The following is a 461,373-nucleotide window of genomic DNA, read 5'->3' as shown; positions in this document are numbered from 1 at the left end:
ATTGTTAATTATACACCTTTATTTGATTTTGTTAGTTATATATTTTTACCGTTTACAAAATTACTAGGATTAGGAGACGAAGCTTATACAGTAGCCAAGGCTTGCTCTATAACAATAGTAGAGATGTTTTCTTCTTCAAGCATTATCATGGATTCAAGTCAATTAGCTAAAAGTGTAATAGCTATAGTATGCGTTTCTGAGATACTTTATTTTGCTGCACCTATTCCTTGTATGCTTGCTACCGACATTCCAATAAGGATAAGAGATATTATAGTTATATGGATAGAGAGAATAATATTTTCTTTGATATTGGCAGTGCCTTTTGCATATTTATTTTTAATATAGCCTAGAGCGTAGTGGAAAATAATAAGAAAAATTTTATGTATATACTGAAAATTTTTAAGTTTGTCAACTGATGCACTTTATATAAATTTTATCTACTTTTTTGTCGCACACGCTCTGCGGACTTCGTCAAAGTAGCAAAAAACGCAATTGCTAGAATTTTATATTAAAAACATGCCTATTAAATATAGGATATAGCCTAAAAATGCAGTCTTTTTGCTTCTTTGTGGCATACCTAAAGGTACTCCTTTCGGTCGCAAAAGAAGTGGGGGTGTGGGGGCTAGTCCCCACAAATAATAAAACTAAGAAAATTATTTTGACAAAATATAGTTATATACTTAATAAACTTTTATATGCTTTGCTAAAGTATAAATAATAATTAGTAATTATAATATTTATTTTAGGTAATGATGAGTAATTAGCTGCATATATAGTTAACTTTAATATTTATGTCGCAGTTAAAACATTTATTATAAAAATATTAAGGAGTAATAAAATGAATACTTTACAAAATGAAATACTTAAAGCAATCACAGATATGAAAGCTAAATCTCCATTAGTGCATAACATTACAAATTATGTTGTTATGCAAATTACAGCTAATGCATTGCTTGCCGTTGGAGCTTCTCCTGTGATGACATTTGAGAAAGAAGAGTTTGAGGATATGCTTTCTATTGCTTCATCTCTTGTTGTTAATATTGGAACTTTAACAAAAACTTCTATTGAGGCTATGCATAAGGCTTGCGAGATAGCTAATAAAAAAAATGTTCCTTTTGTACTTGACCCAGTAGGAGCAGGTGCTACAAAATTGAGAACTAAAACTGCTATTGATATAATAAAAAACTATAATCCTAAAGTTGTGAGAGGAAATGCTTCTGAAATAATGGTGCTTGCCGGTGAGAGTATAAAAACTAAAGGAGTAGACAGCAGTGCTAATGTTAATATGGCATTAGAGTCAGGAAAATATTTAGCTAAAGAATATAATACGGTTGTAAGCATAAGCGGAGAGACTGATATTATAACAGATGGAAACAAAGTTTTATATGTAAGCGGAGGGTCTCCTTTAATGCCTGTTAATACCGGTATGGGTTGTACATCTACTGCTATAACTGGTGCTATGATTGCTGTTGCTGAGCCTTTAATTGCTGCTGCTTCTGCTATGTGTATAATGGCTTCAGCTGGTGAAAAAGCTTCAAAAAAAGCTGATGCTCCTGCTAGTTTTGCAGTTGCTTTTGTTGATGAGCTTTATAAACTTGATATTGATGATGCTTCTAAAAGAGTGAGTTTATAATTTTTTTCTTTTGTTACAAATAATATTCAATTATATCAAAATAAAAAATAGTTTGAAAATGATATTAATATAGTATATTATATTAGTATCATTTTTATTTTTTGGGGGGGATATGATAAAAAAAATAGCAGTTATATTTTTTGTTTTGATATTAATAGTATCTTGCAAAAAAATAAATTTATTAAGTTCTGCTTATATACCTCCTCCAACAGCATTTCCTAATATAAGTGAAGTTCCAGATTATCCAATCCCAACTCCAATTCCAACCCCTCCAGATAAAGTAGAAGAAAAACCAATAAAAGTTACTCCAGAAATAGTTCCTGATAATACAGTATTTGGAGGATATTCTAAAAGATTTAAATATAAAAATGAATGGTATGTATTAGCTACTAATCAATATGAATATGATGCTGATACTAAAAAACTTACTCCTACAGGAAAAGGTGCATTATTAAAAATAGGTAATGATGGCAGTACAATAAGCAAAATATATACTTCGCCAAAAGATACAGTACTAGATTCAAAACAATATTGGCTTTTTTTAATCTCAGACCAATTAATAATAGAGGCTAATAAAGTTAAAATTATCTCTCTTGCATATACTACTACAGATTTTGATTATACAGAAGATAAAAATTTTATAAAAGGAAATATAGATTTTAGCCTTAAGGATATATTTGTTGTTGTTAAGAATTTTATTGAACATAAAAGATACATGGAATCTGATGATTTGATAAATTGGCGTGATACTGTAACTGAAACTACAAAAACTTATAAAATGCCTAATACGAATCATATAGAACCTAATTTTTTAGGAAGATATGGATTGAATGTAATAGAATATTTTATGTTTTATTATAAAGGAAAAATATTTTTATATAAAGGATTTAAAAATATTTTAGATGAGTATCCTGATGGATATAAAGACCCAAGTGACCCTTCTTTTGAATTTTATGCTGATGAATATTATACTATTGATTATGGTAAAGATATGAGTGATGCTAAAAATTGGACTACAAATTATTTTCCTGATTATAATGGTACAAAACTTCTTTATGTTAATCATTTTGCTTTTGATGAGAATAAGCTTTATTTATGTGAAGCTAATTTTGGAAATAGTGTTTATGAATATGATGGAAATTTATGGCAACAAAAGGGAAAATATGTGTATACAGATAAATATTTTTCATCAGAAGACGGAGTAAATTGGAAAGAAGATACTAAGCCAACTTCTGATTATTTAAAAATTTTAACAAGTGATGTTATTCTCGCTTCTTATAAATCACAAAATGTTATGGGAGGATATAATTCCCCAGATGCTACACCTTTAGAGCCTTCATATACAGAATTAAATGGAAGATATTACAGAACTTTTAACGCTACATATCCTATTCCGCCTATCAAAGAAATTAAAGAAGCTGCAGATAGATTAGAAACTAATTTTACAATTACAGAAGAGCATATTAAAAAATCTGGTGCTTATCAATTGCAGGTTTCTTCTGTAAATCCTGATAAAGCAGAGGAATCTGATTGGGTTAGTGTTATACCAAATAATGAAATAAACTCTGTTATAGGCTGGCAGAGCGGAGGGGCTGATTTATTTACTTTCAATAATAAAATAGTTCGTTTGGTGGATTATGATAGAGTCTTTCAAATAGATAATCAGTATGAAACATCATTAAATCTTTCAAAGCAATATTATGATATGCTTAAAACAGCAGAAAATATTGAGATTTATAAACAATATAATTATTATTATTTATATTATAAAGCAATAGCTGATATGTTAAAGATGATAAAAGATAAAGGAAATAATTATTTTTATCCTGACGAGGCTGTTACACATTATACTTTTGAGCTTTAAGTTATGGATTTTTTAATGAAGAGATTATTGTTTATATTTACATTAGCTTTTTTTAATTCGTTTAATTTATTTTCGCAGTTTTTTCCTCCTGCAATACCTAGTGTTGATTATGGAACTTTTATTAATGAATATATAAACTCAACAGGAATCTACAAAGATATACCTGAGTCAGCATTAGATATATTAATAAACAGCAAGCAGATGAATAAGCTTTTTGATGACGGTATAAAAACATTTACATTTGGAGAGCTTATTACTATAGCTCAAAATCCAGAGAAAATTCTTGATACTACTACAAATGAATCTGTAATATTATTAGTAGGAACAACTTTAGGTTTTTTGGAACTTGCAAATATGCAGCAAGGAAGTGCAACCTTAGTTATTAATGCTTTAAAAAAGAAAACAGCTTTTAATGCAGCCTCTGGTAATAATACAGGTCTTCTTATACCAATGCATACACCTATAGGAAGTTTTGGAATTAATTTATATAGTGATGTGCCTTTATATTCTGCTGAAAAAATAAAAAAATCTACACAAAATGATTATGAATCATTATCAAAATCTTTAGACCTTCTTCCTATTCCTCATATTAATGCTTATTTGCAAGTGAATCTCGGACCTTTACCTTTGGCTCTTACTGTTAGGGGAGGAATGTCTTTAGGTTTTAAGGATATTTATGGCATAGTTGTAAATGATGTTGAAATAGAATCTTTAGGCTACAATATAGGAGCTTCTTTAAAGGCTTATCTTTTTAGAACTAAATATTTATTTGGTGATTTAAGAGTGGATTTTAATTATGATGAAGGCAATTTAAAAATGTCTGCCAACAATAGAAATGTATATGTTCCTCTTTATCTTGGTTATAATGGCGGAACTGATACGGGTGTTGTATTTAATGGAAATGCATTTTTAGAATCTAAATGGAAAACTTTTGCTTTAAGTCCTAAGATAGTATTTGGTTTTAAGATGAGAGATAAAGTTCCTGTTATACAGTATTTAGATGCTTATTTTTCTGTTGGGGCTGATATTGTATTTGGAAGTTTAGAATCAAAAGTGGGTGTTAATGGCATAGGAAGTTACGCTAATATTGTAGGCCATGATATCACTGTTAATGATTTATATGTGCCGAATTCAGAAGATAAAATGTCTTATAAGCTTTATGATATGAGAATAGGTTTTCATTTTGATATATTTTATCAATCTTTTTCTATAGAGTATGGTATATTTACAAAGCAGCTTGCTATTTCATTTATACCAATTAATATAAGGTTTTAAAGTTTAAGGAGTTAATATGAGTTATAAAATATTTTTGTTCGTTTTAATTCCTTTTATTTTAATTGCTTGTTTTATACCAGAGAGAAGAATATATTTTTCTTGGGATAAACCTAAAAATATTGAAAGTGAATGCAATTATGATTTTGTCTTAAGCACAAACATGAGTATTATTCAAACTGAAAGAGGATACTTACTTAATACAGATAAAGAAATATATTATAAAGTTGGAGCAAAAAAGGCATATAATATTGAAGATTATACATATGTAATGAATGAAATGATTAGCTTTATGAGCAATAATAGAAATGCTATTTTAATAGTAGAGGGGCATGCTGATGAGATAAGCAAGGAAAAATTAGATTTAAATATGATGCTTTCTCTTCAAAGGGCAAGTGTTATAAGAGATGTTATAGTTTCTTTTGGTATTTCTCATCAAAGAGTAAAAATTTATCCATATAGTTATTTTGCTCCTAAATACACTACTAATACTTTTCAAAATAGAAGAGTTGATTTTGTGGCATTGAAATGTGAAAACCAATTAAGTAATTATAATTATTATTATAGCAATTATTATACTAATTATTATCTTAATTATACTAATTATTAAAATTCTATTTATTAGAATTTTTATTTTAATAGGTGATATTTTATGTACAAAAATAAAAAGATTTATTTATGTTCATTTGGAAGTTTAGATTTATATCCTTCTGCTTTACGCTTAAAAAAACAGGCAGAAAGTTTTAATATATTTGATGAAATTTTAATATATAATGAATATAATTTACCATATGATGAAAAGTTTGAAAAAGAGCTTAGAAAAAAATTAATTCCAAGTCGTGGATTTGGATATTGGTGTTGGAAGCCTTTTATTGTACTGAAGACTTTAGAATCTATGAATGATAATGATATTTTACTTTATACAGATGTTGGCTGTCATTTAAATAAAGAAGCTATTAATAAATTTTATGAATATTTGGATATTGTTATAGAAAATGGGGCATTATGTTTTGAATTAGGACATATTGAGAAATTATGGACAAAGTCAGATTTGTTTAATTATTTTAATGTGCTTGATGATAAAAATATTACTGATAGTTTTCAAAGGGCAGCAACATCATTTTTGTTATTAAAAAATGATTTTAATTTAAATATTGTAAATAAATGGCTTCAAGTTTTTTATGATGATTTTTCTTTAGCTGATGATACTCCATCAAAAATATCAAATGCTGATATGTTTATAGAAAATAGACATGATCAAAGTATTTTCTCTATACTTTCAAAAATATATGATTTTTATATTCTTTCTTATAAAGAATTTGAAACTGGGAATAAAAAATTTCCTCTTAATTCTTTAAGAGATAAAAAAGATATATATAATTTTGTTGCTTTAGAAGCATGTGATAACTTTTTTGATAAATTAGTTTGGTATATTCCAAATAGAGAAAATAGATATATTATGAGAGATAATTTAAGAAAATATGCAATTAATTTATCACATAAATATTTAGGACTATCAAAAGATAATGATGATAGTATTACTTTAATAAATGTAAAAATAATAGATAATTTTTTGAAGTATTTAATTAATAAAAAAATAGAAAATTATATAAAAGTCAATAGAGAAAATATAGAAGAAATAAATAATTATGTTTATAAATACAAAAAGTAGGAGCACAAAACAGTACTCCTACTTTTATTTATATATTTTATTTATTTTTCAAAAACCAAACCGTCTCCTGATTTTTTTACCTTTATAGTATCTCCTTCTAAATATTTTCCTGCTAACATTTCTTTAGCTAGTGGGTTTTCTATATAATTCTGTATTGCTCTTTTTAATGGTCTTGCTCCAAACTGAGGGTCATAACCAATATCAGCAATATAGTCTATAGCTTCATCGCTTACATCTAAAGTTATTCTTCTATCTTTAAGTCTGTTAGCAACTCTTGCTATTTGATTTCTTACTATCTCAGCAATGTATTTTTTGTCAAGTCTAGTAAATGTTATTATCTCATCTATTCTGTTTAAGAACTCTGGTCTAAATGACATTTTTAGTAACTCTTGAATTTTTTCTTTGATATCATTAGTATCATTAGCTTCAAGAATAAGGTCAGAACCCAAATTACTTGTCATTATGATAATAGCATTTTTGAAATCTACTATTCTTCCTTGTCCGTCAGTAAGTCTTCCGTCATCTAATACCTGAAGTAAAACATTAAATACATCAGGGTGAGCTTTTTCTATCTCATCAAATAGTATAACAGAATAAGGTCTTCTTCTAACGGCTTCTGTTAATTGTCCTCCCTCATCATAACCTACATATCCTGGAGGAGCTCCTATAAGTCTAGTAACAGAAAACTTCTCCATATATTCACTCATATCAATTCTTGTTAAAGCTTTTTCATCGCTAAACAAGAAATCAGCAAGTGTTTTAGCAAGCTCTGTTTTACCAACCCCAGTAGGTCCTATAAATAAGAAACTTCCAAGAGGTTTGTTTTCATCAGAAAGTCCTGCTCTGTTTCTTCTTATGGCATCAGCAACTGAAGTGATTGCTTCATCTTGTCCTACAACTCTCTTATGTAATACTTCTTCAAGCTGTAAGTATTTTTGTTTTTCGCTTGTAAGCATTTTACTTACAGGTATTCCAGTCCATACAGATATTACTCTAGCTATATCATCTTCAGAAATCTCTTCTCTTAAAAGACCTTTCTTGTCAGAGTTTTTAGCTTCTTCCATAGCTTTAGTTGCTTCTTCTAATTTTTTCTGAAGTTCTGGTATTTTACCATATTTTATTTCAGCAGCCTTTGCTAAATTACCTTCTCTTGTATATTGAGTCTCTTTTATATTTAAAGCTTCAAGTTCTTCTTTTAATTTTCTAGTCTCTTCAATTCTTCCTTTTTCATTATCCCATTGAAGTTTCATAGCATTACGTTCTTCAGAAAGTTCAGATAATTCTTTTTCAAGTTTTTCTAATCTTTCTTTAGATGCTGCATCATTTTCTTTTGAAAGAGCTTGTTTTTCTATATTAAGCTGTAAAATCTTTCTTTCAATTTTATCAAGTTCAGTAGGCTGACTGTCTATTTCTATTTTTAATTGGCTTGCAGCTTCATCTACCAAGTCAATAGCTTTATCAGGTAAGAATCTATTAGTTATATACCTGTTAGATAAAACAGCAGCAGCAACTAATGCATCGTCTTTTATTCTTACACCATGATGAACTTCGTATTTATCTTTCAAACCTCTAAGTATTGAAATAGTATCTTCAACGCTAGGCTCTTTACAATAAACTTGTTGGAATCTTCTCTCAAGTGCTTTATCTTTTTCAATATATTTTCTATATTCATCTAAAGTAGTAGCACCTATTGCTCTTAATTCGCCTCTTGCTAATGCAGGTTTTAATAGGTTAGAAGCGTCCATTGCTCCCTCTGTAGCACCAGCTCCTACAAGTGTGTGAAGCTCATCTATAAATAATATAATGCTTCCTTCAGATTTTTCTATCTCTGTGATAACAGCTTTTAGTCTCTCTTCAAACTCTCCTCTGAATTTTGCACCAGCTACTAATGCACCTAAATCTAAAGCTAATAGCCTTTTATCTTTAAGTCCCTCAGGTACATCTTGAGAAACTATTCTTCTTGCAAGTCCTTCAACAATAGCAGTCTTACCAACACCAGGCTCACCTATAAGCACAGGGTTATTTTTAGTTCTTCTTGACAACACCTGCATAACACGTCTTATCTCTTCATCACGTCCTATAACAGGGTCAATTTTTTCTGCTTCTGCTAATGCTGTTAAATCACGGCAGTATTTATCAAGTGCCTGCATTTTAGCTTCTGGGTCTTGGCTATTTACACTTTGACCTTTTCTTAAATCTTTTAATGCACTTAAAACTTCTTTTTTACTTATTCCGCTTTTTCTAAGCATGTCGCCTGCTTTGTTGTCAGCTTCAACGAGTGCTAAGAATATATGCTCTGTTGATACATATTGGTCTTTTAAAGCACTAGCTTCTTTTTCTGCTTTTGCTAAAACTTTACCAGCATTAGTAGATAGATGTAACTGCACATTTTCTCCTGTTACCTTTACATTTTCATCAACTAATCTTTGAGTTTTATCTATTAACGTATTTATAGGAACGCCTATTCTTTCTACTAAAGGCTGAATAAGTCCGTCCTCTTGTTTTAATAATGCAAGAAGTAAATGCTCGCTTTTTATTTCATTATGGTCTTCACCATTAGCTATATTAGCAGCTTCATTTACTGCCTCTTGGGCTTTTATTGTATATTTATTATAATCCATATTCTAATTTAATTGACGGCTCTTAAACCGCCTAACTCCTTTATAAATTAATTATTTAAGTTTTAATTAAATAATTTTGTTTCAGCATTTAATTGCTGTATGCTTATATATATGCAAGAAACGTGCCAGACAAATATGTAAAAATGTGTTGTTTTTATACGTTGTAACTATATTTTTATATTTGTTTTTATGTTTCAATTAATATAATTGTATAAAATTTATATAGAAAAACAAGCATGTTGTATAAAAATAATACTATAAATTTATATTCTGTATCAATATAGCATATTAATTCTTATTTTTTAATTCAATTCAAATGTGTAATGTGTAAAAGCTTTCTCTGGTTTGAAATAATTATTGCTTTTATCTTTAATTATTTTAATCATATCTGCCATAGCTTTATAGTATAAGAAGTAATAACAATTCTTTTTATACTCTGATACAGGAGAGTTTATAAGTAAATTATAATATTGCTTAGATAAATTCAATGCTTCTTCATATTGAGTGTTTAATTTGAACTCTCTGTCATAATCTACCAAACGTACTAATTTGCCATTAAAATTAAATAAGTCTCCTCCGCCGCTTTCCCATTCTGTAGATGAGCTTATTTGGTTTTTAGGAACTATAGTAACCCAATCGGTTTCTTTGGCAGTATCAGGGTGAACAGATGATACTTGAATTTGATAAATACCTGAATTTTTAACATGTTCTTCTGTAACTGTGAAATTAGTTTCAAACCTTTCAGCAGCCTCCATAATTTCTTTTACAGGAGGAATTGGATAGGTTGTATTGAAAGTTCTGTAATATTTGCCGTTAAGTTCTGTATATTTAGGTTCAAAAGGAGTACCATCATCAGAGGCTGTATATGTAAGCAGAGGATTTACTTTAAAGTATATAATATCTGCAGCAGACTTAAAAGGATTCGGACTTTTTTCTCTTTCCCAATTAATTCCGTCTTTAGTAGACCATATTCCATCTAATACATCAGCGGCATATACTTCTGATGACATAATATACCAATATCCGTCAGAAGCATTGTATTGATATTTATATGTACTTCCTCCTGATATATAGATTTTCGTTCCATCATAACGATAATAATCAATTACGCCTCTTCTTCCCCAAGGGGCTTCATTTGTTTTCCAATTTTTAGGGTCAGATGTATCTTTTCCAACCTCTATAGTATAATAATATTTTGAATCTAAATAAAAATCTTCACTAGAAGGAGGAATAAATCCATTTGTGTAATAGTCATATACCGTAGGATGAGTAAATAATAAAAATTTACCTTTAAAATATAATAATTTAACCTCCCAATGGGCTGAACCAATTCTTCCTTGGAAATTAGGATTATCAAAATTTAATTTAGGCAAAATATATTCTCTTTTATAAGTATCAGGAGAGTCAATCCAATTTATCAAGTCTGAAGTATTCTTTCCTTTCAAATTAAATAAAACATCTGATATATATCTAAAATTATCTCTGTAGAATTTTATATTTTTATATTCATATTTTTTATCTGGATATTTGTATACAACTTCATATGTTCCGCCTGTTGGAATTTTTACCTTATCTTGTTCTATTAAAACTTTTCTTGAATTAAGATTAGTCCAATATTCTGTTTTTTCCAAATCATCATTTAATGAAAGACTATGTATTTTTGTTATAGTTTTTCCGTTATTATCTATTTTTAATATTGCACCTTTATATGTTGGAGTTAATATTTTAGTATTAGGGTCATATTTATATTCATTAGTTGCTAATACATGCCATTCATTATTAAATTTAAATCTTCTTCCATATCCTCCAAATACTATTCCGTCTTTCACAATTTCTGGAGTAACAATGATATTTTTTTCTTCTGTTTTTTCTGGAGGTATAGGAAGTACTGGAGTTGGTGTTGGATATTGAGGGATTTTTTCATTATTTTTAAATTCGGTAGGGGGAGGTATAATAGAAGGAGTTAATAGATTTACTTTTTTACAAGATATTAACAGATTTAGAATAATTAAAAGAAAAAGTATTTTATTTTTCATGATATATGCAATTTTATATTATTAATTTTATTTTTCAAGTTATTTATTTTATAAATATAAAAAATATGTTTTATGATTATGTAGTTATTATATAATTGACTTTGAATGAGTATATTATATAATTTGACAAAAAAGGGGTGTGTAAATATGTTTTCTAATTTAAATAATACTTTTACATTAAATAATAATTATAAAATTCCTTGCATAGGATTTGGTACTTGGCAGACACCAGATGGAGAAACAGCTGTAAACTCTGTAAAAGAGGCTATAAAGTTAGGCTATAAGCATATTGATACAGCAGCTATCTATGGAAATGAAAAAAGTGTAGGTAAGGCTATAAAAGAAAGCGGCATAGACAGAAAAGAATTATTTATTACAAGCAAAGTTTGGAACAAAGATAGAGGATACAATACAACATTAAAAGCATTTGAAAAAACTCTTAATGATTTGGAGCTTGATTATCTTGACCTTTATTTAATACATTGGCCTGCATCAGAAAATCAATTTAAAGATTGGGATAATATTAATTTGGAAACTTGGAAAGCTATGACAGAGCTTTATGAAAAAGGCAAAATAAAATCAATAGGTGTTTCTAATTTTATGCCTCATCATTTGAAATCTTTAATGCAAACAGAAATTAAACCTATGGTAAATCAAATAGAGTTTCATGTTGGTTTTATGCAAGAAGAGACTGTTAAATATTGCAGAGATAATAATATACTTGTTGAGGCTTGGAGTCCGCTTGGCACTGGTAAGATGCTTGATAATGATTTATTAAAAGAAATTGCTGGTAAATATAAAAAGTCCGTAGCACAGCTTTGCATAAAATGGTGCTTACAAAACAACACTCTCCCTCTTCCAAAATCAATTACAGCATCAAGAATAAAAGAAAATAGTGAAGTTTTTGATTTTAATATTAGCGATGAAGATATGAAGACTATAAACAATATAGGATATTTTGCAGGTTCAGGTTTAAATCCAGATAAAATAGATTTTTAATTTTATATTAATAATTAACAATTCAAACATATTTATAAGCTATGCTTGAATTGTTAATTTTTTTTATTTTTTTATTTATTATAATGATTTAATAAAATCTATAGTGAAATTATTGCACCAAATAGCAGTTTCTGGATTAAAGTCTTCATTATGCAAATCAGTGTTTGATAATATTCTTATTCCTATAAAAGGTATATTGAAAGCCTTTGCTACTTGTGCAGCAGCTACAGTTTCCATCTCTTCAGCAGAAGTGTTGTATTTATTATGAATCATATTTATTCTTTCTAATTCTCTATTCCATTGGTCGGCACTTCCTATAGTTCCTTCAACTACTTTGCCGTTTGTGTAATTTATAGTTTTTGCTATATTAACTAAATCACTATCACTATGAAATGCCATATTTGTTATAAAATTATTATTCTCATCTCTAAGCCTTTGAACATCATCTAAAAATATCCAATTATTCTGAATGCTATTTTCTGATTTTTCTGTTCTAAAAGCTCCTATATTAATTATATTAGTACCTAAAACAATGTCGCCAGAATGCAAATTAATGTCATGACCGCCAGATGTGCCTTGATTAATAATAACAGTAGGTTTATATTTTTCTATACCTATAGTTGTGGCAGCAGAAGCATTAACAAGTCCGATTTCTGTTCTAGATACTATTACTTTATTTAATCCATTTTTTCCTTCCAAAGTGCCGACAAAAAAACTCCAACTACCATATCTTTCTTCTTTTACATCTTTTAAGCTTGCTATCATAGTATCAACTTCTATGTCCATAGCCCCTTGAACTAATACTATGTTTTTATAATTTTCACTGCTGTTTGAATTATTATTACAAGATAATAATAACATCAAACTAAAAAACATAATGAATATTTTTTTCATTTGCGTATCCTTTGTGTATCCTTAATTTTTTTAAGTTAGCATTATAAGTATATTTGTTATAAAGTCAATGATTGGGCTTTTTGATAGTTATTTTATCCAAGGACGCTTATTGTCAAGCCAGCCTTTTTCTTTCCAATAGTTATAATCATTTTCTGTGATTTTCTTTTTTTGATGCAATTTTCTCATCAAGTAAAAAAGCATCTTTGTTTTTATAGAAGGCTTTATATTGCCATAATCTTTTTTTATTTTATTAGCCAAAGAATATATTTGTTTTTTTATTTTTTCTTTTATATTTTCATTTACATCATTCCAAGTTACTTCTCTCACAGCAAAACCAATTCTATATGTTTTAGCAACACCCCAAAAAAATGTGCTGTCAGCTATATCTTTGGTTGTTTCTTTCATTCCGCCTCCTGCTGCAGTAGAAATACATACAACTTGTTTTCTAAACATACTCTCTTCTGGTCTATGTATCATCCATCTATAACCGTAATGGTCTAATAATGTTTTCATGGCAGCTGTTACATGATACACATACACTGGGCTTGCAAATATTATTATATCAGCATTATCTATAGCCGAAGTGATAGGCTGTAATGATTCATAATGAGGACATAATTTCTCTGACTTTTTAAAACAGCTGTTACACCCAACACAAAAAGAGCTAAAATCTCTTGGAAGAAAAAACTCTGTAACATCGCCTTCTAATTTATCATAAAGCATTTTGGCAATATTATAAGTAGAGCCCTTATGGCTTTGACCATGTATTACTGTTATTTTCATTTTTGCATATCTCTTAATATTATTAGTTTGAATTATACTATATAGTTATGATACTGTAAAGTATTTATTATGTTGCAAAATATGATTATTAGTGTGATTTTTTAATAAAAAGGCTTACCAATATTAATTCATTGATAAGCCTTGAATGTTTAAAATCTATTAAATTAAAAAATTATTTTGTTGGGTTAGCAAATAGATGTTTTATATCTGTTTTTTCCCAAGTGAACTCTGGAAGCTCTCTTCCGAAGTGTCCATAAGCAGTAGTTTTTTCATATATTGGTCTTCTTAAATCTAATGTTTTAATTATACCTGCTGGAGTTAAGTCAATTTGTTTAGAAATAATAGCAGCTAATACCTCATCATGAACTTTGCAAGTACCAAAAGTATTAACATATACAGATAAAGGTTCAGGAACACCAATAGCATAAGCAAACTGAACTAAAGCTCTGTCAGCAATACCAGAAGCAACAATATTTTTAGCAACATAACGAGCCATATAACAAGCACTTCTATCTACTTTTGTAGGGTCTTTACCAGAGAAAGCACCGCCTCCATGAGCACCATGTCCGCCGTAACTGTCTACAATGATTTTTCTTCCTGTTAATCCGCAGTCTCCCATAGGTCCGCCAACTACAAATGAACCTGTTGGGTTAATATAATATTTTGTGTTTTCATCAAGCATATTTTTAGGACATATTTCATTTATTACATGTTTTTTTATGTCTTCTTCTATTTGTTTATGCTCAACTCCTGCAGCATGCTGAGTAGATATAACAACAGCATCTATTCTAGCAGCTTTACCGTCTTTATATTCTATTGTAACCTGACTCTTTCCATCTGGTCTTAAATAGTCAACAATTTTGTCTTTTCTAACCTTTGTTAAACGTTCTGCTAATCTATGAGCTAAATGTATGCTTAAAGGCATAAAAGTTTCAGTTTCATTTATAGCATAACCAAACATTATACCTTGGTCGCCAGCTCCTTCAGAAACATTTGAGCTTTCAGAATTAAATAATCCTTTACCAGCACTAACACCCATATCTATATCAGGAGACTGTTCTGCAATAGCCTCCATTACTGCACAAGTATCAGCGTCAAAACCCATATCGCTGCTTGTGTATCCTATTCGCCTTACGGTATCTCTAGCGATTTTTTGATAATCCAATCTAGCTTTTGTAGTGATTTCTCCAGCAATGATGAGCATTCCTGTTTTTGCTAAAGTTTCACATGCAACTCTAGAATTAGGATCTTGTTTTAAACATTCGTCTAAGACTGCATCGCTTACAGCATCGCAAATCTTATCAGGATGGCCTTCTGTTACCGACTCAGAAGAGAAGTGATAATTTTTTATCTCAGCCATAGTTTTACCTCTTTTTAAAATAATCGTTTTATTTTATATTATGTTTATATAATGTCAATAGATTTTTTAGATAATTCTAACTATAATCATTAAGTATTTACAAAAACGCTTAATAGTATATAATTTTTTATACATTTTTATTGAGTTATTATTTATGAAAAAAAAGTTATATTTTATGTATTTATTTCATTTATTGCTTCTTTAATATTATATTTTAATCTTGATAAACCGCAGACTTATGCAAATTATACAAGTATTATGAATACTAATTATATGGCTGTGAGAGATGAAGCACCGCCTGAATATTTTATTTATAATTACAAACAAAAAAAAGATAATCTTTCAAAAGTGTTTGATGAGAAAGATTTATCTGCTATCTTAAAATATAAAGCACTTATTATTTCTTATTTGGGTGAAGAAGAGATTATATTAAACGGTGTAGAAGATAATAATATTTTTAATGTTAATATTTCTAAAAAAAATAACGGCATTATAATAAGTGAAAAAACTTCAAAGAATTTAAATGTAGGAATTGGAGATAATGTTATATTAAAATTAATTACTAAAGATGGTCATTATAATGCTGAGGAATATGAGGTTTTAAGTATATCAGATACATTAAAATATAATTATGCTTTAGTTGATATAGATAATTTAAATAATTTTGTGAAGCTTGATAGTTGTGCTAGTGAAATATATGTAAAAGATAATAGTTTAGATGATAATATAGTTAAACAAATTTTTGGTGACGATTTTGTATATTATTCTTTAAATGAAAAAACAAATAACAATAATAATTTATATTTTATTTTAGCTTATTTCTTTATTTTATTTTTTAGTTTTATATTTGTAAATAATAATAATTTGTTTTACAGTGTGATATTTTCTATTATTGGATTTATACTTTCTTTAGCTGCTTATTTTATAATAATGAAATATATATTAAAAAATAATTTTTATTTTGATAAAATATATTTAATAGTGTTATTAGTAAATATTATTTCTGTGTTGTCTGCAAAATTAAAAATATATTCAATAAAAAAGATGTTTTTAGAGAGTTTGAAGTTTTCTAATTTATTAATTTTATTTGGTTTTATTGTAGTGTATGTTTTTGCTTTTGTAGTTTCTTATGATTTTTTATTAGAAATACCTAAAAAAACATTTACATATAATAATATATATAGTATTGCTAAAAAAAATACTTCTGATAATACTTTTTTATTGAATGGTTCTATTGGAGATATAAATATTATTAATAATGATGTTACAAGGGTTATATCATTTCCTGTTGGTGTTGTTATTAGAACTGGAAGTATTCAGTCTAGAGTATATGCTTATGATAATTTAAATATTAATTATAATCTTATATCTGGAGAGATGTTTGAAGGAGAAAACAAAGAAATTGTTATAGGCAAACATTTAGCAAGATATTTAAATCTTAAAGTAGGAGATAGTGTTTCACTTATAGCAAAAAACTCACGAGGTATTTTGGATACTATGTATTTTAAGATTGTTGGAATATATGATATAGAAAATTATAATATATATGCTAATTTAAAAACAATGTATGACTTTTTGCATCTTAGAGGCGGCGATAAATCTCCATACAATGAAAGAATAATAATACAATCAAAAGATAATATATATCCTTATTTAAATAAAAAGTTAAAAGATAATAATTTAGATGAACTTTATATAGAAGGATATGATGATAATAATAATATAAAAATATTTAGCTTTATATTTATGGCTTTATTTCTTATATCTGTTTCTTTATTTAATTCTTTTTTACTATCTGTTTTTTGTAAAGCAAGTAATATTAATAAAAATGAGTCTATTAAAAAATATGCTATATCATTTATCATTGCTATTATTTTATCATTAATATTAATTTTATTGCTTTATGATATAGTATTTAATTTTATAATATTTTTAGTAATAATTTTTATTTTGTCTTTTGCTTTAACTCTAATTTCTTTGTTAGGCAGTGATATATGATAAAGAATATATTTAATAAAAAGAGAAAAGTTATAATATTTTTATTATTTATAATATTACTTTTTTGTTTGTATATGTTTTATTTTTCAAGGTCTTTGAGGGTAAGATATATTGAATTAGAGTTTGATGATTTACCTTATAGCTTTGAAGGTACAAAAGTGGCATTTGCGGCAGATATGCATGCTGGGCTTTATATACCAATTTCTCATGTAAAAAAAATGTCTGATATTATAAGAGAAAATAATCCTGATTTAATATTATTTGCTGGAGATTATATTTACAGTGCTCCGAGGTGGTTTCATTATTATAATTCTAATAATGTTCAAAAGCTCGATGAAGGAATAAAAGATTTAAATGCTAAGTTTGGAAAATATTCTGTTATGGGCAATCATGATAATTGGGAGAGTACTACTGATGTATCTAATTGTTTAATAAAAAATGGTTTTAAAACTATAGATAATAATATAGTATTTATCACAAATGAAGCAGGAGATTATATTTCTATAGGAGGAGTAGGAGATTTTTTAACAGATAAAGTTGAGTTTGATAGTGCAACTAAAGGAGTTGAAACTAATAATTTCCATATTATGTTATCTCATGAACCTCTTTTCCCATTAAAAATTGCTAGAGAAGGTGGATACAATAAGTTAATAGATTTTTTTCTTGCTGGGCATACTCATGGATTTCAAATAAGTTTTATGCCTATAAAATTGATAGAGTTTATAAACAAAAATAGAGAATATCCTTTAATGAGTATATATGGTAAAATGAAAGCATATAATACAAAAATATATGTTACATCTGGGGTTGGGGTAGTGTTGCTTCCTTTTAGATTTTTTGCTTATCCTGAAGTAGTTATTATTACATTGAAAAGAAAAAGATAATTTTTTTTTATTCTTTGTTGCTATGGCAATAGACTTTTATAAAAAAACATTGCATAATTTGAAAAAATTAAAAGGATATTGCGATGCCAAATTTTATTAATAATATAGATTATAAAAAAGTATTATCATTAAAAGATACTGTAGAGATTAACTCTGCATTAACTTTGGTTGATAGAGATAATTTAGCAATAAAAATACTTTCTGTAGATAAAGATAGAAGCATACCAACTCATAGCAGCACAGGTGATGTGTTGGTTATCACTATAGACGGTAAGTTTGAGATGACTATAGAAAATGATGCTTATGTATTGTCTGAGGGAGAATCTATTTTAATACCTGCTAATGCTAAACATTCATTAAAGGCAATAGAATCTTTTAAGGTAGTTGTTATACAGGTGAAGCCATAATGGTATTTTTTAATAAATAATCTTTTATATAAAGCATGAGGTTTTTTATAATCCTTATGCTTTTTTATTATATAGTAATTAAATTGTTTGCAATTTGCTATTAATAAAGTAATAATTTATAATTATGTTAATAGTTTTAGAATTTGAAAAGGTTTAATGTATGAATAAAATAAACAGAATATATATAGGCTATCCTCCATTTGAAAGCGATAGGGGAGTGGCATTGCTTTCACAAAACAGACAATTTCAATGGTTCAAAAGCCCAACATATATTTATCCTGTTGTGCCTGCCACTGCTGCAACTATGATAAAAAATGCAGGCTATAAAGTAGATTTTATTGATGCTATTGCAAGAAATATGACTACTAAAGAATGGTATGAGTATTTGGATTCTAATACACCTGATTTATTATTTTTTGAAGTAAAGACACCTGTTATATATAAAGCTTGGAAAATAGTTGATGATTTAAAAGCAAAATACAAAAATATGATTGTTGTTATTGCAGGAGACCATGTTACTGCTATGCCTGATGAGACTATGAATAACTGTAAGGTTGATTATTTGCTTACAGGCGGCGATTATGACTTTTTGCTTTTAAACTTGATTGAATATTTAAACGGAAAAACACAATTAGAAAAAGGCATATACTATAGAGAAAATGAAACTATAAAAAATACAGGTTTCTTTGAATTAAGACATGATTTAAAAAGTCTACCGTTTATAGACAGAGATTTAACAGAGTGGAAAAGGTATGCTTATGACAATGGAAACTTCAAACGCATTCCTGGTACTTATATAATGGCTGGGCGTGACTGCTGGCATCATAGATGTACTTTTTGTTCTTGGACTGGTATATATACAAACTTCCGTGCGAGAACCGCTGAGAATGTAGTTGATGAAGTGGATTTTCTTTACAATAAATACAATATAAGAGAGATAATGGACGACACTGGTTGTTTTCCTGTAAAGAAATGGCTTAATGATTTTTGTAATCTTATGATAGACAAAAAGCTAAATAAAAAAGTTAATATAGACTGTAATATGCGTTTCGGTGCTTGTAATGAAGATGAATACAGACTTATGAAAAAGGCAGGGTTTAGATTCTTGTTGTTTGGTTTAGAATCAGCAAGTCAAAATACATTAGACAGACTCATAAAAGGCAATAAAGTTGAAGAGATACTTCCTTCCTGTAAAGCAGCATCTGATGCAGGGTTATCTCCTCATATCACAGTAATGCTTGGATATCCTTGGGAAACTGAAGAAGATATTGAGAAAACTTATGAGCTTACTAAAAAACTTCTTCTAAAAGGTTATGCTAAAACTATGCAGGCGACAATTATAATTCCATATCCTGGTACAGAATTATTTAATCAATGTAAAAGAGAAAATTGGCTTACCACAGAAAATTGGGAAGATTATGATATGCGTACTGCTATAATGAAAACAGATGTCGGCGAAGAGAAAATAAAATCTTGGATACAAAAGCTTTATAATTTAAGTTTTACCCCTCAGTTTTTAATGCATAAAGTATTGTCTATTAGAGATTTAGACGATATAAAATATTACTTAAGAGCATTTAAAAAGGTCTCAAAAGGCCACTTAAAAGATTTTGAATAAATATATTTAATTATGCTAAATGATATATTTGAACAATTAACAAAATTGCAAAATAGCAAAAAAGCTAAAGAGATGTCTGCATACATGAAAAACAAATTTGAGTTTTTGGGTGTGGATTCTAAAAGCAGAAAAAATATAGAAAACAACATTTTTAAAGAATACAAAAAAACAGAATATATTGATTTTAATTTTACAGATAAATGTTTTAAGAGTAAATATAGAGAGTTTCAATATTGTGCTATTGATTATTTGAGTTTAAAGAAAAAATATTTAAATAAAAGCCATATTGAAAAATTAAAAGAATATATATTAACAAAATCATGGTGGGACAGTGTTGATGGCTTTCATAGAATAATTGGAGACATTGCTTTGAGAGATGAGAGTGTCGATTCAATATTATTAGAATGGTCTTTAGATGATAATTTTTGGCTTAGAAGAATTGCTATATGTCATCAGCTTCTAAGAAAAAATAATACAAACACTAATTTACTTGAAGAGATAATAATTAATAATTTAAATCAAAATGAGTTTTTTATAAATAAAGCTATAGGCTGGGTACTTAGAGATTACAGCAAAACTAATTCCAAATGGGTTATAGATTTTATTAATAAGCATAAAGATAATATGTCTAATTTGAGTATAAAAGAAGCGAGTAAATATTTATAAAAAAATTGCTCGAGACTGGACTTGAACCAGCACGGTGTTACCCGACAGCACCTCAAGCTGTTGTGTCTACCTATTCCACCACCCGAGCGAATAAAATTAATATCTATTATATAATAACATAACTTTTTGTCAAATTTTATTTTTTATTATAAGTTATTTTTAAATGTTGCTAATAATAAAAAATGTATTAATATAAAATAAAGGATTTATATTATGACTGTGAAAGATAAAATAGATAGTTGGTTTATTCAGGCTAGATTATATTTTGGCTTAACTAAATATGCTTCCGCTCTTAGATTATATGATAAAATTATAGAGTATTTTTATACCTACAGCGGAGATTTGGATAATAATTATAAAGAGATATATTTTGCAAGAGCTTACTACAAAAAGGCATTAACTCTATATTATTTAAATCAATACGAAAAGTCTATAGAGTTTTATGATAAGGCTATAAGTGTAAATCCTTTATATGAAAAGGCTTTTATTAATAAGGGTATAATACTTGCTAAGTTAAATGCTTATGATGATGCTTTGTCTTCTTTTAATATGGCTATAGAAATAAATGATAAATCTGAAATATCTTATTTTAATATAGGTATAATATATTCAAAATTGGAACGTTATCAAGATGCTTTAGATTATTTTAATATAGCAGGTAAGTTAGGGTATGAATATGCTTATTTAAATGTTGCTATTATGTTGGAGAAGCTTGGAGAGATAGATAACGCTCTTAAAATGTATGATAAGGCAATAGAGAGCAATCAATATTTAGAGATAGTTTATTTAAATAAAGGAAATTGTTTAAATAGAATAAATAAATATAAAGAGGCTATAGAATATTTTGATAAGGCTATAGATATTTTAAAATCAAAAGAGATAAAAAACACTAATAAATCAGATATAGATGACAGCGATATGATTGAGTATAATTATATTGATGATAATTCTATTTGTGAGAGAGTTTATTTTTCTAAGGCCAATTCTTTAATATCTTTAAAAGAATATGATAAAGCTTTGGATATTTTAATAAGTGTAGATAAATATAAGTCTGTTAATATTTTTAATATTATATCAAAGTTTATATATTTTATAGATATAGATAAACTAATAAATATTATATTAAGTCAAGAGAGCTTTTGGATAAAGGAAAAAGAAGAATATTTTTATTTTGTTACGAGAGATATTGCTGATAAAAATAAATTAAAGAGATTATGGATACTTCAGTATATACTTTTATATTTAATATCAGTAAAAGATTATGATAATATAGAAGAGATATCTCATTATACTAGTATAGAAGTATTTGATGAGATGGCTTTTGACAAAAGATATGATAAAACTGAAGAGGCTAATTTAAAAAATTATAATAGCTATCTTAAGAAAAATAAGTTTAGAATGACAAGTGTAAAAAATGCTAATGATCCTAAAGAGGGTAAAGTTTTAATGCAGCTTCTTAGAGATAATAGCTTAAATGTAAAGCATTCTAAAGTGAGTAATTTTATTGCATTACAAACTTCTTTTAGCAGATGTAAAGATTCTCTCACTATGTATAGATTATATGGTAAAAATGATAATAAAGAAGGAACAGGCTGTTGTTTAGTGTTTAATAAATCTTTTTTTGATACTTCTTTTAATAATATAAACTCTAGTATACTTTTTTCTTTTTCTTATAATAAAGAGAATAATTCTTATATAGAGTCTTATGAAGAGAATACTTTGCCATTATACTATGTGCTTTATTATAATTATAGAAAAAATGAAATAATATTTAACCCTTCAGAATCTGATTACAATTCACTTATAATAGATTTAAATAAAAATTATCATACTCTTTGGAATGAGGGGAATGATTTTTATGATAAGTTAAAAAATAAAATAGGTTATATTTTTAATAATATATTTGATATTATAAAGTCTTTTAATAGTGAAGAGTTAGAATATTCTTGTCAGCTTCTTATGAATATACAATATTTAATAAAAGATTCATCATTTGTAGAAGAGCAGGAGATGCGTATTATACAGCTTTTAGAATATGGAAGCAATCCTTTGCATATAGATGATAATATGAAACGTTCTTACAAAAATTATTTATATTTATTTGATAATAAGGCATTAAAAGAGGTAATACTTGCTCCAAAGGTTAAAGATGCTGATTTTTTGGTTGAGAAATATAATGATAGATTAGCCAAAGCCACTAATATATATAATTCAGAGACTATAAAAAATAAATATAGAATTAATGTATATGTATCTAGTGCTCCTATATCTTGATAGTTTTATGATATATATTATAAAATATTCTATGTAATTGTTGTTTTTATAGTTTATTTTTGTTAAATAAATAATTTTGTATATATTTTATTATTGCTTTTTAAATAAATGTTTACATACTATTTAAATATAGATTTTATATTAAGTAAGAAGTATGTAAATATAAGAGGATAACTCCTATGAAAAGCTTAGTTTTATTTTTATCTGTATTTTTTATTCTTATTTCATCATGTCAGCAGCAGCGTCCTAATATACTTGACCCTAATAATGTTTTAGACGGTGCTTTTGAAACAAATTATGTTACGAATGTTATAACTAATAATATTGTTATTACTTTAAATTATATTAATAGTCAAATATCTACTTTATCTTTTGAAGTTCCAAATAGTCCAATTAATGTTAAAGAAGTATTTACTGATTTTATGTATAAGTCAATTCCTAATCCTATTCCTTCAGGACCATTATCTATGTCAGTAAAATCAAAATGGAGAAAAAGACCAACTGCTCCAATATCTACTAATGATGTTTATACTGCATTTAAAGCAAAATTTGATATGTTTTTAGCTAATATAGGTTGTGAGTTAAATAAAGAGCCTGAATTGTATTTATTAGATATGGATAAGAAAAATAGAGTAGATGATATAACATTAGGCATTTGGTTTGCTGTAGATTTTGAATTAAAAGGAAAAGATGGATTTGATTTTGAAACAGAAGCATTAGGTCAATTAATGACTAATAATAAAATAACTATAATGTTTATAGGCGGATGTCAGACTGGTCAAGTTTGGAAAGATTAAAAAGTTATATTATCTTGACAAATAGTGTATTATTAATATAATTATAATATCTTAGATAAGGACTTTTTATGAAGCGAATATTTTTTGTATTATCTATTATTTCATTGATATTTTTTGTTTCCTGTGAAAAAGATAAAAAGAATATAGAAAAACAAGTTGATAAACTGCTTGAGAATGTTGATGAAAAAATAGATGAGGGCTTAAATACTGCTAATGATGCTATAGATAATGGTTTGGATAAGGCAGAAGATACTATAGAAGATGTTAAAAAGAATGCTGAAGATACTTTAAGCAAATCATTGGAAGAGGCATCGAAGTCTATAGAAGAAGCAAAAAGAAAATTTAAAAAAGTAAATTTATGAATAAAAAAATAGCTATAGTTGTCTGGAGTAAAACAGGTAATACTAGGCTTATGGCAAATGCTCTTAAAGAGGGTATAGAACTTCAAAAATGTCAAGCGGATATGTTTAAGGCTTATAATTTTGACAGAAATAAAGCTGAAGAATATTCGATAATCGCTTTAGGCTGTCCTGCCATGGGAGCTGAAACTTTGGAGGATAGTGAGTTTTTACCGATGTATAATGATATAAAGTCTGTTCTCAAGAATAAAAGAGTATTTTTCTTTGGTTCTTATAGTTGGGGTGATGGAAAATGGATGCGAGATTGGGTTGAGGACGCCAAAAATAATGATATTAATTTGTTTAGAGAACCTATTATAGCTAAAGAAAAACCTACAGATGATATATTATTAAAAATGAAGGAAGTAGGGGCTGATTTGTCAAGAGATTAAAAATTATTGGAGGAAATCTTTATGGATAAAAAAATTATTATTACTATTAGCAGAGAGTTTGGAAGCGGAGGAAGATTTATAGGAGAAGATGTTGCTAAAAAATTGGGTATTGCCTTTTATGATAAGGCTATTATAGAAATGGCTTCTGATAAAACTGGATTTTCTCCAGATTATATAAAAGAAAATGAGCAGAAATTAACTTCTCCATCTCTTTTTAATTTTGCTATATCTGGTTCTTATGCTGGTAATATGGTTTTTGGTAATGGTGAGTCTTTACAGGATACTATGTTTTTTGCTCAAAGCAATGTTATAAAAGAAATTGCTAGTAAACATTCTTGCGTTATAGTTGGAAGATGTGCTGATTATGTTTTAGAGAAATTTGATAATTGTATTAATATTTTTATACATTCAGATATGCAAAGTAAAATAAATAGAGCTGTTAATGAATATAAATTGGATAGTAATAGTGTAGAGAAGATTCTTAAAGATAGAGACAAATTAAGAGCTAAACATTATAATTATTACACTGGAAGAGTATGGGGCGATGCTAGAAATTATCATGCTTGTTTTAATAGCGATTATATAGGCTTAGAGAAAGTAGAAGACATTATAGTAGATATGGCTAAAAGTCTATAAGGATTTTACCTGCTAATGAAAATAATAGCTGATTTGCATACACATACAATAGTTAGCCAGCATGCTTTTAGTACTGTAGATGAGATTATAAATGCTGCTAAAGATAAAGGTTTTTTAGCTGTTGCTATTACTGATCATGGTCCTAAATCTAGCGATGGTGCAAAGCCTGTGCATTTTAGGTCTATGCATAATATACCTGAATATGTTAATGGTATTAGAGTACTTAGAGGTGCTGAGGCTAATATTATAGATTATGATGGAAATATTGATTTAAGAAAAAATGTTCTTGAATGTTTAGATTTTGTTATAGCTTCTTATCATGAGGATTCTATTACTCCTTCAAATATAGAGTCTCATACTAATGGATATATTGGTTTAATAAAGAATAGTTATGTTGATTGTCTTGGGCATGTAGGAAATCCTAAGTTTGCATTTGACATGGAAAAGATAATTAAACTTTGTAAAGACTATAATAAACTTATAGAGATTAATTCTGCTTCTTTTAAAGTGAGAAAGGGTAGCGATACAAATTGCAAAGAAGTGGCATTACTATGTAAGAAGTATAATTTAAATATTGTAGTTACATCAGATTCTCATTCAAAATATAATGTAGGCAATCATGAAGCTGCTTTGAATATGCTTGAAGATATTAACTTTCCAGAAGATTTAATTTTAAATGCCGATTTTGATAGGCTTATGAATTATTTAAATAGTAGAAATAGAAATTAAATATTATTTTGTAATGTTATTGATTTTTTACAGCAAGCTGACCGCATCCTGCTAAAATTTCTTGACCTTGTTTAAATCTCTCAACAACTTCTATACCATTATCTTTTAATATGGATTTGAATCTTAATATAATATCTTTATTTGGTCTTTGAAGCTCTGGTGCATGTTCTACCGGGTTCATCGGTATAATATTAACTTTGAAAGGAAACTCTTTTTTTAAGTTTACTAATCTATAAGCATCATTAACAGAATCATTAACATCTTTTATTAATACCCATTCAAAAGTAATCATTCTTTTTCCATTTTTACTGTATCTTTTAAGTATGTTGATAAGGTTTTCTATTGGATATCTTTTATTTATAGGCATTATTTTGTCGCGTACTTCATTTTTAAGTGAGTGTAAAGAAACAGCCAATCTGCAATCTAAATCTCTCTCTATTAATTGTTTTATTCCCGCAACTTCTCCAGATGTGGATATTGTTATATGCCTTATACCTAAATTAAATCCTTTATATGAATTAATAGTATCTATTGCTTTGAATAAATTTTTTGTATTAGCTAAAGGCTCACCCATACCCATAAACACTATAGAATTAACTTTTTTAGTAACTGCACGCATTAATATAAACTCAGCAAGTATTTCATCAGCAGTAAGGTTTCTAGATAGCCCCATACTTCCAGTAGCACAAAAAGCACAACCATATCCGCAGCCAACTTGTGATGATAAACAAAAAGTTACTCTGTCATTTTTACCAAGTATTACAGATTCTATTTTTTTCTTATCATATAATGATATTAATAGTTTTCTTGTACCGTATTCATCTTCTGTTATGGATTCTATTTTAGAATTATGTATAAAATAATTTTCGTCTAATAAAACTCTCAAATCTTTTGGAATATTACTCATTTCATCAAAGGATATAGCATATTTTTTATATATCCAATTTAATATTTGAGATGCATGAAACTTAGGAAAATTATTTTCAATACAGAATTTAGATAAATCCTCTTCTGATACATTCATTATAGATATTTTTTTTGGCATATAACTTAATTTTTTATTATATATTTTTTTATAGCTTATAACCTATAAGCTTATTAATCAAACTCCTCAGCAGCTTGTTTTAGGTTTACTAGGTTTTGAGCTGCTTGAAGAAGAAGATGATGATGTGCTATTTTTTCCTTTATAATCATTAACATAAAAGCCAGAACCTTTAAATATTACACCAGCATTTAAAGAAATTATTCTTTTAGCAGTTCCCTTACATATAGGACATTTAGCTTTAGGTTCAGCAGTCATAGACTGGAACTCTTCAAACTCATGTCCGCATTTTTTACATTTATATTCATAAGTAGGCATAATTTTTTATCTCCAATTAATTTAATAAAATAATTAAACTATTTTAACAAAGAAATATATATCAAAATAAAAATCTGTCAAGTAATTTAATTTAGTTTAGAATAACTATAAGCAATATTCGCAGCTACACGGCAATTATTATAAACTAATTCTTTATTAGCTTTAAGGCTCTTGTTTTCTGTTACACTATGAAGCTTAGCCAATATAAAAGGAGTTACTTTCTTACCAGATATATTTTTATCTTTTGCTTCTTTTACAGTATCTTCTATTACTTTGTCTATATAGCTTTTATCCATTTCATATTCTTCTGGTATAGGGTTACATACAACAACCCCTCCGTTTAATCCTAAAGACCATTTTGTGTGAAGAATATTTGCTATATCTTCTATAGTATCTATTTTATAATCCACATCAAAACCGCTGTCTCTTGTATAAAAATTAGGGAATTTAGAAGTCTTATAACCAAGTACAGGAACCCCAAAAGTTTCAAGATATTCTAAAGTAAGCCCTAAATCTAATATTGATTTAGCACCAGCACATACTACAGCAACATTTGTTTTAGCAAGTTCCTGCAAATCTGCAGATATATCAAAAGTATCTTGTGCATATCTATGAACTCCTCCAATTCCTCCTGTGGCAAATACTTTTATTCCAGCAAGAGAAGAAGCTATCATAGTTGTAGTTACGGTTGTAGCACCATCTTTTTTTAAAGCAAGTATTGCAGGTAAATCTCTCCTGCTTGCTTTTGTAATATCTTTGGTACTTCCCATATATTCAAGTTCGTCTTTGTTTAGACCTATTTTTATTTTGCCTTTTATTATGGCAATAGTAGCAGGTACGGCATTATTTTCTCTGATTATCTTTTCGCAATTTAATGCACTTTCTATGTTTTCAGGATAAGGCATACCATGTGATATTATTGTACTTTCTAATGCAACTACTGCTTTTTTTTCATCTAATGCAGTTTTTACTTCTTCACTAATATCTAAAAAATTATTTAATCTATTCATTTTTTAATCCTATCTATTTCCAGAAATATTTAAGAAATATCCAAGTTGCAATCCTATATCTAATGAACTTATAGATTCTTTTGCTACTCTAACATTACTCAAATAATCACTATTATTAAACTTTAGAGCAAAATCGTAATTAACATATACTCCTATAAGAAGATAATTTAATATATGGAAATCTAAAGAAACTTTCACATATGGTATTAAAGCATTGTCAAAAATGTCAGTTATGTCGCCTCTGTCAAGATAGTATTTTCCGCTATATCCTAATGGGTTAGAATAATTATCTTCTATACGATAGGAACCGCTAATAGGTATTTTTACACCGCCTCCGGCTGATAAAGACATGAAAAAGAAATGGAATTTAAACATTCCTCCAACCATAAAACTATCAAATTGATAATTTTCAGTTGCTCTGCTTCCATTTATATCATATTTCAAAGCATAACCATCATGATAATATCCAAGGTCTGCAAGTATTGATATTGCTGTATTGTCAGTTATATTATTTTTTATTCCAACCAAAAAAGAATATCCCATATCAAAATCTCTAAAACTTGATGGTAATATTGAAGATGAATCAGCAACAGCACCACTCATAGCAAATTGACCTACAAAACCTAAACTTACATCAACAGCAGTAAGATTATAATAGGATATTGAACCAATTAATAATACAAATAAAAATACTTTTTTCATTCTTTATCTCCCATAAATAGTGTAATATAACTATTTAAAAAGTCAAGCAAATAGTAAAATGATAAATAAAATTATGTAAATGAAATTATAATAAAATATAAACTCTCTTTTTTTTATTATAGATAAAATTATATTGTATATTGCATTAAATAATATTATAGCAATGAATAACTTTGTATTATCTTTTATTATTAAAAATAAAGAAAATATAATAATAAATATATTTGATATTATATAGCAAACATATTCGTATTTATCTAGCTTTTTATCTGCTCTAAACAGGAAAATTGTTTTTATAAATATAATTAAAAATAATACATATAAATAAAAAAATAATTTATGAGATAATAATATATTGTTTTTTAAGTTTAGTATTATTAATGATAGAGAGCTTATTGATATGAATATACTTATAGTTCTTGATAGTGTTATTGATAATTTAGTGTTTTGCATTTTATTATATAGAAGATAAGCTAAATATATTATAGAAGAGTTTAAGATAATAAATATAGTATATAATATTTTTAAGTTAAGCATATTGTTTTGTACTAAAAATATAGTAAGGCGTTTTATATCTAATTGATTATTTAATTTAAGTAAAGCAAATATTGATGCCAAGATAACAAATAATACAAAATATAATAAAAATGCCCATATAACAATTTCAGCTATCATAGTATAGAAGTCGTATAAATGAGATAATTGTTTTATATCATATTTAATATATGAAAGAGCCAATGCAAAAATAATAAGCATATTAGCAGAGAATATATGAATTAATAATTTTATATATTCTTTTGATATATTTGTTTTTATTAATAGTTCATATGGCAAGCTATATAAATAAATTGATATTATAAATATTATTGCTGCTGTTATAATTATAGATTTTAAGCATATTTTGTTGATTGAAAATAAAATATTAAGTATAAAAAAACTAATAGGTATTAAAGAAGAAAATAATATTTTTAATAGGAATACAAATTCTGTATTAAAAAATATTTCCAAATTAGATAAATTATTTGTAAGTTTATAAATATCTATTGTAACAAATGGTACTATATAAATAATAGAAATTATTAGAATAAAACTAATAGCTATTATAATGTCTTTTATATTATTTTTTGATATATTTATTTTTTGCATTAATAATTCCTAATTAATTAGTGATTATAAATCTTTTATTATACGATGTCAATAAATTATATACTTAATAATTATGTAAAAATATGCTTGATTTTTCATTTTTGTATAATTATACTTTAAATATTATGCAATTTGTTTTGGAGGTGACAATATGAAAGTTGCCGTTATTGGTGATTTGCATGGTAAGCCTTGCTGGAAACATTTATTAAAAGATAATAATTTTGATAAGATAGTTTTTTTGGGTGATTATAGCGATGATAGCTGGGTTACTTTTACAGATAAAGAAATTGCTGATAATTTAAAAGATGTGATAGAGTTTAAAAGAGATAATAATTCCAAAGTTGAGCTTCTTATAGGAAATCATGATTTTCAATATATAGTAGGATATCCTACAGCAAGCAGATATAGAAAAAGCTATGCTTGTGAACTTAATAAAATTTTTAATGATAATAAAGATATATTTAATGTGGTTTATGTATTAAAAGATTATGTATTTACTCATGCTGGAATTACAAATGGCTGGATTAATTATATAAAGAAAAAATATGATATTAAAGATTTTACTGATATAGCCAAAAACATTAATATGGTTTATTCAAAGTGCAAAGAAGATTGTAATATTGCCTCATATAGAAGGGGAGGAATGAGTATGTTTGCTGGTATACTATGGGCAGATATTCATGATTTAAAAGAAGATGGCTGTTTTGATTATAATCAGGTTGTAGGGCATAATAGAGTAAAAGTAAATACTATTATAGAAAAAAATAATCATAAGATTTATATGTGCGACCATTTTGATAGTGATGATAATCATTTAATTGTATTAGATGTTTAATATAAAAATATATAATTTTTTTATTAATTTCTCATAAAAACATTAATTCTATATTTGTTATAGTATTTTTTTAATAATGTAAAATTAATTATATCCGAATAGTTATGTAGTAATATTTTAATATGGGTTTAAATATGCGATATATAGCTATTTTAATGGCTTTTACATTAAGTTTAAATATTAATGCTGCCCAAAGCGTTTATAATATATTTGCAGATACTAATAATATATATTCTAGCAGTCTTAATAATACAACTAATAGCTTTAGTTTAAATAATTCTGGAAGTTTATCTTATAGCAGAAAAGATATATCAAGCTTATTTTCAAAAGATATAATGAATAAAGTTAATTATTCCGGAGTAACTTATAGCAGAGATATAAAGTATATGCAAGGAGCAAATGCCGGTGTTGGAGTTTTGTTTCCAAATATAAAATCTTTTGTAAAGATAGAAAATAAAGGTTATTCATTTTTTGATAATTTTTTAGTAAATAGTTTTACAATAGAGTTTTATCTAAATCCTTATAAGATAAGAATGAACTCAAAGGTTTTATCAAAGACATCTATATATCAAGATGGTGATACTAGCAAATATGCAGGTATTAGAGCTAATATAATAGACGGACGTTTAGTTTGGCAGTTTAATAATTTGTTTATGTATAATGGTAAATATACTAATGTTACTTTGTCTGAGGGTGAATATTTAAAAGAAAATGAGTGGAGACATCATAGCATTAGTTTTGATTCTAAAACCGGAAAATTGGTAAAATATATAGATGGGCTTGAAGACCAAGTTATTTATTTAACTAGTACAGGAGATAGAATGGGCTCTCCATATGTATTAGATATAAGTAATATTAGTATTGCTCCTATATATTTAGGACAGGGTTTTATAGGCGGCATGGACGGATTTTATTTTAGTCCAGATTATAAAAGAGATTTTAACTTGGAAAAATATTTGCCAAGCGGTGAAGTATTAAGCAAAGTAATGCAATTTAATAGCGATAATATTTTTATAGATGAGATAAATTATATAGCAAAAACTACTAATGCTACAGGCGTATATGTTTATTATAGAACTTCTAATGAATATTTTTCTGAAGAAGACAGCAATATAGAATGGACACTTTTAGATTCAACTAATAATATTATAATGAGTCCTAAAACTAAATATATTCAAGTTAAGGCATTATTAGAAAGTGATTCATCTATGGAATATACTCCTTCATTAAATAAAGTTGAGATAGTTTATCATGAAGGAAGAACTCCTCAGGCACCTACTAATTTAAAGGCTATTGTTGCTAATAATTCTATAGTTTTAAATTGGGAAGGAAGTCATGAAAATGTAACTGGATATAAAATATATTACGGTACTAAATCTGGAATATATAATGATTATAATCCTATTATAGTTAATGGCAATCAAACTGAGTATGTTATTAATAATTTAGAATATGGAAAGCTTTACTACTTTAGAGTAACAACTATAGGTGGTGAAGGAGGAGATATAGAAAGTGAATTTTCTAGTGAAGTTTATGCTAGACCTTTTCACTAATATATAATTTAAGGAGAAATACTGTGTCTATCAATACTAAAGCTACAAAGTTGAGTAATCTTGCCGAAGAATTATTGAAGAAAGGAATTAATACTGAAGCAGTTGAGGCATTGAAAAGAAGTATTAGATTAAGTAATGGCGAAGATATGAAGTCTTATTTAAAGATAGCTATTACTTTGTTTAATAATGGTGATTATGAACATGCTAAAGTTTTCTTAAATACTTTCTTAGAATATTGGATGGCAGCTGAGGCTTATTTTATATTAGGCTCTATTTCCAAAAAAGAATGCAAGTTACAAGAGGCTTTTGAACATTATAAAAAGGGTGTTGCTTTATATAATGGAAATGACCTTGTTCCTTATTATGAGTTTTTATCTTTATGTAGTGTTTTAAAAGAAGAAGATAAGGGAATAGATACAGCTAAATATATATTAAAGATAGACAATAGAGATAGAATAGCTTTGGTATTTTTGGCTAATTATTTCTTTGCTAATAATAAATACAAAGAAGCTATGAAATTTTATGAGGTTTTAGTTGATAATAATTTAGCAGATTATAATGATTATCATTATTATGGAGTTTGTTTGCATGAGCTAAAAGATTATAAGAGGGCAGAAAACATGTATTTACAGGCTTTAGAAATGTATCCTGCTGACAGCCCTGAAACTATAGCTTTGAAAAATTTAAGAAATAGAAAATTAGAAGATAATTACCCTAATATAGAAAAGAGCAAAAAAGAATATTTAGAGAATATAAAACATTCTCCAAAATCAAGCGATTATTTCCATTTAGGAAACATTGAATTTATTAATGGTAATTATGATAAAGCTTCAGAGTTTTACTCTAAAGCTAAAGAAATTTATTTAGACAAAGTATGTGTTTGATTTATATATATAAAAGCCCTATAGATTGATTGTAAAAAAAATCTATAGGGCTTGTTTATTTATTTTTTCTTTTACTATTTATTTTCCAGTGCAAAATCCAGAATATTTCTCCACAAACTTAACAGGATTATAAGATAATTTAGCCTTTCTAAGTCCCAAATCTCCAACATCTTGCTCTCTGTTTACAAACTTATATCCATCTCTTTTATTGTTTTCTAAAAATAGTCTGTTTATAGCCTGATAACTTCCTTTATAATCTCTATCTCCTCTTTCAGAATGCACAACTATAGTATCTCTCATAGTAAAATCTGCTATAGTGTATGCTACGATTTTTTTATTTATATATATAGCTCCTCCAGTGATTCCGTCAATTTTTTTCCAATTATTTATAAGACTATTTATCATCATAATATCTGCCTCAGCACGAACTTCATGTGTTAATAATTTATTTTTATCAAAAGCTTCGCATTCTGTTTTTATTTCTTCGTTATTGTTTTGCATTTCATTTATTTCCCACTTCTTTTCAAACTCAAATATATCCTTAATCATCTCTTCATTTTCTATATCTATGTTTTTATATTCAAAATCATTTTTTATAAATTGATTATATAAGTTTTTTTTGTTATGAAATTTTTTTCCGCTTAAATTAATTAATTCATCAACATCATATAAATATTCCCATTCATCTCTCACTTCTTTTACGCTTATTTTAGTATATTTATCCCAAAATAAAGCTAACTCTTTAGGTATTCTAATTATAGATTCTTTTGATATTTCACAAGGACTCATATCATTACAAAAATTAGTATTAAACCAATCTCCAACAGGAGCCCAATATATTGTATAAGGCGAGCGTTGTCTAATCCATACTAGTTTTTCTGTAAAAGCCCATTCTAGCATATATATATCTTTAAGACCAAAAAGGTTCATAAAAGTATAATCAGCAGATTGTTCTGGCGTGATAGAAAAATATTTATTATATAATTTTTGTTTATCTAAACTTATAGGTTCAAATTCAAGCATAACTGTATTTCCTTTATAAATAATACAAGAGTAAATAAGAATTATTGTATACTAAAAAATCTTTTACTAATTTACAGAATAGCATAAAAGAATAATTATTTTTTTCTTTTTAAGTCTATTTGTCTTTGTATTTCTTTTAAGTTTCTTACCTTTATTGTATTAGTATGTACATCAATTTTACCGGATTTAATCAAGTTGTTTAATACTTTCTGTACATCATTAACATTGATACCGCACCAATTAGCTATATCAGCTATAGTAGCATTTAATTCTTGAGGGTCATAATAATGGTCTCTTGGTATATTTTGAAGTTCAGCTAATAATAATAGACAATCATAAACTCTTAAATCAGTTTCAGGCAATTGAAGTATTAATAATCTTCTCTTTGCATCAAATATTCTTTTGGCAAGCATTTTAGATAATTTTAATGCCATAGCTGTATTATTTCCCAATATTGTTTGGAAGTTTTCTTTTGTTAGTTCAAGCAGTGTAGTAGGTTCATTTGCTATAGCAGAAGCACTTCTTGTTGTACCTTCAAGTATAGCCATCTCTCCAAAGAAATCTCCTGGATAAACTATATCTAATAATTTTTCTACATCTTTTATTACTTTGGTTATTTTTACAGAGCCGCTTTGAACCATGTAAAATTTATTACCTGTTTCATATTCCAAAAATATTATATCATCAGCTTCATATTTTTTTGTATGTGAATATATATTATCCATTTTTTATCCTTAATTAAGTTTTTGTATACTGTCATTAGCCTCTTGTGATAAACTATCCATTGGAGGTATAGACATAACTTTTTGATAATATGCTTTTGCCTTATTTTTATCCCCAATACTAGCAAAGCTTTTACCTAAATATAATATTGCCTCTTTTACATTTTTTGATTTTGGATATGTTTTTATTGCTGATAATAAAACCTTAGAAGCATTATCATATTTATTAATATAATAATAAGCTTTCCCCATATAAAATATAGAGTTTTCAGCCACATCTTTATCTTCATTTTTTATAAGAGCATTAAATGATTTTATAGCGTTCACATAATCGCCTCTCTCATAAAACTCTAAAGCTCTATCATAATCTTTATTGTTAATAGAACTATTTTCTATAGATGTGCTTGGCTTAGTTATTATAGTTGGTTCTTCTGTTGTGCTGTCTTCTAATGGAGCTATATTACTATCATCTGTTATATTTAATAAGCCTTTACATTCTTTTATTCTTTGCTCTACAGTATGATAAAATACAGAATCCTCATCAGCAGATTGTATATATCTTTTATAGGCATATAGTGCATTTTTATATTTTTTAGCTTTGAAATAAAACTCACCAATATTATATAATCCCTCTAATGGTGAAGGACCTTCTTCATCTATTGTGTTTTCTACTAATATTCCTACTTTTCTGTTTATTCTTCTTAATTGATTTGAAAATACTTTAAGCATTTTTATGATTATTGGCTTATTTTTTGAAACTAAACTTTCAAATTCGCTATATGTTAAAATAATAATAACGCAATCCGTTAAACATTGAACAGTATCTTCTTGAGGATAAGTACCTAGTATACTTTTTACGCCAAAAAACTCACCTACATTTATTAATTCTCTAGTTTCATGCCCTGTCTCTTCTGATAAAAATATACTCTGGGCTTGACCCTGTTTTAGAATATAAACTCTATCAGAATTATCTCCAGCAAAATATACTATAGACCCTGCTTTATATACTCTTGTTTGCATTATTGTTTCCTTAAAATATTTTGGATATTTCTTATTACTAAAGTTAATTTTATCACTAATAAACCTTTTTTCAAGTTATTTTTTAGTATTTTTGGTTATATATAAAATAGCTATATTTTATAAGTTTTTTATTTTATATATAGTAATATTTTTGACAAACTTAAAATCTTTAGTTTATATCAGTTTTGTTGTAAAACTCAGATATACTGCCGTTTTTTATATGTTCGTCCATCAATATATTTACTATCTCATCGGCACGGTTGTTTTCTTTGTTTGATGAGTGTCCTTTCACTTTTATAAACTCAATACTATGTTTTTTTGATAGTTCTATTAATTTTAGCCAATAGTCTTTATTTTCAACAGGCTTTTTATCACTTTTAATCCAATTATTTTTTTGCCAAGAATAAATCCAGCTATTCATTCCATTAACTAAATAAGCACTATCACTATATAATTTTATATTATGAGAATGTTTAAGTCTTTCAAGAGCCTTAATTGCAGCCTGCATCTCCATTTTATTGTTTGTTGTATGCTCTTCGCTTTCGCCTATTTCTAGCCTTAAATTATGTTTCTCACTAAGTAATATAGCTCCCCAAGCTCCTATACCTGGGTTTCCTCTGCAGCCGCCGTCTGTGTAGATTATGATATTGTCTTTTTGCATAAATTTAAGATTCTAATAATGAAACTATCTTTTCTTTTATAGCTTTTACTAATTCTTCTTTAGTTTTATATTTTTCTTTTGATACTGTAAATCCTGAAGCTTTAGGGTGTCCGCCGCCTCCAAATGATTCTGCTATCTCTCTTATGTCTTTTTTACATCTGCTTCTTATACTTACTCTGAAATTATAATCGCTTTCATGTACTATAAAACCTATTAATACATCTTGCATTTGTATAAGAGTGTCAGATGCACTTACGCTAATATCTTTTAAATTATGTCCGTTAATCTCTTCTTTTAAGCATAAATAACCAATCTTTTTATCTTCATCTATTACCATCTCATTATACATATAAACTAAGGCTTCTACATCTGTTTTTGAATATCTCTTTCTTACAACATTACCTAAACTTTCTATATTAACTTTTTTAGTACATCATCTTTGAAGCAAAAAGCAATGTTCTCTCTGTAGTGTTGCTAAAAACAAACCCGCCTGTATCTGTTGAAAGACCGCAATAGAGTAGGGTAGCTATAGTAGAATCCATGTTTTTAAGATATGATGAAAATATGTCAAATATTATCTCGCAAGTAGCAGCAGCTTTAATATCATCATAAAACATGGTAACGCCATTAATATTTCTTACTTTATGATGGTCTATAAATATTACTTCATTATATTCGCTAGTGATATCGGCAATCCAACCAATTCTTTCTATATCTCCAGAATCAAGTATTATAAGCACATCTTTTTTAGGCAAATTATTTTCATTAACTTCAAAAATAACTTTATCTATATTGAGTACATTTTTTAATTCTTTAGGCATCTTATCTGTATTAACAACATAAGATTTCTTTTTAAATACTTTTTTTATAAGCAGTGATAAGGCAAGTCCTGAACATATACAATCCCCATCAGGATTTCTATGACCTGTAATTGTTATGTTTTTAGCATTTGATATTCTTTTTAATATATCTTTTTTTGTAGTTGTTATTTTTTTTCTATCTGTCTTGGATTTGATAGGCATTTTTACTCCGATATTTTTTTATTCTTCTTCTTGACTATCTTCTTTTATGTCTAAGCTTCTTATTTCGCTTAATACTTTATTGGTTTCCATTAATGTTTTATCATAATAGAAAGTAAGATTAGGAACATATCTTATAGTAAGCTGTTTTCTTAAATAAGAGAATATAACTCCCTTAGCACTATTAAGCCCGTTTAATACCTCATTTTGTTTACTAGGGTCTAAACATACAAAATATACTTTAGCCTCTTTCAAGTCTTTTGCTGTATCAATACGAGTTATAGTAACCAAGTTGTTTTTTATACGAGGGTCTTCTATCTCTCTTAAAAGAATAGTTGATAGTATTTGTTTTATATTTTCATTAACTCTAAGTATTCTGTGTGATGACATATATTTTACTGCACTATTGAATTATTTACTTTATTTGTCAAACTATCAAGTTCATTTTCCAAAAATACTTTATCTATATCCACTAATATAATCATCTGTTCATTAGCTTTTACTAGACCATTGATGTATCTGCTGTCTATTCCAGAGTGTATATCTATTTCAGATTGTATATTTTCATTATTGATAGTAAGTACATCAGAAACGGAATCAACTACGAGTCCATATTTTTTATTTCCTATAGCAACTACAACTATTACGCAATTTTCTGGGTCCATTGGTTTATCAAAATGAAATCTAGATCTTAAATCTATTACTAATATGATAGTACCTCTTAAATTTATAATTCCTTTAAAATATTCAGGAGAGTTAGGTATTGGAGTAGGAGCCATAAAACTTAAAATCTCTTGAACTTTAAGAATATCCATACCATATAATTCATTATTTATTTTAAATACAAGTATTTGATTTGATGTAGCGCTGCTCATATTAACTCCTTAAAAATGTACGTCAAAATTATAATATATAACTGTTATAAGTCAAGTACATTTATTTTATTTGGCGGTTTATGTAAATAATAAAAAAGATATTGATATATTCATTTTTAAATGTATAATAAAAATATGGAAGTTAACATATTTTTAGAAAATTTAAAAACAAAAATATATGGAAGAAACTTAAAAATATTTGAATCTTTAGAAAGTACAAATACTAAAATGATAGAAGATTTAAATAATGGTATTAAGTTAGAAGAGGGCAGTGTATACATTGCTTTAAAACAAACAGCTGGAAAAGGTACGCATGGAAATAAATGGGTATCTAATAATGATTTAGGTTTATGGTTTAGTGTATTAGTATATACTCCGTTTAAAAAAGAGGCATTAAGTTTTCTTCCTGGCATTGCTTTAAGTAAATGCTTAAGAGAAAAATATAATGTAAATGCTCATGTAAAATGGCCTAATGATGTTTTGGTAAAAAATAGAAAAATATCAGGAACACTTATTCAGGTTACTCCTATAGAAAATAGAAATGCCTGCATAATTGGAACGGGTGTTAATTTATACCATACAAAAGAGGATTTTCCGTCAGATATAGAGCATAAGGCAACTTCTTTTTATATGGAAACTAATTTAAAAGTAGAATTATCTGAGTTTTATAAAGAACTTATTACATGCTTTGAGGAAGTATATACAAGCGAAAAAAAATTATCAGAATATTTTAGAGAATACAGCAATATGATAGGCAGAGTTATAAAGGCAAAAAAAGATGATGAGGAAATTACTGCCTTAGTTAAAGATATTACTGAAGAAGGATACTTAATAGTTGAAGTTAATAAAAAAGAAGAAACTTGGATATCAAGAGCTTCTTTGGATATAGATACTAATTATTAAAAAAATGGAAGTGTAAATTATGAGAAAACCTATACCGTATAAAAAACCAGAAGAAAAAAAGAAAATAAATAAAAAGAATATTGTACTCTTTATATTGTTTGAGATAATAATAATAATACTTGCTATTGTAACTACTGCTATTATATCATTGCTATTTGCTATTACTCCATATATAAGTGCTGCTATTAGTGCTTTAATACTTATTTTATTTACTATTTTTATATCTAAAGAGTTTTTATTAAAAATTAAGTAGATAATATGTAAAAAAATGTCCTTGACAAATCAAACATATATATTAATATTATAATGAGAGGTATTTAAAAGTGGTTGAAGCAAAAATACTTAATTTGGCTATAACAGATAAATATTTCGTTGTAATGTTAAAGCCAGAAAATACTGAAAAAGTTATTCCTATATCTATAGCTACCTTAGAAGCTCAATCTATTATGACTAGTCTTATAGGCTATAAAAAAGAAAGACCTCTAACTCATGACCTTATTAATAAAATATTTAATACTTGTAATATCAAATTAGTTAATGTAATTATAGACAATATACATATGGATACTTATTTTGCTAAACTTGTTATTGAATATGATAAGAACAATGTTTTTATAGATTCCAGACCTTCTGATGCTATAGCATTAGCTTTAGAGTTTAAATGTCCTATTTATGTAGAAGAGCATGTTATAGAAAAAGCTGGCATTATACTTGAAAATGGCGAAGAGGCTTCTGCTGTTCCTTTTGTGTATCAGAGATTTGATAATGAGGAAGAGGTTTCTGAGTCAGAAGAAAATAATGCTGTAAATAATAATAATAATAATGTCAAAACTAAAGAAGAGATACAGAGATTGTTGGATCAGGCTATAAAAGAAGAAAGATATGAAGATGCTGCTAAATATAGAGATGAATTAGACAAACTTAATTAATTAAATTATTTATTAGCTAATAGGGTTTATAAAAAATGAAAAAATATGTAATAATATTATTGTTTATTGTTTCTCTAATAGTATATTCTAAGCCTTCAGATAAGATAAAATTTGATGAAACCGAATTAACACCATTAGAAAAAGAGTTCTTTACAAAAATAGATAATGGCGATACAAATGATATAGAGTTATATTATGACGGTTTTATTATAGCTTCTGGAATCACAGATGAAGATGAGTTTAAGTTTTATAGAGAGAAATTAGATGATATTAGAAAGATGGCAAAAGATGAGCTTTCTCAGTACGTAGATGAGGGGGCTTATGATTTTGGAAATAGACTTTTGCTATGGATATATGATAAAGGAATATTAAAAAAATATTTTGAAACTTCTACTTTATTTCAGGATATGATTTCTAAAGGAGAATATAATTGTTTAAGTTCTTCTATACTTTATTATCTTCTTTATAGCGAGTTTGGTTATGAGGTTAAAGGAGTATTAACTTCTAGTCATGCTTTTTGTACCGTTTATACAGAGAAAGGTCCTATTGATGTAGAAACTACTGTAGCAAAAGGCTTTAATCCTGGTACTAAAGAAATAAGAAATACAGGAACTTCTACTATAGTTACTTTTGTGCCTAAACAAAATTATAATAATAGAAATGATGCTGATATTCTCACTTTAATAGCAACATTATATCCTAATTCTATTTCATTAAGAAAAATTGAAAATGATTTGGATAAGCAATTAACTATGGCTAAAAAGGCTTATTATTTATCTCCATATACTGAGATGTATAATGAAAACTTAGTTAATGCTTATAATAGAGCAGCATTAGATGCTTTAAAAACTAAAGATTATGAAAAGTCATACACATATCTTAAAGAAGCATATGAGTTTAACCCTAACAATACTATGACTAAAAAAAATACAGAGCATTATTATAACACTATAGGTGCTGGTTATTTAAATAAAAAAGATTTCCCTTCTGCTATAAATATATATAAACAAGGCATAGAAGACTTGGGAGAAAATACTACTGTTTTAAAAAGAAATCTTAAAGTATCATATTATAATTATGCTGTTACTGAGTATAATAGCAAAAGATATAATAATGCTAATACTATATTAGAAGAAGCTTTAAAAATATTTCCTAAGGACGCTGATTTTACAAGACTTCTTAGGTCTATACCTAAATAATTATTATGAGATTAATTATTATTTTATTTGTTTTTTTTAATTATACATTTTCTCTACGCACAAGAAAATTATAATCTAAATAAAACTTTTAGAATAATAAGAAAGTTTGATAATTTGCTCTCATCAGACAATAAAGAATATGTTTTTTATATAGATGCTTCTTATTTGTTTTCGCCTGAGGGTAAATCAATATACAGCAATAATATTTACATGGCTAAAAAAGCTTTAGAAAATAATTCTAATGATATAGTTTATAGCGGGGTGATAAAATCTAGTACTCCGCCAGAAAATTATGTATATTTACTTCTTCATAAAAGACTCTATGATTATATATCAAAAAACAAATCTAGCTATATAGATGAATTAATGCAAACTGATTTGCAAACATTTTATGATAATATAAGAGAGTATATTATAAAAGAAGAAATATATACCGGCAATTTTAAGTATATAAGATTTTTAACAAAAACAAAATACAAATACTATACAGGTAAAGATTAAATATTAAATAATTTTTTTACTTCTAGAGTATTATATTTTGCAGTGCCTCCCTTTAACTGCACCATTTGTTCAGAAACAGTTGAGGCAAAATCAAGTACCTTTCTTATATCTAAATTATTTAAAATAGCGTAGCTTAAAGCAGCAGCAAACGAATCGCCAGCTCCAACAGTATCAACTACTTTTACTTTATTTGATGCTCTAAATATATATTCACCCTCATAAAGTACAGAAGCTCCCTCGGCACCAAGTGTTAAAAATATATATTCAATATTGAAATCTTTGTTTATTGCTTTTAAAAGCTTTTCATTATCATTTTCTAATGACGGATAGAATATGTTTTTTATAGTATAAAGTTCATCATCATTTATTTTTAATATATTAATAAACTCTAATGCTTCTTTTATCTTTTCTTTTGTATAATAAGTTTTTCTAAAAGTTACATCGCATATTTTGTATTTAGAATTAATATTATTATATATTTTCTTTATAGTATTATATGAACATTCATTTCTTTGAGATAGAATATTGAAATAAAATAAATCATATTTTTCTTTTAATGCATTTTCTATCTTTTCATTATATTCTATATTATCCCAAGCAGCATTTTCATGAATGATGTAATCAGGAACTTTTTTTTCATTAAGAAATACAGTTGCTTTTCCTGTATTATAATTATTGTTTATTTGTATTAGAGAAGAATCAATATTTTCTTTTTTTATAAAATCCATAGCATTATTAGCTAATTCATCATTACCTAATGATGTTATAAACTTTAATTTGTCATCATTATTCAAAAGTCTAGATAACTGAATTGAATAATTAAAAGGTGCTCCTCCTATAACAGATACATCGTTATACACATCATATAAAAGTTCTCCAAATGTAAGTACATTAAACATTTTATATCTCTCCTTAAAAAAATTATTTATTAGTGTCTCTATTAGGAGCTTTAAGGTTGAGGCGTATTATCTCTTCATTCGATATTGTACTTCCGGCTTCTGGGCTATAATCATAAATATATCCTTCCCCCTGAACAACTATTTTAGCATTATTATTAGAAACTATATAAGATATATTATTTAAAGCATCTCTTAATGAAAGACCATATATATTAGGCATAATATTATTAGTATAAATAATGTTATCTTTTGGTATTAAAGATAAAAATTCATTAGTGTTTATAGTGTGTATTTCTCCGTCAACAAGTCCTAAATACGGAATAATCTGATTAGCAACCTGAGCAAAAAGCGGAGCAGCCACTCTTCCAGCAGCTAAGCCTCCAGAACCTTTAGGGTCATCTAATAAAACTAATATAGAAACCTTAGGGTCTTCCAAAGGAAATCCGCCTATAAATATAGATTGATAATATTTTTCAGCTCTATCTGCAGAACCAGCTCTATATACTTCAGTGATAGCAGTACCTGTTTTACCAACAACATCTATATTAAGCAAATTAGCCCTGCTTCCTGTAGAACCAGATTCAACACCTTTTCTAAGCAAAAGTCTTGCTATTTGTGAATACTGCTCATCTATTATTCTTTCTTTTTTTAGGTTGTTTGTTAATATTAATTTGTTTTTGCCGTCATAAATAGAATCTACAACATGCATTTGAACTTTATATCCGCCGTTTAAAAGAGGCAAATACGAAGAAGCTATCTGCATAGGTGTTACACTCAAATCATAACCTATTGCTAAATAACCGCGAGAAAATCTGTGCCAATCTTTTAAATCATGATATATTCCAGTCCATTCATTTTTATATTTACCCATTACATCTGTAGCATCGCCGAACCCAAATCTTTTTAAATATTCATATAGGAATTTTTTATCAACTCTCTCAGCAACAGTAACAACAGCATAATTGCAGCTATATTTCAATATATCATTAAAAGCTATTTTTCCATGTGGATAATCACAGTGTATGCGTGTTTGTTTACTATAATCATAATAACCATTACAATAAAAAAGTTCATCGCTATTAACAACTCCCTCTTCTAAAGCAGCAAGTTCTACAAATATTTTCATTGTAGAGCCTGGATAAATAGTGCTCATTATACTTCTATCTAATCTTTCATTATTCACATATATAAAAGGGTTGTTAGGGTCAAAAGAGGGGTATGAATAATTTGCTATAATAGAACCAGTATTTACATCAGATACTATAAAAGTAACAGATTGAGGGGACTTTTCTGCTACAGTTTTTAATACTTCATTTCTTACTATAGTTTGTATATCTCTGTCAAGAGTTAATACTAAATCCTTTGATTGTCCATTTACAGATGATAATACATTTTGATAAGTAGCTTCTAATCCTGCATAACCTTCTGTCTCAGATTTGTTCATATATCCTATAACATGGGCAAATATATCACCATATGGATAAAATCTTTTATAGCTTTCATCTCCATAAATACTTTTTATATTATACTTGTTTTTTACTTCTTTTATTTTATTGTAAACATCTAAGCTTATATTTTGTGCTAATCTTATGGTTCTTCTTTTGTTTTTTAATAGTTCAGCAAATCTTTCTTTTGTAATTCCTAGTAATCTTAATATCTCATCATATCCTTCATTTACATTAACGCCTTCTTTACCATCTAGTTCTGCTACAGAGTGAGTATCTATATATATAGTGTAAGCTGGTATATTGATTGTAAGAGGACGCATTTTAGAGTCATAAATAGTTCCTCTTGGTCTATATAGGTCATCTAGTACTTGAGTTGATTTTCTTTCTTTGATAGTTAGTACATAGAGCTTTTGAGTAAGCATAAGTACGATAACTAAGAAGAATATGGCAAAAATATATATTTTTTTCATTATATTAACAAAAATTAGAAAAATGAGGCGGCGAACGGATTCGAACCGATGAATAAGAGTTTTGCAGACTCCTGCCTTACCACTTGGCTACACCGCCATATATTTTGATTGTTATAGTATATAATAAATAAATTAAAAAGTCAATAGATATATAAAAATCTTTTAATATTATATTTACATAATGTTGTTATCATATTAAATACTTATGCTTTTACTATATTTTTATATTGATAATTTTACAGTAAATGTTATAATTATTTGAATATATTTCTATAAGGATAAAATTCTATGGCTGTAAAAAAGAATAATAATGATAATACCGAAGAGAGGAAATATTCCACACTAACAAAAGATATTCTAAAAAGAGTTGATCATATTTCTATAGAAAATGAATTAAAAGAATCATATTTGAATTATGCTATGAGTGTTATAGTGTCAAGGGCTTTGCCAGATGTAAGAGATGGACTTAAGCCTGTGCATAGAAGAATACTTTATGCGATGTATGATGCTAATTTAACACATGATAAGCCATACAAAAAGTCGGCTGCTACGGTTGGTGAAGTGTTGGCACGCTATCACCCGCACGGAGATGCTGCTGTTTACGGCACTATGGTGAGAATGGCACAAGACTTTTCTATGCGTTATTTACTTGTAGACGGACAGGGTAACTTTGGTTCTGTGGACGATGACCCTCCTGCTGCTATGCGTTATACTGAAGCGAGAATGACTAAATTCGCAGAAGAAATGCTTAATGACATAGAAAAAGAAACTGTTAAATTTGTACCAAACTTCGATGATTCAAGAACAGAGCCTTCTGTGCTTCCTGCAACAGTGCCTCAGCTTTTAGTTAATGGAAGTATGGGTATTGCTATTGGTATGGCTACTAATATGCCTCCTCATAACTTAAAAGAGGTTGTTAATGCTATTGTTTATTATATAGACCATCAAGATGCTGAAATTAAAGATTTAATGCGTTATATACAAGGTCCTGATTTCCCTACTGCTGGAATTATATATGGTAAAGAGGGCATTAAAGAGGCTTATACTACTGGTAAGGGAAGAATAAAATTAAGAGCTAGGCTTGAAATAGAAGAGACAAAAAAAGACAGAGAGGCTATTGTTGTAAAAGAGCTTCCTTATGGTGTTGTAAAGACTAATTTGCATGAAAAGATTGCTGAGTTAGTTAAACAAGGTAAAATTGAGGGTGTTGCTGATATTAGAGATGAGTCAAGCAATAGGTCTGGTATTAGGCTTATAATAGAGCTTAAAAAGGGTGTTGCTACTCAGATTGTTTTAAATCAATTATGGAAACATACTGATTTAGAAATTACTTTTGGTATAATTAATCTTGCTTTGGTTAATGGCGAGCCTAAAGTATTAAACTTAAAAGAGCTTATAAAATATTTTGTTGATCATAGAGTTGAAGTAATAACAAAAAGAACAGAATATGATTTAAATCAAGCTAAAGCAAAAGCACATATATTAGAGGGCTTATTAATAGCTCAGGCTAATATTGAAGAGGTTATAAGAATAATTAGGCAGAGCGAAAACACAGAAGCTGCAAGAAACACTTTAATGAGTAAGTTTAAGCTATCAGAAAAACAAGCTCAAGCTATACTCGATATGCCTCTTAAACGTTTGACTGCTTTAGAAAAACTCAAAATAGAACAAGAATTACAGCAATTAAGAGAGTTTATTGCTTATTGTGAAGACTTACTTGCTCACCCAGAAAAAATACTTGCTGTTATTAAAGATGAACTTAAAAATATAGCAGAAAAATACGGCGATGACAGAAGAAGTGAGATAATAGGTAAAACTAATGATACTGAAATTGATGAAGAAGATTTGATTCATGATGAAGATGTGGCAGTATCTATCACTACTCAGGGCTTTATTAAGAGAGTACCTGCTTCAAGCTATCGTACGCAAGGAAGGGGCGGAGTAGGTGTACAAGGCGGAAAATCTCAAGGCGAACATTATATAGAACACTTATTCGTTGCTTCTACTAAAGATTATTTGTTTATATTTACCGACAGAGGTAAGGCTTTCTGGATGAAGGTGCATGAGATTCCTGCTCTAACAAAAACTTCACAAGGTAAGAGTATAAAGTTTATACTTAATTTGGCACCAGATGAAAAAATTACAAGCTACTTTACTGTATCTGACTTTAACCCTAAACAATCTATTATAATGGTTACTAAGATGGGTACTATTAAAAAGATGGAGCTTAAACATCTTGAGAATGCTAAGAAGAGGGGTATACTTGCTTTAACATTAGAGAATAATGATGAGCTTATAGGTGTATCTGCTGTTGAAAGCGGTGATGACTTTATTATGACTACTGCTTCTGGTCTTGCTTTGAGAATAAATGAACAGAAAGTAAGAAATATGGGAAGAGCCGCTGCTGGTGTTAAGGGTATTACTTTAGATGATAATGATATTTGTGTATCTGGAAACGGAATACATAAAGGCGAATCATTAATAGTTATCACTGAGAATGGTATAGGTAAGAGACTTTCTTCTAAGCAGTTTAATGCTAAAGGAAGAGGCGGAAAAGGTCAGATTTATATTAAGCCTGATAATAAAACAGGAAATGTGGTTAGCGTAAAAACTGTAGGCGATAAAGATGAGATAATGGTTGTTACTACAGATGACATGACTATAAAGATAAAAGCTGATTCTATACCAGAGTTAGGAAGAAACGCTAAGGGTGTAAAAATAGTTAATATTTCTGATGGTGCTAAAGTAAGCGATTTAGCTGTAGTACCTGCAGATACTGAAAAAATAAAAATAAACAAACAAAAAATTATATTATTAAGCCTGTATTTTTTAATACGGGCTTTTTTATATTTTACGATTACTCTAAAAAGTAAAAATAAGTAAAAAATATAAAAATATAGTAAAAAAAGATGAAATTTGTGAAAAAAATAGTAAAAAAAACTTAATTTTTTTAAAAAAATAGTAAAAAAAACTTTACAAAGTATATTCTTTTGTGTTATAATATATACATAAACAACAATGAAGGGGAGAAAAATCCAATGAAAAAATTTTTATTAATAATATCTATTATATCAATGGCAGCAATTTCTTGTGCTGATAGTAATGGAGCAGGCGGAGCTACAGAAAGTTTAGTTACTAAAAATATACCTAGTTTAAACAAATCTGTAAAAGATGGAACACCTAATACTCAAAGTAGTGTTTCTCTTTCAGTATCAGCTCAAGTAACTGCTCAAGCATCTGGAGATGTTACATTAGGAGAAAATACTAATCCTGAAAGTGGAACTTATAGTGTTTTAGAGAGACTTTATTCTACAACTTGGTATCAATCAGAAAGTGATTATGATGATGGTAAATTAGAAACAGAAGAAACTTTTATATTCTTTGACCCTAGTTCAAAAATGGTTCAAAGAGAATATGAAAATGGTGTATTAGACGGAAGAGATGAATATTCTACATTAACTTGGATTGCTGATATTACTGTTAACGATGGAAGTATAGCAAATTTATCAGGTGAAAAAAGTAGAAATGCTTGTATAGTTCAAAATAAAGAAATGAATGATAATGATAGAGATACTGAATTTGAAGCTTATTATTTAGCAGATGAAGATACTCTATATATTGTTGATGGTGACACTAGAGATGAAGTATCAAGAGAGTTACAACAATTAATAAAAGATATTGCAAACAACTCTCCTAGAGCTTATGGCGATAAATATGTGTTATCTGTAAAAGCAAAATGATTTACTTTTATAAATAGTTTTAGAGGCTTAGGGAATTACTCCTTAAGCCTTTTTTATTGCATACTTAAAACTATATTATTATTTGCTTTAATAAATATTTATGTTGTTTTAATTTTACTGATTATGAATATATATTAAATAATAATATATGTTTGTAGATATATTCCATAAAAATGCAGCCTTTTTGCTTCTTTGCGGCAGCAAAAGAAGTAGGGTGCTGCACGGTGTGTACTTCATTAAGGGCAAAGCCCTGCAAATGTTAATTTAAACAAATATTTTTTTATATTAATATATGTATTTGTTTTATTCTACTTTTTCCCGCATTCGCTTTGCGGAATTCGTTAAAGTTTTTGCCATTTAGGCACGCTTCGCGAAAGTGCAAATATTTAAGTTTTTCTATTACGTTTAGCCAAAGTGTAAATTAAGAAAATAATATTATTTTATATATAATATAAATTATTAAACTAAAAACAACATAAATATTTATTAATATACTCTTTAGATAAGTATATATAAAACTATACTACAAAATAATTAATAATCTAGTTTTATAAGATAATCTATTTTATCTACAAGTTTAGAGAACGGACGCTCTACATTTATCATTGAGTTTTCTAAGGCATTACCGTTTTCATCTTCTATATATATCTCATAAAATAATTCTTTATGGTCTTCTTTGTTTTCAAATGTAAGTCTTATAAAAATAAAATCATTGATATTTATTCTGTCTAATTTAGGCTCATATTCAAGCTTTTTTATCTCTTTGCTTAATAACTCTTTACCTAAATGCTCTACTACAACATTGTATATAGATTCTAATTCTTTTCTTATATAATGTACGTTATTATCAAACATAAATACCCCTAATTTTATCTTACTTTATGTCTTTTTATTTTAGCATCTTCCATACTTCTATTTTCCCATTCTATAGAAATATTAGCAACAGATGCATTTAATAATTCTTTTCTTGCTGCATTTTTTTGAGCTGTATCTAATGATGCTAATCTGTTTATATCAGCTTTCTCTTCTGATAAAACCTTTATAACAGCGACACCATTGTTTAATTTTATAACCTCGCTTTTATCTCCTACATTCAAAGAAAATACAGTGCTGTTAAATATAGGGCTAGATGAATCTGGTATAACATTTTTATCAGTAGAATTTATAAAACCTTGAGAATAATAAAATGGTGCTGAAGATTTGTAGTATTTAATATTATTATTGTTATTTAAAGCTGCAAAATTATTGTTATTTGCAACAGCATTTTTCAATATTTCTACTTGTTTAGATTTTTCTGCTTCAACTAATACTTTAAGATTATCATTTAAATAACTGTCTCTTAAAACTCCAGAATTAACATCGGTGTATTTTTCTGGAAGTCTTATATCATTAACTAATACAACATAGTAAACCCCATTAACATTGATAGGAGAGAGTAGGGTATTAGTAGTAATTTGTGTGTTTGTAAATACTCTGTCAGCTATGTTTTTATCTATTTCCATTCTTGTAACATATCCTAAATGATAGTCATTTGTATAAATACTTTTTTCTGCTACAGTTTTGTCAAATAAAGTGATATCATTTTTTAATGTTTTATATACATTTTCAGCATCTTTAGCATTAGCAAGAAGTATCCAAGATATGTCAGCCTGTACAAAATTAGTTTTATTATCATTAAAATATTTGTCTATATCTGTTTCAAGTATATCAGCATTTTTTACTATCTCAGAAGCATCAATATAAAGCATTTCAATATCTCTTTTTGTGAGATTTTTTATATATTGTCTTTCTAGTTCTAAAGAATTAATTTTAACACTATTAAATAACTCTAAAGCTATAGTTTGAGCCATAACAGTTTCTTTTAAATCTTTTTCTATTCTAATTTTTTCTGATTGAGGAGTATTTTTAATAAAAGCATCATAAGCCATTTGGTTATAATTACCATTGCTGTCTATAAATTGGCTTTGCATATATTGAAGTATTATTTTATCGCTTACAGTTATATTTTTTGCTGCTAAATCATCTAAAAGTATAGTAGTAACAGCTCTTCTAAAAGCTAAATCTTCTATATTGGCATATATATCAGCATTCATTGGTATTCCAAATTGCTGATAATAGTTTTCTATCTCTCTAAAAGCTTTACCATAAGGACTTGTAGAAGTATAGTATATAGGAGTACCGTTTACAGAACCTATAGTAGGAGTTTTCTGACTTCCTCTAGTATCTATTACCAAAAAATATACTATAAGTAAAATGGATACAGCAGATACTCCAAGCCATTGCAAAGTTTTAACTACAGGACTTCTTTTTTTTGATTACTATTTTTTTATTAGATGACATTTATTTATCCTCAAAGATTTTTTATTAATTAACTTTAATATGTTAATTATATAAAAAAGATTCCAAAAAATCAAGTAATTTTCTATTTGTATATTTTATTTTGAATGCGGATGAGCTCTATTGTATACTTCAAAAAGCCTATCATTTGTAACATGAGTATATCTTTGAGTTGTTGATATGCTTTCATGACCTAATAATTCTTGAACACCTCTAATTTCGGCATCATTATTTAAAAGATGTGTGGCAAATGTATGTCTTAAAGTGTGCGGAGAAAAATCTACACTTATATTAGCCATTCTCATAAGTCTTTTCATTGAGTTTCTAACGCTTCTATCGCTTATAGGTTTTCCAAATCTGTTTACAAACAAATAATTATTGTTAGAGCCATATTCTCTTTGTATAATTGCTCTTTTTTGCATATACAAATCCCAATTATCATATATTATAGGTATTAATGGTATCTCTCTTACCTTTGAACCTTTACCAAGTATTCTTAAAGTAGTAGAGCCTTTATGCATCATGTTAAGCTTAATAGATATTAATTCTGAAGCTCTTAAACCTATAGCATACATAAATATAGCCATCATTTTATCTCTTATAATAGTAAAATCATTTTCATCATCTATTTCTAGTATTTTATCTATATCATTGAGCGATAAAAACTTAGCTATATGCTCTTCTCTTTTAGGGCTTTTCATGTTTATTATTCTAGTTTTATCTGAGTAACCGTTTCTTATTAAATATTTATAGAACTTCTTTATAGAAGAGAGATGTCTTGAAGTTGTTGCATTTTTTAATTTTTTATTTTTTAATGATGCAAAATAATCTCTTATAGTGTAGTGAGTAGCATCGTTAAAGTCTATATTATTATCTTCTAAGAATTTTATATATTCTTTTAAATCTTTAGTATAACTATTGATTGTATGAGCGGCATAATTTAAAGTTTGTAAATAATCAGCAAACTCTTCTAATAGATTTTCTAACTCATTAGCCTCTATTCTTTTTAATTGATTTTCCATAAACAAACCCTTTCAATAATATAGTAGTTTAATAATTATCGAAAGTTTTATTTATAAATTTATGAAGTATGTTAACTACAGTGAATTTTATTTAATCATATTCTCTTTTTATATTAAATCTATTTCTAAAACTAGAATATACTGCAGGTATTATTATAAGAGTAAATACTGTAGAAAATAAAAGTCCTCCGCAAACAGCAGTAGCCAGTGGTTTATACATCTCTGTGCCGTTTCCTACTTTTAACATCATAGGAAGCATACCCAAAATAGTAGTTAAAGAAGTCATAAGCACAGGTTTTAATCTTCTCTTACAAGCTCTCAAAGCTGATTCATTCCAAGAAATATTTTCTTCTAGTACAACTTTATTCATATAATCTATTAAAACTATTCCATTGTTTACAACTATACCAACAAGCATTATAATACCTATTGCACTATATACGTTTAAAGTTTCACCGCCAATATAAAGAAATATTAATGCTCCAAACAAAGCAAAAGGCACAGATAATGATATTACAAAAGGCGTTATATATGATTCAAATTGACCTGCTATTATCGCATAAACAAATACTATAGCCATTATTAATGACACTAATAATTGCTGAAAAGATTCCTGCATATCCTCATAATCGCCTGAAAAATTTATTAAAAATCCGCTTGGTATATATATATTATTTAATTCTTTTTTTATATCTGCTATTATCTCGTTTACAGCCCTTCCATATGAACTTGCTGTTATTTCTATTATTCTATTATCATTTTTTCTATTTATTTCTGTAGGACCTGTTGATTTAGATATTTTTACCACAGAAGATATTGGTATAATGTTTGTTCCTGTTGGTATCATTAATTTGTATACACCGTCTATATTTTCTCTTGTACTGTCTTCAAGTCTTACTACTATATCAGAATCTATATATAAAGAGTTTTCTAATGTCATAGTACTTGCAACAGTTCCGCTAAAAGAAGTACGAATTATGCTTCCTATAGTATCTAAGCTAATTCCTATTTTTGATATTAAATCTCTATTTATAGTAAATAATATTTCATGATTAGAGTCATCTTCTTTTATAAGCACATTTCTTATTCCTTCTACTTTAGAAACTGCATTAATAACATTGCTTGCCACATCATAACCAATATCTAAATTATCTCCGACTAATTCTATTATAATAGAGCTATAATCTTTAGGTTTTCCCATTGCCACATTTTCTGAGTTTAATTCTATTCTTCCTGGGTATCCATTTACTTTATTTCTTATCTCTTCTATATAATAGTTAATATCTTTATCTCTTCCTTTTTCTCTGTCTATTAATTTTACTCTCACCTCTCCATGATGTTCATTCCTTCCTGTTCTTACTCTTGTTTCATAATAATCTATATTCTCTCCAACGCTGTTTTCTATATCATCTTCCATTCTGTCAATAAACAAATCTGTAAATTGCACTCTTGTACCAACAGGCATTCTTAGTCTTGATATTATAGTGCCGGCATCAGACACAGGGTATCCTTCTTTGGGTATTTTTATAAGCATTAATATTAGCAAAGAAAATAATACTGAAAATATTAATTAAAAATGATTTTCTTTTGTTTTTCATCACTAATGATAATAGTGTTAAATAAAACTTTTCTGTTTTGCTGTGAATATTATTTTGAAAAAATGACTCTAATTTTGTAAACTTAAAATTATTGTTTTTAATTCTCGAAGCAAGCAAAGGCACTATTGTAATGGCAACAAAAAGAGAAGTTAATAGAGATATTGATACTGTTAAACATAAATCACTAAACATTTGCTCCACTTGACCTTTTACAAATAGAAACGGCAAAAAAACGGATACGCTTGTTAGAGTTGATGCTGTTATTGCTATAGAAACTTCACTAGCACCATTTACAGAGGCTTTTATATTATCTATTATATTATTAGAATCTTTATTATGTATAAAAATATTTTCAAGCACTACTATAGAGTTATCAAGCATCATTCCAACACCAAGAACTAACCCTGAAAGAGATATAATATTTATTGATATATCCAAAAAATACATTAATATAAATGTTGTTATTACGGATATGGGTATTGATATTGATATTATGATTACGCTTTTTATATCCCATAAATATATCATAAGAATTATTATTGCAAATAAAGCTCCTTGCCATATTGTACTTATTACATTTTTTATTGAGTTATTGATTGTATCAGAGCTATTGAATAATACTTTATAATATACTCCATAAGGCAAATCCATTGTTTCTAATCTTTTATTTACATCTCTTGATATTTGTATGATATTAGCACCAGATTCTTTTGTTATAGCTACACTTACTGCTTTTTGACCATTAATCCTTACTATCTCTGCTTCATCATCATAATATTCATACACATTTGCTATATCTCTTATTTTTACAGGAAATATATTATTTTTTAAAGCTACTACTACATTTTCTATATCATTTATATTTTTAAACTCTCCTTTGGTTCTTATTCCATATTTATAAACGCCTTCATATGTTTGACCTCCAACTATATTTTGATTTTCTATAGAAAGAGTTTTTACTATATCATTAATATTTATAAAATAGGCATTTAATCTATTTAGGTTTATATCCACATAAATAGTTTTTTTAAGTCCGCCTCTTATCTCTGTTTGTGCTACTCCTTCAATTTGCTCTAATGATGTGAGTATTCTGCTGTCTATTAAATCATATAATGCACTTAAATTATCAATACCAAAAAATGCTATCTCCATTATAGGACTAGCATCGCTTGAAAACTTTGAAATATTTGGATTATCAACATCATCAGGAAGCTCACTTCTTATCATATCTATTGCTTCTCTGATGTCATCTGCTGCAGTTTGTAAATCAGTTCCCCAATTAAACTCTATTTCTACATTTGATTCTGATTCTTTTGATTTTGATTTTATGTTTTTTACATTATTTACTGAAGATATTGCACTTTCTATTATTCTTGTAACGTTTTTTTCAACTTCTTCCGGAGCAGAGTTTTCGTATACTGTTTTTACGCTTATAATAGGAATCTCCATATTCGGTAAATAATCTACTTTTAATTTAGATATACTTACAAATCCTATTATAAATATAGAAACTAAAGTAACAGATACTGTAGTAGGTTTATTTATTATAAATAATATAAACTTTTTCATTTTTTTATATATAAAAATTATAATAATTATATTTATATATAAAAAAATATTCAAGTAAAATAATTAATTATTATTTTAACACATATTATGTAAAAAATAGTAATATTATATATTATAAAGAACAATAAAAAGATATATGTTTTTATTGTAAAAAATGTAAATAAAATGTAAAAAAAATACTTGATTAAAATTGTTTGTTAATATATTATCACTTTCCAAAATAAAGTATAAAAACTATGTAGTTAGAAATTGATGAGAGGTTTATTAAAAATAATGAAAATTATAGGCAATTATATATACACAATTATTAAAGGCTTTATAATAGGAGCTTCAATGCTTGTACCGGGTTTCAGCGGAGGCACTATGGCTATGATACTTGGAATATACGATAAATTAATAGCTTCTTTAAGCGGTATACTAACTTTCTCAAAAAATAGAAAGCTATATTTCAAAAAATAAACTAAACTTTTTGTTTTTAATATTTTTTTGTGTAGGCTCTGTTTTAGGAATGGTGATAATTTCAAAACCTTTATCAAACTTAATAGAAAAATATTATACGGTATCTTCTTTCTTTTTTATGGGTGCAGCACTTGGAGGATTTAATACTGTATACAATAAAACCAAATCCTATAAATTTGATTTTTTAAGTATTGTATATATTTTATTGGGAGCTGCTATAGTGTATTTAATATCAATGATACCAGAAGGCTTTTTTAGCGGAAACGGCAATAGAAGTGAAACATTTATGTATTCTATACTTGTAGTTGCTGGATTAATTGTGGCAATTGCAATGATACTTCCTGGTATAAGCGTGTCATATATGTTTTTGCTTTTGGGAATATATAAAGAGACTATTGACGCCGTTCATAATTTATATTTTCCATATTTAATTCCATTAGCTATAGGTTGTATTTTAGGAGTTGTGCTTACTACAAAACTGCTTGAATATTGGATGGAGCATTATGTAAAATCATCTTATTTAATAATATCAGGTTTTGTATTAGGTTCTATTATACAGGTTTTCCCTGGTATGCCAAAAGGCATTGAGTGGGCTTTATGTGCTGTAATGTTTTTGGCAGCATACTTTTTAATAAGGCTTCTACAGAGATTTGACCCGGATAATAGATAAAATATTTTTGTAACTATTCTTTTTTATTGTTTTTATTTTTGTCGTATATATATTTTATAGCTAAAACTAAAACAACAATTATAAGAATTTTAATTATAATATTTAGTATTCCATGTACTCCAAAGAAATGATCGAAGAATACTGGGCCTCCTGGCATAGGACCAGGTCCGTCAAAACGACCAATATGATGATATGGTACTCCTCTGCAAGAGAGTAAAAATAATGATATTATAGATATATATATTGCTTTTAACATAAACAATCCTAATGAGTTTTATTATGTAATATTAGACGAATTATTTATAAGGAAAGTTCCCTATATTTTTTACGATAATATTAAAAAAATAATAACTTGTATTGTTTAGCATGGTGTTTAGCAGATTAAAAAATAAATATATAAAAAAAATAAAATTAATAGCCTATGAGTTTAATTATATTAGTAAAAATTATGATAATATATTTTTAAAAATAATTAATTATATTTTACTAGCTATTTACTCTTTTTATCAATTTATTTTAGAGTTTGTTATTATTTTTGTTTTTATAGCATTAATATCATATTTTAGTGTATCTAGTTATTCAAAGAAATATATATATGATTCTATAGAAGAGATTCCATATAATGATGTTGCTTTGGTATTAGGAACAAGTAAATATTTGTCTGACGGAAGAATAAATATGTATTTTAAGTTTAGAATGGATGCAGCTTATGAACTTTATACTAATGGCAAAGTAAAATATATACTAGTAAGCGGTGATAATAGGCATAGGTCTTACAATGAACCTAGACAGATGCGTTTAGATTTAATAAAGCTTGGGGTTGATAAAAGACATATATTTTTAGATTTTGCCGGCTTTAGAACAAGGGATTCTATATTAAGAGCAAATAGGGTTTTTGATTTAACTAATTTTACTATAGTCTCTCAGCCGTTTCACAATGAGAGGGCAGTATTTATTGCTAGAGAAAAAAAGATTAATGCTATAGCCTATAGTGCTGATAATGTAAGAAAACTATATAGAATAAGACAATTTCCAAGAGAAGTTGGTGCAAGATTACTTATGTTTGCCGATATTCTTTTTAATAGACCTCCAAAGTTTTATGGCGACCACATAAAAATAGAAGAGAGAGAAATTATAAAAACTAAAAGCAATAAATTAAATAAAAAATTATATCAGGAAAAAAAATGACTTCGCAATTATTAACTCAATTACTTCAAGCATTGGGACTCTTGTCTATATTATTATTAATAGGTACTTTTTTAAGGGCAAAGGTAAAACTTTTTCAAGAATTATATTTGCCTGCCTCTGTAATAGGAGGATTTATAGGACTCATAATATCACCAGAGATTTTAGGAAGATTTACTAATTATTCTATATCAGTTGAATATATTAAGTTTTATTCTCTTTTACCAGGTATTTTATCTGTGCCGATATTTGCGGCCATTCCTTTGGGTATGTTTTTAAATGAAAACAAAACTATAAAATCACTTTATCCTGCTAAAGTTTTAATGTTATTTGCTATATTTCAATGTGCAAGTATGGCTCAATCTGCTATAGGCTATGCTACAAATATACTATTTACAAAAATATCTCCAAATATGCCAATGTATAGAACATTCGGTTATGAACTTTCTGCAGGGTTTGCAGGAGGTCATGGGCTTGCAGCTTCAACTGGTAAATTGCTTGAAGGCTTTGGACTTCCTATAATAATACAAGAAACTGCTCAGGGTGTTGCTTTAACTACTGCTACTATTGGGCTTATTGGCGGTATACTTTTTGGTATAGTTTTTATTAATATTGCTATAAGAAAAAATAAAACTAATATAGTAAAAAAAATATCAAGTGAAGACCCTACAAAGGTGGGTTATAATAATGATATATCTAAGCAGGCTAGTTTGGGAAGAGAGACTTTTTTCAGCAGCTCAATAGAGACTATAACTTTTCACCTTGCTATTATATTTAGTGTATGTGCTGTTGCTTATATTGTATTAGGATTTATAAAAAAAGTAGGTATACAGGGGCTTAATGTTTTGCCTGTTTGGACTTATGCTATGATAATAATGTTTGCATTAAACTTCGCTATAAAAAAACTAAAATTATCTTGGTGTGTAGATTCTAAAGTAAAGGCTAAAATAATGGGTACTTTAAGCGACTTTGCTATAGTATCTGCTATAACAAGCTTGCCTATAAAGGCTGTTATGACTTATATGGCTCCAATAATAGTTATGTGCGTGCTTGGATTTGTATTTACATATTTAATAGTGTTTTATTTTACTAAAATATTATTTAAAGATGATTATACTTTTGAGAGAGCTATAATTTCTTGGGGCACTTTAACAGGGGTACTCATCACTGGTATGACGCTTCTTAAAATATGCGACCCTGATTATAAAAGTCCTGCTTTAAGTGAGTTTTCTTTAGGCTTTTCATTGATGTCTGTTACTGGGCTTTTGGTTGTTCCTATTTTAAATACTGTTTTAGCTATTGGTTCTACTATGGATAATTTAATTACAGCAATAATTACTTCTGCTTTATATTTGTTATTTGGTTTTATAGTATTTTTTGCTTCCAAAAAAAGAGCTAATAATTAAAAAAATATAATTAATTTAAATTATTGCTCAATTTTGATTGTTATTAATTGATTTTATGATATAATTAATATCAAAATTTCAAAATAGTTTTGTTTATGCTTTGTTGATTATGAAAAAGATACTTAATAATTTAGAAGAATTAAAAAATATATTGAATGCTAGAGAAGGAAAAAAGATAGTATTTACTAACGGCTGTTTTGATATTATTCATAGGGGACATGTAGAGTATTTACAAAAAGCAAAAGAGCTTGGAGATATACTTATACTTGGCTTAAATAGTGATGATTCTGTGAGAAGGTTAAAAGGTGCTAGCAGACCAATAAATAATGAAACTGATAGGGCTATAGTATTATCTGCTTTAGAATGTATTGATTATGTTGTTATTTTTGATGAAGACACCCCTTTAGAATTAATTAAATTTATAAAACCTGATATTTTGGTAAAGGGCGGAGATTATAAAATAGAAGAGGTTGTTGGCAGAGAATATGCTAAACAGACCGTATTAATAGATTTCGTAAATGGGTATTCTACCACAAATATTATAAAGAAAATTAATATTAATTAATTACAATTTTTTATGTAATTTTAACTAAAAATTATTTGTTTTGTTTTATAAAGATAAAAAATTTTATGGATATGTATAAATGTTTACAAAAAAGAAAGAGAAGATACATTTTATAGGAATAGGCGGAATAGGAATGAGTGCTATAGCATTGGTTCTTAATTCTATAGATGAATTTACTATTACAGGAAGCGATTTAGCTAAAACTCCAAAAACTCAGTCGCTTGAAGATTGCGGCATAAAAGTTTATTATGGTCATAAAGAAAGCAATGTAGAAGATGATGTTACAGCAGTTGTTAGTTCTTCTGCAATAAGCCCAACTAATGAAGAGATAATATCAGCTAAAAAGAAAAATATTATTGTAATACCAAGAGGGGAAATGCTTGCTGAAATTATGCGTTTAAAACAAGGCATAGCAATATCAGGCTCTCATGGTAAAACTACTACCACTTCTTTAATAAGTCAAATAATGATAGAAGCTGAATTAAACCCTATATGTATAATAGGCGGAAATCATTTTAATCTTAAGAGCAATGCTTATTGTAATTTGAATAGTGAATATATGGTTTGCGAGGCAGATGAGAGTGACGGAAGCTTTTTAAGACTTTCACCTGTATTTAGCGTAGTTACAAATATAGATAATGACCATTTAGATTATTACGGCAATGTTGAAAAATTAAGACTTGCTTTTTTGGATTTTATTAATAAAGTTCCTTTTTATGGCTGTTCTTTTCTTTGTTTTGAAAATGATGTTGTAAAAGATTTGGCTAAAAGTGTAAGTAAAAAATATTATTCTTATGGATTTTCTAATGAATATGATTTTTATGTTGATAAAAGCTCTATAAAAACAGAAGAGTTTAAAACATATTTTAAAGCTTATTATAAAGATAAGTTTTTAGGCGAGTTTGAACTTCCTTTAATAGGGGAGCATAATGTACTTAATTCTTTAGCATCAATCGCTGTAGCATATCATTTAGATATAGATACTGATACTATAAAAAAAGCACTTAAAACTTTTGAAGGTGTAGGCAGAAGATTAAATAAATTATATGATAAAGAGATAACATTATTTGATGATTATGGACATCACCCTACAGAAATAAAAGCTACATTGTCTTCGCTTAGAAATGCTTATAAAGACAGACGTATTATAGCTATATTTCAGCCTCATAGATACAGCAGAACTCAGCTGCTTTTAAATGATTTTGAAAATGCTTTTTTAGATGCTGATAATTTGATAATTACCGATATATATGCGGCAGGAGAAAGTCCTATTGCTGGAATTAGCGGTGAGACTATATGCAAAATAGTAAAAAATAATAATATAAAATATATAAAAAATATAGAAGATATATTACCAGAATTAGAAAAAATAAAAAAAGACGGAGATATAATAATTACTTTGGGGGCTGGTAATATAGTAAAGGTTAGTAACGATTATGCAAAAAAATTATCAGGCTCTTGAAGATTTTTTACAAGAAAATAAGGTTACATACAATAAAAACCGTCCGTTTAAAGAATGTACTAGTTTTAGTGTTGGTGGAATAGTAGATTTATATGTTACTGTAAAGAATATAGATGAACTTTTATCTTTACTTGTGTTTTTAAATAAAAATAATATAAAATATTTTGTGATAAAAGATAAAAATAAATTCCTTGTATCTGATGAGGGATATGAGGGCGTTATTATATCTATGGAAGGAAGTTTTGAAGATTTTGAGTTTTTAGATGATTGCGTATTAAAGGCTAATAGTTCTGCTATTTTAGAGAGACTTTCGCATGAGGCACGTATTAGAAATTTATCTGGTTTGGAGTTTGTTGCTTTAGTTAATAGCAGAATAGAGTCTGCTATTTATGGAGAGCTTGAATCTTTTGGCATGTCATTTATGGATATTGTAGAGACTTTAACTGTGCTTTATCAAGATTTAATGATTATAAAAGATATATCTAAAAATGAATATTTATCTTCCAGCAGAGAAATTAAGGATAATATGATTATTTTATCTGCTACTTTAAGATTAGAGAAAGATTCTCCTGAAAGTATAGATAATAGAATAGATTGGTTTAGATATATAAGAGGTTCTGTTGCCCCAATGGAAGCTAATATTGGTCCTGTGTTTGAAGATTTTGATAATATAAAAGCTTATGAGATGGTTGAGAGAGTTGGCGGGCTTGATATGAAGGCAGGCACTATGAGATGGCACAAAAGATTTCCTAATTATATAGTTAATGAATGTCATTATATAGATAATTGCTCTACTGATATGTCTAAAGCTTCTGATGTGTTATCTTTAATAGATGATACAAAAAAGAAAATAGAACAGCATTATGCTTTAAATCCTAAAATTAATATTAAGCTTTTAAGTTAGTAAAATAAATATTTCTTTTTTAATAAATCATAGTAAAAAATAGGAGATTGAAACTTATGAAAGGTATAACTACTATAATACTTCTTATTTTATCAAATACATTTATGACTATAGCTTGGTATGGGCATTTAAAATTTAGCGAGATGAAAGGTTTTGCTAAATTATCTCTTCCTTTTGTTATATTAATTAGCTGGGGCATTGCTTTATTTGAATACTGCTTTCAAGTGCCTGCTAACAGAATTGGTTTTAATGGAAATGGGGGACCTTTTTCGCTTATGCAATTAAAAGTTATGCAGGAAGTTATTACTTTAACAATATTCACAATATTTACAGTTGTATTTTTCAAAACAGAAACTTTGAGAATTAATCATTTCATTGGTTTTTTATGTTTAATATTAGCTGTATTTTTTATATTTAAAAAATAATATATTTTTTATTAATGACTATTTATTATTAATAGATTTGCATAATTGTTTCTTTTTGTTATAATCTATAATAATATATGAGAAATGAAAAATTATTAATATTTTTTAAGATTATTGCTATAGTATTTTCTTTGCTATTTCTTATATTAAATATTGCTTCTATAATCTATTATGAAACAAAAATAGTATTTGCTATTTTACTTGTTTTGTTTTTAATTTTTTTAATTTCTTTTTCTATAGTATATTTTTATTTAAATAGTTCTATAAGCAATTATAAAGAAATAATGGAAACTCAAAATAATGGAGTTACATATAGGCTTTCAAAAATTACTAGCAGTATATTATATGATTATCAGAATGCTATAAGAAAATTAAAAGAAAAAAACATGTATATATTAGGAAGATATGATGTATTGGACAACATAAGAAAGAAGTATAAAAAAGATATGAAAAAAGCTAAGAAGATACAGAGTTTTATGCTTCCTAAAAAAATGCCTAATAATGAGCATTTATCTTCTTATTCATTTTATAATCCTGTTGAGATAATAGGGGGAGATTTTTTTGACTATGTTTATTTAAATGATGATACTAGTCAAATACTTTTTATTATATCAGATGTGAGCGGTCATGGTATAGATGCTGCTATAATAACGGCTGTAATAAAGACGGCGTTTAGGGATTTATCTAAAAGTTTTACAAGTGTTAGAGATTTGCTTCATGATATAAATGATACCTTAATTAATATGATGCCTAATGGTTATTATTCTACTATGATAGTTGCCAAAATAGATTTAAAAAATAGAGTTTTAAGTTATTCGAATGCATCTCATACTCCTTTGCTTGCCATACATAATAATGCTATTAAAGAATATAGAAACGGAGGCACAATAATAGGCTTATTTCCTACAGCGTATTTCCATGAAGAGGATATTGAGATTAATAATGGAGATGTATTTTTGTTTTTTACAGACGGTATTATTGAGGCTTCAAAGTCAAAAAATAAATATGATGTATACGGCATAGATAGATTAAAGGATATGTTTATAAGTAATAGTGCTTATAGTTCTGAGACTATTGTAGAAACTATTAAGAAGGATTTTTATGAGTATTTAGATTATAGGAGTCCTGATGATGATTGTTCTATGGTTGTTTTTAAGATAAATTATTGAGTTTATATTTTTTAATTAGTTATTTTATTATTAATTATTGCAATAAAAAAGCCCTATTAAACATAGGGCTAAAATAATGCTCCGAGAACAGGGCTCGAACCTGCGACCCGGTGATTAACAGTCACCTGCTCTACCGACTGAGCTATCTCGGAATATTTTTTTATCTTTAATTGTTTCAGTATAATAGCATGTTTAATAAAAAATGTCAATACCTAAAATGCGTTTTTTATTATACTATTATTGATATTATTTGAAATTTATTATATTTGGATTTAATTTTTAGCTTTTTTTACCGTAAATATTTATAGTGTATGATAATATTGTTTTTAAATCGGTTTTTAACTTGATATTTAACATAATTGGGTATAAAATAAGATTTAGAAAATTAGGGGTATAATTTTATGTCATTTGTTCACTTACATGTGCATACTCAGTATTCTATACTTGATGGAGCTGCTCGTATTAAATCATTATATTCTAAAGTTGATAAAACTAAAAGGCTTATACCGGGTTTAATAGATAGGGCAAAAGAATTGGATATGCCTGCTATAGCTATGACAGACCATGGTAATATGTTTGGAGCTATGGAGTTTTTTTCTGAGGCTAAAGATAAAGGAATTATACCTATCATAGGCTGCGAAGTATATGTTGCTCCAAAGACTAGATTTGACAAAAAATTAGATAACTCTGAAGAAAAAAGTGCTATGCATTTGGTTCTTCTTGCTAAAGATAAAGAGGGATATAATAATTTATGTAAGTTAGTAACTTTTGGATATACTGAAGGTTTTTATTATAGACCAAGAGTTGACCATGAATTAATAGAAAAATATAATAAGGGTTTAATTTGTTTATCTGCTTGTATGGGCGGAGAGATTCCTATTGCTATAAGAAAAAAAGATTATAAACAGGCTTCAAAATTAGCTGAGTATTATAAATCTATATTTGGAGAAGATTTTTATATAGAACTTCAAGACCACGGTTTAGCAGAAGAGAAAACATTAAATAGTGCATTATACAAATTAGCAAATCATCATAATATAGAATTAGTAGTTACAAATGATGTGCATTATGTATCTAAAGAAGATGCTAAGGCTCATGAGATACTTTTAGCAATACAAACTAAAGCTACTTTAGATTCTCCAAGAAGATATAAGTTTCCAAGCAATGAGTTTCATTTAAAAACTGAAGAAGAGATGAAAAAATCTTTTGCAAAGCTTCCTAAGGCTTTTGAAAATACGGTAAAAATAGCAGAGCAATGCAAAGATTTAAATATAATGACAAAAACTTATTATATGCCTAATTATGAGCTTCCTAATGGAGAGACAGAAACTACAGCATTAAGAAAAATGTGTATAGAGGGGCTTAATAAGCATTATAATAACGATATTCCAAAAGAGGCTATGGAAAGGCTTGACATGGAATTGGGTGTTATAGCTAAGATGGGTTTTGAAGGATATTTTTTGGTAGTTCAAGACTTTATTAACTATGCAAGAAATCATGATGTTGCTGTTGGTCCTGGTAGGGGAAGTGCTGCGGGTTCAATAGTTGCATTTGCTAGCGGAATTACAAAGGTTAACCCTCTAGATTATAATTTGCTTTTTGAGAGATTTTTGAATCCTGAAAGAAAGAGCATGCCCGATATAGACGTTGACTTCCAAGATGATAAGAGAGAAGTTGTAATAGATTATGTAACAAACAAATATGGTAAAGACAATGTTTCTCAGATTGCCACTTTTGGAGCTTTGGGCGGACGTTCTGTTATAAGAGATGTATGCCGTGTTATGGGTATAGATTTAGCTACTGCTGATAGACTTGCTAAGAGCATACCTGATGATATTAAAAGAGTTGTAGATATATATGACCACCCTGATTGTGCTGAGTTTAGAAAAGAGATTGATAATAGCAGAGAGCTTAAAAATATGTATGAGATATCTATGAGGCTTGACGGATTAGTAAGAAATGTTGGGCTTCATGCTGCTGGTGTAATTATATCATCTCACCCTATAGCTGATTTAGCTCCGGTTTATCAGGATTCTAAAACAGGTACAAGAGCTTGTCAATATGAGATGACTTATGTTGAAAGTGCCGGTCTTATAAAGATGGACTTCTTGGGTATTAAAAACTTAAGACTTATAAAAGATGCCATAAAAGATATAAAAGAAAGATACGGCAAAGAAATAGATATAGATAAAATACCTTTAGATGATGAAGCTGTTTACAAAATATTTAGACATGCTGATACAGGAGGAGTTTTCCAGTTTGAAAGTCCTGGTATGCGTCAGATGTTATTAAATATTCAGCCTACAGCTTTTGATGACTTAGTTTCAAGTGTAGCATTATTCCGTCCTGGTCCTTTAAAATCTGGAATGGATAAAGATTATGCCGACAGAAAAAACAAAAGAAAAGAGATAGTATATAAACACCCTGATTTAGAGCCTATACTTAAAGAAAGTCAGGGAGTATTAATATATCAAGAACAGATTATGGCTATAAGTAGGGCTATAGGAGGTTTCACTGCCGCCGAAGCAGATGACTTAAGAAAGGCTATGGGTAAAAAAATCGTAGAGAAAATGAACTCTATGAGAGAGAAGTTTATTAGCGGCGGACTTGAAAGAGGATATGATGAAGAATTATTAAACTATCTTTTTGATACAATGAAAGGTTTTGCTGAATATGGTTTTAATAAATCTCACTCTGTTTGTTATGCTTTAATAGCTTATCAAGAGGCGTATATAAAAGCTCATTATCCTATGGAATATTATGTAGCTTTGCTTAATACTGTAATAGCTGATACTGATAAGATAGCATTATACTTAAACGAAATTAAACAAAAAAATATAGAAGTTGTTACTGCGAGCGTTTTTGAAAGTGATGCTTTATTCTCTCAAAAGAATGGAAAGATAGTATATGCTTTACATGCTGTTAAGGGTGTAGGGCTTCAGGCTGCTTTGGCTATACAGGAAGAGAGAGAAAATAATGGACAGTTTAAGAATTTAGAAGATTTTGTAAAAAGAGTTGATGTTCATTTGGTTAATAGAAAGGTTTATGAAACGCTTATAAAATGCGGTGCTTTCTCAGATTTTGGTCATACAGAAAGTGCATTAATTTCTTCACTTGATGCAATACTTGCTCATGCATCTAACTATCAAAAAGAAACATTATCTGGTCAGACTATGCTTTTTGATTCTATGTCTGAAGATGATACAGGAAGTGCTTCTTTGGTGATAGAAAAACAAGTTGAATATGCTAATAATATTTTAATGGAAAATGAAAAAGAGGTTTTAGGATTTTCTTTGAGATATCATCCTTTTGCAAGATATATTACAAAGATTGATTATAAGTATTTTAACAATTTGCTTGAATTAGAAGAACTTGAAGATAAATATGAGTTTTCTATACCTGCTATTTTAATGAATATATCAGAAGGCACTACAAAGAAAAATAGTCCTATGCTTATATTAAAAGTTATAGATTTATTTACAGAGAGTACTTTCTATATTACAACAAAAACAGATAAATATAGAGATTTGCTTAATGAAAATATGGGCATACTAATAAGAGGTAAAAGAGATAAAAATAAGTTTTCTGGTAAAATATATAACAACATAATAGATATAAAAGATTTAGACAGTGTACTTAATGATAAAAAGAATGTGTTGAAAGAAGTAAAAAGAGAAATAAAAAGAGATAATGCAGAAACTTTAGTAACAGAAAATAAAATACCTAAACCGTCTAATGAAAATACTGTTAATAATAAAGAAACTCATGCGGTGAAAACTAATAACAATATTATAAAAAACACTAATACAGGTAAAAAACAATTAGCACTTTATGTTAATAAAAATATATTTGATGATATGGATTTATTATGCTTGCAAAACGCTATATCATCAAACCCTGGTGATTATACTATTTTCTTGAAACTCAAATCAGAAAGCGGCACTGAAGTATTTAAGATAGGTGAAAATTATAAAGTTGATCCTAGTCAGAGATTTTTAAGCGAAGCTAAGAGTGCTTTAAGGTCTCTGATAGAAATAGAATATGCATGACGCTTTTTACATGTAATTTTATTCAGTTTTTATAATTGACGAAAGAATATTTTTATTATATAATTGAATATCTTTAATAATTGTATAATTAATTATTAATTTCGGGGTATATTTTATGCTTGATTATGTTTTGAAGAGACTGTTTATATCAGTTTTAACTTTGTTTGTTATAGTAACTATCACTTTTTTCTTAATGCATACGGTACCGGGGGGACCATTTGTTGGAGAGAAGCCGCTTAGTAAAGTTGCTTTGGAGAATTTAAATAAAAAATATGGTTTAGATAAGCCCCTTGTTGTTCAATATGCAAACTATCTAAAAAATGCAATTAAAGGAGATTTAGGTACTTCTCTCACTAAAATAGGTCAATCTGTATCTGGTACTATAGTGAGAGCTTTTCCTGTGTCTTTTAGGCTTGGAATATTTAGTATGTTTATATCAACTACTATAGGCGTTTTGTTTGGAATTATTGCTGCTCTTAGACAGGGTAAAGCGATAGATAGGGCAGTTATGGTGGCAGCTACTTTGGGGATAGCGGTTCCTAGTTTTGTTGTTGCTACTGTTTCTATAATTATTTTTTCTGTAAAATTAAAAATACTTCCTGCTTATGGTTTTGATTCTTTTAAGCAATATTTAATGCCTGGTTTTGCTTTATCATTTAGTTCACTTAGTTTTATGGCTAGGCTTATGAGAAGTTCTATGCTTGATGTTATTCACCAAGATTATATAAAAACAGCTAGGGCAAAGGGTATATCAAGAAGTATTATTATATTTAAGCATGCTTTAAGAAATGCTATTATACCAATTGTTACATACATAGGACCTCTTGCTGCTGCTATACTTACTGGTTCTTTTGTTGTGGAGAAGATTTTTAATATACCTGGTCTTGGAAGATACTTTGTTGAAAGCATTACTCAAAGAGATTATCCTACAATATTAGGAGTTACTATATTTTATGGTGCTTTCTTAATAGCGATGAATTTCTTAGTTGATTTATCTTATGGTATTATAGACCCTAGAATAAAGATTCAAGATTAATATTAAGGAATAACAAAATGGAAAATAGTTTAGATAAATCGTTATTTGTAAAGGCAAGCGAAGAAGAAAAAGCTGCTGCAGAGGTAAAAAGAGAGAGTGTAACTTATTGGCAGGATGCATATAGAAGATTCAAAAAAAATAAAGTAGCTTTAGTTTCTATTATAATAATAGGTATTATTACTCTTCTTTCTATATTTATACCTATAGTATCAGAATATGAATATGCACAGATAAACAGAGGCGTAGAAAATAGTTTGCCTACATTAGAACACCCATTTGGTACAGATACTTTGGGAAGGGACTTACTTGTACGCTGTATGATAGGGGCTAGAATATCTCTTTTAATAGGTATTGTTTCTGCTACTTTGGTTGTAATAATAGGTATAGTTTATGGTTCTATATCTGGATATTTTGGCGGTATGCTTGATAATATTATGATGCGTATAGTAGATATTATCAGTGCTGTGCCTACGCTTTTAATTGTTGTATTATTATCTGTAGTGCTTAAAGCTCCTATGGATAAATTATTCTTACAAAGCGAATCTTTAAGAGGTATTGGTCTTTTGGGACCTGGACTTTTTAGTATATTTATAGTTATATCTTTGCTTTATTGGACTAATATGGCTAGAATGACTAGGGGACAAATTTTAGCATTAAAAAATCAGGAGTTTGTAACTGCTGCTAGGGCTTTGGGTACTCCGCATAGCAGAATAATTTTTAAGCATTTAATACCTAATGCTATGGGTGCTATAATAGTATCAGCTATGGTTCAAATACCTAATGCTATATTTGTTGAGGCTTTTTTAAGTTTCTTAGGTTTGGGTGTAAGTGCTCCTATGGTTTCGCTTGGCTCTTTAACTTCAAATGCTGTTAGCGGGGTTTATTCTTATCCTTATCAGCTGCTTTTTCCTGCTGCTTTAATAAGTATAATAATACTTTGTTTTAATTTGGTGGGTGATGGACTTAGAGATGCTTTAGACCCTAGAATGAAAAACAGATAAAGAGCTATTAAATAAAGGTGGTATTTAATGGAAAGTTTATTAGAAGTTAAAAATTTAAGCGTATCTTTTTTTACACCGCTTGGGGAAGTTAAGGCTGTTAATAATATTTCTTATAAATTAGATAAATCTAAAGTGTTGGGAATAGTAGGGGAGTCTGGAAGCGGCAAAAGTGTTTCTGCTTATTCTATTATGGGGCTTATTGAAGAGCCGGGTAAGATTATTAATGGAGAGATACTTTTTGAAGGTACTGATTTGATTAAACTTTCAGAGCATGAAAAAAAGAAAAATAAGGGGTGATTCTATATCGATGATTTTCCAAGACCCCATGACTTGTTTAAATCCTGTATACACTATAGGCAATCAGCTTATGGAAGCTTTAACTACTCATAAAAAAATAAGCACAACAGATGCGATAGAGAGAATAGTAGAGCTTTTAACATTGGTTGGTATTAATGAACCAAGAAGAAGAATAAAACAATATCCGCATGAGCTTTCAGGCGGTATGCGTCAGCGTATAATGATAGCTATGGCTCTTGCAGGAGACCCTAAAATACTTATTGCCGATGAGCCTACAACTGCACTTGATGTTACCATACAGGCACAGATACTTGAGCTTATCAAAGATATACAGAAAAAAATACAAATGGCTGTTATTCTTATTACACATGACTTTGGAATTGTTGCTGATATGGCTGATGATATTATAGTAATGTATGGAGGCGGTATAGTAGAGAGAGGTACTGTATTTGATATATTTGAAAGACCTAAACACCCTTATACTTTGGGACTTCTTAAATCTTTACCTCGTATTGATATAAAGCAAGACAGACTTATACCTATAGAAGGAACTCCTATAGATTTGCTTAATATGAAGGCAGGCTGTCCTTTTAGCACAAGATGCGAAGAATGTATGAAGGTTTGTATAGATAATAAACCTCCTAGAACTGAGTTTGAAAAAGGGCATTTTTCTGCTTGCTGGCTTCATCAAATGCCTAATTAATTATAGAAAATAAAAGGAAAAATTATGGCACCTTTAATAGAAATACAAGACTTAAAACAACATTTTAAAATAAAGGGCGGTTTGTTTGGAAGAAATATACAAACAGTAAAGGCCGTTGATGGAGTATCTTTTACAATAAATAAGGGTGAAACTTTTGGACTTGTAGGAGAATCCGGAAGCGGAAAAACTACACTTGGAAGAACTTTGCTTCATTTATATAAACCTACAAGCGGTAAAATATTTTTTGATGGAGAAGAAGTTAATGAAAATAATTACAGACAGTATGCTAAAAGAATGCAAATTATTTTCCAAGACCCTTATGCTTCACTTAATCCTCGTATGACTGTTGAAGATATAATAGGGGAAGCTCTTGATGTACATAAACTTTATTCTACAAAAAATAGAAAGAAGAGAGAAAGTAATAAATCTTCTTAAACTTGTTGGGCTTAATGCTGAGCAGGCACAAAGATATCCGCATGAGTTTTCCGGCGGGCAAAGACAGCGTATAGGTATAGCTCGTGCTTTGGCTGTTGACCCTGAGTTTATAGTTTGCGATGAACCTGTATCTGCTTTAGATGTTTCTATTCAGGCTCAGATTATAAATATGCTTTATGATATGCAGCAGGATATGAAGCTTACTTATTTGTTTATTGCTCATGATTTAGCAGTGGTGCGTCAAATATCTAAAAGAATAGCTGTTATGTATTTGGGTAATATTGTTGAGCTTACAGACAGTGAATCATTATATACAAAATCGCTTCACCCTTATACTCAGTCTTTAATTTCTGCTATACCAATATCAGAACCTTCTATAGCAAAAACTAAACAGCGTATAATACTTTCTGGGGAGATACCTTCTCCAATCAATCCTCCTTCAGGCTGTAAGTTTAGAACTAGATGTCCTAAGGCTCAGGCTATTTGTGCTGAGAAAGCTCCAGAGTTTAGAGAAGTAGAAAGCGGGCATTACTGTGCTTGCCATTTAGTATGAAAATAAATACTTTTATGAAAAAAAATAGTAAATTTATAATTTTAATTTTATTATCTATTATTATAAATATATTTTTATCTTCTTATATTATGCCAAGAAGGGCATTTAATATAGACCAGCTTCAGCATTTCTATGATATGAATAAATGGTATAAAAGCAATAAAGTTCCAACTACAAGTGCAAGATTTATTGCAAGCAAGGTTATAGATGAAGAATATACAACTCCAAGAGTGCCAGGAGGGGCTTATTATATATTTTATACATTATTTTATAAGCTATCTGGTGAAAAATTATTAGGTGCTAAAATCATTAATCTCATATTTAATTTAATAATAATATCAATATTTCTATTTTGGTTTTATAAAAAATTTGGACTTATTAGTGTAGCTTTTATTAGTCCTTTAATTTTATGTAATGGATATTTTATACTTTCTATAGTTAATTTTTGGAATCCTAGTTTATCATTAATATTTAGTTTTATATTTTTTATATTTTTGTTTGAATATATAGATAAAAATGAAGAAGATGATAAAAGAAAAATTATAGTAAGAATTTCTGCTGTATTTCTTTTTCCAATACTTGCTGTAATAGCTCAAGGTCATTTTTTTTACTTTTTTTTCTGCTATACCAACATTAATAATATATTTGATTATTAGGTATAAAAGAACTTTGAAATATTTTAAATTTTTTAGTTTAGGTGTATTTATATCTTTTCTATTATATTTGCCATATTTGATTTCAGAGCTTCAAAATAATTTTAATAATTTAAATATGATTTTTACATTAAAGGAAAGTCTTGGCAAATTCACATTTCCTCAAATACATTTTATATTTTTATTTCCCACAAATGAAATGTCATTTTTGTACGGAACTAAGATAGATGCTATTATTAATTTTTGGAAATTATATCCTTTTAAAATTCTAGGAATATCATTCTTATTTATTAGTGTTATTTTCTCGTTTGCTTGCTTTTGCAGGGCTTTATATTTTTATTTTAATAAAAAATATGTTGCTCAATCTAATAATGAAAAAAATATTTTGGAAATGTTTACTATATTTTTATTATTTATTCCAATTACTATAATAATTAATTTGCTTGCTGGAGGAAAAATAGCTGTTGTACATTATTTATATTCTATTTTTGCATTATCTTATATACCAATAATACTATTTTTTATTCAGTTTTCAATGAAAAATAATAATAAATTTTTATATATAATATATTCTATGTTAATAATTAATATATTTGTAATATCTATTCAATTAATTACTTATATAAATAATTATGAAAAGCCTATGGATATGGAATCTGTTAAACTTATTACAAAATCAATAAGTGAACTTGAATATAGTGATGGAGTAAAAATTGTAAGACCTTTTGACCCTGTAACTGATGGATTTTATAATGATTTTGCAAAGATATTATTTCCAGAGTTTGTTTTTAATGAGAATTCAAGCTCTTCAAATATTTTAACTATAATAAATAAACAATATTTTTGGAATCTAAATTCTCAATATGCAAGTAATTATATAAATAACATAAAAGAAACATCTAGATTAATTACAAATAATAGTTTATTATATTTATATAAATCAAATTAAAATAGTTAATTATATGGTGATTGTATGAAAAAAATATTAATTTTATCTATTGCAGTATCATTTGCATCTATGATATTTATACATTTTTATGCTTTCAATAAAACAGCAATTTATATAGATCCAATTTATCATTTATATGATATGAAACAGTATTATGAAACTAAAACTATACCTGTTGTAGGTAATAGGCTCATGAATAGCTCTGATGTTAGGGATAATACTACATATGCAAGAATACCAGGCGGATTTTATTATATCATTTATTTATTATGTTATAGTTTGGCTGGGGAGTCTATTGTTGGTGCTAGAATTATTTATATTATGCTTTGTTTTATAATACTTGCTTTGTTTTTATTTTGGGTGTACAAGAGATTTTCACTTTATATATGTGCGGTTTTGTCTGCATTAATTCTTACAAATGGTTATGTTATATTTTCTTCTAATGATTTTTGGAATCCTAATATACCATTGATGCTTTCTTTTATATTACTGATAGTTTTTTCGGAATATGTTTCAAATAGTGATGAAAAGTTAGCTTTTATATCTGCAATGTTTATTTTTCCATTAGAAGCATTAATGGCTCAGGGTCATATAGCTGTATTTTTTTCTATTGTTCCTACTACCATTATTTATCTTATCATTAGGTACAAAAGAACATTGAAATATATTAAAGCTCATTTAATTGGGGTATTTATTGCTTTTTTAACATATTTGCCTTATTTGATTTCTGAAATTAAAAATGGATTTTTTAATACAAATCTTATGCTTAATATGCAAAGCTCTTCAAATTTTAAGGGGCTGCCTCAAGTTTATTCAGTATTAATTTTTCCTACTAACGAACTTTCTGTTTTGTATGGAACTAATTCAACACCTGTAAACTATTTTTGGTTTAATGAAAACACTTTTTTTATAGGTATGATATTTTTAGCTATTACTGCCATTATTTCTTTAGCGGGATTTATATTTTCTATAATATTTTTGATTAAATCAAGAAAAAATAAATTATATAATTGTAAATCTATTATTGAAAAAGAGGTTTTTATTTTTTATCTTCTATTTATACCAGCTACTTGTTTTACATTTTTTATATTTAAATCAGCTCCTGGTACATTTAGATATTTATATGGTATATTTGCTTTTTCTTTTATAACTATAATAATACTATTTAATGAGCTTTTAAAAGATAAAAATAAATTATTATTAATTTCTATATTATTGCTTACATTAAATACCATCAATATGGGTTTTTTGCATATGCCTCGTTATTATAATTTATTTGAAGCTCCATATACAGAGAAAAAATTTAAAAATATATTAACAGCAATATCTAAAGATGCTGAAGGAAAGCCATTTAAGATAATACCTTATGATGATAATTATTTTAGTAATATGAGATTAGCTTATTTTCCTAATTTGGATTGGAATAAAGATGATAATTCAAAATTAACTTATTTTATATATTATGAAGTAGAAAATATAAGATTAAAAACTACAGGCAAATCAAAGCCTTATGATGATATATTAAATAATTTGCCGAATGATGCTAAACTCATTGCTGGTGATGATAAATTAAAAGTTTACAGATATATAGAAAAATAATTTTATAATATTAATGTTTCTATAAATTGCTTTGCTACTCTTGGGCTTCTTCCAGCACTTCTTATGGCGTAGCTTTCGGCTTGTTTTATAAGCTCTTCTTTGTTTATTTGTATATTGTTATCTTTAGCGTAAGATAATACTATATCTATAAATAAATCCCTATCCGGTCTTTGGAAGGTTATAACTATACCAAATCTGTTTGTTAAACTCATTATCTGCTGAATAGTGTCTTCCACATGTATATCATCGCCTGTTCTGTCATTAAAGTTTTCTTTTATTAAATGTCTATAATTGGAAGTAACATAAACTACTATATTCTGTGGAAAAGAGTTTACTCCTCCTTCAAGTACAGCTTTTAAATATGAGAAGCTGTCATCATTATAAGAAAAAGTTAAATCATCTATAAATATTATAAATTTAAGAGGGCTTAAACTTAATTTTTGTATTATATCTGGTATAAGTGATAATTGGCTTTTTTTAACTTCAATAAGCCTTAAACCTTCATCTCTAAACATATTGGCTACTGCTTTTATAGTGCTGCTTTTACCAGTACCAGCATCTCCATAAAGAAGTATGTTATTAGCTTTTTTGCCTTCTAATAAAATTTTAGTATTTTGTATTACTTTCTCTCTTTCTCTATCATAACCATATAATTGTTTTATATTTTGATTGTCTTGATGTTTTGCTTTGGTGATATTGTTTTTTTCATCAAGCGTGAACATATTACTGTTATAAAATATGCCGTATCCTTTTTTGTTTATTTCTTTTATATGAGTAGAGTAGATACTATAGAAATCTATTTTTTTTGTTTCTAACTCTGCTAAATTATTATAAATATCAGAAAAATTAATTTCAGATAAATAACTAAAAAAATCTAATTCTTCTTTTAGAGCATTTTCTATATTTTTATTTATATTTTGTTTTAATAATAGTTTTTTTATATATATGTTGTTATCTCTAAATATATACTCTAATAAAAAATCTCCTATATTATCATTATAATTGTAAAGCTCATTTAAAAAATTATAATATAAATATGTTGTTTCTGCTTCATCATTAGAATTATATTTTAATAACTTTATTAATTTTTTTATTGTCTTTGTCTTTAGTATTTCTCTAAATATTATTAATTTTGAAAAACCAATTATTATTTTTTCTTTCATAATTTTTCTCACATTTGTTTTATAGTTTCTATTAATTTTAAAGTTTCTTTTCTAGTTTCATTGTCTATTTTTATAATATTTTCTACAGTAAGCGGTATGTGATCAACATTTATTTTTACCATTTTTTCTACTATATCAAATATTTCAGTAAATGATATTTTTTTCTCTAAAAATGAATACACACATACTTCATTAGCAGCATTTAATATACAAGGATATAGTCCGCCTTTCTTACCGCATTCATATGCAAGTTTAAGCATAATAAACTTATCAAAATCCATCTTATAAAAATTAATCTCGCTATGTTCATAAAGCTTTAATTTTTCAAATGGTGTTGTTCTTACTTCTGGGTAGGTGAGGGCATGCTGTATAGGAAGACGCATATCATTCTTTCCAATTTGAGCATATATCTCTCCGTCTACAAACTCAACCATAGAATGTATTAAACTTTGAGGGTGTATTATAGTTTCTATTTTGTCATAATCCAAATTAAATAAATGATGAGCTTCTATTACTTCAAAACCTTTGTTCATCATAGTGGCACTGTCTATTGTAATTTTTCCGCCCATATTCCAAGTTGGGTGTTTTAATGCCATTTCTACTGTAACATTTTTTAACTCTTCTTTTGGAGTTCTAAAGAAAGGTCCTCCTGATGCTGTTATTATTACTTTTGATATTGGTACATTTTTAAAATGATTTAATATTTGAAAAATTGCAGAATGTTCGCTGTCTATTGGTACTAATTTAGCATTATGTTTTTTTAATAAATCATTAATTATATCTCCGCCTACAACTAATGTTTCTTTATTTGCTAATGCTACAACTTTAGATTTTTTTATTGCTTCTATTGTTGGAAGAAAACCAGAATATCCTACTAAAGCATTTACTAGTATATCAAAATCAATATCTTTTACAAAATCAGCTATGCTTCCTTCATGAATATTAACATCTATATTAAAATTTTTAAAATTATCTAATGCTTCTTTAGAAGATATATGCACATATTTTGGCTTGAATTTAATGCATTCTTCTTTTAAAACATCAATTTTAGTATTTGTAGTAATTCCTACTATTTCAAAGTCATTATAAAAATGTTCTATTACAGAGCAAGTGTTTACTCCTATAGAACCGGTGGCACCAAGTATGAGAACTCTTTTTTTCATTGAAAATTAATCCTTAAATATATTATAAAGAATGATATATCTTAAGATTAATAATTTCAAGTATGATGAGATGATTAGTTTATAATCATCTCATTATTATTTTTATTATATTATTTCTCCGTCTATTGATATAGTGTATTCTTTTATGATGATGTTTTTATTAGCTTTTTTAAGAGCTGCTTCTACTATCATTTCAACACCTCCGCAGCAAGGCACTTCCATACGAACTATTGTAATAGATTTTATATTTTTTGTTTTAAATATATTAGCAAGCTTTTCTATATATGAATCTATGTCGCTGTCAAGTTTAGGACAAAGCATCATAAGCACTTTTCCTTTTAAGAATTTTGAATGGAAATTCGCATAAGTAAAAGGAACACAATCTGCACTAATAAGTAAATCTATATTATCAAGATATGGAGCATTTGGGTTTATAAGTTTTAATTGTATAGGCCAGTTTCTTAATTCAGAATGCATTTCTATATTGTTATTAGATGCAGACATTTTATTTCTCATATCTCTTTGCATACTTCCAGGACAACCGCAAGGTTTATCTTCCAATTCAGGAACTTCTATATTATTTTCTTTCATATACTCTATAGCTTCTTTTAATAGTTTTTCTTCTCCATGTTCTTTTAAATGTTTAAGATGAGCTTTTATTACATTAATACCGCCTTTTATAATATTTACCATTACTTTTTTTTCATTATATTCTTCTGCTTCTCTTTCTTCTATAGTCATTACATTTTCTGGACATTTTTTTATACAAGCTCCAAGTCCGTCGCAAAACAAATCACTTATAAGTCTTGCTTTTCCGTCTATTATCTGCAAAGCTCCCTCAGGACAATCAGGTATGCATTCTCCGCAGCCTGTGCATTTATCTTCATCTATTTTTATTATTCTTCTTTTCATTTTGCTAAACTCCTATGTGTAAAAGATAAAAGTTATTTATGTTTATATAATATAATTTTTTATAAAAAACTCAGTTGCTATAGCAACTAACTAATATTGATTTTTTAATAAAAAATACTATATTACTTATTGAATATATTGATGTTTTAGGGTTTGTCTTATGGAAAAATATATAGATATAATATTAAAATCAAGTTTATTCAGCAATATAGATAGAGATAATGTTCTTAATATGATTAATAGCTTTCAAAATAAATCATATAAAAAAGGAAATACCATTATAGATATAGGAGACTACATAGATAATATTTATTTAATATTAGATGGTATGGTAGAGGTTTCCAAAGAATATGATGATGCGAGAAAAAATATAGTTAATATATTAAATGCGGGAGATATTTTTGCTGAATCTTTTGCTTTATCTACAAATAAAATTTCTACTATACAGGCATTATCTTTTACAGATACTAAAATATTAAAAATAAATACTAATAATATTTTTAATAATGCAATTTTTTTAGAAAAATTTAATTAGGGTTCTATCTGATAAAAATATATTCCTTTCTATAAAAAATGATATTCTAAGTCAAAAAAGTTTAAGAAGTAAAATAATGCTTTATTTGAAATATATGTCTAATATACAAAAATCTAATAATATAGTAATACCGTATAATAGAGATAAATTAGCAGAGTTTATATCTTCAGATAGAAGTGCATTATCAAGAGAATTAAATAGATTATCAAAGGAAAAAATAATAAAATTGGAAGGAAATAAAATAACAATTTTAAAACATTAAAAAAATTATTTATTCATAAAATCCAAATGCTTTTTTCTTTTTTCTCACTTCATCTGCTATTTTTTTTATAGTTATTTTAGATAATGATTTTTCAAAGTCTTCTCTTACGTTATTAAACTCTTCCCCAAGTACATCAAACATAGCACATCCCACTGGACATACATGGTTAGGGTGATGAAAGTTAAACAAACCTCTCTCTTCTTCTGTGAATACTGCTTTATATATTGAGAGTAATGTTATATCTTTTTCATCTTTTATAAGTTTGCTTCCCTTTTTAGTAGTTTCAACTATTTCAGCATCTTGAAGTTTTAATAGAATTCTTCTTATTATGGCAGGGTTAGTTTTTACGCTTTTAGCAATTAAATTTGATGTTGTTCCTTCATTTTCAAAAAAGGCTATGCATAAAACTATATGTGTGGCAACTGATAATTTTGTGTTAATTTTCATGATATTATAATAAATTGAATAGGCATAATAGTCAATAGCTTTTTATTTTAATGTTGTAACTCTTTTGGTAACAATATTTTTACTTAATAGGTATTGATATAATATTGAAAATACTATATAAGTTTTTCAGAATCAATAAATAAAAAAAGGAGATAAAAATGAATAAAGTTTTTTTAATTTTATCATTAGTAGTATTTGCAGTTTCTTGTTCAAATAATTCTGGAGATGGAACAACTAAAGCTAGCAACAGCACTTCAGGAGCTCAATACAAAAAAGAAGCTATGGGAATAACAATAGAAGGATTAGCAGCACCTGAAAGTGTTAAGTTTAGAAATGGTAAATTATATATAGCAAATTTAGGTGACCCTAATGCTCCTAAAGATGGATTTATTATTGTTGCTAATGAAGATGGTTCTAACCCTACAAAACTTTTTGAAGGTGAGTTAGACAGCCCTAAAGGTTTTTCTTTCTTAACTGATGATATTATTATTATTCCTGACCAAGTTAATGACAGTTCTATGACAGGTAATTTAGTATTAGCTAATGTTAAAGAAAATAAAATAATCACTAAACTTCCTATAGAAGGTTCTAAATTCTTAAATGATACAGTAGTTATAGACCCTACAACAGTAGCTTTAACTGACACAGGTGCTTCTACAGTTCATTTTGTAAAAGTAGATAATAACTCAGCTTTATCTATTGCTTCATCAGTAACAGGAGTAGTTGGTGCTAATGGTATATTATTAGACAATGGAGTATTATATATAGCAGGAAGTACATTTGGCGGCGATGCTAATGGCGGAGATATTTATACTTTAAATATAGACGGTACAGGATTAACTAAATGGACAGCTTCAAGATTAGGTGCTGGTGCTTTAGATGGTATAGCTATTGCTAATGGCAAATTATATGTTTCTGATTGGGGTGTTGATATGGCTAATAACAATGCTTGTATATATGTATTTGATTTAAATACTAAAGAACAATTAGAAAAAATTGAAGGTTCTTTATCTGGTGTAGCTGATATTGATTTAGTTGATAATGTTATATATATACCTGAACTTTCTACAAGTTTAATTAAAAAAGTACAGCTATAAGTTATAGTACACATAAATATAAAGGTGCATCTTTTATAGGTGCATCTTTTTTTGTATATAATATAAAATTTAAAACAGTTTTCTTAATTTATCCTCAAATATAAAATCAATTTATTTTAATTGTCATCAATAAAAATTATGTTTTTGGTTTGACTAATTAATAAAAATATATTATAATTAATAATAATTACTAATAAGGATATATTATGAATACTGTTGAAAAGAAAAAAAATGTTATATTATTAAATATGGGCGGACCAAGAAATATTCAAGAAATAAATACTTTTTTAGTGAATATGTTTAATGATTATCATATTCTAAATATAAAAAATAGTTTTATAAGAAATATGGTAGCAAAAAAAATAGTAAATAAAATAAAGCCTGATGTTATAAGTCACTATGAAGCTATAGGCGGAAAATCTCCTATAAATGAATATACAGAAAAATTGGTAAATAAACTTAATAAATTAGACAGTTCAGCAGATTATAAATATATTATGAATTATACTCCTCCTTATGCTTATGATGTGCTGAAAGAATTAAAAAATAAAAATGTAGAAGAAATTACATTATTTAGTATGTATCCTCAATATTCAGAAGTTACAGTAAAATCATCATTAGAAAGTGTTTATAAGGCTATAAAAAAATTAAAATATAATCCTAAAATTAATATAATAGACAGATACTATTATGATTATAATTATAATAATTCTATAGTACAATTAATAAAAGAGTCAATAGTAAATAAAAATCCCGAAGAATATGTATTAATATTTTCAGCACACTCAATACCAAAAATGTATGCTGATAAAGGTGACCCATATGAATATGAATGTAATTATAATATAGAAATATTAAAAGAAAAACTACATGAAGAAGGACTTAATTTCAAAGACATTGTTCTTTCTTATCAATCAAAAATAGGAAAAATTGAATGGCTTTCTCCTGCCACAATAGACATAATAAAAAAATATAAAGGAGAAAAATTAATAATATATCCATTAGCATTTACAATAGACAATTCTGAAACAATTTATGAAATAGATATGGAATACAGAAAAGAAGCTATAAATAAATATGATATAAAAGATTTTATACTAGTACCTTGTTTAAATGATAATTTAAATTTTGCTAAAGCTATCATTGAGTTATCAAGAAATGCTGAAATATACAATTCAAATATATCAGATATTAAAGAAATAGTTTAATAAATAAAATTAAATTATTTTTTTAGATTCAAATTTTTTATTTATATTTTTGAATATTGATTAACTAAATTTATATATAGATAAATGAGTTTTAATATATTTAAAAAGTTTATGGTAAATAATTTTCTTGACAATATATTAAATAATAATATTATCTTTCTATAAACATTTTATAAGAGGTTTTTTATAATGAAAAAAATTAATATAGGTTTTATAGGTGCAGGTTCTATAGCTGAAATTATGGCTAAAACTATTGCAAAAATTAAAGATGTAGAATCTTATGCTGTGAGTGCAAGAGATATAAAAAGAAGTAAGGCATTTGCTAAAAAACATGGATTTAAAAAGTTTTATGGTTCTTATGAAGAGATGGTTAAAGATGAAAATGTAGATTTGGTTTATATAGCAACACCTCATTCTCATCATTATGAGCATATAAAATTGTGTCTTAATAATAATAAAAATGTTTTATGTGAAAAGGCTTTTACAGTTAATACAAAACAAGCGAGAGATGTTATTTTACTTGCCAAAAAGAAAAAACTTTTACTTGCTGAAGCTATTTGGACTAGATATATGCCAAGCAGAGATATAATTAATGAAACTATAAAAAGCGGCATTATAGGTAAAGTAAGTTCTCTAACAGCAAATTTAGGATATGTTATAAATAAAAAAGAAAGATTGATAGAACCAGAATTAGCAGGAGGAGCTTTGCTTGATGTTGGAGTTTATACTATCAATTTTGCTCTTATGGTATTTGGAAATAAAATAAAAAAAATAGATTCTACTTGCGTGAAAACTAAAAAAGGAGTAGATGAACAAAACTCTATTACGCTTACTTTTGATGACGGCAAAATGGCAGTATTAAACAGCACTATGTCAGCATTAACAAATAGGGAAGGTGTTATTAACGGAGATAAAGGGTACATTGTTGTAAAAAATATTAATAATCCAGAAAGCATAACAGTTTATTCATTAGATAGAAAAGTTGTAAAAACTATTAAAGTTCCAAAACAAATAAGCGGTTATGAATATGAGGTTATTTCTTGTGCAGATGCTATTAGAAATAAAAAGTTAGAATGTAAAGAGATGCCTCATGAAGATATTATAAGAGTTATGAATATAATGGATACTTTAAGAAGAAGCTGGAAGATAAAATATCCTTTTGAAAAGTAATATATTTGTTTAAAATTAAATTAATAAATATTTATAGTGTTTTAATTTAATAATTCATATTACTAATTAAAAAATTATAATACCTGCATACATTTTAAAGATATATGCAGGTTATAAAAGTCTTTACTTTATAAAATAAGATTTTACTGTTCCGTATATTGATGAAGTAAATCTCTTATTAATTTCTAAAGGATTTACGCATTCTTCATAATCATAGTTTGAATTTTCATCTAACTTGTGGAAAGTAATATCTATAAATGTTACTTTTTCACTCGCATCCATTCCAAACCACATATATTCAAAATTTATACGGCATGCGATTTCTAATATTGAATCTTTTAATTCATAACAATTATAGCTTCCGCCGTCTTCAATATCTCTGCTTCTTTCAAATGACATTTTATTTGCCATTGACATAATCTCGCCTGCTGTTATTTCTTTATCTTCAAATGAAATGATTTTGTTATTTTTTATATGCTCTTCTTTCACTTCTTCAAATAATAAGTTAAGCTGATTAATAGGCTGTAATATTTCGTAGTCGCTTAATTGATTTCTCCATTTTGATAATTTATCTTCGTCTAATTCTATGGGGTGAACTAAAGTAATATTTTTTTTGTTTTTTAGACTATCTTCAAATATATATTCTTCTTCATCAAAAGTATTAAAACTTCCATCTTCCATATATCTAAAACTTTCTATTAAATTATTATTTTCATCATAAACTCCCCATATAAGCTTTAAAGCAAATATATTCATTATAGGGTTGTCAACAAAAAGCTCATTAAAAGTTTTATAAGACCATTTTCTTCCATTTAATAATACTTTATTTAATCTTCTCATTTGATTAGAGCTTATCATTTTTATATTTTTCTTTATCAAAGTTAATTCTTTTTTAGAAGCATCTGCTATTGCCTTATCGTCTTTGCTGTTTGGTGTGGGTAGTGATTTTAAAACTTTGTCATTTGAATCTGTTACTTCGATAGTGAAATCATTTTTTATTTGAAGTTTAAATACTCTGTCAGCTTCTCCTCCATAATGAAGTTCTCTCATTCCTTTTTTATCAAAGTCCAAATCTGGTATTATTTTATCTATTAGCTCATCTTCTGAAATCTCTAATGCTTTGGCAGTCTTTTTTAATGCATCTTTTGCAGCATTTTTTACCTGATTATTTTTTACTTTTACAGACATTGTATCAACTAATACTAATGCAAATTTGCTTGCATTTAATGCTATAGCATATACTGCATGTGCTGCTAATGCTCCTCTTGAATTTAATGCCCATTCTTCAATTTGAGTTTTTAATTTTAAGAGTTTATCTTCAGGCTGGAAAATACAATATGGAATAAGTATATTTTTTAATTTTGTATCTGCTTTGTTGTTAAGCCAATTTGTATATATATTATCAAGTGCATTTCTAAATGAATCAATATCAAAAAACTCTGCTATCTTGTTGCAGTCTTTTAATATAGAAGGCTCTTTTAAAGCAATATATTCCATAAACACATACTGAACTATTTTTAAAGGTGCCTTAGTTTGTTTATCTTTTAATAAAATATTAGAAAGTATATTTTCATCTATATCTTTTATTAGAGTTTCATGTCCTTCATTATAGTATTTATTTAAATATTCGTTTATTTCGTCAACGCTTGTAAATTGAAAATCATCATCAAACTTCTGTAAATCCCAATATTTAATTATTTCTTTATAAACTGTTCTTGATGCTTCTTTTCCTTCATTTGCTAATTTTTCTACTTCGCTTCTTACAATGCTTTCATTATTACTGATTACTGATACACAATGTTTTTTTATTTCTTTTGATTTTGCTGTGTCTAGAACTTTGAAAACAAAATCGAATTTATTATCTATCAAATTTTTTAACTTATCACTAAAAATATAATCGATAAATGATATAGTGCCTTGAATATTTGCTGTTATAGAAGTGATAAATGATTTATCTTCAATAATAGTTTTTGTTTCTTCTAAATTGTTTTTTATAAGAGTGATAATATCATCTTTTGAGTCTAATAATGATAAATAAATATCTTTTAACTGCACTTTTTTATCATTAACTAATTTTTCTTTAATTGATAAAATATCTCTGTTATAGAATATTTTCTGAGTAGAAACATAAATAGAAATTTTACCATATATTCCATAATGCTTTAATAATTTAGTAGTAATTTCTGATGCTTCATCATTTACTTCGTCAAGCGACATTATAGCTGACAAATAATGACTATGATTGCTATAAGGATTTTCTTTTACATATTTAATGCTTTTAGAAATTATTTCATCAAAACTTTTAATAACTACATTTGTTTCTAATAAATATACGCATATTTCTTTTAACTTTGCTACAATAGAATTAATATCAATATTATATTTATTATCACCGCTTGCAAGCATAATTGATGAAAGCATAGCATAATCAAGATATAATTGTTCAAATTTTGATTTTTCTATTATCTCATAAAGTTTATAAAAAGTTTCTTTATCTTCATCATATAATTTTTTTACTTCCAATGTATGCTTAGAAATAAAAAGAGTGTTGTCATTAAGTATTTTGCTTAATAAAATACATTCTTTAGGGAAAGAGCATATTTTTAAATATTCAGGTATAAGTTCTCTCGTATAGTAATAATATAGTTTATCCTCTGAATAGCTTTTAAATAATCTTTTATATAATTGTCCTGTTCTTCCTACCATTTCACGTGATATATTTACAAGAAAATAAATCATATTATTATCTTTATTTAAAATATTGATTAATCTTTTATACACTTCTTCATCTTTATCAGCTATAGTAAAAAGCAGTGCAGTAGTTTCTTCATCATTAATTTTTAGAGAGTCTATATAATTTAATAATTGTTTAATAAGGCTTTTATCATCATCTCTATTTATGAGGTATACAAAAATAGTCAATAATAAATGAGGTGCTTTTTTTAATAATATTTCATTATCATTTTTTACTTTTTCTAAATATTGATTAAAGTCTTTAGGAGTATAATATTCTAATCCTAAAAACCCCCCCAAATTATTTACTTGTATTTGTATGTACTTATTTGCTTCATTATGGATTAAACCAGACTTAGCATATTTTGTACCATATTCTCTTTCATATGTAATATTATAACTTTCTATTAATACTTTTTCTAAATCTTCACCAACGCATAATCTTAAAATTTTATTGGTAGTATCGCCTTTATATATATATTTAATTACAGTTGCAGCGTATCTTGATAAAGCTTTTTTATCTTCTTCTTTAGTATTTTCATCAAAATAAAATTTGAAAATTTCTTGGTCATCAGTGAGGTAATACCTTATTGAAGTATGGCAGCTGTTTGTTCTTCCATAAAAATAATCAAGGAATGCGTCCTTATTGTTTTCATATTGGAATATTTTTTCAAACTTATTTCTTATTTGTTCTTCATTATTATTTTCCATATTCCACCTCGTTGACAGTATTTTTATACAGTATAATTGATTTTATTTGTTCTGTCAAATTTTTATTACTGCTATTATTGTTCTTTTTCCCGCAGCTCGCGGTGCGGACTTCATCAAAAAAACCAAAAAGTGCAAGTACTATAGCGTTGTATGTTTTGGAATATCTATAAACCATATAATAATGCCTGTATTTTAATCTGAAAAATGCAGCCTTTTTGCTTCTTTGTGGCAACAAAAGAAGTGGGGGTTCGGGGGCTAGTCCCCGATAATAATAAAAAAATAAAAACTAAATTTTGATGAACTTAAAAATTTTAAATGTATATTGTAACAATAATTTTCTATCAACTTTTTCCCGCCTTCTCTGTGCGGACTTCATCAAAGTTTTTGCCCTTCGTGCACGTTTCACGAAAGTGCAAATAATAAAATATTATTAAACTATTTAATATGTTTTACTGCAAGTTTAATAGCTTTTATTGCTCAAAGAAATTGTTCATATCTTTAAAAATTTCTTTTATGCTTGCTCTCAATATGCTTGCATTTGGAAGTGAGTTTATAAACTGCATGCCGTAATTTTTTGTATATAGTCTTTTATCCAAAACAAACACTATCCCTCTGTCTTCTTTGCTTCTTATAAGTCGTCCAAAACCTTGTTTAAACTTAATAACAGCAAAAGGCAGAGCATAATCCAAAAAAGCATTTCCTCCGTTTTCCTCAATATATTTATACCTTCCTTCGCTTATGGGGTCTGTAGGAACAGCAAATGGTAGTTTTGGTATAATTACAGCCTCAAGATTTTTACCTGCAACATCAACACCCTCCCAAAAAGAATCTACTCCAAATAAAACATTATTTTCTGAAGCCTTAAACATATCAAGTAAAGTATGTCTATGTATTGAAGCAGTCTGTGCAAGGGCATTAATATTTTTTTCTTTTAGCTTTTCAACTGTTGTTTCATAAACTTTCATTAAAGAAGAGAATGCCGTAAAAAGTATAAATGCACGCCCGCCTGTAATATCGCATACATTAAGAAGTACTTTTGATGTATAATCATTAAAACTATCGCTTGCTGGGTCTGGGGAATCGGTTGATATATAAAGCCTTGCATTGTCTCTATAATTAAAAGGAGACTCTAAATATATTTCTATCTTTTTGTTTTTTTCTATATAGTCAAAGCCAAGTCTATTAGAAAAGAAGTTAAAACTCTTTGAAACTGTGAGAGTGGCAGAATACATAGCAACAGTATCAAACCTCAAATATAAATAATCATTTAAGTTTTTAGCTACTGTAACAGGGGTAAGATGCCAATTAAGTATTAGATTTCCTTTTTTAGTTATTCTTGCTTCAACCCATCTTATATATTCATCTTTTTTATAATCTATTGCAGCATTGAGTGAGATTAATTGTCTTTTAAGTCTTTCAAGATAGGCATTACTCATCTGTGCAATCTCTTCATAATCAAATCCCTTATCTATTGCTATATCAAAGAATTTTTTATAAAGTTTATCGCATGCATTAACCAATGAAGTAATAACTAAAACCATTTCTCTTAAAGGTTTAATTCCTTCTTCTTTCCATTTATTATTAATTATTATTTCCGGACATATTCTAAATTTAAATCCTAATCCTTCTTTTGTTTGTATGTTTTTGTGGCAGTAGTTTAAAAACTGTTTTGAAGATTCATCTACTACATTTCTTACTCTTGAAGTTGTTTCATGTACACTATTAATTAACTCTAATAATTCTCTATAGTCATCTACTTCTATAGAAGATTTATTTTGATTAACCATATTATTAATAGTTTCTATTATGCCGAGCCTTTTATTTTTCTTTATTCTTGATATATAAAAAAGTGCTTTTAATATACCATTTTTGCTTCCCTCATCTCCAAAATAACTTGAAGCAGAGTTCTCAAAATTATGAGCCTCATCAATTATCACTTTTGTATACTTTGGAAGTAAGCTATATCTGCCTGAAGTTTCTGCATGCAAAGATAAATCTGCACATAGTATATGATGATTAACTATTAATAATTGTGCTGCATTAAGCTGTTTACGCATTTTATAAAAATAACAATCTTCTAAATATTCGCATTTTCTATGAGTGCAAGTGTCGGTATCGCATGCAACCATTTCCCATAATTCAGATTTTGGTTTGTAACCCAAATCTGTAATAGAGCCATCTTTTGTAATGTTGAGCCAATTATCAATATCTTCAAAAAACTCAATCTGGTCTTCAAAGTCTAATTTATCAGTATCATTCAAAGCGTCTTTTACTTTTTTGATGCATACATAATTGTTACGCCCCTTTACTAAAGCATATTTTACATTTGGAGCTATAGCATCTATTATAGACGGTAAATCCTTATTTATGATTTGTTCTTGTAGGTTTATTGTATTTGTTGAAACTACTATTCTTGTTTTATTTTCTTTAAGCCATAATAAAGCAGGTATTAAATATGCAAATGATTTACCTATTCCAGTGCCTGCTTCTGATATTAAATGTTTATTTGTATTAAAAGCTTCTATTGTAGCTTCTACAAGTTCTGTTTGCTCTTGTCTATATTCATATTTTTTTAATATTTTGCTTAAAAGACCATTTTCTGTAAACATAAATAAGGCATCAGGTGCATCTATGTTTTTTACATTCTCTTTTCTAATTGGTCTTACAACTTCATAAAAATCATCAACATCATTATTAACTATATAAAAACCAACCCCAGCATTATTGCCCAATTCGCTTGCTATAGCTAAATCTGCTCTTGAAGGAGTAAGCTGACCTGATGGGTGATTATGTATTACAGCGTCAAACTCTAATGAAAGCGATATTATAGCAGGTACAGAGTCTTTGTTTCCCCTTGCCATTACTTCTATATAATCTAATATGCCGAAAGAATTAAAATTGATTCCAAAATATACTTCATTACCGTAGGAATCAACTATAGATTTCCTCATAAAATTTATTGCTTCTAAAGAAAAGACATTATTTATTTCAACATCATACTCACTCATTATTGAATGATAGTATATTATATTAAAATCTTTGTCAAATTGTATTTTTAATTTCTATAAGATTATAAAAAATATTTTATAAAGCTATATATAAAATTATTTATAAATTATAATAGTAATATTTTGTATAATTAATTATTTTTAGATATAAAAATATAGTTCTTTTGGTTATTTTATACCAATAAAAGAACTGTGGTGCGGGGCAAAGCCCCGTTATAAAATTTAAAAAATACTATTAATATAGATTAATTTAATTATGAAATAAATCTATTGTAAAATAGCTTTTGTTGATATATTATTTTTGCAAATTTTATTTTTAAGGAAAATACTTATGATTTTTGATGCTCATTCTGATGTTTTATCTGATGTTGCTGTAAAGACTTTGAAAGGCGAGAATAATATATTAAAAAAGTATCATTATGATAATTTAGTAAAAGGTAAAGTTGGAGGAAGTATATTTGTTGTATGGGTTGAGAGAAAAAATTACGAGAGAGCTTTTGAGAGGGCTAATGAGATACTTGAATGTTTTAAAAAAGAGCTTAATTATTGTAATGACATTATAGAAGTTGTAAAAAGTTATGATGAGATGATTGAGGCACAAAACAAAAATAAGTTTTATGCTTTTTTGGGTTTTGAGGGTTTAATGCCTATTGAAGATAATATAGATATTCTTGATAGTTATTATAATGATTATGGTATTAGGCATGCTAGTTTAACTTGGAATGAAGAGAATAAGCTTGCTACAGGGGCTAGGGGAGATAGCAGCAGAGGATTAACTGAACTTGGAAAAAAGGTAATAAAAAAAATGAATGATAAGGGAATGATAGTTGATGTTTCTCATTTGAATGATAAGTCTTTTTTTGATGTTGTTAATATTACAGACTCTCCTATAATAGCATCACATTCAAACAGCAGAAAGTTATGCGGCAGCTTAAGAAACCTTACAGATGAGCAGTTGAAAGTGATAAGAGATTTAAATGGAGTAGTAGGGTTTAATTGTTATAAAGATTTTGTAGATGAAAATAAAGATAAACAAACAATAGATAGGGCAGTTGATCATATAAAATATATTGCAGATACTATAGGAGTTAATCATATAGGGCTTGGCTTTGATTATAATGAATATTTTGAAGATGAGGGCATTACAGGAGTGAAGGGGCTTGAAGATGCTTCAAAGTCTTATACTATATTAGAAAAACTAAAAGAAGCTGGTTTTAACAGTGATGAGATAGAAAATATAGAATATAAAAACTTTCACAGAATAATAAAAACTGTAATAAAATAAAAAAATATTAAAGTTATTATTGCAACAGACGATATTATATTTAGGTTGATTGGACTACCCCCCAATAACTATATTTGTAATAAGCCGCTTTGTTCATCCCACAAAAGCGGTTTATTTTTTATATGCTATAAATTTTTTGTTAAAAATTAGTTTTATTAATTTTTTATTTGCATGGCTTTGCCCCGCACCCCAGTTCTTTTATTGGTATAAAAGAACCAAAAGAACTGCATTTTTACGAGGTATAGCCAAAACATATGGTATTATTTTTTAGATATAAAACTTAAATATTTACTCTTTAGCAAAATATATACGAATAACTGAAATAATTTGCACTTTTTGGTTCTTTTTGCGGCGGGAAAAAGAACAAGAAAAAATTGATATATTTCAAGAATATAATTCTTTTTATATTTCTATTTACCTATACAGAAATTCTCAAATATCTCGTTTATTATCTCTTCTGCTTCAATCTTTCCGCTTACATTGCCTAATATGTTGTTTAATATATTTATCTCTTCTGCTACTTCATCTAATAAATGATTATTATTTGACTTTTCTATGCATATGTTCAACTGCTCTATTGCTCTCTCTAAATATCCTCTCTCTCTATTGTTTACATAGCTTTCTTTATTAAAAATTGTTATATCAGAATCTTTTATATGATTTTTTAATGCCTCTATTAATTTCTCTTTTCCTTGTTTTGTTTTTGTGCTTATTTCAATTGCATTGTCTATTTTTTCGTTAAACTTTTTTTCTAAATCTATTTTGTTTAACACATAAATTATATTTTTATTTTTTAATTGTTGTAAAAACTCTATTAAATTAATATCATCATCATTAGCATTGTCATTATAATCAAAAACAGCAATTACAATATCAGCCTCATTAGCACATTTTTTAGCTCTCTCAATTCCTTCAAGTTCTATATCGTTATCAGCTTCTTTGTGAAATCCCGCAGTATCCATAAAATAAAATGGTATATTATCTATATAAATGTTTTCACTCAAAAAATCCCTAGTAGTACCAGCTATATTTGAAACTATTGCTCTTTCTTTATCTAATATCATATTAAATATGCTACTTTTTCCCGCATTAACTCGTCCTACTATTGATACTTTTATTCCGTTAATTAGATTTTCTACTCTCTTAGAATTATTTAAAATATTTTCTATATCTTTTTTTATTGTATAAAAGTTTTCTATTAGTTTGTCATAAGAAAAAGTTTCTGTATCATCTTCTGGAAAATCTAATTCTCCATAAATAAGCATAAGAGTATTTTTTACATTCTCTCTAAGTTTATCTATCTCTCTTGTAAGTCTTCCTCTAATTTTATAAATGCTTGCTTCAGCCATTAATCTGTTATTAGAATCTATTAAATCATGTATAGCTTCAGCCTCACTTATGCCAATTCTTCCATTGATATAAGCCCTATATGTAAACTCACCTCTATTTGCTTGCCTTGCTCCGTTTCTTATTATAAGGTTTATTAATGATTCTATAACAACTATGCTTCCATGACACATAAACTCTACAGTGTCTTCTGATGTAAATGTGTTTGGAGATAATGTTGTAAGTACTACAAGCTCATCTATAGGAGTATTGTTTTCATCTTTAATTAAAGCATAATAACTTTTTCTATGTTCAAATTTTGTAATGTTTTTATTTTCATTGTTGGCATAATAGCATATTTTTGAAGCAATTTTTATAGAATCTTTTCCAGACATTCTTATTAAAGCCAATGCACTTTTTGAATAGGGGGTTGCTAATGCTACTATAGTATCATCTAAATTATAATTAGACATAAATTAATTTCCCAATATATTAATGTTTTACTCTTTTTTTCTTTAATTTTTTATTTAGTTTTTTCTTTTCTTTTTCTTCTTTCTTTAAAGCTGTATGTAAGTTTCCGTTTGATAAAATATAGTTTTTACAGAAATTATAATCTTTTTCCATTAACTCTATATCTGCAGAAGCTTTTGCGAATTTTATTAAGTCGCCTTCAGTAAACATTTTTATTATGGCGTCGCTTTCTATAAAATTGATTTCTTTAAATAATTTAGATATTTCACTGGTTGTCATGTCTTCAATATTAAATCTAAATCTTTTTGTTAAATATCTTTTAAATATAAATGTTAATTCAAAATAATATTCAGCAAATTTATTTTCGTTATAGTAAATGTTGTAATCTATATTTTTTAGAGCATTAAGAGCTTCAGTATCTTCTTTTACTGTTAGTCTTTCATTAAACTTCTTCTCAATATATTTTGCTAAAAACAATACAGAGAATATTATTAAAACTATAATTATTAAAAGTGCTATTATAATAATCCATACATATAAAGGCATAGGAATACTAATGGCTTTTTTCATTGGAGGAAGAACATCTCCGTCAGAAAATGGATTAACCAATACATTAATGTCCTCACCATAAAGCTCTCTATATTCATTATTGTAATTATATGATATTTTAAAAGGAGATATTACAAACTGTCCAACATCATAAAAGCCTATATTGTATTTTATTATTCTTTCTTTAAAATTGCCTTTATTTTTATTTATATTCTCTACGCTTATTATTCTCGATTGTGAAACTCTATCATCAAAAGAAATATCCTGATAATTATAATCTATATCTTTTTTTGAAATTATATGCACTTCATAAGTAATGCTATCGCCTATAAATATATTTACAGATGATACACTAGTTTTTGTATAAACAATAGTATCATTGTCTACCGTTTTTGAACATGATAAGATTAATGTCGATATAAGCAATAACAATATTTTCTTCATTTAATTAAACTAATCCTATATAATCTGCTGTCATTATTAATCATTTCTATTTCAAATAAATAATACGGCTTGTCAAAATACTCTATAAACTTCTCTCCCCATTCTATCATAGTAATGCCGTCTTCTTTTATCTTATCTTTAAATCCAATATCATCAAGTTCTGCCACAGAAGAAAGTCTATAAAGATCAACATGGCGAAGTATAGTTTCTTTGTTATTTAATATAATATTATACTCATTTATTAAAGTAAAAGATGGGCTGCTTACTATGTCATCACTTTGAAGCAGTCTTGAAAGAAGTCTTACAAAAGTAGTTTTTCCAAAGCCCAAATCTCCATTCATTATAATTAAATCACCGTCTTTTAGCAATTCATATATATATTGAGCTACTTCTTCTATATTATCTATGGTAATATTATTATATTCTTTTAATATTTCTTTCATAATTTTTTTATTTGTTTGTATTTTTTAAAGAATATATATTATAGATTGTTATTTGTCAAATATAAATTAATTGATTATTATGTAAATATTATTTTTTAGTTGAAAGATTTTTTATTGATTTTATAATATTTAAGAGGTGTATTGATGGATAGAGATAGTATTAAAAATAAATATGATTCTATAATAGAAAATATAAATTCACTTAAAGATAAATATAATATAAATTATAATATAGATGTTGTAGCCGTTAGTAAATATTCTTCAATAGAAACTATAAAAGAGTTTTTGTCTTTGAATATCAATTTACCATTAGGAGAATCTAAGGCACAGAGTTTAAGGGATAGGGCAGAGGAGCTTAACAAAAATTATAATAATATAATTTGGCACTTTATAGGAAGAATACAATCAAACAAAGTAAAATATATAGTAAAATATGCTGATTTAATACAAAGTGTTGACAGTATTGAAATTGCTGAATATATAAACAAAGAAGCTATAAAAAACAACAAAGTTCAAGATATATTGCTGCAATTTAATATAAGCAATGAAGAGCAAAAAGGCGGATTTAATTTATCTGATTATAATATGGTATATGATAAAATAAAAAACTTACCAAATGTTAATATAAAAGGACTTATGGGAATATCATTAAAAGTTGATAATGATTTTGAGATAGAAAAAGAGTTTGAATCTTTAAATGAAGTTTTTATAAAGTTGAAAGATGAAAACATTTCAATACTTTCAATGGGCATGACCAACGATTATCATTTAGCTATAAAGCATGGTGCTAATATGATTAGAATAGGAAGCGGTTTTTTAGGATACTCTTAATTTTTTATTGGAATCTTCTGTCTCTATTTATTGTGATTAAATAATTCCAAACATAATAAAATATAGTATCTTCTGTATTGAAATGAGTTACTGCTTCATCTTGTTTTAATTTGTACATAGAGTTTGAAAATGCTTCATCTTGCTCAAGTTCTTTTATTTTTAATGACAAATTATCTGTGTGAGTTTTTACTTTTGACATTAATTCTATAGGCAATGCCCTTTCATAGTTTCTGCTTGTTAGAGTTTCTAATGCATATTCAATTCTATCTGGAGTTAATCTTGAAGCTATTTCTTTTTCATCTTCATTTTCTTTATTTATAGTATTACTAGCCCAAGTATCAAACTCATCAATCCACATTTTGTATTCATTAGAATATTTTGATGAAGTTAATAGATAATCATCTCTTACTTCTTTAGGCAATATATTTAAAAAGTTTTTATATCTTTGCTCCATAGCATATATAGAACCGCCCTCATTTTTACAAGAGATAGCGAATATTGATATTAAAGTTATTATACAAAAAATTATTTTTTTCATTTAGAAATCCATTTATTTTAATTGCTTTATTATAATATAGTTAAACAAAAAATTCAAATGTTTAATAAAATATACTGAAATAAATATGTTTTGTCAATGTATACTAAAAAATTTAAGTTTGTCAAAAATTATATTTTTAAGTTTAAAATATTTGCAGGGCCTTGCCCCGCACCCCAGTTCTTTTGTTGGCACAAAGAACCAAAAAGACTGCTTTTTAAACTAAAATTTAGGTTTTATGCTATAATTTGATATATATTCTAACATATAGGATAAAATATTTGTACTTTTTGCGGCGAGAAAAAGTTGATGGTATAATTGTAAAAATTATTTTATTTTAATAAAAGCAAATACGCAACAAATAAAAAATTAAAAAAATCTTTTTGATAAATTTTTAAATTACATCAATAGAAATCTCTAGTCTCTGTTTCAAAATATTCTTCTAAGTTGTATGGAGAATATATTCCTTTATCTGTAACAACGGCACTTATTAGTTTTGGAGGAGTAACATCAAAAGAAGGGTATATTCCTTTAACTCCTTTTAATGTATTAGGTATTCCTCTGTATGATAAAACAAGTTCTGGATCTCTCTCTTCTATCACTATATCAGAGCCTTTGTTTTTGTCTTTGTCTGGTATTCCTGTAACATAATAAGGAATTTCAAATTTGTCTGCCAATATTGCAGCTTGAAGAGTTCCTATTTTGTTTGCAATATATCCGTCTCTTGTGATGGTGTCAGCAGCCGAAGTAAATATATTTATAGCACCTTTTTGCATAACATACGCTGCCATATTATCTGTAATAACTGTTACATCTATACCGCTTTCATAAAAACAAGAAGAAGTAAGCCTTGCCCCTTGAAAGTATGGACGAGTCTCTAAACAATATGCTTTAAAAGTTTTATTTTCTTTTTTAGCAGCCCTGCACATCATTGCTACTATAGTCTCTCCAAAACATTGAGTTAATATAGAAGAATTGTTTTCTACAAGTTTTATTAAGTATGTTCCAACTTCTTCCATAATAGAATATCTTCTGTTTAGAGATTCTATTGCATTATTAAAAATAGCTTCTACTGGGCTTTTACCTTCTTTTAATGCTTTTTTAGCAGCTTCTAATGCAGATTCTGTTATAATTTTATATCTGTTTGCAGTTGTAGGTCTAGAGTTTGCAAGTACATTAGAAGCTTCTGTTAAAAACTCGATTTGTTCTTTTTCGGTTTTCTTTTCAACTTCACTTGCAGCCAAAGCCATACCCATAGCACAAGCCGTATAAGGACCAGCACTTTGAGTAACCATGTTGTATATAGCCTCAGCAACTTCTCTGTAATTATAACATTCAACAAAACTAATTTCTGTAGGGTATATTCTTCTATCTAATATTCTTACTTTTTTGTTTTCATACCAAGCAACATTTTCGTATCTCAACAAAAAAGGTAAATCATAATCTTTTCTTTCCATTTGTTGTAGTCCATAATAGTTTTTATATATATATTTTATCGTAAAATATAAAAATTATCTATATTGTTTTTATTAATTATTAAAAATATTCCAAGGGTTATAATCTGGCAAATTAGCTTCAATAAATATTTCTTCGTTTTTTGTAGGGTGAGGGAATTTAATGCTTTTGGAAAACAAAGCTAAAGGCACATCATCTCTGTCATATTTTATGTATGAACCATATTTTCTGTCGCCATATATAGCATGCCCAAGATTTGAAAGCTGTACCCTTATTTGATGAAATCTTCCTGTCTCAAGTTCTATTTTTAAAAGACTTAAATTTTTAATATTATCCTCTTTTAATACTTTATAATGAAGAATAGCTTTTTTAGCATTCTTAGTATTTTCAAAAACAACCATAGCAATGTTTCCAAGTTTGTTTGTTTTTTTTATGAGATAATTTTCTAGAGTATTTTCTTTTTCTAATAATATCCCTTTTACTACGCAGTAATAAGTCTTTTGAAAGTTTCTGTTTCTTATAGCTTCGCTTAATCTTGATGCTGCTTTAGATGTTTTAGCAAATACCATAACACCAGATACAGGTCTATCGAGTCTATGCACTAAACCCAAAAAAACATTACCTTGTTTATTGTATTTCAATTTGATGTAGTCTTTTATATTTTCAAAGAAAGATGTATCGCCTGTATTATCTGCTTGAGTTGGAATGTTAGGCGGTTTTACAGCTACTATAATATGATTGTCTTCGTATAGTGGATTTATAAAGTTTGTAATTTGTTCTAAGTTGTTCATATGGATTTTTATGTAAGGAAATGTGCCGAGTCAGGGAATCGAACCCTAGACACAAGGATTTTCAGTCCTTTGCTCTACCTACTGAGCTAACTCGGCAAGTGAAAATTAGTATAACATACGATAAAAAAAAGTCAACACATTTTTTTAAATTTTATTTTGTTTATTAAATATATTAACTTTATTACAAAAAAATAAAACAACTGTTTTTTAAGTAAATACACTTTGACAAATATAATTATTGCTTATATAATGCATATTATTTTAAAAATGGGATAGCTATGACTAAAAGAAAAGATAGAATAATAACTTTTATTTTTGTACTTGTGATTATTGTTTTAATAAATGCTATAGTTAATCAATTTACGCCTTTTATAGATTTAACTAAAGATAAAGTTTATTCTTTAAGCAGCGGAAGTAAATCTTTAGTTAAGAGTTTAAAAGAGCCTTTAAGCGTGAAGTTTTTTTTAACACCCAATTTACCGCCTCCTTTTTCAACATACGAAAAATATATAAAAGATTTATTTGCAGAATATAAATCAGCAGCAGGAAAAAATATAAGCTTTGAAATAATAGACGCCTCTACAAATACAACAATGGCTAATCAATACGGAATTACTTCTACTCAAATAAATGTATTAGAAAAAGACCAAACAAGCAGTAAAATAGCATATATGGGCTTAGCTTTTATATATGGTGATTCTATAGAGTCTATACCTTTTGTAAGGTCTACCGAAGGTTTAGAATATAATATTGATACAATTATAAGAAAGTTAATTGATAAAAATGATAAATTAAGCAGATTAGAAAATAATTTAAATGTTTATTATATATCTTCTCCGGAAGTTTATGAGCTTTTACCTATAGGAGCAATAGAGTTAATACCAGACAGTATAATGCAGGCTGTAACAGAAGCTAATAAAAACTTAATGAATAAAGTAGTATTTACTCATGTTGATATGTCTAGTAAGAATCAGGAAAATGAAGATATAATAAAAAAACTTAATATTAAAAAATTAGAATGGCAGGATATAAAAGATAATGACGGTGCTATTATAGTTCCAAAAGGAAGCGGATATTTTTCTTTAGTTTTAGAAAATGGTGATGATGTATTAGAGCTTTCTACTTCTTCAATATTATACGGAGATTTTGCAGGCATCACAGATGAGATTTCTAAAGGCATAGACAGCATGCTTGGATTAAAGGCTAATATTGGTTATATAGAAGGACATAATGAACCTAATACTATAGATATACCAGTTCAATATGGTGGAAATCCTAATGATGCTTATATTAGTGCTAGCAGATATGCATCAGAGATTGAAGCTAATTATAATTTTCAGCCTCTAAATTTAGATACACAAGACATTCCTTCTACAATGGACGCTTTAGTAGTTTTAGGAAGTTTAACTCCTTTTAGTGATGCTGAATTATATAAGTTAGACCAATTTATAATGAGCGGTAAGCCTGTATTATTTATGCTTAATGGAGCTCATATAGATGAAAATGACCCTAATGCACAAATGTACGGACCTCGTTTAACTCCTGTTACTAATAGATTAAATGAAATACTTCCAAGTTATGGACTTTCTATAGCTACAAATATGATATTTGATGATAATGCTTATAGAGCACAATTACAAGAGGGTATGCCTGAGCAGAAATTATATTATATACCTCTTATAATGCCTGAAAATATTAATTCAAAAGCTGATATAACAAAGAGTATTAATTTAATGCTTGCTCCTTTATCTAGTGAAATATTAATTAGCAGTAATGATGCTAAAATTACACCATTATTTTATTCTAGCGATAAGAGTTGGGTAGAAACTAATGAATTAACTTCGTCTATGAATGGCATGCCAAAAGACAGTAATTTACTTTCTAAAAGACTTATAGCAGCAATTTCTCAAGGAAGTATGACTAGTGCTTTTGATGGTAAAGATATTCCTATTAACTCTACAAATATAAATATAGCAAATGTTAATAGATTAAACTCCACAACAAGCGGAAGGGTTATAGTTGTTGGTTCGCCTGATATGGCTAGAAATAGCGGTTTTGATGCTAATAAAATTTTCTTAATGAATATGATTGATTATATGGTGGGGGACACTGCTCTTATGGATATAAGAAGAAAAGGTGCTATATTTAACCCGCCTTATCAAGTACCAGAAAGCATAAAGATGGCTGTGAGATTTATTAATATAGTAATTGTTCCTTTGATTGTTATATTATTTGGTGTAATGTTGTGGCGTAGAGATAAAAACAGAAGAAAGAAAATATTTGAGAAATTTAATAATGGCGAAGAAAACTAATACAGTATTTGTTTGTGAAAATTGCGGAGAGAGCACTATAAATTGGATGGGTAAATGCCCTTCATGCGGCTCTTGGAATAGCTTAAAGCCTTTTACAGAACCTGAAGAAAGCAAGATAAAAACAGTAAAAAATGCACTCTCTACAGACAAAGCACAATTAACTTCAATAAAAAAAATTAAAACTTCTGATAGTATAAGAACATCAACTAATATAGATGAACTTAATAGGGTGTTGGGCGGCGGTATTGTATCTGGCAGTGTGATACTTATAGGTGGAGAACCAGGAATTGGTAAGTCAACACTCCTTTTACAAGTAGCTTCAAATATTGACTAAAAAAGAGAAAGTTTATTATTTCACAGGAGAGGAATCTCTTGAGCAGATAAAATTAAGAGCAGATAGGCTTTCATTAGAAGATTCTGATTTTTTAATATCATCAGAGTCAAATTGCGACAATATAATAAATACTCTTTTAGATGAACCTCCAGCACTTGCTATAATAGACTCTATTCAAACAATATATAGCCCTTCTACAAATAGCATTGCAGGCTCTCCTGCACAAATAAAAAACTGTGCTTGGGCATTAATGCAAACAGCAAAACTAAAAAACATAACAATATTTTTGGTAGGTCATATTACAAAAGAAGGCACTATAGCAGGACCTAAAATATTAGAGCATATTGTAGACTGTGTATTATATTTTGAAGGTGATGATAAGGGTATATATAGAATATTAAGAGCTGTAAAAAATCGTTATGGGGCAGTTGATGAAGTTGGAATATTTGAGATGGTAGAAAATGGGCTTATGGAAGTAAAAGACCCTTCAAGAGTTTTTACTCGTTCTCTCAATGAAGCTGTATTTGCTGGAAGTGTGATAACTCCTGTAATAGAAGGAAGCAGGGTTTTTTGTGTAGAGCAAGAGGCTTTGGTTGGAAGCAGTGCTTTTGGTTATCCTAGAAGGCTTACTATAGGTTATGACCAATACAGGCTTCTTATTATTATTGCTATATTAGAAAAAAGATGTCATATAAATCTTTCTAATCAAGATGTTTATATTAATATTGCAAATGGTCTTAATGTTAAAGAGACTGCTAGTGATATTTCTATTGCTATGGCTATAGTATCGAGTATGTATGGAATATCTATTCAGAGAACTACTGCTTATATTGGAGAATTGGGGCTTTCTGGTGAGGTGAGACCTGTTAGGTTTATTGAAAGGCGTATAAAAGAGATGAAAAAATTCTCTCTTAAAGAAGTTTATATTTCAAAAAGAGCTGTAAAAGAATTAAGCAAATCAATAGAAGGCGTTAAGATTATAGGTATAGACCATATTTCTGAAGCTATAAAAATGCTTGGCGTGTCATAAATAGTTCAATATATTTTTTTAGTATTTGTGAAAAAGCTATACAATAATATTTTAAAAAAATACTGTAGTTTATAATTTAATATATATTTAAAATATTCTAAATATAATTGTTTGCAAAATAATCATTTATGCATTAGAATATTACAAATTAATTTTTATTAAGAGGTGTTTTATTATGGCATCATTTATGGATAGTTTAAGAGAAAAGGTTAAGGCTAATCCTAAAAGCATAGTTTTAGCAGAGGGGTATGATGAAAGACATGTTAAGGCTGCTGTCATACTAAAAAAAGAAGGTTTAGCAAAAGATGTTATCTTAATAGGAGACAAAGCTAAAGTAGAGGCTTTAGCAAGAGAAAATTCACTTGTATTAGGAGATAGTTTTGCTAGAGTATTCGACCCTAAAACAGAATCTAAAACAGAAAACTATATAGAATTATTATTTAAAGCTAGAGAGAAAAAAGGAATGACTAGAGACCAAGCTAAAGAGCTTATAGTTTATAATTCTGTATATACTGGTGCTGCTATTTTAGCTGACGGCGGAGCTGATGGTATGGTTGGAGGGGCAGTATATGCTACAGGTGAGATGCTTAGAGCTGCTTTATTTTTAATTGGATTAAAACCAGGAATTAAAACTTTATCTTCTACATTCTTTGTAGAGAGTCCTGATAAGGCTTTATTTGATGATGGTATGGCTTGTTTTGCTGATTGTGCTGTTATACCTGATCCTACTTCTGAACAGCTTGCTGATATTGCTGAGTCTACTGCTGATTCTTTTAGAAAAATGACTGGTAAAGACCCTAGAGTTGCATTCTTATCTTTCTCTACTAAAGGTTCTGCAAGTCATGAATCTGTTGATAAAGTGATAGAAGCTAAAAAAATATTAGATTCAAGAAATGTTAATTTTGTTTATGACGGTGAGCTTCAATTTGATGCTGCTATAGTTCCAAAAGTAGGAGAACAAAAAGCACCTAACTCTAAAGTTAAAGGTAATGCTAATGTACTTATATTCCCTAATTTGAATGCTGGTAATATTGGTTATAAAATTGCTCAGAGAGTTGGTAAATGTACTGCTATTGGTCCTATGCTTCAAGGTATTGCTAAACCTGCTAATGACCTTTCAAGAGGCTGTTCTGCTCAAGATATTGCTGACTTAGTAGTTTTAACTTCTTTGCAATAATTTAATTATTTAATTTAATAACAAGAAAGCCCCTTAAAATATTTTAAGAGGCTTTTTTATTTCTTTTTCTATTATATTATTATTTTAATCTACGCTATATTCTGCTTCACTGTCTCCGCTTATAACAAATCTATACGGATTAGTTGGCATTATTTTTACTAAATAGTTATATAAAAGTGTTGAGCTTTGTAATACGGATGTGTTGGTATTATAATAAAAATACTTTGGATATTCTAAAACATAATCATAATAAAGACTGTCTTTAGAGCTTACAATTTCGCCTATTTTGTTATTAACTTTCCAGAGGAAATATACTGATTTATCTGTAAAATAATTTGTAGTTTTTTGATTTAATATATAAGAGAAATAATTTGCAGATTTTAAATAATCATAATTCTTATAATAATTCATAGCTGACTTATAATGTTCAAATACATCTTTTACTGGTTCTATATCATTAGTCATATATCTAGAATAGCTCCAGCCAATTATAGGACCATAGTATGTATCATATCTCACTAAAGACCAATCCTCATTTTCTCTCTCTTTGTTATTATATACATTTGTTTTATTTAATACAGTAACAAAGTCATAGTTTTGCATTACATATAATTCTGTCTCTTTTCCTATACTAATAGCAGGTATTCTGTCTCTTATAATAATGCCATTTCCTCTTATATAATAATCTTCATTTAATACAGGTTTAATTGCCTCTATTCTATCTTTAATAGTTTTCATTGTTTTATCATATTCTGTTTTTTCATTTCCAGTTAATTCAAAAGGAAGCACATCTGGAAAATATGATTTATTATTTAATATGTTCTCTTGAAGTATGCTTGTTCTATATCTATCTGAAAATCTTTTTAGATAATTTACATTGCTTAAATATTTTTCTTTATCTTCTGCAGATGATATTGTTTGAAATCTATGACGCATTCCAAAGTAGTAGGCAAAATCTTTGAGCGGAAATACGCTTTCACTATCTGCAACTATTCTGTCGAATATAGCCCCGTTAAATGTATAAACATTATCTTTAATTTTTATTCCTAATTGATTATAAATATTTAATAATTCTTTACTTCTATTTGTAGTTGCAGTATTAACATTAGTATTAGCAGAGTTTTCTTCTCCCTCTACAATTCCTTCAGATATTAGTTTATTGTAAAAAGCGTCCATATAAAGCGGGTCATTTTCTACCATATAAATTAAAGCTTGACCAAGTAAATATGAAGCCTCACTTTGATAATAACTTGAAGGATATGTAAACAAAAATCTAGCTAAAGTTTCAAAACCATCTTTATAGTTTGATGATAATATTTGGTCTCTTCCTTTTAAGAAGGTTGTTAATTCATTGTATGGTGTTTGTGCATTCAGTTCTTCTTTTTTTGGAAGGGATTTTAAAAATTCGCTCAAAGCACCATTATCTTCTGTATTTTCTATTGTTTTTAATTTTTGAAATTCACTTATAGAATCTTTAACTTTACAAGATGTTAAAGAAGAAATTATTAATGCAATAATTAAAATATTTTTTATAGTGTTCATCTTATACCTTTTGAGTTTTTAGTTTCTTTATAAAACTTTCTAAAATTGATTTAGAAAAATCATTGTTCTTATTTTTAAGCATGCTATCAACTAATTTTTCGCACTCTTCTATAGATACAGACCTTATTATATTTTTTACTTCCGCTATAGAAGTTACAGACATAGATAATTCTCTAATACCAAGACCAAGCAGAATAGGAGTATACTTTGGAACACCTCCCATCTCTCCGCATAAAGTTACAAGTTTATTATTATCATTTGCTGTTTTTATAATCTGCTTTAATATTCTTAAAACAGATATATCAATAGGGTTGTAAAGATAAGTTAATTTTTCATTTGTTCTATCGCATGCCAATACATATTGTATTAAGTCATTAGAACCTATGGAAATAAAGTCAGTTTCTTCTATTAGTAAGTCTATAATAATTGCTGCGGAAGGTGTTTCTATTAAGGCTCCTATTTTTATATTATCATTATATGCTATATTTTCTTTTTTTAATTCTTCTTTTGTTTCATTAATGAATTTTTTAGCCTCTAAAAACTCTTCTAAAGTGCTTATCATAGGTATCATTATTTCTATGTTTCCATATACAGAAGCTCTCAATAATGCCCTTATTTGATTTTTAAATATTCTCTTATTTGATAAACAAAATCTTATAGCACGCCAGCCTAAAAATGGATTATCTTCTTTTATATTAATAACTCCAAGAGAAGGAGCCATTTTATCTCCGCCAATATCTAATGTTCTTATTATCACTTTACCATTTGCAGATGAAGCTATTTTTTTGTATACATTAAATTGTCTCTCTTCTGTTGGTAAAGCACAAGTGTTGCCGTCATCAGAGTAGATATATAAAAACTCTGTTCTATAAAGACCTATAGAATCTATACCATATTTTATAACGCTTTCCATTTCTTCTGGTATATCTATATTGGCATTTATTTTTATTTCTACATTATCTTTTGTTAGAGCTTTTTCTTTGGCATCTTTAATAGATTGCTCTTTATATTTTTTTAGATTTTCAGATAATAAAGTATAATTATGAGTATCTTTCTCATTTGGATTTAATATTACAATATCACTTCTGCAATCTATTATAATTTTTCTATCGTTTTTAGCTCTGTTAGTAATATTTTCTACATTAAAAATAGTAGGTATTCCAAAAGATTTTGCAAGTATAGCAGCATGAGAAGTATATCCTCCTCCTTCAACTATAAATCCTCCAACACCTATGCTGTTAAACTTTAATACATCGCTTGGTGTTAGTGTTTTAGATATTACTATACAATCTTTTGGTATAGAAAAAGTGCTTTCTTTACTTGGATTAAGTAAATTTCTTATTACTCGTCCCTTTATGTCTATTATATCGCTAGCTCTCTCTGAAAGCATTTGATTATTAAAAGCAGATATTCTATCAAAATATTCTGTTATCACACTATCATATACATATTCAACATTTAATAATTTTTCTTTTACTTCATCTTTTACCTGTTTTATTATTACAGGGTCTTGTATAAGCAAAATATGCATAGATAATATATTTTTTAACTTATTATCTACATTATTTATTAAATATTCTATTTGATTTTTTGATTGTTCTATTGCTTTATCTAATCTTATATATTCTTCTTCAACATCTTCTTTTTCTATATTATACATTGGGGTTATTAATGAATTAAGATATAGGAATGAATCTCCTATAGATACATAATCGCCAATACCGTTTCCTTTTAGTATAGTTCTTTTATCAGGCATAATCTCCCCAATATTATGTTAATTTAATTTTGTAATTATAATATATATGCAAATATTTTCAATAGTAACCAAAAAATAATTATCAAATATTATTTAGCATTTCTATTACTATTTTTTTTGAGTTTTCTGCTGCTTTTGCTACGAATTTTGGAAAATCTACTACAGCATCACTATCAGCTTTATCAGACAATGAACGTATTACAACAAAAGGAACCTTAAACATCAAAGCAGCATGTGCAACTGAAGCTCCTTCCATTTCTATAGCACCAGCTTTGAATTTATTATGTATTTGTTTTACTTTATTATTATCTCCTACAAATTGGTCGCCTGTAGCAATAGTATCAATATAAACTTTATTGTCTGTTATAACTTTTTGAGCTGAAGCTTTTGCTAGTTCTATTAAAGATTTATCAGCAGGGTAGTAGTTTTTATCATAGCCTTTAACTAATACAGTAAGTTCATCTCCATCTAATGCACTTGTATCAAAATCATGTTCTATTAAATCTTTTGAAATAACTATATCAGATATATCATAATCAGGGTTTCCAGATCCAGCAACACCTGTAAATATTATTTTTTCTGCATTGAATTTTTCTATAGCAATAGTTGTGGCAATAGCAGCATTAACTTTACCTATACCAGATTTTAAAAGCACTATATTTTTACCACATAAAGTTCCTATATAATAAGTAATATTAGCTATTTCAATTTCTTCTATATTTTCAATCATGTTTTTAAAATTATCAATCTCACAGTCCATAGCACCGATTATTGCGATTCTTTTTATTTCAGACATAATATAATTTTTCTCCTTAAAAAGTATAATAATTGAAAACTATTATATATTAAAACTATATTTTTATAAACTTCTTAATTTAACTTTTTTATAATATTGTAATGGATTAATAAAATGTTAAAATATATTTAATAAATTTTTATTATAAAGAGAAAAATATAATGGATATATATAAACAAACAGATGTGTTAATTGTTGGTGCTGGAATAGCGGGACTTATTGCTGCAGAAAGAGCTGTTAATATTTTTAAAAATTTATGTATTGTAACTACTGGAAAAATTTGCACAGGTGCTTCATATTTTCCATTGAAGGCCACTTTAGGAATACAGGCTACAAAAGATAAAAATGATTATGATAAATATTATGAAGATATAATTAATATGGGAAAGGGAGTTGAAAATCCTGAGTTAATAAAAACTTATATATACAATATTAAAAAAGATATTTATTTATTAAAAAGAATAGGATTTAAACCTTGGCTTAGAAAAGATTCAAGAGCTGCATGTTTTGCAAAATATTCAAGAGATGTTTTTTTGATTAATAATTGGAATGATGCAAGAAAAAGAGCAAAAAAGGTATTTAGAAAAAATAAAAGATTAAAAATATTTGAAGAAAGCACTTTATTAAAAATAATGAAAGATGGTGATAAAGTTGTAGGAGCGGTGTTTCAAAATAAAGACAAATTCTTTTTTATAAAATCAAAGGTGATAATATTAGCTACGGGAGGAGTTGCTGGAAATTATAAAAATAGTTTATATCCAAAAAATATTAATGGAGTAGGTAATGTTGTTGCGTTAGATGCTGGGGCAGTTGCTCAAAATATGGAGTTTATACAATTTATACCGGCATATTTAAAGCCAAAATATAATGTATTGTTTGGAGAGCATACATTAAAATATTGTATAGGTATGTATGATTTAAAAAATCAATTACTTTTAGATGGTATACAAAACGAAGAAACTAAAAGATTATGGATAGAGAGGAGTACTTATGCTCCTTTTAGTAATGATTTTGAAAGCAGAGAAATAGATTTAAAAATATCTTCTGAAGGCGTTAAATTAAAATATTCAGAAGATTTATACAAAGATAAAGAGGAGTTTTACACTGTATATTTAAATTGGCTTAAAAAAGAAATAGGAATAGATTTATTGAAAGATGAAACTGTTATTACTCATTTTGCTCATAGCTGTAACGGCGGAATAAAAATAGACAGCAATGCATTTACAGGTGTTAAAGGGCTTTATGCTATAGGTGAGTTATCGTCTGCTATAGAGGGAGCTAATAGGCTTGGAGGTAATTCTGTTGGAGGGGCTTTAGTATTTGGAAATAATGCTGTTAAAAATGCTTTTGAATATATTAAAAATACAAACTTTGATGATTCTAATAATATAAAATTAAATAATATAGAAAAAGAATTTAATGATTGGGTTAATGAGATTTCAAAAGATGATAAAGAGAATAATTTTACAAGAAATGAAGTTTTAATAAAAATAAGAAATTTAGTAAGCGAGAATCTATCTGTTGTAAGAAGCAAAGAAAAAATAGAATTGCTTCTTAATGAACTTAATAATATAAGAAGTAATTATAGTATAAAAGAAAATATAAAAAATGGTTCTATAGAAATTTATTTGATTATTGAAAGCATAAAAATAATGGCTTTAAGTATGCTTGAGAGAGAAGAAAGCAGGGGTGCTCACTATAGAGAAGATTTTAAATACTCAGATGATAAAGTATATAAACTTCAGGTAAAACGAGAAAACAATAAAATTATAATAAATAAAATATATAATTAATTCATATTGTTTATCATTTCAGAGACAATTTTAGCAGAATTATCAGAAGCCTGTATAACAAACTTTGGATAATCCACTTCTGCATCACTGTCAGCTTTATCAGATAATGAGCGTATAACAACAAAAGGTATTTTATACATTAAAGCAGTATGAGCGACAGAAGCTCCTTCCATTTCTATAGCACCAGCTTTGAATTTATCATGTATTTGTTTAACTTTTTCATTATTGCCTACAAATTGGTCTCCAGTAGCTATTGTATCAACATATACTTTACTATTTGTTATCACTTTTTCTGCTGAAGATTTTGCAAGCTCTATTAATGCTTCATCAGCCGGATAATAATTATCGTTATATCCTTCAACTAATACAGTAATATCGTCTCCGTCTATATCGCTTGTATCAAAATCATGTTCAATTAAGTTTTTTGAAATTACTATATCAGCTATGTTGTAATTAGGATTTCCAGAACCTGCAACACCTGTAAATATTATTTTTTCAATATTAAATTTTTCTATAGCTATAGTTGTAGCAACAGCAGCATTAACTTTACCAACACCAGATTTTAATAATACCACATCTTTTCCATGTAATTTACCTTTATAGTATGTTATGCCTGCAATTTTTATTTCTTCTGTATTTTCAAGCATGCTTTTAAGATTAGCGATTTCTGAGTCCATAGCACCTATTATTGCAATTCTTTTAGGTTCTATATTTTCTGTTTTTTTACAATTTAGCATTGTTAAAGAGAGTATTATTATAGATGTTATAATTAATATATGTTTTGTTATTTTTTTAAACATTTTGAAATCCTTATATATAATAATTAAGCGGAGCTATAAGCCGTATTCTGTCATTTAAGGTAAACATTTATCTAGATACTGCATTGCTGTAGTACTCAAGCGAGCTACCTGAAACCTTTATGAAAAGGGCAATCGGTTTCTGTTTGCTCTTGCCTCTCATGGGGTTTACACTGCCATTCATGTCGCCACAAATGCGGTGTGCTCTTACCACGCCTTTTCACCCTTACCTAAAAATAGGCGGTATATTTTCTGCTGCACTTTCCATAGGCTTTCGCCTTCAAGCCGTTAGCTTGCATGAAGCCCTTTAGAGGTACGGACTTTCCTCAGTATTAGTTAATTAAATACCGCGTTTACCCACTCCGCATAGTTTGTTACTTTATTATAAAACTTACAAAATGTCAAATCTATATTTTAATTAAAAAAATAATACCGTATGGTAAAAAAATAATAGGAATGTAAATTTAGTTATAGTTTTATGATTAATCTTTATAATCTTTTGAAAGAGAATTTATAATTATTAAATATATGCTTATTACATACTGAAAATTTTTAAGTTTGTCAACTGATGCACTTTATATAAATTTTATCTACTTTTTTGTCGCACACGCTCTGCGGACTTCGTCAAAGTTGCAAAAGTGCAAGGATAGAATTAGTACTAAATCATACTAAAATTGTCTTACATGTAAAATAATTTATTAAATTAAAGTCCAAATGTAGCCTTTTTGCTTCTTTGTGGCACCAAAAGAAGTGGGGTATGGGGCAAAGCCCCCAGATATAAAAATATAAAAATTATTTTATTATAAACTTAAAAATCTTCAGTATGTACTTTTTATTTATTTAATTATATCTATTAATATTTTCAATGTAGTTAGTAAGGAAATAGTTACAAATATTGGTTTTATAACTTTTATTCCTTTCTTTATAGCAAACTTAGCACCGAAGTAAGTTGATGTCATTATAAAAGGTATAACGAATACACCAGCCATATAGTTAACCTTTCCTTCTATTGCAAATATTATTAATGAACATAAATTGCTTGTAAGGTTCAAAGCCTTAGCATTACCAGAGGCAAGAAGAAAATCCATTTTATAATAAAGCACAAAAAACATTATTAAAAAACTTCCTGTGCCGGGACCAAATACTGCATCATAAAAACCCAAAAGAAAGGCAAAGAACATTCCTATTATATAGTTTTTAGCTTTGAGGTTGTTTTCATCGAATAAGTTTTCTGTACCAAAAGTTTTTGAAAATAGAGTATAAAGGCCTACTAATAAGATAAGTATCATTATTAAAGGCTGTAACACTTTTGCATCTATAAGTACAATAACCTGAACACCTACAATAGAGCCTAATATTGTCATAGGTATTAAAAACTTTATTAGTTTTGTTGTTAGTTTTCCATTTTTGAAGAATGTAAAAGCAGAAACTACAGCACCTGATGTAGAAGTGAGTTTATTTGTAGCTAGGGCAGTGTGCGGAGGAATACCGGCTATTAAATATGCAGGCAAGCTTATAAGTCCGCCTCCACCAGCAGCGGCGTCAACAAACCCCGCTATAGAGCAGCCTATAATTACTATAATTAAATTTTCTATACTAAGCATGATAATGATACCAATAATTTTTTAATTTATTTAAGCAAAGATATTATATCTATGATGTTTTTTTGTCAAATGTTTTGTATTTGCTTTATATTTTATTTGTTTTTTATTATTTTTTATTTAAAAAATATTTAATGGTATTTACAAAAACAAAAAAAGAGTTATCATATTACAGTTTACATAATAAAATTTAAGCTTTAGTATGATTATAAGAGAAGTGCATATAACAGATGCTAAAAATGTTGTTGATTTTATAAAAGAAGTATCAGATGAGAGCGATTTTTTAATATGTGCATCTGATGAGAGAGAGCTTAGTGTAGAGAAAGAAAGCGAGTTTATACAGACAATAGAGAAATCTGTATTAGAGAAGATGTTTTTGTGTGAGATTGATGAAAAAATAGTTGGTATATGCAGTATTAGAGGTATTAATAAAAAGAGAGTAAAACATAGGGTAAGCTTAGGTATAAGTGTTTTAAAAGAATATTGGGGCAGAGGTATAGCTTCTAAACTGCTTGAATACACAATAAATTATTGCAAGGCTAATGATTTAAAAAAGATAGAGTTAGACGTAAGAGCTGATAACAATAGAGCAATAAGTTTATACAAAAAATTTGGCTTTGAAATAGAAGGAGAGATAAGAAATTTTTTTTATTTGAATGGAGTTTATTATAACTGCTATTTGTTTGGTCTTTTACTATAAATGATAATTTTTATATAGTTTTGTCTAAAAATAGTTAACATAATACTTGACTTTTTATTGTAATATGATAACTTATATATTAACGGTATAATTCTGATTATATTTAATAAAAAAATTGGAGTATGATAAAAAAATGAAAAAGTTTCTTGCTGTTATTGTTATATTGTGTTTATTTGCTCCGATTACTCTTTTTGCTCAAACACAAATACCTATACCTACAATAGGATTAAATGTTACACAAGCTCAAACACCTCAGCAAGTTAGCTTAGGTCTTCAAGTATTGTTTTTGCTTACTATACTTTCACTTTCTCCGTCTATTATAATAATGACTACTAGTTTTGTGAGAGTTTCTATAGTTTTAAGTTTTGTTCAAAGAGCATTGTCATTACAAGAAACACCTCCAAGAGCATTAATAATGGGGCTTTCTTTGTTTTTAACATTTTTTATAATGATGCCAACATTAACTCAAATAAATAATGAAGCACTTCAGCCTTATTTAAACGGTACTATAGGTGTTAATGATTTATACAGCAGAGGAATACAGCCTATAAGGATGTTTATGTTCAACTCTTTGAGAGGCGAAAACGGTATGAAGAGTTTGGATTTGTTCTTAAGTATTAGTGATACCAATGTTAGATTAAGAGATATTCAGTCTGTAGAAGATTTGGCAAAGATTCCAACTATAGTTGTAGTGCCTGCGTTTATTATCAATGAGCTTACTATAGCATTCAAGATGGGTATATATTTATTTGTACCTTTTATAGTTATAGATTTGGTTGTAGCTTCAATATTAATGGCTATGGGTATGATAATGCTTCCTCCAATTATGATATCATTGCCTTTAAAAATAATATTGTTTGTAGCTGTTGATGGTTGGAAGCTCTTGATATTACAGCTTGTACAAAGTTTTAATTAGGAAATATTAATAAGAGGGTAAATTATGAATGATACTTCTATTATTGTTTTAGTTCAGCAAACTTTATGGACTTTTATGCTTCTTTCAGCTCCTGTTTTGGGAGTTTCTATAATAGTTGGTCTTATTATATCTATAATACAGGCTACTACAAGTATTCAAGAGCAAACTTTAACTTTTGTACCAAAAATGATAGCTATGCTTGCGGTTATATATTTTTTAGCTTCTTGGATGATAAATTATATAAGCGGTTTTACAGTTAGACTTTTTAATATATTGCCTACTATAGCAAGATAATAATAAATACGGAATAGTTAGAAGATGGATAATTTTGTTAATTTCTTTCAGATTTACCTTCTCATAATGGTAAGATTTTTGGCTATACTCATAGTAGCCCCTATGTTCTCTTCTAATGTTATTCCTAATACTATAAAAGCAGGATTAGCATTTGTAGCAACAGCAACAATTTTCCCTCTAGTAGCAAATATATCAGTACAAGCGGCTCCTACTTTTTTAGAGTATTTTTTAAGTTTGTTAAATGAAGCATTGATAGGTTTGCTAATAGGCTTTTTAATGTCTATGATATTTTTAGCTTTTCAGGTTACAACTAACTTCTTTGAAATACAAATGGGTTTCGGTATATCTGAGGCAGTTGACCCTATAAGCCAAATTACTGTTCCTGTATTAGGTCAGCTTCAGGCTTTAGTTGTAATACTTATATTTATAGCTATAGATGGTCAGAATTGGGTAATAAGAACTTTGTATAATAGTTTTAAAGCTATGCCTGTATTAAGCGATGCTTCAAAGGCTGTGTTTTTAGGTTCTTTTCAAGGTGTAATAGATAGAATGATTTATTATATGAGTTCTATGTTTTCTATTGCTTTATCGCTTGCTTTGCCTATAATGCTTACTTTGTTTTTACTTTCATTAAGTTTAGGTTTATTAGCAAAAGCTGCTCCTCAAATGAATATATTAATGCTTGGTTTTCCTATGCAAATAGCTGTTGGAATTGTTGCATATTATATACTTATTCCTGCATTAATTGCTAATTTTATGAAGATATTGCAAAACACAATTGCTGATATTAATAACTTGTTTGTTTTTTTGTCAGGAGGCACAGTATGATAATGCTTGCTTCTTTGGTTAAATATTTACAAGTAAAAGATTTATTTATTTCTATAAGAGCTAAACTTTATAGAAAATATTTGCGTTTAACAGGCAGAGGTTTTGCATTAACTTTGTTTGCATCCGCTGAAGATGAAGGCAGAACAGAACTTCCTACAGAAAGAAAAAAGAGAAGAGCAAGAGAAGAAGAGGGACGTGTTGTAAACTCTGTAGAAATTAATCAAACTTTAGTATTGGGTGTTACTACTGTTTTAATAGCTTTGCTTATAGGTTATCTTACAAATACATTATCACAATTTTTTGTTGATATTTTAAATAGAATTTCAAATGCTGATGCAACAATGACTATGGACGGACTTCCTGATATATTTATAGAAATAGTTTTATTAATAGCAAAAACAGCTGGTATAGTTTTGCTTACAGCTTTGATTATAGGTGTTGGAGTAAATTTAGCACAAACACAATTCTTATTTACTACAAAAAAATTAAAACCTAATTTCAAAAGAATAGCACCAACTTGGTCAAATTTTAAAGAGAGAGTTTTTATATCTTCTCAAAACTTAATGAACTTAGCTAAAATACTTTTTAAAATGATTGTTATTGGCATATTAACATTTACAACAATAAACGGCAGACGCAATGATTTGTTTAATATGGTTCATATGGAATTAGCACAGGCTATGAATGTGTTTTTCTTTATAGTTTTAGAGATGATAGGAAAGGTAATGATATTTATGATAATAGTTGCTGTTGTGGACTATTATTTTCAAAGAAAGCAATATATTAATAGCTTAAAGATGACAAAGCATGAGATGAAAGAAGAGTTCAAAGAAATGGAAGGAGACCCTTTAGTGAAGAATCAGCTTCAAGAAATGGCTAGAAAGATTGTAAGCAGAACAATGCTTAAATCAGTACCAGAGGCAGATGTAATAATCACAAACCCAACACACTTTGCGGTTGCTTTAAAATATCAAAGCGGTGATTATGCTCCTATAGTAACTGCAAAAGGGGTTGACAATATTGCTTTAAAAATAAAAGAGATAGCAAAAGAACATGAAGTAGAAATAGTAGAAAATAAACCTTTAGCCCGTGAGCTTTATTATAATGTTGATATAGGGCAGTATATACCAGAGAAGTTGTTTCATGTTGTGTCAAGAATACTTGGCGAGGTATATAGAATACGTAATGAAAAAATGGCAAGGGCTATATAGGAGGAAATAAAAAGTGGCAACTATTAATAATGCTAAATCACTTTTAGATTCGATAAAATTACCTACAAATCTTAGTAGACACAGCGACATAATGTTTGCTATAGGTGCGGTTATGGTAATAATGATGCTTATTATACCGCTTCCTTCTATGATTTTGGATTTTCTTCTTATCATAAATATAGTTATATCTTTGCTTATACTTCTTATGGTTTTAAGCATAAAGAGTGCTAGTGAGTTTAGTGTATTTCCTTCTGTACTTTTGGTTATGACGGCATTTAGACTTGCATTAAACGTTTCTACAACAAGAGCAATACTTACACAGGGTGCTAATTTTAATGGTAAGGTTATCACTTCATTTGCTGAGTTTGTAGTTGGAAATAATATAGTTGTTGGTGTTGTAATATTTATCATACTTATAATAGTTCAGTTTGTAGTAATTACTAAAGGTGCTACAAGAGTATCAGAAGTAGCTGCAAGATTTGCATTAGATAGTATGCCTTCAAAGATGATGGCTGTTGAAAGCGAACTTCAGGCTGGAGCTATTACAGATAAAGAAGCAGAAGAGAAGAGAAAAAAGATAAGAGGCGAGAGTGATTTTTATGGTACTATGGACGGTGCTTCAAAGTTTGTTCAGGGCGACGTTATAGCAGGTATCATAATTACAATAATAAACATTGTTGGCGGACTCATAATTGGTATAACTATGAGAGGCGAGGCATTTGCTCAGGCTGCTGATGCTTATACTCGTTTTACTGTTGGTGATGGTTTGGTAAGCCAGATACCTTCTTTCTTTATGAGTTTTGCTACTGGTTTGCTTGTTACTAGAAGCAGCAGTGAAGATAATCTCTCTACTCAAATTGCAGTACAAGTTTTTGCTAAGCCAAAGAATTTGTTTATTGGAGCTGGTTTTGCATTCTTCTTAATGTTCTTACCTGGTTTTCCAAAGATAGCATTATTTGTTATAGCATTGGCATTATTTTTAGCAGGTTATGCTCTAAGAAAAGAACAGCAAGAGCTTGGACTTAATGAAGACGGCACTAAGGCAGAAGCTCAGGAACAGCCTCAAAATGGTCCTTTAGATGTTACACCTTTCTTAAAAGTAGAGAAGATAGAATTATCAATTGCTACATCATTAGTGCCTTTGGCATTAGAATCTGAAGGCGGAGATTTAATACATAGAATAACCCAGATTCGTAGAGAGCTTGCTTTGGAGGTTGGACTTGTAGTTCCTCCTGTTCGTATAGTAGACAACCAGGCTATAGAGCCAGATGAATATACTATAAGCATAAATAATACAGAAATGGCTAGAGGTTTTGTTCGTCCAAACATGCTTCTTGCTTTAAATGCTAATTCTAAAGAAGGTCCTACTCCTGATTGTGAGAGTGTTAAAGACCCTGCTTTTGGTCTTCCTGCTTATTGGATTAGAGTTGCTGAAAAAGATACTGCTGAGAGAAAGAACTTTATGTTGTTTGAGCCTACTGCAGTTATTGCTACACATTTCAGCGAAACAATTAAAAGAAACGCTAATCTTCTTATCGGACGTGAAGAAGTACAGAATATGCTTGACCTCATTAAAGATGATAATAAGGCTCTTGTATCAGAGGTGCTTGCTGCTAAACCTCATAATGAAAGTCCTCTTGGATATATACAAAAAGTATTGCAGAACTTGCTTCAAGAGGAGATACCTATCAGAAACAGTGTTGCTATATTAGAAGGTATTGCTGATGCTATAACAATTATGGGAAGCGAGCAGGCTACTGAATTGGTAAGAAGCAGATTAGCTCCTCAAATATCGCAGATTATAGCTGATGACCAGAGAAATATAAGAGTTATTACATTGAGTCAGCAGCTTCAAAATAATATAGCTCAAAATTTAGCAGACAGCGGAAATATACAAGGCTCTCAAATGATAGCTATGAGTTTTGAAAGTATGCAGGCTCTTATAAGAAATATAAAAGATGCAGTAAAATTAGTTCAAGAGTCTGGAGTTGATGAAATAGTATTTTTAGTTTCACCTATAATAAGAAGACCTTTGTATCAATTTATTGCTAAAAATATTGGTAAGTATAAAGTGGTGGCAACAACTGAAATCGCACAGGGTTATAATGTGATGGGTGTTGCTAGTATAAAATAAAAAATAAACAAGTTTTTAATAAAATATTATTGGAGTAATGATTATGAAAACTATCAAAATCTTTGGTAAAAACAGAGAAGAAATTGAAAAACAGGCTAGGGATAAATATGGTGAAAATTATTTTATTATTAGCATAAGAGAATTAAGCAGAAAAAATATATTTGGTATTATAAAAAAAGAATTTGAAGTATCTATCGGCGTTTTAGAGCAGTATTAATTTTAGGGAGTTATTAAGATGGTTGATATAAGAACAATCAGAGGAAAAGATAAGACTGATGCTTTTGCTAAGGCTAGAGTTGAGTACGGAAGCAATTTTTATATATTGTCTAGTAAAGATATTCAAGTTGGCGGTTTTTTGGGACTTGGAAAAAAGACTGAACATGAAATTAGAATAATGCTAAATAATTCTATATATGATAAAAAAAATGCTGATAAAGAAGTAAATAATAATGTGGAAGAAGAAGAGAGCTATAATAGTAAATTAAATAGCGATAGAATAGAAATGAATAAGCATAAGACAGAAGTGTTAGATGCTAGTGAAATGGCTGAGAGACTTATTAATCTTAATAATGCTTTGAAAAAATCTGCTCGTGAAAGAAGCGAAAATTTAATGGCTAAAAAGAGTGCTGCTGCTGTAAATATTACTGAATTTGAAAATGCTGAACTTGTTAATAATAATAAATCTTTTAAGCCTATGCAATTTGAAGAGAAAAAAGTAAATAATAATTTAAATGATTTTAATGGTAATTATAATTTTGGTATGATGGGCGGTGCTTTATTAAGTGATTCGGATACTTCATACGCTAGAAACACTTCTCATAAAGAAGATGATTATTCAGTATATAATTCTCAGCAATATCAAACAAAAAATAATGCAAACATTGATAGTATAGAAGCAAATGTTAAAAGAATTGTTCAAGATCAACTAAAAGATATAGTTAAAGAATATTTTGAAAACAATATACCAAATATAGATAGAAATAATTTTAACTCCAAAAATTATAGCAGAAGAGAAAAAAGTAGTAACAATTTTTATAAAAACAATGATTATGATAGTATATTCCAAAATGAAGAGAGAAGTTTAAAAAACACTATAGAAGAAATAAAAAACTATAGAAGAGAGGATAGTCATTTAAACTCTTCTCTAAAAAATAATTTTAATAATAATTTTTATCAAGATGATTTTGAAGAAGAAGATGATGATGTATCATATTCTGATAAAAATATTATTACGAAAGATACTTCTGTTACAGATAGTATGGAAGATAGCTTTAATTTTTTAAGACACAGAGAGTTTCCAGAAGAGGTATTAATTGAATTAAGAGAATATTTACTTACTTCAAGTAATGCAAGATTTTTTCAGTCTAAAGATGTTATAAAAGAAGAGATAGAGAGATATTTTTCAAGCAGATTGCTTCTTGCTAATGGAATAGATATAGGTTCTAAAAAGAAAATAGTAGTATTCGTTGGACCTACTGGTGTTGGTAAAACTACTACAATACCTAAAATAGCAGCTCAGTATATGAGATCAGGTAAGAAAGTATCATTTGTAACAATAGATAATTACAGAATAGCAGCAGTTGATCAGCTTCAAAGATATGCTAGTATAATGAAAGTTCCTTTTACTAGTGCTAGTACTCCAGAGGCTTTGAGAGCAGAGATACGCAAATTAGATAGTTCATCTTTACTTTTTATAGATACTATGGGACGTTCGCCTAAGAGTGTTGAAGAGATAGTGTCTATGTCTAAATATTTTAATACTGTTGGAAGATTTGATATGGACGTTCAGCTTGTAATGAGTTCTACTGCTAAGTATAAAGATGCTCTAAAGATTATGAATGCATTTAAGCCTGCAAACTATAAAGGTATTATTTTAACTAAGGTAGATGAAACTGATTATTTAGCTTCATCTTTATGTGCTATATCTAAGAGTAAAGTTCCTATCACTTATGTAACTTATGGTCAGGGAGTTCCTAAAGATATTGCTCCTGCTAAAAGATACGCTCATAAGATGATAGAAGGTTTATTTGGATACGATAAATAAAAAATTAATTTATATATAGGAATTATAAAATATTATGAAAGATCAAGCAGATGAATTAAGAAAGATGATGGAAGTAAAAGATAAACGTCCTCAGCGTATAATTAGTATAACTAGCGGTAAGGGCGGTGTAGGAAAAACTAATATTGCTATTAATTTAGCTATAGCATTACAGCAATTAGGAAAGAATGTGCTTCTAATAGATGCGGATCTTGGACTTGGCAATGTTAATGTTATATTAGGTACTATACCTGAATATAATTTATATCATGTTATAAAGGGTACTAAGAAAATACATGAGGTAGTACTTGAAACTGAGTATGGTATTAGATATATTGCAGGAGCTTCTGGTTTTTCATCTTTGGCAAACTTATCAAGCAGAGGTTTAACTAAATTAATAAACAGCATGGATTCTTTAAATGATGCTGATATTATTATAATTGATACTGGTGCTGGAATATCTGATAATGTTTTATATTTTTTGCTTTCTTCAGATGAGAATATTGTTGTTACTATACCAGAGCCTACAGCTATACTTGATGCTTATGGTGTAATAAAATCTATAGCTCCAGAAAATCCTAAGGCAGATATAAAGATTTTGGTTAATAGAGTAACTAAGGCATCTGAAGGTAAAGATGTTGGAGATAAGATTATAGAAGTGAGCAAGAGATATTTGGATATGGATATTAAATATTTGGGATATGTTCTTGAAGATAAAACTATTGCTTATTCTGTATCGCAGCAGCTTCCTTTTTATCAATACGATAATAAATGTCATGCTTCTATTTCTATACATAATATAGCTAAAAAAATTATTGATATGGAATATGATGAAGAAAAAGATAGTAGGGGGCTATCTGGTTTTATGGAATCATTGTTTGCTTTTGTTAGCAGAAGAGAGAATAGAATTTATTAAATAATTGAGTTATAGAGGTTTATTTATGAATGAGTTTATGGCTAAGGTAAAAAAATATTTTTCCAGTAATTTTGGTAAATTATCACTTGTTATAATGGGTATATCATTTGTGCTTACTTTTTTATTTTCTACATTGCTTAGAAATAGAATAGATGTGTCTATTATAAGGGCTTTTATATCTACAGTAATTACTGGTATTATATTGTATACTTTGGCTATAGTGTTGAAAAAGTTTTTATCTGATGTTATAGAATCTTCTGGGGTTTTTGATAATAATGTTTCTAATAATGAAGCAGATGTAAATACTGAAGCAGTTAAAGAAAATATAGATGATAATAACATAATAGAAAATAATAATAATTCAGAAAATCCTATTACTGATTCTTTTGAAATGAATAAGGCGGATAATAATTTTACTGAAAATGGTATGTCAGATAATAATATTATGCCTAGTATTGATAATATAAATATTGATAAAAATAAAAAAGTAGATTATCATAATACAGGCGATATAGGAGACATAATATCTTCCGTTACAAATAATTCTAATACAGAAGATGTAAGTGATTATTTTCCTCTAAAGAAAGAGAGTGCTGATGCAGTTAGTTTAGAGAGGGAAGTAAAAGAAGACCCAGAAAAAGTTGCTAAAGCAGTAAGGACTATGCTTGCTAAAGAAGAGAAAAAAGAAAGCAAATAAAATAAAAAATAAAAAAGTAGAGTATCATTATGAAAAAGAATAAGAAAGGCATAATACCAAATATAACAGATGATAATGAGCAGGAGTATTGGATTGAGTATAAAAAAACTCTTTCACCTCATATAAAAGAAGCATTGGTTATAAAGTATTCTAATTTGGTTAAGTATGTTGCTAATCAGATAAACTTCAATATGAAAGCAACTAGGGATATAGAATTTGATGATTTAGTAGGTTATGGTGCTTTAGGTTTAATAGATGCTATAGAAAAGTATGACCCTAATAAAGAAGTTAAGTTTAAAACTTATGCTACAACAAGAATAAAAGGTTCTATTTATGATGAACTTAGAAAAATAGATAAACTTCCAAGGTCTATAAGAAGAGAAATAAAAGATATAGAAATTGCAAGAGAGTTTTTGGAAAGCAAATTAGGACGCAATGTTAACTCTCAAGAGATAGCAGATACTATGGGAATACCTTTAAGTAAAATTAATGAAACTATGAGATATTCTATAGAAGCATCTACTACTTCTTTAAGCGAAGTTTGGTATCATGGTGATGATTCTGATGAGATATCTATAATGGATACTTTAAAAGCTAGCGATAAAAATAATCCTGAATATCTTGCAGAGAGAAAAGATGTGCAAAAAAAGATTGTTGAGGCTTTAGATAAGCTGCCTGAAAAAGAGAGAAGTGTTCTTATATTATATTATTATGAGGATTTAACTTTAAAAGAAATTGGTAAAGTTTTAGATGTATCAGAGAGCAGGGTATCTCAGCTTCATACAAAGGCTGTGCAGCAATTAAGATACAGTCTTTCAGAGATAAAAAAACAATTACTATAGTAGGTGGTTTTTTATGAATGAATTAAAAAGAAAAATTTTAGAGAGTGATTTTTACAAAGATATTTATAATAATCAGAATTCGCGTTCTATAGAATTGGAAGTTGAGAATTTGGAAGATGGTATGCATCAGGCTGCTGCTATATTTCAATGTCCTGTATACGAATTATCTTATAAAATCATTAGAGATAGAAGTACAGGAATTTTTAGAAAGCTTCATTCTAATCCTTATTTAATAAGATATACTCATATAAAATATGATAAATCTAGTATCACTTATGGTCATACTGTTGATTATTCTACTACTTCAAGTATGGAGCATAATGATAGTGTTGTTATAGATAAAGATACAAGCATAGTAGTGAGAGTAAAAAGAGACGGAGTATTTTTAAAAGTTTCTCCTCCTACTGCTGATGGAAGCAGAATTGAAGATGTTAAGGCTTTAGAGAAAAAATTAATAGAAGCTGGTATTAAACATTATGATTCTAATTTAGCTAAAGAGGTTTTGCATGACCAAAAAGGCGAGTATGTAAAAATAGCTGATTGGGACCCCTCAAAATCTGTATATAATGCTAAGATTACATACACTATTACAGAAGATAATATGCAAGCTTATATTACTGTTAGTAAGCCAAACAATGGCGGAAGAGAAATTGACTTGCAAGATGCTAAAGAATTATTAGAAAATAGTGGAATTGTATTTGGTGTAAAAGAAGATAATATAGCAAAACTTTTGGAAGATGGTACTTTTAATGTTCCAATACTTGCTGCTGAAGGTCTTTATCCTAAGATTGGTCAGAATGCTAAAATAGAATATTTAGTTAAAGTTAATAAAGATATTATACCAAAATATATAGATGAAGATGAGTCTATAGATTATAAAGATTTAAGTATAGTTGAAAATGTATCTGAAGGACAAAAGCTAGCACATAAGATTCCTGCCACAGAGGGAGAGCATGGTATTAATGTTTTAGGTACAAAGATAGAGGCTAAAGACGGTAAAGATATAGATTTAAAAGATATACTTGGGGATAATGTAGTTATAGAGGGTGATTATATAGTTGCTGGTATAAGCGGACAGGTTTTATTAAAGGGTAAGTTATTAAGTGTTGAGCCTGTATTTGAAGTTTCTGGAGATGTGGGCCCTGAGACTGGTAATATTAATTTTGTAGGAAGTGTTCTTGTTAAGGGCAGTGTTAGTGATAATTTCTCTATAAAAGCTGAAGGCAATATTGAGGTTAATGGTACTGTTGGTAAATGCGACCTCGAGGCTAAAGGTGACATTATAGTAAAACTTGGTATTCAAGGAAATGAAAATAGTTTTGTTAAGGCTGGTGGAGATGTTATAGCTAAGTTTATACAGTTCTCTAATGTTGAATCTGCTAATAATGTTGTAGTTACTGAAGCTATACTTAATTCTAATATAGATGCTGATAATAGAATAATACTTACAGGTAAGAGAGCTTCTGCTAGCGGCGGAGTATTAAGAGCTTTATATGAGGTTAATGGTAAGGTATTAGGTTCTCCTTCTGGAACAAAAACTACTATAGAAACGGGAGTTAGTCCTGCTAAGAGAAGAAATATTGCTGCTATGGATAAAGAAAAAGAAGAACTTGATGTTGCTATAGAAGAGATAGAAAGAAGTATTAAGTCATTAGAACAGGCTGCTAAAGTGAGAAAATTAGACGATGAAAAAACAGAGCAATTGCAAAGCTTAAAAGAACAGCTTGAGCAGGCTAATAGCAGAAGAGAGGAAGTTGTTTTAGGAAGAGAGGCTTTATCACAGCAAATGGAAATAGAAAAAGTAGAATCTACAATAAGTGCTGGAAAAGAAGCGTTGGCTGGTGTTAAGCTTATTATAGGAAGTGCTGAATTTGATATTAGACAAACTTATAAGGCTGTTACTTTCTATGAGGATAAAGGCTTGATACAAATTGATAAATATAGAGGCGAGCCTAAAAACGATAAGAAGAATGATATTTAATTTGGAGTTTTTATTTTGGCTAATAAATATTTTAATATAAATGATTTTTATAAGACAGCTATAGATTGTGCAATAGATGCTGACCCTAGGGGAAGGGATATTGTAGAAAAAGAGCTTGATATAGTAAAAAAAGATTATGAGGCTATAAAAGATAAAAGAAAAAAAGAATGCTTTGATAAGGATAATTTATTTAATCCGTATGCTGACAGCAGAATATTAAATATTGCAGAAGATAAAGAGATAAAGAAAATATTTTGCGGTATTGATATGCAGACTGCTGAGCTTTTGCTTGCTGATAGATTAAATGAAAAAAAAGCAAAGATTGATTTAGTTGTTACTCATCACCCTAATGGTTATGCTTATGCTAAGTTTTATGAAGTAATAGCTATGCAGACTGATAAAAATCATCTTAATGGTGTTAATGTAAATGTATCTGAGGCTCTCACTAATAAAAGAATGTATGGAGTAGAGCGTTCGGTTTCTCCTTCTAATCATAATAGAGATGTTACAGCTGCTAAGCTTCTTAATCTTAATTATATGTGTATGCATACATTGGCAGATAATCATGTTGAAACTTTTTTAACTAACCTTGTAAAAGAAAAAAATCCTTATAAACTTTCTGATATATTGGATTTACTTAATGATATTGAGGAATATAAAATATCATCAAAAAATAAATAATCCTCCTAAACTTTTTAATGGAAGTGAAAAAAACAGAGCTGGTAAAATTGTTGTAGATATGACTGGAGGAGCTTCTTTTGATATTGGAATGATTTCTGCTTTAGCTAATGCGGGTGTTGGTACTTTGGTTGTGATGCATTTATCTGATAATCATGTAGAAGAGTGTAAAAAATATAATATTAATATTGTTTGTGCTGGGCATATGGCTAGTGATAGTTTGGGGCTTAATCTGCTTTTTAAGGCTATGAAAGAAAAAGCTAAAAAGAGTTTTGAGATACTTCCTGCTTCTGGATATATATTTGTGGAAAGATAATGAAAAGTAAATATAAAAATATTCTATTTGATTTAGATGGTACTATTACGGATTCTGCTAATGGTATTACAAATGCTGTTAAATACGGCATAAAAAAAATGTCTGATATTTATCCTGAGTTAAATATTGTTTTACCTGAAGATGATATTTTAAGAAAGTTTATCGGACCTCCTCTTGATATTAGTTTTAAGAAATATATTTATGATAATCAAGATAAGGCTATGGAGTTTATAAAGTATTACAGAGAAGATTATAATGGAAATGATGGTCTTTTTAATTGCACACTTTATGACGGCATATATGATTTAATAAAGACTTTGTACAATAATGATTTTAATACTTATTTAGCAACTGCAAAGCCTTTAGAATCTGCTGTTAGAATAATAAAGCATTTTGATTTGGATAAATATTTTACTAATATGTATGGAGCTATTTTGGGAGGAGCTATAAAAAATAAACTTGATGTTTTAAAAGAGGCTTCTCTTAAAGAAAACTTTAATAAAAATGAAACTATTATGATTGGCGATAGAATAGATGATATAGAAGCTTCTAAGAATATGGGGTTTGATTCTATTGCTGTGAAATATGGTTTTGGAAATGATGAAGAGTTTAGAAATGCTACATATACAGTAAATAATACTAAAGAGATTTTAGAGATTATTATCAGTAAATAAAATCTCTTCTAATACTTTTAAGCTTTTTAATTCTCTATGTATATGATTGTATATTGATTTTTGTAATATATCTCTTATAGTGCTTATTGAATTATTATAAAACTTTATTATATCATTATTTTTTACTATATCGAGCATAGAAGAATGTTTTATTATTTTCATGAATACTATATCATTATAATCTAGTTCTGTAGCATCTTTTATATTTATTTTACAATTGCTGCATATGAGGCCTCCTTCATTAATAGAATAATAATTTGCATTTTCTCTTTCGCACAATACACAATTATCTAACAAAGGAGAGAGTCCGGCTATATAAAGCAATTTTATTTCAAAGGCTCTCAATAATATATTTATATAATATTTCAAATTATCTTGATTTTGTTTTTCATTTTCTTCTAAAGAATATAGAGTTTTATCCATTAAAATAAAATATCTCTCATCAAAATCTTTTGCAAAATAGAGTAATAATTCTCTTATATAAAATACTGCCAATGATGAATAAATAGATTTTTCTAAGATATTATAATTTTTTATTATATTTGATTCTTTTAATATTGAGAGGCTGTCAGATTTTTTTTCGTATATGTTTATATTTAGCTTTGATATGCTTTCTAAATCAGAGCCGAACGCTTTAGAGTTTTTTTTAGCCTGATAGCAGATAGAAGATATTATATTTTTTTTTGTAAGAAAAGAAGCTATAATAGATGAGTTTTTATAATTATTGTATGATAATATAAAAGCCTCATAATTCTTTATCAAATTAAATTCCTTTTTAAAAATTAAAGGGCAGATCATAAATGACCCGCCCCAACTTATGCCTACTTAAGCATTAAGCTTGATGTATAGCGTTGCTAGGACAAACAGCTTCACAAGCTCCGCAATCAGTACATTTGTCTGGATCTATTTTGTAAATATCTCCTTCGCTAATTGCATCGAAAGCACACTCAGGAAGACATGATCCGCAAGCTACACAATCGTTATTTATAACACGTGGCATAATTTACCTCCATAAAAAATTAAACTGTACGAGCATTATAACATAACTAAAAAATTATAGCAATATTACATATTATACAAATATACAATATATTTAATTCTCTTCTAATTTTTCAACTATGACTTTATCTATTCTAGCTCCGTCCATATCAACTATCTCTAAAGATAAGTTTTTCCATGTTATAGATTCTCCTTCTTTTGGAACATGTTGTAATAATTCTAATATTAGTCCGCTTATAGTATTATAGTTGTTTGATATGTTTTCATCTTCTATTTCAAAATATTCTAAAAAGTCATAAATAGGGCATTGTCCGTCAACAAAATAACCGCCGTTTTTTCTTTTTCTTATATCCATATTTTTACTTGTTTCGCTAATAGAACCAACCAAAGCAGAAAATATATCATGCTGTGTAATCATACCATCTATGTTTCCAAACTCATCAGATATAAAGCCTATTTTTGTGTTATTTTTTTTCATTTCTTCCAATACTAAATAAACTTCCATATTGTTGTGAAAGTATGTTGCCTTTTGTGCATATTTTTCAATTTTTGATTTGCTATTATTTAATTTATCAAATATTTCATTTATTTTTATAACGCCAATTATATTATCTAAAGTTTTGTCTATTAGAGGGTATACAGTATAAGGATTTTTGGATATTGTTTTTTTTATTTCATCATTAGTCATATTTATATCCAAATACACTATATCAGCTCTATGAGTCATGATTGATTCTATTTTTCTATCACCCAAAAAAAATGCTCTTTCTATAATATCCTGTTCTACTTCTTTTACTTCTCCGCCTTGTTTGCCTTCTTCTATCATTGATTTTATTTCTTCTTCTGTAACAGGAGTTTTTTCATCTTTTATGCCTAAAGTTCTAGAAACTATAATAGCACTGTTTGACAATATCCACACAAATGGAGCTCCTACTTTTGATAATATAGTCATTGGGCTTGCCACAGCTTTTGCTATTTTTTCTGACATAACCATTCCCAACCTTTTTGGCACTAATTCACCAAATATCAATGTGAGGTAAGTAACTAATGCTACTATTATCACTTGAGATATTACAGAAGAATATGCTCTGGGTATATTTATTTTTATTAAAAGGTTTGATAAATCTTTTGATATAGTGTCTCCAGAATATATACCTGTTAGTATGCCTATTAATGTTATTCCTATTTGTATGGTTGATAAAAACTTATCTGGTTCATTAGCTAAATCTAAAGCTATTTGTGCTTTTTTATTTCCGTCTTTAATATCTTTGGTTAAAGAGCTTTTTCTTGCTGATATTATAGCTATTTCAGACATAGCAAATATTCCATTTAAAAGTATAAGTATTATTACAATAATTATGTCCATTTATTATATTCCCTTAAAAAAGTAGTAGATTTTACTCATGAAAAAATAAGATTGATTTTTGAAAATGTTATTACTCAGCGGCATATTTGTTAATAATTTCCTATATATTAATATTTTATAATATATAGGAAAAATTACAATAGCTATTTTTATTAGTGTTTTTTTATCGTAAAATATATAATTGCTAAAAATAATTAAACATGTATAATTAGTTCTAAAAACAAATTAGGATTGTTTATGAAAAACTATTTGGAATTATTAAAAAAAGTTTTAGAAGAGGGTGAAGATACTAAAGACAGAACTGGAGTTGGCACTAGAAGAATATTTGCTCCGCAGTTAAGATTTAAATTTGAAGGAAATAAAATACCTATTATAACTACAAAAAGAGTATTTATGAAAGGTGTTATTATAGAATTATTATGGTTTTTGCAAGGCTCAACAAATATAAAATTTTTGCTTGAGAATAATGTTCATATATGGGACGAGTGGGCTGATGATATGGGTGAGCTTGGTCCTGTATACGGAAAGCAGTGGAGAGCTTGGGAGACTAAAGAAGGAAATAAAATAGATCAAATTTCTAATGTTGTTAATACATTAAGAAATAATCCAACAAGCAGAAGAAATATTTTGAATGCATGGAATGTGGGAGAGATTGATAAAATGCATTTGCCTCCTTGTCATATGATGTGTCAATTTTTTGTTAACAATGAAGGTGGTATAATAACACATTTGTATCAACGTTCTGCTGATTTATTTTTAGGTGTTCCTTTTAATATAAGCTCTTATGCTATACTCACAAGACTTTTAGCTATGCATAGCGGACTTAAAGCTTCAGAATTAATAATGACATTTGGAGATGCACATATTTATAATAATCATATGGAGCAAGTTAAACTTCAGCTTTCAAGAGAGCCTTATGAACAGACTACAGAATTATTTATAGAAGAGCGTCCGAATATATTTAGTCATGTTTATGAGGATTTTAGATTAGAAGGCTATAAATATCACCCAACTATAAAAGCGGAGGTAGCTGTTTGATAGTTTCATTAATCGCTGCTGTTGATTCAAAAAACGGCATAGGATTAAATGGTGTAATGCCTTGGGGACACATTAAAGAGGATATGCAGTTTTTTAGAAGCACTACCACAGGATATGCTGTTGTTATGGGGAGAGTTACTTTTGAGTCATTAGGGGGAAAGCCGCTTCCAAATAGAAAAAACATTGTTATATCATCTAATAAAAATGAGCTTTCAGATAAATACGATAACCTTTTTTATGAAAATAGTTTTGAAAATGCTATTTCTAAATTATTATTAGAAAAGCATAATCAAATATTTATTATAGGAGGGGAGTCCATTTATAAAAGAGCAATGGATTATGCAGATAAAATATATCTTACTCATATAAATAAAAATTATAATTGCGACAGATTTTTTCCAGAAGTAGATAGTAAATTATTTTCTTCAAGGATATTGAAGAACTTTGTTTATGATGATATAGATGTTAGTATTGTGGAATATACTAAAGATTTTTAACTTTGTCAACCGTAAGTTGCAGAATTTTTCTCCCGTTATTACTTATTATACTGATAATTCTTTATGTAAAAATGCAGTTCTTTTGCTTCTTTTATACCAATACCATAAGCACTTCCTTCGGTCGTAAAAGAAGTGGGGGTGCTGCACGGTGTGTACTTCGTTAAGGGCAAAGCCACCGCAAATAAAAAAATTAAAAATATTTTTATAAAATATGGTTTTTGGATATTTAACAGAATAAAAAGTGTTATGTAATTTTTACTTTATAATATATAATTTTGTTATCAATAAATAATAATGAGGAATATTATGAAGAAATTATTCTATTTATATGTATTGTTTATTTTGGCTATTTTTATATCTTGCTCTAATAAACAAAATAGCAATTTGCAAGTGTATTATAATGGTAATATTATCACTATGGAAGGAAACACAGAAGAGACTCTATATGCTAAAGCTTTAGAAGTAAGCAACGGAATCATCACAAAAGTAGCATACACTGATGAAGAAGCAAATAATTTAATAAAAAATAAATCGCTAGTAGATTTGAAAGGTAAAACTTTAATGCCTTCTTTTATAGACCCTCATAGCCATATAATAAGTTTTGCACAAGCTCTCACAACTGTAGATTTATCAGGATGTACAAACATAGCAGAAATTGATTCAAGATTAGAAGACTATATAAAAAATAATAAGCTTACAAACGGTGCTTGGGTTATAGGTTTTGGTTATGATAATAATTTACTTCCAGGTAAAAAAAATCCTACAAGAGATGATTTAGATAAAGTTTCTACAAACTTAGCTATATTTATTACGCATGCATCTGGACATGTTGGAAGCATGAACTCTAAAGCATTAGAATATTTTGGTGTAGATGAAAATACTCCAGATATAGAAGGCGGAGTTATAGAAAGATATCCTAATAGCAAAAAGCCTACTGGTTATATGGAAGAGGCTGCTTTTATGAAATATGCTAGAGAGGTTGATTTTAAAGTTACTGATGAAGACATGATGAACTTTGTTAATCAGGCAGAAGATGTTTATTTAAGTTATGGTATTACAACTGCTCAAAACTCTTTAATTGTAAATGGTGATTTGCCTTTAATAGAGAATATGATAACAAATAATAGATTTAAAATAGATATAATAGGTTTTATAGATTTAAAGAATGCTCCTAATATTTTTGATGAACATAAAGATTTAATTGGTAAATACAGTAATAGATTTAAAATATCAGGCTACAAAATATTTTTAGATGGTTCGCCTCAGGCTAAAACTGCTTGGCTAAAAGAGCCTTATATAACAGGAGAGAAAGGCTACAGAGGATATCCTATACATGATTACAACACTGTAAAAGAATATGTAAGAAAATCTTTTGATGATAAAATGCAATTACAGGCTCATTGTAATGGAGATGCAGCTGCTGAACAATATGTTGATGCAATATCAGAGGTTATGACAGAGAGAAACACTACAAATAATTATAGAGCTGTGTTGGTTCATAGCCAGATTGTAAAAGAGAATGAATATAAAAGAATGAGAGAGTTTAATATAATACCTTCTTTATTTGTTGCTCATATATATTATTGGGGAGACACACATATAGCAAATTTAGGAATGGAGAGGGCTTCTCAAATAAGTGCAAGCAAAACTGCATTAGATAACAACTTGCCTTTTACATATCATCAAGACACCCCTGTTATAAAACCTAATATGATAGAGACTATAAGTTGTGCTTTAAATAGAACTACAAAAGATGGAGTATTACTTGGAGAAAATCAGAAGATAGATGCTCTAAATGCTTTCAAGGCTATTACAATAAATGCTGCTTATCAAAATGGAGAAGAGGATATAAAGGGCAGTTTGAAAGAAGGCAAATTAGCAGATTTAGTAATACTTTCTGATGACCCATTAAAAATAGATGCAAAAGACATGAACAGTATAGAAGTTTTAGAGACAATAAAAGAAGGAAAAACTTTATATAAAAAATAATATTTGTATAGATAAAGAGGTAAAAATAATATGGTTAGTATAATATCAGATATGGACGGAGTAATATATAGAGGAAATAATTTAATAGATGGTGCTAAAGATTTTGTTAATATGCTTTTAGAGAAAAATGTATCTTTTTTATTTCTAACAAATAATGCAGAGCAGACACCAATTGATTTAAAAAGAAAATTAGAATCTCTTGGCATAGATGGTTTAGAAGAGAAACATTTTTTTACAGCAGCACAGGCAACAGCAAAGTTTATAAAGACTCAGCAAGAGAATGGAAGTGCTTATGTAATAGGTACGGGCGGATTAGTGAGCGAGCTTTATAACATAGGCTATAGTATAAATGATGTTAATCCAGATTATGTTGTAGTTGGTAAAACTAGTGCTTTTAATTTTGATATGCTTAAAAAAGCTGTTTCACTTATAAATAAAGGTGCTAGGTTTATAGGCTGTAATCCAGACATAACAGACCCTGCTCCAGATGGAGAACTTATACCGGCAGTTGGACCTATACTTGCTGCTATAGAAACTGCCACTGGAAAAAAGCCTTATATAGTAGGTAAGCCTAATCCAATCATGATGTCTATTGCAAAAAATAAAATTAATGCACATAGTGAAAATACTGTTATGATAGGTGACAGAATGGATACTGATATACTTGGTGGGCTTGGTGCTGGAATGAGAACTTGTTTAGTATTATCCGGTGTTACAAAAATGGAGATGCTAAAAGAGTTTCCTTATAAACCAAATTATGTATTTAATTCTGTGGCAGAAATAGATGTTGATAAACTTTGATATATATATTAAAGTTTTATTATGTTATAATTAATTATATTAAAAAAGGAGTTTATATATTATGGCTACACCTCATATATCAGCAAACAAAGGCGACATTGCAGAAACTATTCTTCTTCCTGGAGACCCTTTGAGGGCTAAGTTTATAGCTGAGAATTTTTTGGAGAATGTAAAGCAGTATAATAGTGTAAGAAATATGTTTGGATATACTGGAACATATAAAGGCAAAAGAGTTTCTGTTCAGGGTACTGGTATGGGAATGCCTTCTTGCAGTATTTATTCTTATGAGCTTATACATTTTTATGATTGTAAGAATTTAATACGTATTGGTACTGCTGGAGCTTTAGTTGATAAGCTTCATATTGGTGATTTAGTTATAGGAATGGGAGCTTGTACTGATTCTAATTATGCTTCACAGTATGAACTTCCTGGTACTTATGCTCCTATTGCTAGTTATGATTTACTTAGAAAGGCTGTTAATAAGGCTGATGAGATGAAAATAAATTATCATGTAGGTAATATTGTATCATCTGATGTATTTTATGGAGCTAACAATGCTACACCTAAATGGGCAAAAATGGGAGTATTAGCTGTAGAGATGGAAGCTGCTGCTTTATATATGAATGCAGCATATGCAGGAGTGAATGCTCTTTGTATGGTAACTATATCAGATTCATTAGTTACAGGAGAAGCTACAACAGCAGAGCAGAGAGAGAAAACTTTTACTAATATGATGGAAGTGGCTTTATCGCTTGCTTGAGATATACGAAGATTATTGTTTTTCAAGATTTTTCTTGTTCCTTTTCGTTCAGCAAAAAGTACAAGTAATACATTGTATTTTTGAATATACTTAAGTATTACTTCGTAAAAATGCGGTTCTTTTGCTTCTTTTATACCAATACCGAAGGCACTTCCTACGGTCGTAAAAGAAGTGTGGTCTGGGGCAAAGCCCCAGATATCAAAACTAAAATATAACTTTATTTTGATAAATATGAAATTTTAATATATATTAGATATTTTAAAGGATACTATTTTTTATGTATATAGAAGAGTTAAGAAATAAGCAAAGAGAGTTTTTTAAAAGCGGTGCTACTTTAGAATATTCTTTTAGAATAGAGCAGCTAAAAAAACTAAAGGCTATGATTATAAAAAATGGGGCTAATTTTATTGATGCTCTAAATAAAGATATGGCTAAACTTGAGTTTGAGGCTATTGGTACTGAATTATTTATTATAATTGATGAGATAAATCTTTTTATAAAAAAATTAAAAACTTGGATGAAAGATAAAAAAGTTAAAAGAAATTTCCTCACAATAGATTCTAAAACAATTATAATGAATAAGCCTTATGGAGTATCACTTATAATATCTCCTTGGAATTATCCTTTGCAATTAACTTTTCTTCCTCTTATAGGCTCTATTGCAGGAGGAAATACTTCTATAATACTTCCTTCTCAATTAACTACTAATGTTTATGATGCAATATATTCTTCTGTAAAAGAAACATTTGATGAAGAGTATATTGCCGTTGTAGATAAATCTTTTCCTGCAGAAGAGACTACAAAAATAGAATATAATAAAATATTTTTTACAGGCTCTCCTAGAGTTGGAAAAATTATAATGAATAATGCTTCTAATTTTTTAACTTCTCTTACATTAGAACTTGGGGGAAAATCTCCTGTTATAGTTGATGATAATATAAAAAATATTAACAAAGCTCTAAAGAGAATAATATGGGGGAAGTTTATTAATTCTGGGCAAACTTGCGTGTCGCCTGATTATTTATTAGTAAACAAAAATATTAAAGATAAGTTTTTAGATGTATTCAATACAGAAATAAAATTATTTGAAGATGAGAGGAAATTAAACAGAATTATTAATAAAAGTCATTATGAAAGATTAAAAAGTTATTTAAATGACGGCAAAATATTATACGGCGGTGAATATGATGATGAGTCATTATCTCTTGCAATTACATTATTAGAGCCTAACAGTTTAGAAAATAATGTAATGAAAGATGAGATATTTGGAAGTATTTTTCCTATAGTTTATTACAGCACTAAAGAAGAGGCAAGAGATATTATAGATAAAGTATGTTCTCACCCTTTGGCTATGTATGTTTTTTCTGATGATAATAATTTTATAGACTATTTTTTAAACAATATTTCTTTTGGCGGTGCATCTGTAAATGACACTATAAGCCATATATTAAACAATAATGCTCCTTTTGGAGGAGTGTCAACAAGCGGAATAGGGGAGTATCATGGTTATTATAGTTTTGAATGCTTTACAAATAAAACTACAGTATTAAAAAAGAATTATAATTTCGAGCTTAATACCAAATATCCACCTTACAGCAAAAATATAAAAGCATTAAAGTTTTTGTTTGAGTTATTTAAGAAATAAGATATTTAATTATATTAGTTCAAATCTATATTATATTTTTGAATATATTTGAGTATTAATTTATAAAAATGCAGTTCTTTTGGTTCTTTTATACCAATACCGAGTAGGTGCCTATCGGCAAAAGAACTGGGGGCTCGGGGGCTAGTCCCCGATAACAATAAAAAAATAAAAACTAAATTTTGACAAACTTAAAAATTTTCAATATAGTTGAAACAATAATTTTCTATCAACTTTTTCCCGCCTTCGCGGTGCGGACTTCGTCAAAGTTGCAAAAAGTGCAAATAATAAAATAATACTAATTATATTATTAATATAAATTATTAAATTAAAACAAAAACAATATAAATATTTATTTCAACGAATTTAAAAAGAGTATGGGAAGCGGTACAAGTTTCAAAAATCTTATTTATCAACAAATTAAAAAATATAATATGTCTTAAAAACATTTTAGATTCTAATCAAAAACAAGTATTACAAATATCGAAAATAAAATTAGATAAAAAGTTTGGCATCAACTTTTATAATAAAAAACAGAATATATTTTATCAATTAGCATTCCTGCTAAAAAATATCAAAAACAAATGCAGTAGAAATTTATTTAAATCTTTAACATCACTCTTTGATGTCATAATATTTATTACTGCAGAAGGAGGAGCATTTTTTAAATAATATGGTTATGGGGGGAAGTTTAAAATGATAATTCAAAAAATAGGAATAAAAGAATTATTAAAATATATAATAAAAAAAATATTTAATAAAAAAGATTTATTACACTTTGAAGAAGAGCATGCATCAAATAATATCATCAGAAGAAAACTTTATGAGCATATTCATAATACAAGTTTTGGAAACATAAAATTAATAAAATTAAGATATGAGCTTTTATATACAGAATATTCAAGAATAAAAAAAATTAATCTTCAAAAATTGGCAAAAAATAGAAACATAAAAACTATAGAAATGGCTATTGAGCTTGATAAGAATAATAACACAAGTCATATTAATAACTTGTATGAATTAGCAAAAAAATTATTTCCAGAGGTAGAAAAAAATGCAAACTGAGAACAATAAAACAGAAGTGAAAAATGAATACTTAATAGCAACGTTTGGCGATGCTATGCTTGAGAGAGGTTTTACATCGATACCTAATACATTAATTTATTATAGAAAAAGATTAGGACTTACAGCAAGTGAGTTTGAGTTTATAATTGCTATAATAAGTTTAAGCTGGAAAAATGAAAAAGAAATTAGAGATAGAGAAATAAATCCAATGGGGCAGCATTATTACAGACAAAGGCAAAGCCTTTATGCTAAGGGGTATCTAACTTTTTCAAGCAGAAATGTTTATAGAGGAGATAGATTTGCAGGAACAGGAACTGTGTATAATTTATCAGGATTAAAAAAAGCTATAGAGATGTTTGTTGAAGAAGATAGAGCTATAAGAAATATGGATGCTCCTGTAGAGCATAAATATGATGAGCCTAGCTTATTCGGAGATGATATAAACACAGAACCATTACAGCCTCATAAATTAATCAAAGAGGAAAAAGAAAAACCTGAAGAAGAAAAAACTTCAGAAGAAAAAGAAGAAGACAAAAAGAAAAATGAGTTTTTAGAAAAATATAATGATCTTCATAAAGAATTAGTAGGTTGTAGAATAAGATATGGACTTCATATTACATATACCAAGTTTTTAATTGATATATTTAAAAATCGTGTGCATGATAACTTTGATGAAGCCTTATCAATTGTAAAGTTTAATTTCTTAAAATTACCATTAAATAAAAGATACTCATTAAAACTTCAGGATTTATTAAGAATGGCTTTGTGTACAAAAAAATGAAAGTAATAAAAATAATACCAACAAAGGAAATCAAAAATCGGAAGAAGATAAAAAATATACAATACCAAGCGGAATTGAGAAATTAGAGTTTTTATTAAAAGAAATAGAAAGAGGAGGAAGTATTGATGAAGCGTATTCTAAAATTGCAAATTGCGGATAGCAGCTACTGTTTACAAAACTATAAGAAATATTTAGAAGAATTGAAACAAATAGCAAGAGATGGAAAAGACCCAAATTGCAAAAAATGTGATGAAGATGGATTTAAAAAAGTTTCTCAGTCATCAATATTTTCAGGAAGAAAAGTTTTTTTACCTGAGATGTGTGATTGTGTTAAAAATGAAAAAACTGAAATATCTAATAAATTAGATAAGCTTGAAAAAATTATAGTTAAATATAATGATATATTTAATTCTTTAGATATTAACATGACATTAGATATTTTTGCAAATAGGTTTAACAATCAAAAGCTAGTAGATACAATTAAAAAATATTTAGAATTAGGAAGTATGAGTTCTTTATATCTTGAAGGGGAAAGCGGAACAGGTAAAACAACAATACTTAAAATGTTATGGCAAATATATGCTATTAATAATATCAAGGTATTGTATATAGAAGCATCTAATTTTGAAGATATGCATAAAAACCTATTTAATAAAAATGCTCAGGACAAAGATTTAAAATCAAACATAGATTCAAAAATAGAAAATGTAAAACATGCAGATATTATCATGATTGATGATGTTGACAGTGTAGGCTTTCATTATGCAGCAGAAGGCTATTATAAATTATTTGATAAAATAAGAGCATTAGAAAAAACGGTTATTATTACATCAAATAAAAATTACTGTAGTTTGATGAATAGCTTAAATATAAAAACAAGAAAAGATAACATTGAGGAAATCAAAGGAAGACTGACAAGCAGATTATTAAACTTAAATATTATAGAACTAAAAATGCAGAAGGTGAAAGAATTAATAACAGCTTAAATAGTCAAAATAACATAACGGATATTTTTATAAGATTTTATTAATAAGGTATATGTATGCTAAAATTAATGGTTTTCAGTATTAATACTAAAAAGTATTTTGTATTGGGATGTTTAGAATTAGAGAAATTTTTAAAACATCTTGGAGAACCGTCTTATGCTAATTTAATCACAAAGGAATTAAAAGAGTTGCTAAAAAGTTATGAGCCAAATTATAAAGAATCTAATTGGGATGTAAAGTTTTCTAACTGGTTAAAAAGTTTGGAAGTAGGAGATTATTTATGTATGTATGATGGTTGGATTACAGATTACAAAGTTATGGATGATATAAGAAAACAATATATAGATCAATTAAAAAATAAAATTAATAAAAAGGGAGAATAAAAATGTCATTTTTAGAAAAAATGCTAACACATTACAATCAAACTAAATTAGCTATTTTAGAAGGAATAGAAAATAAAATAATCTCCGAATATCCAGAGTTAAAAGATTCTATGGGTATTAAAAGAAACAGATTAGAAATTAATAGTGATTTATGCTGTTGTTATATAGATATAGAAAATGAAACATTCAAGATATGTATTGATGGGCAAACTCCATATTGCTATGAAGACCTTGAATCTGTGTTAGTAGATATTGGAGAGCAAATAGCTGCTAATGAATAATAGTATGTTAATAACTTGTCAACAATGTTGATAAGTTGTGAATAAAATGTTTATAAAATGAGAAGTGATAATCAAGCATATAAAAGATATAAAAGTAAAAAATGGCGTGTATTTAGAAAACAGTTTTTAGATAAAAATCCTCTATGTAAAAACTTTAATGAATGCCATAGCTTTGCTGAACATGTGGATCATATAAAGCGTGTAGAAAGTGAAGATGATCCATTGTTTTATGATGAAAGTAATTTGCAAGCATTATGCAAAAGATGCCATTCTAGAAAAACAGCAAAAGAAGACGGAGCTTTTGGAAATAAAAAGAAAGATTATTAGCAGGAGATTTTATGAATATAAATAATAGTAATGAAAGAAAATATATACATATAGATAAATTAGAAGATGGGAGACTTGTTATTGATGCTGAAAATATTAATAGTGAAGATACTGTTTATTTATTAACAGAGTTTATATATTTCATATCTAATGCAAATAATAAACCTGCAGATGGTTTTGTAGATATAATTAAAAAGGCAGTACAATATAAAATGAAATTGGAGAAAGAAAAAGGAAATCACAGTGAGGGTAATTAAGATTTATAAAATATATGATAGTAAAGAATAGTTGTAAAGATTGTATATATTGTTTAGAAATAAAATCATCTTATTTCTGTAAGCATAAAAAAGATATTATAGCTATAGCAAATATAAATAATATCTGTAAAAAATATAAATTAAATAAAAAGAGGGAAAAATGAGAGAACTAAACATTATAGAAGATAAAGGACTTTTTGGTATCACTTTTAAGTCTGATGATAAAGAAGAAGCCAATACCGTTATGAGGGCTATACAGAGATTCATATTAACGAGAGAGAATATATCCAATAATAATGAAGATTATACTAGTAAGAAGAAAAGCAAAGCAAAAAGTAAGGCAGAATCTAAAAAAGCTCAGACAACAATAGAAGATATACAAGAAGAAATTGATAAGAGAAAAAAAGAATCATTTGAAGAACAATTACAAAAAGATAACTCAATAATCTCTTTTAGTGAAGATGAAGAAGAAGCACATTATAAAATAGACGAAGATCCATTAAGTTCAGATAGCAATATAAATAGATGGGATTTTGATGAGGATGGGGATAAAGTAGATGGAGAGGGCAATAAATTACTTTTTAGTGAAGAAGGTATATAAAATGATTTCTGCTATATTCAATAATGATTTAAATATTCCAATAATTAGTGATTTTGAAGATGAGGAGTAATTTATGCCAAAAGGGATATTAATTAATAATTGTTTAATAAATATAGACCATATAGCAATCATTCATTTTCAAGAAGAAAAGAAAAAAATAATAATAATTACTATAGATAGTGGATTGCCTACAGCTATAACATTTAAAACAAAAGAAGAATATAACAAATATTATAAACTTCTACGCTCATTATTTAAATTAGTAATAGAGAGAAAAAATGATTGAAGCTGTTATACATCATTATGATACAGATAATGAGTTTAGAAGAATCAATGACATCTTTGGAATATTAAAACATCAATATAAAAATATTGTTATTAAATATAAAAAAAGAAAAAATAAAAGTAAATTATTTGTTACCATCAATAATGAGAAATTAGATTGTAATTACTCTTTAGAGTTTTATATGCAAACAGTTGAAAATATATTAAATGAGGATTCAAAAATGCAATTAAAAGAAAGGATTTATAAAGCATTAAAAGAAACTCTTACTTTTAATCATTTAGAGTTTAATGTAATGATGAATGAAGAAGAAGATAAATTACTATTTATAGAGCTATCTATGCATGGTAGAATTGTCCGCATTAACAAAGGTACTACATACCAAGATATATCAGACAATGATGACAAAGTAAGAAAATGCTTAAAAGACATATATAAAGAGTTTGAGGAAGAAATACAAGAATTATTTGATATGGAATGAGATAAAAACTTCTTGAAAAATCATTAAACTAAGGATATATAAATGATGATTTATGAAATTGGATCTATAAGCTTTGGATTATTTAGTATTGTTTTTATTTTTATAAGCATAACATCAAAAAATGAAATAGCTAAAGCTTTTTATATACTTTGTTTCTTTTTATCAAATATTGTTGCTTTACTTTGTGATATAGTAATAAAATTAAACTAGAAATTATTATGTCATATCATAATAATTTAACATTAATGTTTTTATAGAACATAGTTATAAAAGTTTATATTCTTTTCTATAGGTAAAGGCTTTTGTCTTTAATTTATAGAAAGGTATAAACATGGCTTCTAAAAATAAGAATCAACTAATATCACAAAATAATAATAATATAATAACTGAAGAGCAAGCAGAACTTCTTATTAAGCAAGCTAATTATTTAAATATACTTGACTATATGAAAGAAGAGCAGCTTATTAAGCAGATAGATTATGAAACAGAAAAAGAAAACTTTTTTAAGCAATGCTCAAAGACAAAAAGCAATCATACAAAAAGACAATATAAAAATGGGCTCAATAAGCTAGAAGAATATTGCCGTATAAATAATAAAAATATTTTATTTATTAAAGCCAGAGAAGCTGATGACTTTATAATAGAAGTCAATTCAAGTGAACTTTCTAATTTAAGTATACGTGCCTTAGTTTCTTCTTGTTCTTCTTTCTTCTCATTTTTAGAGAGAAGATATCCATTTATTAAAAATCCTTTTCGTGGTACAAAAGCTCGTCCTCCTGTTAAAAATAAAAAAAGACTTGAAGTTCCAACTAAAAAAGAAATTGAATTAATAATTAAAGATATATCTGACCCTTTGATAAAGATGGCCATCATTTTTATAATGGAATGCGGTGTGCGTGTTGGTGCTTTACCTAAACTTGAAATAAGAAACAATAAATATTATTCCTATTCAAAAGGAAAAGAGATAAGTTGGAAAGTTACTGACAAGGTTATAAAAGAATTAAAAAAGTATAATCTCGCTTTTAATGCTCCTTTCAAAAATAAAAGCTCTGAAGTAATAAGAAATGTTTTTTATAGGAGTTCAAAGCGTTTATATGAACAAGGTAAAATAAAAGCCTCTTACTCTATACATGATATAAGACATTATTTTGCTGTTACTTTATATAAAAAAACCAGAGACATAGAACTTATTAGAAAAGCATTAAACCATAGTAATATAGCTATAACAGGACTATACTTAAGAAGTTTGGAAGTAGAATAATATTTTAAGTGTTGCGATAATTACTGTTATCACAACACTTATAAAATATAATTAATGTTCAATATATTTATTAAAATATTGTATTAATTTTTTATTATCAATATCTATTTTTGGAAATCCATTTTTACTAATATTAGATAAAAATTTATATTCAGTATCATATGATAAATATATAACGCTATTCCCTTTCAATACACCAAATGTATCTATAAAATATTGGTTTATTATTTGTTTTGCATATTTGTTAATGTTTTTTTCATTTAACAAGATTCTAAAAAAACCTGCTAATAAATCGGCTAATTGAATTATTTTATTATTTTTTGAATCTATTGTATTTAATGGAAAATTAATATTATTTTCTAACATACTTTCAATGTTAGATTTTTTTATAACTTTTTTTATATATTTAAATCCATCAAGGTTGTCATGAAAAACATTTATTTTATAGTTTATCTTATAATTATTGTAATTATTGACATAGTTTATATAAACAATTATATGGGTTAATAGTTTTGATAAAAGACCAGCAAAAAATTCTTCTGCTTTTAGTTCATCAATATTAATATTAGTATTAATATTATCAAGATAATTAGATAAATAATTTAAGTTATTAGAATCTAAAATTTTTGATATTTCTTGTTTAGTATTATATAATATTTGTTGATTTGTATATTTACTATTATAATTTTTTGACCAAAATTCATTAAAAATATTGGAATTATAAAATGTAATATTATTATGTATAATATTACTAATAGCTGTTTTAAATTCTTGCAATTCTTTATATTCAATGGGATTAATAATATTTTTTGTTTTAAAAAACACTTCAACTATAAAACAGCTTATGATATATTTTTTTTCCAATAATAACACAAATGGGTACATTTTTTCTTTTAAGATATCATTAAATAATTCTTTATACTTTTTATAATATTTATCTTTATAAAAATACTTTGTAGCTTTTATTTCAACATTATTTTTATCAAATAAATAATAATATTTATTTGATAAATTTTTTATTGATCTATTTTCTATAGATTTTTGTATTAACCAAGCTCCATATGTAAAAAATTTTTGTTCATTATCAATCATATTAGCACCAGTATTCCCACTTTCATCTATATATAAATTGAATACAGTTTCTTTTAACATTAGTAAATCCTTTATAAATAATATATTATTTTTGTAGAAAAATTGTTGACATTTTTTCATCAAATATTATAATTAATTCCAATAAGAAAAGTAAGGAAAACCGAATGGATAAAATGATTACTTTGGTTACTAAGGTTATATAACTTACTACGGTGATTATAACTTTAGTTGTGGTTATAAAGCAGATCAAATAGTCTAATTTATAACTAGCCAAAGTGATTGGGTGGAAACACTCAACCTTCACTTCTTATATGGTTATTATATAGCATATATATTGAGTGTCAAGTATAAACTTTCAAATTATTGATATAATTTTAAGTATAATAATAATTATATGTTTGGTAATTATTATAGTAAAATTAAATAATAGGAATAAATAATGGAAATAATAAAAAAAAATAATAGGGGTGGAGCTAGACCAAATACAGGTGGTGCTCGTGAAGGTGCTGGCAGAAAAAAGAAAGATGATAGGGATAAAAAGACTAGTTATAGAATATCATTTAGATTAAATGAAGAAGAAAATGAAATGCTTAAAGAAATAGCCAAAGAAGAAGGAATGAGTATAGGGCAATATGTGAGGAAATGTGCATTAGAAAATATAAATAGGGTGTTGCGATAATAAAGGTTATCGTAACATAAAAATTATTAAAATTATAGGAATAAATATGAGTGTATCATCTAGAAACAATATTGAAGTAAATGAAAGTCAATGCTAGAATAATACAAAATACTCTAGCAACGAATAAAGATACATTTTTAGCATTATGTGAATTAATTAATAATTCTATACAAGCATCTGCATCTAAAATAGAAATAACTATTGATACTAGTGTGAATGATAAGGATGAATTTATAGAAAACTCCATAAATAAGATCATTATAAAAGACAATGGAGTTGGTGTATCAAAATCAGATTTAAATAAAAAACTTTTGGAAATGGCAAATAATAGCAAAATAACAGGTAGAGGTGTTGGTAGATTTTCTTCATTTCAGCTTGGAAAAATTGTAACTTTTGAAACTGTTGCATATGATATGAAAGAAAATGCTTTTATAAAATCAAGTTTTGTCCTATCTTTAGAAAATATAAAAGATCTTACTTTTGAACACCTTGATATAAATGTACAATATGAAAATATTGGTATTAATTCAGAATCTTATTTCCAAGTAACAATAGAAGATGGTTATTCAAATGATGCAGATTATAAAGACAAAAAACAATATAAAATTAGCGAAAAACTTTCAACAGAAGAAAAAGCTAAAAATAATATTTGGGAAAACATATTTATACATTATTACCTCTATATAATAGATAAAAAAGTATCATTTATTATAAATAATAAAGAATTAGATCCTAATAAATATAAGATATCATCTCAAAAATTTGATAAAGAATTTATTTCATTGGATGGAAATAAATATAATTTTAATTATGAAGCTATTGAATATAAAGATACAAAAAATAATAATAATAAAATTGTATCATTATTAGTTGATAATGATAATATAAAAAGTATAGCAGCATCTTACGAATATCATTTATCAACTCCAAATGTATCTTCTTGGGTAATATACATATATTCAGATATGTTTAATAAAGAAAAAGATGCATTTAGAAATATAGATATTAATAATATAGATGAAAATCTTACTCATTTAAAAGATGAAATAAAAAAACATTTGGATGACTTTTTCTACAAAGAATATAAAGATTATTATGATTTTGAAACTAATTTGAAAAAAGATAATACATATCCTTATAAAAAAAATACTCCATCAGAATCTGAAGAAATGGTTTATATAAGATTTTGTTATTGTATAGAAAAAAAATTTAAACTATTAGAGAAACAAAATAAACTAAAAAATATTATATATCCTTTAGTTAATAAATGTATAGCAGATGGAAATATAGCAATTATATTGGATAAACTAGGAGATTTACCAAAACCCCAAGTTGATGAATTAAAATCTTTATTAGATAAGGCAGATTTAGAATATATAGTACCATTTGCAAATGAAGTAGCTTCAAAACAATTATTTATAGAAAACCTTTCTGAATTAGCATATAATAAAGATTATAATGAATATATAAATGAAAGAGACCACTTACATAAACTAATAGAAAATAATTTATGGATATTTGGTTCTGAATATAATGGTACTAAAATAGTACAATCTGATAAAACTATATCTAAAACATTTGAAAGATTAAGAAAAAGTGTTTTTGGAGATGATGCTGATTTGTCTACAATAAAAGAAAATAAAGATAGAATGGATTTATTTGTATGGACAGAAATAGATAAAGGAAGTGCTCAAAAAAAAGAAATATTAGTAATAGAGCTAAAAAGATTTTCTAAAGAAATAGATAGAAAAGAAATAAATCAAATTTCTGAATATAAATTTGCTATTGAAAAAGAGCAAGCATTATCAAAAATAAATTACTCATATAAATTAATTTTAATAAGCAGTTATATATCGGAATTTGCAGAAAGCAAATTAGCAGATCCTAAAACTGGTTTATTAGAAACTTCAAATAGTTGTGATTTAAATGTTTATATTCTAAGATGGTCAGATATAATAAGTGAAAATAAACAAAAATTGTCTTATTTAGGTTCATATTTAAAAACTAAGGATATGAATGCTCTAGAATATATAAAAAATAATTATCCAGATATAAATATAAAAAAAATAGAATCTAAAATGAATCTAAAAAAGTGATATTTATATAATAATATTAAAAGGAAAATAAAAATGAATTTAAGCCAAATAATATCAATTATAGTATCGATTATAGGAGCTATAGTATCAGTTATAGGGGCTATAGTATCAGTCGTGTCATCATTAAATAAATATAAAATAGATTGCAATTTAGAGTTAATAAAGGAGCAAAATGATAGTAATCCTGATGTAAAATTACAATTAAAAAATTTAAATAAAGAAACAGTAATGAGTGTTTTTGATAAAAAGGGAACTATGTATATAAAAATAACATCAGACAAACCTGATTTCAGTAAGTATAGTGATTATGTTTGCAGGTATTTACAAGTATTAGATAACAAAAAATTATGTGAAATTATATATCAAAATAGAATAAAAGATATAGAAAAACTATTAGGTTCTAGTAATATACTTGACATTAAAGAAATTGACTATGGAAAAATAGTTTCTACCTATGATAAAACTAATATTATAGTTTATAGATATCCACAATTCAAAGAGTATGATACTTTTAATATAAATGAAAGAATAAAAACTATATGCACTGAATCTGTTCTAGTTTATAAAAATATCTTACCTGAATTATATAAAAAATTAGGATTTGATTTATTAATTGCTAATAGTTCATATCCTTTATTAGATGCTTTCTCTTATATGATAAATTATCTTTCAGCTGGAAAAAGATTTTTAGAAAATCAATTATATGAACACAATTTTGCTAATCAACTAAGGACATTTTTAATTACTTTAAGTAAATCAGAACTATTACAAGAAGAAGGAGTAAAATTAGTTAATGAATCGTTAAAAAAAGTTAATAGTTTACAAGAATTAATGGAAGAATATTATGATAATTTTTATAATACAGAAGAAATACCTATTAATATCATTTATTCAGACTATGTAAAATTATTAGAATTGGGCTTTAATACTATTATGCCAAATAAACTATTTTTAGAATTAACATGTAAAAATAAAAAATTATTTAATAGAAAAGAAACTCATAAGTTATATAGTTATATTAATATTGATTAGTAATATTATTTTATTTGATATAACATTTATTTGAAAAAGTCCACTTTATTAAATAAAAATATATTTATGAATAAAGTTCATAAATAATATAAGTAATTTATATTATTAATCGTAACAGGTAAATAAAAAATGAATAATGATTTAATTAGAATTATAAATGACATGATTTCTTCTTTTAGAGATGGGGCTATAGAAGGTGCAGGTGCTTATATTGCTTGTACTTTTTTAGATAAGATAAAATCATTTATTAAAGATAGAGATAATTTTTTTGAATATTTAAATAATAGATTATCAAAAGATTTAAAAGATAAAGAAATTGTAGAACCAGAAAGAAATATATTAATACCAAGTATGGAAGGTATATTATTAAATGAAAAGGAAACACCTTTACATGAAATGTTTTACAATCTTTTAAAATCCTCTATGGATAAAAATACATCAAATTTAGTACATCCAGCATTTACACAAATCCTAAAACAAATGTCTTCTCAAGAAGCAAGAGGATTGTTAGATGTATCAAATAATTATGAAATATATAGAATATACGATGCTTACTGCTTGGATGATTATAGAATAAATCAAATAGATATCATTAATAAAAATAATCGAAAAATTATATATAAAAATAATGCAAATTTAAATTATTCATATATTTTTGATAGATTAAAATCTTTAAATTTAATTTATTTTGAAGATAGCACTATAAATATGCCTAAATTAGATGTTTGTATTAATGAATATAATTATATTGTACATGATAGACTAAAACTTACTTCATTTGGTGAATATTTTATAAAAGTTTGTTATAATGATAAATGTAAAGAATTACTTGAGATAATAGATATTAAAAATTATTTTGAAAGTATACTAAAAAAATAATATTTCAATAAGACAAATTATCGCAACAGATGTTATTTTGAATATAATGCAATTCAAATTAAATTGATAATTTTTTATATTAGTAATATGGATTCTTTATATGTTTTAATGGCTAGGGGGTGGGTAAAATCTCTACAAGCTTTTAAGTTGTGCAACGAGTGGGGAGTCTTTTATATGTGGCGATAATTTTTTTATTAGGGGGTATGAAATTATTTTTCTAACTCTTTAATTTTATTTTCTAATTCTTCAATTTTTTTGTACTTTATTTCTAATTCTACAACTCTTTTTTTTAATTTCTGCATTTCACTTCCTTTCTCTTCGTATTCTTTTTTAGCTTTTGCAACACAAGCCTGCACAAAACCTCCAAATGTGGCATTTGAATAGTTAAATGGATCTGCTTTGCTATTTTTTACCATTTTTACAATCCATCGATATAAATCCTGATTAAAATTAATTGATACACTATTCCTTGAATCCATAAAATCTCCTTAAGATATTATTATAATTATAGTATTTATGACTAATAAAAATTATTTTCACACACAAAATAATATTTTGGGTGTAAAACATTATTTTTTTATATGATAATGAGTTGCTATCTTTTGCAACAGAGTTATTGTCATCATATAAATAATTAAAAGAGGTATTAAAAAATGGTTAATTTAAAAGAACTTTTTATCATACACAAAAAAGCATTTAAGTCATTTGAAGAGAAAAATTATAATGAAGCTTCATTTCAATATAAAGTATTACTAACACTTTTAGAAGAGAATAAGGAATATATAAATGATTATACTGATTTAAAATTAAGCATAGAAAGTAATATAGAGTTATGTAATAAAATAGAAAACTTTTTTTAATTTATTGAAAATAAAAAATGAAAAAAATAACTTTTTGAGGAAAAGAACTTGCTATCTTTCGCAACAGAGTTATTGTCATCACATAAATAATTAAGAAGAGGTAAATAACATGATTAACTTAACATTATTTTTGATTGATTATCAACAAGGTTCAGACTTATTAAAAGAAGGTAAATATAGTTCTGCAATAACTCGCTTTGAATCTTTAATTGAAATGCTTGATTATAACAAAGATACTATATCAGATTATAAAGAATTAAAAGAATGCATTAAGAATAATATAGAAGGATGTAAGCTATTAATGAAAGGATTTTAATAGATATCATAGTGGGGCATTATATGCCCCTTATATAAATAATTTAAAAGAGGTAAGAAAAATGCAAATAACTAATCAAGAAAAAGAGAAACTTCTAAATAGAAAATATAATGAAACAAAAGAAAATATAAAAGTAAAAATATCTAGTATATTAACAGGCATAGAAAATATAAACATAGAAATCACTCCATTTGATATTATAGTAAAGATAAAAGATGAAATTATAATAAGGGCGTCATTAGATATACATAAAAAAATAAGTATAAAATACTCTTATGAGAGAATATATTTAACTGATAATATAGATGATGTTAAGTTTGATTTATATAGAAATATATTTAATGCTTTTGATTTATTAAGAAAAGATAATATCAAAAATAAAGTATCTAAAATATTAGAAGAAGATATTTTTATATTCCATGATTTTATTTTTGATACATTAGCAGCATAATTTAATAATTTAACAAAATAAGGGGCATAAAAGCCCCTTATTTTTTGCCTTAATTTTTAATCGATAAATGAGAAAAAAGTTGTATTTTTGGAGGAAAAGAACTTGCTATCTTTAGGAACAGAGTTATTGTCATCACATAAATAATTAAAGAAGAGGTAATTAAAAATGAATAAACAATTAAAAAAAGAATTAGCAATAATAAAAAGTAATAATGAAGAGGCTACAAAAGAAATAAGGAAATTATTAAATAATAATAATTTATTTGCAGATATAAGAGAATATGATGCGGCAGTATATATTGAATATTATATAAATGGGAAAAGAAAACGTATTGAAATTATAGGAGCTAACATTAAAGACAATAAAACTGTATGCAATTATCCAATTTACTCTACTTATATAAATGATGAAACAAACGAAGATATTATGGAACATTATGCAGCATTGTTAAGATTATCCTCAAAAATATTAGAAAAAAAGACTATTAGAAATAAAATTAATGAAATATTAGATAGGTATATGAATAAAATAAAATATGAAATAGACAATTCGAAAGTATCGTGAATCTTTTTTAATTATTTATTAATTGGTACTTTATATATAATATATAAAGTACCAAGATTATAAGCTAAATACACCTTCAGATTCATAAATACTTTTTGTATCTTCAAAGTGATTTTTAATAACTCTATGAAGAGCCATAATAGAAGCTACAACACCATCAATTCTTTTATATGATCTTCGCCTATCAGGTTTAACAGGCAAATAATTATCTCTTCCGTCTGTTTTAACTTCACAACAGCTTATCATCCAATTAAGAACAGGATTATTACCATGTAGAAGTTTGCGTTCATCTATTGTTTTTTCAAATAAAGAAGTACCTTCAGACAAACCTCCGACTGCAAAAGACTGCCTAACTTGCTGCATTTTGAAGCCTTCATTTTCTAAGTGAGTTATTATTTCAATAGCTTTCCAGGGATCATAAGCTATCTCTATAATTTCAAAATCTTTAGCATCTTGTAATATTGAAGATTCTATAATATCAAAATCTATAATATCACCATTTGTTAAAGTAATTAAACCTTGCGAAGCCCATAATTCATAAGGCACTCTGTCCTCTTTAGAACGTTGCCTTATATTTTCTTTAGGCATAAAAAAGCGAGGCAAAAGTATATATGGATCATTATCAATCGTGTCAAAACATAAAACATAAGCGGCTATATCTCTTGTAGTTGCTAAATCTAATCCAATACAAGCTCTCTTTCCTTTTAATTCATTTATATTTATATTTTGATGTAAATAGGACTTAAGCCATCTGTCAGAAGAAATCCATACTTCACTAGCTTGAGTCCAAACATTTAAGTTTTTTGTAAGTATATCTGTTCTCTGTACAGGTTTATCTAATCCTTCAAATAACCTAGATTTTAAATAACTATCCTTTACAGAAATATTAATATTAGGATTAGCTTGGAAAATAATATTATTAATAAGTTCTTCTTGTTCTTGAGTATTTTGATTATTGTTTAATTTTTCTTTATACTCACTCATGAATATCCAAATATCTTTTATATTATCAGGTTCATATATTATGCAAAAGTATTCATCATTATTTAGAGAACCTTGTAATATTTGTTTAGCGTATTCATATTCAGAAAAACAAACAGAAGTTTTATCAAATCCAGCAGTTGTAATAATAAAAGTGAGAGGCTGTCTTCTAGCTCCCATTCCAGATTCAAGAACATTTAGAAGTTCATTATCTGGGTGAGCATGATATTCATCTACTATAACTAAATGCGGATTTAAACCATCTTCAGTATTACTGTCCTGTCCCAGTGGTTTTGATTTTGAGGCAGTATCTTTTTTCTTTGTAATTGTAGAAGTTTGTTTATATGTAATCGCTTCTTTATTGAGAGCTTTTGCTTTTCTTATTTGTCTTTCGCTTTCACTCCATGCAATTTTAGCTTGATCCTTTTTAGTGGCTATATAATATATTTCAACACCAGCCTCTGCAGGACTATCACAAAAAAAGCAATAATTACCAATACCAGATGCAAAAGTAGTTTTTCCATTTTTTCTGCTTACCTGAACGTATGCTTTTTTGTAACGTCTAAGTTTATTTTCTTTTCTTCTCCATCCAAATATACTTGCTATAATAAATTGTTCCCAAGATTCAAGTATAATATTATGATTTGCCCATTCTCCTTTTGTGTGAACTAAAGATTGAATAAAAGTAATAGGACGTTTAGCTTCATTTTCATCAAAATAAAAAGGATAATCATTGTTTTTTGATTTTTCTATATCATCTAAATGTCTTTTTACTGCTAAAAAAGCAGCCTGACATACAGGCAATTCTTTATTTATAACTTTATTAATATATTCTTCATAGCTATACATTATATTTAACCATTCATTAATTTTTCAAGCGGATCATCTGTATCCACTATTTCAGGAACAGGGACTTTCTTTTTGGAGGCAGGAGTTAAGCCAAACTCAGTAAGCATTTTAGTATATGCAGTTATAGCTTTATGATAAGCTAAATATTCGCCCATAGTTTGTGAGTTTTTTCCTGCTAAATAACCTGCTATAGAACCGCCTTCATCAATCATAGCCTCATAAAGATCCATAGCATCGCCATAGTGTAGGCATAAGAGCTCAAAAGCTGATAAATCAGCTCCATTTAACATGTTTTTTTCAACAAAAATTGGGGCTAATTCATTCCATTTTTTCAGAGAATACCCACAAAAATATTCTGGCGGATTAGGTATTTTTGAGGCTTTTTTTGGCTTATTTTGGGCGTTTTTTGGGGCTTTTTTAGCTTTCTCAGGCATTTATACTCCTTACTTACAATTTGAGTTAAAAATCTATATTAATAATGAGTAATATAATATTTTATAACTATAAGAAAAAATAATTTAGGAGCTTTTTATGTTTAGAAAAGTTGTAATTGGGAACTGTATTTTAATAAAAGGAAATTGCGAAAATGTAATGGAAGAATTAGAAAGTAATTCTATAAATGCAATTGCATCTGACCCTCCTTATTTGTATTTGAAACATAAATTAGATATCCCTTTTAATGAAGATAAAGTATTTGGAGAATGGAAAAGATTATTAAAAGATAACTCAATGATAGCTTTTTTTGGAAGAGGGGATGCATTTTTTAGATGGAACTTAATATTAGAGAAATTAGGATTTAAATTTAAAGAGAGTGCTGTATGGGAAAAAGAAAATGGTTCAAATTATCTTAATAATTTTTTAAGAATACATGAAGATATATCTTTTCGCAGTTTGGGGAATGCTTATTTAAGAAGGGAATATGTTGACTATTTGGAATATTACATAAATAAAAATAAATTAGATAGAATTGTTGATATATGGAAAAGTTTGAGAAGAGCATTAAACAACAAAGATAAAGATGATGTTATTAAATATATAGAAACAGGTATAAGAGAATTTAATTGTGAAACCAAAGAAAAATATGAAATAACTGCACGAAGACATCTACGTTCAAAAAGAGGGGTCAATTTATTTAAAACAGTAAAAGTTGGAAAAATAGAAACTTCAATTATGCGTTGTAATAGAGAGTGGTATAAATATCAGCATCCAACTCAAAAGCCTGTTGCCTTGATGGAGAGAATAGTAAAATTAATTTCAAATGAAAATGATACTATCTTAGATCCATTTATGGGCGGCGGCAGTACAGGTGTAGCTTGTATCAATGTTAATAGAAAGTTTATAGGTATAGAATTAGATGATGAATATTTTGATACTGCAGTAAATCGTATAACTAAGGCATATCAAGATAAAGAAAATGAGCTTAATAATGAGAAAGCAGCATAATTGTACTATAATAAAATTGCTTTTTAATAGCTTATAATTCCTTATATTTGCTTATATTTTTACCATAAAATATGGCTGTGTTTAAAAAAATAAGTAATACTATAACTAAGTGGCTATTCCCTGATTTTAGTCATTTTAATGGAAGTAACTTTTTATCAATACAAAATGATAAAACTTTATCAGCGGTAAATCCAAATACTGCTTTAACTTTTTCTACTGTATTTGCCTGCGTGAGGGTAATAGCAGAAAGTATAGCTACTCTTCCATTATTTGTATATGAGAAAAATGGGAATAATAAAACAAAAGCAATAAATCATCCTCTATATAGTTTACTGCATGATGCTCCTAATGATGAATGCACATCAGTATCATTTATAGAAAGTTTAATTACCCAAATACTTTTGCAAGGCAATGGCTTTGTAGAAGTTGTAAAAGATAATTTTAATAGAGTAACAGAACTTTATTTAATAGATTCAAATAAGATAAAAGTATATAGAGATTCAAGCGGCAATAAAATGTTTGAATATTATGATGATGGCCAAATAATAACTATGTCTTCAGCACAAGTTATGCATATAGCAGGGCTTGGATGGAATGGCATAATAGGTTATAGTCCAATAGGTATGATGCGTAAGCAAATCACTACAGGACTTTATCAAGATAATTTCGCACTCAATTTCTTTTCAAATGGTGTTAAAAAAGTTCCAATAATTACACATCCAAATAAATTAAGCAAAGAAGCAAAAAATAATCTTAAAGAAAGCTTCAGAGAGGCTTGGGACAAGGGTATCGTTGTGCTTGAAGAAGGCATGAAAGTAGAACCTGTAACAATGAACCTCTCAGATGCTCAATTCTTAGAAAGCAGAAGATTTTCAGTAGAAGAAATATGCCGAGTGTTTCGTGTACCTCCGCATTTAATAGGTGATTTAAGCAGAAGTACAAATAATAATATAGAACATCAAAGCATTGAGTTTGTAACGCATACTATAAGACCCTGGTGTGTTCGTATAGAAAAAGCATTAAATAGTTATTTATTAAGCAGTTCAGAGAGAAAAAAATATTATATAGAGTTTAATTTAGATGGACTTTTAAGAGGTGATACTCTTACAAGACAACAAGCTAATCAAATAAAATTTAACAATGGTGTTCTAAGTAGAAATGAATGGCGACAGATGGAAAACCTTAATGAAGTATCAGATGAATACGGAGATAAATATTTTATTAGTCAGCAATCAAGGTTAATAGAAGACATTGAGGGAGCTATTTCTGAAGATGATACTTATGAACCCATTTCTGAAGATGATACTTATGAGCCTATAAATAAAGAAGATTCTAATATAAATGATAAAAATAAAAAAATAGAAAAGGACAATAAAGATGCCAGCAAACAATAGTGAAATTAGAAATATAGACATTAGGTTTGAAAACAACACAGAAGATGAACCTCTTAAATTAAGAGGTTATGCTATAGTCTATAATGCTTTAAGTGAACCTCTTTATGGTGATTTATTTAGAGAGCGTATAAAAAGTGGTGCTTTTACTAAGTCTTTAGCACAAGATGATCAAGTATGCTTGTGGGGGCATGATACAAGATATGTTTTAGGCAGAAAAAGTGCTGGTACATTGATTTTAAGAGAAGATGAAAAAGGCTTATATTTTGAAGTGGAACTTCCAAATACTACTTGGGCAAGAGATTTAAAAGAAAGCGTAAACAGAGGCGATATAAAGCAAATGTCTTTTGGCTTCAAAGTAAAAGAAGATGAATGGATTGATGATGAAGACATAATAAAAGAATATGGAATGCCAATTCGTGAAGTAAAAGAAATTGTTTTGCGTGAAATATCATTAGTTACATTTCCAGCCTACCCTCAAACAAATGTTAGAGATAAAAATGATATATATGTTCCAAAGCCGCCAATAAAAATTACTGATGATGGCTTTGAAGATAGAACTATAACATACAAAAAAAATTAAATCTATTAAAAATCAAAAATAATTAAGGAGCTTTTATGACACCAGAAGATTTAAGAACTAAAATAGCAAACTTGAAATCAGAAAATGCTTCAGACTTAACAAAAGTTGAAGACCTTATGTCTCAAAGAGATTCATATTCTGCTATGAGCTTAGAGGAGAGAGCAAACAAGAAAGAAGATATATCAAAGCTAGATAATGATATAGATACTTTAATGCAAAATATAGAAAATAGAAATAAGGAGATAGAAAGAAATGATAAACTTTTATCACTTCAAACTAAATCTTCTATGAATAAAAGAAATATAGTTGATGATTTAGACTCTTCTACTGCTAACAATGACACAGAATTAAGAGATAAAGTTACTAGATGGTTAAGAACAGGAGATGATAAAGAAGTAAGAGAAGAACTTCAGGCAGGAGTGGCAGAAGCAGGCGGCAATACTATAGCACCTCAATATCTTGTAAAAGATATAATAAAAGGATTGGATTCATCTGTAGAAGTGAGAAAAAGAGCATATATAATTCCTGCTATGAATGGTTATGCAAGCATAGGAATACCTACACTTGAAAATGATTTAAATGATTTAGACTGGACACCAGAAATAGGCGAAGTTACAGAAGATAAAAATATGTCTTTTGGTAAAAGAGAAATGAAAGCTAATCAATTAACTAAATTAGTTAAGGTAAGCAAAAAATTAATTAGAGACAGCAATATAGATGTTCAAAAATTAGTTCAAGAAAGAATAGCATACAAGCTATCTGCTACTTTAGAACATAATTATTTATATGGAAATGGTACAGGAAAACCTCTTGGTATTTTCGCTCAGACTTCAGACAACAGTTCTAGTATTCCAACTGATAGAGATATAGCTGTTGGAACTACAACAGCTGCTATAACCTATGATGGATTAGTAGATGCTGTAAGCGGTTTAAAAAGCGGATATCAACATGGAGCTGTATGGATGCTTAATAAAAAAGCAGTTGCGGCATTAAGAAAACTAAAAGATAAACAAGACCGTCCTATTTGGAATGAAAGTTTACAAGCAGGACAGCCTAGCATGCTTTTAGGAATACCTGTTGTGCAAAATGACTTTATTGAGGATAAATTAGAATCTACAAAATATTTTGGATTCTTAGCTAATTTATCTCATTATTGGATAATGGACAGCTTATCTATGGAACTTCAAGTTTTATATGAATTATATAGTGCAACAAATCAAGTTGGATTCCAAGTAGGATACTATGGAGATGGTGCTCCTGTTCAAAAAGAGGCTTTTGTAAGATTGGTAGCACATGATAAACCATTTGCAAAATCAGTTGCTGAGCCAGCTGGTTAATAAATAATTAGTTTTAGGATATAAAAATGAGTAGCAAACCTGAGGATATTAATGAAAATATAGATATTGATGTCTCTAGTGTTGTGGAAAGCGGAGATGATGACAGAGTTGTTACTTTGTCAGAGTTCAAAAAGTTTCTAAACTTAGAAGGCATTGATTATGATGATGATATATTGCAATTAACTTTAGACAGTGCAATCAGCTATTGTAATAAAGCTAATGAAACTGAATACAAAAGAATTGATTGTCCTCCTGAAGTTCGATATGCAATACTTGGGCTTGCTGCTCATTATTTTGAAACTAAAACAGGAGAAGCAAGTCAAAGTGAAGACGTAGCTTTGAAAGGAGTTCATAGGCTGTTAACTATAGCAAGGGAAAATATAACCTTATGAAAGTAGGGAAATTAATTCATACTATCACTTTTTATACTAGCACATATATAGATAATGGAAACGGAACAGGAAATAATGAATTAGTAGAGCTTAAAAAAGTTAAATGTTCTATTGAAGATATAACATACAAAGATATAGAGCAGGGAAAAAGAAAAGATTTAGAAAGTACATTGAAGGTGCATACACATTATTTCAAAGAGTTTGATACCAAAGGAATGATGGCCAAAATAAATCATGAAGATGACATTTATGAAGTCATTTATAGAGAAAATGTTTCATATAAAAATATAGAGTGTATTTTTACAATAAAGAAATTAGTAAATAATAAAAACGGATAATATGTCAGGCGTAAGCAGAAAAACTTCTATAAGTATACAAGGACTTGATGAGTTTAGAAAAACTTTAGAAGAATTAGGCGGCGATTTCAAAAAAGCAATAAAAGCAGGTGCTAGAAAAGCAGGAAATGAAATAGCAAAAGAAGCTAATGCAGAAGCTAAAAGCAGAGGTTGGACTGAAGATAAATACTATGATGTAAAAGAAAAAAAGTCATCAAAAGGAAGCGATACTTCAGTTGCAATAAAAGTTGGTACTTTAGAAGTTAGCGGCACAGGTGCTCCATCAAAAAATAAAATAATATGGTATAAAAAGAAGGGTGATAGATATTATGTTCGTTTCCCAGAGTATGGTACAGTTACTCAAGCACCGCAGCCTCTTTTAATTCCTACTTTTGAAAAGAAGAGACCTGTTATAGAACAATATATAAAAGAAAGCTTACAAAAAGCAATAGACAAGGCAAATAAAAAGAAATGATTGAAAATGCCATATATACAATACTTAAAGAATTAACAGAAGATAAAGCAGATGGTGTTTATTTAGATTTTGTTAATGATTCAACAATAGATAAAAATAAGACATATATAGTTTATTCTTTAATAAGCAGCACACCGCATTATAATTTTGAATATGGCAGGAATGTTTATCAAATAGCTGTATATTCTAATGATCTTAGTAAAGCATTAAATATTCAAAGAGATATAGGGAAACATTTTAGCAATTTAATAGATATTATTGAAGATACAGAAATATGCGGATGTGATGTTTCAAATGAGACACATAGCTATGTCGAAGGCTTTTATCAAGCTATCAGCATAATAAATATATTATATAAATATTAAAAGGAGACATCATGAGTCAAACATATGTACAAAATAAAAGAACAATAAGAACTGGAAGTGCCAAACTTCTAATAGGAGATAGGTTTGATAAACTTGTAGACATAGGAGCTGCAAGAAGTATTGCCCTTAAAGAAACTATTACCACAGCAGATATAGAAAGTGATAATGCAGGCGTTGTAAATACATTAACTACAGAACATAAAATGGAAGTAACTCTTGATAGTTTAGAAATAAACTTTGAGAAATATGCTATGACAAGAGGCGGCATAGATAATATAGATACTTATGATGGAAAAACAGAAATAACAAAAGCATATATAGTTGGATCAGATACATATAAAAGAGGCGAAGAGATAAAAGTTCCATTTAAGAACGCAGATGGAAGTGATGTTACCATCACAAAAGTAGAAAAGAAAAGCTCTACAGGAAATATTTTGATAGAAGAAACAAGCTATGAGAAAATAGGAACTAATGGAATAAAAATTACAGATAATAATATATCTCCAAGCACAGATACTTTAGTTATTACATATAAAAGAATAATGCCTAAGATGGTTCGTATGACTACAGGCGGAAAAAGCTCTATTGTTAAACCTAAATGCATAATGTTAGTTAATACAAATGCAGAAGGTAAAGAATTAAGAGTATATTTACCTCAGGCTGCTATAACAGGCGGTTTAGAGTTTAGTTTCCCTGCTGACAAATCGCAAGATGTACTAGTTGGAAAATTAAGTTTCTCAGCAAGTACATCAGGAAGTCAGGAAAGCGGCGAACAGTTGGCTTGGTATGAAGATGAACAATCTGTAAGCAATGATGAAAATGAAACAATAATAGAGCCTCTTACTTTAGAAAGCAATAAACAAAATGTAGATATATCAGGCACTGGAAGTGATACAGTTGTATTAACTTCAAATGCTGATGAGATAAAATATGCAGTAGAGCCTTCAGAACAAGGTTTTTGTGATATAAGCTATGAAGAGGAAACTAAAACTTTCACTTTCAAAGGAAAAACTCCAGGACAAGCTACACTAAAAATCACAGCTAAAAAAGCAGGCTCTGAAGACAAAACTTTAGATATAGATATTAATATACAAGAATAAAATAATTAGGGGGATAATAGAATAATGGAAGTAACTATTGTAGATTTAGAAGAGTTTACAAAGAAAAAAGCAGTTTATGCTAAATTAGGTGATTATAAGATTAATGTTAATGATGTACCAGTACAAGTGGCATTAAAAGTTAACGAATATCATAATAACATAAGAACTGGAGAATCAGTAGACATAGGACTTCTAATAGATGAAGTCGTAATACCTGTAATAAAGCGAACTAATGAAGATCTTACAAAGGAAGATATTTTAAATAAGTTTAGTTATGATCAAATAATGAAAGTAATGAATATGATATTTGATTGCTTTTTCTCAGCAGGAACTGAAACCTAAAAAAGAAGATAATAAAAAAAAGGTTAAAAGTAGAATTAATTAAGTTACTTGCCCATTTAGCCAACTGTTTCGGTTGGACAGAAGAGTATATGCTGAGCATGAGTCTTTCAAGACTTATGCTCTATTATACTGCATCATTGCAGCTGCCATATACAATAGAATATGAAACATATAATGATGGTAATATTACTGAAACACAAGAAAGAAATAAGAAAATAAAAAGAGAAAAGCAAGGACTTTGGGAAGTAGAAACCATTACAATTGATAATTAATAGCGGAACTATTGGAGTTAAAGATTAATGAGTAGTTTAAATGTTAGTATATATGCTGATGCATCACAAGCCATTGAAGCATTCGGCAAACTTAAAGACAGAACTACTGATTTAGAAAAAGGTTTTAATAAAATAGGAAAGGCTTTTTCTAATTTTGGTTCTTTAGCTACCAAAAGTTTAACTGTCCCAATAGTTGCTAGTACCACAGCAATGGGACTCGCTTCTAAAAAAGCAATAGAGTTTGATAATGGAATGCGTGAAGTTCTTACTTTGCTTCCAGAGTTAGGCAATGAAAGTTTTGAGAAATTAAAGAATCAAGCTTTATCTTTTTCAAAGGATATAGGTAAAGCACCAGAAGAAACAGTAAAAGCACTCTATCAAGCTTTATCTGCAGGCATACCACGTGAAAATGTATTTGAGTTCTTAAAAACAGCAGGAGAGGCTTCTATTGCTGGAGTTAGTGATTTAAAAACTTCAGTTGATGGATTAACAAGTGTTACTAATGCTTATGGCTCAGAAATATTAAATGCTCAAAAAGCCTCTGATATAATGTTTCAAACAGTAAAATTAGGCAAAACTGATTTTACACAATTATCAAATAGCTTATTTAATGTTATTCCAATAGCTTCTGCTATAGGTGTTCAGTTTGAGGATATAGGAGCAGCCATTGCGGCAATGACTGCTCAGGGTGTTCCTACATCTGTGGCAACGACACAAATTAGACAATCTTTAGTAGAACTTAATAAAGAAGGTTCAGTTGCTTACGAAACATTTAAACAGATATCAGGTGAAAGCTTCAAAGACTTTATAGCAGGAGGAGGCAACCTTCAAGAAGCTCTTCAAATGATGAGCGATCATGCTGAAAAAACAGGAAAAGAAGTTACAAGTATGTTTAGCAGTGTAGAAGCTGGCAACGCTGTTTTAGCTTTATCTGGTAAAAATGCAAGTAAGTTCAAAGACTATTTGGATCAAGTGAGAAATAGCGTTGGAGCTACTTCTGAAGCATTCAAAAAAATAGATGATGGTGCGGCAAGACAATTTGAAAGACTTAAAGCAGAACTCAGTGCTTTAGTTATAGAGTTAGGCAATAATGCTCTTCCATTAATTAACGAAAGCTTTATCCCATTATTTAGAGATACTTTAGTGCCAATAATTGATGATGCGATTAGAACTATATCATCATTAATAAAAGCATTTAATAATCTTCCAGCTCCTTTGCAAGCGACAACAGTTGGAATTATAGGAATTACAGCTGGCTTGGGACCCGCTTTGCAAGGTATAGGAACTTTGAGAAAATCTTTTGTAGAAACTAAAAAAATACTTAATGATTTTAAAGGTGCTATTGGCTCATTAAAAACATCTGTAAGTTCTATCCAAGCATTAAGCACTGTTTGGAAAGGTTTTAATACAGTTGTACTTGCAAGCCCTGTAGGAGTTGTAACTGCTTTAACAGCAGGACTTGGAGCTTTAGCTTTAAAAGCATATAAATTAAATCAAGAATATAAACAATTAATAGAAAGCTCTCAAAAACTCACTAGCAGCACAAAAGAATTAAATGACAATGCTTTTAAAGATTTAGGTTTATTCCAAGAGTATCAAAAATTAGCAAGTTCTAAAGAACTTGATGCAGCGGCAACAGAAAGATTAAATCAAGTTACTGAAAAGCTTACTAGACTTTATCCTAATTTAAAAACAGTAGTTTTAGACGGCATAACATATATAGATTCTGCTACTATGAAGCTTGAAGATTATAGAACAGCAGAAGAAGCCACTAATATACAAACTATAGAATCAACAATTAAAGAATTAGAAAAGCAAAGAAAGATTTATCAAAAAGCCCTCGAAGGATGGAAACAATCTTTATATGCTATAGGTGCTGATGATAATTATATACAAAGAGAACTAGATCTTGGTAATTCATCTGATTATAACGAATTAAAGAAAGTAGAAGATGAATTAGCAAAATTAGAAAAACAAAGAAATGACTTAAATCAGAACATGCAATTAAGGCAGTCCTTGACAAGGGACGGAATAGATTTAGAAACTAAAGAGCAGAAGGCTAATCAAAAATCTATAGATGCCATAAAAAAGAAATCTGATACTGTAAAAGAACATACTAAAACTTATGAAGATTATTTAAAAGAATTAAAAAAAGCTGAAGAAGATGAAACTAGAAGAGTAAAAAATCTTAATGCTTTAGGTGCTGAAATAAGCGATGCTGATGCTTTAGAAGCTAAAAAAAACAAAGTAAGTTCTATACTTACAGAAATGAGTACAGCATTAAACTTGAATGCTAATCAGATAAAATATTTAAGTCAGAATTATGGTTATGCTTTTGATAGTATAAAGACTGATAGATTTGATGAATTAGTAAAAGAGATAGAAAACAGCATAACAGCTTATGAAAGAAATGTTGAAGTAGCAGAAGAGTTTGGAGAAAAAATAAGCGAAGCTGAAAGAGAAGGTGCTAAAAGTGAAATAGTTCGAAGCGGCATAGAAAGTATAACAAACGAAATAAAGCTTACAAATGAACAAGTAGAGATATTAAAGCAGAAGTTTGGAGATTTATGGAAAGTTAATACTTTAGATTTTAGCTCTTATTTTGCTTCAAACTGGAGCAACATGTTTAATGATGTAGCAGATAATATGAGCGATCTATATACTGCTGTACAAGATTTAAAAATACAAGCTATAGAGTTTGAAATAGATAAAACAGAAGAGCGTAAAGAATTAGCATTAAAAGCTATAGAAGAAGAGAAAGCAGCAAGGCTTGAAGCTTTAGGAATAATGGAAAACTCTCAAAAGCAGAGTTTATTAAATGAAATTAAACAGCTTAAAAATAGACAAAATGTAGCCTTAGGACTTTATGAACAGGAAAGAATAAAAGCAGAGCTTGAGGAAAAACAGAAAGAGCTGTCTAAAATACAAATAGAAGAAGAGGCAAAGGCAAAACAGTTAGAAATAGAAAAAAATTACAATAATGAAAAAATGAGGCTTGAATATAATTCAAGATTAGAAAACTGGAAAATGTCTTTAGCACAAGGTACAGCTTCAATGGCACAAGCAGCCATTAATGCCTTAGCATCTGCGATGGCAGTTCCTTTCCCTGCCAATTTAGTAGCTTATGCTACTCTTTTAGGCGTAATAGCAAGCGGCAGTATTAATTTAGCAACACTCAGTCAAGCTAAACCTCAAGAGCCTAAATATTTGGCAAGAGGCGGAGTTGTAGAGAGAAGACAGGGAGGAATTAATGCTGTTATTGGTGAGGGTGCTAATGATGAAGCTGTTATTCCTCTTGAAGATAAAATACTATCTAAAATAGGAAGCAGCATTTTTGAGGCTACTGCTAATAATGATCAAAGCTATAGTGTAAAAGATGCATCTGATGTTTCATATAATCAGCCTATTTACTTAATGCTTGATGGTAAGATAGTAGCAGCTACAATGCTTAATTTAAGCAAACGTGGAGTTAAAGTTGTTAGCCAGAGAGGTATATTATGAGGTTATTACATAATAATATACTTAATCTTTTTCCAGTTAGTATATTAGAAGCTGAAGAAGATGATTTTTTCCCTGTTTCAAATATGTTTAACTATCAGACTTTAGAAGTGGGAAGATTCAAAACAGATGAAAGAGCAAGTTTATTTGTAGATGGGAAAGGGATAATAAACTCTTTTGCTATATTTAATACTAATGTGGAATATTTAACAGTAGAAATAGAAAATATATATGGTAAAATAATTAACTATACTGTTTCTATAAAAAATAATTTTGGAGTTTATAATATATCTCCTGTAGAGTTTACAAGAATAAAAATAACTTTTCATAAAAAACCAGACGGAAATATGCTTGAATGCGGATATCTTATTATAGGGGAAGCTGTAGATTTTCCTCCGCATGATAAACAAAAAAACTATACTGTAAATTATACTCATGAACAATTTTTTTCTACAAGTAATCATTATTTTTGCAGAAGGCTTCCTGTTAAAAAATATGATACTTGGAAAGTATCTTTTCCATACTTAACTAATGCTGATAGAGAAAAAATAATTAATTTTTTTGAAGTTAATAATTTTGTAACCTTTTGTGCTTCAAGTATGGATTGAAGAAACTATTATGCCAAACATAAGGCACAACATATATAATATTGGAAAATATGGACAAGCAGTATATGTAGATAGAACAAAAGTTACTTATCCTAAATATTATATGAAGTCTGGGCTTTATGTATGTACTAATCAAGAAATAGATTTCAAAAAAGGAAAGAGTGATTTATATCAATATTCTACGGAATTGACTTTTAGGGAAATTAAATAATATGTTTGAGTTAATATATGAGCCTTCATGCATTCCTCTTACACTTGAAGAGGCATATAAAAAACAAAATTATTTATTAAAGCATATAAGATTTTTGCATACTGCTTTTGAAGGAATAAAAATAGATTTTTCTAATAATAGCAAAATGCCATTTATTAAGAAAGGCTCTATATGTATGTTTTGTTATTCCCTATATGAAGCTAAAGAAGATATTATATTAAATGATAACACTAATAGTGAAAGCAATAAATATATACTGCTTAAATTAATTAACAATGGACAAAACCTAGAAGCACAAGTAGTTAATAGCTTGGACTGCTATTATAATGAGGAGCTAGGCGGTTTTTATTTGATTAGTAGTGAAGGAATAAGCAAATATATTCCATTGGTTATAACTAAAGCAGGATATTATCAAATAGATTATTTTAATATGTATAATAATGAGGTAAGCTGATGTTTAGAGTAATTAGAGAAGCTGAAGAAAATCCAAGCGATTTACTAAATAGCTATAGGCAGCAGAATATTATTATGCAAAAAATGCGTATGCTTCATACTGCTTTTGATGGTATAAAAATAAACCATTGGGGTGATAGTGATAGAGAGCTGCCTGATATTTTAGCAGGAAGTATCTGTGAGTTTGAGGGCAGACTTTTTGAAACTAATGAAACAATTAAGCTATCAGATTCTTCATCATCAGAAGGTTCAAGATTTATTAAATTAGCAATAGTTAGAGATGCTAATAATAGCAATAATGATTATTTAGAAGTTCAAGTTGTATCTAATAATTTTCCATCTTATGATTACAATAATAGAGGTTTTTATCATTTAGACTCACAAGGCAGATGTTTAGATAAATATTTAAGGCTTAGTATGAAGTATAGCAGTGCTTCAGGCGGATATGTAGAAAAACAATATTGGAATATTAATGACTTTCAAAGAAAGGGACTTATATTAAAAAGAAAAACAGTTAGCTTTGTAGCAGGTACTCATGAGTTTACTTTCCCAAGCGATGTTAATAGCATTACAGTTCATATATGTTCTGGCGGCGGCGGCGGATATTATGGACTTGGACAGCAAGCAGGTACAGCCCCAACAGCAGGCGGAGACTCTCAAATATTAATAAATGATAGAGCTATAACAACCTGTCAAGGAGGGCAAATAGCAGTAAAGACAGGTACTACCACTTTTAGTGGAGGAAGAGGCGGAGTTCCAAGCGGACAAGGAAAATTAATTAATGGAAACAATGGAACTGTTACAAGATATGATCAAATAAATCCAAATACAGGTGCAATATTTAGCAATAATACCACTTTAGCAAAAGGCGGAAATGGTGGTAATGGTTCTACAGTCGGTTATGCTTCAGGCGGCGGAGGAAGCGGAAGTGCTGCTATAGTAGATATTACAAGATCAATGTTAGGAGCTTCACAAAAAGTAAAAATAGTAGTTGGAGCTGGCGGTGCTGCTGGTGTGAACCCTTCAAATAATGCAAATGGAGCAAGAGGACAAGATGGTTCAGCAGTTATAGAGTATATGCAAAAATAGGTTTTATGAATGCTTAAAAGTTTCGCCAATATTATAGAGCTTGATATTTCTAGCCCTGATACTAAATTAATATTTGCACCTTCTGGAGGTGTGTGGATTGCCAGCATTAATGAAATATATTCATCATACAGCAATTCATATTTTAATGAATTATTTAATATTAAAGAAAGTGAGTTATATAATTTATTTAATATCGGTTCTATAAGTGTTGATAATGATAGAGGATATGTAGAAGTATTTTCTTTAGAAGCTCTATATAAACAAAATAAATCTTACTATCAATATAAAAAAGATAATATTAGTTATATAGCTATACATTTTAATAACTTTGAAACTATTTATAGCAAAAAGAATATTATTATAAATATAAAAAAATTATTCTCTACTCGTGAATGGCTTGATAGTAATAATGATTTTATTACTGAATTAAATAATATGTATATAGAGCCTAGAGTTGAGGAAATAGATACTGCAGATATAGAAGGAGATTCACTTGCATTTGACACTATTCAAACAAATGAAATGTCTGTTACTTTAAGAAATGAGGATGGGCTATTTGATGATTTTGCTAATTTATATGGCAATAGATTTTTAGTTAGGCAGATATTTGACAGCAGTGATTTTGAGGATTCAAAGATAATATTCTCAGGTTTTATTCAAAAGCCTGAATATTCTTTTTTAGAAACAGTAACTATTACTGCATCAGATATGAGAGCTTCTTTCTCTACTGAACTTCCTAAAAATGTTTTCAGTGAAAAAGAATATCCTGATTTAAAAAACTTCCCAGAGAATGTAGAAAGCGGTGAAGATAATATTGATACATGCAGAACTTTAGCAGCAGGGCATGGCATTACAGTAAAATTAAAGCCTATAAAATATTATACTCCTGATATATTAAACCCTGATTTAATACCAGAGGTAATTTTTGAAATATGCGACACTTCAAGGCATGCTATAGAAAATATTGTTAATAGGAATGACAAGCTTGATAATAATAAATTAAAACCGCATGTATATTTTATAGAAACACCAGAAAGTGAAAATGAAATATTAGAAAAGAACGGAACAGTTATAAGCGGTGAATTAGAAATCTTTATTCCTGAGTTTAAAGATTATAACGATGGAAAAGGAAGTCAAAGAGTCTGGACTTTAGATAAAGAAAAAGGTCAATTAATTTTTAGAGGACATAAACAAGTACATTCTATAACAGATACTAATGATAATTTATATGAAATATATGCTGAAATAGATATTCCGCCTTATAAATCTTTAACTTTAATGAGGGAGGTTTTAGAAGATTATGAGAACATAGCATACATTAAAGAAAATTATAACATAGAGAATTGGCAGCTTGAAGAAGAACGTTCAAGGGAAATAGCCGTTCTTCTTGATAATGATAACAAAAAGACTACACTTGATTTAATAGGGGAACTATCTTTTTTAGAGCAAGGAAGATTAGAAATCTATGATAATAAAATAGATTTCATTAGTACAAGGTTTCGTGAGAATAAAGCTAAATACAAATTAAAACAATACTGCATGGGCAGGGTTGATAAGACAGTAGAAAGCGATGAGTATTTATCAAGCTGCAGTATTAAATATGATTTATTAAAATCAACATATAAAAATACTGAGTTTGAAGAAGAAGCTAAAAAGAAGCATAGAATAAATGCTCATGAAGAGTTTGAAACTTTATTAAAACTAAAAGAAGATGCTATTAGCTTATCTAACGAAATAATGAAAAGCAGATACTTGCTAAAAGAATATTATACATTTGAATATTATGAAACTTTAGATTTTCTAAAGTTGTTTGATATAGTAGAAATAGAATATGAAAGAGAAAACGGAAGTTATTATATAAAACCATGTCTTTGTGAAATTATCAAATTAAACATATTTGATAATGTAATAAAGCTAAGACAAATATAAAAACAGGAGTTTATATAATGACATCATTGGGCGTTTTAGCCATAAGCGAAATGGATACAGATGATATAGCATATAGAATAGATTGCTATAATTGCATAGAATTAAAAATAGATATAGAAAGAGTAGCTGAGAAACTTAATATTAAAAAGCCATTTTCTGTAAGAGATGCAATTGAAATATCTGATTATATGAATATGGAGGATAATAGGTTATGAAAGATATAAGTTGCAATATTTGTGATAAAAGAGAAAAATGCACTAAATTATGTCCTTCAATGATAGAGCATTTACAAACAATTAGCGGCAAAAAATTATCATACTTAGATATGACGTCTTATAATTCTGATAAAAATATAGATGATGTTGAAGATTTAAGTTTATATACTTATGGTCTATCTAAAGTTCAAGAACGTGATGTGAAACGTATTATAATTGCAATACTTCCTAAAGATCATATAGAAGTATTAAAATTATATTCCAATGGATATACTCAAAAAGAAATCGGCGAAAAATTAAATGTCAGTCAAAGCAGTATTTCACAGAAATTAGAACATATAAAAAAATCTTTAAAAGATAGTATTGTAGCAGTTTTATCATATTTAGTTTGAATTATCCTTATATTTTTCATTAATAGGTATAAATAAAGATATAAGGATAGATTATGTCAAAAACTGATGTAAAAGAACTTACTAAAAAAAGAAACTGCATTAATAGAAAAATATCTCAAATTAAAAGATGAAGAGAAAAAAAATAAAGAAAATATTGAATCTATAAAAGAAGATGTTATTAAGATAGTAAGTGCCCATAACAATAAAATAGAGTATGATGGTCGCAGTATTATAAAAGGAAAAAAGGTAACATATCGATATAGCGAGGCTATAGAAAATATAGAAACAGAACTTAAAGTTCTAAAAGAAAGAGAACAAACACTTCAAATAGCAAATGTATCTAAAACAACAGAATATGTAAAAGTTTATGATCCTGAAGAAGATGATAAGGAGTAATTTTATATGCTTAATGAAAATATTTTAGAAAAAATAGGTATAAATAAGAAATGGCTTGATCCATTAAATAATGCTTTTAATAAATACAATATTACAGACACTAAAGAAGCTGCAATGTTTTTAGCACAAACAACTCATGAAAGTAATAATTATAAAAGACTTGAAGAGAGCTTCAAATATACTCCGCCAAGACTTTATGATGTATTTAGAAAAAGAGTTGGAAGTTTAGAAAATGCTAAACAATTATGTCTTCAAGGAGCTGAAGCTATAGCTAATTTTGTTTATGGCGGACGTTTAGGCAATGCTGAAGATGAAGGCTATAAATATAGAGGCAGAGGAATAATACAGCTTACTGGAAAAAGTAACTATAAGAAATATGGTAAAAAAATAAATGTTGATTTAGTTAATAATCCAGATTTAGCAAAAAAAACAAACAATGCAATAGAGATTGCATTATTATTCTGGCAGGAGAGAGGCTGCAGTTTACTTGCTTGTCAAGGAGATGTGAAGGGTGTTACTAAACTTATTAATGGCGGATATAACGGACTGGAAGACAGAGAAGAAAGGTATAAAAAATATTAAAAATATTAGAAGGTTAATAAATGTCCCCTAAAAAAACAACTCAAACAGCTTCGCAAGAAAATACAATTAGTACTCTTGAAAAAAGATTAATGCATGTGGAACATACTGTTGGTATAAATGAAGATGGCACAAAAAATGGCAACGGTCTTATACATAAAATAGAAGAGGTAAAAGAACAAATTAAAAACCTCAGCGATGATATAAAAAGTTATGATACATATTTAGATAATTTATCAGAAGATATAATTAAAATAGATTTTAGATTAGAAAGACTGGAAACTCAAATTAAAGATTTTTTAGATGAATTAAAAGAAATAAAAAAGAGTTTAGAAGGTAATATCAATATTAACACTTTAAGTAATATTCGTAAAGCTATAGTGGGAATTGCTGCCGTCCTAACAGGATTAGGAACTATAATAGGTTTTATAATTCATTTTGCTAAATAATAAAAAATAATAGGAGCTAACATGATGCCAATAATAACTGCTTTTTTAAGCAAAATAGACAAGAGAATATTTATAGCTATTGGAATAGTTCTTTTCGTAGCTATTTTTATTATATTAATGGCTGTTAAAGATAGTGAAATACGTCAGAAAGAAAAAGAGATTGCTGAGTATCAAGAAAATATTAATGGCTTGGAGCTTAAAACTCAAACGCTTCAAAGTGAAATACAATTTATACAGGAAAATCAAAAGTTGCAAAATAGCTTTAGTAATTCAGATGCTATAATTAAAAATATAGATAAAGAATCACTAACAAGGATAGAACATGAAACATTTAATAGCATATCTAATAACTTTTATAATTATTTTAATAATATTACCTTCCTGTCAAGCACAAGTAAAATATGTAAAAATACCGCTTTCTACTCCACCAGAAATATTCATTATAAAAGAGGCTACAAACAGACAGGATTTAATGAAAAGATATCAAGAGAGTATTATAAAAATAGGAGAGTGGCAAATATGGTACAACGCCCAAGTTGGAACGAATTATTTTTACTATAAAAAATAATGCCAAAATAGGAATTATAGGAGCTTCATTATGCCATTAGAAAAACCTGATATTTATAAAGAAGTGCAAACCCTTCAAGATGGTGAAACTGTATATGCTCAAGATCATAATCAGATAATAGCAAATATAGAACAATTAAAAGGCGGCAAAGCTAATGAAGCTCCTGTATCTAATATTAAAGAATTAAAAGAGATATTAGATAAATTAACAACAAATGGTTCTCTTAATGCTTCTAGTATTTACTTTGATAATACAAAAGCTCAGCTTAAATATATAAAATATAATTTCCCAAAGTTTAAGTTAGATATACCAGAAAAATATGAAATAATATTTACCGATGGTGAAGGCGAGAGAGTATGTCAGGCATTTATAGAAAACCTAAATGACGGCACATATAGATTTAATTCTAATATATCAGATTATTATTGTAATATTGGTTTTGGCGGAAGAATAATATTTGTTTCGGCATTTAATACACCAGAAAAAATGTATTCCATCCTTTCTCAATTTTTTGATGTAAATATAAATAAAGTTTATAATTTAGATAGTGATGAGGTTAGCGTATCTACAATTTCTGAAGAAGATATTTTCTTCAATATTTCAATAAATAATAGAGAATTATGTTTCTTTATTATAATAAAGAATAAATACTTAGCTGCAAATAATTACAATATTTTTTTAAATATAAAAAATAGAGTATTAAATAGATTAGATAGAAATCTATTTTTTAGTAATAATTTACAGCCTCCTTTTTTTAGATTAGAACTAGTAAGAAAAGACAATAAAGTAAAAGTTATAGGATCTTATCAGCATATTAGCGGTATATCTTCATTGATATGCTATAGTCCTATATTAGAAAAATATTTTAATATTATAGGCAGTAATGATGATTTAATAAATACTGATGGAATTACTTCAAGTTCAGGAAAGCCCAAAAAGTTTGGATTTATGAGATATAATGATCAACCTTATATTTACTGTTTAAAAATAGCTAATCAGGATGGTACTAGAATATCTCAAAATGAAATAATAACTTTTGATTTAACTCCTGACAAAAATGCTGAAATAGAAGTTACGGAAAAAGTAATAGAAAATATTCAAGATGCTCTAGAAGCATTAAGTGATAATTATGGCAATGATTTTGATTCACCGCTTGAAGAAAAAATATCTAATTTTAATATTGTTTCATATTTATTCAATCCTACAATAATTGATAATAAAGTTAAAGATTGCAGTCAATTATTACTTGTAAAAAATGCTGATAATTCTTATAGCTTGAAAGGAAATATAGAATTGTATAAAAATGCCAATAGCTCGTCTTCTATGATAATAAAAACTGCAAATACAATAAATACAATAGGCTGCGATATAAAAAATATAATACCTTATACAATGACAGATAATTTATATATTGCTAGTTTAGCACATGAGAATTATATATATCTCATGATACAAAAAATAAATGAAAATCCTGTTATTGAGGAAAGTTTTGATAATATAAAATTAATAGATAGTAATATAGTATTGTTTAATAATAAACTTGTAAATGAAATGTCCTCTACAAAAGTAAGTGATGATTTTGGAATAGTATATGAAGGTGGAAAGTATAAAATAAAAGGGCAATTAACTTTCTCAAATGAAGAAGCTAGTTTTAATTCTATTACAAACAATGGTATTTCAGATTTCTTTGAAAATAATGAAGAATATAGTATTAATACAAATGAAGGCACTTTAAAAGCAATTTATCATAGAAATAATAATATTATGTGCGGACTAGAGTTTCAGGGAAATGCTGGAACTACTTATAATATAGATTGGGTTTTACCTAAACAAATATAAAAGGAGTTTATATGTTAAAATTAATTTTAATTTCTTTAATAGGTATTTTTGTTTTTTATAGTTTTATATCTCTAGGCAAATATTATTATAAGTTCATGAATGCGTATGCTGGAACTTATGAAAATAGATTAAAAGCTTTTATAAAAAATAAGACTTCCATATATTATTTTATTAGATCGGTTTATGGAAGTGTAATGTTTTTTATTGCTATGATATTATAAACTATTTATTTCTAAGGATTCATTTATGTTAAATTGTTTTAAAGATTTAATATCATCTTCAAAAACAGGGCATTTATCATCTATGCGTTTAATAAGTTTATTAGGTTCTGCCGTAATGCTTGTTTGTGTATCTTTTTTAGTTTTTTCTAAAGATGAGAGGCTTATAGAGGCACTTCCTTTTTTTATTGGTGGGTTATTAGGACTTGCTGGTTTTAAAAGTTATCAAGCTAAGTTTGAAGGAGATAAATAATTTATAACACTTTTTAATTTGTAAATGATTCTTTAAAAATAAAAAACTTTTTGATTTATAACATTATTAATATAATAATAATAAAAACTTATATTTAACATATATTAATATATTAGTATGATCTCAACCTTTAGTTTTTACACAGCAACTTCTAATATGGTATTTCTCATTTGCTAGGGCAGCGGAAGTTTTTTAAGAGCTTCTGCTGTCACCTCCATAAAAGCTTATATTCATCGCATACTAATATCTTTGTTCATTATTATTCATTATTCCTTTTTTAATATTTTTTCTTTAGCAAGCTAATAGCAGCAACTTAAAAAGCTTCTGCTATTAGCTCTCCTATAATCTCAATAATTTTTTATAATCTAACAAACTACTCTTATTAATAAAACCTTTTTTATTTAAAAATATTTTTTATGTTTTGCTGCAACTAAGTATTGCAACAAAACATAAAAATAGATATGAGAAAGAAATAGAAATTATTATAAAAATAATAATATAATAAATATTTAACTTGTCAATTATTATTAAAAATAAATAAACCGATAATATATACACAAATTAAAATAGCTCTGTTTTTATTATAAAAAAACGTTGCCAAACTTTTTAATTAAGGCATGTATATGCCTAATAAAAAATGGAGCTATTTTTATGAAAACAATAGAATGTCTAAAACTATATGATAATAATAATTCTAATTTAATTATTCAATATCTTGAATATTCTAAACTATATAAATCAAAAGCAACTATACAGATTTATTCAAGTTGTCTAAAAAGATTTTATGATTTTTTATTTTTTTATTATGACAACCGACAATCTGAAAATACTCAATCATACTATACTACAGTACTGTATAATAAAGTAGATAGAAAATGCATTGAAGACTATATAGCTTATCAAGTTAATAAAAAAGTAAGTGCTGATTTTATTCACTGCATGATAATGGCAGTCAAAAATTATTTTAAATATTTACTTAAGTTAAAAAAAATAAGTACAGAAACTTTTTTTGATATTTTTGATGAGCTTAAAACTCCAAAGATAATTGTAAAAAAACAACTCTTAATAAAAGCCGATAAAACTTTATCTATCACAAAAGCAATAGCCGAAAAATCAAAATCACCAAATCTATTTTTTTTAGATCAAAGAAATATCTTTATGCTTTTGCTTATGTCTAATACAGGCATTCGCAGAAAAGAGCTTGCCTGCATAGACATAACAAACATCAATATGAATAATAATACCATAACTATTTATAAAACGAAAGGGGATAAACCGAGAATTATTTCTTTTTCTGATTCAATAAAATCTAAATTAATTGAATACTTAAAATTAAGAGAAGAAAGATTAAATCGTAAAAATAAAAAGCATAACATGTTATTCATTAAAAAAAATAGTGAGCCTTTGAATATAAATACTATAAGCACAATAATGGATATCATCTCTAAAAAGACAAATATAAAAGTTACCTGTCATTCTCTACGAAGAGGCTTTGCAACTGATATGGCAGAAAGCGGAACAGACATTTATGTAATATCAAAAATGCTTGGGCATCAAAATATTAATACAACAGTATCAAGATATATTTATGTTATGGCTAGCATAATAAAAGAGGCTATGCAAAATCATCCATTTGCCAAAGATAGAGAAAAGCAAAATAGTACGAAACAAGACTGTGCTAATTCAGATAAAAATATAAAAAGTGCTGAAGCTGAATCAATAAAAAATATGCTTGATGAGTGGAAAGATTTATCTCAAAAAATGAATGATATTATAAATCATCTGCCCAGAGAAACAGATTTAAAAAAGGCTTAAAAAAATTGCATATATATATAAGTTAAACCACCATTTTGTTGAGTTACCAGTCAACAAAATGGAGTGTGCCTAGTCAACAAAATGGAGTGTGCCTAGTCAGCAAAATGGAGTGTGCCTAGTCAGCAAAATGGAGTATGATCAGTCAACAAAATGGAGTATGATCAGTCAACAAAATGGAGTATGAGTTTAAAGATTATTTAAAGACTTTTAAATATTAACTTAATGACTTATTAAAGACTAAACTAACTAACTTATGCAGATTTTTTATTTTTTGAATAAAAGCTAAAGCAAAAAAATATTTTAATGCTATTGCGATAATATAATATAATTTTGCTGATAGAATATTTATTACAATGCCTTTATTTGAAGCGTAGAGCCTTATTTTAGGGACTTTTTTACTTCGGTATACATTTACATATATCATTTCAAAAATCGCCGTTTATAGCCGTATTTTAAATTTTTAAAAAAATATATCTTTTTCTTGACTTTAAAATTATTTTGTGTATAGTAGTTAATGCAAACTAAAATAAAAATGCATCAAGAACAAAAGCCTGAGAAACTTTTGAAGCATTAAAGGGTAGAAAATGAAAGACGATAGAGGTATAATACTATCTTCTAAAGAGTTGTATACTCAGAAGAAAATAAAATGTAATAGTTCTTTTAATTTAATAAGCTTGAAATGCGGTACAAGTGTGAAAAACTATCACTCAAATAGTTTCTATCCTGCTTGTATTTTAGTTTGCAATAAAAATAAAGCCTTGTACCGCTTTCTATATATCTTTTTGATTTTAAAATTCGTTAAAATATTTATTAATTTACTTTTGAAATAAATTTTATAAATAAAAAACGCCCTTTAATAAAAGAGCGTTTATATTTAATTATTAAAAAATAAATTAATTTTCAATCCATATATCTGGTTCAAGTTTTATATTTACTTTATTGTAATCAACTATTTCTATTCCTTTGTAGTAGAATTTCAAAATTTCTTTATAGTCTTTTTTTACTTGAGCCATACCAAATGCTCCCCACTGACACATACCAACACCATGTCCGCTTCCTTTACCAGTGATTATTATTCCATTATCAACTTTCTCTATATTAAACTGTAAAGAAGGCACTATTGCAGGAGATAATTTATTTCTGAAATCTCTTGAAGGTATATCTTTTTCATCTATTTTTATATTTAAAGCCTTTCCAGATTTAGGGTCTTTATTTACTTTTATAGAAGAGTTTTCATTAGCTTCTAAAGCAAAATCATTATTTAATTCCTTATAACTTAAAGCATTAGTCCAAGGTTTTATTTGAGCATTACAATAAGGACATTCAATTCCTTCTAAATAAGGTACATTAGCACCAAACACATTTTTAGCACTGTCAGTATATCCTCCGCATAAAGCACTAAAATATGTAGCTATTACTTTATTATTATATACAGCTATTTCAGATTTTGTTCTGTCTACTGCCTGTTCTGTGTTCCAATTAATTTTTTCTCTGCCGTTATATACTTGATATTTTGTAGTGTTGTCAACATCAAACGGTTTTTGCTCATTGTTTTTTAATATATGAAATATAGCATAAGTACGTGCTGCAACAGCTTGTGCTTTTAATGCTTCCATAGGCCAAGAAGGAGACATTTCATGAGGTAAAACCCCTTTAACATAATCTTCAATATCTAGTTCATTAATTACTATCATAGTGTTGTTGTAAGGTATAAACTTTAATGAACCATAATATTCTTTGCCATTTAATGTAAAACCGTCTTTAGTTTCAAAAACTATTCCCTCTTTATAAACTCCGACATCATTAACTTTTAAGCCTAATCTGTTTTCTACAACTTTTACTGTTTCATTTGTTAAGCCTGATATTATTTCACTTTCATATTTATAATTGTATGCTTTGTATGGACCTTTTATATTTATTGTATATGGAGCTTTTACATCAGTTAAATATACTTTAATATTATTAATTTGAGCGAATGCAAAAATAGAATTAATTATAAATAAGACTAATATTAGAAATAAAAATCTATTTAATTTCATAAATATGTTTCTCCTCCAAAGGTTTTATGTAAATTTTTTATCGTAAATTAATATCGGAAGTTAATAAAAGTACTTGATATATTTATTGTATTACAAGATATTCACTTTCATTATGTATTCTGTCTAAAGCAGTAACATAATATATATATTTAATATTTTTATCTGCTTTTTCATCTCTATAAACTATCTTACAATTAGTATTAAAATCTTCTCTTCTTATTTTATCTATAATCTCTAGTTTGCCGTCATTTAGTTTTTTTCTATATATAACATAATAAACTGAAACGCCATTTAAAACATGAGAGTATTTATCAAGCTTATATTCATTAGGGTCTGTAAAACTAATTACATTTACACCAAAAGATTTTTTAAGGCTTGGATTTTCTAATTTTAGCGGAGGAGTATTAATATCTTTCATAGTGTTCATCGTTGGAACTACCGCTTTGAATATATAGTTATTTTTCTTAATATTTTCAATAGCCTTATATCCATAATCTCCAGTGCCTACATCATTTAAATACATATTATGCATAGTAAAAAATGAGGAGCCTTTTATATAACCTTTACCAACATATCTTATATAATCAACTTGCTTAGACATTACCCATACATCTTTCCAAGGTTCATATTTATCTTCTCTTCCCATTTTGTATAAAGCATGCCCTATATATATGTCAGCGATGTTTTCTTTATTTGTAGATTTGCTTGCTTCATCTATCCACCAATTAACCATTTTATCGAAAGGTACTGTTTGATGCGAAGAACTCCAATAAATTTGCGGAATAATAGCATCAATATACATCTTGTTTAATCCGTCTTTTTCTGTGGCATTACTAAGTGTTGTAGTTTGCTCTCCATTTAGCATCCAAAGTAAAACATCAGCATGCAAAGCATCAAAGTTCGGATTATATGATTTACTGTCGCTTCCATTAATATCGCCCTTATATTCGCTTAAAGGCTCTTTATTTCTCCAAACTCCAGCAGGAGATATAGTCCATTTTACATAAGGCTTTCTTGATTTTATTTCTTTATATATGCTGCTTACTAAATTATTAATATTATTTCTTCTCCAAGCATATAATCCATCAACTCCATAATCATCATAAGAAGTATTATTAGGGTCATAACCTAAATTGCTTGCATATTTTGAAGAGCTTACACTATCAGGCCAATCTCTATATGTTTTTCCGTTTAATGAGTTTTGATAAAAATAGTCATCAAAATGAATGCCGTCTATATCATAGTTTTCAACTACTTCTATAATAGAATCCATTACATATTTTGAACTTATAGGCTCACCTGGGTCTAAATATAGTCTATTATCATACCAATGAACAGGCTTAAGTCCGTTTGATACATATGTGTGAATAAAGTTTTTTTTGGAAAATTGCTCTTCATAGCTTTTATTTGTATCGTATTTTAATGATATTCTGTATGGGTTAAACCATGCATGAACTTCTATATTTCTTTTATGAGCTTCATTTATTATAAACTCAAGCATATCTGTTTTAAATGGATAATCATCTCTTTCATCTTCAGGATTAATACCAAAAAAATATCTGGTAGTAGGGTTGATTTTTGATTTAAATATAACTCCGGCATCTGGCTTAACTTGAACAAATACAGCATTAAAATTATTGTTATAAAGTGTATCTAAATATTTTATTATTAAAGCCTTTTGTTTTGATTCGCTTCCTCCCATGATAGGCCAGTCAATATTTGCAACTGTTGAAAACCAAGCTGCTCTAAACTCTCTATACATAGGGTTTTGGCTTCTGTCTTCATCTATACTTTCTAAAAGCATTTTATTAATGATTTTATCATCTTTATATTCTATACTTTGACATGATAAGATAATTGATAATAATATTGTGAGAAATAATATTTGTTTTTTCATAAATCCTACAAAATAAAAATTTATTTATTAGTCTCGGTATTTATATATAAACTATTGAGGTAATTATAATTTGCACTTGAAAAATATTTATTATGATATAAATTTGTATTATAATTCTAGTTTTTTGCATATGCTATTATTTTTATGTTTTTTATGACGATAATGAATAATAATATATGTAACTATTGAGGAAATAAAATAATGAAAAAGATAATTTCTATAATTTTAATGATATCTATCTTATCACCTTTAATGGCTCAAAATAACTATACTTTTCCAGAATATATGGAAAGACTTCAAAGAGATGTACCTAAAAAGGCTATACAATGGTTTGAAGAAAATGGATATTCTGATGCTTATGGTGTGGATAAACGTATATTTGCTTTTTATAGAGGTATAAGCAGATATCATAAATATGCTAGATATAAAGGCACTATAGATGATGCTAATAGAGCTGCAAGTGATTTTAGACAAGCTTTAGAAATACCTAATGATAATGTATTTTATTTTAACAATAGAGCTATGTTATATTTAGGAGGACTTCTTGCTACTATACCGGGAGATAAAGAATTGCCTGCTAGAATATTTAATTATTATATAGCAAATACTAGCCCATTTGACCCTGATTATCCTACTTCAGTATATTGGGCATTGTATTTAAATTATCTTGATAAAGAAACATATAATACTTATTATAATAGATTGGTTTCACTTCAAGAAACTCAAGTTTATCCTGTGGCTATAATATATGATTATGCTACAGCTACTTATAAAAGTATTCCAGAAATGTTAGCTAAAATACCTGCTCCTAAAGATGTAAAACCTAATACTTATCAATGGACACAAAATGGTATGAATATATATACTTTAGTTAGCGATTCTGTGCCTATTATACCAGAAGATAAAGTTTTGCCTACATATGGCGTACAGGTTTCTCCTTCTTTTGAAGAATATCCTCCTGCAAGCAGAGTACCAGACCCAGGCGATAATAGAAGAAGACTTATAGAAGAGAGAGAAGTTTTAGAGAAAATATTCACTGAAAAGTTTTATATTGAAACAAATGAAACTGTAACTAATGATATTATTACAGATGATATATTTACAAATACTGTAGTTACAAATGAAATGATAAATACTAATGATATTGTTACAAATGACTTTATTACTAATGAGATGGTTACTAATGATATGATGACTAATAATACTATAGAAACTTTCTCTAATGTAGAAACTTATACTTTGAATGTGGTTGTAGATAAAGTTAATACCTATGATAATGTTAGAATAAATATTGCTGGAAAAGAATATAATATTTCTAATAATAGTTTTACAATTGATTTGCCTGAAGGTGAATATGATGTACAGATTTATGTAGCTAATAAGATGTATAATAATAAAGTAAAAGTAACTAAGGGTTATTATAATTTGCTCTATATAGAAGTGAAAGAGGGTAAATTAGTTAATAATATGAATAATCAATAGGTATTTAAGCATTGTTTAAATAATTAATAATTGGAGATATGATGCTTAATATAAAAAAACCTAGAGGTACAAATGACTTTTTTTATGATTCTTCCGAGAGGCTAGAGTTTATAGAAAATAAAATAAAAGAGATAGTAAGATTATACGGTTATAAAAGGATAAGAACGCCTTTATTTGAGTATACTGACCTTTTTACTAGAGGTATTGGAGAGGGTACTGATATAGTTGGAAAGGAGATGTTTACTTTCGAAGATAGGGGAGGACGTTCTCTTACTTTAAGACCTGAGGGTACTGCTTCGGTTGCTCGTGCTTATGTTGAGAATTCTTTGCAAAATGAATATGCTATTAATAAGCTCTTTTATTTGGGCACTATGTATAGGGCTGAGAGACCTCAAAAGGGCAGATATAGAGAGTTTAATCAATTTGGCATAGAATGTATCGGAGGAACTTCTCCTGTAATAGATGCTGAAGTTATAGCTTTAAATATCAACATATTAAAAGAGTTTGGCATAGATAATGTTAATTTGCTAATTAATACTGTTGGATGCAGTAATTGTAAACCCAATTATAATAAGGCTCTTAGAGAAGCTATTGGAGAGAGAAAAAACGAGCTTTGCGAAACTTGCCAAAATAGATATGAAAATAATATTTTAAGAATATTAGATTGTAAAAATGAAAAGTGCAAAGAAATATTAAAAGATATACCAAAGTTTTATGATTATGTATGCGATGAATGTAAAGAGCATTTTGATTCTTTATGTAATGAGCTTACTAAAATTAATCAAAACTTCACTATAGACAATATGCTTGTACGCGGGCTTGATTATTATACTAAAACCGCTTTTGAAGTTCAAACTAATGCATTAGGTTCACAGAGTGCCATACTTGGAGGCGGCAGATACGACAATTTGATAGGGCTTTTTAATTCTAATAAAGATGTTCCTGCTGTTGGAAGTGCTATGGGGCTTGAGAGACTTCTTATAGTGCTTGAAAACAATAACAATATTATAAATGACAGATTAGATGTTTTTGTTATAGCTTTTAAAGAGACTCAAAATGAAGTATTGAATATTATGCAGCTTCTTAGGGCTAAAAATATTTCTTGTGATTTTGATTATAATATTAAATCTATTAAAAATCAGTTTAAATCTGCTAATAAAAGAAATGCTAAATATGCCTTAATAGTAGGTGAAGAAGAATTAAAAAATAATAAGTTTAAGCTAAAGAATATGGATACTAGTGAAGAGAGAGATGTTGCTTTATCTGATATAGCTAAATTTATTAATTAATTCATACGGCTGCTTTCAAAGAAGTTTCTAATATTTTCATTTTTAGATTTTTTTGCTAATTCTATTGAAACATTATCCACGGCAGCACCATTTCTTACAAGAAGTTTGCATATATCAAAGTTTCCAACTTCTATTGCAATATTTAATGGACTGTAATTTTTATTTTTATCTCTCAAACTTATATTAGCACCATTATCTATTAAAGCTTTTGCTAATTCTGTATTATTATTTTTTATTGACATATGCAATGGGCTATAATATTTATCTATATGGTTTAAATCAGAGCCTTTGTTTATAAGTTTTAGAGAATTATTATAATCATTATTTTTTACTGCTATATTTAATGCTGTTTCATTATTTTTATTTGTAATATTAACATTTACATTTTTTGCTAAAAGCATGTCTATTACTTTGCTGTAGTCTTTAGATTTGCTTGCATTAATTAATGCTAAATGCAAAGGTGTGTTTCCGTTAGTTTCTTGTAAATTAATATTAGCATTATTTTCTAAAAGTATTTTTACGCTTTCTGTTTTTTTATTTGCATTAATATCTAAAATATAATGCAAGCTTGTTTGAAAATATGAATTAGTATTGTCTATATTAGCACCAAGAGAAATAAGAGTCTTCATAGATTCTATAGCTCCAACACCAGAAGCATAATGAAGCATTGTATTTGTATCTTTAGTGTCTACATCTATACCAAGCACTCTTACTAAATAATTTATATTTTCTACATTATCACCAAAAATAGCAGCTTTCATTATTGATATAACATCTTCACTATTCATAAGTAAGTATATGTTTTTATCCAAATATACTTTTAATATTTTTGAGTTAGAATATCTTGAAGCTACAAATTCACTTCTTGGTTTTTCTATCATCTTAAAGTTAATATTAGCTCCATAATCTATTAATAGTTTTAATGTTTCAAAATTGTTGTATATTGCAGCAATATCCATAGCAGAAAAATATGAAGCATCTATAGTTTCATTGCTTTTTATAATCTTTGTATTTTTATCTAATAATTTATTTAAATCTAAATATGGAGAGTTTTTTAATGTTTTTATAGAATTGGTTTGGTTGTTTTCTGCTGCTATATGTATTAAAGAGTATCCTCTCTCATCTTTTATATTTGGATTAACATTTTGGCTTAGCATATTTTGTATAGTTTTTATGTCGCCTATTTTTACAGCATTAATCATTTTATTTTCATTTTCTGTTAGTGCGTATGATATGTTTATTATTAAGATATATAGTATTATCAGTTTTTTTATCATTATTATTTTCCATTATTATAAATTATTATACTATTATAAATTATAATTTTATTATGTAAACTAAAACTTTTGCATTTTATTTTAGTAAAATACAGTATATTAGAAAATTACATAACTTGAAAAAATATTAATACTTTATATAATATCTCTAATAATTTTTTAGTGGAGAACAAATAGATGCAAAATTATTTATTATATATAATAATAGCCATTGTTGTTATTTTGGCTTTAATAATATTATTGGTATTAAAAAATAAGTCGAAAAAACCTCAAGTATCTTTAACAACTTCAAAATCAAAATTTTCTCTATCCTCATTATTTAATAAATCATCAATTAATGATGAGTTTTTTGCAAGTTTAGAGAATATGCTTATAACAGCAGATGCAGGAGTTGAAACTACAAAAGATATTATTTCAAAATTAAGAGATATTGTAGAAAAAGAAAATATAAAAGATTCATCAGAAGTAAAAAAGCATTTAAGAGAGATTTTAATATCTAAGTTCATAAATAAAAAAATAGAATTAAAAGAAAAGAATATATTATTTATAGTAGGTGTAAATGGAGTAGGTAAAACTACTTCAATTGCAAAACTAGCAAATATATTAAAACAAAATCATAAAATAATTTTAGCAGCATCAGATACATTTAGAGCAGCCGCTATAGAACAGCTTGAAGAATGGGCTAATAGATTATCTGTAACTATAGTTAAAGGTCAGCAAGCAGGAGACCCAGCTAGTGTATTGTTCTCTGCTTTAGATAAGGCAAAAGCAACAAATGCTGATATAGTAATAGTTGATACGGCTGGCAGATTTCACAATCAGGATAATTTAGTTAAGCAATTAGAAAAGATGAAAAAAATAGCTACAGAGAGATTTAGTGAATTTAATTTTGTGCCTATACTTGTATTAGATGCTAATGTTGGGCATAATGGTATAGAGCAGGCTAAAGTATTTACTAATGCCTTAAATATACAAGGAGCTATTGTTTCAAAATTAGATAGTTCTGCTAAGGGCGGAGTTGCTATAAGTGTGGCTCATTATTTATCACTTCCTATATATTATGGAGGATTTGGAGAGAAGGTAGAAGATTTTAGAGAGTTTAATGCTGAAGAGTTTATTGATTCTATTTTACAATAATTGTTTTGGAGATTCGTATGTCTTTAGTAATAAAACCTTCTTATGATATTTATGGTTCTGTATATATACAAATAAGTAAAAGTGATGCTCATAGGGCTTTAATATCTGCTGCTCTTTCTAAAGATATAAGCATATTAAAACCTTGGATGAAAAATGTAGGTAATGATATAGAAGTAACAAAGAATGCTGTTTCTAATTTTGCTGACTTAGTTCCAGAATTAGATTATTTGAGGGTAATTCCTAAAAAAGATAATTCTATTAATGATATAGTAGTGGACGTTAAAGAGTCTGGCACTAGTTTAAGGCTTCTTATTCCTATAATGTCTGCACTTAATATTAATACAACATTTATTGGCTCTAAAAAACTATTTTCTAGACCTATATCGGTATATGAACAGATATGGCAAGCACAGGGTTTATTTTTTGATAAAAAAGAAGATTCTCTTACAATAAAAGGTCAATTAAAAAGCGGAGATTTTACAATAAAAGGTAATATCAGCAGTCAGTTTATAAGCGGTTTATTATTTGCTGCTCCTTTACTTGAGGGTAATTCTAAGATTATAATTGAAGGCGAATTAGAATCATCTCCTTATGTATTTATGACATTAAAAACATTAAAAGAAGCAAAGATAGAAATATCAAAAAACATGGAAAACTCACTTATAGAAATATATGGCTCTCAAGAATATTCTGCACTTAACTATGAAATAGAATCTGATTGGTCGCATGCTGCTTTTTTTGCTGCTGCTGGTGCTTTGGGAGGAGAGGTTACTCTTTACGGATTAAATAAATATTCTATACAGGGTGATAAAGAGATACTAAATATATTAAAGTTTATGGGAGCTTCTATTAATTGCAATGAAGATGGTTCTATTACAGTTAAAAAAATGGGAAGACTTCATGCTATGGATATAGATGTATCAGATATACCAGATTTAGCTCCAATAATTACAGCATTAGCTTCTACTGCTAAAGGAACTACAAAACTATATAATGCAAGCCGTTTAAGATATAAAGAAAGCGATAGAATTAATGACTTAAAAGATAGTTTCACTAAAATAGGAGCAAAAATAGAAGTAACAGATGATGAAATATATATAGAGGGTGTTGAAAAATTAGAAGGCGGAAATACTACTTCCCATAATGACCATCGTATAGCTATGGCATTAAGCGTTGCTTCTACTATATCCAATAATGATATTATTATAGATGATGCTGAGTCTATTAATAAATCTTCTTTTAACTTTTTGGAACAGTTCAAAAGTATAGGTGCTAAAATAGATTAATATATTATTATTTATTAAAATATTTTGATTTATCTCTAAATCTTAAACGAACAACTCTAAATAATGCTTCAGCTATTATATTTTTAGACATTTTGGATTGTCCGCTTCTTCTTTCATAAAATATAATAGGCTCTTCTGCTATCTTTTTACCATTGCTTTCAAAAGAATAATTCATCTCTATCTGGAAAGAATATCCAGCTGATAAAATATTGTCAAAGTTCATAGTTTTTAATACAGATACTCTAAAGCATTTAAATCCGCCAGTAATATCCATTATCTTTGAACCTAATATAAATGAAGCGTATCTATTTCCATAGTATGATAAAAATAATCTTCTTAAAGGCCAATTAACTACACTAATACCATTACAATATCTTGAACCTATAACTAAATCCAAATTCTCTTTTTCCATTCTATTAACAAAATTAACAACAAAATTAGGGTCATGAGAAAAATCTGCATCCATCTCTATAACATAATCAGGATTATACTGAAAAGAATGTTTAAACCCAGCTATATAAGCAGGTCCAAGTCCCTCTTTTTTTTCTCTCTTTAATAAATGAACTCTATTATTATCTAAATATTTCTCAACAATACTTGCTGTGCCGTCTGGACTATTATCATCAACTACTAGTATTTCTATATATTCTGGAAGTGCTAATACGGTATTAAGCATTTTCTCTATATTGTCGCTCTCATTGTAAGTAGGTATTATTATTATAGCTTTCATTTAGATTCCCAATTTTTTAGATTTTGAATTATTATATATTATCTTTCTTATGTTTTCAATATTATTTAGAATAATTATCAAGTTCATTACAAAACTTAACAAAGTCTTCATAAACGGTGATAGACTGCAAATATCTTAAATCTATCATTAAACCAGAATCTATATGCTTAAAAAACTCCACGTCCCATAACTCTGTTTCTACAAATCCTTTTTTATAATCATATTTATAATATTCAAACTTATAATAAAATGTTCTAAAATATTTTACTTTAGCAAAGCATAATTTATATATTCTAAATATTATTCCAATAGTATCATTAGTATTAAAAAACTTATCTGTAAAAATTAATGCTTTATGAGAGTTTTCTTTCTCTTGATACCATTTATCATTTTCTTTTATTAATTCATATTTTTTGATTATGTTTTCCTTATCGGCAGAGTATAGAGAGTTGTAGTTATAATCATATCTTACCATTTTATTGTTATAATCTATATCTTCACATATTATATAAAATGTTTTAGTATCTGTATGTATATTTATTTTTATATTAGAATCTTTATAATTTTCATCTGCTCTAAAAACATCATATTCTGATGGGCAAGCATTAAAATGTGTGTCACATTCTATATGTATTACATTTTTAAATATTATTTCTATATCATGATAGCAAGATAAATCATTACTTCCTACAATATGCAAGTCTGTTTTATAATCATTAATCATAAAATCTAACCACATATTATCTTTAATTGACTCATTAATTTTTTTTAATGTTTTTTTTGCTTCTATAATATTTATGCTATTAATATAGTTATAAAATTCTTTTTCTAAATATGTAATATTATTAAATGCTAATTTATCTTGATGTTTAATTATTTTTATATTTATATTGTTATCAAAAAATAGTTCATATTGAAAATTATCATTAGTTATTATTATTTTATCATCTTCTTCTGTAATATTTGCTTTATTGTTATTTTTTTCTTTAATATGCTTTGCTAATTTATATAATATGTTTTTATCAATTTCTTTTGAATTATTGGATATATTTATTATTTTATTATTATTATCAAGAGATAGTATTTTATACATATATGATAACCCTAATATTTTAATTATATGTTTTATTATATATAAAAATAGTATTAATTGAAATAGGTTGTTTATCTAATTTTCATTAAAATACTTTGTAAATAATATAAAATATATATAAAAACAGGGAACTTTTTTCGATATATATACGTCTAATATTTTGTAATAAAGAGATATATTTGATTAGAGAGGTTTAGTTAGTACATGAAAAAAAGGCTTATATTATTATTTGTATTATTATTTTCATCACTTCTTATTGCTCAGCCTTATGGACCAGGACATGGCAGAGGAATGAGAGGCGGCGGCAGGGGAATGCATAGAGGAACTGATAAATTGGGTCCAGATGCTTTACGTTTTTTACAAATGGCTGGCATAGTATTAACAGAAGAGCAAACAAAGAAAGTTTATGATATAGCTATTAAATTTGTACAAGAAGAAGAAAGCATTAGACTAGAAATAGAAAAGATAGATTATAGTATAAGAGAAGAACTTATTAAAGATAATCCAAACAGAAATATGCTAAAGAATCTTATTAAGTCTAAAAAAGATTATGAAGCAGAGAGAGATTATTTGAAAATGGTTCGAGATTTAGATATAATAAATGTATTAACACCTCAGCAAAGATCTCAGCTTCACAATTGCAAAATGAGGTAATTATTTTTTATGAGTGGTGTAGAGATGGCGTTTGATGAAAATAATTTTTTAGAAGCCTTTAAAAAAGGAGATGAAGAGGCTTTCAAAGAGCTTATGGAGGCTTACAAAAAACCTTTAATTAATCTTGTATATTCTCTTATTTCTAATTATGATGAGGCAGAAGAGATTGTACAAGATGTTTTTGTAAGTTTTTATATAAAGAGGGAGAGCTTTGAAGGAAGGTCTAAGATTTATACTTGGCTTTATAGGGTTTCTTTCAATAGGGCAGTTGACCATATAAGAAAAAAAGAGAGAGAAAAAAGATACAGACTTAAAGAATACAGAAATGCCCAAATGCAGGAAGCTCATGATAATGACAGTATAAATAAAATCATTATAGCAGAGAGTTTATCTAAATTGGAAGATGATTTTAGAATACCTCTTATGATGGCAGAATATGAGAATTATTCTTATACTGAGATATCTGAGAAATTGGACTTGCCTGTTAATACCGTAAGAACAAGGATATTTAGGGCAAGAAAGAAATTATTAGAAATAATAAAAAAAATGGGGGTAACTTTATGAACAACACACATGAGTATTATGAAATGCTTATTAGCAGATATAAAGATAATGATTTAAATGATGAAGAAATAGCAGAAATGGAAAAACATTTGCATGAATGTGCTGAATGTAGAAAGTTTAAAGAAGAAATTTTTGCTATGTCATCTATTTTAACTGGGAAGATGCCCATAGAAGTAAATAACACAAAAAAGAAATTTAAATTCGTACCTTATATTGCTTCTATAGCAGCTATGTTATTGATATTTGTTGGAATAGGTGTAGTTATTAACAATAATAATAATACAGCATCTGCTCCAATAGTAGCTTCAACATCTGTTTCTCAAGAACAAGAAGAGAATGTATATAGCGAAGATGGCTACAGTGATTATGCACTTTTATCTACATACTTTGATTATGCCGAAGAAAATCAAAGCACTGAAGAAGACAGCATAACAGTATTATCTGCTTATATGGCTTATATGGAATAAAATTAATTTTTGGAAGTGTTTACAACTCCAAAAGGTATTCTTAATTTTACTATAGTACCTGCACCTTCAGAGCTATCTATTGTAATTGCACCTTGCATAGTATCAAGAAGATCTTTGACTACAGATAAACCTATTCCTATTCCGCCATATTCTCTTTCAAACCTTGAATCGCTTTGATAGAATGGTATAAAGATTTTCTTTAATTTGCTTTGCTTTATTCCTTTGCCTGTATCTTTTACCGTAATTTCTATTTCATTTGGTATGATGTTTTGCATAGAATGATAATTAAATAAGTCTGGTGATAAATCTATAACTTTAGTTTCAATAGTATCAAGCATTCTAACGTTTATAGATATTGTGCCGGACTTTGTAAATTTAAAGGCATTAGAGACTATACCTTCCATTATCAATCTAAATCTCTCTTTATATCCTATTAGAGTCTTACAATTTTCTTCTATATTTATTTCTGTATTAATATCTTTTGGGTATAAAATTTTATATCCTTCTATTATTGAGTTTAATTCATCTTCAACATTAAATTCAGAAGTATAACTATAGCTTTCATCATCTTTAATGGCAATCTGTATTAAATTATTATTATTATCATATAGTTTTTTTATACTTCTAGATATAACATTAATAGCCTCTTCTTTTTTATCTTCAGCTAATGTTTTTCTTTTTAATAAATTAATATACCCCATTATCTCTGTAAATGGGTGTCTAAGCTCATGAGTGATAGTAGCTTTAAACTCTCTTATAAGCTTATTATAATAATTAACACTTTTTTTCAAAGAGTTTATTTCATTAAATAAAGAAACTAATCTTTTTTGTAATATATCAGTATGTTTTTTTTGCTGTTCATATAGTATTGAAAAATAAAGTCTGTTTAAGCCTATTTCTGTACCAGCATTTTTTATTATTCCTTCTTTGCACCATTTTATAGCCTCAGTAAACTCCACAAAAAAAGAATCAATATTTTCTTCCATAACAGAACCGTCAGTTTTTACTTTTTTAGGTTTTAATCCTGTTATATCGCATGTGGCAATATTTATTCTCTCTGTAATAATACCAGAAGAGCTGTAATATTGATGTCCTAAAACTTTAATATTCTTTATATTGACACTATATCCTGTCTCTTCTTCCAATTCTCTTTGAGCACATTTTCTTATACCCATATTACTGTCTTTCATGTTAAGTTCATCTTCTTCGAGCATACCAGCTGGAAACTCTAAAAATGACATAATATTTTCATCTATTTCGCCAGCACTTTTATTATTTAATACTTTTTCTTTATAGTATACTACTGGTCTGAAATTTTTAATCATAAGCACATGCATTTGATTATCTATATAAGCATATGGAACTATTATAACTGCATCAGAGCCTTTTCTGTTAATGATATCGCAATTATATTCTTTTGAAAAACTTCCGTCATCATATTCATTTATAGCTATAAATCTTTCTAATGTAACAAAACCAGTATCCAATTTTATTTCAGGAGATTTATGAAAAAATTTAGTATCTTTGGACTTTTTTTTTATTTAGCCATAATAGTGTTCTCTTTTTTATGTATTTTTATTGAATTTTTTAATGAGAGTAATAACATTGCCTTTTTTATTATGTTTTACTTCATCAAAATATGATTTTATTATTATAATTCCTCTTCCGCTTTCTCTTGCAAAACCATCATCTTTAATTGTTTTTAATGCTTTGTTTATATTAAAGCCTTCTCCGCTATCTTTTACTGTGATTGTGATAGTTCTATCATTTTCATTTATGTCTAAAGTTAATTCTATATTGGTATTTTGAGCAAGTTCGCTTTTTAGTAATTCGTTTAGTTTTTTATTATATATATTTTTTTGAAGCCACTCTTTTTTTTGTTCATACAATATATTGAGATTGCCATGTTCTATAGCATTGATTATTACTTCATATAATGCTGATGAAAAGAGGTCAGTATCTATTATGTATTTATCTATTCTTAGACATATATTTTCTATGAGTTTGCTTATATTATCTAAATCATTATCTAGTATATACTTTTCCACTTCAAAACAACCCTGTAATAGCTTTATTAGAAAGTATACCATTATAATGATATTATATCAAATTTAATATTTATATTTTTTTATAAAGTATTACTTATTAAATGTAATTTTTATATTGTATAATTGTATTTTAGTGGTATTTTTTGCGTTTTATTAATATAATATTAAGCATAATACTAGTTTAAGGATATAAACAATGTGTAAATTTGATAAGCATTTCTTGATGAGTACGGAAGATGTAAAGGAATATTGTAAAAAAGTCTTAAAATATTTTAATGAAGATGAAGAAATTGAGGCTATTGAAATAGGGGACGGTAATATAAATTATGTGTTTAAGGTTTTTAGTAAAGATAAATCTATTATAATAAAACAGGCTGATGAGTTTTTACGTTCTTCTGGCAGAGCTTTAGATGTTTACAGAAGTAAAATAGAGGCAGAAATATTAAAAATAGAGTATTCTTTGTCGCCTAATCATATACCTAAAGTTTATTCTTATGATGAGAATATGCATGCTTTGGCTATGGAAGATATATCTGATTATAAAAACATGCGTAAAGAGTTATTAGAAGAAAAACAGTTTGATAATTTTTCTGATGAGATTGCTGACTTTTTATCTAATGTTTTGCTTCCTACAACTGATTTGGTAATGGATAGGGCAGAAAAAAAAGATAATGTGAAGCTTTTTATAAATAAAGAATTATGCGATATCACAGAAGATTTAGTTTTAACAGAGCCTTATTATAATTATAAAAATAGAAATATAATATCTAAAGGACAAGAAGATTTTGTAGAGAAGTTTTTGTATAATGATGAAAGCTTAAAGTTTGAAATATGCAAATTGAGAGATAGGTTTATGAATTATTCTCAGGCACTTATACATGGGGATTTGCATACAGGCTCTATATTTATAAATCAAAAAGGCGTAAAGATAATAGATCCAGAGTTTGCTTTTTATGGACCTATAGGATACGATATTGGTAATGTTATAGGAAACTTATTTTTCTCTTTGGCTAATAAAACTTATTTTTCTAATAATAAAGATTTTGTTAAATGGATAAAGAAAACAATAATAGATACATTTGATAAAATAAATATTTCTTTAAGAAAAAAGTATGATGATATAGTTACATTTAGTCTTTATAAAAATGAGAGTTTTAAAGAATATTATTTGAGTTCTATATTATCAGATTCTATAGGATATGCAGGCACAGAAATGATAAGAAGAACTGTAGGAGACTCTAAGGTAGCTGAGATATCATCTTTAGAATTATCTGATAAAAAACTTATTATGGAGAGAGCATTAATAAAAACAGCAATATTATTTATAAAAAATAGAAATACTATAAACGAAGGAAAAAAATTAATAGATATATTTGAGTTTATAAAAGAGTGAGATTTTATAGATAAATAAACTTTTAATACTAAAAAGGCTTAATCTTAAATAAATAAGATTAAGCCATTATTTTAGAAGAACTAAAATATTAGAACCAGTATCTGAATCCTAATTGACCAGCGAATCCGAAGAATGAATCAAAAGCCCAACCGCTTCCGCCATCACCTATATATATACCCAATAATCTAAATCCGCCGCTTCCAACACTAAGAGCATTGATACTAGGAGCTAATTCCACAAATACTTCCCAGTTTTTAGCAAATATAAAAGAGAATCCTATAGGTACTCTTAATGCAGCATTAATATTCCAATACTTGCTTCCAAAGTCAGCACTTAAACCCAAACCAGGTCCTAAATAGAAGTGAATACCAACTGAATCTTGTAACAAAGGAATTTTTAATCCCCACCAATCCATAGTAAATCCGATACCAAAATGCTGATAATTATCAGTAAATAATATTCTTCCTGTTAATCCAAACATTAAAGGAACACCATTAAATTGTCCTGTTAAACCTAAAGAAGCTTGAGCAGGAAAACCACCCATAAATGCAGCACCGATAGCAGCACCATCAGCATATGCAGCTTGTGCTTGGGTAGGAACAGTTGTTATTAATGCTAAAGCAAGAATAACAGATAACACAATTCTTCTTAACATAATACATCTCCATTTATTAGTATAATTTCAATATATATTTTTTGATTAAAAAAGTCAATAGATTTGTAGTTGGTATGATATGAATTGCTTTATGCATATATTGTTTTTATATAAGTTTTTAAGTTTAAAAAAGCTTGGGTGGGTATGCTTTTTCTGTGTGAATATAAAAGATAAACAAAATAAAAAATTCAAATATAATCAAAAAAGTATAAAGGGTGGGGAATGTAAATAGATTTTAATATTTAGTTGTTTTTTTATTTTTTATATAGTAATATTTTTGATAAATTAATAATCTTAGGGGTCTTAAATGAAAAAGCTAGTGTTATATATATTAATTTTTATTTCACTATTTACTAAATCAGCATTTACAGAATTTGAAGCTAGTATATATGTACCTATAGGTATTACTTCCACATTTCCTAATATAGTTGATCCTAAATGGAACTTTGTAAGAAATATTTATATAGATACAACTAAACAAGATATGAGTTTTAATATTGGGGTTACTGGAAATTTTGGGTATAGATTCGATATGAATGAAAATAATGCTATAAGTATATTAACTGAAATAGGATATTCAAGACTTGATTTTGCTTCTACATTTAAAGCTAAGACTGATAACAATAATGAAAACAACAAAATATATGATGCAAGTCAGAATTTAGTTTTTCATACACTCAATATAGGATTAATGCCTAAATATGCTGTTAATCTTACTTCTTTAATTAAAGATTTTAATTCAAACTATGATGGTAAAATGGAGCTTAATATAGGTATAGGTTTTGGAATGAAAATAGCATTGGCTGGTGAATATTATAATACAATGAATAATGATGCTGATGAAAATTATAAAAGTCATTTAGTCGAAAAATATTCATTCAAAGATATAAAAAGAAAATTTGATTATCCGTTTATACCATATATAAAACTTCAAATTGATGATTATTTTTATTTTAATGAAAAGGTAGCATTTTTATTTGGAATAAGCTTAATATATAATTTTGATATATTTTATGATATAGCTAATATGTCTTATGAAGATTATCAAAAAATATATGAAGGATATCCAAGTATTGGAGGCGGTGCTATTGCTTACTATGATAATTATAATATAAAAAAATATGGTTTTTCTAGTTTTGAAATAGCTTTCAATTTAGGTATAAAATTCGGAAATTAATATTGTAGATAATACTATAAAAAAGGTACTTGTTTTTAAATGGCAGGTATCTTTTTTTATAAAGACTATAAATTTAAAAAAGCTTGGGCGGGTGTGATTTTTCTGTGTGAGTATAAAAGATAAACAAAATAAAAAATTCAAATATAATCAACAAAGAATAAAGGGCGGGGAATGTAAATAGATTTTAAATTTTATTTACACTCCCCACCCTCAATATTCAATGCTTAATTTTGAATTTATAGTTTTAATTATATTTATTATTTTTATATAAATTATAGAGCCCACCCTAGTGTTTTTTTAATTTAAAATATAATTAACGCACGCTTAATTTACTATAAAAATAAATACGTTACAAATAAAATAATTTTTATTAAACAAAAAATCTGCTTACCGTGCGTATTTAAAAATCTATATATTATGATAACTATTAATTGAAATTTTATTGTTTTAATATAATATTGTCTAATTAATCTTAATAAAAATCATAAATCATGTTTTTATTTTTAAAAAAGAGGAAAAATATGCAAAACAATATTGATAAAGTTTTAATACTAGATTTCGGCTCTCAGTTTACACAACTTATTACAAGAAGAATAAGAGAATTGAATGTGTATTCAGAAATTCACCCATTTCATGTTTCAATAGATTTTATAAAAGAGTTTAATCCAAAGGCAATAATACTTTCAGGAGGCCCTTCAAGCGTATATGAAGAAGATGCTCCTAAAGTTGATAAGAAGTTATTTGAACTTGGTATACCAATACTAGGAATATGTTATGGTATGCAAATAATAGTTTATTCTATGGGCGGAAAAGTTGAAAGTGCGGATAAAAGAGAATATGGGAAAGCTGAAATTGAAATTACTAATCATGAAAGCATATTTAAATCATTTGGTAAAAACAATATTGTGTGGATGAGTCATGGCGACAGTATTAAATCTATTCCTGAAGGTTTTGAACTTATAGCAAAAACACCTAATACTGAACTTGCTGCTATAGAAAATAAACAAAAAAATATTTATGCTATACAGTTTCACCCTGAAGTAGTTCACACTGAAAACGGAATAAAGATAATAGAAAATTTCTTATTTAATATTTGTAAATGTGAAAGAAATTGGAATATGGGTTCTTTTATAGAATATGAAATAAAAAGAATAAAAGAAACTGTAGGCGATAAAAATGTAATACTTGGGCTTTCTGGCGGGGTGGATTCTTCTGTTGCTGCAGTGCTCATAGAAAAAGCTATAGGAAAGCAGTTAAAATGTATATTTGTTAATAACGGACTATTAAGAAAAGATGAAGATAAAAAGGTTGTTGAAGTATTTAGAGATAATTTCAATATTGATTTAATTTATGTTGATGCTTCAAAGAGATTTTTAGATAAATTAGCAGGAGTTACTGACCCTGAGCAAAAGAGAAAAATAATAGGTCATGAATTTGTAAGCGTATTTAATGATGAAGCTAAAAAGATAGAGAATGTAGGATTTTTAGCACAAGGTACGCTTTATCCTGATGTAATAGAGAGTGTATCTTTAAGAGGAAGTTCTGCAGTTATAAAGAGCCATCATAATGTAGGCGGACTTCCAAAGGACATGAAATTTGAACTTTTAGAGCCGTTTAGAGAATTATTTAAAGATGAAGTAAGAGAGATTGGCTTAGAATTAAAGCTTCCAGAAGATATAGTTTACAGGCAGCCTTTCCCTGGTCCTGGGTTAGCAGTTAGAATACTTGGAGACATCACAGAAGAGAGAGTAAAAATACTTCAAGAGGCTGATGATATAGTTGTAAGCGAGATAAAAAAGGCTGGACTTTACAGAAAATTATGGCAGTCTTTTGCTATACTTCTTCCTGTAAAAAGTGTTGGTGTTATGGGAGACGGTCGTACTTATGAGCAGGTTTGTGCTGTAAGATGTGTTGAGAGTGTTGATGCTATGACAGCTGATTGGGCTAAGATTGATTATAATGTTTTAGGTATAATATCAAACAGAATAATAAATGAAGTTAAAGGTATTAATCGCGTTGTTTATGATATATCTTCAAAACCGCCTGCTACTATAGAATGGGAATAATATAATAGCATGGATGCAAAAGTTAAATCGGTAAAAAATAAAACTATTGATTTTGATATAAATACTAAAGAAGGTAAAGCATATTTAAATAAATGTATTATAGATAATGATGCTTTAAAAGAATACAAAAAAAAAGATATTATAAATAAAACTATAAATGGTGATACCTTTGATGTATTAAAAAAAATAGAAAAAAATATAACTGATTTAATGATAGTTGATCCTCCTTATAATATATCAAAAAACTATCATGGATATAAGTTTAAAGACAGAGATAATTTAAGCTATGATAAATATACTCATCTATGGGTAGAAAGTATTATTCCTATATTAAAAGAAAATGCTACAATATATGTATGCTGCGATTGGAAGTCAAGCCTCGTTATAGGAAATGTGTTAGAAAAATATTTTAAAATACAAAACAGGATTACTTGGCAGAGAGAGAAGGGGAGAGGAGCAAAAAATAATTGGAAAAATGGAATGGAAGACATATGGTTTGCTACTCTTTCAAATAAATACACTTTTAATATAGATAAAGTAAAGATAAGAAGAAAAGTAATAGCTCCATACAAAATAGAAGGAAAACCAAAAGATTGGATAGAGACAGAAGATGGAAATTTTAGAGATACTTGCCCGTCTAATTTTTGGGACGATATATCTATTCCTTATTGGTCAATGCCAGAAAATACAGCACACCCTACACAAAAGCCAGAAAAGTTAATAGCAAAGTTAATATTAGCTAGCTCTAATGAAAATGATTTTGTATTTGACCCATTTTTGGGAAGCGGTACTACTTCTGTTGTAGCTAAGAAATTAGGAAGAAACTACTCAGGCATAGAGCAAAACCCAGCATACTGTGCTTGGGCAGAAAAAAGAATAGAATCTGCTTTGCAAAACAAAGAAATACAGGGCTACACTGATAATATATTCTGGGAGAGAAACACTATGCAGCTTCAAAATAAGCTAAAAAAATAATTGAAAAAATATGACTTTATGTTAAAATTAATTTGGTATTGTTAATATTTTTTTTGATTAAAGGCTCGTTATATGCATGTTGATATAATAAATTACATTAAGGCTGATAATGTCAAAATAATATATAAAAATACTACTTTTCAAGATTTAGTTGCTATATCATCAAAAAATCCTCCAAAACTATTTATCATCACAAATGTAAATAAGAAAATTTTTGGCGTTGTTACATATAATGATTTGTTCGCCGTTTTAGCAAAACAAATGAAAAAAAAGAATATAGGCTGTCTTGCTAATCAAGATATATCAAAACTAGTTACTAAAAATTATATAAAAGTTCCATTTAATACAGATACTAATGATGTGTTTAATATGATGATAGATAAAAAACTAGATTATGCTATTGTTGTTGATGATAAAGATTTTCCTATAGGAATAGTGGATATATATACTTTATATGATATAATCCTTAAATTAAAAATAAGAAATATAAGGCTTAGTGTAGATAATATAGAACTAGAATCATCTATAGAAAAAGATAGATTTATCAAAGAGTTAAAAAAAGAAATAGATATATTAAATGAACAATCAATTATTGACCATATTACTAATTTATACAATATAAGATATTTTTACAAAGTTATAGAAGAGGAAGCTGAGAGGGCTAAGCGTTATAAATATACTATATCTCTTATATTTATGGATTTAGATCATTTTAAAAATGTAAATGATATATATGGTCATGATTGCGGTAATTTGGTTTTGCATGAAATAGGACGTTTATTAACTTCATCATCTGATAACATACTAAGAAGAAGTGATATTTCTTTTAGATACGGAGGCGAAGAGTTTATTATTATTTGTCCTAATACTAATAAAGATGAAGCATTTACTGTTGGAGAGAGAATTAGAAGAACTGTTGAAAATAAAGTTTTTAATTATGAATCTCAAGATATAAAAATTACTATAAGCATAGGCATATCTGAATATAGGCATAATTCAAAAACATCAATATTTCAAAGTGTAAAAGAATCAGACATGGCTATGTATGAGGCTAAACATCAAGGCCGAAATAAAGTAATTATATATGACGAGAGAATGTCTGAAAGAAGGTAGTATATTATAAGGATATATTTATGGAAAGTTTATTTTTACCAAATTATACTATTGGAAGTGATGCATATAATTATATAGATGATATATGTAAAAATTATGGCTCTAATGCTGTTATTATTTCTGGAAAAAAATCTTTAAATGCTTCAAGAGATATTTTATTAAAGAGCTTAAAAAATATAAATGTAACTGCTGAAATTTATTATGGCGGTGTTGCTAGTTATGAGAATGTTGAGATGCTCAAAAATATTAAAGAGATAAAAGAAGCGGATATGGTTTTTGCTGTTGGAGGCGGTCGCTGTGTTGATACAGTAAAAACACTTTGCGATATGATAAATAAGCCTTTATTTACATTTCCTACATTAGCTTCTAATTGTGCAGCTGTTACAAGTTTGTCTGTTATGTATAATAGCGATGATTCTTATAAGAACTTATATACTCAAAAAAGACCTGCTATTCACACTTTTATTAATACTGATATTATATTAAACTCTCCTGAGAGATATTTTATTGCAGGCATGGGAGATGCTTTATCTAAGCAATATGAAACTTTATTTTCTACAAGAAATGAAGTTTTTGATTATAAAAATTTTTTAGGCTATGAAATAATAAAAGAATGTTCTAATGATATAATAAAATATTCTTTAAAAGCTTTTAATGATTTTAAAAACAAAAAGCCTACTGATGATTTTAATAGAGTAGTTTTGCATATAGTGTATACTACAGGACTTACATCTGTTACTATGAGAGATGATTATCATATATCATTGCCTCATGCTGTGTATAATGGACTTACAAGAATAAAGGAGATAGGGGAGAAGTATTTTCATGGAGAGCTTGTCGCTTATGGTATACTTTTGCTTTTAACTATGGATAAAAAATTTGATGAACTTGAAAAAGTTTTTAATTTTAATAAATCTTTATCTCTTCCAACTTCAATAAAGGCAATAGGTATAAAAGATATAAGTTTAGAAAATGAAGAGTTATCAAAAGTTTTAGAAGGGGCATATGTTTCAAAAGATTTGGAGGTTTCTCCTTATCCTATTACTAAAGATATGATAATTAATGCTATGCTAGAGCTTGAAGAGTATAATATAAAAAAAGCATTATAATTTTTGTTTATGTTTAAAAAATAAAAAGCTCTGGAATGATGTTTTTTCCAGAGCTTAATTTTTGTTTAAATTTATTTTTTATTTTAATGTTATAACATAATTCCATTGAGGCTGTGGGTATCTTCCAGTTTTTCCAACAGGCATTCCATTAGAATCTGTTATTTCAGCTTCAGCGTATAATAAATATCTTCCTTTAGGTAAATATTGTCCGCCGCTTAATGGAGATTTTCTTCCTGCAAAATAGAATTGAGTTTGTGCTTGTCCTTCTATAACATATATTTTTGGAAGATAGAATATTAAATCTCTGCTTAAAATATTATAATTATCATCTATTCTTCTAGCATAAAATCTTATTCTAGCAAATTTACCTTGAGGAGGTGTTTTTACAGCCAAAGTTATTAATAATGGCTCACTTCTTGAAGCAACAAATCTGTCATTATAATTTATAATAAAAGAGCTTATATTAACAGCTTGATTATTATTAAATGTTTGATTATTTCCCATATTAGGCTCTACAACTACAGTTCCTGTTGTATCATAAATATATGCTGAACTACCAGAAGAAGGTTTTTTAGTAGGCTCTGGTGCTATATCTGGTATATTGTTATTATTATTAGCTTCATATAAACCATCATCTGTTAATGCTATACCATTATTATTTGTATTTATATTAGTTTCTGTTGTAGTAGGGTCAATAGTTTGATTTGTAGATAAGAAATCTTTTTCTTCTTGAGTAATATCTTCACCAAATATATCATCTATTGTAGTATCTGTTGTTTCTGTTGTATTTGTTTCTGGGAAATCTAGATTTGGCATTCCTTTGCTATTTAATATACTTCTTACAATAAAAAATCCAGCAACTGCTACTATTAATATTAAAAGAATTATTATCACTGGTTTTAATTTAGTTTTGATTTCATTAGGCATAATTATTACTTCCGTTTTTTAAAATTATATGTTAATTAATTCGGATAATAATAAAAATGTTTTATAAAAAAATAATTAAAAGTATATTAATCGCACAATATGTTAATCCCAAAGGAAGCTTTTTAATTCTTTTGATAGGTTAAGACCAGATAGTTTTTTTAATGCTTTTATTTGTATTTGTCTTACTCTCTCTCTTGTGATATTTAATTCTTTTCCTGTATCTTCCAATGTTTTAGGCTCTTTTCCGTAGAGTCCGAATCTTTCTATAATTACAGTTCTTTCTTTTTCGTCTAGGGCTTTTAATGCTTCTGTTAAAGTATCTCTTAAACTTTCCATAAAAGCATCTTGATGAGGTGAAGGGAAGTTTTTATCTTCAATAAAAGAAGTCATATCATTATTATCAGAGTTTTTAAAGAAAGAGTCTACACTAGCAGTTTCTTGTGTGAATACTATTATAGAAGAGAGAGTTTTTCTGTCTATTTTCATTTCTTTAGCTATTTCATCTATTGAAGGCTCTCTTCCAAGCTGCTGAGTGAGGTTTTTAGATATTTGTATACTTTTTTTTATTAATCTTGCTATATGCATTGGGAATCTTATGATATGTCTTTTGCTTGATATTTCTTTAACAATACTTTGCTTTATCCACCACACTCCATAAGTAGAGAATTTAAATCCTTTTCTATATTCAAACCTTTTTACTGCTTCTATTAAACCAATATTTCCTTCATCTATAATATCAATAAAAGGAACACCGCTATTATAATATCTCTTTGCAATACTTATAACTAGCCTTAAATTGGACTTTACTAATTTATGCTGAATAGAATCTATTTCTTTATCAATCTCTTCAATTTCTTTAGAATACTTTTCTTCGTCCTCATCTATTAATTTATTTTTATTCTCTCGGCAAACTTCAAGACGCTGCCATAATTCTAATTCTTCTTCCTTTGTGAGTCTGCGTATTTCACCTATTTGTTTTAGGTATACGCTTACAGGACCTTTGTATTCTTCGTTAATATCTTTTTTCAAGTGTATATTTCCTATCAAAAGAATATAAAAATTTAATATATATAGAATAAAAGATTTTTAAAAATTGTCAAGGTTATAAGTATAAACTTGCTTCTATTCCTATTTTGTTTTCCATGTTTCTGTAGGCATATAATTGTTTTGAACGTGCATATTCGTATTTTACCCCTACAGTTATTCTATATATCTCAAAACCAATGCCTATAGCTATACTTGGAGTCCATTCATTATAAGAGTCTAATATAGTGTAGCTATTATATCCTCTTTTTACAGTATTTATTTCATCTAAATTGGCTGCTAAATATATGCTGCTTATAAAACTAATCTCTCCCCATATAGGAACTCTAAAATCAATACCAGAAAATATACCAAATAAATTAACAAAATTTGATTTTTTAAATCCAGTAATAGCAAAATAACTTCCGCCATAAAATGTAAACCAAGAATATTTGTAATGCAAAGAAAACTGCATTTGCTCAAAACCGCTGTCTCTAAACTCTTCTGTTTCTCTATTATATAGAGTTTCATCTCCAAGTATATCTCCAGAAATATGTGCACATATATGTCTTAAAGGGCTAAATCTAAATCTTAAAGTATCATTGTATATATAGTCAAAAAAAGTTTCTACCTGCATATAAGTACCATACATCAAACTTTGTCCATAATATTGACTAGTACCATTTTTATATTTAGACAAGAAGAAGTGTGTTAAAAATCCAACTCCAATTTTGAATCTATGTATATCCATATATTTAAATGATATAGGTGTTACTTCAGTAGCAAGAGTAGGGTGATAAAAGAAATCAATATTGTCAAAGTTAAAATTAGGGTTTTTGTACATCTCTTTTATATTAAAGATTGTTCCTAATAAAAAACTGCTGTTATAAGCGTTTGGGTCAGCCCAAGAAGAAAAATATCTGTCTGTGTCATAATTTTTAAAAGGATTATAATTCCATTTTAATTTTGTATTTGTTTCGTATGTGTCCATTTTAAATTTTATTGAATTAGTTTCTTGGGCATATATATGTATGCTTAAAATAAATAGTATTATAATAGTGTGTTTCATAAAAATCTCCTCTTTCATTGAACATTGTTCATTTTAGATTATAAAATATTTTTGTCAATAGAATAAAATAAAAAGCTTTAAATTTTTATATTATTATATATAATATATGAGGTTAAAATAAATTATGAAATTGTTATTAAGAGTTTGTATTATATTTTTGGTGTTTGTTGTATCCAAAACCTATTCATTAGAATATAGTTTCTATCCTAAGGAATATATTAAATTTAATAAATCTATCGTTAACATAGAAGATATAGATTATGTAGATTATTCTCAGAGTTTAAAAATATTAGACTTTCCTATGACTAGTAAGGCTGTATGGTTTAATAAAATATTTTTACTAGATGTTGTTTTTGAATTGTATAATATATTAGCATATTCTCCAAATATCAATACCAAAGTTTATTATCTAGCATTTTATAGAACTTTAAAAGAAATAGAAATCTTTGTTTCTAAAAATAGAAAAATCTCTGTGTTTTATCAATATTCAAGCACAATGCAAAATTATTATGACAACATGATTCGAAACCTTTCTATATCATATAATAAATTTAATTTTGACACACATATGTATATTGGTTTTAATTTTTACATTTCCTAAATATTTAATTTTTTTAACAATTAATTATTTTATTTTTCTTTTAAATATTTGTCAATTATAATTATTTATGATATATTATTAGTATTAAAGTTTTTGAATAAAGGTTATAGGTGTCTGATTTAAAAGTATATGAAATAATATCTCTAGATGGTCCTTCGGGTGCTGGTAAAAGTACAGTAGCTAAGTTAGTTGCTAAAAAGTTAGGATATAAATATTTAGATACTGGTGCTATGTATAGGGCTGTAACCTTATTTTTTTAAATAAAAACGTTAATATACAAAATGATAATGAAATCATATCTGCTATCAGCGATTTAAAAATTAGTTTTGACAATAATAACAAAATATACTTAAATGATGTAGATGTTAGTGAAGAGATAAGAAGTATAAAAGTTGTTAATATGGTTTCTAAAGTATCTTCTATCAGTGCAGTTAGAAAAAGTATGGTTTCTTTACAGAGAGCTATTGCTGAAAATGATAATTATGTGGTAGACGGCAGAGATATAGGAAGTGTTGTCTTTCCTCTTGCAAAATATAAGTTTTATATAGATGCTTCTGTTGAGATTAGAGCTAAAAGAAGATATGAAGAAGAAATACAAAAGGGTAAAGATATAACCTTTGAAGAAGTGATTGACAGCATAAAAAAAAGAGATGAGTTTGACTCTAATAGGGAAGATAGTCCCCTAGTAGTACCTAAAGATGCTATTATTATAGATACTACAAATATGACTATAGATGAAGTTGTACAAAAAATCACAGATGTGGTTTTTAATAAAAAATCTAATGAATAATTAGATATTAACCTGATTTTAAGTTCAGGAGGGAGAGGGACGAATATGGAAGATAATAATTTATCAGAACAACAAAATGAATTTCTTAAGGCATTAGAGGAGAGTGACAATAAAACGCACTTTAAACTTGGAAGTGTTGTTAGCGGAAAAATAGTTCAATTCGATGACACTGATGTTTTTATAGATTTTAATTATAAGGTTGAAGGTAAAATAAATAGAAACGAGTTTGATAAAGAGCCTGTTAAAGGTGAAGAGATTGAGGCTGTAATAAAAGGACAAGATAATAATAAAGGTTATGTTATTTTATCTAAGAGAGAGATTGATAAGAGAAAGGCTCAAGATTTAATAGAAGATGCTGTGAAAAATGCTACTCCAATTAATGGTGTTGTTAAAGAGGCTATTAAAGGCGGATTTACTGTTTCTATAATGGGACACAGTGCTTTTTGTCCTTTTTCTCAAATTGATATTTCTAGAGGAATTAAAGAAGCTGATTATATAGGCAAAGAGTTTCAATTTAAGATTATAGACAGAAAAGGAAATAAAGATATTGTTGTTTCTAGAAGAGTTTTACAAGAAGAGACTCAAAATAAAGTAATAGAAGAATATTTATCAAATTTAAAAGAAGGTGATATAGTAGAAGGAAAAGTTAAAAACATAGAGAAATTCGGTGCTTTCATACAATTAACTGAAGGTTTAGACGGTTTCCTTGCTATACCAAATATGTCTTGGGCTAAGATTATTAACCCTAAAAACATTATCACTAAAGGCGAAGAAAGAAAATTCCAAGTTTTATCTGTTGATAAAGAAAAAAGAAAAGTTGATTTAGGTATTAAACAGCTTGAAGGTGACACTTGGTATAAGTTTGTTGAAGAGTATCATGTTGGAGATATAATCAAAGGTGAAGTTACTACTGTTAAAAAGTTTGGTGCTTTTGTAAATGTATATGAAGGCGTTGAAGGTCTTATACATGTTTCTGATTTGAGCTGGAACTCTCATGTTAATAATCCTAATGATTTTGTTAAAGTTGGTGCTTATTTAGAATGTAAAATTCTTGATATGAATGTACCTGAGAGAAAATTAACTTTAGGCTTAAAACAAGTTAAAGATAATCCTTGGGACAGTGCTGAGAGAGATTTCCCTGTTAAGAGTTCTGTAAAATGTAAAGTAAAAAGAATATTCAAAGACTTTGCTGTATTTGAACTTCCTAATGGTCTTGAGGGTATATGTGATATTAGCGATTTTGATTGGATGAACAATACTGTTAATATTAAAGACTATATAAAAGAAAATGAAGAAGTTGAAATGGTTATTATGTCTATAGATAGAGATAAGCAGAGAATTAAGCTTAGCTATAAACATACTAAAGAAAGTCCTTGGAGAGTATTTGACAAGGCTCATCCTCATGGCTCTATAGTTAATGGTACTGTTAAGGCTATTATAGATTCTGGTGTTATAGTATCTTTAGAAAATGATTTAGAAGGATATATGCATATTTCTCAAATAGATTTACCTAAAGGAGAAACTTTAGAAAGTGTACTTAAAGTTGGAGAGAGTTATCCTTTTGTTGTAAGAGAAGTTAATCAGGTAAAAAGAAGAATATCTCTTTCTAGAAGAGAGTATATGGAAGCTGAAAACAAAAAAGAAACTCAAAGCTATATTTCTAAAGAAGAGCCTACTTCTTTAACTTATAATCCTTTCGATAATATTAAAAATTAATTTATATAATTATAATTCTAAAATCATAAGTATTATTATGGTTTTAGAATTATTTTTTTTATTATCATCAAATATAAATTGACAAATAATTGCTTATATCATAATATTAATTATTGTATTTATGTATAAGTTTTTTTTCTTTATTATTTTTATTTTATCAATATGCTCATGTTCCAAAAATGAGATTAACAATAGTGATAAAAATAATATAATACAAAATAAAAAAATAGAAAAAATAATCTCTCTCTCTCCTGGAGTTACTGATATATTAATTGATTTGAATATGGCCAATAAAATAATAGCTGCTGACACTTTTTCTAAAGACATTCTCGAAAAAAATAATATGAATGTTTCTAATGTTTTTGATATGTTAAACCCTGATGCAGAAAAAATTATTTCACTTGACTCTGATATTATATTTATAAACAATCTCACAGCATTTTATACTAAAAACTCTCTTCTTTCATTGTCTAATCCTACAATTATAACAATTACAAACAGTGAAACACTAAAGGGTATAGAAGATGATATATATTTTTTGGGAAAAGTATTAAATGCTGATGATAGGGCTAAAGAAGTTGTTTCTAATATGCGTACAAAAATAAAAGAAATAAAAGATATAGGAGATACTATCACAAACAAAAAAACTGTTTATTTTGAAATATCTGCTCTTCCTAATTTATATAGTTTTGGTTCTAATGTTTATTTAGATGATATTATTAATATTATAGGTGCTAAGAATATTTTTTCTAATAGAAATGAATGGATAAGTATATCTGAAGAAGATGTTGTATATTTAAATCCTGATATAATTTTTACTAGTGTTGATTATGTAAATAACCCAGTAGCAGAAATAACAAATAGGGCTGCTTGGAAAGATATTAATGCTGTAAAAACAAGTAAAGTATTTTTTGTAGAAGGTACATCTCTTCCAACGCATAATATAGTCTCTTCTATAATATTAATGGCTAAATATATTTACCCAGAAGAATATAAGGATATTAAATAAATATTATGATAAAAAAAATAATAATAATCTTTATTTTACTTATATTATCTATTATAACATCAATATGTATAGGAAGTGTTTTTATTTCACCTAAAGAAGTAGTGTCTATTATATTATATAAATTATTTAATTTGGGCTTTGTTGAAAATATAAATAAAATAAATATAGTTTTTAATATAAGACTTCCGCATATTATTTTATCATTATTTGTTGGTGCTTCTTTATCTATGACAGGCATTGTTATGCAGTCTATATTAAAGAACAGTTTAGCTTCTGTATATAATTTGGGTATATCTTCTGGGGCTGGTTTTGGGGTGAGTTTAATTATAATTAGCGGTATATATTTTAACTATTACTTTTTTATAATTTCTTCTGTTCTTTTTGGTTTTATTACTATATTATTTATACTTTTTATTTCAAGAAAAATAGATAAAGATATAAGCAGTAATTCTATAATACTTGCGGGAGTTGTTATATCATTATTTTTTAGCTCTATTATGAGTTTTTTTGCCTATGCTTTTCCTAAATATTCTAATCAGATAATATTTTGGCAGTTGGGTAATTTATTTGTTAGGAATTATTTTGATATTTTTATTATAATATTATTAACTATAATATTTCTTATTGTATTAATAAAAAATGCTAATATTTTAGACATTATTACTTTTGGTGATAAAGAGACTTTTCTTCTTGGAGTTAACCCTAAAAAGGCTAGAATACTATTTGTATTATTATCTTCTTTGATTACTGGTGTTTTAGTTGCTTTTGTGGGGGTGATTGGATTTGTAGATTTAATATCGCCTCATATTGCAAGGCGTCTTTTTGGTGCTAAGCATATTATAGTGATTCCTATGAGTGCTTTAATTGGGGCTTTGATTTTAAATATTGCTGATATATTTTCAAGAATTATTATTTCTGGTGCTAATATTCCAATAGGTATAGTTACGGCTATTATAGGAGCTCCTTTCTTTTTGTATGTTTTTATTAAAAATTAGGGTTTATTTATGAAAAAAATTATAGAAGTGAAAAATCTTTATATTTCTTACAATAATATAAACATATTAAAAGATATTAGTTTTGAAGTTTTTAGCAATGATATTTTATGCATAATAGGAGCAAATGGCTCTGGGAAGAGTAGTTTATTAAATGCTTTATGTAATTTAGTAGATTTTAAAGGTGATATACTTATAAATAATCAAAAAAATTATAATGAGTTATATAAAAAAATAGCTATGATGAGTCAGGTGTATAATATATATTTTGGATACACTGTTTATGATACTGTGATGATGGGGAGATATCTTAATTTCAAAGATAGGCTTTTGTCCTTACCCAGCAAAGAGGATAAAGATTTTGTTTTGCATTGTTTAGAGAAACTAAAAATATTACATTTAAAAGATAAACTTATAACCGAGATTTCTGGAGGGGAGCTTCAGAGGGTATTTTTGGCACGTATTTTTGCAAAAGAGCCTGATATTATAATTTTAGATGAGCCTACTAATCATTTGGATTTGAATATACAATTAGATTTAATAAATGACTTAAAACAATGGGTATTAGAAAATGAAAACAGATGTATTGTTGCTGTGCTTCATGATTTAAATAGTGCTTTATATTTTGCAAATAAAATACTAATATTAAAAGATTCTTCATTATATTATTATGGTTTAGTTAGAGATTTTGATATTAATTTAATTGATAAATTGTATGATGCTGATATATCTAAGTATATGCATGACTTTTTAAATATATGGAACTAGTTAAAAACTAATTTTATATAATATTTTTATTAAAAGATTAAATTCTATATGTCTTATTGTAATAAAATTGTAAAAAACTATTGACTTATACATTAACATAATATATTATTATGTTAATATACTATATTTTTTGTCCACTGGAGATAATTATGTTCCCTATATTGAATTTCGCGTTAATGCTAATTATTCCTATTATAGTTGTCGGTATTTCTAAAATTATCGATAGAAAAAAAAACAATAATAACTCAAATTATGATGATATTTTTGCTGAAGAAAAAGCGGCATTAGAAGGTATTATAGAAGAGAAAATATCAGAAGTTAGGGATAATGCCATAGATTTGGAGATTGCTGTAAAAAAAGCTGGTTTTATAAGCAAGTCTATGGAAGAAGATTTGGCTAAGCTTAATAATAAAATAGAATCATATAAAGATTATAAAGCTGCTGTATCTCAATATCAGGAACAAGTAGATTCACTCGAAGAGGCATATTTAGACATACTTAATAAAGTTGATACTGTATTAAAAGAACGTAACACTATAGAAAAAACATATAAAAGAATATCTGATGTGAAAACAAAAATGATAGAATTAGAAAAAAATGTTTCTTCTATACAAGATAATTTAATAGCTTCTTATAATGCTAAATTAAATGATTTTGAATCTGAATTGTATAAGAGATTTGATGCTCTTACTACTAATTTGCTCGCTCGTGATGCTCATTATACAGATATGGCTGAACAAGAGAAAGATAAGATATCAGCATTAACAGAAGAGTTTAAACTTCATGTTGCAAAGAAAGAAGAATTATTTACAAATCAGCTTACTCAGCTTGCTGAAAGAACTGCACGCAATAACATAGAACAATTAGCAGAGTTATTTGAGAAGGGAAGAGATGAACTTATAAATAAATACTCTTTATTTGCTGAAGAGATTAACAGTAAATCAAAAGATATAGAAGAGCGTTATGCTAGTTTGAGCCAGTCTAAAGAAGGACTTGAAGTTGAACTTATAAACTTAAGAGATACTATACAGGAGAGACTTAACTCTATAACAGAGTCTAGTGTTGAAGAGTTTAAAGGTGAAATGGAAAAAACTAAAGAGTTCTTATACAACACATTAAAAGAAGAATTAGAGAAAATAGGAAATGAAAAAGAAGAGTTCTTAGAGTCTGTTGAAGATAAAGCACATTCTTTAGAGAAAACTATAGATGACATCAAAGATAAAGCAGAATTAATAACTAAAGATTATGAAGATAAAACTGTTCAATTGGAAACAGAGTTTACTACTCTTAAAAATGATATTAGCAATCGTTTAATAACTGAAGTAGAAGCATTCTCTAATAATATAAGAGATATACTTGAAAATGAAAATGATGGTGTTATCACTCTTTATAGAAACAAAACTAAAGAGCTTTCTGATTTAATAGTGTCTATAGATGGTATGAGTGAAGAGACTATGCTTAGGGCAGAGAGTAAATTTGATGAGATAGTTAATGATATAGAAAGACTTAAAAATGATATATTAGCTAGAACTCAAGATGATATGGAATATTCTATAGATAATGCTAGAAGCTCTCTTATAGCTGAGATTAATGAACTTAGAGCAGATGTTGAAACAGAAACTAATATTCTAAAAGACAAGATGAATGAAATACATTATCAAACTTCTGAGATATCTTCTATATTAACTAACAAACAAGAAGAGATATTAGATGCTTTAAGTTTAGAAAAAGAATATTTGTATAAAGATTTAGAAGAGCAGGCTAATAAAAAGATACAAGAACTTGAAGATAATTTCAATAATATCAAATCAGATTTTGAAATTGGCGTAGATAATTATATAAAAAATACATATACTGATTTAAATAATGTTACAGAAAAATTATCTGTATTAAAAGAACAGTATGATAATGATAGCAATAAGATACAAGATTTATTAAAAGATACAGAGATTAATTTAAAAGAAAATATAGAAAAACGTATAGAGCTTTTAGATAAAACTTCTTCAGAGATAAAAGATTTAGTTGATAGTGCTAATGAGAAATTGGACACTGGTATAAAAAATGCTGAGTCTAACATAGAAGAGATTAGAAATAATTTGTATGAATATGGTAACTCTTATTTAGATAGTTTGAAAAGTCAGTTAAAAGAAGTTCTTGATAATTATGAAGAGACTAGTATGAAATCTATAAGCGACAGCATAAATAGTCTTGTTCATCAAGTAGAAGAAAGTGATAAGAGACATAATGATATAGTTTCAAATATGGAAGATTCTTTAAAAGAGTTTAAGGATAAAATAGATTATTCATTAAATGAAAATAAAGAGTTTGCTGAAGATAATAAAAACAAAATAGTTAATATGCTAAATACTGAATTACTTGAAGCAACTAATTCATTTGATGCTCTTTTAAATGAAAAAAGAGAAGGTATAAACAAAGTTAGAGATGATATAGAAGATATTTTAAATAAAGTTGAAAATGGAAGAGAAGATTTTGAAAACACTATAAATAGAGTATATGATGTTGCAAATTGAAAAAGAAAGTAATTTGTTGTCAAATATTGAAGATAAGTATAAATCATTAAATGATAAAATAGATGATTTGTTTAGTGAAAGTAAATCAGATTTAGATTCTATGACTAAGGAATATAAAGGTTCTTTAGAAAATTATTATAATAATTTGAGAAATGAATATGAGCAATTAAAAGAACATTCTGATATTATTAGTGATGAATATAGAATAAAAATGGATACTTTATCTTCTAAGTTGGAAGAGCTTGCATTTGCTTCTAAGAACATGGAAGATAGTATAGAAAATAAAACTAAAGATATAACTGATTATGTTAATAGTGTAAAAGAAAATGTTGATGCTAAATCTAATGAAGTTGTTTCTTCTGTAAATAGTATAATCGAAGATATAGAAACAAAGAAAGAGAATATTAATAAATATGTTGATGAATTAAAATCTAATATAGATGATAAGCTAGATATAACAGATTCTTATGTTAATGAGTTGAGAGAGAATATTGATAATATAGAGAAAAATAGTGATGAATATTTGAGTGCTTTGAAAGATGTTGTAGATGACAGATTAGAAACAGTTGATTCTTATGTTAATGAGTTTAAATCTAATATAGATTCTAAAGAGAAGGATTCTAATTATTATATAGATGCTCTAAAAAATAATATAGATGATAGATTAGAAACTGCTGATTCTTATGTTAATGATTTAAAAGATAATATTGATAGTTTGAAAAAAGCAGTTAATACTGAAATGCAAAATGTTTCATCTTATATTGAAGAGAGAAAAGAGTTTTTAAATGCTAAATGTGATGAGGCATTTAATAGTGTAGAAGAGGAAGCTTCAAATAAATTAGATGAACTTAATGAAATAATAGAAGCTGCTATAGAGAAATATAATGATGAAATAAAAGAGATAGAAAGCGTAAGATTGGAAGAGAATGCTAATATAATAGCTGATGTTGAAAATATTGGTGCTAATATAAGAAAAGACTATAAAAAATATACTAAAATATTAGAAGAAATATACAACAATAAAAAAACTTCTCTTGATGATTATGCTAATGAGTTAAAAAATGATATAGAAAAACACAGAGAAGATGCTGAAAAAATACATTTAGAAAATGAAGCTAATTATATAGATGATTATTTGAAAACTAAATCTTTAGAGATAGATGAAAAAGTTAATAATATAAACACTACTTTAAATGATTCTTTCAATACTCTTTATAATGGTGTTACTGAATTATTAGAAAAGGCTAAAGAGTATACTGATTCTGCTGTAAGTAATCAAACATTAGAACTTTCTAAAGCATTAGAATTATTGAGAGATGGTTTTAATAGTTATAAAGATGGTCTTGATAGTAAATTAAAAGAAGAGATAGATAATATGATTTCTAATAATGAAAATATGTTATCTATGTTTAATGAATACAATGAAAAAATTGAACGCATTAATGATATTTCTAATTTAGTAGATAGTCTTAAAGATGATATTTATAATGAATTAGAAGAATTAAAATCTGATGTATCATTTAAAAATACTGAATTCGATAGAACTATAGATGAAATAAAATCTTCTATAATGTCTAGAGAAGAGTTAAATGATATTCAAGAGTCTGAAAGAGAGGCTTTGAATGTTCAATTAGATGATATGAAAGAAGAGTTTGAAATTTTTAAATCTCAAATATTAAAGAGTAATGAAGTAGAAATACCTGCTTTATTGGAAGAAGAGAGAGAGAGAATAGAAAATATATTTGATGAGTTTTCAAAAAATCTTCTTATGAGAATATCTGATAATGAAAGCGATTTAAGCTATATTAAAGATGTTTTATCTGAAGAGAGAAATCATTTAATAGAAAAAATAGAATTAATAGAAAAAGATTTAGAAGATATAAAAACTGATAATAGAGTAGATGCTTTAGTTGAAGATAAGCTTCAATTAGAAACTTCTTTAGATGATTTGAAATCTGATATAGAAAAAGTGAAAAATTTAGAAAAAGATTTTATTTCATTAAAGGATAGAATGGAAGGAATAGATTCTACTATAAAAGATGATGTTGCTTCTTTATCTAGTAAATTGATAGATTTCAAAGATAATTTAGAAGAGAAAATATCTAATGATTCTAGTTCTTTATTAGAAGATTTAGAGACTCTTAATAAAGAATTGTATGATATAAAGGGAAATCTTTCTAATTCAATTGATAAGACTGATAATATAGAAAACAGAATGGAAAATATATTAAAAGAATTATCATCTGGAAATGAAGAGTTTAAAAATAGAATAGAGAAACGTATTGAATATTTTGAAGATTCTTGGTCTGACCCTACTAAAATTAGAAGTATGTATGCTAATGAGATAAAAGAAGAGATTAATAATCTTAGAGCATATTCTGATGAAAAATTTGATGTTTATATTAATGAGTTAAAATCACAGATAGATGAAATTTCTAGCGGTATAGAAGATTGGAAAAATGAAAATATTAATGAACTTTTATCTCAATTAAATGATGCTAAAAATAGTATTGAGTCTTATATAAAAGATACAGATAGTAAGAAAGAAGAATTGCTTTCTGATATACTAAAAAAATTGGAAGCTAAAGAGGGAGAAATTTACTCTCGTATAGATGAAAAGATAATAGATGTTGATAATAAATTATCTGCTATAGATAAGAAAATTAATGATGATATAGGAAGCAGTTTAGAGAATATTTATAAAATGATAAATGATGCTTCTAATAAATATAACGAAGAGATAAAAAATATAGAACATCATAGAAGCAATGAAAAAGAAGCTATTATATCAGATTTAAAATCATTGTCAGATAGCATAAGAGCAGATTATGAAGAGTATTCTATAATGCTTGATAATGCTTATAACACAGCTGTTTCTTCTTTAGATGAACATCTTGATAATGTTAAAAAAGAGATAGAAAATATTAAAGATGAATCTGAAACTGAGCTTTTAAATAATGAAAAAAATTATATTAATGAATATTTAGAAGAGTATTCAAATAATTTAGACAGCAGATTAGAAGAGAAGTTATTAGTATTAGAAGAGAGCAAAAAAGAATTAGATAATATCTTAAACAGTTCTTTTGAAAATCTTAATAGCCGCATAGAAGAATCATTATCTAAGGTAAATAGCTTGGCAGAAGAGAAATTAATATCAATAGAGAAAGATATTAATGATAAGCTTCTTGCAAATGTAGATAAATTAAGCAAGCTAGAAGAAGATTTTGGCAAGTTGTTTAATAAAGATTATGTAGAAGAATTGGATTCACGCATAAATAGTATTAATAGTAAATTAGAAGAAGAGATATCTAATATAAGAAACAGTTTAGATAATGATATATCCTCAGTACGCAGTCAATATAAAGAGTTGAGTGTAGATTTTGAGGAAGCTTTAGATTTAGTTAAGAAAAGTATTTTAGACAGAGATGAAGTAATAGATTTACAGAGCAAAGAGAAAGATGAATTAATCTCTCAATTGGAAAGTCTTAGAGATGATTATTTATCATTAAAAGGCGATGTATCATCAGTTAGTGATAATAATGAGTTATATAGTTTATTTGAAGAAGAGAGAGAGAAATTAGAAAGAGGATTTGAAGAGTTTAGCAGCGAGTTATTAAATAGACTAAATGATACAGACAGCGATATAAACTATATAAAAGATATGTTATCAAGTGACAAGAATCTTTTATTAGAAGAATTAGATGCCCTTCGCTTAGAGGTAGAGAATGTTCATAATGATGAAAGATTAAATGAGTTATTAGATTATAAGTTATCATTAGAAGATTCTTTCAATGGTATAAGAGAAGAGTTATCTAAGTTTGATGAATTAGAAAGCAGTTTAAATGAATTAAGAGACAGTGTATCAGAATTAGAAGGTTCATTTAATAATTCTTTAGAAGAGTTAAAAGATAATGTAGGCAGACAATTAGAAGGATACAATGTTAATTTAAATAATTTAAACTCAGATATAAATAGATTATCAAACAGCATAGAAGATATAACATCAAATAATGAAAATATATCTGCTAATCTAGATACAATATCATCTAACTTTGAAGTATTGAATAACAATTTTGAAAGTGTTAATGGCAATGTAAATGATTTTAATAATAGATTAAGCAGTTTCAAAGAAGATATTGATAAAGCTATTAATAAATCATTAGAGTTAGAAAATAGTATATCAAATTACAGAAAAGATTTAGAAGATAAATTATCTGGTATCACAAATAATATTAATTCATTAAGTAATGATAGCAGTGTGAAAGATTTATTTAATGAAGAGTTATCAAAACTAAATGATTTATTTGATAATTTAGAGAAAGATAATAAAGAGTTTAGGGACAGATTAGAGAGAAGAGTAGAATATTTTGAAGATACTTGGTCTGATAGTTCAAGAATAAGAAGCTTGTATTCAGCAGAGTTAAGAGAAGAGTTAGAAAATATTAAATATGAAAGAGAACTTGAGTTTGAAAATTATTTAGAAGAGTTAAGAGCTAAAGTAGATAATTTGTCATCAAGCGTAGATAATTACAAAGAAGGCGATATTAATAGACTATTGTCTGAGTTAGAACAAGCAAAAAATAGTATTGAGTCTTATATAAAAGATACAGACAGCAAAAAAGAAGAGCTATTATCTTCTATAATGAATGAGTTAGAATTAAAAGAAAAAGCTATACACGACAGATTGGAAGAGTCTAAATCTAATATTGATAGCTATATAAAAGATGCTGATATCAAAAAAGAAGAGTTCTTGTCTTCTATGATGAATGAGCTAGAATCAAAAGAAAAAGCTATATATGACAGATTAGAAGATAGAGTTAAAGATATAGAAAACAAATTGTCAATGCTCGATAATAAGGTGAGCAATGAAGTAAGCAGAGACTTAGAGAACTTCTATAATAGTTTAAACGAAGCTGTTAATAATTATAAGGCAGAGATAAACACTATAGAAGCTAATAGTGCAGAGTTAAGTACAGATGCTATAAATAGAATAAGTGAAGAAATTAAAAATAGCTATGAGAATTATGTAAAAGACTTAGAAGAAGTTTATAATAATTCAGTATCTCTATTAGAAGAATATTCTAATAACTTAAAAGATGAGCTAGATTCTCTTAAAGAAGAAAATACAGAAGCAGATAAAAATTATATTAATGAATATTTAGAAGAGTATTCAAATAATTTAGACAGCAGATTAGAAGAGAAGTTATTAGTATTAGAAGAGAGCAAAAAAGAATTAGATAATATCTTAAACAGTTCTTTTGAAAATCTTAATAGTCGCATAGAAGAATCATTATCTAAAGTAAATAGCTTAGCAGAAGAGAAATTAATATCAATAGAGAAAGATATTAATGATAAGCTTCTTGCAAATGTAGAGAAATTAAGCAAGCTAGAAGAAGATTTTGGCAAGTTGTTTAATAAAGATTATGTAGAAGAATTGGATTCACGCATAAATAGTATTAATAGCAAATTAGAAGAAGAGATATCTAATATAAGAAACAGTTTAGATAATGATATATCTTCAGTACGCAGTCAATATAAAGAGTTGAGTGTAGATTTTGAGGAAGCTTTAGATTTAGTTAAGAAAAGTATTTTAGATAGAGATGAAGTAATAGATTTACAGAGCAAAGAAAAAGATGAATTAATCTCTCAATTGGAAAGTCTTAGAGATGATTATTTATCATTAAAAGGCGATGTATCATCAGTTAGTGATAATAATGAGTTATATAGTTTATTTGAAGAAGAGAGAGAGAAATTAGAAAGAGGATTTGAAGAGTTTAGCAGCGAGTTATTAAACAGACTAAATGATACAGACAGCGATATAAACTATATAAAAGATATGTTATCAAGCGATAAGAATCTTTTATTAGAAGAATTAGATGCCCTTCGCTTAGAGGTAGAGAATGTTCATAATGATGAAAGATTAAATGAGTTATTAGATTATAAGTTATCATTAGAAGATTCTTTCAATGGTATAAGAGAAGAGTTATCTAAGTTTGATGAATTAGAAAGCAGTTTAAATGAATTGAGAGATAGCGTATCAGAATTAGATGGTTCATTATTATCTTCAATAAATGCATCAATAGATGAACTTAAAAAAGAATATAATGATGTTCATTTAGAAATAGATAAATTAAATGGCAGCATTGAAGAATTATCATTGAATAATGAGAATGTATCTGCTAATTTAGATACAATATCATCTAACTTTGAAGTATTGAATAACAATTTTGAAAGTGTTAATGGAAATGTAAATGATTTTGATAATAGATTAAGCAGTTTCAAAGAAGATGTTGATAAAGCTATTAACAAATCATTAGAGTTAGAAAATAGTATTTCAAATTACAGAAAAGATTTAGAAGATAAGTTATCTGGTATAGAAAATAATATTAATTCATTAAGTAATGACAGCAAAGTAAAAGATTTATTTAATGAAGAGTTATCAAAACTAAATGATTTATTTGATAATTTAGAGAAAGACAATAAAGAGTTTAGAGACAGATTAGAGAGAAGAGTAGAGTATTTTGAAGATACTTGGTCAGACAGTGCAAGAATAAGAAGCTTGTATTCATCAGACTTAAGAGAAGAGTTAGAAAATATTAAATATGAAAGAGAGCTTGAGTTTGAAAATTATTTAGAAGAGTTAAGAGCTAAAGTAGATAATTTGTCATCAAGCGTAGATAATTACAAAGAAGGCGATATTAATAGATTATTGTCTGAGTTGGAAGAGGCAAAAAATAGTATTGAGTCTTATATAAAAGATACAGACAGCAAAAAAGAAGAGCTATTATCTTCTATAATGAATGAGTTAGAATCAAAAGAAAAAGTTATATATGACAGATTAGAAGATAGAGTTAAAGATATAGAAAATAAATTGTCAGTATTTGATGATAAGATAAGCAATGAGGTAAGCAGAGATTTAGAGAACTTTTATAATAGTTTAAACGAAGCTGTTAATAATTATAAGGCAGAGATAAACACTATAGAAGCTAATAGTGCAGAGTTAAGTGCCGATACTCTAAACAAAATTAGTGAAGAAGTTAAAAATAGCTATGAGAATTATGTAAAAGATTTAGAAGAAGTTTATAATAATTCAGTATCTCTATTAGAAGAGTATTCTAATAACTTGAAAAATGAACTAGATTCTCTTAAAGAAGAAAATACAGAAGCAGATAAAAATTATATTAATGAATATTTAGAAGAGTATTCTAATAATTTAAAAGATGAATTAGAAAATCTTAAAGAAGAGAATGCAGAGTCTCAAAAGAATTATATTGATGAGTATTTACAAGAATATTTAAATAATATTGATTCTAAATTAGAAGATAAGCTTGATATATTAAACAAAGCAAAAGAAGAATTGGATAATATAATAAAAGCTAGTTTTGATGAGCTTAATTCTAATTTGAATGATACTATAAATAAAATAAATGAAAATGCTCTTAATCAAAATGAAAGAATATCTATTGTAGAGAGCAAATTAAATGATTATGCTGAACAGATATCTAAATTAGATGATAAAGAAAAATTATTCTATGAGTATATTGATTCAAAAATATCAGAACTTAAAGAAGGATATGAAGCTTTAAATAAATCTTTTGAAGATAAGTTCTTAAGTATAGAAAGTGCAGTACTAAGCGATGAGCATGTTGAAGCATTAAGAGAAGAGTTTGCTAATTTCAAAGATACTATTTTAGAAGCTAAAAAATCAGATATTCCAAGTATTTTTGAGGAATTAAAAAGTCAATTTGAAGAATCATTTGATATGTTTACTAAAGAGATATTTAATAGAGTATCAGATTCTGAGAGTATGATTTCTAATATAAAAAATACTATGGAAGATGAAAAAAATACTATATTAGATAAAATAGATAATTTTAAATTTGAATTAGAAGCTTTGAAAAATAATGATACTTTAAATGAGTTAGAAGAGGAGAGAATAAAATTAGAAGATACATTTAATTCATTAAAAGAAGATTTCAATAAGCTTGATGAGTTAGAAAATGAAGTTTATTTCTTAAAAAATAATTTAGAAGGTGTTGATGGTAATTTAAGAATTGATGTTGATAGATTATTTGAAGAGATATCTGAGTTTAAGTATTCATTAGAATATAAAATAGATACTTTAGAAGATAATAGTGTTTCTAAAGAATATTTTGATGAAGAGAAAGAGAAGCTTTATTCTTTATATGATGAATTAAATTCTAGCAATGATGAGTTTAGAGATAATATTAATAATAGAGTTGCTTATTTTGAAGATAATTTATCAGACCCAAGTAAAATATTAAAGCTTTATGAAGATGCTATTACACCAGAAGTAAACAATTTGAAAAATGAGATAATATCAAATTTAAAAGAACAAATTGATGAAGTTGAAAACGGCATATCTATTTGGAAAGATGACAGCTTGTATAATTTGCTTGAACAATTAAAAGAAGCAAAAAATAATATAGAATCATTTATAGATAGTACAAATGATAAAAAGGAATCTATTGTAGATGATATAGTAAAAGCTGTTAGAGAGAAAATAGAAGATAGAGAAAATGAATTAAACGAATCATTAGAATCTAGAATAGACTCTATTAATGATAAGGTTAGTGATTTAGAAAGTAAATTAACTTCTGATATTAATAGATTTAATAATATTATCACTGATGCTATTGATAAATATGAAGATGAGCTAAAAAATATAGAAAGCTATAGATTGGAAGAATCATCTTCTATAATGAAAGATATAGATGATGTTGGTAAAAATATTATTTCTAATTATGAAAGCTATGCAAAATTATTAAATACAGCTTATGAGAATAATTCTAAATCATTAGAAGAGCTTTGTAATAATTTGAAATTAGAAATAGAAAAAGCTAAATTAGATGCCAATAGAGGATATATTGATGTATATTTAAATGATTATTCTTCTAAGATAGATGCGAAATTAAAAGAGCAGATGGATAGTATAGAGAAGAGTAAGGAAAGTTTAGATAATATCATAACAGATTCATTAAGTGATTTAAATGAAAATATAAATAATGCTATATCTAAAGCTCTTGAAAGTTCAGAGAGTAAGATTAATGATTTTATAAATAGCAAAGAATTAGAATTGGTAAATAAAATCTCTTCTTATGAAGATAATACAATCAGTAAAGATGAATTATCTGAAGAGTTGAAAAAAATAGAAGAGAGTTTCGAGTTATTTAAATCTAATAATAATGATATCTTTAGTACTCTTGAAGAATATAAAACTAAAATATCTTCTATAGTAGATAGTTTATCAGATATTGAAGATAATAACTTGAACTTTACAAGCAGATTAGAGAAACGTATAGAGTTCTTTGAAGATTCTTGGGGTGACGGAGATAAAATAAAAGAATTATATTCTGATTTTATAGCTGAAAAGGCAGATAGTTTCAAATCTGATTTAGAGGTTAAGTTTAAAGATTCATTTGAAGAGTTTAATTTAAAAATAGATAATGTTGAAAAGAACTTTGCTGATAGTATAAACTCTATAATTGAAAGCTTAGATAAAGAAAATCTTACTTCTAATGAAAGATTAGAAAGCATATCAAATACTATAAATAATTTGAAATCTGATTTAGAAAACAAAATTGTTTCTATTGAAGAGGCTAATGATAAATCAAAATTATTTATTGATGATAAACTTTCTACATTTGAAAACAAAATGGAAGCATTTGAAGATAGAATAAAAGATGTAGAAGACAGTCAGCATTATTTGAATAATGATATCACTCAATATGTAAATAGATTAGATAAAGTATTGAATGATTATGAAGAAGCTATTGATACTAAGATAAATAATTTGAAAAATAGTTTGTCAAATGGAAGCGGACATGTAGAACATAATTTAATATCTTCTTTAGAGCTTTCTAATGAACTTGCTAAAGATAAAAAAGAGTTGCTCGATTCTATACATGAACTTAAGAAAGATGTTTATGAGACTATAGAGAGAAAAGATGCTCAGATGAATGAAGAGTTTTCTAAGTTTAAAACTGAGATTATAGAATCAATACCTAGCATGGAAGATATTAGCGATTTATTTGTTTCAGAGAAGAACAATATAGTTAATGAGTTTGAAGGATTTAAAAATGAGATATTAACTTCTAACAATAAAAACTTCGCTGATATGTTTGAAGAAGAGAAAAATAAATTAATAGAAGAATTAGATAATTTCAAATCTGCTATTAGAGTAGAATATATGTCTAACTCTGATAAAATAGACGCCTTCAAAAATGAATATTTAAAGAACTTTAATGAGATAATTGATAAAGAAAAAGCTAATTTATATTATGCTTTAAATGATATAAGAAAAGAGTTTGAAAGTTTAAAAGATAATTCTGTTTCTTTAGATAAGTTTGAAGAGCTTATGTCAGAGTATAAAGGCAATATTGATAATTCTATAGATGATACAAAAGAGAAATTATCTTCAAATATTGCAGATAAAGCTTATGTTTCAAAATTATTTGATGAAGAGATAGCTAATATTAATAAAACTATAGAGGAGTTTAGAAAAGACTTAGAAGAAAACTATTCTCCTACAGATGTTATAGCTGAGATTTTATCAAAAGAACAAGTTGATTTTGAAAATAAATTATCAAGTTTAAAAGAATCAATACTTAAAGATATTCCAACTTTAGAAGATATAAGCAATATATTTGTTGAAGAGAAAATGTCTTTGAGAGAAGAGTTTGCTTCATTTAGAGATGATATAGAATCTAAGATATCAGAAGAAGGTCATTTCGAAAACATAGAAGAGCAATACAAGCTTGATATGAAAAATAATTTTGCTATGCTTCAAGAAGAAGTAGTTGGTAATATTAATAGCTATAGAGATAATATGGCAAATGATATTTCTAACTTTAGAGATGAATTTGCTAATAAGCTTTCATTTATAGAGGAATTAGCTAATAGTCTATTACAAGAGAGAGAGAGAATTGCTTTAGAAGTAGAGGATATTAGATTAAAGTATGAAACTGGTACTTTATACTCTGATGATGCTATAAACACTATAGAAAGCGATAGAAACAAATTAATTAATGAGTTTATTAATTTTAGAAAAACTATATTAGAGCTTATAAGAGAACAAGATGAAGCTATGAAGGTTCTAAATAATGAGAAGATGAGCATTATTGATAATATAGATGAGCTAAACAAGAAAGTTTCTCTAGATTTAATAAGCAAAGATGATGCTATTTCTTTAATAGATGAACAGAAGAAAGAGATATTAGATGTTCTTGAAAACTTTAAGGGTGATTCTATAGAAGCTGATTTCAAATATATGACAGAAGAGTTGAGAGATGATATTATCAAGGTGTTTGAGGAATCTAATGAAGCTTTCAGAAAACGTATAGAAGCTAGAATAGAGCATTTTGAAGATGCTTATTCAGAGCCTGAAAAAATTAAAGAGTTTTATAGAGATTCTATAGAGGCTGAAGTTGATAATATTAAAGAGAGTGCTTCTCATATATTATTAGATATTACTGATAATGTTGAAAAAGTAAAAAAACATATAGATGATATAGAAAATGAAAAAGTAAAATCTATAATAGAGAGAATAGATAATGCTCAAAGTGAGATAGATGCTATAGTTGATACTATTAAGGTTAATTTGAAAGAGCAGGAAAATGAGATAAGATTATTAAGTCAGTCTCAAAAATTAATATCTCAAGACATAGAAAATGTACGCAAAGAGAGAGAAGCTTTAATTGAGATGGTAAAAACTAGCGATGTTAATATAAATAATAAAATAGATAGTTTAACATCTGCTGTTATTGAGGCTTCAGATAATGCTGCTGAGAGAATAGCTGAGAAGGAATTAGAGTTTAATAGAAAGATAAAAGAAGTTGAAGAATATATAGCTTCTATGGAAGAGAAAATTATTAATGAAAATAATGAGCATTTAGACAAATCTAAAGAGGCTGTTAATAATTTACTTGCTTCATTTAATGAGAGTATATTAAAAGAGACTAATGATTTAACTCCTCATATAATGAAAATTGTAAATGAGTTCGTTAATAATGAGATGAAGAAGTTTGAGAGATTCAATGATGTTAAACAGGCTATAGATGAGGTAGAGTTAACTATTAATGATAAAATAGATGATACTTTCAAATTGATGAATAGTAAATTAGATGATACTGCTAAAGAATTAAGAGATAATATGTCTTCTTATCAAGATGAGCTTTTAAGCGAACTAAGAAATGCTGTTAATTCAGAGAGTGAGAGAAGCATAGAAGAAGTAAAAGCTATGCATGAAGAAGAGCTTACAAAATTAAAAGATATGTATCTTGAAACAGAAAAGTATTATTCTGACAGACAAGAGAGAAGTAAAGAAGATATTGTAGCTTTATTTGAAAATACTTATAAAGAATGGCAGGATAAAATTAATTCACTCTATAGCGAGTTAGAATCAACAAAAGAGAGTATGCATTCTTCAGTTGATAATCTTTTAGATGATTTAGAGAAGGCTATTGATGCTAAAGAAGAGTTTAATAAATCTTTAGAAGATAATAAAGAAAAATTAAAAGATGTAGAAGAGAAGATGAATAATTTACAAAATGAATTCTCTCCTTCTATAGAAAAACTTCAAGCTATAGTTGAAGAGAAGGCATTAGAGTTACAAAATAAAATAGAGTTGTATTCTAAAGATATAGAAGAAGAAGGTAATAAGTTTAAATCTAGACTTGAAGAGCTTTCTTCTAATGCTAAAACTTCTTTAGACAGCAAAGTTGTAGAGTTTGATTCTATCATTGATAATGTTGCTAATAGAATAAATGAGCTTCTAGAAGATAAGAATAATCAATTTGATGAATTGAGAACTCAGTATGAAGATATTTCTATTTCATTGTTGGAATTAAGAGAATCTATATCTGATGCTGTTAATGAGAAAATTAAAGAGGCTAATAGCATTATTGAAGAGAATATTACTAATATAGAAGAATCTGCTAATGATAAGTATGATAAATATATAGACAGACTTAATTCTAATATGGAACAGACTTTATCATTACTCATGAATGATGCTAAAGAGTATGTACAAAATGCTAAAGAAGAGATGTTAAAGGTTCAGTCTTCGAATTTAGATGTTTATGATGAGAGATTAGCTGGCATGAAAAATATTATATCTGCTTTAGAAGATGATATAGCTAAATATTCTAGTGAAATAGATGCTAGATTAGAAGATATTAATTTGAAGTATGAAGATAAAACTAATGTTATACTTAAAGATTTAGATTCAAGAACAGATTCTTTAACTGAAAAATTAAATGATGTAGTGAACTCTATAGATAAAATGCTTGATGATAAAACTTATGATATAAACAGCGAGTATGAAACATTAAAAATACAAATAGAAAAAATAGGCAAAGATATAGATAAATATATGAATACTGTAAAAGTGTTTGATAAAGCAGAAGAGATGGCTAACTTTATTAAAGATGATGTAGCTAAATTGGACGTTTTAGTAAATGATACTAAAAATACAGTTTATGATATGAATAAAACTATGTCTGAGTTTGAAGAGCTTAAGAATATGCATAACACTATATTAGATTATGCTGAGAGTATCAGAAAAGAGAAAGAAAGCTTAAAAGATACTCAAGAGAAAGTAAATATGCTTGTAGAGATGTCTGAAGAGGTACAAAACAAGTTTATACAAATAGCTGAAAGCAACTCTATGATAGAAAATACTCAAGAGGGTATAAAAGTTGTTATAGATATAGCTTCTCAGATAGAAAATAAACTTGCTATTATCAATGACAAAGAAGAGCAGGCTAATACTATATTAGAAAAAGTAAATATCGCTGATAATGAATCTGATGATATATTACAAAGAATAGATACTATTAAATCTGCTATGCTTGATATAGAAGATACTAGAAGAGAGTTCTCTGACAAGATGTTTGCTTTAGATAGAGAAATGGCTAAGATAGATAAGAATGATGAGAAGGTACAAAAGTTCTTTAGCAAGTTGGAAGAGCTTAATGTTATTATAGAAGAGATACAAAATCAGAGAGAAAACTTAAAATACATGAAGAAGCAGTATGAGGATTATGATAACAATATAGTTAAAAATCTTGAGAGAGCTGAATACTTTGTTCGTTATTTAGAGACTCTATTAGATAATGCTGAAAAGTATGTTAATGATGCTGGTAAGAGTTTAACTAAGAGAAGTAAAACTACTGCTACAAAAATTAATGATAAGAAAGAGAATATTATTATTAATATGTATAAGCAGGGTTGGAAATATGATGAGATAGTAAAAAATACTTCTTATGATAGAGATGAGGTTGAGAGAGTTATTAAAAAATGGAAAGATGAATCAGCGAGAGGATATTAATTAAATAAGAGATTTGGTAAAATATAGTATATAAATAATAAGTCTATAGCTAGAGAAATCTAGTTATAGGCTTATTAGTTTAACGGTTTTTATATTATGGTTTTCATAGTTATTATTGACAGAAATATATATAATTATATAATGTATAGAATAAAATTTTAATTGGAATAGTTAATGATAGTAATAGAAAATGTCAGCAAAGTATTTACAACCGCAAATAATAAACAGCTTAATGCTGTAAACAATGTATCTATAAAAATAGAAGACGGCGAGATATATGGAATAATAGGTTTTTCTGGTGCTGGAAAATCCACTCTTGTAAGATGTATTAATTTACTTGAAAGACCTACTTCTGGAAAGGTTTATATAGATAATGTTGATATGATGTCTTTATCTCAAAGAGAATTAAGAGAGAAAAGAAAAAAGATAGGAATGATATTTCAGCAGTTTAATTTATTTGGCTCTAGAAATGTATTTAAAAATGTTGCTTACCCTTTAAGATATAGGGGACTTTCAAAAAAAGAAGTTGAAGATAAAGTTATGTCTTTGCTTGAGCTTGTGGACATAAAAGAGAAGGCTTATGCTTATCCATCACAATTAAGCGGCGGGCAGAAACAGAGAGTAGCTATTGCTAGGGCTTTGGCTAATGAACCAAATATACTTCTTTGCGATGAGGCTACTAGTGCATTAGACCCTCAAACTACTGGCTCTATACTTAAATTATTAAAAAAATTAAATGAGAAATTAAAAATTACTATAGTTGTAATAACACATGAGATGAATGTTGTTAAAGAATTATGTCATAGGGTTGCTGTTATGAATGCTGGTAATTTAATAGAAGAGGGTAATATTTTTGATGTATTTTCTGCTCCAAAAAATAAAATAACTCAAGATTTTATAGACACTACTTCAAATCTTTCTAAAATATATGATTTGGTAGAAGAGAAAAATGCTATTACATCATTAAAAGAAAATGAATGTATATTAAGACTTAGATATAAGAAGGGAGGAGTAATAGAAGCTTTTATTTCTCATATATCTAGGGCTTTTAATGTTGATGCTAATATTATTTTTGGAAATGTTGAGTTTATAGATGAGAGCTTACTTGGAGGGCTTGTCATTATAATGCATGAAAATGAAGATAACGGAATAAAGAGAGCTATAGATTTTCTTAAAGAAAAAAATGTTGATGTGGAGGTAATAGCTGATGCTAGAGTTTCTAAATAAATTAATACCAAATGTAATGAATGATTTACCAAAACTTTATGATAGTATTATACAAACATTCATAATGCTTTTATATTCTGGTGTTATATCATTTTTTGTGGGCGGATTTTTAGGTATACTTTTAATTGTTACTAAGAGATACGGCATTATGCAAAATGTTATAATATATGAAGTGCTTAGTAAGGTTATTAACTTTTTTAGAGCTATACCTTTTATAATACTTCTTGCTATGCTTGTACCTTTAACTAGATTTATAATGGGTACTGCTATTGGTGTAAAGGGAGCTATATTACCTTTAATTTTTGGTACAGTTCCTTTTTTTGCTAGACAGATGGAGAGTGCTTTATCTGAGGTAAATCCTGGTTTAGTAGAGGCTGCTCAATCTATGGGCTCTTCTCCTATAGCTATAATATTTAGAGTTTATTTAAAAGAGAGTATTGCCCCTATAGCAAGAGGAACTACAATTACTGCTATTAGTTTAATAGGGCTTACTGCTATGGCTGGTGCTGTTGGGGCTGGCGGGCTTGGTACTTATGCTATACAGTCTGGATACTACAGAAATAAATTAGATATTATATATGTTTCTGTGATACTTCTTGTAATACTTGTTGGATTAATACAGGCACTTGGTAATTTTATAGTAAAAAAAGCAAGCCATTAATTTTTGTAAAGTTATATTTTATAAAGGATTTTTTTATGATTAAAAATAGAAAAGTAGTTATTATAGGTGCAGGTCATGTAGGTTCACATGTTGGATATGCTTTATCTGCTCAGGGATTGGTTGAAAATATTGTTTATATTGATATAGACAAGAAAAAGGCTTTTGCTCAGGCTCTTGATATATTTGATTCTACTGTTTATCTTCCTCATAGAGTTGAAGTTAAAGCTGGAGATTACAGCGATATTGATGATGCTGATTTGATGGTTGTATGTGCCGGACCTTTACCTAAAGAAAATCAAACTAGAATGGATACTTTGGGAGCTACTGTAGAAGTTATGAAAGATATAGTAGCTAATATTAAAAAGACTAAGTTTAATGGAATTATAATTAATATTTCTAATCCTGCTGATGTTATTACTCATTATTTACAAAATAAGTTAAATTATGACACTAAAAGAATAATATCTACAAGCACAACATTAGATTCTGCAAGATTAAGACGTGCTATATCTGAGGCTATAAATGTTGATCAAAAATCTGTATATGCTTATGCATTAGGCGAGCATGGTGAAAGCCAAATGGTTGCTTGGTCTTGTGTAACTATAGCAGGAAAGCCTTTGTTTGAGCTTATGAAAGAAGGCAAGGATAAATATGCTAAACTAGATTTAAATGAATTAGCTGATAAAGGAAGAAGAGGCGGTTGGGACGTTTTACTAGGTAAAGGTTCTACCGAGTTTGGAATAGGAACTTCACTTGCTGAGGTTGCTAGGGCTATACTTTCTGATGAGCATAGAGTTTTGCCTGTTTCAGTTTATCTTAATGGTGAGTATGGTCAAAAAGATGTTTATGCTTCTGTGCCTGCAGTTCTCGGAGCTAATGGAATTGAAGAGATAATTGAACTTAAAATGAATGAAGAAGAGAAAAAACTTTTTGATGCTTCTTGTGATACTATGACTAAAAATTATAAATTATCGCTTACCATGTGATAAAAAATATTTATTTTATTGTCTAAAATATTTAAATTGTTTAAAAAATTAAATTATTTATAAAGGGGAATGATATATAATGAAAAAGGTTTTATTATTATTATGTTTTTCATTGTTTTTAGCTTCTTGCGGCGGAAATAATGATAATAAAAAAGATTTAATCACAGTAAAGATAGGGCATGTTGGTGAATCTGACAGAACTATATGGAAGCCTGTACAAGAGAAATTATTAAACGAAGGCATTAAAGTAGAATTAGTTTCTTTTGCTGATTATACTATACCAAATCAGGCATTAAATGACGGCGATATAGATTTAGATGCTTTTCAGCACCATGCATATTACAGCAATGAAGTTAATACTAAAGGTTATGATTTAGCTATATTGGGTGTTACTTATATATCTGCTATGAATATTTATTCTCATAATATTACAAATGTTAATGAGGTTAAAAATGGAGATAAAGTTGCTATACCTAATGACCCTGCTAATGGCGGAAGGGCTTTAAAAGTATTAGAGGCTGCTGGTTTAATAAAGTTAAAAGATAATGCTCCAGACAATCCTACAGTTAATGATATAGAAAATCCTTTAAATTTAGAGATTATAGAGGTTGATGCGGGCAGTTTATATAGTTTGCTTCCTGATGTTGCTTGTGCGGTTATTAATTGTAATTATGCTTTAGATTTTGGTCTTAATCCGGGTGCTGATTATATATTTAGAGATGACCCTAAAAATTATGACAATAATATGTATATAAACTTAATAGCTTCAAGGGCTTCTGATAAGGATAATGAGATTTATAAGAGGGTAGTAGAGGCTTATCAATCTGCTGAAGTAGAAAAAGTTTATGCTGAAGATTTTAAGGGAGCTTATATACCTGCTTGGAAATAAAAATAATTATTTAATAAATTTTTAAAAATTTTAATAAGGAGTTAATAAATGAAGAAAATTTTATTAGTTGCAGCTTTTGCAGCATTAATTTTCACTTTTAGTGCATGCGGCGGAAAATCTAGTGCAAATAACAATATAGTAAAAGTTGGATTTGCAGGAGAGTCTGATTATCAAATTTGGAATCCAATAGTAGAAAAGTTAGCAGAAGATGGCATTAAAGTAGAATTAGTTTCTTTTGCTGATTACACTATACCAAATCAAGCTTTAAATGATGGTGAGATTGATTTGAACGCTTTTCAGCATTATGCTTATTTTAATGATGAGGTATCTAATAAAGGTTATGATTTAACTGCTATTGCTGACACTTATATATCTGCTATGAATATTTATTCTACAAATATTACAGATGTAAAAGAAGTTAAAAAAGGTGATAAAGTAGCTATACCTAATGACCCATCAAATGGAGGAAGAGCTTTAAAGGTTTTAGAGGCTGCTGGTTTAATAAAAGTAAGAGAAGAAGCAGGCGATTCTCCTAGTGTTGCTGATATAGTAGAAAATCCTTTAAATTTAGAGATTGTAGAAGTTGATGCGGGTAGTATTTATAGTTTGCTTCCTGATGTTGCTTGTGCGGTTATAAACGGAAACTATGCTATAGATTTTGGTCTTAATCCTGGTTCTGATTATATTTTCAAAGATGACCCTGCAATATATAGCACTAAATCTTTTGTTAATTTAATTGCTGCTAGAACTGCTGATAAAGATAATGAATTATATAAAAAGGTTGTTGCTGCTTATCAGTCTGAAATAGTAGAGAAAGTTTATAATGAGAATTTTAAAGGTTCTTATTTACCTACTTGGAAATAAAAATAATTTTATATAAAAATAAAAACCTCTAGTAATTAGTTTTGCTAGAGGTTTTTTATTTCGTATTAAGATTTATTTTCTTAATTTTCTTCCTTCTTTATCTGTAAAAATATCTAACAATATTAAAACTATATCAACTATATACCATATTCCAAATCCGCCTACAGTGAGCCAATATAATATTCCAGTACCTACTTTTCCAACATAAAATCTATGCACTGGCAAAAATATTGCTAAAAGTAAAGTTACAACCCAACTTCTATCAGATACTTCACTATTCATAATAAATCTCCTAATTATTAAATTATTATTTTGAGATTATAATATATATTAAAAAAAAATCAAAGAAATTAGGAGATATATTTAAATAAGATTATATATTTATTTTAATATGTTTAAAAAATTATTTTGAAATAGTTTTTAGATAGTCTGCTGCTTCTTTTTGCTCTTTACGAATAGCAAACTCTAATGCTCTCTCACCATCTTTGTTTTTATGTTCTATATCAGCACCATTTTCTATTAAAAGCTTCATTGTCTCTATATCATTAATCCCAGAAGCAAACATTAAAGGAGTTACCAATTTGAAATTTTTAGCATTTACATCTGCCCCTGCTTCAACTAACGCCTTTATAATATCATGTTCTTTTGTAAGTGAAGCATAAAGTAAAGCAGAAAATAATGGCTTATCCCTTAAATTAACATCAGCACTAGAATCTATTAAATATTTAGCAACTTCTGCTTGTCTCTCAGCACAGGCAAACATTAAAGCTGTTATTCCTGTTTTGCTTCTAGCATTTAAATTAGCTCCGCCTTCTACTAAAAGCTTTGCTATATCAATATAACCCTTTTTAGCACAGAGCATTAAAAGTGTAAATCTTGACTCTTCATCTCTAGCATCAACCAATGAATTATCAGCTTCTATTAATTTTTTTACATTATCAAAATCATTGTTTTTGACATATTCAACTATTTGAGACATATATTTTTTTAAGCCTTTAATTATTATTGCCATTTATATGACTCTACAAGCATGGTAGATATTGATATACAAGCAATAGCCCAAATAAGAAAGAATATTACATTTTGTATATCTATTAGCCCCTTAGTAAAATCAGAAAAATATGTAGTTATAGAAATAGCATTTAATAATTTGCTAGCACCAGTAAACATCTCACTAAGCCAATTTATAATGTAAGCAAAAACTCCCATAGATACACCTAAAATAGCAGCTACTAATTGACTTTTTGATATACTTGTAGCTATTAAACCAAGTCCAAGTATAGCAGTACCAAGTAAAAATAATCCTAAATATCCGCTAAATATTACACCCATATCTGGCTTTCCAAATATCATTAAAAGTATAGGGTAAACAAAAGTCATAATTAAAAGCGAAGCATAAACAACTAATACAGATAAATATTTACCAATAACATATTGAAGTGAAGTAATAGGGGAGGTCATTATAAGTTCGAATGTACCAGATGCTCTCTCTTCTGCTATTAGTTTCATACATAAAATAGATAAGAATAATATTGTAAAAAATCCAATATTATACATAGTGTTTTCCATTACTGCCAATCTGCTATAATAAACTTCTATAGTGAAAAAATACCCTGTTAAAGCTAAATAAATAAATCCTAATATATAATATAAAGGAGATACATAGAAAGATTGAATCTCTCTAGAAAATACAACATATATGTTTCTCATTTTTACCTCTTTTTTAATAGTTAGTTTTTTTGTTTAATTACTCTTCTTCAGTATTGTTTTTTATACTGTCATCTTTTATATATTTACTTTTATCAAAATCCTGATTTTTCTTTTTATCTGTAAAGTAAATAAATACCTCTTCTAAGCTTCTCTCTTTAGGTTTTATTTCTAATACATCGAAATTATTATTAACCAAATGTTTTACTATTTCAGCACGAGAATCATTTCCTCTTTCGCATTCTATAATAATAGTTCCAAAATTATCAGTTTCAGCCTGTACAACGCCATTAACCTCTCTCACACATAAAAGAGCATCATTTTGTCTGTCAGCTACTTTAAGTTCAATATTTCCTCCAAGTATTTCTCTGTCCATAGCCATTTTTAAGCCTTCTATTGTATCTTCAGCAATAAGCTCTCCGCTGTCTATAATTAAAGCTCTCTCGCAAGTATCTTCTACTTCGCTTAATATATGTGTAGAAAGGATAACAGTTCTTGTTCCGCCTAAACTTTTTATTAATGCTCTTACTTCTATTAATTGATTAGGGTCAAGTCCGCTTGTAGGCTCATCTAGTATTAAAACTTCTGGGTCATGTATTATTGCCTGTGCTATACCTGTTCTTTGTCTGTATCCTTTAGATAAATGTCCTATTATTCTGTCTTTATATTTTGTTAAGCCTGTAATTTCTATTGTATTTTCTACAGCAGATTTTACTTTTTTGCTTGGAACTCCTTTTAGCTTAGCACAAAATTTAAGATAATCTGTTACAGTCATCTCTGTGTATAATGAAACATTTTCAGGCATATATCCTATTCTTTTTTTTAATTCTATAGGATTATCATAAACCTCATAATCATCTAAATAAACATATCCGCTTGTAGCAGGAAGATACCCTGTAATAATACGCATCATAGTAGATTTTCCAGCACCGTTTGGTCCTAAAAATCCAACTATTTCCCCTTTATTTATAGTATATGAAACACCCTTTAGAGCTAAATGTTCTCCATAGTATTTTACTACATTATCAACTTTTATCATTAATAATCCTTAATTAAAAAATATTAAATTACTTTTTAGAAGTTATTATATATAATATCGTATTTGATGAAAAAATATTTATAAAATTTCGTGATTTATATTATATTAATAATTATCTCTAATCTTTAATAAATCTAATTCATAAAGGAAAGGTATATCTTTTTTTACTTTTATAATATATAGCAAAGAAGAAATAAATATTCCTATTAAAGCAATTATTAAACCAGTATTTCCTAAATTGAATACAGTTTTATATAATATTAATATTGAAGAAGGTATATATATTCCTCCAGATAACGCTGTTAGCAGAAGAAATATAAAAAATACTAAGAATGGGTTTGTCATAAATGATGATTGAATTATAGATTCTATTGCAAAATAATTTAAAAATACTTTAAGATATAAATCTATCATAGATATTGAAGCTAATATAAAAAATCCTATAGAATATAATTTTTTGTTTTTTACAATAAATCCAGCTATAAAAAATGATAAGAATGTTATAGGAAGAACATAACTGCTGATAATGAGAGAAACTCCTATTAAAATTAATTCTATAAAAATAACCATAATTAAATATACAAATTTCTTTTGAACTGTACTAAATCCAAAAAATGAATACATTATTATCTTTGATTTTGACGCTCTATACTCATAATATATATGTCTAAAATAGCTTATAAATATTAATGCTATTGATATTAAAAAAAGTGCTGGGTATAATGTTAATTCTAAAAAAATTGAAGTTTTGGCATTTAAGTTTTCATCTTTACTATTAAAAATGATTGAAGGTATAGATGGAGTATTTTTTACATTGACATTAGCAAACTCTTCGTATGATATATTTGTGTTTCCGGTAGAGCCGACATACAATATATGCATAATTACAACAGCTTTGCCAGCCTTATTTAAATTGACATTTGCACTAGCTATTCCGTTTTCATCTGTAGGCACTACAAAAATATTTGTGTATGTTGTTTCTGCTTCTTCAAAACCATTATTTGTGTTTATTGTCTCTGTTTCAAAATTAAATATCTCTGGGTCTGAAGAAATAAATCTAACAAGTCTATTAACTAATGGGAGACCTCTTCTTTCTATCATAATTGATATTTCATTTATATTATTAGTTTCTTCCAAATTGAAAGAAATTTCTTTTTCGTATATAAAATTATATTCAGGGACTTTATTTGTTGTTTCCTCGGCAAATATTGAAATTTGAAATATAATTAAAACTAGACACAAATATTTAAACATACTACTAATCTTACCCAAATAATTAATCAAAAAAGAACACCAAGTTTACATAAACTTAAGTGTTCTTATAATTTGTTTTAGACATTAATTTATTATTATTTAATGATAGCAACAATTTCTTCATTTTTTACTATTAAATATTCTTTATTATCTTCTTTTATTTGTATTCCAGAATATTTATCGTATATAACTATATCACCTTTTTTTACTTGTATATCTTTACTAGAGCCTATTTCAACTACTTTTGCTTTTTGAGTTTTTTCTTTAGCTGTATCTGGAAGAAGTATTCCGCTTGAAGTTTTTTCTTCTTGTTCTAAAACTTGTAAAAGAACTCTATCTGCTAATGGTTTAATAGATGACATATAATATTCTCCTTTTTCAATATTGTTTTTATATAAATGGTTTTTATTATTAAAAATTTTTATTTATTTTATAATATAAATGTTAAAAAGTCAATATAAAAAAGGGTGTATATCTATATAACTTTTTATACGTATTTATTTTTAATAATATTTATATTTGTATTGACAATTTATTATATAAAAAATAAAATACAAGGAATAAATGGAGGGTTAAATAAACTGTATAATGAAACTTAAAGTTGAGAAAAAGACTATTAGTATAAGAGATGATAATGATAATAACAGAGAAGTTTTAAGAGATATTTTAATTAATGATGAAAATAAAGAAAAATCAGATTTACACAAATATTTTATAGAAAATAGAGAAGAGGCTGTTTATAAGCATTTATCTTACTTTGATGTTTATGAGAGATATTTTTCAAGGTTTAGAGGAAAAGATATTAATTTGCTTGAGATAGGGGTAGGATATGGCGGTTCATTAAAGATGTGGAAAAATTATTTCTCTATAAATGGTGCTAAGGTAAATATTTATGGCATTGATAAAAAAGAAAAATGCAAACGTTTTGAAGATGATAATATTAAAATATATATAGGCTCTCAAAATGACAGAGATTTTTTAAGAGAAGTAAAAAAAGAAATACCAAAATTGGACATACTTATTGATGATGGCAGTCATATAATGGAAGACCAGAGAATTACTTTTGAAGAGATGTATGGACATATTAAAGATGATGGTATTTATTTATGTGAAGATGTTTATACTTCTTATTGGACTAATTGTAATGGCGGATATAAAAATCCTAATTCGTTTATAGAATATACAAAAAACTTGATAGATTATTTGAATGCATATTCTGCTATAGAAGGGGACAGTTTAGAGGCGAATGATTTTACTAATAGTGCTTATTCTATTTCTTATTATGAGAGTTTAATTGTTATTGAAAAACGTATAAGAGATAGCAGGTATAATAGTTATTGTCAGCAGGGTTCTATAGGAAAGATGATATAATTATTTTGGAGTTGTAATGATATGGTAAAAAGAATAGAGATAGAAGAGTTTTTAAGGTTAGAGAGAGAAGAGAACTTGCCTGTTATAGATGTGCGTTCTCCTTCTGAGTTTAATCATGGGCATATACCTAATGCTAAAAATGTTTATTTATTTGATGATGAAGAGAGAAAAGTAGTTGGAACTATATATAAAGAAGAGGGCAGGGAGGCTGCTATATTAAAGGGGCTTGAATATGTTGGAAGCAGAATGGTTACAATATTAAAAGAGGTTGATAAAATATCTAAAAATAATGTTATATTAATGCATTGTTTTAGGGGAGGAATGAGAAGTGAGTCTGTTGCTTGGTTATGCTCTAATTATAAATATGATGTTTATGTGCTTGAGGGCGGATATAAAAGTTATAGACGATATGTTTTAGAGTCTTTTAATAATAAGAAATATAAAATCAATTTGGTTACAGGAAGAACAGGAAGTAAAAAAACTTTGATACTCAATAAATTAAAAGAATTAGAATACAATGTTGTAGATTTAGAGGGTATTGCTAAACATAAGGGTTCTGCTTTTGGGTGGATTAATGAAGGAGAGCAGCCTAGTCAGGAACAATTTGAGAATAATTTATGCTTAGAACTATCTAAATATGATAATGGTTCTTCTTTATGGGTGGAAGATGAAAGTTTATTAATTGGAAAAAGAGCTATACCAAGGGGGCTTTTTGATAATATGAAAAGTCCTGAGAATATTATATATTTAAATGTTTCTATAGAAGATAGGGCTAAATATATAACGGATACTTATGGGAAATATAGCATTGATGATTTAAGAGAATCTATAATAAAAATAAAAAAACGTCTTGGTGATGAGAGAATGAGAGAGGCTTTATCTTTACTAGATGAAGGTAAAATATATGAATGTGTTTTGGTTTTATTATACTATTATGATAAGGCTTATAGATTAAGTATTCAAGAAGAAAATAAAATAATTAATATAGAATGTAATAATTTAACTATAGATGATATAGTATCTTCAATTTCAAAACTTAAATCTTAATTTTACTATTTTTTATACATAAAAAAGGATTAACCATTTTTGGCTAATCCTTTTTATTTTTATTCTATTTTTTATTAGAATGATTCAAACTCATCATCATCATTTGCAGGTGCATTAAAAGTAGAACCAAATTCTTTATCAGAAGAAACACTAGAAGGTCTAGTTTCTTCATAAGGTTTTTTAGTAGGTTCTGATGATTTTAATGGGCTTTTTAATTCTGGTTTTTTATATATAGTATGCTCTTTTTTAGGCTCTTCTTTTTTTGCTGCAGTATTAGTTTTTGTATCTTCTTTCTTTTCTTGATTGTTTGGTTTTACTGGTATTTTACAATCTGCATTTCTCAACTTAAAGAATGCCATAGCATTTAATAATTCTTTAGATTGAGAGAATAAAGTTTCAGAAGAAGCACTAGCTTGTTCTACTAAAGCAGCATTTTGCTGAGTAGCCATATCCATTTGAGCTATAGCTATATTAACCTGATCAACTCCAGCCTGTTGTTCCATAGCAGTAGAGCTTAAATCCTGCATAATCTTAGCAGTTTCTTCAATTTGTTCTTTTAAGTTTTTAAATATCTCTGTTGATTCTCTAGCAGTTTCTGTAGCAGTAGCAATTTTCTCTTCAGAATCAGAAACTAAAGTAGTAATGTCTTTAACAGAAGCCTGAGTAGTTTGAGCTAAGTTTCTAACCTCAGAAGCAACAACCGCAAATCCTCTTCCTTGTTCTCCAGCACGAGCAGCCTCAACAGCAGCATTCAAAGCAAGTATGTTAGTTTGGAAAGCAATAGATTCAATTATTTTTGTAATAGCACTAATTTTTGAGCTTGATTCATAAACAGCTTCAATATTTTTAGTAGTCTCTTCTATTATTCTTCCAGCTTCATCTATAGCATGACGAGAGTTAATCATCATGTTGTTTCCTTCAACAGTATGCTCTGCAGAAGTTTTTATTGTAGAGGCAATCTCTTCCATAGAAGAAGCAGTTTCCTCAAGACCAGAAGCCTGATTTTCTGTTCTATTTGATAATTCAATATTTTGCTGTGCTACTTCCTGAGCAGAAGCTTTTACTATATCAGCACTGCAATATACTGTTTTTACTTTTTCATTAAGAGTATTTAATGTACTTGCTATAGCACCAGCTATTATAGCAAACTCGTCTTTTCTATTAAGCACAGGTTCTGGTACATTCCAATTTAAATCTCCTTCAGATAGTCTTGTTAAGTCTTTTGATAATAATTTCAATGTAGTAGTAATACTTCTTATATATAAGAATATTATAAAACATGTAATTATTAATATAACTACAGTACCAATTCTTGAATAAAGTCTCATAGAATAAGTATGAGCAAATAATTCTTTTGATGCTACACTCATTACTATAGACCAACCAGAAATAGGCTCTCTATAGAACGCTGAGAAAGAATCTTCACCATTAAATGGAGATTTGAACTCATAAGTACCAGATTCATTTTCAGAAGCATAAACAATATAATCAGCATTTTTAAGAGTTTCATTTCTAACATGTTCAGGAATAGGGTCTGCTATAACGTTTCTATCTGTATCTATAACAAAAGGGTGTCCAGTATTTCCAAACTTAACTAACTCTAATTCATCATCTATAAATCCAAGCCAATCTACTAATATAGCAACACTTCCTATTATATTTCCTAATGAGTTTTTTATAGGACTAAATACTACTACTAAATATAGCCCGTCAGTAATAGAAGAAGGTATTACTGTTTTATACATAGCAGTTTGTCCGGCTCTTACTTTCCCCCATGCATCTGTAGTATTTAATTTTACCATAGTAGGGGAATTTACGATTTTTCCATCAGCACTGTCTAATACTATGTTACCGTTAACATCATATAAAGCTAATCCATTTAATTGGTCATTATTGTTAGCGAGTTTTTTTAATACATCTTGAGCCGCAATAGCAGTTTCAGGAGTGTTTAAAGCTAAATATTCAGTTAATTCTATATGACTTTTAGATATTGAATCAGCTAAAACCATAGCCTGTTTTAACCACACATTAACCATTCTTGAATATATCTTAGTAGATGATTCTAAACCAAATATAGCCCCTTGCCTTATACCTTGAGCACCTATATTTAATATTATAGCAACCAGTATAGTTGTCATTACTGTTATAATTGCGGTAACAAATAAAGGTACTTTTACCGACAAAGATTGCAACTTTTTCACTTTTAAACTCCATTTTCTATTTATTAACTGCATAATAATAACTACTATTTTTAATCAAGTCAAGTATAATCAACTTGTTTTTTTATACTTTTTTATGCTATTTAATATTATCGTAATGGTATTGTTTAATTTTTAATATTGAGTTTATTTTCTGCTTCACTTTTTCTTATATATAGAGGATTTAGCGAAAATATGTTATCGAATTGTCTTTTATTGTAGCGCTCTTCTGATATTAATATAGAATTTGATGCTTTTATAATATTGTAGGAATTGTCTAATTTGTTTAATTTGTATTCTTGTAATTTCTCTAGAAAATAATCTTCATTTTTTGAAAAACCGTCTCCGCATAATGTGATAGTATCATCTTTTGTTGATATATCTTTTATTAAATTTACTGATTCTTCATAAGTTAAATCTAGATTCTCTTTTATTTTGTTATTGTCTTTATATATATTAGCGTAAATACTTCCCTTTCTAGCATCTATCATGGAGAGTTTTATGCCATTATATGATACTATATTTTGATACAATGTTTCTAAACTTGATGCACCTATAATTGGTATATTTTTTGCGTAACATATTGTCTTTATTGTAGAAAATGCTATTCTAATTGCTGTAAACGAACCTGGTCCTATACCCATTACTATACAATTAATTTCATTTAGAGATATTTTATTCTCTTCTAAAAAACTATTTAGTATAGGAAGTAATTCTTCATTGTGGTTTTTTATATTTTCTTTATTTACTTCAATTATATTATTGTCTTTTTTTAATGCTATAGAAAAGCTTGATGATACTGTATCGAATGCTAATATATTACTCATGACATTAAATTTATTACTAAGCCTTTAAGTCTCATCATTTTGTTTGCTATTGCTATATGATTTTTTTGCTCTTTCATAATTTCTCTATATAGAGCATCTAATTCTTCATTTATTTTTGATATTACTTGGAATTTTTTAAGGTTTGAGAATACAGTTCTTACTTTGTATGCATCTTTTATTACTTTTTCTGTTAGAGATGTTATTAAATCTCTAAATTTCTGAAAATCCTTAATATTTGCACTTTTTTCTAACACATTTCCAGCATCATAAATTTGTCTTTTTAACTCATCTAATTCTAATGAGTATTTTCTAATTTCTCTTTCTTCTTCGAGCATTGCCGCAAAAGATGAAGAAGATGTTGCAACTTTCATAGATGTGGTTTCAGGATGCATTAATATATTATTTAAGTTTATATCGGTATTTCTTCTCTCTTGTACTCTCATGGCGAATCCTTTGAATTATGTTAACTAGCATAATATTATGTTAACCTAACATATATCGCAAAAAATAGCAACATAATAAATGTCGTATTTTTAAAAAAATGCTTTATTTATTTTTAATTTTATTCAAAAAGGTTTAATTACTACTTGAAGTAATTTTATAATATTGTATAATAATAATCAGTATTTTTATAAAGGAGTTTTTAATGGATACCAAAAGGGAGAGATTGTCAAGTAGATTAGGTTTTTTGCTTGTATCAGCTGGATGTGCTATAGGGCTTGGCAATATATGGCGATTTCCCTACATTACTGGAAAATACGGCGGAGCTGCTTTTGTTATAATATATATAATATCATTATTAGTAGTGGGGATACCAATACTTATAATGGAGTTTAGCATAGGACGTGCTGGGCAGAGAGATATTGCTGGTTCTTATAAAGTATTAGAAAAGAAGGGGCATAAATGGCATATAATTGGTTATGTGCAAATAATAGGCTGTTTAATACTCATGATGTTTTATACTACAGTTGCTGGCTGGAGCATAATATATTCTTTTTATATGTTAATTGGAAAGATAGATAATCTGAGTGCTGAAGGGGTAGGTGAGCTTTTTGGGGCTACTATTGCTAATCCTTATATTAGTGTTGCTGGTTTATTTGTTACAGTTTTACTAGCTACTATAATATGTTTTATTGGACTTCAGAAGGGGGTTGAGAAATACTCTAAGTTTATGATGTCTTCTTTGTTTGTAATAGTAGTTATACTTATAATAAGGTCTATTACTTTGCCTAATGCTATTGAAGGAGTAAAATTCTACCTTCTTCCAGATTTGGGTAAAATGTTTAACGGAGGAATAGAAAACTTTTTTGAAGTGGTTTATGCGGCTGTTGGTCAGGCATTTTTTACTCTTGGTATTGGTATAGGAAGCATGACAATTTTTGGAAGCTATATAGGAAAAGAGAGAACTATAACAAATGAAACTCTTATAATAGTTGTGTTGGATACTTTAATTGCTTTTTTATCTGGGCTTGTTATATTTCCTGCAAGTTTTGCTTTTGGGGTTAATCCGGGAGAAGGACCAGGCTTAGCTTTTGTTACTCTTCCTAACATATTTAATTCAATGCCTTTATCTAGAGTTTGGGGCTTGCTATTTTTTGTATTTTTATCTATGGCAGCACTTACTACTGTTATAACTGTATTTGAAAACTTGATTGCTTTTACTATGTCTGAGTTTAATTTAAAAAGAAATATATCTTCAGTAATAGTTGGTATTGTAGTTTTTGTTTTAGGTTCTACTACAGCATTAGGTTTTAATGTATTATCATTTATAGAGCCTATGGGAAAGGGTACTAGCTTTTTGGATTTATATGACTTTATTGTTACATACAATTTAGTTGAGCTTGGAGGAGTGTATATAATAATATTTTGTGTTTCTAAATATGGTTGGGGTTGGAATAATTTTATAAAAGAGGCTGATATGGGAATGGGAATTAAATTTCCTCAATTTACAAGGGTGTATATAACATATATTCTTCCTGTAATTATATTTATAATATTTATAATTAACTATATTGTTAAGTTTTCTTAAATAAATTAGTTTATAAATATTAAAAAGCTGATATACAAAAACAACTTTATATTAAAAAAACCAATTTACGGGACAATTTTTTGGGAGAGTATTTATACTCTCCTTTTTTATATTTAGGTGTTGACATTATTTTTATATAAGTATATCATTATATTATAATATAGTTATATATAAATAGGTATTTTATGAAAAAAAATCAAAAAAAAGAAAAAAACATAATAGAAGACTATGAGGATAATTGTGAGGTAAATAATATATCTTCATTTATACCAAAACTTCCAAATGACGATGAGTTTTCGGTTTTAGCCGATTTCTTTTCTGTATTTTCTGACCCTACCAGATTAAAAATAATATCTGTTTTAAGCGAGAGGGAATTATGCGTTCATGAATTGGTATCTTTGCTTGATATGAAGCAGCCTTCTGTATCTCAGCATTTAAAGATGTTATGGCAGGCTAGGGTAGTAAAAAAAAGAAAAGTTGGGCTTCATGTGTTTTATAGGCTTGATGATGAACATATAGAAAAAATTTATGCTTGGGGGTATGAGCATGTCAAAGAATAAAGAAAAAATTTTATTTATTAGTGAAATTACTATTTCATTAGTTGTTTTAATTTTACTTAATGCTTTGCATAATAAAATTCATGGTGTGATAGAATATATAATATTTTTTATACCTTATTTTATTTTAGGCAGAGATGTTTTTAAGAATGCTGTATTAGATTTTGTGAAGGGCAAGTTTATGAGAGAGAGTTTTCTTATGAGCATTGCTACAGTTGGTGCTATAATACTTCATCAATTACCTGAGGCATTAGCAGTACTTCTTTTCTACAGAATAGGTGAATATTTTGAAGATATGGCAGTTGATAAATCTAAAAGAACAATAGCGGCACTAATGTCTATAAGGGCAGATTTTGCTAATATTATAAAAGAAGACGGAACTATAGAAAAAGTTGATATTTCTAAAGTTAATATAAATGACAATATATTAATTAACCCATTTGAAAAAGTGCCTCTAGATTCTATTATCTATGAAGGGGAGAGCTGGCTTGATACTAAGGCTTTAACCGGAGAGAGTATGCCAAAAGATGTAAAGGTTAATGATGAAATTTTAGCTGGCACTATAAATGGAGAGAGCAGCATAAAGGCTAGAGTTATTAGAGTATATGCAGAATCTTCAATAGCAAAAATATTAAAATTAGTTAGAGAATCTCAAAACAGAAAAGCTAATATAGAACAATTCATTACAAAGTTTGCTGGAATATATACTCCAATAGTTGTATTTGGAGCTATTTTACTTACTATAATACCAACTATAATATATGGTAAAGAGTTTTTTAATGATTGGTTTGCCCGTTCGCTTACATTGCTTGTAGTTTCTTGTCCTTGTGCTTTTATGGTTGGTATTCCATTAACATATTTTGCTTCTATAGGAAGAGCTTCAAAGTTTGGTATAATGGTTAAAGGCGGAGTATTTTTAGATTTGCTTGCTCAAACTAAAAAGGTAATATTTGATAAAACAGGAACTCTCACCAAAGGTAAGTTTTATATAAGAGAGATAGAAAATGCTGGTATATATGATGATGATACATTAATTAAATATGCTTCTTTGGCAGAAATAGGCTCTTCTCACCCTATAGCTATATCAATAGTAGAGCATTACAAAAAAAATCATGAAATAAATGAAAGCTTAATAACATCACATAAAGATATTAGAGGTAAGGGTTCAGAATCAATTATTGAGGGCAAAAGTATTTTAATAGGAAAGCTTGATTTATTAAAACAAAATAATATAAAGCTTCCAGATAATATTAATAATAAATTTAATGTTTATATTTCAATAGACGGTGAATATGCGGGTGCTTTTTATATTGATGATATTATAAAAGATGATACTAAAGAGGCTATTGATTTATTAAACTCTATGAATATAGAAACTGCTTTAATTAGCGGCGATAATATAGAACGTGTTACTTCATTTGCAAAAGAGAATAATATACAATCATTTAGCGGAGGCTGTTTGCCAGAAGAGAAGGTAAATGTATTAGAAGGTATGATGAAAGATAGTAAAGTTTCAATATTTGTAGGCGATGGAATAAATGATGCACCTTCTTTGGCTCGTGCTGATATTGGTATTGCTATGGGAGGGCTTGGTTCTGATGCTGCTATAGAAAATGCTGATGTTATTATAATGGACGATAAGCCTTCAAAAGTTGCTGCTATTATTAAGCTTGCTAAAAAGAATCATATTGTTGTTTTAGAAAATATATTGCTTGCTTTAGTGATTAAATTTGGAGCTATAATACTTGGAGCTTTGGGGCTTGCTTCTATAGCACTTGCCATATTTGCTGATACTGGTGTTACTGTTATAGTTGTACTTAATGCTTTAAGACTTCTTTATCCTATAGGAGAGAAATCAAATATTGAAAATGTAAGTCCAAAAGATATAGATATAAAAGTAACAAGCTGTAATTGCGGGCATCATCATTAATTATATTTTGTTTATGAGTGATAAATATTGCATACTTTTTTAGTTTAAAAAAATAGGTATTCCTTATAATCTAAATTAGACAAAAAGGAATACCTATAAAACTATTATACTTTAATAAACTAAGGAATACTTAGCGCAATATATAAGGCTCCAATGCAATATTTTTTATATTTTTATATTTAAATATTTGAAAAAATATATATAATGTAATAAAAATGAATTAGTTTGGAGTTTTAATGGAATACCTAAAAGAGACCGTTTTTTATGGAAATAGTTTATTTAAATATTTAATTGCTTTAGTATTATTTATTGCAAGTTTTGCTATTATGAGAATTGGGCTTCTTATTTTAGTTAGACTATTAATGACGGTTAATGTTAAGTTTCAGAATTCATTTTTTGCTGCTTTAGCTAAGAGTGTAAAAAGAAGAAGTTTGCCTGTTATATTTGTAGCTTCTTTAGCAATAGGTAAATCCACACTAGTATTGCCTAAGGTATTAGGAGGATATTGGGGTAAGATATTAGCTGTATGTATAATTGTTTTCTCTGTATTATTTATATGTGATATTATAACTAATTTTACAGAGAATTATTTATCTCAGAAAAAAAATGTTATTATATCTGATGGAATAGTTACTTTAATAAAAGTATTAGTATGGATAATTGGTATTTTAACTATACTTTCAAATGTTGGTGTTAATGTTACTACATTTATTACAGGACTTGGTATTGGCGGTGTTGCTGTGGCTTTTGCAGCTCAAAGTATAATAGCAGATTTATTTAATTATTTTGTTATTGTTTTTGATAAGCCTTTTTTGAAAGGGGACTTTATTCAGATTGACCAAGATTTGGGTACTGTTGAATATATAGGCATAAAATCTACTCGTATAAGAAGAAACAGCGGCGAACAGCTTTTAATATCTAATACTAATTTGCTTGCTTCAAGAATACAAAACTATAGAGTGTTAGAAAAAAGAAGAAAATATATGCTATTAGGTGTTGAGTATTCAACTCCATTAGAAACACTTAAAAAAATACCTGATTTGGTTAAAAGTATTATAGAAAGTGAAAGTTCTACTACATTTTATAGTGCAAGATTTGTAGAGTTTGCTGATTCTTCATTAAACTTTGAAGTAATATATTATGTTAATATTCCAGATTATGCTGAGTTTGTAAAGGTTGTAGAAAGCATTAACTATAAGCTCGTAGAAGAGTTTGCAAAAATTAATGCTAATTTTGCATTCCCTTCAAGAACTATTTATATAAGCAAAGATTAAGCTTTTAATTTAAAATACTCTAACTTATGATGTACATTCAAAGTATCATCTGCTACTTCTTTACCTAAGATAGAGCTTTGATAAACAAGCTGTGAGTTTTCTTGTGTTATAGTATTTAATTCATTCATAGCTAAATTAATTTCTTTTACACTGTTCTCTTCTGTAGATACAGAATTATATACTTCCAAAAGAAGATTTGATACTTCATTAGCTGAGTTTTCTATCTTTGAGAGTATATCTAAAGAGTGTGTAACAGATTCATATCCTACTTCTATTTTTGATAAAGTTTTTTCTATAATACTGGTTATATTTCCTGCCGCATCATTAACATTATTAGCTAAGTTTCTAATTTCCAAAGCAACTACAGCAAATCCTTTACCTTGTTCACCGGCACGTGCTGCTTCTACTGCGGCATTTAATGCTAAAATATTTGTTTGTAATGCTATATCTTGTATAAGTTTTGTAATATTTGAAATCTCTTTACTTGAAGATGATATATCATACATGTTATTAGATATTTTATTAACTGCATCAACGCCGCTTTTTGAATAATCTGCTACTTTTATGCCCATATCTTTTGCTAAATTACTATGCTTAGATGTTTCAGATATTGAGGTAAAAAGACTTTCAATAGAGCTTGTTATTTCTTCTATTGCAGCAGCTTGAGATGAAGTTCTATCAGATAAATTATAAATACCATTTGATATTTGTGCTGTAGAGTTTTTAATGCCGTCTATATGCGACTTAATGCCATAAACTATTTGAGATATTTTCTCTTGCATCTCATTTAAAGAGTTAGTTAAATGTCCTGATTCATCTTTTAATGATAAATCTTTTTTATTAAAATTACTATTAAAATTGCCTTCTTTCATAAAGTCTATTATCTCTATAGAATGATTTAAAGGCTTAATAACTTTTGATACTAATAATATTTCGATAACAATTAAAGCTATCATAATTAATAGTATAATAAGCATTATTATATAAAATTGAATATTAATACTTCTAGCATCTCCTTTAAAAACAATTATCCAAGGAGCATTAGACAAAGTTTGTATACTATACCATTGATTTTTATATATTTTGGTTTCGTTTAGATGAGAAGAAAAATTATCTTTAAAATTTTCAAATAAAGGGTCTGTAAATAAATTATTGTCTTTATTTAGCAGATATTTCTTATCATCATGAGTTATATAAATACCATCTTGAGATACAATATAACATTCACCTGCAAAGCTTTTTTTTACATTTTCAATTATTCCATTAATATCTGTAAAATCTATAGAAAATACTCCAAGTAATGAATTATTAGTATATGCCGCCTTACTAAATGTAACAGTAAGTTCATTTACTATAAAATCTATATAAGGTTCACTGATATAAACATCATTTGTCAAAACAGCATTTTTATACCAATCTCTTGAAGTTTGGTCATAAGAGCGGTCATATTCTGCCAATGTATTAATAAAAATACCACCTTGAGAATAAGGTACAGTTTCACCATAATATACATTTAAATAACCTGTTTGTGATTTAGCAATATTTGTAAAAAAGTTTCCTATAGTTTCTACACTAGGATTTGCTTCAAGATTATTTACTACGGTGTTTACTGTATTTTTTATTTCATTAATTTGTCCCTCTGTTATATTTTTCAAGTTTAGAGTTTGAAAATGTTTTTCTTTTAAAAATTTTCCTATATGTATAGGTTTATAAATAAAGTATGTTAATATAAATGCTGCAAATAAAAATATAGAAAAAGTTAAAATAAACTTAAACATTAAACCTTTTTTCATTCATTAGTCCTAAAAATTAAAATGACTATGAAATTATAATATAAATATGAAAAAATGCAAATTTATTGAATTTCTGGTTTTGAAGTAATATATATTTTGGATATTTGCCAATTATTGGAACGTTTTAATTTGAGAGAGGATTTTAATTTTGTTACCATCTCAGCAAGTCTAGTTTTATTTCCAGATTTAAATCCTTCTCCGCTAAAATACTGCTCTTCTAACCATACAGCTTCTTTTTTCATGAATATAGCATAAAAACTATCTAAGCCAAACGGAGCAGAAACAACTATTTTAAAAATAGAGTTTTCTGGAGGAATTGTATATTCTGTATTAGAATCTATATTGTTTTTTTGAATATTATTGTTTTCCATATAATTATTAAAATCATTAGGATGCATTAAAATAATATTGCCGTCATTTTGCAAAGCTATTATATATAAATAACCATCTTCTGTTGAATTAAACTTTATTTTGAATGTTTCATTTTCTATTATTTCGCCGCTATTTTTTATAATGATGTTTTCATTGCTTGATGTAATTCTCTCTATTTCAAAGTTTAAATTAATATTACTATTTTCATTGGTAAAAGAATCTAATAAACTTTTTGCAAAATAATATTCTAAATAGGTTCCTATTTCACTGATTTGAGAATTAGCCTGATTTGAAGCTATAGATTTATATTCTTTAAGAGTTTCATTTTTTGTTATATCTATTACTGTGAAATTATAAAAAAGTTCATATTCATTTGTTTCTGATGAATTATTGGTATTTGAAGGATTGCCGAGCTTTTCTTCTATTATATCATTTAATTCTTTTTTTTCTTGAGTATAGTTATTTAATTTATCTAATGTATTTACTATATCATTAGAGTAGGATTGAAGATATTCATTTGTGAGTAAAATATTTGTTATATTGTTTGTTTGTAAGTTATTGGTTGATATATTATTAGTGTTTTTTAGTTTTAGTTCACTATCCATTATAATTGCAACATTAACTTTTAAATTTGATGCTACTGTTAGTCCTTGTTCAAATGTTAATTCATCTGTTTTGAATAATCGTTTTTTCATTCTATCTACTGTGATAGTGTAGGGGTGTTTTAGATATGCAAAACGATTTATAGTTCTTACAATATCTTTTCTTAAAGGAGAGTTGTTTTTTAATTCATAGTTCAAATCTACTATAGATATTTTTAATTGTTCTCTTGAATATAAACAAAATATATTTAATAGCAATATGATTAGAACTTTTAATTTCAAGAAAATATCTCCTAATATTCTATTGTATGCTTAATAGAGTTGGTATTAATATTATGAATATTATCGAGTATATCCATTATTCTAGATAAATCATCAGCACTATAATATTCTATTATAATTTTGCCTTCTTTACCTTCTTTATCTATTACATTAACTTTTGTAGAAAATATTTTCTCCAAATCATTTTCCAATTTTTTTATATTTGGGTCTTTCTTATTTTCTTTTTTTATATTTTGATTTTGTGTATCATTATTGTCTTTTACTATTTCTTTTTTTTCTTTTACTATTTTTTCACATTCTCTTACAGAATAACCTTTTTCTATTATTTCCTTAGCAAATAAATCTCTCTCTTCATCATTGTCGCTAAAAGAAAGTATTGTTCTAGCATGTCCTTCTGTAAGTTTATTTTCTAATATTAGGTTTTGTATATTTTCATTTAACTCTAATATTCTCATAGAGTTTGAAATAGTGCTTCTGCTTTTTCCTACTCTATTAGCCAATTCTTCTTGTTTAATATTTAAATCATATATTAATTTTTTGTAGCTTCTTGCTATTTCTATTGCGTTTAAATCTGCTCTTTGAATATTTTCTACAAGTGTAAGTTCGAGCATTTTAGAGTCTGGTATGTTCTTTAATACTAATGCTGGTACTTTGTCTTTGTTTAAATATTTAAATGCTCTAAATCTTCTCTCTCCAGATATTATTTGATATTTGCCGTCTTTTTCTCTTAATGTAACAGGGTTTATAAGTCCGTTTTCTTTTATAGATTCAGCAAGCCCTTTAATTTCTTCTTCGTTAAAAACTTTTCTAGGCTGATCTGGATTAACATCTATAAGTGAAATATCTATTTCTAATATTCCATTTTTTTCAGCTTCTTCAACAGCTCTTTTTATTTCTTTATCTGTAGATTTTATTAAGGCATTCATACCCTGACCGCCAAGTCCGCCTTTTCTAGTCATATATTATTACTCCAAAAAATTATTTAGACCTTTCTATAAACTCTTTTGCAAACTCTTTATAACTTCTAGCACCAATACATTCTTTATCATAATCTGTAATAGCTTTTCCGTAAGAAGGAGCTTCACTCAAACGTACATTTCTTGGTATCATAGTCTTATAAGTTTTATCTTTAAAATAATTAACAACCTCTCTAACGACATCATTACTAAGATTAGTTCTGCCGTCATACATTGTTAATAATACGCCTTCTATGTGCAAATTAGGATTTAAGTTCTCTTTTACTAAAGATATAGTATTATTAAGCTCTCCAACTCCGTCTAAAGCATAAAACTCGCATTGTATCGGTATGAGCACAGAATCGCAAGCAGTGAGAGCATTTAAAGTGAGAATACCTAAAGTAGGAGGGCAATCAATAAATATATAATCATAATTATTTCTTATTTTTTCTAAAGCTTTTTTTAGTTTATATTCTCTTCCTATTTCGCTTACTAGTTCTATTTGAGCACCTACCAAATCAGAATCTGAAGGTATAAGGTAAAGATTTTCTTGATATGTATTTATTATTACTTGTTCTATATCAGCTTCTCCGATTAAAATATCGTATATCCCATATTCCATTTTATCTCTTGTAACCCCTATACCCAAACAGGCATTAGCTTGCGGGTCTATATCGATTAATAAAGTTTTATATCCCATAGATGCTACTATAGAACTTAAATTAACAGCTGTTGTTGTTTTGCCAACACCGCCTTTTTGATTTACTATTGATATAATTTTAGACATATAAAATAACCCTTAAAATTATTATATTATAACAAAAGTATATATTTTATCAAGGTTTTAATAAATTATAATAGATTAGATATTATAATTTTTAAAATATGTATTTATAGAATATGTTTAAATATGTTAACTTTTTTTCTAAATATATTGAGATTTTTTTATTTAAATATAAAATAATATGATAACAAAACAATAGGAGTGTATATGAGTATAGGTTCTGGAAAAATAGAATTAGAAGAGGGTATAAAACTATTTAGAAACGAGAACTATAAAGAGGCAATAGAGTCTTTAGAAAAGATATTCGCTCAAAATAATGATGTAGAGTCTGGATACCACCTTGCTTTATCCTATGCCCAGATGCAAGATTATGATAATACACTTGAAGTTTTTGACAAGATTTTAAGAAGGCTTGATAATCCGCTTAGAATGATGCAGGCACATGTTATTGTTGGCTATATATATGCTATTAGAGAAATGTATGATTTGGCTGAGTTTGAGCTTCTTGATGCTTTATCTTATGATATAGAAAATACTCAAATTTATTCTGTGCTTGGATATGTTTATTATAAAGAAAAAAAATTCTAGAAAGGCTATAGAATATTTAAGAAAGGCAGTGGCTTTAGATTCAGAAAGTCCGAATGCCAGAAACTCATTAGGCTTTATACTAGTTGATAGTGATATTAATATAGATGAAGGAATAGAAGAGATAAAAAAGGCTTTACATAAAGACCCTTCTAATCCTGCATATTTAGATTCTTTGGGTTGGGCTTATTTCAAAAAGAAAGATATTGCCAATGCTAAAAATTATCTTACTAAAGCATTTGAAATAGCTCCTTCTAATAAAGATATAAAAGAACATCTTTTGAAGCTTGATAACTATAAAATATAATATTTTTTTGGAGGTTTATTGTTTATGAAAAAATTTGTAATAGTTTTTGTTTTTTTATTATCTTTATCGCTTTATTCTCAGTATGATTTAAAGTATGCTGGAAAGATAGAAGTTTTAAGAGATGGTAAGTCTTCTAGTTTTAGTAATAAAGTTTATGATGGAGACACTATTAAAACTTCAAAAAATGCTTTTGCTGAGATAAAAATAAAAAATAAATATTATTATCTATCAGAAAATACATCTTTTTCTATAAAGAATGGGGAGATTAATTTAGTTAATGGAGTTTACTATACTAGAGCTAATCAATTTAACTCTATTAATGATTTTAAAAGCTATGATAAAGATTTAAAAGTTTATGTTGATCCTTATCCATTTTATGCTGGCAAAGTTTCTACTATTTATGTAACTTCCAAAGATGATGTAAAAATAAAAAATGCAAAACTTATGGGAAGTGCAAGACCTATAGTGAAATTTTTTGAATTAAAAGATGCTAGTGATAAGATGAAAGTTTATAAAAGTGTATTTGGAATATATGTAGGCTCTCAAGATAAAAAATATCAGTTTCAATCAAATGTTGAGCTTAAAGATAAAACTATAGCTACAGTAGCTTTAGATATTGATTTGGATTTTACACCGCCTCCTCCAAAACCTAAGCAAATACAAGGTGTTACAACAACTATGAAAAATATTATAAGTAATCCGCAGAAATCTAAAGAAGAAAGAGAGCTTCTTAACGGCAAAATTTATATAAGCTATACTCCGACAAATTATGCTGACAGCGTTTATATAATGCCTGCACAAGGAAGATACTCTTCTGGTTTTGGTGCTTTTAGGGGATATACTAAAGATTATGCTAGATACCATCAAGGTTTTGATATTGCAAACACTAACGGCACACCAATAATTGCTGCTAATAATGGAGTTGTGAGAGTTTCAAGAGAATTATTTGTAAGAGGTAATTGTGTTGTTATAGACCATGGTCAGGGTGTTTACAGTAGTTATTTTCATATGTCTAAACTTATAGCTAAAGAGGGTCAGTATGTAAAAAAAGGTGATATTATTGGGCTTATAGGTTCTACTGGTATGTCTACAGGACCTCATTGCCATTGGGAGATGAGAGCAGGTAATATGACTTTTGATCCTTTGAGTATACTAGATAAACCTACAAAATTTAATGTAAAAGTGCTTACGGAGTTAAAGTAATTTTTAATGAGTGATTTTAAAACTATAGACGTAAAAAATGTACATAATGCTGAGCCTTTTGTTATTAGATATTTAACTTTAATAAGTGCTTTTATTTTAGTTTTATTATTTATATTTATATTTGGCACTAATAGGCTTAATGAAGAATATAATATAATTAATATATGGAATAAAGAAATATCTTCTATATTAGACCCTGTTAATGATAATAACTATAGTATAGATGGTACTTTTAAGCATAATTTCTTTTCAAAGCCTGCAGGAATAATTCATTATTTCGATTCAAAAGGAAAGACATTATATTTTACAAATTTATCTGCTGGTGAATTAGCTTCATTGAATAATGGATATTTTATTAAGTATAAGAGATATGGTAATGTTATAGAATGCTACAACAGCAGCGGAGAGATTTTATGGCGTACCAATACTTCTGTATATCCAGAGATTTCACCTTATGCCAATAGGAGTATTTATCATTCTAGCGACAACTCTAAAGTGCAGATGTTTGATTATGATAATAACCCTTTAAGCGAACATATACAATATGGAGAAATTATTACAGACGGTGCTTTTGCTTCATATACAGGTGATTATATATCAGGTTTTTCTAGCGGTGATATAGCTTATATAAACAGAAATGGTAAAATGGATTATAGCATATCTACAATACTTAGCGAAATAAATATAGTAAAATCTGTTGCTTTAAGCGAGTATGGAAGTTTTGCTTTATCTATTAGCGGAATTAGACCAGAGTATATAACTTTGTATGATTCTAAGGGTAAATCGTTATGGTATTTGGATACTACTCTAAACAGAAGAAAACATGTATCTTCTTATGTTAGTGAGAAATCTATGCGTGCTTTTATGCTTGCAGACAGAGATATTATAATATATTCTCTAAATAACGGCAAAGAGATTAACAGAATAAACATAGAAAAATATAATATGCTAAATCCTGTTAATATGAAGCTTAATGCTGAAACTAATTCCACTATAATGAGTGTTTCTAAGGCTGGAAATAGTGAAGTGCTTATATATGACAATAAACTTGAAGAGGTGATATTTGAGAAAAGTATAGATGCTTGGGTTTATTATGTTGATATATCTACAGAGTATAATGAATATATGATAGTCAGCGATAAAATGATATATGCTTATAAGAGAGTAAAACTATGATAAAAAAAAGTTTATTATTTATTTTATTTATTCAGTCAATAATTTTTGCTAGGATTCCTATTGATGAAAATAAGATTAGAATAACAAGTACATTCGGAGAGTTTAGAACAGACCACTTCCATAATGGGGTAGATTTTGGCGGAAATAGAATGCCTATATATCCTATAGCAGACGGCGAGATAGTACATTATTCTGATTTTGATGAAGACCCTACAAGACCAGTATATGGAGTAGGCAATACTCTTATAGTAGAGCATTCTGAAGGTATTAGAAGTTATTATTATCATATAGATGATGGAAGCATAGAAAAAAATTATGCTAAGGTAACAGAAAATGATATACTTGCTTTAACAGGAAACACTGGTCGTTCTGGAGGTGCTCATTTGCATCTTACAATAGAAGATATGAAAAAGGGGCTTGTTATAGACCCTCTTGCTTATCTTGATATGAATAAAGGCTCTGAACAATCTCCTCTTATACATGGTATATATTTAAGAACAGAAAATAGATTAATACAGATAAAAGACAATATGTCTATAAGGTATAATGATGAGCTAAAATTATTTGTTAAGGCTTATGATTTGCTTGGAAGCATTCCTATGGGGCTTAAGAGAGTAAAAATATATATGAATGATGATTTGCTTAGAGATTATGATTTTACTTATTTTATTAAGCAGAACAATGTTTATTATATATCTCCAGATTATAGATTTGAAGATGTTTATGGAGTTGATTCTCATTATTATAGGGGAGGAAGTTTTATACCTAAACGCGGCAAATATATATTTAAAGCAGAGGTTACAGACTTTGATGATAAGAGTGTTGTGCTTACTAGAAGTGTGAATTTTCACTAGTTAAATAATATGTAAAGTATTGATATAATATTTATAATATGTTATAATTAATGAATTAAAAATTATAGAATGTGTAAAATATAGTAAATGATAGGGAGTTAAATCAATGGAAATTATCTTAAAGAAAGATTTTATATCACTTGGCTATGAAGGCGATATATGTAAAGTAAAAAATGGTTATGCAAGAAATTTCCTTATACCAAGAGGAATAGCTGTAGTAAAAAATGCTGCTAATTTAAAAACTTTAGCTCAAATGCAAAAAAGCTTAGAGAAAAAAAGAGCTAAAAGAAAAATGGAAGCAGAAATACTTAAAGGTAAAATTGTTGATATAAGTGTTATAATACCTGCTAAAGTTGCTGATAATGGTAAATTATATGGTTCTGTTAGCCAGCAGACTATAGTTGATGCTTTGAAAGAAAAAGAAATAGATATCAATAAACGCGATGTTCATATGGAAAAACATATTAAAGAACTTGGCGAATATGATGTTGAAATAAAATTATATCATAGCGTTAATGCTAATATCAAAATTAAAGTTGTTAATATTGATAGCGTTGATAATGCTACTAATGTTGAAGCTAACGCAGAAAATACTGAAGCTCTTAATACAACAGAAGAAAATAATTAATGAATAATACTCCATGCTCCATAGAGGCTGAAGAGTCTCTACTTGGAGCTATGCTTCAAAACTCTCAGGCTATATCTGCAGCAATTTCTAAAATAGTATCTAAAGATTTTTATAGCGAAAGAAATAGACTGCTTTATGAATGCATTCTTGAAATGCATAATAGAGGAATTGCTGTTAATGCTGAAACTACTTTAAGATATCTCAAAGAAAATGGTCTTTTCGACAAAATAATTCAAAATGATGAAGTATATTTAACAAAGATAATAGACGGAAGTCCTTTTCATCAAAATGCCAAATATTATGCAGAAATTATAGCAGAGAAATCTTTATTAAGAGATTTAATAACTGCCACTCAAGATATACAAAACTCAGCCTATGAAGCTAAAGACTCTGAAACTAAAGAAATAGCCGATTTTGCGGAAAAAAGAATATTTGAAGTTACTCAAAGAAGGCTTGATAATGATTTTATACATATAAGAGATTTACTTTATGAAGCGTTAACCACTATAGAAAACAGAAAAAAACATAAAGGTACTGTTACAGGTGTGCCTTCTGGTTTTATTGGGCTTGATAAAGTTACTCATGGTTTTCAGCCTTCAGATTTAATCATATTAGCAGCTCGTCCTTCTGTTGGTAAAACTAGCTTTGCTTTAAATATAGTTGAACATGTTATTACTAATATTGAATCTATGAATTTTGGTATTGGTTTTTTCTCTTTGGAAATGAGCAGTATGCAGCTTGTGGAGAGACTTATTGCTAGTAAGGCTAGGATTAGTTTGTCTCGTGTAAGGTCTGGGGATTTGGAGAGACCAGAGTGGACTAAATTAGGTCAGACTTTTAATAGTTTATCTCAGGCTAATTTGTTAATAGATGATTCAAGCCAATTAACTATTATGGAGATAAGAGGTAAAGCTAGGCAGATGAAATACAAGTTTGCCGAAATTGCCAAAACCACAGGAAAACCAATAGATTTGAAACTGATAGTAGTTGATTATTTACAGCTTATTCATTCTAATGCCAATACCAGAAGAAACGGCACAAGAGAACAAGAGATTGCAGATATATCAAGAGGTCTTAAAGCATTGGCAAAAGAGTTAAATGTACCTGTTATAGCATTAGCACAGTTGTCTAGGGCAGTTGAGCAGAGACAGGATAAACCAAGGCTTTCTGATTTGCGTGAATCTGGTTCTATAGAGCAAGATGCTGATATTGTTATGTTTCTTCATAGACAAAAGTCGAACAAAGAGGACAAAGATGAAGAAGTAATAGATGAGAAGAATAATCAGGTTGAAGTAATACTTGCAAAACATAGAAATGGTGCTATACTTGAAGGGTTGCCTCTTAATTTTATTGCTGACCAGACAAGATTTGAAAATATTAATGTTAATAATAATTAAAATAAGGACTTTTGCCCATGGAATTATTTGATGTTAAGATAGAAGTTAGAAAGGGTATAAAAAATAAGATTATCATATTGCTTGATACATTAGGTGAGTTTGCTTCTTTACTTATACAGATATTTAAATACACTTTTAGACCTAGTTTTTCTTTTAAGCTTTTAACTGACCAAATAGTGAGAATGGGGGTAGAGTCTTTTATTGTTGCTGCGGTAACTGTACTTTGTACTGGTATGGTAATGTCGCTTCAGATAGCAGTTGTTTTGGACAGCGTATTAAAAGGTATATCACAGTTTGTTGGTTCTATGGTTGGTAAGGCTATGGTTAAGGAATTATCTCCTATGCTTCTTGCTTTAATATTTGCGGGTAGGGTGGGAAGTTCTGTTACTGCTGAGATTGGTACTATGCAGGTAAGTGAACAATTGGACGCTTTAAAGACATTATATACTAATCCAATAGAATATGTTGCTGTGCCTAGATTTTGGGCTGCTGTTATATCTCTTCCTATGCTTACTGTTTCTGCTGATATAATAGGGGTACTTGGCGGGGCAGTTGTTACTGTGTTTGTACTTAATAATGATCCTGCTATTTATTTTGATAGGGCTATTGCTGTTATTTCGCTTGGGGACTTTATTGGAAGTTTAATAAAATCTACTATTTTTGGTGCTGAAGTTATTTTGATTTCTTGTTTCTATGGATTTAGAACTAATGGAGGAGCTGAAGGTGTTGGTAAAGCTACTACTATTAGCGTGGTTTATAGCTTTATGTTAATACTTATAACAGACTATCTATTAGTTTCAATACTTGGTATGTTTGGCATGTAATAAAATATTATATATTATTTATTGCTTCTATTATCGTATTAAAACGCATACCTAGTGAAGCTTTTATTAAAATTGCTGTCTCTTCATTACTATTTTTTATAATATCAATTATAGTGTTTATACTCTCTTCTACTTTTTTAAAATGCATTTTAGAGCATGTAACTTCATTATCTATTTTTTGAGAATTATCTCCGACTGTAATAACTTCATTTATGTTTTTTAATGAGTTTATAAATATTCCTATGTTTTTATGAAAAGAAGAGTTTTGAGTTTCTGTTTCAAGCATATCGCCTATAATAGCTATTTTTCTTTTTTCTTCTCTTTTAGATAAATATATAAGCATATTTTTTAATGCTGTAGGGTTTGAATTGTAGCAATCGTTTATAATAGAGCAGTTATTTATTTTTATTATCTGCATTCTATTTTTTTGATTTTGATAATTAGTTAAAGCTTTTGCACATTCTTCTAAATCTATGTTATAAAGTTCTGCTGCTTTTAGAGCCATTAATATATTTTGTAAATTAAAATCTCCAATTAAATTATGATTGAATGTTACGCCCTTATAAACAAAACTGTTATCATTTATCTTTTTTATTTCTTTTATGTCTGCTTCTATAATGTTTTTTATTTTTTTGTTTTTTGCTTCGCTTAATAATATATCTACTTTGTTTGTGTTTTTATTTATAATAGCATTTTCTTTTGCATTATTAAATAACTCACTTTTAGCAAGAGCTATATTTTCTAAAGAACCCAAAAAAGCAATATGCACAGGTTCAACATTATTAATAATAACAGTATCAGCTTCTATTGCTTCAGATATTCTTAAAAGTTCATTTTTATGATTCATTCCAGCTTCTATTACTGCCATCTCATAACTGTCATCTAAATTAAATATTGTTTTTGGCACTCCTATTTCATTATTAAAATTGCCTTCTGTTTTTAGTGTTTTATATTTTGTGCCTAAAAATAATGCTGTTAATTCTTTTGTAGTAGTTTTTCCGCAGCTTCCTGTAATTGATACTACTTTTATATTAAATCTTCTTCTATATTCTCTGGCCAACTTTATAAAAAATAATACACTATCATTAGTATAAACCACATTAGCGTCTTTTGGCATATTGATATTTTCTGAAAGTATAAAAAATCTGCATCCTTTATTGTATGTATCTAAAGCAAAATCATTGCCGTTAAACTTATCGCCTTTTATGGCTAAAAATAATTTGTTTTCATTAAAATCTTCTCTGCTGTCTGTGGATATTTGTAAATTTTTATTTTCATCAGTAGAGTTGAAGATACATTTTGAATTAGTTTCATTTGCTATTTTTATTATATCTTTTAGAGAAGTTTGTCCCATGTTATTTAAGTCCTTGTCTATTATTTTTAGTTTGCCAATTTTTGTTTTTTATAAATATATTATGAACTTTTTTTCTTGTGTAAGATTATACTTAGTCATCAAAAATGCAGTCCTTTTGCTTCTTTGGGTCACCAAAAGAAGTAGGGGGTTGGGGACTAGTCCACAAAATAATAAAAATATAAAAACTTATTTTTGACAGTAATAGTTTTAATAATATAATAACTCTAAATAATAAAAATTACTACTCATATATTTAATAATTGACTTTAATTATTATTAATGTATTATTTATATATAATTTAAAAAAGGATTTAAAAATATGACTTTTGATTATAAAGGCATTACAAATAAAAACAAAGAATTAATATTTATAGCAGGTCCTTGCGTTATAGAAAGCGAAGAGATGACTATGAATATTGCTAAAAAATTAAAAGATATAAAAGAGAGACTCAATATACAATTAATATTTAAAGCAAGTTATGACAAAGCTAATAGAACTTCATTATCTTCCTATAGAGGATTGGGAATGAAAGAGGGGCTTGAGATATTACAAAACATAGGAAAAGAGCTTGGACTTTTAACTATTACAGATATACATGTGCCTACAGAGGCTGAAGTTGCTGCTAAATATGTTGATTTTCTTCAGATACCTGCTTTTTTATGCAGACAGACTGATATGCTTAGGGCTGCTTGCGAAACTAAAAAGGCTGTTAATGTAAAAAAGGGGCAGTTTATAAGCGGTTATGATTGTAAGTATATAGCAGATAAATGTGCTGATGCAATAGAGGAAAAAAGGCTTTTACTTTGTGAAAGAGGTACTATGTTTGGATATGGTAATTTAGTTGTTGATATGAAGAATATGGAGATCATGAAAAACTATGCTCCTGTGGTTTATGATGCTACACATTCTTTGCAGATGCCTTCTGCTGCTAATGGTGTTTCGGGTGGGGCTAGGGAGTTTATACCTGCTTTACTAAAGTCGGCTGTTGCTTTATCTATTGACGGTATATTTATGGAAGTGCATCCTAATCCTAAAGAAAGCCTTTCAGATTCTAATACTATATTTGAACTTGATAAGGTTGAAGATTTGTGGAAAGATGTATTAAAAATAAATGAACTAGTAAAAAATATGTAATTATTATTTTTTTGATAGTTTTAATATAAGTCTGTCTATAAATAGTTCAATATATCCTAATATTGTAAATGCTATAGTAATAAATAGGGCATTCTTTAATACAGTTTTTATTCCGTATTTGTTTATATCTATAAAGAAGTATGGATAATAACTGCCGTTTGATAATTCGCTTCCGAGTTTTGCTCTTATAAATATAAACAAAAAGTAAATAAGGGGTATGATAAGCCATAGTATAGGGTCTATATTTTTATATATTCCTTTTTTGTCAAATAAAATATAATCAACTATAGTCATAATTGGCACTATATAATGAAGTATTGTGCTTCTTATAATATCTGCTCTGTTATCATAGCCTCCGCTAAGCAGAAAATGATATATTAAAAATGTAACAGTGATAGACATTGTTATTGTGCCTTTTAATCTTGGCATAAATGTTTTTTGTTTTTTTATTAAATATACTATATCTATAATAAAATAAACTATTACTAAAATATTGCTTTGATAGGTAAAATAATATAATGTTTCTACATCTATTTTTTTGTCTGCTGTTATAAGTCCGCTAATTACAGCAAATAGTCCTAATATAACTATTATTAATTTATAAATTATTTTTTTCATTGTTTATAAAAATCCATTATTTCTTTTGCAGTATTTTCTATATCGGTTGGTTTTATTCTTTTTATATTTTCTAATTTTTCATCTTTTCTAAACCAAGTTAATTGCCTTTTAGCAAAGTTACGAGTGTTTTTCTTTATTAATTCTTTAAGCTCATCTAAACTCATAGCATTATTAACTATATAGTCGTAACATTCTTTATAGCCAATAGCCTGTATTGATGTATTGGTTTTATCTACATTGTAATTGTTTATAATATATTTTACCTCATCAAGAAGCCCTTTATCAAACATATTATCAACTCTTTTATTTATATTGTTATAAAGTTCTTCTCTTTCAATATCTATAATATAGCTAATATATTCAATATCCAATTTTCTTTTTCTTTGTTTTTTTAATTCAGAAAACTTTTTTCCGGTATTATAATAAACTTCTAAAGCACGAACCACTCTTCTTGAATTGAATCTATCTATAGTTAAAGCGGCCTCTTTATCTATATTAAGCAAATCCAAATACAAACTTTCTAATCCATCTTTTTCTATTTTCTCATAAAGCTCTTTTCTTATTTTTATAGCTTTTTCTTTATCCTCATTTTCTTCTTCAAAAAGCCCGTATTTTATAGAATCAATGTAAAAACCAGTGCCTCCAACTCCAAATATAGGTGTATTATCTATATTGTCTACAGTCTCTTTTAATATATCAAGATAATCATTAACATTAAAATTGACAGAAGGCTCAATTAAATTTATCATTTTATAATTGTATTTTTTTATTTCTTCTTTGGAGGGTTTAGCAGAGCCTATATCCATATATCTATAAACCTGTATAGAGTCTATAGATAGTATGGCGGCATTATTGAAATAGTTATCTATAAGTTTATGTGTAAAATCACTTTTTCCAGAGGCAGTAGCTCCAGATATAAAAACTATTTTTTTCACAATTTAATATTATTCAGATTTTTTAGATGCTCTTTTTTTTCTTTTTGGTTTCTCTTCTTCTTCGTAATTATCTGTTATTTCATCATCATCGTCATCTATATCTTCCATAATAGTTTCTTCAACTTCTTCAACTTCATCATCAGTAACATATTCAGCATCATTATATGTAGCTTCAGTATGTTTGAAAGGTGCTTCTTCATCAACAGTCATTTGAGTATCTTTTTCGTATTCATATTTAATAGTACCATCAAGTATATTTTTTATTACTGTAGGTATATACTTACCATTTCTATATTTAGTTTCAGCTTTTAATAATTTTTCGCCTGATTTAGCAAGTTCTATCATAGCTTTACTAAGTTCATAGCGGTTGCCTTTATATTCAATAAGTTTTTTAAGTGGTATTATTCCCATTATAAATACTCCATTTATTATAATTTTGAATTTATAGCTTCTTCTAATTGCCTATAAGCTACATCAATTTCATCATTTTTTATAACAATATCAAATTTATTTTTATATTCCAATTCTCTTTTAGCATTTTGTATTCTAATCTTCATGCTCTCTTCAGATTCAGTTCCTCTTGCCTCTAATCTTGCTTTCAAATCATCTATTGAAGGAGGCTCTATAAATATATAGTTAGCATGTATTCCTTTTTCTTTTAAAAATAATGCTCCTTGTATATCTATATCCAATATTAATATAACTTTTTCATTATTAGCCTTTTCTAATTCTTTAAAAGAAGTGCCGTAATAATTATCATGAACATTAGCCCATTCAATAAAATCGCCATTATCTATCATTTTTTGGAAAGTATCTTTATCTATAAAGTAGTAATCTTTGCCGTCAACTTCACCTTCTCTAATATTTCTAGTTGTATGAGACACACTGAACATTGCATTTGAGTGTTTTGACATATATTTTTTTATTAAAGTTGTTTTACCAGCTGCCGATGGAGCTGTTATTACCACTATATTACTCATATAAAAAAGATACCCAATAGATAGTTTTATTGATTATACAACAAAGCAAAAAATATTTCAAGTTTTTTTCCAAACTTTACATAAGATATTCATTATTTTCTCATATTTTTTATTATTTCTATTGTTTCAAAGTCTAATTTTTCGCCTCTTTTTTCTAAATCTTTTATTATTATATTTATTTCATCATCATTCATGTTTTGTCCGAATTTTGCCTTTGCTGTGATGGTTTCTATTTTTATTATTCCTATCATCATTGATTTTTGAGCATATTCAAACATTTTGTTTTCTATTGATAAATTATTATTGTCTTTTTCATATTTTCTTACTAGTTCATATAATATATTTTTTCTTTTTTCAATCTTGTCTATTAGATTAACTTCTCCTTCAATATATACTGAAAAGAAAAATTGCGTTGGTATCATAGTATTATTATTAAATGTTGATGGTATGTATGAATATGGTTTTGATGCAGTAAAGGATACTTTTGGATTATTTTTTAATAATTCGTATTTTCTTCCGCTTGGAGCTCCGTGAAAATATATTTCATTATCTTTATAGCAGAAACTTATAGGTACACAGTATGGTGTTTTATCTGGTAATGACATGACTCCATATTCTATAGTGTTTAACATATTTTCTATTTCTTTTTTATCATTAAAATTAAATTCTTTTCTTCTCATTTTATTTATAACCTCAATAATAAGTTTTAATTATTTGATTATATCATTATAATATATATTTTGACAAATTATTTATTTTCTTATATTATATTATCCAATATTTTATTTAATTTTATATTAAAAATTTAATTAAAAAATTGGAGTGTTTCTTATGAAGATAGCTATATGCCAATTTGAAATAATACCTTCTATGCCGGTGATAAATGCTAGTAAAATGATTAAATATATTGAAGAAGCAAGGGATAATAATGCAGATATTATTGTTTTTCCAGAGCTTTCTGTTTCTGGGTATATGGTTGGAGATATGTGGGAGAGTGAATCATTTGTAAGAGAATGCGAGAGACTTGGAGAAGAGATAATAAAAGCTTCTAAAGATATATATGTTATTTTTGGTAATATTGCTTTAGATAAAGCTAAAAAAAACTTTGACGGAAGAGTGAGAAAATATAATGCATTGTTTGTAGCAAAAGATGGCAAGCTTATAGACAATAATACAACAGAATATAATTTCTTTATAAAAACTCTTCTTCCAAATTATAAAGAGTTTGATGACAGCAGACATTTTTACAGCCTAAAAGATTTAGCTTTAGAAAATGATGTAAGTATAAAAAAATATTTAAAACCATTAGAGATAGAAATTAATAAACAAAAAATAAAATTAGGCTTAACTATATGCGAAGATATGTGGGCTAAGAATTATAATGTAAACCCTATGGAAATAATGAAAGATGATGTTGATATGTTTATTAATATATCTAGTTCTTTTTATATTTTAGAAGATGAAACAAAAAAGAATAATATGTTTTCTGATATAGCAAAAAAATATAATAAGCCATTAATATATGCTAATAATGTAGGCATTCAAAACAATGGTAAGAATGTTTTTACTTTTGACGGAAGCAGCAGAGTTTATGATGAAAAAGGTAAACTACTTTTAAAAGGAGATAGATATAAAGAGGAAGTATATTATATAGAGTTTGATGATAAAAGTAAAAAAGAAGAGATAGCAGTAAAAGAAGAAAATGAATACAAACTCATATACGATACAGTTATTTACGGCATAAGAAAGTTTATGAAATCTATTGGAATGAATAGGGTAGTTATTGGGGTATCTGGAGGAATTGATTCTGCATTATCATCTGCTATGTATGTTAGTGCTTTGGGTGCTGATAATGTTTTACTTGTGAACATGCCTAGCAAGTTTAACTCTAATACAACTAAAAACCTTGCAAAGAGTTTATCTGATAATTTAGGCTGTGCTTATATGGTAATGCCTATACAAGAGTCTGTTGATTATACTATAAAACAGCTTGAAACTTCTCCTATGATTAAAGATGGAAAAGAGAGTTTCTTAAAAGTATCATCTTTTGTTACAGAAAACATACAGGCAAGAGACCGCTCTTCAAGAATACTAGCTGCTATAGCTGCAAGTTTTGGAGGTGTATTTACTTGCAATGCAAACAAAACAGAAACTATAGTTGGTTATTCTACTTTGTATGGTGATAATGCTGGTTTTTTTGCTTGCTTAGGAGATTTATGGAAGTATCAAATATATGGACTTGCAAAATATGTTAATGATAAAGTTTATAAAAGAGAGGTTATTCCAGAGGGTACAATTAATATAGTTCCAAGTGCTGAGCTTTCAACTGCACAGGCTGTAGATGAAGGTAAAGGCGACCCTATAAAATATGATTATCATGATTATTTATTTAAAACTATGTTTGAATCTTGGAAGAGAATTATACCTGAAGATGTTTTAGAGTGGTATATTGATGGAAGTTTAGAAGAGAAGATTGGGTGTAAAAAAGGACTATTAAAAAAATATTTTAAAACTGATATTGAGTTTATAGAGGATTTAGAGAAGTGGTGGAAGCAATATACTGGAATGGCTGTTTCAAAAAGAATACAGGCTCCTCCTATACTTTCTATTAGTAAAAGAGCTTTTGGAAATGGAAGCAAAGAGGCTCAAAATGGTGTTTATTATACTGCAAGATATTTACAATTAAAGAATGAAATATTAAATAAATAATACTTGCAATTATATTAACTTAAAAATAAAATGTTTAATAATTTATTTTTGACTTACAATATAAAAATAGAGGTTTATAGATGATAAAAAATGTAGCTCATGTGAAGTTTAGAGATTCCAATTTTGGTAAGTTTGAACATGCACATATAGAAGATATAAATATAAAAGATGCTTGTATTGTAGAGACTGATGAGGGTATTGAATTAGGATATATTGTTAATTTTGAAGATATAGATATGGAAGCATTTAATAGCAATGTAGAAGATAGCAGTCAAGAAAATATGTCTGAAGATAATGCTGCTGATGAAGAGATATCTGAAGAGATGAAAGAGATGGTGGACGATGAAGCTCATATAGTAAAACCTAAAAAAAATAAAATATTTAATATATTAAGAAAAGCAACAGAAGAAGATTTGAAGCAGCATAGTAAAAACAAAGAAGATGCTGTGGAAGCTTTTAGAATCTGTAAAGAGAAAGTTAATAATCATAATTTAGATTTGAAGCTTATTAGCTCTTATTATTTTCTTGATAGGGCTAAGTTATTATTTGAGTTTATAGCAGAGGAGAGAATTGACTTTAGGGAGCTTGTAAAAGATTTGGCTGCTCATTTTAAGACACGCATAGAATTAAGGCAGATTGGTGTTAGAGATGAAGCTAGGGCTATAGGCGGATGCGGAATATGCGGAAGAGAATTATGCTGCAGGGTAAAAAATGGAAAGTTTGAAACTATTACTATAAAAATGGCAAAAGAGCAGAGCATGCTTTTAAATACAATGAAAATATCCGGTCAATGCGGAAGACTTATGTGCTGTTTGGCTCATGAATATAAGGCTTATTGTTCTCTTAAAAAGGATTTGCCTAAAGTAGGAACTAAATTAATATTTAATAATACTCCTGCTTCCATAAAAGATTTGAATCCTTTAAATAAAACTTTACTTATAGAAACAGAAGATAAGAGATTATTTTATATAAATGCTAATGAGTTAGAAAATCAAAATGGTGTTTTGGTTGCTAATATAAAAGCAGAATAATAATATTAATGATTAATATTTGGAGTTATAGTTATGAATAATAATAAAAAAATAATGTTAAGCGGAATACAGCCTACAGGTTCGCTTCATATAGGCAATTATCTTGGGGCTTTGAAGAATTGGGCTGATATACTTGATGATTATTACGGCTTTTTTTGTATAGTTGATTATCATGCTATTACTATAGAATATGATGTAAAAGAGATGCAAAAAAGAATAATTAATGCTGCTGTAGAATATTTGGCTTCAGGACTTGACCCTAAAAAATGTTCTATATTTGTGCAGTCTGATGTGAGGGCTCATACTGAACTAGCTTGGATATTTAATTCTATTATACCTGTAGCAGAATTAGAAAGAATGACACAGTACAAAGATAAATCAAGAAAAAATGTTGAAAATATTAATGCTGCTTTACTCACATATCCATCATTAATGGCTGCTGATATTTTGCTTTATCACCCTGATATAGTACCTGTTGGTGAAGACCAAGAACAGCATGTTGAACTTACAAGAATGATAGTAAGAAAGTTTAATAATAGATTTGGAGAATATTTTAAAGAGCCTGACACTTATCATGGCAAGGTATTAAGAATATTAGGTCTTGACGGCGTAAACAAAATGAGTAAATCATTAAATAACCACATTGCTTTATCGCTTACAGCAGAAGAAACAGAAAAACTAATAATGCAAAAAGCTATGACAGACACTAATAGAAAATTAAAAACAGATAAGGGTAATCCTGATATTTGTAATGTTTATTCTTATCATAAAATTTTCTCAAGCGAAAATGAACAAAAAGAAGTTTGCGAAGGTTGTAAAAATGCTTCTATTGGATGCGTACAATGTAAGAGAATGCTTGCTGCAAATATCAATAAAGAATTAGCTCCTATAAGAGAGAATATAAATAAATATTCTAATGATTTAGATTATGTTTATGATGTTCTTAAAGAGGGAGCAAAGAATGCTTCTGAGGTAGCTGAAAAAACACTTTATGAAGTGCGTGATTTAATGGGGCTTAATGACCGCAAGAGAAAATAATTTTCAATAGTTTTGTTCAAGTATACAAGAATTTTTAAGTTTGTTAAAAATTCTTGTATGTTTTTTATTTGTTGGGCAAAGCCACACTTCTTCTATATTAATAAAAGAATCAAAAGAACTTCATTTTTAACAAAAATATAAGCATTATCTTATTTATATATATTTATAACGTACAAAATTAAATCATTTGCATTTTTTGCAACTTTTTGCGGCGGGAAAAAGTTGAAGAAAAAAACTATGAGAAAATATAGTTGTTTATGTATATATAAAATTATTTATCTTTCTTGCTTAAATAATCTGAAATCTCATTAGAAACATTTTCCATAAAGCTTATTCTTGAGTTTAGAGCATTTACGAAATAGTTATAAAAAACAACTGTAGGTATTGCTATAACAAGACCTGCTGCAGTTGTGAGAAGTGCATTTGCTATACCGCTTGCAAGAGCTATAGGGTTTCCGCTTCCAACAGATGCCATTACTCCGAAAGATTGTATCATTCCTAGTATTGTACCTAAAAGTCCTAATAGCGGTGCTACTGTTGATATTGTAGATAGTGTAGAAATAAATCTCTCTAATTTTGGAAGCTCTTTATTTGACTGCATTATCATTGATTCTTTTATTATTTCTATATTTTTTAACCCCTCTAATACTATGTTTGATAATGGAGAATTACTTGTTTCACATAGTGCTATTGCTGTTTTTATATCATTGTCTTTTATTAGAGCATGAAGCTTTGGGGATAGAGCATCATCTTGTGCTTTTATTTTATTAAAATAAATAAATCTATCAACTATTGCTGTTATAGCTATTAGAGAACATAATAATAAAGCTATCCAACATAGTATCATAGCAACATTAAGCAAAGAAGTAGCTCCAAAGATTCCATTTATAACATTATTCATTTTATATTCTCCGTTTCTAATAATTATAATTGTATATATATAAAAAATCAATAATTACTAATTTATTTCTGTTTCTATCACAACATTATATTCATTTTCGCTATAGCTTTCTTCTGAAATATAAGCATTATTGGTTAATTCTACAACCTTATTAACATCTATTCCTTCTTTTAATAACATATAATATAAAGATTCGTAAGCTCTTTTTAATGCATTTTGTGTAAGCATTTGCCTTGTATAAGGACTTAGTTTTGCATTTTCTGTTAATTGTATAGATGCATTCGCTCTAAAAATATTACCTTCTATTTTTCCTTCTCTAACAATTTTACTTAAAGCTTGCAGTGAGTTTGTGTATATAGAAATGTCTTCAACTTTTATATCTGTATAATAATTATCTATTTTTTTTGTAATTTTTTATTTTTACTGTTTCTTTATTATTAAAGTCTATTATATTAGAATCTTTTAAAAACACTCCAACAACATTATAATCGTTTCTATTAATGCTTGGTGCTGTTTTTTCAGCTATATAATAATACATATTTTCTATTGCTTTTTCTCTGCTTGCTTCATAGCTTAAATCGCTATATCCAGTAGAATATAATATTCCCTTTTCTATATCATTTTTTTTACATGAAACAATAGCTAGTAATAATATTAAAAAATATATCTTGTTTTTTTCCATAATTTATATTACATTATTTTAATATATTAATCAATAAAATAAAAAATAGTGGGAATAATTAATTGAAAAATAATATAATATATTTGATTATTTTACTGTTGTTAATCTCTTGCGGTAAAAAAGAAAATACTTTGCTTGAAGATATGGCATTGCTTGATAAGTCTTATATAAGGACGCTTCTTTATACTGCAAATATTAATAATCAAAATAGAAAAGAGAGTATAGAGAGATTTATAATAGATTGGAATGCTTTCAAAAAAAAATATTATAATGCTAACACTGAAGACCCTCAATGGAAAACAGATTTTGATAGTTTGCAAGATATTTTAATACGTTCGCATTATTATATAGCAAGCGGAGAAGATGAGAGTGCTGGATATTCTATACTTCATGATATTAAATATGTATTATCAGATATGAGAAAGAGAAATAATATTAATTGGTTTGTGGATAATATTAATGCTATATATAAAACAGCAAATAGAATGAATGAGCTTTCAAAGATATACGGACTTAATACTACAGTTCTCACAGAGGTAGAAGAAAATAGACTTTTAGTGGTTTATCAGCTTTTGGATTCTTCTGTAAAAAATGCATTAAAAGAATTCGATAGAAGTAATATTCAGTTATTAGGATTATCAGCTAAACAAATAGAAGCTTTAAGACATAATATGAATACTATTTCTGATTTAGTGCTTTCTATAGGAAATAATATATCAAATAAAAAATATAGCGATATTCCAAACATATCAGCTAATATTATTAATATATATTTTAATTCTCTTCAGATAATAGTTACTTAAATTTATTTGTTTCTGAGTGTAAATATTTATGAAAGGATTTCTAATAGTAAATAAACCCAAAGGCATTACTTCTTTTGATGTTATAAGAAAATTAAAACCTATACTGAAAGAAAAAAGAATAGGGCATGTTGGTACGCTTGACCCTTTTGCTTCTGGAGTTTTAATAATAGCTTTGGGAAGATATACTAAATTATTTTTTTTGTTTGATGATTTATATAAAGAGTATATTGCAGAAGGTGTTTTTGGAGAGAGCAGAGATACTGATGATGTAGAAGGAAAAGTTTTAGAGAAAACTAAAAATCAAAATATATTAAGTTTTAATGAATTAGAAGCATTGATAAAGAATAATTTTTTAGGCAGTATATTGCAAAAGCCTCCAATATATAGTGCTAAAAAAATTGACGGTAAAAGAGCTTATGATTTAGCAAGAGAAAATAAGGAGTTTCAATTAAAGAGTGTGAATGTTTTTATAAATAATATAGAACTATTGGAATATAATTATCCTTATTTTAGAATTAAAACTTCTGTGAGTAAAGGTACTTATATTAGGGCAATAGTAAGAGATATTGGAGAGATTACTAATAATTTGGCATACACAAAAGATTTAATAAGAACTTCTATTGGTGATTATAATATTGATAATGCTATTAGTTTAGAAAATATAAATGCTCATAACATCATTTCTTTTTTTAATATGTTTAAAAACTTTGATAAACTTTTAATAGAAGATAAAAAAGATATAAAACAAATACTCTCTGGAAATACAAAATTAATAGAGAATATAAATATAAAAAATAAATATTTAGCTTTAGTTGATAGGGATAATAATTTATTAGCTATTATAAGTAATATTAATAATTCTAATAGATACTCTTTTATAGATGTGTAATTATTTATAACAAGGAATGAAAAAAAATGAAAAAGATAATTATTGTACTTGCTTCAAGAGTTGGCTCTACAAGGCTTCCAAGAAAGGCATTAAAACCTATGGCAGGTTGCAGCACTATGCTTGAACTTATTATAAAGAGATTAAGAAGCTCTAAAATGGCTAACGATGTTATAGTTGCTACAGAAGAGAAATCTTATAATGAGTTTAGTAAAATATTTGAAAATCTCAAATGCAATTATTTTGTAGGAAGCGAGGAAGATGTTTTAGATAGATACGTAAAAGCTGCAGAGAAGTTTAATGGAGATATTATAGTGCGAGCTACTGGGGATAACCCTTTGGTGAGTGTAAAAGCGTTAGATTCTATAATAGAGCATCATATAAAAACAAATGCAGATTTAAGTCATTATGATTTGCTTCCATATGGTAGCGGTGTGGAAGTTATTAATTATGAGGCTTTAAAATATGCTAATGATAATTCTAATGATTCTTTTGAACATGAACATATTACTCAGTATCATTATAGAAACCCTAATAAATTTAAAATAGAAAATCCAGAAGTTGAAGAGAGTTTTAGAATGCCTGAATTAAGAACTACAGTAGACATGGAAGAAGATTATAATAATGTATGTGATATATTTAAAAAATATAATAATAATATATATATTGATGTTGATGATATTATAAGAGACATAAAAAATGGAAAATGAGTTTTATTATGTTTATATACTTCTCTGTGAAGATGGAAGTTATTATACTGGAGTAACAAACAATTTAAAAGAGAGATTTATAAAGCATAGTAAAGGCAAAGGTGCAAAATATACTAAAACCCATAAACCTATTAAATTTTTATCAGCTTGGAGAGTTGAAAACATAAGTATCGCTTTAAAAATAGAGCATTATATAAAAAAACAAGATAAAAAAACAAAAACCATGTTTATAGAAAATAAAAGATTATTAAAAAAATATTTTCTAAAAGAATATAGCGAATTAAAAAAAATTAGCGTAATAAGTGTATCAAATATGAATAGTTAATTTTATTAAAAATATCTTAATTTATTATTTACTTTAAAATTATTTATGTTATAACATTAGAATTGAATATTATCTGGGGGTATTTATGGGAAAGTCCATTCTAAGACTAAAAACATTTTATATTATTATTATGTCATTTATTTTTATGAGCAGTTTATCTTTATTTGGTGCTGTTAGTATCGACAGAACTACTCCTATCGGAGAGAATACAAGCAGAGCTAACTATGAAGCTATAACGGTAACATTCAATCAGCAAATGGTTGCATTGCAAGCTGTGAAAGAAGTAACTAATCAATATTTTAGTTTTAATATAGATGTTAAAGGTAAATACAGGTGGCTTTCTGTTAATACTTTGGCATTTTATCCTAGTGAAGCTTTACCAGACAATACAAAAATAGAAGTTACGCTTAAAAAAGGAATTAAAAGCGAACTTACAGGAGAAACATTAGAAAACGATTATACTTGGACTTTTAATACTTTAAGACCAATAATGCAAAAAACTTCCCCTTATGACAGACAATCAGACCTTCCTACAGATGTTAATATAGTTATTTATTATAATATGCCAATATACTTGCAAAGTGCAAAAGAGAAAATAGAATTAATATCAAGCAGTAATTATAGAGAGATAGATTTTGATGTTAGATATGCAAAAATAGAAGATTTAAGAGAATGGGAAACTAATGAATATGAATTAAATCAGGTATTAGTTATAAAACCTAAAAAGGCTTTAAACAAAGATGATGAAATAAGTGTATATATAGAAGAAGGACTTGCTGCTATAAATGGAAACTTAGGCACAGCAGACAATGATAGTTTTAAGTTTTCTACACATGATAATTTTTATTTTAATGGAGAAGAAGAGCAAACAGTAACAGCATCATATTCTCCAAAAGCTCCAGAAATAAAATTCAGTACAAGAGTAGAATGGGCTGACTTAATAAAAAATATGGAAATAAGCCCGCAAATTCAGCTTCCTACACAAGAAGAAATAGAACAAAACTCATGGTCTTCTAAAAGCTTCTCACTTTATTCACTTAGATTTAACCCTAATATCACTTATAATATAAAAATCAAAGGAAGCTTAAAAGATATTTACGGACAAACTTTAGGCAAAGAGAAAAATATTACATTAAATGTTACAGACTATAACCCAAGTGTTTCAATACCTTCTGGAATGGGTGTTGTAGAAGCTTATGAAGGAGTAAAACTTCCTGTACAGGTAATGAACCCTAATACAATTTATATACAAAGCAGATACGTTGATAAAGAAAATATTATACCTTTCTTATTTGTAAATAAACAAGTATATAGATATGATGAAACTCTAGAGTTTAGAAATTATACTAATAAATATAAAAACTTATTCGGCTACAATAATAATACAGAATATACTCCAAATGTTGAAAGAAACAGATATATTACAACAGCACTCTATTTAACAAATTATATGAATAATAAAGAGTACGGGCTTTTATCAATAGAGTTCAAAAGTAAAACAGGCTACCAAAGCGAGTACGATTATTCAACAGCTTCACAAATACAAATAACATCTATGGGCGTAACAGGAAAATTCTCAGGCGATTCAAATACAATATTTGTAACAGACTTAAAAACAGGAATGCCTGTTGCAGGTGCAGAAGTAGAGATAAGAGACGACTTTAATAGAGTATTAGAAAAAGCAACAACAGATGAAAACGGAATAGCTACTACTAAAGGCTTTAGAAGTTTTGGAATAAAAAGAGCAAGCAGATGGGATACTCCAAGACAATGGGCAATAGTTACAAAGGGTGATGATGTATCTTTTATCAATAGCGATTGGGGTACAGGTGTTTCACCTTGGAGAATGGATATTAGTTATGATTATTCTCCTGCTGATAAAGAATATAATGGTTCTATGTTTACAGAGAGGGGACTTTATAAGGCAGGCGAAGAGGTGCATATAAAAGGTGTTGTAAGAGAAAATATTATTGGAAATTGGAATATACCTACTAATTTGAAAGATGGCTCATTTACTGTTAATAACTCAAGAGGCGAAGAGATTTATAAAGGAGATGTGAGCTTAAATGAGTTTGGTTCTTATTTAATAGACTTTACTCTTCCTGCAGATGCTCCTACTGGCTATTATAGCGTGAGAGTGGCATTAAATTCTAATAATAATGATGAAGAGCTTTATAGTTTATCACAGAGCTTTAGAGTTGAAGAGTTTAAGCCTTTAGAATATGAAAGCAGACTTTGGGTTGAAGATAAAAATTATTATTTAGGCGACACTATGCCTATAAAGATGTCTGGCTGGTATTTGTTCGGTGAGCCTATGATATCTAATAGAGTTGATTATAATATATCTATGAATGAAACTTTCTTCACTCCTCCTAATAATGCAGGATTTAGATTTACAAAATTAAGCTGGTTTGAAGATGAGTATTATAATAATTATTATTCTACAATAGCTACTGGTACTGGTTCATTAGATGAAAACGGAGAATATGCTTATAGTCCTACAGTGGATGCAAGCCGTTCAATACATTCTGCTTATGTTACAATAGAGGCAACAGTATCTGGTGAAGATTCTCAAAAAGTAAGTACAACTAAGAGTGTATTGGTTCATGGAAGTGATTATTATATTGGTATAAAAAGACAAGGTTATTTCTTGGAAACTGATAAGCCTACAGAGTTAGAGTTTATTGCAGTTGATGCTGAAGGAAATAGACTTGCAGGCAAAAAGATAGAAGTTCAAGTTATAAGAAGACATTGGGAATCAGTAAGAAAGGCTATAACAGGCGGAAGATTTGAATGGGAATCTACACAGATTGATGATGTTATTGAAACTACTACAGTTACAACAAAAAAAGCCCCTGTTGCATACAGCTTTACTCCTACAAACTCTGGTCTTTATATAGTGTTAGCAAGAGCAAAAGATTCTAAAAAAAGAGAAGTTGCTGCTGATGAATATATGTATGTTATAGGTAAGGATTATGCTCCTTGGGCTATGTTTGATGATGATTTGCTTGAGCTTATCACAGAAAAAGAAGAGTATAAACCTTATGAAACAGCAAGAATAATGGTAAAATCTCCTTATGAATCTGCTACTGCTTTAGTAACAGTTGAGAGAGAATATGTAATAGATTCTTTTGTTACAAATATTGAAGGCTCTACTGCTTTAATAGAAGTACCTATAAAACCTGAATATTTACCTAATGTTTATGTGGGTGTTTCACTTGTAAAAGGAAGAGTTGAAAATGAGGCATATACTAATTATGCTACAGATGAAGGTAAGCCGTCATTTAAAATTGGTTATGCAGGGCTTTCAGTATCTCCTCGTGAAAAAGAGCTTAATGTAACAATAACAAAATCTGCTGACAGTTTAGAGCCTCGTGATGAGATGACAGTAGATTTATATGTTGAAACTAAAGAAAGTGAGCCTATGGAAACAGAGATTATGCTAAGCGTAGTTGATGTTGGAGTATTGAATTTAATAGGCTATAAAACTCCAAACTGGTTTAATACTTTCTATGGACAGAGACCTTTGAGTGTGGCAAGTGCCGATACAAGAATACACTTAATAGGTCAGCGTAACTATGGCGAGAAAGGGGATACACCGGGCGGAGATGGTATGAGAGCAGACAATATGCTTATGGCTAAAGCTGAGGCTATGGGTATGGACGTATTCAGCATAAGAAAGAACTTCTTAACAACTGCTTTCTATCAAGGAAGAGTAAAAACTGATGCTAATGGTAAGGCTACTGTTACATTTAATTTACCTGATAATATTACATCATTTAGAATAATGGCTTCTGCTATAAATAAAGATGGTTATTTTGGTGCTTCTGATGATGTTGTTGTAGTTAAGAAAAATATTATGCTTATGCCTACACTTCCAGAGTTTGCTTATGTTGAAGATAAGTTTAAGGCTGGAAGCATAGTTTATAATTATTCTGATAAAGATTTAGAGATAGAAGTTCAGGCTGTTGCTTCTAATGCTTTAATACAAAATGCTAGTCAGAAAAATAACTGTGCCTAAAGGCGGAAATGCTGATGTAAGATTTGATATTATAGCTACAAACAGCGGAGAGGCTAAAGTTACAATACTTGCTAAAGGCGGAGAATATACTGATGCTGTAGAGAAAACATTTAAAGTTAATATCCCTATGACTACAGAATCTGTGGCAATGTTCTCAAGCACTACAAACAACAATACTGATTTAATGATTAGAGTGCCAAATACTACAGAGGCTTATAAGGGTGCTGGAAGTTTAGAAGTTTATATGTCTCCTAGTGCATTCAGTGAACTTACAGGAGGAATAAACTATCTTATAAACTATCCTTATCTTTGTTTGGAACAGCAGTTATCAAGAGTATATCCTATAATAACATCTAAGAGATTATTAGTTGATATGAAGCTTACTGATATATCTGAAGAAGAATTAGACAATACAGTAAACAGTTTCTTAAAGGCTATGCCTACTTATCAAAGCCCTAATGGAGGATTCTCTTATTATCCTAGCAAAACTTGGATATCTCCTTGGCTTACTGCTTATGCTGCTGAAACTATGATTAAGGCTAAAAAAGAGGGTTATGCTATTGATGAAAACTCTCTAAAATTGGCATTAGAATATATTAACAATTATGCTAAGAGCGGTGAGGCTGAAAAACCTAGCTTCTGGTTTGATGAGTATATTAATCTTTCATCTATATCTTATATTGCAGCAGTGCTTGCAGAAGGCGGATATAATTCTAATGATGTGAAAGCTATAATAGACAGAATATACCCTCAAGTTAATAATATACCTTTCTATGGACAGGTTCAGTTAATGAGAGCTATGTATTATAATAAATATGATAGCAAGGCATTTACTAATGTTAGACAATATATACTTAACACTATAAAAGAAGACCCTAATACTGCTCATTATGAACTTGAAGAGAGATATAAAAATCTTTACTGGATACACTCTTCATCAGTAAGAGATACTTCAGCTGCTTTATATGCTTTGATAGAAACAGGTTATGATAATGCTATCAATGAAAAAGTGGTTCGCTGGCTTGTTCAATCAAGAAAAAACGGCAGATATTTAAACACTCAAGACAATGTGTCAGTATTTGCTGCTATGAATATGTATTACAAAAAATACGAAAATGTTAAACCTAATTTCAAAGCAGAGTTTATATATCAAGGAAAAACTTTACTTGCTGAAACATTTAATTCAAGAACTCAGCCTAGCTTAACACAAAATTATGCTTTAAGTGAGTTTATGAATGAAAGATTAAGTAATTTAAATACAAGGGCTTCTATAGCAAATATTAGAAGAAATGGTGCTGGAAGACTTTATTATGGTGTAAGACTTACTTATGCTCCTCGTGAGTTGGCTGTTAATAGAGATATGGGAATAAATGTTGTAAGAGAGTATCAAACTAAAGACGGCAGAGTATTAGACCTTACTAAAGAGAAATTTAAACAAGGCGAAGAGTATGTTGTTGTTGTAAAAGTTACAGTTCCTTATGAAAGACATTTCGTTGTAGTGGATACTCCTATTGCTTCTGGTATGAGAATATTAAACTCTTCATTTGCTACAGAAAGCAGCGAAGTTAAAAACATCACAGGAAATTATAATAATACTTGGTGGTGGGGCGGATTTAATCATACAGAAAACTACAATGACAAAATATTATTATTTGCTGATGTTCTTGACAAGGGTGAGCATATATACAAATATGTAGTTCGTGCTGTTACACCTGGTGAATATTTACTTCCTGCTACTAAGGCTGAAGAGATGTATAACCCTGAGGTATTCGGTTATGACGGACAGCATAAAGTTGTTATAGAGGCTAAATAAATCTAATAACAAAATTTTAGAATAATTAAAGGCGGTATCTTTTATAAGGTATCGCCTTTTTTCAAATACTATCTTTGATTCTAAAACTATACAATTTTATTTTTTTATCTCTACAACGCACGCAGAGTAAAATTATAAATATATACTAATCGTTAATTCTAATTTTTATTAGATATAAAATTTTATTCACCGTGCGTAGGATTATTTTTAAATTTAAAAAAACTTGGGCGGGTGCTGTAATTTCTTTGTAAATATTAAGTATACTAAAAGTTAAAATTAAAAATGAAACTATAATAAATAAAAGGGCGGGAATACTAAATAAATTAAAAAATAAACTTATCATAAATTTCTTGATTAATATATAATTAGCTATATAATATATAAGTTAATAAGTATACATACTATATAAGGATAAATCTATGATATCAGAAAATGATATACTATTAGATAATAAAAATAAACATTTTATAATAAGCGGTGAATTAGCATTAATTTTAGTTGTTATTATGAATAGCTTTGGTGTTGTATTAATGCTTTATTCAGGATCTGGAATATCTGCTATATCAAGTGTTCCTTATGCTTTTTCTGAAGTTATTAAAAATATATCTCTTGGAACTTTTATTTATATTTTTCAAACATTGCTTGTACTAATACTTATGATATTAAGAAAAAAATTTGTTGGTGAATATTTATTTAGTTTTGTTGTAGGTTTTTGTTTTGGTAAATTTGTAGATATACATGCTGCTTGGATAAATCATCTGCCGCTAACAATAACAACTAGAATAATATATTTTTTAATAAGCTATTTTATACTAGCATTTGGTATAGCATTATCAAATAGATGCGGACTTCCTATAATACCTACAGATTTGTTTCCAAGAGAATTATCAAATATAATAAAAGTGCCTTATGCAAAAGTAAAGATAATATTTGATGTAACTTGTCTTTTAACAACAGCGGTACTTACATTTCTTTGTTTAGGTCATATAAAAGGTCTTGGAATAGGTACTGTGCTTGCAGCTTTTACGATGGGTAAGTCTATTTCTTTTATAGGAAAAATACTTGATAAAAAGCTAGAATTTATCCCATATATAAAAAAACTATTTCACAAAAAAAATGAAGTGTAATTTTTTATTAAAAATATTTTAAAATTATTATAAATTTCTAATATTTAGATTATTATCTATGAGATATAAAATGAAGTAGTTTAAGAAATAATATAAAGAAAATAAAAGACTAAATTATTAAAAATATTATAATGCAATTCTTATTAATCTGTATTATATTGACATAAGTATTTTATATGTTAAAATAAAACAAAAATACTAAAATATTTATTAATTTTATGCTATACAATAATTATGAACATCTTATAAATAAAATAGTTCGTATTATACCTATAAAAAAACATAGAGATAATTTAAGAAATATACTATATGATATTGTTAATTCTTTATATAAAATTGAATATATATCTAAAGAATTAAATAAAAAAAGAAACAATAATGACTCTGGTATAGTTATTATAGAATGTCAAGGCGGATTGGCTGATCAATTTTGGAAATATATATTAGGTGAATCTATAAAGAAACATTATAATTTTACTGTTAAATATGATATAACTTGGTTTGATTATAAACATAAAGATATTGATGGTAAAGATGAAAGACCGTTTGAGCTCATTAAACTATGTCCTGATATAGATTTTAAAATTGCTAGTTATGATGAGATATTTTTTTATAAGGCATGTTTTTCTGTTATAAATGAATCATATTTTGGATATGATATTAATAATTATTTAGAGAATAATAAAAACTTATTTTTATATTCTTACCCTAGAATTTTAGATATTAATGTTAGTGATATAACTAAAAATATAGATTTAGATAAATATCATTATAGTACTTTGAAAGAAGATAATTTAGTATTATACAATGAATTGAAAAATAGTGAATCTGTAGCTATTCATATTAGGCTAGGTGATAGTTATGTTATGTCTTGTTTTAAAGAAGTATTTAATAGTAGCTATGAAAATTATGCTAATTATTTTATAGAATCTATAAATAAGTTATCAAATGAATTAAAAAATCCTACATTCTTCTTTTTTTCTGATGATATAGATTGGGTTAATAAAAATATAATAAAAAAATTAAATAATAGAATATCTTATAAAGTTAGTAGTTGTAAAAATCCTCCATATCTAGATATATATTTAATGTCAAATGCAAAACATTATATAATATCTTTGGGTGGTTTTGGAGATTTAGCTACTCGTTTTAATAATAATGAAAATAAAATTGTTATTAAAGCTTGTAAGTTTCAGTATGATTATTTATAATACTTTTGTTTCTTCCTGTTTCTTTTGCTTCATATAATGCTTTGTCTGCTTTTTCTATTAGGCTATTAATTGTATCATTATCGGTTTTAATTGCTCCGCCGAATGAAGCTGTTGCTTTTAGAGAATATTCATCAGTTGAAAAATCTGTTTCATATATTGTTTTTCTTATAGTTTCCATTATATTAAAAAGCTCTTTTTTAGTTTTTGTATCAATAACTATAATAAACTCTTCACCTCCGTATCTTGCAAGAAGTGAATTATATTTTATTTGTTTTAGAGTCTCTCTCATTACCCTTGAAGCTATTTTTAATACATGGTCTCCAACATTATGACCATAACTATCATTATAATGTTTAAACTTATCTAAATCTATTATAATTATAGAGTATATTTCATCTTTTTTATTTTCTAAATATTTTAATAAATATCCTCTGTTGTATAAATTAGTAAGCTTATCTCTATTTGCTAAAAATGATAGTTTTTCACTGTAGAGTATTATAGATAAATGATTTACTATTATTTCTAAATATTCTTTTTCAACACTGCTTTCTATTATTAAATAACCAAACTCATAATTTCTTGCTTTTAATTTGTATTTATTATTTTCTTTTATTATGCTTTTTGAAGTAGAGTACCATAGATTTGAATTATTATCTTTATAAAAATATAGAGCAAAGTTTTTTATTATTTTTTTAGAACTTTTTTCAAATGTTTTTATTATACCGTCTACAGAAAATGGTTCTGGTATGTTGTTTAGAGTTTTTATTATTTTGTTTATTTCTTTAATCATTTTATATATAAGCTATTAATTATTTCTTTTGCTAAAAATATTAGATTATTGCTTGTAGCAAGTGTTGAGATAATAGTTAGTACTATTGACTCTTCTTCTTTAACTACTATTGCCATTGCATTAAATAAATTATTATTTTTAGTTTTACAATTAAAAATTATAGAGCCAAATATATCATTATGCTCTTTTCTTTTTGCAACATATAGAGGAGATATTATAGAATAGAGGTTTTTATTTTCTGCTTTAAAATTATTTAATATTTGAGCAATCTCTTTTTCATCATACTTAGAATTATCATAGCTTAATAGTATAGAAATAGTCTTCTCATCATTTTCTATTTTTAATACATTGTTTTCTACACTAGCATTAAAGTTTTCTGGTACAATCAAATTAAACTTGTCAGGTTTTGCATTAATTACAGTAAACTTTGAAAAATTAAAAATTGAGTTTTCTTTTTGTCTTTTTATATTATCAATTTTATCCTGAATATTAGAATCTTTGCTAATACTAAAAGCTTTTTCTAATATCTCTATAGCATTATCATACTCATATATTGCAGCATAAACTATAGACATATTAATCATAGATAATACATCTTCTTTATCTAATGATATAGCCATTTTAAATTTCTCAATAGCTTCTTTATATTTCATCTCTATTGAAAGTAAAACTCCATATTGCCCATATACACTAGCATTAACATCTCCTAGAGATATTAGCTCTTCTATTGTTTCTTTTGCTTCTTCATATTTGTAAGTGCTTATCAATGCTTCTATTTTACTTTCTAATATATCTTTGTCTTTTGGAAGATGTTCTAATGCTTTATCCAAAATATGTATAACACTTTTATAATCTTCTTCATCATAAAATATATCAGATAATACTAAATATCCTTCTTTATAATTTGGCTCTTTATTTATTAATTGTAATGCAATTCTTTTTTGGCATAATCTAAATTGTTTTTTTCTATGAATGTATTTATTGCATTTAAAATATTTTCATTTGTTTCTTTGATTATTTCTTTTATTTCATTTTCTATATTGTCCATTAAAACACTCCGTTTTTATTTCCATTCCACTATAGAAAAATTTTTTTCTTTGTTGCTTATAGCATATTCTCTTAATTTTTTATCAGGATTAACGCATACTTTTTTACTTGCAAAAGCAAAGAAGGGTAGGTCGCTAATAGAATCACTATATACAATATTTTGTGATATATCTTTTTTAAAAATCCCTTCAGTAAAAAGTCTATGTCTTTTAGCTTCATTGTAGCAATTTTTTCCATACATAAAGCCAGTATATTTATCTCTAAAAATCCATAACTCTGTACCCATAACTCTATCAAAACCTAAGTTCTTTCCTATAAACTTTGCATATATTTCAAAACTTGCTGTAACCATTATAAGCTTATAGCCTTCTTCTTTTAATTTGTTTATTTCTTTGATGGCATCATTATAATATAAACTAGGTACAACAGTATTCGCAAACTCCTCTCCAATACTATCGCCAAACTCTATAGGAATATTTTTAAAAATATGAGCTATTTCGTATTTAATTTTTGAATTGTCTATAATCTTAAAAAGAAATAAAATAAAATATGGAATTAGTCTAATATAATAAATAAAACTTTTTGGATTTTTTTTTAAGTTAGAAAAACATAAAAGGAACAATAGAATCTTTTTTTATAATAGTTTTATCCAAATCAAAAAAAGCAATCTTCATAAGTTAATGAATATCTCCCCAACTTAATCCCTTATGTATATCAACTGTAATAGGAACATTTGTTTTTACAGAATGCTCCATTATCTCTTTCATTATAGTCATAGCTTTATCAGATTCTTTTTCAGAAACTTCAACAACCAATTCATCATGCACCTGCATAACAATTTTAGCAGTTTTGAAATGATTTTTAAACTCTTTATGTATAGCAATCATGGCTACTTTTATCATATCAGCAGCACTTCCCTGAATGAGAGTGTTTAATGCCATTCTTTCAGCTTCATTTCTCACAACCGCATTTGATGAGTTTATAGTTTTAGATAAATCTCTAATTCTTCCAAGCATAGTGCGAACATAACCCTTGGCTTTTACATCTTCTATAACTTTTTCGCAGAATGGTTTTACTTGAGAATATGTTGAAAAATATCCTTTAATAAAATCATCAGCCTCTTTTCTTGATATGTTTAATTCTTTTGAAAGCCCGAATGCTGTTTTACCATAGATAATAGAGAAGTTAATTATTTTTGCAGTGTTTCTCATTGAAGGAGTTACATGTTCTTTGCTTACAGAGTATATTTTCATTGCAGTTTTTCTGTGTATATCATCATTATTTTTGAAAGCTTCCACCAACACAGGGTCATTACTGAAATGAGCTAATAGCCTTAATTCTATTTGAGAGTAGTCTGCTGCTATTAATACATTTCCTTTTTCTGCTATAAAAGTGTTTCTAATGTCTTTGCCTTCATCTCCTCTTGCAGGTATATTTTGCAAATTAGGCTCTGATGAAGATAAACGTCCTGTTGCAGTTACTGTTTGATTGAAAGAAGCATGTATTCTATTAGTTTTTTTATGCACTAGTGTAGGAAATACATCAAGATATGTGTTTTTTAATTTTGAGTATTTTCTGTATGTGAGCATATACTCAGCAATTTTTTCTCTTTGAGCAAGTTCTCTAAGCACTTCTTCATCTGTTGAATAAGCACCTGTTTTTGTTTTTTTAGTAGAGTTAATTTTTAGTTTTTCAAATAAAATATATTCAAGCTGTTTTGGAGATTGTAAATTAAACTCTTCTCCTGCTTTTTCGTATATTTTTGCTTTTGTTTTTTCTAAAAGTGAAGCATATTCTTCTGATAGAGATTTCATTTTTTCTGTGCTTATATAAACACCATCAAACTCCATATCAGCAAGCACACTAATAAGAGGCATTTCTACATTAAAAAATAAATCCTCAAGATTATATGTGTTTAAAAGTGGAGCAAAGTATTCATAAAATCTAAATGTAATATCAGCATCTTCACAAGCATACTCAACAACATCTTTTAATTCAACATCAAGTAAAGTCTTTTTAGCATTATCTGTAATATCGCTATATTTTATAGTGTTGTATGATAAATAGCTTAAAGCAAGGTCGTCCATATTGTATCTGCCTCTGCTTGGGTTAATCAAGTAGGCAGCTACCATAGTGTCAAAATACATATTGCCCATTTTTTTATCAATGGCACGCATCATCTTGTATTCATATTTTAAATTATGACCTATTATTTTTATGTCTTCTTTTGCTAAAGTATCAAATACTAATTTTTTGCAAGCTTCTATATCTATATTTGTTCTTCCGCTTAAATCTAAATAAAAAGCTTCTTTTGATTTTATTGCAAATGATATTCCTATTATTTCATCTGTTAAAGTGTCTAATCCTGTAGTTTCAAAATCTATACAAACGAGTTTTTTAGCATTTATATCGTTTAAAAGATTTTGTAATTCTGTTTCATTTTCTATTAAATAGTATTTAGCATTATTATCTTTAGCGTTGGATACTACTATAGTTTTTTCTGTGTTATCTTCTGCGTTAGTTTCTTGTTTAGTTTGTTTAGATATTTGAACCTTTTCTTCTTTTTTCTTTGAAGAAGAACCATATATATATGAATTAATCTTGTCTCTTATTTGTTTTAATTCTAAATCATCTAATATTTTATTGACTTCATCTATATTAATTTTGTTTTTTTCAATTTCTTTATAATCTATATTTAATTCTTCTATCTCTCTTTTAATTGTAGCTAACTCATAGCTCATATAAGCATTGTCTTTATCAGCAATAAGTTTTTCTTGTATCTTTCCTTTTATAGAATCAATATTTTTATATATGTTGTCTAATGTGTCATATTCTTCAAGAAGTTTTAAAGCTGTTTTCTCTCCAATTCCTTTCACACCAGGTATATTATCAGAAGCATCTCCCATTAGAGAAAGTAAATCTATAATCTGATTAGGGTATACTCCTCTTTTTTCTTTAACCATATTTATATCATATTCTATTAATTCATTATCTTTATTACTTGCTATTACTTTTGTGTTCTCATCAACAAGCTGAAGAATATCTTTATCTGGAGAATATATTATAGTTTTAATATTTTCTTTTTTATTATTTTTGAGCAATGCATCCTACAATATCATCAGCCTCATAATTATCAAGAACAATCCTTGTGATTCCAAGTGCATCTATAAGATTGTATAATATAGGTATTTGACTTCTTAAATCATCAGGCATGCTTTCTCTATTTTCTTTATAAGCTTTATATATTTCACTTCTAAAAGTTTTTCTTGAACTGTCTAGTGCTATTGCAGTATAATCAGCAGGGTAGGTGTTAATCAAAGAAAAGTATGTTCTTAAAAAACCGTTAATTGAAGATACATTTTGACCTTTTGAGTTTATTAGAGGGCGTTTCAAAAAAATAAAATGATATCTATAAAGTATACCAAAAGCATCAATAATAAGAAATGTTTTTTTCATTTTTTTATTATATAACAAAAATAAAAATTATGCAAAAATATTATTTTTTGTTTTTTTTATTATCTATTATTTGTTAGCATTGCATTAGCAAAATCTTGATATGTTATATTTTGTAAATTATAAATATTAAGAAATCCATTTGTAGACATTATGCTAGATGCAATAGTTGATCTATTTCCGCTTCTGCAGTATATTAAATATTCTTTATTTTTATCCAACATATCTATTTTTGATTTGAAGTCTTGACTTAATACATCAATATTAATAGCATTTGGAATATTGCCTGATAAATATTCTTCCCTTGTTCTAACATCTAAAATTACTAGGTTTGTTGAGCTATTTACTAATTTAATTGCTTTTTCTATATTAACGTTTTTATATCCTTTATTTGAACATGCAATGAATAAGAAAGAAATAGATAATATTATTATAATTTTTTTCATTTATTTTTCCTAAAATATGTTAGAATATACAGATGATATTATAACAATTGTAAAAAAAGTCAATTGTTTTATTGCTTTTGTTTATAAAACAAAACCTCTTTTTTTTTATTATATTTATAATATAATAAAAATTATTTGACGAAATATATATTATATTATTTATTGGGTTATTAATGAAGAAAAGAATATTATTATTTTTTATTATAATTACTTGTATCAGTTCATGTTATGATATAGCTTATGTTGGTATTTCTGATAGGTATATGGGCAGATTTAGAAGCAGAGAACCAATTTTTGGTGATGGATATGATAAATATTTATACCTTGATATAAAAAGCGGCGGATTAATTATTTATTTTGGTGGATATGGAGATACTAATATGGATATGGTCCCTGGATATGATAGAATTAATTTTATTAATTTTATAGGCGATGGTAATGTTTATAATTTTTCTAATAATGATTATGTTGGTAAATTAGTTTTTCGTTCTGATAATCAAGTTGAAGTTACAATAAAAGGTCAGGGTATTTTTAATCTTGAGAATATAGTTTGTGATAAATTCGATTAAATTATACTGCATAATACCGATAATATAGAAAATATATGGAGAGTAATTATTATTATGAAAAAAATATTGTTAATAATGCTATCAATTATGTTTGTTGTTTTATCTTGTAAATCAGCAGCAAATCCTCTAGATTCAAAGCGTACTGGTAAATTTGTTAGTGAAAAAACAGTTTCTGCTGATTCTTATTTAGTAGTTGAAGTTACATCTGACGGCGGATTTAAATTATATTATTCATCAGATACTATAGGTAATCCTATAACAGATGGAACAGTAAATACAGTTACAGGCAATGATATGAGAGGTAAAGACCCTAATTATAATTTTCAAACAGGTGTAATGGCTGGTTCTTTACAATTTATTTCAGATAATCTATTAAAAATGACAGTAACTTTTAATGATGGCTCTGCTTTTTTCAAAGATGTTTTATGTTATAAAAAGTGATATATTTTATATTTCTTGAAAACTTCATTTTTTTTTACTATACTTAATAATATAAATTAAGTGTAAAATAATTTGGAGTTTTTTTATGAGATCATATAATACAGTAGCTTTAATTTTAGGAGGAGGCAGAGGTACAAGACTCTATCCTCTTGTTAAGGATCGTTCTAAACCTGCGGTATCATTAGGCGGTCATTATAGAATGATTGATATACCTGTTTCTAACTGTATAAATAGCGGTCTTAGAAATATTTATGTTATTACTCAATTCAATAGTGCTTCTTTAAATAACCATATTTATAATGCTTATAGATTCGATAACTTCTCTGGGGGACATGTTAGTATATTGGCAGCAGAACAAACTGACACTAATATAGATTGGTATCAAGGTACTGCTGATGCTGTGAGAAAAAATCTTGCTCACTTTGACAATGACTATGTTAATAATGTTTTGATACTTTCTGGAGACCAGGTTTATCGTATGGATTATAATGTTATGGTAAGACATATGCTTGAAACTGGTGCTGATATAGTTGTTGGAACTGTTCCTGTAGTGCGTGAAGATGCTAAAGGTTTTGGGGTAATGCTTGTAAACAAAAGAGGACAAATTACTAACTTCCAAGAAAAGCCTAAAGAAGATGATGTATTAAATTCTTTAAAGTTGAGTGATGAACAAAAAAAGATGTTTGAAATAGAAGACCCTAAAAAAGAATATTTAGCTTCTATGGGTATATATGTATTTAGAAGAAATGTTTTAAAAGAACTTCTTAGCGATGTTTCTATGATAGATTTTGGTAAAGATATTATTCCTGAAGCTATCAAAAAATATAAAGTATTTAGTTATGCTTTCCAAGGCTATTGGGAAGATGTAGGTACTATTAAAGCTTATTTTGATGCTAATATATCTTTTGGAAGCAAGAATCCTCCTTTTGATTTTTATGATGAAGATGCTCCTATATATACTCATGTGCGTTATTTGTCTCCTTCAAAAGTTGAAAAAGCTACTATTACTTCAAGTATCATTGCTGATGGTTGTAGAATAGAAAATGCTACTATTAAAGAGTCAGTAATTGGTCTTCGTTCAGTTATACAGAGCGGTTCTACTTTAGAAAAGGTTATTATGATGGGTAGCGACTTCTATGAAACTAGTGAAGATATAGAGAGATTAAATGTTAAGCATTTGCCTAAAGTTGGTATAGGTAAAAAATGTACGCTTAAAAATGTTATCATAGATAAGAATGTTAGAATAGGTAATGATGTTATTATTACTAATAAAAAGAAAATACAGCATCAAGATAGTGATTTCTACTGTATTAGAGATGGTATAGTAATTATTCCTAAAAACACTATTGTAAAAAGTGGTACAGTAATATAATTTCTTAATTAGGCATTGGGTTTTTTACTCAATGCCTTTTTTATAAAAATAAATTCTATTAAAATAATTTTTAAAATCATTTTAACTCTATTGATTTTTTTAATTTATAAAGTTATTATATATTATGTTTATAAAATTATATTATATGATTATGTTAAGATGAAAATAAAATTTGTTCCTATCGTTTTTTTATTATACATTAGTATTATATATGCAGATATAAATACTCTTTTTAATATAGGCATGGATGATGTTGTAATAAACACAAACAATAAACATCAACTTTATTTTGAGCAGAGTTTTGCTGGCGGATACAATTTTATAAAATTTAATGCAGAAACCAAATTGTATTATAGAACATCAATTTATAATGATGATAGAACAAATAAAATATTTCAAAATACTAAACTTGATTTGGGTATAGAAAATAATTTTTCATTATCATCAGATATGATTGGATTATTTGCAGATATTCGACCATTGTCTTTTTTCGGTATAAGAGTTAATGCTTATTTTAATTATATATATAATATTATGAATTTTGGATATGCTGGATTTGATAATAACAATGTAGATTATTCATATGGTTCTTTACTTGGAATGTCAAAAACAGATGCTATAGGTGTAGTTGCTGGGGTAACACCTTATTTCTTATATAAACTGCCATATGTGATTTTTATTAATAGTACTAGCTTTAATTATGTTTTTGCTGGGGATAAAAACTATTATTATGATTCAAGAACTGCTATACTTCATAAAAAAAGTGAATTTGAAATTATGAATGATTTTTTTATACTTGCTAATATATCCCCGTTTTATATAGGTGCTTCTTATGCTTTAACTTATCTTGTAAACTCAAATATACTAACGCATAAATTAGCTATAGTTGGTTTTATTAGTTTTAAATTTTTACAAAACAGATTGTCGCTAGATATATTAGCTTCTTCTGGTTTGCATGTAAAGCTGCCTTATTATAACAGCAGTACTTTTATAGAGGCAAAAGCATCTTTAGTTTATAAAATTTTATAGAGTGTAGGTTTTTATGTCAAAAAGGAAATTATTACCTGATAAATATTTAGTTATTATATACATAGCATTGCTTGCTGCCGGATTAGTTGCCATATATGGAGCACAGACTATTCATGAACCAAATGAACCTTATTTTTATAATCATCTTAAACTATTATTAATGATGTTAGTGGTTAATTTTATAATATTAATAGTTCCAGATTTTTTTGATGCTATAGATAGGTTTATGCCTGCAATATTAATAGGTACTTTACTACTTCTTATAGCAGTTTTAATATTTGGTATATCCGTAGAAGGCAGTTATGCTAAAAGATGGTTATCTATTTTTGGAGTTTTTACAATTCAGCCTTCAGAAATAGCAAAAATAACATTGGTTTTATATTTATCTAGTGTACTTGCCAATAAAGGAGATAAGCTTAAACATGTTAGTAATGGTTTAATTCCTCCGCTAATTATATTAATGCTTATATGTTTGCTCATAATGTTTGAACCAGATTCTGGTACAGCATTATTATTTGCTTTAGTTGGTTTTTCTATGTTTTTTTACGGCGGCATTCCATTAAGATATTTAATTGTTACTGGTATTTTACTTGGAGTTATATTTATAATATTTATAATAAATACTCCATATATGAAAGCAAGAGTAACTTCGTATCTAACACCTCATACACAATCACAAGAAGAGATGTATCAAATTAATAGGGCTAAATTAGCTTTTAATTATGGAGGGATTGCTGGAATACCTGATGAAGATATTAGAGAAGTCAGCACTCATTTACCAGCAGCTTTGACTGATTTTATTTTTGCTTCTATTGCTCAGAGACATGGATTTATAGGGGATATTATTTTGTTACTCCTATTTTTTTCTTTTACTATTAGAGGATTTATAATTTCATCTGGAATAAAAGACTTGTTTCTAAAAAATATATCTTTTGGTATCAATATATTTATTAGTGCACAAGCATATTTAAATATGATGGTAGCAACTTTAATGCTTCCTACAACTGGTATGCCTTTACCATTTATAAGTTATGGTAGAAATGCTTTAGTTGTTAATATGATAATGTTTGCTATTTTATTAAAAATAACTCAAAGGAGAGAAGAATGAATGTAATTTTATCTGGCGGCGGTACAGCTGGTCATATAACACCTGCAATTTCTATATATGACCATTTAAAAAAACTTGGACATAACCCTAGACTTGTGGTGGCAGCTAGAGATTATAATTTAATACCACCTCATTATGATTATAATTATTTAGAGATAAACTCTCCTGGAAATTTATTAAAAAATATTGCTTTTTTACTTAAGTTTATACCATCAATGATAAAAGCTAATAATATAATCAAAAAACATAAACCTGAGTGTATTATAGGAATGGGCGGATTTGTTTCTATGCCTATGCTGTATGTGGCTAAATTAAAAAAAATACCTATATTTTTATGCGAACAAAACTCTATACCAGGAAAAGTTAATAAAATATTTTATAAACATGCTAAAGGAGCTTATCTTACTTTTTCTAAGACTTTGCAATATATGCCTAAAGGAAAAGTAATGGGAAACCCTGTTAGAGATGATTTCTTTATTGTAAATAGAAAATCTTCTAGAATTATCATGAAATTAAAAGATGATGATAAATTGCTTGTTGTAATGGGAGGCTCTCAGGGGGCATTAAAATTAAATAATATATTTTTAGATTGCATAAAAAATGTGAAAGAGAATGTAAAAAATCTTCACATAGTATGGCTTGCCGGTCCTAAATGGGGTTCTGAAATAATAGCAAAAGTTAATGATAAAAAAATAACAGATGTAACAGTTCATAGTTATTATAAAGACATGGCTACTTTGCTTCATGCTGCTGATTTTGTAGTATCTAGGGCTGGAAGCAGTTCTATTAGTGAGATATTGGCTGTTAATGTGCCTTCTCTTTTAGTGCCTTTCCCTTATGCTACGGATAATCATCAATATTATAATGCTTTGGAATTGGTGAACAAAGATATGGCTTATTTAATGAATGAGGCGGATCTTGATTCTAAGCAATTGGGAGAGATTATAATAAAAAATTTAAATAATCAAGATAGGCTTAATGTGATGAGAGAGAATATTAGGAAGAATTATACTTCAAGAGCGGTTACTGCTATTGTTAATGATATTCTTAGTATTATGGACAATATTAAAAGAAAATAAAAAACTAAATAAAAGGAGATTAAAATATATGATTATAGTAACAGGCGGTGCTGGATTTATTGGCTCTAATATAGTTAGAGGTTTAAATAATTTAGGTATAAGTGATATACTAATAGTTGATAATTTAAAAAATGCTTCAAAACATAAAAATTTAAATAGGGTTGTTTTTGGAGATTATATAGATAAAGAAGATTTTGATGTTTATTCTTTTGTTGAAAATAATAAAGTAGATGCTATATTTCATCAGGGAGCTTGTTCTGATACAATGGAGACTGATGGAAAATATATGATGAAAAACAATTATGAATATAGTCAGCATATTTTGCATGCTTGTTTAGAAAATAAAGTAAGATTCTTTTATGCTTCAAGTGCTTCTGTTTATGGAAATGGGGAGAATGGATTTGCTGAAGATGAGAAGAATGAGTATCCGCTTAATGTTTATGCTTTTTCTAAATATCAATTTGACAGGTATGTTAATATTTTATTTAGGAATAAAAAAATTAATAGTCAGGTTGTGGGGTTAAGATATTTTAATGTATATGGTCCGCAGGAGAATCATAAGGGTAGAATGGCTTCAGTTGCTTTTCATTTATTTAATCAGATTAAAGCTGGTGAGAAAATGAAAATCTTTGAGGGAAGTGAGAATTTTTTAAGGGATTTTATACATGTTGATGATGTTGTAAGTGTAAACAATTTCTTTTTTGAAAATGAAAATATTTCTGGTATATTTAACTGCGGAACTGGTAAGGCTGAGAGTTTTGTGGAGATTGCTAAGGCTTTAAAAGAGATGTACTCTTCTTCTGAAATTGAGTATATTCCTTTCCCTGATGCTCTTAAAGGAAAATACCAAAAATACACTCAGGCAGATTTAACTAATTTGAAAAAAGTTGGATATACTAAAGAGTTTATGAATGTAAATACTGGCGTAAAAAAATATGCCAAAGTGCTTGAAGAGAGCAGCGGATATTTAATGTAATTTAAGTATATATTCTTTTTAAGTTTATAGCATATACTATGATAATTATGCTTAAAACAAAAAACATAAAAGATAATATAAAATTTTTTATAGATGGAAGCATAACTTCTCTATTATTTATTTTATCATAGTATATTGTTATAAGTTTTTTATTTGTAAAAGTATTGTCGCTTAGCATATTGCTTATTGTAATTTTTTTATCATCATAAATAAAGCTATAAACTAAATATGGATATTTTCTTTTTATAAGTCCATATTCATAATAATTTGACTCTTCAATATTCGCTTGAACTTTTATGATGTCTCCTTTTTTATATTTTATTATATTGCTGATATTAATATAATTCATTACAATAAAACAAAATAAGAATAATGAAGCCATTATTAATAGTATAATTTTATATTTAATTATTTTTTTATTCATTTACTCTTTTCTTTCTAAATATTGCTATTATAGAAATTACAATAAACAAAGCCCAAGAAACTATTGTAATATAAGCATATTTCATTGTAGGAGTAAATTCAAATACAATATTATTATCTCCAGCTTCAACATATACACCTCTAAATAACAAATTAGCTTTAAGCAATTCTTTTTTCTCTCCATTAATGCTTACACTCCAATCAGGACTATATCTCTCTTTTAAAACCAATACTCCGGCATCAGGAGTTTGAACATTAAATACTATTTTATTGTTGCTATACTCAAGCATTTCTACTTTGTTTATAGAGTTGCTCACACTCAAAACTATATTTTTAGCATTATCTGTTATAATAGCCTCTTTTGATAAATTAAAATTAGGTATCTTCATTCTTCCAAGACCGTCATTAAAATCTTTTGCATTATATACGCTATTGACAAACTCATATTTATTTCTATACCCATTAAGTTCGTATAATACAGCAGCAGAGAAAGAATCCTGATACTCTGTTATTTTAGTGATATCATTTGCAATTACGGAACTGTCTAAATATGTAGGGCTTAATATATATCTTACTCCAAGCAAATCCATTAATCTAGGTTCATATCCTACATAATCATTAATTCTAAATGCTGAGAACATATCTGTTATTTCTTTGCTTAATCTGCTTGCTGCGGGTGGTTCTGTTAATGGAATATTGTAATATGGCATTGTATGTGTTGTATATCTATATAGATAAGGAATTAGTATTGGCATTGTAGTTTCATTGCCTTCTTGTTTTAATATATGCTCTGTGATAGGGGTTCCTTCATACATTTTATCTATATTTGATTTTACTATAAATATATTTGCTGTTTGCATTAAGTCTAAAAATAGTATAGCCATAAAAGCGTATGGTAAATATTTATAATATAAATTTTCTTTGTTTGCTATTATGATATATAAAAAAGTTATTATTGTGCCTATTATTAATATGCTTATTTTGCCTGTATCATAAACTGAAAGTAAAATAAATATTATTAAAGGAGCTACTAATAAATATTTATCTTTTAATGTTATCTCTTTTAAAGAAATAGAATTAATCATTAAAAGAGTTGTTACAGATGATATTAGAGTGAGTCTTATAAAAGACATTGATATATTTTTTGCTATTAATGCAGATTTGTCTTGCCAGTCAGTGAGGAATGCATTTTGTATAAAGCCGTTTAATAGTATAGTGATAACAGCAAATACAACAGACAAAATTAATACAGCATACATTATTTTTTGTGCTATACTTACTCCTCTATATTCATCTTCTAAATATTTAAGAAGTTTATCCTCTTTTTTTGCTTCTATTGCTTTGAATATATAATCTGCTGCAAATGCTGAAAGTATTGCAAATGGTATAGGTATAATTTCTATAAATTTATTAGGGTTTCTTGCATCTCTAAATATCGGTATTTGAAACAATGCTCCGTATATAATAGGCAAATATCTTCCAAAGCTTGCTATCAAAAAGAATAAAGCAGTACCTATCCAAAAATATTTTTCACTGTATTTTTTCTTACTTATAAATAAAGCGAATATTATAAATAAAAATGTTATATATCCAATGTTTACAGCGGTGAGAGAGAAGTTTGAAGTTTTTGGCTCTCCGTTCATATTAGCTATTCTTCCCCAATAAGGGTGAGTTTCACTTCCAGAATAATACCCAAAAAGACCAGGTACAAAAAATCCTAATACTTCTTCAGGCGGATAAGACCATCTTGTAGCCCAATTCCATAAGTCTTGTTTGTTTTCTACTCCAGCAGCTCCCATATCTTGCGTGTTTTTTGTAACCATTATAACTTGTATAGACATTAAAAAAGAAAATACTGCAACTAATGCAAACTTTATACACAACAATATTATTTTTTTAATGTTAGTTTTTATATAGTCAATTAATTTAAGATTGTTTTTTTTGTCTGTATAATAAATATAAAAAATAACAAGAGAGAAACAAAGCAAAATACATTGCTACATCTAAAGCTCCTCCCAAAAAAGCAATGCCTAAAAAAGCACCAGTAAAAAAGAAATATATCCATTTCTCAGTGTTCATAGCCTTTGATAAGAAATATAAAACCAAAGGAAAATAACAGTAAGTCTCGAATTTACCTAAATGCCCAGGAAGTATAAGAGTAAATATTGCATTAGAAAACATTAAAGCAATTGCCCCAAACATAGAAGCTTTTGTTGATAATTTCTTTTCTCTTAAAAATAAAAATAATCCATAACCCATTACAGCTATATGAAATATGATTGTAACTTGAGGATATATTTTGTATGGAAGAATTGTCATTAATAAAGATTTTGGGTGTATAGGCACTGTAGCAGGTGCTGATATTGTAAAATAGGCGTTATTCCAAAAATATAAATTGCCGCTTAATACAGCATCTTTAATATTTTTTATGTCCCAGAGAATAACATCTCCCATTTGAAGATAAGAAAATGTTAAATTGCTTGCAAAAAAAAGTATAGATAATATTATAAATATAATAGGATATTTTATTTCGCTTTTTACTGATTTCATAATTATGCTGCTTCCTTTTTGTATATACGATTAATAAATTAAATAATAATTAGATAAAAAATATTCGATAAGCAATGATATATAAAAGATATAGTATTGTCAAGAAGTTTTATTATATTTTTATATACATATTGATAAAACAAGTCTTTTAGTATAAAATTAAATCTATAAAATTAAATAAAATTGATTATGCATAGAAATTATTATATTTTAGTATTAACTCTAATAATATCTAATCTGCTATATTCTTTTGGCGGCAGACCTATTACAGTAGAAGAAGTGCGTCCATATTATACCGCATCAGATACTGCAAAAATAGAAATATTTGTCTATACAAATTTAAGTGATAATACTAACTATAACTATTTAACTTTGGCAATAGCAGATTCAATAGCTAATCAATTAGAATATAATAAAACAATAAGACTTCAATCATCAACCAATGTAAAATTAACTCCAGTAGATTTTGAAAGAGCTTATGAAAGAAAAGTTTTTCAATTTACAAATATTACATACACAGCAACAGACTCATCTAATAATACTGCAATTGTTACAAATTATGAATATTACTATTATACTAATTGGGGAGGTTTAAGAAGCAATGTCACTCTTATTACTCCAGAAACAAAATATTTCCAATTAAATGAAGAAGAGGAAGTTATTATAAATTATAATGGAAGCAATGTTATAGTAAAAAATACAAATGATTTTGTACAAAATATAGAGCTTGGCGGATATTTTTATGAATATACTGGAGATGATATAAAAAAAGAGGTTTTTAAAAGAGATGCAGATATTGTTATATTTGGAAGCATTGAATATAAAAGACCAAATATCAGTGTAATAACTTCTATAGCCTATGTTAAAGAGAGAAAAATAGACACTTATAGTATAGAAATATCTGAGGCAAAAATAGATGAGCAGATTCCTATTTATGCTTTAGATATAGCAAATAGAATTAGTTATGTAGATAAAACTGGTACTATTGCTATAAATGTAGAGCCTGAGGGGGCATTTGTTTATGTTGATAATGCTTTAATTGGAATGAGCGGAGATACTTTATATTTGCCAACTTTAACTACTAATGCACATAGATTTACAATTAAAAAAGATTTGTATGAAACAATAGATACTATGCTTTCTTTTGAAAAAACAAATGAAGATATAATGCTTAATTTTAGTATGGTTGAAATGACTAATACTGCCAAAGTAAAAATTAATATACCAGGCGGAGAAGATAGCTCTGTAGTTATTAATGGAATAAAGAGAAAGCCTGCAAATTTTATATATGAAGATTTTGGATTTGGTACTTATTCTATAAAGATAACAAATACTAATTATATAGACTATTATGGTACTTTTACAGTAAAAAGCACAAATTATTTAGATTTAACTCCAAAGATGAAGCCTTTTCATGAACCTACTTGGGTAGATATAGTGTTTAAAAACTATGAGAGAAATACAAAGATATTTTTAGGGCTTACTATAGCAAGTACAATTTTTTCTGTTGGTACTTATATATATGCTAATGAAATACTTGATTATACTATGATTAATTATTATGATAAATATCAAAATGCTCCAAATAGGCCTCCTGTTGATTTAACTACATATAATACTGCTTTTAATATATATATAGGCGGATTGGTGGCTACGGGTGTTTTTGCTTTAACTGCGGGAATATATTATATGCTTTGGGTTAATGAGAGTAACTTTGCTGTAGAAGAGCTTACTTTTTCCGGAGGTTATGGCGGGGCTAATGTTGCATATACTTATCGGTGGTAATTTTATATAATTTATTTGACAATATATTATTATTGATTATACTATTTATAATAATATACAATTTAGGAGATAAAACTATGATTAATATTATTTTTATAGGAGCACCTGGTTCTGGTAAAGGTACTCAATCTGAGTTAATAGAAAAAGAATATTCTATATCTCATATTTCTACAGGAGATATGTTTAGAGAGAATATTGCAAATGGTACTGAGCTTGGCAAAACAGCTAAAGGATATATGGATAAGGGAGAATTGGTTCCTGATAGTTTAGTTATAGATATGCTCTTTGATAGACTTAAAAAAGATGATTGTAAAAAAGGATTTATGCTTGACGGATATCCTAGAACTATGGAGCAGGCTAAAGAATTAGATAAATTATTAGAAAAATTAAATTATAAAATTGATGCTATTATTAATCTTAGTGTTGCTGAAAATATTATAATAAAAAGACTTTTAAATAGAGGACGCTCTGATGATAATGAAGAGACTATAAAAAACAGAATAAAAGTTTTTGAAAGTCAAAGTAAGCCTGTATTAGAATATTATAAAGATAAGGTTTATATAATAGATGTTGAAAGTCTTGAAAATGAAACACCAGAAGATATTTATAAAAAGATTAAAAAAGGTCTTGATGGTATAAAGAAATAAAAAAATAAATAATGTTTTATTATTAAATGAGTAAAAACAAGGGGATTTGATTAGCCCCTTGTTTTTTTGTATGTTTAATTATGTGAAAATAATTATATTAGGTTTTCAGGGTTTAGGCATTTAAGTTCATCTATAACAAAGACTCCATCTTTTCTAATTAATACATCATCAAAATACATCTCTCCGCCGCCATATTCTTTAGTTTGTATGCAAACCAAATCCCAGTGTATAGTAGATTTATTTCCATTAGGGGCTTCATCATAACAAGCACCAGGAGTAAAATGGAAGCTTCCCATAATCTTTTCATCAAACAAAGTATCTTTCATAGGTTTAGTTATATAAGGATTAACTCCAATAGCAAACTCACCTATATATCTAGCTCCTTCATCTGTGTCAAATATTTTATTTATTCTTTCATTATCATTTGCAGATGCATTTACTATTTTTCCATTTTTGAACTCTAATTTAATATTTTCGTAAGTAAAACCGTCGCTATATAATGAAGGTGTGTTGTATGATAAAACTCCATTAATAGAATCTCTCACAGGAGCAGTAAACACTTCGCCATCAGGTATATTCATTATTCCAGCACATTTTATAGCAGGTATATTTTTTATAGAGAATTCTAAATTAGTACCTTCTCCTGTAATTTTTACTTTATCAGTTTTATTCATAAGACTAACTAAATTATCCATAGCCTTATCCATTCTTTTGAATAATCCAAATTGCAAACCTTAAAATAAAAATCTTCAAACTCATCTGTACTCATAGAAGCTTGCTGTGCCATAGAAGAAGTAGGGTAGTTTAATACAACCCATTTTGTATTTTTTACTCTTTGATGCATATGTACAGGGTCTAAATAAAGTTTTTCATATATTTTATAATTTTCTTCTTTAATTGAAGAGTTCTCAGCATTATTGTTGCCTCCCCAAACACCAATATATGCATCCATTTTTTTCATTAGCATTAAGTCAGATTCTGCCCAAGTTTTTATCTGTTCTTCGTTACATTTTTTTAATAATTCTCTCATTATCTCTGGGTCATGATTCCAAACAAAAGGATTAGCACCTACTTTATAAACCTCTTGTATTATTGCCATTACTAGGCTTCTTTCTTCTCCCTCACCATAAACCTTTATTAAAACATTTTCTCCTTTTTTTAATCTGCATGAATAGTTTACTAGATTGTAAGCTAATTTTTCTATTCTTATATCTTTCATTTTTATTTACTCCTAATTATTAATTTATTTTGATTTAAGCATTTTATCTATAGTTTCGCCTATTATCTTCATTCCCTTATCAATATTTTCTACAGAACAGTTTGAATAACTCAATCTAAAAGTGCTTACATTTCTTTTTTTATTATAAAAAGGGTCACCCGGAGATATTGCAACATTTCTTTTTATAGTCTCATTTGCTAACTCCACAGATTTAATATTTTTTGGAAGCTCTACCCATATAAACATTCCGCCTTCAGGCTTTGTATATTTAACTTCTTTTGGGAAATATTTTTCTATAGCATTAATCATAGCATTGCACTGTTTATGATAAAGTTTTCTTATTTTTTCTATATGCTTATCAAAGTCGCTATTGTTTATATATTGAGCAATAGCCATTTGGTCTGGCATGCTAGTATGAACATCAAGTATTTGTTTATATTCTATGGCTTTTTTCATGAATTCCTTATTTTTTGAAGCAATCCAGCCAACTCTTATGCCTGGCGAAATTGTTTTTGAAAAAGAACCCATTAATATTACTTGTTCATTTAGTAAATTGAAAAATGATTCCTGATTTTCTCCTTTAAATCTTAAAGCACCATATGGATTATCTTCTATGAGTATGGTATTAGTTTTTTTTATCATATCTGCAATTATTTTTTCTTGTTTCATTATTGTAAGTTAAACCTGTTGGATTTTGGAAATTTGGAATTGTATAAAAATAATTTTGATTTATATTTTTTTAGTATGTTTTTTAATTCGTCTAAATTAATACCTTTATCATTTATTTCTACGCTATGTATTTTAGCATTATACAAATTGAAAGTTTGAATTGCTGCCAAAAAAGTAGGGGCTTCTACTATAACATTATCATTGTCATTTAGTGTAACAGCTGATATTATATCAAATCCCTGTTGTGCTCCATTAATTATTAATATATCATCTGCTTCTACATTAATATTTTCTTTGCTCTTGTATCTTTGTGCTATTATTTTTCTTAGTTCAATATATCCTTGAGTATTTGCATATTGCAATGCTGTTTTATAATGATTATCCATTACAAAAGAGTATGCTTTTTTTAATTCTTTATTAGGAAAAGAAATAGGGTTTGGCATACCTCCAGCAAAACTGATAACATTAGGAATTGAAACTGCTTTTAGCATAAAGTCAGAGAACTCTTTTTGAAAGTCCTTTTTTGCCATCATTTTAGAAATTTTAAAATTCATACATCTCTCCATTTTTATATCTTTAGAAGTTTTTTTTAAAATATTTTAGAAAAAAAACTTGCTATTTTTTTTATAATATGTTATATTATACAACATATCAAAGAAGAAAAAAAAGGGCCTGTAGCTCAGATGGCTAGAGCGTTCGACTGATAATCGAAAGGTCGGTGGTTCAATTCCTCCCAGGCCCACACGCTCAGGTTCTTTAACATACACGGGGGTTTAGCTCAGTTTGGGAGAGCGACTGCCTTGCACGCAGTAGGTCGTGGGTTCGATCCCCATAACCTCCACATCTTTTAAATAAAAAACGATTTCTTAAAAAGGCTTTTAAGAGTCGTTTTTTTATATAGGACTCATTATGAAAAAATATCTTTTTTTAATAATATTTATATTCTTTTCTTTTAATTTAGCATATACACTCACTCAAGATGAAGAGACTCTTTTAGATGCATCAATATTTGGTGATGATGATATTGTTGAGAAATTGATAGCAAAAAATATTAATCTAAATGTTCAAGATGAGGCAGGAAATACTGCATTAATATTAGCTTCTATGGAAGGGCATACAAAAGTAGTGGCATTGCTTTTAAATGCTAATGCTGATAAATATGTTTTAAATAATGACGGCAATGATGCATTATTTTATGCTAAGCAAAAAAATCATAAAAATATAATTAAGCTTTTAGAGTAATATTTCTTTATTTTAGTTAATATTTTTTAGTATTAATTAAAAATTAATGTTTTAATTATTTCATTAAATTTTTCATTCATAGATTTTAAATAATTATCATATTTGTTTGATAAATTATAATCAGGTTCTATTACAGTGTTATCTATTAATGAATTTCTAATATCATCTAAAGAAATATTTTCTTTTAATAATAGTACAGCACTTATTGCAGCTCCAAGAGAAGCTCCTCCAGAAGGAAGTATTTTTATAGGGCACTGCCAAATATTAGCAATTATTTTTAATATTTCTTTATCTTTAGTTGGTCCGCCTGTAACAGATAAATCAGCTGCCTTTTTTTCTGAAGCAAACTTTTTAGAATATCCAGCAACTAAACCTAAAGAGCTTAATACAATGCCTTTATAATCATTATCAAAAGAAATATCATCATAATATCTTTTTATATCAAAAGATTTACTTATAGGTACAGATTCATTTTCTCTTTGATATATCATTATAGGTAAATTGTCTATATTTTTGGATAATGATTCTGTTATATCTTTATAATTTTTATGATATAAGTTCATAATTTCGTCCCAAACCATAGCCCCATTAGTACGGCAGAATATCATAAATGGATTTCCTATACCATCATACATAGCATTAGATACACCAGAAAAATCTCTTGTGTTTTCATCAATATTAAGCATATATACAAAACTAGTTCCTAAAGATAATATATCTCCTTTGTATAATACTTTTGTTTGAGGATTATCTCCGCTTCCTATTCCTACTAAACAATCTCTGTTAAAACCATATTTTTCTATAAAATATTCTGCTATATTTCCTGCCAATGCTGAAGGATTATCTATATTTCCTAATTTTTCTTTTAAATTATTTGATACAGTATTGAGGAGTTTATCATTCCATTCTTTTTTTGTATAATCCATTAAACTCATACCAGATGCATTTCCAAAATCTGCACTAATATCATCTTTAGCAGTTAGAATAGAAGCTATGAATGTATTGAGAAGAAATACTTTATATGTATTATTTTCTAATTCTAAGTTGTTATCAAAATTATATTTTATTACTGCACCAGTAAATCTAAGCGGTGAATCTGAGCCTGTTATTTGAATCATTTTTTCTTTTCCGCCTACAGAGTTTCTAAGTTCATTAGCTTCTTTTTGTGTACAAGAAGTTCTCCAAATAGGTGCTGCGTTATATGAATAAGAATCTTTTAATATTTCTTTTAAGTTTTTGTTTATATAATCTTTATTTTTTAATTTATTTAAATTCTTTTTATAATTTTCTGATAAATAAACATGCCCATGTTGCTGAGCAGAAATTTGAATAGCTTTAATCTCTTTAATATTGCATTTTTCTTTTAGTTCTGATAATGCTTTATCTAATGCAGCTAAAAAAATATTAATATCTTGTTCTGCTTTGCCTTCTATTTTTGAGTCTATGAGTAAAGTATTTTTATTCATTGATGAAGTTTTTATTTCTTCCAGTGAGTTAAAAGCTATAGATATGTTTAAGTCTATTTTTTAAAGTTTTATAATTTAATATACTTAATGTTAAACTTTGTGTGCTTAAATCTATTCCTAATGTATACATAATATACCTCTTAATTAGTTATTTATTATTGAGTATATAATTGAGTATAGAAAAATTTATTGCATAAATCAAGTATTCATTTATAATAATAACCTTCCAAATTTATTTTTTTTAATTATATACTATCCATAACATTTTTTATGAGAATACAAATGTAATAAAAAAAGTAATAATATAGATGTAAAGAAAATCAATAAAAATATAATTTATAAATATATTTTAGAAAATAAAAAAGTTTCTAAACATGATATTTCAATATCTTTAAATATGAGTATGCCGACTGTTTTGCAAAATATGAAGGAGTTATTAGATTCTAATTTAATACAAGAAGTTGGTGAATTTGAATCAAGCGGTGGAAGAAAAGCAAAAGCTATTTCAATTGTGGAGAATGCTAAATTAGCTATAGGTATAGATATTACTAAAAATCATATAAGTTTAGTTTTAGTTAATTTGCTTGGAAATGTTATAAAAAATATAAGATTAAAAAACTCATTTAGGTATACAGAAGAATATTTTTTATGGTTCGAAAAATCTATTAAAGAATTTGTTTGTGATATTGATGAAAGTAAGATATTAGGTGCTGGTGTATCTATTCCAGGTATCATTGATAAATCGGGAACTGATATAGCTTCATCTTATGTATTAGGATTTGAAAGAGTACCATATTCTGATTTTACTAAATATATACCCTTTAATTGTGTATTTATAAATGATGCTAATGCGGCAGGATTTGCTGAATCAAGATATATTAAAAATAATGCCATTTACCTATCATTAAGTAATAGCGTTGGTGGGGCTATTATATTTTCTAAAGAACTATATATCGGAGATAATATAAGAGCTGGAGAATTTGGGCATGTAACTATAATACCTAATGGAGAAAAGTGTTATTGCGGTAAAAAAGGTTGTTTAGATTGTTATTGTAAAGCTAATTTGCTTTCTGATCTAACAGATGGAAAACTTAATTTATTTTTTGATAAATTAAATAGCGGCGATAAAAAGATTGCTAAAGTTTGGAATGATTATTTATATTATTTAGCAATAGCTGTAAACAATTTAAGAATGTCTTTTGATTGCGATGTAGTAATAGGCGGATATGTTGGGGGCTATTTTTCTAATTATCTTAATGATTTCAAAAACCAAGTTTCTAAATTAAATACATTTGAAAATAATGCTAATTATATAAAAGTGTGTAAACATCATTTTGAAGGAGCTGCTTTGGGAGCGGCCTTGCAGCATATATATGCATTTATAAAGTCTATATAAATACTCATTTTTTTATATTTTTATTGACAACTAAGTTTTTTATGACTATACTTAATTATATAAACTACTTTTATAAAATATTTTTATTAAAGTAGTTTATAAAAAACAATATATTATGGAGTATATGACATATGGAAGGTAAAATGAAAGTCGCAATAATGACTGATCTAAAAAAGATAGAATTTACAGAAAGAGAAATACCAAAACCTAAAAATGATGAAGTATTAGTTAAATTGGAATATATTGGAGTATGCGGTTCCGATTTACACTATTATGAACATGGTGCTATTGGTAATTTTATTGTGAAGACACCTTTTGTTTTAGGTCATGAATGTAGCGGCACTGTAGTAGAAATAGGTGAAAAAGTAAAACATTTAAAAGTTGGTGATAGGGTTGCTTTAGAACCAGGAAAAACTTGCGGTGAATGTGAATTTTGCAGGACAGGAAGATATAATTTATGTCCAGATGTTATCTTTTTTGCAACTCCTCCAGTAGATGGAGTATTTCAAGAGTATGTTGCTCACCCAGAATCATTGTCTTTCAAATTGCCAGAAAAAATTTCTACAGTTGAAGGAGCTTTGATAGAACCTTTAGCAGTTGGAATGCATGCTGCTAGACAAGGTAATGCCACAATAGGACAAACTGCATTTGTTACTGGTACTGGATGTATTGGTCTATGTTCTATGTTAGCTTTAAAAGCTTGTGGAATATCAAAAGTATATGTTATAGATGTTATAAAAAAACGTTTGGATAAGGCTTTAGAATTAGGAGCAACTGGAGTTATAGATGCCTCTAAAGAAGATGTAGTAAAAAGAGTTTTAGAGTTAACAGATGGTAAGGGAAGCGATCTTACTATAGAAACTGCTGGTGTTGAGGCAACAACAAATCAGGCTATACAATTTGCAAAAAAAGGCTCTACTATAGTTTTAGTTGGATATAGTAAGACAGGAATGATAAACATGAATGTTGGTATGTCTTTAGATAAAGAATTAACATTCAAAACAGTATTTAGATACAGACATATGTTCCCATTATGTATAGATGCTATAGAAAGCGGAGCTATTAATATTAAAAATATAGTTACTAATACTTATAACTTTAATGATTTACAGAAGGGATTAGATGATAGTGTTAATGATAAAGCTAATATAGTAAAAACAGTAATAAAAATGTAATTATTTAATGGGGTAGTATTATGAGTTATTTAGATGAATTATTTTCTCTAAAAGGAAAAGTTGCTATTGTAACAGGTGGAGGTAGAGGAATAGGTCAAGTAGTTGCTTTAGGAATGGCTAAGGCAGGTGCTGAAATAGTTATACTTTCACGTTCTAATGCTGATGAAACAATTGATTTAATTAATTCTAATGCCGGAAAATGTTATCATATAAAATGTGATGTTACAAATGAAAGAGATGTTGATACAGCATTAAATAAAATTTTAGATAAATCTGGAAGTATAGATATATTATTTAATAATGCTGGGATATGTATACATAAATCTACTCTAGATGTTTCTATAGAAGAATTTAGAGAGGTGATAGATACAAATTTAACTGGTCAATTTATTACTGCAAGAGCTGTAGGCAGAATAATGTTGGAAAGAAACATTAAAGGAAGTATTATTAATATGGCATCTATGTCTGGTACTATAGTAAATATACCTCAATGGCAATGTTCTTATAATGCTTCAAAAGCTGCGGTTATACATATGACAAAGTCATTAGCAATGGAGTGGGTTGAACATGGTATTAGGGTAAATAGTATCAGTCCAGGTTATATGGCAACCCCAATGTCTGTAGATACTCCTAAGGAATTAAAAGATAGTTGGATGCCTTTAATTCCTATGCATAGAATGGGAAAACCTGAAGAATTAATACCAGCTATTTTATATTTAGCTTCTAGTACTTCAGGATATACTACAGGAAGTGATATTATAGTAGATGGCGGATACTGTTGTTTTTAATTTGCTATTAAATATTATAATTTAATAAATTAATTTAAAGGAGAAAAAAATGGGCAAAAAATTATCATTATTTTTTGTTGTTGCAGCTATGATGTTATTTTCAATATCTGGCTGTAATAAGTCTGCTCAGGAATCTTCTGCTTCTGAAAATACAGACGGAAAGATAAGAGTAGCGTATATAGCAAGGGCTCAGGCAGATTCTTTTGCTGCTTGGTTAGCTAACTCTATCAAAGAAGAAGCTGCAAAATATCCTAATATTGTTGTAGACATATTTGATGGACAAGCTAATGATGACGTTGAAAATAGCTTAATAGAAAATGCTATAATAAACAAATATGATGTTATCATTATACAGCCAAATAATGGAGAAGCTCAAAGACCTTATGCTGAAAAAGTTGTTGCTGCTGGAATAATTTGTTTAACTACAAATGCTAGAATTGCTGGTATAGCAGGTGCTTCTTCAGTAGATGCTGACCCATATAAACAAGCAGCAGTAAATGCTATAGCCGCTTTAGATCAAATTCCGCAAGGTGCTAATGTTGTAGTATTAAACGGCCCTCCAGGCAACTTCCATGCTGATGAAAGAAGAAGAAGTTGGCAAATAGAATTTTTTGATAAACGTCCAGATGTAAAAATTGTAGGTGAACAAATTGCAAATTGGAATAAAGATGAAGCTTTAAGTTTTATGGAAACTTGGGTACAAGCTAATGATAAAATAGATGCTGTTATTTCTATGAATGATAATATGGCTGCTGGTGCTTTAGAAGCTGTAAAAGGAAATCCTAAATTTGATAATTTATTAGTATATGGTGTAGATGGAACAGCTGAAGCTTGTCTTTTAATTAAAGAAGGAAAAATGACTTCTACTTGTATGCAAAGTGCTTATGATTTATCTGCAAAAATATTAGATACTGTAAATAAATTAGTTAATAAAGAAGCTACTCAAATAGATACAGATATTGATAACCCTTTAGTAACAAAAGAAAATGTTGATCAGTATATAGAGATGTATAAAAAAACTGGAGCTATAAGTTAATAGTTTATAATAATATATAGGAGGTGTTATGAAAATATTAATACCTCCTAAAATATAAAAATATTTTAAGGTTATAAAGTATGCAAGAAGAATATAGATTAAAAGTTTCTCATATATATAAATCTTTTCCAGGGGTACAAGCACTTAAAGATATTAATTTTGCTGTTAGAAAAGGTACAGTTCACGTTTTATGCGGGGAAAATGGTGCTGGAAAATCTACCCTAATGAAAATTATCAATGGTATATATAAAGCAGATATAGGAAGTATAGAAATAGATGGTAAAGTTGTACAAATAAAAAATCCTATACAAGCAAAAAAATTAGGCATATCTATGATTTTCCAAGAATTAAATTATGTTCCTGAAATGACTGTAGAGGAGAGTTTAGTTTTAGGTGATTGGCCAATGACTTCTTTAGGTACAGTTAATTGGAAAAAAATAAGAAAAGATATTAAAAATCTTTTAGAACAAGAAGGTTTAAATTATTCTCCAACTACTAAATTAAAAGAATTAACTGTTTCTGATGTACAAATGTTAGAAATTATAAAATCTATAGCTAATAATGCTAAAATATTTATTATGGATGAACCTACTTCTGCTATTACAAATAAAGAAGTAGATAAGTTATTTGCAAAAATTGAGGAGTTAAAATCAAGAGGGGCTTCTATAATATATATTTCTCATAAGATGGATGAAATTTTTAAAATAGCTGATGATATTACAATTTTAAGAGATGGGCAAACTATACTTACTGATAAAGCAGAAAATTTTGATATAGATAAGGTTATATCATTAATGGTTGGAAGAAAATTGGCAAATAATTATCCTAAAGAAACTTTACCTATAGGAGAAACTGTTTTAGAAGTAAATAATTTATATTCTGAAAATGTTTTTAATAAATGTAGTTTTTATGCAAGAAAAGGTGAAATAGTAGGTTTTGCTGGGCTTATGGGTGGAAAAAGAACAGAATTGGTAAGAACTATATTTGGTATAGATAGATATACTTCAGGAGAAATAAAAATAAATGGTAAAGCAGTAACTATTAATAGTGTATCTGATGGTATAAAAAATAGGATTGCTATGCTTTCTGAAGATAGAAGAAGATTTGGCATAATACCTTGTAGAAGTGTTAAAGAAAATGTTTCTTTGGCAAGTTTAAGTAAATTCTTTTATAATCAATTCTGGCATAAAAGTAAAGAACATAAAGAAATAACAAAATACTGCGAAAAAATGAATGTAAAAACAGCTTCTTACGATGTTAGTATTGATACTCTTTCTGGAGGAAATCAACAAAAAGTTTTATTAGCTAGATGGATATTAGAATCTCCAGATATATTAATTATGGATGAACCGACAAGAGGTATAGATGTGGGTGCTAAATTTGAGATTTATAAATTAATGACAGACTTAGCAAAAGAAGGAAAAACATTAATTGTTGTTTCTTCTGAACTTCCTGAGCTTATTGGAATGTGTGATAGAATATATGTTATGTGTAAAGGAAGTATTGCTGGTATGTTAAATAGAGATGAATTTTCACAAGAAACTATAATGAAATTAGCAACTGGAACTTTAACAATGTAACTTTATATAAATACAAATATTAGGAGATATAAAAATGAAACTAGATATAAGAAAACTTTATAGTGATATGATGAGTAAATATAGTATATATTTTATACTTATAATAATGATAATAGTCTCTTCATTTTTGAATAGTAACTTTTTAACATTTGCTAATTTTAGTAATATTTCGAGTCAATTAGCAGTAACTACTATTTTAGCTTGCGGTGCTACTATGCTTATTATATCTGGTATGATAGATTTATCTTGTGGAAGTGTATTAGCATTAGCTGGTGTATTATCTGTAGCTTCATATAAAGCAACTAATAATATGATTCTAGCAATATTGGTAGCTATAATAGTAGGTGTTATATGTAATTTAATTAATGGTATAATGATTACTAAATTTAAAGTACCTCCGTTTATTGCTACACTAGCAATGCTTACTATGGCTAGAGGTGCTGCTTTAAAATATACAAATGGTCAAAATATATATCAAATAGGAAAATATACTGTATTAGGACAGGGAACTTTACCTGGAGGAATACCTATATCTGTATTGTTCTTAATTTTATTTGTTATTCTTACTTGGTATATATTAACTCATAAAAAACTTGGAAGAGAGTTATATGCTATAGGAGGAAATGAAGAGGCCGCTATAGCTTCAGGAATAAATGTTAATAAATCTAAAATAGAAGTATTTATTATTAATGGTATATTTGTTGGATTTGCTGGTGTATTATTTATGTCTAGAAATAATGTTGGTCTTCCAAATGGTGCTGTTAGCTATGAATTAAAAGCTTTAACTGCAGCAGTTATAGGCGGTACAAGTTTTTCAGGTGGTTTAGGAACTGCTCAAGGAACAATTGCTGGTGCTTTTATAGTTGGATTTCTAGATAATATTATGACTCTTATTGGTGTAGATTCATATATACAACAAATAATAAGAGGAGCAATTATTGCTATTGCTGTTATATATGATTTATATTCTAAAAATAAAACTTTAAAAAATAAAATAAAAGCTGCTAAAAATTAATTAATATTCTTCTAAAGCAAGTTCAAATATATTATTTGAATTTGCTTTTTATAGATTTTATTATTTTATAAAATATTATTTTATTAATAATTATATTTTTATGAATAAAATTATTATTCTATTTTATTTGAATATAGTATTAATAAATATAATATTTATAATATGTTGTTTAGAACTTAGATATATTATTATAATATACAGTTATTCTTTACTTTCTTCTAATTTTTTATATTTTTAATCTCTCTTCTTATAAATAAAATAGTAACTATTAAAGCCATTGCATCTGCTATTGGACCAGCATACATTACACCATCTATGCCGAATATTTTAGGCAGTATTATTATAAGAGGGAGTAAGAAAATTATCTGTCTAGTCATAGCAATAAATGCTCCTTTAAATGCTTTTCCTATAGATGTGAAAAATGAACCTGTAACAGGCTGAACCCCATTAACAACCATAAATAACATGTATATTCTCATATATTCTTCAGCAAATGAAAAATATAATTCGCTTCCATCTCCAAACATAGATACTATCTGTCTTGGGAATAATTGAAAAAGTATAGATGCTATTATAGCCATCATTGTAGTTATAAAAACACTTAGTTTATATGTGTCTATTACTCTTTTATAATTTCTTGCACCATAATTAAATCCAATTATAGGTTGAGAACCTTGACCTGTGCCTATTATAAAAGCCATAATAATCATATTAATCTTTATTATAATTCCAGATACAGCAAGCGGGATATTGCCTCCATATATAGATTGATTTCCATAATAGCTTAATACATTATTCATTGTTATTTGAACAGCCATCATGGCTAATTGATTGAATCCTCCAGATAACCCTAAAGTAAAAATCTTAATAACATTATTAATTTTTAATAAAAAGCTTTCTTTATTAAGCGTAATATTTTTCATTTTAAATATATATTTAAAAGTTAAACCAAAAGATATAAATTGTCCAATTATAGTAGCTAAAGCAGCTCCAGCTATACCCATTTTGAAATAAAATATAAATATAGGGTCTAATATAGTATTGGCAATAGCTCCGCTCAATACTGACATCATTGAATATCTAGGACTTCCATCTGCCCTTATTATATGGCTCATCATACTTGAAAATATAAACGGCAAAAAACCAGTAGAAGTTATTGAACTATATTTTATAGCATAGCTTAATACTTCTTCAGTAGAGCCGAACATATACATTATTTTTTTTACAAATACTTTTACTATTATAGTTAATACTATGCTGAAAATAAATGCCAAAGATATTGTATTTCCTATAATAGTTGTTGCTTTTTCTCTTTCTCCTCTTCCAAGCAAGAGGCTATATGAAGAAGCTCCTCCAAGACCTAAAAATAATGATATAGAAACACATATTGTTGTTAGAGGAAAGGCGACATTTGTGGCTGCATTTCCATTTATGCCTACTCCTTGTCCTATAAATATTTGGTCTACTATGTTATATAATGCACCAACTAGCATTGATATTATGCTTGGTGTACCGAATTTAAAAAGAAGTTTATATATTTTTTCATAATATAATGGGTTAGAATCTACTTTGTCATACATATAAAGTCCGATGAAAATTAAATATTTTTTATTATATTATATTTTTTTAATTATTTAAATAATTAATTTTTATATAAATTTCTTTTATGCTATTGACAAAAATGGTATAAGTGTTAAAATACTATATATAGTAATTAATAAAGGGGCTAAAAATGATAACAAGTGAAAACGGTTTTTTTGGTGAGTTTGGAGGAAGATTTGTAGATGAGAAACTTGAAAAGAAATTAATAGAATTGGAAGAAGCTTTTAAATTTTATATAAAAGATAAAGATTTTTTAAATGAGCTAGAAGAGCTTAGAAGTGATTTTTTGGGAAGACCTACACCATTAATGTATGCTAAAAATATATCTGAGAGTATAGGCGGTGCTAAAATATATGTAAAATTAGAAGGTTTTGCCCATACTGGTGCACATAAAATTAATAATTCTATAGGGCAGGCATTATTGGCAAAGAGAATGGGAAAGAAAAAAATAATAGCAGAAACAGGAGCAGGTCAGCATGGTATTGCTACAGCGGCTGCTTGTGCTAAGTTGGGATTAGAATGTTCTATATATATGGGGGATATAGATGTACGCAGGCAGCAGCCTAATGTGGCATCTATGGAATTATATGGGGCTAATGTTGTATCTGTAAAAAGAGGTTCTAGAGGATTAAAAGATGCAGTTGATGCGGCTTTAGAAGAATGGATAAAAGATTTAGATGATACTCATTATTTACTTGGAAGTGCTGTTGGACCTAGTCCTTATCCTGATATAGTTAGAACTTTCCAATCTATAATAGGAAGAGAATTAGAAAAACAAATAGCAGAAAAAAACTTAAAAGTAAAATCTATGTTTGCATGTGTTGGAGGCGGTTCTAATGCAATAGGTTTTTTTGAGCCTTTTATAGAAAAAACTGATATAGAATTGGTAGCTATTGAAGCTGGTGGAATAGGTTCAAATATTGGAGAGAATGCTGTAAGAATGAATAATCAATATGCTAAAGACCATGTAGCTCAGGGGTATAAGAGTAAGTTTATATTAAAAGAAAATGGAGAGATATCTGATACTATGTCTATATCAGCAGGACTTGATTATCCTGGAATTGGACCTCAATTAGCATATTTAGGAGATATTGGAAGAATTAAATTTTTAAGTGCTACAGATATGGAAGCTATTAATGCTGTTAAAGAATTTGCTAAACATGAGGGAGTTATATTTGCTTTAGAGAGTGCTCATGCTGGTGCTAAGGCTATTGAATATGCTAAAAAATGCTCTAAAGATGATGTTATAATAGTTAATATGTCTGGAAGGGGAGATAAAGATATTTTTATAACTTCTCCAATATTTAGAGCTAAGAGATGGAAAGAGTTTTTACAAGATGAATTAAATAGATTAGAAAATAATATTGATATACATAATTTTAAATAAAATATTCAAGCCTTTATCTGTTTTTATCATATATTGATTATGTAAAAGGTATAATAATTTTTTAGTTAATTAAATTATTATTATATACTTTTAGTAATCAATATTATATTTTATATAAATATTTCTCTTTTTACTTTTATATTGATATTTTTGCTATTAATTATATAATTAAACGATGAATTATTTTTGTAGAATTCTTATATCTATTGTATTTCTAGTTACTCTTATTTCATGCGGACTTCCAGATATAACTAGTATTACACAAGAGATGAATCAGCCATTTATTACTAAAATTACACCAATGGACCAAAAAATTGTAGTAGAATTTCAGGCACAAAATAATGAACCAGCTTTTAGCGGATATAATATATATTTTGGTGATAGTGTTAATCCTAGAATATATAGAATCTATAGTCAGCAGAAAACAATTCCTACAATAGTAACTACAAGAAGCACAACTTTGCAAACATTTACTTTTACAATAGAAAAAAATATTTATTATACAGGAAGTAATGTTACAGAAATTTCACTTCTTCCAGAGACAGAGATAAGAAACGGCATACCTATATATGTATGGGTAAGTTCTTATCAAATAACACCTCAAAATGAAAGTTATTATTATTATGATAATTATGTAAAAATGGCAACGCCAAGACCAGAAGTATTGAATCAAACTGTAAATGTTGGTAGCACTATAGTTCTTTCAGAAGGTTATTTAGCTAATTTGACATTAAATACAGCAGATAATAAGCTTTATTTTTCTAGTCCTCAAAGAGAAAATGAAACATGGTCTTTGCAGCGTGTGGCTGGTACTTCGCTTTATGATATTGTAGTTCCGCCAACTGAAGGATATACTACAGAGAGTTTGGAAGTTATTGCTGATAGGTTATATTTAATAAAGATTAATAGAGGCAATAACAATTATTACGGAAAAATATTTGTAAGGAGTGTTAACGGTACTAGCAGTATAGTAGCAGATTATTGCTATCAGATTAGTGCTGATATATTAAGTTATTGAAAATGAAAAAAATATTTTTACTTATTCTTTTTACTATATTTTTTAGTTCCTGTGCTGAAGAGCTTGTTACGGTAATAGATGAATATAATATGCCTTATGAAATAAAAGCTATACCTGGTGATAATAAAGTAAGTATAGAGTTTTGGTCTGGAATATTAGCATCTGATTTTGCAGGATTTAATTTATATGCTAAAACTTCAGAAAATATGATTCAGCCAGATGATGCTATCAAAGATTCAGCACAAATACTTCCAACTATAAAAGGTACAAATCATGCTAGAACTAATTTTATAATAGAGATTCCAAATTATACTTTTGTAAACAATACTAAATATTTTATAACAGTAACAGCATACGGTACAAATGAACTTATAGAAGAGAAGTATATTGAGACAAAGATTAATACAGTAGTACCAGTGATACCAAGACCAGAGGGCAGTGCAACTATTACAGCTAATAATATAGATGTCACAGGAGCTGGAACTGTTGCTACAAGGAATGGCAATATGATTAATGTTGCTGGTGCATGGAAAGTGCAATATTTTGGGTATCAAACTAATTTTAATAGTGTAGTTGTTGTTACTAATATGAATGCTTTTGATAGTGATGCTCCGTATTTAGTTAATGGACTTTATATATTTTATGATGGTACAGCTTTAGTAAAAGTGTTAATAGGGGCTAATGATTCTTACCAGTGGGCTTATCAGAATAATGCTGCTTCTTGGAATGGAGTATAATTTTTTATATACTTTCGTAAAATAGGCAAGCTGATTTATGATTATTGTTTATATCTTTTAACACAGCTTCTGTATTTTGGCATTCAGGTTTTGCATATATACATCTTGTGTGAAATCTGCAGCCTGTTGGTATATTTGATGCATTAGGAATCTCTCCTTTAATTGGAAGCTCTTTAATAATATTTGCTCTTCCTGTAGAAGCATCTGGTACTGCAGAGATTAATGCTTTAGTATATGGGTGTTTAGGATTTTCTATTATTTCATTAGCTTCTCCTATCTCTACAATATTTCCCAAATACATTACCGCTATTCTATCTGCAAAATATTTAGCAGTTGACAAATCATGAGTAATATAAATATAGCTTAATTGTTTTTCTATTTGTACTTCTTTCATCATATAAAGTATTTCTGCTCTTGTAGATAAATCTATCATAGATACAGGCTCATCAGCAACAATTAGTTTTGGATTAAGTATTAAAGCACGAGCAGTTGCTATTCTTTGACGCTGACCTCCAGAAAGCATATGAGGATATCTATCCATAAACTCTTCAGGAGGATTTATTTTTACATCTTCAAGTGCTTTTATTACCATTTCATCATAATGTTTTTCATCGCCTTCTATATTATGAATATAAAGTGCCTCTTTTAATACATCTTTTATTTTAAATCTAGGGTTCATTGAGGCATAAGGGTCCTGAAATATCATCTGCACATTTTGTCTATATTTTTTTATTTGTTCTTTATCAAAATTATTAATGTTTTCATTTTCAAATATAATATTTCCAGAAGTAGGTTCTATTAATTTCATTATCAATTTGCCTATAGTTGTTTTTCCGCTTCCAGATTCTCCTATAATAGCAAGTATTTCTCCTCTTTTAATTTCTAAACTCACATCATCAACTGCTTTAATTTCTTTTGTTTTTTTTATTAAACTTTCTATTATATTGCTATGAGGCTTAAAATATTTTTTTACATTTTCTAGTTTTAATATTATATCATTATCCATTATCACAACCCATTTATTAATTATTTAGTTATCTGCTAAGTGGCATGCACATAGATGTTTATTTCCTATATCTTTCAATAAAGGCTCTTCATCTTTGCATTTATCAATTCTCTCTTTACATCTATCATAAAACATGCAGCCTCTTGCTGTATTAAGTAAATTAGGAGGAGTGCCTTCTATAAACTCTAATTTATCAACTGTTTTTTTTAGTCTTGGAGTAGCGGCCAATAATCTTTTTGTATATGGGTGTTTGGGTGTATTGTAAATATCTTCACTTTTTGCAAGCTCTACTATTTTTCCTCCATACATCACGCAAACTCTGTCTGATATTTCTGCTTCCAAAGCTAAATCATGAGTAATAAATATAAATGATAAATTAAAATCTTTTTTTAGTTTTTTTAATAGATTTATTATTTGAGCCTGCACAATAACATCTAATGCAGTAGTAGGTTCATCTAATATTATTAATTTAGGTTTTAAAAATAATGCAGCTGCTATTACAACTCTTTGCTTCATTCCTCCGGAAAGTTCATGAGGATATCTATCCATTACACTATGATGAAGCCCAACATATCCTAAATATTCTTTTATGAGTTTATAAGCATCGTTTTTATTCATATCAACATGCCTGTTTAATGTTTCAAGCATTTGATAGCCTATAGTATATACAGGAGTGAGAGAGTTCATAGCTCCTTGAAAAACCATAGATATTTTTGACCATCTTATATTTTTTCTTATATATTCTTCTTTAAGCGGTATTATATCTTCATTGTCTAATATAATTTTTCCGCCTTCATATTTACCAGGAGGGGAGGGCATTCTTAGAAGTGATGTGGCAAGAGAGGTTTTTCCGCAGCCTGATTCACCAACAATGCCTAAAGTTTCTCCTTCTTCTATATCGAAACTAATATCATTAATAGCTTTTATATTGCCTTTAGATGTGTGATAATACATCTTGAGATTTTCTACTTTTAATATAATTGACATATATATTATTACCTTAAATATTATGTTAATTATAATATATTATAAAAAATTTACAATCTATATATTTTTCTTATTGATTATCTTCAGCTTGTTTTAATACTTCATATATAGCTAAACTATTATTATCTCTTGCTATATCTATAGGAAGTTTGCCATTGTTATTTTTTATATTAATATCAGCACCAGCTATTACAAGTTCGCTTACTATATCAATATTTCCGGCTCTAACAGCATTATGCAAAGGAGTATCTCCATATTGATTTTGTATATTAAGCTCTGGTTTTTTATTAAGCAAAAGTTTTACAATATTTAATTGAGAGTTTTCAGCGGCCATATGTAAAGCAGTACTGCCATATTTATCAGTAGTATTTAATTCAACATTTCTTGAGAGTAATATTCTCACTATATTTTCTAGCCCTGTTCTAGAAGCTCTCATTAATGGTGTTAAGCTTGATACATCATTTGCTCTGTTAATATCAGCACCATTTTCAACTAAAAGCTGGAGTAAGTCTATATTATCAGTGTTAATAGCATACTCTATTAAAGAGCTTCCATCTTCCATAGTTGTTTTATTTAAATCAGCTTTATTAGTAATGAAGAACTTTGTTAATTCCATATCATTGTTCATTATAGCAATATTTAAAGCACCAAGTCCATTAGCATCTGTTATATTAATATCAGCTTTGTTTGCTATTAATAACTCTATCATAGGCATTCTTGTTTTTACAATAGGGCTTTTTATAGCACACATCAAAGCAGTACTATAATCATAACTTTGAATATTAACATTTGCATTATTAGAAATTAAAAGCTTAGCTAATTCTATATCTCCATTATTTGCAGCATACATAAGAGAAGTCCAACCGTCATTGTCATAAGAATTAACATCAGCACCATTTTCTAAAAGTATTCTAACAGTGTCAATATATGAATTGCCTGAAGCTATTATTAAAGCATTCATTCCATCTATATAACTGTTAATATCATTTTTATCAAAGTTAGTTATAATATCATTCATTATCTTAGCACTATTTTGAGAACCATTTTGAAGAAGAACTAAATCTACAGGCTGTTTGCTTGAACTATTATTAAACTTAGAACCAGCAGCAGCCATTATAATATTGCCGTACTTATTATTAAAAGCAGTATTTTCTAATTTTGAACCTTTATCCAAAAAGTATTTAAATAAATCATAATTTAATGAAACTACAGAATTATATAATACAGTGCTTCCATCTGCATTTTTATAATTAATATCTGCACCATTATCTACTAAATATTTAACTATACTTCTATCACTGTTTTCAATAGCATAACTTAAAATAGTAGGCTCTCTTTTTAAATCAAATGAATTATCTAGTAACAATTTTATCATATTCTTATTTGTTTGTGATATGGCATAATACATAGGATAATTTTTTATATCATCTCCAGTATAAGAGCCATATACATTAGCGTTTCCTTCTTTAATTAAAAGTTCTGCTATTTTTTTATTATTATTCTTTATTGCTAATATGAGAGGAGTAATTCCTTCATCGCTTGATATTTCTGTATCTGCTTTATTTTCTATTAAGAATTTTACAGCCTTTATATTGTTTGCTTCAACGGCATGATATAAAGGAGTTTTATTTTCCATATCAGTCTCATTAACATCAGCACCATAATTGTTTACAAACTCTTTTACAACTCTATCGCCATATTTTTTATTATATATAGCTTCATCATATATTTCATAATTTTGAGTCATTTTATTTAAATTAGACCTTTGAGTTATAAATAAGAATGTACCAACAAGTATTCCTGCTCCAATTAATAGTATAAAAATAATTGCTAATGCTATAATTATTACTTTAAATAAGTATTTTTTATTTTCATCATATTGATTATTATTATTATTATTATTATTATTATTATCCATAATTGTTCCTATCAAAAGACTTTCTAAAAAACTTGCATATAATATAACATATTTTATATAAATTAAAAGACTCTATTTTTTAGTATCAATCTTCTTTTTATATAATAATATTAAAAATAAATACTAATTTTATCTATTTATTAATTATAATATTTAATATCATATATAAAAAACTGATTGACAATAATATTATATTTTTATATTATTTATAGATAATTTGTATATTATGGAGCTTTCATATGGATAAATTAAGAGTTAGCAGAAAGGCAATAATATTAAAATTTCTTATTCCCTATTTTATATTTTTTGTTTTAATTTGTATACCAGTATATATAACTTATTATAAACAGTATAGAGAAAATTTCTTATATAATATTAATGATATGATGGACAATGTTTCATTAGATATATCAAGATGGATATTTGAATATAAAACTCAATTACAAACAGTAAATAATTTCTTTGAGACGGATATGGCATTTAATGATATGATGTCAGCCGTTTACAAAATGAAATCATTAGATAAAGAATTAGTTGATATTTATTTTGGAGGAGATATTCCTTATGCTAATGGAGGTTTTTTTGTAACAGCTATTCCTGATACTATACCAGATGATTATGACCAAACTACTAGAGATTGGTATATTAATTCTATAAATACAAATGATGTTTATATAAGCGAACCGTATACAGATGTTTCAACATCTTCTACAGTTATTACTTTGGCAATTGCTGTTAGAAATGGAGCTGCTATTAAAGGAGTGGCCGCTTTAGACGTATACTTTTCAAAAATAAACAATATAATGAATGAAATAAAAAATGATAAAGGCTATGAGTTTTATGTAGTTCTTTCAGATGGAAAATATCTTAATCATAGTGATGCTAATTATTTATTAAACGAAAATTATAGTGCATTTGATGTACCTGAGTTCTCAGATATAAAAAATAAAATGGATAATGGAAGTGCTGTTTCTATAATAAATAATCAGTGGTATGGAATTAAAGAGATAGAAGGTTTTCCTTGGTATATAGTAGCTAAAGGAAATATTAATGAATTAAGAGATAAAACAAATTTATTAATTTTTTATTTGATACTTATAATATTATTATCACTTATTTTAGAAACTCTTTTAGTAACTTTGATTACTATACCTATTACTAATACTTTAAATGAAGCTATAAATCATATAGATAATATGGCTTTAGGTAATTTTGATATACAAGAAAGTGCTTCAAAAAAACATGGTAATATAGCTTATGCTTTGTCTTCTTCTATAGATGAAATGCAGAAAAATATTAGCTCTGTAATTTATAAATTAAAAGTTGATATAGATTCTATTAATAGTGAAATGGAGAAAATATCTTTAGGCAATGATGATTTATCGAATAAAACTATTTCTCAATCATCTTCAGTTAATGAGTTAGCAAGTTCTATAGAATCATTATCTTCTTCAATTACAGAAACTTATTCTAATACAAACAAAGCTAAAGAAATAAGTGAGAAAGCATTAGAGTATACTAGCAGGGGAGTTGATATTGTATCAAGAACATTGTCAAATATGACTGAAATATCTGAAGCAAGTAAAAATATATCAGAAATTATTAAAATGATACAGTCTATAGCTTTTCAAACTAATATATTAGCTCTTAATGCAGCTGTTGAGGCGGCTCGTGCTGGTGAACAAGGTAAAGGATTTGCAGTTGTAGCAAGTGAAGTTAGAAATCTAGCACAAACTTCTGCTAAAGCTGCTGATGATATTACAGATATAGTTGAAAGCACAATTCAAAAAATAGATTCAGGTTATGAAACAGTATCAGAATCATCTTCTATATTAGAAGAAATTAATAATTTTGTTACAGAAGTATCAAATTCATTAATTAATATATCAAATGCTGCAGAGGAAGAGAAAGATAATATTGAACAGATTAATATAAGTGTTTCTTCTATTAATGATATTACACAAAGAAATACTTCTCTTGCAAATGATAGTGCTACGTCTAGTAGAGAAATATTAAATAAAACAGAGAATATAGCTGAAAATATTTCTTATTTTAAGTTTAAAAAAATATAATTGATTTTTTGATTTAGGATATTTTTTGTATAATAAATATTGTTTGTGAAAAAATTATATTGAAAACTTTTATTAGAGATTTCTTTTTTATATATACAAATAATTTTTTGTGAGTTAAATAAAAAAGTCCTTCAGAGCAATAGAAATAACTTCTGAAGGACAATACTATATATTATTAATTATCTTTTAGCTTGTTCATATTGTTTAGGGAATGGTACATCAATACCTAAAGTTCTAGCAGCTTGTAATGCCCAATAAGGATTTCTTAATAATTCTCTGCCTATATATATAGCATCAGCAGCACTATTTCTAACCATCATATTAGCCATTTTAGGGTCATATATAAGACCACCTCCTATACAAGGCACTGTCATATATTGTTTTAACTCTCTGCAGAAAGGCACTTGATAGCCTTCATAAGGAATAATCTTACCATCTGCAGTAACCGCTCCTGTACTAACATCTATAGAATCTATTAATTTAGCTTCTTCTAGAGGTTTAAGCATTTCAGCAAAATCTTTTACGGTATTTCCGCCTTCTTTCCAGTCGTATGAAGATATTCTTATTTGTATAGGGTAGTCGCTTCCTACAGCTTCGCGGCATTTTCTTAATATCTCTTCTAAGAACTTAGCTCTGTTTTTGCCGTATTCGTCTGTTCTTTTATTTGATAATGGTGATAAGAATGTAGAAATCAAATAACCATGAGCAGCATGAAGTTCTATGATGTCAAATCCAGCTTTTTTAGCTCTTAAAGCAGCATTAGCAAAAGCATCAATTACTTCGTTAATATCTGATTGTGTCATCTCTACAGGAGTTCTGTATTTTTCATTGAATGCTATAGCACTTGGAGCATATATTTTATCTATTTTTGTTGATTCGCATTTTCTTCCGGCATGTCCTAATTGTATACCAATTTTTGCTCCATTAGCATGAACTGCATTTACTAATTTAGTTAAACCGTCTATATATTTGTCGTCCCATATAGCTAAGTCATTATCAGTAATGTTGCTTACATGAGGTAAAACTCCAGTAGCTTCTACTATTATTAAACCTGTTCCTCCTATTGCTCTAGTAGCATAATGTTGTATATGCCAATCATTAACATATCCGTCTTCAGCACTATACATACACATTGGAGGCATTACAACTCTGTTTTTTATTTCTATATTACCTATTTTCAAAGGCGTAAAAAGATTACTTTTTTCTGCTTTCATTATAAAATCTCCTTAAAATAATATGCTTATATAGGGTATAGTATATAAAAAAATCAGAATAATTCAATTTCTTTATTGTTGTTTTTAAAACATTTTTGAAAGCTTTAAATACTTTGTTTTCACATATTTTTTTAATATAAGTTTTTCTAATAATTATTTATGATTAAATGTGTTTATAGTATATAGTATCTCTTTCATTTTATTCATAGCTATTGCTCTGTGGCTCATGGAGTTTTTTTGCTCTAAAGTCATCTCAGCATATGTGATATCATATCCATTAGGCTTAAATATAGGGTCATAACCAAAGCCGTCAAATCCCTTAGGACTTTCAACTATTACTCCATTAACTATTCCCTCTAAAGCTATATAATAATTGTCATCTAATACACATACAGCAGAAGTGATAAAATAAGCAGTTCTGTCATTTTTATTTTTTAACTTATCTAATATCATCTGCATTTTTTCTTTATAGCCCAAATTTTCTCCGCCATATCTTGCAGAATATATTCCAGGCTCTCCATTAAGAGCATTTATACAAATACCAGAATCATCAGCCAAAGAAGGGAGTTTTGTATGATTATAAACAGCCTTTGCTTTTATTAATGAGTTTTCTATAAAGCTATTTCCATCTTCTATTATCTCTCCAATATCTGAAGGCATAGGTAATATCTCTTTAGCAGAGTCTTTAAAAATATTTTGTATTTCAATTAGTTTATGTTTATTAGCTGTAGCTATTACTAGTTTGTTTATCATGATATATTTAATCCCTAAATTGAAGTGAATACAAATACTGATATTTTCCGCCTTTTTTCATAAGCTCTTCATGTGTACCAGATTCTGTAATTTGTCCATTTTCAACAACGCATATATAAGTTGCATTTTTTATAGTAGATAATCTATGTGCAATAACGAATGTAGTTTGAAGGTTAATAATTTCGTTTAATGCTTTTTGTACATACATTTCACTTTCTGTATCTAATGCACTTGTAGCCTCATCTAATATTAATATAGAAGGTCTTTTTAATACAGCTCTTGCTAAAGCTATACGCTGACGCTGACCTCCAGAAAGCATAATTCCTCTTGGACCTATATGAGTATCGTATCCATTTGGAAGTTTTAATATGAACTCGTCAGCATGTGCTATTTTTGCTGCTCTTACTAAATCATCATCAGTAGCATCAGGATTAGCATAAAGTATATTTTCTCTTACAGTACCATAAAATAAAATATTCTCTTGAGATACTACACCAATTTGATTTCTTACGCTTCTAGTATTAAGTTCATTAATATCTATTCCATCAAACCTGATTACACCGCTAGAAGGAGTAAATAATTTAGGTATAAGACTTATTAAAGTAGTTTTTCCGCCGCCGCTATTACCAACAAAAGCAACTACATCTCCCTTTTTCACTTTAAAATTAATAGGGCCTAAATGGAAAGGCTGAGCATCATTTCTTTTTGGATATTCAAAGCTAACATTTTCAAAAGTTATAGAATGTTCTATAGGTTTCATTTGTTTTTTATTTGGATCATCTACATTTTCAGGCGGTAAATCTATAATCTCAAATACTCTTCTAGCTATCATTTTTGTCATTTGCAGATTTATAAATATTCCAGATAAGTCTCTAACTGGAGTAGAAATATTAAGCATGTAAAGTAAAAATCCCCATAAAAACTCAAAAGGCATTTCTCCTTTAAATATTAAAAATCCGCCGTATGCAAGTATTATGAGCATAGCTGCTATCATAACAAGTTCTGTCATAGGTCTATTTAATGAAGTAAGTAAAGATATTTTTCTCATTAAATTAATTAATTCAGAATATATAGATTTGTATCTTTTTACTTCTTGATCTTCTTTAGAGAATATTTTTATAACCTCTATTCCTCTTATATCTTCTTGTATAATCGAAGTAGTACTGCCTAATAAATTCTGTTGAGATGTAACTCTTGTCTTAATTAATTTTGAAACTTTATCTATTCCTAAACCAATTAATGGAGCTGCTATAAAACATGCTAAAGTAAGTTTTACATTTAATAAAAGTAATACAGCTAATGTTAGTACTAATGTTAGAGGTACTGTTATCATATTTGGTAATGTACCAGATAAAAATCCTTCTATAGTTCCAGATTCATTTAATACTCTGCTTATAATATCGCCTTCTTTTTCTTGTTTAAAATAAGCTATATCTGTATTCATCAAGCCCTTTAACATATCAGCACGAACATCTTTGCCTATTTCTTGAGCTGTGAATTGGAAAAGAAATGTTTTTAAATAATCAAAACTAACACGAAATATTACATATATAAAACCTATTATAATAATAAAAGCAAATTGTGCTACTACTACTGGATTACCTATACTGTCAGTTGATAAAAATTGTTCTGCTAATTGTTTGGTATTAAAATTAGTAAATTTAGTTGCTAATTCATTTACAAAAGGTATTTTATCAAGTAAATCAACTCTTTTACCACCCGTAATAGATATTGCTAATTGTCCAAAAAAAGGAGGAAGTATATTAATTATTGTATATAATATGCTAATTATAAAAGAAGGGATAAATAATTTCTTATGTCTCATAGCATATGATAACATTCTCCTGTAAATGTGTTTTTCTGGATTAGAATAATATTTTTTTATATGCTCTTCAGTTACAGCACCGTAATCAAAAGGTCTGTTATCTTTTTTAAAAAATTCTTTTATTTTTTTTATCATTGAAAATCCTAAAAATTATATGCAATTAAACTTTATATATTCTATATTCAATTATTAATTAATGCAATAAAAAACAATTAATTTGAATAGTTGTTAGTATGGATTTAAATATTATTTATATTATAATTTATAACTATATTTTATAAAAGTTGATATGTTTTATGGATAATTTTATTATAACAATAAGCAGACAATATGGAAGCGGCGGAAGGCTAATTGGAGAAAAGTTAGCTAAAATACTTAATATTAATTTTTATGATAAGGAATTGATTGATATAGTTGTTGATAAAACAGGATTAGCTAGAGGGCTTATAGAATTAAAAGATGAATGTTTTATAAATGATAATATATTTTTTACAGCTTATAATAAAAGAAAGTTTGAAAGTCCTTTTGCCGAGAATAAGACGTATTCCACATTAGATAGAATATTTGAAATACAAAGTAAGGTTATAAGAGATATAGCTAAAAAAGAATCGGCTATTATAATAGGAAGATGTGCTAGCTTTATATTAAAATATTCTGATAATTCTTTTAATGTATTTATTCACTCTTCTATAGAAAATAGAATAAAACGAATTAATGAAGAGTATGGGGTAAATATAGAAAATGCTGAGAGAGAGTTAAAAAATATGGATTCTTATAGATATAATTATCATAAATATTATACTGGAGAAGAGTGGGGGAATATGATAAATTATAATATGACTTTGGATAGCGGATGCTTTAATTATGATGAGATTTGTGATATTATAATATATGGTATGAATAAAAAATTAAAAAATATAAAAAAATAATGAATTTTATAATTTAATGTATTATACTATTTATTAACAAATATTTTAGGATTATATAATGACTTCTTTAAATATAAAAGATTTTTCTGAAAGCGATTACTTTTCTTATGAGACTTCATGCAATTTATGGGGAGATGAGAATATTAGTTTAATTATAGATTTTGGAGAAGAAGCAAATAAATCTGATATGTTGTTAAAATATATAGATAAAATTAATGAAATATTAAAATGGATAGATGAGCATAAAAGAAATATTTCTGATTTTCTTATTTCAAAACAATGTATTACTTTAGCTGAAGAGTGGGTTTCTACAAATAAACAAATTGATGACACTTCTTATCAAAATGCAGTTGGTGAAATAATTAATATACCTATAAAAGAAGAAGATTTTTATAAAGCAATGTATTTAGATAGTATATTAATAGATTTTGAAGAAGATGAGTCTAGACCTGATACAACTATGCATATACTTTTTGAACCTGATTATTTTAAGCATCATTCTTTGATAGTTTATGTTGATGGCGATAAAAATATCGAGTATGGTGATTTAGCTGGATAATTTATTTTATTTATTAATTATTTTTCTTTAAATAATCCTTTTTTATTATAGAGTTTTTTTTATTATAATATATATTATATTGTATAATTTTCAGTTATTAAACTGTTAAATAGAAAATACTTATCAAGAGGGATAATTTAATGTCAGAAAATCAAAATAATTCTGAAAATACACAAAATGAAAAAAATACTAGTGTAGAAAAAAATGCAGAAAAAGAAAACAGAAGAGAAAAGTTAAACACATTAAGAAGCATGGGAATTAACCCATTTCCAAATAGTTATGATGTAACTTATAAATCAAAGGATATAGCAGAGAAATTTGAAGAGCTAGAAAAGAATGAAACTGAAGTTGCTGTTGCTGGAAGAATAATGCTTTATAGGGTAATGGGTAAATCTTCATTTTTAACTATAAAAGATTCTAAAGGCACTATTCAAGCATATATACAAAAAGATAAACTTGGTGATGAGTTTTATAATACAGTATTTAAAAAGCTTATAGATATAGGTGATATTGTAGGAGTAAAAGGAACTGTATTTAAAACTAAAACAGGTGAAATTACAATATATGCAAGCGAATTAAAACTTCTTACAAAATCATTAAATCCGCTTCCTGAAAAATTTCATGGCTTAACAGATACAGAGCTTCGCTACAGACAAAGATATGTTGATTTAATAATGAATGATGATGTTAAAGAGGCTTTTATTAAACGCTCTAAAATGATATCTGCTATAAGAGAAATAATGATAGAGAATAATTTTCTTGAAGTAGAAACTCCTATGATGCATCCATTAATTGGAGGAGCTAAGGCAAAACCATTTGTTACGCATCATAATACTTTAGATATGACACTTTATTTAAGAATAGCACCTGAGCTTTATTTGAAAAGACTTATAGTTGGCGGTTTTGATAAAGTATTTGAGCTTAATAGAAATTTCCGTAATGAAGGTATATCTACAAGACATAATCCAGAGTTTACTATGATGGAAGCATATATGGCTTATGCTAATTTCCACAAGGTTATGGAATTGGTAGAAGAGGTGTTCTCTAAAGTATGTTTCAAATTAAATGGAAAATACACTTCTCAGTATAAAGATTATGAGATTAACTTTAAGCCTCCATTTGCAAGAGTGCCTATGGTTGATTTAGTTAAAGAGCATTCTGGACTTGACTTTAATTCTATACAATCAGATGATGAAGCTATATCAAAAGCAAAATCAATAGGTGTAGAGATAGATACTTCAAAAGGTAAGCCTACTAGATGGGAAGTTATGGTTGCTGTATTTGAAGAGAAAGTTGAAGAGAAGCTTATTCAGCCTACATTTGTTATTAATTATCCTAAAGCAGTTTCACCTCTTTCAAAATCTTATCCTGATAATCCAGACATTACAGAGAGATACGAACTCTTTATTGGCGGAATGGAGATGTCTAATGGATTCAGTGAACTTAATGACCCAATAGACCAAAAAGAGCGTTTTGAGGAACAGTTAAAAGCAAAAGCTCGCGGTGAAGATGAGACTATGGATATGGATTTAGATTTTATCAATGCATTAGAATATGGTCTTCCTCCTACTGGTGGGCTTGGAATAGGAATAGATAGAATGGCTATACTTTTCTTAAATGTGCCTAGCATTAGAGATACTATTCTTTTCCCTCAGATGAGAAAAATAGAATAGTAAATATTTACTTGTCATTAACTTAATTTTATTATATAATAATTATTATTATATGAATATATCAAATAGATTAAATTATTTAGCTTTGTGTTTTATTAAAGCAAGCAAGCAAGCAAGCAAGCAAGCAAGCAAGCAAGCAAGCAAGCAAGCAAGCAAGCAAGCAAGCAAGCAAGCAAGCAAGCAAGCAAGCAAGCAAGCAAGCAAGCAAGCAAGCAAGCAAGCAAGCAAGCAAGCAAGCTAATCTGCAAATAATAATACAAAATTACATTTGCCCATTAACCAATATGGGCTTTTTTACTTGCATTTTTATAATAACTCAAAAATTACAACCTATGTTACATTCAAAAAATGTAGCATAGGTTTTTTATTTTAACTTATTTTATAAAGGGGTAAAAAATGGATAAAAATATAGAAAAGATAATAAATGACATAGTTTGGTGGATACCTTTAAAAAAATTGAGAAATAATACTAGAGAATTATTATATTATATAATTAAAAAAATCGAAAAAGAAGAGAATATTAACGAATGTAATTATAATAAACAAATTATATATAATGATATGAATAGAATAATAGAATTTAGGAAAGAAATATGTAATGATAATAATTTTTTAGATAAATATTTCTCCTTTATTAATAATTTAGACGATGAAAGTTTATATATTGTTTCTAAAATTTTATCTAAAATAAATAATTTTAAAAATATAGATGATTATTTATATATTGAAAATGAAGAGTACAATAAAATTATAAAAATAGAAAATGAAAATAATTCTAGGATTATAAAATGGAATGACAATATTTTTGTTTATGGTAAATACATATTACCAATGAATTATTTTGAAGTAGGTATTTTTTATGAAAAATATGGTATGAATTATATTTATGATTTGAATAAACTTAAAAATTTAGATATTATAGATGCTGGTGGATTCATAGGAGATTCAGCTATTTTTTTATCTTATTATACGAACAAAAATGTTTATAGTTTTGAGGCTTTACCTAAAAATTATAATTTAATATTAGAAACTATAAGATTAAATAATAGAAATAATATTGTACCAATAAATATGGCATTAGGAAATGAAAATAAAAGTATATCAATATTTTCTGATGGAGTTGTTAGATGTGATTTTGAGCTTACAATGGAAGAAAATGCTACATATAATATAAAAAACGATGTATATATGACTAGCTTAGATAAATTTGTAGATGATAATAATATTAATGTTGGTTTAATAAAAGTAGATTTAGAAGGGTTTGAACAACCTTTCCTTTTAGGAGCTCTTGAAACTATAAAAAAATATAAACCTATTTTATTACTAAGTATATATCACAATTATAATGATTTTTTTAATATAAAAAAAATGATAGAGCAATTAAATTTAAATTATACATTCAAAATTATAAAAAGTGAAGTAGCATGTGCTATCACTACTACATTATTAATATGCCAGACTATACCTAATAGTGATATTTAAAGAGTACATACAATTTTATAATAATTTAAAAAATGAAAAATTATAACCTGTATTGCAATTAAAAAATGCAGCATAGGTTGTTTATATAATGAAAATTATTATATAAAAAATATCCTATTTATGATTCAAAAAAACATACACCTGTAATTAGCTCTATTATTAATTATAATGTAAATTAAATAATATTTTATAATAATTTGATTATACTAAGATGAAATTTATATAATTTTTAAATAATTATAAAATATATGATTAAAGTTTTCAGAAATGTTTAGATAAAGTTTTATATAGCAAAAAGTATAAATCTAGTTAAAATATTATTATAAATTAGGTTTAAAAAAATAAAACATATGTTATAATGAAGAATAGTCATATGTATTTTTATGATAGAGTATAAATTTAAATAATGTATAAAAAATAAGAATAAATTTACTTTATACATATTGAATTAGTTATTGTAATATTTTTTTATATAAAAATAGGAAGTTGTATATATTTATGTTTATTATATACAGACAATGCTTTTGTAAATATATTCAGGAGTTTTTATGATAGAAAATTATGATTCAAAAATTGATGAAGTAAATATGGAAAATGTAGTTTTCCATGGTATAAATAAAGATGATTTTTTATTTATAGATTGGATAATTTTAGATGGATGCAATTATAGATGTTCATATTGTTTTGGTCAGAGTTCTCTTGATAAATCACAATTTGTTCCAGTAGAGAAGTTAAAGCATGCTGTTGATCAAATATTTAAAATAAATAGAAAAACATATATTTTTAATATTCTTGGTGGTGAACCAACTTTTTATCCATATTTAATGGATCTAGTGAGTTATATAGATTCTTTTAAAAAGAATATTATATTATCTTTTATAACTAATGGTAGTAGAAGTATAGAATATTTCAATGATCTTATTTCATCTTTTAAATGTGAAAGTATTTTTAATATATCTTTGCATATGGAATATGTAGATATTAAACATATAGAGGAATTGATTAAGTTATTTAATAAACATAAAAAAAGAGTTTTTTTTTCTATTGATGACACATCCTGAATATAAAGAAAAAACAATATTATGTATTTGAAGAAATGTTAAATTTAAGAAAAAAATATGTTTTTGATCTTTATTTGTTTGAACTTAAAGCACCACCAGATTTTCAAACTATAGATAAAAGATATGATGATGAATTTATAAAATGGATAGATTTTAATAGGGGTCATTATGATTTTTTATCAAATAAATATATACAATATGATACAAATTTGGATATAAGGTATCCTCTATCTAATAACTCTTTTTATAGAATAGAGTATAATGATACTCATAAAGATATATCAATTACGCATAGTTTGGCTTTAAGAAATATGAAACGAAATTTTAAGAATTTTTATTGTTGTAGTGGAATTAATTTATTGTCTATTGATTCAATGGGATATTATAGAGGAGGAGTTTGTCCTGTAATCCCATATATAGGTAATATTTATAATGAAGATATAGATATTTATAAACTTAGTAGATATTATAAATGTACTATGGAGCAATGTGGGTGTAATACAAATGATTGTAATTATAAATATAGATATAAAATAGATGCTGATAAATATGTTAATGATTATATTATTGCAAATTCTAATTTAATAATTTCACAATTGAATAATAAATTAGAATTCAATAATTTACAAATATCTGATTTAAATAAAAAAATGTTTGAATTTCAAAATGAATTTTATGCTATTAAAAAAAATGTTGATAGAATAATAAATTTAATTGCTTGGTGGATACCGGTAAAGAAGTGGCGTGAAAGTTTTAGAGATAAATTCAAATCAGATCATGAATAATAATAATATAAATCTTATATAACTTTATAGTAGTTAAAAAATTAGAATGGATAATTTGTATTAAAAGATGTAAATAATATAAATTATTTAAATATGAATATTTATTATAATTGAAATTCTTATTATAATAATTTATAATATAAAAGTATCTTAGTTAAGTGAGTTTTTATGACTAAAGAAGAGAATATAAAATTTAGAGAAGAATTAATAAAAAAGCAATTTAAAAATTCTTTAGGGTATGACCTTAATTTAGATAATCCTCAAACATTTAATGAAAAAATACAATGGTTGAAATTATATAATCATGATCCTTTAATTACAAAATGTGCAGATAAATATTTAGCTAGAGAATATATAAAAGAGAAAATAGGAGAAGAATATTTAATACCATTGCTTGGAGTATGGGATAAAGCAGAAGATATAGATTTTGATTTATTGCCTAATCAATTTGTTTTAAAAGTAAATTGGGGCTGGGGACAAAATATAATAGTAAAAGATAAAACAAAATTAGATATAGAAGAAGTTAGAAATCAATTAAATAACTGGTTAGAGCCTTTATCAAATCATTATTATCATAATTTTGAATGGGGATACAAAAATATACCATCTAAGATTATATGTGAAAAATATATAGAACAATTGGATGGACATTTAGAAGATTATAGAATTTTGTGTTTTAATGGTAAACCTAAATATGTAATTGTAGATTTTGATGCAAAAAATTTTGGTGTAAATGCTAAATTTTTAAGAGCTATATATAATACTGAATGGGAGAGAATGGATATAAAAATACATCATCCAAGTTATATTAGTAGTGTAAATAAACCATATTGTTTAGATAAAATGATAGAAATATCTGAAATTATATCTAAAGATTTTATACATGTGAGAGTTGATTTTTATGTATTAAATAATAATTTTTTTATAGGAGAAATAACTTTTTCTCATCAAAATGGTACAGGTAAATTTACACCTGAAGAATGGGATTATAAATTTGGTGAGTTGTTAGTATTACCTAAAGAGAAGAAAATAGAGTATGATGTTTTAGATAGAGATACTTTAATACAGCAAGCAGTTCTTTTAGAGCCTATATCTGTTGAATATAAAAAACTTCAAGAATTAATAAGAGAAAAAGATTTAGTTATAAACGAAAAAAATGATGAAATTGTTTATATTCATAAAAACAAAAATAAAGAGATAAATGATATAAAATTAAATTCTCATTGGTTTAATTTTCTTACATTATTTGCTATTAGTAATAATGATGAATATGTAAGGATAATATTATTTGGAATAAAATTTACATTTAGAGTTAATGAAAATAGTATTAATAAAGTAGCTTGGTGGATACCATTTAAGAAGTGGCGTGAAAGTTTTAGAAATAAATTCAGACCAGACCAGACCAGACCAGACCAGACCAGACCAGACCAGACCAGACCAGACCTAATAACAATATGTAAAGGGTACATACAGTTTTATAATAATTCAGAAACTAAAAAATTACAACCTATGTTGCAATTAAAAATGCAGCATAGGTTTTTATTTTATTGTCTATCAAATAATTTTAACTATATAGAAGATTCGATTATCTTTATAAATTAAGGAGTTTTTATGACTAAAGAGGAAAATATAAAATTTAGAGAAAAATTAATAAAACAACGATTTAAAAATTCTTTAGGATATGACCTTAATTTAGATAATCCTCAAACATTTAATGAAAAAATACAATGGTTAAAATTGTATAATCATGATCCTTTAATTACAAAATGTGCAGATAAATATTTAGCTAGAGAATATATAAAAGAAAAAGTGGGTGAAGAATATTTAATACCATTGCTTGGAGTATGGGATAAAGCAGAAGATATAGATTTTGATTCATTGCCTAATCAATTTGTTTTGAAAGTAAATTGGGGTTGGGGACAAAATATAATAGTAAAAGATAAAACAAAATTAGATATAGAAGAGGTTAAAAATAAATTAAATAGTTGGTTAGATCCTTTATCAAATCATTATTATTATAATTTTGAATGGAGTTATAAAAATATACTTCCAAAAATTATATGTGAAAAATACATAAATGAGTTGGAAAATAAAATTTTTGACTATAAATTTCATTGTTTTAATGGTATTCCGTATTATCTATATATAATAGAATATAATACTAGTGATAAAGCGAGATTGAATATGTATAATATGAAATGGGAAAAAGTAGACTTGTTTTTTGATCATTATAAAAATACAGATCATGAAATAGATAAACCCCCTATTTTTAATTTAATGATAGATATATCAAAAAAAATATCATCTGATTTTTATTATGTTAGATTAGATCTTATGTATTCTAATAATAAATTATATATAGGAGAATTAACATTTACGCCAACTAATGGAATGGGAACATTTGAGCCTATAGAATGGGATTATAAATTTGGTGAGTTGTTAGAATTACCTAAAGAGAAGAAAATAGAGTATGATGTTTTAGATAGAGATGCTTTAATACAACAAGCAGTTCTTTTAGAGCCTATATCTGAAAAATATAAAGAGTTAGGATATGTTTTGAAATATAAAGATAAACTGCTATTAGAAAAAGATGCTATTATAGAAGAATATGAGAAAATTATAAATAAAATCACTTGGTGGATACCGATTAAAAAGTGGCGTGAACGTTTTAGAGCTAAATTTAAAATAAGACCAGACCAGACCAGACCAGACCAGACCTAATAACAATATGTAAAGAGTACATACTAGTTTATAATAATTCAGAAACTAAAAAATTACAACCTATGTTACATTCAAAAAATGTAGCATAGGTTGTTTATTTTAACTTATTTTATAAAGAGATGAAAAATGGATAAAAATATAGAAAAGATAATAAATGACATAGTTTGGTGTATACCTTTTAAAAAATTAAGATATGCTGTCAGGGAATATTTGTTTTTTTTCAATGATGAATTATTAAAAGAAATAAGAAATAATAATAAAATCTATGAAGAGTTAAATAATAAAATTAATAATTTAGAAGAATATATAAAAAAATTAAATATTAAATTACCTATTCATATGACTGATGATGAGAGAAAATTATTTATAAATACAGTAAAAAATAGTAAAAATTATATTGAGTTTGGCGCTGGTGGAAGTACTTTTATGGTATTAAATATAACAAATGCTAATATAATATCTATAGAAGGTGATCCTAATTGGATTGAATATATGAGGAATAATAATACTATTTTTGAAGCAGAACAAACTTCTAGACTTAAATTTTATTATATAGATATAGGAAAAGTTGGATATTGGAGTAGACCTATAGATAATTCTGCTGAAGAACTATATCCTAATTATTCTAAATATGTATTTACTAAATTAAATAAAGATGAAATTAATGATATAGATACTATACTTATTGATGGTAGATTTAGAGTAGCATGTGCATTAAATAGCATATTTTATTGTAGGAATGCTAAAATTATAATACATGATTTTTTTAATAGAGAATATTATAATATATTACTCAATTACTTAGATATTATAGAAAAAGTAGATACATTAGGGGTTTTTAAAATAAAAAAAGATATTAATTTTTATGAAGTAGAAAAATTAATAAATGAGTATGCTTATGATATTAGATAAATTTGTAATAAAAAAATATTTATGTTAGAATTAGTTATATTTATTAGAAAGGATACAAAATGAAAAAAATATTTTTACTTTTTATAGTTTTTATTGCTGCCATTTCTTGTTCTAACAAAACAGAAAACAATGAAAATGCTGCAATGCCAAATGAAACACAATTGACTTCAAATGCACTTACTTTTGAAGGAGATTTTGTTTATTATGCTGACTCTGCTATATTTAGCAACTATGCAGAGATGAAAAATTATCCTGTAGCTATGGAAGGAGAGTATATTAATTTAGAGAGAGAATATACAGGTTTTAATTTTGCTGAGCCTACTAAAGTTAATCTTAAAGTAGAAGGATATTTAGAAGATAGACCTGGTATGGAAGAAGGTACTACTAATAAATATTTAATAGTTACAAAGATTATAGGCTTTGATACTAATAAAACTACTCCTTTATTTACTGAATAATTTTTTATTATTTATGTATAAGAATTAATGCTAACTTATGTAATTATATGTAAGTTAGCATTTTTTATATGTATATTTAAATTTATTGCTCTTTTTGTTATAATATAAAGAAAATATTTTATGGAATGAAAATGCTTAATAGAGAATATATAAATTATTTAGAGAAACAAAATATATTAATACTTGGAGCTACATTAAGAAGCGGTGTGAGTATTGCTAATGTTTTATATGATATAAATTGTAATAATGATATTAATATAGAGTACGCTTTAAGTGATAGTAAAAGAGAAGAAGAATTAAAGCTAAGTATAGAAGCGTTAAAAGATAAAAATGCAAAATTATACTTTGGAAAGCAAGATGCAAATATTTTAAAAGATATTACATTGATAATAATTTCACCTGGAGTTCCTCAAAGTATAGATATAGTGAAAGAAGCTAAAAAAAGAAATATAAAAGTTATAGGTGAAATAGAGTTTGCCTATAATTTAATACCAGATAGAAATTATATATCAGTAACTGGTACAGATGGAAAAACTACTACGGTTAATTTAATTTATAGTATTATAAGTTCTTATAAAAAGGCTAGATTATTGGGTAATGTTGGAAATACTTTTTCTAAAGAAGTTGAAAGTATAGAAAAAGATGAAGATATAGTATTAGAGCTTTCTAGTTTTCAGTTGGAAACAATTGATAATTTTCACTCTCATATTTCTGTTATACTCAATATAGCTGAGGACCATTTAGACAGATACAAAGATATAGAAGATTATTTTAATGCTAAAAAAAATATTACTAAAAATCAAAATAGCAATGATTTTTTAATTCTAAATTATGATAATTTTTATACTAATAGATATTATAATGAACTTATAAAAACAAAGGATATATCATTTAATGTATTAATTTTTTCTACTAAATATAGAGAAGCTAATTTATATTATAATAGTAAAGATGAATGTTTCTATTATAATGGTGAAAAAATATTTTCTATAGCAAAAAGAAAACTTCTTGGAATGCACAATATAGAAAATATTTTAGCTTCGGTATTGGCATGTATAAAAGATAATATACCGATAGAATATATAGATAAAGCTGTTAATAATTTTAAAAGCATAGAGCATAGATTAGAGTTTGTAAAAGAGATTGATGGGGTAAGGTATATAAATGATTCTAAGGCAACATCTATGAGTGCTGTTATGAGTGCTTTAAAATCGTTTGACAAAAATATTATACTCATAATGGGCGGTAGAAATAAGGGTATAGATTTTAAACCTTTAAAGTCGATTATAGAAGAGAGAGTTAAAAAGCTTATTCTTACTGGCGAGGCATCTGAAGATTTAAGCAGCATGATAGATGTTTCTAATAAAATTATTATAAAAGATTTTACAGAAGCTTTTGATTATGCTAAAAAAATAGCTGTAAAAGGAGATACTGTTTTGCTTTCTCCAGGTTGTGCAAGTTTTGATAGTTTTAAAAATTATGAAGAGCGCGGAAAATATTTTAAAAGTTTAGTGAATAGATAGAATACTTTTTAATAATTTTTATTAAATTTAAAAAAAACATGATTTTAAAAAACTAATTTTTCAGAGGTAATAAATAGATGAATGTTCATAAACTAATTTTTAAGATACCTTTTATAGTTACAGTTTCTGTTATAATTGCCACTATATCTAGTATAATTATGGTTTCTATTTTATCATCAAAGGCTATGGATGTTATAGTTAGAAATGGACTTGAGTCAAATGTTTTGTCTTATAATAAACTTGTTGATTTATGGTTTGAGGATAACAATAATTCTATGGTGAATTTTTCAAAAAATAATGATATTATTAATTTTCTTCAAAATACTAATGATGCTGTTTTAAGATTAAATGCTGAAGGAGCATTAAAATCTTTTGCAGACAGCAAAAACTCTTTTTTAAATTTTATTATTGTAGATACAGCGGGTAATGCAATTTTAGATTCTTCTGGCGGAAGTTTATTAGGGGTATCAATCAATAAAGGAAATGATGATTGGAAAATGTTTGAAGCTTCTGGATATAATTCCGGAGGAGAAAGCAGCATAGAAAAATCAATAATGACAGGTCTTCCAACTTATAGATTATGGCATGGTATAAAAGATAGTAATGGCAATTTAATAGGGATATTAGTTGGTAATGTAAATTGGGCAGATTTTGTTGATAGATTTATTAGCAATTTTAGTATAGGAAATACTGGTCAAATTGTTATTATAGATAAAGATAAAAAAATATTAGCTCATAAAGATAAAAACAAAATATTAACTACAGATAATTATCCTCCTTATGAAACAGTAATAAAAGACAAAAATGGAATCATTACATATAAGGATGCAAGAGAAGTATATTATATGTCATTTCATAATATAAAAAATACTAATTGGTATATTATAGTTTCTATGGCTAAGAGCGAGTTATATGCTCCTTCTAAAAATATGGTTTTATATGCTATGATAACGGCAATTGTTGTTATAGGAGTTTTGATTGCTTTTGCTATTTTATTTACTAAGAGACTTATTTCTCATGTTAATGAGGCATTGAGAGTTGCTAGTATTATATCTGACGGAGATTTAACTTTTAATATAGATGATAAATATTTAAATAGAAAAGATGAAATGGGTTATTTAATAAGAAGTTTGACAATATAAGAAAGTCAATGAAGAGCATAATAGAAACTGCCAATTCTAATATAGACTTAACTAAAAAAACAGCCTATTCGCTTTCTTATGCAAACAAAGATTTATATAATAGAACAAATGAACAGATAGATTCTTTAAGTAAAACAGCTGAAGCTACAGAGGAGATATCAAGTACTATAGAAAAATCTGTAGAAAATGCTAATTTAATTAATAAGATGATGATAGAATCAAGAGATGCTATAGAGAAAGCAGGAAGCATTATATCTGAGACTGCTAAAAATACGGAAGAGGCTTTTGAATATAGTAATAAAATTAGCGGTTTAGTGAAGTTTATAGAAGATATTGCCTTTCAAACTAACATACTTGCCTTAAATGCTTCTGTAGAGGCAGCACGTGCTGGAGAGCAGGGGCGTGGATTTGCAGTTGTAGCTTCTGAGGTTAGAAATTTAGCACAAACTACACAAAGTTCAGTTAATAATATCACTTCATTTATAAATGGCAGTAATGAGAAAGTAAAAAATGCTACTAATTCAGCTAATACATCTAGAGAATTATTTGCTGATATAGAAAATAAAATAAATGAAACTACAAAAGTAATAGAAGATATGGTTAATACTACAAATGAACAGATGGCTGGTATTAATAATATCAATAATGCTGTTATAAACATGGATTCTAAAACACAAGAAAATACTAGTTTAGTATATTCTATGCAGGAATCATCTCAGGAACTTGAAAAACAAATGGAAGAGCTTTTTAACGCTATGAGCTTTTTCAAAGTTGGTCCTCGTAGATTAGAATGGACTAATGAATATTATACTTACAATAAAGTTATAGATAATCAGCATAAACAGATTATAGATTATGCTAATAAAGTACATCATGCTTTATATAACAATGATAAAAATGAAGTTGATGAAGCATTTAGAGGTGCTATAGAGTATACTAAATACCATTTCTCTGAAGAGCAAAAAATACAAATGGAAAATAAAGAGAATTATCCAAAAATAAAAGAACATTTTGAGGAACATAAGAAGTTTATTAAGGCTATTAATGAAGAATATGAGGCATTTAAAACTAGTTCCAACTGGAGAAAAATTGCAGAAAATTTCTCTGGTCTTTTAGGAAAACTTTTAATAGAACATATTGGTGTTTGGGATAAGGAGTTTGTTAGAACTGCTGATATAAAAGATTATTAATTATTCCAGTTTGAACCAAAAGGGGAGCTTTCTATTAATTTGTTATAGAATAGCTCTCTTATTTTTTTTAAAAAGTTTTTTGTTTCATCACTTGAATAGTCAGCATAAGTCCAAGGAAGTTCAGTGTAGCCTTTTTTCTTTTTGTATATTAAAGTTAAATCAGCAAATACTCCATCTTTTAAATATATTCTATGAGTGAAGTTTTTATTTGTTACTAGCACAAAATTTTCTAAAGTAAGTATTGCTGGGTCTATATTTATTTTTCTGTTATTATTACTATCTAAATATTTTTTTTCTATTTCATCAGTTGTTTTTTTTACTTCTACTATATAATCTCTCTCTATCATGTTTTCAAATACTATAAATCTTTTTTTTAAATCTTCTCCCATCTCATCAGCATAATAAATAGAATGAGAAAATAAATATTCTTCTCCAATTATCTTAGTATTTCCAAAATTATTTATTAATTCATTTAAAGTGTTATTATATATCTCATCTTCATGATACATTAAAGCAATGATGAGTACTGCTTTTGATTGTTTAATAGATTTACTCATTTTAGTATAATACATTAATTTAATCTTATCTTCAATAGCTCTATAGACATAATTTTAATAATAATATATTATTAGAGTAAAAGAGGGTGTTTATGAATAATCATTTTTTAAAGAAAGTATCTATTATTTCTTTATTGTTTATTATGCTTTTTGCAAAGAAGCAAGTTATAACAGGAGAGGTAAGAATATTAGGTACTTATCTTTTTCCAAATGTAGTTATATCTGAGAATAATATAGATTATTATTTTGATAAGAGCTTTTTTGAAGAGTATTCTAAATATCAAGGTAAAGTTATTAGTGTAGAAGCTAAAGTAAAAAAAGAAAAACTCTGGCTTGCCGACAGAAGTAAATCTTTTGACAGATATACGATAAAATGGGTTAAAAAAATTGAGTAAAAAAGAATTGTGTTTCTCTTTTTTATTGTATTATGATAAATGTTTTTATACTTGACAAAAAAAGAATTATGAAGTATATTTAAGCATTATAATTTAAATTTGCTATTAACTTAATAAATTAAGATAAATATAATCTTTTGAAGGAGAAAAAATGAAACGTACTTATCAGCCAAGTAAGTTGCGTCGTGCTAGGAAATTTGGTTTTTTTAAACGTATGGCAACAAAGCACGGTAGAGATGTATTAAAACGTAGAAGAAGAAAGGGTAGATATCGTTTAACTTCTGCCGATGAGTGATGTTAATCAATCATTAAATGGTAATACTAATCTGATTAATGATCGGGAAAATAATAAGAGAGTATCATTTAAATTATATCGTAAAGAAAAACTTAAAAGTAAAAAAGATATAATTTGCTTTTTTAAAAAAAATGATAATTCTAGTTTGCTTAAGTATAGTAATTATTTTTTTACTATACTTGCATTGCAAAATAATCGTTCATATTCTAGGTTTGTTGTAACAATAAAAAAAAATAAAAACTAATGCCGTAAAAAGAAATAGAGCGAAAAGAATTGTCAGAGAAATCTATAGAACAGAAAAAAATAATATACCTGTAGGGTATGATTATTTTATCATTATTAATAGATATATTTCCCGTTCATTTTTGGATTATAAAAAAGAGTTAATGAAGTTGTTTTATAGGATTTGATGGATATAGTTTTTTATGCTTAAGAAAATATTATTGTTTTTAATTTTTATATATCAAAAAGCAATATCACCATATCTTAGGCCTTCTTGCAGATATATTCCTTCTTGTTCTGAATATGCTAAAGAGGCTGTTATTAAATATGGTGCTTTTAAAGGCAGTTTTCTCGCTGTAGCAAGAGTTCTTAGATGTAATCCGCTTGCTAAAAAAAATATATGATCCTGTTCCATAATTATTTTTAAGGAGCTTTTTTGTTTTATGAGTAATAACAAGAGAATGATTTTAGCCGTTGCACTTTCGGGAGTAATCTTGTTTGCATACATGTTCTATCAGGCTAAAACAATTAAACCTGTAGCAAATCAAAATAATATACAAACTAATAATATAAATACAAATCAGAATAACACTGAAAATCAAAACGTATTATTAAATACTTCACAAATACAAAAAGTTGATTATACCACTAATGGAAATATGTTAGCTACTAATGATACTACTGAAACATTAGAAAATGATTATGTTATAGCTACATTTAAAAACGGTTCTTTGTTTTCTTATAAACTTAAAAATTATTATAAACAAGATTCTGAGATAACTAATGAAATAGTTGATATGGTAGAGCAAGTATATGAAGGTATATATCCTTTTACTTTAACTTTTCAAAATCTATCAAACTCTATAGCTTTGCCTAATGTCTTTAATTATTATTCTGTAAAAGAAAATAATGCTGTTACATATGTAGCAGATGCTTCTATAGAAGGTAATCCTATAAGAATAAAAAAGACTTTTGCTTTTGGTGAAGACCCTTATCAATTAACAAATACTGTAACTATAGAAAATCTTAGCGAAAAAGATTTATCTATGTATTATTCTTATTTTTTAGGCACAGGTATTGGACCTTATAGAACTGAGAAAAACTCTGTAAGAGAAGATGCTACAAAGGCACAATATTTGATAAAGGGTAATGGTAAATCAAAAGTTCTTCTTACTGGGGATATAGTTAAAGAAAATATATTATCAAAATTATTTGGTTTTGGTAATGGTGCTAAAACTAATAATGTTAAATACAACATATATGAAGGTCAAGATAAATGGGTGGCTTTAAATAATAGATATTTTGCTATTATTTCTAGTCCTGCACAGTCTAATGCAAAATTCGAGACTATGACTTTTTCTAGACCTGTTACCAATGAATATAGAAATGATTTCCATATTGCTAATTTAATATCAGAGCATAATATAAAATCTGGTTCTTCTGTTGTAGATACTTATTCTGTTTATATAGGACCAAAGGTAAGAAGAATATTCTCAAAATATTATCTTGAAGAGTCTTATGAATCAATATTCCAAGAATCTTTCTTAGGACTTAACTTAAGACCTTTAACTTATATATTAGATATTATTTTGAATGCTTTATATGGTTTTACAAAAAGTTATGCTTGGGCAATAATATTATTTACTTTAATATTTAAAATTGTTACTTATCCGCTTAACCATGCTTCATACAAATCTATGAGAAAGATGCAGTTGGTTAATCCTAAAATAGAACGTATTAGAGAGCAGTATAAAGATAATCCTGAAAAATTAAATGCTGAAATTATGAATATATATAAAAAGGAGAAAATTAATCCTTTGGGCGGATGTTTGCCTATGCTTTTACCTTTCCCGCTTCTTATAGCATTTTTCTATTTGATGCAGTCTATGGTAGAGCTTAGAAATACTCCTTTCCTATGGATTACAGATTTATCTTCTCCAGATAAGTTATTTGTATTTCCAGCAGCTATACCTATTTTAGGCGGTTTTAATTTCAATTTATTCCCTATACTTATGGCTATTACAAGTTATGTTAGTATGAAGATACAGCCTTCTTCTTCAGCAGGTGCTGCAGGCGGACAAGCTGCTATGCAGATGAAAATGATGACTACTATATTCCCGCTTATGATGCTTCTTATGTTCTATAACTTTGCTAGTGGTTTGGCTTTATATTGGACTGCACAAAATGTGTTTGGTGTAATTCAGCAATTTATAACTTCAAAACTTTTAAATAAAAATGATTCTAATAATAATAATGAAACTGTTATTGAGAATAAATATACTAAAAAAGGAAATGGAAAAAAGAAAAGAAAATAGATTTATTCTTTTTTAAGGAGGAAATTATGTTAGTAAAAGAGTTTAGCGGTAAATCAGAGAGGGACGCTATTAATAATGCCCTTACAGAACTTAATCTTACAGAGGACCAAGTTAGAGTAGAAGTAATAGATAAAGGTAAAAGGAGTATTCTTGGAATAGGAGAAGATTCTCCAACTATTATAAGAGTTTTTTATGAAGAATTAGCTAATGATTTGAATGAATTTCAAGAAATCATGACTAATATATTAAAATATATGGGTATCAATGCTGAAGTAACTGTAAAAGAAGAAACTGAAAAAAGAATATATATAGATATTTCTACAGAAGATTCAGGAGTTTTAATTGGTAAAAAAGGAAATACTTTAGAGGCTTTACAGTTTGTAATATCATTAATAGCTTCTAAAAAATTCGGCGATGATAATGAAAGACATATTATATTAGATGTTGATGGATATAGAGACAGACGCGAAGAGACTTTAAAGCACATGGCTCGTCAAGCAGCACAGCAAGCTAAAAGAACTAGAAGAACTGTTTCTCTTGAACCTATGTCTCCTTATGAAAGAAGAATAATACACTTAGAATTACAAAATGACCAAGATGTAGAAACTAAAAGTGATGGTGAGCCGCCATATAGAAGCGTTAGAGTTTATTCTAAAAAGAAAGGCGGATACAATAATAAAAGATATAATGACAAGGGCGGATACAATAAGTCTTATTACAGAAATAGATAATTAAAAAATAATTAAAAATATGGGCTGCATTAATAAAATGCGGCCTTTTTTATTATTGTAAAATATAAAAAATTGTTATATTATTGTTATTAAGTAATTTATTGGAGGTAGGATAAGATGATAAAAAAGATATTATACTTTATTTTTGTTATTTTACTTATTGGCTGTTCCAATAAAGATAAAACTGGCAGTGATACATTTAGTGTTGATTATTCAAAGGGGTTAGAACAATTTAATAAAAGCAGTTATGTTTCAGTTGATACTTTTGATGCTTCAAGTGTTGATGCTAATTTAAAAAATGCATATTTATGGGTATCTATAAAATACGATAAATTATCTTCTTCTATTAATAGCAATAATACTGATGAGCCTGATTATTTATTATATTCTGAAGTTGAAGGAAAGGGATTGGATTATACTTTTTCTATACCAAAAGCAAATCAAAAATTCATAGAAGGCGCTTTAACTTTTTCTGAAGATGCTTCATCTCTTACAATTAAGTTTACAAAAAATGTATTGTATCCTACTCTTGTTGGAAAAACTTTTGTATGTAATAAAAAGTAATATTATTCAAATCTTGTAAATGGCATATTTTCTATGGCACCTTCTGCACCTATAGTTTCATTTAAATTGCCGTTTATTAAAAAGATAACATTATCTATACCTTCAAATTGTGTTGCTGTGTATACTAATTGATATATTTGAAGCATAGTGCCCTCATTTCCAAGAGGATTAAATTCGAAGCTTTCATTAAAATTCAAATATACTGTATCTCCTGCTACGAATATATCTAATAATTCTGTATCTTTAGGTATGCAGCTTATTATATTATCTCTATTCTCTTCATCAGTAGCACCATTTAACAAAGTCTTTATTGTCTCTTCTATTGAATTATTATTTTCTATATTTCTCTTTCTAAATATTAATGTAATAGAACCTGTGTTTTCATCATATTCTACTAAATATACTCCTTCATTGCTTGTGTTTTTTAAGTTTCTTTCATTAGAATAATCTCTTTTTACACTATTATTTGCCTTTGAAGTTTTATATTTTGCTATATCTTTTTGAGCTTTTTGTATAATTTCTTTTTTATTTATATTTTCTTTTGTGCTTATTATTTTATTTTCTTCTCTTACTATATTATTATTATTATTATTATTATTATTATTATTTATTTGTTTTTCAGTGTTATTGATTATTCTTTCGTTGTTGTTAATTACTCTTTCAGTATTATTAGGATTTACTAAATCATTAATCACTCTATTATAATCATTATTATTTTTTATTATACCATTATTATTTGGCATTACACTTGTTTGAGAGTTTATTATTAAGTCTCTTTTTGATGTTGTTTCTTCTATAGTATCATTTCTTGTTTTAGTTATATTATTATTATTATTATTATTATTAACTAAACTATCTGCTAATCTTTCATAATCTTTTTGAGTATTATTTTTTACAGGAGTTTTTTGAGTTGTATTTTCTTTACCATCATTAGATGTTGTTATTATTCTTTCTCTAGAATTATAATTATTTTCTTCTTTTTTATCTTCTCTAAAATAATAATTATAATTATTAGTATTATATTTTTCTTTAGGTTCATTATTGTTTCTCATATAGCTTGGAGGAGTTGAACTATATGTAGTTGTTGCTGGTCGCATTGTTTTTATATCTCTTGTTGTATTTTCTTTTGGTTTTAGGATATCATAAAAAATGCTTGAAGAGATGTTGCTATTATTTGCTGCTATTTTCTTCATCAGATGTTTTATTGTTTATTGAGTTAGTTACTTTTTCTAAATAGTTATTTTTTTCTTCTGTTAAATTATTTAAGTTATTGTTTTCTAAATTATTATTTTCATTTATTGTATTATTATTATTATTATTATTATTATTATTATTATTATTATTATTAACACCTCTATTTTGCTGTATCATTTCTTGTATGTAATTATATGAATCATTAACTATATTGTTTATGTTTTGTTCTTCTGTATTTTCTATATTATTATCTTTTTGCTCTTCTATATCTTTTGTATTGTTAAGTTGATTATTTTGATTATTATTAAAAAATACGGATAATGACTCTCTTGTAATTGTGGAGTTGTTTTGCATAGAATTTGTATTTTGTGTATTTACAGAAGTTTCAAGCATAGAATTAGTTTCATAAGCCATAATTGATAAAGTTTCATTTGTATTAGATTTTATGAAGAAATTAAATAGCGGTACATTATCTAAGAAACTTATTTTATTTTCTTCTTCACTTCCTGTAGTTTCTAATGTTAATGCTTCTCTATGATTAATGCTAAAAAAGTCTTTTACAGCAATATCTACCATAGGAGAATATTTTTTTATAATAGTAAATAGTATAGATACAAGTAATATAAATGAAACAGATATAATTATAGGTTTTTTAAAATTAAATTCTTTATCTTCGCTTCTTATTCTTCTTGTATATGATATACCTTTAGATTTAGCTTTTAACTGCTCATATCTTGGCACTTTTCAACTCCATTTTTTATAGTGTATCGTTATAATTATCGAAAAAATAGAAAATTGTGTTAGAATTTTATTATATATATAAGTAAATATATTAGTAATTAATTGCATTATATTTCTAAATATAGTATTATTACTTAACTATTATAGAAGGGGAGAATTATGTTAAAAAGAATATTATTGTTTTTGTATATTTTTATTTTAATTATTTCATGTACAAATAATGTAAATCGTTCTTCAAAGGAATTATTTATTAATGCTGGTGAAGAACCAAAGACAATAGACCCTACATTATCTGGAAACGACTTTGTTTATCCAAGACATGTATTTGAAACTTTGATAATAAAGGATAAAAATGGCAATTTGCAAGGCGGTGCTTGTGAAAGTTGGGATATTTCAGATGATGGACTTAAATATACTTTTCATTTGAGAGAGAATGCTAAGTGGTCTGACGGAGTAAATGTAACTGCAAATGATTTTGTTTATGCTTTACAAAGAGCTGCTAATCCAGCTAGTGCTGCAGAGTATACTTCATTTGTAGAATATATAAAAAATGCTGTGAAGGTACTTTCTAGTGAGCTTCCAGTAGAAGAGCTTGGGGTAAAAGCTATAGATGATTATACTTTAGAAATAACTTTAGAATCACCTACAGGATATTTTTTAGATATACTTACTTATCCAATATTTGCTCCTGTTAGAAAAGACATTATAGAAAAGTATGGTGATGAATGGTCATTAAGTCCAGAAAGCTATATTGGTAATGGTGCATTTGTTATGACAGAGAGAAATCCTGATGAAAAAATAGTTGTAGTAAAAAATACTAATTATTGGAATAAAGATAATATTGTTCCTGAAAAAATTACTTTTGTGATGATGAAAGATGCTACTTTAGCACTTGCTGGTATAAAAGATGGTTCATTAGATTTTTCTGTTAATATTATAGAACAGGATTTAGAAAAACTTAAAGAAGAGGGTATAGTTAATATAGCTCCATATTTTTCTACAGTTGCTTTTGGTATAAATGCTACTAATGAAGTCTTAAAAGATGTAAGAATAAGAAAGGCATTATCTTTGGCTATAGACAGAAACTATATAGTTGAAAATGTTGTACCTACTGCAAAATCACCTACTAGTGCTTGGGTTCCTGTGGGAGCTTATGATGTTAGCGGAGATTTTAGAGAAAATGGCGGAGAATATATTGATTTGTCTAAAGAGGCTTATTCTAATAATGTTGAGATGGCTAAACAATTATTGGCTGAAGCAGGATATCCTAATGGTGAGAATTTCCCTGTATTAGAATATAAGACTACTTCAGATTTGGTTTATATGCAAGTAGCTGAAGCAGTGCAGCAGATGTGGAAAGAAAATTTAGGTATTGATTTACAAATAACTTCTATGGAATGGGCTGCTTATCAGCAGATGAGAAGTGATAAAGATTATCAGCTTATAAGAACTTTATGGATTGGTGATTATAGCGATCCTATGACTTTCTTAGAGAATTATTTAAGTTATAGAAGCCAAAATACTACAGGATACAGCAATATTATGTTTGATAAATACATAGAAACTGCTAGGTCTACTGCTAATCAAAGTATAAGAATGGAAGCTATGCATAATGCTGAAAAATTGTTGGTAGCAGAAGATAACTTGTTAATACCTATATACAATCCTTCAAATCCAACTCTAATAAGTAAGAGATTAAAAGACTATGTTCTAACTCCATTACAAGAATATCAATTCCATTATGCTTATTTAGAATAAATTATTAAATTTTATTAAGTCCCTTATCTGTTTTGGTAAGGGACTTTTTATTTTTAAATAAATCTTATTATAAAAAATAAATATACTAATACCGATAATTATAGTAATAAATTTAAATATATTTTGGAAGTTTATGAAAAGATTATCAATTTTATTTTTTATGTTATTTTTAATATGTTCATGTTCTACTATGGATAAAATTTCAGAAAATAATATAACAGATAAAAAAAATGTATTAGACGGCAGAAAGTTTAAATTGGTTAGTATATATCCAGATATGAATATTACAATAGAGTTTAATGATAATAAAATAAGCGGTTTTTCAGCAGTTAATAGATATTCATCTTTATATGAAATAGATGGAGATATTTTTAATGTTTATAATTTAATAACAACATTAATGTCTGGACCTAAAGACAAAATGAAAGCAGAATATGAGTATTTAAATCTTTTAAAAGATGTAACCTCATATAAAATTGAAGGCAAAAAATTAACTTTATATACAGTGCTTTCTAGTAACTATTTAATTTTTGAAGAGATATGAAAAGAAATAATTTAAAAAATATACTTATAATATTATCTATTATATTCTTTATAATGTTTTCTTGTTCTTCTACAAAGAAGTCATTAGCCGTGTCATCTAGCACACTTACAGGTAAAACTTATAAACTTACAAATATGTTTGAAGAAGATGGTATTACAATATCTTTTTATAATACTGAGTTTTACGGCTATGGCGGAGCTAATACATATTTTGGAGAATATGAGGTTAGAAGGGGGAATATTTTACTTATAAAAAATATAGAAGTTACTAAAATATCTGAAGATGAAGAAACTTTAAAAAAAGAAAGAAGATTACATCAAATATTTGAATAATGCTTCATCTATAGAGTTTAACGGTGAAGAATTAGTTATAAATACTTTAGATAAAGATTTAAAGCTCATTTTCAAAAGACTTTATTAACTTTTAATTCTATCTCTCTATATATTTCTAAAAATCCTGTTTTATGTTATAATATTTGCAATTAAATTTTATGGGAATATTTTTTTATTATGAAAAGCAATCTCATCTCTTTCATTAAAAGAAAGAATGAATCAATACATACAACAGAAACTATTTATATAGCATCAATATTTAGTATTATAGGCGGGTTTGTTGATTCATATACTTATATTACAAGAGATGGTGTATTTGCTTATGCTCAGACAGGTAATATTATATTTTTTGCTATGAATATTGCTAGAAGAGATTTTTTTGAGGCTATGCATTATTTAATATCTATTTTTGTATTTATAATAGGTATTTGGTTTGCTTTATATGTAAAAAAAATATTAAATAGAAAAAAATTAATGGAATTAGAATATTTAGTAATACTTATAAATTCCATTATACTTTTTGTAGTTGGTCTTTTACCTAGAGGAATGTTTGATACTGTAGTTATTAGTTTTATAGCTTTTATGTCTGCTATTTTGATGATAACTTTTAATAGGGTTGAGGGACTTGCTTATGTTACTAATATGTGTACAGGAAATTTAAGGTCTGCTTCAGAAAATTTTTTTAAGTTTTTATTTAACAAAGATAAAACTGGATTAAAAAATGGACTTATATATTTAAGCATTTTATCATGTTTTATGTGCGGAGCTTTTTTGGGAAGTTTGTTTACTAATATTTTAGGAAGCAGGAGTATATGGATAGCAAGCGGATTATTGCTTATAGTTGAGAGTTTAATGTTTTTTGATAATTAATTACTATTTTTTGTATTGATGAAAATGATTTTTATATATATAATTTAAGGATATTTTTATGGATTATTATAAAATACTTAATGTTAATATATTAGCAAGTGAAGAGAAGATAAAAAAGTCTTATAGAGAGTTAGCAAAATTATATCACCCTGATAGAAATGCTGGAGATGATGTTGCTGCTGATAAGTTTAAAGAAATTACTGAAGCTTATGATGTTTTATCTGATAAAAAAAAGAGAATGGAATATAATATTAAGTATTTAGCTAATAATAAATATGTTATAACAGGACTAGCTGCCTTAGGATTAGGAGTTAGTATAATAATTGGAAGCAAGAGAAGAAAATAATTTTGTTAATATTTATTTTTTGATTTTATATATAAGCTTTTATTTTTTATGTATTTTATAAATGAGGATATGTTAAAATGGCAAACAAAAGAGATTATTACGAAGTATTGGGAGTAAGTAAAACAGCGAGTGCTGATGAAATTAAAAAGGCGTATAGAAAATTAGCTATGCAATATCACCCTGATAGAAATCCAGGCAATAAAGAAGCAGAAGAGAAGTTTAAAGAAGCTACAGAAGCTTATGAGATATTATCTGATGAAAAGAAGCGTGCTCAGTATGACCAATTTGGTTTTCAAGGCGTTCATAGTGATTTTGCTGATGCTTATGGAAGAGGCGGATTTGACTTTTCTCAGATGTTTGGAGGCTCTGGCGGTTTTGGCGATTTGGACGATATATTTAGTTCTTTTTTTGGAGGAGGTTTTTCTTCTAGAAGTTCAAGAGGTCAAAGACGCGGTAATGATTTAAGACATGATGTTACGCTTTCTCTTGAAGATGCTGTGTTCGGCAAAAAGATGGAGATTAAATTAGATAAAAAAGATATTTGTGATGCTTGTCATGGAAGCGGAGCTGAACCTGGTACCAAAACTCAAACTTGTCCTTCTTGTAATGGTACAGGTGAGGTTAGAATGGCTCAAGGATTTTTTAGCGTAAGAAGAACTTGCAGCAGATGTAATGGAACTGGCTCTATTGTTACTACACCTTGTAAAAAATGTCATGGAACTGGTACTATTAAAAAGCCTAAAACTATATCTGTTAATATACCTAAGGGAATTGATGATAATACACAGTTAAGAATATCTGGAGAGGGTGAAGCTATTGCTGGAGGTGTAAATGGAGATTTATACCTTTATATACATGTAGCACCGCATCAGTATTTTGTTAGAGATGGTATTGATTTAATTACTGAAGTGGGTATTAATATAGTACAGGCTACTTTAGGTGATGATATATTTATAGAAACATTAGATAAGAAAAAAGTAAAAATAAAAATTCCTGCTGGTACTAATAGCGGACAGATTTTTAAGCTAAAAGGAAATGGAGCTAATCATATTAATAGGTCATCTAGAGGAGATTTATTTGTTATAGTAAATATTGATGTTAATAATAAATTGTCTTCTGAAGAGAAAAGATTATTTAATGAGCTTAAAAAAGTTATTCCAAATAATGAAGAGCCAAAATTAAGAAAGCCTAGCAGAAATAATTTATAATTGTTTTGTTATGATTTCTATTAATTGATTTGCACTATATTCTATACTTGGGATATTTTCTATTGAAGATGAAAGACTATTATATAATTCTTTATCTTCTATGAGTGTAATTAATTTATTGCATAGAGATATTGGATTTTGAGAGTTATATATTATGGCGTTTTTATTATCTGTAGTAATTTCTGCAGACGGACTTTTAGAATCTATTATTGGTACTATTTTATTATGCCAAGCAGATATTAATTCTATATAGAAAGGGTCTTCTGTATTATGTATTAAAATTGTATAGGCACTCGATATTATATCTTCTATATTAGAGTTATAATCTACTAGCTCCACATAGTCTTTTATCTTTAATTTATTTATATTATCTTCTAAGTATTTGTTGTATCCTGCTATTATTAGTTTGTATGCTTCTTTATTATTTTTTATTGAATTATTTATATATTCACAGTATGCAGAAGTACATTTATATATGCTGTTTTTTGAATCGAAGAAAGTGAGTATATAATTTTTTTCTTTATTCTTAATATTCTGCTTTGAAATATATGGCGAATAATATGGACGAACTATTTCTATTGTTTTATTATTATTATAAATATATTCCAGGATATTCTTTATTTTTTCATTAGCACATAATACTATATCTATATTTGAAAGACTTTTATAATCTTCTTTTAATTTTCTTTTGTTATTATTATTTTTATATATATGTTTTTGAAAGTTTATTGAATACCATATTATTAGAGGTGATTTTATTTTCATTTTATTAAACATATTTTTTATTTTATATGCTATTATATTCATTGGATAATCTATAGCAATTATTGCCAGAGCATTTTTTGATTGATTTACTATTTCTTTGATATTTGGAAGTTTTAATGATAGATGTTTCTTTGTAATGTAACCATAAAAAGTTTTTGGAAATTTATTTGAATATAGAGTTACTTTTAGGCCTTTTTTGTATAATAAATCTATTAAATTTAATATAAATATATTTGTTCTGTTATTTATTGTTATATTTGATGTTAATATTATTACTTCTTTCATAATTAATTTTATATCTTTATTAAAAATTAATATTATTATTTCCGATATTTATAGCAGTATTTGTAAGGAAATATTATGAAATTAATAAAGATACTGCTTGCTATTTTTATGCTATATATTTCGGCATATTCCAAAGATATTTTACAATATTCTCAAAAAACTGTATCTGATAGAAATTTAGATATTAATGTAGAAAATGTAAATATTATTACAAATGATTTCTTTAATAATGCCAATGAAGATATTAAAATAAATATTGTAAATAAATTAAATGAAGCTAAATTATTAATAGAAGAGTCTAAATATAATGAAGCTATTAATATTTGTAATTCATTAGAAGAAAGTTATAAAGATTATTATGATATTTATTATACTAGAGGGCTTGCTTATTATAAACATGGAGATTTATATTATGCTTCTTTAGATTTTAGTAAGATTATAAATTGGTATATTAATGATAGAGAAGTGCATAAGAACATAGCAGATTTGTTTTATAAGATTAATGAGTATGAATATGCTTTAATAACTTATATATCTGCTTATAAAATATATAATGATAATTATTGGTTATATTTAGCTGGTGATATTGCTTTTAGAAATTTTGATATAAAGAGTGCTGAAAAATATTATAGCTTATGTATTCAAAATGGAAGTGATTATGGATATGAGGGCTTTGGAGATATTAGTATTTTTAAAAAGCAATATGATGATGCTATAAATAATTATAATGTTGCTGTTAGAGCAAATGTTTCTAATGATAATAATATAATTAGAATAAACTCTAAAATATCAAATGCTGCAGTACAAAAAGAACTTTATGCTTGGGATAGTTTAATAATTTCTAATGATTATAGTAACGCTATTAGTAAATTAGATTCTCTTTCTAATTATACAAAAGATTATCCTGAAATAGAGCTTGCTTTAGCTAAGACTTATTTTAAAATGAAAAATTATAATGAATCTAAAGATATGTTAAATAGATTTATAAAAAATAATAAAAACTTTGATGAGGCTTATGCTATACTTGCTCAAATATTTTTATATGAGGGTAAAGAGAGAGAGGCTATTAATATATTAGAAGAGGGATTAAAATATTCTTATAACAAGCCTAGACTATATGAAACACTTGCTAATATGCTTTATAATTATGGATATTTATATTATCCAAATGAAATAATTTCTCAAATTGTTGGTTTTTATGATATATCTGATGAAAATAAAATAGAATATGCTAAATATTTAATATTTAAAAGAAAATACGAAAAAGCAAAAGAGATATTAGTTAGTATAGAAGCTTATAGAAATACTGTTGCTAATTTAAGTAAATCTATTGATTATAATATTGCTCTTGATAGGGCTGATTATTTATATAATAATGGACTTTATGTTGATATTATTAATTTAATGATGAACAGCAAATTTGAAGGCTATGAAGAGCAGAGAAGATTATGGTATATTGCAAGCAGCTATTCTAAATTGGGTTCTACAGATGAAGGCATAAAAATTTTAAAAAGAGCTTTTGATGATAATGTTATAAGTATTAATAATGTTATATTATTAAGAGAGCTTTTGGGCATAAGAGTAAAATCAAATGATATTTCTGATTATCAAAAAGAGATATACCTTACAGATATAAAATCTACTTTATTCTGGGAAGATGATTTAAAATTTAACACTTCTCTTATTACTGATAAAGTATTTGAATATTTAAAATTTGATAGATATGATGATGCTATTAATTATATAGATGGACTTAGAAATATTAATACTAAAGACCCTTATATAAAAAAGATAAACTCTATAATATACGGATATTATGCTTCATATTTGTATAATACAAAAGAATATGATAAATCAAAAAATATTGCCAATTTAGCTATGAGAATTAATAGAGAGAATTATGATGCTATAGCTATAAAAAATAAAATATATATAGATTCTTATTTAGCTTCTATGGGCAATTATAATAATATTAATGGGTATGTTAAGTTTTCTGATGTTAGAAGAGAGGTTTTAAAAATTGCTCCTGCTTATATGAACAATGTTATTGCCTTAGCAGAATCATTGGCATATGAGTATGACAGCAGTGCTTATGATATGACTTATAATATTTTTAAGTATGTTAATGTTGCTGGGGCAAAAGATGCTATTTTAGGAAGAATCTACAGCAAGAGCAGATTGTATGGATATTCAATTAATGCTTTTGACAGAGCTTCTAAATATATGGATGTAGATTTGCTTTGGAAGGTAGACAGTATTGTTAATGTTAGCTCTTATCCTTTATCTTTATTTAATTTAAATAAGGAATATGAATCTGATAGAGATTTTTATGCATTATCAAAATTAAATATTAAACTTGGAAATAATGCTGCTGCTATGAGATATGCTAATAAGGCTGTTTTAATTAATGGTGATAATCTTGACTATTTGTATCAAATATCTTATATAAATGAGATAACAGGAAATAATCGTGAAGCATTAGATGGTTATGAGAATATTATTAGCATTAATAAAAATCAGGCTGCTGCTAATTATAGGGCTTCTGTTGTAGCATTAAATTATTTTAGAGATTTTGTTAAGGCTCAGAAATATGCTCTAAATTATATTTCACTTCTTCCTGATGATGGAAGCGGATACGCTTTACTTGCTAGAATATACAAATTGAGAGCTGAAAGCTATATAGATAGAAATACAAATACTCTTCTAAAAGAATCTTTACAGCTATATAAAACAGCATTAAATAAATCTGTTTGGGGTAAAGATATGGTTGATAAAAAATATATTGAAAAAGAAATAGAAGATATATTAAATAAACTATTAAAATAAATTTAAAAATTAGAATAAATCTTTTAGCAGATGAAGTCTTTTTTCTATAGATATACCGTATACTCTATTATCATTTTCTTTTACAGAAAGCTCTATTGCTGTATATATGAATTGCGTTGCTTTTTTTAATGCATCTTCTATAGAATAGTCATTTAGTATATATCCTAACAATGCTGATGCAAAAGCATCACCTGTGCCAGGTATTGCTATATTTATTTTATCAAAGTAGCTTGTTATAATATTATTGTTTTTTATATTGTATGCTAAAGAACCAAATTTATTATCTTTTTCTACGCTTGTTACAATTATATTTTCTGATGTTACATTTGATAATTCTTTGACCATTTCTATTACATTTTCTTCTGTGTATTTTTTGCTAGGGTCTTTATCTAAAAGCAAACATAACTCTGTTGTATTAGGTGTTACTATTGTAGCATATTTTAGTATTCTTTTAAGTGATTTTATATGCTTTTCAGTCATAGAAGAATATAACTTACCATTATCTCCTAATATTGGGTCTAATAATATAGTTTTTATTTTGAAATATTCTATTATATCTATAACTATATCTACCTGTTCATCAGATGCAAGCCAGCCTATATATAAAGCATCAAACTTTGCTTCTCTCTTTTTTAACTCATTTACTATTTGTTTTAATTGTGCTGTTAAATCAAAAGCACAAAAAGATTCAAAAGCAGTATGATTTGAAAGTAATACTGTTATTAGGGGAGATACTTTTATACCAAAGGCAGAAAGAACAGGTATATTAACTGTTAAAGAAGCTTTTCCATAAGAACATATATCGTTAATAAGAAGTACGTTGCAATCTTTCATTATTATTTCTTTTAATTAAAATGTTTATAATTTTATTCTTTAAATATAATTAAGCTATCTTCATCAGATAATACTTTAAAACCAGATATTTGAGCATAATATGCAAACTCTTTTAATGTTAAACCATATCTATCATCTATCTCGTCTTTAGTTATTTTAAATTTTTTACTTCCACGCATAAATGCAGATAATTCAAAACTATCTTTTCCAAATTTTCTTTCTATTTCAACAAGAAAAGGATTTTTGCTTGCTTTTTTCATTAAATATTTCTCCAAGATAACCTAGCAAAATAATATCATATATTTTTTATTTTATCAATGATAATTTGATAATTTTATTAAAAAACTTTATTTGTTAAAATATCAAAAATACTATTTTGAACGCTCTTTTCTTATCAAATTTATAGTTTTAAGTGTATGCGGATCATAATAAACTGCTATTTTTTTATTTTTGCTAAATACTATTTTATGTTCTTTGTTATTGCTAGTACTATTATTTTCGTATTGATACATTATTAATTCATTACCTTGAAGTAATGCTGTTCCATTAATATAGCTATATCCTCCATTAGGAAGTTTGGTGCCTATATATACATAATTATTTTCTATATATAATGTTACAGAATTAGCATAATATTCTCCTACATAATCTGTGAGTAAATCTGAGCGTTTTAAAGTTTCTAGTTCATTATTTATAACATCATTTATTAATACACTTCCTTCTACTATTCTATCACCTTTTAGTATATAATTTTTTTCTATTTTTTTTGCTCCTTCAGTATACTTCATTATTAGTATATTATTTTTTAAACTAAACTCTGGATTTAAGTTTTTTATACTAGCATCAGCGTATATTTGTCCTTGTTCATTTATAGAAAACAAATATTTTTTTGATAGTTTACTTAGTTCATTAACCCATATATAATAACTTCCAGAATATGTTTTTATTTCATTTATGGTTCCTACTAATTCAGTTAGAGAAGTAGAAAAGCTTTCTTTGTTATATACATTTTTTACTACTAGTTGTCATGTAAGTGTCGTAGAAATCAAATACTTCGACTCTTGAGTTTTTTTCATTAATATCACCAGATAATTCATTTCCAATTATTTCTATTTGTAATTTATTTAAAAATAATGTTTTTACTCCAAATTTTTGTGATACTTTTTCATCATATACAATTCCGTTTTCAACTATTACTTTTATTATTCTATTAGTAATATTATTGTTATCTATAGTTTCTAAATAATATCTTCCGCTATATTTTTTTAAATAATCAGATATTTTTACTGGATCAGTTATTATATCATCAGCAACAGGAGGTTTTTCTACAATTATTTCGTCTATTACAGTTCCATCTCCTATATCAATATTTGTATTTGGGCTTGTAGTAGAGTTGGCACAAGAAATAATAAATAATGTTATGAAAACTAATATAATTTTATTCATAAAACACTCCATTATATATTATTTTATTAATATAATTTGATAATTTTATATATATAAGTCTATATAAAATTATCAAAAAATCAACGTACTATATATTGTTTTTAGTATATTTAGTGTTTTTTTATGAATTTTTTTAGTCTTATTTATTTAATATAACAATGCCTCCATTATCCGGCTTTGTATATGTAACTTTATTATTATCAAATACGAATTTATGTTCTTTTGTAGGGTACTTAGATGAGTACTGATAAAGAATTAAAGTATTGCCTTTCATAACAGGAGTAAATGTGTCATATCTAGTAAGAGTGCTTAATGTTATTTTATCTGAAGCTACAGTTAAAGTTATAGTAGTAGTTCCGTCTTTTCCTGTGTATGTACCATTATATGGAGTAAATAAATCATATCTTGTTAAAGCTTCATATTGTAACTGATCATTTATCCAAGAATTTCCAAAAATTAATTTATCATCATAAAAATGTAATTCTTGTTTTATTTTAGTTCCTCCTACTTTAGTATATGTAATAGTAAGTACCTCATTTTTTATAGATGCAGTTGAATATGTTATACTTAAATTATCATCTATATATATTTGTCCGCTTGTATCAATTAATATATAATATTTTTTAGTATCATCATAATCATAATAATAGTAATCTCCGCTATATTGTTTTAATTCTTCAATAGCTTCTCCTATTTTATAATTATATCCTTGTTTAGCAGCATAAGTCTCTTTATGAAATATTGCATTTGCAAATAAGTATATGTTTTGATTGGTTGCAAAATTAAAAGTGAACATTTCGTCATTTTTATCATAACCGCTTCCTCTTGTGGTTTTTCCTGGTATGTATATTTGCAATTTAGTACCAAATAATGTTCTTGTGCCAGTTACTTCTTTACCGTATCCTGTATATATTTTATCATTTTCTATAATGTATCTTAAATCAAGGCTTTCATCTTCATATTTTGAATAATATATTCCATTATGTTCTTCTATAAAAGAAGATATTTGGGTAGGGTCAGTAATAGCTTTTTCTTTTTCTATCACGCTTCCTCCACCAAAAAGAAGTATAAAATATTCTATATCAAATGGAAATGTTGAATCTGATTTACAAGATATTAAAAATAAATTGATTATTGTTGCTATAATAATTAGTTTTTTGGTCATAATTTGCTCCAAAACTTTATATAAAAAAATGATATAGCTATTGTACAAAAAGTCAATATTTTATATGGCTGTTAGTAAAAAAAAATAAATAAATATGTATTTTAGGAGGTAATTATGAATTAAATATTGTTTTAATTTATTTAATTTTGGCTTATTTTAAAAAAATATTTGTTTAACTATAGGCAATACTTAATTTGAAGGATATAATAACATGTTTATTGACAATGATTTTATTTTGAATCCAAATTATGAAAGCCTTAGTTTAAAAAAAGAAAAAGAAATAGTATCATATTTACTTTCTAATGGTATATCTTTAAATACTGCAAATATTATAACAGATAAACTTTATTATAAGTTTCATAATTTGTATAACATAGTAAACTCTGATGAAAAAGAGCTTTTAAAAATCAAAGGCATCACTTCAAAAAAAGTTTTTATATTAAAAAATATACCAATGCTTTTAGAATGTTTTTTAATTAATAGCTTGAAAAGTGATAGTTTAGACCTTAAAAAGAAGGACTTGATAAATTATCTTATTATAAAGTTTGGAAGACTTAAATTTGAAGCTTTTTCTATAATATGTTTAGATATTAATAAAAGATTAATTTCTATAGAACAAATATTTAGAGGCACTATAGATTCTGCTACTATTTACCCTAGAGATTTAGTTGAAAAAGCATTATCATTAGGCTCTAGTTATGTTATATTATCTCACAATCACCCATCTGGTATAGCAAAACCTTCCAAAGCGGATATTGAAATAACAGAAATAATATATAAAGCATTTTTTATGGTGAATATTAAAGTTTTAGACCATATTATAATAGCTGGAAACATTCATTATAGTTTTAGAGAAAATGGAATATTAGATAAATATAAAGATAGTATAAGTGTAGGAGTTTGATAAATGGATAAGAATAATTTAAAGAAACATTTTTTTAAGAGTATGATATCAGATTGCAAAGATGAAAATAAAAATATTGATAAAGATAATAATGAACTATCTTTTTTGTCTTATATTGGCAGCAGAATAAGAATTGTAAGAAAGTCTCAAAATAGAACTATATCATATATAGCTGATATGGCAAAAATATCTCCAAAATATTTACAAGGAGTTGAGGTTGGAAAGAGAAATATATCTATTACTAATTTAAATAAGATTGCTAAGGTATTAAATATACCTATATCTTTACTTCTTTGTAATGAGGAAGTTTCAGATATTGCTAAAAATGAAAAATTACTATCTATTGCTATGAAATTAAAAGATTATTCTATTGAAGAGTTAGAAAATATGGATAATATTATCAATGATATAAGAAAAATTGAGGAATAATTTTTTAATATTATGCTAACTATATTTAACATTATACCGAAATATTTTATATATTTAAATAAGAACATATATATTTTACATATTATATGTATTTAAGTTTTTAATTATATATGTAAAAATTAGGGGAATTTTATATATGGCTACTAGTGATGCTTTTCTTCAAGATGTTTATCAAAATGCAGTAGATGCTGAAGTTAATAAAAGAAGTCTTACTCTTTCAAATCTTTCTGATAATGCTAAGAGCTATCAGAGAGAAATATCTGCTTATGAAGATTTAAAAAACAGACTAAATATATTAACTACTACATCTAAAGAATTATATGGTTTCCGTTCTCCTTTTAAAAATTATATTGGTAAAGGGGAGGGAGTTCCAGATTATTTTACTGTATCTGCTAACAGACTTGCAAGCACAACTACTTATGATATAGAGATTAAAGAATTAGCAAATAGCCAAAAATTCTCTTCAAAAGCATATAATATGAATGATACTCTTCCTGCTGGTGTTATTAAATTAAAAATAGCAGAAGATGAATATACTATAGATTTTGCAGGCGGTAGTTTAGTTAATTTGCAAAAAACTTTAGAAAAAGCATTCGGCAAAAAAATAAAAACAACAATTACGCAAAAGTCAAAAAATCTTCAAGTTCTCACTATAGATTTAGTTAAAACAGGTTCTAAAAATATAGTAGAAGTTGTAAGCGATGATGCGGGTATATTAAAACAACTTAACATGTTTACAAGAAGACCTTATAGATATTTAGGTCATATATTTAATGAAAGTCTAATAAATAAATGGAAAGATGAATCTGATAATTTAACTACAAATTATATGATAAAGAATGATTTTATTGTATTGAAGGGTGTAAATAAATTATCAATGCCTTTGCATAGAGAGGCTGAAGCTAATGAAAACATTACTATTTCAATTACAGCAAGAGCATCTGACACTTTAGATGATGTTGAAGAAGAAGCTCCTATAATGCCTCCTACTGTTGATTTATCTATACCAGATACAGGACTTACTTTCAACAAAATAGATAGTGTAATATATAAAGATGTTGAGCTTTATGGTGAAGGATTATCACCTGCTGATAGTTCTAGAACATTTGAGGATATAAAGAAATATAAAGAAGCACTTGAAGCAGAGAGGGCTGCTAAAAAAGATGTTGAAGCTGAAGCGCCTCAGGCAATAGATGCTACAGGATTTAATTCTGAGATAATAGGAGTTAAATATATTAATAAAGCAGGAGATGAGGTTGAAAAATTCTTTGCCTTGCCTACAATTAGTTCTAGTTGGCAGAGATTAAATATACCTATAGGAAGTCAATTTGAAGAGGGCGATGTTATTACTCAGGTAGTTCTTATAAATAAAAATGAAGGATATAATATTTTTTATAAGGATTTATTAGTTGAGGATATGGGCAGAGAAGAAGATGCTCCAAACTATTTAATATCTGAGGCAACTGATGCTAGAGCCTCTGTTGATGGTATAGATATACTTAGTGAAAGCAATGAGTTTAAAGATGTTGTAGATGGTCTTAATATCACAGCTTTAAAACCTACACCAGAAGCATTTGCTACTACAATAGAAGTGGATAAAGAGGGCGTAGTAGATGCTATAGTTAATTTTGTGAGTGCTTATAATGATGTTATAGATTTGCTTAATGACACTACTCATACACCTTTAAATAAAGATGTAATGGATAGTTTAGAGACTATGAACAGAACTGATATGATAGATTTGGCAAATACATTGGGAGTTACTTTTGACCCTGAACTTACTGATACTGCTTTAAGAAAAAAATTATATTATATTGGTGTATTTAGCGGTAATACATTAGTTAATAATATATCACAAAGAATGAAATCTATTATAGCTGCTTCTTATGAAACAGAATATGGTGAAGAGTTAGCTTTATTAGACCAAATTGGTATTAATAGGGGTAATGCTGGTGAGGATTGGTCTGTAGTTAAAAAGGGATATTTACAGATAGATGAAGAGAAGTTTATGAATAAGATAGAAACTCAGATGGACGGTATAGAAGAGCTGTTTGCTAATGATACTTCAGGAGATGATATACCAGACACTGGAGTTGCTTATGCTATGAATGATTTTGTAACTCCTTATTCACAGACTAGGGGAATAGTTGAAAATAGTATTGCTATGACCAAAAGCCGTCTTGATGATAATAAAAAACGTATGGATGCTGAAAGAGATAGAATAGAAGAATATAGACAGCAGAGATTAGCTTCTTATTATAGAATGCAGTCAGAATTACAACAGGCTGAACGTGAGAGAAAAAGACTTGAGTCTATGCAAAACCAAAATAATGGCGGCAATTAACTTTTTTTAATATTGCTTCCTATTTCGCATATAAATATTGCTGATATTATAAATAAGCCTCCTAAAATTGTTTTTAGATTAATAGCATCTTGCATAAATATAATACCGCATAAAGCTCCTAAAAAAGATTCTAAACTTAATATTATACCAGTTTTATGAGGAGATACATATTTTTGTGAAACAGTTTGAAGCAAATAAGCCATTGCAGTAGCTCCTATTGCTAAATACAAAAATGAATATATAGTTTCATTAGAAAGAGCTGAAATATTTAAAGGTGTTCTAGTTATAAAACCTAGTATTAATGATATGCTTCCTGCAATCAATAATTGTAAAGAAGCCATTTTTATACCATTAACTTTTGATATTACAGCATCTATTAATACCAAGTGAATAGCAAAGGCTACAGCACATAATATTGCAAACAAATCTCCAACTTTTATATTTTTTATGCCGTCTACTGATGTAAGCAAATATAAACCTATTAATGTTATAAGTGCTGCGATAAATGCTGCTGCATGAGGTTTCTTTTTATATACTATCCAAGTAAAAAAAAGGCACCAATATAACATAGGCTCCAGTAAAGAATGCTATTTTTGATGCTGTTATAAATTGAGCACTAATAGTCTGAAGCCAAAAACCAAAAAATAAAGTTATGCCGATAGGGAGTGTTAATAAAATATCTCTTTTAGTGATAGTTTTTGTAATTTTAAAAAATATTAAAAATAAAAATATTCCGCCTATAAAGTTTCTAAATCCCACAAGATAAAAAGGTGCCAGTTCATTTACAACAACTTTTACAGCAACAAAACTATATCCCCATATTAATGCAGTTAAAAAAAGTCCAATACTTCCTAATTTTTCTTTATTATTTTTATCTATCATAAAAGTCCTAATATATTATTTTTGTGATTTGTGATTAAAAAATATTTATTTATAATTTACTTTGAATAAAATCTATTATTTTTTTATTTCCTTTTTCTTTTGCTAGATTATACTCTTCTTGAAAATTATAATTTGCATAATTGATTTTATAAAAGTTTATAATTAATTCGCATATTTCAAAGTTATTTTTTATTATAGCAATCTCTAAAGCAGTACGGCATTGAGAGTTCTTTTCTTTAATACAAGCACCTTTAGAAAGCAAATAATCAACTACTTCTATTTTTTCATTATCAGCAGCTATTATTAATGCTGTCTCATTATTTTTACTTTTTTCTGCCAATATATTAGGGTATATTTTTAATGTATATTCAATAATATCCATATATCCCTTTGCACAGGCAAACATAAAAGGATTCCAACCGTTTTTATCTTTTTCTTTTATATCCATTCCCTTTTGTATTAAATACTTAACAGATTTTAAATTATCATATATTACAGCCCACATTAAAAGGCTAATATTTTCTTTTTTATTTTTTAAAGTTAATCCATTATCTAATAAAAGTTCAATAATTGTTATATTACCGCTCATAGCAGCATGAGTAAGTGCATTTCTGCCTAAATTATCTACTAATTTAATACTAGCTTTATTATCCAAAAGTTTTTTTACTATTTCAATATCTCCCACACTAGCAGCATACATTAAAGGAGTTATATCATCATCATCAGGCATATTAATATCAACATTATACTTAATTAAAAGTTCTATAATATCTTTATTAGAAGTTTCTATAGCATATATTAAAGCAGATTTTCCATCATCAGATATTCCATTAGGTGATATGCCGTTCATAAGTAAATATTCAACCACATTTTTATGCCCGCCAGAAGAGGCAAGAGCTATGGCTTTAGGAGCATCTTTTTTAGAAGTATCAAAAAAATACCTAACAATATCTAAATGCCCATTATGTGCTGCAGATATAAAAGCACTAGAAAATATATTCTCTTTTCTATCGTCTTTTAATTTTGAATGTATATAATGAACAAGTGATAAATTTCCGCTAATAGAAGCTATTGTTAAAGCGTATCTTGGTATTTCTAGGTCTTGTTTATTTAATATATATTCTACTATTTCTATATTTCCGCTAGATATTGCATAATGCAGTACATTCTCTTCATATATGTCGCATTCATCAAGTTTAGCACCATTATCAACTAAAAATTTTACAGCTTCATAATTTGAAAGTTGGCAAGAATACATAATTGGAGTGATATGCAAATCTGTTTTAGCATTGATATCAGCTTTATTTTCTACTAATAATTTTATTATATCAGTATAATTAGCAGAAGAAGCATAATGCAAAGCTGTTGTATTGTTAACATCTTTTTTGTTAACATCAGCCTTATTTTCTATAAGGAGTTTTACTACATCATAATGACCATTAGCAGCTGCACTCATTAAAGGAGTTATAAATAATTTGTCTGCTTTATTTATATCAGCACCTGCTTTTATAAGCATTTCTACTATTTTTGCATAACCAAATTTAGCAGCATGCATTAAAGGAGTAAGTCCTAATACATTTTCTAAATTAATATTTATATCTTTATTTTTTAATAAAATTTCTAAAGCAAGAATATCATTATTAGCTGAAGCTTCATGTAATTCTATTTCTATTTCTCTCATCATAAATGAATATACCTTTTATTATTTCATTATATTATATAATATATTATAAAAACATCAAATTAATATTTTTTATTTAGCTAATATATAAAAAACTATAGTAGCTATAGAACAATATATCCCCGCACCAGCAATATCGCATATAGAAGTTAATACAGGAGCACCGCTTATAGCAGGGTCTAATTTGCATTTAGTTAATATGAAAGGTAAAGTTAAGCCAATAATACTTCCAATAAAAACTATGCTAAACATAGATATGCTAACTATTACAGCTATTTCAAATCCTCCTCTTATAACACCAAGTATACTAGCTCCCAATGCCATACTTAATCCTAATATAGAAGAAACCAATACTTCTTTTGAAAGTAAATATACCCAATCCTTTAATACAACATCTCCTATAGCAAGAGAACGTATAACTAAAGTTGCAGATTGACTTCCAGCATTACCACCGCTTCCTATCAATAGAGGGAGGAAGGCAACTAATACTATATGCTTCTGTAATGTGTTTTGAAATATGCTTATAACTCCGCCTGAAAATAAATTAACAAATACTAAAGCTAAAAGCCATAATATTCTTTTTTTATACATTGTAAATATTGGAGTAATTTTTAGATTATCATCAAATTGATTGTCATCGGAAGTAATACCTGCCATCTTGTGGAAATCTTCTGTATATTCTTCTTCAGCAATGTCTAATATATCATCTACAGTTACAATTCCAACCATAGAATGTTTATTGTCTATAACTGCCAATGAATGGAGATTATATTTTTTTATAATTTCTATTGCATTTTCTTTATCTTCATATGCTAATATATACGGACAATTATTAACTATATCTCCTATAAGCATTTTTTGTCCGCTAAAAAATAATTGTCTTAAAGCAATAGAGCCTATTAAAGTTCTTTTATTATCTAATACATATATTGTAGTATAAGTTTCAGCATCTTCTATATTGCTTCTAACATATTCAAAAGCTTCTTCAACTGTCCAATCAGGTTTTATGCTTATGTATTCCGGCGTCATCATACGTCCGATACTTCCTTCTGGATATGACAACAGTAAAGAAGCAATTTCTCTATCTTCACTTCCAAGTAATTTTAATATATTTTTAGACATTTCTTCATCTATAGATTCTAAAAATGAAGTTCTGTCATCTGGACTAATATTCTCAAGTAATTCTTTTTTTTTCATCATCAGTCATACTTTCTATAATATGCTCTTGATCTATAGAAACTAATTCTGGAAAAACTTTTATAGAATATTCTTTTGGAAGAGTTTTAAATATATTTATTTTATCTTCATTTTTTTTTATAGAAGTAATTAAATCTGCAGTTTCTGCTTCCTGCCAGAGAGATAGTATTTCACTAATATCTTCCCACTGATTTTGTTCTATTAGGTCTTCTATTTCAGGCAATAATAATTCTTTTAGCATATTTACTTTTCCAATTATTATTAATTAATAGTCGCTAGAACCAACTAAATAAAGACCAACTTGAAAACCAAAATCAAATGAAGATATATTATATCTTGAATAGTTTGGTATTTTTTGATTTATATTAAAATCATAATTAAAATATAGTCCAGCTGCCAATGCTGAAAAACTATTTAAGTAATATCTAAAATCTATTGTGAATTTTATATATGGTATATATGCATTATAAAAGTTTTCTTTAATTTTATCATAGTTGTAAGTAATTTTATTATTTGCATTTTGTATATTTGCCTGAAGCGGTAATTTTACTCCAGAACCTATTCCTAGAGATAAAAATAAAATAGATACTCTTGCCATTCCTCCAAGATTTAAAGTGTCAAAATTATATGAAACAAGGTTTCCATTATTAGCAGTATCTCTAAAGTTGTAAGAGCTTCTATAATATCCAATATCAGCGAGTACATCTACACCAATTAGTCCGGAGAAATCATAAAAATATCCTGGCTGAAGCAGTACTCCAAAATCAAAAGCTCCAGAAGATTTTAATGTATCAATTTTTTTACCGTCAGAATTTCTTATATCTGTAAAACCAAAGCTTCCAGTAAGAGGTACAAATAAAGCAGCTCCTCCGCCATGTCTTGCAAATGCTGTTGAAGTTAGTAGAAATATTGCACAAAATAATACGAATAATTTTTTCATAAAACACTCTCTCAATAAGAAATTGGCGTATATATTACTATATAATAAAACTATATAATGTCAATTTTTTATTATTAAAAAACTTGTTAAAAATACTAGTTTATAATAGAATAGTGAGAAAATAAATTAATGTTAGTTTTTACCATGAAAAGAATATATATTATTACAATACTTTTTTTAACTTTTCTTTTTTATTATATTCTCAAGATTCAGTATCCAATGATTATAGTTTTACTAACCCTTTTCGTATTTATGATGTTGATAAGTACTATGTTGGCTGGCAGGACCCTAGGGCTTTTATTGGAAGATTGCTTTTTGCTAAAAATTTTGATGTTACTAAAAACTTAATGGCTATGGATAGCAATGCTGATTGGGATTTTAAATCTGTTTCTATTTATATAGAAGGAAGACTTGCTAGTGAAATAATGTTTTATAGAAATCAATATTTTTCTGTAGGTATGGGAGCAGGAATGGATATTTCTATATTAGGAAGAAGCAGCGGATTATTTGATGTTTATGATTTTTCTGGGCAGTTTGCTTTGTTTACAGATTTATGGCTTCAAAATATAGCTGGTATTAACATGAAGATAAGGTTTATTCCTGTATATCATCAATCTACGCATTTAGTTGATGGATTTAAAGGGGATTATAAGATTAGAAGCGGAAGCAGTTATGAGTTTGCTTCGCTTGCTGCATACTATTATATAAAAAACTTTACTGTGTATTTAGGAGCAGAATTATCTTATAATGCTGTAGGAAATAGTCCTCAGCTTTTTAGAGTGCATACTGGATTGGATTATAGACTACCTATTTATAAAGATATTATTAATTTTATAGCTGGTATAAATGGCGGAGCTATACTTGATAAAAAAGATAGGCTAGGACTTATAAAAGAGCCTTGGCATGGATATGTTAATGTTGGGGTAGGTATAGAGTTCTATAGATTTACTGTGGCTTTGAAATATGGATTTGGAAAGCCTAGAGGAGCTTCTAGTTATTTTGGATATGAGAATAAAATAGGGTTAGAGATAAGTTTACTTTTCTAATATTATATTTAAGATTTAAATAAATAAAAAGCAGAGAATTTTTTATTCCCTGCTTTTTTTATAATTTATTTTTATATATTTATTTTAATGCTTTTAGAGGCTCAACATATTCTATACCAAATGCATCAGCAACACCTTTGAAAGTACATTTTCCATCATAAGTGTTTAGTCCTGTAAGAAGAGTATTATTAGTTTTACAAATTTCTTCTAAACCTTGATTTGCTAACATAACGCCATAATGTGTTGTAGCATTGGTTAATGCTATTGTAGAAGTTCTTGGTACAGCTCCAGGCATATTAGCAACACAATAATGCACAACATCATCTAATATATATATAGGGTCATCATGTGTAGTAGCTTTTGAAGTTTCAAAACAGCCGCCTTGGTCTATTGCAACATCCACTATAACAGCACCTTTTTTCATCATTTTTAAATGTTCTTTTCTAAGAAGTTTAGGAGCTTTTGCACCAGGTATTAATACGCTTCCTATAACAACATCAGCAGTTTTAAATAAAGTTTCTAAAGTAGAAGGAGCACTGAAATATGTATTTATTCTCATATTAAATAATTGGTCTATATAAGCTAATCTTGTAAGATTAACATCTGTAATAGATACATTAGCACCCATTCCCATAGCTATCTGTGCAGCATTAAGTCCTACAACTCCAGCTCCAAGTATTACAACATTTGCCTTTTGTACACCAGGAACTCCGCCCATTAAAATTCCTTCGCCTCCAAATTTCTTTTCAAGATATTTAGCAGCCTCTTGTATAGATAATCTTCCAGCAATAGTACTCATAGGTGCCAAACAAGGTAATTGATTCAAATTATCTTTCATAGTCTCATAAGCAATAGATTTTATTTTTTTCTTCAATAACATATCTGTTAAAGGCTTATCAGCAGCTAAATGCAAATATGTATAAAGTATTTGATTATCTCTAAAATATTCGTATTCGCTTTCTATAGGTTCTTTTACTTTTATTATCATATCTGCTTCAAATACTCTTTTTTTATCAGCTATCTCAGCACCAGCTTTTTTGTATTCTTCATCTGTGAATCCTGAACCAACTCCAGCTCCATTTTCCATAATTACTTTATGTCCATTTGCAACATAATCAGCAACATTTGAAGGTGTTAAACCAACACGGTATTCTTGATTTTTTATTTCTTTTGGACAGCCTATAAGCATAAAAAACTCCTTTCACAATAAAATAATTTGCCTTAAAAAAAGCACATAAATAATATAGTTATTTTTATATTAGTTGTCAAGAAGTTCAATAAAAAATATTAAATCTTTATTTGTTTGTTTTATTGCTTGTTTTAATGTTCTTTTAATGTTAAGGATATTTTTTATTTTGTGATATATATTATTTGTAATCATTTTTTTATTATTTGTTCGTTTTTGCACTTATTTTGTACTATTAATGCAATTATAACTTGAAAAAATACTTATTTAAGTTATAATTATGCAAAAATATATAATTGGAGTGTATATGAATATTAATAATAATGCCGCTCAATTAAAAAAAGATATTCTTGTAAGAATAACTACGCTTTTTATAGAAGATAGATTAATAGAAGAAATTGATAGAATGCCTATGGAAATTATACCAAGAGACAGTAAATCAATAAGATGTTGTATTTATCATGATAGAGAGATAATAAAAAATAGAATTATTGCAAGACTTGGAATAAGTGTTGAAGGTAAAGAAGATAGCGGTATACCTTTATCAGAATATGCTAAGTTGGCATTAGAAAGAGAGAAACCTACTTGGCCTATGCTTACTGTACTTGATGAGGCTTGTAATGCTTGTGTTAGAGCTAATTTTATGGTTACAGATGCTTGTCAGGCTTGTTTAGCTAGACCTTGTATGATGAACTGTCCTAAAAATGCTATTACTATATTAGATGAGAAAAGGGCTTATATAGACAGCAGTAAATGTATTAACTGCGGATTATGTTTAAAGAACTGTCCTTATCATGCTATTATTTATATACCTGTTCCATGCGAAGAATCTTGTCCTGTTGGTGCTATTAATAAAAACGAGCAGGGTAAAGAAGTCATTGATTATCACAAATGTATATTCTGCGGTAATTGTATGAGGGAATGTCCTTTTAGTGCTATGATGGATAAGGGTCAGCTTTTAGATGTACTTAAACATTTGAAGTTTGATAAAAAAGTTAATGTAATGTATGCTCCTGCTATAGCTTCACAATTTAATGCTAAACCTGGACAATTAAAAAGTGCTTTATTAAAGATAGGATTCCATAAAGTATGGGAAGTTGCTTTGGGTGCTGATGTTACTTCTGATAGAGAAGCTGCTGAATTTGAAGAGAGAATGGAGAGAGGAGATAAGTTAATGACTACTTCTTGCTGTCCTGCTTATGTTAAGGCAGTTAGAAAACATGTACCTGAATTAGTGCCTTGCGTATCTGAAACTAGAACTCCTATGCATTATACTGCTGAAATGATGCATGCTGAAGACCCTGATGCTGTTAATGTATTTATAGGGCCTTGTCTTGCTAAAAGAAGAGAGAGCATTGATGATGATTTAGTAGATTATTGTTTATCTATGGAAGAGCTTGATGCTTTATTTATAGCTACTGGAACTGATGTTTCTAAAGAGCCTGATTTAGATATAGGAGATGTTCCTACTGCTTCTGGAAGAAAATATGCTATGAGCGGTGGAGTTGCTGAGGCTGTTAAAATAAGATTAAAGCACCCTGAAAAATTAAAGGCTGCAGTTATTAATGGTCTTGATAAAGAGGGTATGAAGCAATTAAGAGCTTATGGTAAAGTGCAATCTGGAGAGACTCCTGTTACTGATGATACTCCAAATTTGGTTGAGGTTATGGCTTGTAACGGCGGTTGTGTGGGAGGACCTTGTGTTGTTAAGAACCCTAAAGCAGCTACTGTTTTATTACAGAAATATGCTTCTACTGGTAAAGAATTAAATAAAGAATAAATATTATATTATTGATTATTTAAAGCACATATTATAAAAAAATAATATGTGCTTTTTTATATACTAAAAAATTAAAACACGCTATGCATAGATTCTTTTATGGCATTACCGTTGATGTTTAATTGCTCATCATCAATAGTAATATAACCATTTAAAATTCCTAATGATATATTATTATCTACTTTGGTAACACTTCCAAATGAGTCTTTATTTTCTTTTCCTGTGAGATTAAATACTAAACTAAAACCTAATTCTTTAGAATAAAAATCTATACTGTCTTTGTATTGATGAGATATAAAATTATTGTATATATACCATTTATTTCTATATAATATTTTTATGATTTTTGAGTTTTGAGATTCTGGTTTACTATCATATATAAGTATAGGTATTGGCTTTGTACTATATGAAGAGTATACTAATGCCATTATCATATTATGCATATATCTTGAAGGAATACGACCTACAGTATTGAAAATTAAAATAGAACTTCTTTCATCTATTGTATTATCGCTTCCTGGTACAGTTAAATATCCTTTAGGAATACCAAAATAGAATGCATTATATAATGCTCTGTTTCCCTTCCAATTTATCATAGATGCATTGAAGTTTGTAAACTTAAAACTTATTTCACTATTAATTAAATTATCTATAGATGTCTCTAAATTAATTTTTGTGTTTTCAAAATTAGGTATTTCTAAATTAAAAGAACCTTCTGTTTTTTTAAATTGGCTTCTTATAAAGTTGTCATAAAAATCCAGAAAGTTTTTTTTATCTTCTTTTAGAATAAACTTTTGAGAATCTCCATCTAATATATTAAATGCATTGTATGAAAAATATCTTCTCATGCCATATTTATATAATTTCCAAAATATTATATTGTTATCATGAAATAAACACATATAAATGGATTCTCTCATATTATCATTAATATCTATAGATTTTGGAATATTAGTAAAAGTTCCCGTGTAATATACACCTCTTTTATTCATTATGTTATTATTTTCTATAGAAGGAATATTATTTCTTGCAAAAGATTTATTAGGAACAGTATTATAATTAATATATATAAATAAATATATAGATGATATTACAGCAATTATAATAAAAGCTATTAAAATATATTTTTTTATATAGCTTGCAGAATATTCATAATAATCATCATTTACTATTAAACGTTTTTTTATACGCATAACTCAGCTTCATTTTCCTTTTCAATATCAGCCTTTACTTCTTCTTCACTTCTTTCTTCCACTGAATTATCTAATAATTTATTTAAAGCAAATAAAGCAACTTCCAATTCATCATCTTTTGGTCTTTTAGTAGTTATTTTTTGAAGTAATAGACCAGGCAATATAGCAAGTCTCATTAATGGGAAATTATAAAATATAAAACCTAATTTTAATAATTCATAAGATATTCCAGAAACTATAGGAAGCAAAATTATATTCATTGCAAGTACTGTAAGATTACCTAAAATTTTTGGAGGAGTATATGAGGCATAAATATAAGAATATACAAAATAGCTTGTAAACATATAAAGAAGTATTGAAACAGTTAATACTAAAAACATAAAAGTAGTTCCGCATCTTGGGTGTATAGTTGTATAATCTCTTATATTATTTATATCAGGATTAAGCCCATGTTCATATGCATTAACAACCATATGTTCAGCACCATGATATTCAAATACTCTTCTCACATCGCTAAACAAAGAAATAATAAGTAAATATCCAATAAATATTGCTAATTTTATAACTCCTCTTGTAAGGTTAAATAAAATAACATTTTCTTTTTCATTTATACCTATTAGAGTTGTAATAAAATATGGCAATGCTATAAAAAGTCCAACAGCAAAAGCTAGAGAAACTAACATGCTTAAAGTCATAGCTGCATTTTCTTTTTTACTGCTTTCTTCTTTTGTAAGATTTTTTTTATTTTTTTCTTCTTCTTCGAGTCCTGCAGTATTAGCAGAAAAAACTAAAGTCTTATAACCTAGTTTCATCATATCTACAAAGTTTACAATTCCTCTAAAAAAGAACATTTTGCTTAATTTATTTTTATTATCCTCTATCTTATGTTTTATAAAATCTATTTTTTTATTTGGTTTTCTAACAGCTACAACATAATGAGTTCTATTTCTAAGCATAATGCCTTCTATAACAGCCTGCCCGCCGACACCTTGTTTTATTCTATTTTCATCTAATTTATTATTCATCAATAATTATCCTAAAGTAAATATTTTCGTATATGATATAACAAATATATTATTTTTCAAGTGTGTAAATATGTAAAGTATATTAGAAAAAATATCATTATTGTGAATAGTATTATTTATATTAATATTTTTTTATTTTTTTATTTTTTTTATTGAATATGAAAGGTATTATACTATACTTTAAATGAACTTTAATATAAAAAATAGGAGATTTTAATGTCAAACGAAGAAAAAGTTGTAAAAAACAGTTTTAAGAAGTGGTTCACATTCTGTGTTTTGGTTTTCAGTGGAGGAACAGTATTTAAATTATCATCATTAAAAGATGCATTTTATGTTCCTATGCAAGAGTTTATGAATTTAACTCACACACAAATAGGGTTTGCATTATCTGTTTACGGATTGGTTCAAACTATAGGAAATTTCTTTTCTATCTATATTGCTGATAGATTTTCAAAGAGAATATTAATTCCTGTAGGTCTTATAGGTGTAGGTTTGGTTGGATTATATATGTCTACATTTCCTCCATATTATGGTATATTAATTTCTTGGGGATTATTATCATTATTTGGAGAGGTTATATATTGGCCTGTATTATTAAAGTCTGTAAGGTTATTAGGTGATAGCAGTGAGCAAGGAAGATTGTTCAGTTTCTTAGAAGCTGGAAGAGGTATAGTAGATGTAATAATAGCTTATAGTGCTTTAGGTGTGTTTACATTATTAGGTTCAGGCTCAGCTGGTTTAAGAGGCGGTATAATATTCTTTTCTGCTGCTGTAATATTAGCTGGTATATTATCATACATATTATTAGAAGATGACGTTGTTAAGCTTGAAGATGAAAGCGGCAATAAAGTTTCAAGAGATAAAGTTGCTATACAGGGTGTTATAAAAGCAATAAAAAGTTTGGAGATATGGGTTGTTTCATTAACTATATTTAGTGTATATTCTGTATATTGCGGATTAACTTATTTTATACCTTTCTTAAAAGATATATATAGTATACCTGTAGCTTTAGTAGGTGCTTATGGTGTAATTAACCAATATGGTTTAAAAATAGTAGGCGGACCTATAGGAGGAGTATTATCTGACAAAGTATTTCATTCACCTACAAAATACATAAGATTTGCATTCTTTTTATCAGCTATTGCTATAGTAGGATTTACATTTATACCGCATAGTAAATTTAATCCTTATATAGGTATGGTTTTAACATTAAGTTATGGAGCTATAATATTTTCTATGAGAGCAGTATTTTTTGCTCCTATTGATGAAGTAAAAGTTCCTAGAGAAATTTCTGGAGCTGCTATGTCTATAGCTTGTATATTTGGTTATTCTCCTCAAATGTTTGCTTTTGCATTATACGGAAATATATTAGACAATAATCCTGGTTTTGCAGGATATCGTATAGTATTTTTTATAATGGCAGGTTTTTCTATACTTGGAATATTAATATCTAGTTTACTTTTATCAATGATTAAGAAAAAAGAAAAATTAGGAGTTCAAGCATGAAATTAGGTTTAGAAACTGAAAGCTATCATTTATTCTTTCAAAACAAAAGAATGAATATATTTGATTTTATCAATAAAACTAAAGAACTTGGTTTAGATGGAGTACAAATTAATATTATCAAAGATTATAATTTGGATCCTACTTGGGGTACATTAGAAACAGATGATATTAACCATCTAAAAAAGGTTAGAGATTTATGTGATAAATTGGGTTTATATATAGAAATTGATACTAAAGGTATAGATTTTGAGCATTTGGAAAGAGTTTTAAAAGTAGCTAATATACTTGATGCAGAAGTTGTAAGAACATATATTCCAACTAAAGACCCTATTATATCTGAAGAATCAGGAGCTGGTGGAAAATATGACCCAGCAAAAGTGCGTCAATATTTTGATACTTCAATATATGAGGAAGCTATACCAAAACTAGAAAAAGTTATACCTCTATTGAAAAAATATAGAATAAAAATTGCTCTAGAAAATCATGAATATGAAACCTCTAAAGAATTAGTTTGGGTTATAGAAAAATTATCGAGTCCTTGGATAGGGTTATTATTTGATTTTGGAAACTCTATGATGGCTTGGGAAGACCCTATTGAAGCTGTTAATAATATGGCTCCATACACTTTTTCTACACATGCTAAAGACCATATTATTATAGAAGACCCTGAAGATGTTTATAATTATGTTGTATGTGGGGTTCCTATTGGAGAAGGAAATTTGGATATCAAAAAAATATATGATATTCTTTATAACAAATCTCCATTGAAAAGAATAAATATAGAATCTTGCCACCCATATTGTGCACAATTTAAAAGAGCACCTGGAATTGGAGGAGTAGATAAAGTAGGGGATAGTGCTTTCAAAATACATTCTCATCTTTATCCTTATAATGAGATAAAACCATTAGAATATTATTATCCTCATGAAATATCTAATGAATATTTAGAAAGATTATTGAAAGATCAAGATGAAGGCTTAAAAAGGTCTGTAAAATATTTGAAAGAAATAAGAGATTCTTATTTGAACTAATAAAACTATAAAAAAGGAGAAAAGCTAAACTTAGCAATTCTCCTTTTTTTATATTAATTAATTATTTATTTTTTATTACTACAGTGATTAATAAAAAATCAGTATTAATTTTTATTAACCTAATATAGCAAGCAGTACACCAGCAGCAACAGCAGAACCAATTACTCCTGATACATTAGGACCCATAGCGTGCATTAGTAGGAAGTTGTGAGGGTTAGATTCTTGTCCAACTTTGTTAGCAACCCTAGCAGCCATAGGAACAGCAGATACTCCAGCAGCACCAATAAGAGGATTAATTTTATCTTTACTAAATACATTCATTAATTTAGCAAGTAAAACACCGCCAGCAGTACCCATAGAAAATGCTACTAAACCTAATACCAATATACCAAGTGTCTCAAAACGTAAAAATTTATCAGCAGCTAATTTACTTCCAACAGATAAACCTAACATTATAGTAACAATGTTAATTAATTCATTTTGAGCAGTTTTTGATAATCTGTCAGTAACACCAGATTCTTTAATCAAGTTACCAAACATCAAAGCACCAATTAAAGGAGCAGCATCTGGTAAAAGTAAAGCAACAAGTATAATAACTACAAGAGGGAATATGATTTTCTCTCTTTTGCTAACAGGGCGTAACTGTTTCATTTCAATTTTTCTTTCATTTTCAGTAGTAAGCCATTTCATAATAGGAGGCTGAATAATAGGTACTAAAGCCATGTAAGAATAAGCAGCAACAGCAATAGCACCAAGTAAACCAGGTGAAAGTCTTGAAGCTGTAAATATAGCAGTAGGACCATCAGCACCACCAATAATACCTATAGAAGCAGCGTCTTTAAGTGAGAAATTGATAACAGGTATATAAGTTGATAAAACCATAGCACCAAGTAAAGTACCAAATATACCTATCTGAGCAGCAGCACCAAGTAAAGCAGTTTTAGGGTTAGCAATAAGCGGACCAAAATCTGTCATAGCACCAACACCAATGAATATGAATAGTGGGAATAATCCAGATTCAATACCAAAAGTATATATTTGACCCAAAAAACCACCGCTGCTTATAGTAACAGGAAGTCCATTAATAACTTCTACTATAGGCAAAGCAGCAATATTAGCGACAGGTATATTAGCAAGTATTCCACCCATACCTATAGGGATAAGAAGTAATGGTTCGAAACCTTTAGCTATAGCAAGATATACTAAAAGCAAACCCACACAAATCATTATAAGATTCTGCCATAGAGGAGCAGATTTTACTTTAATATCATTAAGTTTTGTTTGATATTTTTCTTGTTTGCTTTTTTCAGCTTTTGCTTGAGCTTCAGCTATTTCTTTTTCTGTTCTAGGGAAAAGTCCGCCAAAAGCAGTATTTCTAGCTAAAGATATAAGTGATTCTTTTATATCAATAGGCTTATATTCTTCTTTTTCTTGTGCTAAAACTACAGATGCCGTCATCAAGACAAGTGTAAATACTAAAAATATTTTTTTCATTCTTTTCACTCCTTCAAACAAGCATCTATTATCCAACAATAGCCAACTCTTGACCAGCAACTACAGCATCTCCTGGTTTAACTTTTACTTCTTTTACAACACCGCTTGCAGAAGATTTAATTTCTACTTCCATTTTCATCGCTTCTACAATTAATATAGTTGTTCCATCTTGAACTTGTGTTCCAACAGGAGCAAGTATTTTTAAAACTGTACCAGGTAAACCAGCAGTAATAGGAGTAGCAGAACCGCTAGAAGCAGGAGCAGCAGCTGATTGAGCAGCACCAGCAACTATACCATCTTTAATAGTATAATCATAACTTACACCATCAACTATAGCTTTGCCATTTTCTATTTTTACTCCATAGCTAGAACCGCCAACTGTAACAGTAACTTCATTGCTTGTAGCTTTAACGCCATCAGAAGAAGTAGGAGTATTTTTTCTAATACCAAGTTTAGCTTCGCCTTTAAGGAATTGTATACCTTTTTCTTTACAAGCAGCAGCTATAAATACGTTTTCATCAGAAAGGTCTGTTATACCAGCATCTTTTAAAGCCTGTTCAGCAGCTTTTCTGCCTTTTTTAGGGTTTCTATCATCTATATCCATAGCAAGTTCAGTTGTAGGCTGTAAACCTAATTGTTCACTAGCTATTTTTACTATTTCTGGGTCTGGAGTAGAAGGAGTTTTACCAAAATATCCTAATACCATTTTTCCATAACCATCAGCAATCTTTTTCCAATCGCCTTGCATTACATTGTTAAATGCTTGTTGGAAATAGAATTGAGATACAGGAGTTACAGAAGTACCGAAACCGCCTTTTTTAACTACTTCAGTCATAGCTTTAATAACTTCAGGGAAACGGTTCATTACATTAATATCTCTCATCATCTGAGTATTAGCTGTTAAAGCACCGCCAGGCATTGGAGCAAATGGAATCATAGGCTCAACAGTTCTACTTTCAGGTGGTAAGAAATAATCTTTCATACATTCTTTAAATACTTCTTCAGCTTCTCTGATTTTATCTATATCAATATCAAAATAGAAATCAGTACCTCTTAAAGCATGCCACATAACTATTAAGTCTGTAGAACAAGTACCGCCAGATACAGGAGCTAAAGAAACGTCTATACAATCAGCACCAGCATCTAAAGCAGCTTTATATTGTATAGCACCAATACCAGCAGTTTCATGGCTATGCATTTGTATATGTACATCTTTACCCAAAATCTTTCTAGCTTCTTTAATAGTATCATAAACTACTTGAGGAGTAGTAGTACCAGAAGCATCTTTGAAACATACTGAGTCAAAATCTACTTTATCTTTTATTTGAGTTAATACTTTTCCGTAAAATTCAGCATCATGTGCACCTTCGCAACCAGGAGGAAGAGCCATCATAGTAACACATACTTGGTGTTTTAATCCTGCTTCTTTAATACATTGTCCGCTGTAAATTAGGTTGTTTACATCATTTAATGCATCGAAGTTTCTAATAGTTGTGATACCATGTTTTTTGAAAAGCTGAGCATGAAGTTTAATCATATCTCTAGGCTGAGATTCCAAACCAACAACATTAACTCCTCTTGCCAAAGTTTGTAAATTAACATCTGGTCCAACAGTCTTTCTAAAAGTATCCATTACATCAAAAGCATTTTCATTGTTGTAAAAGAATGCACTTTGGAATGTTGCACCGCCGCCAGATTCAAAATATTTAACACCAGCTTTTACAAATGCTTCTACAGCTGGCATAAAGTCTTTGGATAATACTCTAGCACCGTAAACAGATTGAAATCCGTCCCTAAATGCTGTTACCATAAATTTTACTTCTTTTTTTGCCATATTAATTTCTCCTTATGCTTGTCCATTACTTTTTATTACTATGAACATGTGCTAAAGCTATAGCAATAGCAACCATCTTGTCATTACTCACAGATTGAACAGGTAATGCAGTTTGTTCTTCCTCTTTTTGAGGCATAACTTTATCTACTTGTGCTATAATAACACTTACTAGCTTCATTACATAAACTAATATTATCAAGAAGAGTACTACTACACCCATTCCTATAAGCATTATTTGTAAGGCTTCTATGATACTTCCGTTCATGAAATCCTCCTAATTTTATTTTGTAAACATTATACAATATTTTACACATATATACAAGTATATTTATACAAAATAAAAACTACACATCACAATATATTTGACTTTTATGGTATAGTATATATAATATCAAAAAATTTATTTGGATTTATTTAATGAGTATATCTTCTAAACCTATAGCCGTTTTTGATTCAGGATTTGGCGGTATAAGTGTTTTAAAAAAGTTATTAAATATTCTTCCTAATGAAAATTATATATATCTTGGAGATAATCATAATATACCTTATGGTGATAAGTCTAAAGAAGAAATAACTCAATTATCTATAAAGATATTAGATTTCCTTATAAAACAAAATTGTAAAATGGCTGTTATTGCTTGTAATACAATTACTGCTTCTTCTTATGATGTATTAAAAGATAAATATAATATACCAATAATAGAAATAATATCTAATGGGGTAGAGGATATTATTGACAATACTAAAAATAATAATATATCTATAATGGCAACAGAGTTTACAGTGCATTCTAATATGTATCATGATAAAATACTTGATTATAATGACAAAATAAAAGTTACTCAGGTAGCATGCCAGAAATTATGCCCTATGATAGAAAACAATTGGTATAGTTATGATGATAGGATTCTTGTTTTAGAAGAGTATGTTAAAAAAATAGATGATAATTCTGATACTTTGCTTCTTGCTTGTACGCATTATCCTTTTATAATTGATGATATAAAATCTGTGGTTAATAGAAAAAAAACTAATATAAAAAATATAATAGACCCTAGTACTAAAATAGCATTATCTATAAAAAAATATCTTATTGATAATAATTTACTTAATACTTCTGGAGGAAAATTAAAGTTTTTTACAACAGGGGATAAAAAAGATTTTAATGATTTTGTATCTAGATATATAAAAATTAATTATGAGTTAGAAAGAATAGTTTTATAAAAATTATTTATTTTTTTCTAATTTATTTTTTACAAAACTGCTTAAGATATTTAATTGTTCCGGATTTGTTTTAGAAGCTTCTAAGTTTTGGCTTTCTATCTCTTCATAAACCTCTTTTCTAAATATTTTTACATCTCTTGGAGCATTGATGCCTAATTTTATTTGGTCGCCTCTTATATCAACGAGCATAATTTCTATGTTATCGCCTATAACAATGCTTTGATTGATTTTTCTAGATAGTACAAGCATATATCAACTTTTCTCCTCTTTGTTATTATTATTTTCAGCATTGTTCTCTGACAATATTGGGTGTCTTGTGTTGTATTTATCTCCAATAACTGTGCATTGTCTTGCTTTGTGATTTTTTATATTAAAAACTATTGGAGCTATTAGATTGGCACTCATAGCTTTGAAATTATCATTTGGTATTGTTACTATTGTTAATAGATGTATATCTTCTTCTTTTTCTATTTCTAATAATTTTATATCATTATCATGAACATCAGGCTTATAATCTTTAAATACCAGAAATGGATCTATCAATATAAAACATATGTTTTTATCATCTTTAGATTGAAGTATTTTAAAAGTGCCTTCTTCGTCCATATTAAGCAAATAAAACTCATCATAGTCTTCAAATGCTAATATGCTTCCGTTAAGGTGATATAAATTGTTATCAGAAACTTCTACTTTTCCTAATATTCTAGATTCTATTTCTGGCATTAAATAATTTCCTTTAAGTTTTTATTGTTAATCGAATTATATATTATCTCATATAATCCAATAATGTTCTTCCTAATAATCTTCCTGTAGTTTGTAATGTTGCATTATGAGCATACTGCCACATATTGAAATTAACAATCTCTTCAGCATAATCAATATTTTCATTTTTAGCCAAAGCTTCATCTATTGCAAGTTTTTGGTCTTCAAAGCTATTGTAACCCATATCGAGTCTTGTTACTTTTGAAGAAGCATTAGCCTGAACAGTGAGAACATTATCTATAGCACTATCTATATATCCTAAAGCCTCACTTCCTATAGCTCTAACATCATCATTAAGCATAGCATCTCTTAAATATATCAAACTCTCAAATAAAGATTTACCAGATATAACAGCACTAGGTTCATAATTGTTTTCTGGAATGTTTCCTGCTCCTTGTCTTACTAAACCTATATCTTGTAATACAGTGCCTCCTTTTAAATCTTGTAAAAGTATTTTATGAGGAGTAGATGTTTTTAATTGTATAACTTTAGCACCTCCTCTTAAATCTCCTATAGTAGCACTAACATTTCCATTAGCATCATTTATTCTCTGAACTATAGCTTCAATATTGTCACCTTGCTTTATATTTATAACCATATCATCTATCATAATATCTTGGTTTTCTGAAGCAACATAATTGCCTGCATCAACTGTTGATATTATTTCCATATTTGTACCCCAAAAAGCATAGTTTCCAGGAGTTCCTACATTTATGTATTGACCGTTTTCTATTTCTCTGTTTTGAGCATTAGCGTCACCTTCATACATTACTGTTTGAATTATTGAACGGCCTGCTTTTTCATCATGTCCGTATAATGCTCTAAAAGGTGCAGTTTTTACACTTGTACCAGAGAATATAAACTCTCCCTTGCTTTGAGTTTTAGATATATCGTATATTCTCTCTATCATTTCTTCTACTTCCATAGCCATTTTAGCTCTGTCTTCTGCAGAGTATGTGCTGTTTGCACCTTGTACTGCTAAGTCCCTTGCTCTTGATAAGGCTTGTGTAATAGAACTCATTGAATCATGTGCTACGCTTAATCTTTCTTTACCGTCTACTATATTATTTTGATATCTATCTAATGATGATTTTCTTGTTCTGTAATAAATAGAATTGATTGTGGATGTAACATTTTCATGTGGTCTTTGTACTCTTTGACCTGTAGATAGCCTTGTTTGAGATGTTTCCATTTCACTATAATTTTTTTTAATACTGCTTATAGCTCTATTATATTGGGCTTGCTCTGTAACTCTCATATTTTTAACTCCTAATTAAAAAATATATATCATCCCAGTTTGATTTATCGTCATAATGGAAAATTCTTTTATTATTTTTTTATTTTATTGTAGAAATTTTTATTATTATTTTCTAAAAGGATGTGTACTTCGTTAAGTGTAAAGCTCTGCAAATAAAAATATAAAAAATATTTTTTATTTAAATAGTTGATATTATAGTTTTGAGTGTGTCTCTATCTATATCTTTTATCTTTATAATATCTTTTGGTTTTTCATCGTATTCATTAATTTGCTTTTCGTATATTATTACATCATGCCATTTAGATAATTTATATCCTGTGTTACAAAGCATACCACATTTTTTAAACTCAAAATAATCATGAAACTTTTCACTTGCCACATTGCCAGATGTTACTCTAGAATAGAGAGTTTTAAAACCTTGATATTTAAGTATATTAATTAATGCTAGGCAAAGCTTTTTTCCTAATCCTTTTGATTTATAATTATAATCCATATATATAGAAAGTTCTGCGTCCCATTTATACGCCTCTCTCTCCATAAAACTATGTGCGTATGCGTATCCTAATATTTTTTCATTTTCTTCATATACTAAATAGGGGTGAACTTCTATTATGTTTTTTATTCTTTTTTCAAACTCCTCTATGCTAGGAAGTGAATATTCAAATGTAATGTTTGTATCAATATAATTTGAGTATATATCTAGTATTTGTTTTGTATCTTCAGAAGTAGCAAGTCTTATTGGCATTTATTTTCCTTAAAACTATATTTTATTAAATTATAAATTATGTTAACTTTTTTGCAATCAAAAAATATTTATATAAAAAAAATTGATATTAGTCTTTAAGTATTGACAATAATTTTTAAATGAATATAATAGTCTACTATCGGACTATATGTTTTTTGTTTTTTAAGGAGCTTTGATGATAAATAGAGTAGAAGAGATGGAAAAATCTTTTTTTAAATACGTACTTCCTTCTATAGTATCAACTATGCTTGGAGGGCTTTATATAGTAGTTGATGGCTTTTTTGTTGGAAATTCTATGGGAGACAATGGGCTTACTGCAATTAATTTGGTTTATCCTATAGGAACGGTTTTGTTTGCTACGGCTGCTATGCTTGGAATGGGCGGTTCTGTTATAATGTCTACATATCTTGGGGCTGGAAATATAGAGAAGTTTAATAAGGCTAAAATTAATACATTTATTACTTTAATAATTGCAAGCATAATATTAACTCTGTTGCTTCTTTTAACAAAAAACAAATTAATTTATCAGCTTGGTGCAAGAGATATAATATTTGAGCAAGCTAATAGTTATATTACAACAATTATATTAGGCGGTACATTTCAAATTATATCTGCAGGAAGCATGCCTATAATAAGAAATTCTGGTAAAACTATACATGCTATGAGTTTTATGGGTATAGGGCTTATAACTAATATTGTATTAGATTATGTGTTTTTAATGGTCCTAAGATTAGGAACTTTTGGGGCTGCATTAGCTACAATTATAGCACAGGCAATAGTTTCTGTTATTTCTATATATTATTTGTTTATTAGAAAGAAATATAGAACAAAAATAAGATTATCAGATTTTGATTTATCTATGAGTAAAAGAGCTATTCAAATAGGTCTTTCTCCATTTGGTCTTGTAATGGCTCCTTCTCTAATAGTAATATTCAATAATTTGCAATGCATAAAATATGGCGGATATATTGGAACTAGTGCTTATTCTGTAATTAATTATATTTATGGCTCTATAATATATTTATTTGAAGGCATTGCAGAAGGGTGTCAGCCTATGATTAGTTTTTTCAAGGGTGCTAAAAGAGAAGAACTTATGAGAAAAGTATTAAAAAAAGGAATATTATTTTCTTCTATATTAGGCTCTATATTGATAATAGTAGTTCTTTTGTTTAAAAATAAACTAGGCATTATGTTTGGTGCTTCAATAGAAACAAACAACATCGTAAGTATTGCCATGCCTATAATAGCTATATCGTTTATACTTCAGCCTATGGTAAGAATTGGTACTGCTTATTTTTATTCTTCTGGAGAGAGTAAATATGCAACTTTTTTAACATACATAGACCCTTTGTTTGTAAGTCCATTATGCATAATGGTTCTTCCTATATTTTTTAAGCTTAATGGTGTATGGCTTGCAATGCCTGTAGCTCAGATTATATTAATGAGTTTGCTTTCTATAATATATTATAATACAAACATTAAGAAAACAGATTTTTATAATAACAAAGAGGTTTATAATACCAATAATTGATTTTTAAAAAAGTAGAGCAACAGTTTGCTTCTTTGATGAAGTACACACTGTGTAAGGCGGGAAAAAGTTGAATAAAACAAAAAAACAATATAAATATTTATTAATTTAGTTTTAAAACAATTATAATTTATATAAAAAATGGAGACGAATGTTATTTTTCGCCTCCACTCATAAAAAACACAATCTATATACAAATTACCATTTTTTATAAGTAACTAAAGTAGGGTCATCTACTTGTTTAGGGAAGTAGTCTTCACAAGAACCCTCTCTGTAAACGTCAGCAGTAGCACAATGCAAACCGCCTCCAAACGGATAAGCATCTCTAAATGGTACAGGTATAACATTCATTCCCAATTTATCCATTTGCTCCATTTGATAAACTTCGCTTGCTTCAACTAATACTGTTTTGTGGTCTAATACCAAACAGTTCATAGAAAGCCATACGCTTGAATAACAAAGAGGAGGAGGAGTTTCATGTGCAGGCTGAGCAGCATCAACAATCTCCCAACCATTAGCTTCAAATATTTTTCTCTGTTCAACTGGAAGTTTTCTTGTAGGGTTGTTAATTATTAAACCAGGTCTTAAAGGTACAAAAGTAGCATCAATATGTATTGGATAAGGGTCTCCAGGGAAGTTTACAGCATGTACTCTAAAGTCTGGATACTGTCTTCTTAACCATTCCATAGCTTTTCTGTTTGTAGTTAAACCATGCTGACAGAATAAATCTTTACCAACTCTCATAACATCAGCAGCATCAAAAAGTATTTCATGTTCTGTTGTAACCATATGAAGCTTAGCAGTTCTTTCAAGTAATACTTCTTCAGTAACATCTCCGTCAAAATAATGCATATCATAGCTTGCATCTCCAAGTTCTGGTCTTGGTGCAGATATCCATTTAAAATCAGGGTCTTCGTCAAAGTATTTTCTAAGTATAGGTGAATAAGCTAAGTACTCAAAATATCTTGATCTAAAAGACATAGGAGCTGCTATTATTTCATTACCAATAGTTAAAAGTACATCTCTAGGAGGCATACAGCCAAACATGCTTCCAGTCATAAAATGAGGTGTTACAACGGCTTGATTCCATTGAAGCGGAGTGGGTCTATCTACTTTTACTCCATGCTGTTCTAATATTTTACAAAGATTATCCAATTGAGCATTTGCTTTTTCTACAGTATCCAATGGTCTTGGTCCTGTCATACCTCTCATTGGGCTGTTTAGTGGTACTTTAGCTTTTGAAGCTGGTTCTGATGGTGCTATACAGCAGTTGTCAGCTCTTCCTACTATAACATGTTTTAATGGGTCAAAATCATTCCAAGAATTTACGATTTTCATATAGAAATCTCCTTAAATAGTTAATAAAAGTATAAAATGTATAATATAATGCATAATAGAAAAACTATTACACTATATTTGCTATTTTTTTGTTTTTTTTGATTATTTTAAATTGATAATATAAAAGAAATTAAGGATCACCTCAAAAAGAGGATAGAAAAAATAGAAGAATAAGAAAAAAGATTGATTAATTTGTTTTTCATTTTGTAATCCTAATACAGGAAGAAATATTATTTTTATTTCTTTAAGAAGAATTATAATTTATTTTTATATTTTGTCAAGGAAAAATTAATCAATTTTTTATTATTTTTTTATTATAAGTTTTTATATTAAAAAGTTATGAGCATAATATAAGTTTTATTATAATGCCCATAACTTTATTATTAAAAATTAAGATAATACCTCTTTCATGTTGTAGAGTTTTGGAGATTTACCAACAAGGAATTTAGCAGCTTTAATAGAGCCATGAGCAAATATTTTTTTTGACATAGCCTTATGAGTAATCTCAATAGCCTCATCATCTCCATAAAATATAACGCTATGCTCTCCAACTACGCTTCCTCCTCTCAATGAATGCATGCCTATTTCTTTTTTTTCTCTTTTGTGCGTACCGCTTCTGCCATTAACTAAATGCATTTCGTTATTCAAAGTGTTATTGATAGTGTTATATAAAGTTTTAGCTGTACCGCTTGGAGAATCTATTTTTTTATTATGATGAGTCTCTACTATCTCTATATCAAAATCATTTAATACGCTTGCAACTTTTGAAACTATCTCATTCATAAGTGTAACACCTATTGAAGTGTTTGAAGCAAGCACTATAGGAATCTTTTTTGATGCCTCATTTATTTTTTCTAATATTTTATCATCATAACCTGTAGTGCATATTACAATAGGTATATTATTTTTTACTCCATAATCAAGCATATTCTCAATTAATGAAAAATGAGAAAAGTCTACTATTACATCACCTTTTTCATTAGTAAGATTATCAGCAAAACCAGCTAACTCTAAACTATCATCTTTTTCAACTATATCTTTTAATATAGTTCCCATTGTTCCAATACCATGTATTATTATTTTAGTTGTATTCATTTTTTAATCCCATATTTGTTTATTATTTGAGCTACATACTCTCTATTTTTTTCACTTAAAGGTCCAAGAGGTGAACGACAAGGTCCAACATCAAAGCCCATTATATTCATAGCTTCTTTTACTGGTACAGGATTAACCTCTATAAACATAGCTCTCACTAAATCTATATAATGTACTTGTGCTTTTATAGATTCTTCTACTTTACTATTGAGGAAGTTCATTACCATATCATGATTTTCTTTAGGTATAATATTGCTTGTAACAGATATAACTCCTTTACCCCCCAAAGCAAGTATAGGAGTAACCATATCATCATTTCCAGAATATAAGTCCAATTTTGGAGCAATATTTGCAATATCAGCAGTATAGCTCATATCTCCGCTAGCTTCTTTAATTGCTACTATGTTAGATATTTCAGATAATTTCTTAATAACATTAAGCGGAAGTTTTACTCCTGTTCTTGAAGGCACATTATACATTATAACAGGTGCTTTTGATGCATTTGCTATTTGTGTGTAGTAGTCAATAAGTCCGCTTTCATTACCTTTATTATAATATGGTGTTACTGCCATTATAGCATCTGCTCCATATTCGCATGATTTTTGTGTGAGTTCTACTGCTGTTTTGGTGACATTAGTTCCTGTACCTGCGATAAGCATTGTTCTTTTATTTGTAACTTCTATACAGAATTTTATTACTTCTATTCTCTCTTCCCTTGTAAGTGTAGCACTTTCTGCTGTTGTTCCTGCTGCTATTATGGCATCTGTTTTATTTGCTATTTGATATTCTATAAGTTCAGCAAGTTTTTTATAATTAATCTCTCCGTCTTTTGTAAATGGTGTTATTAAAGCTACACCAGCTCCTTCGAATAATGACATAATTTTTCTCCTTTTTTATTTATTAATTGTTTTTTATTTTTTTAAATAAATCTTTTTTTAAATAACTTTCATAAACATTAGCTACCTGCATTTTTACCCCTATATTAATAGCTCTTTCATCTATATCAAACATACTATTATGAATAGGGTAGTTTATTTTTTTGTTAGCAACTCCTAAGCTAAAAAAAGCTCCGCTTATGTTTTGAAGATAATAGCTAAAATCTTCTGTTGTCATATTAGCATTTTCTTCTACAATATTTAATTTTATATTGTTAGCCGATTCTCTCACTATATCTACAGCATTGCTATGATTAATCAAAGCAGGATACGAAGGCATATTTATAAACTCTGCTTTAGCATTAAAACTAGATGCAGTGTTTTTAACAATTTTTTCTATTGCTGATAATCTCTCTTTTCTTTTTTTATCATCGCAAAGCATTCTTATAATGCCTTCCATTTTTGCAAAGTCAGCAACAATATTTCTTGCACTTCCTCCATTCATCAAACCAACATGAAGCCTCATACTTCCGTCTGTAAATGATGAAGTATAACTATGCATTTGAGTTAATATATGACTAGCTATTAATATGCTGTCTATTCCATTGTATGATTTTGCACCATGTGCAGATTTTCCATACACTTTTACATCAAACATATTTGAACTAGCATACATTGCCCCATATTTTACACCAATGTTTCCAACTTTTAATTCTGGATTAACATGAAGACCATATATTACATTAACATTTTTTAATGCATTCTTTTTTATCATTGGTAAAGCACCGCCTGTAGTCTCTTCTGCAGGCTGATATATTAGCCTTATATTGCATGGCGGCTTTATTTCAGAAAAATATTTTGCAATTCCTGTTAATATTGTAGTATGAACATCATGTCCGCAAGAATGACATTTGCCTTTATTTATTGAAGAGTATTCACATTTTTTTAAGTCTTCCATAGGCAAAGCGTCCATATCTGCTCTAAATGCCACTGTAAAACTTTTATCTTCTCCTTCTATATCTGCTATTATTCCTGTTTCTGCTACTTTTACTTTATGTTTGATATTTAAACTTTTTAGTATAGAAGAAATCTTTTTAGATGTATAAAACTCTTCAAACCCTAATTCGGGGTGTTTGTGTAAATCTCGCCTTAAATCTATTAAATATTTCTCTATAGAATTAAGCTTATCATCTAATATTAAATATTTATTTTTTTGCATACACTCATAACCTTATAATACTATGAATTAATGATATAATATGTTAACTTTTAAATATAGTATTAAGTTAATTTTTTTAATAATATTTTTATAATTTTTTAGTATTTTTTATTAGGAAATATATATTTAGAATTACTTACGTTTGGAAGACTTATAGAATTTAGAAAGTTGAAAATGAATATTTGAAGTTAAATTAATTAAGCAGGTGTTATACGATAAGTACATTTTTCACTCCTTTTAATATTTCTATATGTAGTTATTATATTCAAAAAAACATAAAAGTCAAACAAAATAATTAATTTTTTTATGTTTTTTTTATTTTATAACTATATTTTATCAGAGAATTTTTTATTCAACTTTTCTCGTAGCAAAAAGTACAAATGCTTTAGCTTTGCCAGGCAAATAACTAAAATAAAAAAAGCTAAAAATTTTCAGTATAAACATTGTTATTTCCGATATAAAGTAACACAATGATTAAAGATGTATTTTATTTTTTGTTTATAATAGTTTCAAAGACTGTAATAGATTTAATTAGATTATTCGGCAATGTTATAATATTTGGATTTTTGCTTTATTTTATTTCTTACACAACAAGAAGATTATTTGCAAAGACTTTAGGAAGCAAGGCAGAATTATATATAACAGGCTGGATAGGAACGCCAATACATGAAATCTCTCATGCTTTATTTTGTATTATATTTAGGCATAGAATTGATGATATAAAACTTTTTAATACCAAATCTGACACAATAGGTTATGTTCTTCATAGCTATGATTCTCGCAGTTGGTATCAGCAGCTTGGTAATTTTTTTATAGGCATAGCACCAATTATAGTAGGAAGTTTTATTGTTTATATACTCTTTATAGTTTTACAGCCGGAGCTTAAAGAAAATATCTTTAATATACCAAAAATTAATTATAGCAGTAAATACGGCATTTTTTCTTTTGTTTATAATGAGTTTTTTAATATATTTAATTCAATTTATTATATATCAAAAAATATAATAAATAATATTCTTCTTAATTCTTCATTAAAGCAATTAAGTTTTTGGATATTTCTTTATCTTTCAATATCAATAGCTTCTCATATGGAATTAAGTCCTGCAGATATATCGCATGCATGGAAAGGCGTTATTGTGTTATTTGCTTGTATTCTAATTATAAACACTTTTTTGATACTCATTAAAATATTGTTTAATATAGGTATACCAAAAAATGCTTTAATTTTTATAAATAATTGTATTGATGCTTATACACTTTTGTTAATATTTTCTTTTATAATATCAATGTTTAATATGCTAATTTCTTATATAATATTAACACCTATTAATTATATTAGAAATGGCTATTTACTTAATCCTTTTAGCATTAGATAATTTGTTGAAAAAAATTATAATATTAATATAATAAAACAAAAAGATATTTAAAAGAGGATACATGTATTTAGAAAACATTAACTCTATAGATGATTTAAAAAAACTTAGTGTAGAAGAGCTTCCAATTTTAGCTTCAGAGATAAGAGAGTTTTTAATAAAAAGTGTTTCAGAGACTGGCGGACACTTAGGAAGTAATTTAGGGGTTGTTGATTTAACTATAGTTTTGCATTATTTGTTTAATTCTCCTAGAGATGCTTTTATTTTTGATGTTGGGCATCAGGCTTATACTCATAAGATTCTCACAGGAAGAAAGAATAGATTTAACACTTTAAGAAAATATAAAGGTTTATCAGGCTTTCCAAAAAGAGAAGAGTCTGAACATGATATAGAAGAGACAGGGCATTCTTCAACTTCGCTTTCATTTTCTTATGGGGTAGCAAGTGCTAAAAAAATATTAGGCTATAGCGGAGAGGTGATAGCTATTATAGGTGACGGTGCTATGACAGGTGGAATGGCATTAGAAGCTATGAATAATATAGCACATACCGACAAAGACATGATAATAATATTAAACAACAATGAAATGTCTATTGGTAAAAACATAGGTGCTATTTCAAAGTTTTTAAATACAACTTTAAACGATAGCATTATTCAAGATGCATCATACAAATTAAAAAATTTAGTTTCAACACTTCCATTTGGGGATATTGCAAATGAGTTTATAGATAGAGGTAAGGGTGCTATAAGAAGTTTTGTTGCTCCTGGTATAGCATTTAGCGGTCTTGGATTTAAATATTTTGGTCCTGTAGATGGTCATAATTATGAAGAACTTATTGAAACATTTGAAAAAGTGAAATCTATACATGGTCTTAGAATTGTTCAAGTAAATACTATAAAAGGCAAGGGCTATACTATAGCAGAAGAAAACCCTACAAAGTTTCATGGCATTGCTCCTTTTGATATAGAAACAGGTGAATTAAAAAAGAAGTCATCAAAAACTTTTTCTAATCTTGCGGGAGAATGCATAGTAGATGCTGCAAAAGAAGATAAAAGGATAATTGCAATAACTGCTGCAATGGAATCTGGAACAGGGCTTAGTGAATATGCTAAACTTTTTAAAGACAGATATTTTGATGTAGGCATAGCAGAACAGCATTCTGTTACATTTGCTGTTGGTCTTGCAGAGAGCGGACTTATACCTTATGTTTATTTATATTCAACATTTTTGCAAAGGGCTTATGACCAGGTTATACATGATGTTGGCATAATGAATGCTAATGTTAAGTTTATGATTGATAGGGCTGGTTTGGTGCCAGAAGATGGAGATACTCATCAAGGTGTATATGATATTTCATTTTTAAGCATTATTCCAAACATAGTAATAATGGCTCCTGTAGCTGAAAAAGATTTTAAAGATATGTTTATAACTTCTTATAAATATAATGGTCCTACAGTGATGAGATATAATAAATCTTCTATAAGAGAATGCGATAAAACTATAATACCTGATAAGTTTGAAATTGGTAAGGCCCATATTATTAGAGAAGGCAAGAAAAATTGTATTATAAGTTATGGACAGACTTTGATTGATATTGTTGATGCTGTAGATGAAATTAATCTAGATACTACTATTATTAATTTATGCACATTAAATCCTTTAGATGAAAAGACTATAATTAATATTGCTAAAAAATCAGATAATATTTTAATAATTGAAGAGAGCGTAAAAAGGGGCGGAGTAGGTTCTGCAATATTAAATATTATTTCAGACAACGAAATATATAATAAAAAAACAAAAATACATGCTCTTCCAAATAAGTTTTTTGAAACTGCTACTAGAGATGAGTTGCTTAATATTTATAAATTAAATAAAGAAGGCATAAAAGAAATAATAAATAATTTTTTTAATTAATTTATAAATATTTAATTACTTAAAAAACATATAACTTTCTAATACAAAAAACTATATATAGTAACTTGATTTTTTTTATATACTCCTATATACTTAAAAGTTAACAAATAAATTTCTATTATATTTAAAAAGTGAGATTGATATGAATGAAAGTAAAGAAATAAAAATTGCAATTGCAGGTTATGGTAATGTTGGAAAGGGTACTTTAAAAACTATTATAACGAATAATAAAAGCATAGAGAGAAGAAGCGGATTTAAATTAATAGTAAAAACAGTATTTAGCAGAAACATAAAAGAAAAACATGATGAATACCTTGATACTGTAGAAAATAAAACAGAAGATTTAAATGATATATTAAATGACAATGAAATAGATATTATAGTAGAAGTTCTTGGAGGAATGACTACAGCAAAAGAATTAATACTAAAATCCACTAAGCCTATTGTTACTGCAAATAAAGCATTATTAGCTAATAGTCTTGAAGAGTTAATAAAAGACAGAAAATCAGATATTGAATTTGAGGCATCTGTTGCGGGTGCTATTCCTATAATAAGAGCAATGAAAGAAAGTTTAACTGCGGATAATATAGAATCTATTTCTGGTATATTAAATGGTACTTGTAACTATATACTTACTAATATGACTAAACAAAAGATAGATTTTAATGTTGTTCTTAAAGAGGCACAAGATAAAGGATATGCTGAGGCTGACCCTACATTTGATATAGATGGTATAGATACAGCACATAAAATATGTATTTTGGCATCTATGGCTTTTTGTAATATCATCAATATGAAAGATATTTATATTAGAGGAATAAGAAATATTTTATTAGATGATATTATATTTGCTATGGGGTTAGGATATACTGTTAAGCTTGTTGCTGATGCTAGCATAGATAAAGATAATAATTTATATGTTTATGTTATACCTAGTTTTATAAAAGATAGAAATTTTTTAGCTAGAACAAGTTATAGTTTTAATGCTATTAAAATTACTAGCGATATTGCTGGAGATAATGTATTTTATGGAGTAGGTGCTGGCGGAATTAATACTAGCAGTGCTATAGTTTCAGATATTATATCTATTGCTAAAAACAAAGCCATTAGCAATGAACTTTTCTCTCCAATTTTAGGATTTAGCAATTATAACAATGATTTAGTAATAAAAGATTTTAGAGATAAAGAAGAAGATTTCTATGTAAGATTTAAATCTTTAAAAAACAAAATAGATTCATTTGTTAATGCTTTTAATAATAGTTCTATTAATGTTGATAAAACTCTCAATAAAGATAATAATATGATGTTCATATTAAGAAAGACTACTATTAATAATATACTTAATTCTATAAAAACTGTTGAGGATATAGAAAATATATTTATAGCAAAAATAAAACATTAATTATTTAGTAGATAAAACTTTTAAGCTATTTAAGAATTCTTTATTGTATTTTATTTCTATATCTATATTTTTTTTAGTTATAGGGTGTATAAAATGTATTTCTTTAGCTATTAGAGCAAAGCTTTTTATATTATAAAGTTTGGCATTTTTAGAATATATTTTATCGCCTATTATAGGATTTCCTAAATAAGATAAATGCACTCTTATTTGATGGGTCCTTCCTGTAATTGGTTTAAGCTCTAAGAGAGAATGGAGTTTAAACTTTTTTAATACTTTATAATGTGTTATGGCTATTTCTCCGCCTTTTTTTACTGCTATTCTTTTGTTTGGATTTTTTGTGTCTTTTGCTATTTGTATATCTATAGTACCTTTTATATTTTTGGGTACTCCTTCAACTATTGCATGATATACTTTATTGATTTCCCTATTTTTGAATGCATTTTCAAAATATGTTTTTGTGTTATTATCTTTGGCAAGTATAAGTATTCCAGAAGTATATTTATCTAGTCTATGCACTAAAAAAAGTTCTTTTATGTTTGGATAATCTTTTTTTATTGTATCTATTAATGAATCATCTACTTCTATGCCGGATTCTTTATTAATTATCAAAAAATATTCATCTTCATAAATAATGTTAATCATTTTTTTATTATAAAATATATAATACATATTACAAGATGTTTTATAAGTGATTATATAAATAAAATATTTTTTTAATATTATGTTTATTTTCCGATAATTATAATAGTATATAATGGATAAGTGTATTATGAAAAAAGTAATTGTATTGATTTTAATTAATGTATCAATTTTATTTTCACAAGTCAGCAATGATTTAATGCAAAGTATATATGACAACAACATAGAAGAAGTAAAAAATATAGTAAGAGATGGGTATAATTTAGATATATTTGATTCTAAATATAATATGACACCTTTAATGTATGCTGCTAAAAATGGAAATATTGAAATTGTGAGAGAGCTTCTTAATTTTGGAGCGAAAGATATTGATATGGCTTTTTATATTTCATGCATGGAAGGGTATTGGGATATAGCTAAAGAATTAAATAATGCTGGTGCTAGTAATTATAATATTGCTGTTAGTTATGCTGCCTTTGGGGGAAAATTAGATATAGTTAAAGAGCTTATTAATATGGGGGCAAAAGATATTAATAGTGCTTTGGTGAGTGCATGCGAGGGCGGAGATATTGATACCATAAATTATTTAATAGAGATGGGAGCTAATGTTAATGCTGAAACTCTTTTATTTGTATATAGAAATTATGAAGGGGCTATAAGGAAATCGCCTTTATCAGCATCAAAAGATTTAAACATAACAAAAAGATTAATAGAGGCAGGAGCTACTAATTTAAATGACGCTTTAATTTATAATGCAAAAAATAATAATACTAATATGGTATTTAATTTAATAGAATTAGGTGCTGATATTAACTCTTATGAAACTAATAATGGTAAAAGTGTTTTAATGTATTCAATAGAAAGAGAAGATGCTAATTTAGACAACATAAAAAAATTAATAGAGTTAGGAGCAGATGTTCAAGCTAGAGACAGAAATGGAAATAGTGTTTTAATACGTTCTGTAATGTATCAATATGAGAAAAAGGTAGAAGAGTACAATAAAACAATTTACAAAACATTCGGTACAGATATTAATATTATAGAAGAGCTATTAAAGGCAGGAGCAAATCCTACAGATAGAAATAATTATGATAACACTGCATACAGACTTGCAGCAAGAAAAAAAAGAAAAGATGTAATAGAGTTATTTGACTCTTATATTGAAAAGAAGCAGTAATAAATAGTAAAATACAGGAAATACTTAATGATAAAAACTATTGCAGAAAATTATAATATATTAGAAATAACAACAAGAATATTAGTGGCCTATATAGTAGGTGCTTTAATAGGGTGGGAGAGGGCTCAGCATAAAAAACCTATAGGAAGCAGAACTACAAGTATTGTATGCATGGGGGCTGCTATATTATCTTGTTATGAAGAAGTATTTGCTAAAAGTATATTAATACAAAATAGTCAATTAATGGAGATAGGAAGCAAATTATTATATTCTATGCCTGATTACAGCAGAATTACAGCACAAATTGTTTCTGGTATTGGTTTTTTAGGTGCTGGTATGATTATACAAAACAGAGGTAAATTACATGGAATAACTACTGCTGCTATTGTTTGGGTTACTGCTTGTTTGGGTATAGTTATAGGTTCTGGAGAATGGGTGCTTTCTGCTATTGGGTGTTTTTGTATATTTTTAAGTACATCAATTTATAGAGTGCCTTATTTTCTAGCTCATAAAAATCATTCTGTTATATATTTAATAGAATACAATAATAAAATTGATATTGAAAGCGAGATAGATAAATTTGGTATAAAAATTATGAGATTTCAGATTGTAGGTTGGAAAGAAAATAAAATCCAAAAAGATGAAAATGAACTTCCAAATATAATAGGCAAAATACATATATTTGTGCCTAATTTAGATTATGACAATATAGAAAAAATTTTTATTAATTCCAATATAAAGCCTAATAAAAAAATTACGTTATATGAATGAAAAAGTAGATTTAAATAGTTTATAAATATATATTATTTTTTATAGCTTTTATTTATAAAAACATTAAACTAAATATGCTATTTAAATTTTATTCTATTAATCTTTAGGGAGTAATTTTATAGGGTCTAAAGCTCTTCCTCTATATGATATCTTGAAATATAACTCACTTTTATCAACTAAACCAGTATCGCCTATATCTCCTATATAATCGCCTTTATTTACAATGTCTCCTAATTTTACCGCTATTTTAGACAAATGAGCATAAGAAGTTGTAAAGCCATTTTTATGTTTTATTATAACCACTTTTCCAAAACCTCTAATATCATTAGCATATTCTATAATACCATAATCTGAAGCTGATACTTTATCTCCAATGTTTCCTAATATATTTATTCCTCTATTTGCAAGCTTATATGTATCAACGCCATATCTAGCAACTATTATACCCCTATAAGGCCATTGAAATGAAGAATCTGGTATAGTTTCATCAGCATATTCTGTTTTTATACTTTCTATTTTTAAATTAGCTCCAATCTGTAAAGTGTATTTACTTGCATCTTTTATGTTGTTTATCTCTAATAATTTTTTTAACTCCATTTTATTGTTTCTTGCTATGGAATATAATGTATCTCCCTTTTGAACTTTATAATTAGAAACAACAACTTTATTAACCTTTTCTCTTTCTCCATATACTTTTAATACATCGCCTGCTTTTAATACATAATTGTCGCTTAAGCCATTTAATGAATAAAGCTCTACTAAGTCCATTTTTTTAGCAACTGCTATTTCACTTAATGTATCTCCGCTTTTTACTTTATAGCTTTCTATTTTTATATAATCAGATTTTTCTATAGAATTACTGTCAAGCTTAACAGATATTTTATCATATACTTTTATATTGTCTCCAATTTTCAATACATAATCTCTTTTTAATGAATTTAATTTTAATAAATCATCTAAAGACATAGAATTATTTATAGCTATAGCACCAAGAGTGTCTCCTCTTTTTACTTTATATATCTTGGTTGTTCTTGAAGAATCTACTTTATTTTGTATTTTTGATTGTATTTTTAATGTTTCTCCCACCTTAAGTTTATATGCTATAGGGTCTGATATATTATTTATTTTTAAAAACTCATTAACAGATATATCATTTTCAAAAGCAATTCCGTATAGAGTATCCCCATTTTTTACTTTATAATCTATATAGTTATTATTTTTTTCTGTATTTATATTCTCTTTTATTTCTTCAACATCTTTATTTTCTACTCTTTCAATATTAGAGTCATTATTATTTTTTATTTTTAGAGTTTCACCAACTTTAAGATTATATTTATTGGGGTCATCTATCTTATTAAGTTTCAAAAACTCATTAGCAGTCATATCATGAGAGAATGCTATACCGTAAAGAGTATCTCCATTTTTTACTTTGTATTCTGTGTAATTATTTATTGGTTCTTTTATTTCTTCTATTTTTTCTATATTATCAGTAGTAACTTCTTCTTTTGATATGTTTGAAGTGTTGGCTACTTTTAATATTTGTCCCTTTCTTAATTGGTATTTATTAAAGTCTTCTATATTGTTTACAGAACAAAACTCACTAGCACTCATTCCATGAGAAAACGCTATACCAAGTACAGTGTCACCATCTTTTACTTGATAATCTATATATTTATTTTGCTCTATTTCTTTTTTGATATTTTCTACATTACGATTTACTTCTTCTTTTTTTATCTCTTCTGCATTTGAAACATTAGCTACTTTTAATATTTCACCTTTCTTTAATTGATATTTATTAAAATCCTCTATATTGTTTATAGCACAAAACTCACTTGCAGTCATACCATGAGAGAATGCTATACCAAGTACAGTGTCTCCGTCTTTTACTTTATAATCTGTATAAGACTTTTTTTTCTCTGGTTTAAGTCCATAAGATTTAGCCTTAGCATCATATACCAAATCATATCCTTTCTCTTTTACCTTTAGAGTTTCACCAACTTTAAGATTATATTTGTCTGGGTCTTTTATTTTGTTGAGTTTTAAAAACTCGCTTGCTGTCATATCATGTGCAAAAGCAATGCCGTATAATGTATCACCATTTTCTACTTTATAATCTATATAATTTACGGCAAAAGAAAAACTATAAAAAAATGATGCAAAAAAGGATATAAAAAGAATTTTTTTCATAAAACTGCCTAATTATCTAATTTAGTTATCTATTTCAAAACTTTCTTCTAGAGGAGGGTCAGAAGCTAGCACCACAACATTAGCTTCTTTAATACTAGACATAGGAGAGCCTTTTTTCATTTTAGCAACAAACTCTTCTATTTCATTTTTTGTTTTTATATATGCCTCTATTTCAACTGAACCATCATAATTATTCCAAACTTTTCCTACTATATTCATAGCATCTGCTGTTTGTTTAGCATAGTATCTGAAACCTACGCCTTGAACTCTGCCTTTTAATAAAATATTTACTCTAAACATATTTATTTTATCGGATATTATATAATTATTTTTATTTTTTATTTTTGTTAAAATATTAACTAAATATTTTAATTATTTATATTTATGTTATGATATTTCATTATGAAACTTAATAGCAAACAGCAAGAAATAATAGATTTATTTTTGAATGAAGGAATTTGTTTTGTTAGTGCATCTGCAGGAACTGGTAAAACAACTACAATTACAGAAGCATACTTAAAATTATTAGAAAATAAAAAACAAAAAGTCTCTAATATAGTTGTTATTACTTTTACTAAAGCAGCTGCTAATGAAATGTTAATTAGAATAAGAAGAAAAATAAGAGAAAAAATTAACGAAGGAAAAGATACAGACTATTGGAAAGATATTTATAAAGAAATATTAACCAATGCTAAAATATCTACTATACATTCGTTTGCTAATTCTATTGTTAAAGAATATTCTATTTATCTTAATATGCCTCCAAAAATAACAATACTTGAAGAGAATAATGATTTTTATGAAGTAATACATAATAAGATTTTAGAGTTATTAAATGATAATGAGTTTTCAGAAGAGATTAGAAAAAATTATAGAATATTTACAGATGAATCTAAAGATAAATTTATAAATGATATATTTAATTTTCTAATAAAAATAAAACCAAGGTTAGAAAATATAAAAACATTTGAAGAAGAAGCTAATAAGATTTTAGAGATAGAACTTTATGATAATGCTTATAATGAGATGTTTAAAACTATAAATTATTTAATAGAAAATAAACCTGAAAAGACTGAAGGCATTACTATAAAAAATATACTAGATTCTATTAATGAGTCAATAGATATTATAAAAAAATCAAAAGATATTAAAAACATAGAAAATTTATATTATGATATATTAAACTCTTTAGATAATATAAAAAACAAGAGAAAGCTTGGAAAAACTAAGTACACTGATTTTAAAACAGCTTTTGATGAATTAAAAGATATTCTTATACCAAATTTTGAAAAGTATATAAAAATACAAAAAAATAAAAATCTATATATATCACTCATTAATTTCATAAAAGAAGCCTATAATAAATTTGAAAACACTAAAAGAGAAATGGGAGTATATTCCCATGAAGATATGATTTCAAAAGCTATAGAAGCATTAGAAAATAATACAATAAACAAAGAAATAAGAGATAATATTAATACCGTAATATTAGATGAAGCTCAAGATACAAGCAAACTTCAATTTTCTTTTATCAATTTAATAGTATTTGGAAATAGAGAAATTACAAAAGAAACTACCATAAAAGATAAAAAAATACTTATAGTTGGTGACAGAAAACAATCTATATATAGATTTAGAAATGCAGATTTAAATGTATTTAGAAATGCTCAAAATATTTTTGAAGATTATGTGAGATATTTGCAAGATAATTACAGAAGTAAAGAAATGCTTATAAACTTCTTTAATGACATTTTTGAAAACACAATATTTAAAGATGATACTATAAAATATAAAAAAGATGATAATTTAATCTCAGGACAAAATGATAATACAAAAAATAAATTAGTTTCCTTATTAGTTTTTAATAATAATATTGATGATGATATAAAATTAAACAGTGATTCTAAAACCATATTGGAAGCGTATGCCATAGCAAAGTTCATAAAAACAAATTTGAAAAATGATTATAAAAATACAGCGATACTTCTTCAAACATTTAGCAGATTAAATATTTATTTATCAGTATTTGCCGAAGAAAAAATACCTTATTATGTTGATGGCGGAAATGGATTTTACGACAGAGTTGAAATATCTAATTTAATAATATGTCTTAAGTATTTAGTTTTAAAAGATTATTCACTATTACAAAGTTTACTAATGTCTGAATTATTTGATATAAAGATTGCCAATTTATATGATTTCTCAATAGATTTAAAACTAAATGGAAATTACAATTTATATGATTATTTTTCACTTAATGATTGCAAAGAAAAAACTTTAGAAATAGCAAAGGAAAAAAAATATTATGATGAATTAAAAAAAGCAAAAGAGTTATTAAATAATATAGAATTAAAAATAAGTACAATGTCTTCTTATGATGCAATAGAGACAATATGTGTTGATACAAATTATTATAATTATTTGATGCTTAAAGAAGATGCAGAAATATCTTATGCTAATATAGAAAAATTAAAAAAACTAGCTTATGATTTTGAAAATAGAGCTGGGGTTAACATTTATGATTTTGTTATAAGTTTAGATATGAATGCTAAAGATATTTCTTATGCTACAATACCAAAATTATCAGTTGATGCTATTAGAATAATGACTATACATAAATCTAAGGGGTTGGAGTTTAATAATGTCTTTTTAGCAGGAGCTGGACATTATAGAACTGCTCAAAACAATATGTTTGATTTTGTTGAAAACTTTCCATATATAGAGATTCCTATACATGGAGAAATAGAAGAAAAATTAAAATTCTTTTCTAAAGATGATAATTATAATTCTTTAGCAGATAAGTCTGAAAAAAAGCGGCTTTTATATGTTGCTTTAACAAGAGCAAAAGAAAGATTAATAATATCTGGTGAGGATAGATATAAAAGGTTTGATGACCCTAAATCGTATAGAAATTATATAGAGGCTTATCATCATTTTAATATAGAAGATTCTGTAAATAATACAACAGATGATTTAATTTATATTGATGATAATACTAATGAGTTTATGGATTATTACTCATATGGAATATCAAAAAATACTAATTATGATTTAAATGAATTATATATTAATAATTTAGAAAAAATAAATAAAAAAATAGATTCTATAAATATTAATGATACTATAAGCGAAAAAACAAAAAAAATAGAATATGTTAATCCTTCAGAAGTATTTGAAATGGATTTTGATAAAAATATTATTAGCAGATTATTAAATAAAAATATTTCTATTTCTTTAAATGATGATAAAAATTTTGATTTAGAAAATCTTGAAACAATAAAAGCAATAGATATGGGTATTTTAATGCATAACTTGCTTGAGCATTTTAATTTTGATGAATATAAATTGCATAAAGAGAGTTATATAGAAAAAATAAAAAATGACACCATAAAACAAAATAAACATTATGATGAAAAAGATTTAAGAAAAAAGCTAGATAAATATTTTTCAAACTTTATAAACAATAAGCATATAGCAAATATTATAAATGGAGAAGAATTAATAGTTTCAAGGGAACATAAGTTTCAAGAGAGAAAACTAATTGAAAATAGAACTCAAATTATTAATGCCAAAATAGATATAATTACAAAAAACATAAGCGAAGAATATTTTATTTTAGATTATAAAACCACAAAATATTCTAAAGAAAAAGAAGATAAATATAAAACACAGCTTGAAATGTATAGAGATATTGTAAAAAAAACATTTAATATAGATAGTGAAATATATATAGATTTAATATTTTTAGGATAAAAGGAAATATACGATGTTTAAATTTAATATTAAAGACAAAAGCAATTATTTTGAGTCTCAAGATAAAGCATATATTAATCCCCCTAAAAGGATACCATTTTTTTTAAGATTTCCAATATGGATAGCAAGTAAAAAAGTAAAAAAAGATTTACTGCTTGCAAAGATTTTAGCTTGGAATCCAAAAACAGCTATTAGTTCTGGTATATTAGAATCTTTAATAACGCATGATGATAAAGAAGTACCTAAAAGATTATTAAAGCTTATAAGAATACAAATATCAATAGATGTATCTTGTCCTTTTTGTATAGATATGAATAGTTTTGAGTATGACAAAGAAAATGTAACAGATGAAGAAATTAAAGCATTACAAAATAAAGATATAGATAATTGTATTTCTTTATCAAAAAAAGAGAAAATAGCATTAAAATATATATCTGCTATAACAAAAACTCCTGTTGTAATATCAGAAGAATTAATAAATGAGGTAAAAAAAGAATATTCTGAAAGAGCTATATTGATATTAGCTTCAACAGCTGCACAGGTTAATTATTGGGCTAGACTTATAAGAGGCTTAGGAGTGCCAGTTGCTGGTTTTAGTAATATTTGTAAATTAGAATAATATTGACAATATTATTTTTCTAAAATATATTATTACAATGCTTAGAGATATATTTATAGATATAAAAAATAATAAAAAAGAGTGGCTCAAAAGTAAAAAAGGAGCTGAGTTTGAAGATAGATTTGAGACCGCTTTAAAGAAGGCAGGATTCAATAGAAGAAATGATATAGAAATAAAAAAAGTGCTTTCTATTTTGAAAACTGATATTTTAAATAAAAAGTCTGATAAGATTATTGATAATATATATGCTTTAGAAGACAAGAGTTTTGAAAATTGTTTTGTATCGCAGCCTTATGGAAGTCAGAATTTCCCTGATTTTCTTGTATTTACAAACAAAAAAATTATATCTATAGAAATAAAATACAGCAGCAATATATCTTCAAAACCAATGTGGAACAGCAATCTTCCTAAAGCGAATTCTATTTATATATTTGGTTCTTATGGTAGAGGAGATGTTACTTTTTTTATGGGTAATGATGTGCTTCCTATGAATGAGCGAGATGAGCTAATAGATTTTTTTGAAGAGATAAAAAAACTTGAAGATAGTTTCAAAAAGAAAATTAAAAAAAATAATAAAGATAATTTATTTGCTTACAAGTTTGATAGAGGATTTAATGTTTATGTGAGGCGTGCTTATGAGCAAAATAAGACAATAAATGAAAATGCTAAAATAGATTATTTTTTACATGAAGATAGAGAAAAATGCGAAGATAATGTTATAGAGTTTTGTAATAGTTTATAAGAGAGAAATGATGATAAAAGAATATACAAAAGAAAGTATAGATTATTTAAAAAACACGAATATAGAAAAAAGAAAAAAACTAGGGCAGTATTTTACGCCTAAAAGTATAAGAGATTTACTTTTAAAAGAATTAATAAATATCTCAGAAAAAAAAGATAATGTAAAAATATTAGACCCAGCTTGCGGAAGTGGAGAGTTTCTTTTATCTTGCAGAGAATATTTTAAGAATGCTCATATGCATGGATTTGATATTGATGAGAGTTTAGTTAGTATATCAAAAAAACTAATAAATAATGCCGACATAAAATGCTTGGATACTTTAAAGCTTGACACTGATAAATCTATTAAATATGATTATATAATTGGAAATCCTCCATATTTTGAGTTCAAATTAGATAAAGAGCAAAAATCAAGATTTAAAGACATTATAAACGGAAGGGTTAATATATTTTCTTTATTTATAAAAATAGGTTTAGAGCTTCTTAATGATGACGGATATTTAGCCTATGTAGTGCCTCCTTCAATGAATAACGGAGCATTCTTTTCTAAATTAAGAGAATATATAATAAATAATAGCAGTATAGAATATTTGCACATAGTAGATGGCTCTGATAACTTTTATATGGCAAATCAAAAAGTAATGCTTTTAATACTCAAAAAAACTAACAATAAAAAAAATAAAAAATACATATTTTCAAAAAATAATATTACAATATTTACAGAAGATAAACTATTTTTAAATAAAGCATACAAATATACAATTAGCCTAAAAGAAATAGGATATTCTGTAAAAACAGGAAGTATAGCTTGGAATAAATATAAAGAAAATCTTACAGAAACTAAAAATAATGCAATACCTCTAATATATTCTTCTAATATAGTAAATGGCAACATTGTTATACCAAATAAAAGAAAACTTCAGTATATAAAAAATATTTCAGAAGATTTAATAATAAAAGAAGAAGTTATAGCAGTTAATAGAATAACAGGCTCTCATAGAAATATTAATATAAAATCAGCAATAGTAAAAGAGAGAGAGTTTGTATGTGAAAATCATGTAAACATTATATACCCATTAAAAAATTATAATAAAAATTATAGTTTAGAAGATATTTATAATGCTTTAAATGATGAAACTAATATAAAAGTCTTAAGTTTAATAACAGGCAACACTCAAGTATCTAAAACAGAATTAGAAAGACTGCTTCCAATAAAAATAAAAAAATAATTATATTTTATTAAATACTTCTAAATTGTATGCATCATTCCAAAATCTATATTCCCAAATAAAAGCAGTATCAAAAGCCTTAATCATTTTATCTTTATTTGTTTTAGAAGCTTTTAAATACATATTATCAATAATACTAATCATATTGTAAGTAGATTTAGAAAACTCTTCATCTGCATAAGTGTCTATCCATTTTTTATAAGGATTATTTTTAGTGACAGCATTTTCTTTTATATATTTGCCTATTTCATTGTATATCCAAAAACAAGGAAGTATAGCTGATGCTGCAACTTCTACAGATTCAGTATGCGCTGTATTTATTAAAAAACTAGTGTATCCTAAATTAGCAGTTGTTATTTTATTTGTATTTTTAAAATTAAATAACTCTCTAAAATATTTATGCACCACTTCTTCTTCAACTATATATGAATTAATAGAAGATTTTAAAAATGCAATTGCATTATCAGTATCATCTATTTTTGAAGATATTATTGCCAAAACTTTTGAATAATATTTCAAGTAATGAGCATCTTGTTCTATATAGTAGGCAAATTTATTTTTATCTAAAGAGCCTTCCATCAATTCTTTATTAAATGGCATATCTTTTATTTTTTGATAGTTCTTTATATTTTTATTCCATACTTTTTTAGAAAAATCCATTCTCAATTCCTTAGTCTATTAGTTTTATTAATTAATAATAGTCTTCTATAAAATTAAAATGTCCTGTTATCTGCACTCCTAAATCTATTGCAGCCAATTTCTGAACATCTGGAGCAACTCCTTTTACTTTAACATTAGGAAAATCATAATTAAAATAAAAGCTTAAACTGCTGCTTGAATAATTTTTATAAAATTTATAACCAACTACAACTTTTATATATGGTATATATAAATCATCAAACCTGTCTTTTAATCTGCTATAATTAAGAAGCTCTATTATATTATCATATCTATAGTTTCCGCCCAAAGCTATTTTTACTCCGCCTCCAACTCCAAGCATAAAGCCATATATTGTTGATTCTAAATATCCTCCCACAAGTATGCTGTCAAACAAATTAGCATATTTTTTCTTAATATTATAATCTATAAAACTAAAAGCATCTCTATGATATCCAAAATCAATACCAAGTGTTATAGCAGATTGTGTTCTTGAACTTACTATAAAATTATAAGCTGTTTGTAATATTATACCGCCTTCAAAATATGATTGAGTTTGATAATCACTTTTATTTAGACTTCCGCCATTTTTTTCTATTTTGTATTCAGGCAAACTTCCAGCTAATGTTATAACATATCCTAAACTAAAAAAGCCTGGTGCTGCAAATAAATTGCTAATAGAAAATAAAAATAATAAAATTATAGTTTTTTTCATAAATTAATCCTAAATATTTATTATATTAATAATATATAGCTATTAACTTTTTAAGTCAATTAATTAGTATATATATTAACAATATTTCCGATATTGTAATAGAGATTTTTTATAGTTTTGGGAGAATTTTATATGCCTGTTTTAACAATAGACCATGAAGAATATCCTTCAGTAATTGTTATTGAATATAATAGTTTATACAAAAATGAGTTAATTAATTTTATAAAAATATTAAGATAAAAGATAATAAAGAAGTTGTATACACTGATAATTTTTTCTATAAGATAATTAATAATAATAATCAAAATGTTGGTCTTTTAACAATAGATGGAAGAATAGAAGGTTATTATTATGTAGATAAAGATAATATGCTTAAATACATATATATAAGCTTTCCATATAGAAGGGGAGGTTTTGGTAAGCTTCTTCTTTTGCATGCAATAAAACTTCACCCAGATATAACATTCGATAAAGGAACAAATCAGGGATATAATAGACTTATAAGTTCGCCATTATTTGAAGATGCACTTAAAGGTAATATATCTTCATTAGATGCTGCAAACAGTATGGAGTCATTTGATGATTCTGGTTCAAGCAAAGAAGGGGAGCTTACATTATTTTAAAAAAAATTATAATATTATTTTTTCTAATTTTTATTTCTTGCAAGCATAATGCTGTTTTTTTGCAGGAAGATTCTAAAAAAATAGAACCAATAAAAGTATATAAGCTCATCAATATGTATAGCTATATGAATATCACTATAAGCATTGATAAAGATAAAATATATGGTAAATCTTCTGTTAATGATTATTGGGCAGATTGCAAAATAGAAAATGATAAAATATCAATATCTATGATAAATACTACAAGAAAAACTGCTGATGTAAAAAGAAGAAATGCAGAAGGTGAATATTTATCAATACTTCAAACAGCTTATTCATTTAGTATAACAAATAACATATTAGAAATATACACAACATTTAGAGATGAGCCTTTAATATATGAAGAGATAAAATATTGAATTTTAGTTTAATAAATAAAAAATATATTTAGTTTACATATAATTTCTAAACAAAAATATTGTAAGTTTTATTGATAAATATAATTAGTATGTTATAATGACTGAATTATAAATAATAATGGAGTTATTTTATGAATGTATTAGTGATAAATTCTGGTAGTTCTAGTATTAAATATCAATTATTTTCTATGCCTGAAGCAAAAGTATTAGCAAAAGGTCTATTAGAAAAAATAGGCGAAGAGATAAGTGCTTTAAAGCATACAGCTGTAGAAAAAGGAAAAGAAAAAAAGATAGAACAAAAAGTTCCTGACCATAAAGCAGGTATGAGTTTAATTTTTTCTCTTTTAACAGATAAAGAAGTAGGCGTAATATCTGATATGAGTGAAATATCTGGAGTAGGACATAGAGTAGTACATGGCGGAGAAGCATTCAGCAAAAGTACTTTAATAACAGAAGAAGCTATAAAAGCTATAGAAGCTTGCTGCGATATTGCTCCTTTACATAACCCAGCAGGTTTACAAGGTATAAGAGCTTGTCAAGAAATATTAAAAGATGTAAAAATGGTTGCTGTATTTGATACAAGCTTCCATCAAACTATACCTGAACATGCTTATATGTATGCTGTTCCTCATGAGTGGTATGATAAATATAAAGTTCGCCGTTATGGTTTCCATGGTACTTCACATAAATATGTATATGGTGAATTCTGTAAGGCAACTAACAAACCTAATGCTAATGTTATAGTTTGTCACTTAGGTAATGGTGCTAGTGTTACTGCTGTAAAAAATGGCGAATCTGTTGATACTAGTATGGGTTTAACTCCATTAGAAGGTTTAGTAATGGGTACTAGGTCTGGTGATATGGACCCTGCTGTTGTTACTTTTATGATGGGTAAAGAAAACTTATCTGCTAAAGAAATTGATAATATTATAAATAAAAAAAGCGGACTTTTAGGTGTTTCTGGTGTTAGTAATGATATGAGAAACTTAGAGGAAGCTTCTAAAACTAAACCCTAAAGCTGAACTTGCTAATAAAAATGTTCTGCTATAGAGTAAAAAAATATATAGGTTCTTATATGGCTGTACTTGGACATCTTGACGGTATAGTATTTACTGGCGGTATAGGTGAGAATAGTGCTTATATTAGAGGAAGAATACTTGAAGGTTTAGATGAACTTGGTATTAAATGTGATGTTGATAAGAATGCTAAAGCTAGAGGCTGTGCTAATTTTGAAAAAGATGGTGCTGCTATTAAGCTTTATGTTATAGCTACAGATGAAGAAAAAGCTATAGCAATGGATACTTACAATATTGTACTTTAAAATAATAATAAATAAAAAAGTTAAAATAAAAAATAGGGTGTTTAAATAACATCCTATTTTTATTTTAACTTAAAACAATTAAAAACTAATATTTAATTATATATTAGTGCTTCCAAAACCGCCTTCTCCTCTAATTGAATCAGAAAGCTCTTCAACCTCTTCAAACTCTGCTTTTTCTACCTTTGCAAATACCATCTGTGCAATTCTGTCGCCTGCATTAATAGTGAAAGGTTTGTCAGTGAGAGCAGCTAATATAATTTTTAATTCTCCTCTATAATCACTATCAATGGTAGCAGGAGAGTTCAAACAAAATATTCCATTTTTTAATGCTAATGAACTTCTGCTTCTAATCTGAGCTTCATAGCCATCTGGTATTTCTATATATAAACCTGTAGGCACTAAAACTATATCATTTTTATTTAATGTAATAGGAGCATCTATATTAGCATGCAAATCTAAACCTGAAGCTCCAAGAGTTTGATATTTAGGAAGAGGATTTTTTGACTTATTGATTACTTTTATTTTTAACATTTTAACCTTCTTTTATTTATTTTAATAGAAATGAGAATATCATAATAATAATTAAAGCAGTAGCTCCTTGAACTACAGTAGCCAAAGTTCTAGCTTTATATGCATCTTGAACACTTAAACCAGATAATTCTACTACCACCCAGAAATAACTATCATTGATATGAGAAAATACCATAGAACCAGCACCTATAGACATTAATACTAAAACTTGTGATATTGGAGTAGTATATCCTAATGTATCAAGCAGCGGTGCAAACAAACTAGCAACCGTAACAACAGATATAGTAGAAGAACCTAAAGATATTTTTAAAATAGATGCAAGCAAGAAAGGAAGAACTAAACCCAAATTTACAGAAGCAAATACATCTCCAAGTTCAAATATAATATTTGTAAGCTCAGTAGATTTTAAAACTTCAGCAAAAGCTCCGCTTGCCCCAACTATAACTAATATATTTCCAGAATCCCTTACACCGTCACCAATCCACATATACATTTCATCTCTGTTAAAATTATGTATAAGCAGCAGTGAAAATAAAAAGCCTATAAACAATGCCATAGTAGGCTCACCAAGAAATATAAATATATTTTTTATAAAACTATCTTCATTTAAGTGCAAAGAATTAAATCTTACTATAGAACCAATAGCCATAAGTATAATTGGTACAAATATAGGTGCAAATGATTTGAATGCAGAAGGAAGCTTTTCCATATCATCAATAACACTTTCATAACTATAATTATTTTTCTTGTATTCCTTCTTTTTAACATATTTTGATATAAATATACCATATATAGCACCAGATAAAGAAGTAGGTATAGCCACAATGAGCCCTATAGCTATAACGGTAAATAAATGTTCTTGTAAATTAAAAAGATTAATAACTGCAGCAGGTCCTGGAGTAGGAGGTATTAATGCATGAGAAGCATATAAACCTGTTGATAGTGCCACAGATAAGGCAACAGGCGAAGCTCCGCTTTTTTTTGCTAATGCTTTTCTTAATGGAGTTAATATTAAATATCCAGAATCACAAAACACAGGTATAGAAACAATAAAACCTAATATATTCATAGCAAGGGCAGGGTGTGATTTTCCAACTATTTTTAAAATTATCTCACCGAGTTTATATGTAGCCCCAGACATCTCGAGTATATTACCAATAATACTGCCCAAAACTATTATAATTCCAACACTTCCCAAAGCATTTCCAAAACCTTTGCTTATTAGAGAAGCAATTTCATTTATATAATTAGGATTTCTATTTGTAGGCACATGTAGTGTAAATGATAGAAATATGGCAGCCATTAACATGGCAATAAAAGGATGTACTTTAAACTTAATAGTTAGTATCATTACTACTATTATTGAGATTATAAGCATGGTTATTATTGAATAGCTAATCATAGTTTACAACCTGAAAGTATTTATTTTGAAATGAATATTTGTTTCTTACTCTTCTTCTTCAGGAACTTCTGCATTAATATAGCCTTCTTCAAAGAAATACAAAAGTTCTTTTTCAGCATTTTGAGCTGCTTCTTCCATTCCTTCTTCATATTCAATTTCAAGTATTAATTTAGCATCGCAAAAAGCACCTAATCCCATAATATTAAATACACTTTTTGCATCTGCTCTTACGCCATTATAAAGCAAAAATATGCCTAAATCGGAATATTCTATTTTACTTGCTATTTGAGATAATACTCCAGCAGGTCTTAAATGCATACCATTTTTGCTTTTTATTGTTACTACATTAGTTAATGTCATTTAATAACTCACTATCTTTTTTCTTTATAATAACATATATTTAATAATTTTCAATAATAGATTATCATAAAAAATATTGAGAAAAATCAATATTTTGTTATACTTATATATTGTTGAGGTTGTAAAATGAGAAATACTTTATTGCTACTTATATTTTTTACATTGTTTTCATCAAATTTATATAATATAACTGCAGATGAGCAAGGTTTTTTATTTTGGGCTAGTTATGCTCATATGGAGAGAGTAAAAGACTATGTATATAATAAAAAAGTCCATATAAATGTACAAGATAATAACGGCAATACGGTTCTTATGAGAATAGCGTCTCTAAAAGTAATAACTAAAGAAAACATGCAAGTGGCAGAGTTTCTTATAGATATGAAAGCAGACCTTAATGTAGTAAATAATGATAGACATACTGCCTTAGTTTTAGCAATCAATAATAATAATACAGAAATAGCAAAACTTTTTGTAGAGAAAGGTGCTAAACTTGATATAGCTGACAGAAACGGATATACTGCTTTGATGTGGGCAGTAGAAAATAATAATGCCGAAATGGTAAAACTTCTAATAAATAAAAGAGCAAATGTTTTTCTCAAAACCAAAGACGGAGAGACAGCTTATAGTATAGCAAAAACTAAAGGAAACAGCCTTATAATAAGAATGCTTGAGATTGCTGAGGCAAGTTAATTTCAATATAGATTTTTATACATCTTTTTTCCAAAAATAGAGATTATTTTATGAGTGAATATACAAAAAATAAAACTGCCAAATCTGGAATAAAACCTTGGATACCTTTAATATTAGCAGTTATATATGCAATTTCACCTGTAGATTTAGTTCCTGATAGTTTACCTATTGCAGGTTGGCTAGAAGATATATTATTCTTAATAGTAGGCGGACTTAATGGAATAGAAAATGGGGTTTTAGATGATAATAGTTCAGTTAAAAAAATAATTAAATTTTTAAAATGGGGACTTTTAATTATTGGGGCAATGGCTATATTGATAATTATTCTTTTAGTTGCATTAATTTTTAAAATGTCTGCAAACTAAAAAAATAATATTAGATAAATATATTCTAATTTTTTATTTTATTCTTTTATGTTTAAAACTTGCTCTGTGGCTTACATAATCATCTACTATCTGATAATTTCCAAAAAGCTTATATTTGTATATAGTTAAACCTTCTAATCCAACAGGACCTCTTGCATGAGTTTTGTTTGTAGAAATGCCTACTTCCGCACCAAAACCATATCTAAACCCATCAGAAAATCTTGTTGAAGTGTTAGCGTATACATTAGCAGAATCTACATAAGTCATAAACTTTTCTATATTGTCTTTATTTTCTGACACTATTGAATCTGTATGATGAGAACCGTATTTGTTTATATGATTATATGCCTCTTCTGTATTTTCTACTATTTTTAATGATACTTCTTTATCTCCATATTCTAAATGCCATTCTTTTACTTCGCCTATATCTGATTGATTAAGTATTTTTCTTACTTCTTCACAACCATTCATTTTTATATTATTTTCTTTAAATAAATTATAAAGCTTTGGCAAGTATTCATTGGCTATATTTTTATTTATAAGTATAGTTTCAACAGCATTGCATGCACTTGGATATTGAACCTTTGAATCTAAACATATTTTTAATGCTTTTTCTTGATTAGCTGATTCATCTATATATAAATGGCATATGCCGTCAGCATGACCAAGTACCGGTATATTAGTATTTGATTTTATGTATTGTACTAAGCTGTTGCCTCCTCTTGGTATTATAAGATCAACATATTTATCCATTGATAATAATTCTTTTATATCATCTCTTGTAAATACTAAATTAACAGAGTTCTTTGGAAACTCTTCAATACTTTCTAATGTTTCATTAATGATGTTAAATATTGCTTTGTTTGTATTCTCTCCCTCAGCACCGCCTTTAAGTATAACAGCATTAGAAGATTTTATACATAATGAAGATATTTGAGATATTACATCAGGACGAGCTTCAAATATTACAGCAATTAATCCAATAGGGCAGGATATTTTTTTTAAAAGTAAATTATCATCAAGCTCTGTTTCTAATAATACTTTATTAATAGGGTCTTCTAATTTTACAACATCTTTTATACCAGAAATAATATCTATCATTTTGTTTTCGTCTAGTTTTAAACGATTAAACATTGAAAGAGAAATTTTATTTTCATCAAGAAGTTTTTTGGCATATTCCAAATCTTTTTTATTAGCTTCAAATATAATATTTTTATTTTGTTCTAATTTATCAGCTATTTCTAATAATGCTTTATTTTTTATGTCTGTACTTAATGATTGTAATTTGTATGTAGAATCTTTTGCATTTTTTACCAAGTCTATTAATTGCATTTATATTTATTCTCCGAAAAAAGTTTTATTAAATATTATTATAATAGCTAATAATTAAATTGTCAAAAAAGTTTATTATTATTTCTTTTTAATTAAAGTAACCAATATGTCCTCGTTTTCTATATGCTCAAAGCTTCCTTCATATCCATATTTAATGCATCCGCGAATCACACTTTCACAACTTGAATGCCCGCTTACTAAAACTTCTATAACAGTGTTTAATTCTGTATTATTTATAGCGGCACATTTAGCCTGAAAAGAAGCCTGCGAACAAGACATTCCTCTCGTATCTATTTTTATAGTCTCTTGCATAAAAAATCCTTTTTTGATATTTTTTAAGATAATATAATCATAATATCAGGATATCAAATTATTATAATCAACTTCTTAATTTAAGTTATTATAACCTCTACCGCCACTTTATATTACTATAATATATATTCTAATAATATAACGTAGCGGTAGAGTTCATTATATAATCCTTATTATATGGTATATTTCTTATTATATAATGACAACAACCTGCTGCACAGTAAGAAACATATCACTGATTTTCTTTCATAGTAAATCCTATAATAACACAGAATACTAAACCTAAAATAACAGCAAACATACCATATACTGTAGGACCAGTAGTAGAACTTGCCAAATTAAAATTATGAGCAAATCCAGCACCAACAAGCATTCCTATAACAAATACAAAACTGTCCATATTTCCTTCAGCAGATTGTATAAACTGTCTTCCAGGACAACCAGCACCCAAAGTAAATGCTAAACCAGTAAGAATCATTGATACAGTATTCCATAATATGTTAGTATGAGCTATAGGCTGATTTTCCATAGAAACATTAAATCTATTTGTTATAATATTTACTATTAAAGCAGCAACAATAAAAGCTATAACACCTTTAGTCATATGGAAATCTTTCATAAATATTCCATCTCTCACACCGCCTACAGTACAAAATCTAGATTTTTGAGCTATAAAACCTATTATAATAGAAACTACTAAAGCTATAATTAAAGGAGCTTTCATACTTCCTGGACCTGATTCAGAGAAAAATATTGCTCCGCCTTCAGAGAATTTTGTTTGTTTTAATAATAATATTAATAGTATTATTGATATTACTAGCGGTATAAAACCTACTAATTTATTATTATATGCTTTTGGCTGACCCAAAGAGAAATTTTGTTTCCAGAAGAAAACTCCAATACCTCCGCCTATAATAATACCTATTAATCCAAATATAGCATTAATATCTCCTCCCGCTATTCTCAACAATGTTCTCCAAGGACAGCCCAAGAAAACTAAAGCACCAATCATAGCGAAGAAACCTAAAATAAATCTTATAATAGGTGAACTTCCGCCTTTAGGAGAAAACTCTTTAGAGATTAAAGCAGATACTGTAGCACCAATAACAAGCCCTATAAGTTCAGGTCTTATATATTGCACAGCAGCTGCCCTATGCAATCCCAAAGCCCCAGCTAAATCCCTAGTGAAACATGCAACACATATTCCCATGTTGGCAGGGTTTCCCATTACAGAAAGCCAAGCCGCTAAAGCTCCAATAATGGCACCAGATACTATAATGCCAATGGAGCTTGTGAAAATGTTTTTTTTCATTTTCAACTCCTTTAATAAATTTTTTCTACTATTACTTTAAATATAAATAGTATTTTTATGCATTGATTATAAGAAATTTTTATATGTTTTTCAATAGTTATGTTTATTAAAAAATATGTATGAAATGTATAAAAATATACAAAAATACAATAGTGTATATTAACTATTATAAGTGAATAGTACCAAACATTATATTGACTTTTTTTTCTTAGAAAAGTAACAATAATTGTAAGTTTTATTTATGGAAAATTATTTTTATTATGATGCATGAAGTAATAAAATCTAAAATAAATAGATTGACTGTAACTAGAACTGATCTTAATTTCAAAGATTCAATTACCATAGATGAAACTTTAATGGATAAATCAGATATACTTGAGGGGGATATAGTATCTGTAATAAACCTTAGCAATAATAATAGATTTGAAGCTGAGGTTATAAAGGGAATAGCAAATACTGGTATAATAAGCATAAATGGCAAGTATGTTCATTTAGCTAAAAAAGATGATGTAATAGTTGTATTGTCATACAGCAATATACCGGAAGAACATATAAAAAAACATATTACAAATATTATTCAAGTAAATATGCATAATATGGTTATAGACTAAAGTTTATGGCTTTTATATATAGATATTTAATTTTTATTTATGGAGAGATATATGAAAATTATTTATAAAGCTGGTATTGATATTGGTTCAACTACCGCAAAAATGGTTGTATATGATAATAAAAACAATATGATATTTAAAACTTATACTAGACACAATGCTGATGTCAAAGAAACATTACTTTCTATATTAAGAGATTTAAAAACTAATCATGGAGATTTAGAAATATTGGTATCTATGACAGGTACTGCTGGTATGGGTATTAGTGAAAAAACAGGCATTAGCTTTGTACAAGAGGTAATTGCTTCTTCAACAGCTATTAGAAAGATTTATCCTTATGGAAGAACATTGATTGATATAGGCGGAGAGGATGCAAAAATAATAGTATTTGATGATAATTTCAAAGCTGATATAAGAATGAATGGTAACTGTGCAGGTGGAACCGGTGCTTTTATTGACCAGATGGCAACACTTCTAAATGTTCACCCATCAGAGCTTTCAACACTTGCAGAAAAGTCTACTTCTGTTTACCCAATGGCAAGTAGATGCGGTGTATTTGCTAAAACAGATGTACAAACTCTTATTAGCCGTGATATACCAAAAACTGATATTGCTAAAAGTATATTCCAAGCAGTAGCTGTTCAGACAATTAATACTCTTGCTAAAGGTTTTGAAATTAAGCCTAAAATATTATTTACAGGCGGACCTTTAACATTCCTTCCAGAATTAAGAAGAACATTTTTAACTCTTTTGAATGCAACAGAAGATGATATGTATACAGTTGATCACCCTGAATTAACTGCTGCAATAGGTGCTGCTTTTGGTGAAGATGAAGAACAAACAGCAATAAAAATTTCTGATTTTATAAAATTAGTAGAAAATATTTCTTCTGATGTAAAAATAACTAATTCTAAACATAGAGAAGCATTATTCAGCGGCCAGGAAGAATATGAAAAGTGGGTAGATGAACATAGTAAAGACAAAGTAAAATCTGCTGATGTAGAAACTGTTAATAATAAAAACACATTCTTAGGTATAGACTCTGGTTCTACTACTACAAAAATAGTTATTATTGATGATAAAGGACAAGTGGTATTAAGACATTATAGAAACAATAATGGAAACCCAGTAGGTGCTGTTACTGAAGGACTTACAGAGATTAAAAAAGAATTAGATGAGAAAAATATAAAAATAAATATAGCAAGAACTGCTGTTACAGGTTATGGAGAAGATTTAATAAAAGCTGCTTTCAATATGGACGAAGGTATTGTTGAAACTATGGCTCACTATAGAGGTGCTAAGGCTTTTGATAAAGATGTAAGCTTCATTCTTGATATAGGCGGTCAGGATATGAAGGCTATATTTATTAAAGACGGTATCATAGAAAATATTGAAATTAACGAGGCTTGTTCATCAGGCTGTGGTTCATTTATAGAAACATTTGCACGCGGCATGGGGTATAAAGTAGCTGATTTTGCTAATATTGCTTGCGAATCTGCTAGCCCTTGTGATTTAGGAAGCCGCTGTACAGTGTTTATGAATAGTAAAGTAAAACAGTCTTTAAGAGAGGGCTCTTCAGTTGCTGATATTTCTGCAGGTCTTGCTAAGAGTGTTACATTAAACTGTTTCACTAAAGTATTAAAAATTACTGATACTTCTATTTTGGGTGAGCATATAGTTGTTCAAGGCGGTACATTTAAGAATGCTGCAGTGCTTCGTTCTGTAGAAAAATTCTTAAACAAAAAAGTTATTCGCCCTGATATATCAGAGCTTATGGGAGCTTATGGCTGTGCATTGCTCGCTTTAGATACTTACAATAAAGAAAAAGAAGATACAACATTTATAGGTTTAGATAATTTACAAGAAGCTAATGATTATGAGAGAAAACAGCTTACTTGTAAAGGCTGCGAAAACCTTTGTACTGTTACAAGATTAAAATTCAAAGACAGTAAATCATTCTATACAGGTAACAAATGCGAAAGAATATTCACTAATAAAGGCTCAAAAGAAAGAAATTATGGAATGGATATTACTCAGAAAAAACTTTCTTTACTCTTTGACAGACCTTTAGCACCTGCTACAGATGATATAAAAGGTGTTATAGGAATACCTAGAGTACTTAATATGTATCAAAACTTCCCATTCTGGGCTACTATACTTGTAGAATGCGGATATAGAGTACAATTATCATCTCCTTCAAGCATGGCTATAGCTGAGAAAGGCTCTGGTACAGTTATGAGTGATAATATATGTTTCCCTGCTAAAATAGCTAATGGACATATATATGATTTAATAGAATCTAATGTAGACAGAATATTCTATCCTTCTGTTGTTTTAGAGAAAAAAGAAGATGATAATAGTGATAATAGTTATAACTGTCCTGTTGTAACTGGTTATCCTGATGTAATAGACAGTTCTATAAGTCCATTAACTAAATATGGTATAGCTTTTGATGCTCCAACAATCTCTTTCTTAAACGAAGATTTACTTTACAAAGGCTGTAAGGCTTATTTTGTAAAAACACTCGGTATAGATAAAAAAGATTTCGACAGAGCATTCAAATTAGCTTTAAAAGAACAAGAGAGAGTAAAAGCAGAATTAAAAGAAGAAGGCAAAAAAATAATAGAGCATGCTAAAGAAACGCAAACTCCTATTATACTTATAGTAAGCAGACCTTATCATATAGACCCATTAATTAACCACAAAATACCAGAAACTATTGCTTCATTTGGTATTAATGTGCTTACAGAAGATGGTCTTGATATTGATGAATCTCTTGCTGATGTTCAAGTATTAACTCAATGGTCTTATCCTAATAAGATGTTTAAAGCTGTTTTATGGGCAGCTAAGCAAAAAGATTTAAAACTTGAAGTTGTTCAAATTAATAGTTTCGGCTGCGGTCCTGATGCTACTACTTCTGATGAAATAAAATCTATACTTAATGCTTATGGAAAAAATCCTACTTTAGTAAAAGTTGATGAGATTTCAAGCCCTGGAAGTATAAGACTTAGAATACGTTCTATGATAGAAAGTATGAAGATGAAAGGTGATTTTATACCAAAAGAAAAACCTCAAAGAACTATTATTAAAAGATATGAGAAAAATGATAAGCGTGCAATACTTGTTCCTAAATTCGGACATTTCTATGACCCTATGATTTTAACTCTACTTCAAAGAAGCGGATACGATACAATACCTCTTCCAGAGCCTGATATAGACTCTGTAGAAACAGGTTTAAGATATGCTAACCAAGATATATGTTATCCAGCTACAATAATAGTAGGTGATATTGTAAAAGCTGTACAAAGCGGAAAATATGACCCTGATAAAATAGCTGCTGGTATTACTCAAACAGGCGGACAATGCCGTGCTAGTAACTATGCTTCACTTATTAAAAGAGGTTTAATTAATGCTGGTTATCCTAATGTACCTGTTATTACTGTTGGTTTAACTGTTATTAATGACCAGCCTGGATTTAAGCTTTCAAAAATAGATATGATGAAAGAGGGTATAGTTGCTATGCCTTATGCTGATGCTATATCTACAATGTATTATTATACTGCTGTACGTGAGGTTAATAGAGGTGAATCTTTAGCTCTTGCTAATAAATATATAGCTTTACACCCTAAAGATTTTAATCTTGGTGATACTGATAAGTTGTTAAAACAGGCTGTTAAAGAGTTTAATGCTATTGAAACTAAAGACTTAGTATTACCTAAAGCTGGACTTGTTGGTGAGATATATGTAAAATACAACAATTTTGCTAATGGAGATGTTTGTGATTGGCTTATGGCTAAAGGAATAGAAGTTATAGTGCCTCCTGTATTTGACTTCTTTGTACAAAAAGTTATAAGCGAACAGGTAAACAAAGAAACTAATGCTAGAGAGGTGTCTTTACTTGGATATTATGGTTCTAAATTGTCTGAGAAAGTTATAGATGCTAGAATAGATTCTATAAACCAAATAATGTCTAAGTTTAAAGGATTTAGACCTGTACACCATATAAGACAAATTGCTGAAAATGCTGCTAAAGTTACTGCTATGACTAACCAATTTGGTGAAGCTTGGCTTTTACCTGGTGAAATAGCTACTTTTGCTGAAGAGAATATTAATAATGTGCTTTGTTTACAGCCTTTTGGTTGTATTGCTAACCATATTATAGCTCGCGGTATTGAAACTAGACTTAAAACTATATATCCTAATCTTAATCTTCTTTATTTGGATATGGATGCTGGTGCTAGTGAAGTTAATACTGTAAACAGATTAGAGTTCTTTGCTCGTTCTGCTAAAGATAGTATGAACTCTATTATGGTTGATGATGATATTAAAGAAGCTGTTGGAGCATATCATAAATAATTAATAATAATGTAAATATAAAAAGGTTTGCAAATATTAATTTGTAAACCTTTTTTATTATACACGCCTAAAATGTAAAATTTTGTCAAAATTTACTTAAAAATAGCAAAAAAATTGTAAATTTATAGCTATTTTTTGTAAAATAAATTGACATTACTCCAAAATTATACTATAATATAATTATAAGTTAATTAAATATATTATAAATAAAAAAAGGGGTAATTTATGAAAAAATTATTTTGTTTGTTATTTGCTTTTTCTATAATCGGAAGTTCTTCTCTTTTTGCTGATTGGATTATACCTATCAGTCAAGTTCCTGCAGCAGTTAAAAATGCTGTAAAAAGACGTTTCCCAAGAACAAGAATTTGGAAAGTAGAGATGGACGATGGATTGTATCATGTAGAACTTAGTAATGGCGTAGAACTTGAAGTAACTAGAAGAGGAAGAATAGTTGATATAGATTATTAATTTTTTATAACCTAAAAGGCCTGCAAAAATATAATTTTGCAGGCCTTTTAATATTAAAAAAGATATTATAATCTTTAAGCTAAGCTATATAGCATATCTCCATAAGTTGGAAGTTTCCAATATTTTTTAGAAACAGTTTTCTCTAGCTCATCAATTATAGGACGCATATCCTCTATACAAGCCAACACTTTATCTCTGAAAAATATGCTAGACTTTGATATATTCTTTATCTTTTTTGCTTCAGATAAATAATCTTCTAAAGTTCTTAGCTTCTTATAAAGATTATTAGTTAAACTAGTTAATCTATCTAACAAGTCTTTTTCTATATCATATTTTATTTTTAAACTTTTTTTCTTCTCATATATATTAACAAGCTCTTCTGTATAATCCAAAGAAAATGGTATAATATATTTATTAATCATATCTATTAAAGTAAGTGCTTCAATATTAATTACTTTATTATATTCTTCTAAACTTATTTCATATCTTGAGAGAACTTCAGCTTTTGTTAATACTTTGTGTTTTAAGAACAAGTCTATATTTTTTTGTGATATAAATGTTTCAAGTGCTTCAGGAGTTGTTTTTAAATTGCATAAGCCTCTCTTATTAGCTTCTTTTACCCATTCATCAGAATAGTTATTTCCATTGTAAATTATTCTTTTATGTTTTTTGATGTTTTCTTTTAGTAACACTTCTAAATCTTTATCAAAATCTGAAGACTTTTCTAATACATCAGCAAATTGTGATAATGCTTCTGCTACTATTGTATTTAATACTATATTAGGACCAGATACTGATAAACTAGAGCCAACCATTCTAAACTCAAATTTATTTCCAGTAAAAGCAAGAGGAGAAGTACGGTTTCTATCAGTTGAATCTTTTGTAAATCTAGCCAAAGAATTAACACCCATTTCCATTTCTACAGCTTCTCTTTTTTTGTATTTTTTTGAGTTTTCCATAGACTCAATTATTTCAGTAAGTTCATCTCCAAGAAATATTGATATTATAGCAGGAGGTGCTTCAGATGCTCCTAAACGATGGTCGTTGCTAGCACTAGCAGTTGTAGCTCTTAACAAATCCTGATATTCATCAACAGCTTTCATTACAGCAACCACAAATAGTAGGAATTGTTTATTTTCTGAAGGTGTATTTCCAGGCTCAAATAGGTTAAGTCCTGTATCTGTAGCTATAGACCAGTTATTATGTTTTCCGCTGCCATTAACTCCAGAAAAAGGTTTTTCATGCAAAATACAAGCTAAATTATGTTTCTCTGCTATTACCTTCATAAGCTCCATTGTAATTTGGTTTTGGTCTGTTGCCATATTTGTTATTGTAAACTCTGGAGCAAGTTCATATTGACCAGGAGCTACTTCATTATGCTCTGTTTTTGCAATAATACCAAGTTTCCAAAGTTCATTATCCAACTCTTTCATAAACTCTAAAACTCTTGGTTTTATAGCACCAAAATAATGGTCTTCTAATTCCTGTCCTTTTGGCGGGCAAGCTCCAAATAATGTTCTCTTACAATATCTTAAATCTGGTCTTTGTAAATATAAATCTCTATCTATTAAAAAATATTCTTGTTCTGCGCCAACTGTTGTATATACTCTATTAATATTATTATGACCAAATAGTTTTAATATTCTTTTACTTTCTCTTTCTATAACCTCCATGGAACGAAGCAGAGGTGTTTTTTTATCTAGAGATTCTCCGCTATAAGAACAAAAAGCACTTGGTATGCATAGAGTATTATCTTTAATAAAAGCATAAGAAGTAGGGTCCCAAGCTGTATATCCTCTAGCTTCAAAAGTACTTCTTAATCCGCCAGAAGGAAAACTTGAAGCATCAGGCTCACCTTGAACAAGTTCTTTACCTGTAAACTCCATACGAACTTTACCGTCTTTGGTTTGAGTAATAAAACAAGTATGCTTTTCTGCAGTTACGCCTGTCATAGGCTGAAACCAGTGAGTGAAATGTGTTGCTCCTTTTTCTATTGCCCATTCTTTCATGGCATGAGCTACTACATTTGCTAACTCTAAGTCTAATCTCTCACCATTCTTTATTGTTTTTATCAGTTTTTTGTAAATGTCTTTAGGAAGTTTTTCTTGCATTACGTTATCATTAAACACATAACTTTCAAATATGTCAGGTAATTTATCCATATTATTCACCCCTAATAAAAAATTATATATTTTAAACTAAATATTATAACACTATATAGAAATAATTTCAACATTACTATATATAGTTAAATTAAATATTTTTTATTTTTTTTATAGTTTAAATATATACTTTTTTAATATATACACCGCACGGTAAAACAAACAAAATATATAAATAAAGTGAAAATATAGTTTTAATTATATTGATAATTTCATTTAACGTGCGAAGAATATATTAAAAATACAATTAAAAATTTGGGCGGGTATGCTTTTTTAAATTGAGTATTTTATAATATTAAAGCAATAATTTTATATAATACAAAAAAATTAATAGGGCGGGCAGTAAAATAAATAACATATATATATATTTAATAAAAAATATTAATAAACATAATATTTACAATTATTTTAAATTGATATATAATTATTATAATTTTCAATTTTTTAACATAATTATGAAATTATGTTTTTTAAATAAAGGTGTAGCTATGAGTTATTTTTTTGTAAAAGAAGATAAAGAGTTTAGAAAATTAAAAGAAAACGAAATAGATTTTTTAAAAAGCCAAGGATGCATTTCACAAAGCTGGGATAAAATATTAATAAAGAATGTTGATTTAACAAGGATAAAAGATGTTACTTTTCATGGCAAAATAAAAATTAATGAACTAAATGGAAACGTAAAATATTATAATAAGCTAAAAGTACCAGCATCAATAAATAGGGCTACTTTAATAGATGTATTTATAAATGGTAATGTTTATATAAATAATATAGGACGTTTTATTGCAAATTATAAAATACAAAATGGAGTTATAATAGAGAATGCCGGAGCTATATACATGGAAGGAGAGAGCAGTTTTGGAAATGGAGTAGAAACTTCTCCTATTATGGAAGGTGACGGAAGAAGCGTAAAAATATTTTATAGACTAAACTCACATATAGCATATATAGTTGCAATGTATAGACATAAAAAATTAATGCGTGATAATATAAATAAAATAATAGATGATTATGCTAAAAGCAAAACTAAGAAATTCGGAAAGATAAAAAAGCATGCTCAAATCATTAATGCAAGAATAATAAAAAATTCTCTCATAGACCCTTATGCTACAATAGAAAATACAGATGAAATAAATAACACTACAATAATAAGTACAAAAGAATGCCCATCATATATAGGCACATCTGTAATATTAAAAGATTCCATTGTATTAAAAGGAGCACATATAGTTGATGGCACCGTTATAAAAAAGGCATTTATTGGAGAAGGAGTTAAACTAGGAAGACAATTTTCTTGTGAAGACTCTTTGCTATTTGCAAACTGTGAAGGAGAGCATGGTGAGATGTTTTCTATATTTGCAGGTCCTTATACAGTTACGCACCATAAAGCAACACTTTTAATAGCAAGCCATTTCTCATTTTTTAATGCAGGTAGTGCTACAAATCAAAGTAACCATATGTACAAACTAGGACCTTATCATCATGGTTTTATGGAGAGAGGATGCAAAACAGGAAGTAATTCATATATATTATGGCCTTCTCATATTGGTGCTTTTTCTACAGTAATAGGCTCTCATTATGATAATGTTGATACATCTGATTTTCCTTTTTCATATATCACAGAACATGGATATCATCAAACTAGGCTTATTCCTGCTTTAAATTTATTTGGTGTAGGTCTTTCAAGAGATGAAAATAAATGGAGAGATAGAGACAGAAGAGTAGGGGATAAAAAAGATTTAATTATATTTGATGTTTTTAGCCCTTATACTGTTTCAAAAATGATTAAAGCAGAAGAAATATTAAATAATATAAAAAAAGAAATTATTAATGATGAAGTAGAATATATAAAATACAAAAATATGATTATAAAAACATCATCATTAAACAAATATTCAAATAGATATTCAATTGCAATAGATTTATATTTGCATAACAAACTCCTTGAATATATAAAAGAATCTGACAACTTAAATGATATTTTTAATGATACAAATAAATTTTATGAAACTTGGGTTGATGTTGGAGGACTTATATGTGCAAAAGAAAAACTAGATGATGTTATATTAAATATAGAAAATAATAATATTAATAATGTTCAAGATTTAGTAAAATCTTTTGAAGAACTATATAATAATTATAGTACAGATGAAAAATCTTGGGTTATAAATATAATTAAAAAAAGATATAATGTAAATACTATTAACATAGATGTTATAATAAAAATGTTAAAAGAGCATTTATCACTTCTTACTACTTCATATGAAATATTTTATAGAGATGTAAAAAAAGAATATGATTTAGCAAAGATGGTTAGCTGCGGAATAGATGATAAAACTGTGATGGAAGAAGATTTTAAAGCTATAAGAGGAACTGCTAAAGATAATGCTTTTGTTATAAAATATAAAAATGATGTAGAGACAAAAATAGAAGATATAAATAAATTAATAAAAAAGTTAGGAAATTAATAGATATGAGAATATATTCACTTTCAATAAATATAACTATAGGTTTTGAGGATATCATAGAAGCTACTATAGAAAGCGGTGAATTAGATATATTAGGATACAATATAGAGTTTCCTATAAACAACAATAATATTGCTATAGTTAATATATATAATGAAAACCAAGAAAAACTAGAAAACAATTTAAATATAATAAAACAAAATATTGATGATATGGCAGAATATGATTATGAGATAAAAGAGTTAAACTCAGATGAATATCTAACATCATATATGGCGTTTTTAAAACCTTTTAAAGTTGGAGAAATAACTATAATACCAAATTTAAAAGATGATAATAATAATGAAGATGGATTATATATAGCTAAACAATACGCATTTGGTACAGGTACTCATGAAACTACTTTTCTTGCACTTGAAATGATTAATGAATACTCCAAAAACAATAATATTTCTTCTAAAACTATAGCTGATATTGGATGCGGTAGCGGTATACTTTCTTTATTTTGTTATAAACTAGGTGCTAGAAATATTACTTCTATAGATATAGATAATGATGCTGTTAATTGTACTTTAGATAATGCTAAATATAATAATATAAAATTAAATAATGTTTTTTTAGGAAGTGCTGATAGTTTAAGTAATTTTCAATATGATTTAGTGATAGCAAATATTGAAACAGACATATTGATAGAGATATTGCCTGATTTGAAAAAAATACTAAAAGAGAATGGACATTTAATATTATCTGGAATACTAGCAGAAAAAGAGCACTTTATGAATGAAGCTATAAAACAAAATAATCTAACTATATTAAATAGAAAGCAGAAAAATGATTGGATATCTCTTCTTTTAAGATAAAGTTTTATAGAGCATTTTTTAAATCATTAGTAGCATCTTCTGGAGTAATTGAGTTAATAAAAACTCCGCTTCCAAGCTCATAACCTGCAAGCTTACTCATTTTAGGCATTATATCTAAAAACCAATGACTAGAATGAGAATATTTTTTTTCTAATGCCGGCGTTAGAGTATGAAGCACATAATTAAAACTAATTTCTCCAAGTACCTTATTAATTCTATTAAATATATCTTTAACAATACTAGCAAATTGAGATATACAATCTTCAGAATATACTATACTGTCTGAATGTTTTTTTGGTAAAATATAAATTTGGTATGGAGATTTTGAAGCAAAAGGAGATATAGCTATAAAGTCATTGTTTTCACATATCACTCTTTCATTAATCTTTTTTTCTTCTTCTATCATACTGCAATAAACACATTTCTTGTTTTCATTATAATATTCTAAAGAACCATATATCTCTTCCATAATTTGAATAGGTACAAATGGAGTAGTCATCATCTGAGCATGTGAATGTACTAAACTAGCCCCTGCTTCTCTTCCAAAATTTTTAAAAAGCAAGCTATACATCATATCTTTTTCTTTTGATAATTCTTGAAATCTCATTATTATAGCTTCAAATATAAAAAATAAATCTCTTTCTTCAGCATTATAATAATTAAAACTATGATTAGGATTTTCTATAATAACATCATGAAATCCTTTACAAATATCAGCTTCAAATAAACTATTTTTCTCAGGCAATTCATCTGCATTGCTTTGTGCAATTATAGGGTATTTATTTGGTACAATTCTTACAATCCAATTTTTATTATCATCAAATATTATAGTAGAATGTTCAGGAGTTTTATCCTCATTTCCTTTACAAAAAGGGCAGGTATTATCAGAACTTAATATAGCATGCTTCTCTTCAATATTAATATAATCACTTGGTCTGCCCATTCTTTCAGAAGCTATAATAACAGATTGTTTAGTAACAGGATCTTTTCGTATATGAGGCATTAACCTATTAGCCTTTTAATCTTATCTTTTATTTCTGTAAGATTACCAGATTTTAATATATATCCATCAGCATTCCATACTTGAAACTCATGTCTATAATTATTATAAGCGGTACATATTATAATAGGCAATTCTCTATGATTTTCACGAACCTTTCCAAGAAAGTCTAATCCGTCCATTTTAGGCATTTTTATATCTAATGTTATTAAATCTATATGTGGATTATCTTTATTAATCATTTCCAAAGCTTCTTCTCCGCTATCTGTGGATACTACATTATATCCCTCATCTTTAAACTCTTCTTCGAAAAGTGTTCTAATGCTTTTTTCATCATCAAGCACTAATATAGTTTTCTTAGGCATATAAATGCTCCTTAATAATCTTAATTTATATTATAATTATACAATAAAAAAAGTCAAATAGATTTTCACACAATAAATATAACAATATTTCATAAAAAGTGTAAATATTATTTTTTAGCAACTATTTTTTCTCACTGTCTATAGATTTTTGATAAGTTGCTATCAAAGCCTCTATCATACCGCTCCTTACAGATTTTTGTTCTAATACTTCAACACCTTTTATAGTAATACCAGCAGGAGTACAAACATTATCTTTAAGTTCGGCAGGGTGTTTCTTAGATTCCAAAACCATAGAACCAGCACCTTTAAATACTTGACTTGCAATCTCTATAGCACTTTTTCTATCAATACCCATTAATACTCCAGCATCACTCATAGCCTCTATTAATATATACATAAAAGCAGGTGAACAACCCGCCATAGCATTATAGGCATGTATTTTATCTTCTGGTATTATTTTTACCATTGCAACCTTGCTTAAAAGTTCAACTATAGCCTCTTCAACTACTTTGTTTTGAGACTCTACAACAGATATAAATCCATTACAAGTTTTTACAGGAGTATTAGGCATTATTCTAATAATATTTTCTGTGTTAAATAATTGTTTTAATTCAGCAACAGAAACTGAAGCAGCAACACTCACTATTGTAGCATCTTTCTTTATATTTTTTTCTATCTCTTTAGCAATATCTTTAACCATATAAGGCTTAACTGCTATAAATAAAATATCTGCTTCTTGTGCTATTTTTTTATTATCATTAAATGTTTTAATTTCAATATTTTTTTCTATTTGTTCTTTTTTTTCTTTTGTCTTTACGCTTGCTATTATAGTGTTTTTATTTATACCAGCCTTAATAAAACCTTCTATTAAAGCTAACCCCATAGCACCAGCACCAATAAACCCTATCATTATCTATCTCCTTTATTATTATAACTATTTGGAACTACAACCATAGTACCAAGCATTTTGGCAAGTATTTTATTCTCTTCATCTAAAACACTAGCCTCAACAACTATTAAACTTTTTCCTGCCTTCAAAACTTCTCCAATACATCTAACCTTTTTACATACAACAGGACGAAGATAATTAATTTTTAAATCAGATGTTACAACATGATTTCCTTCTTCAAGAACACTAAAAGCAGCAAACCCAGAAGCAGTATCAAGCATAGTAGCAACCATTCCACCATGCATAAACCCTAAAGCCTGAGAAAACTCTTTTTTATTTTCTAAAGATATCACAACCCTTCCAACATCTGCCTCTTCTAATTTACAATCTATAAAATTTAAAAAATCCTGTTTACAAAATATATCAGAGAGCCTTTTATATACATTTTCTTGCATCTACTATTTTTCCTTTATGCATTACTTTCCCATTCATAGTCATAATTATATTCTTTATAATTACCCTTAAATACAACACCTTTTACAACCAACTTTTCATCTAAAACAACTAAATCAGCAATATATCCCTCTTTAATCCTTCCATATTTATCATCTATCCCCATAACCTTAGCAGGATAAAGTGAAGCCATCTTTAAAGCCTCTTCAACTGTAGCACCCACCTGATTAACAACATTTCTTACAGACTGACTCATAGTAATAGAAGCCCCTCCCAAAGTACCATTATCATCTATAAGCCTGTTTCCATCTCTATGTATTTTTTTGCCAGCCCAAATATATTCTTTTATCTCTGGAGCAGCAGCAGGAGCTATAGCATCAGTTACAATACAAATGTGTCCTGTCTTTAATTTGTAAGCAAGCTCCACAGAAGCAAAATCACAATGCACACCGTCACATATTAAACCAGCATACATATCCTTAGTTTCAAGCACAGCACCAACAGCACCAGGCTCTCTAGAACCCCAAGGACGCATAGCATTAAATAAGTGCGTTGCAAAAGTGATTCCATAAGGTATTTTTTCTTTTATTTCATTGTAAGTGCCGTTTGTATGGCCTACAGATACCACTTTTCCAGCCTTAGCAAATGCTTCTATTACTTTACCGTCTACCATCTCTGGAGCAACTGTTACCATAACGCATTTTGAAGCATTTATCTTTTTTATCATATTCATATCTGCTTCTCTTATAAACTTCTCATTATGAATACCTCTTTTTTCATGAGATATATAAGGTCCTTCAAAATGTATGCCAAGCACTCCAATAACTGACAAATCTTCTATACTATTAAATAAATCTATAATCTTTAGCATATATTCATCGCCGTTTGTTATTACAGTAGGCAAATAAGAAGTACAGCCATATCTCTGGCAAACTTCATTCATATTTTTTAATGTATCAACTGTAGGACTAGCATTAATATCATAGCCTCCTATACCATTAACTTGCAAATCTATATACCCAGGAGCTACTATTTTTCCTCCCAAATCTATTCTTGTAATTACAGCATCAACATCTATCTCTTTTTCTACACTCTTAATAATATTGTTTTCTATTACTATACAATGCCCGTCTATAAACTTCTCACCATCAAATATTCTAATATTTGTAAGAGCATAATAAGATTTGTAAAGACCTTTGATAAGCTCTTTTGGGTGAAGATTTTTACTTTCTAAGCTCTTAGCATATTTATAAGTTTTTACTTTCAAATCGCTGCTTGACTCTTCATCTGCTACAATTATAAGTTTTTTATGTTCCTGTAAAACTGAAGTAGGGTAGAATTGACTTATTGCTCCTTCAACACAATGAGACAAAGCATCAGATACATCATAACCATTAGCCATAACAAGTATGTATTTTGCATTAAAAGCCTCTTCAAAACCAAGAGTAAGTCCTTCCCTTGGAAACATCTCTACAGGCATATTGAATTTTTTTGCTTCATAGCTTCTAATTATCTCGCTTATCTTTTTATCTCTTACACTTCCTTCTAATGATGAGCTTGGAGTATTTAACAAGAAACTTCCATCTTCCGCCAAATTATCTATTAGCAATGTTATATTTCCAAGTTTTTTAATTATATTTGACATTCTTCTAGCTTCTTTTTTTCTGTCTGTTGCTCTGCTATTAAACAAATGTACATTTTCTTTAGGTATATCTATATGTTTTATAAAATTTTCTTCTAGATATTTTTGAGATATGTCTGAATCTATATATTCGCCTGAAGAAACTATATGTATATTTTTAAATGATACTATATTATCATTATAAAAAGACAATAATTTTTCATAATAAGATTTATCCACATACCTCAAAGGAAAAGATAATACAAAAGGTTTTTTTCTATCAGAATAATCTAATATACATTTTACAGTATAATATGCCGCCCATTCATAAACACTTTCATTAGTTATAATGATTCTCATATATATATCTCCTTATTAAAATAATATTTAATTTTGTTTTATTTTCATAGATACAGTTTGGCTAGATAATCTTAAAGATGATTCATAATCTGCTATTACAGTAACATCACTATGCTTTTGAAGTTTACTCAATGGTGAAGAATTGCTTATACCGCATTCCAAACAATCTCTAAGAGAGCAAGAATTTTCTATGCCAGATGATGTAAGCAAAATAGTATCAACTATATCTATAATACCCATTCCCATACTAAATACCATAGTAGGTACTTCTTTTTTAAATTTACTTTCTATTGCTTTTATAGAATGTTCGCTTAATGTTTTTAATCTAAATAATGATGATAATGATGACATTCTTTCATTACCTGCAGAAGTTGAATCAGGGGTTAGAGAGTACCATATAACATCAAATCTGCCTATCTTTTTTATTATCTCTAATTGCTTTTCCATTTGACTTTCATCTTTACTTCCGTCAAATAAAAATTGATTCTTTTTTGGAATATTTAATTTTGAAAGCAAATTCTCTTTCAAAAAATATGCTTTACTGTTTTTATCATCTTGAGACAAACCAACATATTCTGATTGCTGAAATATAAATATATTTTTAAAATTAATATTATAATTTTTTATATTTTCTATTATTGCTTTATATATATCTTTAGTATCATTTTCGCTTGAAACAGAAATATAAAGTTTTTCTTTTGTTTTTTGTTTCTTCTCTAAAAAGCGTAAAATATGGTTTGCTGTAAAAGATGTATAATCTTTATAAGAATCTGCTATATATATATTCATAAAAAATAAGTCCTCAACAATTTAATTAAAAAATTAATGTGAACTTATTATAACATTTTCTCTATTTTCTGTATATACTATTTTTTCATTATTATTTGTAGATAAATATTTATAATTTATATTATAGTCTTTATATCCAGCTTTAAATGACAAATTAGTATAGCTGAAACTATTTATTGATATATTTGTATTAATAATATTTCTGCGTTCATTAATAGCTACATTGTTTTTAGGCATTGTAATAACCATTATCCAAGGGCTAAATCTTTTTGTCTTATCTGCAGTTGAAGCTTTAGCTGTATATAATTTTTGATTTCCTATATTAGTTTGAGAAACCTCATAATTTAATTTATCTTCTGATAATAGTTTTATATAGCTTGTAGAATATTTACCCTCAATAATAAAACCATCATTATTATTACTAATAGGAAGTTTGCTGTTTATATTCCATTTGTATTTATAACCGTTAATATAGTTTTCATTATTTATATTAGGCAAGGCTTCTATATCTTCTTTTATTATTAATATATTTGGTTTTAAATAATAGAATGTTCTTTCAAAGTTTCTAAGAGTTGTTTGATAAGTATAAATATTATTTGCTTTAGCTTTTGCAAAAAAAAGTTTATTATTATTACTAAAGCTTATTATTTCTGAAAAGCTTGATGGTTTTTCTTCGATTCGATATTCATTAGTAGTATCAGATATTATTATAGTATTATGGAAATCCGCATATGCAAATATTTCTTTGTTAGCATCATTATCATAAAAATATCCAAGCTCATCTATAATGCTGTCTCCATAATTATAATAAACAAAACTCATTCTATCATTATGATTAAGTCCGTATGATTTGTATGCATTATATCCTTTAGCATATATACCCAAATACTGACTGTTTAATGATTTTATATCTCTATTATATATTGCGGTTTCTATATTTTTAAAATAACTGCTTTGATATTCATTATTTAAAACACTAAGAGCATCATCTTTTATAGAATGATTATTCCATAAAAGCATATAAGGCAAATACTTTATATCAATAGCTTCACTTTGTCCAAATACAGAGTAGTTTTTATAAAGAGCATTATTGTATGTTTTACTTAAAAGCTCCATGATTGCACTTCTTGCACCACTGTCAAAACGCATCTTGCTTCTATTATCTATTAATGTATATCCAATAGGCAAAGTATATCCTGATGGGTATCCTATAATAGATAAATATTTACCTATATTTTTAAATGATTCATATTCAAATACATTAGCAACTTCAGCATTTTTTAAAGCATTAGCATATATTAATATATTGAAAATAATATCAAAAGAATTATCCAAAGAAGCTTTTAAACTGCCGTCATCTTCAAACATACTAAATATCATAGAGTTTATATATTTAAGCGAAAATAAATACCAATTTCTTACTTCTTCCTGATATAGATTTTCATTTAACATATTTAATGATATTAAACCTAATGTAGTTATGTATTTTATATTATTAGCATCTCTATATAATGACGTATTATTAATTATGTATTTATATAATATATTTCCATAATCTATAAATTTTTGCTTTATTAATACTATCTCTTCAGATGATAATTTATCATACAATATATCAAAAGGCATTAATAATGAATTAGCTAATATATATGCTGCATCTACATTATTAAAGTTTTCTATACTATTTTCATTTAGAAGTGTAATATTTTTTATCATTTGTTTTATATCATATTGCAATATTGTATTATCTTCTTCTAAATAACTTCTTAAGCTCATAAGCATTATATGTGAAGGAATATTTTCAAAGTATATTTTATTATCATTATTTTCATTAGTGTATGATATATTATCCAAATACCATTTACCCATATTATTTGAAGTGTATAATTTAAAATAATTAAAATTTCTTAAAAATGCAGATTGCTGTATTCGTTTAGAATTATATATATTATTTAATAAATTAAGAGTTTGTGAATCTGCAAAAATAAAAGGTCTTTGAGTATTTGCTTTTGTATTTGTTATAATATTAATATCTTTAGTTTTATCAGTGATAAAGAAATGATATATTTTTCTTAAATTAGTATCTCCATTTTCATCTAAAGCTATATACCATTTACCGCTATTTAGTTTATTTGTAATATCAAAAAAATTATTATTTCTAATTGTATATTGATATGCATTATTAAAAGATAAATCTTGTGCTAAATATACTCTAATTAAATTTAGCTTTTTATTAACCATAAAAAAAGGAGGATTGCTTTTTGCTATATGACCGCTTTCAGGTAATACCAATCTAGTAGTATCAATATTTTTATAACCATCTATTTTTTCACTTAAAGAAATTTTAACTTTTTCTTTTGTATCATAACTTCCAACACTCTCTAAACTTATCTCTATATCTTTTATTTTATCATTAGATAAATACGGAGTAAAATTAGTAGCATATAACTCTATATTAATTGTTTGATTAACATTAGGGTTTACAATAGAATAAGTTTTTTTTATATTATCTTCTTCAACGCATATATCTAGTAGGGTAGGTATATTATCAGTTTCTATATTATAACTTAATACAATACCATTTTTTATTTTTTTATTTACTTCTAGTTTTATGTATTCTGGATATATTTTATTATATTCAGGAAAAGATATAGTATAAGAATCTTCTTTTTTATTATAAACTGCATTTATCTCGCCAACTGTAACATTTTTTGATGAACAAGCAATTATATTTATAATGATTGTAAAAATTAAAAATAAATATTTAAACATAAAAAACTTCTATTCCAATCTAACTCTATGCAAACCTCTAAGATAATAAGTTATATCTTGTATGTTTTTATCTATCATTTGTTTATACTCATCTGGTATATTTTGATCTCTTATTAGCTTAAACATATCAAGACCTTCTTGTAAATTACCAAGCAAACTTATTCTAGCAGCATTTCTTAATATTTTTTTGTATTTTGAATAATACATATTTTCAGGCATATTATCAAACCCATAAGTAATAACAAGTTTCTTTTCATAATCATCAGTATCATCAAGAAGCTTCATTCTCATAGTAGGAGTTTCACTAGCAGGTCTTAATTGAGTTTCTGGTTTTGATAATTTATTTGTTTCTTTTGGAGCTTCTACTTTTACTGTGATATTAGGAACTTGCTGATTTGCTGGAGCTGTTATAGTTTGTTTAGTTCCATCTTCATTGTTTGTAACTATTGTTTGACCAGCAGATTGAGGGTTATATCCTTCATTTATTTCAACTCTGCTGTTTTCAATTTTATCTATTATTGTAAATGGACGTTTTTGAGCATTATCATTTTGATATGTATCTTCTAGTCTGCTTTCTACCAAATCTTCTAATTGCTCTGATGCTTTATTTAATCTCTCTTCGCCTTCTGTTATGGTTTCTTCTTTGCTTTCTTTTTCTTTTTGCTCTCTATAATCGTCCATAGCAGCACACATTATGCCTGCCATTTTTTTTATTCCTTCTTCAGTTGCAGGGTCTATATCAAAAGCTTTATTTCCTTGCATATCCAAAGAGTCGGTTGTACCATTAGGGTCTAATGGATTTTCTGGCATATTAGGATTATTATAATAATTAACTTGACTATTTCTTATAGTTGATGCTATATCTTTTGCTGAGCTTTGTATATTGCTTCTTATTAATCTTAATTTCTCTTCTTCTTTTTTTAAATGTGCTCTTTTTTTATCTAATAGTTCACTTTCTTTTTTTATTTTTTTTAATAATTTTAAATTTTCTCTAAATTTTTCTTTATCTTCTTTTGAAACTTTATTTGCATTTTTTTTGTTTTCTTTTAATTGTACTATAGCATTTTTTAATTTCTCAGTAACTTCTTTTCTTAAGTTTTCAGATTGTTCTAATTTCTTTTTTAAATCATTTATTTCTTTTATAGTATTTTTAGAACTTTTATTTTCTTCTTTCAATAATTTTATTTCTTCATTTAATTTAAGATTATTAGCTTCTATTTTTTCTTTTTCTGTTAATAGAGTTTTTAATTTGCTTTCTAAATCTTTTATTAATTTTGAAGTTTCTTTGTCTTTTTTGTCGGAGTCTTTACTAGTTTTTAACGCTTCTTTTATTTGTAAGTTTAATTCTTTGTTTTGGGTTTCTATTTTTCTTTTTTCTGTTTCTAAGGCTTTTAATTTGCCTTCTAAATCTTTTATTAGTTTTGAAGTTTCTTTGTCTTTTTTGTCAGAATCTTTACTAGTTTTTAATGCCTCTTTTATTTGTAAGTTTAGTTCTTTATTTTGGGCTTCTATTTTTTCTTTTTCTGTTAATAAAGTTTTTAATTTACTTTCTAAGTCTTTTACTAATCTTGAAGATTCTTTGTCTGCATCTTTGCTAGTTTGTAGTGCTTCTTTTATTTGTAAGCTTAATTCTTTATTCTGTATTTCTATTTTTTCTTTTTCTGTTTCTAGAGATTTTAATTTGCCTTCTAAATCTTTTATTAGTTTTGAAGTTTCTTTATCTGTATCTTTATTAGTTTGTAGTGCTTCTTTTATTTTTAAGTTAAGCTCTTTATTTTGTGTTTCTATTTTTTTCTTTTCTTCTTCGAGTTTCTTATTGCTCTTTTCTACTAATTCTAATTTCTTTTTTAATTTTTCTATATCTGAATTAATTGTTTTTACATTATCTGTTTTGTATTTTTTTATATTATCTTCTAACTGTTTTATTTTTTCTTTATATTTATCTTCAAGTTTTTTATATTTATCTTCTAATTTCTTTTTTTGCAAATCTATTACTTTTATATATTTCTCATTTAATTCTATTATCTTTGCTTCAGATTTATCTAATTTTGTTTGCAATTTCTCAGCAATTTTTTTGTAGTTTTCTTTATTTTCTTCAGTTGTTTTTTTTACAGCCATTTTTTAAACCGCCATTAAATATATTATAATACCTATTCGTATTAACGGTAATTTTTTTAATATGTTAACAAAAATATTTTATATTATTATATTAAAAATTAACAGTTTATTACAACTTGAAATAAAAAATATTTATATTAGATAATAAATATCAAGTACAATAAAAAAATATACACTAAAATTTTACTGCACTTGATATTATTATAAACATTATTAATTATTTATTAGGTCTTCCGAAGGAAATGCCAACATAAATCTCTATATCAAAATAAGAAAAATTATATTTATCATATACATTATAAAAACCTAATCTATAAGTATCAAGCTCCATACCAAAATTATATATTAAATTTCCTCCAATTTTAAAAGACCATCTGTCTGAAAAATAAAAATATCTTACAACATTCGCTTTTACATAAGGCATAAAAGGAAGCTTATACATAAAAGCAATATTTTTTTGATTAAACTCTGTCATATATTGATAATTATCAATAAGTCCAAATGAATAATCTGCCTGATTAGCTGTACTGTATAAAGGAATAAAAATTCCACCTCCTATGCCTAAAGAAACCTTATTGTGAAAATTTAGTCTAAGCAAATATCCTAAAATAATACTATGATAATCATATACATAATATCCATCATCAGTATAATAATCTTTATTTCCTCTTCTCTCCCTCCTATAATAATTATATCCTGTTTCAATCATACTACTTATACTGGTTAAAATATTATTATTAATTTCATCATTTCTGCCCAATGACAGCAATATGCTTAATGAAAGTCCTGAACCTACTCTAAAACCATCTAAATCTTTTTTAAAAGAATATCCTTCATTGTAACTGAAATCAAATGTACCGCCTGAAGAAACAGAAAAATCAAATTCAAAGGAAGAAGCGAATACTATATTTGAAAATATAAATAGTATTATTAGTATATTTTTCATAAATTATCCTTTTTAATTTAAGGTTTTAATATTAATCTAAATGAAGATAATGCTTCATTATTTATCATAGTATTAGCAACAACCTCAATATATATGCTATTATTTCCGCCATCATTATGATTTTTTCTATTGGTCTATTAATAGGATTTACAACTGACTGTTTTCTACACGTATAAAAATTAAATAATACCAAAAATATCATTAAGTAAGTTTGTTTGTTTTTATAATAAAAGCTACTATTTATATTTTTATAAAAAATTATTACAAAAACATAAATAGTAAACAATATTTTGTTTTAATCTCTAGTTATTATTGATATTATATTGTAAAATATCAAAATATCAATAATAGTTATTATTATATTTACAAAATTTATATATATAATATTATTAAAATATTGAAATAAAAAATATTTATGATAGAATATACAAAAAAATAAGGAATGAGGTCTCCTTAAATTATTTAATAAATTTATAAAATAATTAAACCGCTTATTTATTTTTAATTAATCAAAAAATATAAAAGCTGATGACTTCTGCAAATTTATGATTTTTTATAAACTTAAATTATAAAAAAATTATAGTTTAGGTGATTTATGATTTTTGCAGATAATAGCTTTTTATATTTCTTCAATTTATATCATAATAAAAAATCAAATACTAATCAAAAAGGATTATGTAATTATGCTTCTCAGTTTGGCATTAATATTTTTATGCGGAATGATACTTGGAAAAATATTCTCACTCTTAAAACTCCCATCACTTTTAGGACTAATTATAACAGGTATAGTATTAGGACCATATTGTTTAAATTTATTAGATAACTCTATACTTTCAATATCAGCAGATTTAAGAGAATTGGCACTTATTATAATACTTACTCGTGCTGGGCTTAATCTTGATATAGAAGACTTAAAGAAAGTAGGGCGTCCTGCAATATTAATGTGCTTTGTGCCTGCAAGTTTTGAAATAATAGGAATGATTTTAATAGCTCCGAAACTTTTTGATATTAGTTTATTAGATGCTGCTTTAATGGGGGCTGTTGTAGCTGCTGTATCTCCTGCTGTGCTTGTGCCGAAAATGCTTAAACTTATAGATGAAAAATACGGTACCAACAAAAGTATACCTCAACTACTTATGGCTGGTGCTTCTGTTGATGATATATTTGTAATAGTGCTATTTACATCTTTTACTTCGCTTGTTAAGGGAGGAAATATATCTTACCTTGACTTTGTCAAAATACCTACTTCAATTATATTTGGACTTTTATTAGGTATTATTATAGGTTTTATATTATCAAAGTTCTTTACTAAATTCCATATAAGAGACAGTGCTAAAGTAGTAATAATATTAAGCATATCTTTTATACTTGTAAGTATAGAGACTTCAATATCTAATTTATTTGGAGGAGTTATAGGAATATCTGGACTTTTAGCAGTTATGAGTATAGGAGCATATCTTAAAAAATCAAAAGAAGAATTATCAAAAAGGCTTTCATTAAAATACTCAAAACTTTGGGTAGCTGCTGAAATTATTCTTTTTGTGTTAGTGGGTGCTGCGGTAAATATTAATTATGCTTTTAATGCTGGAGTTTTAGGAATTGTATTAATATTTGCTGTTTTAATATTTAGAATGTTAGGTGTTCTTGTATCATTAATAAAAACCAAACTCAATAAAAAAGAAAGAATATTTTCTATGATAGCATATTGCCCTAAAGCAACAGTTCAGGCTGCAATAGGTTCTATTCCTTTATCGTTGGGTTTGGCATCAGGAGAGATTATACTTGTAATAGCAGTACTTGCCATATTAATAACAGCACCGCTTGGAGCTTTTGCAATAGAAGTTTCTTACAAAAAGTTATTAGAACATGAATAATATATATTGTATCATTATACATATTTATTTCTTAGATATAAAATTTAGATACTTGCACTTTTTGCAACTTTTTGCGGCGGGAAAAAGTTGAATAAAATAAAGACATAAATTAATATATTTGCAGGGTTTTATATCTAACGAAGTACATACTGCCCCCCACTTTTTGCGACCGAAGAAAGTACCTTTAGGTATGGGTGCGAAGGCTGGAAAAAGTTGATAATTTTTATAAAATAAATTAACCAATTATATTTATTTAGGCATATTATTCACTTTCTTTTATTAATACCACTAAACCAGCCGCCTCAAGTAAAGAGACTATATATACTTTGTCATTATCTTTTATATCTATAGCCATATTGCAAACACCAAATATTGGCTCTGGAGCAGGACGTACAATTACTTCAATACCAGCATCTGATAATATTTTCTCTGCCTTTATTAAATCTCTTGGTGTTTTTAAATAACAAAAACTTTTAGTCATATATTAAAAATCCTATAATTTGTTTATAAGTACATCAGCTAAATATTCTAAATCTTCTTTTGTAGTATATGGTGAAAAAGAAAATCTTATAGCACCATTATTATTCTTGTAAAAATTATGAGCTAAAATTGCACAATGAAAACCATATCTGCATTCTATATTATAATCATCATATAACCTATGAGCAATTTCTGCCATATTTAAATCACTCTCTATAGAAAACAAAAAACCCTGTGAAGAAGGCTCTCTAGACCAAATTACTTTATATTTATTTGAGCTTTCTATTTTTTTTATAGTGTCTATCATATCATTTATTGTTATGTTCCATGACGGTCTGTTTTTTAATGCTGCTAAAAGCCCTATAATACCAACAGTATTAGGAGTGCCTGCCTCATATATTTCCGGCACACTGTAAGGCGTTTCAAAACCGTCACCATAGCCTCCGCCAAAATATGAAGCTTTAAGTTTATTAGGCTCTTTCACATAAAAACCGCCTGTACCAGTAGGACCGAGTAAACCTTTATGACCTGTAAACACTAAATAATCTATATTCCAATCATCAGCAAATATATCACCAACACCTATATACTGAGTAGCATCAACGAGTAGGGGAATGTCTTTAACAGTTTCTTTTATCTCTTTTATTGGCTGTATAACTCCGCTAATATTGCTTTCCATATTAACTATAGCAAGTGATATTTTATCTTTTTTTACTATTTCAGATAAAGCTTCTATATCAATTTTTCCTCCGTCTTTTGAAGGAATTAATTGATATTCAACATTTTTATTTTTATGCAAATGATAAATAGGTCTAAGTACTGCATTATGCTCTAATGAAGAAATTAAAACTTTTGTATCATGCAAATCTAAACCTATTAATATATCATTAACAGCCCTTGTTGCCCCAGAAGTAAATACAATATTAGAATCATTTTTTGTACCTATAAACTTATTCGCTAAAAGTTCTCTGCATTCTTCTATTTTTTCAGTGGTGTATTTTCCTCTTTTGGTATTTACCCTTCCATAAGTGCCTCCGATATTAAGTAAAAAATTACTCATATCTTCAGCAACTTCTTTAGGTTTAGGAAAACTCGTTGTTGAGTTATCGAAATAATAATATTTGCTCATAAAAAATTATGCTCTTATTACAGCAGAAGCATTAGCCATAGCCTCTATTATACCAAGCATATTAGTTTGCTCTTCTACTTTTATTCCTTCCAATTCATAAAACTTAACGCAAGTTCCGCAGAAAAATATTTTTATTCCAGCATCTCTAAGCTCTTGCAACAAACTTTTATAAGGCTCATCAATTCCTAAATAAACTCCGCCATTATAACAATATAAAGCCTCAGGTTTTGGATTAGCATCTTTTAAAGCTCCTAAAAATGCTTTTAATAATAATTCTCCAAGTTCATCGTTTCCCTGTCCCATAGCTTTTTTATCTACTACAGCAATTACAGGACCTGATGATTTTTCTTTAGCAGAGTCATTTTGTGATAATTCTTTGTTTTTTGTTATTTTGAAATTCATTCCATTATTAGAATATGTTATTTTATTATTATTAAGAAAATCAGTTATATTATGGAATGCCACCTCATCATCAATGAGCACCTCAATCTCTTCGTTGAGACTAGCATTCATTAAAGCTGTTTTAGTTAATATTAAAGGTTTTGGGCAAGGAACGCCTCTTGCATCTACTGTTTTCATAAAAATACTCCTATTACTATATATATATTAATTTTTTTAATTATTATTTTTAGTATCTGTTGCTATACCTAGTTTTGTAAAACCAGCATTTTTTACACTATCTATTACAGATATTAAAACTTGAGTTCTAACATCTTCGTCAGACCTTATCTCAACAGGCTTAGCTAATTCTCCTTCAACTTTAGCTAAATTATTAAGATATCCATCTATATCATTTACCGCCTCTTCATTAACGTATATACTGCCTTCTTTAGATATAGTTATTATTATAGTTTCATTTTTTTCTTTTCCTACAGCTGAAGTAGACTTAGGTAAACTAATTTCTATTTGAGGAGTTTGCATGATTGTAGCGCCTATCATAAAAAATATTAGTAAATTAAATACTATATCCATCATAGGAGTTAAATCTATACCTTTTTTTATTGTAAACCTATGTCTAAACTTCATTGTATTATTCTCTTTATATTATTATTATTTAACTGTTATAACTCTTGTATTGCTTGAGAAATGCTCACCCTTATAAAGTAATGAAACTTTGTATTCTCCTTTACCATATTCTGCTTTAAATGTTTTGCTTATAACAGTGTTTCCTGCATCTGTAACATCATATATCACTTTGCCTATATAAGTTTTACCATCATCTCCGAGTATTTGAGCCTTAGGGTCAGCCATTTCAACAGCTATCTTAAAATCTGTAAATGGTGCTTTATTTAATATTCTATATTGTACAGTAATATCATCACCATATTTTACTTCAGACTTAAAATTAACAGACTCAGCTATAATATTCGCTAAAGTTACAGTAGTATATACTCCAACACCTCTTTTTGAAGCTCCAACTCCCATAGCATTAAAATCTTTTGATAATATTACTTTTTTGTAGTCTGGTGTATTCATTAAATTTTTAACAATACTAGCAGCAGCATTTTTATCAGTTAGAGGTATAACATCTAACTTTGTGAAACTTTCTGTAATATTTCCAACCATTTCAGGATATAATTTTAATTGTCTTCCTTTAGAGTCAAGACCTTCTAAATCTGTATTACTAAAGAAATTTATTTTTAGCCATATTATCACTATGATAAAGTGCTAAAGAATGTAATCTCTGATTATTTGGAAGAGGAGGAAGTGATACCTTGCTTCTCTCTAAATTAATTAATCTAAATACTTCATCTTCAATAACATCTGCATGTAATGCAAAAGCTGATATTAATATAAAAATCATTACTAAACTAATTTTTTTCATCGTAGTTTATCTCCAATTTATTTTTCTGTTATAATAATAAAACTATTTTTTATAATTTGTAAAAATATAAATTACATAATAAATAAAAAAACATAATAGAGTAGGGTAGAAGAAAGTTTTTTTATTTAGTTTTTTTAGGTTTATTATTATCCTTTATCATATTAATAGCTATAGAAATTAACTCCTTAGCTTCTTTTTTAGTTTTTGCCTCAGCAATAATACGAACTATAGGTTCAGTGTTTGATGAACGAACATGAAGCCAAGAGTCTTCTAAATCTATTTTTATTCCGTCTATAGTTGTAATTTTAGCTTTGTTGTATTTTTCTTTTATTTGCTTTAAGAAATTATTCTCATCAATTTTTGAAACTTCTAATTTCTCTTTTACTATTTCATATTTTGGTATTTCATTAACTAATTCTTTTATAGTTTTTCCAGTAGTAGCCATTAATTCTAATATTAAAGCAATACCTAAAAGCGAATCTCTTCCAGGAGTTACAGCAGGCACTATTATACCTCCGTTTCCTTCGCCTCCAAAATATAATTTATTTTTCACAATATGAGAAGAAACATTTATCTCACCAATTTTTGTGCGGTCAACTGAATACCCTTTCTCTTTAGCTAAATCATCTATCATTCTAGAAGTAGATAAATTCACAGCAGCATTTCCTTTTCCAGACAACCATAAATATTTAGCACATAAAGCTAAAGTATACTCTTCGCTTATTATAGTACCGTCATCTAATACTAAAGCAAGTCTGTCAGCATCAGGGTCTTGAGTGAATCCTATATTTACTTTGTTTTTCTTTACTAACTCAGATAAACTTTTCATGCTTGTAGCAGAAGGCTCAGCAACATGAGCAAATTTACCAGTATGTTCTTTATTTATAGAAACTTCTTTAACTCCTAATGCTTTAAGTAATGGAGGAGTAGCAAATAATCCTGTTCCATTAACATAATCACAAGCAACTTTAAAATTTGCTTTTTTAATCTTTTCAACATTTATAAATCTTAAAATACGTTTTATATGTTCTTCTATGGCATTATCTATTTTTTGATAAGTTCCAGTCTCTAATGCCTTAACAAATCTTTTAGCCTTTTTATCATAAAGCTTCATAAGTTCATTAACAGCCTTCTCATCTAAAAAATGTCCGCCTTTACCTATAAGCTTTAATGCATTCCATTCTATAGGATTATGACTTGCAGATATCATGATTCCGCCATGTATTTTTAATTTTTCTACCATATATAACGCAGTTGGTGTTGGTGTTATTCCTATATCTATTACATTTATTCCAGATGCCATTAATGTAGCTACAACAGCATTTAATATAGATTCTCCTGTTATTCTTGTATCTCTTGCTACTAAGATTTTTGCTTTCTTTGGAAAAAGAGATGCAAATGCAGAAGTATAATCTACTATAGTACTTATATCTAAACCATCTCCAATAATTCCTCTAATTCCTGATATACTTGTTTTTAAAGTTGGCATATTCTATTAAACTCCAATTTTATTATATTTTTTAATCAACTTTCTAAATATGATAATTTATGAATAATCTTTTGTCAATAATCTTTTGTAAAGTAAAATATTAAAAATATCATATAGAATTAAGAGTAACAATAATTCATATATAGCCGTATAAACTCTAATAAAAAAGCACATACACTAGTTAACATAATATACATTATCGGAAGATATATTTTATCCTAAAATAAACTTCCATACGCTATTAGAACCAATACCTAAAGCCAAAATCACCATAAAACCTAAAGAAATCGCCAAAAGCCCAACCGCTGCTTTCCGGATACCAGCCAAATGTTGCAAACCCTCTAGTTCCTACTGATATAACATTTAATGCAGGAGTTAATTGCAAAAATATTTCCCAATCTTCTTTTACTATAAATGATACTCCAACTGGTATTCTAAAATCAGCTTCTATATTGACATACTTAGCTGCAAAATTAAAAATAGCTTCTACACCAGGACCTAAATACAACATTACATCAGAATCACCTAATTGTCCCAATCTAGTTGTATATCCCCACCAATCGGCACTGGCACTAAAACCAAACCAAGATGCACCTTTACTAGATATACCAATATTCAATATACCTCCAAACATAAAAGGTATTCCTTCAAACTTTCCTGTTACTCCTAATGAAGCTTGAAGAGGAAAACTAAATCTTAAAGAAGAAGCCCAATGCTGAATCTGTTGGGAAATATGAAAATAATTTAGCACTAGATGTACTATAAATTAAAACAGTAAAAATTGAATATATTATTATCTTCTTAAACATAATTTAAATTTTATATAATTAATATAGTTAATTAGTATAATATATTATATTTTAAAGTAAATAGTATAATTAGTTTTTAATTTTTTTAATCTACCCTACTAAAAAAGATTTTTTATATATTGATTTTTTTTTATTTTAATATATAATTAATCCAATTTATACAGTGTAGGAAATATTATGAATGGTATAATAAAAAACTTATTTTATTTATTATCGTATTTTCTATGTTTGTTTAAATTAACAAATGCAGAATTTTTAAAAGGGAATAAAATTGCTATTAGTGATTTTATTCCCTTTTTTTTATGCTGTAAAAACAAATAATTATTAAGGGATGTTAAGATGAAAAATTTTATAGGTATTAAAGAAATGTCAAAAGAAGAAATTTTGGAAGTATTAGATGTTGCTAAAAGACTAGATAATACTCCAAATATGGAAAGAAGAAAAATGATGGATGGAATGATAATGACAAGCCTTTTCTTTGAGCCTTCAACAAGAACTAGACTTTCTTTTAATTCGGCAGCATATAAAATGGGTTTAGATGTTATAGGTTTTGATAACCCTGATGTTTCTTCTATAAAAAAAGGAGAATCTTTAAGAGACACAATAATAATGGTTTCAGCATATTCTGATGTAATAGTTATGAGACACCCTATAGACGGTGCTGCTAAGTTTGCTGAAGAAGTTACTGATTGCCCTGTAATTAATGCAGGCGATGGCTCTAATGAACACCCTAGTCAAACATTACTTGATTTATACACTTTAAAAGATGAATTAGGAAGTATTGAAAATAAAAAAATAGCATTTGTAGGAGATACTAAATATGGAAGAACTGTTCACTCTCTTTCAAAAGCTTTAAAAATGTTTAATGGAGAGTTTTATTATATTTCTCCTGATATTATTCAGATTCCTGATTATATATTAAAAGAATTAGACAATGCTGGAATAAAATATCATAAAGGCAATAATTACGAAGAAATACTAAAAGAAATTGATTGTTTATATATGACAAGAATACAAAGAGAACGTTTTGAAAATATAGAAGACTACGAAAAAGTAAAACATGCATTCAATATTTCAAAATCTACAATAGTAGGAAAATGCAAAGAAGATATGATTATAATGCATCCGCTTCCTAGAGTTGATGAGATTAGTATTGATTTAGATGATACAAAATATGCTAAATATTTTATACAAGCTAAAAATGGTGTTCCTACAAGAATGGCTATGTTATCTTTGGCTACTGGTATAGTAGAAAGCACTGCTAAGAAAAAAGAAAAAGATTATGAATTAATAGAAAATAAAGAAATTGTTTGTCAAAATAAAAAATGTGTTACTCATTTTGAAGAGACAAAAAATAAAGTTGCTAGAAGAAGTTATGGAGATTTTTGTTATTATTGTAATAAAGAGATAACAAAATGATAATAAAGAATGCCAAAATAGAAAATAATATAGTATCTATTATTATAGAAAATGAAAAGATAAAAAAAATAGATTTTGATAATAATTTTGAAATCTATAAAGACAGTAATATAATAGATGCCAATTATAATCATGTTTTATCAGGTATAATAGACCCTCATGCTCATATGAGAGACCCTGGGCTTACACATAAAGAGGATTTTTCTTCTGGAAGTAAAGCTGCAGCAAGAGGCGGTGTTACAACATTCTTGGATATGCCTAACACCATTCCAAACACCATAACCAAAGAAAGCTTAGAAGAAAAAAAGAATATGATGATTGGCAAGTCATATGTTGATTATGGTTTTCATTTTGGAGGAAGTAAGGCTGATAACACTGAAGATATAAAACAAATTATAAACAAAGCTGCTTCTACAAAAATTTTCTTTAATGCTTCTACTGGAAACATGCTTGTTGAAGATGATAAAATTTTATATAAGTTATTTGAAGCTTCAAAAATTGTTACAGTACATGCAGAAGAGAAAATGGTTGATAAGGCAATAAATATAGCAAAACAAACAAATACTCCGTTATATTTATGTCATTTATCATTAGAAAGTGAAATTAATTCTCTTAAAAAAGCAAAAGATTCTGGTATGATAATTTATGGTGAAGCTACCCCACACCACTTATTTTTGAATACTGAAGATGTTAATAAAAATGATAAAAGCAAAATGCTTCTTAGAATGAAACCAGAGCTTAGAGAGAAATCAGACAATGATGCATTATGGAATGCTATATTAGACGGTACAATAGACACTATAGGAACAGACCATGCACCGCATTTATTAAGTGAGAAATTGGAAAAACTTACTTTCGGAATACCTTCTATAGAGCATTCATTGGAACTAATGTTAAAAAAAGTAAAAGACTCTACTATAAATATAAAACTTCTGACAAAAATTATGAGCGAAAATACTGCTAAAATATTCGGCATAAAAAACAAAGGCCTATTAAAAGAAGGATTTGATGCTGATTTTGTAATAGCAGATTTGAATGATGAATCCATTATAGAAGATAAAGATATAATTACAAAAGCTTCTTGGTCTCCATATATAGGATTTAAAAGAGGCGGCAAAGTTATAACTACTATAGTGAGAGGAAATGTAGTTTATAATAACGGAAAGTTTCATGAAGGTTTTGGAAAAGAAGTTTATTATACATATTAACAAAATATAATTGTTTAGCTATATAAATAAAAAATATGCTTGCAAATTATTATTTAACAATTAAACTTTTAATATAATTCTATTTGGCAGTGTCGTAGTGTTTATGAAGATTGCAATACTAGGCGGAAGTTTTGACCCTCCTCATTTGGGGCATTTAATATTGGCTGATACTATACAGCATGAACTTAAATGCGATAAAATATTATTCATTCCAAGTAAAATACCTCCGCATAAAAGCATAAGCGGCAAAGTTTCTGATGATGACAGAATTAATATGTTAAAATTGTCTATAGAAGATAATGACAACTTTATATTAGATGATTATGAGATAAAAAATGATTGTGTGTCTTATACGATAAAAACTTTAGAATATATTTATAATAATTACAAGTTTGAAGATAAACCAATTCTTATAATAGGTGCTGACTTGGTGAAAGATTTTGATAAATGGAGAGAGCCTGAAAAAATATCTAATTTATCTAATATTGTAGTTCTTAATAGAGATGATAACAAAAACTTAATCAGCGATAATATAGAAAAATATAATATAAAAACTATAATAGCTCCAAGAATAGATATTTCATCTAGTTTAATTAGAGAGAGAATAAAAAATAATGGTGCTTTTAGGTATTTCTTAAAAGACAAAGTGTATAATTATATAAAAGAAAATAATTTATATTTATAGGTATATCATGAGAAAAATATTTGTTATTTTATTTTTTTTAATCTCTTTTAGTTTGTATTCTTTTGAAATGAGTTTATTAAATGGACCTACGGCAATAGGTGCTGTAAAGATGATTAATGATTATAAAAAAATCAATATAAGTATTATAAACTCTCCTAATAATATATTGGCTTCTATAATAAAAGGTGAAGTTGATATTGCTGCTGTCCCTGCGAATATGGCTTCTATAATATATAATAGAGGATTAGATTACAAGGCCGTAGCTGTTGTTTCCGAAACAAAAATGTTTATAGTTTCAAGTGATAAAAATATAAAAAACATAGATGATTTAAAAAATAAAACTATTTACTGCGGATTAAAATTATCAACTCCAGATTTAATGCTTCAATATTTAATAAAAAATCAAAATATAAAAGGAGCAAATATAAATTATTCTCTTGGCAATTTAGATTTATCAAAAGCATTAGCATCTAAAAAAGTTGATATTGCTATACTTCCAGAGCCTTTTTTATCTTCAGCCTTATTGGAAAATAAAGACATAAATATAATAGTTGATATTTCAAAATATATTACCCCCTACCCTGTTGCTGTGCTTATTGCAAAACAAAGTTTTATAGAAAACAATAATGATTTATTAAAAGAAATATTAAATGAATATAAAAAATCTAGTGAGTATATTTTAAATAACAAAGAAAAAATAGAATCTTTAATTAAACAAACTTCTATATTAATTAACGCCAAAGCTGTTTCTTATGGTATAGATAGAATTGGTATTACTTTTTATAATGATGAAAACATGAAAATAAAATTAAATAATTATTATAATTTCATATACAATTTTGATAAAAAACTCATAGGAAATAATATTCCAAGAGATGATTTTTATTATATTTTCTAACAAATAATAATATTTTCTAATAAATAATATTTTTTTATAAAAAAATAGATATTTTTTTGTTAAAAAATTCTCATTACTTCATACAATAACTTGACAGGTTAATTATTTTTTATATACTTATAGTTGTAATTTGTGAGTTTGTATATGGCTAGATTAAATATTGATAACGAAGAGGTAAAAAAATATATATTTTCTTTGTCAGAAAAATTAATGAGACATTTTGACTTAGAATATCAAATTAATAAAGAAAATGAATATTTTGATCTCTATGCTTTTCATAGAAATGATTTTTTTAAATCCTTTATTACTACATCTACAGTTTATGAAGGATATTCTGTATTTGAACATATGCTTGTTCGTTTTATAAAGAACTGCACTTTAGAGAATATAGAAGAATTTCAAGATATGTTGGTTAGATTAACACCAATTCTTTCAAACCCTAATAAATTTCATAAAAGAAGTATCATCACAGGTATTATTATAACTGATATTTCTTTAGAAAAAGAATGGGAAAAAATAGTAAAAAAATTCTTTTATAGAGTAAGTTATAAATTATCGTTTCATGGTTGGTCTGAAACAGAATATGCAATAGTATCTATAAAAGATAAAAGCGTCTATTTACCAAAAATGAGAAAAAAGGAATTAAAAAACCTTCTTTTGGATTTTTAATATAAAATTAATTAAGGAGATTTTATGAATGCTTTTCTATTATTAATCATTGGAATGATAGCCTTTTTTGTAGCTTATGTAACCTATGGTTCATATTTAGCTAAAAAATGGGGTGTTGATCCTTCAAGACAAACTCCTGCACATACTTTAAAAGATGGAAGAGACTATGTACCTACTGATGCTAAAGTATTATTAGGTCACCACTTTTCTTCTATAGCAGGTGCTGGTCCTATTACAGGTCCTATTATTGCAACTATGTTTGGTTGGCTTCCTGTATATTTATGGATTATCTTCGGATGTATATTCTTTGGCGGAGTGCATGACTACGGTTCTTTAATTGCTTCTCTAAGACATGAAGGTAAATCTATCGGTGAAGTTATCAGACACAATGTTGGTCAAAAAGGTAAAATAATGTTTACTCTTTATGCATTCATTACTATTTGTTTGGTAGTGGCTGCATTCCTAGACATCACTGCAAGCACATTTGCTGTAAACGTTGATACTTACAGAGAATCTGCTGCTGCTGGTACTGCTAGTATGTTATTTATCGCTTTGGCTTTATTATTTGGTTTCTTAGTATACAGAAGAGGAGTTAATGTTGCTCTTTCTACAATAATAGGTGTTGTATTATTGGCTGCTATTATATTTATTTCTGATAGATTCCCATTCCTTGCTTTAGAGAAAACTCCTTGGCAAGTTATATTGACTATATACATTATATTAGCTTCTTTAATGCCTGTTTGGATATTATTACAGCCTAGAGACTATTTATCTTCTTTCCTACTCTATGCTATGATTATAGGCGGTGTATTAGGTTTAGTTATAATGCGTCCTGCTGTAACTGCTCCTGTATTTACAAGCTTTACTCCTAGTGAAGGCAACTATTTATTCCCTATTCTATTTATTACAGTAGCTTGCGGTGCTATATCTGGTTTCCATTCACTTGTAAGTTCTGGTACTAGCTCTAAACAGCTTAACAGTGAAAAAGATGCTAAATTAGTAGGTTATGGTGCTATGCTTATAGAAGGTGTAGTTGCTATAGTTGCTTTAATGAGTGTTGCTGCTATAGAAAGTACTGGTACTCCTGCTGCTAGATTTGCTTTAGGTGTTGCTACTTTCATGACTTCTTTTGGCGTACCTCTTGGAATAGGTCAAACTTTTGTTACTTTGGCTTTTGCTTCTTTTGCACTTACTTCTTTAGACAGTGCTACTCGTATTGGAAGATATTTGATACAGGAATTAGGTGAATATACTGCTGCTGATGGTAAAGTACATAAAACTATACTTACTAATCCTTATATTGCTACTGCTATTACAGTTCTTATATCTTTAGGATTTACTCTTTATGGATATACTAGAATATGGCCTATATTTGGTAGTGCTAACCAATTATTAGCTGGTTTATCATTACTTGCTGTTGCTGCTTGGATTAAAAATCGTCAAGGCAGAACTTCTTGGGAAAACGTTATACCTTTAGTATTTATGTTTGCTGTTACACTTTCTGCTTTATGTTTAGTTGTATATACAAACTTCAAAAAAGCTACTTTCGACGGCTATGTATTAGCTTGTATTGCTATCGTAATGATTATATTGGCTGTTATAGAATTATTCATCACTGGTCAATGGGCTAGAAAATTACCTAAAGACGGTGTTGTTAATCCTAATGACCCTATCAAAAACAAATAATAAAAAATCATTTAGTTGATATTAATGCCCGCTTTCTTCAATGGAGGCGGGTTTTTTATTGTATTAAATTTTACTCTAATCTAAATTTTACTCTTGTCGATAATTAAAAAAAATATTTTAATTTAAAGAGTAGTGTTTTATGTCTAATAAAAAATTTATGATAAAAGAAGAAAAGGCAGTGTTTGCTGATATTCGTTCTGCTATATCTATTAGTTTATTCGATAGTGAGTTAAATAATTTTGACGGAAGTATTGATATGGATGTGAGGAGAGCTGTTATATATAATAAAATCGTATTTGAAAATCTAAGTAAAAGACTGCTTTCTTATTATGCTAGCAGAGAAGATAATAGAAATAAAAAGAAAGAACTTTCTTTAATAAGAACACTCAAAAAAGAAAATAGTATATCTAAAGAGAAATTATACTATTTAGAAAATCCAGATGAAAATAGTTTTAATTTTTTAGATGATGTTCTTGATAAAAATAAAAATGTTAGAGGATACAGTGAATATATAATTTATTCGCTATTTAATCATTATTTTGACTATATCAAAAACTAATAGTTTTAAATATTATTATCCTTAAAAAAGTAGTAAAAAGGATTATATTATTATGAAAAAAATAGCTATAGCATTTTTAATATTTATTTTTACTTGTGTAAATATATTCTCTCAAAATGCTGCTCCTAATGATGAAAGAAATATAGACAGAGAGTTTTATAATGCAGAAAAACTTTTCTTCCAAAAAAAATATAATTTTGCAAGAGAAGCTTTTTTACTTTATTTAAAAAGAAGACCTCTATCAACCAATGATATGCTTTATTATTATATAGGGGCTTGCTATTTTCAAGATAAACAATACGAAAATGCTATAAATTATTATAAATTAGCTTTTGATATTAATGATTCTTATTCTTTTTGTAACAATATAGCCAATTCTTATTATCAATTAAAAAATTATGATGAAGCTTTGATTTGGTATAATAGAGCAATAGAAAGACTTTACTCTCCATATAATGCAAAATTAAATTATGAAGTATTAACTAATTACACAGTATCACAAAATGTTGTAACAAACACAATTTTTATTCTTGATAATAATAACACAGCCAATATTACCAACTTATCATTATCAAACGACGTTATGTCAAATAATACTTTATTAGGTACAAACAATATTATAACTAATACTATTATATCTAATAACATTTCTACAAATAACACAAATAATTTTACTAACACAACAGACAATATATCTGATGCCATAAATAATTTAAATCAATCAAATGAAAATATAAAAAATCTTATAAACAATACTTTTACAAAACTTCCATTATTTACAAATGTTATTGTAACTAATACATTTACTAATGAATATGAATACACAAATACAACTGTAATTTTTGAAGCTAATACTAATTTTATATTGGAAGTGGTAGACCCAACAGTATCATCAACTACCCTACCTCCAAATTTAGAATCTACTAATGAAATCTCTACAAACTCTAATTCTCCAACTCTTACAACAAATTCAACTACTACAGGTTCTACTTATGTGATAACAGAAGAAAATCCTTATATAGTAACAAATATAATGATAATGACAAACATAACAGATACTAATGGAAATGAGATTTCAATAAAAACTAATGTTGCTTCTGTTGATTTATATAATACTTGGGGCTTATACTATAGTGCTTATCTTAATATGGGGCATACTTATTTAACTTTAGGCGATATCACTAATGCAGCAATATCTTATGAAATATTTTTAACTAATGTAGGAAGCGATTATTATCAAAGAGAATCTTTAGAGAGAGTAATATCTCTTATAAGAAGCAATGATACATCTGTGAAGTTTATGCCTTTTACAAATAATTATAGAGTAACAACAAACAATGACGGAAGCATTACTACAGAAAATGTGTTTCCAAATTTTGATTATGAAAGAGAGACAATATATCCTAATGGTGTAAAAATAGTTTATGAGAATGGAAAAATAGAAAAAACCAAAATATATTCTAATAATTATGAAGTATCTGACACTATATATCCATATGGAAAAAGAGAAATAGAGATAGTCTCTGAAAATGGAGATAAAAGAGTAGAGACTTATATGATAGATAATTCAAAATCTATTAATACTAAAACATCTTCAGGCGACATATATGAATATACTCTATACCCAGACGGTTCTTTTATAAATAGAAAAACTTTAGAAAACAATAAAGCATTTGTAGTAGAGAGGTCAGACGGCTCTATTACTACCAACTATAAAGATGAAAACGGAATATTTTTCTATAGCAGAAGTTTAGACGGTACAGAAGTAAAAAGAACAGAAGATAATTCAGGCAATATTGTTACAGAGACAAAGAGAGTCGATGGAGCTTTAATAGTAAAAACAGAAAATCCAGACGGAAGCTACATCGTTGTTGCTAATTATGTTGATGGAAGTATAGGTACTACTACAGTTGATACGAATGGAATTAGCAATTTAAAAATAGTTTATCCAGACGGAAGAGTTGAAGAGAGAAGTTCACAAGGAGCTGGAGCTGGTACTTTCTCTTATAATGTAAAAGCTGATGACGGAAGCATTATAACAAAAACATATAATGAAGATGGCTCATTCACAGTAGTTACTAAAAAAGTTGATGGTACTATTATTACTGACACTGTAGGCACTGACACTATAAGCGAAATAAAAATGCCAAATGGTACTACAATAAAAAGAATAATAAGACAAGACGGCTCAAGCGAAACAACTACACTTAATAAAGATTCAAGCAGTGTAACAGAAGTTGTAGCGGCAGATTCAAGCAGTATAACTACAACAATAAAACCAAATGGAAGCAGCATAGTTGTTATAAAAGATGTTTACGGTAATACAGAAACAACATCTACAGAAGCAGATGGAAGTACATCAACTACAAAAACTACAACAGACGGTAAAACTACTATTAATGAAGTAAGAGCAAATGGCGTTACAATAGATATAGAAAATGACGGAAGAAATAAAACAACAATAGCAAAAGATGCTGAAGGCTATGTGTTAGAAATGAAGCAGTATAGAAATGAAGACCCAGAGATTACATTAGTTGATGCTTTAGGTGAGGCTGTTGATATAGAGACTGCAAAAAAAAATAATAAGAAATATGGATTTAAATATTAAGGCAGAAGATATAGATAATTTAAAAGTTGTTCAAGAGGAAGTTGAAAGTGTTGCAGCAGAAGAGAATACTACAGTAGATGAAAATGCAGTTGAAAATACTACTGAACAAACTACACAAAACACTGTAGAAGAAACTACTGCTCAAAATACAGAAGCAAATACAGCTGAAAATAATAATGCAGAAAATGCTGATAATAATATAGAAAATAATACACAAACAATAGAAAACAATACTCAGCAACAGTAAAAATATTATAAATAGCCTATTTTTTGAAGTATTCTAGTTGCCACTAATTTAGCATCTATATTTTCTATACATATATGATTATTTGGGCAGTTTTTCCTTTTGTAGCATCTTGCACATTCTAAGCCCTCTACTCTAATGGTTTCAGAGTTTTCTGCTATAGGCCCTACCCTAACCTCACTAGTTGGACCGAATATTGCTATAAGCGGTTTTTTAAAAGCACAGCCAGTATGCATTGGAAAAGAATCAGATGTAATCATTGCCGATGACTCTTTTATTAAATAAGCTAACTCATTTAAATTAAAATAACTTGATGTGTTTAATACATTTTCAAAGCCATTAGCTATTTCAATACATTTGTCATTATAGTCCCCTGTTGCTGATATTATTATTTGTATTTTACTTATTTTTCTTATCTCTTCAATTATCTCTCTAGATTTTTTTACAGATAAATCTTTAGTATCCCATCTTGAAAAAGGAGAAAATACAATATAATCTTTATCTAATTTTATATTTAAATTTTCTATTTTTTTATTAAAAACATCTTCTATATTGCCTGGCAAAAAATAATCTAAATCTGTACCATCACTTGGACAGTCAATAAAATCCAAAAAAGAAAGAAGTCCAACTATAGCATTAATATCTTTATAATAATTGCTTTTTATTCCAAGCCATTTTCCTTTAGCAAACTTCTTTTTTGAATGACACAAATAAAGAAATATAACGCTTCTCTCAAGCCCTTGCAAATCTATTGCTATATCATAATGCTCTTTTCTCACTTCTTTAATATGAGAAAAAAACTCTTTAATTGTAGAAAAAAATTTAGAAGGTGAAGCAAATATTTCTTTTTCGTATTTATATATATCAAGCACATACAATTTATTTATATATGGATTATTTTCAAGTATCCCTAAGGCTCTTTTATCTGTTACTACATCTATAGTACAGTCGCTTTTCCATTTTTTCAATGCCCTAATAACAGGAGTTGAATGAAGCACATCTCCAAGAGAAGTTTGTTTTATTAAAAGTATTTTCATAAACCTTATAAAATATTATTATCTATCTTCTTTAAAGAAATACTCTTCCACTCTTATACAAATTTCATGATAAATAGCTTCATGATATTCCTGAGCGATATATGTTTCTTTTGAAGGAGCCTTTATAGCAATATCAGCCATCTCTGCAAGCTTACCGCCATGATTATTCGTAAAAGATATTATTTTTATTCCCATAGCCTTAGCAACTTTACAAGCATGTATAATATTTTTAGCGTTGCCTGATGTACTTATAGCAATAAAAATATCTCCCTTGTCCCCAAAACCTAATAACTGCTGAGCAAATATTAAATAAGGATCTCTATCATTTAAATATGCAGTAGAAAGCCCCATATGAGAAGTTAAAGCAATGGCTCTAAGAGGAGCTTCTAAATTATCAGCAATATATTCTCCATCTTCCATAGATAAAAGCCCTTTTCTAATCTCTTCTTTTATAGGTCTTTTCTTTACAAAGCTTTTTAATAATTCGCCAGCAATATGTTCACTGTCGCAAGCACTTCCGCCATTACCAGCTATCAAAACTTTATTTCCATTTTTATAACAGCTAATTATAGATTCTATTGCTAAATCTATGTTTCCTTTTATTGGTTCTAATTCTTTAAATCTTTCAATTAAATTAGCCATAACATATAACTTCCTTTTTTTATACATTTAAATATGAGCATTAAGCCAATCAAGTATTTCATTCATAACATCATGTCTTTGCACATCATTCAATATTTCATGTCTTCCGTCTTTATATAAACTTATATTAATATCATTAAGTCCTAAAGATTTATACATTTCATATACCCATTTTACACCCTTTCCCATATTTCCAATAGGGTCTTTATCTCCAGATATTAAAAGTATAGGAAAATCCTTACTCATATTAGAATAATTATCTTTATCTGAAATCTTATCTATCAAATTAAATAATTGTATATAAGTCTCTATACTAGCAGGTTTACTAGCAAAATACTCATCTTCCAATACTTTATTAATCTCTTCTTTATCTGAAGTAAGCCAAGCTAAATCTGATTTATCTTTAGGGAAATATTTCTTTCCATATCCTCCAACAGATAATTTATCTAATAATTTAGCTCTCTTTCTTCCTCCAAAAATTGACTTTTGAACATTTGCTATTAATTTACCGATACTTTCTATTGTATTAGGCTTTCCCTTAGTACCCATTATAATAGCACCATTTAAATCTTTATGATATTTTATTAAAAAGCCTCTTGTTAAAAAAGACCCCATACTATGACCTAACATAAAATATGGGATATTAGGATAATCAGCTTTTACTGTAACCATAAGATGCTTCATATCTTCTAATATTAAATCAGCACCATTTTTATCTGCAATATGTCCAATACTATCTTTACTAACAGTACTTCTTCCAAAGCCTCTATGGTCATCAGCACATACTAAAAAACCATTATCTGCCAATTTGCTAGCTAGTTCCTTATACCTTCCAGCATGTTCGCCAAGACCATGAACTATTTGTACTATTGCCTTGGGCTGAGTGTCTGGAGTAAAAATATAAGTGTACATTCTATGACCGTCATCAGATATTAATACTCTATTATCTATTTTCATAAATATATCTCCAAATAACAATTATATTATTATTATGTAAATTGTATACTATTTTTTTTCTTTATGCAAATATTAACATAATATTAATAAATTATTTAGATATATCTACTTTTATTTTTCTTATCCAATTATTTATTTTACCGTCCAAATCGGATACATCTTTTCTTTTTATAGATATATAATTCAAAACTTTACTATCAGGACATGTATCTTTTATATATGAAACACTTCTATATACTCTTGAGCCTCCGCTTAATATAAACGGTGCTATATTTTTTCCTTTTAAATCATTTTTTGACAAAAAGCTTTTCATAGGCAAAGCCATATCACCTATCCATATTGGATATCCAATAATAATATTATCATATTTAGATAAATCAACACTGCCGTTTAATTCTGGAAGCTTATCATTATCTATATCATCTTTTACTTGAATCACCATATCATCATATTCATTTGGATATGGGATTTTTGTAGTAATTTTATATATATCAGCACCTGTAATCTTTTTAATCTTATTAGCCACTATTTCTGTATTGCCATTCCAAGAATAGTATACTATAATTGTTTTGCTTCCATTAAACTCGGTATTTACAACAGATGCATTATGTTCATTTAATAAAGCAGATTTAGTTACTTTTCTATCATTAATATTTGAATTACATGATACAATAAATAATAGTAATAATGCAAAAACACTAGTTATTCTTTTCATTTTATATAATACTCCCATATATATAACCATAAAGTATAAACTTTGAAATATTTTTTTCATTAAAATATTTATTTATTTTTTATAAAATAGTATTTATATTCTTTATATTATACTTGACTTTTAATTTTTAGTCTAATATAATATATTAAGTTGCTTTATAAAATTTAAGGAGAGTTTTAGTAAAATGAAAAATATAATATCTATAGTTGTTTTAATGATAACTCTATTTTCAACTTCAGTAATACAAGCAGTAGAAACAAAATATGTTCCAAGTACTTCTCAAGCTGTATTTTCTATAAAATTAAATGAATTATCTACAAAAGCTGAAATTAGTTTACAAAAGACTCTTAATAAAGTGTTTATGCAAAAGTTTGCTGATAATTTTGCTACATATAGAGATGATGCCTATGTAGTAGAAGTTATGACTAATAAACTAGAACAGATATTAGATTTTTCTAAACCTTCAAAAATAGTTTCATTTAATAGCTATCAAGAAATAGCAGTAATGATTGATATATTAGATGTAACTGAATTAAATAGAGTGATGATAAAAATAGCAAGCCAAGAGGATAAATTAATATCTTTTAGTGATAACAATAATTACAGATATTTTTATCTTGATGATACAACTTTAATATCTTGGAATGATGAAGTATTTACAGTAGAAACAAAACTAGATGATATTTATTGGTATAATGAAGAACTTAATAAAGAAAATAATATTATAAATATTGCTAATTCTATATTTGATACTACTTCTCCTCTTACAAATGAAAAGTTTATGGAATTAGAAAATCAAACTAATGATTTTTATGCTTGGGTAGATTTATCTTTACTTTCTGATGAAACTGATGAGTTTACAAAGTTTTTATTTGGAAGAAATTATGATGGTTTATCTAAAGAAAGTTATAAAGATGCTATATTAACTGCTAAAGTTAATTTTAATGTTGGAAATGCTGATGTTGTAATAGATACATATTCACCAAATTATCCTTATGATAGTTCTTTACTAAAAAAGGAATTAGCTGACAATATATATACTTTTGTTAATGGTGAGAATAATTATGGATTTTTATCATTAGCTTTCAACAGTACTGAACTTTCTAAACATTTAAAAACTATGTTTGGCGATGAATTCCCATTTAGTGAAGATTTTGCAGAATTAGAAGAATATGGAGTTGATGTTTATAAATTTATAGAACTTTTAGGTGGCGATATATTTGTATCTGCTTGGGACAGCAATGAAAATGAAGACCCTGATTTACTTATTTCTGCTTCTATCACTGATGAAAATACAGTAAAAATTATATTAGATGCTTTAGCTGATGATGTTAATAATGACATATATACACTTGCTGGTAATACTTGTTATGTTAAAGATTCTATACTTTATATTAGTAGTAATCCTGCTATTATAGAAAAAATAATGAACAATGAAATGCCTAATGTTAAGCTAGATAAAAATAAAGTTGATTTGGCTAAGAATAATACTTTTGTATTTTACTTGGAATTAAACTCTAATTTAGCTTTATATGGAATTGGTGATGAATATACTGAAAATTTTGAATCTGTATATTTAACTTCAAATATATTAGACGCTAATCATACTCAAGTATTAATAAAAGTAAATACAAGAGATAAAGAAAAAAATGCTTTGAGTATTATTAAAACATTTATCGGCGGATTAGAATAATTTTATAAATGAGATTAGATGAGTATGTACATCATAACGGATATACTGAAAGCAGGTCCAAAGCACAGGATATAATATTAGCTGGATGTGTATTTGTTAATGGTGTAAAAGTAACTTCTAAAGCTCAAAAAATAAAAGATACCGATAAAATAGAAGTCATACAAAATAGAAAATATGTATCTAGAGCTGGAGAAAAGTTAGAAAAAGCTTTATTGGAATTTAATCTTTCTGTAGAAAATAAAATATGTTTAGATATAGGGGCTTCTACAGGAGGATTTACCGATTGTCTTCTCTCTTATGGTGCTAAAAAAGTTTATGCTTTAGATGTTGGTCATAATCAGCTTGTATACAAATTAAGAAATGACAAAAGAGTAATATCAATAGAAGATTTTAATGCCAAAGATATAAAAAGAGAAATGTTTGAAGGAGAAATTCCTTCTATTGTGGTGAGTGATGTTTCTTTTATATCCATTTCAAAAATTGCTCCTATTATATTTAAAGAATTAAATGATTTAGAATATTGGGTAAGCCTTATTAAACCTCAATTTGAAGCTGAAAAAGGTGAAGTTTCAAAGGGAGGAATTATTAAAGATGATATATTGAGAGAAAAGATAGTTAATAATGCAATTAATAGAATCACAGAAATAGGATTTAAAGAGATAAATAGAACTATCTCCCCTATAAAAGGCTCTAAAGGAAATATAGAGTATTTATCATATTTTATTATTTAATTTATTTTTTTAATTTATTTGATGTTCTTTGTTTATATATTTCATATTCTTTATAAAACTCTTCTGTATCCTTTATCATAATATATCCGTCTTCAGTTATGGAAACAGATTTTATTTTATTTAACTCTGCTTCTTTATTGGCATCTGCAGTAATACCAACCATAGAACAAAGGTCATTAAAATTGTATGGAAATACTATTTGTTTTGTATTTTTAAATATCAATTCATATTTAATTAAAGCTTCCAATATAATTACAAACTTACTAACATTATTATTAGCATTAAAAGATTTTATTCTAGATATTGTAATATATACTCTCATACTCATAACTTTTATAAGATAGAGTCTTATATTATTATCTTTTAATATCAACTCCATAAACTCTTCTTTTTTAGCAAGCTGTATAATAGAGTCTTGTAATACCACTGCTGTAGTAAAAAGAGGTCTAATATCACTTTTAGGAGCATATCCATTAAGTATTTCATTATTCACACATACCCTTCTTGTAACTTGTCTGGAATTAAATATATTATATACTCCAACTTTTCCATATCTAATAATATAAATATAATCATTATATTGAAACTCTGTGTATAAACAATATCCCTTTTTAAACTTATAAACATTATTATCTATATATTCAGGCTCTTCTATTTTTCCTAATTTGTCTATTTTATTTCTCACAAATCCAATATCTTCAGCATTAGGGTTTAATTCTAAATATTTAGCATATATCTTTGAAGCAGCATCAGTATATCCATTCTCTTCATAAATACTAGCCATACTAATCATATCTATTCTATTTTTATCAGTATAATAATTATAAGTTGTAGTAACTTTACTCAAGAAATAATAATATCTATTAATCCATCTCTCCAAATTAAGAAGTAAGTACTCATATATTTTATTTATTATATTAGGATTATCTATCTTTTCTATCTCATAAACATTCATTTCTAAAACTTCAACATCTTCTATTGCTTTCACTGTTGATGTAAAAGGTTCATTTATAACGGCATTAAATAGTCCTATTATCTCACCTTCTTTATATTCTATAGTATAATCATCTGCAAAATAATTGTATGCTAAAACTTTACCTTTTATAATTATATAAAATTTATATTTAGGGTCTTGGCCATCTATAAATATTGTTGATGATTTTGGAAATTTAATTGTTTTATTAGTATTAGTATTATTCATAATATAAACCCATTATTAAAACTTGATAGTTTAATTTTAATAAAAATAATAACTATGTCAATAGTATTTATGTATTTTTCTTAAAAATTAATATTTTTTATATTAATTAATTTCTAGTAATCATATTGATAAAAAATACAATTAATATATTATTAGTAAAATATTTTTATAAAGAGGTTTATATGAAAAAGATTATATTAATGGCTATATTGTATACTTTATTTAGTTTTAATGCACTATATCCAAGAAAAGCTGAAAATGAAGCAGAATTCTTATCGCATATAGCATCTGGTGATATTGAAGAAGTTTCAAATTTCATAAATGATAAGAAAATTAATATAAATACCAAAATAGAAGATAGTGCTACACCATTAATATTTTCTATTATTTTTAAGCAAGATGAAATATCAAAGATTCTTATAGAAAAAGGCGCAGATATTAATATAAAAGACAAATCAGGATTTACAGCTTTAATATATTCTATAACGTATAATAGAACAGAAATATCAAAAATACTTATAGAAAAAAAAGCTAATGTAAACATAAAGGTTTCATTAAATGGAAATGGAGTATATATGAAAAATTTTACTCCTTTAATACTTAATGAAAATAAAGAAGTAGCTGAGTTATTAATAAATGCTGGTGCTGATATTAATACAAAATTTACTGCCAAATATGAAGGACAAAATATAAAATTAGAAGATGCTACACCTTTAATGTGGTTTATTTTTACTGATAATACAGAAATAGCACAGTTATTGATAGAATATGGAGCTGATATCAACGCTAAAGATAAAAGCGGAAACACAGCATTAGGTTATGCAAAAGAAAAAAATAATACTAAAATAGAAGAGTTACTTATATCAAAAGGTGCTAAATAATAATTTTTTCTTCTACTTTTTATTAGTTTTTAATATTATTCTATGTATTAATATTATTAAAATATTATATATAAGCAATGCTATAAAAAATATTTTCATTATAAACATAAAATTTTCAAAAGTTCTTAGTCCATTTCTCAGAGAAAAATACACATAAGCAAATATGGCTAAATATCCATAGAAAGGTGCAAATAATTTATATGCAAGTCCATAATTAAATGTAATAACAGTAAACCCTAAAGAAAAACCAAATATTGCAGCCTCTGGGATTAATGGAATAATAGCCTCATATCTGTTTGTAAACTGTATCAATACAACTTGTTTGGCAAATGCAATTAAAAATACCGATAAACAAAATGAAGCAAATATAAAAAGGCCTATTGAATAATAAAGTATTTTATTTTCTTTATTTTTGTTATTATCCTTTTTAGCTATTAAAATATAAGAAAACATAACTGAAGCTATTGGGGTTCCTATATAGAAAAACATTTTTATTATTAATGATATTGTAGAATAGTAACCTGCACTTGTTTTATCTAAATATCTATTAGCCATTAATACATCGCTTAATGATATCCAATTAAATATAAAGTTTATTATAACAATATTTATTATATAACTTAAGAAAATATATAAGTTTTGTTTAGAGAAATATGTATTTATTTTTTTTATAGAAACACAATAAGGAAGATTAAGTTTTTTTAGTTCAATTAAATTAATAATTAAATATAAAATACAAAATAAAGTTACAGATACAATAGCTTTTTCTAATGTGAGTCCTGTTATAATAAAGTATGCCAAAAGTAAAATTTTTGCTATAAATATTGCTATTAAACTTGCAATATAATCATAAGCTATATAATTATTAATTTTTAATATAGACTGCGACACTATAGTTAAAATAGTTGCAAATATTCCAATAGATATTATAAAAAGAGAAATGTAGCTTCTTATATTAAAAAGTATATCAATAAGCGGTATAGATAATATATACAATATAAATATTACAGCAGCAATAATATATCCATAAGCCCAGTAACTCCTAGCATCTTCATCGTCTTTATAATTATGCATTATATAATAACTAAAACTAGATACAGTTAAAACTATTATTGAATATATATTGATAATGCCATTATAATGAGCAAAATCTGATATTGATAAACTTCTATTTACATAAATCGAAGAAACATAATTTAATACACTAGCAACACCATTTATAAATACTAATAAAGCATAATTAATATAATATGAATATTTTTTATATAATGTTTTTATATTATACATATTATATTAATTATACACCTTTATATTTATTATCTTCTTCTTAAGAACCATATAAGAATACCTAATATACCAAATAAACAAGGCAAACCAATTTGAGCAACATATCTAATAAAATTAGTTTGTGTTGTTGTAAGAGTAAGATTTTTAATGCTAGCCTCTTTTGGTCTTATAGTTATCTTTTGTCTTGCTTCTAATAGATAAGCAACTGTATTCATAAACAAATCTTTATTACCCGCAAAAGCAACATCTACAGATTGACCTTGCTCAGGATTAATATATGCATTTAAAGCAAAAGTAGCATCTCCAAATACAACAATTCTTGCAGGCACATCTCTGCCTTCTATATCATAAGTTCCAGCAATAGCCAAAGGTACAGGACCTGCAATATCTGTTCTAGGGTTAAATCTTGCACGAGACAAATCAAAAGTAGCCTCTTCCTTACCATATCCTTGAGGAGAAGTAGTGATTATATTCTCAAAACTTCCGCTATATTTACTTTCTCCAGATAAAATACTTCTTGCTACAACCAAACAAGCAAATACATTACCCTCTTTTAGAGTTTGTGTTATAGGGTGAGCTGTATACTGAGGAACCACATTAACCGGTATAACAACACTTGATACAGGGTCTATTATATAATCATTTTTTGTCTTAAATCCCCAATCAGATAAAAATACATCTAAATTAGAATTAAAATTACTTCTATCCATAAAACTATCATAAAGCACAAGCAATTTACCACCTGTTTTTACATAGTTATTTAATTTCTCAATTTCAAAATCGCTGAATGTTTCAACAGGAGAAGCTATTACAATTAAAGAAGCATCTGTTGGAATATTTTCTAATATAATATTTAAATCTCTTACCTTATAATTCTCATTTTCCAAATAAGTTTTAACATAAGATAATCCCTCGCCTCCTCTGTCTTGAAGCTGTCTCTCTCCATGACCAACTGTAAAATAAACAACATAAGACTCTTGTTCTAACAAAGTATATATAGCTTGAGTGAATTTCTCTTCTCCAACAAATAAAGGCTCTGAAGTAACTTTAGATTGAGTAGTTAAATCTTTTCTATATACCCTCACCTGTTTGCTTTGTCCATAACTAAATATTATCTCACCAACCTGAGTCATTTGATATTTACTTTTAGCAGAAGGTTTTTCTATTGGGTTAATATATTCAACTGTAATATGTTTGCTTAATCTTTGATATTGGTCTAATAATAAATCAGAACGCCAATCAGCAGAAGTAGGATCTGTACTTGGAGACCTTAAAACAACTATTGAAAGCGGACTATCTATTCTAGAAATTACATCCATAGTTTGCTGAGAAACTGTGTATGATTTATTTTGTGTTAAATCAAATCTT

At 27.2% G+C, this 461,373-nt stretch carries 404 protein-coding genes, 6 tRNA genes, 1 other RNA gene and 21 pseudogenes (2 of these 432 cut by a window edge); 263 read left to right on the top strand and 169 right to left on the bottom strand.

Annotated features, from left to right (window positions below; translation table 11 throughout):
* The 6 genes from BPP43_RS04370 to BPP43_RS04345 all read left to right on the top strand — a co-directional run.
* A protein-coding gene (locus BPP43_RS04370; protein WP_015274287.1) for a YjiH family protein crosses the window boundary here: on the top strand, positions 1-345 show its final stretch. Its footprint begins 1,008 nt before the window's first position; only the last 345 of its 1,353 coding nucleotides appear in the window; its start codon lies off the left edge, out of view; it ends in the stop codon at positions 343-345.
* Positions 346-838: 493 nt separating this feature from the next.
* Positions 839-1,633, top strand: coding sequence for a hydroxyethylthiazole kinase (gene thiM / locus BPP43_RS04365; protein ID WP_013245013.1), 795 nt, complete (start codon positions 839-841; stop codon positions 1,631-1,633).
* A 112-nt stretch (positions 1,634-1,745) separates the two neighbouring features.
* The gene (locus tag BPP43_RS04360; protein WP_015274285.1) at positions 1,746-3,497 is read left to right on the top strand and encodes a hypothetical protein; all 1,752 of its coding nucleotides are present in this window, start codon (positions 1,746-1,748) and stop codon (positions 3,495-3,497) included.
* A gap of 3 nt (positions 3,498-3,500) precedes the next feature.
* Positions 3,501-4,772 (top strand): hypothetical protein, encoded by a 1,272-nt coding sequence (locus BPP43_RS04355; protein ID WP_081586589.1) that lies wholly within the window; start codon positions 3,501-3,503, stop codon positions 4,770-4,772.
* 16 nt (positions 4,773-4,788) lie between these two features.
* A complete protein-coding gene (locus tag BPP43_RS04350) occupies positions 4,789-5,379 on the top strand; it encodes an OmpA family protein (protein WP_015274283.1) in 591 nt (196 codons plus the stop codon).
* Between the two features lie 42 nt (positions 5,380-5,421).
* A complete protein-coding gene (locus BPP43_RS04345) occupies positions 5,422-6,441 on the top strand; it encodes a hypothetical protein (protein ID WP_014932826.1) in 1,020 nt (339 codons plus the stop codon).
* 41 nt (positions 6,442-6,482) lie between these two features.
* Here the strand turns inward: BPP43_RS04345 and clpB are convergent, their stop codons facing one another.
* Positions 6,483-9,062 carry an ATP-dependent chaperone ClpB gene (gene clpB / locus BPP43_RS04340; RefSeq protein WP_013245018.1) on the bottom strand — a complete coding sequence of 860 codons (2,580 nt, stop codon included), beginning with the start codon at positions 9,060-9,062 and terminating at the stop codon, positions 6,483-6,485.
* A 302-nt stretch (positions 9,063-9,364) separates the two neighbouring features.
* Positions 9,365-11,098 (bottom strand): hypothetical protein, encoded by a 1,734-nt coding sequence (locus BPP43_RS04335; protein WP_015274282.1) that lies wholly within the window; start codon positions 11,096-11,098, stop codon positions 9,365-9,367.
* 147 nt (positions 11,099-11,245) lie between these two features.
* On the opposite strand from BPP43_RS04335, the gene BPP43_RS04330 reads away from it, so the two are divergent.
* A complete protein-coding gene (locus BPP43_RS04330) occupies positions 11,246-12,097 on the top strand; it encodes an aldo/keto reductase (protein ID WP_015274281.1) in 852 nt (283 codons plus the stop codon).
* 78 nt (positions 12,098-12,175) lie between these two features.
* On the opposite strand, the gene BPP43_RS04325 is transcribed toward BPP43_RS04330, so the two are convergent.
* From BPP43_RS04325 to metK, 3 genes are all read right to left on the bottom strand, one after another.
* Positions 12,176-12,991 (bottom strand): 5'-methylthioadenosine/S-adenosylhomocysteine nucleosidase, encoded by an 816-nt coding sequence (locus tag BPP43_RS04325; protein WP_015274280.1) that lies wholly within the window; start codon positions 12,989-12,991, stop codon positions 12,176-12,178.
* Between the two features lie 87 nt (positions 12,992-13,078).
* Positions 13,079-13,774, bottom strand: coding sequence for a flavodoxin family protein (locus BPP43_RS04320; protein ID WP_015274279.1), 696 nt, complete (start codon positions 13,772-13,774; stop codon positions 13,079-13,081).
* 172 nt (positions 13,775-13,946) lie between these two features.
* Complete coding sequence (metK, locus tag BPP43_RS04315) at positions 13,947-15,134, bottom strand: methionine adenosyltransferase (protein ID WP_013245023.1); 1,188 nt, start codon at positions 15,132-15,134, stop codon at positions 13,947-13,949.
* 258 nt (positions 15,135-15,392) lie between these two features.
* Here metK and BPP43_RS04310 point away from each other — a divergent pair, with 258 nt between their 5' ends.
* The 5 genes from BPP43_RS04310 (at position 15,393) to BPP43_RS04290 (ending at position 20,707) form a co-directional block, all read left to right on the top strand.
* Positions 15,393-17,132, top strand: coding sequence for an ABC transporter permease family protein (locus BPP43_RS04310; protein ID WP_252832402.1), 1,740 nt, complete (start codon positions 15,393-15,395; stop codon positions 17,130-17,132).
* Positions 17,129-18,016 carry a metallophosphoesterase gene (locus BPP43_RS04305; RefSeq protein WP_015274277.1) on the top strand — a complete coding sequence of 296 codons (888 nt, stop codon included), beginning with the start codon at positions 17,129-17,131 and terminating at the stop codon, positions 18,014-18,016. The genes BPP43_RS04310 and BPP43_RS04305 overlap by 4 nt, the downstream gene beginning before the upstream one ends.
* An 83-nt stretch (positions 18,017-18,099) precedes the next feature.
* A complete protein-coding gene (locus tag BPP43_RS04300) occupies positions 18,100-18,423 on the top strand; it encodes a cupin domain-containing protein (RefSeq protein WP_013245026.1) in 324 nt (107 codons plus the stop codon).
* Between the two features lie 160 nt (positions 18,424-18,583).
* Positions 18,584-20,041, top strand: coding sequence for a B12-binding domain-containing radical SAM protein (locus BPP43_RS04295; protein ID WP_014936257.1), 1,458 nt, complete (start codon positions 18,584-18,586; stop codon positions 20,039-20,041).
* Positions 20,042-20,053: 12 nt separating this feature from the next.
* Positions 20,054-20,707 (top strand): DNA alkylation repair protein, encoded by a 654-nt coding sequence (locus BPP43_RS04290; protein ID WP_013245028.1) that lies wholly within the window; start codon positions 20,054-20,056, stop codon positions 20,705-20,707.
* Positions 20,708-20,713: 6 nt separating this feature from the next.
* Here BPP43_RS04290 and BPP43_RS04285 read toward each other — a convergent pair.
* Positions 20,714-20,795 (bottom strand) — tRNA-Leu (locus BPP43_RS04285).
* 125 nt (positions 20,796-20,920) lie between these two features.
* On the opposite strand from BPP43_RS04285, the gene BPP43_RS04280 reads away from it, so the two are divergent.
* The 6 genes from BPP43_RS04280 to BPP43_RS04255 all read left to right on the top strand — a co-directional run bounded on the left by BPP43_RS04280 (position 20,921) and on the right by BPP43_RS04255 (position 25,933).
* Entirely contained in the window at positions 20,921-22,981 is a 2,061-nt protein-coding gene (locus BPP43_RS04280) for a tetratricopeptide repeat protein (RefSeq protein WP_015274276.1), read from the top strand.
* 179 nt (positions 22,982-23,160) lie between these two features.
* Positions 23,161-23,778: a hypothetical protein gene (locus BPP43_RS04275; protein ID WP_015274275.1), complete on the top strand. Its 618-nt coding sequence runs from the start codon at positions 23,161-23,163 to the stop codon at positions 23,776-23,778.
* 68 nt (positions 23,779-23,846) lie between these two features.
* On the top strand, positions 23,847-24,140 hold the full coding sequence (locus BPP43_RS04270) for a hypothetical protein (protein ID WP_015274274.1): 294 nt from the start codon (positions 23,847-23,849) through the stop codon (positions 24,138-24,140).
* Positions 24,137-24,568, top strand: coding sequence for a flavodoxin domain-containing protein (locus tag BPP43_RS04265; RefSeq protein ID WP_014932842.1), 432 nt, complete (start codon positions 24,137-24,139; stop codon positions 24,566-24,568). Before BPP43_RS04270 ends, BPP43_RS04265 begins: the two co-directional genes overlap by 4 nt.
* Positions 24,569-24,589: 21 nt before the next feature.
* The gene (locus tag BPP43_RS04260; protein WP_013245033.1) at positions 24,590-25,204 is read left to right on the top strand and encodes a cytidylate kinase-like family protein; all 615 of its coding nucleotides are present in this window, start codon (positions 24,590-24,592) and stop codon (positions 25,202-25,204) included.
* A 15-nt stretch (positions 25,205-25,219) separates the two neighbouring features.
* A complete protein-coding gene (locus BPP43_RS04255) occupies positions 25,220-25,933 on the top strand; it encodes a phosphatase (protein WP_013245034.1) in 714 nt (237 codons plus the stop codon).
* 16 nt (positions 25,934-25,949) lie between these two features.
* Here BPP43_RS04255 and rlmN read toward each other — a convergent pair whose 3' ends face one another.
* From rlmN to BPP43_RS04230, 5 genes are all read right to left on the bottom strand, one after another.
* Complete coding sequence (gene rlmN / locus BPP43_RS04250) at positions 25,950-26,978, bottom strand: dual-specificity RNA methyltransferase RlmN (RefSeq protein WP_013245035.1); 1,029 nt, start codon at positions 26,976-26,978, stop codon at positions 25,950-25,952.
* A gap of 66 nt (positions 26,979-27,044) precedes the next feature.
* Complete coding sequence (locus BPP43_RS04245; RefSeq protein ID WP_015274273.1) at positions 27,045-27,293, bottom strand: FmdB family zinc ribbon protein; 249 nt, start codon at positions 27,291-27,293, stop codon at positions 27,045-27,047.
* An 86-nt stretch (positions 27,294-27,379) separates the two neighbouring features.
* On the bottom strand, positions 27,380-28,303 hold the full coding sequence (locus BPP43_RS04240) for a pseudouridine-5'-phosphate glycosidase (protein WP_014936250.1): 924 nt from the start codon (positions 28,301-28,303) through the stop codon (positions 27,380-27,382).
* A 9-nt stretch (positions 28,304-28,312) separates the two neighbouring features.
* On the bottom strand, positions 28,313-29,005 hold the full coding sequence (locus BPP43_RS04235; protein ID WP_015274272.1) for a hypothetical protein: 693 nt from the start codon (positions 29,003-29,005) through the stop codon (positions 28,313-28,315).
* 42 nt (positions 29,006-29,047) lie between these two features.
* Complete coding sequence (locus tag BPP43_RS04230) at positions 29,048-30,151, bottom strand: hypothetical protein (RefSeq protein WP_015274271.1); 1,104 nt, start codon at positions 30,149-30,151, stop codon at positions 29,048-29,050.
* Positions 30,152-30,302: 151 nt separating this feature from the next.
* Between BPP43_RS04230 and BPP43_RS04225 the strand changes: the two genes are divergently transcribed.
* The 3 genes from BPP43_RS04225 to BPP43_RS04215 all read left to right on the top strand — a co-directional run bounded on the left by BPP43_RS04225 (position 30,303) and on the right by BPP43_RS04215 (position 33,423).
* A complete protein-coding gene (locus BPP43_RS04225; protein WP_013245041.1) occupies positions 30,303-30,986 on the top strand; it encodes a metallophosphoesterase in 684 nt (227 codons plus the stop codon).
* Positions 30,987-31,108: 122 nt separating this feature from the next.
* Positions 31,109-32,539 (top strand): fibronectin type III domain-containing protein, encoded by a 1,431-nt coding sequence (locus tag BPP43_RS04220; protein ID WP_015274270.1) that lies wholly within the window; start codon positions 31,109-31,111, stop codon positions 32,537-32,539.
* A gap of 23 nt (positions 32,540-32,562) precedes the next feature.
* Positions 32,563-33,423: a tetratricopeptide repeat protein gene (locus tag BPP43_RS04215; protein ID WP_013245043.1), complete on the top strand. Its 861-nt coding sequence runs from the start codon at positions 32,563-32,565 to the stop codon at positions 33,421-33,423.
* Positions 33,424-33,501: 78 nt separating this feature from the next.
* Here the strand turns inward: BPP43_RS04215 and BPP43_RS04210 are convergent, their stop codons facing one another.
* The 7 genes and pseudogenes from BPP43_RS04210 to BPP43_RS04180 form a co-directional block, all read right to left on the bottom strand.
* Positions 33,502-34,446 carry a DUF2156 domain-containing protein gene (locus BPP43_RS04210; RefSeq protein ID WP_015274269.1) on the bottom strand — a complete coding sequence of 315 codons (945 nt, stop codon included), beginning with the start codon at positions 34,444-34,446 and terminating at the stop codon, positions 33,502-33,504.
* Positions 34,447-34,541: 95 nt separating this feature from the next.
* Entirely contained in the window at positions 34,542-35,171 is a 630-nt protein-coding gene (locus BPP43_RS04205; protein WP_013245045.1) for a Crp/Fnr family transcriptional regulator, read from the bottom strand.
* 9 nt (positions 35,172-35,180) lie between these two features.
* Complete coding sequence (locus BPP43_RS04200) at positions 35,181-36,188, bottom strand: tetratricopeptide repeat protein (protein ID WP_014932850.1); 1,008 nt, start codon at positions 36,186-36,188, stop codon at positions 35,181-35,183.
* Positions 36,189-36,357: 169 nt separating this feature from the next.
* A complete protein-coding gene (rnhA, locus tag BPP43_RS04195; protein WP_013245047.1) occupies positions 36,358-36,849 on the bottom strand; it encodes a ribonuclease HI in 492 nt (163 codons plus the stop codon).
* 4 nt (positions 36,850-36,853) lie between these two features.
* Positions 36,854-37,871, bottom strand: a pseudogene (locus BPP43_RS12660) (DHH family phosphoesterase).
* Between the two features lie 18 nt (positions 37,872-37,889).
* Complete coding sequence (gene rbfA / locus BPP43_RS04185; RefSeq protein WP_013245049.1) at positions 37,890-38,258, bottom strand: 30S ribosome-binding factor RbfA; 369 nt, start codon at positions 38,256-38,258, stop codon at positions 37,890-37,892.
* Positions 38,259-38,263: 5 nt separating this feature from the next.
* The gene (locus BPP43_RS04180) at positions 38,264-38,743 is read right to left on the bottom strand and encodes a chemotaxis protein CheW (RefSeq protein WP_013245050.1); all 480 of its coding nucleotides are present in this window, start codon (positions 38,741-38,743) and stop codon (positions 38,264-38,266) included.
* Positions 38,744-38,878: 135 nt separating this feature from the next.
* Between BPP43_RS04180 and BPP43_RS04175 the strand changes: the two genes are divergently transcribed.
* The 5 genes from BPP43_RS04175 (at position 38,879) to BPP43_RS04155 (ending at position 42,275) form a co-directional block, all read left to right on the top strand.
* Positions 38,879-39,646, top strand: coding sequence for a biotin--[acetyl-CoA-carboxylase] ligase (locus BPP43_RS04175; RefSeq protein WP_041752865.1), 768 nt, complete (start codon positions 38,879-38,881; stop codon positions 39,644-39,646).
* Between the two features lie 19 nt (positions 39,647-39,665).
* Positions 39,666-39,899 carry a hypothetical protein gene (locus BPP43_RS04170; RefSeq protein ID WP_013245052.1) on the top strand — a complete coding sequence of 78 codons (234 nt, stop codon included), beginning with the start codon at positions 39,666-39,668 and terminating at the stop codon, positions 39,897-39,899.
* Between the two features lie 70 nt (positions 39,900-39,969).
* Positions 39,970-40,575 carry a bifunctional nuclease family protein gene (locus BPP43_RS04165; protein WP_015274267.1) on the top strand — a complete coding sequence of 202 codons (606 nt, stop codon included), beginning with the start codon at positions 39,970-39,972 and terminating at the stop codon, positions 40,573-40,575.
* Positions 40,576-40,610: 35 nt separating this feature from the next.
* A complete protein-coding gene (locus BPP43_RS04160; RefSeq protein ID WP_013245054.1) occupies positions 40,611-41,774 on the top strand; it encodes a tetratricopeptide repeat protein in 1,164 nt (387 codons plus the stop codon).
* 27 nt (positions 41,775-41,801) lie between these two features.
* On the top strand, positions 41,802-42,275 hold the full coding sequence (locus BPP43_RS04155) for a hypothetical protein (protein WP_015274266.1): 474 nt from the start codon (positions 41,802-41,804) through the stop codon (positions 42,273-42,275).
* Here BPP43_RS04155 and BPP43_RS04150 read toward each other — a convergent pair.
* From BPP43_RS04150 to BPP43_RS04140, 3 genes are all read right to left on the bottom strand, one after another.
* Positions 42,272-43,174: a carbohydrate kinase family protein gene (locus BPP43_RS04150; RefSeq protein ID WP_015274265.1), complete on the bottom strand. Its 903-nt coding sequence runs from the start codon at positions 43,172-43,174 to the stop codon at positions 42,272-42,274. The genes BPP43_RS04155 and BPP43_RS04150 overlap by 4 nt on opposite strands.
* A 22-nt stretch (positions 43,175-43,196) precedes the next feature.
* Positions 43,197-45,044, bottom strand: a complete 1,848-nt coding sequence (locus BPP43_RS04145) for a penicillin-binding protein (protein ID WP_041747928.1) — start codon at positions 45,042-45,044, stop codon at positions 43,197-43,199.
* A gap of 73 nt (positions 45,045-45,117) precedes the next feature.
* A tRNA-Cys gene (locus tag BPP43_RS04140) sits at positions 45,118-45,189 on the bottom strand.
* A gap of 191 nt (positions 45,190-45,380) precedes the next feature.
* Here BPP43_RS04140 and gyrA point away from each other — a divergent pair.
* Together gyrA and BPP43_RS04130 are read left to right on the top strand one after the other, a co-directional pair.
* Entirely contained in the window at positions 45,381-47,975 is a 2,595-nt protein-coding gene (gyrA, locus tag BPP43_RS04135; RefSeq protein WP_015274263.1) for a DNA gyrase subunit A, read from the top strand.
* 155 nt (positions 47,976-48,130) lie between these two features.
* Positions 48,131-48,832, top strand: coding sequence for a hypothetical protein (locus BPP43_RS04130; protein ID WP_015274262.1), 702 nt, complete (start codon positions 48,131-48,133; stop codon positions 48,830-48,832).
* A 534-nt stretch (positions 48,833-49,366) separates the two neighbouring features.
* On the opposite strand, the gene BPP43_RS04125 is transcribed toward BPP43_RS04130, so the two are convergent.
* The 4 genes and pseudogenes from BPP43_RS04125 to BPP43_RS04110 form a co-directional block, all read right to left on the bottom strand.
* A complete protein-coding gene (locus tag BPP43_RS04125; RefSeq protein ID WP_013245063.1) occupies positions 49,367-49,687 on the bottom strand; it encodes a hypothetical protein in 321 nt (106 codons plus the stop codon).
* Positions 49,688-49,701: 14 nt separating this feature from the next.
* Positions 49,702-51,172, bottom strand: a pseudogene (locus tag BPP43_RS04120) (SurA N-terminal domain-containing protein).
* Between the two features lie 95 nt (positions 51,173-51,267).
* Positions 51,268-52,191: a tyrosine-type recombinase/integrase gene (locus tag BPP43_RS04115; protein WP_013245065.1), complete on the bottom strand. Its 924-nt coding sequence runs from the start codon at positions 52,189-52,191 to the stop codon at positions 51,268-51,270.
* A gap of 91 nt (positions 52,192-52,282) precedes the next feature.
* A pseudogene (locus BPP43_RS04110) lies at positions 52,283-55,358 on the bottom strand (efflux RND transporter permease subunit).
* A 273-nt stretch (positions 55,359-55,631) separates the two neighbouring features.
* Between BPP43_RS04110 and BPP43_RS04105 the strand changes: the two are divergent.
* Positions 55,632-56,487 (top strand): annotated as a pseudogene (locus BPP43_RS04105) (DUF368 domain-containing protein).
* A gap of 13 nt (positions 56,488-56,500) precedes the next feature.
* Here BPP43_RS04105 and BPP43_RS04100 read toward each other — a convergent pair.
* Positions 56,501-56,743 carry a hypothetical protein gene (locus tag BPP43_RS04100; RefSeq protein ID WP_015274260.1) on the bottom strand — a complete coding sequence of 81 codons (243 nt, stop codon included), beginning with the start codon at positions 56,741-56,743 and terminating at the stop codon, positions 56,501-56,503.
* Between the two features lie 110 nt (positions 56,744-56,853).
* On the opposite strand from BPP43_RS04100, the gene BPP43_RS04095 reads away from it, so the two are divergent.
* The 7 genes from BPP43_RS04095 (at position 56,854) to BPP43_RS04065 (ending at position 63,603) form a co-directional block, all read left to right on the top strand.
* Positions 56,854-57,675, top strand: a complete 822-nt coding sequence (locus BPP43_RS04095) for a SanA/YdcF family protein (RefSeq protein WP_013245071.1) — start codon at positions 56,854-56,856, stop codon at positions 57,673-57,675.
* The gene (locus tag BPP43_RS04090; RefSeq protein WP_014933358.1) at positions 57,672-59,078 is read left to right on the top strand and encodes a sodium/glutamate symporter; all 1,407 of its coding nucleotides are present in this window, start codon (positions 57,672-57,674) and stop codon (positions 59,076-59,078) included. The genes BPP43_RS04095 and BPP43_RS04090 overlap by 4 nt, the downstream gene beginning before the upstream one ends.
* A 109-nt stretch (positions 59,079-59,187) precedes the next feature.
* Positions 59,188-59,643: a D-glycero-beta-D-manno-heptose 1-phosphate adenylyltransferase gene (gene rfaE2 / locus BPP43_RS04085; protein WP_013245073.1), complete on the top strand. Its 456-nt coding sequence runs from the start codon at positions 59,188-59,190 to the stop codon at positions 59,641-59,643.
* A gap of 79 nt (positions 59,644-59,722) precedes the next feature.
* Complete coding sequence (gene murC, locus BPP43_RS04080) at positions 59,723-61,105, top strand: UDP-N-acetylmuramate--L-alanine ligase (RefSeq protein WP_015274259.1); 1,383 nt, start codon at positions 59,723-59,725, stop codon at positions 61,103-61,105.
* Positions 61,080-62,009, top strand: coding sequence for a UDP-N-acetylmuramate dehydrogenase (locus BPP43_RS04075; protein ID WP_013245075.1), 930 nt, complete (start codon positions 61,080-61,082; stop codon positions 62,007-62,009). Before murC ends, BPP43_RS04075 begins: the two co-directional genes overlap by 26 nt.
* A gap of 56 nt (positions 62,010-62,065) precedes the next feature.
* Positions 62,066-62,434, top strand: coding sequence for a DMT family protein (locus tag BPP43_RS04070; RefSeq protein WP_013245076.1), 369 nt, complete (start codon positions 62,066-62,068; stop codon positions 62,432-62,434).
* 77 nt (positions 62,435-62,511) lie between these two features.
* Complete coding sequence (locus BPP43_RS04065) at positions 62,512-63,603, top strand: PP2C family protein-serine/threonine phosphatase (RefSeq protein WP_015274258.1); 1,092 nt, start codon at positions 62,512-62,514, stop codon at positions 63,601-63,603.
* 79 nt (positions 63,604-63,682) lie between these two features.
* Here the strand turns inward: BPP43_RS04065 and BPP43_RS04060 are convergent.
* Positions 63,683-63,755: transfer RNA gene (locus BPP43_RS04060), tRNA-Asn, on the bottom strand.
* 249 nt (positions 63,756-64,004) lie between these two features.
* Here BPP43_RS04060 and dnaE point away from each other — a divergent pair.
* From dnaE to BPP43_RS04025, 8 genes and pseudogenes are all read left to right on the top strand, one after another.
* Positions 64,005-67,652 carry a DNA polymerase III subunit alpha gene (gene dnaE, locus BPP43_RS04055; protein ID WP_015274257.1) on the top strand — a complete coding sequence of 1,216 codons (3,648 nt, stop codon included), beginning with the start codon at positions 64,005-64,007 and terminating at the stop codon, positions 67,650-67,652.
* A gap of 115 nt (positions 67,653-67,767) precedes the next feature.
* Complete coding sequence (locus tag BPP43_RS04050) at positions 67,768-68,688, top strand: ABC transporter permease (RefSeq protein WP_013245079.1); 921 nt, start codon at positions 67,768-67,770, stop codon at positions 68,686-68,688.
* 17 nt (positions 68,689-68,705) lie between these two features.
* The gene (locus tag BPP43_RS04045) at positions 68,706-69,689 is read left to right on the top strand and encodes an ABC transporter permease (RefSeq protein WP_013245080.1); all 984 of its coding nucleotides are present in this window, start codon (positions 68,706-68,708) and stop codon (positions 69,687-69,689) included.
* Positions 69,690-69,716: 27 nt separating this feature from the next.
* Positions 69,717-70,689 (top strand): annotated as a pseudogene (locus BPP43_RS04040) (ABC transporter ATP-binding protein).
* A 24-nt stretch (positions 70,690-70,713) separates the two neighbouring features.
* Positions 70,714-71,677 (top strand): annotated as a pseudogene (locus BPP43_RS12655) (ABC transporter ATP-binding protein).
* A 14-nt stretch (positions 71,678-71,691) separates the two neighbouring features.
* The gene (locus tag BPP43_RS12020; RefSeq protein ID WP_252832398.1) at positions 71,692-72,333 is read left to right on the top strand and encodes a hypothetical protein; all 642 of its coding nucleotides are present in this window, start codon (positions 71,692-71,694) and stop codon (positions 72,331-72,333) included.
* A 388-nt stretch (positions 72,334-72,721) separates the two neighbouring features.
* The gene (locus tag BPP43_RS12015; RefSeq protein WP_252832397.1) at positions 72,722-73,279 is read left to right on the top strand and encodes a hypothetical protein; all 558 of its coding nucleotides are present in this window, start codon (positions 72,722-72,724) and stop codon (positions 73,277-73,279) included.
* A 24-nt stretch (positions 73,280-73,303) separates the two neighbouring features.
* The gene (locus BPP43_RS04025) at positions 73,304-74,878 is read left to right on the top strand and encodes an ArnT family glycosyltransferase (RefSeq protein WP_015274256.1); all 1,575 of its coding nucleotides are present in this window, start codon (positions 73,304-73,306) and stop codon (positions 74,876-74,878) included.
* Positions 74,879-74,880: 2 nt separating this feature from the next.
* Here BPP43_RS04025 and BPP43_RS04020 read toward each other — a convergent pair whose 3' ends face one another.
* From BPP43_RS04020 to BPP43_RS04010, 3 genes are all read right to left on the bottom strand, one after another.
* Positions 74,881-76,041, bottom strand: a complete 1,161-nt coding sequence (locus tag BPP43_RS04020; RefSeq protein WP_015274255.1) for an ATP-binding protein — start codon at positions 76,039-76,041, stop codon at positions 74,881-74,883.
* A gap of 8 nt (positions 76,042-76,049) precedes the next feature.
* On the bottom strand, positions 76,050-77,204 hold the full coding sequence (gene dxr / locus BPP43_RS04015; protein ID WP_015274254.1) for a 1-deoxy-D-xylulose-5-phosphate reductoisomerase: 1,155 nt from the start codon (positions 77,202-77,204) through the stop codon (positions 76,050-76,052).
* A gap of 105 nt (positions 77,205-77,309) precedes the next feature.
* The gene (locus BPP43_RS04010) at positions 77,310-78,116 is read right to left on the bottom strand and encodes a 4Fe-4S binding protein (protein ID WP_015274253.1); all 807 of its coding nucleotides are present in this window, start codon (positions 78,114-78,116) and stop codon (positions 77,310-77,312) included.
* Between the two features lie 160 nt (positions 78,117-78,276).
* Between BPP43_RS04010 and BPP43_RS12650 the strand changes: the two are divergent.
* Positions 78,277-78,913, top strand: a pseudogene (locus BPP43_RS12650) (Crp/Fnr family transcriptional regulator).
* A gap of 9 nt (positions 78,914-78,922) precedes the next feature.
* Here BPP43_RS12650 and BPP43_RS04000 read toward each other — a convergent pair.
* Positions 78,923-79,360 (bottom strand): RrF2 family transcriptional regulator, encoded by a 438-nt coding sequence (locus BPP43_RS04000; protein WP_015274252.1) that lies wholly within the window; start codon positions 79,358-79,360, stop codon positions 78,923-78,925.
* Between the two features lie 158 nt (positions 79,361-79,518).
* On the opposite strand from BPP43_RS04000, the gene BPP43_RS03995 reads away from it, so the two are divergent.
* The 3 genes from BPP43_RS03995 to BPP43_RS03985 all read left to right on the top strand — a co-directional run bounded on the left by BPP43_RS03995 (position 79,519) and on the right by BPP43_RS03985 (position 82,835).
* Positions 79,519-80,457 carry an NHL repeat-containing protein gene (locus tag BPP43_RS03995; RefSeq protein WP_014935782.1) on the top strand — a complete coding sequence of 313 codons (939 nt, stop codon included), beginning with the start codon at positions 79,519-79,521 and terminating at the stop codon, positions 80,455-80,457.
* A 206-nt stretch (positions 80,458-80,663) separates the two neighbouring features.
* Entirely contained in the window at positions 80,664-81,665 is a 1,002-nt protein-coding gene (gene hemH, locus BPP43_RS03990; protein ID WP_015274251.1) for a ferrochelatase, read from the top strand.
* 189 nt (positions 81,666-81,854) lie between these two features.
* Entirely contained in the window at positions 81,855-82,835 is a 981-nt protein-coding gene (locus BPP43_RS03985) for a Gfo/Idh/MocA family protein (protein WP_015274250.1), read from the top strand.
* 123 nt (positions 82,836-82,958) lie between these two features.
* On the opposite strand, the gene BPP43_RS03980 is transcribed toward BPP43_RS03985, so the two are convergent.
* Positions 82,959-86,279 carry a DUF4132 domain-containing protein gene (locus BPP43_RS03980; RefSeq protein WP_015274249.1) on the bottom strand — a complete coding sequence of 1,107 codons (3,321 nt, stop codon included), beginning with the start codon at positions 86,277-86,279 and terminating at the stop codon, positions 82,959-82,961.
* A gap of 470 nt (positions 86,280-86,749) precedes the next feature.
* On the bottom strand, positions 86,750-89,287 hold the full coding sequence (locus BPP43_RS03970) for a helicase C-terminal domain-containing protein (RefSeq protein WP_015274247.1): 2,538 nt from the start codon (positions 89,285-89,287) through the stop codon (positions 86,750-86,752).
* A 331-nt stretch (positions 89,288-89,618) separates the two neighbouring features.
* On the opposite strand from BPP43_RS03970, the gene BPP43_RS03965 reads away from it, so the two are divergent.
* The gene (locus BPP43_RS03965; RefSeq protein WP_015274246.1) at positions 89,619-90,572 is read left to right on the top strand and encodes a dipeptidase; all 954 of its coding nucleotides are present in this window, start codon (positions 89,619-89,621) and stop codon (positions 90,570-90,572) included.
* Between the two features lie 410 nt (positions 90,573-90,982).
* On the opposite strand, the gene mnmE is transcribed toward BPP43_RS03965, so the two are convergent.
* Genes mnmE through tsaE form a run of 3 tightly spaced genes read right to left on the bottom strand, consistent with a single transcriptional unit; the run spans position 90,983 to position 93,805 of the window.
* The gene (gene mnmE, locus BPP43_RS03960) at positions 90,983-92,371 is read right to left on the bottom strand and encodes a tRNA uridine-5-carboxymethylaminomethyl(34) synthesis GTPase MnmE (protein ID WP_015274245.1); all 1,389 of its coding nucleotides are present in this window, start codon (positions 92,369-92,371) and stop codon (positions 90,983-90,985) included.
* A 19-nt stretch (positions 92,372-92,390) separates the two neighbouring features.
* The gene (locus BPP43_RS03955) at positions 92,391-93,362 is read right to left on the bottom strand and encodes a hypothetical protein (protein WP_014935789.1); all 972 of its coding nucleotides are present in this window, start codon (positions 93,360-93,362) and stop codon (positions 92,391-92,393) included.
* Positions 93,359-93,805 carry a tRNA (adenosine(37)-N6)-threonylcarbamoyltransferase complex ATPase subunit type 1 TsaE gene (gene tsaE / locus BPP43_RS03950; RefSeq protein ID WP_013245098.1) on the bottom strand — a complete coding sequence of 149 codons (447 nt, stop codon included), beginning with the start codon at positions 93,803-93,805 and terminating at the stop codon, positions 93,359-93,361. The genes BPP43_RS03955 and tsaE overlap by 4 nt, the downstream gene beginning before the upstream one ends.
* A 144-nt stretch (positions 93,806-93,949) precedes the next feature.
* On the opposite strand from tsaE, the gene BPP43_RS03945 reads away from it, so the two are divergent.
* Positions 93,950-94,636 (top strand): YggS family pyridoxal phosphate-dependent enzyme, encoded by a 687-nt coding sequence (locus BPP43_RS03945; protein WP_015274244.1) that lies wholly within the window; start codon positions 93,950-93,952, stop codon positions 94,634-94,636.
* A gap of 4 nt (positions 94,637-94,640) precedes the next feature.
* On the opposite strand, the gene BPP43_RS03940 is transcribed toward BPP43_RS03945, so the two are convergent.
* From BPP43_RS03940 to BPP43_RS03925, 4 genes are all read right to left on the bottom strand, one after another.
* Positions 94,641-95,174, bottom strand: coding sequence for a hypothetical protein (locus tag BPP43_RS03940; RefSeq protein ID WP_015274243.1), 534 nt, complete (start codon positions 95,172-95,174; stop codon positions 94,641-94,643).
* A gap of 401 nt (positions 95,175-95,575) precedes the next feature.
* A complete protein-coding gene (locus tag BPP43_RS03935; RefSeq protein WP_015274242.1) occupies positions 95,576-96,628 on the bottom strand; it encodes an S-methyl-5-thioribose-1-phosphate isomerase in 1,053 nt (350 codons plus the stop codon).
* A gap of 72 nt (positions 96,629-96,700) precedes the next feature.
* Positions 96,701-97,417 (bottom strand): RluA family pseudouridine synthase, encoded by a 717-nt coding sequence (locus BPP43_RS03930; RefSeq protein WP_015274241.1) that lies wholly within the window; start codon positions 97,415-97,417, stop codon positions 96,701-96,703.
* A 23-nt stretch (positions 97,418-97,440) separates the two neighbouring features.
* Positions 97,441-97,513: transfer RNA gene (locus BPP43_RS03925), tRNA-Phe, on the bottom strand.
* Between the two features lie 182 nt (positions 97,514-97,695).
* On the opposite strand from BPP43_RS03925, the gene BPP43_RS03920 reads away from it, so the two are divergent.
* The 3 genes and pseudogenes from BPP43_RS03920 (at position 97,696) to pta (ending at position 102,270) form a co-directional block, all read left to right on the top strand.
* Positions 97,696-99,729, top strand: coding sequence for a GldG family protein (locus BPP43_RS03920; protein WP_015274240.1), 2,034 nt, complete (start codon positions 97,696-97,698; stop codon positions 99,727-99,729).
* A pseudogene (gene radA, locus BPP43_RS03915) lies at positions 99,713-101,093 on the top strand (DNA repair protein RadA). The gene BPP43_RS03920 and the pseudogene radA overlap by 17 nt, the downstream one beginning before the upstream one ends.
* 175 nt (positions 101,094-101,268) lie before the next feature.
* On the top strand, positions 101,269-102,270 hold the full coding sequence (pta, locus tag BPP43_RS03910; protein WP_013245105.1) for a phosphate acetyltransferase: 1,002 nt from the start codon (positions 101,269-101,271) through the stop codon (positions 102,268-102,270).
* An 84-nt stretch (positions 102,271-102,354) separates the two neighbouring features.
* Here pta and BPP43_RS03905 read toward each other — a convergent pair whose 3' ends face one another.
* From BPP43_RS03905 to BPP43_RS03895, 3 genes are all read right to left on the bottom strand, one after another.
* The gene (locus BPP43_RS03905) at positions 102,355-103,812 is read right to left on the bottom strand and encodes a tol-pal system YbgF family protein (RefSeq protein WP_015274239.1); all 1,458 of its coding nucleotides are present in this window, start codon (positions 103,810-103,812) and stop codon (positions 102,355-102,357) included.
* Position 103,813: 1 nt separating this feature from the next.
* Positions 103,814-105,568: a phosphoenolpyruvate--protein phosphotransferase gene (gene ptsP / locus BPP43_RS03900; protein ID WP_014935804.1), complete on the bottom strand. Its 1,755-nt coding sequence runs from the start codon at positions 105,566-105,568 to the stop codon at positions 103,814-103,816.
* An 82-nt stretch (positions 105,569-105,650) separates the two neighbouring features.
* Entirely contained in the window at positions 105,651-106,364 is a 714-nt protein-coding gene (locus tag BPP43_RS03895; RefSeq protein ID WP_015274238.1) for a 5'-methylthioadenosine/adenosylhomocysteine nucleosidase, read from the bottom strand.
* Between the two features lie 161 nt (positions 106,365-106,525).
* Between BPP43_RS03895 and BPP43_RS03890 the strand changes: the two genes are divergently transcribed.
* Positions 106,526-108,157: an FAD-binding protein gene (locus tag BPP43_RS03890; protein WP_015274237.1), complete on the top strand. Its 1,632-nt coding sequence runs from the start codon at positions 106,526-106,528 to the stop codon at positions 108,155-108,157.
* Here the strand turns inward: BPP43_RS03890 and BPP43_RS03885 are convergent.
* The 3 genes from BPP43_RS03885 to BPP43_RS03880 form a co-directional block, all read right to left on the bottom strand.
* Positions 108,154-108,957: a 5'-methylthioadenosine/adenosylhomocysteine nucleosidase gene (locus BPP43_RS03885; RefSeq protein WP_014935806.1), complete on the bottom strand. Its 804-nt coding sequence runs from the start codon at positions 108,955-108,957 to the stop codon at positions 108,154-108,156. The two genes, BPP43_RS03890 and BPP43_RS03885, sit on opposite strands and share 4 nt — an antisense overlap.
* Before the next feature lie 20 nt (positions 108,958-108,977).
* Positions 108,978-109,323: RNase P RNA component class A (rnpB, locus tag BPP43_RS11520), an RNA gene on the bottom strand.
* Between the two features lie 467 nt (positions 109,324-109,790).
* Entirely contained in the window at positions 109,791-110,558 is a 768-nt protein-coding gene (locus BPP43_RS03880; RefSeq protein WP_015274236.1) for a sulfite exporter TauE/SafE family protein, read from the bottom strand.
* A gap of 199 nt (positions 110,559-110,757) precedes the next feature.
* Between BPP43_RS03880 and BPP43_RS03875 the strand changes: the two genes are divergently transcribed.
* From BPP43_RS03875 to BPP43_RS03815, 15 genes are all read left to right on the top strand, one after another.
* Positions 110,758-111,255: a GNAT family N-acetyltransferase gene (locus BPP43_RS03875; protein WP_014933019.1), complete on the top strand. Its 498-nt coding sequence runs from the start codon at positions 110,758-110,760 to the stop codon at positions 111,253-111,255.
* A 133-nt stretch (positions 111,256-111,388) separates the two neighbouring features.
* The gene (gene fliP / locus BPP43_RS03870) at positions 111,389-112,171 is read left to right on the top strand and encodes a flagellar type III secretion system pore protein FliP (protein ID WP_014933020.1); all 783 of its coding nucleotides are present in this window, start codon (positions 111,389-111,391) and stop codon (positions 112,169-112,171) included.
* Positions 112,172-112,195: 24 nt separating this feature from the next.
* On the top strand, positions 112,196-112,465 hold the full coding sequence (gene fliQ, locus BPP43_RS03865; protein WP_013245115.1) for a flagellar biosynthesis protein FliQ: 270 nt from the start codon (positions 112,196-112,198) through the stop codon (positions 112,463-112,465).
* Positions 112,466-112,489: 24 nt separating this feature from the next.
* The gene (gene fliR / locus BPP43_RS03860) at positions 112,490-113,293 is read left to right on the top strand and encodes a flagellar biosynthetic protein FliR (protein ID WP_015274235.1); all 804 of its coding nucleotides are present in this window, start codon (positions 112,490-112,492) and stop codon (positions 113,291-113,293) included.
* Complete coding sequence (gene flhB / locus BPP43_RS03855) at positions 113,290-114,504, top strand: flagellar biosynthesis protein FlhB (protein ID WP_013245117.1); 1,215 nt, start codon at positions 113,290-113,292, stop codon at positions 114,502-114,504. The genes fliR and flhB overlap by 4 nt, the downstream gene beginning before the upstream one ends.
* Before the next feature lie 13 nt (positions 114,505-114,517).
* On the top strand, positions 114,518-116,638 hold the full coding sequence (locus tag BPP43_RS03850; protein ID WP_014933023.1) for a flagellar biosynthesis protein FlhA: 2,121 nt from the start codon (positions 114,518-114,520) through the stop codon (positions 116,636-116,638).
* A 43-nt stretch (positions 116,639-116,681) separates the two neighbouring features.
* Entirely contained in the window at positions 116,682-116,855 is a 174-nt protein-coding gene (locus tag BPP43_RS11710) for a hypothetical protein (RefSeq protein ID WP_013245119.1), read from the top strand.
* 18 nt (positions 116,856-116,873) lie between these two features.
* On the top strand, positions 116,874-118,682 hold the full coding sequence (locus tag BPP43_RS03845) for a flagellar biosynthesis protein FlhF (RefSeq protein WP_015274234.1): 1,809 nt from the start codon (positions 116,874-116,876) through the stop codon (positions 118,680-118,682).
* Between the two features lie 34 nt (positions 118,683-118,716).
* The gene (locus BPP43_RS03840; RefSeq protein ID WP_013245121.1) at positions 118,717-119,595 is read left to right on the top strand and encodes a MinD/ParA family protein; all 879 of its coding nucleotides are present in this window, start codon (positions 118,717-118,719) and stop codon (positions 119,593-119,595) included.
* A 25-nt stretch (positions 119,596-119,620) separates the two neighbouring features.
* Positions 119,621-120,292, top strand: a complete 672-nt coding sequence (locus BPP43_RS03835) for a hypothetical protein (protein WP_015274233.1) — start codon at positions 119,621-119,623, stop codon at positions 120,290-120,292.
* 29 nt (positions 120,293-120,321) lie between these two features.
* On the top strand, positions 120,322-121,134 hold the full coding sequence (gene whiG / locus BPP43_RS03830) for an RNA polymerase sigma factor WhiG (protein ID WP_013245123.1): 813 nt from the start codon (positions 120,322-120,324) through the stop codon (positions 121,132-121,134).
* Between the two features lie 13 nt (positions 121,135-121,147).
* Positions 121,148-123,115: a flagellar assembly protein A gene (locus BPP43_RS03825; RefSeq protein ID WP_013245124.1), complete on the top strand. Its 1,968-nt coding sequence runs from the start codon at positions 121,148-121,150 to the stop codon at positions 123,113-123,115.
* 15 nt (positions 123,116-123,130) lie between these two features.
* Complete coding sequence (locus BPP43_RS03820) at positions 123,131-123,796, top strand: hypothetical protein (protein ID WP_252832391.1); 666 nt, start codon at positions 123,131-123,133, stop codon at positions 123,794-123,796.
* Positions 123,756-124,109, top strand: a complete 354-nt coding sequence (locus BPP43_RS11995) for a hypothetical protein (RefSeq protein WP_252832390.1) — start codon at positions 123,756-123,758, stop codon at positions 124,107-124,109. The genes BPP43_RS03820 and BPP43_RS11995 overlap by 41 nt, the downstream gene beginning before the upstream one ends.
* The gene (locus BPP43_RS03815) at positions 124,109-124,783 is read left to right on the top strand and encodes an HAD hydrolase-like protein (protein WP_015274232.1); all 675 of its coding nucleotides are present in this window, start codon (positions 124,109-124,111) and stop codon (positions 124,781-124,783) included. The genes BPP43_RS11995 and BPP43_RS03815 overlap by 1 nt, the downstream gene beginning before the upstream one ends.
* On the opposite strand, the gene recO is transcribed toward BPP43_RS03815, so the two are convergent.
* From recO to BPP43_RS03800, 3 genes are all read right to left on the bottom strand, one after another.
* The gene (gene recO, locus BPP43_RS03810; protein ID WP_041752862.1) at positions 124,760-125,545 is read right to left on the bottom strand and encodes a DNA repair protein RecO; all 786 of its coding nucleotides are present in this window, start codon (positions 125,543-125,545) and stop codon (positions 124,760-124,762) included. The genes BPP43_RS03815 and recO overlap by 24 nt on opposite strands.
* A 70-nt stretch (positions 125,546-125,615) precedes the next feature.
* Positions 125,616-125,783 (bottom strand): 4Fe-4S ferredoxin, encoded by a 168-nt coding sequence (fdxA, locus tag BPP43_RS03805; RefSeq protein WP_013245128.1) that lies wholly within the window; start codon positions 125,781-125,783, stop codon positions 125,616-125,618.
* A gap of 93 nt (positions 125,784-125,876) precedes the next feature.
* Positions 125,877-127,148, bottom strand: a complete 1,272-nt coding sequence (locus BPP43_RS03800) for a hemolysin family protein (protein WP_015274230.1) — start codon at positions 127,146-127,148, stop codon at positions 125,877-125,879.
* Between the two features lie 237 nt (positions 127,149-127,385).
* On the opposite strand from BPP43_RS03800, the gene BPP43_RS03795 reads away from it, so the two are divergent.
* The 18 genes and pseudogenes from BPP43_RS03795 to BPP43_RS03710 all read left to right on the top strand — a co-directional run bounded on the left by BPP43_RS03795 (position 127,386) and on the right by BPP43_RS03710 (position 140,581).
* The gene (locus BPP43_RS03795) at positions 127,386-128,186 is read left to right on the top strand and encodes a thymidylate synthase (RefSeq protein ID WP_013245130.1); all 801 of its coding nucleotides are present in this window, start codon (positions 127,386-127,388) and stop codon (positions 128,184-128,186) included.
* Positions 128,183-128,683, top strand: a complete 501-nt coding sequence (locus BPP43_RS03790; RefSeq protein WP_015274229.1) for a dihydrofolate reductase — start codon at positions 128,183-128,185, stop codon at positions 128,681-128,683. The genes BPP43_RS03795 and BPP43_RS03790 overlap by 4 nt, the downstream gene beginning before the upstream one ends.
* A 306-nt stretch (positions 128,684-128,989) precedes the next feature.
* On the top strand, positions 128,990-130,672 hold the full coding sequence (locus BPP43_RS03785) for an amidohydrolase (RefSeq protein ID WP_015274228.1): 1,683 nt from the start codon (positions 128,990-128,992) through the stop codon (positions 130,670-130,672).
* A gap of 30 nt (positions 130,673-130,702) precedes the next feature.
* On the top strand, positions 130,703-131,473 hold the full coding sequence (locus BPP43_RS03780) for an HAD-IIA family hydrolase (protein WP_013245133.1): 771 nt from the start codon (positions 130,703-130,705) through the stop codon (positions 131,471-131,473).
* 61 nt (positions 131,474-131,534) lie between these two features.
* Positions 131,535-132,233 carry a purine-nucleoside phosphorylase gene (gene deoD / locus BPP43_RS03775; protein ID WP_013245134.1) on the top strand — a complete coding sequence of 233 codons (699 nt, stop codon included), beginning with the start codon at positions 131,535-131,537 and terminating at the stop codon, positions 132,231-132,233.
* 277 nt (positions 132,234-132,510) lie between these two features.
* The gene (locus tag BPP43_RS03770; RefSeq protein ID WP_015274227.1) at positions 132,511-133,878 is read left to right on the top strand and encodes an aldehyde dehydrogenase family protein; all 1,368 of its coding nucleotides are present in this window, start codon (positions 132,511-132,513) and stop codon (positions 133,876-133,878) included.
* A 693-nt stretch (positions 133,879-134,571) separates the two neighbouring features.
* A complete protein-coding gene (locus BPP43_RS03765) occupies positions 134,572-134,940 on the top strand; it encodes a hypothetical protein (protein WP_015274226.1) in 369 nt (122 codons plus the stop codon).
* A pseudogene (locus tag BPP43_RS03760) lies at positions 134,930-135,881 on the top strand (hypothetical protein). The gene BPP43_RS03765 and the pseudogene BPP43_RS03760 overlap by 11 nt, the downstream one beginning before the upstream one ends.
* Positions 135,847-136,707, top strand: coding sequence for an ATP-binding protein (locus BPP43_RS03755; protein ID WP_015274224.1), 861 nt, complete (start codon positions 135,847-135,849; stop codon positions 136,705-136,707). The pseudogene BPP43_RS03760 and the gene BPP43_RS03755 overlap by 35 nt, the downstream one beginning before the upstream one ends.
* 56 nt (positions 136,708-136,763) lie before the next feature.
* Complete coding sequence (locus BPP43_RS03750) at positions 136,764-137,090, top strand: hypothetical protein (RefSeq protein ID WP_041752812.1); 327 nt, start codon at positions 136,764-136,766, stop codon at positions 137,088-137,090.
* 2 nt (positions 137,091-137,092) lie between these two features.
* Entirely contained in the window at positions 137,093-137,371 is a 279-nt protein-coding gene (locus BPP43_RS03745) for a hypothetical protein (RefSeq protein ID WP_015274222.1), read from the top strand.
* A 57-nt stretch (positions 137,372-137,428) separates the two neighbouring features.
* Positions 137,429-137,698 carry an HNH endonuclease signature motif containing protein gene (locus tag BPP43_RS03740; RefSeq protein ID WP_015274221.1) on the top strand — a complete coding sequence of 90 codons (270 nt, stop codon included), beginning with the start codon at positions 137,429-137,431 and terminating at the stop codon, positions 137,696-137,698.
* Positions 137,699-137,709: 11 nt separating this feature from the next.
* The gene (locus tag BPP43_RS03735; RefSeq protein WP_015274220.1) at positions 137,710-137,955 is read left to right on the top strand and encodes a hypothetical protein; all 246 of its coding nucleotides are present in this window, start codon (positions 137,710-137,712) and stop codon (positions 137,953-137,955) included.
* Positions 137,956-138,115: 160 nt separating this feature from the next.
* Complete coding sequence (locus BPP43_RS03730; RefSeq protein WP_015274218.1) at positions 138,116-138,556, top strand: hypothetical protein; 441 nt, start codon at positions 138,116-138,118, stop codon at positions 138,554-138,556.
* A gap of 73 nt (positions 138,557-138,629) precedes the next feature.
* Entirely contained in the window at positions 138,630-138,842 is a 213-nt protein-coding gene (locus BPP43_RS03725) for a hypothetical protein (protein WP_015274217.1), read from the top strand.
* Positions 138,835-139,320 carry a hypothetical protein gene (locus tag BPP43_RS03720; RefSeq protein ID WP_015274216.1) on the top strand — a complete coding sequence of 162 codons (486 nt, stop codon included), beginning with the start codon at positions 138,835-138,837 and terminating at the stop codon, positions 139,318-139,320. Before BPP43_RS03725 ends, BPP43_RS03720 begins: the two co-directional genes overlap by 8 nt.
* Positions 139,321-139,362: 42 nt before the next feature.
* Positions 139,363-139,530, top strand: a complete 168-nt coding sequence (locus BPP43_RS03715; RefSeq protein WP_013244424.1) for a hypothetical protein — start codon at positions 139,363-139,365, stop codon at positions 139,528-139,530.
* A 121-nt stretch (positions 139,531-139,651) separates the two neighbouring features.
* Positions 139,652-140,581: a tyrosine-type recombinase/integrase gene (locus tag BPP43_RS03710; protein ID WP_015274214.1), complete on the top strand. Its 930-nt coding sequence runs from the start codon at positions 139,652-139,654 to the stop codon at positions 140,579-140,581.
* A gap of 51 nt (positions 140,582-140,632) precedes the next feature.
* On the opposite strand, the gene BPP43_RS03705 is transcribed toward BPP43_RS03710, so the two are convergent.
* A complete protein-coding gene (locus BPP43_RS03705) occupies positions 140,633-141,733 on the bottom strand; it encodes a DUF3800 domain-containing protein (RefSeq protein ID WP_015274213.1) in 1,101 nt (366 codons plus the stop codon).
* Positions 141,734-142,112: 379 nt separating this feature from the next.
* On the opposite strand from BPP43_RS03705, the gene BPP43_RS03700 reads away from it, so the two are divergent.
* From BPP43_RS03700 to BPP43_RS03685, 4 genes are all read left to right on the top strand, one after another.
* The gene (locus BPP43_RS03700) at positions 142,113-142,352 is read left to right on the top strand and encodes a DUF6290 family protein (RefSeq protein WP_015274212.1); all 240 of its coding nucleotides are present in this window, start codon (positions 142,113-142,115) and stop codon (positions 142,350-142,352) included.
* Between the two features lie 80 nt (positions 142,353-142,432).
* Positions 142,433-144,448: an ATP-binding protein gene (locus BPP43_RS03695; protein WP_015274211.1), complete on the top strand. Its 2,016-nt coding sequence runs from the start codon at positions 142,433-142,435 to the stop codon at positions 144,446-144,448.
* A 33-nt stretch (positions 144,449-144,481) separates the two neighbouring features.
* Positions 144,482-145,480, top strand: coding sequence for a hypothetical protein (locus BPP43_RS03690; RefSeq protein WP_015274210.1), 999 nt, complete (start codon positions 144,482-144,484; stop codon positions 145,478-145,480).
* A 129-nt stretch (positions 145,481-145,609) separates the two neighbouring features.
* On the top strand, positions 145,610-146,359 hold the full coding sequence (locus BPP43_RS03685; protein ID WP_015274209.1) for an Abi-alpha family protein: 750 nt from the start codon (positions 145,610-145,612) through the stop codon (positions 146,357-146,359).
* A gap of 209 nt (positions 146,360-146,568) precedes the next feature.
* On the opposite strand, the gene BPP43_RS03680 is transcribed toward BPP43_RS03685, so the two are convergent.
* The gene (locus tag BPP43_RS03680; protein WP_041752811.1) at positions 146,569-146,838 is read right to left on the bottom strand and encodes a hypothetical protein; all 270 of its coding nucleotides are present in this window, start codon (positions 146,836-146,838) and stop codon (positions 146,569-146,571) included.
* Positions 146,839-147,012: 174 nt separating this feature from the next.
* Here BPP43_RS03680 and BPP43_RS03675 point away from each other — a divergent pair, with 174 nt between their 5' ends.
* The 4 genes from BPP43_RS03675 (at position 147,013) to BPP43_RS03660 (ending at position 148,550) form a co-directional block, all read left to right on the top strand.
* Positions 147,013-147,219 (top strand): hypothetical protein, encoded by a 207-nt coding sequence (locus tag BPP43_RS03675; protein WP_015274207.1) that lies wholly within the window; start codon positions 147,013-147,015, stop codon positions 147,217-147,219.
* 109 nt (positions 147,220-147,328) lie between these two features.
* On the top strand, positions 147,329-147,535 hold the full coding sequence (locus tag BPP43_RS03670; protein WP_015274206.1) for a hypothetical protein: 207 nt from the start codon (positions 147,329-147,331) through the stop codon (positions 147,533-147,535).
* A 61-nt stretch (positions 147,536-147,596) separates the two neighbouring features.
* Positions 147,597-147,986 (top strand): hypothetical protein, encoded by a 390-nt coding sequence (locus BPP43_RS03665; protein ID WP_015274205.1) that lies wholly within the window; start codon positions 147,597-147,599, stop codon positions 147,984-147,986.
* Between the two features lie 165 nt (positions 147,987-148,151).
* The gene (locus BPP43_RS03660) at positions 148,152-148,550 is read left to right on the top strand and encodes a hypothetical protein (protein WP_015274204.1); all 399 of its coding nucleotides are present in this window, start codon (positions 148,152-148,154) and stop codon (positions 148,548-148,550) included.
* Positions 148,551-148,607: 57 nt separating this feature from the next.
* Here the strand turns inward: BPP43_RS03660 and BPP43_RS03655 are convergent, their stop codons facing one another.
* Both BPP43_RS03655 and BPP43_RS03650 read right to left on the bottom strand, forming a co-directional pair.
* Positions 148,608-150,380: a terminase large subunit gene (locus BPP43_RS03655; protein WP_015274203.1), complete on the bottom strand. Its 1,773-nt coding sequence runs from the start codon at positions 150,378-150,380 to the stop codon at positions 148,608-148,610.
* Positions 150,381-150,385: 5 nt separating this feature from the next.
* Positions 150,386-150,814 (bottom strand): P27 family phage terminase small subunit, encoded by a 429-nt coding sequence (locus BPP43_RS03650; protein WP_015274202.1) that lies wholly within the window; start codon positions 150,812-150,814, stop codon positions 150,386-150,388.
* A gap of 97 nt (positions 150,815-150,911) precedes the next feature.
* Here BPP43_RS03650 and BPP43_RS03645 point away from each other — a divergent pair, with 97 nt between their 5' ends.
* The 26 genes and pseudogenes from BPP43_RS03645 (at position 150,912) to BPP43_RS03525 (ending at position 172,927) form a co-directional block, all read left to right on the top strand.
* Positions 150,912-151,823 (top strand): DNA-methyltransferase, encoded by a 912-nt coding sequence (locus BPP43_RS03645; protein WP_015274201.1) that lies wholly within the window; start codon positions 150,912-150,914, stop codon positions 151,821-151,823.
* Between the two features lie 71 nt (positions 151,824-151,894).
* A complete protein-coding gene (locus tag BPP43_RS03640) occupies positions 151,895-153,217 on the top strand; it encodes a phage portal protein (RefSeq protein ID WP_015274200.1) in 1,323 nt (440 codons plus the stop codon).
* Positions 153,201-153,823, top strand: a pseudogene (locus BPP43_RS03635) (HK97 family phage prohead protease). Before BPP43_RS03640 ends, BPP43_RS03635 begins: the two are co-directional and overlap by 17 nt.
* Positions 153,824-153,832: 9 nt before the next feature.
* The gene (locus BPP43_RS03630) at positions 153,833-155,134 is read left to right on the top strand and encodes a phage major capsid protein (RefSeq protein ID WP_015274198.1); all 1,302 of its coding nucleotides are present in this window, start codon (positions 153,833-153,835) and stop codon (positions 155,132-155,134) included.
* A 26-nt stretch (positions 155,135-155,160) separates the two neighbouring features.
* Positions 155,161-155,526, top strand: coding sequence for a head-tail connector protein (locus tag BPP43_RS03625; protein WP_014936434.1), 366 nt, complete (start codon positions 155,161-155,163; stop codon positions 155,524-155,526).
* Entirely contained in the window at positions 155,523-155,864 is a 342-nt protein-coding gene (locus BPP43_RS03620) for a phage head completion protein (RefSeq protein ID WP_015274197.1), read from the top strand. The genes BPP43_RS03625 and BPP43_RS03620 overlap by 4 nt, the downstream gene beginning before the upstream one ends.
* Before the next feature lies 1 nt (position 155,865).
* Positions 155,866-156,336, top strand: a complete 471-nt coding sequence (locus BPP43_RS03615) for an HK97-gp10 family putative phage morphogenesis protein (protein WP_015274196.1) — start codon at positions 155,866-155,868, stop codon at positions 156,334-156,336.
* Positions 156,333-156,701 carry a hypothetical protein gene (locus BPP43_RS03610; protein WP_014936431.1) on the top strand — a complete coding sequence of 123 codons (369 nt, stop codon included), beginning with the start codon at positions 156,333-156,335 and terminating at the stop codon, positions 156,699-156,701. The genes BPP43_RS03615 and BPP43_RS03610 overlap by 4 nt, the downstream gene beginning before the upstream one ends.
* A gap of 11 nt (positions 156,702-156,712) precedes the next feature.
* Positions 156,713-157,801, top strand: a complete 1,089-nt coding sequence (locus tag BPP43_RS03605) for a hypothetical protein (protein WP_015274195.1) — start codon at positions 156,713-156,715, stop codon at positions 157,799-157,801.
* 24 nt (positions 157,802-157,825) lie between these two features.
* Positions 157,826-158,143, top strand: a complete 318-nt coding sequence (locus BPP43_RS03600) for a hypothetical protein (RefSeq protein WP_015274194.1) — start codon at positions 157,826-157,828, stop codon at positions 158,141-158,143.
* Positions 158,144-158,232: 89 nt separating this feature from the next.
* Complete coding sequence (locus BPP43_RS03595; protein ID WP_041752809.1) at positions 158,233-158,415, top strand: hypothetical protein; 183 nt, start codon at positions 158,233-158,235, stop codon at positions 158,413-158,415.
* Between the two features lie 27 nt (positions 158,416-158,442).
* Positions 158,443-161,916 (top strand): phage tail tape measure protein, encoded by a 3,474-nt coding sequence (locus BPP43_RS03590; RefSeq protein WP_015274192.1) that lies wholly within the window; start codon positions 158,443-158,445, stop codon positions 161,914-161,916.
* Positions 161,913-162,521, top strand: a complete 609-nt coding sequence (locus tag BPP43_RS03585) for a hypothetical protein (RefSeq protein ID WP_252832389.1) — start codon at positions 161,913-161,915, stop codon at positions 162,519-162,521. Before BPP43_RS03590 ends, BPP43_RS03585 begins: the two co-directional genes overlap by 4 nt.
* A 10-nt stretch (positions 162,522-162,531) precedes the next feature.
* Complete coding sequence (locus BPP43_RS11990; protein ID WP_252832388.1) at positions 162,532-162,732, top strand: hypothetical protein; 201 nt, start codon at positions 162,532-162,534, stop codon at positions 162,730-162,732.
* A gap of 1 nt (position 162,733) precedes the next feature.
* Complete coding sequence (locus tag BPP43_RS03580; RefSeq protein ID WP_015274191.1) at positions 162,734-163,186, top strand: hypothetical protein; 453 nt, start codon at positions 162,734-162,736, stop codon at positions 163,184-163,186.
* Positions 163,186-164,274, top strand: coding sequence for a hypothetical protein (locus BPP43_RS03575; protein WP_015274190.1), 1,089 nt, complete (start codon positions 163,186-163,188; stop codon positions 164,272-164,274). The genes BPP43_RS03580 and BPP43_RS03575 overlap by 1 nt, the downstream gene beginning before the upstream one ends.
* Before the next feature lie 9 nt (positions 164,275-164,283).
* On the top strand, positions 164,284-166,203 hold the full coding sequence (locus tag BPP43_RS03570) for a hypothetical protein (protein ID WP_015274189.1): 1,920 nt from the start codon (positions 164,284-164,286) through the stop codon (positions 166,201-166,203).
* A 17-nt stretch (positions 166,204-166,220) separates the two neighbouring features.
* Positions 166,221-166,418: a hypothetical protein gene (locus tag BPP43_RS03565; RefSeq protein WP_015274188.1), complete on the top strand. Its 198-nt coding sequence runs from the start codon at positions 166,221-166,223 to the stop codon at positions 166,416-166,418.
* Positions 166,415-166,810 carry a sigma factor-like helix-turn-helix DNA-binding protein gene (locus BPP43_RS03560; protein ID WP_014936421.1) on the top strand — a complete coding sequence of 132 codons (396 nt, stop codon included), beginning with the start codon at positions 166,415-166,417 and terminating at the stop codon, positions 166,808-166,810. The genes BPP43_RS03565 and BPP43_RS03560 overlap by 4 nt, the downstream gene beginning before the upstream one ends.
* 402 nt (positions 166,811-167,212) lie before the next feature.
* Positions 167,213-167,805, top strand: a pseudogene (locus tag BPP43_RS03555) (glycoside hydrolase family 19 protein).
* A gap of 3 nt (positions 167,806-167,808) precedes the next feature.
* Positions 167,809-168,234, top strand: a complete 426-nt coding sequence (locus tag BPP43_RS03550; protein WP_013244393.1) for a hypothetical protein — start codon at positions 167,809-167,811, stop codon at positions 168,232-168,234.
* A gap of 24 nt (positions 168,235-168,258) precedes the next feature.
* Positions 168,259-168,795, top strand: a complete 537-nt coding sequence (locus BPP43_RS03545; protein WP_015274186.1) for a hypothetical protein — start codon at positions 168,259-168,261, stop codon at positions 168,793-168,795.
* 37 nt (positions 168,796-168,832) lie between these two features.
* Positions 168,833-170,641 (top strand): hypothetical protein, encoded by a 1,809-nt coding sequence (locus BPP43_RS03540; protein WP_015274185.1) that lies wholly within the window; start codon positions 168,833-168,835, stop codon positions 170,639-170,641.
* Positions 170,642-170,652: 11 nt separating this feature from the next.
* A complete protein-coding gene (locus BPP43_RS03535) occupies positions 170,653-170,862 on the top strand; it encodes a hypothetical protein (RefSeq protein WP_015274184.1) in 210 nt (69 codons plus the stop codon).
* A gap of 25 nt (positions 170,863-170,887) precedes the next feature.
* Positions 170,888-171,112 (top strand): hypothetical protein, encoded by a 225-nt coding sequence (locus BPP43_RS03530; protein ID WP_015274183.1) that lies wholly within the window; start codon positions 170,888-170,890, stop codon positions 171,110-171,112.
* Between the two features lie 651 nt (positions 171,113-171,763).
* Positions 171,764-172,927, top strand: a complete 1,164-nt coding sequence (locus BPP43_RS03525; RefSeq protein ID WP_015274182.1) for a tyrosine-type recombinase/integrase — start codon at positions 171,764-171,766, stop codon at positions 172,925-172,927.
* A gap of 893 nt (positions 172,928-173,820) precedes the next feature.
* Here the strand turns inward: BPP43_RS03525 and BPP43_RS03520 are convergent.
* Together BPP43_RS03520 and BPP43_RS03515 are read right to left on the bottom strand one after the other, a co-directional pair.
* A complete protein-coding gene (locus BPP43_RS03520; protein ID WP_181893527.1) occupies positions 173,821-174,921 on the bottom strand; it encodes a SpoIID/LytB domain-containing protein in 1,101 nt (366 codons plus the stop codon).
* 127 nt (positions 174,922-175,048) lie between these two features.
* Complete coding sequence (locus tag BPP43_RS03515; RefSeq protein ID WP_015274179.1) at positions 175,049-176,863, bottom strand: glycoside hydrolase family 10-like protein; 1,815 nt, start codon at positions 176,861-176,863, stop codon at positions 175,049-175,051.
* Between the two features lie 201 nt (positions 176,864-177,064).
* On the opposite strand from BPP43_RS03515, the gene BPP43_RS03510 reads away from it, so the two are divergent.
* Both BPP43_RS03510 and hisS read left to right on the top strand, forming a co-directional pair.
* On the top strand, positions 177,065-178,345 hold the full coding sequence (locus tag BPP43_RS03510; RefSeq protein ID WP_013245138.1) for a hypothetical protein: 1,281 nt from the start codon (positions 177,065-177,067) through the stop codon (positions 178,343-178,345).
* Between the two features lie 41 nt (positions 178,346-178,386).
* Complete coding sequence (gene hisS / locus BPP43_RS03505; RefSeq protein ID WP_014933039.1) at positions 178,387-179,634, top strand: histidine--tRNA ligase; 1,248 nt, start codon at positions 178,387-178,389, stop codon at positions 179,632-179,634.
* Here the strand turns inward: hisS and BPP43_RS03500 are convergent.
* Positions 179,631-180,911, bottom strand: a complete 1,281-nt coding sequence (locus tag BPP43_RS03500; protein ID WP_015274177.1) for an ankyrin repeat domain-containing protein — start codon at positions 180,909-180,911, stop codon at positions 179,631-179,633. The genes hisS and BPP43_RS03500 overlap by 4 nt on opposite strands.
* A gap of 177 nt (positions 180,912-181,088) precedes the next feature.
* Here BPP43_RS03500 and ftsY point away from each other — a divergent pair, with 177 nt between their 5' ends.
* Together ftsY and aroA are read left to right on the top strand one after the other, a co-directional pair.
* On the top strand, positions 181,089-182,048 hold the full coding sequence (gene ftsY / locus BPP43_RS03495) for a signal recognition particle-docking protein FtsY (protein WP_015274176.1): 960 nt from the start codon (positions 181,089-181,091) through the stop codon (positions 182,046-182,048).
* 17 nt (positions 182,049-182,065) lie between these two features.
* Complete coding sequence (gene aroA, locus BPP43_RS03490; protein WP_013245142.1) at positions 182,066-183,334, top strand: 3-phosphoshikimate 1-carboxyvinyltransferase; 1,269 nt, start codon at positions 182,066-182,068, stop codon at positions 183,332-183,334.
* A gap of 7 nt (positions 183,335-183,341) precedes the next feature.
* On the opposite strand, the gene BPP43_RS03485 is transcribed toward aroA, so the two are convergent.
* Together BPP43_RS03485 and BPP43_RS03480 are read right to left on the bottom strand one after the other, a co-directional pair.
* Positions 183,342-184,064 carry a polyprenol monophosphomannose synthase gene (locus tag BPP43_RS03485; RefSeq protein ID WP_015274175.1) on the bottom strand — a complete coding sequence of 241 codons (723 nt, stop codon included), beginning with the start codon at positions 184,062-184,064 and terminating at the stop codon, positions 183,342-183,344.
* Between the two features lie 61 nt (positions 184,065-184,125).
* Positions 184,126-185,157, bottom strand: a complete 1,032-nt coding sequence (locus tag BPP43_RS03480; protein WP_015274174.1) for a hypothetical protein — start codon at positions 185,155-185,157, stop codon at positions 184,126-184,128.
* Between the two features lie 204 nt (positions 185,158-185,361).
* Between BPP43_RS03480 and BPP43_RS03475 the strand changes: the two genes are divergently transcribed.
* From BPP43_RS03475 to BPP43_RS03465, 3 genes are read left to right on the top strand one after another with little or no spacing between them, the layout of a single operon-like run.
* On the top strand, positions 185,362-185,811 hold the full coding sequence (locus BPP43_RS03475) for a Spy/CpxP family protein refolding chaperone (protein WP_013245145.1): 450 nt from the start codon (positions 185,362-185,364) through the stop codon (positions 185,809-185,811).
* A 9-nt stretch (positions 185,812-185,820) separates the two neighbouring features.
* A complete protein-coding gene (locus tag BPP43_RS03470) occupies positions 185,821-186,375 on the top strand; it encodes an RNA polymerase sigma factor (RefSeq protein WP_014935839.1) in 555 nt (184 codons plus the stop codon).
* Positions 186,372-186,842: an anti-sigma factor family protein gene (locus BPP43_RS03465; protein ID WP_013245147.1), complete on the top strand. Its 471-nt coding sequence runs from the start codon at positions 186,372-186,374 to the stop codon at positions 186,840-186,842. The genes BPP43_RS03470 and BPP43_RS03465 overlap by 4 nt, the downstream gene beginning before the upstream one ends.
* 2 nt (positions 186,843-186,844) lie before the next feature.
* Here BPP43_RS03465 and BPP43_RS03460 read toward each other — a convergent pair whose 3' ends face one another.
* The gene (locus tag BPP43_RS03460; protein WP_015274173.1) at positions 186,845-188,329 is read right to left on the bottom strand and encodes an ATP-binding protein; all 1,485 of its coding nucleotides are present in this window, start codon (positions 188,327-188,329) and stop codon (positions 186,845-186,847) included.
* Between the two features lie 78 nt (positions 188,330-188,407).
* Positions 188,408-188,890, bottom strand: a complete 483-nt coding sequence (locus BPP43_RS03455) for an ATP-binding protein (RefSeq protein ID WP_013245149.1) — start codon at positions 188,888-188,890, stop codon at positions 188,408-188,410.
* 196 nt (positions 188,891-189,086) lie between these two features.
* Between BPP43_RS03455 and mtnK the strand changes: the two genes are divergently transcribed.
* A complete protein-coding gene (gene mtnK, locus BPP43_RS03450) occupies positions 189,087-190,283 on the top strand; it encodes an S-methyl-5-thioribose kinase (protein ID WP_015274172.1) in 1,197 nt (398 codons plus the stop codon).
* 88 nt (positions 190,284-190,371) lie between these two features.
* Here mtnK and BPP43_RS03445 read toward each other — a convergent pair whose 3' ends face one another.
* On the bottom strand, positions 190,372-190,938 hold the full coding sequence (locus tag BPP43_RS03445; RefSeq protein ID WP_014933049.1) for a hypothetical protein: 567 nt from the start codon (positions 190,936-190,938) through the stop codon (positions 190,372-190,374).
* Between the two features lie 307 nt (positions 190,939-191,245).
* Here BPP43_RS03445 and BPP43_RS03440 point away from each other — a divergent pair, with 307 nt between their 5' ends.
* The 5 genes from BPP43_RS03440 to BPP43_RS03420 all read left to right on the top strand — a co-directional run bounded on the left by BPP43_RS03440 (position 191,246) and on the right by BPP43_RS03420 (position 197,378).
* Positions 191,246-192,115 (top strand): hypothetical protein, encoded by an 870-nt coding sequence (locus BPP43_RS03440; protein ID WP_015274171.1) that lies wholly within the window; start codon positions 191,246-191,248, stop codon positions 192,113-192,115.
* A gap of 521 nt (positions 192,116-192,636) precedes the next feature.
* Positions 192,637-194,181: a glutamine-hydrolyzing GMP synthase gene (gene guaA / locus BPP43_RS03435; RefSeq protein ID WP_013245153.1), complete on the top strand. Its 1,545-nt coding sequence runs from the start codon at positions 192,637-192,639 to the stop codon at positions 194,179-194,181.
* A 9-nt stretch (positions 194,182-194,190) separates the two neighbouring features.
* Positions 194,191-195,156, top strand: coding sequence for a DNA-methyltransferase (locus BPP43_RS03430; protein ID WP_015274170.1), 966 nt, complete (start codon positions 194,191-194,193; stop codon positions 195,154-195,156).
* A 72-nt stretch (positions 195,157-195,228) separates the two neighbouring features.
* Positions 195,229-196,269 carry a diguanylate cyclase gene (locus BPP43_RS03425; RefSeq protein WP_015274169.1) on the top strand — a complete coding sequence of 347 codons (1,041 nt, stop codon included), beginning with the start codon at positions 195,229-195,231 and terminating at the stop codon, positions 196,267-196,269.
* 20 nt (positions 196,270-196,289) lie between these two features.
* Entirely contained in the window at positions 196,290-197,378 is a 1,089-nt protein-coding gene (locus BPP43_RS03420; RefSeq protein ID WP_014933063.1) for an iron-containing alcohol dehydrogenase family protein, read from the top strand.
* A 78-nt stretch (positions 197,379-197,456) separates the two neighbouring features.
* Here BPP43_RS03420 and BPP43_RS03415 read toward each other — a convergent pair whose 3' ends face one another.
* From BPP43_RS03415 to BPP43_RS03405, 3 genes are all read right to left on the bottom strand, one after another.
* Positions 197,457-198,305 carry a hypothetical protein gene (locus BPP43_RS03415; RefSeq protein ID WP_013245157.1) on the bottom strand — a complete coding sequence of 283 codons (849 nt, stop codon included), beginning with the start codon at positions 198,303-198,305 and terminating at the stop codon, positions 197,457-197,459.
* Positions 198,306-198,407: 102 nt separating this feature from the next.
* On the bottom strand, positions 198,408-199,334 hold the full coding sequence (locus BPP43_RS03410) for a sigma-70 family RNA polymerase sigma factor (protein ID WP_014933065.1): 927 nt from the start codon (positions 199,332-199,334) through the stop codon (positions 198,408-198,410).
* Positions 199,335-199,407: 73 nt separating this feature from the next.
* Positions 199,408-200,397, bottom strand: a complete 990-nt coding sequence (locus tag BPP43_RS03405) for a hypothetical protein (protein WP_014933066.1) — start codon at positions 200,395-200,397, stop codon at positions 199,408-199,410.
* Between the two features lie 124 nt (positions 200,398-200,521).
* Between BPP43_RS03405 and BPP43_RS03400 the strand changes: the two genes are divergently transcribed.
* The 13 genes and pseudogenes from BPP43_RS03400 to BPP43_RS03345 all read left to right on the top strand — a co-directional run bounded on the left by BPP43_RS03400 (position 200,522) and on the right by BPP43_RS03345 (position 227,781).
* Positions 200,522-200,998, top strand: coding sequence for a hypothetical protein (locus tag BPP43_RS03400; RefSeq protein WP_013245160.1), 477 nt, complete (start codon positions 200,522-200,524; stop codon positions 200,996-200,998).
* A gap of 110 nt (positions 200,999-201,108) precedes the next feature.
* Positions 201,109-201,788, top strand: a pseudogene (gene cmk, locus BPP43_RS03395) ((d)CMP kinase).
* Positions 201,789-201,833: 45 nt separating this feature from the next.
* The gene (locus tag BPP43_RS03390; protein ID WP_014933068.1) at positions 201,834-203,504 is read left to right on the top strand and encodes a S1 RNA-binding domain-containing protein; all 1,671 of its coding nucleotides are present in this window, start codon (positions 201,834-201,836) and stop codon (positions 203,502-203,504) included.
* A gap of 121 nt (positions 203,505-203,625) precedes the next feature.
* Entirely contained in the window at positions 203,626-204,513 is an 888-nt protein-coding gene (locus tag BPP43_RS03385) for an ABC transporter substrate-binding protein (RefSeq protein WP_015274168.1), read from the top strand.
* Positions 204,514-204,518: 5 nt separating this feature from the next.
* Positions 204,519-205,508 (top strand): FecCD family ABC transporter permease, encoded by a 990-nt coding sequence (locus BPP43_RS03380; RefSeq protein ID WP_015274167.1) that lies wholly within the window; start codon positions 204,519-204,521, stop codon positions 205,506-205,508.
* A gap of 9 nt (positions 205,509-205,517) precedes the next feature.
* A complete protein-coding gene (locus tag BPP43_RS03375; RefSeq protein ID WP_015274166.1) occupies positions 205,518-206,273 on the top strand; it encodes an ABC transporter ATP-binding protein in 756 nt (251 codons plus the stop codon).
* Positions 206,274-206,422: 149 nt separating this feature from the next.
* Entirely contained in the window at positions 206,423-208,804 is a 2,382-nt protein-coding gene (locus BPP43_RS12750) for a SpiroCoCo family coiled-coil protein (RefSeq protein ID WP_435369422.1), read from the top strand.
* Positions 208,788-223,154: a SpiroCoCo family coiled-coil protein gene (locus BPP43_RS03370; RefSeq protein WP_435369421.1), complete on the top strand. Its 14,367-nt coding sequence runs from the start codon at positions 208,788-208,790 to the stop codon at positions 223,152-223,154. Before BPP43_RS12750 ends, BPP43_RS03370 begins: the two co-directional genes overlap by 17 nt.
* Before the next feature lie 174 nt (positions 223,155-223,328).
* A complete protein-coding gene (locus BPP43_RS03365; protein WP_015274165.1) occupies positions 223,329-224,381 on the top strand; it encodes a methionine ABC transporter ATP-binding protein in 1,053 nt (350 codons plus the stop codon).
* On the top strand, positions 224,362-225,042 hold the full coding sequence (locus BPP43_RS03360) for a methionine ABC transporter permease (protein ID WP_014933013.1): 681 nt from the start codon (positions 224,362-224,364) through the stop codon (positions 225,040-225,042). The genes BPP43_RS03365 and BPP43_RS03360 overlap by 20 nt, the downstream gene beginning before the upstream one ends.
* 35 nt (positions 225,043-225,077) lie before the next feature.
* Positions 225,078-226,028, top strand: coding sequence for an L-lactate dehydrogenase (locus BPP43_RS03355; protein ID WP_015274164.1), 951 nt, complete (start codon positions 225,078-225,080; stop codon positions 226,026-226,028).
* Positions 226,029-226,107: 79 nt separating this feature from the next.
* Positions 226,108-226,917, top strand: coding sequence for a MetQ/NlpA family ABC transporter substrate-binding protein (locus BPP43_RS03350; protein WP_013245171.1), 810 nt, complete (start codon positions 226,108-226,110; stop codon positions 226,915-226,917).
* Positions 226,918-226,965: 48 nt separating this feature from the next.
* Entirely contained in the window at positions 226,966-227,781 is an 816-nt protein-coding gene (locus tag BPP43_RS03345) for a MetQ/NlpA family ABC transporter substrate-binding protein (RefSeq protein ID WP_013245172.1), read from the top strand.
* A gap of 72 nt (positions 227,782-227,853) precedes the next feature.
* On the opposite strand, the gene BPP43_RS03340 is transcribed toward BPP43_RS03345, so the two are convergent.
* The 6 genes from BPP43_RS03340 to BPP43_RS03315 all read right to left on the bottom strand — a co-directional run bounded on the left by BPP43_RS03340 (position 227,854) and on the right by BPP43_RS03315 (position 232,143).
* Entirely contained in the window at positions 227,854-228,063 is a 210-nt protein-coding gene (locus tag BPP43_RS03340; protein ID WP_013245173.1) for a TM2 domain-containing protein, read from the bottom strand.
* 121 nt (positions 228,064-228,184) lie between these two features.
* Complete coding sequence (locus tag BPP43_RS03335) at positions 228,185-228,760, bottom strand: ankyrin repeat domain-containing protein (RefSeq protein ID WP_041752861.1); 576 nt, start codon at positions 228,758-228,760, stop codon at positions 228,185-228,187.
* Between the two features lie 23 nt (positions 228,761-228,783).
* Positions 228,784-229,491, bottom strand: coding sequence for an ABC transporter permease (locus tag BPP43_RS03330; RefSeq protein ID WP_013245176.1), 708 nt, complete (start codon positions 229,489-229,491; stop codon positions 228,784-228,786).
* 37 nt (positions 229,492-229,528) lie between these two features.
* Complete coding sequence (locus BPP43_RS03325) at positions 229,529-230,527, bottom strand: ABC transporter ATP-binding protein (protein WP_013245177.1); 999 nt, start codon at positions 230,525-230,527, stop codon at positions 229,529-229,531.
* A 105-nt stretch (positions 230,528-230,632) separates the two neighbouring features.
* Entirely contained in the window at positions 230,633-231,781 is a 1,149-nt protein-coding gene (locus BPP43_RS03320) for a hypothetical protein (RefSeq protein WP_015274162.1), read from the bottom strand.
* Between the two features lie 95 nt (positions 231,782-231,876).
* Positions 231,877-232,143, bottom strand: a complete 267-nt coding sequence (locus BPP43_RS03315) for a co-chaperone GroES (protein ID WP_013245179.1) — start codon at positions 232,141-232,143, stop codon at positions 231,877-231,879.
* A gap of 226 nt (positions 232,144-232,369) precedes the next feature.
* Here BPP43_RS03315 and BPP43_RS03310 point away from each other — a divergent pair, with 226 nt between their 5' ends.
* Both BPP43_RS03310 and mnmH read left to right on the top strand, forming a co-directional pair.
* A complete protein-coding gene (locus tag BPP43_RS03310; RefSeq protein WP_014933104.1) occupies positions 232,370-233,152 on the top strand; it encodes a class I SAM-dependent methyltransferase in 783 nt (260 codons plus the stop codon).
* Between the two features lie 21 nt (positions 233,153-233,173).
* The gene (mnmH, locus tag BPP43_RS03305) at positions 233,174-234,199 is read left to right on the top strand and encodes a tRNA 2-selenouridine(34) synthase MnmH (protein ID WP_015274161.1); all 1,026 of its coding nucleotides are present in this window, start codon (positions 233,174-233,176) and stop codon (positions 234,197-234,199) included.
* 74 nt (positions 234,200-234,273) lie between these two features.
* Here mnmH and BPP43_RS03300 read toward each other — a convergent pair whose 3' ends face one another.
* The 3 genes from BPP43_RS03300 to BPP43_RS03290 form a co-directional block, all read right to left on the bottom strand.
* A complete protein-coding gene (locus BPP43_RS03300) occupies positions 234,274-236,433 on the bottom strand; it encodes a methyl-accepting chemotaxis protein (RefSeq protein WP_015274160.1) in 2,160 nt (719 codons plus the stop codon).
* Positions 236,434-236,525: 92 nt separating this feature from the next.
* Complete coding sequence (gene tsaB, locus BPP43_RS03295) at positions 236,526-237,224, bottom strand: tRNA (adenosine(37)-N6)-threonylcarbamoyltransferase complex dimerization subunit type 1 TsaB (RefSeq protein WP_015274159.1); 699 nt, start codon at positions 237,222-237,224, stop codon at positions 236,526-236,528.
* Complete coding sequence (locus BPP43_RS03290) at positions 237,221-237,667, bottom strand: YaaR family protein (RefSeq protein WP_013245184.1); 447 nt, start codon at positions 237,665-237,667, stop codon at positions 237,221-237,223. The genes tsaB and BPP43_RS03290 overlap by 4 nt, the downstream gene beginning before the upstream one ends.
* Before the next feature lie 203 nt (positions 237,668-237,870).
* On the opposite strand from BPP43_RS03290, the gene BPP43_RS03285 reads away from it, so the two are divergent.
* The 4 genes from BPP43_RS03285 to BPP43_RS03270 all read left to right on the top strand — a co-directional run bounded on the left by BPP43_RS03285 (position 237,871) and on the right by BPP43_RS03270 (position 243,014).
* Positions 237,871-239,253 (top strand): sodium-dependent transporter, encoded by a 1,383-nt coding sequence (locus BPP43_RS03285; RefSeq protein WP_013245185.1) that lies wholly within the window; start codon positions 237,871-237,873, stop codon positions 239,251-239,253.
* Positions 239,254-239,438: 185 nt separating this feature from the next.
* Positions 239,439-239,813: an ArsR/SmtB family transcription factor gene (locus BPP43_RS03280; protein WP_013245186.1), complete on the top strand. Its 375-nt coding sequence runs from the start codon at positions 239,439-239,441 to the stop codon at positions 239,811-239,813.
* The gene (locus tag BPP43_RS03275; protein WP_015274158.1) at positions 239,800-241,740 is read left to right on the top strand and encodes a heavy metal translocating P-type ATPase; all 1,941 of its coding nucleotides are present in this window, start codon (positions 239,800-239,802) and stop codon (positions 241,738-241,740) included. The genes BPP43_RS03280 and BPP43_RS03275 overlap by 14 nt, the downstream gene beginning before the upstream one ends.
* 236 nt (positions 241,741-241,976) lie before the next feature.
* On the top strand, positions 241,977-243,014 hold the full coding sequence (locus BPP43_RS03270; RefSeq protein WP_013245188.1) for a mechanosensitive ion channel family protein: 1,038 nt from the start codon (positions 241,977-241,979) through the stop codon (positions 243,012-243,014).
* Here the strand turns inward: BPP43_RS03270 and BPP43_RS03265 are convergent.
* The 4 genes from BPP43_RS03265 to BPP43_RS03250 form a co-directional block, all read right to left on the bottom strand.
* The gene (locus BPP43_RS03265) at positions 243,011-244,807 is read right to left on the bottom strand and encodes a methyl-accepting chemotaxis protein (RefSeq protein ID WP_014933112.1); all 1,797 of its coding nucleotides are present in this window, start codon (positions 244,805-244,807) and stop codon (positions 243,011-243,013) included. The two genes, BPP43_RS03270 and BPP43_RS03265, sit on opposite strands and share 4 nt — an antisense overlap.
* A 62-nt stretch (positions 244,808-244,869) precedes the next feature.
* On the bottom strand, positions 244,870-246,063 hold the full coding sequence (locus tag BPP43_RS03260; RefSeq protein ID WP_014935873.1) for a DUF4384 domain-containing protein: 1,194 nt from the start codon (positions 246,061-246,063) through the stop codon (positions 244,870-244,872).
* Positions 246,064-246,074: 11 nt separating this feature from the next.
* Positions 246,075-247,022: a ParB/RepB/Spo0J family partition protein gene (locus tag BPP43_RS03255; RefSeq protein ID WP_015274157.1), complete on the bottom strand. Its 948-nt coding sequence runs from the start codon at positions 247,020-247,022 to the stop codon at positions 246,075-246,077.
* Positions 247,023-247,041: 19 nt separating this feature from the next.
* Complete coding sequence (locus tag BPP43_RS03250; RefSeq protein ID WP_013245192.1) at positions 247,042-247,806, bottom strand: ParA family protein; 765 nt, start codon at positions 247,804-247,806, stop codon at positions 247,042-247,044.
* Between the two features lie 204 nt (positions 247,807-248,010).
* Here BPP43_RS03250 and BPP43_RS11980 point away from each other — a divergent pair, with 204 nt between their 5' ends.
* The 8 genes from BPP43_RS11980 to BPP43_RS03215 all read left to right on the top strand — a co-directional run bounded on the left by BPP43_RS11980 (position 248,011) and on the right by BPP43_RS03215 (position 254,777).
* Entirely contained in the window at positions 248,011-248,391 is a 381-nt protein-coding gene (locus BPP43_RS11980; protein WP_252832387.1) for a tetratricopeptide repeat protein, read from the top strand.
* On the top strand, positions 248,363-248,695 hold the full coding sequence (locus BPP43_RS11975) for a tetratricopeptide repeat protein (protein WP_252832386.1): 333 nt from the start codon (positions 248,363-248,365) through the stop codon (positions 248,693-248,695). The genes BPP43_RS11980 and BPP43_RS11975 overlap by 29 nt, the downstream gene beginning before the upstream one ends.
* 24 nt (positions 248,696-248,719) lie before the next feature.
* Positions 248,720-249,898, top strand: coding sequence for a M23 family metallopeptidase (locus tag BPP43_RS03240; RefSeq protein ID WP_015274156.1), 1,179 nt, complete (start codon positions 248,720-248,722; stop codon positions 249,896-249,898).
* Between the two features lie 6 nt (positions 249,899-249,904).
* Entirely contained in the window at positions 249,905-251,074 is a 1,170-nt protein-coding gene (locus tag BPP43_RS03235; protein ID WP_015274155.1) for a hypothetical protein, read from the top strand.
* The gene (locus BPP43_RS03230) at positions 251,071-251,928 is read left to right on the top strand and encodes a M23 family metallopeptidase (RefSeq protein WP_013245196.1); all 858 of its coding nucleotides are present in this window, start codon (positions 251,071-251,073) and stop codon (positions 251,926-251,928) included. The genes BPP43_RS03235 and BPP43_RS03230 overlap by 4 nt, the downstream gene beginning before the upstream one ends.
* 106 nt (positions 251,929-252,034) lie before the next feature.
* Positions 252,035-252,556: a 50S ribosomal protein L9 gene (rplI, locus tag BPP43_RS03225; RefSeq protein ID WP_013245197.1), complete on the top strand. Its 522-nt coding sequence runs from the start codon at positions 252,035-252,037 to the stop codon at positions 252,554-252,556.
* Positions 252,556-253,953 carry a replicative DNA helicase gene (dnaB, locus tag BPP43_RS03220; RefSeq protein ID WP_013245198.1) on the top strand — a complete coding sequence of 466 codons (1,398 nt, stop codon included), beginning with the start codon at positions 252,556-252,558 and terminating at the stop codon, positions 253,951-253,953. Before rplI ends, dnaB begins: the two co-directional genes overlap by 1 nt.
* A 17-nt stretch (positions 253,954-253,970) precedes the next feature.
* A complete protein-coding gene (locus BPP43_RS03215) occupies positions 253,971-254,777 on the top strand; it encodes an MlaE family ABC transporter permease (RefSeq protein ID WP_013245199.1) in 807 nt (268 codons plus the stop codon).
* A gap of 7 nt (positions 254,778-254,784) precedes the next feature.
* Here the strand turns inward: BPP43_RS03215 and BPP43_RS03210 are convergent, their stop codons facing one another.
* Entirely contained in the window at positions 254,785-256,131 is a 1,347-nt protein-coding gene (locus BPP43_RS03210; RefSeq protein WP_015274154.1) for a UDP-N-acetylmuramoyl-tripeptide--D-alanyl-D-alanine ligase, read from the bottom strand.
* Between the two features lie 319 nt (positions 256,132-256,450).
* Here BPP43_RS03210 and kdsA point away from each other — a divergent pair, with 319 nt between their 5' ends.
* A complete protein-coding gene (kdsA, locus tag BPP43_RS03205) occupies positions 256,451-257,266 on the top strand; it encodes a 3-deoxy-8-phosphooctulonate synthase (protein WP_015274153.1) in 816 nt (271 codons plus the stop codon).
* A gap of 3 nt (positions 257,267-257,269) precedes the next feature.
* On the opposite strand, the gene BPP43_RS03200 is transcribed toward kdsA, so the two are convergent.
* The 5 genes from BPP43_RS03200 to BPP43_RS03180 all read right to left on the bottom strand — a co-directional run bounded on the left by BPP43_RS03200 (position 257,270) and on the right by BPP43_RS03180 (position 260,479).
* On the bottom strand, positions 257,270-257,884 hold the full coding sequence (locus tag BPP43_RS03200; RefSeq protein WP_015274152.1) for a Pr6Pr family membrane protein: 615 nt from the start codon (positions 257,882-257,884) through the stop codon (positions 257,270-257,272).
* Positions 257,881-258,819 carry a tRNA (adenosine(37)-N6)-dimethylallyltransferase MiaA gene (gene miaA, locus BPP43_RS03195; protein ID WP_015274151.1) on the bottom strand — a complete coding sequence of 313 codons (939 nt, stop codon included), beginning with the start codon at positions 258,817-258,819 and terminating at the stop codon, positions 257,881-257,883. Before miaA ends, BPP43_RS03200 begins: the two co-directional genes overlap by 4 nt.
* 9 nt (positions 258,820-258,828) lie before the next feature.
* A complete protein-coding gene (locus BPP43_RS03190; RefSeq protein ID WP_013245204.1) occupies positions 258,829-259,230 on the bottom strand; it encodes a hypothetical protein in 402 nt (133 codons plus the stop codon).
* A 17-nt stretch (positions 259,231-259,247) separates the two neighbouring features.
* Positions 259,248-259,799 (bottom strand): guanylate kinase, encoded by a 552-nt coding sequence (gene gmk / locus BPP43_RS03185; RefSeq protein WP_013245205.1) that lies wholly within the window; start codon positions 259,797-259,799, stop codon positions 259,248-259,250.
* Positions 259,800-259,891: 92 nt separating this feature from the next.
* Positions 259,892-260,479 carry a pyridoxamine 5'-phosphate oxidase family protein gene (locus BPP43_RS03180; protein WP_015274150.1) on the bottom strand — a complete coding sequence of 196 codons (588 nt, stop codon included), beginning with the start codon at positions 260,477-260,479 and terminating at the stop codon, positions 259,892-259,894.
* Positions 260,480-260,630: 151 nt separating this feature from the next.
* Here BPP43_RS03180 and nadE point away from each other — a divergent pair, with 151 nt between their 5' ends.
* From nadE to trpS, 3 genes are all read left to right on the top strand, one after another.
* On the top strand, positions 260,631-262,508 hold the full coding sequence (gene nadE / locus BPP43_RS03175; RefSeq protein ID WP_015274149.1) for an NAD(+) synthase: 1,878 nt from the start codon (positions 260,631-260,633) through the stop codon (positions 262,506-262,508).
* An 80-nt stretch (positions 262,509-262,588) separates the two neighbouring features.
* A complete protein-coding gene (locus BPP43_RS03170) occupies positions 262,589-263,539 on the top strand; it encodes a PSP1 domain-containing protein (protein ID WP_015274148.1) in 951 nt (316 codons plus the stop codon).
* A 33-nt stretch (positions 263,540-263,572) separates the two neighbouring features.
* A complete protein-coding gene (gene trpS, locus BPP43_RS03165) occupies positions 263,573-264,577 on the top strand; it encodes a tryptophan--tRNA ligase (protein WP_015274147.1) in 1,005 nt (334 codons plus the stop codon).
* Positions 264,578-264,848: 271 nt separating this feature from the next.
* Here the strand turns inward: trpS and BPP43_RS03160 are convergent, their stop codons facing one another.
* From BPP43_RS03160 to BPP43_RS11965, 3 genes are all read right to left on the bottom strand, one after another.
* Positions 264,849-265,478 carry a MotA/TolQ/ExbB proton channel family protein gene (locus BPP43_RS03160; protein WP_015274146.1) on the bottom strand — a complete coding sequence of 210 codons (630 nt, stop codon included), beginning with the start codon at positions 265,476-265,478 and terminating at the stop codon, positions 264,849-264,851.
* Positions 265,479-265,535: 57 nt separating this feature from the next.
* Positions 265,536-265,706 (bottom strand): hypothetical protein, encoded by a 171-nt coding sequence (locus BPP43_RS11970; RefSeq protein WP_015274145.1) that lies wholly within the window; start codon positions 265,704-265,706, stop codon positions 265,536-265,538.
* A 163-nt stretch (positions 265,707-265,869) separates the two neighbouring features.
* Positions 265,870-266,160 (bottom strand): hypothetical protein, encoded by a 291-nt coding sequence (locus BPP43_RS11965; protein WP_015274144.1) that lies wholly within the window; start codon positions 266,158-266,160, stop codon positions 265,870-265,872.
* Positions 266,161-266,222: 62 nt separating this feature from the next.
* Here BPP43_RS11965 and BPP43_RS03150 point away from each other — a divergent pair, with 62 nt between their 5' ends.
* The 8 genes from BPP43_RS03150 to BPP43_RS11960 all read left to right on the top strand — a co-directional run bounded on the left by BPP43_RS03150 (position 266,223) and on the right by BPP43_RS11960 (position 277,056).
* Positions 266,223-266,963 carry a hypothetical protein gene (locus BPP43_RS03150; RefSeq protein ID WP_014933130.1) on the top strand — a complete coding sequence of 247 codons (741 nt, stop codon included), beginning with the start codon at positions 266,223-266,225 and terminating at the stop codon, positions 266,961-266,963.
* 28 nt (positions 266,964-266,991) lie between these two features.
* Complete coding sequence (truB, locus tag BPP43_RS03145) at positions 266,992-267,852, top strand: tRNA pseudouridine(55) synthase TruB (RefSeq protein WP_015274143.1); 861 nt, start codon at positions 266,992-266,994, stop codon at positions 267,850-267,852.
* A 26-nt stretch (positions 267,853-267,878) separates the two neighbouring features.
* Positions 267,879-268,559 carry a cytidylyltransferase domain-containing protein gene (locus BPP43_RS03140; RefSeq protein WP_014933132.1) on the top strand — a complete coding sequence of 227 codons (681 nt, stop codon included), beginning with the start codon at positions 267,879-267,881 and terminating at the stop codon, positions 268,557-268,559.
* Positions 268,549-268,884 (top strand): GIY-YIG nuclease family protein, encoded by a 336-nt coding sequence (locus tag BPP43_RS03135; protein ID WP_015274142.1) that lies wholly within the window; start codon positions 268,549-268,551, stop codon positions 268,882-268,884. The genes BPP43_RS03140 and BPP43_RS03135 overlap by 11 nt, the downstream gene beginning before the upstream one ends.
* 85 nt (positions 268,885-268,969) lie before the next feature.
* Positions 268,970-272,905, top strand: coding sequence for an MG2 domain-containing protein (locus BPP43_RS03130; protein ID WP_493526476.1), 3,936 nt, complete (start codon positions 268,970-268,972; stop codon positions 272,903-272,905).
* Complete coding sequence (locus BPP43_RS12810) at positions 272,877-274,718, top strand: alpha-2-macroglobulin family protein (protein ID WP_493526475.1); 1,842 nt, start codon at positions 272,877-272,879, stop codon at positions 274,716-274,718. The genes BPP43_RS03130 and BPP43_RS12810 overlap by 29 nt, the downstream gene beginning before the upstream one ends.
* A gap of 419 nt (positions 274,719-275,137) precedes the next feature.
* Positions 275,138-275,845, top strand: coding sequence for a DUF6198 family protein (locus tag BPP43_RS03125; RefSeq protein ID WP_015274141.1), 708 nt, complete (start codon positions 275,138-275,140; stop codon positions 275,843-275,845).
* 218 nt (positions 275,846-276,063) lie between these two features.
* Complete coding sequence (locus BPP43_RS11960; RefSeq protein WP_015274140.1) at positions 276,064-277,056, top strand: alpha-1,2-fucosyltransferase; 993 nt, start codon at positions 276,064-276,066, stop codon at positions 277,054-277,056.
* On the opposite strand, the gene BPP43_RS03115 is transcribed toward BPP43_RS11960, so the two are convergent.
* The 5 genes and pseudogenes from BPP43_RS03115 to BPP43_RS03095 form a co-directional block, all read right to left on the bottom strand.
* On the bottom strand, positions 277,022-277,846 hold the full coding sequence (locus tag BPP43_RS03115; protein ID WP_015274139.1) for a GGDEF domain-containing protein: 825 nt from the start codon (positions 277,844-277,846) through the stop codon (positions 277,022-277,024). The genes BPP43_RS11960 and BPP43_RS03115 overlap by 35 nt on opposite strands.
* Positions 277,843-278,894: pseudogene (locus tag BPP43_RS03110) on the bottom strand (tetratricopeptide repeat protein). Before BPP43_RS03110 ends, BPP43_RS03115 begins: the two are co-directional and overlap by 4 nt.
* A gap of 15 nt (positions 278,895-278,909) precedes the next feature.
* Positions 278,910-279,515 carry an HAD family hydrolase gene (locus BPP43_RS03105; RefSeq protein WP_015274136.1) on the bottom strand — a complete coding sequence of 202 codons (606 nt, stop codon included), beginning with the start codon at positions 279,513-279,515 and terminating at the stop codon, positions 278,910-278,912.
* A 55-nt stretch (positions 279,516-279,570) separates the two neighbouring features.
* Positions 279,571-282,349, bottom strand: a pseudogene (gene polA / locus BPP43_RS03100) (DNA polymerase I).
* 59 nt (positions 282,350-282,408) lie between these two features.
* The gene (locus tag BPP43_RS03095; protein ID WP_015274135.1) at positions 282,409-282,792 is read right to left on the bottom strand and encodes a rhodanese-like domain-containing protein; all 384 of its coding nucleotides are present in this window, start codon (positions 282,790-282,792) and stop codon (positions 282,409-282,411) included.
* A 173-nt stretch (positions 282,793-282,965) separates the two neighbouring features.
* On the opposite strand from BPP43_RS03095, the gene BPP43_RS03090 reads away from it, so the two are divergent.
* The 7 genes from BPP43_RS03090 (at position 282,966) to rfaD (ending at position 289,366) form a co-directional block, all read left to right on the top strand.
* Positions 282,966-283,361: a hypothetical protein gene (locus tag BPP43_RS03090; protein ID WP_015274134.1), complete on the top strand. Its 396-nt coding sequence runs from the start codon at positions 282,966-282,968 to the stop codon at positions 283,359-283,361.
* 54 nt (positions 283,362-283,415) lie between these two features.
* The gene (locus BPP43_RS03085; RefSeq protein WP_015274133.1) at positions 283,416-283,802 is read left to right on the top strand and encodes a hypothetical protein; all 387 of its coding nucleotides are present in this window, start codon (positions 283,416-283,418) and stop codon (positions 283,800-283,802) included.
* 85 nt (positions 283,803-283,887) lie between these two features.
* Positions 283,888-285,174 carry a glucose-1-phosphate adenylyltransferase gene (locus BPP43_RS03080; protein WP_013245226.1) on the top strand — a complete coding sequence of 429 codons (1,287 nt, stop codon included), beginning with the start codon at positions 283,888-283,890 and terminating at the stop codon, positions 285,172-285,174.
* A 159-nt stretch (positions 285,175-285,333) separates the two neighbouring features.
* Positions 285,334-286,203, top strand: a complete 870-nt coding sequence (locus BPP43_RS03075) for a hypothetical protein (protein WP_015274132.1) — start codon at positions 285,334-285,336, stop codon at positions 286,201-286,203.
* A 13-nt stretch (positions 286,204-286,216) separates the two neighbouring features.
* Positions 286,217-287,311, top strand: coding sequence for an FtsW/RodA/SpoVE family cell cycle protein (locus BPP43_RS03070; RefSeq protein ID WP_013245228.1), 1,095 nt, complete (start codon positions 286,217-286,219; stop codon positions 287,309-287,311).
* Complete coding sequence (locus BPP43_RS03065; RefSeq protein WP_013245229.1) at positions 287,308-288,390, top strand: UDP-N-acetylglucosamine--N-acetylmuramyl-(pentapeptide) pyrophosphoryl-undecaprenol N-acetylglucosamine transferase; 1,083 nt, start codon at positions 287,308-287,310, stop codon at positions 288,388-288,390. The genes BPP43_RS03070 and BPP43_RS03065 overlap by 4 nt, the downstream gene beginning before the upstream one ends.
* 28 nt (positions 288,391-288,418) lie before the next feature.
* Positions 288,419-289,366, top strand: coding sequence for an ADP-glyceromanno-heptose 6-epimerase (rfaD, locus tag BPP43_RS03060; RefSeq protein WP_014935908.1), 948 nt, complete (start codon positions 288,419-288,421; stop codon positions 289,364-289,366).
* A gap of 1 nt (position 289,367) precedes the next feature.
* On the opposite strand, the gene BPP43_RS03055 is transcribed toward rfaD, so the two are convergent.
* From BPP43_RS03055 to BPP43_RS11950, 3 genes are all read right to left on the bottom strand, one after another.
* A complete protein-coding gene (locus BPP43_RS03055) occupies positions 289,368-289,790 on the bottom strand; it encodes a hypothetical protein (protein ID WP_015274130.1) in 423 nt (140 codons plus the stop codon).
* On the bottom strand, positions 289,783-291,630 hold the full coding sequence (locus tag BPP43_RS03050) for a YfhO family protein (RefSeq protein ID WP_252832383.1): 1,848 nt from the start codon (positions 291,628-291,630) through the stop codon (positions 289,783-289,785). Before BPP43_RS03050 ends, BPP43_RS03055 begins: the two co-directional genes overlap by 8 nt.
* 85 nt (positions 291,631-291,715) lie before the next feature.
* Complete coding sequence (locus BPP43_RS11950) at positions 291,716-292,339, bottom strand: hypothetical protein (RefSeq protein ID WP_252832382.1); 624 nt, start codon at positions 292,337-292,339, stop codon at positions 291,716-291,718.
* Positions 292,340-292,528: 189 nt separating this feature from the next.
* Here BPP43_RS11950 and BPP43_RS03045 point away from each other — a divergent pair, with 189 nt between their 5' ends.
* Positions 292,529-294,124, top strand: a complete 1,596-nt coding sequence (locus BPP43_RS03045; RefSeq protein ID WP_015274129.1) for a hypothetical protein — start codon at positions 292,529-292,531, stop codon at positions 294,122-294,124.
* 77 nt (positions 294,125-294,201) lie between these two features.
* Positions 294,202-294,771 (top strand): adenylate kinase, encoded by a 570-nt coding sequence (locus tag BPP43_RS03040; protein WP_014933148.1) that lies wholly within the window; start codon positions 294,202-294,204, stop codon positions 294,769-294,771.
* A gap of 92 nt (positions 294,772-294,863) precedes the next feature.
* Here the strand turns inward: BPP43_RS03040 and BPP43_RS03035 are convergent.
* The 3 genes and pseudogenes from BPP43_RS03035 to BPP43_RS11940 form a co-directional block, all read right to left on the bottom strand.
* Positions 294,864-295,990: pseudogene (locus BPP43_RS03035) on the bottom strand (aminopeptidase).
* A gap of 24 nt (positions 295,991-296,014) precedes the next feature.
* Positions 296,015-296,659, bottom strand: a complete 645-nt coding sequence (locus BPP43_RS11945) for an aminotransferase class I/II-fold pyridoxal phosphate-dependent enzyme (protein WP_252832381.1) — start codon at positions 296,657-296,659, stop codon at positions 296,015-296,017.
* Positions 296,659-297,213, bottom strand: coding sequence for an aminotransferase class I/II-fold pyridoxal phosphate-dependent enzyme (locus BPP43_RS11940; protein ID WP_252832380.1), 555 nt, complete (start codon positions 297,211-297,213; stop codon positions 296,659-296,661). Before BPP43_RS11940 ends, BPP43_RS11945 begins: the two co-directional genes overlap by 1 nt.
* A gap of 114 nt (positions 297,214-297,327) precedes the next feature.
* On the opposite strand from BPP43_RS11940, the gene BPP43_RS03025 reads away from it, so the two are divergent.
* The 3 genes from BPP43_RS03025 (at position 297,328) to BPP43_RS03015 (ending at position 297,901) form a co-directional block, all read left to right on the top strand.
* Positions 297,328-297,401 (top strand) — tRNA-Ile (locus tag BPP43_RS03025).
* 25 nt (positions 297,402-297,426) lie between these two features.
* Positions 297,427-297,500, top strand: a tRNA-Ala gene (locus tag BPP43_RS03020).
* A 68-nt stretch (positions 297,501-297,568) separates the two neighbouring features.
* A complete protein-coding gene (locus tag BPP43_RS03015; protein ID WP_015274128.1) occupies positions 297,569-297,901 on the top strand; it encodes an ankyrin repeat domain-containing protein in 333 nt (110 codons plus the stop codon).
* A gap of 32 nt (positions 297,902-297,933) precedes the next feature.
* Here BPP43_RS03015 and BPP43_RS03010 read toward each other — a convergent pair.
* Positions 297,934-299,497, bottom strand: a pseudogene (locus BPP43_RS03010) (FGGY family carbohydrate kinase).
* 294 nt (positions 299,498-299,791) lie between these two features.
* On the opposite strand from BPP43_RS03010, the gene BPP43_RS03005 reads away from it, so the two are divergent.
* From BPP43_RS03005 to BPP43_RS02980, 6 genes are all read left to right on the top strand, one after another.
* Positions 299,792-300,763: an ROK family protein gene (locus BPP43_RS03005; protein WP_015274125.1), complete on the top strand. Its 972-nt coding sequence runs from the start codon at positions 299,792-299,794 to the stop codon at positions 300,761-300,763.
* Positions 300,764-300,906: 143 nt separating this feature from the next.
* Entirely contained in the window at positions 300,907-301,938 is a 1,032-nt protein-coding gene (locus tag BPP43_RS03000) for an NAD(P)-dependent alcohol dehydrogenase (protein ID WP_232472812.1), read from the top strand.
* A 20-nt stretch (positions 301,939-301,958) separates the two neighbouring features.
* A complete protein-coding gene (locus BPP43_RS02995) occupies positions 301,959-302,726 on the top strand; it encodes an SDR family oxidoreductase (protein WP_014935919.1) in 768 nt (255 codons plus the stop codon).
* Between the two features lie 49 nt (positions 302,727-302,775).
* Positions 302,776-303,762, top strand: coding sequence for a sugar ABC transporter substrate-binding protein (locus BPP43_RS02990; RefSeq protein WP_015274124.1), 987 nt, complete (start codon positions 302,776-302,778; stop codon positions 303,760-303,762).
* A gap of 80 nt (positions 303,763-303,842) precedes the next feature.
* Positions 303,843-305,342 carry a sugar ABC transporter ATP-binding protein gene (locus tag BPP43_RS02985; protein ID WP_013245243.1) on the top strand — a complete coding sequence of 500 codons (1,500 nt, stop codon included), beginning with the start codon at positions 303,843-303,845 and terminating at the stop codon, positions 305,340-305,342.
* Between the two features lie 34 nt (positions 305,343-305,376).
* Entirely contained in the window at positions 305,377-306,357 is a 981-nt protein-coding gene (locus BPP43_RS02980) for an ABC transporter permease (protein WP_014935921.1), read from the top strand.
* A 218-nt stretch (positions 306,358-306,575) separates the two neighbouring features.
* On the opposite strand, the gene BPP43_RS02975 is transcribed toward BPP43_RS02980, so the two are convergent.
* Positions 306,576-307,937, bottom strand: coding sequence for an MATE family efflux transporter (locus BPP43_RS02975; RefSeq protein ID WP_015274123.1), 1,362 nt, complete (start codon positions 307,935-307,937; stop codon positions 306,576-306,578).
* Positions 307,938-308,089: 152 nt separating this feature from the next.
* On the opposite strand from BPP43_RS02975, the gene trpB reads away from it, so the two are divergent.
* The 3 genes from trpB (at position 308,090) to BPP43_RS02960 (ending at position 311,101) form a co-directional block, all read left to right on the top strand.
* Positions 308,090-309,346: a tryptophan synthase subunit beta gene (gene trpB, locus BPP43_RS02970; RefSeq protein ID WP_013245246.1), complete on the top strand. Its 1,257-nt coding sequence runs from the start codon at positions 308,090-308,092 to the stop codon at positions 309,344-309,346.
* A gap of 175 nt (positions 309,347-309,521) precedes the next feature.
* Positions 309,522-310,364 carry a hypothetical protein gene (locus BPP43_RS02965; RefSeq protein ID WP_015274122.1) on the top strand — a complete coding sequence of 281 codons (843 nt, stop codon included), beginning with the start codon at positions 309,522-309,524 and terminating at the stop codon, positions 310,362-310,364.
* Between the two features lie 2 nt (positions 310,365-310,366).
* A complete protein-coding gene (locus BPP43_RS02960; protein WP_015274121.1) occupies positions 310,367-311,101 on the top strand; it encodes a hypothetical protein in 735 nt (244 codons plus the stop codon).
* A gap of 4 nt (positions 311,102-311,105) precedes the next feature.
* On the opposite strand, the gene BPP43_RS02955 is transcribed toward BPP43_RS02960, so the two are convergent.
* From BPP43_RS02955 to BPP43_RS02945, 3 genes are all read right to left on the bottom strand, one after another.
* Positions 311,106-312,107: an ABC transporter ATP-binding protein gene (locus BPP43_RS02955; RefSeq protein WP_015274120.1), complete on the bottom strand. Its 1,002-nt coding sequence runs from the start codon at positions 312,105-312,107 to the stop codon at positions 311,106-311,108.
* A gap of 24 nt (positions 312,108-312,131) precedes the next feature.
* A complete protein-coding gene (locus BPP43_RS02950) occupies positions 312,132-313,094 on the bottom strand; it encodes an ABC transporter ATP-binding protein (RefSeq protein WP_015274119.1) in 963 nt (320 codons plus the stop codon).
* 70 nt (positions 313,095-313,164) lie between these two features.
* Positions 313,165-315,012, bottom strand: a complete 1,848-nt coding sequence (locus BPP43_RS02945; protein ID WP_015274118.1) for an ankyrin repeat domain-containing protein — start codon at positions 315,010-315,012, stop codon at positions 313,165-313,167.
* Between the two features lie 239 nt (positions 315,013-315,251).
* Between BPP43_RS02945 and BPP43_RS02940 the strand changes: the two genes are divergently transcribed.
* Positions 315,252-317,084 (top strand): methyl-accepting chemotaxis protein, encoded by a 1,833-nt coding sequence (locus BPP43_RS02940; protein ID WP_015274117.1) that lies wholly within the window; start codon positions 315,252-315,254, stop codon positions 317,082-317,084.
* 179 nt (positions 317,085-317,263) lie between these two features.
* Here BPP43_RS02940 and BPP43_RS02935 read toward each other — a convergent pair whose 3' ends face one another.
* The 3 genes from BPP43_RS02935 to BPP43_RS02925 form a co-directional block, all read right to left on the bottom strand.
* Complete coding sequence (locus tag BPP43_RS02935; protein WP_015274116.1) at positions 317,264-318,298, bottom strand: NADH:flavin oxidoreductase/NADH oxidase; 1,035 nt, start codon at positions 318,296-318,298, stop codon at positions 317,264-317,266.
* Positions 318,299-318,451: 153 nt separating this feature from the next.
* Complete coding sequence (gene rdgB / locus BPP43_RS02930) at positions 318,452-319,051, bottom strand: RdgB/HAM1 family non-canonical purine NTP pyrophosphatase (RefSeq protein ID WP_013245254.1); 600 nt, start codon at positions 319,049-319,051, stop codon at positions 318,452-318,454.
* Positions 319,052-319,058: 7 nt separating this feature from the next.
* On the bottom strand, positions 319,059-321,011 hold the full coding sequence (locus BPP43_RS02925; RefSeq protein ID WP_014935930.1) for an ABC transporter ATP-binding protein: 1,953 nt from the start codon (positions 321,009-321,011) through the stop codon (positions 319,059-319,061).
* 161 nt (positions 321,012-321,172) lie between these two features.
* On the opposite strand from BPP43_RS02925, the gene BPP43_RS02920 reads away from it, so the two are divergent.
* The 14 genes from BPP43_RS02920 to BPP43_RS11930 all read left to right on the top strand — a co-directional run bounded on the left by BPP43_RS02920 (position 321,173) and on the right by BPP43_RS11930 (position 335,311).
* Positions 321,173-321,805, top strand: coding sequence for a cytidylate kinase-like family protein (locus tag BPP43_RS02920; RefSeq protein WP_013245256.1), 633 nt, complete (start codon positions 321,173-321,175; stop codon positions 321,803-321,805).
* Between the two features lie 58 nt (positions 321,806-321,863).
* Positions 321,864-322,364, top strand: a complete 501-nt coding sequence (locus BPP43_RS02915) for a DUF2262 domain-containing protein (RefSeq protein WP_014933172.1) — start codon at positions 321,864-321,866, stop codon at positions 322,362-322,364.
* A gap of 140 nt (positions 322,365-322,504) precedes the next feature.
* The gene (gene lysS / locus BPP43_RS02910; protein ID WP_015274115.1) at positions 322,505-324,037 is read left to right on the top strand and encodes a lysine--tRNA ligase; all 1,533 of its coding nucleotides are present in this window, start codon (positions 322,505-322,507) and stop codon (positions 324,035-324,037) included.
* Positions 324,038-324,089: 52 nt separating this feature from the next.
* Complete coding sequence (locus tag BPP43_RS11645; RefSeq protein ID WP_217284020.1) at positions 324,090-324,278, top strand: hypothetical protein; 189 nt, start codon at positions 324,090-324,092, stop codon at positions 324,276-324,278.
* A 155-nt stretch (positions 324,279-324,433) separates the two neighbouring features.
* Positions 324,434-325,519 carry an FkbM family methyltransferase gene (locus BPP43_RS02905; RefSeq protein ID WP_015274113.1) on the top strand — a complete coding sequence of 362 codons (1,086 nt, stop codon included), beginning with the start codon at positions 324,434-324,436 and terminating at the stop codon, positions 325,517-325,519.
* A 548-nt stretch (positions 325,520-326,067) separates the two neighbouring features.
* On the top strand, positions 326,068-326,580 hold the full coding sequence (locus tag BPP43_RS02900) for a radical SAM protein (protein WP_015274112.1): 513 nt from the start codon (positions 326,068-326,070) through the stop codon (positions 326,578-326,580).
* 35 nt (positions 326,581-326,615) lie between these two features.
* Entirely contained in the window at positions 326,616-327,365 is a 750-nt protein-coding gene (locus tag BPP43_RS02895; RefSeq protein ID WP_015274111.1) for a hypothetical protein, read from the top strand.
* 168 nt (positions 327,366-327,533) lie between these two features.
* Positions 327,534-328,967 (top strand): ATP-grasp fold amidoligase family protein, encoded by a 1,434-nt coding sequence (locus BPP43_RS02890; protein WP_015274110.1) that lies wholly within the window; start codon positions 327,534-327,536, stop codon positions 328,965-328,967.
* 9 nt (positions 328,968-328,976) lie between these two features.
* Positions 328,977-330,086 carry an ATP-grasp fold amidoligase family protein gene (locus BPP43_RS02885; RefSeq protein WP_015274109.1) on the top strand — a complete coding sequence of 370 codons (1,110 nt, stop codon included), beginning with the start codon at positions 328,977-328,979 and terminating at the stop codon, positions 330,084-330,086.
* Between the two features lie 126 nt (positions 330,087-330,212).
* Positions 330,213-330,998 (top strand): hypothetical protein, encoded by a 786-nt coding sequence (locus BPP43_RS02880; protein ID WP_015274108.1) that lies wholly within the window; start codon positions 330,213-330,215, stop codon positions 330,996-330,998.
* 59 nt (positions 330,999-331,057) lie between these two features.
* Positions 331,058-331,456, top strand: coding sequence for a lipoprotein (locus tag BPP43_RS02875; RefSeq protein ID WP_015274107.1), 399 nt, complete (start codon positions 331,058-331,060; stop codon positions 331,454-331,456).
* Positions 331,457-331,581: 125 nt separating this feature from the next.
* A complete protein-coding gene (murD, locus tag BPP43_RS02870) occupies positions 331,582-332,979 on the top strand; it encodes a UDP-N-acetylmuramoyl-L-alanine--D-glutamate ligase (RefSeq protein WP_015274106.1) in 1,398 nt (465 codons plus the stop codon).
* A gap of 77 nt (positions 332,980-333,056) precedes the next feature.
* A complete protein-coding gene (locus BPP43_RS11935; RefSeq protein ID WP_252832378.1) occupies positions 333,057-334,121 on the top strand; it encodes a PDC sensor domain-containing protein in 1,065 nt (354 codons plus the stop codon).
* 8 nt (positions 334,122-334,129) lie between these two features.
* Positions 334,130-335,311: a methyl-accepting chemotaxis protein gene (locus tag BPP43_RS11930; protein ID WP_252832377.1), complete on the top strand. Its 1,182-nt coding sequence runs from the start codon at positions 334,130-334,132 to the stop codon at positions 335,309-335,311.
* On the opposite strand, the gene BPP43_RS02860 is transcribed toward BPP43_RS11930, so the two are convergent.
* On the bottom strand, positions 335,308-335,883 hold the full coding sequence (locus BPP43_RS02860; RefSeq protein ID WP_013242972.1) for a DUF4416 family protein: 576 nt from the start codon (positions 335,881-335,883) through the stop codon (positions 335,308-335,310). The two genes, BPP43_RS11930 and BPP43_RS02860, sit on opposite strands and share 4 nt — an antisense overlap.
* A gap of 77 nt (positions 335,884-335,960) precedes the next feature.
* Between BPP43_RS02860 and BPP43_RS02855 the strand changes: the two genes are divergently transcribed.
* The 7 genes from BPP43_RS02855 to BPP43_RS02825 all read left to right on the top strand — a co-directional run bounded on the left by BPP43_RS02855 (position 335,961) and on the right by BPP43_RS02825 (position 340,390).
* On the top strand, positions 335,961-336,263 hold the full coding sequence (locus BPP43_RS02855; protein WP_013242973.1) for a hypothetical protein: 303 nt from the start codon (positions 335,961-335,963) through the stop codon (positions 336,261-336,263).
* A gap of 151 nt (positions 336,264-336,414) precedes the next feature.
* Positions 336,415-336,558, top strand: a complete 144-nt coding sequence (gene rpmH / locus BPP43_RS02850) for a 50S ribosomal protein L34 (protein ID WP_014933193.1) — start codon at positions 336,415-336,417, stop codon at positions 336,556-336,558.
* Between the two features lie 233 nt (positions 336,559-336,791).
* On the top strand, positions 336,792-336,968 hold the full coding sequence (locus BPP43_RS11925; protein WP_353933489.1) for a ribonuclease P protein component: 177 nt from the start codon (positions 336,792-336,794) through the stop codon (positions 336,966-336,968).
* A 15-nt stretch (positions 336,969-336,983) separates the two neighbouring features.
* Entirely contained in the window at positions 336,984-337,184 is a 201-nt protein-coding gene (gene yidD, locus BPP43_RS02840) for a membrane protein insertion efficiency factor YidD (protein ID WP_015274104.1), read from the top strand.
* Positions 337,185-337,223: 39 nt separating this feature from the next.
* Positions 337,224-339,095, top strand: coding sequence for a membrane protein insertase YidC (yidC, locus tag BPP43_RS02835; protein ID WP_041752805.1), 1,872 nt, complete (start codon positions 337,224-337,226; stop codon positions 339,093-339,095).
* A 26-nt stretch (positions 339,096-339,121) separates the two neighbouring features.
* Positions 339,122-339,826: an RNA-binding cell elongation regulator Jag/EloR gene (jag, locus tag BPP43_RS02830; RefSeq protein ID WP_013242977.1), complete on the top strand. Its 705-nt coding sequence runs from the start codon at positions 339,122-339,124 to the stop codon at positions 339,824-339,826.
* Positions 339,827-339,943: 117 nt separating this feature from the next.
* A complete protein-coding gene (locus tag BPP43_RS02825) occupies positions 339,944-340,390 on the top strand; it encodes a hypothetical protein (protein WP_015274102.1) in 447 nt (148 codons plus the stop codon).
* A gap of 2 nt (positions 340,391-340,392) precedes the next feature.
* Here BPP43_RS02825 and BPP43_RS12645 read toward each other — a convergent pair whose 3' ends face one another.
* A complete protein-coding gene (locus tag BPP43_RS12645; RefSeq protein WP_353933486.1) occupies positions 340,393-341,583 on the bottom strand; it encodes a GerMN domain-containing protein in 1,191 nt (396 codons plus the stop codon).
* On the bottom strand, positions 341,561-342,325 hold the full coding sequence (locus BPP43_RS12640; protein ID WP_353933485.1) for a hypothetical protein: 765 nt from the start codon (positions 342,323-342,325) through the stop codon (positions 341,561-341,563). Before BPP43_RS12640 ends, BPP43_RS12645 begins: the two co-directional genes overlap by 23 nt.
* Positions 342,326-342,484: 159 nt before the next feature.
* Between BPP43_RS12640 and BPP43_RS02815 the strand changes: the two genes are divergently transcribed.
* The 6 genes from BPP43_RS02815 to dnaJ all read left to right on the top strand — a co-directional run bounded on the left by BPP43_RS02815 (position 342,485) and on the right by dnaJ (position 347,383).
* Complete coding sequence (locus BPP43_RS02815; protein ID WP_013242980.1) at positions 342,485-344,083, top strand: peptide ABC transporter substrate-binding protein; 1,599 nt, start codon at positions 342,485-342,487, stop codon at positions 344,081-344,083.
* A 133-nt stretch (positions 344,084-344,216) separates the two neighbouring features.
* On the top strand, positions 344,217-344,627 hold the full coding sequence (locus tag BPP43_RS02810; RefSeq protein ID WP_015274101.1) for an META domain-containing protein: 411 nt from the start codon (positions 344,217-344,219) through the stop codon (positions 344,625-344,627).
* A complete protein-coding gene (locus BPP43_RS02805; RefSeq protein ID WP_015274100.1) occupies positions 344,624-344,959 on the top strand; it encodes an META domain-containing protein in 336 nt (111 codons plus the stop codon). The genes BPP43_RS02810 and BPP43_RS02805 overlap by 4 nt, the downstream gene beginning before the upstream one ends.
* A 177-nt stretch (positions 344,960-345,136) precedes the next feature.
* Positions 345,137-345,829, top strand: coding sequence for a YoaK family protein (locus BPP43_RS02800; protein WP_014933200.1), 693 nt, complete (start codon positions 345,137-345,139; stop codon positions 345,827-345,829).
* 58 nt (positions 345,830-345,887) lie between these two features.
* Entirely contained in the window at positions 345,888-346,175 is a 288-nt protein-coding gene (locus BPP43_RS02795; protein ID WP_013242984.1) for a DnaJ domain-containing protein, read from the top strand.
* Between the two features lie 77 nt (positions 346,176-346,252).
* A complete protein-coding gene (dnaJ, locus tag BPP43_RS02790; protein WP_013242985.1) occupies positions 346,253-347,383 on the top strand; it encodes a molecular chaperone DnaJ in 1,131 nt (376 codons plus the stop codon).
* Here the strand turns inward: dnaJ and BPP43_RS02785 are convergent.
* Positions 347,378-348,433 carry a glycosyltransferase gene (locus tag BPP43_RS02785; RefSeq protein WP_015274098.1) on the bottom strand — a complete coding sequence of 352 codons (1,056 nt, stop codon included), beginning with the start codon at positions 348,431-348,433 and terminating at the stop codon, positions 347,378-347,380. The two genes, dnaJ and BPP43_RS02785, sit on opposite strands and share 6 nt — an antisense overlap.
* Before the next feature lie 75 nt (positions 348,434-348,508).
* On the opposite strand from BPP43_RS02785, the gene BPP43_RS02780 reads away from it, so the two are divergent.
* Positions 348,509-351,259 (top strand): tetratricopeptide repeat protein, encoded by a 2,751-nt coding sequence (locus tag BPP43_RS02780; protein ID WP_015274097.1) that lies wholly within the window; start codon positions 348,509-348,511, stop codon positions 351,257-351,259.
* Positions 351,260-351,268: 9 nt separating this feature from the next.
* On the opposite strand, the gene BPP43_RS02775 is transcribed toward BPP43_RS02780, so the two are convergent.
* From BPP43_RS02775 to BPP43_RS02755, 5 genes are all read right to left on the bottom strand, one after another.
* On the bottom strand, positions 351,269-352,093 hold the full coding sequence (locus BPP43_RS02775; protein ID WP_015274096.1) for a pyridoxamine kinase: 825 nt from the start codon (positions 352,091-352,093) through the stop codon (positions 351,269-351,271).
* A 32-nt stretch (positions 352,094-352,125) separates the two neighbouring features.
* Positions 352,126-352,353, bottom strand: coding sequence for a hypothetical protein (locus tag BPP43_RS02770; RefSeq protein ID WP_015274095.1), 228 nt, complete (start codon positions 352,351-352,353; stop codon positions 352,126-352,128).
* A gap of 111 nt (positions 352,354-352,464) precedes the next feature.
* Entirely contained in the window at positions 352,465-352,974 is a 510-nt protein-coding gene (locus tag BPP43_RS02765; RefSeq protein WP_015274094.1) for a hypothetical protein, read from the bottom strand.
* A 118-nt stretch (positions 352,975-353,092) separates the two neighbouring features.
* Positions 353,093-353,539: a hypothetical protein gene (locus BPP43_RS02760; protein ID WP_015274093.1), complete on the bottom strand. Its 447-nt coding sequence runs from the start codon at positions 353,537-353,539 to the stop codon at positions 353,093-353,095.
* A gap of 139 nt (positions 353,540-353,678) precedes the next feature.
* Positions 353,679-354,704, bottom strand: a complete 1,026-nt coding sequence (locus BPP43_RS02755) for a hypothetical protein (protein WP_015274092.1) — start codon at positions 354,702-354,704, stop codon at positions 353,679-353,681.
* A 211-nt stretch (positions 354,705-354,915) separates the two neighbouring features.
* Here BPP43_RS02755 and BPP43_RS02750 point away from each other — a divergent pair, with 211 nt between their 5' ends.
* The 3 genes from BPP43_RS02750 (at position 354,916) to fliD (ending at position 358,381) form a co-directional block, all read left to right on the top strand.
* The gene (locus BPP43_RS02750) at positions 354,916-355,608 is read left to right on the top strand and encodes a JAB domain-containing protein (protein WP_013242992.1); all 693 of its coding nucleotides are present in this window, start codon (positions 354,916-354,918) and stop codon (positions 355,606-355,608) included.
* Between the two features lie 3 nt (positions 355,609-355,611).
* Positions 355,612-356,037, top strand: a complete 426-nt coding sequence (locus BPP43_RS02745; RefSeq protein WP_013242993.1) for a helix-turn-helix domain-containing protein — start codon at positions 355,612-355,614, stop codon at positions 356,035-356,037.
* Positions 356,038-356,173: 136 nt separating this feature from the next.
* Positions 356,174-358,381 carry a flagellar filament capping protein FliD gene (fliD, locus tag BPP43_RS02740; protein WP_015274091.1) on the top strand — a complete coding sequence of 736 codons (2,208 nt, stop codon included), beginning with the start codon at positions 356,174-356,176 and terminating at the stop codon, positions 358,379-358,381.
* On the opposite strand, the pseudogene BPP43_RS12635 reads toward fliD, so the two are convergent.
* The 5 genes and pseudogenes from BPP43_RS12635 to BPP43_RS02720 form a co-directional block, all read right to left on the bottom strand.
* Positions 358,378-359,263: pseudogene (locus tag BPP43_RS12635) on the bottom strand (DMT family transporter). The gene fliD and the pseudogene BPP43_RS12635 overlap by 4 nt on opposite strands.
* 49 nt (positions 359,264-359,312) lie before the next feature.
* The gene (locus BPP43_RS02730; RefSeq protein WP_015274090.1) at positions 359,313-360,947 is read right to left on the bottom strand and encodes an ankyrin repeat domain-containing protein; all 1,635 of its coding nucleotides are present in this window, start codon (positions 360,945-360,947) and stop codon (positions 359,313-359,315) included.
* A 69-nt stretch (positions 360,948-361,016) separates the two neighbouring features.
* Entirely contained in the window at positions 361,017-362,144 is a 1,128-nt protein-coding gene (gene mgtE / locus BPP43_RS02725; protein ID WP_252832374.1) for a magnesium transporter, read from the bottom strand.
* Entirely contained in the window at positions 362,119-362,382 is a 264-nt protein-coding gene (locus BPP43_RS11910) for a magnesium transporter MgtE N-terminal domain-containing protein (protein WP_252832373.1), read from the bottom strand. Before BPP43_RS11910 ends, mgtE begins: the two co-directional genes overlap by 26 nt.
* Before the next feature lie 24 nt (positions 362,383-362,406).
* The gene (locus BPP43_RS02720) at positions 362,407-363,081 is read right to left on the bottom strand and encodes a hypothetical protein (protein WP_014933211.1); all 675 of its coding nucleotides are present in this window, start codon (positions 363,079-363,081) and stop codon (positions 362,407-362,409) included.
* A gap of 308 nt (positions 363,082-363,389) precedes the next feature.
* Here BPP43_RS02720 and BPP43_RS02715 point away from each other — a divergent pair, with 308 nt between their 5' ends.
* On the top strand, positions 363,390-364,127 hold the full coding sequence (locus BPP43_RS02715) for a hypothetical protein (RefSeq protein WP_015274089.1): 738 nt from the start codon (positions 363,390-363,392) through the stop codon (positions 364,125-364,127).
* 79 nt (positions 364,128-364,206) lie between these two features.
* On the opposite strand, the gene ald is transcribed toward BPP43_RS02715, so the two are convergent.
* Positions 364,207-365,316 carry an alanine dehydrogenase gene (ald, locus tag BPP43_RS02710; protein ID WP_013243000.1) on the bottom strand — a complete coding sequence of 370 codons (1,110 nt, stop codon included), beginning with the start codon at positions 365,314-365,316 and terminating at the stop codon, positions 364,207-364,209.
* A 304-nt stretch (positions 365,317-365,620) separates the two neighbouring features.
* Here ald and BPP43_RS02705 point away from each other — a divergent pair, with 304 nt between their 5' ends.
* A complete protein-coding gene (locus BPP43_RS02705) occupies positions 365,621-367,093 on the top strand; it encodes a 4Fe-4S dicluster domain-containing protein (protein WP_014935965.1) in 1,473 nt (490 codons plus the stop codon).
* A 71-nt stretch (positions 367,094-367,164) separates the two neighbouring features.
* On the opposite strand, the gene BPP43_RS02700 is transcribed toward BPP43_RS02705, so the two are convergent.
* Both BPP43_RS02700 and BPP43_RS02695 read right to left on the bottom strand, forming a co-directional pair.
* A complete protein-coding gene (locus tag BPP43_RS02700; protein WP_013243003.1) occupies positions 367,165-368,286 on the bottom strand; it encodes a hypothetical protein in 1,122 nt (373 codons plus the stop codon).
* The gene (locus BPP43_RS02695; protein WP_013243004.1) at positions 368,277-369,311 is read right to left on the bottom strand and encodes a DUF1385 domain-containing protein; all 1,035 of its coding nucleotides are present in this window, start codon (positions 369,309-369,311) and stop codon (positions 368,277-368,279) included. The genes BPP43_RS02700 and BPP43_RS02695 overlap by 10 nt, the downstream gene beginning before the upstream one ends.
* A gap of 216 nt (positions 369,312-369,527) precedes the next feature.
* On the opposite strand from BPP43_RS02695, the gene BPP43_RS02690 reads away from it, so the two are divergent.
* Together BPP43_RS02690 and BPP43_RS02685 are read left to right on the top strand one after the other, a co-directional pair.
* On the top strand, positions 369,528-370,817 hold the full coding sequence (locus BPP43_RS02690) for an MFS transporter (protein WP_013243005.1): 1,290 nt from the start codon (positions 369,528-369,530) through the stop codon (positions 370,815-370,817).
* The gene (locus BPP43_RS02685; RefSeq protein ID WP_013243006.1) at positions 370,814-371,848 is read left to right on the top strand and encodes a sugar phosphate isomerase/epimerase family protein; all 1,035 of its coding nucleotides are present in this window, start codon (positions 370,814-370,816) and stop codon (positions 371,846-371,848) included. The genes BPP43_RS02690 and BPP43_RS02685 overlap by 4 nt, the downstream gene beginning before the upstream one ends.
* Positions 371,849-371,962: 114 nt before the next feature.
* Here BPP43_RS02685 and BPP43_RS02680 read toward each other — a convergent pair whose 3' ends face one another.
* Genes BPP43_RS02680 through BPP43_RS02670 form a run of 3 tightly spaced genes read right to left on the bottom strand, consistent with a single transcriptional unit; the run spans position 371,963 to position 375,441 of the window.
* On the bottom strand, positions 371,963-373,342 hold the full coding sequence (locus BPP43_RS02680; RefSeq protein ID WP_015274088.1) for a sodium ion-translocating decarboxylase subunit beta: 1,380 nt from the start codon (positions 373,340-373,342) through the stop codon (positions 371,963-371,965).
* A 28-nt stretch (positions 373,343-373,370) separates the two neighbouring features.
* Entirely contained in the window at positions 373,371-375,176 is a 1,806-nt protein-coding gene (locus tag BPP43_RS02675; RefSeq protein ID WP_015274087.1) for a biotin/lipoyl-containing protein, read from the bottom strand.
* 25 nt (positions 375,177-375,201) lie between these two features.
* Positions 375,202-375,441 (bottom strand): OadG family protein, encoded by a 240-nt coding sequence (locus tag BPP43_RS02670; RefSeq protein WP_013243009.1) that lies wholly within the window; start codon positions 375,439-375,441, stop codon positions 375,202-375,204.
* Positions 375,442-375,593: 152 nt separating this feature from the next.
* Between BPP43_RS02670 and murI the strand changes: the two genes are divergently transcribed.
* Positions 375,594-376,397: a glutamate racemase gene (gene murI, locus BPP43_RS02665; RefSeq protein WP_015274086.1), complete on the top strand. Its 804-nt coding sequence runs from the start codon at positions 375,594-375,596 to the stop codon at positions 376,395-376,397.
* A gap of 3 nt (positions 376,398-376,400) precedes the next feature.
* Here the strand turns inward: murI and csrA are convergent, their stop codons facing one another.
* From csrA to BPP43_RS02645, 4 genes are all read right to left on the bottom strand, one after another.
* On the bottom strand, positions 376,401-376,646 hold the full coding sequence (gene csrA / locus BPP43_RS02660) for a carbon storage regulator CsrA (protein ID WP_014933220.1): 246 nt from the start codon (positions 376,644-376,646) through the stop codon (positions 376,401-376,403).
* Between the two features lie 3 nt (positions 376,647-376,649).
* Positions 376,650-377,120 (bottom strand): flagellar assembly protein FliW, encoded by a 471-nt coding sequence (gene fliW / locus BPP43_RS02655; RefSeq protein ID WP_013243012.1) that lies wholly within the window; start codon positions 377,118-377,120, stop codon positions 376,650-376,652.
* A 43-nt stretch (positions 377,121-377,163) separates the two neighbouring features.
* Positions 377,164-378,417 carry a flagellar hook-associated protein 3 gene (locus tag BPP43_RS02650; protein WP_015274085.1) on the bottom strand — a complete coding sequence of 418 codons (1,254 nt, stop codon included), beginning with the start codon at positions 378,415-378,417 and terminating at the stop codon, positions 377,164-377,166.
* Between the two features lie 178 nt (positions 378,418-378,595).
* On the bottom strand, positions 378,596-379,162 hold the full coding sequence (locus BPP43_RS02645; RefSeq protein WP_015274084.1) for a GNAT family N-acetyltransferase: 567 nt from the start codon (positions 379,160-379,162) through the stop codon (positions 378,596-378,598).
* 175 nt (positions 379,163-379,337) lie between these two features.
* On the opposite strand from BPP43_RS02645, the gene BPP43_RS02640 reads away from it, so the two are divergent.
* A complete protein-coding gene (locus tag BPP43_RS02640) occupies positions 379,338-380,693 on the top strand; it encodes an MATE family efflux transporter (RefSeq protein WP_015274083.1) in 1,356 nt (451 codons plus the stop codon).
* A 195-nt stretch (positions 380,694-380,888) separates the two neighbouring features.
* Here the strand turns inward: BPP43_RS02640 and BPP43_RS02635 are convergent, their stop codons facing one another.
* The 4 genes from BPP43_RS02635 to BPP43_RS02620 form a co-directional block, all read right to left on the bottom strand.
* A complete protein-coding gene (locus BPP43_RS02635; protein WP_013243019.1) occupies positions 380,889-382,028 on the bottom strand; it encodes a serine/threonine protein kinase in 1,140 nt (379 codons plus the stop codon).
* Positions 382,029-382,418: 390 nt separating this feature from the next.
* The gene (gene dapB, locus BPP43_RS02630; protein ID WP_015274082.1) at positions 382,419-383,123 is read right to left on the bottom strand and encodes a 4-hydroxy-tetrahydrodipicolinate reductase; all 705 of its coding nucleotides are present in this window, start codon (positions 383,121-383,123) and stop codon (positions 382,419-382,421) included.
* On the bottom strand, positions 383,120-384,001 hold the full coding sequence (gene dapA, locus BPP43_RS02625) for a 4-hydroxy-tetrahydrodipicolinate synthase (protein WP_015274081.1): 882 nt from the start codon (positions 383,999-384,001) through the stop codon (positions 383,120-383,122). Before dapA ends, dapB begins: the two co-directional genes overlap by 4 nt.
* Positions 384,002-384,023: 22 nt before the next feature.
* On the bottom strand, positions 384,024-385,217 hold the full coding sequence (locus BPP43_RS02620; protein WP_015274080.1) for a M20 metallopeptidase family protein: 1,194 nt from the start codon (positions 385,215-385,217) through the stop codon (positions 384,024-384,026).
* A 470-nt stretch (positions 385,218-385,687) separates the two neighbouring features.
* Between BPP43_RS02620 and BPP43_RS02615 the strand changes: the two genes are divergently transcribed.
* From BPP43_RS02615 to BPP43_RS02605, 3 genes are all read left to right on the top strand, one after another.
* Entirely contained in the window at positions 385,688-386,593 is a 906-nt protein-coding gene (locus BPP43_RS02615) for a hypothetical protein (RefSeq protein WP_015274079.1), read from the top strand.
* 61 nt (positions 386,594-386,654) lie between these two features.
* Positions 386,655-388,505 carry a 1-deoxy-D-xylulose-5-phosphate synthase gene (gene dxs, locus BPP43_RS02610; RefSeq protein WP_015274078.1) on the top strand — a complete coding sequence of 617 codons (1,851 nt, stop codon included), beginning with the start codon at positions 386,655-386,657 and terminating at the stop codon, positions 388,503-388,505.
* A 142-nt stretch (positions 388,506-388,647) separates the two neighbouring features.
* Positions 388,648-389,907 carry a homoserine dehydrogenase gene (locus BPP43_RS02605; protein WP_013243025.1) on the top strand — a complete coding sequence of 420 codons (1,260 nt, stop codon included), beginning with the start codon at positions 388,648-388,650 and terminating at the stop codon, positions 389,905-389,907.
* Here BPP43_RS02605 and BPP43_RS02600 read toward each other — a convergent pair whose 3' ends face one another.
* Positions 389,908-390,576, bottom strand: coding sequence for an RluA family pseudouridine synthase (locus BPP43_RS02600; RefSeq protein WP_014935985.1), 669 nt, complete (start codon positions 390,574-390,576; stop codon positions 389,908-389,910).
* A gap of 100 nt (positions 390,577-390,676) precedes the next feature.
* Between BPP43_RS02600 and BPP43_RS02595 the strand changes: the two genes are divergently transcribed.
* On the top strand, positions 390,677-391,723 hold the full coding sequence (locus BPP43_RS02595) for an ankyrin repeat domain-containing protein (protein ID WP_015274077.1): 1,047 nt from the start codon (positions 390,677-390,679) through the stop codon (positions 391,721-391,723).
* Positions 391,724-391,750: 27 nt separating this feature from the next.
* Positions 391,751-392,519: pseudogene (locus BPP43_RS02590) on the top strand (MgtC/SapB family protein).
* Between the two features lie 71 nt (positions 392,520-392,590).
* Here BPP43_RS02590 and BPP43_RS02585 read toward each other — a convergent pair.
* Both BPP43_RS02585 and BPP43_RS02580 read right to left on the bottom strand, forming a co-directional pair.
* Entirely contained in the window at positions 392,591-394,681 is a 2,091-nt protein-coding gene (locus BPP43_RS02585; protein WP_015274075.1) for a LysM peptidoglycan-binding domain-containing protein, read from the bottom strand.
* A gap of 21 nt (positions 394,682-394,702) precedes the next feature.
* Positions 394,703-394,981: an acylphosphatase gene (locus BPP43_RS02580; RefSeq protein WP_015274074.1), complete on the bottom strand. Its 279-nt coding sequence runs from the start codon at positions 394,979-394,981 to the stop codon at positions 394,703-394,705.
* 102 nt (positions 394,982-395,083) lie between these two features.
* Between BPP43_RS02580 and BPP43_RS02575 the strand changes: the two genes are divergently transcribed.
* From BPP43_RS02575 to BPP43_RS02560, 4 genes are read left to right on the top strand one after another with little or no spacing between them, the layout of a single operon-like run.
* A complete protein-coding gene (locus BPP43_RS02575; protein ID WP_015274073.1) occupies positions 395,084-398,434 on the top strand; it encodes a UvrD-helicase domain-containing protein in 3,351 nt (1,116 codons plus the stop codon).
* A 13-nt stretch (positions 398,435-398,447) separates the two neighbouring features.
* Positions 398,448-399,053 carry a carboxymuconolactone decarboxylase family protein gene (locus tag BPP43_RS02570; RefSeq protein ID WP_015274072.1) on the top strand — a complete coding sequence of 202 codons (606 nt, stop codon included), beginning with the start codon at positions 398,448-398,450 and terminating at the stop codon, positions 399,051-399,053.
* A 37-nt stretch (positions 399,054-399,090) separates the two neighbouring features.
* A complete protein-coding gene (locus BPP43_RS02565) occupies positions 399,091-399,795 on the top strand; it encodes a hypothetical protein (RefSeq protein ID WP_015274071.1) in 705 nt (234 codons plus the stop codon).
* Between the two features lie 10 nt (positions 399,796-399,805).
* Complete coding sequence (locus tag BPP43_RS02560) at positions 399,806-401,023, top strand: HsdM family class I SAM-dependent methyltransferase (RefSeq protein WP_015274070.1); 1,218 nt, start codon at positions 399,806-399,808, stop codon at positions 401,021-401,023.
* On the opposite strand, the gene BPP43_RS02555 is transcribed toward BPP43_RS02560, so the two are convergent.
* Positions 401,024-401,683, bottom strand: coding sequence for a TenA family protein (locus tag BPP43_RS02555; RefSeq protein WP_015274069.1), 660 nt, complete (start codon positions 401,681-401,683; stop codon positions 401,024-401,026).
* A gap of 31 nt (positions 401,684-401,714) precedes the next feature.
* Positions 401,715-402,395: a hypothetical protein gene (locus tag BPP43_RS02550; RefSeq protein WP_013243037.1), complete on the bottom strand. Its 681-nt coding sequence runs from the start codon at positions 402,393-402,395 to the stop codon at positions 401,715-401,717.
* A gap of 368 nt (positions 402,396-402,763) precedes the next feature.
* Here BPP43_RS02550 and BPP43_RS11905 point away from each other — a divergent pair, with 368 nt between their 5' ends.
* The 3 genes and pseudogenes from BPP43_RS11905 (at position 402,764) to BPP43_RS02535 (ending at position 404,737) form a co-directional block, all read left to right on the top strand.
* On the top strand, positions 402,764-403,018 hold the full coding sequence (locus BPP43_RS11905) for a hypothetical protein (protein ID WP_015274067.1): 255 nt from the start codon (positions 402,764-402,766) through the stop codon (positions 403,016-403,018).
* 59 nt (positions 403,019-403,077) lie between these two features.
* A complete protein-coding gene (locus BPP43_RS02540; protein ID WP_015274066.1) occupies positions 403,078-403,416 on the top strand; it encodes an META domain-containing protein in 339 nt (112 codons plus the stop codon).
* Positions 403,417-403,547: 131 nt separating this feature from the next.
* Positions 403,548-404,737: pseudogene (locus tag BPP43_RS02535) on the top strand (acetate/propionate family kinase).
* A gap of 96 nt (positions 404,738-404,833) precedes the next feature.
* On the opposite strand, the gene dut reads toward BPP43_RS02535, so the two are convergent.
* From dut to BPP43_RS02520, 3 genes are read right to left on the bottom strand one after another with little or no spacing between them, the layout of a single operon-like run.
* Entirely contained in the window at positions 404,834-405,268 is a 435-nt protein-coding gene (dut, locus tag BPP43_RS02530) for a dUTP diphosphatase (protein ID WP_014933246.1), read from the bottom strand.
* Positions 405,269-405,284: 16 nt separating this feature from the next.
* Entirely contained in the window at positions 405,285-406,670 is a 1,386-nt protein-coding gene (locus BPP43_RS02525) for a GntP family permease (protein ID WP_015274065.1), read from the bottom strand.
* Positions 406,671-406,715: 45 nt separating this feature from the next.
* On the bottom strand, positions 406,716-407,030 hold the full coding sequence (locus BPP43_RS02520; protein WP_013243043.1) for an HPr family phosphocarrier protein: 315 nt from the start codon (positions 407,028-407,030) through the stop codon (positions 406,716-406,718).
* A 126-nt stretch (positions 407,031-407,156) separates the two neighbouring features.
* Between BPP43_RS02520 and BPP43_RS02515 the strand changes: the two genes are divergently transcribed.
* Positions 407,157-407,720: an ankyrin repeat domain-containing protein gene (locus tag BPP43_RS02515; protein WP_013243044.1), complete on the top strand. Its 564-nt coding sequence runs from the start codon at positions 407,157-407,159 to the stop codon at positions 407,718-407,720.
* A 50-nt stretch (positions 407,721-407,770) separates the two neighbouring features.
* A complete protein-coding gene (locus BPP43_RS02510) occupies positions 407,771-408,085 on the top strand; it encodes a DUF1232 domain-containing protein (protein WP_013243045.1) in 315 nt (104 codons plus the stop codon).
* Positions 408,086-408,118: 33 nt separating this feature from the next.
* Here BPP43_RS02510 and BPP43_RS02505 read toward each other — a convergent pair whose 3' ends face one another.
* From BPP43_RS02505 to yedE, 3 genes are all read right to left on the bottom strand, one after another.
* Positions 408,119-409,417 carry a glutamate-5-semialdehyde dehydrogenase gene (locus BPP43_RS02505; RefSeq protein ID WP_015274064.1) on the bottom strand — a complete coding sequence of 433 codons (1,299 nt, stop codon included), beginning with the start codon at positions 409,415-409,417 and terminating at the stop codon, positions 408,119-408,121.
* 78 nt (positions 409,418-409,495) lie between these two features.
* On the bottom strand, positions 409,496-409,729 hold the full coding sequence (locus tag BPP43_RS02500) for a sulfurtransferase TusA family protein (protein ID WP_013243047.1): 234 nt from the start codon (positions 409,727-409,729) through the stop codon (positions 409,496-409,498).
* A gap of 232 nt (positions 409,730-409,961) precedes the next feature.
* Positions 409,962-411,041: a YedE family putative selenium transporter gene (yedE, locus tag BPP43_RS02495; RefSeq protein WP_013243048.1), complete on the bottom strand. Its 1,080-nt coding sequence runs from the start codon at positions 411,039-411,041 to the stop codon at positions 409,962-409,964.
* Between the two features lie 260 nt (positions 411,042-411,301).
* Between yedE and BPP43_RS02490 the strand changes: the two genes are divergently transcribed.
* The 3 genes from BPP43_RS02490 (at position 411,302) to BPP43_RS02480 (ending at position 416,476) form a co-directional block, all read left to right on the top strand.
* The gene (locus BPP43_RS02490) at positions 411,302-411,652 is read left to right on the top strand and encodes an aspartate 1-decarboxylase (protein ID WP_014933252.1); all 351 of its coding nucleotides are present in this window, start codon (positions 411,302-411,304) and stop codon (positions 411,650-411,652) included.
* 51 nt (positions 411,653-411,703) lie between these two features.
* On the top strand, positions 411,704-416,008 hold the full coding sequence (locus BPP43_RS02485; protein WP_014933253.1) for a BadF/BadG/BcrA/BcrD ATPase family protein: 4,305 nt from the start codon (positions 411,704-411,706) through the stop codon (positions 416,006-416,008).
* Positions 416,009-416,233: 225 nt separating this feature from the next.
* Positions 416,234-416,476, top strand: coding sequence for a PepSY-like domain-containing protein (locus BPP43_RS02480; RefSeq protein WP_013243051.1), 243 nt, complete (start codon positions 416,234-416,236; stop codon positions 416,474-416,476).
* A gap of 74 nt (positions 416,477-416,550) precedes the next feature.
* Here the strand turns inward: BPP43_RS02480 and BPP43_RS02475 are convergent, their stop codons facing one another.
* Positions 416,551-418,638, bottom strand: coding sequence for a glutamine synthetase III family protein (locus BPP43_RS02475; protein WP_014933254.1), 2,088 nt, complete (start codon positions 418,636-418,638; stop codon positions 416,551-416,553).
* Positions 418,639-419,093: 455 nt separating this feature from the next.
* Here BPP43_RS02475 and BPP43_RS02470 point away from each other — a divergent pair, with 455 nt between their 5' ends.
* Entirely contained in the window at positions 419,094-421,106 is a 2,013-nt protein-coding gene (locus BPP43_RS02470; RefSeq protein ID WP_051013553.1) for a DUF4954 family protein, read from the top strand.
* Between the two features lie 5 nt (positions 421,107-421,111).
* Positions 421,112-421,966: a 50S ribosomal protein L11 methyltransferase gene (locus BPP43_RS02465; RefSeq protein WP_015274062.1), complete on the top strand. Its 855-nt coding sequence runs from the start codon at positions 421,112-421,114 to the stop codon at positions 421,964-421,966.
* Positions 421,967-421,970: 4 nt separating this feature from the next.
* On the opposite strand, the gene BPP43_RS02460 is transcribed toward BPP43_RS02465, so the two are convergent.
* From BPP43_RS02460 to BPP43_RS11705, 9 genes are all read right to left on the bottom strand, one after another.
* On the bottom strand, positions 421,971-422,969 hold the full coding sequence (locus BPP43_RS02460; RefSeq protein WP_013243055.1) for a galactose-1-phosphate uridylyltransferase: 999 nt from the start codon (positions 422,967-422,969) through the stop codon (positions 421,971-421,973).
* Positions 422,969-423,331 (bottom strand): response regulator, encoded by a 363-nt coding sequence (locus BPP43_RS02455; protein WP_013243056.1) that lies wholly within the window; start codon positions 423,329-423,331, stop codon positions 422,969-422,971. Before BPP43_RS02455 ends, BPP43_RS02460 begins: the two co-directional genes overlap by 1 nt.
* A gap of 121 nt (positions 423,332-423,452) precedes the next feature.
* Positions 423,453-424,241, bottom strand: a complete 789-nt coding sequence (proC, locus tag BPP43_RS02450) for a pyrroline-5-carboxylate reductase (protein WP_015274061.1) — start codon at positions 424,239-424,241, stop codon at positions 423,453-423,455.
* Complete coding sequence (locus BPP43_RS02445) at positions 424,241-424,675, bottom strand: PaaI family thioesterase (protein ID WP_014933260.1); 435 nt, start codon at positions 424,673-424,675, stop codon at positions 424,241-424,243. Before BPP43_RS02445 ends, proC begins: the two co-directional genes overlap by 1 nt.
* A gap of 14 nt (positions 424,676-424,689) precedes the next feature.
* Positions 424,690-426,654: an N-acetylglucosamine-6-phosphate deacetylase gene (gene nagA, locus BPP43_RS02440; RefSeq protein ID WP_013243059.1), complete on the bottom strand. Its 1,965-nt coding sequence runs from the start codon at positions 426,652-426,654 to the stop codon at positions 424,690-424,692.
* Positions 426,655-426,681: 27 nt separating this feature from the next.
* Complete coding sequence (locus BPP43_RS02435; protein ID WP_014933261.1) at positions 426,682-427,443, bottom strand: sugar phosphate isomerase family; 762 nt, start codon at positions 427,441-427,443, stop codon at positions 426,682-426,684.
* A gap of 33 nt (positions 427,444-427,476) precedes the next feature.
* Positions 427,477-430,215: a heparinase II/III family protein gene (locus BPP43_RS02430; protein WP_015274060.1), complete on the bottom strand. Its 2,739-nt coding sequence runs from the start codon at positions 430,213-430,215 to the stop codon at positions 427,477-427,479.
* A 9-nt stretch (positions 430,216-430,224) separates the two neighbouring features.
* A complete protein-coding gene (locus BPP43_RS02425; protein WP_015274059.1) occupies positions 430,225-432,333 on the bottom strand; it encodes a hypothetical protein in 2,109 nt (702 codons plus the stop codon).
* Between the two features lie 217 nt (positions 432,334-432,550).
* The gene (locus BPP43_RS11705; RefSeq protein ID WP_015274058.1) at positions 432,551-433,279 is read right to left on the bottom strand and encodes a hypothetical protein; all 729 of its coding nucleotides are present in this window, start codon (positions 433,277-433,279) and stop codon (positions 432,551-432,553) included.
* Positions 433,280-433,962: 683 nt separating this feature from the next.
* On the opposite strand from BPP43_RS11705, the gene BPP43_RS02415 reads away from it, so the two are divergent.
* Positions 433,963-435,153, top strand: a complete 1,191-nt coding sequence (locus BPP43_RS02415) for a cation:proton antiporter domain-containing protein (RefSeq protein WP_015274057.1) — start codon at positions 433,963-433,965, stop codon at positions 435,151-435,153.
* A 262-nt stretch (positions 435,154-435,415) separates the two neighbouring features.
* Here BPP43_RS02415 and BPP43_RS02410 read toward each other — a convergent pair whose 3' ends face one another.
* The 8 genes and pseudogenes from BPP43_RS02410 to BPP43_RS02380 form a co-directional block, all read right to left on the bottom strand.
* Positions 435,416-435,634: a putative Se/S carrier-like protein gene (locus tag BPP43_RS02410; RefSeq protein ID WP_015274056.1), complete on the bottom strand. Its 219-nt coding sequence runs from the start codon at positions 435,632-435,634 to the stop codon at positions 435,416-435,418.
* A 12-nt stretch (positions 435,635-435,646) separates the two neighbouring features.
* Positions 435,647-436,762, bottom strand: a complete 1,116-nt coding sequence (locus tag BPP43_RS02405; protein ID WP_015274055.1) for an aminotransferase class V-fold PLP-dependent enzyme — start codon at positions 436,760-436,762, stop codon at positions 435,647-435,649.
* A 6-nt stretch (positions 436,763-436,768) separates the two neighbouring features.
* Entirely contained in the window at positions 436,769-437,341 is a 573-nt protein-coding gene (gene yedF, locus BPP43_RS02400) for a sulfurtransferase-like selenium metabolism protein YedF (protein ID WP_014933267.1), read from the bottom strand.
* Between the two features lie 36 nt (positions 437,342-437,377).
* Complete coding sequence (locus BPP43_RS02395) at positions 437,378-437,788, bottom strand: ExbD/TolR family protein (RefSeq protein WP_014933268.1); 411 nt, start codon at positions 437,786-437,788, stop codon at positions 437,378-437,380.
* 24 nt (positions 437,789-437,812) lie between these two features.
* Positions 437,813-438,418 (bottom strand): spore germination YkwD domain-containing protein, encoded by a 606-nt coding sequence (locus BPP43_RS02390; RefSeq protein ID WP_252832372.1) that lies wholly within the window; start codon positions 438,416-438,418, stop codon positions 437,813-437,815.
* On the bottom strand, positions 438,387-438,587 hold the full coding sequence (locus tag BPP43_RS11900; protein ID WP_252832371.1) for a CAP domain-containing protein: 201 nt from the start codon (positions 438,585-438,587) through the stop codon (positions 438,387-438,389). The genes BPP43_RS02390 and BPP43_RS11900 overlap by 32 nt, the downstream gene beginning before the upstream one ends.
* 121 nt (positions 438,588-438,708) lie before the next feature.
* A complete protein-coding gene (gene glmM / locus BPP43_RS02385; protein WP_013243071.1) occupies positions 438,709-440,076 on the bottom strand; it encodes a phosphoglucosamine mutase in 1,368 nt (455 codons plus the stop codon).
* 241 nt (positions 440,077-440,317) lie between these two features.
* Positions 440,318-440,885 (bottom strand): annotated as a pseudogene (locus BPP43_RS02380) (outer membrane barrel protein).
* 339 nt (positions 440,886-441,224) lie between these two features.
* On the opposite strand from BPP43_RS02380, the gene pyrB reads away from it, so the two are divergent.
* From pyrB to BPP43_RS02340, 8 genes and pseudogenes are all read left to right on the top strand, one after another.
* Positions 441,225-442,304, top strand: coding sequence for an aspartate carbamoyltransferase (gene pyrB / locus BPP43_RS02375; RefSeq protein ID WP_015274053.1), 1,080 nt, complete (start codon positions 441,225-441,227; stop codon positions 442,302-442,304).
* A complete protein-coding gene (locus tag BPP43_RS02370; RefSeq protein ID WP_015274052.1) occupies positions 442,301-443,512 on the top strand; it encodes a dihydroorotase in 1,212 nt (403 codons plus the stop codon). Before pyrB ends, BPP43_RS02370 begins: the two co-directional genes overlap by 4 nt.
* Positions 443,513-443,615: 103 nt before the next feature.
* A complete protein-coding gene (gene nadD / locus BPP43_RS02365) occupies positions 443,616-444,197 on the top strand; it encodes a nicotinate (nicotinamide) nucleotide adenylyltransferase (RefSeq protein ID WP_015274051.1) in 582 nt (193 codons plus the stop codon).
* Positions 444,198-444,204: 7 nt separating this feature from the next.
* The gene (locus BPP43_RS02360; protein WP_015274050.1) at positions 444,205-445,095 is read left to right on the top strand and encodes an ABC transporter substrate-binding protein; all 891 of its coding nucleotides are present in this window, start codon (positions 444,205-444,207) and stop codon (positions 445,093-445,095) included.
* A gap of 144 nt (positions 445,096-445,239) precedes the next feature.
* On the top strand, positions 445,240-445,764 hold the full coding sequence (locus tag BPP43_RS02355; RefSeq protein WP_013243078.1) for a DUF8052 family protein: 525 nt from the start codon (positions 445,240-445,242) through the stop codon (positions 445,762-445,764).
* Between the two features lie 24 nt (positions 445,765-445,788).
* The gene (locus BPP43_RS02350) at positions 445,789-447,450 is read left to right on the top strand and encodes a carbon starvation CstA family protein (protein ID WP_013243079.1); all 1,662 of its coding nucleotides are present in this window, start codon (positions 445,789-445,791) and stop codon (positions 447,448-447,450) included.
* 139 nt (positions 447,451-447,589) lie between these two features.
* The gene (locus BPP43_RS02345; protein ID WP_014933097.1) at positions 447,590-448,009 is read left to right on the top strand and encodes a hypothetical protein; all 420 of its coding nucleotides are present in this window, start codon (positions 447,590-447,592) and stop codon (positions 448,007-448,009) included.
* 52 nt (positions 448,010-448,061) lie between these two features.
* Positions 448,062-450,864, top strand: a pseudogene (locus tag BPP43_RS02340) (tetratricopeptide repeat protein).
* A 5-nt stretch (positions 450,865-450,869) separates the two neighbouring features.
* Here the strand turns inward: BPP43_RS02340 and BPP43_RS02335 are convergent.
* The 4 genes from BPP43_RS02335 to BPP43_RS02320 form a co-directional block, all read right to left on the bottom strand.
* Positions 450,870-451,898, bottom strand: a complete 1,029-nt coding sequence (locus tag BPP43_RS02335) for a glycosyltransferase family 9 protein (protein WP_015274047.1) — start codon at positions 451,896-451,898, stop codon at positions 450,870-450,872.
* A gap of 18 nt (positions 451,899-451,916) precedes the next feature.
* Entirely contained in the window at positions 451,917-452,540 is a 624-nt protein-coding gene (locus tag BPP43_RS02330) for a D-sedoheptulose-7-phosphate isomerase (protein ID WP_015274046.1), read from the bottom strand.
* 27 nt (positions 452,541-452,567) lie between these two features.
* A complete protein-coding gene (locus BPP43_RS02325) occupies positions 452,568-453,497 on the bottom strand; it encodes an alpha/beta fold hydrolase (protein WP_015274045.1) in 930 nt (309 codons plus the stop codon).
* Positions 453,498-453,588: 91 nt separating this feature from the next.
* Positions 453,589-454,212 (bottom strand): flavodoxin, encoded by a 624-nt coding sequence (locus BPP43_RS02320; RefSeq protein WP_015274044.1) that lies wholly within the window; start codon positions 454,210-454,212, stop codon positions 453,589-453,591.
* A gap of 184 nt (positions 454,213-454,396) precedes the next feature.
* Between BPP43_RS02320 and BPP43_RS02315 the strand changes: the two genes are divergently transcribed.
* Together BPP43_RS02315 and BPP43_RS02310 are read left to right on the top strand one after the other, a co-directional pair.
* Positions 454,397-455,905, top strand: coding sequence for a hypothetical protein (locus tag BPP43_RS02315; protein WP_015274043.1), 1,509 nt, complete (start codon positions 454,397-454,399; stop codon positions 455,903-455,905).
* 8 nt (positions 455,906-455,913) lie between these two features.
* Positions 455,914-456,636: a TlyA family RNA methyltransferase gene (locus BPP43_RS02310; protein WP_013243087.1), complete on the top strand. Its 723-nt coding sequence runs from the start codon at positions 455,914-455,916 to the stop codon at positions 456,634-456,636.
* A 1-nt stretch (position 456,637) separates the two neighbouring features.
* Here BPP43_RS02310 and BPP43_RS02305 read toward each other — a convergent pair whose 3' ends face one another.
* Positions 456,638-457,837 carry a Crp/Fnr family transcriptional regulator gene (locus tag BPP43_RS02305; RefSeq protein ID WP_015274042.1) on the bottom strand — a complete coding sequence of 400 codons (1,200 nt, stop codon included), beginning with the start codon at positions 457,835-457,837 and terminating at the stop codon, positions 456,638-456,640.
* Positions 457,838-458,019: 182 nt separating this feature from the next.
* Between BPP43_RS02305 and BPP43_RS02300 the strand changes: the two genes are divergently transcribed.
* Positions 458,020-458,718, top strand: coding sequence for an ankyrin repeat domain-containing protein (locus tag BPP43_RS02300; RefSeq protein WP_015274041.1), 699 nt, complete (start codon positions 458,020-458,022; stop codon positions 458,716-458,718).
* Positions 458,719-458,730: 12 nt separating this feature from the next.
* On the opposite strand, the gene BPP43_RS02295 is transcribed toward BPP43_RS02300, so the two are convergent.
* Both BPP43_RS02295 and BPP43_RS02290 read right to left on the bottom strand, forming a co-directional pair.
* The gene (locus tag BPP43_RS02295; protein ID WP_015274040.1) at positions 458,731-460,005 is read right to left on the bottom strand and encodes an oligosaccharide flippase family protein; all 1,275 of its coding nucleotides are present in this window, start codon (positions 460,003-460,005) and stop codon (positions 458,731-458,733) included.
* Positions 460,006-460,034: 29 nt separating this feature from the next.
* Positions 460,035-461,373: the 3' portion of a GldG family protein gene (locus BPP43_RS02290; RefSeq protein WP_013243091.1), read on the bottom strand. It continues 290 nt past the right edge of the window; the window shows 1,339 of its 1,629 coding nt (coding positions 291-1,629); its start codon lies off the right edge, out of view; it ends in the stop codon at positions 460,035-460,037.

The organism is Brachyspira pilosicoli P43/6/78 (assembly GCF_000325665.1).
Classification (GTDB): domain Bacteria; phylum Spirochaetota; class Brachyspiria; order Brachyspirales; family Brachyspiraceae; genus Brachyspira; species Brachyspira pilosicoli.
Note: the sequence above shows the minus strand (reverse complement) of the source record. Positions and strands in the feature narration are given on the sequence as shown.

Bases quoted from the DNA above. Each gene is read 5' to 3' on its own strand.
- thiM (WP_013245013.1), top strand. From the start codon at position 839: ATGAATACTTTACAAAATGAAATACTTAAAGCAATCACAGATATGAAA.
- BPP43_RS04360 (WP_015274285.1), top strand. From the start codon at position 1,746: ATGATAAAAAAAATAGCAGTTATATTTTTTGTTTTGATATTAATAGTA.
- BPP43_RS04355 (WP_081586589.1), top strand. From the start codon at position 3,501: ATGGATTTTTTAATGAAGAGATTATTGTTTATATTTACATTAGCTTTT.
- BPP43_RS04350 (WP_015274283.1), top strand. From the start codon at position 4,789: ATGAGTTATAAAATATTTTTGTTCGTTTTAATTCCTTTTATTTTAATT.
- BPP43_RS04345 (WP_014932826.1), top strand. From the start codon at position 5,422: ATGTACAAAAATAAAAAGATTTATTTATGTTCATTTGGAAGTTTAGAT.
- clpB (WP_013245018.1), bottom strand. From the start codon at position 9,062: ATGGATTATAATAAATATACAATAAAAGCCCAAGAGGCAGTAAATGAA.
- BPP43_RS04335 (WP_015274282.1), bottom strand. From the start codon at position 11,098: ATGAAAAATAAAATACTTTTTCTTTTAATTATTCTAAATCTGTTAATA.
- BPP43_RS04330 (WP_015274281.1), top strand. From the start codon at position 11,246: ATGTTTTCTAATTTAAATAATACTTTTACATTAAATAATAATTATAAA.
- BPP43_RS04325 (WP_015274280.1), bottom strand. From the start codon at position 12,991: ATGAAAAAAATATTCATTATGTTTTTTAGTTTGATGTTATTATTATCT.
- BPP43_RS04320 (WP_015274279.1), bottom strand. From the start codon at position 13,774: ATGAAAATAACAGTAATACATGGTCAAAGCCATAAGGGCTCTACTTAT.
- metK (WP_013245023.1), bottom strand. From the start codon at position 15,134: ATGGCTGAGATAAAAAATTATCACTTCTCTTCTGAGTCGGTAACAGAA.
- BPP43_RS04310 (WP_252832402.1), top strand. From the start codon at position 15,393: ATGAATACTAATTATATGGCTGTGAGAGATGAAGCACCGCCTGAATAT.
- BPP43_RS04305 (WP_015274277.1), top strand. From the start codon at position 17,129: ATGATAAAGAATATATTTAATAAAAAGAGAAAAGTTATAATATTTTTA.
- BPP43_RS04300 (WP_013245026.1), top strand. From the start codon at position 18,100: ATGCCAAATTTTATTAATAATATAGATTATAAAAAAGTATTATCATTA.
- BPP43_RS04295 (WP_014936257.1), top strand. From the start codon at position 18,584: ATGAATAAAATAAACAGAATATATATAGGCTATCCTCCATTTGAAAGC.
- BPP43_RS04290 (WP_013245028.1), top strand. From the start codon at position 20,054: ATGCTAAATGATATATTTGAACAATTAACAAAATTGCAAAATAGCAAA.
- BPP43_RS04280 (WP_015274276.1), top strand. From the start codon at position 20,921: ATGACTGTGAAAGATAAAATAGATAGTTGGTTTATTCAGGCTAGATTA.
- BPP43_RS04275 (WP_015274275.1), top strand. From the start codon at position 23,161: ATGAAAAGCTTAGTTTTATTTTTATCTGTATTTTTTATTCTTATTTCA.
- BPP43_RS04270 (WP_015274274.1), top strand. From the start codon at position 23,847: ATGAAGCGAATATTTTTTGTATTATCTATTATTTCATTGATATTTTTT.
- BPP43_RS04265 (WP_014932842.1), top strand. From the start codon at position 24,137: ATGAATAAAAAAATAGCTATAGTTGTCTGGAGTAAAACAGGTAATACT.
- BPP43_RS04260 (WP_013245033.1), top strand. From the start codon at position 24,590: ATGGATAAAAAAATTATTATTACTATTAGCAGAGAGTTTGGAAGCGGA.
- BPP43_RS04255 (WP_013245034.1), top strand. From the start codon at position 25,220: ATGAAAATAATAGCTGATTTGCATACACATACAATAGTTAGCCAGCAT.
- rlmN (WP_013245035.1), bottom strand. From the start codon at position 26,978: ATGCCAAAAAAAATATCTATAATGAATGTATCAGAAGAGGATTTATCT.
- BPP43_RS04245 (WP_015274273.1), bottom strand. From the start codon at position 27,293: ATGCCTACTTATGAATATAAATGTAAAAAATGCGGACATGAGTTTGAA.
- BPP43_RS04240 (WP_014936250.1), bottom strand. From the start codon at position 28,303: ATGAATAGATTAAATAATTTTTTAGATATTAGTGAAGAAGTAAAAACT.
- BPP43_RS04235 (WP_015274272.1), bottom strand. From the start codon at position 29,005: ATGAAAAAAGTATTTTTATTTGTATTATTAATTGGTTCAATATCCTAT.
- BPP43_RS04230 (WP_015274271.1), bottom strand. From the start codon at position 30,151: ATGCAAAAAATAAATATATCAAAAAATAATATAAAAGACATTATAATA.
- BPP43_RS04225 (WP_013245041.1), top strand. From the start codon at position 30,303: ATGAAAGTTGCCGTTATTGGTGATTTGCATGGTAAGCCTTGCTGGAAA.
- BPP43_RS04220 (WP_015274270.1), top strand. From the start codon at position 31,109: ATGGGTTTAAATATGCGATATATAGCTATTTTAATGGCTTTTACATTA.
- BPP43_RS04210 (WP_015274269.1), bottom strand. From the start codon at position 34,446: ATGCTTGAATTTGAACCTATAAGTTTAGATAAACAAAAATTATATAAT.
- BPP43_RS04205 (WP_013245045.1), bottom strand. From the start codon at position 35,171: ATGGATAATATATATTCACATACAAAAAAATATGAAGCTGATGATATA.
- BPP43_RS04200 (WP_014932850.1), bottom strand. From the start codon at position 36,188: ATGCAAACAAGAGTATATAAAGCAGGGTCTATAGTATATTTTGCTGGA.
- rnhA (WP_013245047.1), bottom strand. From the start codon at position 36,849: ATGCAAAAAGACAATATCATAATCTACACAGACGGCGGCTGCAGAGGA.
- rbfA (WP_013245049.1), bottom strand. From the start codon at position 38,258: ATGTCATCACACAGAATACTTAGAGTTAATGAAAATATAAAACAAATA.
- BPP43_RS04180 (WP_013245050.1), bottom strand. From the start codon at position 38,743: ATGAGCAGCGCTACATCAAATCAAATACTTGTATTTAAAATAAATAAT.
- BPP43_RS04175 (WP_041752865.1), top strand. From the start codon at position 38,879: ATGGAAGTTAACATATTTTTAGAAAATTTAAAAACAAAAATATATGGA.
- BPP43_RS04170 (WP_013245052.1), top strand. From the start codon at position 39,666: ATGAGAAAACCTATACCGTATAAAAAACCAGAAGAAAAAAAGAAAATA.
- BPP43_RS04160 (WP_013245054.1), top strand. From the start codon at position 40,611: ATGAAAAAATATGTAATAATATTATTGTTTATTGTTTCTCTAATAGTA.
- BPP43_RS04150 (WP_015274265.1), bottom strand. From the start codon at position 43,174: ATGTTTAATGTACTTACATTTGGAGAACTTTTATATGATGTGTATAAC.
- BPP43_RS04145 (WP_041747928.1), bottom strand. From the start codon at position 45,044: ATGCTTACTCAAAAGCTCTATGTACTAACTATCAAAGAAAGAAAATCA.
- gyrA (WP_015274263.1), top strand. From the start codon at position 45,381: ATGGCTGTAAAAAAGAATAATAATGATAATACCGAAGAGAGGAAATAT.
- BPP43_RS04130 (WP_015274262.1), top strand. From the start codon at position 48,131: ATGAAAAAATTTTTATTAATAATATCTATTATATCAATGGCAGCAATT.
- BPP43_RS04125 (WP_013245063.1), bottom strand. From the start codon at position 49,687: ATGTTTGATAATAACGTACATTATATAAGAAAAGAATTAGAATCTATA.
- BPP43_RS04115 (WP_013245065.1), bottom strand. From the start codon at position 52,191: ATGGAAAATCAATTAAAAAGAATAGAGGCTAATGAGTTAGAAAATCTA.
- BPP43_RS04100 (WP_015274260.1), bottom strand. From the start codon at position 56,743: ATGTTAAAAGCAATATATATATCTATAATATCATTATTTTTACTCTCT.
- BPP43_RS04095 (WP_013245071.1), top strand. From the start codon at position 56,854: ATGGTGTTTAGCAGATTAAAAAATAAATATATAAAAAAAATAAAATTA.
- BPP43_RS04090 (WP_014933358.1), top strand. From the start codon at position 57,672: ATGACTTCGCAATTATTAACTCAATTACTTCAAGCATTGGGACTCTTG.
- rfaE2 (WP_013245073.1), top strand. From the start codon at position 59,188: ATGAAAAAGATACTTAATAATTTAGAAGAATTAAAAAATATATTGAAT.
- murC (WP_015274259.1), top strand. From the start codon at position 59,723: ATGTTTACAAAAAAGAAAGAGAAGATACATTTTATAGGAATAGGCGGA.
- BPP43_RS04075 (WP_013245075.1), top strand. From the start codon at position 61,080: ATGCAAAAAAATTATCAGGCTCTTGAAGATTTTTTACAAGAAAATAAG.
- BPP43_RS04070 (WP_013245076.1), top strand. From the start codon at position 62,066: ATGAAAGGTATAACTACTATAATACTTCTTATTTTATCAAATACATTT.
- BPP43_RS04065 (WP_015274258.1), top strand. From the start codon at position 62,512: ATGAGAAATGAAAAATTATTAATATTTTTTAAGATTATTGCTATAGTA.
- dnaE (WP_015274257.1), top strand. From the start codon at position 64,005: ATGTCATTTGTTCACTTACATGTGCATACTCAGTATTCTATACTTGAT.
- BPP43_RS04050 (WP_013245079.1), top strand. From the start codon at position 67,768: ATGCTTGATTATGTTTTGAAGAGACTGTTTATATCAGTTTTAACTTTG.
- BPP43_RS04045 (WP_013245080.1), top strand. From the start codon at position 68,706: ATGGAAAATAGTTTAGATAAATCGTTATTTGTAAAGGCAAGCGAAGAA.
- BPP43_RS12020 (WP_252832398.1), top strand. From the start codon at position 71,692: ATGAAAAAAAATAGTAAATTTATAATTTTAATTTTATTATCTATTATT.
- BPP43_RS12015 (WP_252832397.1), top strand. From the start codon at position 72,722: ATGTTTACTATATTTTTATTATTTATTCCAATTACTATAATAATTAAT.
- BPP43_RS04025 (WP_015274256.1), top strand. From the start codon at position 73,304: ATGAAAAAAATATTAATTTTATCTATTGCAGTATCATTTGCATCTATG.
- BPP43_RS04020 (WP_015274255.1), bottom strand. From the start codon at position 76,041: ATGAAAGAAAAAATAATAATTGGTTTTTCAAAATTAATAATATTTAGA.
- dxr (WP_015274254.1), bottom strand. From the start codon at position 77,204: ATGAAAAAAAGAGTTCTCATACTTGGTGCCACCGGTTCTATAGGAGTA.
- BPP43_RS04010 (WP_015274253.1), bottom strand. From the start codon at position 78,116: ATGAAAAGAAGAATAATAAAAATAGATGAAGATAAATGCACAGGCTGC.
- BPP43_RS04000 (WP_015274252.1), bottom strand. From the start codon at position 79,360: ATGAAAATTAACACAAAATTATCAGTTGCCACACATATAGTTTTATGC.
- BPP43_RS03995 (WP_014935782.1), top strand. From the start codon at position 79,519: ATGAATAAAGTTTTTTTAATTTTATCATTAGTAGTATTTGCAGTTTCT.
- hemH (WP_015274251.1), top strand. From the start codon at position 80,664: ATGAATACTGTTGAAAAGAAAAAAAATGTTATATTATTAAATATGGGC.
- BPP43_RS03985 (WP_015274250.1), top strand. From the start codon at position 81,855: ATGAAAAAAATTAATATAGGTTTTATAGGTGCAGGTTCTATAGCTGAA.
- BPP43_RS03980 (WP_015274249.1), bottom strand. From the start codon at position 86,279: ATGGAAAATAATAATGAAGAACAAATAAGAAATAAGTTTGAAAAAATA.
- BPP43_RS03970 (WP_015274247.1), bottom strand. From the start codon at position 89,287: ATGAGTGAGTATGATGTTGAAATAAATAATGTCTTTTCTTTAGAAGCA.
- BPP43_RS03965 (WP_015274246.1), top strand. From the start codon at position 89,619: ATGATTTTTGATGCTCATTCTGATGTTTTATCTGATGTTGCTGTAAAG.
- mnmE (WP_015274245.1), bottom strand. From the start codon at position 92,371: ATGTCTAATTATAATTTAGATGATACTATAGTAGCATTAGCAACCCCC.
- BPP43_RS03955 (WP_014935789.1), bottom strand. From the start codon at position 93,362: ATGAAGAAAATATTGTTATTGCTTATATCGACATTAATCTTATCATGT.
- tsaE (WP_013245098.1), bottom strand. From the start codon at position 93,805: ATGAAAGAAATATTAAAAGAATATAATAATATTACCATAGATAATATA.
- BPP43_RS03945 (WP_015274244.1), top strand. From the start codon at position 93,950: ATGGATAGAGATAGTATTAAAAATAAATATGATTCTATAATAGAAAAT.
- BPP43_RS03940 (WP_015274243.1), bottom strand. From the start codon at position 95,174: ATGAAAAAAATAATTTTTTGTATAATAACTTTAATATCAATATTCGCT.
- BPP43_RS03935 (WP_015274242.1), bottom strand. From the start codon at position 96,628: ATGGAAAGAAAAGATTATGATTTACCTTTTTTGTTGAGATACGAAAAT.
- BPP43_RS03930 (WP_015274241.1), bottom strand. From the start codon at position 97,417: ATGAACAACTTAGAACAAATTACAAACTTTATAAATCCACTATACGAA.
- BPP43_RS03920 (WP_015274240.1), top strand. From the start codon at position 97,696: ATGACTAAAAGAAAAGATAGAATAATAACTTTTATTTTTGTACTTGTG.
- pta (WP_013245105.1), top strand. From the start codon at position 101,269: ATGGCATCATTTATGGATAGTTTAAGAGAAAAGGTTAAGGCTAATCCT.
- BPP43_RS03905 (WP_015274239.1), bottom strand. From the start codon at position 103,812: ATGAACACTATAAAAAATATTTTAATTATTGCATTAATAATTTCTTCT.
- ptsP (WP_014935804.1), bottom strand. From the start codon at position 105,568: ATGCCTGATAAAAGAACTATACTAAAAGGAAACGGTATTGGCGATTAT.
- BPP43_RS03895 (WP_015274238.1), bottom strand. From the start codon at position 106,364: ATGTCTGAAATAAAAAGAATCGCAATAATCGGTGCTATGGACTGTGAG.
- BPP43_RS03890 (WP_015274237.1), top strand. From the start codon at position 106,526: ATGGATATATATAAACAAACAGATGTGTTAATTGTTGGTGCTGGAATA.
- BPP43_RS03885 (WP_014935806.1), bottom strand. From the start codon at position 108,957: ATGTTTAAAAAAATAACAAAACATATATTAATTATAACATCTATAATA.
- BPP43_RS03880 (WP_015274236.1), bottom strand. From the start codon at position 110,558: ATGCTTAGTATAGAAAATTTAATTATAGTAATTATAGGCTGCTCTATA.
- BPP43_RS03875 (WP_014933019.1), top strand. From the start codon at position 110,758: ATGATTATAAGAGAAGTGCATATAACAGATGCTAAAAATGTTGTTGAT.
- fliP (WP_014933020.1), top strand. From the start codon at position 111,389: ATGAAAAAGTTTCTTGCTGTTATTGTTATATTGTGTTTATTTGCTCCG.
- fliQ (WP_013245115.1), top strand. From the start codon at position 112,196: ATGAATGATACTTCTATTATTGTTTTAGTTCAGCAAACTTTATGGACT.
- fliR (WP_015274235.1), top strand. From the start codon at position 112,490: ATGGATAATTTTGTTAATTTCTTTCAGATTTACCTTCTCATAATGGTA.
- flhB (WP_013245117.1), top strand. From the start codon at position 113,290: ATGATAATGCTTGCTTCTTTGGTTAAATATTTACAAGTAAAAGATTTA.
- BPP43_RS11710 (WP_013245119.1), top strand. From the start codon at position 116,682: ATGAAAACTATCAAAATCTTTGGTAAAAACAGAGAAGAAATTGAAAAA.
- BPP43_RS03845 (WP_015274234.1), top strand. From the start codon at position 116,874: ATGGTTGATATAAGAACAATCAGAGGAAAAGATAAGACTGATGCTTTT.
- BPP43_RS03840 (WP_013245121.1), top strand. From the start codon at position 118,717: ATGAAAGATCAAGCAGATGAATTAAGAAAGATGATGGAAGTAAAAGAT.
- BPP43_RS03835 (WP_015274233.1), top strand. From the start codon at position 119,621: ATGAATGAGTTTATGGCTAAGGTAAAAAAATATTTTTCCAGTAATTTT.
- whiG (WP_013245123.1), top strand. From the start codon at position 120,322: ATGAAAAAGAATAAGAAAGGCATAATACCAAATATAACAGATGATAAT.
- BPP43_RS03825 (WP_013245124.1), top strand. From the start codon at position 121,148: ATGAATGAATTAAAAAGAAAAATTTTAGAGAGTGATTTTTACAAAGAT.
- BPP43_RS11995 (WP_252832390.1), top strand. From the start codon at position 123,756: ATGATATTGAGGAATATAAAATATCATCAAAAAATAAATAATCCTCCT.
- BPP43_RS03815 (WP_015274232.1), top strand. From the start codon at position 124,109: ATGAAAAGTAAATATAAAAATATTCTATTTGATTTAGATGGTACTATT.
- fdxA (WP_013245128.1), bottom strand. From the start codon at position 125,783: ATGCCACGTGTTATAAATAACGATTGTGTAGCTTGCGGATCATGTCTT.
- BPP43_RS03800 (WP_015274230.1), bottom strand. From the start codon at position 127,148: ATGGACATAATTATTGTAATAATACTTATACTTTTAAATGGAATATTT.
- BPP43_RS03795 (WP_013245130.1), top strand. From the start codon at position 127,386: ATGAAAAACTATTTGGAATTATTAAAAAAAGTTTTAGAAGAGGGTGAA.
- BPP43_RS03785 (WP_015274228.1), top strand. From the start codon at position 128,990: ATGAAGAAATTATTCTATTTATATGTATTGTTTATTTTGGCTATTTTT.
- BPP43_RS03780 (WP_013245133.1), top strand. From the start codon at position 130,703: ATGGTTAGTATAATATCAGATATGGACGGAGTAATATATAGAGGAAAT.
- deoD (WP_013245134.1), top strand. From the start codon at position 131,535: ATGGCTACACCTCATATATCAGCAAACAAAGGCGACATTGCAGAAACT.
- BPP43_RS03770 (WP_015274227.1), top strand. From the start codon at position 132,511: ATGTATATAGAAGAGTTAAGAAATAAGCAAAGAGAGTTTTTTAAAAGC.
- BPP43_RS03765 (WP_015274226.1), top strand. From the start codon at position 134,572: ATGATAATTCAAAAAATAGGAATAAAAGAATTATTAAAATATATAATA.
- BPP43_RS03755 (WP_015274224.1), top strand. From the start codon at position 135,847: ATGAAGCGTATTCTAAAATTGCAAATTGCGGATAGCAGCTACTGTTTA.
- BPP43_RS03750 (WP_041752812.1), top strand. From the start codon at position 136,764: ATGCTAAAATTAATGGTTTTCAGTATTAATACTAAAAAGTATTTTGTA.
- BPP43_RS03745 (WP_015274222.1), top strand. From the start codon at position 137,093: ATGTCATTTTTAGAAAAAATGCTAACACATTACAATCAAACTAAATTA.
- BPP43_RS03740 (WP_015274221.1), top strand. From the start codon at position 137,429: ATGAGAAGTGATAATCAAGCATATAAAAGATATAAAAGTAAAAAATGG.
- BPP43_RS03735 (WP_015274220.1), top strand. From the start codon at position 137,710: ATGAATATAAATAATAGTAATGAAAGAAAATATATACATATAGATAAA.
- BPP43_RS03730 (WP_015274218.1), top strand. From the start codon at position 138,116: ATGAGAGAACTAAACATTATAGAAGATAAAGGACTTTTTGGTATCACT.
- BPP43_RS03725 (WP_015274217.1), top strand. From the start codon at position 138,630: ATGCCAAAAGGGATATTAATTAATAATTGTTTAATAAATATAGACCAT.
- BPP43_RS03720 (WP_015274216.1), top strand. From the start codon at position 138,835: ATGATTGAAGCTGTTATACATCATTATGATACAGATAATGAGTTTAGA.
- BPP43_RS03715 (WP_013244424.1), top strand. From the start codon at position 139,363: ATGATGATTTATGAAATTGGATCTATAAGCTTTGGATTATTTAGTATT.
- BPP43_RS03710 (WP_015274214.1), top strand. From the start codon at position 139,652: ATGGCTTCTAAAAATAAGAATCAACTAATATCACAAAATAATAATAAT.
- BPP43_RS03705 (WP_015274213.1), bottom strand. From the start codon at position 141,733: ATGTTAAAAGAAACTGTATTCAATTTATATATAGATGAAAGTGGGAAT.
- BPP43_RS03700 (WP_015274212.1), top strand. From the start codon at position 142,113: ATGGAAATAATAAAAAAAAATAATAGGGGTGGAGCTAGACCAAATACA.
- BPP43_RS03695 (WP_015274211.1), top strand. From the start codon at position 142,433: ATGAAAGTCAATGCTAGAATAATACAAAATACTCTAGCAACGAATAAA.
- BPP43_RS03690 (WP_015274210.1), top strand. From the start codon at position 144,482: ATGAATTTAAGCCAAATAATATCAATTATAGTATCGATTATAGGAGCT.
- BPP43_RS03685 (WP_015274209.1), top strand. From the start codon at position 145,610: ATGAATAATGATTTAATTAGAATTATAAATGACATGATTTCTTCTTTT.
- BPP43_RS03680 (WP_041752811.1), bottom strand. From the start codon at position 146,838: ATGGATTCAAGGAATAGTGTATCAATTAATTTTAATCAGGATTTATAT.
- BPP43_RS03675 (WP_015274207.1), top strand. From the start codon at position 147,013: ATGGTTAATTTAAAAGAACTTTTTATCATACACAAAAAAGCATTTAAG.
- BPP43_RS03670 (WP_015274206.1), top strand. From the start codon at position 147,329: ATGATTAACTTAACATTATTTTTGATTGATTATCAACAAGGTTCAGAC.
- BPP43_RS03665 (WP_015274205.1), top strand. From the start codon at position 147,597: ATGCAAATAACTAATCAAGAAAAAGAGAAACTTCTAAATAGAAAATAT.
- BPP43_RS03660 (WP_015274204.1), top strand. From the start codon at position 148,152: ATGAATAAACAATTAAAAAAAGAATTAGCAATAATAAAAAGTAATAAT.
- BPP43_RS03655 (WP_015274203.1), bottom strand. From the start codon at position 150,380: ATGTATAGCTATGAAGAATATATTAATAAAGTTATAAATAAAGAATTG.
- BPP43_RS03650 (WP_015274202.1), bottom strand. From the start codon at position 150,814: ATGCCTGAGAAAGCTAAAAAAGCCCCAAAAAACGCCCAAAATAAGCCA.
- BPP43_RS03645 (WP_015274201.1), top strand. From the start codon at position 150,912: ATGTTTAGAAAAGTTGTAATTGGGAACTGTATTTTAATAAAAGGAAAT.
- BPP43_RS03640 (WP_015274200.1), top strand. From the start codon at position 151,895: ATGGCTGTGTTTAAAAAAATAAGTAATACTATAACTAAGTGGCTATTC.
- BPP43_RS03630 (WP_015274198.1), top strand. From the start codon at position 153,833: ATGACACCAGAAGATTTAAGAACTAAAATAGCAAACTTGAAATCAGAA.
- BPP43_RS03625 (WP_014936434.1), top strand. From the start codon at position 155,161: ATGAGTAGCAAACCTGAGGATATTAATGAAAATATAGATATTGATGTC.
- BPP43_RS03620 (WP_015274197.1), top strand. From the start codon at position 155,523: ATGAAAGTAGGGAAATTAATTCATACTATCACTTTTTATACTAGCACA.
- BPP43_RS03615 (WP_015274196.1), top strand. From the start codon at position 155,866: ATGTCAGGCGTAAGCAGAAAAACTTCTATAAGTATACAAGGACTTGAT.
- BPP43_RS03610 (WP_014936431.1), top strand. From the start codon at position 156,333: ATGATTGAAAATGCCATATATACAATACTTAAAGAATTAACAGAAGAT.
- BPP43_RS03605 (WP_015274195.1), top strand. From the start codon at position 156,713: ATGAGTCAAACATATGTACAAAATAAAAGAACAATAAGAACTGGAAGT.
- BPP43_RS03600 (WP_015274194.1), top strand. From the start codon at position 157,826: ATGGAAGTAACTATTGTAGATTTAGAAGAGTTTACAAAGAAAAAAGCA.
- BPP43_RS03595 (WP_041752809.1), top strand. From the start codon at position 158,233: ATGCTGAGCATGAGTCTTTCAAGACTTATGCTCTATTATACTGCATCA.
- BPP43_RS03590 (WP_015274192.1), top strand. From the start codon at position 158,443: ATGAGTAGTTTAAATGTTAGTATATATGCTGATGCATCACAAGCCATT.
- BPP43_RS03585 (WP_252832389.1), top strand. From the start codon at position 161,913: ATGAGGTTATTACATAATAATATACTTAATCTTTTTCCAGTTAGTATA.
- BPP43_RS11990 (WP_252832388.1), top strand. From the start codon at position 162,532: ATGCCAAACATAAGGCACAACATATATAATATTGGAAAATATGGACAA.
- BPP43_RS03580 (WP_015274191.1), top strand. From the start codon at position 162,734: ATGTTTGAGTTAATATATGAGCCTTCATGCATTCCTCTTACACTTGAA.
- BPP43_RS03575 (WP_015274190.1), top strand. From the start codon at position 163,186: ATGTTTAGAGTAATTAGAGAAGCTGAAGAAAATCCAAGCGATTTACTA.
- BPP43_RS03570 (WP_015274189.1), top strand. From the start codon at position 164,284: ATGCTTAAAAGTTTCGCCAATATTATAGAGCTTGATATTTCTAGCCCT.
- BPP43_RS03565 (WP_015274188.1), top strand. From the start codon at position 166,221: ATGACATCATTGGGCGTTTTAGCCATAAGCGAAATGGATACAGATGAT.
- BPP43_RS03560 (WP_014936421.1), top strand. From the start codon at position 166,415: ATGAAAGATATAAGTTGCAATATTTGTGATAAAAGAGAAAAATGCACT.
- BPP43_RS03550 (WP_013244393.1), top strand. From the start codon at position 167,809: ATGTCCCCTAAAAAAACAACTCAAACAGCTTCGCAAGAAAATACAATT.
- BPP43_RS03545 (WP_015274186.1), top strand. From the start codon at position 168,259: ATGCCAATAATAACTGCTTTTTTAAGCAAAATAGACAAGAGAATATTT.
- BPP43_RS03540 (WP_015274185.1), top strand. From the start codon at position 168,833: ATGCCATTAGAAAAACCTGATATTTATAAAGAAGTGCAAACCCTTCAA.
- BPP43_RS03535 (WP_015274184.1), top strand. From the start codon at position 170,653: ATGTTAAAATTAATTTTAATTTCTTTAATAGGTATTTTTGTTTTTTAT.
- BPP43_RS03530 (WP_015274183.1), top strand. From the start codon at position 170,888: ATGTTAAATTGTTTTAAAGATTTAATATCATCTTCAAAAACAGGGCAT.
- BPP43_RS03525 (WP_015274182.1), top strand. From the start codon at position 171,764: ATGAAAACAATAGAATGTCTAAAACTATATGATAATAATAATTCTAAT.
- BPP43_RS03515 (WP_015274179.1), bottom strand. From the start codon at position 176,863: ATGAAAAAACAAATATTATTTCTCACAATATTATTATCAATTATCTTA.
- BPP43_RS03510 (WP_013245138.1), top strand. From the start codon at position 177,065: ATGAAAAAGATAATTTCTATAATTTTAATGATATCTATCTTATCACCT.
- hisS (WP_014933039.1), top strand. From the start codon at position 178,387: ATGCTTAATATAAAAAAACCTAGAGGTACAAATGACTTTTTTTATGAT.
- BPP43_RS03500 (WP_015274177.1), bottom strand. From the start codon at position 180,911: ATGATAAAAAAACTGATAATACTATATATCTTAATAATAAACATATCA.
- ftsY (WP_015274176.1), top strand. From the start codon at position 181,089: ATGCAAAATTATTTATTATATATAATAATAGCCATTGTTGTTATTTTG.
- aroA (WP_013245142.1), top strand. From the start codon at position 182,066: ATGTCTTTAGTAATAAAACCTTCTTATGATATTTATGGTTCTGTATAT.
- BPP43_RS03485 (WP_015274175.1), bottom strand. From the start codon at position 184,064: ATGAAAGCTATAATAATAATACCTACTTACAATGAGAGCGACAATATA.
- BPP43_RS03480 (WP_015274174.1), bottom strand. From the start codon at position 185,157: ATGTATAAAATACTATCTCTTGATAATAATAATAAAATAATAAATATA.
- BPP43_RS03475 (WP_013245145.1), top strand. From the start codon at position 185,362: ATGAAAAAAAGGCTTATATTATTATTTGTATTATTATTTTCATCACTT.
- BPP43_RS03470 (WP_014935839.1), top strand. From the start codon at position 185,821: ATGAGTGGTGTAGAGATGGCGTTTGATGAAAATAATTTTTTAGAAGCC.
- BPP43_RS03465 (WP_013245147.1), top strand. From the start codon at position 186,372: ATGAACAACACACATGAGTATTATGAAATGCTTATTAGCAGATATAAA.
- mtnK (WP_015274172.1), top strand. From the start codon at position 189,087: ATGTGTAAATTTGATAAGCATTTCTTGATGAGTACGGAAGATGTAAAG.
- BPP43_RS03445 (WP_014933049.1), bottom strand. From the start codon at position 190,938: ATGTTAAGAAGAATTGTGTTATCTGTTATTCTTGCTTTAGCATTAATA.
- BPP43_RS03440 (WP_015274171.1), top strand. From the start codon at position 191,246: ATGAAAAAGCTAGTGTTATATATATTAATTTTTATTTCACTATTTACT.
- guaA (WP_013245153.1), top strand. From the start codon at position 192,637: ATGCAAAACAATATTGATAAAGTTTTAATACTAGATTTCGGCTCTCAG.
- BPP43_RS03430 (WP_015274170.1), top strand. From the start codon at position 194,191: ATGGATGCAAAAGTTAAATCGGTAAAAAATAAAACTATTGATTTTGAT.
- BPP43_RS03425 (WP_015274169.1), top strand. From the start codon at position 195,229: ATGCATGTTGATATAATAAATTACATTAAGGCTGATAATGTCAAAATA.
- BPP43_RS03420 (WP_014933063.1), top strand. From the start codon at position 196,290: ATGGAAAGTTTATTTTTACCAAATTATACTATTGGAAGTGATGCATAT.
- BPP43_RS03415 (WP_013245157.1), bottom strand. From the start codon at position 198,305: ATGCCTAATGAAATCAAAACTAAATTAAAACCAGTGATAATAATTCTT.
- BPP43_RS03405 (WP_014933066.1), bottom strand. From the start codon at position 200,397: ATGAAACACACTATTATAATACTATTTATTTTAAGCATACATATATAT.
- BPP43_RS03400 (WP_013245160.1), top strand. From the start codon at position 200,522: ATGAAATTGTTATTAAGAGTTTGTATTATATTTTTGGTGTTTGTTGTA.
- BPP43_RS03390 (WP_014933068.1), top strand. From the start codon at position 201,834: ATGGAAGATAATAATTTATCAGAACAACAAAATGAATTTCTTAAGGCA.
- BPP43_RS03385 (WP_015274168.1), top strand. From the start codon at position 203,626: ATGTATAAGTTTTTTTTCTTTATTATTTTTATTTTATCAATATGCTCA.
- BPP43_RS03380 (WP_015274167.1), top strand. From the start codon at position 204,519: ATGATAAAAAAAATAATAATAATCTTTATTTTACTTATATTATCTATT.
- BPP43_RS03375 (WP_015274166.1), top strand. From the start codon at position 205,518: ATGAAAAAAATTATAGAAGTGAAAAATCTTTATATTTCTTACAATAAT.
- BPP43_RS12750 (WP_435369422.1), top strand. From the start codon at position 206,423: ATGTTCCCTATATTGAATTTCGCGTTAATGCTAATTATTCCTATTATA.
- BPP43_RS03370 (WP_435369421.1), top strand. From the start codon at position 208,788: ATGATGTTGCAAATTGAAAAAGAAAGTAATTTGTTGTCAAATATTGAA.
- BPP43_RS03365 (WP_015274165.1), top strand. From the start codon at position 223,329: ATGATAGTAATAGAAAATGTCAGCAAAGTATTTACAACCGCAAATAAT.
- BPP43_RS03360 (WP_014933013.1), top strand. From the start codon at position 224,362: ATGCTAGAGTTTCTAAATAAATTAATACCAAATGTAATGAATGATTTA.
- BPP43_RS03355 (WP_015274164.1), top strand. From the start codon at position 225,078: ATGATTAAAAATAGAAAAGTAGTTATTATAGGTGCAGGTCATGTAGGT.
- BPP43_RS03350 (WP_013245171.1), top strand. From the start codon at position 226,108: ATGAAAAAGGTTTTATTATTATTATGTTTTTCATTGTTTTTAGCTTCT.
- BPP43_RS03345 (WP_013245172.1), top strand. From the start codon at position 226,966: ATGAAGAAAATTTTATTAGTTGCAGCTTTTGCAGCATTAATTTTCACT.
- BPP43_RS03340 (WP_013245173.1), bottom strand. From the start codon at position 228,063: ATGAATAGTGAAGTATCTGATAGAAGTTGGGTTGTAACTTTACTTTTA.
- BPP43_RS03335 (WP_041752861.1), bottom strand. From the start codon at position 228,760: ATGTCTCAAATAGTTGAATATGTCAAAAACAATGATTTTGATAATGTA.
- BPP43_RS03330 (WP_013245176.1), bottom strand. From the start codon at position 229,491: ATGAGAAACATATATGTTGTATTTTCTAGAGAGATTCAATCTTTCTAT.
- BPP43_RS03325 (WP_013245177.1), bottom strand. From the start codon at position 230,527: ATGATAAAAGTTGATAATGTAGTAAAATACTATGGAGAACATTTAGCT.
- BPP43_RS03320 (WP_015274162.1), bottom strand. From the start codon at position 231,781: ATGTTTAAATATTTGTGTCTAGTTTTAATTATATTTCAAATTTCAATA.
- BPP43_RS03315 (WP_013245179.1), bottom strand. From the start codon at position 232,143: ATGTCATCTATTAAACCATTAGCAGATAGAGTTCTTTTACAAGTTTTA.
- BPP43_RS03310 (WP_014933104.1), top strand. From the start codon at position 232,370: ATGAAACTTAAAGTTGAGAAAAAGACTATTAGTATAAGAGATGATAAT.
- mnmH (WP_015274161.1), top strand. From the start codon at position 233,174: ATGGTAAAAAGAATAGAGATAGAAGAGTTTTTAAGGTTAGAGAGAGAA.
- BPP43_RS03300 (WP_015274160.1), bottom strand. From the start codon at position 236,433: ATGCAGTTAATAAATAGAAAATGGAGTTTAAAAGTGAAAAAGTTGCAA.
- tsaB (WP_015274159.1), bottom strand. From the start codon at position 237,224: ATGAGTAATATATTAGCATTCGATACAGTATCATCAAGCTTTTCTATA.
- BPP43_RS03290 (WP_013245184.1), bottom strand. From the start codon at position 237,667: ATGAGAGTACAAGAGAGAAGAAATACCGATATAAACTTAAATAATATA.
- BPP43_RS03285 (WP_013245185.1), top strand. From the start codon at position 237,871: ATGGATACCAAAAGGGAGAGATTGTCAAGTAGATTAGGTTTTTTGCTT.
- BPP43_RS03280 (WP_013245186.1), top strand. From the start codon at position 239,439: ATGAAAAAAAATCAAAAAAAAGAAAAAAACATAATAGAAGACTATGAG.
- BPP43_RS03275 (WP_015274158.1), top strand. From the start codon at position 239,800: ATGTCAAAGAATAAAGAAAAAATTTTATTTATTAGTGAAATTACTATT.
- BPP43_RS03270 (WP_013245188.1), top strand. From the start codon at position 241,977: ATGGAATACCTAAAAGAGACCGTTTTTTATGGAAATAGTTTATTTAAA.
- BPP43_RS03265 (WP_014933112.1), bottom strand. From the start codon at position 244,807: ATGAAAAAAGGTTTAATGTTTAAGTTTATTTTAACTTTTTCTATATTT.
- BPP43_RS03255 (WP_015274157.1), bottom strand. From the start codon at position 247,022: ATGACTAGAAAAGGCGGACTTGGCGGTCAGGGTATGAATGCCTTAATA.
- BPP43_RS03250 (WP_013245192.1), bottom strand. From the start codon at position 247,806: ATGTCTAAAATTATATCAATAGTAAATCAAAAAGGCGGTGTTGGCAAA.
- BPP43_RS11980 (WP_252832387.1), top strand. From the start codon at position 248,011: ATGAGTATAGGTTCTGGAAAAATAGAATTAGAAGAGGGTATAAAACTA.
- BPP43_RS11975 (WP_252832386.1), top strand. From the start codon at position 248,363: ATGTTTATTATAAAGAAAAAAAATTCTAGAAAGGCTATAGAATATTTA.
- BPP43_RS03240 (WP_015274156.1), top strand. From the start codon at position 248,720: ATGAAAAAATTTGTAATAGTTTTTGTTTTTTTATTATCTTTATCGCTT.
- BPP43_RS03235 (WP_015274155.1), top strand. From the start codon at position 249,905: ATGAGTGATTTTAAAACTATAGACGTAAAAAATGTACATAATGCTGAG.
- BPP43_RS03230 (WP_013245196.1), top strand. From the start codon at position 251,071: ATGATAAAAAAAAGTTTATTATTTATTTTATTTATTCAGTCAATAATT.
- rplI (WP_013245197.1), top strand. From the start codon at position 252,035: ATGGAAATTATCTTAAAGAAAGATTTTATATCACTTGGCTATGAAGGC.
- dnaB (WP_013245198.1), top strand. From the start codon at position 252,556: ATGAATAATACTCCATGCTCCATAGAGGCTGAAGAGTCTCTACTTGGA.
- BPP43_RS03215 (WP_013245199.1), top strand. From the start codon at position 253,971: ATGGAATTATTTGATGTTAAGATAGAAGTTAGAAAGGGTATAAAAAAT.
- BPP43_RS03210 (WP_015274154.1), bottom strand. From the start codon at position 256,131: ATGGGACAAACTTCTCTAAAAGATATAATAAAAATAGCAAATGAAACT.
- kdsA (WP_015274153.1), top strand. From the start codon at position 256,451: ATGACTTTTGATTATAAAGGCATTACAAATAAAAACAAAGAATTAATA.
- BPP43_RS03200 (WP_015274152.1), bottom strand. From the start codon at position 257,884: ATGAAAAAAATAATTTATAAATTAATAATAGTTATATTAGGACTATTT.
- BPP43_RS03190 (WP_013245204.1), bottom strand. From the start codon at position 259,230: ATGGGAATAATACCACTTAAAAAACTTATTGAATATAAAGGCAACCGC.
- gmk (WP_013245205.1), bottom strand. From the start codon at position 259,799: ATGAGTAATATAGTGGTAATAACAGCTCCATCGGCAGCTGGTAAAACA.
- BPP43_RS03180 (WP_015274150.1), bottom strand. From the start codon at position 260,479: ATGAGAAGAAAAGAATTTAATTTTAATGATAAAAAAGAAATAGAAAAT.
- nadE (WP_015274149.1), top strand. From the start codon at position 260,631: ATGAAGATAGCTATATGCCAATTTGAAATAATACCTTCTATGCCGGTG.
- BPP43_RS03170 (WP_015274148.1), top strand. From the start codon at position 262,589: ATGATAAAAAATGTAGCTCATGTGAAGTTTAGAGATTCCAATTTTGGT.
- trpS (WP_015274147.1), top strand. From the start codon at position 263,573: ATGAATAATAATAAAAAAATAATGTTAAGCGGAATACAGCCTACAGGT.
- BPP43_RS03160 (WP_015274146.1), bottom strand. From the start codon at position 265,478: ATGAATAATGTTATAAATGGAATCTTTGGAGCTACTTCTTTGCTTAAT.
- BPP43_RS11970 (WP_015274145.1), bottom strand. From the start codon at position 265,706: ATGCTTACACAAAATGCATTAAAAAGAGCTTACGAATCTTTATATTAT.
- BPP43_RS11965 (WP_015274144.1), bottom strand. From the start codon at position 266,160: ATGGAAAAAAACAAGATATATTTTTTAATATTATTACTAGCTATTGTT.
- truB (WP_015274143.1), top strand. From the start codon at position 266,992: ATGAAAGGATTTCTAATAGTAAATAAACCCAAAGGCATTACTTCTTTT.
- BPP43_RS03140 (WP_014933132.1), top strand. From the start codon at position 267,879: ATGAAAAAGATAATTATTGTACTTGCTTCAAGAGTTGGCTCTACAAGG.
- BPP43_RS03135 (WP_015274142.1), top strand. From the start codon at position 268,549: ATGGAAAATGAGTTTTATTATGTTTATATACTTCTCTGTGAAGATGGA.
- BPP43_RS03130 (WP_493526476.1), top strand. From the start codon at position 268,970: ATGGGAAAGTCCATTCTAAGACTAAAAACATTTTATATTATTATTATG.
- BPP43_RS12810 (WP_493526475.1), top strand. From the start codon at position 272,877: ATGCTAGTCAGAAAAATAACTGTGCCTAAAGGCGGAAATGCTGATGTA.
- BPP43_RS03125 (WP_015274141.1), top strand. From the start codon at position 275,138: ATGATATCAGAAAATGATATACTATTAGATAATAAAAATAAACATTTT.
- BPP43_RS11960 (WP_015274140.1), top strand. From the start codon at position 276,064: ATGCTATACAATAATTATGAACATCTTATAAATAAAATAGTTCGTATT.
- BPP43_RS03115 (WP_015274139.1), bottom strand. From the start codon at position 277,846: ATGATTAAAGAAATAAACAAAATAATAAAAACTCTAAACAACATACCA.
- BPP43_RS03095 (WP_015274135.1), bottom strand. From the start codon at position 282,792: ATGAAAAAAATTATAATAATATTATCTATTTCTTTCTTATTCATTGCA.
- BPP43_RS03090 (WP_015274134.1), top strand. From the start codon at position 282,966: ATGAAGAAAAGAATATTATTATTTTTTATTATAATTACTTGTATCAGT.
- BPP43_RS03085 (WP_015274133.1), top strand. From the start codon at position 283,416: ATGAAAAAAATATTGTTAATAATGCTATCAATTATGTTTGTTGTTTTA.
- BPP43_RS03080 (WP_013245226.1), top strand. From the start codon at position 283,888: ATGAGATCATATAATACAGTAGCTTTAATTTTAGGAGGAGGCAGAGGT.
- BPP43_RS03075 (WP_015274132.1), top strand. From the start codon at position 285,334: ATGAAAATAAAATTTGTTCCTATCGTTTTTTTATTATACATTAGTATT.
- BPP43_RS03070 (WP_013245228.1), top strand. From the start codon at position 286,217: ATGTCAAAAAGGAAATTATTACCTGATAAATATTTAGTTATTATATAC.
- BPP43_RS03065 (WP_013245229.1), top strand. From the start codon at position 287,308: ATGAATGTAATTTTATCTGGCGGCGGTACAGCTGGTCATATAACACCT.
- rfaD (WP_014935908.1), top strand. From the start codon at position 288,419: ATGATTATAGTAACAGGCGGTGCTGGATTTATTGGCTCTAATATAGTT.
- BPP43_RS03055 (WP_015274130.1), bottom strand. From the start codon at position 289,790: ATGAATAAAAAAATAATTAAATATAAAATTATACTATTAATAATGGCT.
- BPP43_RS03050 (WP_252832383.1), bottom strand. From the start codon at position 291,630: ATGTCTATACAAGTTATAATGGTTACAAAAAACACGCAAGATATGGGA.
- BPP43_RS11950 (WP_252832382.1), bottom strand. From the start codon at position 292,339: ATGAAATCAGTAAAAAGCGAAATAAAATATCCTATTATATTTATAATA.
- BPP43_RS03045 (WP_015274129.1), top strand. From the start codon at position 292,529: ATGCATAGAAATTATTATATTTTAGTATTAACTCTAATAATATCTAAT.
- BPP43_RS03040 (WP_014933148.1), top strand. From the start codon at position 294,202: ATGATTAATATTATTTTTATAGGAGCACCTGGTTCTGGTAAAGGTACT.
- BPP43_RS11945 (WP_252832381.1), bottom strand. From the start codon at position 296,659: ATGAAACAAGAAAAAATAATTGCAGATATGATAAAAAAAACTAATACC.
- BPP43_RS11940 (WP_252832380.1), bottom strand. From the start codon at position 297,213: ATGAATTTTAAAATTTCTAAAATGATGGCAAAAAAGGACTTTCAAAAA.
- BPP43_RS03015 (WP_015274128.1), top strand. From the start codon at position 297,569: ATGAAAAAATATCTTTTTTTAATAATATTTATATTCTTTTCTTTTAAT.
- BPP43_RS03005 (WP_015274125.1), top strand. From the start codon at position 299,792: ATGAAGGAGTTATTAGATTCTAATTTAATACAAGAAGTTGGTGAATTT.
- BPP43_RS03000 (WP_232472812.1), top strand. From the start codon at position 300,907: ATGAAAGTCGCAATAATGACTGATCTAAAAAAGATAGAATTTACAGAA.
- BPP43_RS02995 (WP_014935919.1), top strand. From the start codon at position 301,959: ATGAGTTATTTAGATGAATTATTTTCTCTAAAAGGAAAAGTTGCTATT.
- BPP43_RS02990 (WP_015274124.1), top strand. From the start codon at position 302,776: ATGGGCAAAAAATTATCATTATTTTTTGTTGTTGCAGCTATGATGTTA.
- BPP43_RS02985 (WP_013245243.1), top strand. From the start codon at position 303,843: ATGCAAGAAGAATATAGATTAAAAGTTTCTCATATATATAAATCTTTT.
- BPP43_RS02980 (WP_014935921.1), top strand. From the start codon at position 305,377: ATGAAACTAGATATAAGAAAACTTTATAGTGATATGATGAGTAAATAT.
- BPP43_RS02975 (WP_015274123.1), bottom strand. From the start codon at position 307,937: ATGTATGACAAAGTAGATTCTAACCCATTATATTATGAAAAAATATAT.
- trpB (WP_013245246.1), top strand. From the start codon at position 308,090: ATGATAACAAGTGAAAACGGTTTTTTTGGTGAGTTTGGAGGAAGATTT.
- BPP43_RS02965 (WP_015274122.1), top strand. From the start codon at position 309,522: ATGAATTATTTTTGTAGAATTCTTATATCTATTGTATTTCTAGTTACT.
- BPP43_RS02960 (WP_015274121.1), top strand. From the start codon at position 310,367: ATGAAAAAAATATTTTTACTTATTCTTTTTACTATATTTTTTAGTTCC.
- BPP43_RS02955 (WP_015274120.1), bottom strand. From the start codon at position 312,107: ATGGATAATGATATAATATTAAAACTAGAAAATGTAAAAAAATATTTT.
- BPP43_RS02950 (WP_015274119.1), bottom strand. From the start codon at position 313,094: ATGTCAATTATATTAAAAGTAGAAAATCTCAAGATGTATTATCACACA.
- BPP43_RS02945 (WP_015274118.1), bottom strand. From the start codon at position 315,012: ATGGATAATAATAATAATAATAATAATAATAATAATCAATATGATGAA.
- BPP43_RS02940 (WP_015274117.1), top strand. From the start codon at position 315,252: ATGGATAAATTAAGAGTTAGCAGAAAGGCAATAATATTAAAATTTCTT.
- BPP43_RS02935 (WP_015274116.1), bottom strand. From the start codon at position 318,298: ATGAAAGCAGAAAAAAGTAATCTTTTTACGCCTTTGAAAATAGGTAAT.
- rdgB (WP_013245254.1), bottom strand. From the start codon at position 319,051: ATGATAAACAAACTAGTAATAGCTACAGCTAATAAACATAAACTAATT.
- BPP43_RS02925 (WP_014935930.1), bottom strand. From the start codon at position 321,011: ATGATAAAAAAAATAAAAGAATTTTTTAAAAAAGATAACAGACCTTTT.
- BPP43_RS02920 (WP_013245256.1), top strand. From the start codon at position 321,173: ATGGATAATTTTATTATAACAATAAGCAGACAATATGGAAGCGGCGGA.
- BPP43_RS02915 (WP_014933172.1), top strand. From the start codon at position 321,864: ATGACTTCTTTAAATATAAAAGATTTTTCTGAAAGCGATTACTTTTCT.
- lysS (WP_015274115.1), top strand. From the start codon at position 322,505: ATGTCAGAAAATCAAAATAATTCTGAAAATACACAAAATGAAAAAAAT.
- BPP43_RS11645 (WP_217284020.1), top strand. From the start codon at position 324,090: ATGAATATATCAAATAGATTAAATTATTTAGCTTTGTGTTTTATTAAA.
- BPP43_RS02905 (WP_015274113.1), top strand. From the start codon at position 324,434: ATGGATAAAAATATAGAAAAGATAATAAATGACATAGTTTGGTGGATA.
- BPP43_RS02900 (WP_015274112.1), top strand. From the start codon at position 326,068: ATGATAGAAAATTATGATTCAAAAATTGATGAAGTAAATATGGAAAAT.
- BPP43_RS02895 (WP_015274111.1), top strand. From the start codon at position 326,616: ATGTTAAATTTAAGAAAAAAATATGTTTTTGATCTTTATTTGTTTGAA.
- BPP43_RS02890 (WP_015274110.1), top strand. From the start codon at position 327,534: ATGACTAAAGAAGAGAATATAAAATTTAGAGAAGAATTAATAAAAAAG.
- BPP43_RS02885 (WP_015274109.1), top strand. From the start codon at position 328,977: ATGACTAAAGAGGAAAATATAAAATTTAGAGAAAAATTAATAAAACAA.
- BPP43_RS02880 (WP_015274108.1), top strand. From the start codon at position 330,213: ATGGATAAAAATATAGAAAAGATAATAAATGACATAGTTTGGTGTATA.
- BPP43_RS02875 (WP_015274107.1), top strand. From the start codon at position 331,058: ATGAAAAAAATATTTTTACTTTTTATAGTTTTTATTGCTGCCATTTCT.
- murD (WP_015274106.1), top strand. From the start codon at position 331,582: ATGAAAATGCTTAATAGAGAATATATAAATTATTTAGAGAAACAAAAT.
- BPP43_RS11935 (WP_252832378.1), top strand. From the start codon at position 333,057: ATGAATGTTCATAAACTAATTTTTAAGATACCTTTTATAGTTACAGTT.
- BPP43_RS11930 (WP_252832377.1), top strand. From the start codon at position 334,130: ATGAAGAGCATAATAGAAACTGCCAATTCTAATATAGACTTAACTAAA.
- BPP43_RS02860 (WP_013242972.1), bottom strand. From the start codon at position 335,883: ATGTATTATACTAAAATGAGTAAATCTATTAAACAATCAAAAGCAGTA.
- BPP43_RS02855 (WP_013242973.1), top strand. From the start codon at position 335,961: ATGAATAATCATTTTTTAAAGAAAGTATCTATTATTTCTTTATTGTTT.
- rpmH (WP_014933193.1), top strand. From the start codon at position 336,415: ATGAAACGTACTTATCAGCCAAGTAAGTTGCGTCGTGCTAGGAAATTT.
- yidD (WP_015274104.1), top strand. From the start codon at position 336,984: ATGCTTAAGAAAATATTATTGTTTTTAATTTTTATATATCAAAAAGCA.
- yidC (WP_041752805.1), top strand. From the start codon at position 337,224: ATGAGTAATAACAAGAGAATGATTTTAGCCGTTGCACTTTCGGGAGTA.
- jag (WP_013242977.1), top strand. From the start codon at position 339,122: ATGTTAGTAAAAGAGTTTAGCGGTAAATCAGAGAGGGACGCTATTAAT.
- BPP43_RS02825 (WP_015274102.1), top strand. From the start codon at position 339,944: ATGATAAAAAAGATATTATACTTTATTTTTGTTATTTTACTTATTGGC.
- BPP43_RS12645 (WP_353933486.1), bottom strand. From the start codon at position 341,583: ATGAAGAAAATAGCAGCAAATAATAGCAACATCTCTTCAAGCATTTTT.
- BPP43_RS02815 (WP_013242980.1), top strand. From the start codon at position 342,485: ATGTTAAAAAGAATATTATTGTTTTTGTATATTTTTATTTTAATTATT.
- BPP43_RS02810 (WP_015274101.1), top strand. From the start codon at position 344,217: ATGAAAAGATTATCAATTTTATTTTTTATGTTATTTTTAATATGTTCA.
- BPP43_RS02805 (WP_015274100.1), top strand. From the start codon at position 344,624: ATGAAAAGAAATAATTTAAAAAATATACTTATAATATTATCTATTATA.
- BPP43_RS02800 (WP_014933200.1), top strand. From the start codon at position 345,137: ATGAAAAGCAATCTCATCTCTTTCATTAAAAGAAAGAATGAATCAATA.
- BPP43_RS02795 (WP_013242984.1), top strand. From the start codon at position 345,888: ATGGATTATTATAAAATACTTAATGTTAATATATTAGCAAGTGAAGAG.
- dnaJ (WP_013242985.1), top strand. From the start codon at position 346,253: ATGGCAAACAAAAGAGATTATTACGAAGTATTGGGAGTAAGTAAAACA.
- BPP43_RS02785 (WP_015274098.1), bottom strand. From the start codon at position 348,433: ATGAAAGAAGTAATAATATTAACATCAAATATAACAATAAATAACAGA.
- BPP43_RS02780 (WP_015274097.1), top strand. From the start codon at position 348,509: ATGAAATTAATAAAGATACTGCTTGCTATTTTTATGCTATATATTTCG.
- BPP43_RS02775 (WP_015274096.1), bottom strand. From the start codon at position 352,093: ATGAAAGATTGCAACGTACTTCTTATTAACGATATATGTTCTTATGGA.
- BPP43_RS02770 (WP_015274095.1), bottom strand. From the start codon at position 352,353: ATGAAAAAAGCAAGCAAAAATCCTTTTCTTGTTGAAATAGAAAGAAAA.
- BPP43_RS02760 (WP_015274093.1), bottom strand. From the start codon at position 353,539: ATGAATAAAATTATATTAGTTTTCATAACATTATTTATTATTTCTTGT.
- BPP43_RS02755 (WP_015274092.1), bottom strand. From the start codon at position 354,704: ATGACCAAAAAACTAATTATTATAGCAACAATAATCAATTTATTTTTA.
- BPP43_RS02750 (WP_013242992.1), top strand. From the start codon at position 354,916: ATGTTTATTGACAATGATTTTATTTTGAATCCAAATTATGAAAGCCTT.
- BPP43_RS02745 (WP_013242993.1), top strand. From the start codon at position 355,612: ATGGATAAGAATAATTTAAAGAAACATTTTTTTAAGAGTATGATATCA.
- fliD (WP_015274091.1), top strand. From the start codon at position 356,174: ATGGCTACTAGTGATGCTTTTCTTCAAGATGTTTATCAAAATGCAGTA.
- BPP43_RS02730 (WP_015274090.1), bottom strand. From the start codon at position 360,947: ATGATGAGAGAAATAGAAATAGAATTACATGAAGCTTCAGCTAATAAT.
- mgtE (WP_252832374.1), bottom strand. From the start codon at position 362,144: ATGATGAAAAAAAAAGAATTACTTGAGAATATTAGTCCAGATGACAGA.
- BPP43_RS11910 (WP_252832373.1), bottom strand. From the start codon at position 362,382: ATGCTAAAAGAATTATTATTGCCTGAAATAGAAGACCTAATAGAACAA.
- BPP43_RS02720 (WP_014933211.1), bottom strand. From the start codon at position 363,081: ATGAAAAAATTATTCGTATTATTTTGTGCAATATTTCTACTAACTTCA.
- ald (WP_013243000.1), bottom strand. From the start codon at position 365,316: ATGCTTATAGGCTGTCCAAAAGAAATAAAAAATCAAGAATACCGTGTT.
- BPP43_RS02705 (WP_014935965.1), top strand. From the start codon at position 365,621: ATGAATATTAATAATAATGCCGCTCAATTAAAAAAAGATATTCTTGTA.
- BPP43_RS02700 (WP_013243003.1), bottom strand. From the start codon at position 368,286: ATGCGTATAAAAAAACGTTTAATAGTAAATGATGATTATTATGAATAT.
- BPP43_RS02695 (WP_013243004.1), bottom strand. From the start codon at position 369,311: ATGAATAATAAATTAGATGAAAATAGAATAAAACAAGGTGTCGGCGGG.
- BPP43_RS02690 (WP_013243005.1), top strand. From the start codon at position 369,528: ATGTCAAACGAAGAAAAAGTTGTAAAAAACAGTTTTAAGAAGTGGTTC.
- BPP43_RS02685 (WP_013243006.1), top strand. From the start codon at position 370,814: ATGAAATTAGGTTTAGAAACTGAAAGCTATCATTTATTCTTTCAAAAC.
- BPP43_RS02680 (WP_015274088.1), bottom strand. From the start codon at position 373,342: ATGAAAAAAATATTTTTAGTATTTACACTTGTCTTGATGACGGCATCT.
- BPP43_RS02675 (WP_015274087.1), bottom strand. From the start codon at position 375,176: ATGGCAAAAAAAGAAGTAAAATTTATGGTAACAGCATTTAGGGACGGA.
- BPP43_RS02670 (WP_013243009.1), bottom strand. From the start codon at position 375,441: ATGAACGGAAGTATCATAGAAGCCTTACAAATAATGCTTATAGGAATG.
- murI (WP_015274086.1), top strand. From the start codon at position 375,594: ATGAGTATATCTTCTAAACCTATAGCCGTTTTTGATTCAGGATTTGGC.
- csrA (WP_014933220.1), bottom strand. From the start codon at position 376,646: ATGCTTGTACTATCTAGAAAAATCAATCAAAGCATTGTTATAGGCGAT.
- fliW (WP_013243012.1), bottom strand. From the start codon at position 377,120: ATGCCAGAAATAGAATCTAGAATATTAGGAAAAGTAGAAGTTTCTGAT.
- BPP43_RS02650 (WP_015274085.1), bottom strand. From the start codon at position 378,417: ATGAGAGTTACAGAGCAAGCCCAATATAATAGAGCTATAAGCAGTATT.
- BPP43_RS02645 (WP_015274084.1), bottom strand. From the start codon at position 379,162: ATGCCAATAAGACTTGCTACTTCTGAAGATACAAAACAAATACTAGAT.
- BPP43_RS02640 (WP_015274083.1), top strand. From the start codon at position 379,338: ATGATAAATAGAGTAGAAGAGATGGAAAAATCTTTTTTTAAATACGTA.
- BPP43_RS02635 (WP_013243019.1), bottom strand. From the start codon at position 382,028: ATGAAAATCGTAAATTCTTGGAATGATTTTGACCCATTAAAACATGTT.
- dapB (WP_015274082.1), bottom strand. From the start codon at position 383,123: ATGAATACAACTAAAATAATAATACATGGTATTGGAACAATGGGAACT.
- dapA (WP_015274081.1), bottom strand. From the start codon at position 384,001: ATGTCATTATTCGAAGGAGCTGGTGTAGCTTTAATAACACCATTTACA.
- BPP43_RS02620 (WP_015274080.1), bottom strand. From the start codon at position 385,217: ATGCAAAAAAATAAATATTTAATATTAGATGATAAGCTTAATTCTATA.
- BPP43_RS02615 (WP_015274079.1), top strand. From the start codon at position 385,688: ATGATTAAAGATGTATTTTATTTTTTGTTTATAATAGTTTCAAAGACT.
- dxs (WP_015274078.1), top strand. From the start codon at position 386,655: ATGTATTTAGAAAACATTAACTCTATAGATGATTTAAAAAAACTTAGT.
- BPP43_RS02605 (WP_013243025.1), top strand. From the start codon at position 388,648: ATGAATGAAAGTAAAGAAATAAAAATTGCAATTGCAGGTTATGGTAAT.
- BPP43_RS02600 (WP_014935985.1), bottom strand. From the start codon at position 390,576: ATGTATTATATATTTTATAATAAAAAAATGATTAACATTATTTATGAA.
- BPP43_RS02595 (WP_015274077.1), top strand. From the start codon at position 390,677: ATGAAAAAAGTAATTGTATTGATTTTAATTAATGTATCAATTTTATTT.
- BPP43_RS02585 (WP_015274075.1), bottom strand. From the start codon at position 394,681: ATGAAAAAAATTCTTTTTATATCCTTTTTTGCATCATTTTTTTATAGT.
- BPP43_RS02580 (WP_015274074.1), bottom strand. From the start codon at position 394,981: ATGTTTAGAGTAAATATTTTATTAAAAGGCAGAGTTCAAGGCGTAGGT.
- BPP43_RS02575 (WP_015274073.1), top strand. From the start codon at position 395,084: ATGAAACTTAATAGCAAACAGCAAGAAATAATAGATTTATTTTTGAAT.
- BPP43_RS02570 (WP_015274072.1), top strand. From the start codon at position 398,448: ATGTTTAAATTTAATATTAAAGACAAAAGCAATTATTTTGAGTCTCAA.
- BPP43_RS02565 (WP_015274071.1), top strand. From the start codon at position 399,091: ATGCTTAGAGATATATTTATAGATATAAAAAATAATAAAAAAGAGTGG.
- BPP43_RS02560 (WP_015274070.1), top strand. From the start codon at position 399,806: ATGATAAAAGAATATACAAAAGAAAGTATAGATTATTTAAAAAACACG.
- BPP43_RS02555 (WP_015274069.1), bottom strand. From the start codon at position 401,683: ATGGATTTTTCTAAAAAAGTATGGAATAAAAATATAAAGAACTATCAA.
- BPP43_RS02550 (WP_013243037.1), bottom strand. From the start codon at position 402,395: ATGAAAAAAACTATAATTTTATTATTTTTATTTTCTATTAGCAATTTA.
- BPP43_RS11905 (WP_015274067.1), top strand. From the start codon at position 402,764: ATGCTTAAATACATATATATAAGCTTTCCATATAGAAGGGGAGGTTTT.
- dut (WP_014933246.1), bottom strand. From the start codon at position 405,268: ATGTTAAAAATAAAAGTAATCAATAAGTCAAAAAATCCTCTTCCTAAA.
- BPP43_RS02525 (WP_015274065.1), bottom strand. From the start codon at position 406,670: ATGATTAGCTATTCAATAATAACCATGCTTATAATCTCAATAATAGTA.
- BPP43_RS02520 (WP_013243043.1), bottom strand. From the start codon at position 407,030: ATGACATTAACTAATGTAGTAACAATAAAAAGCAAAAATGGTATGCAT.
- BPP43_RS02515 (WP_013243044.1), top strand. From the start codon at position 407,157: ATGAGAAATACTTTATTGCTACTTATATTTTTTACATTGTTTTCATCA.
- BPP43_RS02510 (WP_013243045.1), top strand. From the start codon at position 407,771: ATGAGTGAATATACAAAAAATAAAACTGCCAAATCTGGAATAAAACCT.
- BPP43_RS02505 (WP_015274064.1), bottom strand. From the start codon at position 409,417: ATGCAATTAATAGACTTGGTAAAAAATGCAAAAGATTCTACATACAAA.
- BPP43_RS02500 (WP_013243047.1), bottom strand. From the start codon at position 409,729: ATGCAAGAGACTATAAAAATAGATACGAGAGGAATGTCTTGTTCGCAG.
- yedE (WP_013243048.1), bottom strand. From the start codon at position 411,041: ATGAAAAAAAACATTTTCACAAGCTCCATTGGCATTATAGTATCTGGT.
- BPP43_RS02490 (WP_014933252.1), top strand. From the start codon at position 411,302: ATGATGCATGAAGTAATAAAATCTAAAATAAATAGATTGACTGTAACT.
- BPP43_RS02485 (WP_014933253.1), top strand. From the start codon at position 411,704: ATGAAAATTATTTATAAAGCTGGTATTGATATTGGTTCAACTACCGCA.
- BPP43_RS02480 (WP_013243051.1), top strand. From the start codon at position 416,234: ATGAAAAAATTATTTTGTTTGTTATTTGCTTTTTCTATAATCGGAAGT.
- BPP43_RS02475 (WP_014933254.1), bottom strand. From the start codon at position 418,638: ATGGATAAATTACCTGACATATTTGAAAGTTATGTGTTTAATGATAAC.
- BPP43_RS02470 (WP_051013553.1), top strand. From the start codon at position 419,094: ATGAAATTATGTTTTTTAAATAAAGGTGTAGCTATGAGTTATTTTTTT.
- BPP43_RS02465 (WP_015274062.1), top strand. From the start codon at position 421,112: ATGAGAATATATTCACTTTCAATAAATATAACTATAGGTTTTGAGGAT.
- BPP43_RS02460 (WP_013243055.1), bottom strand. From the start codon at position 422,969: ATGCCTCATATACGAAAAGATCCTGTTACTAAACAATCTGTTATTATA.
- BPP43_RS02455 (WP_013243056.1), bottom strand. From the start codon at position 423,331: ATGCCTAAGAAAACTATATTAGTGCTTGATGATGAAAAAAGCATTAGA.
- proC (WP_015274061.1), bottom strand. From the start codon at position 424,241: ATGATAGGGTTTATTGGTGCTGGTGCTATGGGGTTAGCTTTAATAGAA.
- BPP43_RS02445 (WP_014933260.1), bottom strand. From the start codon at position 424,675: ATGCAAGAAAATGTATATAAAAGGCTCTCTGATATATTTTGTAAACAG.
- nagA (WP_013243059.1), bottom strand. From the start codon at position 426,654: ATGAGAATCATTATAACTAATGAAAGTGTTTATGAATGGGCGGCATAT.
- BPP43_RS02435 (WP_014933261.1), bottom strand. From the start codon at position 427,443: ATGAATATATATATAGCAGATTCTTATAAAGATTATACATCTTTTACA.
- BPP43_RS02430 (WP_015274060.1), bottom strand. From the start codon at position 430,215: ATGTTTAAATATTTATTTTTAATTTTTACAATCATTATAAATATAATT.
- BPP43_RS02425 (WP_015274059.1), bottom strand. From the start codon at position 432,333: ATGGCTGTAAAAAAAACAACTGAAGAAAATAAAGAAAACTACAAAAAA.
- BPP43_RS11705 (WP_015274058.1), bottom strand. From the start codon at position 433,279: ATGAAAAATATACTAATAATACTATTTATATTTTCAAATATAGTATTC.
- BPP43_RS02415 (WP_015274057.1), top strand. From the start codon at position 433,963: ATGCTTCTCAGTTTGGCATTAATATTTTTATGCGGAATGATACTTGGA.
- BPP43_RS02410 (WP_015274056.1), bottom strand. From the start codon at position 435,634: ATGACTAAAAGTTTTTGTTATTTAAAAACACCAAGAGATTTAATAAAG.
- BPP43_RS02405 (WP_015274055.1), bottom strand. From the start codon at position 436,762: ATGAGCAAATATTATTATTTCGATAACTCAACAACGAGTTTTCCTAAA.
- yedF (WP_014933267.1), bottom strand. From the start codon at position 437,341: ATGAAAACAGTAGATGCAAGAGGCGTTCCTTGCCCAAAACCTTTAATA.
- BPP43_RS02395 (WP_014933268.1), bottom strand. From the start codon at position 437,788: ATGAAGTTTAGACATAGGTTTACAATAAAAAAAGGTATAGATTTAACT.
- BPP43_RS11900 (WP_252832371.1), bottom strand. From the start codon at position 438,587: ATGAAAAAAATTAGTTTAGTAATGATTTTTATATTAATATCAGCTTTT.
- glmM (WP_013243071.1), bottom strand. From the start codon at position 440,076: ATGCCAACTTTAAAAACAAGTATATCAGGAATTAGAGGAATTATTGGA.
- pyrB (WP_015274053.1), top strand. From the start codon at position 441,225: ATGAAAAATTTTATAGGTATTAAAGAAATGTCAAAAGAAGAAATTTTG.
- BPP43_RS02370 (WP_015274052.1), top strand. From the start codon at position 442,301: ATGATAATAAAGAATGCCAAAATAGAAAATAATATAGTATCTATTATT.
- nadD (WP_015274051.1), top strand. From the start codon at position 443,616: ATGAAGATTGCAATACTAGGCGGAAGTTTTGACCCTCCTCATTTGGGG.
- BPP43_RS02360 (WP_015274050.1), top strand. From the start codon at position 444,205: ATGAGAAAAATATTTGTTATTTTATTTTTTTTAATCTCTTTTAGTTTG.
- BPP43_RS02355 (WP_013243078.1), top strand. From the start codon at position 445,240: ATGGCTAGATTAAATATTGATAACGAAGAGGTAAAAAAATATATATTT.
- BPP43_RS02350 (WP_013243079.1), top strand. From the start codon at position 445,789: ATGAATGCTTTTCTATTATTAATCATTGGAATGATAGCCTTTTTTGTA.
- BPP43_RS02345 (WP_014933097.1), top strand. From the start codon at position 447,590: ATGTCTAATAAAAAATTTATGATAAAAGAAGAAAAGGCAGTGTTTGCT.
- BPP43_RS02335 (WP_015274047.1), bottom strand. From the start codon at position 451,898: ATGAAAATACTTTTAATAAAACAAACTTCTCTTGGAGATGTGCTTCAT.
- BPP43_RS02330 (WP_015274046.1), bottom strand. From the start codon at position 452,540: ATGGCTAATTTAATTGAAAGATTTAAAGAATTAGAACCAATAAAAGGA.
- BPP43_RS02325 (WP_015274045.1), bottom strand. From the start codon at position 453,497: ATGAAAATAGATAATAGAGTATTAATATCTGATGACGGTCATAGAATG.
- BPP43_RS02320 (WP_015274044.1), bottom strand. From the start codon at position 454,212: ATGAAAAGAATAACTAGTGTTTTTGCATTATTACTATTATTTATTGTA.
- BPP43_RS02315 (WP_015274043.1), top strand. From the start codon at position 454,397: ATGAAAAATATAATATCTATAGTTGTTTTAATGATAACTCTATTTTCA.
- BPP43_RS02310 (WP_013243087.1), top strand. From the start codon at position 455,914: ATGAGATTAGATGAGTATGTACATCATAACGGATATACTGAAAGCAGG.
- BPP43_RS02305 (WP_015274042.1), bottom strand. From the start codon at position 457,837: ATGAATAATACTAATACTAATAAAACAATTAAATTTCCAAAATCATCA.
- BPP43_RS02300 (WP_015274041.1), top strand. From the start codon at position 458,020: ATGAAAAAGATTATATTAATGGCTATATTGTATACTTTATTTAGTTTT.
- BPP43_RS02295 (WP_015274040.1), bottom strand. From the start codon at position 460,005: ATGTATAATATAAAAACATTATATAAAAAATATTCATATTATATTAAT.